The following is a 448,843-nucleotide window of genomic DNA, read 5'->3' as shown; positions in this document are numbered from 1 at the left end:
GCAGGTGCCAGTCCTCGCCCCGCTGCCCGGCCAGTGCGGCGAGCCGGACGGTCAGGGGTGACACGTCTGGCGAGCCGCCGGCGAACACCAGGGCGACCAGCAGGTCGTTCCAGACCCACAGGAACTGGAAGATGCCGAACGCCGCGATCGCGGGTGTCATCAGCGGCAGCATGATCCGGCTGAAGATCTGCACGTGCCCGGCGCCGTCGACGCGGGCCGACTCCACCAGCTCTCCGGGGATCTCCCGCATGAAGTTGTGGATCAGGAAGATCGCCAACGGCAGCGCGAAGATCGTGTGGGAGAGCCACACGGTGTAGAACCCGCCGCCAGGGGCGTCGTTGCCGGCGAGCGGCATCAGGTTGAACGGCGGCTCCACGTAGAGGCGGAGCAGCGGGATCATCGTCACCTGGATGGGGACGATCTGCAGGGCGAAGACGGCCACGAACAGGATGTCGCGGCCCTTCCACTCGATCCACGCGAACGCGTAGGACGCCATCACCGCCAGCGAGATCGGGATGAGCACCGACGGGATCGTGATGACGATCGAGTTGATGAAGTAGCTCGCCAGGTTGATGTTGTTGGACCCGCTGATCACCGACTGGTAGCTGTCGAGCGTGAACTGCGGATCCGTGATGACGTTCCACCAGCCGTTGGTCTTGACCTCGCCCTCGGGGCGGAAGGAGGAGACGAACAGGCCGAAGGTGGGCAGCGTCCACAGGATCGCGATCACGATGGCGGCGCCCGAGGCCGCCCGGCTCGAGAGCGCGTCGCGGGCGACCGACGCGGCCGAGCGCTGCTTGGGTTCGGTCGGGGTGTCGACGTCGGCCTGGGGTACGGCCGGCGGGGGTGTCGTGGTGCTCATCGTGCCTCCAGCCGACGCATCTGCCGGACGTTGTAGATGACGATCGGTGTCACCAGGATGAAGATCAGGACCGCGAGCGCCGCGCCGAGCGCGAAGTCGAAGGACCGGAAGCTCTGCACGTAGAACTCGTTGGCCAGCACGCTCGTGCCGAACTGGCCGCCGGTCGCGGTCCGGACGATGTCGAAGACCTTCAGGGTCGTGATGCTGATGGTCGTGAGGACCACGATCAGCGACGGTCTGATGCTCGGCACCGTGATGTAGCGGAACATCCGCAGACCGCCGACGCCGTCGAGACGGGCGGCCTCGATGATGTCGTCGGGGATGGCCTTGATGGCCGCGGAGAGCACCGTCATGGCGAAACCGGCCTGGACCCAGACCATGATGACGATGAGGAAGAACGTGTTCCACGGCTCCGTCAGCAGGAACCGGTAGGTATCGACGCCGACGAGCTTGAGCAGGGCGTTGAGGACGCCCAGCTGGTCCTGCTCGGTGGCCTTGTAGTCGTAGACGAACTTCCAGATGATCGAGGCCCCGACCAGGGAGATCGCCATCGGCAGGAAGATCAGGGCCTTGGCGAACTTCTCGAAGCGGGACCGGTCGACCAGGACGGCGTAGACGAGGCCGATGCCGGTGGCCAGGATCGGGGTGAGGATCACCCAGATCGCGGTGTTGCGGAGCACCTTGAGGAGCCCCGAGTCGGTGAAGATCTGGACGTAGTTGTCGAAGCCGTCGAAGTTGTTGGGGTTCATGCCCACGATCGGTTCGTAGGCGTTGCCGAAGAACGACTGGTAGATCGTGCGGATTGCCGGGTACAGCAGCCCGATGGTGATGAGGATCAGGGCCGGGGCGACGAAGGCCGCGGCCTGGATGCGCTCCCCGCTCCGTGACCGCAGGCGCTGAGTCACGAGCAGGATGACGGTCATCACGGCGAAGAAGAGCACCACCGCGATCACCATCTGGATGAGCTTGTCTGACGTGCTCATGCGGTCCCTCCCGATAGTGGTGCGCGTAGGGGGGATGCCCGGGCGGGGCCCGGACATCCCCCGTCACGCGTGGTGCGTCAGCTCGGCCAGGAGCTCTCGAGGTTCGCGAGCGTGGTCTCCGTGTCCTGACCAGTGATCCACTTGGTCATCTCGGTCCACATCGAACCCGAGCCCACGGCAGCGGGCATGAGGTCGGAGCCGTCGAAGCGGAAGACCGCCTCGGGGTCTTGCAGGATCTCCGCCGACAGCTGGTCGATCGGGCTGTTGAGGTTGGAGATCTCCAGCGCGGTGTTGGCGCTGACCCAGCCACTACCGGGCGTGGCCTTGGCCTTCTCGTTGGCCCAGATGTCGCTCGAGAGGTAGGTCTGGAAGGCCTGCACCTCGGGCTCGTCGGAGAAGGCGGCCACGAACTCGCCACCACCGAGGACCGGGTTGCCGAACTCCTCGCCGATGGGCGGCAGGTAGAAGGCGAAGACGTCACCGTTCTCCGCCACCTCGGTGCCCTCCGGCCACTGCGCCGCGTAGAAGCTCGCCTGGCGGTGCAGGGCGCACTCGTTGTCGAGGATCGGCAGGCCACCCTCCTGGAAGGCCGTGGTCGCGATCGACTTCACGTCCCCGATGCCGCCGTTGACGTAGTCGGGGTTCTTGAGGATCTCACCGACCTGGTCGAGCGCCTCGACCACGGCCGGGTCGTCGAACGGGATCTCGTGGTTGACCCACTGGTCGTAGGTGTCCGCGCCGGCGGTGCGGAGCATGACGTCCTCGAGCCAGTCGGTGGTCGGCCAGCCGGTGGCGTCACCCGACTCGATGCCGGCGCACCAGGGCTTCATGCCGCTCTGGGCGATCTGGTCGGACAGGGCGATCATGTCGTCCCACGTCTCCGGGACCTCCCAGCCCTCCTGCTGGAACTTCTTGGGGGAGTACCAGACGAACGACTTCACGTTGGCGCCGAGGGGCGCGGCGTAGAGGGTGTCGTCGACCGTGCCGTAGAGGCGCCAGTCCTCGCCGAAGAACTCGTCGACGTTGTCGGAGACCGGGTCGGGCGCCGCGACGATCTCGCCGGTGTCGCGGACCAGCGTGGCCAATAGGCCGGGCTGCGGGATGTAGGCGATGTCGGGGGCGTTGCCGCCCTGCACGCGGACGACGAGCTGGGCCTCGAACTCCGAGGAGCCCTCGTACTCCACCGTGGCTCCGGTGCACTCCTCGAACACCTCGTAGGACGCCTTGTGGGCGTCCGACTCGGGCTCGATGATCGATGTGTAGACGCTGACCGAGCGACCGCTCAGGTCGCCGAACTGCTCGAGCTGCTCACACTCGGGCTGTCCCGCTCCGGGAGCCTCGCCCCCGGCAGTCTGCGGCTCTCCGCTCTCCTCCGCCGCGCAGCCGGCCAGCACGAGGCCGGCGACGGCGACGGTGGCGACGCCGAGTCGGGTTCGACGTGATCTCATCAGTGCTCCCTCTCCCTGGGCTGTGATGGTCCTCACACCGATGTAAACGTTTGCGCAAACCGGCGTCAAGGGCCGGTCCGCACATCCGGGATCTCGATCCGGTCACGATCGCGCCATTCGTCGCCATCGGTCCCTGTGGTTAGGCTGGGGGTGCTGTGACCGGCTTCACACCCGGTCGCGGCGGTCAAATCCTCACTACGGATCGTCCGGCACGTACCTGCCGGTGAAGGAGAAGATCATGCCGAACGTCAGGTTCGAGAAGGCCCAGCGCTGGTACCCCGGCGCGGACAAGCCGGCAGTGCCCGGCATCGACCTCGAGATCAAGGACGGCGAGTTCATGGTGCTCGTCGGGCCGTCAGGCTGCGGCAAGTCCACGACGCTGCGCATGCTGGCGGGCCTCGAGGAGGTGAACGACGGCAAGATCTTCATCGGCGACAAGGAGGTCACCAACCTCCCGCCCAAGGACCGCGACATCGCCATGGTCTTCCAGAACTACGCGCTCTACCCCCACATGTCGGTGGCCGACAACATGGGCTTCGCGCTCAAGATGGCGAAGGTGCCCGACGACGAGCGGCGCCAGCGGGTGGAGGAGGCGGCGCGGCTGCTCGGCCTCACCGAGTACCTCGAGCGCCGGCCGAAGGCGCTGTCCGGCGGCCAGCGGCAGCGAGTCGCCATGGGCCGCGCGATCGTGCGCTCACCGCAGGTCTTCTGCATGGACGAGCCGCTGTCCAACCTCGACGCCAAGATGCGCGTCCAGACCCGCACGGACATCGCGAAGCTGCAGGCCGACCTCGGGGTCACGACCGTCTACGTCACCCACGACCAGGTGGAGGCCATGACGATGGGTGACCGTGTGGCCGTGATGAAGGACGGCTACCTCCAGCAGGTCGACACGCCGCTGAAGCTCTACGACAAGCCGATCAACCTGTTCGTCGCCGGCTTCATCGGCAGCCCGCAGATGAACCTGCTGCAGGCCCACGCCAAGGACGGCAAGGCCCAGATCGGCGACTACCTGGTCCCGGTGGACCCGACAGCCAGCACCAAGATGGGTCCGCAGCACAACAACGTGACGGTCGGTGTCCGCCCGGAGGCCTGGCGGGTGGTGTCGGCCGAGGAGGGCGGCCTCCCCGTCCGGGTGACCGTCGTGGAGGAGCTGGGCGCCGACGCGTTCGTCTACGGCACCAGCGAGGTCGAGGGTGCGCCCGGCAACATCATCGTCCGGGTGTCGGCACGCGACACCGTCCACAAGGGCGACACGGTCTACGTGACGACCGACCCCGAGCACGTCCACGTGTTCGACACCGAGACCGGCGAGCGGCTCTCCGAGTAGGTCGGTCCGCGAACGATCACTTCTGCGTGTGCCCCGGCTGCGGCCGGGGCACACCCGTCTCGACGTCTGGCCGTGTCGGGCCTCAGGCTCGCTCGATCGTCCGACCGATGGCCTCGACCACGGTGTCGTAGAGCTCGCGGGGCAGGTCGTGGCCCATCCCCTCGATGACCAGCAGCTCGGCGTCGGGGATGGACCGGGCCGTGGCACGCCCGCCGGAGACGTGGACCATCCGGTCGGCGTCGCCGTGCACGACCAGCGCCGGGATCCGGAGCCCCCGCAGCCGGGGGCCACGGTCGGGTTCGGCGAGGATCGCCAGCATCTGTCGGAGCACCCCGCTGGCGGAGACACCGCGGTCGAAGGTGTCGCGGGCGCGGGTCAGCGTGTCGTCCATGGCCTGCGGGAAGGCCGGCGACCCGATGACCTGCCAGGCCTTGGCGGACTGGAGCGCGTAGGTCTCGCGGTCGGTACCCCGTGACCCGAGCATCAGGGGCAGCAGTCGCGGGTGCTGCCACCCGACGGTCCGCTTGCCCGTGGTCGACATGATGCTCGTGAGCGACCGCACCCGCTGCGGGGCGTCGATCGCCATGACCTGCGCGATCATGCCGCCCATCGAGATGCCGACGACGTGGGCCGACGCCAGGCCGAGGTGGTCGAGCAGGCCGAAGGCGTCCGCGCCGAGGTCGCTGAGGGTGTAGGGCGGGCGCACGCTGCGGCCGGTGAACGCCCGGATCAGGGCCGGGCGGGTCACCCGCCCGGTCCCGCGGCTGGAGCGGCCGACGTCGCGGTTGTCGAACCGGATGACGTAGCGGCCGCGCCGCGCGAGCATCGCGCAGAACTCGGGGTCCCACCACGTCATCGGCCCGCCCAGCCCCATCACCAGCAGCACCGGCTCGCCGCTGGGGTCGCCGAAGGTCTGGTAGCACAGCTCCACCTCGGCGTTGACCGGCGCGAACAGCTCCTCGGAGACGGAGACGTCGCGGTCGGAGGAGGGGGCGGCGCTCATGGGTCCCAGTGAACAGCACGGCTGGTCGAGAACTGGGTATGGGGGCGCCAAATCCCCCAGTCTGCGGGGGTTCGGCCCTACGCTCGCGAGATGGCGCCGACGCTCGGGACGTTTCTGCAGCCGGAGGGCTTCGACCGGCCGCGGCTGGCGGCTGCGCTCCGGGAAGGCAGCATCGTGGGGGAGGCGGGCCGCCACCTGGCGTGGGCCGCGGGGGAGCGGCGCGCCCGCCGGACCACGCCGTACGTCGTCCGCGACCTCGTCCGCGGAGAACCGGTGGTGCTGGTGCCCGGCTTCCTCGCAGGCGATGCCAGTCTTTCGCTGATGGCCCGTGCCCTCCGACGGCGCGGCCACCGCACCTACCGGTCGCTGATCCACGCGAACGTCGGTTGCACCCGGGCAGCGGCGACCCAGCTGGAGGCCAGGCTCGAGTCGGTGGCGCTGCGCCGCGGCTCCCGGGTCCAGGTGGTGGGACACTCCCTCGGCGGGATGCTCGCGCGGGCCCTCGCCGTCCGTCGTCCCGACCTGATCTCCGGCATCGTGACGATGGGCAGCCCGATGCTGGCACCGGCCGCGCACCATGCCTCGCTCAGCCGGAGCGTCGACGTGCTGGTCCGGCTGAGTCGGGCGGGCGTGCCGGGCCTGATGTCGGGGGACTGCGTCGCCGGTGACTGCGCACGGCTGAGCTTCGAGGAGAGCCGGGCTCCGTTGCCACCGGGGATGTCCTTCACCGCCATCTACTCGCGACGGGACGGCATCGTCGACTGGCGGGCCTGCGTCGACCCGGAGGCGGTGGCGGTCGAGGTGAGCGCGTCCCACATCGGGATGTCGATCGATCCCCGCTCGATCGAGGCCGTGGCCTCCGCCCTCGCCCGGCACGCCCTGAGCGGGGCTGCCGTCGCCCCGCTGTCGCCGGACGCCAGTGCGGCGGGCTAGGAACCCGGTCCCAGCTCGAGCACCCCGTAGCCGAAGCCGGCCACCTGCACGCCCCCGGGCTCGACCTCGACGCCCCGCCCCCAGAGCAACGAGGAGCCGGAGGCCTCCGGGGCCTCGAGGTGGGCCGGCTCCCGGCGGGGGTTGACGACCACGAGGTGGGTGCCGCCCCGGGTGTAGGCGAGCGGGTAGTGGTCGTGGAGCACGCGCGTCTCGGCGTGGCCCTGCAGGGCGGGGGTGGCCCGCCGGAGGGCGAGCAGCTCCCGGACCAGGGTGAGCGTCGAGCCGGGGTCCTGCTCCTGGGCCTGCACCGTCGGCCGGTTCGGGTCTGGGTCGACGGGCAGGTAGAGCCGGTCCGCCGGGGCCATGGAGAACCCGGCGTTGGGCGTGTCGTCCCACTGCATGGGGGTGCGGCACCCGGCGCGGTTGTAGCCCGGGTTGCAGATCGCCCCCTCCACGTCGGGCATGCCGGGGAGGTAGCGCATGCCGATCTCGTCGCCGTAGTAGAGCGAGGGCACCGAGCCCCACGTGAACAGGAAGGTGAAGGCTGCGCCGAGCTGCTCCGGCGTCCGCCCGCCGCAACGCAGCCGGTTGAAGTCGTGGTCGGCCGTGGCCAGCACGACCGGACGGTGCGGGTCCCCACGGCGGGCCGCTGCCCAGGCCTCGAGGAACGGCGCGGTGCTGCCGCGACCGTCGGCGTCGAAGAAGGGCTCCCGGGGTGGCTGGAACGGCAGCGTCCCGGCGGCGTGGTTGTCGAAGAGGCTGGCGTGGGCACCATGGATGACGAGGGCGAAGTCGGCGTCGAAGACCAGCGGACGCCCGGTGCGCGGCTCGGTTCCCTCCGGGATCAGCACCGCGTCCGGGTGGGCCTGGTCCAGCCACTCCCGGATCTCGCGCCAGACCTCGACCGACGCCTCCAGGCCCTTCTCGACGCCGTAGTCCTTGACGAGGGAGAAGGCCATGTCGACCCGGAAGCCCGAGACGCCGCGGGAGAGCCAGAAGTCGAGGATGTCGCGCAACGCCTGCCGGTTGCGGCGCGGGCCGGGGGCGTCCATGGCGTCGCGCCACGGCTCGTCCGGCGAGGTCGTCGTCCACCCGAAGTTGAGGGCGGGCTGCTCGTCGTAGAAGTTCTTAAGGTAGTACCCCGGTCGCGGCCCGGGGGAGCGGACCCAGGCCGGGGTCCCGGGCATGTCCAGCTCCCACCCCTCGGCGGGCGGCTGCTCGCACCAGATGTAGCGGTCGCCACGCGGGTCCGGCCCGGCGGCGGCGAGCTCGGCCTGGAACCACTCGTGCTCGATGGAGGTGTGCCCGGCCACCAGGTCGAGGATCACCCGCAGCCCGCGCTCCCGCGCCCGGTCGACCAGCTCGGCGAGGTCGTCGTTGGTGCCGTAGCGCGGTGCGATCTGCAGGTAGTCCGAGACGTCGTACCCGGCGTCGACGAACGGAGAGGCGAAGCAGGGGTTGAACCAGATCGCGTCCACGCCCAGCGAGGCCACGTGGTCGAGGTGGTCGATGACGCCCCGCAGGTCGCCGATGCCGTCGCCGTCGGAGTCCGCGAACGACTGGGGGTAGATCTCGTAGATGACGGCGTCGCGCAGCCACTCTCCGCCCACGTGGTCCCTCCCGACCGTCGGGGTCTGTCAGTGCTCGAAGTCGATGGCCGCGAACGTGCGCAGCTTGTGGAGCTGGTGCTCGGAGGTGATCGACCGGATGGTGCCGCTGCGCGCGCGCATCACCAGTGAGTCGGTCGTGCAGCCACCGGCGCGGTAGCGCACGCCGCGCATCAGCTCGCCGTCGGTGATGCCGGTGGCCACGAAGTAGGCCTCCTCTCCCGAGACCAGGTCGTCGGTGGCCAGCACGAAGTCGTCGTCGAGGTTGTGCCCGGCGTCGAGCGCCTTCTGCCGCTCGTCGTCGTCACGCGGCCAGAGCTGCCCCTGGATCACACCGCCGGTGCACTTCATCGCGCAGGCCGCGATGATGCCCTCCGGCGTGCCGCCGACTCCCAGCAGCAGGTCGATGCCGGTGTTGGGTCGCGCGGCCATGATGGCGCCGGCGACGTCACCGTCGGCGATGAACTTGATGCGGGCTCCCGTGCGTCGGATCTCCTCGACCAGCTCCTGGTGGCGCGGCCGGTCGAGCAGCACCACGGTCACGTCCTCGGGCCGGGAGCCCTTCGCCTTCGCGACCTGGTGGATGTTCTCGGCCACGGGGTACCGGATGTCGACGACGGCGGCGGCCTCGGGGCCGGTGACCAGCTTCTTCATGTAGAACACCGCGGAGGGGTCGTACATCGCGCCGCGTGGGGCCACGGCCAGCACCGCGATCGCGTTGTTCATGCCCTTGGCGGTGAGCGTGGTGCCGTCGATGGGGTCGACGGCGACGTCGCACTCGGCGCCCGTGCCGTCACCGACCCGCTCCCCGTTGTAGAGCATCGGCGCCTCGTCCTTCTCGCCCTCGCCGATGACCACCGTGCCGTTCATGCCGATCGTCGAGATCATCACGCGCATGGCGTTGACGGCCACCTGATCGGCGCCGTTCTTGTCACCCCGACCGACCCATCGGCCGGCGGCCATGGCAGCGGCCTCGGTCACGCGGACCAGCTCCATGGCGAGGTTGCGGTCGACCGTGCTGGAGTTGGGGTCCGGGTGGCTCACGCTCATGGCCGGGAGGATACCGGTCAGTCGCCGTCGAGCTCGTACGTCGTCACGGCGGTCGCCTTGACCGAGAGCCAGACCTCGCGGCCCGGTGCCAGGCCGAGCTCGGTCGCCGCGGCGGGCGTCACGTCGGCGATCAGGTCGGGGTCCGCGCGGACCAGCACGCGGACCGCGTCGCCGTGCGGTGCCACGTCGGCGACCCGACCGTGCCAGCGCAGCCGCGGCGAGCCGACCGGCTCGCCCAGCGACACCGCGACCGCCTCGGGGGTGAACGCCGTGATGCGATGAGCGTCGCGGACCACGTTGAGCCCGACCAGCCGCGCCACGTGCTCGGTGCGGGGCCGCTGAGCGACCTCTGCCGGCGTACCGATCTGGGCGACGCGCCCGTCGTCGAGGACGAGGACCCGGTCCGCGATCGTGAACGCGTCGATCGCGTCGTGCGTGACGAGGAGGGTGATCCCGCCGTAGTCGGCGAGATGGCGGCCGAGCTCGATGCGCAGCGCCATCGCGACCGTGACGTCGAGGCCCGTCAGCGGCTCGTCCAGCAGCAGCAGCCGGGGCTCCGTGGCGAGCGCGCGAGCGATGGCGACGCGTTGCGCCTGCCCGCCGGACAGCTGGCCGGGCCGCCGGTGTGCGAGGTCGCCGACGCCGAGCCGGCTGAGCCAGGTCCGCGATGCGTCCTCGGCCGCCGCGCGAGTCGCGCCGCGTGACCGCGGGCCGAACGCGACGTTGGCGAGCGCGGTCAGGTGGGGGAAGAGCAGCTGGTTCTGGAAGACCATCCCGACCCCCCGCTCGGTGGCCGGGACCGTCAGGAGGTCGGTGCCGTCGAGCAGCGCCGAGCCCTCGGCGACGACCAGCCCGGCGAGCGCGTGCACCAGGCTGGTCTTGCCGGCTCCGTTGGGCCCGATCACCGCGAGCACCTCGCCGCGGTCAACCTCGCACGAGACATCGACCCGGCCCGGGACGCGGAGGTCCAGCGTGAGGGTCATGTGGTCCCCAGCCAACGGTCGCGGAGCGCGAGCAGCACGGCGACGGAGACCAGCAGCATCAGCAGGCTCAGCGCCAGCGCCGCGTCCTGGTCGGACTGGCGGGTCACGTAGATCAGGTTCGGCAGCACCTGCGTCGTCCCGGGGTAGTTGCCGTTGAAGGTGATGGTGGCGCCGAACTCGCCCAGCGCGCGGGCCCAGCCCAGCACGAGCCCGGCGACGATGCCGGGGAGCGCGAGCGGGGCGGTGACGCGTCGGAACGTGGTCCAGCGCCCCGCGCCGAGGGTGGCGGCCGCGGCGTCGTAGGCCGGGTCGGCGGAACGGAAGGCACCCTCGACGGCGATCACCACGAAGGGGAGCGAGACGAAGACGTGCGAGAGCACCACCCCCCAGGTGGTGAAGGGGAACGCGAAGCCGGTCAGCTCGAGGATCGGTTCGCCGAGGACGCCGGAGCGGCCGAAGGCGCTGCGCAGCGCCACGCCCGCCACGACGGGGGGCAGCACGAGCGGCAACGACACGAGCGCCCGGAGCAGCCCCCTTCCGCGGAACGAGATGCGCGCGAGCAGCCACGCGAGGGGGAGCCCGAGCACCAGGCAGATGGCCGCGGACGCGGTGGCGGTCGTCACCGAGAGCCAGAGCGCCTGACGGGCCACTTCCGAGCCCAGCTCGGCGGGGAGTGCGGCCCAGTCGGTCGCGACGACCATCGCGCCGACCGGCACCACCAGCAGCAGCGTGGCCACGGCGGCCGGCACCATCAGCACGGCCGGGGGGCGGCCCAGGGGATCTCTCACGGCAGCCGGAACCCCGCCTCGGCCAGCACCGCGCGCCCCGACTGCGACGTCATGAGCTCCACCCATTCACGGGCCAGCTCGGGTTCCTCAGCCTGGGTGAGCGTGGCGGTCAGGTACGCCGTCGCATGGTCCTCGGCGCCAGGGAGCTGCACCGTCTCCACTGCGGATCCGGCCGCGACGGCGTCGGTCGCGTAGACCAGCGCGGCGTCGACCTCACCGGAGGTCACCTTGTCGAGCGTGGCCCGCACGTCCTCCTCGAGGCTGACCGGCTCCGCCCCTACGCCGGCGTCATCGAGCACCGCCAGGGCGACCCGACCGCACGGGACCTCGTCGGCACACCGCACCCACGTCGCCCCCGCGAGGTCGGCGAGCGAGTCCACCCCGGCCGGGTTGTCGGGTGGCGTGACGATCACCAGGACGTTGCCGGCGAAGCGGACGACGTCCCGGGTCGAGCCGGCGGCCACGGCCACCTGCATCGACGTGTCGTCGGCCGTGGCGAGCACGTCGCCCGGTGCCCCGTCGGCGGCCTGCTGGGCGAGGTCGGTGCTCGAGCCGAACGAGAACCTCACCCGGGCCCCGGTCTGCTCCTCGAAGTCGTCGGCCAGCCGCTCGTAGGCGTCGGTCAGCGACGCCGCCGCGAGCACGGTCAGCTCCGGGTCGTCGTCGGTGCCGCACGCCGCCAGTGGGAGCAGCAGCAGCACCACTGCCGGCCAGCACCGCTTCACGGGCGCTCCACGACGACGTTGGTCGCCTTGACCGATGCGGTGGCGCGGACGCCTCGCTCGAGCCCGAGCTCGTCGGCGGCCTCGGTGCTCATGAGCGAGACCAGCCGGTAGGGGCCGCAGATCAGGTCGACCTGCGCCATCACGGTGTCGCGGACCACGCGGACGACGATGCCGTCGAGCCGGTTCCGCGCGCTGACGGCGCTGGCTCGCGATGCTTCGCGGTCGGGGTGGTCCGCCAGCTCCTCCGCGAGGGCGGCGAGATCGGCGCCCTCGACAACCGCGCGGCCGCGGCCGGTGGAGGCCGGGAGCCGGCCGGCGTCCACCCAGCGGCGTACGGTGTCGTCGCTGACGCCCAGCAGGGCGGCTGCCTCCGCGATCCGGTACGTCGTCACACCGGCCAGTGTCCGCGCATGCGGTGACGTTGCGCAAGAGTCGATCCGCATCTGCGGATCCGTGCACCGGACGGTCGACCGCTGGGTGGGCTCTGTGAGGATGGGGCCGTGAGTGAGCAGCCCGGCCGCTACCAGCGTTCCGTCTCCGGCCTTGTCGGCGCCCTGGCGGTGCTGCTCCTCGTCATCACGGCCTACCTCACCTTCCGGGCTCTGAACCGCGACGAGCTGGTGGTCGAGCCCGACAGCGTCGACTACCTCGACGCCGTCGGCTTCGCGCAGGACGCTGGACGGGACGTCGTCTACCCACGGTCGCTGCCCGCCGGGTGGCAGGCCACCAGCGTCGAGTCGCCGAACGAGCGGACGTGGGGCATCGGCTTCCTCACACCCGACGGTTTCGCCGGTGTGCACCAGTCGGGCCGCTCGCTGCCCGACATCCTGGAGATCTACGTCGACGAGGACACCGAGGAGCTCGACCCGGTGCGCATCGACTCGGCCGTGGCCGACCGATGGGGCGCCTACACCGACGAGGGCGGCGACCTGGCCTACGTCGCCGAGGTCGGCGAGGAGTGGGTGGTCGTCTACGGCTCGGCCGGTCGTGGCGACCTGACCACGCTCGCCGAAGCGCTGACGACCGACCCCGTGGAATGACGACAGGTCTGCGGGCCCGCCAAGGAGGCCCTACGTTCGTCGGTGGAAGCGGAGGTCGCCGTTGGGCAGGCGTCGGGTGTCGTAGCGGCGGTCGTGGGCGCGGTGGTGGTGCCAGGAGCAGAGCAGCACGGCGTCGTTGACGGTGGTGGGTCCGCCGTGTGACCAGGGGGCCTGGTGGTGGGCTTCGGTCCAGGCGGCGGGGATGTCGCAGCCCTCGGCGCGGCACTCGCGGTCGCGCACGGCGAGGGCCTTGCGCATCGCGGGGGTGTGGAGGCGTTTGGTCCGGCCGACGTCGAGGGGTTGGGAGGCGCCGTCGAGGACCATCGGGAGGATCCCGACGTTGCAGGCCAGCCGGCGGGCCTCCCCGACGCTGATCGCGTGCCCGGTGCCCAACCGGGCCACCCCGACCTGCTCGGCGAGCCGGTCGTGGTCGATGGTCACCACCAGCGACGCCGCATCCCCACCGTGCCGGGGCGCCGCCTGCTGGGGGAGCCGTTCGAGCAGGCTGCAGAACCCCTGGGCCAGCAACGTGGGGTAGGGGACCCGTTCTCCGGACTCGGGGTCGCGCCGGTCCACGTGCGCCAGCTGCTCGAGGTGGTCGCGTCGTGGTGAGGCGTGGGCGTGGAGCTGGGTGTAGAGCAGGTCGGCGTGCAGCACCGGCAGGTCGGCGGTGATCCGCACCAGCCCCGCGCCCAGGTCCTGCCGGCGGACCCGCATCCGGACCCGGGCCGCCCGCTCGGCACGTTCGAGGGCACGACGCTCGTGCTCCTCGGCCACCGCGGGGGCCACCACGTCCAGGATCCGCTGCCCCAGCCGGCGCAGCTGTGCCGGCCCGAACTCTCCGGCCAACCCCACCAGATGCGCCTCCGCCCGGGCCCGCACCTCGCGGTCGAGGTCACCGGGCAACGCCTCGAGGGCGGCGACGATCGCCTCCGCCTGCGCCCGACTGACCTCCCCGGCCAACAACGCCGACGCCACCCGGTGCCACCGCTGGTCCAACGCCTCGGCCAGCTGCTGCAGCCTCCGGCCCTCGGGCCGCTCCAACCGGGCCTGGTGCGCCAACCACACCCCGGCCGTCCGGGCCCCGTGCTCCTCCGCGACATCGCCGGCGGCCGCGAGCACCGCCAGCCGCAGCCCCTCCAACCGCGCGACCTGCTCCGACAACCCCACCAGCACCGAGGCCTTCGCAGCCGTCGACAAGAACACCGGGTTCGCACCCACCACCCCGTCCACCGCAGCCGCCACCGCCGCCACACACCCCACCAACGGGTGCGGCAACGGAACAGCTGACTGGCTCATACCCCCGACGCTAGGCCCGCCCCCGGACACCCAACGACCATCCATGCCACCCCTGTGAAGAACTCTCAGTGGACCCGGGCTGGGGACGATCCGTGGCGCGGACGGCCGGGGTAGTGCGTGCTCCGGCGAGCGTGTTGCCCTCGACGGCCCACCTGGGCCAGAGCCTCCAGCTCAGGAGCTGACTACTCGTCCTGCTCGACAGCCTGGTCGAGGCGCTCCCGGGCCCCGTCGAGCCAGCTCTGGCAGATCGTGGCGAGCTTCTCGCCCCGCTCCCACAGCGTGAGCGACTCCTCGAGGGTCGTGCCCCCGGCCTCGAGGCGGCGGACCACCTCGATCAGCTCCTCGCGGGCCTGCTCGTAGGGGATGTCGTTGCTCGTCGTCTCGCTCACGCGTCCTCCTCGCGCTCGGTGCCGGTGGTGGTGGCGAGCACCCGCCCGTCGGTGACCCGCACCGAGATGGCGTGGCCGGCCGTCACGCCGTCGACCGACGAGACCACGTGGCCGGCCTCGTCCTGCAGCACGGCGTAGCCGCGTTGCAGGGTGGCGAGCGGCGACAGCGCGCGGGCACGCGCCCGGTGGTGCTCGATGTCGTCGGTGGCGCGGTCGAGCGCGTGGCGCAGGGTCCGCCGCGAGCGGTCGCGCAGTGCCGCGACCTCGCTGCTCCGCTCGTCGACGAGGGTACGGGGGTCGGCCAGGGCGGGTCGGGAGCGCAGCGACTCCAGCGTCGCCTGTTCGCGCCCGATCAGCTGGCGGACTGCGGCGCGGGCACGGTCGCGCGTGGTGAGCAGCTGGCGCTGCTCCTCGGCGACATCGGGCACCACCAGCTTGGCGGCGTCGGTGGGGGTCGAGGCGCGGACGTCGGCGACGAGGTCCAGCAGGGGGTTGTCGGGCTCGTGGCCGATGGCGGAGACGACCGGGGTCCGCACCCGGTGGACCGCGCGCACCAGCCCCTCGTCGGAGAAGGGCAGCAGGTCCTCGACCGAGCCGCCGCCCCGCGCGACCACGATCACCTCGACCTCGGGACGACGGTCGAGACGCTCGACGGCCTCCATCACCTCGAGGGCACAGCGCTGGCCCTGCATGGGCGCGTGGACCACCTCGAACCGCACACCTGGCCAGCGCCGTCGCGCGTTGTCGAGGACGTCGCGCTCGGCGGCCGACCCCGCAGCGGTGACCAGGCCGACAGCCCGGGGGAGGAAGGGCAGGCGCCGCTTGAGGGCCGGCTCGAAGAGCCCCTCGGCGGCCAGCAACCTGCGGCGGCGCTCCAGGCGCGCCAGCAGCTCGCCCAGCCCGACCATCCGGATGTCGCTGGCGGCGAGCGACAGGCTGCCGTTGCCGGCGTAGAACGTCGGCCGGGCATGGACCACGATGCTGCCGCCCTCGACCACCGGGGGGTCGAGCGAGTCGAAGAGGGTGCGGGCGCAGGTCACGGTCACCGACACCTCGGCCACGGGGTCGCGCAGCGTCAGGAAGACGGTGCCCATGCCGGGGCGGCGGGTGAACTGGGTCACCTGGCCCTCGACCCACAGCGCGCCGAGCTGCCCGATCCACTGCGACAGCGCGTTGGAGACCGCGCGCACCGGGGCGGGCGCGTCGGCGGTGGTCTCACGCAGCGATGGCACGACCGCGAGCCTACGGGCAGCCGCCGACGCCCCGCGCCGACTCGGCTGGGCGTGGCCGGAGTCCCTAGACTCGGGCCCATGACGACGGACCTGGGAACCCCTCCCGTGCTCAGCCCCGAGGAGGCCGAGCGCGCCGTGCTGCTCGCGGCGCCGCGCGGCTACTGCGCCGGCGTCGACCGGGCGGTCGTGACGGTGGAGAAGGCGCTCGACCTCTACGGCGCGCCTGTCTACGTCAGGAAGCAGATCGTCCACAACAAGCACGTGGTGTCCGACCTCGAGTCGCGCGGCGCGATCTTCGTCGAGGAGCTCGACGAGGTCCCGGCCGGCGCGACGGTGGTGTTCTCCGCCCACGGGGTCTCGCCGGAGGTCCACCGACAGGCCCAGCAGCGCGAGCTCAAGACGATCGACGCCACCTGCCCGCTGGTCACCAAGGTCCACCACGAGGCGAAGCGGTTCGCCGGCGAGGACTACGACATCCTCCTCATCGGCCACGAGGGTCACGAGGAGGTCGAGGGCACCGCGGGCGAGGCGCCCGACCACATCCAGCTCGTCCAGGGTCCCGAGGACGTCGCGGGGATCGTCGTCCGTGACCCCGAGAAGGTGGCCTGGCTGTCCCAGACCACGCTGAGCGTCGACGAGACCCTCGAGACGGTGGCCGCGATCCGCGAGCGGTTCCCGGCGCTGCTGGACCCCCCGAGCGACGACATCTGCTACGCCACCCAGAACCGCCAGCTGGCGATCAAGGAGATCGCCCGCGACGCCGACCTGGTCATCGTCGTCGGGTCCGGGAACTCCTCCAACTCGGTCCGGCTGGTCGAGGTCGCCCTCGAGGCCGGGGCCCGGTCGGCCCACCGCGTCGACGACGCCACCGAGATCGACGAGGCCTGGCTCGAGGGCGTCTCCACCGTGAGCGTCACCTCGGGGGCGAGCGTTCCCGAGGAGCTCGTGCAGGGCGTGCTGGCCTTCCTCGCCGAGCGGGGCTACCCCGATGCGCAGGCGGTCCACTCCGCCGAGGAGTCGCTGATCTTCGCCCTCCCCAAGGAGCTGCGACGCGACCTGAAGGCGGCGCAGCAGGCCGCCATCTCGTCCTAGGGCCGGTCGTGGCGCGCTTCGTGGACCTGCACCCGGTCGACCCGCAGCCGCGTCGGGTCGCCCAGGTCGTACAGGCACTGCGTGAGGACGCGCTGATCGCCTACCCGACCGACTCCGGCTATGCGCTGGGCTGCCAGCTCGGCAACCGCGACGGGCGCGACCGGATCCTGCGGATCCGGCAGCTCGACGACCGGCACCACTTCACCCTGATGTGCCGCGACTTCGCCCAGCTCGGCCAGCTGGTCCACATCGACAACGCCGCGTTCCGGGCGATCAAGGCGGCCACGCCGGGGGCCTACACGTTCATCCTGCCCGCGACCGGCGAGGTGCCCCGCCGGCTGATGCACCCGAAGAAGCGGACCGTCGGGGTCCGGATCCCCCAGCACGCCGTGGTGTCCGCGCTCCTCGAGGAGCTCGGCGAGCCGCTGCTGACGAGCACCCTGATCCTCCCGGGCGAGGAGGAGCCCCGCACCCTGGGGTGGGAGCTGATGGAGGAGCTCGAGCACGAGGTCGACGTCGTGGTCGAGGCTGGCGAGACCATCGCCGAACCGACGACGGTGGTGGACTGGTCGGAGGGCTACCCGGACGTGGTGCGCGTCGGCTCGGGCGACCCCGGCCGCTTCGTGGCCTGAGCCACGAAGCGGTGGCGCACGGCCAGCACGGCCAGGCACACCAGGTAGCCGGTCACGAGGGCGCCGCTGTGGTGGGCGAGGCCGGTGACGACCGACTGGATCGCGCCGTCGTCGGGGTGGGTGCCGAGCAGACCGGGCCGGGCGATCTCCACCAGGACGAGGACGCCGAGCATCAGCAGCGGAGGCAGGACCCCGACCGCGAAGAAGTCGCGGGGACGCACCAGCAGCGCGATCGCGATGCAGGTCACGACGAACCCCAGGTCGAAGAGGAGCCCGAGCCCCTCACCGACGGCGAGGTCGAGCGCGACGACGCTGAGGGTGACGGCAGCGCCGAGCGCGACCATCTGGCGGCCGGGCTCGTGCCCCTGCTCCCACAGGGTGCGCGGCCCCGACTGCTGGCTCACGGACGTGCTGCCGCTACTGGGCACGCTGCCACGGTAGGAGCACGTCGTCGCCTGCGGCGGGCGGCGCGCCGGTGTCGGCCAGGTCGGGCTCGGACGCCGGCAGGGACCGGACGCCGAGGTCGAGGCGGCGGGGCGCGCCCAGCTCGGCGTCGGTGACGGCGAGGTCGCTGAACCGGCGCGCCGAGACCAGCACCCTCGACTCGAGGCTGCCCACAGCCTGGTTGTAGTGACCGACCGCGGCCCGCAAGGACCGTCCCACCTGGTCGAGGTGGCCGGCGAAGGTACCCAGCCGCTCGTGGAGGTCGCGGCCGAGCCGGTGCACGTCGCGGGCCTGGTCGGCCAGCGCCGCGTGGCGCCAGCCGTGGGCGACCGTGCGCAGGAGCGCGATGAGCGTGGTCGGGGAGGCGAGCACCACCTGCCGGTGCGCGGCGTAGTCGATCAGGTCGCGGTCGTGGTCGAGGGCCACGGCCAGGCAGGACTCGGCGGGCACGAAGAGCACCACGAACTCGGGGGTTTCGGGCAGGGAGCGCCAGTAGGACTTCGCCGACAGCCCGTCGACGTGGGTGCGCAGCTGGCGTGCGTGGCGTGCCACCGCCGCCTCGCGGGCGGTGTCGTCGGTCGCCGCGGTGGCGTCGAGGTAGGCGTCGAGGGGGACCTTGGCGTCGACCACGACCTGTCGGCCGCCGGCCAGGTGGACGACGAGGTCGGGCCGGCGGGTCCCGTCGTCGAGCCGCACCTGCTCGTGGAAGTCGCACCGGTCGACGAGGCCGGCCAGCTCCACCGCCCGGCGCAGGTGGAGCTCGCCCCACTGCCCACGCACCTGGGGCTTGCGCAGGGCCGTCGACAGCAGCCGGGTCTCCTGCTGCAGGTCGGTGACATGACGGCGCAGCTCTCCCTGCCAGGTGGATCGGTGGCGGTCGATCTCGATCATCTGGTCGCTCAGCCGATCGAGGCCCTGCATGACCTCGGCCTGGTCGACCATCCCGACGGCCACCCCCGGCCGCGACCTGGCCCAGAGCAGACCCAGGACACACCCGAGGACGATCCCCACCGCGAGCACTCCGAGCACCACCAGCGTCTCCATGCTCCCGAGGATGCCGGAGGCCACCGACAACCCCGGGGAGCGCCGCGGCGGGGCGTCCTGACCGCGCGCGCCCCGCCTCCGGCAGAATCACCGCCTGATGAGCCAGCCAGCCCCGCCGCAGTCCGCCCCCCGGGGCCGCAGCGACGCGACCTTCCTCGCCGTCGGGTCCCTGCTGAACGGCGTGCTGGCCTACGTCTTCTTCGCGCTGGTCACCCGCTCCCTCGGTGCCGGCCCGGCGGCGCCGGTGGCCGTCCTGTGGGCCTGGTGGGGTTTCGCCGGTGCCGCGCTCACCTTCCCGGTCCAGCACTGGATCGCCCGTTCCGCTGCGCTGCCCGGGGGCGAGGCCGCCGTACGCCGGGGGCTGCCGCACGTGGCCGCGGCCGTGGCCGGCGCCTCGGTCGCCGCGGGTCTGGTCGCCTGGCTCGCCGTCGACCGGCTCTTCGGCGCCGAGGGGGAGTGGTTCCCGCTGCTCGTGGTCGCCGTCGGCCTCGGCTCGGGCATGCTCGGCGTGGTCCGCGGCACCCTGTCGGGTCGGCGCGCGTTCGGCTCGGTGGCGGCGGCCCTGGCCCTCGAGAACGGCCTGCGCTGCCTGGCCGCCGCGGCGCTCTGGTGGGCCGGCGTCAGCTCACCGACCGCGTTCGGCCTCGCCCTCGTGGCGGGGTACGCCGCCGCGGTGCTGTGGCCGGCAGCCCTCGTGCCCCGCGCGACCGGCAGCGGCGAGGCCGACGCCCCGCTCGCCTTCGTCAGCGGCGCCTCGGCCGGGCAGCTGCTCGCGCAGGCGACGCTCACCGGCGGTCCCGTCCTGCTGGCGGCGGTCGGGGGAGCCCCGCCGCAGGTGACGGCGCTCTTCGCCGGGCTCGCCCTGTTCCGGGCTCCCTACACGCTGGCGCTCGGGCTGGTGGCGGCACTGACGGGTCGGTTGACGTCGCTGGTCGAGGCGCGCGACTGGTCACGGCTGCGCCGGATCCGTCGCGGTCTCACCGGCGGCACGCTCGCGGCCGCACTCCTGGCCGGCCTGGGCGGCGCGTGGCTCGGCCCGCCGGTGATGGAGCTGGTCTTCGGCACCGGGGTGCGGCTCGAGCCGGCCGAGGCGGCCGTGGTGGCCGTGGGGTCGGCGTTCGCCCTCGCCAACCTGGTGCTGACCGTCGGCCTGCTGGCGCGAGGCCGCAGCGCCTGGGTCGCCCGGACCTGGCTGGTCGCGGCGCCCGCCGGGGTCGTGGCCTACCTGCTGGCCGGTGAGCCGCTGGTGGCCACCTGCTGGACGTTCCTCGCGGTCGAGGCGGTCGCCTGGCTGGGCTTCGTGGTGCTCGAGGAGCGGTCCGACCGGCAGGTCGCCGGCCGGCAGGGGTGAGGGCGGAGGTTCAGCCCGCGGCCTTCACGGCCGCGACGAACGAGTCCGCCACCCGCTCCACCTCGGCGGGGGTCAGCCCGTTGTGGAACGGGAGCCGCACCAGACGGGTGCTGACGTCCTTCGACACCGGGCAGTCCGTCGACCTGGCCGCGAACATCCGGCCACCGTCGGAGTCGTGGAGCGTCACGTAGTGGAAGGTGGTCGCGATCCCGTCCTCGCGCATCGCGCCCATCACCTGGGGCCGCATGCCGGCGTCGGGCAGGAGCGCGTAGAAGAGGTGGTAGGCGGGCTGGAAGCCTTCCGGCACGATCGGCAAGCGGATGCCGAGCTCGGCCGCCGGCCCGGCCAGGGCGGCGAGGTAGCCCTCGAAGACCGCCCGACGTCGGGACTGGATCGTCTCGGCCTCCTCGAGCTGGCCGCACAGGTAGCCCGCCAGCACGTCGGAGATGCCGAAGGACGAGCCGTTGTCGCGCCAGGAGTACTTGTCGACCTGGCCGAGGAAGAAGGCCTGCCGGTCGGTGCCCTTGTCGTAGAGGACCCGCGCCCGGTTGACGTCGGCCCGGTCGTTGAGCAGCAGTGCGCCGCCCTCGCCACAGACGAAGTTCTTGGTCTCGTGGAAGGAGAGGCTGGCGAACCTGCCCATCCCGCCCAGCGGCTCGTCGTGGTGGGAGCCGAAGAGGCCGTGGGCGGCGTCCTCGACGACCACCACGTCGGGCCGGTCGGCCAGCACCTTGCGGATGCCGGTCATGTCGCACGCGACGCCGGCGTAGTGGACGACCACCACGGCCCGGACGCTGTCGTCGAGCAGCTCGGCGAGGTGGGCGGGGTCGATGCCGAGCGTCTCCGGCTCGATGTCGGCGAACAGGATCCGCGCACCCTGGCGGGCGAAGGCGAGCGCGCTGCTGGTGAAGGTGAAGGAGGGCACGACCACCGTGTCCTCGGGCCCGAGGTCGAGCAGCATCGCGCTGAGCTCGAGGGCCGACGTGCACGACGTGGTCAGCAGCACCTCCTCGGCCCCGGTGGCCTGCTGCAGCAGCTCCCCGGCCCGCTTCGAGAAGGGCCCACCGGAGGAGGTGTGGCCGCTGCGCATGGCCTCGGCCACGTAGTCGAGCTCGCGGCCGACGAGCTGGGGCTTGTTGAAGGGGATCTCGCTCATGTGTCCTTCCGGGTGCGCCAGGGGAGCTCCCGACCGAGCAGGTCGGCGAGCGCGTCGTCGCTGTCGCGGTAGTGGTCGCGCAGCTCGGCCTCGAGCGCGCGGTCGAGGGGTTCGGCGGTGCTGCTCGCGTTGACCGGACCGCCTCCGGTGTCCGGCCGTACGCCGGCATCGACGCCGAGCCACGTGAAGAGGTCGCCCACCACCCGGTCGGTGTCGTCGACCAGCTCCTCGAGGAACTGGACGTGGACGTCGAAGCGCTCGGTCCACCGCGCCAGGTCGGCCACGTAGCGACCCCGGGTGACGTAGGCGAACGGCGAGACCGAGGACGCGGCCCGGTCCCACTCCTGCTGGCCGGCCATGTCGGCCCGGAGCGCCTCCGCGAGCGGCCGGGTCTCCACGCCGTGGTCGCGACTGAAGCTCCAGTTGGACACCGCCCGGGCCACGGGGTCGCGGAGCTGCACGACGATCTGGGGACTCCCCAGGGTGGCGGCGACCCGGTCGGGCGCCTCCGGGGACTCGAGGTAGGAGGTGCTCTTCTCCCCGAGCAGCGACTCGCCGTCGACGTGACCGAAGAACTCCGCGCGATAGGCGTCGGCGCCCGGCGGGTCCTCCCGCAGGAACACCTTCGGCTCGGGCCTCGCCGGCCGGGCCATCGCGATCTCGGGGTGACCGGCCAGCAGCTCGTGGAGCCAGGTGGTGCCGCAGCGCTGCGCCCCGGCGACCAGGAAGTGACGCGTCACCGGCCCACCCGCTGCACGACGTGGAACCACTCGTCGGTGCTGACGGTGTTGAGGGTGCGCACGACGTACTCGCCGATCATCGACAGCAGCGCGATGATGAAGCCGGCGAACAGCGAGAGCAGCACCATCAGCGACGTCCAGCCGGGCACGACGGAGTCGGTGGCCAGGCCCCGCACCACGAGGAACCCGCCCAGCAGGAAGCTGAGGCCGGAGATCGTGAAGCCGAGGACCGCGGCGGCGCGCAGCGGCCAGGAGCTGTAGCTGAACAGGATGGTCACGACCAGCCGCAGGATCCGGACGAGGTTGTAGTTGCTCTTGCCGACCGGCCGCGGCTCGTGGCGCACCAGCGCGTTGGCGCGGGCGCCGGAGTACATGAGGGCCTGCCCGGTGATGTAGGGGTAGGCCGTGCGCGAGGCGACGATGCGGTCGACGACGTCGCGCCGCAGGATCCGGAAGTTGCTGACCACGAGGTCGGCGGGCTGGCCGAAGATCCGTCGGTTGATCATGCCGATGAGCTTGCTGCCGATCCGGCGGAAGCCGGCGGCCTTCTTCTGGTCGAACTTGCCGAAGACCACGTCGTGGCCGGCCATCGCGGCGTCGATGAGCACCAGCGCCTGGTCGGGCGGGTTCTGCAGGTCGTCGTCCATCGTGATCACGTAGTCGCCGCTGGCCTCGGTCAGGCCGGCCATGTTGGCGTAGTGCTGCCCGTAGTTGCGCATGAGGTCGAGGGCGACCACCTCGGGGTGCTGCGCCGCGCGCTCCGAGATCACCGACCAGCTGTCGTCGGGGCTGCCGTCGTTGACCAGGATCACCTCGAAGCGCAGCCCCGCCTCGCGGAACACGCTGACGACACGGTCGACGGTCTCGCCGACGATCCCGGCGCTGTTGTAGACCGGGATCACGATGGAATAGGTGAAGCTCCCACGGTCGAGCTGGGCCGTCATGGCACCGGATCGTGTCACAACCCCCACCACGGTCGTTACGCAGCGCCACCGATCACGCGCTCCAGGCGGGCGATGCGCTCCGGCCCGATCCGGTTGTCGACGTACCACACCATGTCGTAGGTCTGCCCGACGTAGACGTAGTGCTCCCGGATGACCGGCCGCGCCCAGTCGTACCAGGTGGGCTCGTCCATCGTGACGAAGGTCGGCCGTTCGACGGCGATCCGCTCCGCCAGCCCCTGGAGGCCGCGGGGGAGGTCGTCGTCGAGGTACTCGTTGAGCCCGTCGATGAACATCTGGTGCCGGATCGGGTTGCGGAGCTGGCCGAACACCAGCGGCTGCGGCGCCCCGATCGACAGCACCGTCACGTCGGGGCCGGCGGCGGCCAGCGCGGCGTCGATCTCGGCCCGCATCGGACCGAGCTCCGCGGGTCGGGTCACCCAGCTCGACACGCCGGATGAGACCAGCAGCACCAGGGTGTACGTCGCCACGACCGTGGTCGCGAGCCACCGCGGCCGCGAGCGCACCAGGCGGTGGAGCAGGCCGCCGAGTCCGAGCGCGGCCAGCGGCAGCATGACCACCGCGTCCGCCCAGCCGTTGAACACGCGGACCGACCACAGGAGGATCGCCACGGTGGCACCGGAGAGCGAGAGCACGGCCCACCAGCGCGGGTCGGAGCGCTCCCGACGGAGCAGCTGCACGACCCCGAGGACGAGCATGGCGACCAGGCCCGCGATCACCAGCCACAGCGACTGCCCGAACCCCTCGACCATCTCCTCCGGGCGTCCCGTGACGAACTCGGCGAGACCGGTCTGGTCGGTCCAGCCGGCGTTGATGAAGTAGAAGCCGTCGAGGAACTGCCGCAGTGCGCCGGCTCCCCAGAAGTAGGACGTGATCACGGCTGTCGGGATCAGCCCGCCGACCGCGAAGCGCACCAGCGCGGCCGGGGCCTGCCGCCACGTCAGCCCGAGGACCGCGACGACGACCGCGGCGGTCCCCACGAAGAACGACGGCTGCCAGGTCAGGGTGGCGAGGGCGGTCGCGGCACCGGCGAGAGCCCAGCGGCGGTGGGTGGTCGCGAGCAGCGCGCAGACCACCAGCAGCAGCATCGTCGTCTTCTCGCGCGGTCCGCCGCCGGCGTACGTCACGAAACCCTGGAAGGAGAGCAGGCTCGCGGCGGTGGCCGCGCCCGCCAGCCGGGAGGCGAAGGCGTCGCGGCCCAGCAGGTAGATCAGCCACACCGCGATCGCCGAGAGCACGAGCATCAGCACCCGCATCGTCAGCAGGTCGTCGGTGCCGACCAGCCGGGCGAACGCCACGCCGGCACCCGGCACCATGTGGGCCAGCGGCCCGGCGCGGTTGAGGACGCTGACGTAGGGCGGGACGCCCTCGGCGAACTGCTGCGCGCTGTAGGAGTACAGGGCCAGGTCGCGGGTGAGGACGCCGCCGAAGCCGTGCAGCAGGAAGATCACCACGCCGGCGGCGGCGAGCAGGGGTCCCCACGGGTCGATGCGCAGCCGGCTGCCGAGACCGCGCACAGCCCCGGAGCGTTGCTGGTGCATGACCCTCAGCCTAGGGCTCCGTGGTGAACGCGCGACGACCTCATCCCAGGTCGAGGTCGACGACGACGGGGGCGTGGTCGGAGGCCCCGGTCCCGGCGCGCTCGTCGCGGTCGACGAAGGCACCCGTCGTCGCGGCGGCCACCGCGGGCGAGCCGAGGACGAAGTCGATGCGCATCCCCCGGTTCCGCTCGAACCGCTGCCGGTAGTAGTCCCAGTAGGTGTAGACGCCCGGACCCGGGGTGTGGGGCCGAGCCACGTCCACCCAGCCTGCGTCGAGGAACGCCTGGAAGGCCGAGCGCTCCGGCGGCGTGACGTGGGTGTCCCTGGCGAAGGCGGCCATGTCGTAGACGTCGTCGTCCTGCGGGGCGATGTTCCAGTCGCCGACCAGTGCGGTGGGCGTGCCCAGCCAGGCGGTCGCCGCCTCGCGCAGCCGGGAGAGCCAGTCGAGCTTGTAGACGTAGTGGGGGTCGTCGACCTTGCGGCCGTTGGGCACGTAGAGCGACCACACCCGCAGGCCTCCGCACGTCGCGGCCAGCGCCCGGGCCTCGGCAGCGGGCGGCTCGCCCCAGCCCGGCATCCCCGGGAAGCCCGCGGTGACGTCGTCCAGGCCGACCCGGCTGATGACCGCGACGCCGTTCCACTGGTCGTGGCCGACCGCCGCCACCTCGTAGCCCAGCGACTGCAGCCCCATCAGCGGGAGCTGCTCCTCGCGTGCCTTGGTCTCCTGCAGCGCGAGGACGTCGATGTCGTGGCGTTGCAGCAGGGCCTCGACCCGGTCGATGCGCGAGCGGAGGGAGTTGACGTTCCAGGTGGCGAGCCGCACGCGGCGACCCTACTGAGCGCGTGTGCGGCGCTTGGCGCTCAGTGCCTCGTCCACCTGCCGCCGGGTGGACTTGTCCACGTCGACGTGGAGCCAGGCCCGCCACGAGTGGAACCGTCCGACCGGGACGTAGTCGGGCTCGAGGGGCTTGAAGAGCTGCGGCATGGGGCCGGGGACGGTGAAGAGCACCTCGGCCTCCTGCTCGCGCACCCAGGAGACGTACGCCGTCAGACCACCGGGCCAGGTGTCGTCGATCCACCGCTGGATGGCGGGGCTGAAGAGCTGATAGGGGCTGATGCTGCGGCGGCCGGTCAGGGCGAGCGGCTGGGGGACCCCCACCGTCATCACGCTCGCCTCGGGGAGGGGTGAGAGGACCTTCTCGGCCTGGTTGCGGCCACCGAGGATCGTGCTCTTGGCGGTCCCGACCATCTCGAGCGCGGTCGTGACGAGAGCCGCGAGCACGAAGCCCGCCACCCCGACGGCCAGCGCGGTGCGTGGGACCTTCCACCCGGACACCGCGTGGGCCAGCAGGGCCGCGCCGTTGCCGAGGCCGACCGCGGCGACCGTCAGGACCAGCAGGGAGTCCGGCGCGGCGTTGAAGGCGTAGAAGCTCCACGCCACCGCGCCTACGGTGGCGGCGCCGGTGGCCACGGCCCCGGCCCGTGCGTCGGCGAGGGGGGTGCCGGCGACCGGCCGGAGCACCAGCACCACCAGCGCCACGACGACGGAGAGCACCAGCCCGCCCAGGAGCAGCCACAGGGTCCAGCCGAACCAGTGCTGCATCCCGGCCGAGACGGCCGGGAGGTGGCGCAGCAGCGGTGGCTGGCTGGTGTAGCCCGCGTTGGCGCGCCAGAAGCCGTCGAGGAAGTCCGAGAGCGCCCCCGCCGCCACGAAGTAGAGGACGGTCGCCGTCAGGGTCGCGAGGCCGCCCAGGGCGAAGCGGCCCAGGGCGAGGACGCGGCCGCGCCACCCGCCGTCGGCGGTCAGGCCCATGACGAGGGCGGCCAGGGCGAGCGCGAACAGCACCGGTTGCCACGTCAGCGTCGCCAGTGCCGTGGCGACACCGGCGAGGAGCATCCGGCGTTGCACGACCAGCATCAGCGCCAGGGCCATGAACACGACCATCGGCTGCTTGCTGTCGGGGCCGGAGGTCGAGAAGTGCGCCCACAGGGGGAAGCTGACCATCGCCGCGGCGCCGACACTCCCGCCCAGGCGGGACCCGAACACGGTCCGGACCGTGACGTAGACCAGCACCGGGGTCAGGGCGGCCAGCGCGAAGTAGAGCACCCGGGCTCCGGTGACGTCCTCGGCGCCGACCCACCGGCCGAGGGAGACGCCCAGCCCGGGCAGCAGGTGCGCCAGAGGTCCGGCACGGTTCCAGACGGCGACGTACGGCGGCTCGCCGTCGGCCACCGCCTGGCCCGCCTGGATGTAGAGCGCGACGTCGCGCGTGACCCCGTTGGTGAAACCGTGGCCGATCCAGGTCACGACGGGGGCCAGCAGCCACAGGGGGACGAGGGGGTCGAGGCCGAGGCGTCGCGGACGGGGCTCGGTGGCGACGCCGGGGGGCGGGGTGGCGGTGCTGGTCGACATGGTGGTCGAAGAATCGCACGGAGCGACCGCCACGGTGGAAATGACGGGCCATGTCGCGGTCGTCCCACCGGCGGGGGGTCCCTAGGCTGGCCGGGTGAGCGTCCCCGACCGTGCCGACATCCTCCGGGCCCACGAGCTCATCGGGAGTCGCGTGCGACGGACGCCGGTGGTGGAGGCGCTCGGGGTGACGCTCAAGCTCGAGCTGCTCCAGCACGCGGGATCCTTCAAGCCGCGCGGCGCGTTCGCCACGGTGCTGGCCGAGCCGGAGCAGCCCGCTCGGCTGGTGGCCGCCAGCGGCGGCAACCACGGCCTGGCGGTCGCGCACGTCGGCGCCACCCTGGGCATCCCCACCGACGTCTTCGTGCCCGACATCGCCTCCCCGGTGAAGGTGGCGGCGATCCGCGAGCGGGGCGCCACGGTCCACCAGCAGGGTGCCGACTACGCCGCCGCGCTCGAGGCGAGCCGTGACGCGGCAGCCGAGCCCGGGGTGCTGGCGATCCACGCCTACGACGGCCCGTTCACGCTGCCGGGGCAGGGCACCGTCGCGCTGGAGCTCGAGCAGCAGGCACCGGACCTGGACACCGTGGTGGTCGCGGTCGGGGGCGGGGGGCTGATCGGCGGCATCGCCGCGTGGTACGCCGGCAGCGGTGTCCGCGTCGTGGCTGTCGAGCCGGAGGGCTGCCCGTCGATGCACGACGCCCTCGCCGCCGGGCGACCGCTCCGCGCGCCGGTGGGTGGTGTGGCCGCCGACGCGCTCGGTGCGTCCCAGGTGGGCGAGCGCGGGTTCGCGGCGTGCCGGGCAGCGCAGGTGCAGTCGGTGCTGGTCCCGGACGAGGCGATCCTCGGGGCCCGGCGCCGCCTGTGGTCAGAGCTGCGGGTGGTGGCCGAGCCGGCGGGTGCCACGGCGCTCGCGGCCGTGGTCACCGGGCAGGTCGAGGGGGACCGGATCGGCGTGGTGGTCTGTGGTGGCAACACCGATCCCGGAGACCTCGCCCGCGGCCCCTCTGGCGATTCCATGACGGGTCGCGACCGCCCGTAGACTGCCCGCCCGTGGCTCTCACGATCGGCATCGTCGGACTCCCCAATGCCGGGAAGTCGACCCTCTTCAACGCCCTGACCAAGAACGACGTGCTCGCGGCGAACTACCCGTTCGCCACCATCGAGCCCAACGTCGGGGTGGTCGGGGTGCCCGACGAGCGGCTGCCCCGCCTGGCCGAGCTCTTCGAGAGCGCCCGGGTGCTGCCCGCCACGGTGGAGTTCGTCGACATCGCCGGGATCGTTGCCGGCGCCTCGCAGGGGGAGGGCCTGGGCAACAAGTTCCTCTCCCACATCCGCGAGTCGGCCGCCATCTGCCAGGTGACGCGGGTGTTCCGCGACGAGGACGTCACCCACGTCGACGGCAAGGTCGACCCGGCCAGCGACATCTCCACGATCCAGACCGAGATGATCCTCGCCGACCTCCAGACGGTCGAGAAGGCGATCCCCCGGCTGGAGAAGGAGGCCAAGGGCAAGAAGGACCTGCTGCCGATGGTGGCCGCCGCCAAGGAGGCCCAGGAGGCACTCGAGGCGGGTACGCCGGTGATCGCGACCGACATCGACCGGGCGCTGCTGCGCGAGCTCTCGCTGCTCACCGCCAAGCCCTACCTCTACGTCTTCAACTGCGACGCCGACGAGCTGGCCGACGAGGACCTCAAGCAGCGGATGCGCGAGCTGGTGGCCCCGGCCGAGGCGATCTTCCTCGACGCCAAGTTCGAGGCCGAGCTGGTCGAGCTCGACGACGACGAGGAGGCCCGCGAGATGCTTGCCGAGATGGGCGTCGACGAGCCCGGCCTCGACCAGCTGGCGCGCGTCGGCTTCGACACCCTCGGGCTGCAGACCTACCTCACTGCCGGCCCCAAGGAGTCGCGCGCCTGGACGATCCGCAAGGGCGCGACCGCCCCCGAGGCCGCCGGCGTGATCCACACCGACTTCCAGAAGGGCTTCATCAAGGCCGAGGTCATCTCCTTCGACGACCTCGTCGCCGCGGGCTCCATGCTGAAGGCCAAGGAGGCCGGCAAGGTCCGGATGGAGGGCAAGGACTACGTCATGCAGGACGGCGACGTGGTGGAGTTCCGCTTCAACGTGTGAGTGGGCCGTCCGGGCCGCCGGCGGCCAGCTGCTCGACCAGGATGTCGCCGTGGCCGGCGTGTCGGGCGAGCTCGGCGATCACGTGCAGGTAGACGTACCGCAGGCTGACCGGCCCCTCGTGCCAGGGGAACCGCTCGTCGAGATCGTGCGCCTCGGCCACCACCCGCGAGTGCGCGCAGGCGGTGAGGAACGCGGTCCGCACGGCGTCCACCGTGTCCTCGCTCCCCAGTACGAAGCTGTCGTCGACGGTGGCCGGCAGGCCCAGCTCGGCACGCGGCACGCCCGCCACGCGGGAGTGGAACCACACCTGCTCCACGAACGTGGCGTGCTTGACCAGTCCCAGCGGGGTCGTCAGCGAGGGGACCAGCCGGGCGCGGGCTGCGGTGTCGTCGACCTGGTCGAGGAGGCGGGCGATCTCGTCTCGCTGGGCGTCCAGCATCCCGTCGAGCAGCACCCGCTCACCGGCCACCACGCTCTTCACGGACCACAGGCTAGGTGCCGGGCCCGAGCTGCGTGGACGCGGGAGCAAGCGTGCGCGTCACGCCTTGACGGCGGTCGCGTCCATCTCGACGAGCAGCTCGGGCCAGGCCAGGGTGGCCACGCCCAGCAGGGTGCTGGCCGGCCGGCAGCCGGCCCGCGCGAGCCGGCCGACCACGTCGACGGCCTCGTCCGCCTCCCAGTAGGTCTCGATGTCGGTGGTGTAGTAGTTCAGCCGCACGACGTCGGCCAGCTCGTAGCCCGCCGCGTGCAGCACGGTCTCCAGGTTGTCCAGCGTCTGCTCGATCTGGGCCTTCATGTCGCCGGCGTGCACCGGGCGGCCCTCGGCGTCCATGGAGGCGATGCCCGAGACGTGGAGGGTCCGGTGGCTTCCGACGACCTCGTTGGCCTGGACGTAGCCGAGCTCGTCCTGCCAGGTCCAGGGGTTGACGGCGTTGCGGTGCATGTCGGTCAGTCCTCTCGTGATGGGTGGCCCGTGACGTCGAGGCCGTGGTTGAACAGGTCGTCGGGGTCGAGGAGTGCCTTGAGTGCCGCCAGCCGCTCGTAGGCGCCGGGGACGGTCCCGCGGGCGACGCCGTGGCGGCGGTCCCCGCCCTCGACGTAGTTGAGGTAGTGCCCACCGGTGAGGTCGGGCGCGATCCGCGCGGTGAGGTCGTGGATCAGGGAACGCACCGCGGCCACGTCCGACGCCGTCTCCGTGACGCCGACGAGCTCGAGAAGGATCGCGGCGTCCCGGTTGCCGAAGGCCGCCGGCTGTGACGTGCCCCGGGCGAGGGCACCACCGGCGTGGCGCAGCTCGGTCTGCACGAGCAGCGGTGGCCGGTCCGGCGGGAACGTCCCCGAGACGAGCGCGTCGATCGTGTCGTCACCGAGCGACCCCAACCACAGGCCGGTGCCCTCGTAGGGGACCGGCTCGAGCGGGTCCTGGCTGATCTCGGCGATCCGGTCGAAGGGGAGCGGCCCCCACTCGTCGACGTCCGGCTGGCGCCACTCACGCCAGTGCGCCAGCAGGCGTTCGCCGTCCTCGGTCGGGCCCTTGAAGGCGCCCCGCACGAGGACGTACGCCGCTCCACGCAGCTCCTCGGGGACGTCCTCGAGGTCCGGGAAGTTCACGAGCGTCACCGCGGAGGTGAGGTCCTCGGGGACGGTGGGGATCCAGTCACGCCAGCGCTGCATGACCTCGTGGGCCATCGTCGCCGGGTAGTAGAGGCTGCCGCCGTAGACCTCCGCGACCGGGTAGAGCCGGATCTCCATCGCGGTGACGACGCCGAGGTGGCCGGCCCCCGCCCCGCGCAGTGCCCAGAAGAGCTCGGCGTTCTCGTCGGGGGTGACGCGCAGGAGCTCACCCTCGGCGGTCACGAGCTCGAAGGCGAGGACGCTGTCGGCCGAGGTGCCGTACTTGCGCGCCAGCCACCCGAGCCCGCCGCCGAGGGTGTAGCCGACAGCGGAGACGTCGGGGGTCGACCCGAGCAGAGGTGCGAGGCCGTGCGGGGTGACCACGTCGAGCACGGCCTGCCACTTGGCGCCGCCGGCGATCCGCGCGGTCCGGCGCTCCGGATCGACGCGGACGTCCGCCAGGCGGGCGAGGTTCAGCAGGATCGCGTCGCACGCCGCCCGCGCGGGCCCGTGCCCGGCCGACTGGATCGCGAGGGAGACGCCGTGGCGCCGGGCGGCCTCGACGACGGCCACCACGCCGCCGGTCGACGTCGGCACGGCCACGGCGACCGGGTGGTGCTCGACCGCGAGGTTCCAGGTCGTGCGCCAGGTGTCGTAGCCGGCGTCGTCGGGGGTGAAGAGCTCCAGGTCCGGGTGGACCCGCAGGTCGGCGAGCCACACATCGGTGGCGGGGGAGGTGCTGGTGGTGGTCGGTGCGGTCATCGTCGTGCCTCTCGTGGACAGACCGACTAGTTGGTCTGAAGAGACGAAGATAGAGACCGACTAGTTGGTCTGTCAAGAGGTAGAGTGGCCTCATGGCCACCCCCACCGCCCGCGACAAGATCCTCGAGGCCGCCCACGACCTGGTGTTCGAGGTGGGCTTCACCGGGACGACCGTCGACGCGATCCTCGCCGCGACGGGGACGTCCAAGGGCGCGTTCTTCCACCACTTCCCGACCAAGGGGGCGCTCGGGAAGGCGCTGATCGAGCGGTACGCCGAGCTCGACGCCGCGGTGCTCGACCAGTACATGACGCGCGCCGAGGAGCTGACCGACGACCCCGCCGAGCAGCTGCTCGAGTTCCTCCGCGGCTTCGAGGCCGACATCGAGGCCGGGCTGATCACGCAGCCCGGCTGCCTGTTTGCCTCCTACCTCTACGAGCGGATCCCGGAGGAGGCGGAGTCGGACCGGGTGATCCTGGCTGCCATCGCGCTGTGGCGGGGACGGATCCTCGAGAAGCTCGAGCAGGCCGTCGCCGTGCGGCCGCCGGCGGTCGATGTCGACCTCGAGTCGCTGGCCGACCACGTGTGGGCGGTGTTCGAGGGCGGGTTCATCCTCGGCCGGGCCGTCGGCGACCAGATCCGGCTGCGCGACCAGCTGCGCCAGCTGCGCACCTACCTGACGCTGCTGCTCGGTGTCGAGGCGTCAGCAGGGGAGAGCCCCTGAGGCGCCCCCGGGGGTGCGGACCGCGCGACCCCACGCCTGACCGCGGCGGCTCAGGTGTGCGTCCCCACGTTGACGACGCGGCCGCTCGCGTCGCGGTAGAAGAAGCGGGTGACGCCCCACGGCTCGCTCGTCAGGGGATGCACGACCTCGACGCCGGCGTCGAGCGCTGCAGCGTGGGCGGCCTCCACGTCGTCGACGAAGACGGAGACGTCGGGGTTCACCGGCGCCGTCGCGTCCCGGGTCATCAGGCCGAGCTGGTGCCCCTCGGAGTCGGCGAGGAAGGCGACCCACCCCAGGTCCATCACGAGGTCGAGGCCCAGCACGGCACGGTGCTGACGCACGGCGGTGGGGAGGTCGTCGGTGGTGAGGACGGGCGCGACTCGCTCGATGTTCACGCCTTCCAGCCGAGCACGCGTCGCTCGGACCTGCAACCCCCCGGTGCTCGCTTCGGCCCGTCAGTGGGCGCCGGCGATGTTGAGGCCGACCACGCCCACGACGATGAGGGCCAGGGAGAGCGCCTTGACCCAGCCGAGCTGCTCGCCGAGGAACAGGTAGCCGATCACTGCCACCAGGGCCGTGCCGAGCCCTGACCAGACCGCATAGGCGACGGACACCGGGAGCGTGCGGACGACGAGCGCCAGCAGCCAGATGGACACCGCGTAGCCGCCGAGCACCACGGCGGTCCAGGTCGGGTTGGTGAATCCCTCGGCCCGGGGGAGGAGCGCGGTCGACATCACCTCCACGGCGATGGCGGCGAGGAGGAGGAGCACGGCGACGAGCATGATCGGGTCCCTTCTGTAGCAGTCGCTACATCTCCAATGTAGCACTCGCTACACTGGCCCCGTGAGCCGACAGGAGGAGCTGCTGGACGCGGCGACCGACCACGTGCTGGAGCACGGGTTGATCGGGTTGACCCTGCGGCCGCTCGCCGCCGCGCTCGGGACCAGCGACCGGATGCTCGTCTACCACTTCGGCAGTCGGGACGCGCTGGTCTCCGCCGTGGTCGCGAGGGCCACCGAGCGGGCGGTGGCCACGGTGGCCGCGCTGCCCGCCGCGCCCTCGGTGAGGTCGGCCGTCACCCGGCTCTGGCGGGCCTACCAGCAGCCGGCGCTCAACGCCTGCCTGACGACGTACTGCCAGGCCGCGGCGACCGGGTTGATCGGCCAGGAGCCCTACCGGTCCGTGGCGCGGGCCAGCAACGCGGTCTGGGCGGAGGCGCTGCGCGACTACCTCGTCCGCAGCGGGGCGCCCGTACGTCGGGTGGCACGCATCGCCACGTTGGTCGACTCGGCCCTCTACGGCTTCCACCTCGACCTGACGACGGACCGTCCCGACGAGCTCGACCGCGGCGTCGAGGACCTGGCGAGCGCGGTGCAGGCCCTCGCCGGGTGATCCCGGTCGGGCCTAGGAGGCTGCGGGCTCGCGGATCCAGCGCTGCAGCGTCTGGGCCAGCGGCGCGAGGGCGATCGGACGGGCGAGGTGGTCGTCGACCCCGGCCTCGCGCAGCTGCTCGACGAGGTCGGGCTCCTCGGTGGCCGCCATGGCGATGATCGGCACCCGCTGGGCGCCGTCGACGCTGCGGATGGCCTCGGCGATCTGGTAGGTGCCGTCGGCGGTGACCCGGCAGTCGAGGAGCACCGCGTCGACCGCCCCCTGGGCGAGGGCCACCAGCGCCTCCACCTCGTCGCCCGCGACGGTCACCCCGTAGCCGAGGTACTCGACCATGCCCGAGGTGATGAGCTGGTTGGTCTGGCTCTCGTCGACCACCAGCACCCGGCCCTTCGCGGACTCTCGGTCGCGGACGAGCTGGCGGGTGGCGCTCAGGTCGACCAGCACGTTGCGCAGCTGGCTGCCGTGCACAGGCTTGGCCACGCAGGCCGCCACCCCCGAGGTCCGGGCCTGGGCCTGCCCGACCTCGGGGTCCGACGTGAGCAGCACGGGCAGCGGGTGGTCCCCGCCGAGCTCGACGATGCGCTGCGAGAGGCCGAGGCCGTCGAGCCCGGGCATCACCAGGTCGGTCACCACGAAGTCGTACGCCGTCCCGCCCCGTCGGGCGGACAGGGCGGTCATGGCCTCCACGCCGCCCTCGGCGGTGTCGACCTCCGCGCCCCAGGAGCGGAGCATGCTCGCGATCACCGCGAGACTCGTGGGGTTGTCGTCGACGGCCAGCACCCGGACCCCGTCGAGGGCGGGTCCGGGAGTGACCTCCGCGGCCGCGGTCGCCCGCTCCAGGGGCACGGTGAACCAGAACGTGCTGCCGTCACCCGGCGCGGTCTCGACGCCGATCACCCCGCCCATGAGCTCGACCAGCTGGTGACAGATGGCCAGGCCGAGCCCGGTGCCGCCGTAGCGCGTCGTCGCGGACGAGTCGGCCTGGGCGAAGACGTCGAACAGGGTGTCGCGGACGTTGCCGGGGATGCCGATGCCGGTGTCGCTCACCTCGAACCGGACCACGCTGACCGTGTCGTCACCACTCTCCTGGCAGACCCGGACGACGACCTCGCCGGACTCGGTGAACTTCACGGCGTTCTCGGCCAGGTTGAGCAGGACCTGGCGCAGCCGCGCCGGGTCGGCGCGGAGCGGCACCCGGGACAGGGCGTGGTCGCAGTCGACGACGAGCTCGAGGCCCTTGCTGCGGGCGTCGTGGGCAATCAGGTCTGCGGTCTCCTCGGCGACGGACACGACGTCGACGTCCTGCACCTCGAGCTCGAGACGCCCCGCCTCGACGCGGGAGAAGTCGAGGATCTCGTTGATGAGGTTGAGCAAGACCCCGCCCGCCCCGTGGACGCCCTCGGCGTACTGCCGCTGGCGGTCGTCGAGGTCGGTGCGCAGCAGCAGCTCGGAGAGGCCGATCACACCGTTCATGGGCGTGCGGATCTCGTGGCTCATGGTGGCGAGGAAGTCGGACTTGGCGCGTGACGCCTTCAGGGCAGCGTCCCGCGCCTCCTGCAGCTCCGACTGGGCCCGCTCGTGGGCGCGGAGCAGACGTGCCGTCCGGGTGTAGGTGAGGGCGACGAGGACGACCGTGCCGACCATGAGCGGTGCCAGCTGCACGGGTCGCCCGGTCGACAGGTCGAGGACCACCAGCGCGGGCGGGGCGACGAGCGGGCCGAGCGCGATGGCGAGCTTCACGCGGTTGGTGGCGCCGGGGGAGTCCTCCTGCTGAGCGGCCGCACCGCCGCGGTGGAACCGTGCCATCAGGACGGCGCCGAGCATCCAGCCGGCGTTCTGCCAGTTCTCGTGGGCGTCGGTGAGCGGAAGGGTGAGGAACCCGATGTCGGCAACTAGCCAGGCGCCGACGCCCACGCCGAACCACGGGTCGATCCACCGGCGCGCGCGCCGGTCGGTGAGGATCCGGATCGCCAGCGCCAGGAGGACCGCGTCGGCGATGGGGTAGGTCGACCAGATGACCTTGACCAGCGGCGTCAACGACGGGTCGCCCGCGATGCTCGCGACCGACAGGTTCCACAGCAGCATCACGCTGATGGCCACGATGGTCAGGGCGTCGATGACCGAGTCGGTGTCGATCTTCTCGCCCGTGCGCGCACGCACCAGCACGATCGACAGCGCCGCGGCGAAGCAGAGGTAGGAGACCAGCCAGCCCACGTCGGCCAGCGACGCGTCCGTGGCCGGCTGGTTGCGCACGAAGGTGTACCAGACAACCTCGCCGAGCGCGTTGCTCGTGAGGCCTGCTGCGATGAGCGCGGCCGGCAGGCGTCGTTCACGAGAGGCCCGGGCGCTCCCCACCCAGGCGGCCGCAGCCGCACCGCCCAGGACCGCGACGAAGGTGACCCCGACGACAGTGTCGCTCGGCCGCACCACGTGGACGACCACGGCGACCAGCCAGGCGAGGCCGACGAGCGCAGGCCACAGCGCCCGGCGTGTGAGGGCCGGAGGCAGTGCCGCGGAGGGGGCGGTCGACATCAGCGCTCCTAGAGGGTCCCCGGGGGGTGGTGCCAGTCTGCGCCGAACCCGCCTGTCACATGCGCATTTGACCGTTTCTTTACCCGCGTGTGACCAGCCGTTTGACGTTGCTGCTGAGACGCACCTCACGGCCCGCGGACCCTCCGCCACACCTAGGCTCGCCGGCATGGGAGCCGAGTGGGACCAGCACGTCGCGGTGACGAGGCTCGGAGCGGGCAGCTACGCCGCCGAGCTGACCGACGGCTGGCGGGTCGGCGGTGGGATCAACGGCGGCTACCAGCTGGCTGTCGTCGGGACGGCCCTGAGCAAGGTCGTCCCCGGCCGTCCCGACCCCCTCGCGATCAGCGCCTACTTCCTCTCGGCCGCCACCCACGGGCCTGCAACCGTCGATGCTCGCGTCCTGCGCGAGGGCGGCAGCGTGGCCACCCTCGCCGCGGACCTGCGGCAGGGAGACCAGGCCCGGCTCAGCGTGCTGGCGACGTACGGCGACCTCGCCGGCCTGCCCGACGACGTCCGCACCACCGCGACCCCGCCGGACCTGCCCCCGGTGGAGGAGTGCGTGTCCAACCGCCACGCACCGGAGGAGGTCCGCAGCGTCGCGCCCCTGATGGAGCGCTTCGACATGCGCTTCGACCCCCGGCACGTCGGCTGGGTGGTCGGCCAGCCGAGTGGCAACGGCGAGATGCAGGCGTGGTTCCGCCTGGTCGAGGACCGCGAGCCGGACCCGATGTCGCTGCTGATGGTGGTCGATGCCCTGCCGCCGGTCACCTACGACCTGGGGATGGCCGGGTGGGCGCCGACGCTCGAGCTGACCGCGCACGTGCGCGCCTGCCCGGCGCCCGGCTGGCTCCAGGTCCGCCACGCGACCCGCAACGTCGCCGGCGGGATGTTCGAGGAGGACTGCGAGGTGTGGGACTCCTCCGGCCGGCTGGTCGCCCAGAGCCGGCAGCTGGCGCGGGTTCCCCGCTAGTCGAACCAGTCGCGACGCATCGACACGACCCAGCGTCGCCCGGGGTGCTCGGTGAGCGTCCACAGCCGGTCGGTCGCCGGCCAGTAGGTCAGGTCCTCGGGTCCCATCGGCACCGCGAACCGATGGGGCCGCAGGGCGCCCGGGTGACCCGTGTGGACGGTCCCGGGCCGCCACGGGCCGTGCGAGGACGTCACGTGCAGCCGGCCGCGGGCCGTCGCGGCGCCCTGCATCCGCAGCACCCCGCCGTCCTCCAGCACGACCGGCCGGGACCGACCGTCCTCGCCGACGAGCAGGGGCCAGTCGTCCGCGGCCAGGCCGAAGCGCGCCAGCCGGGTCGCCTCACCCGTGCCGGCGGCGTACTCCCCGGCCAGGAGGCACGGCGGGCTGGTGTCCCGGTCCAGCGACAGGAAGGAGAAGCGCAGCGGGCGGTGTCCCTCGGCGGTCCTGGCCCGGTAGGCGGCGCGCGCGGGCAGCACGTACGTGTGGCCGAACGCCGCGAGCGCGTCCCCGCCCGCTCGCAGGACGTCGTCGAGGTGGAAGGTGACGAAGCCGCGGCGCGTCGCCGCGACGTGCAACCACGGGCCCCGCCACACGACCCCGCCGGCGTGGATCCGCAGCGGGTCCAGACCGGGACCTCCGGCGGTCAGGGTCGGCGTCACGAGCAGCACGTGCCGGTAGCGCAGCGTGTCGAGGTCGAGGAACGTCACGCGGCAGCCGTGCGAGCCCTCGCCGAGGTCCTTGGCGTACCAGGTCGTCACCAGCACCCGGCGGCCGTGGACGGCGTCGTCGACGCCGCCGGCCTCCGCCGAGGAGGAGATGCCCTGGGGCCACCAGCGCGGGTCGCGCTGGTCGTCCCGCTGCCAGGCGTACGCCGTGTCGACGGCCCGGCCCAGCAACCGGCCGAGCCGGGAAGGACGCGCCTGCCGGTCGAGGTCGGTGATCACGCCGCGCAGCCCGACCCGGCCGCCCAGCACGGCGGCCAGCGCGTCGATCTCCTCGGCGTTCTCCGTCGTCCGGGTCAGGTGGATGCCGGTGACGTCGGCTCCCGTGCCGGTCATGGGCCCGACCGTAGCCCGTCACCGACCGTGGTTCGATGTGCCGCATGCCCGGCCGCCAGCTCGTCGTCGGCGCCGCGATCCTGCGCGAAGACCGGCTCCTCGCCGCCCGACGGACCGCGCCGCGTGAGGCAGCCGGCCGCTGGGAGCTGCCGGGCGGCAAGGTCGAGCCGGGGGAGGACCCGGCTGACGCGCTGGTGCGCGAGATCGCCGAGGAGCTCGGCTGCGCGATCGAGGTGACCGGCTGGCTGGCGGGGACCGCGCCCGTCGGCCGGGGCCACGAGCTCGCGGTCGCGACGGCCCGGATCCTGTCCGGTGACCCCGACCCGGTCGAGCACGACGCACTGCGGTGGCTCCGGCCCGGGCAGCTCGACGAGGTCGACTGGCTGGAGCCGGACCGTCCGTTCCTGCCCGAGCTGCGGCGGCGGATGATGGGACCGTGAGGGGCATCTTCTTCGACGAGGACGACGCACGCGCCGTGGCCGCCCGGCTGCGCGTCGACGGCTACGCGGCATCGGTCGAGCGCGAGCGGCTGGCCGGCGAGGACGACGACGAGGACCACCCCTGGGCGGTGCTCACCGACGCGCCCGAGGTGCTGCTCGACCTCCTCGTCGAGGAGCACGACGGCTGGCTGGACACCGGGGGCGAGGTGCCCCCGGCGCCGCCGCTCGACCTGCCGACCGCGCCGCGCCGCCACCACCTCGAGCCGTAGGCTGGGCCGGTGCCTGAACACCGCCTGCTGCTCGTCCACGCCCACCCCGACGACGAGACCATCAACAACGGCGCCACCATGGCGCGCTACGTCGCCGAGGGCCGCCACGTCACCCTGGTGACCTGCACGGCGGGGGAGCTCGGCGAGATCCTCGTCCCCGACCTCGAGCACCTCGCGGCCCACCGCGACGACGGGCTCGGCGAGCACCGCCAGGGTGAGCTGGCCGAGGCGATGAAGGTCCTGGGCGTGACCGACCACCGGTTCCTCGGCGGCTTCGGCACCTACCGCGACTCGGGCATGGCCTGGCACGAGGACGGGCACGCCGTGGCGGGCGAGGAGGTCCACCCCGACGCCTTCTGGAACGCCGACCTCACCCAGGCCGCCGACCACCTGGTCGGTGTCATCCGCGAGGTGCGGCCCCAGGTGCTGGTCACCTACGACCAGTTCGGCGGCTACGGCCACCCCGACCACATCCAGGCCCACCGCGTCGCGACCTACGCCGCGAGCCTGGCCGGCGTGGCGTCGTATCGCCTGGACCTGGGCGAGCCCTGGGAGATCGCCAAGATCTACTGGTGTGCGCTGTCGGAGAGCCGGATGCGGGAGAGCCTGCGGCAGCTGCGTGAGTCCGGGGACACCGAGACCTTCGAGGGGATGGACCCCGATGGCCCGATGCCGCCGTTCGTCACGCCGGACCACCTCATCTCGTGCGCCGTCGACGGCACCGCCCACGTGGAGCAGAAGATGACGGCCCTGGCAAGCCATCGCACGCAGGTGGCACCCGACGGCCCGTTCTTCCGCGGGGGCGAGAGCGGGCACGCACTGTGGGCGATCGAGAACTACCGCATCGCCAAGGGGACGCCGGTCCCGGGGCCGGACGGCCACGAGACGGACCTCTTCGCCGGCCTGTGACGGCGCTGCGGGTGGTCGCCGCACCGGCGCTGCTGCTGGTGGGGGCGGTCACCGGCGTCGCCGCCGTGGCCGTGCACGCGACCTGGTGGGGGCTGCCGCTGGTCCTGGTCGGTCTCGTGGCGGCACTGGCGGCGGTCGGGCCCGGATGGCTCACGCGGCTCCCCTTCGCGCTCGGTTTCGCTGCCGCCGTCGGGGTGGCGGTGGTCCCGCGGGCGGAGGGCGACGTCGCCGTGAGCGCCGACGCCCCGGGCTGGTCGCTGCTGCTGGTGGCGCTCGCCGTGGCGGCCGTCGCGGTGGTCACGCTGCCCCGTCCGGGTGGCGGCGACGAATCGGGGCGCGTCGGGCCTCCGACCTAGGATGCCCGCGTGAGTGATCCCGGACGCGAGACAGCAGGCGGCCGCGTCGTCCTGCTCCTGCTGCTGGGGCTGGTGGTGCTGCTGGCCGGTGGCTATGGAGCGGCGTACGCCGCGGCCGGTGACAAGGTGCCCCGCGGCACGACCGTGGCGGGCGTCGACATCGGCGGGCAGACGCCCGGCCAGGCAGAGGTGACCCTCGAGGAGGGCCTCGCCGACCGCGTCGACGCCCAGCAGCAGGCCAGCGTGGCCGGCGACGAGGTGACCTTCACCCCCGAGGAGGCCGGGCTGGAGGTCGACTACGCCGGCTCGGTGGCGGCGGCCGGGGGCGGCCGGTCCTGGGACCCCGCCCGGCTGTGGGACTACTACACCGACGGCGACGAGATGGACGCCGTGCTCGACGTCGACGAGACCCGGATGGACGCCCTGCTCGACCGGCTCGAGGAGGAGCTGGGCACCCCGCCGCGTGACGGCGCCGTCAAGATCCGCGGCACCCGCATCGCGGTCACCGACCCACGCGACGGCGAGACCATCGACCGCGAGCAGGCCCGCGCCGCCATCGAGCAGTCCTACCTCGCCGAGAGCGACGCCGCCGTGGCGGGCCTCCAGCTCACCACCGTGGAGCCCGAGATCGACGCCGCCGAAGTACGCCGCGCCGTGGAGGAGTTCGCCAACCCGGCGCTCTCGGGACCGGTGACGTTGCGGTTCGGCGACGCCGACGTGCGGCTTCTGCCCCGCGAGTTCGGCAAGGCGCTGCGGCTGCGGCCCGAGGACGGCGAGCTCGTCCCCGACGTGGACCGGAAGGCCCTCAAGAAGGTCGTCGGCAACCGGGTCGGCACCGACGGCGCGCCCGTCGACGCCACCATCCGCATCGTCGGCGGCAGCCCGCGGGTCGTCCCCGCCAAGCCGGGGGTGCGTTACCGCCAGGCCGACGTGGCCGACACCTTCCTCGACCTGGTCACCCGCCCCGAGGGCAAGCGGGTGCAGGCGGTCAAGGCCCGTACCGCGCGGCCCGACCTCACCACGGCCGAGCTGCGCGACCTCGACATCACCGAGAAGGTCTCCAGCTTCACGACCTACTACCCCCACGCGGAATACCGCAACGTCAACATCGGGCGGGCCGCCGAGATCGTCGACGGCACGATCCTCGAGCCGGGCGAGGTCTTCTCGCTCAACGGCACCGTCGGCGAGCGCACCGCCGAGAACGGCTTCACCGAGGGCTTCATCATCTCCGACGGCATCCTCGTCAGGGACCTCGGCGGCGGGGTCTCCCAGCTGGCCACGACGCTCTTCAACGCGATGTTCTTCGCCGGCCTCGAGGACGTCGAGCACAAGCCGCACTCGTTCTACATCGACCGGTACCCCGTCGGTCGGGAGGCCACCGTGGCGTGGGGTGCCGTCGACCTGCGTTTCAAGAACACCACTCCCCACGGCGTCTTCATCCAGTCGCGGGTCACCCCCAGCACCCCGTCCTCCTCGGGTGTGGTCACCGTCGACATGTGGTCGACCAAGCACTGGGACATCACGACCCGGACCTCGGGCCGCTACAACCAGACCGAGCCGGAGACCCGGCGCGTCGACACGGTGCGCTGCCACCCCAACGAGGGCTACGGCGGCTTCGACGTCGATGTCTGGCGCTACTTCTCCAAGCCGGGTTCCGACGAAGTGGTGCGGACCGAGAAGTTCAGCACCACCTACACGCCGAGCGACACGGTGATCTGCACCAACCCCAACGCCACGGACTCCTGAGCCGGGGCGGGGCTGCTGCCGCCGTACTGTTCGGCGCATGCTGGAGCACCTGCGGCTCACCGTGCCGCCCGCCCTGGTCGACGACGTCCTCGACCTGCTCGTCGACAACCCGTGCGTGACCAACCTGGTGCGGTTCGAGGGCGTGAGCCTCGTGCCCGAGGGCGACCTCGTCGAGTGCGACGTCGCCCGCGAGGTGGCCACCGAGCTGCTCGACGACCTCCACGACGTCGGTCTCTCGGAGCGGGGCGGCATCGTGGTGCTGTCGCCCGACAACACCCCCTTCGCCGAGGCGGAGCGGATCGCGGCGATCGCCCCGGGTGACCCGGAGGACGCCGTCATCTGGCCGGAGGTGGTCGAGCGCGCGGAGGGGGCGGGCCGGCCGACCGTCGGCTACCTCGCCTTCAGCATCCTCGCGGTGACCATCGCCGCGGTCGCGGTGATCACCGACTCGCCGATCCTGGTGGTCGGCGCGATGGTGGTGGGTCCCGAGTTCGGGACGGTCGCCGCGATCTCGGTCGGGGTGGTGCTCGGCAAGTGGGCAGTGGCGGGCCGTGGCGCGCTGCTGCTGGCCGGGGGCTTCGTCGTCGCGATCCTGGCCGTCACCGTGCTCGCGCTGCTCGCGGCCCTGTCCGGGCTGGTCGACGCCGAGATGCTGTCCCGGCCCCGACCCCAGACCAACTTCATCTGGCGCCCCGACGTGTGGTCCTTCGTGGTGGCCCTGGTGGCCGGCGCGGCGGGTGTCCTCGCGATGACGACCGACCGCGACAACGCCATGGTCGGCGTGTTCATCTCCGTCACGACGGTGCCCGCGGCCGGGAACTTCTCGCTCGCGCTGGCGCTCTGGGACGTCCCGGAGATGGTCGGCTCGGCGCAGCAGCTCGGGGTCAACGTCCTGGGCATGGTGGTCTCGGGGATCGCCGTGATCCTGCTCCAGCGCCTGCTGTGGAAGCGGGTGCTGGTGCTCTCCGACCGGGTCCTGCACCCGTTCTCGGGCGCGGATGGTCAGGTTGGCGCCAGGTAGCGGTAGGTGTGGTGGACCTCGAACCCGAGGCCCTCGTAGAGCGCGATCGCGCCCCGGTTGTCGGTCTCGACGTGGAGCCAGGCGCTGGTGGCGCCCCGCTCCGCACCCCAGCCGAGGAGTCCCGCGACGACGGCGGTGCCCAGGCCGCCCCGGCGCCGGCCCGGGTCGACCTCGACGTCGTGGAGGCCGAGCCAGTCGCCGTCGAGCGCGGCGCGGCCGCGGGCCCGGTCGCCGAGGCGCAGCTCGACGCGGACACCGTCGTCGGCGACCACCCCGGGCTCGGACTCGTGCTCCGGCGTCGCGTCGTGCGCGGCCCGGGCTGCCCGCGCCAGCGGCGCCACCATGGCGTGGGCGGTGGGCAGTCCCTCCCCGCTCCAGCCCTGGGAGGCCAGGGTGGTCTCCTCCGCCGATCCGGCGACGACCATCGCCAGCGCGGGCTGGTCGCGGGCCTCGTAGAAGGCCACGACGCGGCGCAGCGCCTCGGCCGGCTCGAGCCCCGGGTCGCCGAGGGCCAGCACCGAGTTGGCGCGCCGCCGACGGCGCCCGTCGGCCGGTGGCGGCGCGGCCCGCAGCACCCACTGGCCGAGCGTCTCGGTCTCCAGGCCGGGCCACAGCGCGAAGCCGTGCTGCTCGATCTCGCGGGCGCTGGTCCGGCGGCGCACCGAGGCGCGGGGCGGGACGGGCTTGCCCGCCACGATCAGCGCGACCGGGATGGTCACCGCCGGCCCGTCCTCCGGCTGCACGACGCACTCCCCGTCGCCCCAGCGCAGGCAGGTGCCGAGCACGTCGGTCATCGCCGGGCCGCCCGAGGGCCCCTCCTCGCCCGGCACCAGCCGGCGCACGACCACGCGCGTCCCCACGACATGCGGGCCCAAGCCGTGGGCTCCCGGGGCTTCGGTCACGCCGGGATACTAGGCTGGCCCCCAGAGCAGAAACACCATCCGCTGTGTGTTCGAGGAGGACCTGGTGACCTACGTCATCGCCCAGCCGTGCGTCGACCTCAAGGACCGCGCGTGCGTCGACGAGTGCCCCGTCGACTGCATCTACGAAGGCAAGCGGATGCTCTACATCCACCCTGACGAGTGCGTCGACTGCGGCGCCTGCGAGCCGGTCTGCCCGGTCGAGGCGATCTTCTACGAGGACGACACGCCCGAGGAGTGGAAGGACTACTACGACGCCAACGTCCACTTCTTCGACGACCTCGGCTCGCCGGGTGGCGCGGCCAAGATGGGTGTCATCGACCACGACCACCAGCTGGTCGCCGAGCTCCCCCCGCAGGAACACGACGAGTGACCCGCGGGCCGGTCTCAGCCCGGCTGCCCGACTTCCCCTGGGACAAGCTCACGGCGTACGCCGCGACGGCGCGCGCCCACCCCGACGGCCTGGTCGACCTCTCGGTCGGCACTCCGGTCGACCCCACCCCCGCGGTGGTGCGCGACGCCCTGGCGGCTGCCGGTGACGCACCCGGCTACCCCACGACCGTGGGGCTGCCCGAGACCCGCCAGGCCGCGGTCGACTGGCTCGCCCGGCGTCACGGGGTCACCGGGCTCGACGTCGACGGGGTGCTCCCGGCGATCGGCACCAAGGAGCTGATCGCAGCGCTGCCGCTCCACCTCGGGTTGGGGGAGGGCGACCTGATCGGCTACCCCGAGCTGGCCTACCCGACCTACGAGGTGGGTGCTGCCCTGTGCGGCGCCCGCGCACGTGCCACCGACAGCCTGACCGCGTTCGGCCCCGAGGTGCCGGCGCTGCTGTGGCTCAACTCGCCGTCCAACCCCACCGGGCGGGTGCTGCCCCCCGACCACCTCCGCAAGGTCGTGGACTGGTGCCGCGACCGAGGGACCTTGCTGGTGTCCGACGAGTGCTATCTCGAGATGGCGTGGGAGGAGACGCCGTCCTCGGTGCTCCATCCCGACATCTGCGGCGGCTCCCACGAGGGGCTGCTCGCGGTCCACTCGCTGTCGAAGCGCTCGAACCTCGCGGGCTACCGCTGCGGCTTCGTGGCCGGCGACCCCGCCGTGGTGGCCGAGCTGCTGGCGGTGCGCAAGAACCTCGGCCTGATGATGCCGGCCCCCCAGCAGCGGGCCATGGCCGCCGCCCTGGCCGACGACGACCACGTCCGCGCCCAGCACGCGACGTACGCCGCCCGGCGCGCGCTCCTGCAGGAGGCGCTGCTGCAGGCGGGTTTCACGATCGACCACTCGGAGGGGTCGCTCTACCTCTGGGCGACCCGCGGCGAGGACTGCTGGGAGACGGTGGGCCGGCTGGCCGAGGCCGGGATCCTGGTGGCGCCCGGCTCCTTCTACGGGCGCGCGGGCGCGCAGCACGTGCGCGTGGCCTTCACGGCGACCGACGAGCGGGTCGGCGCAGCCGTCGGCCGGCTCGCGGAGCTCGGCTGAGGGACGCCCAGCGGGACGCTCAGCCCAGGGCGCGCAGCGGCTCGGCGCTCTGGTGGACGTGGACCCGGTGGTCCCAGTCACCGGTGCGCGGGGCGGCGGCTCCGCGCGCCTCCTCGGCCGGGTGCACCTTGACGGCGCAGGCGTCCTGCAGCCTGATCACGGCGCTCTCGCCGTGGTCGCCGTCGAGGATCGCGCCGTGGCCGTCGAGACCGAGCACCATCCCGCCGATCCACTCACCGTGGATCAGCACCTCGACGGGAAGCCCGGCGTCCTGCGCACGACGCAGCGCGGTACCGATGGTCAGTACGGTCGAATCCAGCATGTTCCCCCCCAGGACGATGCCCACTCCAAGCAGCCAATGTCCCACGCGGACCGGGCCGTGACACGCGGCGACACGGTAAAACCTCGCTATCCCCTCATTGGTGTACGTCGACGTGGACGTGGTCCCGGTGCTCCAGCACCGCCGCCGTGGCGGCGTCCCGGCCGTCGGTGTCGGGGTCGTAGCGACGCCAGCCGTCGTCGGATCGCCACCCGGCGGTCCAGATCCGGTTGTCGAAGATGACGGTCCGGATGTCCAGACGGGTCGCCTGCGCGACGAGGTAGTGGGCCATCGCCCAGCCCCGCGCCCTGCTGGTGTCGGTCACGGGCCGGTAGAAGATGTCGACGGCCCGGCCCTCGTAGTGGGCCGACCCCTCCATGTGGCCGTCGCGGACCCCACCAGGGGCGAACCCGCCCAGCGACTGGGGGCCGAAGGCCTGCTCGAGGTCGCGGCGCACGGCGGCGGCCCGGCGGGTGAGACCGGCCTCGTCGAGCCTGGTCGGCCCCGGCTCGGGCCGGTCCGTGACGGTGCAGTGGAAGGCGCGAGGTGACTGGCCGGTCAGCGCGCTGGCGAGCACGCGGGCGTCGGCCTCGTGGTCGGCGTACGCCTCGGGGTAGGCGGAGCGCTGCACCTCCTGGGCGGCGTCCGTGACCTCCATCGACTCGTAGCCGTCGACCTTCGTGAGCTCGTCGTAGAAGGCGTTGACGGAGTACTCCGGGTCGAGAACCTGCCGGCGCGTGCCCCAGCCCTGCGAGGGTCGCTGCTGGAACAGACCCAGTGAGTCACGGTCGCCGTAGTCGATGTTGACCAGCTTCGACTCCTGGATCGCGGTGGCGATCGCGATCGTCGCGGCGCGGGCCGGCAGCCCCCGGCGCACGGACACCGCGGCTATGAACGCGGCGTTGGCCGCCTGCTCGGGCTCCAGGGAGACGCTGCGGCCCTGGACCGTGGCGGTGCAGCTGTCGGCCCGGAACGGGTTCGCGCCCTCGGGCAGCACCCGCCAGACCACGACGCCGACGGCCACCAGCGCCACCACGGCGCCGATGGCCCAGAGCCTCCTCAATTGGCGTGCAGCGCGGCGTTGAGCGCGATGCCCTCGCCCTGCCACGGCACGGCCTCGATGGCGCCGGTCACCGAGTTGCGCCGGAACAGGACGTTGCTGGCGCCCGAGAGCGTGGCCGCCTTGACCACCTTCGGCTTGTTGTCCATGTCGGTGACGGTGACCTTGGTGCCTGCCGTCACGTAGCAGCCTGCCTCGACCACGCAGTCGTCGCCGAGCGAGATGCCGATGCCGGCGTTCGCCCCGATCAGGCACCGCTCGCCGACCGAGATGACCTCCTTGCCGCCCCCCGACAGGGTCCCCATGATCGAGGCACCGCCCCCGACGTCGGACCCGTCGCCCACGAGGACCCCGGCCGAGATGCGGCCCTCCACCATCGAGGCGCCCAGCGTGCCGGCGTTGAAGTTGACGAAGCCCTCGTGCATGACCGTCGTGCCCTCAGCGAGGTGGGCACCGAGCCGGACCCGGTCGGCGTCGGCGATGCGGACGCCGGTGGGGATCACGTAGTCGGTCAGCCGGGGGAACTTGTCGACGCCGAAGACGCTGACCTGCTGGCCGGCCGCCCGCAGCCGGGCGCGGGTCGTCTCGAAGTCCTTCACGGCACAGGGGCCGGCGCTGGTCCACACCACGTTCGTGAGCTGGCCGAAGATCCCCTCGACCGAGATGTCGTGGGGACGCACCAGGCGGGTCGACAGCAGGTGCAGCCGCAGCCAGGCGTCCTCGGTCGTGGCCGGCGCGGACTGCAGGTCGGTCACGACGACCCGGCGTACCTCACGGACCACGGCGCGGAGCTCGTCCTTGCCCTCGAGAGCGGTCAGCTCAGCGGGGGCGTCGCCGTCGGCGGGGTCGCCCAGCGCGGGGGAGGGGAACCAGACGTCGAGGACGGTCCCGTCGGCGTCGAGGGTGGTGAGGCCGTGGCCCCAGGCGGAGGTCGGTGCGTCGGTCACGGGGCAAGCCTACGGAGTCGCCCGCAGCCGCTCGACGGCCCCGGCCAGGCCGGAGTCGACGTGGTCCGGGGAGTCGTGGGCCAGGCCGTGCTGGACCTCCCACCAGGGGCCGAGCAGGTGCCAGTCGCGGCCGCGGGCCAGCTCCGCCGGGGTCGCGCCGTACGTCGACACGAGTGCATCGGCGAACCGCTGCGGCGTGCCGTGCACCGCCCAGGCCAGGTCGAGGGCGGGGTCGCCGAGGGCCGCGTCGGTCCAGTCGATGACACCCGTGAGGCGCCCGTCCGTCGTCAGCAGGTGGGAGGGGCCGACGTCGCCGTGCCGGAGCACGCTGCGGTGGGCCGCCTCCCGCAGCCGGGCGAGGAGAGCGGACCCGGCGTCGCGGAGGTCGGCGGGCAGCAGCGGGACGACCTGGTCGACCATGGCGTCGAGCTCGGGGAGGAGCGCCGTGTCCCGGCCCAGCCCGGTGCTGGCCCAGAGCTCGGCCGGGGTGTCGTGGAGCACGCGGAGGAAGTGACCGAGCCGCCGGCCGTCGTCCGCCGTGAGCCGGTCGGGCCGGACGGGGCGGCCCGGGACCCGCTCGTGGCGGAACCGGGGTGGCGTGCCGCCGAGCGCGAGCGGCACGGGGACCGCGAGCGGCAGCCGAGGGGCGAGGCGGGGGAGCAGCGCGGCCTCGGCAGTCAGGGCGGGGACCACCTCGGGGCGCCGCGGCGTCCGGTCGATCCAGCGGCCCTCGACCAGCTCGGTGTGGCTGTCCCAGCCCTGCTCCTCGACGTCCTGACGCTCGGCCACCCGGGCGCGCAGCCAGCCACCCAGCAGCGCTGCGGTGTCCGGCGTCCACGCTTCGGGGTCGTCGTCGATCGCGGCCACCAGCCGGTCGAGCGGCCACCAGTCACCCCATGCGACCTCCTCGGGCTGCAGCGTCACCTCGCCGCCCCAGGTCGTGGTGAAGCAGTGGCCCCAGTAGTCGGTGTGGTCGTCGCCGTAGTGGGCGACGCCGACCGGCTCGAGCGTCACCCCGGTGATGCCGAGCTCCTCGGCCAGCTCGCGGGCGGCGGCCGCCCGGGGTTCCTCGCCGGCGGCCACGACGCCACCGGCGGCGAAGTCGTGGCGCCCGGGGTAGACGTCCTTGGTGTCCGTACGCCGGTGGACGTGGACCCGCCCCCACGGGTCCCGGACCACCACGGCCGTCGCGGCGTGGGTCAGGTTCTCCGCCCGAACCCGCGCGCGGTCGGCCGTCCCGGCCGGGTCGCCGTCGGCGTCGTACAGCTGGACGAGCTCGGTCACTGGCCGCTCTCCGTCACGCCGAGGACGGTAGTCCCTCACGAAACGGCTCCCGAACCTCCCGATCAGCCACCGTTTCGTGAGGGACTATCCCGCGCCCCCACCACCCAACGGATTGGCGGAGACGCCGAGCGGCGCCGTACGCTGGGCGCCACAGGCGTCCGAGCCGTCATCAGCGGCGAGCCTCCGGAAGAACGGTCCCGCCAGGGACTCACTAGACCCGGACGGGTAGGCCCGTCACAGCCGTCGACGAGCGGTCCCGCGCGAGCGGGGCAAGCGAGGTGGTACCGCGGTCCCGGCGACGGGGTCGTCCTCGGCAGCCAGGACCGAGAGCACGACGTACCGCAGGAGAGCCGCCGATGACCTATCCGAAGGTCGCCACCGGTCAGTCCGGGGAGCACGACTACGGCCGGGGCCACGTGCCCGGCACGCCCAACTTCCCGGCGATCGAGGAGCGGGTGCTGGCCTACTGGAAGGCCGACGGCACCTTCGAGGCCAGCGTCGAGCAGCGCGAGCCCGGCGACGACGGCGCGAACGAGTTCGTCTTCTACGACGGCCCGCCGTTCGCCAACGGGTTGCCGCACTACGGCCACCTGCTCACCGGCTACGTCAAGGACCTGATCCCGCGCTACCGCACCATGCGCGGCCAGCGCGTCGAGCGCCGCTTCGGCTGGGACACCCACGGCCTGCCCGCCGAGCTCGAGGCGATGAGCCAGCTCGGCATGAAGACCACCCAGGAGATCGTCGACCTCGGCATCGAGGGCTTCAACAAGGCCTGCCGCAGCTCGGTCCTCGCCTACACCGAGGAGTGGCGCGACTACGTCACCCGGCAGGCGCGCTGGGTCGACTTCGACAACGACTACAAGACCCTCGACCTCGACTTCATGGAGTCGGTGCTCTGGGCCTTCAAGCAGCTCTACGACAAGGGCCTCGTCTACGAGGACTTCCGGGTGCTGCCCTACTGCTGGAACGACGAGACGCCGCTGTCCAACCACGAGCTGCGCATGGACGAGGACGTCTACCAGAACCGCCAGGACCCCGCGGTCACGGTCGGCATGCGGCTGGAGACCGGCGAGATCGCGCTCGTCTGGACGACCACGCCGTGGACCCTCCCGTCCAACCTGCTGATCATGGTCGGCGAAGACATCGAGTACGTCGTGGTGGAGTCCGACCAGCCGACCGGCAGCACGGAGCGCTACCTGCTCGGCGCCGAGCGGCTCGCGGCGTACGCCCGTGAGCTCGGCGAGGAGCCGAAGGTCGTGGAGCGGCTCTCGGGGCGCGACCTCGTGGGTCGCGCCTACGCGCCGCCGTTCACCTACTTCGAGGGCACCGCCAACGCCCACCGCGTGGTCGCCGCCGACTTCGTGACGACCGCCGACGGCACCGGGCTGGTCCACAGCGCCGGCGCCTACGGTGAGGACGACAAGGTGATCACCGACCGGGAGGGCATCGAGCTCACCGTCGCCGTGGCCAAGGACGGCCGCTTCACCTTCCCGATCACCGACTACGACGGGCTGCACGTCTTCGACGCCAACCTGCCGATCATCGAGCACCTCAAGAACGCCACGAAGGGCGCGGGCGACACCGGCTCCGTCGTCCCGGGCACGGTGCTCCTGCGCCGGGAGAGCTACGAGCACTCCTACCCGCACTGCTGGCGCTGCCGGCAGCCGCTGATCTACATGTCGGTGTCGTCGTGGTTCGTCGACACCCGCAAGATCCGCGACCGGATGCTGGAGCTCAACCAGGAGATCCGGTGGGTGCCCGACCACGTGCGCGACGGGCAGTTCGGCAAGTGGCTCGAGAACACCCGCCCGTGGTCGATCTCGCGCAACCGGTTCTGGGGCAGCCCGATCCCGGTGTGGCGCTCGGACGACCCCGCCCACCCCCGGGTCGACGTCTACGGCTCGCTCGACGAGATCGAGCGCGACTTCGGCGTCCGCCCGGACGACCTGCACCGGCCCTTCGTCGACGAGCTGACCCGGCCCAACCCGGACGACCCCACCGGGAAGTCGACCATGCGTCGCGTCACCGACGTCTTCGACTGCTGGTTCGAGTCGGGGTCGATGCCGTTCGCCCAGGTGCACTACCCGTTCGAGAACGCCGACTGGTTCGAGGACCACTACCCGGGGGACTTCATCGTCGAGTACATCGGCCAGACCCGCGGCTGGTTCTACACGATGCACGTGCTGGCGGCCGCGCTCTTCGACAAGCCGGCGTTCGAGACCTGCGTCAGCCACGGCATCGTGCTCGGCTCCGACGGCAACAAGATGTCGAAGAGCCTGCGCAACTACCCCAACGTCTACGAGGTCTTCGACCGCGACGGCGCCGACGCCATGCGCTGGTTCCTCATGTCCAGTCCGATCCTGCGCGGCGGCAACCTCGTCGTGACCGAGCGCGGCATCCGTGAGTCCGTCCGGCAGGTGCTGATCCCGTTGTGGAACAGCTGGTACTTCTTCGCGCTCTACGCCAACGCCGCGAACGGCGGTGCGGGCCACGACGCCACGCTCCGGACCGACTCGGGGCACGTCATGGACCGGTACATCCTCGCCAAGCTGCGGGAGTACGTCGACGCGATGACCCGGCAGCTCGACGCCTTCGAGGTCGCCAACGCGTGCGACTCCACGCGTGGCTTCCTCGAGGTGCTGACCAACTGGTACATCCGCCGGTCCCGCGACCGGTTCTGGAGCGAGGACGTCGACGCCTTCGACACGCTCTACACGGTGCTCGAGGCCGTGTGCCGGGCCGCCGCCCCGCTGCTGCCGCTCACGACCGAGGAGGTCTGGCGCGGGCTGACGGGGGAGCGGTCGGTGCACCTCGCCGACTACCCCGACCCGGCCGTGCTCCCCGACGACGCGGGGCTGGTCGCCGCCATGGACGAGGTCCGCGACGCGGCCTCGGCCGGGCTCGCGCTGCGCAAGGCCCACGGCCTGCGGACCCGGCTGCCGCTGGCGTCGCTCACCGCCGTGCTCGACGACGCCTCGGCGCTGGCCGGGTTCGAGTCGCTGCTGGCCGACGAGCTCAACGTCAAGCAGGTGCGGCTGGTGCAGGCCGGGTCCGAGGAGGCGGCGGCGTACGCCGTCGAGCAGCGGCTCACGGTCAACGCCCGCGCCGCCGGGCCGCGGCTGGGACGCGACGTGCAGCAGGTCATCAAGGCCTCGAAGTCGGGGGACTGGTCGGTGCGCGACGACGGGACCGTGGTCTGCGGTGACGTCGAGCTCGCCGACAGCGAGTTCACCCTCGAGACCGTGGCCGGTGACGCCGCGAGCGGCACGGCCACCGCGGTGCTGCCGCGCGGCGGCTTCGTGGTGCTCGACACCGCCACGACGCCGGAGCTGGAGGCCGAGGGCACGGCGCGCGACCTGGTCCGCGCGGTGCAGCAGGCCCGGCGTGACGCCGACCTCGACGTGGCGGACCGGATCGCGCTGACGATCGCCGGGCCCGTCGAGGTGCTCGAGGCCGCCCGCGCCCACGAGCAGCTGATCGCCGAGGAGACGCTCGCGACCTCCGTGGCGTTCGAGGACGCCGCCGAGGTCGACGTCCGGGTCGCCCGGGCCTGAGTCGCCGCCGCTGATTGGATGGAGCCCATGACGACGCTGGACCTGACCGCCGACGCGGTGTCGCTCACCGAGCAGCTGGTCGACATCGAGTCGGTGAGCCAGAACGAGCAGGCGATCGCCGACGCGGTCGAGAGCGCGCTGCGGACGCTGCCCCACCTCACCGTCAGCCGCCACGGCCACACCGTGGTGGCGCGGACCGACCTCGGCCGTGGCGAACGGGTCGTGCTGGCCGGTCACCTCGACACGGTGCCGGTCAACGGCAACCTGCCGGTCCGGCGCGAGGGCGGCCTGCTCCACGGGCTCGGCACCTGCGACATGAAGTCCGGTGACGCGGTCATCCTGCGGCTCGCCGCCACGGTGCCCGAGCCCAACCGCGACCTGACGTTCGTGCTGTACGACGCGGAGGAGATCGACGACGAGTTCAACGGCCTCCGCAAGCTCGCCGAGAGCCACCCCGAGCTGCTCGAGGCCGACTTCGCGATCCTCATGGAACCCTCCAACGCCTCGGTCGAGGCCGGCTGCCAGGGCACGCTGCGGGTCGACGTCCGGACCACCGGCGAGCGCGCCCACTCCGCCCGCAGCTGGCGCGGGGTGAACGCCATCCACGGTGCCGCCGAGATCCTCGACCGGCTCAACGCCTGGGAGCCGCGCAAGCCGGTCATCGACGGGCTGGAGTACCACGAGGGCCTCAACGCCGTCTGGATCTCCGGCGGGGTCGCGGGCAACGTGATCCCCGACGAGTGCGTCGTGGCCGTCAACTACCGCTTCGCCCCGGACCGCTCGGTGGAGCAGGCCGAGCAGCACGTGCGTGAGGTGTTCGCCGGCTTCGACGTCCGGCTCACCGACTCCGCCCCGGGGGCACTGCCGGGCCTCGACCGTCCGGCCGCCAAGGCCTTCGTCGAGGCCGTCGGTGGCGAGGTGGGTCCCAAGTTCGGCTGGACCGACGTCTCGCGGTTCAGCGCCCTCGGCGTGCCGGCCGTCAACTTCGGCCCGGGCGACCCGATGCTCGCCCACAAGCAGGACGAGCACGTGCCGATCGAGCACATCGAGCGGTGCGAGCGGCAGCTGCGGGCGTGGTTGGGCGCTCCCTGACCACGAGGACCACGACCCTCGACTAGCGTGGCCACGTGCCGATCACGCTGCGGGAGATCACCGACGACGACCGTGACGCCGTCCTCGCCGTACGGCCGACGGCGGAGCAGGAACAGGTCGTCAGCACGGTGGCCGACTCCCTCTGGGAGGCCGACCACGGACGGAGCGCGTCATGACGAGCAAGTCGAAGGGCCCGGTGACCCTACGCCGCAGTGCCGTCGACGAGGGCACCACCGACCAGCGGCTGCTCGACTCGCGGGGGCCCAGCGACTGGGTCCACACCGATCCCTGGCGCGTGCTCCGGATCCAGGCCGAGTTCGTGGAGGGGTTCGGGGCGCTGGCCGAGCTGGGTCCGGCGATCGCCGTCTTCGGCTCGGCGCGGACGGCGCCCGACCACCCGTTCTGGGGGTTGGCCGAGCGCCTCGGCCGTGACCTCGTGGAGGCCGGCTTCGCGGTGATCACCGGCGGTGGACCCGGCGCGATGGAGGCCGCCAACAAGGGCGCCATCGAGGCGGGAGGCACCTCGGTCGGGCTCGGGATCGAGCTGCCCTTCGAGACCGGGCTCAACGAGTACGTCGACCTCGGCGTCAACTTCCGCTACTTCTTCGCCCGCAAGACCATGTTCGTCAAGTACTCCCAGGGCTTCGTGGTGCTGCCGGGCGGCCTCGGCACCCTCGACGAGCTGTTCGAGGCGCTGACCCTCGTCCAGACCCGCAAGGTCACCTCCTTCCCGGTGGTGCTGATGGGTGTCGACTACTGGTCGGGCCTCCTCGGCTGGCTGCGCGACACCGTGCTGGCCGAGGGGAAGATCGCCGAGTCCGACCTCGAGCTGCTGGTGGTGACCGACGACGTCGACGAGGCCGTGCGGCTGATGGTCGCGGCTCGCGACGACCGGCTCGCCGAGCCGCCCGCCCACCGACCGGAGTGAGCAGCCCGTGACCTGGATCTTCGCCGTCCTCATCGTCCTCGCGCTCGGCGCGATCGCCGTCGTCGCCGCCGGTCGGGGTACGCCGATGCGCGAGGTCTACGACGACCGACCCGACGCCGTCGTCCCCGCCACCGGTGCGCTGGGCGGCCACGACCTGCGCCGGGTGCGGTTCTCGCTGGCCTTCCGCGGCTACCGCATGTCCGAGGTCGACGCGCTCCTCGACCGACTCGCCGACCAGCTGGAGGCAGACGCCGGCGACCCGCCGCCACCGGCGGGTCGTGGCGACGGCGAGTCGCGCTAGGGCAGACTGCGAGGATGCCGATCGAGGTCGTCGTCTACATCCTCACCGCGCTGGCGGCGGTCGTGGTGGTGCTGACCCGACTCCGTCTGAGTAAGGAGGGCGGCGGCGCCGGCCGGGTGAGCGTCGGCAGCAGCCTGCTCAACATCCACACGGGCGCGGGCGGCCTGGCCCTGATCGTCTGGATCGTCTACCTCCTCGCCGCCGAGGACACCCCGTTCGGCGGCGAGATCGCCGGCATCGTCGCGATCGCCCTGTGGTGGCTGGTCACCATCGCGGGGCTGCTGATCCTGGTGCGGTGGTTGCCGAGCAAGGGACGCCACGCCACCAGTGCGGTGCAGGACAGCTGGTCGGAGGGCCCCGGGCTGTCGGTGCTGGCACACGTGGGCATGCTCGTGGGGGTCGTCGTGTTCACCTTCGCCTACGCGGTGGGCAGCGTCTGATGACCTCGGCCGCGATCCGGGTCGCGCTGCTCGCCCTTCTCGGGACCCTCCTGCTGCTGCCCTCGGGCCCTGCCTCCGCCGACGCGGTCATCGGGAAGCGCAAGATCGGCGAGTCCGTCCGCGGGCGCCCGATCATGGCCTACCGGCTGGGCGAGCGGTCCAAGCGTGACGTCGTCCTCATCTCGACCATGCACGGCGACGAGCCGCACACCAGGCAGATCCTGACCGCGCTCCGCGACGGCCGGCCGATCGCCGGCGTGGACCTGTGGGTGGTCCCCACCTACAACCCCGACGGGCTCGCGGCGGGCACCCGCAAGAACGCCCGCGGCGTCGACCTCAACCGCAACTACCCCCACAACTGGGCCGACCTGGACGGCAGCTACGAGTCCGGTCCGAGGCCGGCGTCGGAACCCGAGACCCGGGCCATGATGCGGTTCCTGCGTGACATCCGCCCGGTGCGGATCCTCAGCTTCCACCAGCCCCTCTACGGCGTCGACACCGACACCAAGAACAAGAAATTCGCGCGCAAGGTGGCCCGCAGGCTGAAGCTGCCGACCAAGACCTTCGACTGCGGCGGCGTGTGCCACGGCACCATGACCAGCTGGTACAACCACCACTTCCGCGGTGCCGCCCTCACCGTCGAGTACGGCTCGCGCCCCAGTCGTCGGATGATGCGCCGCACCGCGCCGCGCCGGGTCCTCGACGTCTTCGGCGCCCGGTGGCGCAAGCTCGAGTCCGAGATCGTCTGAGCGGGCGCGTCAGCGTCCCTCGAACACCGGCTTCTCCTTGGCCAGGAAGGCGTCCACCGCCGTCGCGTGGTCGGCGGTGGCCCCGGTCTCCTTCATCATCCGCGACTCGAAGGCCAGCGCCGTCTCCAGCGAGTGGCCGGCGGCGTAGGCCACCGACCGTCGCATCGCGCCGTAGGCCACGGTGGGACCGGCGGCGAGCCGGGCGGCCGTCTCCTGGACGGTCGGCACGAGGTCGTCGTCGGCGACGACGCGGGTGGCCAGCCCGAGCTCGAGCGACTCCTGCGCCGACACGGTGCGAGGGAAGTAGAGCAGCTCGATCGCCCGCGCCCGACCCACCAGCCGCTGCAGGTGGTAGCTCGCCCCGGTGTCGCAGGACAGCGCCACCCCGGCGAACGCGAGGTTGAACCCGGCGCTCTCCGACAGGATCCGCAGGTCGCACGCCATCGCGAGGCTGGCCCCGGCGCCGGCCGCCACGCCGTTGACCGCGGCCACGACCGGCTTGGGCATCGTGGCGACGGCCGTGACGATCGGGTTGTAGTGCTCGTCGACCGTGCGGAACAGCTCGTCCCGGGCGTCGCTGCGGAGGATCTCGACGTGCTCCTTGAGGTCCTGGCCGACGCAGAAGGCGCGCCCGGTGCCCGTCAGCACCACGCACCGGGCCGCCGGGTCCTCGGCCACCTGCTCCGCGACGTCGCGCAGGGCCTCCTTCGTCGCCACGTCGAGGCTGTTCATGGCGTCGGGCCGGTTCAGCGTGATCGTCGCGACGCCGTCGGTCAGGTCGAGCAGCACGGGAGAGGTCATGGCGGGCAGTCTGCCGCACCCGACGGACCGCTCAGTCGAGGCAGTGGGCCACGAACCGGTCAGAGGCGGGCTTCAGGCGCTCGGCCTCCGCGGTAAAGAGCTGCTCCGCCTCGCGACCGGGCCAGTCCTCAGGCAGCAGCCGGTCAGGCAGCCCGGGGTCGGTGAAGAGGAACTTCCGCCACTCGTGGACGAGCCGGAACCGGGTCGCGAAGGCGTCACGGTCGCTCACCGGCTCGGACGCCGCTGTGAGCATCGCGTCCGCGTCCCGCACGAAGCGGTGGTACGCCGCCGAGAGCTCCGCCAGGTCCCAGGCGTCGGTCGGTTCCGGCTCGATCCGGTCGGCCCGCGCGAGCCGTGCCGTCGTCCGGACGCGCTGGAGCACCTCGGTCAGCTCGCTGCGGGGGAAGGGACTGACCCACGTGTGGGGCGTGAGCTCCGCGTAGCCGATGAACGCGAGGTCGGCACGCAGCCGTGCGCGGTCGGCCCGCTCCGCGGGCGGATGCACCAGCGCGAGGTACCAGTTGCCGTCCCAGTCCCGGTCGACCCGGCGGTAGACGCGCGCGGAGACGTCGTCGAGCCAGCGGATGGTGCGCTCCGTCGCGCGGTAGCCCCGCCCCGCGTCGAGCCGCACGGGCTCGAGCGCCCCCTCGGCCACCATGCGCGAGATGGCGGTGCGGACCGCGGGTCCCTGGATGCCGACCGCCTCCAACAGCTCGACCAGGCCCGCGACCGGAGCCTGGCTGCGGCGGGATCGGAGGTGGTCCCCGTAGACGTCGAAGAGCGCGGACCGGGCATGCATGAGGGGGAGTGTGCCAGCACTTGTCGGGCCTGTGGTCGGGGTCACCCCGACATAGGGGATAATGGGGAAGCATCCGGTACGACTCCCCCCATCGTGGCGGGATCTGCCATGTCAGTCTCACAAGGAAGAGGTGCGCGGATGGCGGCGATGAAGCCCCGGACGGGCGACGGTCCGCTGGAGGTCACCAAGGAGGGACGCGGGCTGGTCATGCGCGTGCCGCTCGAGGGTGGCGGACGGCTGGTCGTGGAGCTCAACGCCGACGAGGCGACCGAGCTGCGGCAGGCGCTCGAGGGCGTCACCAGCTGACGTCGTGGCCTTCGCAACCGACACACTTCCTGCCCAGGTCTCACCCCCCGAGTTCGCGCTCAGCGCACTGCCCCCCCATGCCGTCAGCGGTGTCGAGGTCGTCGCGATCCCCGTGCTGACGGGGATCGGCGACGGGTCCGTGCTGCTCGGGCCCGGGGCCGAGGAGGTCGGTGCCGCCCTCGGGGTGGACCTCCTCGACGTGCTCGACGCCCAGCGCGCCACCGGCCGTGCCGGCGAGATCACCAGCTGGCCCGTCCCCGCCGGTACCCCCGACAACCCGGCCCTGCGCCAGCTCCTGCTGGTCGGGGTCGGTGGGGCCACCCGGCGAGACCTCCGCCGGGCCGGCGCCGCCGTCGCCCGGGCGGTGCGCGACCGTACGTCGCTGGCGTCGTCGGTCCACGCGATCAGCGACGACGGTGGGCTCGAGGCCTACGTGGTCGGCCTGACCCTCGCGTCGTTCAGCTTCACCTTCCGTTCCGGCGGGCCCGAGCACCCGCCCGTGGGCCGGGTGGTCCTCGCCTCGTCGGCGGAGGACAAGGCGGTCGCCGCGGCGCTCCACCGCGGCATCGTGCTCGGCGGTGCCGGCTGGCGCAGCCGCATGCTCGCCACGGTTCCCTCCAACATCAAGAACCCGCCGTGGCTGGCGGAGCAGGCCGAGGAGCTGGCCGCCGCCTCCGGCCTCACCTGCACGGTGTGGGACGAGCACCGGCTCGCCACCGAGGGGTTCGGCGGCATCCTCGGCGTCGGTCAGGCCTCGGCCACCCCGCCCCGGATGGTCCGGCTCGACTACGTACCGAAGGGCGGCCGCAAGGCGCCGCGCGTGGTGCTGGTCGGGAAGGGCATCACCTTCGACACCGGCGGCCTCTCGATCAAGCCCAGCGAGTCGATGGCCACGATGAAGCGCGACATGACCGGTGGTGCCGTCGTCATGTCCGTGCTGGCGGCGCTGCGGGAGCTCGGCTGCCCGCTGCGGGTCACCGGGCTGGTGGCCGCCGCCGAGAACGCGATCAGCGGCAACGCGCTCCGCCCCGGTGACGTGATCCGCCACTACGGCGGTCGCACCACCGAGGTCACCAACACCGACGCCGAGGGGCGGCTCGTGCTGGCCGACGCCCTCGCCTACGCCGTCGACGAGCTCGAGCCCGCCGCCATCGTCGACATCGCCACCCTCACGGGGGCGATGAAGGTCGCCCTCGGGATCCGCACCGGCGGCTACTTCGCCAACCACGAGCAGCTGGCCCGGACGCTGCGCGAGGCGGGCTCGGCCTCCGACGAGGAGCTCTGGCGCTTCCCGCTGGTGGCCGACTACGAGGCCTACATCGCCTCCGAGGTCGCCGACGCCGACAACGGTCCCCGCAAGGCCGGGGCTATCTCCGCGGCCCTGTTCCTGCAGCACTTCGTGGGTGGCACACCGTGGGCCCACCTCGACGTCGCGTCCGTGGGTGACTCGCCCGACGAGCACCACGAGTGGACGACGGGGCCGACCGGTTTCGGGGCGCGGGTGCTGCTGCAGTGGCTGACCAGCGACGACCCGCTCGCCGGGATCGCCTGATGCGCGGCCTCACGGTGCGGTGGTCGCTCGTCGACGCACCCGACGACGTGGCCGAGGAGCTGGCGACGTACGTCGAGGAGAGCTCGCACGCCCGGTTCACCGGCATGAAGGGGCTGCGGTTCAAGACCTGGCGGATGCGCCGCGGTCAGTGGTTCGAGGGCTGCTACGTCTTCGCGACCGACGAGGACCGCGCGGAGTTCCAGCGCACCTTCAGCCAGGGCGCGGCCGACGCTCCGGGCTCGCAGATCATCGGCAGCCCGCCGGTGCTCATCGAGGAGTGCGACGTCGTCGCGATCGCCGAGGGGCAGGACGGCTTCCAGTCGGCGGCGCGCTACTGACCGCCAGGCTCCGGGGTGCAGCTCACTCGCCGGGCTCGGGGCTCCACACCTTCTTGGCGACCAGCAGGCCGTCACCGACCGGCAGCAGCACCGAGACGAGGTCGTCGTCGGCCGCGACCCGCTTGCCGAGCTCGCGGATCGCCACCGTCTCCTCGTCGCGCTGGGCCGGGTCGGCGACCCGGTCGTGCCACAGGGCGTTGTCGAACGCCACGACGCCACCGGGCCGCAGCAGCCTGAGCGCCTCGGTCAGGTAGGCGTCGTACTCGGCCTTGTCGGCGTCGCAGAACACCAGGTCGTAGTGGCCGTCCGTCAGGCGCGGCAGCACGTCGAGCGCCGACCCCGAGATGGTGCGGGCCCGCTGGGGAGGGATGCCGGCGTCCGTGAAGGTCTCGCGGGCCAGCCGCTGGTGCTCCGCCTCGATGTCGACGGTGGTGAGGACGCCGTCGGCGCGCATGCCGCGCAGCAGCCACAGGCCGGAGACGCCGGTGCCGGTGCCGATCTCGACGACGGCCCGGGCGTCCAGCACCGAGGTCAGGAACCGGAGCGCCGTACCGCCGCCGGACCCGATCGGGGCGACCCCGACCTCCTCGGCACGCGCCCGCGCCGCCGCGAGCACATCGTCCTCGGCGATGAAGGTCTCGGCGTACGACCAGCTGGCGGGCTTCAGCGGCCCGACGTGCGAGGTGGTGATGGTGGCCTCCTGGGTCCGGCCCGGTCCGGACGGCGTCCGGGCGCCTGCGAGCGTCACGACCCTACCGCGTGGCCCCGGGAACACGGGGCCGACGACGCTCGTTGAGGAGGTCGAGGACCAGAGCACCGACTCACAGGGTCCTCTCAGCCGGGTCCACTAGCGTGAGAGAGGTCAGCCGCTGTCCAGCCGGACGTCACCCCAGGAGTCCCCGATGAGCACCGACCCGGTTCCGACGTGGGACCAGATCGTCGAGCGCCACTCCGACCGGGTCTACCGTCTCGCCTGGCGGCTCACCGGCAACCGTCACGACGCGGAGGACCTGACGCAGGAGGTGTTCGTCCGGGTCTTCCGGAGCCTCGACACCTACACGCCCGGCACCTTCGAGGGCTGGCTGCACCGGATCACCACCAACCTCTTCCTCGACCAGGCTCGGCGCCGGCAGCGGATCCGCTTCGACGCCCTGACCGACGAGCGCGCCAGCACGCTCCGCAGCGCCTCCCCGGCCCCCGACACCGCGCTGGCGGACCGGATGTTCGACGACGACGTCGAGGGGGCGCTGGCGACCCTGCCTCCCGACTTCCGGGCGGCGGTGGTCCTCTGCGACGTGGAGGGGCTGTCCTACGAGGAGATCGCCGACATCCTGGGCGCCAAGCTCGGCACCGTGCGCTCGCGCATCCACCGCGGCCGGGCGATGCTGCGCCGCGCGCTGTCGCACCGCGCCCCCGAGCCGGGCCGGCTGCGCTACTCAGGCCCCGTGGTGGTTCCCGTGGCCGGGCGCGCAACCGGGCCCGAGGTCAGGCCGGAGACGAGGACGGAGGGCCGGCCGTGATGGGTCACCTCGGCTCCCGTGTCTCCGCACTGCTCGACGGGCAGCTCTCGCCCGCCGAGTCGGAGCGCGCCTGGGCCCACGTGCACGTCTGTCACCTGTGCCGCGACGCCGTCGAGCGCGAGGGATGGGTCAAGACGCGCCTCTCCCACCTGTCCGGCGACGCGGTGGGCGCTCCCGACCGGCTCAAGGGCTCCCTGCTCGGGAGTACGCCGTTCCCCGCCGCGCCCGCTCCGTCAGCCCGGCCGCGCCGGGTCGGAATCGCCGCGCTGGGGGGTTCCGCCGCGGGTGTGGCGGTCCTCGGCGTGCTCGCCCTGGGGCTCGGTCAGCCCGACCAGCCCGGCCCCGACCGGCGGGCTCCGGTGACCAATCTCGGGGGTGCCGACGGGTCGCGTCAGTTGCCGACGAGCGTGCCCGGACCGGTCCTCCGGCCGTCCTCGGCGCAGCCCGGCCGTTAGGCACGTCACCGGCCGTCGGTGAGAATGGTGCGGTGAGCGAGCACGAGGAGGGCCCCGACGCGGCCGGGTCGAGCGAGCCGACACAGCCGATCCCGCCCGCCGGCCACGCGCCGTCGACCGGCCAGTCGTGGTTGCCGCCGTCCGAACCGTCCCGGTCCTCGGCCTGGCAACCCCCCGGCACCGGCTGGGGACCATCCCCCTCACCGTGGCCCCCGGGGCCGGCACCGACCGCCCGTTCGCGTCCCACGCGCTGGCTCTGGCCGGGCGTTGCCGGCCTCGCGCTGCTGGTGGGACTGCTCGGAGGCGCCATCGGTGCGGCACTCGTGGGCGCCTGGCCGCTGCAGGAAGGACCAGGCTTCGTCCGCGAGGGTCTGGACGGCGTCGACACCAACGAGTCGGTGCCGCTGGGCGCCGACAACCGGTCGGTGGTCAAGGTGGCCGACGAGATGCTGCCCAGCACCGTCCAGGTCCTCGCCGACAGCGGGGGCGAGGACGGGAGCGCCACCGGGTCCGGCTTCGTCCTGGACCGGCAGGGGCACATCATCACCAACAACCACGTCGTGGCTGCGGCCGCCGACGACGGCACGATCAAGGTGGTCGACCGCGCCGGCAACCGCTACAACGCCAGGGTCGTGGGGCGCAGCCCCGTCTACGACCTCGCCGTGCTCTACTCCGGCCGCGTGCGCCGCCTCCCGCCGGCCGCCCTGGGAGCGTCGCAGCGGCTGAGCGTCGGCGAGCCCGTCGTCGCCTTCGGGTCCCCGCTGGGCCTGAGCTCGACCGTCACCTCGGGCATCGTCAGCGCCCTCAACCGGCCGGTGACCGCCGGTGACTCCACGAACGAGGCGTCCTACATCAACGCGGTGCAGACCGACGCGGCGATCAACCCCGGCAACTCGGGTGGCCCGCTGGTCAACCTGCGCGGCCAGGTCGTCGGCGTCAACAGCGCCATCGCCACCACCGGTGGCTTCGCGAGCAGCCGCGGCAACATCGGGGTCGGGTTCGCGATCCCGATCGAGCAGGTGCGGATCACCGCCGACCAGATCCTGCGGACCGGTGAGGCGCGCTACCCCGTCATCGGCGCCCGGGTCGAGACCGGCGGTGAGGACGACGGGGCGGGAGCCCTGGTCGACGAGGTCATGCCCGGCACCCCGGCGGAGTCGGCCGGGCTGCGCCAGGGCGACGTGATCACCGAGGTCAACGGGCTGCGGGTCACGGACGGCATCGCGCTGATCGTGGCGATCCGGTCCTACCAGCCCGGGGAGACCATCGAGTTCACGCTGGTGCGCGACGGTGATCGCCAAGTCATCGAGGTCACCCTCGACGCCGAGGTCGGCTAGCGACCGGGCCCGTCGCCAGGTCCGTCGGCGGGCTTGCCGTCGGGCTCGACGAACGGGTGCCGGTCGACGAAATCCCGGGTCTGGTCGTACATCTGCGCGATGAACTCCTCCAGCCGGGCGGCCTCGACCCGCCACTGGCCGCGCCCGCCGATCTTGATGGCGGGCAGCTCGCCCCGCCGCACCAGGGCGTAGACCTGGGCGCTGGAGGTGTTGAGCACCTCGGCCACGTCGGCGAGGGTCAGGAAGCGGGGGTTGCCGGGCATGGGCCCATGGTGGCACCCGCCTCCCCGGGGGCGGTACGCCGCCTCGCCCTGCTGTGGAGGACGGGATGGCCGCCGTGGCCGTGGCGGGTCATGATGAGCCCGTGAGTGTTCTCGGGGATCTCGCCACGCCTCCGCCTGCCACCAGGGCCGTCCGGCCGGGGTGGCGTGACCCACGGCTCTGGATCGGTGTCGCCCTGGTGGCCGTGTCCGTCGTCGCGGGTGCCCGGCTGCTCGCTGCCGCCGACGACTCGGTCGCGGTGTGGGCAGCCGCCGACGACCTGGCCGCCGGCCACGAGCTGACCGGCGACGACCTGACCTCGCGTCGGGTCCGGTTCGTGGCCGCCGACGACCTCGCCCGCTACCTCCCGGCCGACGAGGCGCTGCCAGCCGACACCCACCTGCTCCGCGAGGTCGGGGCCGGCGAGCTGGTGCCCCGGACCGCGATCGGCGCCGTGCAACAGACCGGCCTGCTGGCCCTCCCGCTGGCGGTCGAGCCCGCGCTGGTGCCGCCCGGGGTCGAGGTGGGCGCCGTGGTCAACGTCTACGTCAGCGCTGCCGGCCGGTGCTCGGGGTGCGCCGGGCCCGCGCTGGCGGACGTGACCGTCGCGGCGGCGCCGGCACGCGACGAGCTCACCGGGACGCGTCAGCTCGTGGTCAACGTCGAGGAGCGTCAGGCAGACCGCTGGTTCGCCCTGATCTCCGGGCTGGACAGCCCCGTGGTCACCGTCGCGAGCCGGGGCTGATGGTGGTCGTCACCCTGGTGCTGGCCGCCGGCGCGGCCTGGGAGTCCACGGCGCTGGGGCGGCTGGCCGACCGTGCCGACGTGGTCGTGCTCAGGCGGTGCATGGACGTTGCCGAGCTGCTGGCGACGGCGGCCTCCGGGCAGGCCGAGGTCGCGGTCGTGGCGGTCGACGCGCCGGGCCTGGACCGCGGTGCCGTCGACCACCTGCGCGGCCACGGGGTCCGGGTGGTGGCGGTACGCCCCGCCGGGCCGGCCGGTGACGGTGCCGCGACACGGGCGACCCGGATCGGGATCCGGGCCGTCGTGGCCGACGACGAGCTCGACCAGCTCGCCGAGGTGGTCGCCGCGGGGGAGGAGGTCGAGGACGTCGTCGCCCTCGACGAGCCTGCTGCCGACCCGCCGCGGCAGCCCGGCAGGGTGGTCGTGGTGTGGGGCCCGGCCGGGGCGCCCGGCCGCACCACCCTCGCCGTGGGGCTGGCTGCCGAGCTGGCCCGTGAGCGGCGGACGGTGCTCGTGGATGCCGATCCGTACGGCGGCGCGGTGGCGCAGCAGCTCGGGATCGTCGACGAGGTGGCGGGCATCCTCGCGGCCGCCCGCGCGAGCGGGGCCGGCAAGCTGCCGGAGCGCTTCGGCTCCGTGCAGCGCTCCCTCGACCACCGGCTCAGCGTCGTGACCGGCTTGCCACGCCCCGACCGCTGGGTGGAGGTGCGCCCCGGTGTGGTGGAGCAGCTGCTCGAGGTCGCCGCGGGCCACGGCTCGGTCGTCGTCGACACCGGCTTCAGCCTCGAGCGCGACGCCGTCGTCGAGGCCCCGCGACCGGACCGCAACACGATGACGCTCGCGGCCCTGGAGGCGGCCGACGACGTGGTCGTGGTCGGCAGCGCCGACCCGGTGGGCCTGTCGCGGCTGGCCCGTGGTCTCGCCGACCTCCGCGAGCTGACCGGCGCCGCCGGCGTACGCGTGGTCGTCAACCGGATGCGGCCCACGCTGGGCTGGGCCGAGCAGGACATCGCCGGCATGCTGCGCGGAGTCGTCGGCTCCGCCGACCTCCGCTTCTTGCCTGACGACCGGGTCGCGGTCGACCGTGCCCTCGTGGCCGGACGCACCCTGGTCGAGGGCGGCGACTCCGCTCTCGGGCGCGCGATCGCGCGGCTGGCGGCCGACCTCGCACCTCAGGCGGCGAACAGCAGGTAGAGCCCGCCGACGGTGAAGGAGATCATCGCGAACAGCATCGGCAGCTGCCCGGTGAGCTGGTGCTTCTCCGGGAGCACCTTGATGGACCGGTCGTGCGCCGCCACGACGGCGACGACGTGGCCGACCACCACCGCCAGCACCTTGATCGAGGCCAGCAGGGTCGGGTTGTAGGAGAGCCAGGTGATCCGGTCGAGGTCGGCCGTGCCGAGCCAGTCGGCGCCCGTCCCGAGCGGGTCGCTTGCCAGCACGAGGGTGTCCCAGCCGACCTCGAGCAGGTAGTTCACGTAGTGGGCGACGATGTAGCCGACGATGATCGGCACCACCGAGTGCGCCAGCAACCCGGGCAGCTCCCACCGCCCTGCCGCCTCCACCCGCGTGGCGACGCTGGCCCCCGCGATGATGAGTGCCACCGCGGCACAGAAGGCCAGGAGCGCCAGGTTGTTGAGCAGGTACGTCGAGACCGACGTGTCCTGGGTGAAGCGGATCCAGGCCAGGGAGTCGCGGAACGAGTCGAAAGCGGTGCTGCCGAGCAGCACGCCGACCACGGCGACGATGCCGGGCTGCGGCTCGAGCGTGTCGAGGTTGGCCAGCGGGCTCCGGACCACGAGCCGGCCCTCGCGGCGTCCCCACGGCGAGAGCTTGGCGCAGAGCGACGAGTAGACCTCGAAGGGGTCGGCTCGCTCGAAGAAGGTGGTGCCGAACAGCGCGCCGCCCACCAGCATCGCGGCGACGTACACGGCCACCCAGAGCCGCACCGGGCCCAGCTCGGTGCCGAAGGGGTAGACCAGCTCCATCCAGACGAACGAGAAGAGCCCGAGGGCCGCCGGCCAGTGGCCGAGCCAGGTGGGGTAGCGGTAGAGGCCGCGTGCAGGGTCGCTGCCGGAGAGGCGGGCGAAGACGTCGTTGATCGTGCGGACCGGGCTGATCGCCCTCCACACCGGGCCGAGGAGCACCGACAGCGGCACCAGACCGACCCACCACCACACGTAGAACATCCCGAAGACCGGGTTGGTGAGGAGGTCACGTCCGAAGATGGCGGCGAGGCCGAACCAGCCGAGGAACAGCACCCCGATTGCCCGCAGCGCGATGGCGTACGCCGGGTGGTCGACGAGCCGCGCCAGCCAGTCCGGTGCCGGTCGGCCGCTCGTCGTCGCGTCGTAGCGGGGCTTGCGCCAGGCCACGGCCAGCACCGTGAACGACACCACGAGCGCCGCCACGGCACCCGCGATCGCCAGCTCCGCCGGGATGGGCAGGTCCTGCTGCCCGCCCAGCCCGTGGGCGAGCGTCCGCTCCTCGGTCACCTCAGCCGACTTCGAGCTGGAGCACCAGCTGCTCAGGGTCGTGGCGCTCGACGTCGACGACGCCGGGCTGGTCGATCGAGAGGGTCACCGTGGTGGTGCCGGCGGTGTAGTCGATGGTCTGCTCCTCCGGCGCGGAGTGCACGTGGAGCTCGCCGGGCTCGTCGGAGGTGATGACGAGCTCGATCTCCTGGCCCGGCTTCATCTCCACCCGCTCGACCGGTGGTGCGTCATCGCCCTGGAAGTCGAGCTCGATGGTGTCGCCGGAGCCACCCGAGCCCTCCGCGGGCTCGTCCGACCCGCAGCCGGACAGCGCCAGCAGGGTCGCCAGGACCGTCACCAGTAGTGCCACTCGTCGCACGTCGGCATTCCTCTCACGTTCGCGGACCGGACACCAGAGGTGTCGCCTGCTCTGCCAGAATCCCACGTGCACCGATCCGGGGTTCGACAACCCCGGCCGCCCCGGGACAGGAGGAGCATGCATGAGCCAGCGGCTGCGCCCTCGTGACCTCGCGCTCCTGGCGCTGGAGAGCCCGACCAGCCCCATGCACAACGCCACGGTCGAGATCTTCGACCCCGGGGACTCGGCCTTCGACCACGACCGGCTGCTCGAGCTGATCGCCGACCGGATCTCGTTCGTCCCCCGCTACCGCAAGCGGCTCCAGGCGGTCCCCGGTCGGCTCGCCAACCCCACCTGGGTCGACGACTCCGACTTCGACCTCGCCTTCCACGTACGCCGCTCGGCGCTGCCGCGGCCCGGCTCGATGGACCAGCTGCGCGAGCTGGTGGCGCGGATCGTCTCGCGGCCCCTCGACCGCTCCCGGCCCCTGTGGGAGGTCTACTTCGTCGAGGGTCTGGCGGACGGCCGCGTCGCGGTGCTGTCGAAGTCGCACCTGGTGCTGGTCGACGGGGTGGTGACGGTCGACCTCGGCCAGGTCCTCCTCGACGTGAGCAACCAGCCGAAGTCGCTGGGTGGTGACGAGTGGCGTCCCGGCGGCCGCCCGTCCCCGCTGTCGCTCATGGCGGAGGCCGTGCGCGACTCGACCGCCACACCCGGCCTCGTGCTCGACACCGCCCGCAGCAACGGCGCGTCCCTGGTCCGGGCGGTCGGCGAGGTCGCCCACCGCGCCGGCCGGGTCGCGGAGGCGCTCGCCAACCGACGACCGGCTCCGGAGTCGCCGATCACCGGCCAGCTCAGCCAGCAGCGCCGGGTGGTGACCGTCCGCACCGACCTCGTCGACCACCGGCGGGTCCGCGACGCCCATGGCGGGACCGTCAACGACGTCATCCTCGCCACGGTCGCCGGCGCCCTGCGCAGCTGGCTGATGACCCGTGCCGAGTCGCTGGGGGGCATGCGGAAGGTGCGAGCCGTGGCTCCGGTCTCGGTCATCGACGACGAGCTCGAGGCCACGTCGCTCGGCAGCCAGATCGCCGCGCACCTCGTCGAGCTGCCCGTGGGCGAGCCGAGCGCGGTGATGCGCCTCCACCAGGTGTCCTACTCCTTCCAGACCCACCGCGAGACGGGGCGCGGGGTGGCGGCCAACCGCCTGGCCGGGATCGCGGGGTTCGCGCCGGCGACCTTCCACGCGATCGGCTCGCGCGTCGCAGCCGAGGAGCTGCGCCGGGGCTTCCAGCTCAACGTGACCAACGTGCCGGGTCCGCAGTCACCGCTGCACGCGGCGGGGGCGCGGATGGTGGAGACCTACCCGGTCCATCCGCTGCTGCCCGGGCACGCGCTCGCGGTGGGCGTGACCTCCTACGACGGGGCCGTCTTCTATGGCATCACCGCCGACCGCGACCTGCTGCCCGACGCCGACCTCCTGGGTCAGTGCCTGACAGAGGCACTCGACGAGCTGCTCGACACCGTCTCGGGGGCGCGGTCCCGGGCGCCGAGGGGCAGGCGCAAGCAGCCGGGCAAGCGATGACCCGGGTCTACGTCCCCGCGACGATCGCCCTGCTGGCGGAGTGGCACGCTGCCGGGGCGGTGCCCGCCGTCGCGGACCGGGTGGTGGCGTCCCGCGAGGACGAGGACATCGAGTACCACGCGCTGATGGAGGCGGCCGTGACCTCGGCCGGCATGCAGCCGGACGGTGGTCGCCGGGTGGTCGTGGTCGCCGAGGTGGGTCACGGTGAGCTGCTCCTCGAGGTCCCCCTCGACAAGGTGGTCGCCGTGCACTGTGACACCGAGGACCGGTCCGGCGACGCCGATCCGCACCAGGACCTCGGCTGGTACGCGACCCAGGAGATCCCGGACCTGATCTGAGACTCGCAGGCTCCGGGCCGCGGGCTTGCTCAACCTCTCGCCCCACGCCGTGCCCTCCTCCGTCGGGCCCGGCTAGGGTCGGAACATGGACGCCATCACCACGACGCCGGCTCCGGTGAACGAGCCGAACCTGACCTACGCACCCGGTACGCCCGAGCGGGAGACCCTCGTGGAGGAGCTCGCCCGCCAGGAGCGCCGTCAGCACACCTATCGCGCCGTCATCAACGGTCGGAAGCGCAGTGGTGGCGGGGTGGAGATCCCCGTCGTCCAGCCCCACGACCACCAGCACGTGCTGGGCACCCTGAAGAACTCCACGGCGAAGGACGCCGAGGCGGCGATCAAGGCGGCTCGTGACGCCGCGCCGGACTGGCAGCGCCTGCCCTTCGACGACAAGTGCGCGATCATCCTCAAGGCTGCCGACCTGCTCGCCGGCCCGTGGCGACAGCGCCTCAACGCCGCGACGATGCTCGGCCAGTCCAAGACGGCGTTCCAGGCCGAGATCGACGCGGCCTGCGAGCTGATCGACTTCTGGCGGTTCAACGTCCACTACGCCAAACAGATCCACGCCGAGCAGCCGATCGCCAACAGCCCCGGCGTGTGGAACCGGATGGACCACCGTCCGCTCGAGGGCTTCGTCTACGCGATCACGCCGTTCAACTTCACCGCCATCGCCGGCAACCTGCCGACGGCCCCGGCGCTGATGGGCAACACCGTGATCTGGAAGCCCTCGCCGACCCAGCAGCACGCCGCCTCGCTGACGATGGAGCTGCTCGAGGAGGCCGGCATGCCCCCGGGCGTCATCAACATGCTGCCCGGCGACGGCATCGAGGTGTCCAACGTCGCGCTCAACCACCCCGACCTCGCCGGCATCCACTTCACCGGCTCGACGCCCACCTTCCAGTACCTCTGGCGCACCGTCGGCGAGAACCTCACCAGCTACCGCTCCTACCCGCGGATCGTCGGGGAGACCGGTGGCAAGGACTTCATCGTCGTCCACCCGAGTGCCGACCCCGACGTCGCCCGGGTGGCGATGATCCGTGGCGCCTTCGAGTTCCAGGGCCAGAAGTGCTCGGCCGCCTCACGGGCCTACGTCGCCAAGTCGGTGTGGAACAAGATGAAGGACCAGCTCGTCGCCGACACCGACGGACTCGGCATGGGCGACGTCACCGACCTGTCCAACTTCATGGGCGCCGTGATCGACGACCGTGCGTTCGCCAAGCACAAGAAGGCGCTGGGGCGGGTGCGGGCCAACAAGCACCTCACCGTGCTCGCCGGTGGTCAGCTCGACGACTCGGTCGGCTACTTCGTGCGGCCCACCATCGTCCAGTCGACCGACCCGACCGACCAGATGTTCTCCGAGGAGTACTTCGGACCGATCCTGGCGGTCTACGTCTACGACGACGACCGCTTCGAGAAGGTCGTGCACCAGATGGAGTCGTTCGCGCCGTACGCCCTGACCGGCGCGATCATCGCCCAGGACCGCGCTGCGGTCGCCTGGGCGAGCGAGACGCTGCGCTATGCCGCCGGCAACTTCTACGTCAACGACAAGCCGACCGGCGCCGTGGTCGGTCAGCAGCCCTTCGGTGGCGCCCGGGCCAGCGGCACCAACGACAAGGCCGGCGCCATGCAGAACCTGATGCGCTGGACCAGCACCCGGGCCATCAAGGAGAACTTCGTGCCGCCGACCGACCACCGCTACCCGTACATGGACTGAGTCCCCGAGACGACGAGCCGCCCGGACCCCTCGCGGTCCGGGCGGCTCGCTCCGTCGATCGGCAGTGTCTCTCGACACGACCCGCTCGGACCGAGGGGATCCGAGCGGGTCGCGGTGTCTCTGCGCCGGTCAGCTGGGGGGGACCTACTGACCTCCGGGCCGGTTCAGGCGGCCGGCCCGGTTGTTGCCGTTCCGGTTCAGGCGGCCGGTTCGGCGAAGCGCATCGACGGGGCACCCTCTCGATCTGGCGGGACCCACCGTCCCGCTTGCCCGGTGGAACGAGGCGACGTGGCGTGGGTCACGCTCCGTCCCCCGGTTGTCTAGACCTGCCCGCCCGTCTCGATCCGCTCTCCGTTGTCGAACGGCCGCGTCCTCGGGATGTCCGGCCGGTGCGAGGATGGAGTGGTGACCCCGCTCCACCTCGGTGCCCTGCACCCCTACGAACAGGCGCTGACGCTGGTGCTGGCGTTCGGGCCCTTCGTGGCGCTGGGGATCGTGATCTGGCGCCGCCGGCGCGAGGAAGCGTCGGACGCGTCCGGGCAGCCCGACGACGTCAGTCACGCGTCGGAGGAGCCCGTCGACCGCTGACCTCGCAGTGGCCAGTCTGGCACGGGGACGAGCTCGTCCTACGTCCGGCGGTTGAACCTGATCGATCCGTCAGGCAGACGGCGGTGGAGGTGGCCGGGGTCGTGGATCCGCCTGTGGTGGAAGCCGCACAGCGGGACCATGTCGCCGAGGTCGGTGCGGCCGCCTCGGCTCCACGGGGTGGCGTGGTGGAGCTCGGTCCAGGCGTAGGGCACGTCGCACCCATCGGCGGCGCAGCTGGTGTGTCGGGTGGCGCCGGCGACGCGTTGGGCTTCGGTGAAGAGGCGTTGGCTGCGGCCGAGGTCGAGCGGCTGGGACGCACCGTTCAGAACTGCGGGCACGAGTCCGGCCTGGCAGGCCAAGCGGCGCGCCTGCCCGGCGGAGACCAGGTCGCCGGTGTCGAGGCCGGCGGCCTTGAGCCGGTCGGTGAGGCTGTCCGCGTCGAGGGTGACCACGACGGTGGCGGCGACCTTGCCGTGGAGCCGGTCGGTGGGCAGGTGCTCCAGCAGCTGCGTGAACGCCAGTCCCCGCTCGTGGGCCCAGTCGCGGTCACGAGTCTGGTCGCCGGCTTGGGCGGTGGTGGCACCGAGCCGCCCGCGGCGTGGCGCGGTGAGGGAGTCGAGGACCTTCCGCAGGATCGACCCCGCGAGCAGGGGGACGGTGAAGTGGCCGGACAGGGTGCCGTCGCCGTTGTCGTGCAGCGTCAGCCGGGTCTTCGCCACCGCGGCGGACTCCTCCTCGACCAGCTGGGCGTCCTCGTGGGCGTCCACGGTGGCGGGGTCGGGTTCGACGGCGGCCAGCGCGCGGCGGGCCAGGCGGCGCAGCTGAGTCGGGTCGACCCGGCGGGCCTGCTCGACCAGACGGTCTTCCACGCGGGCGCGCTGGTCACCGGTGAGGTGGCGGGGCAGGCGGGAGGCGGCCTGCGCGATCACGGCGGCGTGCTCAGTCGAGACCTCCCGGGCGGCCGCGGCGGTGCCGGTCCGGGTCTGCCGGGACAACCACGCACCGGTCGAGGCGCACCGTGCATCCTCGGCCACGGTGGACCGCTCCGCGGCCGCGAGCAACCGGAGCTTGATCGCCGCCATCCGGTGCAGCGCCCGCTCCCACTCCGCGACCGTCGCGGCGAGCTGGTCGGCGGGCACGCCGTCGGCGTCCACGTGGTCAAGGGCCTCGTGCACCGCCGCGGCCACCGCGGCCGGATGACCGGGTGGAGGAGGCGCGAGCTCGACGACCAGTGACATACCAACCACGCTATTCGAACACGTGATCGAGAGCCATGCCCGCCGCCGAGGGTGTGCACGAGCGTGACCGAAGCCCCGCCTGTGGACACCTGTTGGCCCATCGCGGCCGGGCCGCTGCGCCAGGTCTCGCTGGGGCTGGCGTCAGGCCGGGGTGCCGCGTTCCGTCGCCTCGGCCACCGTGGCAGACCCGGACCGCGACGCTCGTTGGCCCCAGCGGAGCACGGCCACGCCGAGGAGGATCAGCGCCACGGCTCCCGCGTCCAGGAGACCCAGCGGCTCCCCGACGAGCCACCAGCCGATCGCCAACGCGACGACGGGAGGGATGTAGGTGGAGCTCGACGCCGTCACCGCACCCAGGATGTCCACGATCACGTAGTAGAGGATGTAGGCGACGCCCGTGCCGAGCAGGCCCAGGCCCACCACCACGCCGAGCAGCGCACGAGGGTCCTCCGACAGGGCCGCGATCCCCTGCAGGTCGGTGGCCACCAGCAGCGTCGGCAGCGCCAGGCCGATCTGGTAGGTCGTGAGTGCAGCCGGAGCGATCCGCAACGGGGAGACGAAGCGCTTCGCATAGACGAAGGACGCCCCCACGCTGGCGGAGCCCAGGAGCATGAAGAGCACGCCGAGAGGGTCGACCACGCCGGCTGCCTCCCACGGCCGTGCGATCAGCAGGACGCCGCCGAACCCGACGACCACGCCCAGGAAGCGTCGCGGAGTCACGTGCTCGCTGCGCAGGAAGATGGCGGCGGCCAGGAAGGTGAACAGCGGGATGGCGCCGCTGAGTGCCCCGGCGATCCCCGACGGCAGCACCGACGTCCCGGCTGCGAAGGCGTAGTAGTAGAGGGACGTCGCCAGGACGGACATCACGACGAAGTGGTGGAGGTGGCGCAGGTGCCACCAGGCGAACGCCCTGCGGAGGAGTGCGTAGGCGAGTACCGGGACGAAGCCGAAGACGACCCGGAGCAGCGTGATCTGGCCGGCGGAGATGCTCTCGGACGCCCACTTCATGAAGATGAAGTTGCTGCCCCAGACCACGCCGAGCACCACGAACGCGATGCCGGCAGGTCGGAGCACTGCGCGAGTGTGGCACGGGGCCCGGCCTGCTGGCGGTGCGTGCCGGGGGTCGGACGGAGACCCGCTCCTAGCGTGCGAGCCACTTCCGGCCGACGGCGTTCTCGGCCCTCAGTGCCTTGACCAGCAGGTCGCTGATCAGTCCCTCGAGCTTGCCGCCGACCAGGGGGATGCCGACCTTGACGGTCAGGTCGACCGTCTCGGTGGTCGTGCCGTCCGACTCGCTCAGCGTGGCCGTACCGACCATGTCGCCCGGCTTGCCCGGGATGGTGACCTCGATGTCGGCGTGCTCGCGACTCGTCCAGGTCTCGGACTGGACGATCTGGATCTCCTCGCCGACGAACTTCGCCGCGAAGGCCGGGATGCCGGTGGCCGCCTGCACCTGGTCGATCCGCACCTCGAGGCCGGCGTCGGTCTCCTCGATGGTCACCTCGGACCGCAGCACGGCCTGGTAGTCACAGACTTCGCGCCTGAACGCCGGGTCCGCCAGCATCGCGGCAACCTCCGACAGGGGTGCGTCGTAGGTGAGCTCGTGCACGATCCGCTTGGCCATCCGGTGATCTCCTCTGTGTCGCGACGTCCGCGGGGCCATCATGGCGGACCTCCGGGACACGGCCCGCGGCGCGTGCCCACCCCGTGTTGTCGGAGGGGGAGGGGAGTCCTAGTGTCGGGGACGTGGCAACGACGCTCGACGAGGAGAAGTTCGCACTGCTGAGCGAGGCCGCTGAGCAGCCAGACCACGAGGCCGGTGACGGCCAGGGTGCCGGTCCGCTGGTGCGTGCCTACTACCGCAACGTCGCGGCCGAGGACGTCTGCGAGCGGAGCGTCGAGGACCTCTACGGCGCCCTCGACTCCCATCTCGAGCTGGCCCGTACGCGGCCGCAGGGGACCGCCCAGGTCCGGGTGCTGACACCCGGCCAGGACCAGGGGTGGTCGGCGGCCGGCCACTCGGTCGTCCAGGTGGTCACCGACGACATGCCCTTCCTCGTCGACTCGCTGACCATGGAGCTCACCCAGCAGGACTACGACGTCCGCGTGGTCATCCACCCCCAGATGGACGTGATGCGTGACATCACCGGGGAGCTTCGCTCCGTCACCGGTGTCGAGGACGGCTCGGTGGCCGTCGCCGAGGGGGCGATCCGCGAGTCGTGGATGCAGGTCGAGATCTCGCGGGTGCGCACCGCCGAGGAGGCCCAGGCCCTCGAGGGCGCGCTCCAGCGCGTCCTCACCGACGTGCGGGTGGCGGTGGAGGACTGGTCGAAGATGCACGCCACCGCGCTGCAGATCGTCGACGAGCTCGAGGAAAACCCGACCCCGCTCGACGGTGACGAGGTCGCACAGGGTCAGGACCTGCTCCGCTGGCTGGCCCAGGACCACTTCACGTTCCTGGGCTACCGGGAGTACCGCCTCGAGAGCGACGGCGAGGACGAGGTGCTGCGAGCCGTGCCCGGCACCGGCCTGGGGATCCTCCGCTTCGACCAGGACATGTCCACCTCGTTCGGCAAGCTGCCACCTGCGGTGAAGGCGAAGGCACACGAGAGGACGCTGCTGGTGCTGGCCAAGGCCAACTCCCGCGCGACCGTGCACCGGCCGGCCTACCTGGACTACGTCGGGGTCAAGACGTTCGACGAGTCCGGCGAGGTCGTGGGGGAGCGCCGCTTCCTGGGGCTCTTCTCCAGCGCCGCCTACACCGAGTCGGTCCTCCGGATCCCGCTGCTGCGCGACAAGGCCCGCGAGGTCCAGAAGCGCGCTGGCTTCGACTCCCGCAGCCACGCCGGCAAGGCGCTCCTCGACACGCTCGAGAACTTCCCCCGCGACGAGCTGTTCCAGACCCCGATCGACGACCTGGCACCGGTGGCGGTCGCGGTCATGCACGCGCGCGAGCGCCGTCAGCTCAAGGTGTTCCTCCGCAAGGACGCCTACGACCGCTACGTCTCCGCTCTGGTCTACCTGCCGCGCGACCGCTACAACACCAGCGTCCGGGAGAAGTTCGCCGAGATCCTCAAGACCGAGTTCGGCGGCGAGACGGTCGAGTTCTCGGTCCGGATGGGTGAGTCGACCACGGCCAACGTCCACTTCGTCGTGCACCCCCCGAAGGGCCAGGGGATCCGCGACGTCGACACCGCCGAGCTCGAGCGGCGGCTCGCCGAGGTCTCCCGCTCCTGGCGCGAGGACTTCATGGTCGCGGCGATGGGGGAGTTCGGCGACGACCGCGGCGCCGACCTCGCCCAGCAGTACGTCGGCTCCTTCCCCGAGGCCTACAAGGAGGACTTCCCTCCGGCCATCGCCGCCGCCGACATCGCGCTGCTCGAGGAGCTCGGTGACGAAGGGATCGACCTGCGTCTCTACCCCAAGTCGGGCGGCCAGCCGCTCGAGGGACGGCTCAAGGTGTTCCGCACCGGTCACCACCTGTCGCTGTCCGAGCTGCTGCCGATGATCTCCTCCATGGGGGTCGAGGTCGTCGACGAGCGCCCCTACCAGCTCGACGGCCTCGACCGTCCCACCTTCATCTACGAGTTCGGGCTGCGCTACCGCGAGCCCGTCGAGGGCGACGACCCGGAACGCTTCGGGGAGGCGCTGCGCGCGGTCTGGGACGGTCGCAACGAGATCGACGGCTTCAACCGGCTGGTCCTCGAGGGCGACCTGACCTGGCGGCAGGCGACCCTGCTCCGCGCGTACGCGAAGTACATGCGGCAGGGCAACAGCCCCTTCGCCCAGGACACGATCGAGGAGGCGGTGATCGGCAACGTCGACATCACCCTGCTCCTGGTGCGCCTCTTCGAGACCCGGTTCGACCCCGGCCGCAACGGCCTCCCCGCCGACGCGGAGGCGCGGACCTCACGGACGGAGGCGCTGGAGGAGAAGCTCCAGCGGGCCCTCGACGACGTCGTGAGCCTCGACCACGACCGGATCCTGCGCTTCTACCTCACGCACATCAAGGCCACGCTGCGCACCAACTACTTCCAGCAGGACGACGCCGGGTCGCCCCACCCCTACATGTCCTTCAAGCTCGAGCCCTCGGCGATCCCCGAGCTGCCCGAGCCGCGCCCCTCCTACGAGATCTACGTCTACTCACCCCGGGTCGAGGGCGTGCACCTCCGCTTCGGCGCGGTCGCCCGCGGTGGCCTGCGCTGGTCGGACCGGCGCGACGACTTCCGCACCGAGGTCCTGGGCCTGGTCAAGGCGCAGATGGTCAAGAACACCGTCATCGTGCCGGTCGGCGCCAAGGGCGGCTTCTACTGCAAGCAGCTGCCCGACCCGGGCGACCGCGAGGCGTGGCTGGCCGAGGGCGTGGCCTGCTACAAGACGTTCATCTCCGGTCTGCTCGACATCACCGACAACCTCGTCGACGGCGAGAACGTGCCGCCGGAGCGCGTGGTCCGCCACGACGGCGACGACTCCTACCTGGTGGTCGCCGCCGACAAGGGCACGGCCACCTTCTCCGACATCGCCAACGGCGTCGCCCAGGACTACGGCTTCTGGCTCGGCGACGCCTTCGCCTCCGGCGGCTCGGTCGGCTACGACCACAAGGCCATGGGCATCACCGCCCGCGGCGCCTGGGTCTCGGTCCAGCGGCACTTCCGCGAGCGGGGCATCGACTGCCAGACCGAGGACTTCACCGCCGTCGGCATCGGCGACATGTCCGGTGACGTGTTCGGCAACGGCATGCTCTGCTCCGAGCACATCCGGCTGGTGGCCGCCTTCGACCACCGCGACATCTTCCTGGACCCCGACCCCGACGCGGCCACGTCGTACGCCGAGCGCAAGCGGCTCTTCGACCTGCCGCGCTCCAGCTGGCAGGACTACGACACCGACCTGATCTCCGAGGGTGGCGGCGTCTGGTCGCGGTCGGTCAAGTCGGTGCCGATCAGCGCCCAGGCCCGGGAGGCCCTGGGGCTCGAGGACGACGTCACCAAGCTGACGCCGGCCGAGCTGATGAGGGCGATCCTGCTCGCCCCGGTCGACCTGCTCTGGAACGGCGGCATCGGAACCTACGTCAAGTCCTCCGACGAGAGCCACGCCGACGCCGGCGACAAGGCCAACGACGCCATCCGCGTCGACGGCCGCGACCTGCGGGTCGCGTGCGTCGGCGAGGGCGGCAACCTCGGGCTGACCCAGCGTGGCCGGATCGAGTACGCCGCCCGCGAGGGTCGCATCAACACCGACTTCATCGACAACTCGGCCGGCGTCGACACCTCCGACCACGAGGTCAACATCAAGATCCTGCTCGACCGCGTCGTCGCCGCCGGCGACCTCACCGAGGAGCGGCGCAACACCCTGCTGGCGGAGATGACCGACGAGGTCGCCGACCTGGTGCTCCGCGACAACTACGAGCAGAACCTCGCGCTGGCCAACGCCGTCGCCCACGCGCCCTCGCTGCTGCACGTCCACGAGGACTGGATGAAGCGGCTGGAGCGTCAGGGGGTCCTCAACCGCGAGCTCGAGGCGCTGCCGACGAGCCGGCAGGTGCGGCGACGGCTCGAGCGCGGCGAGGCGCTCACGGTGCCGGAGCTGTCGGTGCTGATGTCCTTCACCAAGATCGTGCTGGCCGACGAGCTGCTCGCCTCGGACCTGCCCGACGACCCCTACCTCGACATCGACCTGCGGGCGTACTTCCCGCACCCGGTGCAGGAGGGCTTCCCCGATCAGGTCGCCGAGCACCCGCTGCGTCGCGAGATCATCGTGACCCAGGTCGTCAACGACCTCGTCAACGGCGCCGGCATGACCTACGTGCCCCGCCTGGCCGAGGAGACGGGGGCCAGCGCCGCCGAGCTCACCCGGGCCAACTTCGTGGCGCGCGAGATCTTCGGCTCGCTGCCGCTGCGTGACGAGCTCCAGCGCTGGGACAACAAGCTGGACGCGCAGGTCCAGACCCGGATGCGGATCCAGATGCGGACGCTCGTCGAGCGCGCCTCCCGGTGGCTGGTCAACAACCGTCGTGCACCCCTCGACAGCCAGGCGACGGTCGACCACTTCAGCGGGCCGGTCCAGGCGCTGATGGGGCGGCTCCCGGAGCTGATGTCCGGGCGCGAGCTCGACAGCCTGCTGGCCCGTCGCGACGCGCTCGTCCAGCACGGCGTGCCGGAGGAGCTGGCCACACGCGTGGCCGGACTCGACCCCGCGATCGCGCTGCTCGGCGTCGTCGAGACCGCCACCCGGGACGGTCTGGATCCCGCCGACGTGGCCAAGGTGCACTTCGCGCTCGGGGAGCGGCTCGGCCTGCCGTTGCTGATGCAGCAGATCTTCGCGCTGCCGCGCGAGGACCGGTGGCAGACGATGGCCCGCGCGGCGATCCGGGACGACCTGCACGCCGTGCACACCCAGCTCACGGCGCGGGTGCTCGAGGCGACGTCGGCCGACGAGTCGGCTGCCGCACGGATCACGAGCTGGGAGGACGCCGACGAGGTCGGGATCACCCGGGCCACGGCCACCCTGCAGGAGATCTGCTCCGAGGAGGACGCCGATCTCGCCCGGCTCTCGGTCGGTCTGCGCGTCGTGCGCGGACTGCTCCAGGGCTGAGGCGTGGGCGACACCGACCCCGGGCACGAACCCGGCGCCGCCGAGACCGCGCGGCGGATCGCGAGCGGCCGGGCGAGCGCGCGCGAGGTGACCGCTGCCGCGCTGGCCCGGATCGCCGAACGGGACCATGACCTCAACGCGTTCTCCGTGGTCCTCGAGCGGTCGGCCACGGCCGAGGCGGCCGCGCGCGACGCCGCCCTGGTCGACGGGGCCGAGCCCGGCCCGCTCCACGGCGTACCCGTGGCGATCAAGGAGGAGCTCGACGTCGCCGGCTGCGTGACCACCTTCGGGGGGCGCGGCAACAGCCGGCCCGTGGCCGAGGACGGCGAGGTGGTGCGCCGGCTGCGCGAGGCAGGTGCCGTCGTCGTCGGCAAGACCACGATGCCCGAGTTCGGGGCCTGGCCCTACACCGAGTCCGACGACCGCGGGATCACCCGCAACCCGTGGGACCGCACGCGCACGCCGGGCGGCTCCAGCGGCGGTACGGCGGTGGCGGTCTCCTCCGGCATGGTGCCGGTGGGTCTCGGCGGCGACGGTGGCGGCTCGATCAGGATCCCCAGCGCCTGCTGCGGGCTCTTCGGCCTCAAGCCGCAGCGCGGCCGTGTCACGACGGCGCCCCACCCCCACCTGTGGTGGTCGCTCGGCACGGTCGGTCCGCTGGCCCGCTCGGTCCTCGACAGTGCCGTGGTCTACGACGTCATCCGCGGCTCGACCGACACCGACCTCCACCGCGCCGGGAGGACGGGGTCGTTCGTGGCGGCCGCACGGCGCGAGCCCGGACGGCTGCGCATCGGCTGGACGACACGGCCCGTCACGCCGGGGGTGAGGCCCGATCCGCAGCACGTCCAGGCGGTGGCCGACACCGTCCGGCTGCTGGCCGAGCTCGGGCACGACGTCGTGGAGGTCGACCCCGGCTACCCCGACCCGACAGCGGCCTTCGTGCCCCAGTTCTTCGGGGGCATCCGCGCGGAGGCCGAGGCGGTCGAGCACTACGAACGACTCGAGCGGCGGACGCGCCAGACCTACCGCCTCGGCTCCTGGGTGACGCCCCGGGTGCTCGACAAGGCGATGCGGATGACCGAGACGGTGTCGGAGAAGGCCAACCGGGTCTTCGACCGCGTGGACGTCCTGCTCACCCCCGTCACGGCGCACCGGCCGCCCACGACGGGCGTCCTGGTGGGGGCGAGGACGCCGGCCGGTGCGGCGCTGAGGTCCCTGCCGGCCATCGCCTACGCCGCGCTGTGGAACGTGGCGGGCAACCCCGCCGCCTCGGTGCCGCGCGGGATCGGCGTCGACCAGTTGCCCCTCGCGGTGCAGCTCGTGGGCCCGACCGACGGGGAGGAGCGGCTGCTGAGCCTGTCCGCCCAGCTCGAGGCAGCCGACCCGTGGCCGCTGCTGGCCCCGGCTCAGCCGCGGTGAGGGCACGACACCCGCAGACCGGTCCTTGAGGGGTGCAGCCCGGGCACGACAGGGTGGGCGCATGGGAGGGGCCATCGAGGTCAGCGAGCTGACCATCGCGTACGGAAGCCTGCGCGCCGTCGACGGCGTCAGCTTCGAGGTCGGCGAGGGCGAGTTCTTCGGGATCCTGGGTCCCAACGGCGCGGGCAAGACCACGACCCTCGAGCTGGTCGAGGGGTTGAGGAGACCCGACTCGGGCAGCGTGCGGGTGCTGGGGGAGTCGCCGTGGCCCCGCAACCCCCGGCTGCTGCCGCGGATCGGGGTGCAGCTGCAGGCGTCCTCGTTCTTCGAGCGGCTCACGGCGCGCGAGCAGATCCACACCTTCGCCTCGCTCTACGGCGTCCCCGTGGCCGAAGCCGACCGGTGGCTGGAGCAGGTCGGTCTGGTCGACAAGGCCGACACCCGCGTCGAGGACCTGTCCGGTGGCCAGTCGCAGCGGCTCTCCATCGCCTGCGCGCTCGTGCACGATCCCGAGCTGGTGTTCCTCGACGAGCCCACGGCGTCCCTGGACCCGCAGGCGCGTCGCAACCTGTGGGACCTGCTGACCGACATCAACCGCAGCGGCCGCACGGTGGTGCTCACGACGCACTACATGGACGAGGCGGAGGCGCTCTGCGACCGCGTGGCGATCATGGACCACGGCCGGATCCTGGAGCTCGACACGCCGCGACGGCTGGTGCAGGGACTGGACGCGCCGACCCACATCACCACCGCGGACGGCGAGACGGTCGAGACCCGGGAGCCCACCCGGGTGCTCGCGCGCCTGGCCCAGGAGCAGAAGCTCGACGGCGTCTCGGTCCGCACCGGCACCCTCGAGGACGTCTTCCTCTCCCTGACCGGGCGGGAGTACCGCGCATGAGTCGAGGTCGCCACACCGCCTTCTGGTCGCTCTCGGTGGCGATCGTCCGCGGCTTCTACCGCGACCGGGCGTCGGTCTTCTTCGCGCTGGTGTTCCCGCTGATGTTCCTCGTCCTCTTCGGCGGCATCTTCGCCGACCAGACCCAGAGCCGGATCACGATGGCCCAGGTGGGCGAGGTCAGCCTGTTCGAGGACCTCCCACCGGGCGCGCAGGAGGCGTTCGCGGAGACCTTCGAGGTCGAGCGGCACGACGACCTCGGTGCGGCGATCGAGGCGGTGCGGGAGGGTGACGTCGACGTGGCCGTCACGGGCGAGGACGGTGAGGTGGTCGCCCACGTCACCCAGACCGACCAGGTCAAGGCCGCGGTGGTGCAGGGGACGCTCCGCGCGTTCGTCGACGGCGCGAACGTCGCCGCGACCGGGCAGCCGCCGGCGTACTCGCTGCGCACCGACGCCGTGGAGGACGAGAGCCTCGACACCATCCAGTTCGTCACCCCCGGGCTGCTCGGCTGGGCGGTCGCCATGAGCGCGGCCTTCGGCGCCGCCGCGACGCTGCAGGGCTGGCGGCAGAGCAAGCTGCTCCGCCGACTCCAGCTCGCTCCGGTGCGGACCGGCACGGTGGTGGGCGCACGGGTGACCGTGACGATCGTCATCGCGCTGGTGCAGATGGCGATCTTCCTGGGCCTCGGCACGGCGGTGTTCGGGCTGCAGCTCGGCGGCTCCTGGTGGGCGGGCGTGCCGCTGCTCGTGGTCGGCACCCTGTGCTTCATGGCGGTCGGCCTCCTCGCGGGGGCGGTCGCGAAGTCGGTGGAGGGTGCCGTCAACATGGCCAACTTCCTGGTGCTGCCGATGGCCTTCCTCAGCGGCTCGTTCTTCCCCCTCGACGGCGCCCCCGGATGGCTGCAGGCGGTGGCCGACCTGCTGCCGCTGCACTGGCTCAACGAGGGGATGCTGGACGTGCTGGTCCGCGGTGAGGGGCCGACGGCCGTGCTCGTGCCGATGGCCGTCCTGGCGGCGTTCGCGACGGTCGTGACGCTCGTGGCCGCGCGACTCTTCCAGTGGGAGACCCACTGAGTCGCCGACGACGGGGGACGGGCTCGTAGAGTCTGGCCCTACCCACCCGCCGACGGACCGGGCCGCCGGCCAGCACGGAAGGACCCCGCATGGCACCGGACCGCGGCCCGCTGGCCGACGTCGTCGTCGTCGACCTCTCGCGCGCCCTGGCGGGGCCGCACGCGACCCAGATGCTCGGCGACCTCGGGGCCCGCGTCATCAAGGTGGAGGCGCCCGGCCACGGTGACGACAGCCGCGGCTGGGGACCGCCCTTCGTGGGCGAGCCGCGCCAGTCGACGTACTTCATGTCCGCCAACCGCAACAAGGAGTCCATCGCGCTGGACCTCAAGGCGGAGGCGGACCGGACGCTCCTCCTGGAGCTCGTCGACCGCGCCGACGTGCTGGTCGAGAACTTCCGCACCGGTGTGCTGGAGCGGCTGGGGCTGGGCGTGGCGGAGCTGCAGCAGCGGAACCCACGACTGGTCGTGCTGTCGATCACGGGGTTCGGCCACGACGGTCCCGAGGGTGGCCGGGCCGGCTACGACCAGATCGCCCAGGGCGAGGCCGGGCTGATGTCCCTGACCGGCTCCGGACCCGAGGACCCGCAGAAGGTAGGGGTGCCGGTGGCCGACCTGCTCGCCGGGATGTACGGCGCCTACGGCGTCGTCGCCGCGCTGCACGAGCGCCACCGCACCGGTCGCGGCTCGGTCGTCCGGACCTCGCTGCTGGCCGCGACCGTCGGCGTGCACGCGTTCCAGGGCACCCGCTGGACCGTCGGCGGCCAGGTCGGCCGGGCGCAGGGCAACCACCACCCGGCCATCGCGCCCTACGGTCTCTTCCACTGCCGCGACGGAGCCGTCCAGATCGCCGTCGGCAGCGAGGGGCTGTGGCGGCGGCTGTGCGACGGCTTCGGGCTCGACCCGGCCGCCGACGGTCTGGCCACCAACGCCGAGCGGGTGGCGCACCACCCGCAGCTGGTCGCCACGGTCGAGGCGGCCTTCGCCGACCACGACGCCGAGCCGCTGCTCGCGCGGCTCTCCGAGCTCGGCATCCCGGCCGGCAAGGTCCGGACGCTGGACGAGGTCTACACGTGGGACCAGGTGGCGAGCCAGGGGCTGCTCGTCGACGTGGAGCACCCGACCCTCGGCACCCTGTCCCTGCCGGGCCCACCGCTGCGGTTCTTCGACCCCGACGGCACCGAGGTGACCCGGCGCGACCACGCGGCACCCCCGCTGCTCGACCAGCACGCCGACGACCTCCGGGCGTGGCTCGAGGCGCCGGAGTGACGCGCCGCTGGACCGCCCGCGAGCTGCTCGACCTGGTGCTCGACCCGGGCACCTTCGAGTCGTGGGACGAGCCGATCGACCTGGCGGCCTACGACGCGGACTACCGGGCCGCGCTGGAGGAGGCGGCCGAGCGGTCCGGCACCGACGAGTCGGTCCTGACGGGTCGGGGGCTGGTCCGCGGCCGGCCGGTCTGCGTCCTGGCCAACGAGTTCGGCTTCCTGGCCGGGTCCATCGGACGGGCCGCCGCCGACCGCATCACCTCCGCCGTCCACCGCGCGACACGGGAGCGACTGCCGGTGCTGGCGAGCACGGCCTCGGGCGGAACGCGCATGCAGGAGGGCACCCCGGCGTTCGTCCGCATGATCGAGATCTCCCGCGCGCTGATGGCGCACCGGTTGGCCGGGCTGCCCTACCTGGTGCACCTGCGGCACCCCACCACCGGTGGTGTCTACGCCTCGTGGGGGTCACTGGGCCACGTCACCGTCGCCGAACCGGGCGCGCTGGTGGGGTTCCTCGGGCCGAAGGTCTACGAAGCGCTGCACGGCCGGCCGTTCCGCCCCGGGGTGCAGACCGCGGAGAACCTGGCCGCGTCGGGGGTCATCGACGGGGTGGTGCCGGCCGAGGAGCTCCCGACACTGGTCGACCTCGCGCTCGGCGTGCTCGTCGACCCGCCGACGCCGGCCAGGCTGCCCCGGCGTACCGACACCCGCGAGGTGGGGGACGTCGCGGCCTGGGACTCGATCGAGGCGACGCGGGCCCCGGAGCGTGCGGGCATCCGCGAGCTCCTGGCCCACGGCGCCACCGGCACCGTCCAGCTGCGCGGCACCGACGAGGGCGAGCGCGACTCCACGCTGCTGGTGGCGCTGACGCGCCTCGACGGGCAGCCGTGCGTCGTGGTCGGCCAGGACCGCAGCCGCCAGACGCCGAGCCACGCCATGGGTCCCGGCGCGCTCCGTGAGGCCCGGCGCGGGATGCGGCTGGCCCAGGAGCTGGGGCTGCCGCTGGTGGCGGTCATCGACACCCCCGGCGCCGAGCTGTCGCCGCGGGCGGAGGAGCGTGCCATCGCCGGCGAGATCGCCCGCTGCCTGGCGCGGCTGAGCTCGCTGACCGTGCCGACCGTCTCGGTGCTGCTGGGGCAGGGGTGCGGTGGTGGGGCGCTCGCGCTGCTGCCCGCACAGCGGGTGATCGCGACCGAGAACGCGTGGCTCTCGCCGCTGCCGCCCGAGGGTGCGAGCGTGATCGTGCACGGCGACACCGAGCACGCCGCGGAGATGGCCACCCGCCAGCGGGTCCGTGCTGCCGACCTCCACGCCGACGGCACCGTCCACCACGTCGTCCCGGAGGTCGCGGGCGAGTCAGCCGCCGACCTGGCCGTCGCGGTGGCGGCCGAGATCGCCGCACAGCTCCGCGACCTCACCGCGCCGGCGCCGTAGCGCCGACTCGGTCAGCGGTCAGCTGGCCTTCTTCTTCGCGGCCTTCTTGGCCGTCGACTTCTTGGTGGTCTTCTTGGCCGGCTTCTTCTTCTCCGACTCCTCGGCCGGCTCCTCGCCGCGGGCGGTCTTGGCGGCCTCCACCGACTTCTGCAGCGCGGCCAGCAGGTCGACCACCTCGCCGGAGGACTTCGTCGACGTCGGGGTGCGCTTGATCTCGCCCCCCTCGATCTTGGCCTTGACCAGCTCCTGGACGGCCTCGGCGTAGTCGTCCTCGAACTCCGAGGCGTCGAAGTCACCGGCGAGGGTCTCCACGAGCATGTTGGCCATCGTGACCTCGGCGTCCTTGACCTCGCCGACCTCGACGCTGAAGTCGGGGGTGCGGATCTCGTCGGGCCACATCATCGTCTGCAGCACGATCACGTCGTCCTTCACCCGCAGCACCGCCACGGTCGTGCGCTGGCGCAGCGCCACCGTCACCACCGCCATCCGGTCGGCCTCGAGCAGCGCCTGGCGCAGCAGCGCGTAGGGCTTGGCGCCGGTCTTCTCCGGCTCGAGGTAGTAGGACTTCTCCAGCAGCATGGGGTCGATCTGGTCGCGCGGCACGAACTTCTCCACCGCGATCTCACGGGAGGAGGTCACGGGCAGGTCGGCCATGTCGTCGTCGGTGAGGATGACCATCTCGCCGTCCTCGGTCTCGTACCCCTTGGCGATGTCGGCGTAGGCCACCTCCTCGCCGTCGATCGAGCAGATCCGCTGGTACTTGATCCGCCCCCCGTCCTTGGCGTGCACCTGGCGGAAGGAGACGTCGTGGGACTCGGTGGCGGAGTAGAGCTTGACGGGCACGTTGACCAGCCCGAACGACACCGAGCCCTTCCAGATCGCACGCATGTGACGAGGGTAGCCGGGTGTGACGCGCGAGGTCGTCCCGCAGACGGCGTACGGCGCTCCCCCGCCCGCCCCTGCCCGACCCTGCCCGCACTGCCTGCCGCTGCGTGTCCCGGCGCGCGCGGCCTACGCTTGCCGCGTGTTCCTGGAGAACCTCGTCTTCGACGCGACGGATCCCCGCCGGCTGGGCCGGTTCTGGGAGGCGGTCGTCGGCGGCCACGTGCTGACCGACCAGCCGGGGATCTACGAGACCAGGCTGGCGGTGCCCGAGGGCCCCGTGCTCGACCTCTGCTTCCAGCCGGTGCCGAACCCGCCGAGCGAGCCGGTCCGTCTCCACGTCGACGTCCTCGGCGGCGAGCGCCAGACCGAGGAGGTCGAGCGGCTCCTCGGGCTCGGCGCCAGCCACCTCGACATCGGGCAGGGCGACGTGCCGTGGGTGGTGCTCGCCGACCCGGAGGGCAATCCGTTCTGCGTGATGGAGGAGCGGGAGGCCTACGTCGACACCGGCCCCATCGCCGCCCTCCCGCTCGACTCCGCCGACCCGGAACGCGACGCAGAGTTCTGGTCGTGGCTCACCGGCTGGACCGCCGCACCGGGGGTGGCCGACCAGAGCCTGCGCCACCCGAGCCGGCGCGGGCCGCTGCTCGAGCTCTGCCCCGAGCCTCAGCCCAAGGCGGCCGCGAAGAACCGGCTCCACCTCGACGTGCGGCTCGAGGTGAGCGACGACGCCGACGTGGTGGCGGCGGGCATCACCGAGCGCGGCGGCCGCGAGCAGTTCCACCCCGAGTGGGGCGAGCTCCCGTGGCGGCTCTTCGCCGACCCCTCGGGCAACGAGTTCTGCGTGCTCCCCGCCCGTGCCTGACGCCTCCCCACGATGATGGCCGCCATGCGCCCCATGCTCGCGACCACCACGGACACCACGCCCACGGGTGAGGAGTGGGTCCACGAGGTGAAGTGGGACGGGGTGCGGGTGCTGGTCGACGTCACCGACGGCGTGGCCCGGATGTACAGCCGCAACGGCAACGTGGTGACGGCCGCCTGGCCCGACCTCAGCACGCCGCCTCTCGGCGGCCGTGACCTGCTCGTCGACGGCGAGGTGATCGCGCTCAACGACCGGGGGATCCCCGACTTCCGGGTGCTGCAGCACCGGATGCACGTCCGGAAGGCGGCCGAGGCGCTCCGGCTCGCCGAGCGCATCCCGGCGACGCTGATGGTCTTCGACCTGCTGCGCCTCGACGGCGAGGACCTCACCGCTCGACCGCTGGCCGAGCGCCGGCAGCTGCTGGAGGACCTCGGCCTCAGCGGCTGGCAGGTGCCGGCGACGTACGCCGACGGGCAGATGCTCTGGGACGCGACCCGCGAGCAGGGGCTGGAGGGTGTGGTCAGCAAGCGGCTGTCCTCGCGCTACCGCTTCGACACGCGCAGCCGTGACTGGCTCAAGCGGGCCCACCGCCACCGCGCCTCCTTCGTGGTGGGCGGCTGGCGTCCGCAGGTCGACACGACCGACCGGCTGGCGGCGGTGCTCGTGGGTGAGCCGACGGCCGAGGGGCTGATGTACCGCGGCCGGGTCGGCAGCGGACTCACGGGTGCGACCGCCCGGGCCCTGCAGGAGCTGCTCGTCCCCCTCGCGACGACGGGGAGCCCGTTCGCCGACGAGGTGCCGCGCGTCGACGCCACGGGGACCCACTGGGTGGAGCCGGTCGTCGTGGTCGACGTCGACACCCACGGCCTCGGCTACGATCGCCTGCGCCAGCCGTCGTTCCAGGGGGTCAGGTCCGACCTCGCCCCGGAGGATCTCTCGTGAAGCTGCTGATCTCGCTCGTCCTGGCCACCACCGTCCTCGCCGTCACCCCGGCAGCCGCCACCGACCGGGCCGTCAACCACAGCGCCACCGATCAGACGGCGACGAGTCGGCCCTGGACCGGTGCCCCGGCGGCGACGGGGAGGAAGAAGACCGTGCGGCTCGACGGGGTCACCGTGCGGCTGCGCAGGAACACCCGGCAGGCGGTCACGGTCAACCGCACCCGAGGTCACCACGCCCGGGTCACGTTCTGGCGGGTCAAGCGGGGGCAGTGGCACGCGGTGTGGCGTGCCCACGACGGGCGGATCGGCTACAACGGCCTGGTCCGCCCGCGCCAGCGGGTGCAGGGCTCGGGCAGGACGCCGCTCGGCACGTACCGGCTGCCGTGGGCCTTCGGGATGGGCGCGAAGCGGCCGTCCTGGGACCCGAGCTACCACCGGGTGCGCGGCGGCGACTACTGGGTGCTCGACAACGAGTCCGCCCACTACAACCGCTTCCGGACCAGGGCGCAGGGCGGCTTCCGGTGGTGGCTGGGACCCGGCCACCCCGACGCGAGCGAGCGGCTCGCGGACTACCCGCGGCAGTACGAGTTCTCGGTCGTCACCAGCTTCAACGCCCGACAGGTGCGTCACCGCGGCGGCGCGATCTTCCTGCACGTGAACGGCGACGGCGCGACCGCCGGGTGTGTGAGCGCTCCGCGGTGGTTCCTGCGCAGGGTGATGGGCCGGCTCGACCAGGACCGCGTCCCCGTCATCGCGATCGGGCGGTGAGGGCGTGGCCGGTGAGGTCCGCGTCGACGTCGAGGGACGCACGCTCACGCTGAGCAACCTCGACAAGGTGCTCTACCCGCGCACGGGCACCACCAAGGGTGAGGTGCTCGACTACTACGCGCGGATCGCCCCGGTGCTGCTGCCGCACCTGCAGGACCGCGCCGTGACCCGGGTCCGGTGGCCGCACGGCGTCGCCGAGCCGAGCTTCTTCGAGAAGAACGCGCCCCAGGGCACGCCGGGCTGGGTGCGCACGGCGCGGGTGCCGACGAGCGGGTCTCGGGGTGGGTCACGTCACGGCGACCACCTCGACTTCCCGGTGGTCGACGACCTCGCGACCCTGACCTGGCTGGCGAACCTGGCCGCGCTGGAGCTGCACGTCCACCAGTGGACGGTGGGGCGCAACGGTCGGCCGAAGAACCCCGACCGCCTCGTGATCGACCTCGACCCGGGTGAGGGGGCGGGCCTCCACGAGTGCGCGGCGGTGGCGCTGCTGGTGCGTGAGCGGCTGGCCGAGCGCGACCTGGACTCGTGGGCGGTCACCAGCGGCAGCAAGGGCCTCCACCTCTACGCGCGGCTGCCCGGCCGGCTCAATCCCGAGGGCACCACCGCCCTGGCCAAGGAGGTGGCCGAGGAGCTCCAGAAGGCCCACCCGACGCAGGTGACCGCGACCATGACCAAGTCGCGGCGTACCGGCAAGGTCTTCCTCGACTGGTCGCAGAACGCCGGCTCCAAGACGACCTTGTCGCCCTACTCGCTGCGGGGACGGGAGCTGCCGTGGGTGGCCACCCCGCTCGCGTGGGACGAGGTCGAGGCGGGGGCCGCGGACCCCGTCGAGCTGGAGCAGTTCCGGTTCGAGCGGGTCCTGGAGCGGGTGGCCGACCACGGGGACCTCCTCGACGGCCTCGGCTGAGGGCTGTTACCGAACTGTGGCGCCGACGTCACGGCGACGTGTCGGCCACGTGTGGCGGGCCTCCCTAGGTTGGCACTAGCTGATCGTCCTGCCCTCGGATCCGCAGGTCGAACGGCCGCTCGTCCTGGCGAGGGGGGCGGGACGAGCGCAACAGTCGGGGGGAACTGCTGCCGGGTGGCTCTGCCCCGCGGGGAGGGTGTGGCAGGGCCGCCCGGCGCACCGGTAGCCCGGCAACCGAGGATGCAGACGATGGAGATCACCGCGACGCCCCGGCGTGGCCGTCGTCGCCGCCTGCTCGCCCGGATCCTGCTCGCGGTCGCGGTGCTCGCCCTGGTCGCGCTGCTCGCGCCGGTCGCGCTCGGTCTCCAGGCCCACACCGTCCCCGACGACGCGATGGGCGACACCGTGCCGCGCGGCGCGATCGTCTACGGCGAGGTGGTCTCGCCCGAGGAGCTCTCGTCCGGCGACGTGGTCATCGTCCAGGTCCCCGACGACGCCAGCACCTGGGTGACGCGGCGCATCGTCGCGGTGCGTGACGACGGGCTGATCACGCGCGGCGACGCCGCGGCCGGCGTCGACCCGTGGCTGGTGCCCCTCGACAGCGAGCCGGCCCTGGTGTCCTTCTACGTGCCGTGGCTCGGCGTCCCGCTCCTCGCCGGCCCCCTCGTCTGGGCCGTGGTGGCGGTGATGGTGGCTGCCGCCGTCACGGTCCTCCGCCGGCTGCGGCGTACGCCGCGTGGCGGTCCGGGCGGTGGGATGACGCAGTCCGGGCCGTCTCCTCGGGACCCGGCCCGGCTGCGATGACCGAGCGGCGAGGTCACCGCACCCGGTGCGTTCCGGCGCCCGAGCGGTGCTCCCGCCCGTATATTCGACCCCATGACGCGCGTGCTGGTCGTGGAGGACGAGGAGGACATCGCCTTCCCGCTGGTGCGTACCCTCCAGCGGGAGGGCTACGACGTGATCCGGGTCGAGAGCGGCGAGACCGCCCTGGCCTACGTCGAGCACACCCCCACCGAGGTGATGATCCTCGACCTCGGACTGCCCGACATGGACGGCCTGGAGGTGTGCCAGAAGGCGCGCGCCTCGGGCTACGGCGGCGCGATCATGATCGTCACCGCGCGGGCCGGCGAGCTCGACCGGGTGGTGGGCCTCGACTACGGCGCCGACGACTACCTCTCCAAGCCGTTCGGCCTCGCCGAGCTGCAGGCACGGGTGCGGGCGCTGCTGCGGCGTACCGGCCCCGGCTCGACCGTCGTCGAACCCGCCCCGCGGCCCGACCAGGTGCAGATCGACCACGCCGCCCGGCGGGTCTTCTGGGAGGACGCCGAGGTGCAGCTGACCGGCAAGGAGTACGACGTCCTCGCGATCCTGGTCGCCCACCGCGGCAAGGTGGTCGAGCGCGACCGCCTGATGGCCGACGTGTGGGACGAGAACTGGTACGGCTCGACGAAGACGCTCGACGTCACGATCGGGCGGCTGCGCAACAAGCTGGAGGGCGCCGGCGTGAAGGAACGCATCGTGGCGGTCCGCGGGGTGGGTTTCCGCCTCGAGGGCCCGGCTGATGCGTGAGCGGCTCGCAGCGGCGTTCGTCCTCCTGGCGGTCCTCGTCCTGGTGATGGCGGGGGCGGTGCGCGCCCGCGCCGTCGGTGACCTGCTGCGCGACCAGGAGGCGATGCAGCTGCGCAACGACGCCGCCCTGGTGGCCGACGTCATCGACGACTACCTGGCGACGGGGCGTGACGTCGACGTCGTGCTCCTCGACGGCCTGGTGCGTGCCGACGCGCAGCTGGAGTTCGTCACCGCGTCGGGGGAGTCGGTCGTCGCGACCGGCCGCCAGTTCGTGGACGAGGACCTGCTGGTCTCGGTCGTGGAGGCCGGCGACGGCGGCGCCCTGACGGTGCGCAGCGGGTCGGAGCAGGTCACCAGCCTCTACGCCCGCGAGCTGTCGGAGCTGTTCGTGCTGACCGCGCTCGTGGCGCTGCTCGCAGGGCTGGCCGGCTGGTTCGCGGCCCGGTGGCTGGCGCGACCCTTCCGCGAGCTCGCGGACGCGGCGGCGGCGCTGGGTCGTGGCCGCTTCGACGTACGACTGCCGGAGACGCGGATACCCGAGGCGCAGGCGATCGGCCAGGCCCTGCGGGTCAGCGCCGCCCAGCTGGAGGCGCGGATCTCCCGCGAGCGCGACTTCGCCGAGCACGCATCCCACCAGCTGCGGACGCCGCTGACGTCGCTGCGGCTCGAGCTGGAGGACCTCGTCACCCGCGACGACGTCGACCGCGACGTCAAGGACGCCGCCAAGCGGTGCCTGGCGCGGGTGGACGCCGTGAGCGGTGCCGCGGGGGAGCTGGTGGCGCTGACGCGGCAGGGAGCGCTGGTCGAGGGCGGCCAGATGATGCTCGGTGAGCTCGCCACCCAGATCACGCAGAGCTGGTCGGACCGGCTCGCCGACGCCGGCCGCACGGTCACGGCGCGGGCGGAGGGCGAGATCGACCAGCTGTTCACGCCGGGTCCGGTCGAGCAGATCCTCGAGGCGCTGCTCGACGAGGTGGCGCGGGGCGAGGGGCCGGTGCAGCTCTACTTCGAGGGCGGGCCGGGCCACGTCCGGGTGGTCGTGCCCGCGGGGGTGGCCGGCCAGACGCCCGCCCGTGGCCTCGACGCGGTCAAGGGGCTGGTGGAGCCGCAGGGTGGCCGGACCTCGGGTGACCTCGTCGGCGCCGACCTGGAGATCTGGATGCCCCGCCGCTGAGCGACGGCAGCTGCTCGAGCATCCGCCTGCGCACGAACCGGATCGACGGGCCGAAGGCCACCTTGACCGCGATGTTCATCGCCTTGGCGTCGCGCCCGACGTAGACGTGGAGCCGGTCGGCCTCGACGGCGGCGAGGATGGCGGCCGCGGCCTCGCGGGCCGGCATGGCGCGCATCCGCGACCGGTCCGCCGGCTCCGGCATCGAGACCCCCGAGTTCTCGGCGATCCCCGTCTCGACGGCGCCGGGCATGACGACGGTGACCCGGACGGGGGTGTCGAGCAGCTCGAGGTAGAGGCCCTCGCTGAGCAGCTTGAGGGCGGCCTTGCTGGCGCCGTAGACGGTCTGCCCCGGGAACGGGAAGAACCCGCCCATGCTCGAGACGTTGACGACGTGACCGGCGGGTCCGCCGAGCAGGTGGGGGAGGAACGTGCGTACGAGGTGCAGCGGCGCCCGCAGGTTGACGTCGAGGACATGCTCGATGGTGGCGTCGTCGAGGTCGGCGAGGTCGACGAAGGGCTGGATGATGCCGGCGTTGTTGACCAGGCCGTCGACCCGGCCGTGCTCCGCCACGACCTCGTCGGGCAGTGCCTCGACGGCCGCGCGGTCGGTGACGTCGACGACGTGTGTCGAGAGCCCGGCGTACGTCGCGTCGGCGGCGAGCTTCTCGAGCCCGCTCGCGTCGCGGTCGACCGCCGCCACCCGCGCCCCGGAGCCCGTCAGCTCCAGCACCAGCTCGCGGCCGATGCCGCTGCCCGCCCCGGTGACGACCCACGTCGTGCCCCTGATCCGCATCGCGACCCCCTCCCGGCGTCACTCCACGGTGGCAACCGCGGACGGGGCGTCGACAGGGTCGAAGGTCCCGGTATGCCCCACCTGGTGCTTGTGCCCGCTGTGGGGGGCGACGTAGACAGGCGACGTGCCCGTCGGGGCCGGAGGAGCGGGGGGATGTCATGGAGATCGCAGTACTCGGCACCGGCGCTGTCGGCCGGGCCCTCGCGGCCCGGCTCGACGAGCTCGGCCATCACGTCGTGGTCGGCACGCGCGACCCGGAGGCCACCGTCGCGCGGACCGAGGGCGACCAGCCGTTCTCCGTCTGGCACGGGTCGCATCCGGGTGTCGGACTCGCGACGTTCGCCGAGGCGGCGCGCGGCGCCGAGCTGGTGGTCAACGCGTCCCCGGGTGACGTGAGCCTCGCGGTGCTCGAGCTGGCCGGAGCCGACAACCTCGCAGGCAAGGTGCTGCTCGACGTCGCCAACCCGCTCGACTTCTCCGTGGGCTACCCGCCCACCCTGACGGTGAAGGACACCGACTCGCTGGGGGAGCAGGTGCAGCGCGCCCACCCCGAAGCCCGGGTGGTCAAGAGCCTCAACACGCTGAACGCCAGCGTGATGGCCGACCCGCGCTCGCTCGGCCACAGCACGACGGTCTTCGTCTGCGGCGACGACGCCGAGGCCAAGACCGTCGTCACGGGGCTGCTGCAGGCCATGGGTCACGACGACGTGATCGACCTCGGCGGCATCGAGAACGCCCGCGGCCCGGAGATGTACCTCCCGCTCTGGCTGCGCACCATGGCCGCGATCGGCACGCCGGCGTTCAACATCAAGGTCGTTCGCTGAGGGACCGCCGGCCCGGTCGTGAGCGCTGGCGCCTCGCGGCTACGGGCGCTCCGTTCCCGCCGAGGTCACTCCACCCCGCGCCAGCTGCGTGCCCGCCAGCTCCGGGCCCGCCAGCTGCGCGCCTCCCAGTTGTCGCCGCGCCACGAGCGCGCCTCCCACTGGTCCTCGGAGAAGGCGTAGGACTTCCAGGGCACGCCGTTCCAGGAGAGACCGGTCCACGGGACCGCCTGCAGCTGCTTGTCGACCCAGGTCCTGCCGGTCCAGACACGCCCGTTCCAGCGGCCTCGCTTCCAGCTCTTTCCCTGTGCCTGCGCCGCCATCCAGGCCTTGGCCTTCCAGGGCGAGCCGAGCGCGTCGAACTCCCCGACCAGGGCGTCGCCGGTGGCGGGGTCGACGATGTGCTCGCCGGCCCGGGTGGCCTCCAGGGTGCCCCGTCCGCTCGAGTCCTGGCGCGGTTCCGCTGCCGAGGGCAGGGAACGGGCGGAGCGGGCGAAGGAGACCGCGTCGTCGATCGCGACCATGCCGTCGCCCTGGGCCGGATCGAGGCCCAGCAGCGGCTGAGCGGTCCGCATCAGGATCGCCTTGGCCTGGGCCGGGGTGAGGTCGGGACGGGCCTGGAAGAGCAGGGCTGCGGCACCCGAGGTGGCCGCGGCGGCCTGCGACGTACCGCTGCCGCGGAAGTAGCGCTCCGCGTGGTCGCCCGGGACGCGGCCCTCGGGGTGCAGCTGGTCGGCGAAGGACCCCGGCACCCGCAGCGAGACCACCGACTTGCCGGGGGCCAGCACGTCGGGCCGCCGCGCGCGGGTCCCGCTGTTGGAGAAGGACGCCACGCTGTCGTCGAGACCGAGGGCCGTCCCCTCGTGGTCCGCGGCGCCCACCGCGAGCACGTGCGGGTCGATCGCGGGCATGAGCAGGGGGTGGCCGGGGCCGTCGTTGCCGCCGGACACCACGACCAGGATGCCCTTGTCCCAGGCGTTCTCGACGGCGGCGGCGAGCGGGTCCACCTGCCACGACTGGGTCGAGGCGGTGCCGTAGGAGAGGTTGAGGACGCGCACGTTCATGCCCTGCGCGCGGCGATAGCGGACCACCCAGTCGATGGCGGCGATGACCTGGGAGACGTCGGCGCCCCCGTCACCGGTGGCCACCTTGAGGCTGAGCAGCTCGGCGTCGGGCGCCACGCCCGCGAAGGTCTCCGGGGAGGGCCGGCGCGGGTCGAACCTCGCGTCGCGGCCGGCGATGATGCCGGCCATGTGGGTCCCGTGCCCGAAACCGTCGAGGTAGCGCGTGCCGGGCCGCTGGCTCTCGTAGGACAGGTCGGGCCCGTCGACGACCTGGTCCGGGTCGTCCAGCCCCGGCACCGGCGCCACGCCGGTGTCGATCAGGGCGACGGTCACGCCGCGTCCGGTGACGCCGCGGCGCCAGGCGTCGTGGGCGCCGATCCGCTTGGTCAGGGAGAACAGCGAGCCCTGGTCGCGGGCGCCGTCCCACCGGCCGTCGACGACCGCTCCGGTGCCCTGACCGCTGTCGTCGTCACCCCACAGGGAGTCGCCGAGACCGCCACGCGTGGTGAGCCCCTCGAGGAGCCCGCCCACCAGGCCGTCGCCGGGGAGGATGCCGCCCACGAGGCCGTCGCCGGAGAGGAGCCCGCCATCGCTGGCGCTCACGGGCGGTGCTGTTCCAGCCGTCAGGCCGGTCGCCAGCGCAGACGCCAGCAGACCGGCGCGTACGCGCTTCCAGGTGATGCTCGACATGGGGACCCACCGCCACATTTCCGTCGTGGGTGGCCAACTCCACCCGCCAGCAGGGTGCTCGACCCGTCCGTGGCGTGACAGGGGAACGCCGCCGCCTTTGCCTTCCGGACTAGACGGCCGGCCAGGTGCCCGGGTGTCCCGGGCCCGGGCAGGTCGGGGCACTGCGTTGCGACGATTCCCGAACACGGCGCCGTCCTCACGCCTACCGTTTCACCCAGAAGGGCGAGGTCGTCGGCGCACGAGGTGCGTCATCCCACCCGAGGAGCGCGCGCATGGTCGAGTCGGCAGCGGTTGACCCCGCCGACGACGCGGCCCGCCCGGGCGCGCGGGGCTCTGAGCGGCTGGTCCCGGTGCTGACCTGGGTCCTGGCCGCCTCGATGGCAGCCGCTGCGTGCCTCCTCGCGCTGCCGGGGATCCTCCAGGAACCGGATCTGGCCCGGCCCGGTCTCGTGTGGCTGGCCCTGGTGCCGCTCTTCGCGCTCGCCGAGGTCGTGGTCATCCACCTGCCGACCCAGCGCAACGCGTACGGTCACACGCTGCGCGAGCTCCCGGCGGTGCTCGGCCTGATCTTCCTGCCGCCGCAGCAGTACGTGACGGCGTACGTCCTCGGGGCGGGGTTGGCGCTCGTCGTCGCCGCCCGGATGCGGGGGGTGAAGCTGGCCTTCAACCTCGGCATGTTCGCGCTGGAGGCCGCGTTGGGCGCGCTGGCCTACCACGCGATCCTCCAGGGCGGGGACCCGCTGTCCTTCACCGGCTGGGCGGCCGCCATCCTGGCCGTGGTCCTCACCGACCTCATGTCCGCCGCCGCCGTGACGGCTGCGATCAGCCTCACCGAGGGCGTCTTCGACGGCGAGGTGCTCCACGAGGCGCTGGTGTCGGGCTCGTTCGCCGCGTTCGTCAACACGTGCGTCGCCCTGCTGGTGGCCACCCTGGTGGTGGTCCAGCCGACCGCCCTGCCACTGCTCGGCGTCGTGGTGGTGCTCCTCACCGTGGCCTACCGGGTGTACGTGTCGCTCGCACGCGGCCACGCGCAGACCCGGCTCCTCTACCGCTTCGTCGACCGCACCTCTGCGGCCACCTCGTCGGACGAGGTCATCACGGTCGTCCTCGACGAGACCGCCGCGCTCATGCACGCCGAGCGGGCCTACCTGGTGCAGGTCGCCGGGCCGGCCGCCGATGAGGTGCGGTGGCTCGCCGTGCGTGCCGGTGCGCTGCGTGCCGAGTCCCTCCCGCCCGACCGTGCCAGGGCGGAGTGGTGGTGGCCGGCGCTCGACGGCGCCGCGGTCCGGCACCACGCGCCCCGGGACCGGCGCGAGGAGGCGGCTCAGGCCGAGGACGGTACGACGCCGACATCGCCGTCGCGGGACGGGTTGGCTGCTCGGCTGGGCGGCGCCGGACCCGTGCAGCACCTGCTGGTGGTGTGCGACCGGTCCTTCGAGAAGGAGACCTTCGGCAAGGAGGACCAGCAGGTCTTCGAGGCACTCGCCGCCCACGCGGGCGTAGCCCTGGAGCGGGCACGGAGCGTCAGTGACCTCGAGGCCCTCGCCGCGAAGCTGGAGGTGGCCCGTGATGCCGCGTTGGCCGCCTCGGAGGCGAAGTCGCTGTTCCTCACCAACGTCAGCCACGAGCTGCGTACCCCGCTCGCCACGGTCCTGGCCACCGCCGAGATCCTCCAGGACACCGACCTCGACAAGGTCCAGAGCAACCTGCTCGAGCGGCTGCTCCGCAGCGGGGGCTCGCTGCGGGAGCTCGTGGAGGCGATCCTGGACTTCGCGCGCATGGAGGCCGACCAGGTCGAGCTCGCGGCGACGCCGTTCGACCTCCCCGCCCTGGTGGCCGAGGTGGCCGACGTCCACCAGCCCCGGGCCGAGCGGGCCGGCAACCGGTTCACCTACGAGGTGGCCCCGGGCGTGCCACGTCGGGTGGTCGGTGATCGCGGTCGCGTGCTCCAGGTGCTCCACAGCCTGCTCGACAACGCCGTCAAGTTCACCCACGAGGGCCAGGTGGGCCTGGTGGTGCGCTCGGCGACGCCGGCGGGCGAGGGGGTCGAGCTCGTCGTGCACGACACCGGCATCGGCATCGCGCCCGATGACCAGGACCAGATCTTCGGGGTGTTCAGCCAGGTGGACGGCAGCGCGACCCGGCACTACGAGGGCACCGGCCTCGGCTTGGCCGTCTGTCGCCGGCTCACGCACCTGATGGGTGGGACGATCGCCGTCGACTCCGTGCCGGGCACCGGGAGCACCTTCACGGTGCGGCTGCCCCTGCTGGCGGCCGAGCCGGGCTCACCGGAGGGCTCCGGCCCGCAGGACGGTGCCGAGGCTCGCGACGTCGACCCGACGGCGCTGCCCCTTCCGCGGTAGGCCCTCGACGACCGGTCCTGAGTCCCTCGGGCTGCCGCCCGCACCCGGGACCACGCTCGGACGGCGACCACGTCTGTCCCGCTGGTCTCACCGTCCACAGATTTGGCGGTGGCCCTCCCGATCGTGGCCGAAGAGACCTAGGTTGCTGGCCAAGGACCTCACTCGGGACAGGACCTGGCATGTCGGTGACCGACGCCCACGCGACACTCGTCGAGACCCTCGACGCCCAGCTGCGCGACCACGTACGCCGCAAGGGCGTCGACCCGCAGCGCGACTCCGGGCTGGTGCGCCGCATGGCCGAGGACGTGGTCCGCGACCACGACCAGCGCTCGCTCACCGGCGTCGTCGCCCCCGTGACCGACGCTGACTCGGTGGTCGGTGAGCTCGTCGCCCGGGTGTCGGGCTTCGGACCGCTGCAGCCCTTCCTCGACGACCCGGCCGTCGAAGAGATCTGGATCAACGACCCCAGCCGCGTCTTCGTGGCGCGCAACGGTCGTCACGAGCTGACCAACCTGATGCTCTCGACCGCACAGGTTCAGGAGCTGGTCGAGCGCATGCTCAAGTCCAGCGGTCGACGCATCGACATCAGCCGACCGTTCGTCGACGCGATGCTGCCCGAGGGCCACCGGCTCCACGTAGTCCTCGAGGGCATCAGCCGGGGCTTCTCGGCGGTCAACATCCGCAAGTTCGTGCTGCGCGCCACGACCCTGCAGGGGCTCGTCGAGCTCGGCAGCATCACCCCGGCGGCCGCGGCCTACTTCCAGGCTGCGGTGCGTGCCGGCCTCAACATCCTGGTGGCCGGTGGGACGCAGGCCGGCAAGACGACGCTGCTCAACACGCTCGCCGCCGCGATCCCTGGTGGAGAGCGCGTCGTGTCCGTCGAAGAGGTCTTCGAGCTGCGCTTCCCCCACCCCGACTGGGTGCCGATGCAGACCCGGCAGGCCGGGTTGGAGGGCACCGGGGAGATCACGCTGCGCGACCTGGTCAAGGAGAGCCTGCGCATGCGACCGAGTCGCCTGGTCGTGGGCGAGGTGCGCGCCGAGGAGTGCATGGACCTCCTGCTGGCCCTCAACGCCGGGCTGCCCGGCATGTGCACGATCCACGCCAACTCCGCGCGCGAGGCGCTGGTCAAGATGTGCACCCTGCCCCTCCTGGCCGGGGAGAACATCTCGGCCCGGTTCGTGGTCCCGACGGTGGCCGCGTCTGTCGACCTGGTCGTCCACCTGGCGCTCGACCACCACGGCCGGCGGCGGGTGCAGGAGGTCGTCGCCGTGCCCGGCCGGGTCGAGAACGACGTCATCGAGACCGAGCCCCTCTTCGAGACGGTGCAGGGAGAGCTGCGTCGAGCCCGGGGCACGTCACCGCGACGCGAACGGTTCGACCGGCTCGGCATCGACGTCCAGGCGCTGCTCGAGGTCGACCGCTGATGGGCGCCCTGGTCGGGCTCGGACTCGGCGTCGGCCTGTTGCTCGTGTGGTCGGCGCTGGCGCTCCCGCACGAGACGAGGACGCAGTCGCACGAGCCGCGGCTGCGGACGATGCTGGCCCGGGCCGACCTCGACCAGGTGAGCAGCGGCAGCTTCGTGGCGATGTGCCTGATCCTGGGTCTCGGCGCCGGTGTCCTCGTCCAGCTGGTGTCGGGTGCGCCGCCGGTGGCCCTGAGCTTCGCCGTCATCGCCGGCGGTGCCCCCGTCGCGGTCGTCAGGGCCCGTGGCCGCCGACGGCTCCGCGAGCTGGCCCAGGTCTGGCCGGAGGCCGTCGACAACCTGGCCTCCGCCGTACGTGCCGGCATGTCGCTGCCCGACGCGCTCGCGAACCTCGCCGTCCGCGGACCCGAGCCGCTGCGCCCGGCGTTCGCTGCCTTCGCCACCGACTACCAGCTCTCCGGCCGCTTCGGGGAGTGCCTCGACCGGCTCAAGGACCGGCTCGCCGACCCGGTCGGCGACCGCGTGGTGGAGGGGCTGCGCCTGGCCCGCGAGGTGGGCGGGGGCGAGCTCGGCCGGTTGCTCCGCAACCTGTCCGGCTACCTGCGGGACGAGGCGCGGACCCGTTCCGAGATGGAGGCCCGGCAGGCCTGGGCGGTCAACGGAGCCCGGTTGGCGGTGGCCGCACCCTGGGTGGTGCTGCTGTTCATGACGCCCCAGACCGCGGTGATCCAGCGCTACGCCTCACCCGGTGGCGCGCTGGTTCTCGCCTCCGGTGCCGCTGCCTGCGTGGTGGCCTACCGGCTGATGATGCGCATCGGTCGGCTCCCGGTCGAACGGCGGGTGCTGACGTGACGCTGGCGTCGTGGGGTGCCGTGCTCGGTCTGGTCGTGGCGGCGGGACTGCTGCTGGTGTGGGCGCGGGTCTCGGCGATCCGACGCCCCCAGCTCGCGATCCGTGTCCTGCCCTACCTGCGCGACCTTCCGGAGCTCGGCGGCACCGCGCCCCTCGCCTCGACGGGCGCGGTCGGCGGCGTCTTCGGCCCCCTCCTGCGGGTCGCCGCCCACGCCGTCGAGCGGGTCCTCGGTGGTGCCGCATCCGTACGGCGACGCCTCGAGCAGGCAGGTCTCGACCAGTCGGTCCACGAGTTCCGGGTGCAGCAGGTCGTCTGGGGACTCGTCGGCTTCGCCGTCGCCGCCGGCTACGGCGTCGTCCGGTCGCTCACCGGTGGCGCCGACCCGCTGTCCTCGGCCCTGCTCTGCCTCGTGGGCCTGGCGCTCGGGGTCATCTGGCGCGACCACCACCTGAGCAGCCAGGTGCGTGACCGCGAGCGGGCCATGCTGCTGGAGTTCCCTGCGGTGGCAGAGCTGCTCGCCCTCGCCGTCGCCGCGGGCGAGGGGCCCGTGGCCGCGCTCGACCGCGTCGTTCGCCGCAGTGGCGGCGAGCTCTCGCGCGAGCTCGCCCGCGTGCTGGCCGACGTACGCACCGGCAGACCGGTGGGTGACGCCTTCGACCAGTGGGCCGCCCGGTCCGGGCAGCCGCTCGTCTGCCGCTTCGCCCAGGGGATCGCCGTGGCCGTCGAGCGCGGCACGCCGCTCGCCGACGTGCTCCACGCCCAGGCCGCCGACGTGCGCGAGGCCGGCCGTCGCGAGCTCATCGAGACCGCTGCCCGCAAGGAGGTCCTGATGATGGTCCCGGTCGTGTTCCTCGTGCTGCCGGTGACGGTGTTCTTCGCCTTCTGGCCGGGCGTCATCGGCCTGTCGCTGACCACCCCCTGACGACCTGTCGATCGAATCGAGAGAGGAACGCATGACCCCTATCAACGAGCTGCTGCTCCGAGGCCACCTGGCCCTGATCGCGCCGCGGGACGATCGCGGCGACGTACCGGGGTGGGTGCTGGTCACCGTGATGACCGCCGGCCTGGTCGCACTGATCTACGGCATCGCCCGCGACGAGTTCCGTGAGCTGCTGCGGTCCGCGCTCAACTCCGTCAGCTGACGTCGTGCTCTGCCCCGTACGCCGTTCAGCTCGCGGTGCTGCGGTGGCCGACTTCGTCCTCGTGCTGGTGGTGCTGATCCCGTTGTTCCTCGGCGTGCTGCAGGTGGGGCTGGTGCTCTTCGTCCGCAACACCCTGGCCAATGCCGCCGCCGAGGGGGCACGCCACGCGGCTGCCTTCGACCGTGACCTCGCGGACGGTGAGCGCCGCACGCGCGAGCAGGTGGGGGCGGCGGTGTCGGGTCGTTTCGCACGGCACGTCGACGTCCGCACCGTCTCCCTGGGCGGGCAGCTCACGGTCGAGGTCGTGGTGCACGCCAGCGTGCCGGCGCTCGGGATCGGGGGGCCCGCGATCGGTCTCGACGTGGTCGGCCACGCCGTCGAGGAAGCACCGTGAGGCGACCGCGACGCAGCGACGGCGGCAGCGCGCTGGTGGAGGTGGTGTGGCTGGGGGTGCTGCTGCTGGTGCCGGTGCTGTGGATCGTGCTGTCGGTCTTCGAGGTCCAGCGCGGCGCGTTCGCGGTGACCGGGGCCGCCCGGTCGGCCGCGCGGGCCTACGCGCTGGCCGACTCCGACGTCGCCGGAATCGAGCGGGCGCGTTCGGCGATCCGGCAGAGCCTGGTCGACCAGGGGGGACCCGACCAGCAGTTCCGCTTCGACATCAGCTGCGACGCGACGCCGTGCCACACCCCCGGGGCGGTGATCACGGTGCAGGTCTGGTCGCGGGTCCGGCTCCCGCTGCTCCCGGCCGTGCTCGGTGGCGGAGCGCCGAGCTTCCGGCTCGACTCCACCCACACCGTGCCGATCGGCCAGTTCCGGGACTTCTCGTGAGCCGGCGCTCCGACCGCGGCCAGACGACGGTGCTGATCGTCGGCCTGGCGCTCGTGCTGCTGATGGCGGTGGGTGTCGTGGTCGACGCGACGGCGGCCTACCTCCAGCGGCAGGGGCTGTCCAGCGTGGCCGACGGGGCCGTCCTGGCGGCCGCCGACGCCGGCTCGCGCAACGAGGCGCACCTCTACGGCGAGGGCATCGGTGTGCAGGAGTCGCTGCAGCAGCAGCGCGCGCTCGCCCACGCCGCCGTGGTCGACCACCTGCGCGCGACCCGGGCCCACGGCTCCTATCCCGGCCTCACGTGGGAGCTCGGGTTCGACGCGTCGGCCGAGCGCGTCACCCTCCGGGTCCGCGCGCCGCTCGACCTTCCGCTCACCGTCCCCGGCTCGCCGGAGCGGACCATCGTCTCGGCCGAGGCCTCGGCCGTCGTCCGGCTGGACTGACCCAGCCGAGAAATTCGGTCGCGTCGGGGAATGGGTCCGTGGTGCGATGAGTTCTGCCCAGCACGGCGGTCGACTTGCGCAGGACGACCACCGGTGAACGGCCGGGCGACCTCGGCCCCGCGGTACCAGCCGCCGGGTCGCCTCCACCACGCACGCCAGGAGTACACGCATGTCCGAGTCGACCGCGACACCCGTCGTGGAGCGCACCAACGAGTCGCCGTACGCCGTCCTGCGCTGGCTGGTGCTCGCCACCTTCGTGGTGATCCTCAACGAGACCATCATGGTCAACGCCATCCCGCGGCTGATGCAGGAGCTCGAGGTCACGGCGCGCAGCGCCCAGTGGCTCTCGACCGCCTTCATGCTCACCATGGCCGTCGTCATCCCCGTCACCGGCTGGTTCCTGCAGCGGGTCACCACCCGGCAGGCGTTCACCACCGCCATGACGGTCTTCCTCGCCGGCACCCTGCTCTCCGCGCTGGCACCGGTCTTCTGGCTCCTGGTGATGGGGCGCATCGTGCAGGCCGCCGGCACCGCGGTGATGCTGCCGCTGCTGATGACCACGCTGATGACGATCGTGCCCGAGCACGACCGCGGCCGGGTGATGGGCAACGTCACGCTCGCGATCTCGGTCGCCCCCGCCCTCGGGCCTGCCGTCTCCGGCGTCGTGCTGCAGCTCGCCTCGTGGCGCTGGCTCTTCGGCCTGGTGCTGCCGGTCGCGGGCCTCGTCACCGTGCTCGCGCTGCGCAAGCTCACCGACGTCGGGGAGACTCGCCCGAGCCGCCTCGACGTCCCCAGCATCGGCCTCGCCGCGCTCGGCTTCGGCACCCTGGTCTACGGCCTGAGCCGGATCGGGGCCGCCGAGGGATCCGGCGTGCCCGCGCTCGCTCTCGTCGGCGCCGGCCTGGTCGTGGTCGCCGCCTTCCTGCTCCGGCAGCGCGCGCTCCAGCGCCGCGACATGCCGCTGCTCGACCTGCGGGTCCTCAGCCACCGCACGTACGCCGTGGGCGTGACCGTCCAGTCGGTGTCGTTCCTCGCCATGTTGGGCGCGATGATCCTGCTGCCGCTCTACCTGCAGGACCTCCGCGGCCTCACGCCGCTCGAGACCGGCCTGCTGGTCGCCCCCGGCGGCCTGGCCATGGGCCTGCTGGGTCCGCGCGTCGGACGCGCCTTCGACCGGGTCGGCGCCAAGCCGTTGGTGGTCCCGGGCGCGATCGGCCTCGTGATCGGGCTGGGCATGCTCAGCCGGGTCGGCGAGACCACGCCGTACGCCGTCGTGCTCGCCGGGCACGTCGTGATGATGGTCAGCCTGGCCGCACTCTTCACGCCGGTGTTCACCATCAGCCTCGGCGCGCTGCCGCCCCACCTCTACTCCCACGGCTCCTCACTGCTCGGCACCAGCCAGCAGGTCGCGGCCGCGATCGGCACCGCGGTCTCCGTCACGGTGCTCGCCTCGCGCTCCAACGCCCTGCTCGACGCCGGTGCGTCGGAGTCGGCCGCCTTCGTCGGTGGCGTCCAGTGGGCGTTCGGTGCTGCCGCACTGATCTCGCTCAGCGTGGTCGCGCTCGTCTTCCTGCTGCCCAGCCGCGTGCCCGGTGCGGGGCCCGCGCCGGTCGAGGAGGTCGACCCGACGGGGGAGCCCGACCCCGTCGGCTGCTGAGACCGCCCGCTGAGACCGCCCGGACGGGTGCTGCGGGGGGTGGCACGCCTCGCCTAGGGTCGAGCCGCACTCCCCGCACCCGTCTCGACACGTCTCGGAGAACTCGTGGACCCCACACCGATCGCACCGGCCTACAGCGCCGGCGTCCTGCTCGCCATCGCCGTCGGAGCGGTGGCGGTGCTGCTGTTCCTCATCATCCGGCTCAAGGTGCACGCGTTCATCGCGCTGGTGTCGGTCAGCTTCCTGACCGCGATCGTCACCCAGATCCCGCTCTCCGAGGTCGCCTTCGTCAGCACCTACTTCTTCGGCAAGACCCTGGGCGCGGTCGCGCTGCTGGTCGGACTCGGGGCGATGATCGGGCGGCTGCTCGAGGTCACCGGGGGAGCCCAGGTCCTCGCCGACACCCTCATCAACACGTTCGGGGAGAAGCGGGCGCCCTTCGCGCTCGGCGTGGCCTCGCTGCTCTTCGGCTTCCCGATCTTCTTCGACGCCGGCCTCGTCGTGTTCCTGCCGATCATCTTCTCGGTCGCCAAGCGGTTCGGCGGCTCGGTCCTGATCTACGCGCTGCCGGCCGCGGGCGCCTTCGCCGCGATGCACGCGGTCGTGCCGCCCCACCCGGGGCCGGTCACCGCCGCCACCGAGCTCGAGGCCAGCATCGGCCTCACCCTGCTCATCGGCACGCCCGTCGCCGTCGCGGCCTGGTACGTCGGCGTCTACCTCTTCACCAAGCTCTACGCCGGCAAGATCTTCGTGCCCGTCGACGACAGCCTGCTGACCGGACACAAGCCGGGCGACCCCGACGACCCGACCGAGCGCGGAACCCCGCCCGGCTTCGGACTCGTCCTGGCCGTGCTCCTGCTACCGCTGGGCCTGATCGCGCTCAACACCGTCCTCACCACGCTGATGACCGCCGGCACGATCGGGGAGTCCACCTTCGCCGAGGCGCTCGTCTTCATCGGTCAGACGCCGGTCGCGCTGCTGATCACGCTGCTGTTCGCGACCTACACCCTCGGCACCCGCGACCGTTCCCTGGCCCGCGTCGAGACCATCCTCAATGACGCCCTCGCCCCCATCTGCGCGATCATCCTCATCACCGGCGCAGGCGGTATGTTCGGAGGCGTGCTGCGACACAGCGGCATCGGCGAGGCCCTCTCCGACGCGCTGGCCGACCTCGGTCTGCCGCTGGTGGTGTCCGCCTTCGTCATCGCCACCCTGCTGCGGGTCGCGCAGGGCTCGGCCACGGTCGCCCTCACCACCACCGCGGGGCTGCTGAGCGCCGCGGCCGCCCAGGCCGACCTGTCCCCGGTCGACCTGGTCTGCCTGGTGCTCGCCATCGCCGCCGGCGCGACCGTCCTGTCGCACGTCAACGACTCCGGCTTCTGGCTGGTCAGCCGGTTCTTCGGCATGGACGTCAAGACCACCCTGCGCACCTGGACCGTCATGGAGACCACGCTCGGGCTCTCGATCTTCGTGATCGCGCTGCTGCTCTGGTACGCCGTGCCATGACCGCGGCGGGGGAGGGGCGGCCGGCCTGGCACCTGGTCTTCATGGGGGTGTCCGGGTCGGGGAAGTCGACCGTCGCGCGGCTGGCGCACGAACGGCTGGACTGGGCGTTCGCGGAGGGCGACGACTTCCACAGCGAGGAGTCGATCCGGAAGATGTCGGAGGGCCGCCCCCTCACCGACGGCGACCGCATCCCGTGGCTGGGCCGGCTGGCCGCCTGGACCCGCGACCAGGACGACGCCGGACGGTCCACGATCGTCAGCTGCTCGGCGCTGCGTCGCGCCTACCGCGACGTGCTCCGCACCGGCGGCGAGCACACCTACTTCGTCCACCTGACCGGCGACAAGGGGATGATCCTGGAGCGGATGGCGGCACGGGAGCACTTCATGCCCCCCGAGATGCTGGAGTCGCAGATCGCGACGTTGGAGCACCTCGAGCCCGACGAGCAGGGCCTCACCGTCGACGTCGACGACCCGCCCGAGCAGGTCGTCGACCGCGTGCTCGCCGAGCTCGGGTTCGACTGAGTCCGGTCAAGAGTCCCGGGAAGTCGCCACCTCGGTCTCCCGCGCGGGGTACGGTGCTGGCACCCCCCGACCCTGGAGTCCCCCGTGCGCCACAGCTTCCGGGCCGCCCTGTCGGCCGCCATCCTCGCCCTCTTCGTCACCCTCGTCCCCGCCGTGCCGGCCCAGGCACAGAGCGTCGAGAACTACCAGAAGCAGGCGCGGTCGGTGACCAACGCCAAGCGGGTCCAGCACGACCGCGTCAAGCTCCGCAAAAACAAGTGCCTGCAGCGCTTCGCCCGCAACCACGCCAAGCGGATGGCCAACCAGGAGCGGATGTTCCACCAGGACCTCGGTCCGGTCATGCGGCAGTGCGACCTCACCTCCGCCGGCGAGAACGTCGCCTACGGCTTCCGCACCGGCCGGTCGGTCGTCAACGCCTGGATGAACTCCTCCGGCCACCGCCGCAACATCCTCCGCCCGCGGTTCCGGCTGATGGGGCTGGCCATGCGGCGCAGCGACAACGGCACGCCGTACGCCGTCCAGGTGTTCGGGAGCCGCTGAGGTCCACCGCCCCGGCGTGGGGGGTGCCGGCGCGGTTAGGGCGCCGACCCTCCCGGCGGTAGCCTTGCCTCTCGTGGCAGGACCCGACTACGACACCGAGATCAAGCAGCTCCGGGCGACGATGAAGACCATCGGCCAGGTGCTCGACCTCGACGCCATGCGCGCCGAGATCGCCGACCTCGGGGAGCAGGTCGCCGCCCCCGACCTGTGGGACGACCAGGAGAACGCCACCCGCGTCACCGGCCGGCTCTCGCTGCTCCAGAACGAGCTCGAGCGCTACACCGAGATCGCCTCCCGCATCGACGACGTCGAGGTCATGGTCGAGCTCGGGCAGGAGGAGAACGACGCCGACACCCTGGCCGACGCCGAGCGTGAGCTGGGCAAGCTGCAGAAGGCCGTCGAGAGCCTCGAGATCCGCACCCTGCTCTCCGGCGAGTACGACGCCCGCGAGGCCCTGGTCACCATCCGCTCGGGAGCCGGCGGGGTCGACGCCGCCGACTTCGCCGAGATGCTGATGCGCATGTACACCCGGTGGGCCGAGCACCACAAGTACTCCGTGGAGGTCTTCGACACCTCCTACGCCGAGGAGGCCGGCCTCAAGTCCGCCACCTTCGCGATCCACGCGCCCTACGCCTACGGCACCCTCTCCGTCGAGGCCGGCACCCACCGGCTGGTCCGGATCAGCCCCTTCGACAACCAGGGACGCCGCCAGACCTCCTTCGCCGCCGTCGAGGTGGTGCCCGTGCTCGAGCAGACCGACGAGATCGAGATCCCCGACGAGGAGATCCGGGTCGACGTCTACCGCTCGGGCGGTCCCGGTGGCCAGTCGGTCAACACCACCGACTCCGCCGTCCGGCTCACCCACATCCCCACCGGCGTGGTGGTCTCCTGCCAGAACGAGAAGAGCCAGCTGCAGAACAAGGCCAGCGCCATGGTCGTCCTCAAGGCCAAGCTCCTCGCCCTCAAGAAGGCGGAGGAGAAGGCCGAGCTCGACGAGATCCGCGGTGACGTCGCCGCATCGTGGGGCGACCAGATGCGCAACTACGTGCTGAACCCCTACCAGATCGTCAAGGACCTCCGGACCGGACACGAGACCGGCAACCCGCAGGCGGTCTTCGACGGCGAGCTCGACGACTTCCTCGAGGCCGGCATCCGCTGGCGGGCCGGGGCCGACAAGGCCGCCGCGGTCTGAGGACCTTCGAGTAGAGCAGCCGGTCAGGCCCGCGCTGCCTCCAGCACCGCCACGCACCACGCACTGGCACGTTCCTCGACGCTCGACTCGCCGCCCGCCTCGCCGCTCGTCTCGTCGCTCGTCTCATCACTCGTGTCGCTGCCGGGCTCCAGGGTGCAGCTGAGCCAGGCGTCGCCGAAGAGCCCGCGGTGGGCCCACTGCGTGACCCCCGCGTCAGTGCAGGTGGTGGCCACCGACGGGTCGCCGAAGTCGCCGCCGCCCGTGGTCGAGCACTCCGGGCCGGTCGCCTCGCGCACGAGCGTCCTCGCCCGCTTCGGCGTCACCGGAGGTGCGAACACCCACGCGGCGGCCCGGGTGCCGTCCGGACCGGTCCAGCTGCAGCCGTACTCCTGCACCCGGTCGCGAGTCCCGTCCGGCAGCCGCAGCCGGTCGCCGTTCTCCCAGCTCCGGTGACCCTCGGGCATCTCCCCGAGGGCGTGCTCCAGGGCGGTGGGGGAGACCCGGTCGCAGAACGGGCCGCGGACCACCGTCACCCCCCGCGCGTCGTACGACGCGAGCGTGGTCGGCTCCGGAGCAGGCGTGCTGGTCTTCGCTGGCGGCTCCTCGGCCGCGGTGCAGCCGGTGAGGCCGACCACCCCGGCCAGCAGGGCCGCCCCGACGCCACGCCGTCGCATGCGGTCACTGTGCCACGCCACGGCGCCCGCGGTTGGCTGGCGCGAGGACGGCTCGACTACTCTCGACCCGGTGATTCGCTTCGAGAAGGTCGTCAAGACCTACCCCGGTCAGGGCGCCCCCGCCCTCGACAACGTGACGGTCGACGTCGAGAAGGGCGAGTTCGTCTTCCTCGTCGGCGCCTCCGGCTCGGGCAAGTCCACCTTCCTGCGCCTCGTGCTGCGCGAGTCCCGCCCCACCTCCGGCCGCGTCTACGTCGCCGGCAAGGAGATCAACCGGCTCGCCGGCTGGAAGGTGCCGCGGCTGCGCCGCCAGATCGGTACCGTCTTCCAGGACTTCCGGCTGCTGCCCAACAAGACCGTCTCCGAGAACGTCGCCTTCGCGCTGCAGGTGATCGGCAAGGGCGCCTCGGAGATCAAGTCCCTCGTGCCCGAGACGCTCGAGCTGGTCGGCCTCGACGGCAAGGGCGACCGGATGCCCGACGAGCTCTCCGGCGGCGAGCAGCAGCGCGTCGCTGTGGCCCGCGCCTTCGTCAACCGGCCGATGATCCTCATCGCCGACGAGCCGACCGGAAACCTCGACCCGGCCACGTCCGTCGGGATCATGAAGCTGCTGGACCGCATCAACCGCACCGGCACCACCGTGGTGATGGCCACCCACGACTCCGGCATCGTCGACCAGATGCGCAAGCGCGTGATCGAGCTGGAGGGCGGCCACGTCGTGCGCGACCAGGCGCAGGGCGTCTACGGCTTCCAGCACTGACCCCCCGACCCAGGAGTCCCCACCCCCATGCAGCTGCGTTACGTCTTCTCCGAGCTCGGCCAGGGCCTGCGTCGCAACCTGTCGATGCACCTGGCCGTGATCCTGACGCTCTTCGTGTCGCTGACCCTGGTGGGCCTCGGCGTGCTGCTCAACCAGCAGGCCGTGAAGGCCGGCGACCAGTGGGGCAACGAGCTCCAGGTCACCGTCTTCCTGTGCCGCGACAACGACGAGAACCCCGCCTGCCCCACCGAGGTGACCGACGCCCAGCAGCAGGCCATCGAGAAGGTGGTCGAGGAGAACCCCGAGGTCGCCAGCTGGTACGTCGAGTCCAAGGAAGAGGCCTTCTCGAAGGTGAAGGAGCTCTTCGGGCCGGAGCGGTTCGAGGGGCGCAACGCCGCCGCCACCGCCGACGACATGGCCAAGTCGATCTGGATCACGCTGGAGGACCCCGACGAGTACCAGGGCATCCTCAGCGCCGTCCGCGGTCTCGACGGCGTCGGCTCGGTGCGTGACCAGCGCGCCGTGGTCGGTCCGATCCTCCGCGGCATCGAGGCCATGCAGTGGGGCGCGCTCGCCATCGCGGCGTTCCTCGTCGTGGCCGCCCTGCTGCTGGTGGCCAACACCATCCGGCTCGCGGCGCTCGCCCGGCGCAAGGAGATCGGCATCATGCGGCTCGTCGGTGCCTCGACGGTCTACATCGCGCTGCCGTTCCTGCTCGAGGCCGTGGTCACCGCGCTGATCGGCGTCGGGCTCACGGGCGCCGCCATCGGTGCCTTCATGTGGTTCGGCGTCAACCAGAGCCTCACCGACTTCGTGGGCTTCATCCCGTGGGTCGGGCTGGAGGAGTTCATCTACGCCATGGGTGTGGTCGCCGTCCTCGGGCCCGTGCTGACGCTGCTCCCGACACTCGTACTTACCCGGAAATACCTCAAAGTCTGATCCTGCTCGGCTACCTTCGAGGGGTTACTTCCCCGAACGTCGAAGGCAGATCCGGTGCGCTTCTTCCCCCGTACCGCCCGTCGCCGCCTGCTCGTGGCCGGAGTCGCGAGCTCGTTGGCACTGGGCGCGCTGAGCATCCCGTTGGCCTTTGCTGACGACCTCCGGGACAAGCAGCGCAACGTGCAGAGCCAGATCAAGAAGGGCGAGCGCGAGCTCGAGGTCTCCAGCTCCCGGCTGCGCGATGCCCTCGACCGGCTCAGTGCCGCCCGCGCCGACCTGACCGCGGCCCGCGACCACCTCGAGCGCACCAAGGTGCGCCTCGCCGAGGCTCAGGAGCGCGACCGTGAGATGCGTGAGAAGCTCGCCCAGGCACGTGCCCGTCTCGCCCAGGCCGAGGCCGACCTCGCCCGCGGCAAGCAGGACGTCGCCTCGCAGCGGGAGTCCGTCACCGACCTCGTGACCACGATCTACCAGGAGGGCGACCCGGAGCTGCAGGCGTTCTCCAGCATGCTCAGCGCCCGCAGTCCCGCCGAGCTCACGTGGACCCAGGAGGGGCAGAGCGTGATGCTGGGTCGAGAGACCCGTGCCTACGACCAGCTCCGTGCCGCCGAGGTGCTGCTGCAGGTGCGCCAGGAGCAGATGGAGGCCGCCGAGGCCGAGGTCGAGAAGCGCCGCCAGGAGGCGGCCGACCACCTCGTGCTGATGCGGGAGCTCACCGTCGAGGCCAGGGAGGCGCGCGCCCGGGTCCGCGAGGTCGTCGACGAGCAGCGCGTGGCCACCCGGGCCGCTTCCCGCGCCCGCGCCCAGGACCGCGCCGACCTCGCCAAGCTGCGTGCCGAGGAGCAGCGGATCCGCGAGCTGATCGCGCAGCAGGCCCGCAGCGGCGGCTACAACGGAGCCACCGGCGGCTTCCTCAACCGGCCGGTCCCGGGCATCGTCACCTCCGGCTACGGCTACCGGACCCACCCGATCTACGGCTACTACGGCCTGCACAACGGCACCGACTTCCGCGCCTACTGCGGCACCCCGATGTACGCCTCGGCCGGCGGCACGGTGCTGTCGACTCACTACTCCTCGGTCTACGGCAACCGGCTCTACCTCAACGTCGGGACCGTCAACGGCAAGAACGTCACGGTGGTCTACAACCACCTGTCGCGCTACGCCGTCGGGCGTGGTGCCCGGGTCGCGCGTGGCCAGGTGGTCGGGTACGCCGGCGCGACCGGCTGGTCGACCGCCTGCCACCTGCACTTCATGGTGCTGGTCAACGGTCGCCCCGTGGACCCGATGAACTGGATGTGAAACCAGTTGCGGCCGGCTGAGAGAATCGCCGAATGGCCAAGAAGACCTCGGGCGGCAAGCAGGGCGACGAGCAGTCGCGCAAGCTGATCGCCCAGAACAAGAAGGCGCGCCACGACTACCACATCGACGACACCTACGAGTGCGGCCTGGTCCTGGTCGGCACCGAGGTGAAGTCGCTGCGGCAGGGGCGTGCCTCGCTGGTCGACGGCTTCGCCGACGTCGACGGCGGCGAGGTCTGGCTCCACAACGTGCACATCCCCGAGTACGCCCAGGGCACGTGGACCAACCACTCCGCGCGCCGCAAGCGCAAGCTGCTGCTCCACCGCACCGAGATCGCCCGGATCGAGCGGAAGGTGTCGGAGAAGGGCTTCACGCTGGTGCCGCTCTCGCTCTACTTCAAGGACGGCCGGGCCAAGGTCGAGATCGCCGTCGCGCGCGGCAAGAAGGAGTTCGACAAGCGGCACACCCTCGCCGCACGCCAGGCCAACCGGGAGAAGGAGCAGGCGCTGGGCCGCAGGCTCAAGGGCATGGATGAGTGAGGAGATCCCGCAGGTCGAGCTCGTCGAGACCCTGGGCCTCCCCGGCCTCTTCGACCTCCACACCCACTTCCTGCCGCCGCGGGTGATGGCGAAGGTCCGGGCGCAGTTCGATGCCGCGGGCCCGTTGATCGGCCGCACCTGGCCGCTCCACTACCGCGACACCGACGACGCTCTGGTCGAGGTGCTGCGCGACCTCGGGGTCCGGCACTTCTCCGCCCTCGCCTACGCGCACCGGCCCGGCATGGCGGAGTTCCTCAACGACTGGACCGCCGAGTTCGCCGACCGGGTACCGGAGGCGCTGCGCTGCGCCACCTTCTACCCGGAGCCGGAGGCCGCGACGTACGTCGCCAAGCGGATCGCTGCGGGCACCGAGCTGTTCAAGGTGCACGTGCAGGTGGGGGCCTTCGACGTCCGCGAACCCCTCCTCGACGAGGTGTGGGGGCAGGTCGCCGACGCGGACGTCCCGGTGGTGATCCACGCGGGAAGCGGTCCGGTCGGCACCGAGTTCACCGGGCCGGATCCCGTGGCCGAGCTGTTGCAGCGCCACCCGCGGCTGCCGTTGGTGATCGCCCATGCCGGTGCCCCTGAGTACGAGGAATTCCTGTCGCTCGCGGAACGCCACGAGCACGTCGGACTCGACACCACCATGGCGTTCACCGACTTCTTCGACGAGATGGGTGCGGCGTACCCGCCCGCGCTGCTCCCGCGTCTCCGCGACCTGGGCCTCGCGGGCCGGGTGTGGCTGGGCTCGGACTTCCCGAACATCCCGTACCCCTACACCCACCAGCTGGACGCGCTCGAGCGGCTCGACCTCGGCGAGGACTGGCTGCGGGCGGTGCTGTGGGAGAACGGCGTTGCGAGGCTCGGCTGGTCTACGTCCGGCGGCTGAACCGGATCGACCCGTCGGGTAGTCGGCGGTGGAGGTGGCCGGGGTCGTGGATGCGGCGGTGGTGGAAGCCGCAGAGGGGGATCATCTGGTCGAGGTCGGTGGTGCCGCCGTGGCTCCAGGGTTGTCGGTGGTGGAGCTCGGTCCAGGCGTAGGGGACGTCGCAGCCGTCGGCGGCGCAGCTGGTGTGGTGGAGGGCGCCGGCGGTGGCCTGGGTGTCGGTGAAGAAGCGGTTGCGGCGGCCGAGGTCGAGCAGCTGGGAGGCGCCGTCGAGGACGGCGGGCAGGATGCCGGCCTGGCAGGCCAGGCGGCGGGCCTCGGCGGCGGAGACGAGGTCGCCGGTGTCGAGGCCGGCGGCCTTGAGCCGGCCGGTGAGGGTGTCGGCGTCGAGGGTGACGATGACGGTGGCGGCGACCTTGCGGTGGAGGTGGTCGGTGGGCAGCCGCTCCAGCAGGCTGGTGAAGGCTTCGCCGTGGCGGCGTGCCCAGTCGAACCCCTCGGCGGCCGGGGAGGGCGAGCGCCCGGCCTGGGCGGTAGTGGCGCCGAGCCGGCCGCGGCGGGGTGAGGCGAGCTGGTCGACGGCCTTCTTGAGGATGGTGGCGGCCAGGGTGGGCACGGTGAAGTGGCCGGTGCTGGTGCCGTCGCCGTTGTCGTGGAGGGTGAACCGGGTGCGAGCCCAGGCCGCGGACTCCTCCTCGACCAGCTGGGCGTTCTCATGGGCGTCGACGGTGGCGGGGTCGGGTTCGACGGCGGCCAGGGCGCGGCGGGCGGCCCGGCGCAGCTGCTGGGGGTCCAGCCGCGCCGCCTTGGCCACCAGGTCTCGCTCGACCGTCTCCCGCTGGGCGGGCGTGAGGGTGCGGGGCAGGTGGCCGACGGCGTGGGCGATCACCCCTGCATGCTCGGCCGAGACCGCCCCAGCGCCGAAGGCGGTGGCGGTGGCGGGGAGCTTGTGGTGGAGGTCGTGGGCGAGGCCCGCCTCCCGGGCTGCCTGGGCGCCGCTGGTGCGGGTCTGCTGGGCCACCCATGCCCCCGTCGAGCGAGCGCCGGACTGCTGGGGTACGCGCGCCTTCGTCGCCGCCGCGACCAGCTTCAGCTCCAGCGCGTGGAGCCGCGACCGGGCCCGCGCCAGCTCACGGATGACTCCGGCGTACTCGCCGTCCGCGATGCCCTCGACGACGGCAGTGTCCAAGGCCTCGTGGACCGCCGCCACGACCGCGGCGGGGTGGCCGCTGGCGAGGGCGTCGAGCTCGAGGACCGATGACATGCCACCCACGCTATTCGAACAGGTGATCGAGAGCCATGCCCTCCGCTGTGGGTGTGCACAACGGGGACCGAACCCCGCCTGTGGACACCTGTGGGCTCGCCGCCGCGGCGCTTCAGTCCCCGTAGCTCCCCACCAGGCGGGGGCTCGCCGACCGCACGAGGAGCGACACGGCCCGACCGTCGACGGTCAGCGAACCCGGGATGGTCTGCCAGCTGTCGCCGTTGACGCGGTAGCGACCCTGGTAGGTCGTGTCGACGCTCGGGCTGACGCGGCCGGTGTCGGCGTAGCCGTGGGTGACGTCAAGCGCCGGGTAGGCGGCGCCCGGGCTCGTGGTCGTGCGGGAGTCGCCGTCGCCGAAGTGCCAGGTGTAGGAGGTCGGGCGCGCCTCGATGGTCACCTGCTGGCCCAGCAGCGTGACGGTCTGCGTGGTCGGTTCGGTGTTGTCGGTGAAGAAGTTGGTGTCGAAGTTGACCAACGTCTGGCCGTCGGGCGGCTGCACCGCCAGCTCGGCGCCGGGCCAGGCCAGCTGCTCGAACTCGCGCTTCACCATGCCCGGCGTGATCACCGCCAGCCCCCGCTCGTCGGCCGGCGTCAGGCAGACGATCCCCATGCGGGTGGTTGCGCCGGTCGACTCCGTCGTGCGGACGAGGACGTACCAGGTGCCCGGCCTCCCGGACTCGTCGACACAGATCCGCTCGTCTCGACCACAGCCCGCCTGCCCCGGCTTGCACCGCGACTCGAGCGAGTACGTGTAGCGACTCGTGGACGCCTGGGCGTAGAGGTCTTCAACGGAGTCGCGCTCTCGGACGCACTCCGCAACGCTGGAGTAGAGCGTCGACGTTGCCCCGCAGCTGCTCGATGCATGCGCGGGTGGCAGGGCGAAGGCACTGCATATGGCTACGGCGGCAGCGAAGAGAAGGCGCATCACGCCACTTCCAGCAGGTCGACCAACTGCCACCCCTGGTCGTCAGCCCTAACGACGAAGTCGTAGGTGATAGGTCCTCCAGGGAGCCGCTTCTCATCGGCGCCAGCCTCTTCCACGATTACTACTGTCGTCGCCGACCCCTCCATCCGGTACCAGCCCTTGGTAGGCAGACTCTCGATCTTGTCGACTGCCCAACCTTTCGTTTCGACCCGGCCGCCGTTCTCGAAGATCGTCTCCACGCGCTCCGCAACTGCTCGGCACGGCCGGCATTCGCGACTGACTGATAGATATGCCGTGGTGTCGCCGGTCGTCTGCATCTCGCGGTCGAGACGCACCCATTCCCGGATGAACTCCTCCGGCGTCTGCGCCTGAGGGCTCGCGGACTGGGTGGGCGACGGGGTCGATGCCGGCTCCTCGAACCGCGGCTCCGGCTCGTCGCTGCAGCCACCGGCGAGCAGCACCACCGCTGCGACCGTTGCGAAGAGACGTCGTACGGACATCGCGTGCCTTCCCGAGAGGACTCCGCCGAATCTAACGAGGCGAGCGCCGGTGCGACACCCCCGCCGTGACCCCTGTGGACGGCGGGGTGGGTGGGAATGAACATGCAGCTGTCACCGTTCCCCCGTAGACTGCAACGGTTGATAACTCCACAGGGGCTGATCGGTTTCGACTTGGGACGTTAGTTCCAGGGGAAGCGGGTCGAGAAGCCAGCGTCATCTCGTAAACGATCGCTGGAAACCATAGTTGCCAACTCTGAGCGCAACGACTTCGCTCTCGCCGCCTGAGCGGTGATCGAAGGGTCTGACCGGGCATCCGTCCTCGTCCCGGACCCAGGCCTCATCTAGAGGACTTGCTGCTCATCTCCTGTCAGGAGGGATGAGCGGGACTCTTTCCTGACTGGGCCTGTCGGCGACGTGTCAGTGCGAGCGCCGGGGCCGAGAAATGCGACATCACTGACTGCACCCGGAGAAGACCTGGATCGACGCTCGAGGACCGGGGTTCGATTCCCCGCAGCTCCACTCACTCACTCACGGCTCCGCCCATCCGGGCGGAGCCGTCGTGCGTCGGGCGGGGGTCGCCCCCACCCCTCTCCGGAGATGCCGCCCATGATCCCGGCGCTCCGCGGACTCCCTCTCGAGCCCGTCCGGTCGTAGCATTTCTCCTGTCGGTTCTCGCGCAGGAGGCGGCCGTGGCTCACCGACCTGGGACGTCACTTGCAGCGGCGGCACGCGGACGTGTTGCCGCCGCACTCGGGGCCGCACTGCTGCTCGGCGCGTGCACCGGATCCGGGTCGTCGCCCGGGGGTGACCAGACTCCTGGTTCCGGTCATGAGAGTGCCAGCGCCGAGGACCTGTTGCGCGTGACGCAGCCGGTCGCCGGTACCGAGGCGGCGATGACGTTGCTGTCGAGGTCGGACGTGCGACCCACCTCGGTCCACCTGAGCGAGAACGGCGACATGCTCGTGTGGTGGCGGCTCGAGGGCCTTCGCGATCGCGATCTCTTTCGGTGTCGCTACCCCGTCGCCCTCACGTTTGCGCCCCGCGAGGCGTGGCAGAGCGGCCTCGAGACGAGCGAGGTGCGCGCGTGGTTGCTCGCGGACGGCGAACGCGCCGTCGAACCGACGCGCGCCGGCTTCTACCTGGACGGCTCGAACTGCACGGGCAGGCCGCGAACCGAGCAGGCACCCGCGTTGGTGATCCACCGTGGTCGCCTGCGCTCGACGCGTCTGGTGGCTGCGACGGCTGATCGACAGCGGGGGGCGCTCCACGTGTTCTGCCCTCCGGGCACTCCGGGTGCCTGCCAGGTGGATCCGCGGACCGGGAACCTCCAGCGACTGCAGACCAGGGCGTCGTGGGACGGCGCCTGGGACCCGGGCAGGTCGATCCTCTGGAGGGAGTCGGCGCACATCACCGGCACCTGGTCCGTCGACGGGGGGCGCTCCTGGAACCAGTTCATGGACCCGTGGGATGCGACAGCCCTCCGACGCGGGGATGAGCTGTACGCGGCGTCCGACAGTGTGATGGGGAGGCCCCTGGAGCGGATCGGGGTGCTCACGGGTGGCGAGCAGCGCAAGGGCGTCACCGAGTGGTTCCCCGAGAACCTCACCGTCGTGGAGAGGCTGCCCACGGGTGAGGAACGGAATCGGTCGTGGACCACGACGTCCGACGACACGTTGGTCGGCCTCGGCGGCGGTGGCGCTCTCTACGTCAGTGACGGCCCGGACTGGAGCACGGTGCGCCGTACGGAGGAGGACTGCCGGTTGGGGGACCTGGTCGGCCGCTTCCTCACCTGCTGGCCCCCACGACCCGAGGGCCACACCGGGGACCTCGGTGAGCTGCGGATCTCGGACGACCTCGGACGCACCTGGGTCAGGATCCAGCCGGACCGCATCCTTCCCGACGCGAACGACCGTCCGTGAGCCGCCGCTGAGGGCCGCACCCGCCCCGAGCGGCCATCGCGCTTGCGCGCCCGTGACAGGCTGACCCGGTGAGGGAGCACCGCGTCAACCCCGTCGACGCCATCTGGCTGAACATGGACCGCCCGCAGAACCTGATGGTCATCGAGTGCGTCCTGTTCCTCGAGGGACCGGTCGACCGGGAGCGGCTGCACCGGGTGATCCAACGCCGGCTGGTCGACGCGTACCCGGTCTTCTCCCGGCGCCCCACGACCCCGCGCCACCGCTGGTCGCGGGCCCGCTGGCAGGACGTCCCCGACCTCGACGTCGCCGCCCATATCCGCGAGGCACGCCTCCCCGCTCCGGGCGACTCCGCAGCCCTGCAGGAGTACGTCGCCGGGTTCTTCGGCACACCCCTGCCACGCGACCGCCCCCTCTGGGAGATCCACCTCGTCGAGGGTCTCGCCGAGGGGACCGCCATCTACGTCCGTCTGCACCACGCCCTCGCCGACGGGATCGCGCTGACCCAGGTCCTGCTCTCGCTGACCGACGCCGCCGCCGACGCCGACGTCGATGCCGCGGACGAGGGCGGCGCCCGGCACCACGGGGTCGGCGAGCTCATCCAGGTCGCCCGGCGGGTCGTCCCCGAGGTGCCCGGACTCGTGCGGCCGTCCCGTGTCCGCGCGGGGGTCGTGGCCGCGATCCGTACCGCCCTGAGCGGCCTGGGCGTCGTCCGCAAGCTGCTGCTGACCCGCAACCCCGAGTCGTCGCTGGCCGGCGCGGCCGGCGAGCGCAAGCGGGCGGTCTGGTCTGACCCGGTCGACCTGCAGCTGGTCAAGGACATCGCGCGGGCCTCCGACGCCACCGTCAACGACGTGCTGGTCTCGGCGCTGGCAGGTTCGCTGGAGCGCTACCAGCTCTCCCACGAGGGCCGCACCCGCGACATCCCGACCATGATCCCGGTGAACCTGCGGCCGGCCCACGTGCCGCTCCCGCGGGAGCTGGGCAACCGGTTCACCCTCGTGCTGCTGCTCCTCCCGTCGGGCCTCACCGACGCGACCGAGCGGCTGGCGGAGACCAAGCGCCGCATGGACGAGATCAAGCGCTCGCCGGAACCGGTGATCACCTTCGCGCTGATCCTCGGGATCGGTCGGCTGGGCCGGCGGCTGAGCCGGCTGCTGGTCACCTTCTTCGCGGGGAAGGCCAGCGGCGTCACGACCAACGTCCCGGGCCCTCGCGAGCACCGCTACCTCGCGGGGACCCGGATCACCAGCCTGTTGGGCTGGGTGCCGGGGTCTGCCGACCAGGCGCTGGGGACGTGCATCTTCACGTACGCCGGCACCGTGCGCGTCGGGTTCAAGACCGACTCCCGGGTCATCCCCGACCCCGAGCGCGTCCTCGACGCCTTCCACGCCGAGATCGAGGAGCTGAGCCGGGACCTGGTCGCCTCGGCGAGGTAGGTCAGAACGGCACGGCCACGTCGAGCAGCCCGTCGCGGCGTTCCCGGCGGGAGGTGATCCGGCAGAACTCCACGGCGTCGAGCCGGAGCTCCTCGGCGGTGGGGTCACCGAAGCGGCCGCCCGCGACGCCGGTCAGCACCAGGTCCACCGGTTGCCCGTGGCGTTCGAGCCACTCGTGCGCCACGCCGGCCACCACCCAGCCGTCGTGCTCGGCGGTGGTCTCCGTCTCGGTCCCGACTGCCCGGGCGAGGTCGATCCGGTGGAGCCACGCGTCGCGGGTGAGGACGATGTCGACGAGGTAGCCCAGCGTCCACCGCTCAGTCAGCCCGGGGACCTCGACGGGGAACGTCGCCCAGCGGCGCAGCGGCGCAGGGGTACGCCGGCGGCCGCGTGCCGCGGGACCCACCAGCGACCGCAGCTCGGCGACCAGCTCGGCGACCGACAGGTCGGCGGTGCGGTCGACCTGGACCGCGGTCATCACGTCGGTCTCGGTGCCACCGTCTCGACGTACGCGCTGCTTGATCTCCCGCTGCTGGCTGGTCATCTCGCGCATCGACGCCGCTGCCCGCATCGCCCCGAGCACGTGCCCGGCCAGGGTGCGCACGTCCCACCCGGTGCAGTCGGTGGGACGCGCCCACTGCTCGGCATCGAGAGCGGCGCACGCCTTCGCGAACCGGCGGTAGGCCTCCTGCGCCTCGTGCATCGCCCGCGGGCGGTCGTGACCTGGCGGGACGTGTCGGGTGGCGATCGGCCGCTGTACCTGGTCGGTCATGAGCTGCTCATCTCCTCGGTCGGGTCGGGTGGGAGACCGACGTGGTCGGCGTACATCTCGACGGCGTCGTCAGCGAGTCGCAACCACCGGTCCCCACCGGGTTCGTTGGACAGCTGCTGGGCGGCCAGACCGCCGACGACGGCGGTCCAGAGGTCGAGATGGTGCTGCTCCTCCAGCCCGAGTGCCGCCAGCGCCCGACCGGCGACGGCGAGGTTGTCGACCGCGAGGGCGTAGGACTCGGGTGACGGCTCGAAGCCCGGGACGGGGCGCTGGAACATCAGCAGGTAGCGCACGGGGTCTGCCGCGCAGAACTCCAGGAAGGCGCGGGCGCCGACGCGGAGCCTGGCGCGGGGCCCGCCGGCGAGGTCCAGGTCGGGCAAGGCGTCGGCGAGCTCGCGCTGGGCGTCGGCGAACATCGCGTCGAAGATCGCGTCCTTGGAGGCGACGTAGGTGTAGAGGCTGGGCGCCCGCATGCCCACGCGTGCCGCCACCTCGCGGAGCGACACCGCGGCGAAGCCCTCGTCCCGGGCGATGGCCCACGCGGCGTCCAGGATCTGCCGCAGCATCTGGTCGCGTCGAGCGCTGGCCCGGGAGGTCGTATCTAACATCGTTAGGAGTTTCTAACGGCGTTAGGTAGGTGTCAACCCCCGGGCACGCCCAACACGACCCGGCGAAAACAGGCGCGCCGGCACCGTGACGGTCCTACCCTCGAACCACGGACCAGCCGGGTGCCCCCGCCCGGCCCGCAGCTGCTCGAGGAGGCAGTGGTGCGAGGTCAGGTCGACGCGCAGGCGAGGACGAGTCGCTGGGCCCTGCTGCTGCTCCTCACGATGACCGGCACGTCGGGCTGCTCCTGGTTCGACGTCGACCTCTCCCCGACCCCGGACGCGGCTCCGTCGACGAGCCCCACGGCGCAGACCGGTCCGCCGCCGGTGTCGGACATCGCTCGCGTGGAGGCGATCACGGCGCGCGTCTCCGACCGCCTGGGCGAAGCTCCAGGGGTCCCGTGGATCACGCCGGGCTGGGAAGCACCGCTCGCCCACTGGGAGGGGGCCCGGCAGCGCCTTCCCCGCGGGTCGTGGGAGGCGGGCGTCCTCGGGTCGCACCTGGTGGTGGCCGGTGGCTGCCTCGGGTCGGAGGACCGGTGCAGCGACCGGCTCCCCGGCGGCGTCCACCTGCTCGCCCCCGACGGTGAGCTGACCACCCTGGCCACTGAGCTCGGCCCCCACCGGGTCCACAGCGTCGTCGACAGCGCGGACGGCAGCGCCATCGTCTGGGCCACCCGCTGGCGCGGGGAGAGCTACCTCTTCGGCTACGAGGAGGGGGACGAGGCGCCCACCGAGATCACGGGGCTCGTCCCAGCCGGTTCCCACGTCGTCCCGGTGGGGATCCTCGGGGAGGACGACGCGCTCATCTCCTACGGCGAGGAGCGACCCGACCGCTACGTCCGCAGCTCACGGGGCCAGGCGTGGTGGAAGGCCCGCTTCCTCGACGTCGTCGCCCCAGGGGTCCTGCTCGGCGACCCGCTGGGCACCACGACTCCCCAGAGCTGTCACGGGCTGTACGTCGCCGACGACCCGTTCCCGCGGTGGACCCGCTGCTACACCGCCGACGGGCGGCCGGCGGATCTCGGCCCGCTGATGATGACGAGCAACCGCCGGTGGCTGGTCGCCCTGGACGGCAGCACCAGCGACGTCCTCGTCATCGACGCCCGCACCGGCAAGCCGGCCCGCCGCCTGCGCTTCCCCGACCGACCGCAGCAGGTCGTGCCCGAGGGTGACTCCCACGTCCTGGTGGTCCTGACGCGCGAGGGGCGGCGTGACGCGTGGGCGCAGCAGTGGATCGTCCGCTGCACCATCACGGGCCGCTGCGAACGGGCCACCTCGACCCGTCGACCACCCCTCTACGAGACCCTGGCCCTGCTCGCCCCCGGCCGGAGCGAGTGACCGGAGCACGCGCCCACCAGGTCGGGACACCAGCACCATGCGCCGGGACAGCACGGTCGGTGACCGTGGGTCCATGACTTCCACCCATAAGACCCTGATCGGGTCGGCGATCCTCGCCGGCCTCCTGCCCCTGGTCGGCAACGGCCTCTATGACGGCGGTGACAGCTCGGGCACCGCGGTCCTGCGTCAGGCCGAGGAGGGCCTGCCGACGATCGCGTACGCCGCCTACTCGCTGGAGCTGGCCGGGTTCGTCGCCCTCTGCGTGCTCCTCGGCTGTCTCGCCACCCTCATCGGCCGACGCTCGCCCGTCGCCGCCGTCACGACCGTCGTGGTCGGGACCACGGCCGTGGCGGTGAAGGTCGCCTCCGTGACGCCCGAGATGGCGCTCCGGGTCCACCACGACGGTCTCGACCCCGCCGTGGCCGAGCTGATGGCGGGCCTCAACGGTGCCGGTTTCGTGGTGTTCGGGTTCCTGCTGTCGGTCACCCTCACGGCTGCGGGGATCGGGCTGCTCCGCACCGACGAGCCGCGCTGGCTGGCCTGGTGGGCGGCGGTGGTCGGCGGCCTCGGCGCCGTCGCTGGCGTCGTCGGGATCCTCGAGCCCGCGCGTTACGTGCCCGTCCCGTTCCTCCTCCTGTTGCTCTGGATGATGGCCTACGGGCTCACGACCGCCGTGCGGCCCACGCGTCGAATGACGGTGGCGACCCCGGTTCCTGCCACACAATGACCCGGTGACCGACCCGTCGACCGATCCCCTGACCGAGGGGGCGCGTGGAGCCACGGTCGCCGCCTGGTGGCCGTGGCTCGCGCTGCCCGCGGCCGCCACCGGGCTGGTGTCCGCGGGCGTCGTCCTCGCCGCCGTCGAGACCCCCGAGGGGCTGAGGAGCAGCGAGGCCCTGGTCAACATCCCGCTCGCGATCGGCTTCAGCACCGTGGCCGCCGGCATCTGGTCGACCCGCCCCCACGCGACCGGCCTGACCCGGCTCGCCATCCTCTACACGGTCGTCGGCCTGGCGTCGGCGTGCGTGCTGCCGGCGTACGCCTGGGGCGGCAGCGTCCTGCCGGGTGCGGCCGCGTCGGCGTGGGTCTCGAGCTGGGTGTGGGCGCTCGGCGCCGCTCCGCTGCTGGCCCTGGGACTGCTGCTCTACCCCGACGGCGAGCTGCCGGGCCGGGCGTGGTGGCCGGTGGCGGCCCTGGGCATCGGTGGCAACACGGCACTGGTGGCCTCGGGGGCGCTCCGGCCGGGGCCGCTCGCCAACCACGACGGCTTCACCAACCCGATCGGGATCGGGTCCGTGGAGGGCTGGGAACGGGCGGGGGCGATCGGCTTCCTCGCGGTCATGGCCGCGGGCGTCGCCGGGCTCGTGGGCCTGCTGGTGAAGTTCCGGCGTGCTCCTGCCGGCGACGTGCGCCGCCGTCAGATCGGCGGCTTCCTCACCGCCGGGGTGCTCGTCGTGATCGCGGCCGCGCTGCCCCAGGGCGAGCGACCCGCGGGTGTGCTGCTGGCACTCGGCGCCGGGGCTGCCCTGCCCGCGACCGTGGGCGTGGCCGTCGTCCGCCACCGGCTGCTCGACCGACGCGAGTCCGTCGAGGCGCTCCACCGGCGGCTCGACGAGGTCTCGGAGTCGCGCCGCTCCATCGTGACCGAGCGCGAGGAGGAACGGACCCGGCTGCGCCGCGAGCTCCACGACGGGCTCGGACCCTCGCTCGCGGCGATCGGCCTGGGGCTGCGCCAGCTGGAGCGACAGACCGCGGGCGACCAGGTGGCCACCGTGCACGACCTCGCCGACGAGGTCGGCCGCGCCGTCGAGGAGGTACGCCGGCTCTGCGACGGCCTGCGCCCCCCGGCCATCAGCGAGCTCGGCCTGGCCGACGCGCTGCGCGCAGGGCTGGCTCCGCTGGAGCGGTTCGGGCCGACCGTCGAGCTGGTCGCGGGCGACCTCCCGCCGCTCGCGCCGGCAACCGAGGTGGCGGCGTACCGCATCGTCATGGAGGCGGTGACCAACGCGGTGCGCCACTCGGACGGGACCCGCGTGTGCGTGCGGCTCGTCCACGACGACGGACTGCACCTGGTCGTCGCCGACGACGGCATCGGGCTCGATCCCGCCGCGGTGCCCGGCGTCGGGCTGGCCGGGATGACGGCCCGTGCCGAGGAGCTCGGCGGCCGTCTGACGGTGGGGCCGGCGGAAGGCGCCGGCACCGAGGTGCGGGCGTGGTTGCCGGAGGCCGGCCGATGAGCGAGCGGGCCCGCGTCGTCGTGGTCGAGGACCACCCGCTCTACCGGCAGGCGGTGGTGGCGTTGGTCGGAGAGCTGGCGTGGCCAGTGGTGGGCGCCTTCGGCGACCTCGAGTCCGCCCTACCCACCGTTGCGGAGGCCGACCTGGTCGTGCTCGACCTCGGCCTGCCCGGGACCGACGGCGTCGAGGCCGTCCGGGCGGTGCGGGCCGCCAACCCGGCCGTGCGGGTGCTGGTGCTCACCATGACCGACGACCCCGCCGTGCTCGGCGCCGCGGTCCGCGCCGGTGCCACCGGCTACCTCGTCAAGGGGGCCGAGCCCGAGGACATCACCCGGGCCCTCACCGGCACGGTCCGGGGCCAGGCGGTCTTCGAGCAGGCGCTGGCGACCTCGGTGTTCGAGCGGGCTGGCCACGCCGTGCCGGACACCGCCGTCCGGGCCTTTCCCAGCCTCACCGAGCGGGAGCTCGACGTGCTGGAGCTGGTGGCAGCCGGCCGCTCCAACGCCGAGATCGCGCGGACCCTTGTGCTGTCGGAGAAGACGGCCCGCAACCACGTCTCCAACATCCTGACCAAGCTCGGACTCACCCGGAGCGAGGCCATCGCCCGGGCCCGCGACGCGGGGCTCGGGCGAGGCCACCTCGGCTGAGGGTCAGCGCCGCAGCAGCCAGGGCGGGGGCAGCCCGACCACTGGCCCGCGGCCGAGGCGGGCCTGCCGTGCTGCCGCTGTCAGGAACGGGCTCGGGTTCGCCGGGCAGACCGTGTCCTTGGGCGGGAGCGCCCCCCGCAGCAGGTAGGCGTTGACGTGGTCGGTCACGCACTGGCTGCGCCCGTACGCCGTGTGGCCCCAGCCGGCATAGCTGAGCAGTCGGCTGTTGCCGAGCAGCTGGTCGCTCGCGACCGCGCCGGTGTAGGCCGTGACGCCGTCGAAGAAGTTGCCGACGACGAGGACCGGCTTGTTGGTGGTCGCGGTCCAGGGTCCGGTGTAGCGGTCCTCGTTGACCGGCCAACGGGCACAGGGAGCGTTGTACCACCACCAGAACGGGCCGAAGCGGGACCCCGCCCGGGCGAAGCGCCCCACGGCCTTCCACCGCGAGAAGGCACGCGGGTACTGCGCGTCGGCGCAGTGGTTGCCGAAGTAGGAGTCGAAGAAGTTGAGGTAGTCCTGCCGCGCGACGCGGCGGCCCGACCACCGCTCCAGCAGCCCGTCCCGCGCGCGGGACGCCTTGGCTGCGGCGCCCTTCTTGCCGCGCAGGGCGTTGTCGGCCAGGAAGTCGAAGAAGTCCGCGACCCCACCGGGACCTCCCCAGAACTCCGGGACGTACATCGCGCTCGCCGCGTCGGCGATCAGGAAGTCGTAGGTGTAGCGGAAGCCGTCGGGGAACACGATGGGCATGCGACGCACGGCGCGGGCCAGCTTGTTCCAGCGCTCCTTCGACGTCATCGACCGCTTCCAGAAGGCACACTTCCGCCGCGCCTCGTCACACAGCCGCAGGAACTCGTCGAACTCCTCCTGCGTGGCCACGCGGTCGGACTCGACCTGGCGACCGGCCACCCACAGCCGCGGGTCGAGGACGCCGTCGATGACCAGCGCGCGGACGTGGTCGGGGAAGAGGTTGGCGTAGGTGTTGCCGAGGTGGCTGCCGTAGGAGAACCCGAGGTAGCTGAGCGCCCGGTCGCCCACCGCCTGACGCAGCAGGTCGAGGTCGCGCGCGACGTCGGCGGTGCTCATGTGCTCGTCGATGCGCTGCCCGGCGCGGCAGGGGCCCTTGAGGCGGGAGTAGGCGCGGAAGAACGGCCGGAACTGCTTCTTCTTGTAGGGGAAGATCGGCTGGCTGAACAGGAAGTCGAAGAGCTGTCCCTCGTTGTCGAAGCAGTAGAGCGGCTCGGACCGCCCGACGCCGCGCGGGTCGAAGCCGACGACGTCGAAGCGGCCGCCCAGCGACTCGCCGAGGAACTCTCCGAAGCCGGACAGCACCAGCCCGACCCCGTCCCCACCGGGGCCACCGGGGTTGACGAACAGCGAACCGATCGGACGGGAGTCGGTCGCGGGATAGCGCGCGAGCGCGATCTCGGTGGTCGCGCCCTTGGGTCGGTCGTAGTCGAGCGGGACCTCGACCGTGGCGCACTCGTAGGGCCGTAGCCCACGTCCGCAGCTCCGCCATCGCACAGGCGCGACGGTGGGTACGACCGGTCCCGACTCGCTCGCGCGTGCGGCCGCCGGTGGTGGTGCGGCGCCGGCGGCGGTGACGGCGTGCGAGACCGGCAGCAGCGCGACCAGGAGCGCCGCCGAGACCGGTCGGCGCCAGCGGGTGGACGTGAGGTGGGTGATCGACACGGTTCTGCCCTCCGAGCCCTCGCGGATCCCGTCAACGTAGGACGTCGGTGTCCGGACCAGTGGGATGGTCGTCGGGCTTCCCCCATGTGGGGGACGGCGCGCGGATTCGCGCCTACCTGTCGCAGACCCGCTGGTAGGGCCAGTCGCCGAAGATGCTGCGCCACTCGTCCCGGGAGAGCTCGCGCCCGGCCATGTCGCAGGCGAGCCGCAGGGCACGGTCGGTGTCGAGGTCCCAGGTGTAGGCGCGGCCACTGCCCCACTCCGCGATCCGCACCGACTCACCGTCCGGCAGGAACTCCGCGGAGATGAACGGTCGTCCCTCCACTTCGACGCGCGCCAGCAGCCGACCGGTGAGGGCGTCCCAGAGCGCCACGGTGCCGTCGAGCGAGGAGCTGAGGATCTGGCGGCCGTCGGGGGAGTAGGCGACGTGGTAGGCGCTGCTGGCGTGGCCGGCCGTGGGTGCCTGCACCTGCTCGCCGGTGCGCGCGTCGAAGACCACGAGCTCGCCCTTGCTGCCGGTGGCGCCGATCTTCTCCGACTCGTCGCCGCCGCCGATCGCGAAGTGGCGGCCGTCGGGGGAGTGGGCCAGCCACACCGCCGCGCCCAGTCCGGAGTCGCCGCGTCGGAGGACCTCGCCGGCCTCGAGGTCCACCACGGCCCAGCCGGTGGCGTCCTGCCGGAAGAGACCGTCCTCGGCCGGGCCCCCGGTGAGCACGACAGCGGTGCGGTTGTCGGGGCTCGCCGAGACGAAGGAGACCTCCTCGCCGACGTCCACCGGCGTGCCCACGGCCTCGAGCGATGCACCGTCGAGCATGAGGACCCGGCCCGACTGGTGGGAGACCATGAGCCTGGACCCGTCGGGGGAGTAGTCGATCTCGGTGATCATCTCGTCGGGCAGCCGGGTACGTCTCACCACCTCGCCGGAGACGAGCTGGCGGACCGTCACCACACCGGCGATCGCTGAGGCGAAGTGCTCGCCGTCCGGGTGCCAGGCGCCGTAGGTGTGCCGGTAGCCCTCTCCGAACGGGACCTGCTCCGTCGTCTCGCCGGTCTCGAGGTCGCGCAGCGTGAAGCCCCCTTCGTCGAGGAAGACCTCGTGGCCACCGCCGGGCGCCACCACGGCGAACCCCGCAGGGGGGCGCGGCGGCAGGTTCTCGCGTGCCAACAGCCCTCGGGCGCCGTCGAGGTCCCAGTGCCGGACGGCGTCCAGACCCTCGGCCGCATACAGTCTGCTCCCGTCGGCCGAGAAGTCGAACGCATCCGGGAGGCCGCGGCCCAGGGCGAACCGCTGCTGCACCCGGGGTTCGCGTCGGGCGACGTTCCAGATCGTCACCTCCCGCTCCCCGAAGCTCATCGCCGCGACCCGGCGGCCGTCCGGGGAGAACCGGACGGCGGCACCATCGGGCGACTGGCCGAGCCGGTGGAGCACCTCGCCGGTGTCCGGGTCGAGCAGGACGAGGGTCCAGAAGGACGACCCGGCCACCAGGTCGCCCGTGGGGCTCGGTGCGAGGTCGGCCACGTTGGGTTCAGCAAGCTGCTCGGACGTACCTGCACGGAGGTCGTGGCGTACCAGCGGGGGTCCGGTGAGCAGCACGTCGGCTTCGTTGTTGAGCACTGCCGACTGCGGCCAGGAGTCGTCCAGCCGGAAGGAACGAGGTGGTCCACCTGTCTCCAGGTCCCACAGCAGCGCCCGGGAACGGGTGGGGGAGGAGGCGCCCCTCGGGTCCATCTCGTGGCGCTGGACCACGGCCGTCAGGTACCGACCGTCGGTGCTGAAGGTGGCATCGGTGAGCACGTGTCCCGACTCGGGGAGGCCGGACAGTCCGGGTCGGACAGGCTCGAACGTCGCGGCGTCGAGCAGGGCCAACGGACGACCAGACAGGGGCGCGGCGGCCGCGGCGACGTACCGGCCATCCGGGGAGAAGACCAGCGGGGGCCGGTGGTCGAAGGCCTGGCTGCCGGGACCCTCCCCGAGCGTCCGGGACTTCAGCACCTGCCCCGACGCGAAATCCACGAGCCGGAGCGTCGAGTCCGCGTCGAGGGCAGCCAGGGTGGAACCGTCGGGGCTGGCCGCGACAGCTCGCATTCCACGGCTGCCGGGCACGCGTGTCGTCCGGAAGAGCCGCGGGAAGCGCTGGATGGCGGCGAGCACGTTGAAGCGGGTGTCGGTGGAGTCGTCCAGCGCCACGCCGGCGGCGGCCAGCAGCATCGTCTGGTCGAGGTCCTCGCTGACCAGCGACAGCGCGCCCGCACGCCGCGCCATCGCTGCCGCCGCCGAGTCCTCGGCCGCGGCGGCGTTCTCCTCCGCCGCCCGCTGCTGCTGCCAGGCGAGGAGACCGGCGACGACCGCGAGCACCAGCAGGGCGGCAGCCACCGACAGGGCTCCGCGGAGGCGGCCGATCATCCGCTCCCGGAGACGGGCGTGCTCCTCGGCGCTCCGGCGCTCGGCCTCGGCGTTGCTCCGGGAGGCGTCGAGGAAGTCCTGCTCGACCTCCGTCAGCGGCGAGCGTCCCTGTTCGTGCCAGTCGAGGGCCCGGGCGAGCCGGATCCCCCGGTAGAGCTCGCTGTCGGGGCGGCCCAGGGACTCCCACGCGTCGGCGGCGCCGGCGAGGTGGTGGAGCATCCGCTGGCCGTCGACGTCGTCGTCGAGCCAGCCGCGGAGCCGCGGCCAGGCGCGTGCCAGTGCCTCGTGCGTGATCTCGAGGACGCCCTCGTCGCTGGTCACGAGGCGGGCGGCGACGAGTCGCTCGATGAGCGCCGACCGGGCGTCGTCGGGCGCGACGACCCGGCGCGGCACCCGGCTCCGGACTGCCTCCCCCTGACCACCGGGGGAGACGAGCCGGAGCACGAGGTCGCGCAGCAGCAGGCGGTGGTCGGGCTCGAGCTGGGCGTAGAGGTGCTCGGCCGACTGGGCGATCGCGCCCTGGATGCCGCCGGAGTCGCGATAGCCGGTGACGGTCAGCGTGTTGCCCTCCCGGCGGCGCCACGTCTCCTGCAGCGCGTGCGAGAGGAGGGGGAGCGCCCCCGGGTCGTCGCGGACCTCCCGGACCAGCAGGTCGCTCAGCCCCGGCTCCACGAGCAGGCCCGACTGCCGGGCGGGGCCCTCGACCGCCTCGCGCAGCCCCACCTCGTCCAGCGCGCCCACGAGGTAGAGGCCCTGCTCGACGAGCCTGCTCACCGTGGGGTACGCCGCCAGGTCGGCCAACCGGTCGGCGCGGAGGCCGAGCACCACGCTGCGCGTCGCGGTCTCGGCGACCAGGCGCTCCACGAAATGGGTGCGCTGCTCGGCGTCCTCGCAGAGGGTGAACAGCTCCTCCGCCTGGTCGACGACCAGGACCGCGTCGCGCTTCGCCTGGTCGAGGGCGGCCAGCGCGAGCATCGGACGGGCGGTCGGGGTGATCCGGACCGACGGGCGCCCGCGGCCCCGCAGGGCAGCGACGATCCCCGCGTTGAGCAAGGACGACTTGCCCGACCCCGACGGCCCGACGAGCGCGAGCAGCGGGCTGCGGGAAAGGACCGCCAGGCATGCCGTCACGTCGTGGCTCCGCCCGAAGAACCGGTCGGCGTCGCCGACGTCGTAGGCCATCAGGCCCTGGTAGGGACAGGTCGCACGCGCGTCGGTGAGAAGGGCGGCGCCGGCAGTGGGGAGCTCCTGACGGAGGATCGCCGTCTCCAGCTCGGATACCCCCGGCCCGGGGTCGATGCCCAGCTGCTGGGTGAGCACGCCCTTGAGCTGGTGGAGCGTCCTGAGCGCCTCGCCCTGCTGACCGGCCTGGTACTGCGCCCGGGCGAGCAGCAGCCAGCGCTGCTCGCGCAGCGGCGCCGCCCTGACCATGGACCGGGCGTCGGCCAGCACCTCGAGGTGGCGACCCGTCTGCAGGTGAGCCTCCACCCGCAGCTCCTCGGCCTCGAGGCGCAGCTCCTCCAGGCGTGCCCGCTCGGTCGTGACCGGGTCCCACCCGTCCAGGTCGGGGAAGGGGTCCCCACGCCAGAGGTCGAGCGCCGTCGTGGCCTGGTAGGCGGCGCGGTCGGGCTCGCCGAGGGTCAGCAGCTCACGGGCCCGGGCGACCTGCCCCTCGAACCGGCCGACGTCGAGCTCGTCGGCCGCCACCTCGAGCCGGTACCCCTGCGACGTCGTCGTGATCGCCTCGCGGCCCAGACGCTTTCGGAGCCGGACGATGCAGCCCTGCAGGTTCTTGGGCGCCGACGGCGGGGGCGTCTCGCCCCACAGGACGTCGATCAGCTGGCCGGCGGTCACCGACTGGCCGCGCTGGCTCGCCAGCGTCTCGAGCACCATGCGATCCCGCCGGTTGAGGGTTCCCGAGCCCTCCACCTCCAGGGGACCGAGGACCGCGATGTCCATCACCCCAATGTCGGCCCGGACGCAGGTGCCGTCAACAGCCCGGATACCGGGGAGATACCGCGGAGGTACCGCTCGGCAGGTCCCGGGATACCGGTCGGGTGCACACCTGGGGGAGCAGCGGGGCGACCGGCCCCGCACGACCCAGGAGAGAACGATGAACAGCAGCATGCAGCAGCAGCGAACGATCCCGTGGCGGCTCCCGGCCGCAGCCGCGGCGGCGTCGACCGTCGTGGCCGTGGCAGTGGTCACCGCGCCGTCCTCGGGCGCAGCCGGCAACCCGGGCGGCAGCACCGTGACGGTGTCGGCGTCCCCGGCGACGGCGCAGGCATGCCCCGCGCCGCTCGACCCGCACGTCGTCGGGGCACCGTGGGTCCCCGCCGTCGCCACCGGGTGCGGCACCCTCGACCGCTGGTGGCGCCACGTCGAGCCGCTGCCCGGTGGTCGCAGCCGGTGCCCCGCCGTGCCTGCACCCGGAGCGATCGGCGGGCCGTGGGTGCCCGCGCACCCGACGGGCTGCCCGACCCTCGACCGGTGGTGGCAGTACGTCGACGTGGACCGGGGCTGACGGGTGTTCCGGCTGCGCAAAGCGCGGCCGGTGCCACCCCGGCTGGTTAGCATCACGTCCTGGCGGCGGCGAGGCGCCGGCCGCCCACGAGAGAGGCGGGGGATGGACGACTTCTCCTCGGACGCGTTCCTGGACGACCCGTACCCGACCTATGCCCGGCTGCGGGAGGAGCAGCCGGTCTCGTGGTGGGAGATCCCTGATCACCCGTGCGGCGGCCTCTGGATGCTGGCCCGCCACGAGGACGTCCGGGCGATGCTCGTCGACCCGCGGACGACCAAGGTGGCTGCGCGCGTCGGGATCGAGACCCCGGGGCCCCCACCGATCCTGATGTTCCTCGACCCGCCCGACCACACGAGGCTGCGGAAGCCGACGGTGGCGGCGTTCACCCGCCACCGGATCGCCGCGTTGCGCGACGGCATCCGTCGCTCGGTCGACTCGGCGCTGGAGCCGCTGCGGGACGGGGAGACGGTCGACCTCGTGCGCACCCTCGCCCGACCGCTGCCGATGCACACGATCAGCGACCTGCTCGGCGTACCCGACGCCGACCGCGAAATCCTGCAGGAGGTGACCGAGCGCCTGCTCGACGCCACCGATGCAGCAACACCCACGCCGCCCGGGGCGGAGGAGGCCGCCGAGGAGGAGCTGGTGGCCTATTTCACGGCCCTCGCCGACCGGCTGGCTGCGGCACCGGGCGAGGACCTCTTGTCCGCGCTGCTGGTGGCGCCGGACGGCGCCTTGTCGACCGAGGACGTCGCGCTCATGGGTGTGCAGCTGCTCGTCAACGGCCACGCGACGACGGTGAACCTGATCGGGACCGCGTTGCTGCACCTGCTCACCCACCGCGACCAGTGGGACCGACTGGTTGCCGACCCCGACCTGGTGCCGGGCGCGGTCGAGGAGTGCCTGCGCTACGACTCACCCAACCAGCGCACCTCGGGGCGGTTCACCCTCGACCCCCTCACCTACGCGGGCGTGACGATCCCCGCGGGCCAGGGCATCGGCGGGTGGCTGGGGTCCGCCAACCGCGACCCGGCCCGGTTCGAGGAGCCTGACCGGCTCGACGTGGGCCGACGTCCCAACCCGCACCTCGCCTTCGGCCAGGGCCTGCACCGTTGTCCCGGCGCGGCCCTCACCCAGCTCGAGGTCGCCGTCGTGCTGGAGGCCCTCACGACCACGACCCCGGACCTGGGGCTGGTGGGCGAGCGGCCACGGTTCCTGCGCAACAGCTTCGACCGGGGCGTCACTGCCCTCGAGGTTCGCTGCTGACCCGCCGTCTCAGTCGAGGACCTGGTAGCGCAGCCTGACGGTGTAGCGCGCGACGTCGTAGCGGCTGCCCTCGCTGAGCCCGGTGTACCAGAGCAGGTAGGGGTTCTCCGACGCCGCGTCGACCACGAGCCTTCCGGCGGGGATGCGCGGGGTGGACCCGCCGCCGCGGCGCAGCACCCGCCGCTTGACGACGTCGTGGGACCGGTCGAGCAGCCCGAGCACCACGTAGTCGCGACCGGAGCGGCTGGCCGGGCCCCCGTGCAGCGTCACCTGGGCCCAGTCGTAGCGCTGCTTGAACGCCTGGGGGACGTAGGCGCCGGAGTGGGTCGCGACCGCGCTGCGGCGGGCGTTTCCACTGCATCTGGTCTGCGAGTAGAACCCGAGCACGCCGCGGGCCTTGCGGTCCAGGGTGGAGCAGCGCCCGACGTAGGGCTTGCCGGCGAGCGCCTCCTGGGCGCTGCCGCTGATCGTGGCCGTCTTCCACCGCAGCTCGTCGTGCGACACCCGGACCGATCCCTTCCACGGCGTACCGGCGTTGCCGGCGCGGTCGACGGTGCTGACCAGGACCCGGTAGCTGCCCTCGGGCACCGGCTTGCCGCCGCTCCGGCCGTTCCAGGTGAACTCCGGCGCCACCCAGGGCTGCCCGGAGTCACTGGCGTGGTGGACCCGGTTGCCAGCGCCGTCACGGACCTCCAGCGTGGCGGTGATGTACTCGTCGGTGGTGGTGCGGATCGTGAGCTCATCCAGGTGGCCGTCGGTGACGGGGTAGAACGTCGGCGCGCCGAGGTCCACCGTGACCGTGGGGGCGTCAGCGTCGACCTGGAACGACTCCACCTCCTCGAAGGACTCGAGGCGGCCGAAGGAGTCGGTCTCCGCGGTCAAGCGGACCCGGAGCCAGTACTGCCCGCTCCGCACGCCGGGCGGGAGGGTGAAGGGAATGCGGGCGTAGCCGGTCGCCGGGTCCCGCTCCAGCTGACCCTGCGGGATCGTGCCCGAGGTCAGCTGTGTGTCCTGGAGGTTCCCGCCGGTCATCACGCGCCACTCGACCCGCGGGCTGGCCAGCTCGGGGTGGTCGAGGGGGGCGGCGACGAGGGCCAGCGGGTCATCGGGGGTGATCGGCCAGCCGCCGTTGACGTCGCGGTCACCCAGCAGCAGCCGGGCGTGGACGACGAGCTCGGGGGACCGGGAGACCTCCGTGCAGTCGGCGACCTCGGAGGCCGCGACCGGGCACCGCGTGAGGAGCACCGGGCCCGTGCCTCCCCCGGTGAAGTCGGGCGTCACGACCGCGCCGCCGGCCGGGACGTCGACGGGGTGCTGGTTCTCCCACTGGTCCACCCACCACACGACGAGGTCGCCGGCTGCGGTCGGGTCCTCGACGGCGACCTCGTAGGTGAAGCGGTCGGGGTTGAAGGCGGTCCGCTCCGGCCAGGTCACGGTGACCGGGTCGGGGTCGGCCTGCGCGGGCGCAGCGGCGAGCAGCAGGGAGCCCACGAGGGCAGGGGCGAGCAGGGCAGCGAGACGCTTCACGGTTCTCCGGTGCGGGTGTCCGGCGCCGTGACGGGTCAGCCGGGAGGTGGGTGACGCCGTTCGAGGTCCTCCCGGCGTGAGCGAGCCGCATCCTGACACATCAAGGCCGGCGGCGCCCGCGGAGCCCGCAGCTCGTGCACAATCGCCGCATGTCTCTCGGGCGTCTCGTGGTCCTCACCCTCACCCTGCTGCTGGGACTCGGCTCTCCGGCTGGCGCCGCGGATCCGGTCCCGACGACCCTCACCCTCACTGGGGAGCGGTCGTTCGCCGACACGGCCACTCCCCTCGCGGTGACCCTCCGCACGGAGGACGACTCCCCGGTGGTGGCGGCCCAGGTTCTGCTCGAGCGACGGGTGGACGGGGAGTGGCGGTCTGTCGAGACGCTCGTGACCGACGACGAGGGTCGTGCCGAGACGAGCCGCACCCTGGCCCGGGACGCCGCCGACAACAGCTTCCGGGCGACGTACGCCGGGGACGCGACCCACGCCCCGGCCGAGTCGGGCCGCGTCGAGGTGCCGTTGCGTCGGCGGTCGTCGGCGGTCCGGGTGCGGGCGCCGAAGCGGGTGGTCGACGAGCAGAGCGTCGTGGTCCGGGTGGTCTGGCAAGCCGGCAACGGCCAGCCGGTGTCCGGACGGGTGAAGCTGTTCCGACGCAACGGCGGCGGTCCGTGGCGGCTCTACCGCCGACCGACCACTGGCGGCCAGGGTCAGGCCCGGATCAGCGTGCGGCCCCGCACCGACACCCGCTGGAAGGCGACCGCGCCCCGGCTCGACTGGGTCACGGGCGACAGGAGCAGCGTCCACCGGATCGACAACGTGCCGCCCGGCGTCCCGGTGCGGCTCCCCGGCAACGCGCCACGTCCCCGGGTGAAGCTGCCCGACCAGGCCCGGGCCGTGGGCGACGGGGCCAACCCCGTGGTGACGCGCATCCCCGACAAGGTCTGGAACCACATGACGGGCCGGTCGTGGCACCGCGGGTGTCCCGTTGGCCGACCGCAGCTGCGCCTGCTGCGGATCAACTACTGGGCCTTCGACGGCTACCGCCACCGCGGCGAGGTCGTCGCCCACGCCGACGCCATCGGCAACATGCGCGGCGCCCTGGTCGCGATGTACGAGCGCAGGCTGCCCATCCGCAGCATGTACCGCGTCGACCGGTTCGGGTATTCCAGGCGGCTCCGCGGCGCCGACGACTACCGGTCGATGGCGGCCGACAACACCTCGGCGTTCAACTGCCGCGACGTGGTCGGGCGGCCCGGCGTCCGCTCGCCCCACTCCTACGGCCGCTCCCTCGACGTCAACCCGTGGGAGAACCCCTACCGGGCCTCCCACGGCTGGACCCCCAACTCCTGGTGGGTCAGTCGCAGCCACCCGCGGGTGGCCTGGCGCTCCCGCAGCCACGAGGTCGTGCGGGTGATGGCTGCCCACGGATTGCGCTGGACCTACGGCACCACCGACGCCCACCACTTCGATGCGCGCGCCGGCCACGGTCGCGTGATCCGGGCCCGCGCGCCCGAGTGCGCGACCGAGGTCTGCCACTGATCGCGCGCGCCTAGGCTGGCTCGGTGGCCGACTGCGTCTTCTGCTCGATCGTGGCCGGCGTGACGCCGGCGGACCGGGTGCTCGAGGACGACGACTTCGTGGCGTTCCTCGACGCCCGTCCGGTGTTCAAGGGGCACGCGCTGCTGGTCCCACGCCGCCACGTCGACACGCTCCCGGACCTGCCGGCACCCCTGCGCGACCCGTTCCTCGCCCACGCCCAGCGGCTCGCGGAGGCGATGAAGCAGGCCCTCGGCGCGGAGGGGAGCTTCGTCGCGGTCAACAACACCGTGAGCCAGTCGGTGCCGCACCTGCACCTCCACGTCGTGCCCCGTACGAAGGGGGACGGGCTGCGCGGCTTCTTCTGGCCGCGGACGAGGTACGCCGATGACGAGGAGCGAGCCCGAATCGCTGACCGGCTCCGGACCGCCCTAGAGTGACGTCGGTTTTCCCACATCCAGAGCACCAGGAGTGAGCATGGGTCGGTTCGACGGACGCATCGCGGTGGTCACGGGCGCGGCCCGCGGCATCGGCTACGCGATCGCGCAGCGGTTCGCCCAGGAGGGCGCCCGGGTCGCGGTCATCGACCTCGACGAGTCGGCCGCCAGGAAGGCGGCCGCCGCCCTGCCCGGGGCCGACCGACCCAAGACGAGCCACCTCGGCCTGGCCTGCGACGTGGCGGACGCCGCGAGCGTCGAGGCGGCGGTCGAGCGCGTGGTCTCCGAGCTCGGTGGCATCCACATCCTCGTGAACAACGCGGGCGTCACCCGCGACAACCTGCTCTTCAAGATGAGCGAGGACGACTGGGACACCGTCATGGGAGTCCATCTGCGCGGTGCCTTCCTCATGACGCGGGCGGCCCAGAAGCACTTCGTCAACCAGAAGTACGGCAAGATCCTCAACCTCTCCAGCGTGTCTGCCCTGGGCAACCGGGGCCAGGCCAACTACTCCGCGGCGAAGATGGGGATCCAGGGCTTCACCCGGACGCTCGGCCTCGAGCTCAGCCCCTTCGGCATCAACACCAACGCCGTCGCCCCGGGCTTCATCGCCACCGAGATGACCGACGCCACGGCCAACCGCCTCGGCGTGCCGGTCGAGGACTTCCGCAAGATGAACGCCGAGGCCAACCCGGTCCGCCGGGTCGGAGCGCCGGAGGACATCGCCGCAGCAGCGGCGTTCCTGTGCAGCGACGAGGCGTCCTACATCACCGGGCAGACCCTCTACGTCGACGGCGGCGCCCGGCTCGACTGAGCCCGCGGCCCGGCGCAACACACCCCCGCCTGTCGCCCGCGGCCCCGGACACCCCCCACACTTGACGAGTTCCGCCCATCCCGATCGGAGTAGCACCGTGCGTCGATCCCCCCTGACGATGACTGCCGCCCTGCTGGCCGGCAGCCTGCTGCTGGCCGCCTGCGGCGGAGACGAGGCCGAGCCCGAGTCCGAGTCGACCCCGGGGCAGGAGGTCGCCGAGGGCTCGACCCTGGGGCAGACCTGGCCGCTGACGGGTCTCGACGTCGAGGGGGAGGACAGCTCGCTGCGCACCCACCCGGTCATGGTGGCCAAGATCGACAACTCCTCCTCCAGCGCTCCGCAGGTGGGGCTCGGCGCTGCCGACCTCGTGGTCGAGGAGCTGGTCGAGGGCGGCATGACACGGCTGGCGGTCTTCTACTACTCCGAGATCCCCGGCACCGTCGGACCGATCCGCTCCATGCGGTCCAGCGACATCGGCATCGTCAGCCCGGTTGATGCGGAGGTGGTCACCAGCGGCGCGGCGCCCATCACCGTCAACCGGCTGCGCAACGCCGGCGTGCGGTTCTACGGCGAGGGGTCCCCGGGCTTCACCCGGGCCGGCGACCGCAGCGCGCCCTACAACCTGATGGCCGACCTCGGGAAGCTGGTCGACAGCAGGAAGGAAACCCCGGAGGGCCGGCCCGACGACTACCTGCCGTGGGGCGAGGCCGAGGACCTGCCGAAGGGCAAGAAGGCGCGCACCATCGCGGCGGCCTTCGGGAGCCACACGACCACGTGGTCCTACCGCAACGGTGGCTACGTCAACCAGAACTCCTACGCCGCCGGCGGGGACGAGTTCCCGACCGACACCGTCCTGGTGCTGCGGGTGAGGGTCGGCGACGCCGGCTACCGCGACCCGGCCGGCAACCCAGTCCCGGAGACCAAGCTGGAGGGCAAGGGACAGGCGCTGCTCTTCCACGGCGGCAAGGTCGTCACCGGCACCTGGAGCAAGAAGGGCCTGGACGCGCCGCTGTCGCTGTCGACCAAGAAGGGGAAGCTCGAGGTCCCCGCCGGTCACACCTGGATCGAGCTCGTGCCCCAGCAGAGCGGCAACGTCACCTTCAAGTAGCCGGGGTGCAACTCGGCCCGACCGCGCTTGCGTGACATCAGACGAGCGGGGGCGGCGTCAGTCGGCGAGCAGTGTCACCAGGGCGTCGTACGTCTCGTCGGGGCTGTGCCCGTCGGTGGACAGCCGCAGCGCCCTCGGTCGGTGGGCCAGGTAGTCCCGGTGATGGGCGTGGATGCGCGCCAGCACGGTCTCCCCGCCGCGCTCCTTCAGGTAGTTGCCGACGTGACGCTCGACTGCCGTCACCCGACGCTTGGCCGTGAACCGCTCCGTCTGCTCCGCCGTCGAGACGAGCAGCGCCACCTCGACGTAGGTCGCCCCGGCGTCGGTCGCGGCGGCCTCGAAGCGGCAGGCCTCAGCCTCGCTGGTGACGAGCTGGGGCAGCACCACGTCCTTCCCGCTCGCCAGGTGTGCCGCCGCCATCGCCAGCGCGAGGCGCCGCGCCGGCGCGAGCGCAGCGCCGAAGTCGTCGCGCCAGCCACCCAGCAGGGGCACGACCTGGTCGACGTCGAGGTCGAGGGTCCCGGGTCTCTCGTCGGCCCACCGACGCGCGAGGGTGCTCTTGCCGATCCCGGAGGGGCCGTTCAGGTGCAGCAGCCGCGCCACCGGCTCACTCCGGCTCGACGACGGGCAGCTCCGCGCTGGTGTCGGCGAGCGTGCGCAGCCCCGCGAGGATGATCCCGATCGCAGTCTCAACACGTGCCGCGGCGGACGCCGGGTCCTCGCTGGTGGAGACCGCCTCGCCCGCCGACGACATGGCGCCGAAGAAGATCCGGGTGAAGGTCTCGACCATGGCGTCGTCGAAGTCCCACTCCGCGGCGTCGAGCACCGCCCCCACGATGTCGAGGACGTTCGCGAAGGTGGAGCGCTCCTCCTGCTCGCGGAACCGCGCGTAGCCGAGGACGGCCGGACCCTCGAGGATCACGATCCGGCGGTACGCCGGTTGCCGCACCACCTCGAGGAACGCCCGCAGCCCCGCGATCGCCTTCTCCCAGGCGTCGTCGTGGCCCTTGAGCGAGTCGTGGATCGCGGCGGAGGCCTGGGTCTCCACCCGCTCGAAGACGGCTTCGAAGAGCGCCTGCTTGCCGCTGAAGTGGTGGTAGAGCGCCCCCTTGGTGACCTCCGCCCCGGCCACGATGGCGTCGAGGGAGGTGGCGGCGTACCCGTGCTCGGTGAACAGCTCCTCGGCCACGTCGATCAGCGTCCGCCGCGTGGCCGCGGAGTACTGCTGCCGACGGCTCGGCACGCGGGGGACCAGCTTGGACACCGATGCCTTGCTCATTCGAGGCAGTCTAGGCCGGTCTGGGTCCACTGGTGAGCGGCGTCACGCTCCTGCCGCTTTGGATACTCCGAGTATGTGGGCGTACTCTGAGTACGTACTTACGGTATGTAACGGCACGCAAAGGAGCGCACCATGACCTGGATCGCCTTCCGTTCCCGCGGGGAGATCCTCCGCGACGTGACCACGACCGCCGACGCCCGTCGAGACGGTCTGCTGCCGCTGGACGTGGAGGGTGTCCGCGCGTCCTTCCGTGACGAGCTCGAGCTCCTGGGTGCCCTGCAGCTGCGCTGGCACACCCGGCTCTCGGGCCGCATCGAGCGCGAGCTGGCCAGCCAGCCGCTCGACCTCGAGCAGGCGGTCGTCACGGCCTGGCAGGCCACCGCCGACGAGCTCCCGGGGATCCGCGCGATCCTCGACCACTACCGCGACCAGCCCGTCGACGCGGCCATGGCCGAGGCGATGCGGACCGCCACCGCGAAGGAGCACACGCTGCTCGCGGTGATGGCCGGCCGCGCCGGGCTCGGCGATGCCGGTGCCCCGCGGGTCGGTGCCGCCATCGAGGAGCGGGCCCGTGACGGCTACCGGCCGCCCCGCCCCCGCAAGGGCGGGGAGCACGCCGCGCCCGGTCTCGTCGACCGGTTGCGCGCCGTCCTGGCGGCCTGATCACCCGGCCCTCACAGACCGGACAGCCCCGGCTACGACGCACCCGCCGCGGTCCCTCCCGGCCGCACAGCATCCCTCCCGCGTCGGGCCGGGGCTGTTGCTGCGTTCTCCCTTGACCGGCCCCTCGGGTTCGCGATGATGGGTCCATGAGCGCCCCGCCCAGCCAGCAGCCCCGGGCGGGGATGCTGCTGGTGGCGACGCCGCAGCTGCTGGACCCCAACTTCTCCGACACGGTCGTGCTGCTCCTCGACGTCGACGACAACGGCGCGCTCGGCGTCGTCCTGAACCGACCCACCGCCGTGGCGGTGAGCGAGGTCCTGGCCTCCTGGGGCGAGGTGGTCGCCCAGCCCGAGGTGCTCTTCCAGGGCGGCCCGGTCAGCACCGAGGGGGCATTGGCGGTGGGCCTGCTCCGTGACTCGGGCGACGTGCCGGTCGGCTTCCGCGAGGTCTCCGGGATGCTCGGCGTGGTCGACCTCGACACCCCCGTCGAGCTGATCGACGGGTCCCTGACCGGCATGCGCATCTTCGCCGGGTACGCCGGGTGGGGCGCCGAGCAGCTCGAGGGCGAGATCGCCGAGGGCAGCTGGTACGTCGTGCCGTCGCTGCCGCTCGATGCGTTCCAGGAGGACCCCACGGAGCTGTGGCGCGAGGTGCTGCGCCGCCAGCCCGGCGAGCTCGCCTGGCACTCCACGCGCCCGGTGGACCCGGACCTGAACTGAGCGAGCTGGGCGGGTGTGGTCCGTCGGGTCGAGACCTGCTGAGCGTGTCAGCGCGCGGCCACGCCTGACGTATGGTGGGCCCCATCATGAGCTCCCTCGGATTCGGCCCCGGCACCGACACGATCGAGGACCGCCGTACCGCACCCACCGACCCCGGTGACCACGAGCGCTTCTCCCACTACGTGGACAAGCACAAGCTCACCGAGGCGATGGTGATGGGGACCCCCGTGGTCGCCCTGTGCGGCAAGGTGTGGGTGCCCAGCCGGGCGCCCGAGAAGTTCCCGGTCTGCCCGGCCTGCAAGGAGATCTGGGAGCAGATGAAGCCCGGCGACGGGGACTCCGGCGACGGAGGGGACACCGGGGAGTGACGGGACGGCTCGAGCCCGTCCCCCTCTCACCGGCCTGGCCCGATCGCGCGGCCTGGGGGACGGCCACGTCGCTGCGCGCCTGGCAGGCGGCAGCCATGCACGACTACTTCGACCGGTCGCCGCGCGACTACCTCACCGTCGCCACGCCCGGGGCGGGCAAGACCACGTTCGCCCTGTCGGTGGCGGCTGAGCTGCTGGGCCGGCGCATCGTCGACCGGATCGTGGTGGTCGCGCCGACCGAGCACCTGAAGACGCAGTGGGCCGAGGCCGCGGCGCGTGCCGGGATCCCCATCGACCCCACCTTCAGTGCCGGCAAGGGCAAGACGGCCACCGACTTCGTGGGTGTCGCCGTCACCTACGCCGGCGTGGCCGTCAACCCGCTGGCGATGCGGATCCGCACCGAGCGGTTCAAGACCCTGGTCATCCTCGACGAGATCCACCACGCGGGCGACGCGCTGTCGTGGGGCGAGGGTGTCCGCGAGGCGTTCGAGCCTGCCACCCGCCGGCTGGCGCTCACCGGCACGCCGTTCCGGTCAGACGTCAACCCGATCCCGTTCGTGACCTACGCGCCGGGCCCGGACGGCGTACCCCGCTCGGCCGCCGACTTCACCTACGGCTACGCCCACGCCCTCGCCGACCACGTCGTGCGCCCGGTGCTCTTCCTGGCCTACTCCGGCGACATGCAGTGGCGCACACGAGCCGGTGACGAGGTCGCGGCCCGGCTCGGCGAGCCGCTCACCAAGGACCTGACGGCCCAGGCGTTGCGCACTGCCCTCGACCCGGAGGGGTCCTGGATGCCCTCGGTGCTCCAGGCGGCCGACAAGCGCCTGTCCGAGGTACGCCGGCACGTGCCCGACGCCGGGGGGCTGGTCATCGCCTCCGACCAGGACTCTGCCCGGGCCTACGCCGCGCTCCTCACCGCGATCACCGGCGAACGGCCCACGGTGGTGCTGTCGGACGAGAAGGCCGCCTCCCGGCGGATCGACGAGTTCAGCCGGGGCGACCAGCGCTGGATGGTGGCGGTGCGGATGGTCTCGGAGGGCGTCGACGTGCCCCGACTCGCCGTCGGGGTGTGGGCGACGACCACGTCCACCCCGTTGTTCTTCGCCCAGGCGGTCGGTCGCTTCGTGCGAGCCCGGACCCGCGGTGAGACCGCCTCGGTGTTCCTGCCGTCGGTGCCCACCCTGCTCGGCTTCGCCGCCGAGCTCGAGGCCGAGCGCGACCACGTCCTGGGCCGGGCCGTCACCGACGAGGAGGACATCTTCGCCGCCGAGCGCGACCTGCTCGCGGCGGCCGAGGCGGGCGGCGCAGCCTCCGACGAGCTGGCGCAGCCGGGCTACCAGGCGCTCGGTTCGGAGGCGCGGTTCGACCACGTGCTCTACGACGGCGCGTCCTTCGGTCACGCTGGCGAGGTGCACGTGGGGTCGGAGGAGGAGATGGACTTCCTCGGGATCCCCGGCCTGCTCGAGCCGGACCAGGTCCGCGAGCTGCTGCACCACCGCCAGTCCGAGCGCGCCCGCCGGGCCCCGGCCTCGGAGCCGGACACCGTCGAACGGGTCTCGACCCACGAGCAGCTCGCCGTCCTGCGGCGCGAGCTCAACGGGCTGGTCGCGGCCTGGCACCACCGGACGGGTCAGGCCCACGGCATCACGCACGCCGCGCTGCGCAAGGAGTGCGGGGGGCCGGCGGCGGCGATCGCCAACGCCGACCAGCTCCTCCTGCGCATCGACCGGATCCGCGACTGGGCCGCTCGCCGGACGTCCTGACGGGGCCGGGTCGCCCTCGCTACGCTCGAATGATGGCGACCGAGACGTCGCAGACGCTCGACCGGGGGCTGCGGGCCCTGCTCGCCCTGGCCGGTGCGCCGGAGGGGCTGACCGTCACCGAGCTCGCCGCCGCGATCGGTGTCAACCGCACGGTCGTCTACCGCCTCGTCGCCACCCTCGAGCAGCACGCGCTGGTCCACCGCGACCGGCGCGGCCGGCTCCATGTCGGCCTCGGGTTGCTGCACCTGGGGGCCGCCGTGCAGCCGGTGCTCCGCGAGGTCGCCGCCCCGGTGCTGCGGCAGCTGGCCGAGACCTCGGGCTGCACCGCCCACCTGACCGTCGCCGAGGGCGAGGAGGCGCTGGCGCTGGCGGTCGTCGAGCCGTCGTGGACCGACTTCCACGTCAGCTACCGGGTCGGGGCACGCCACCCGCTGGGCCGCGGCGCCGCCGGCAAGGCCATCCTGTCGCTGCGACAGACCGATGCGCCGGCGTACGTCGTGACGGTGGGCGAGCTGGAGGCAGGCGCCCGGGGGATCGCGGCGGGCATCCGCGGCACGGAGGGGCTGGAGGCCAGCGTCGGGCTGGTCACCCTGGCCGACCTCGACGTCGAACGTCTCGGTCCGCTGGTCGCCGCGGCCGCGGCCGAGCTCGCGTCACGTCTCGGCTGACGGTGTCCCACCCGCGACCGCCGCGCGCGCCAGCGGCAGCACCCGGTGGCCGATCTGCCCGGCCAGGGCGATCACCGTCGTCGACCGTTCGATCCCGGGGTCGGCCAGCACCAGGTCGATCACGCGCTGCAGATCCGCGTTGGAGCGCGCGACGACGCGCGCCCACATGTCGCCGGCACCCGTGATCGTGTAGGCCTCCAGCACCTCGGGGATGCCGGCCAGGTGGGTCGCGACCGCGTCGTGGCCCGCGCCCTGTCGGATCTCCAGGGTCAGGAATCCCGTCACCGGGAAGCCGAGCGCCTCGGGGGAGAGCTCGGGTCCCCAGCCCGTGATCACCCCGCTGGCGACCAACCGGTCGAGCCGGGCCTGCACGGTGCCCCGGGCCACGCCGAGACGGCGCGACGCCTCCAGCACCCCGATGCGGGGCTCGTGCGTGAAGATCTCGATCAATCTGCCGTCGAGGTCGTCCATCTCGGCTCCCATGCTGTGCAAGGTGTGCAGCGGTTTGGCCTACTGTTGCGCATTCTGCCGGATCTCGACAGAGTTGGCCGCATGACTGACTCGACGCTGACGGTGCTCACCCACGAAGAGGAGCAGGCCGGCCTCACCCTCGACCAGCTCAAGCAGCTGGTGGGCCTGGTCGAGTACGACGCGAGCAAGGACCCGTTCCCGGTGACGGCGATGGACGCGGTGGGCTTCGTGGTCGGCAACGCCACCCAGACCGCGACCTTCTACCAGCTCGCCTTCGGCATGGAGCTGGAGGCCTACCGCGGCCCCGAGACCGGCTCCCGCGACGCCAAGTCCTACGTGCTGCGCTCGGGCTCGGCGCGCTTCGTCTTCACCGGGGGCGTCTCCCCGGACAGCCCGGTGCTCGACCACCACCGCAAGCACGGCGACGGCGTCGTCGACCTCGCCCTGGAGGTCCCCGACGTCGACAAGTGCATCGAGCACGCCCGCTCCGTCGGGGCCACGGTCCTCGAGGAGCCCCACGACGTCTCCGACGAGCACGGCACCGTGCGGATGGCCGCCATTGCGACGTACGGCGAGACCCGCCACACCCTCGTGGACCGGTCGCGCTACGAGGGCCCCTACCTGCCCGGCTACGTCGCCCGGGAGACCACCGTGGCGCGCCGCGAGGGTCACCCCAAGCGGCTCTTCCAGGCCATCGACCACTGCGTCGGCAACGTCGAGCTCGGTCGGATGGACGAGTGGGTCGCGTTCTACAACAAGGTCCTCGGCTTCACGAACATGGCCGAGTTCATCGGCGACGACATCGCCACCGACTACTCCGCGCTGATGTCGAAGGTGGTCGCGTCGGGCAACCACCGGGTGAAGTTCCCCCTCAACGAGCCGGCCGTCGCGAAGAAGAAGTCGCAGATCGACGAGTACCTCGAGTTCTACGACGGTGCCGGCTGCCAGCACATCGCGCTGGCGACCAACGACATCCTGCGCAGCGTCGACATCCTGCGCGACAACGGCATCGAGTTCCTCGAGACCCCCGACTCCTACTACGACGACCCCGAGCTGCGGGCCCGGATCGGCGAGGTCCGGGTGCCGATCGAGGAGCTGAAGAAGCGCAAGATCCTCGTCGACCGCGACGAGGACGGCTACCTGCTCCAGATCTTCACCAAGCCGATGGGTGACCGGCCGACGGTCTTCTACGAGTTCATCGAGCGCCATGGCTCGCTCGGCTTCGGCAAGGGCAACTTCAAGGCCCTCTTCGAGGCGATCGAGCGCGAGCAGGAGGCCCGCGGCAACCTCTGAGGCCCGGCCCACCCGCGTCGTGTGCCCCAGCGTGCGCCAGAACGCACGCTGGGGCACACGCGCGTCTCGGGTGGGTGAGAGTAAAGACTTCGGCCCGGTCGCATGGGCCTACCCAACTTTGGGTATGCCGGTAGGTGGAAGGCATCCCCTACCCATGGAGCGCGGGCATGCACCGACCGCAGCCGCAGGCCAGGATCCTGGCGTACGCCGGGGCCCTGGGTGCCGCCGCGGCGGCCTGGCTGCTGCTCGGAGCCGGCCCCGCTCAGGCCGGCGGGGCCGCCGATGTTCCGGGCAGCCTCCTCGACTCCGAGCGTGTGTCGGCCGAGCGTGCCTCCTCAGGTGCCGATGAGGCCGACCGCCGTCAGGAACGCCCGGCCGGTCGCGGGGGACCGGCCGGGGGCGCTGCGACGCGGGACGCTCTCGAGCCGGTGATCAGCGAGGTCGAGTCGGCGACCGACGGGGTGCCCGTCGTCGACGACGTGGCCGACCACGTCAGCTCGACCGCCTCGACGGTGCTCGAGCAGGCCGACGCCACCGTCGACGACGTGGCCTCACCGGTGCTCGACGCCGTCACGGACGATGGACCCGCCGATCCGCTGCCGACCTCCCCGACCGACGACGCCCCCGTCGCGGAGGAGACCGACAGTGGTCCCGATCGGTCGTCGGGCGCCTCCGCCACCGAACGTCGGCCCGGGCTTCCCAACCGGGCCCTGCGGGCACCCGACGCGGCCCCCGGAGGACCGCTCACGGGTGCGGCCGCGCCCCACCGGGTCACGACCGCGGCGCATGGTGCCACCCCCGGTGCAGCCGTCCCGGTCGTCCTGGTGGGGCCGTCGGCCGACCTGCCCGAGAGGTGTGACTCGTGCGCCTCGGTGCCGCCGGCCTCCTCGGGCGAGGCCCCCACGCTGCTGGCCGCCCTGCCCGCCCGGCCGGGCAGGAGCGCACCCCGGCCGCTGCAGCCCTCCGTCGCCAACAGGAACGGTCCCCCCAGCAGTCCTGCCCCTTCTCCCGACGTGTCACCCGACTGAGGCGTCCGCTGCTTCCAGCCCGCGGCACCGGCCGCGCGAGACAACCAGTCACCACAGACACGACGAGGAGAGCAGAGGACATGCGTACATCAGTGCGCCGTGGCCTCAGCGCGTTCGCCATCGCCGGAGGATTCGTCTTCCTGGGCGTGGCCACCGCTGACGCCGCCACGGCAGATCCAGCACCCCCGGCCGCAGGCGCGGGGAAGACCAGCGGAGACGACGGCGTCGTCTCCGGGAACCAGTCCGGCGTGGAGGTCACCGCGCCGGTCGAGACCTCCGGCAACCAGGTCACCGTGGTCGGGGACGGCAACCAGTCGCCCGGTCGCTCCGGCTCGAAGGAGTCAGGCGGGACGACGGCGCGTGCCGGCACCACCTCGGGTGAGGACGGCACCGGCTCCGGCAACCAGACCGGGGTGCAGGTGGAGGCGCCCATTGACGCCTCGGGCAACCAGGTCACCGTCATCGGTGACGACAACCGCTCCGGCGGCTCCCGCAGCAGCGGCACCGGTGATGCCCGTGACGGCTCGTCCGGGGCCGAGACCTCCGGTCGGGACGGCGTGGCCTCGGGCAACCAGTCGGCCGTGTCGGTCTGCGCGCCTGTCGACGCGTCCGGCAACCAGGTGACCGTGATCGGTGACGGCAACCGGTCCGCGGGCTCCGAGGGATCGGCCTCCTGCGACGGCCACCGTGGTGGCAACCCGTCCACGTCGGGTGAGGACGGTGTCGGGTCGGGCAACCAGACCGGTGTCGACGCCACCACGCCGGTGGAGGTGTCGGGGAACCAGGTGACGGTGATCGGTGACGGCAACGAGTCCGGCGGTGCGTCGGGTTCGGAGGGTCGTTCCGGTTCCGGGGCTGGTTCGGCGGAGACCTCGGGTGAGGACGGTGTCGGGTCGGGCAACCAGACCGGTGTCGACGCCACCACGCCGGTGGAGGTGTCGGGGAACCAGGTGACGGTGATCGGTGACGGCAACGAGTCCGGCGGTGCGTCGGGTTCGTCGGGTGCCGGTTCGTCGGGTGCTGGGTCGCCGGAGACCTCGGGTGAGGACGGTGTCGGCTCGGGTAACCAGACCGGGATCGATGCTGGTGGTCCGGTGGAGGTGTCGGGGAACCAGGTGACGGTGGTCGGTGACGGCAACGAGTCCGGCGGTGCGTCGGGTCCGTCGGGGCCGGCCGGTTCGTCGGGTGGTTCGCCGGAGACCTCGGGTGAGGACGGTGTCGGCTCGGGCAATCAGACCGGGGTCGGCGTCGGTGGTCCGGTGGAGGCCTCGGACAACCAGGTGACCATCATCGGCGACGACAACAGGTCCCGAGCCCGTGGTGACGACGATCCCGACGAGGCCGAGGAGGGTCCCCAGCCCGACGACGCCAACGAGCCCGGGGAGGGTGACGGCGACGGGAACGACGGCGCGGACGCCGGCCAGGGTCAGGACCCCGCCGAGGTGGCCGGCGTGCAGGCCGCCAAGGGCGGTGCCGGGGTCGAGCCGGTGCTCGCGCGTGCGCCGTACCTCGCCCAGCTGCCCACCGCTGTGGCGGCGGGACTCGGTACTCCTGCCGACGGGAAGCCGACGCCCCACCCCGTGCTGCCCCTCTCCCTCACTCTGCTGGGGCTCGCGTTGCTGGTCGCAGCAGGGAGGAGGCGGTCAGCGGGCTGACCGATCCAGCCCCGGCGCTGGGCCCTCGTGCTCCACGAGTGGCCCAGCGCACCGGGGAGGCACGCGGTCTCACTCGGCCAGGGGAGCCCCGTCGCAGCAGTTGGCCTTCATGTGGCAGTGCGGGCACAACCAGCGGGTGGCGATGGGGTCGAACTCCCGACCGCAGTAGTCGCACGGCATGTGTCCGACGGTACGACGCGGCGCGTGGGGCAGGATGACGCCATGCCGCGCTACGTCGCGTTCCTGCGCGCGATCAACCTGGGTGCCACCCGGAAGTTCCCGATGGCGGACGTGGTTGCCGCGACCGAGGCCGCGGGCGGCAGCGACGTCGCCACGCACCTCGCCACGGGGAACGTGCGCCTCACGTCGAGCCTCCGCTCGCGAGCACGCCTCGAGGAGGCGCTCGAGACCGCCTACGTCGCGGACCGCGGCTTCGAGGTGCCGACGATCGTCCTCACCCCGGCCGAGCTCCGCACGGTGGTCGCGGATGCCGAGGAGCTGGGAGCCCACCACGCCGGTCGCCAGTTCGTGTCGCTGCTCAAGACGGAGCCGACCGAAGAGGGTCGACGGGCGATCGAGCAGGCCGGCCGCGACGACGAGCGGGCCGTCGTCCGGGGTCGCGCCGTCCACCTGCTCCTCGGGGAGTCCTACCTCTCCTCGAGGCTGACCAACGCCACGATCGAGCGGCATCTGGGCACGGCCACCAACCGCACCCTCGCCGTCGTGCGAACCGTCGTCGAGAAGTGGCTCTGACCGACTGCGGGCCAGCCTGTTCGTGTCATGCGTCGAGGACGCGTCGCGCGTAGCGTGAGGAAGTTCCCGTCTGGAGGGGGAGTCCTCATGAAGTACGTCATCAGCTGGGAGAGCCGGCAGGGAGTCACCGAGGAGATGGCCGCCCGCTCGCTCCAGGTCTTCAGCAAGTGGTCACCGTCCGAGGGTGCCCACTTCCGCGAGTTCCTCGGCAGGGTCGACGGCCGCGGCGGGTTCGCCGTGGTGGAGACCGACGACGTCGCCCTGATCGCGAAGGACACGGCGCCGTTCACGTCGTGGTTCGACTTCGCCGTCGTCCCGGTGCTCGAGGTCGGAGAGACCGCGACCATCGCGGGGGAGGCGATGGAGTTCCTCGCGTCGGTCAGCTGAGCTCGGCCGCGCGTCGGCTCACCGGCGTTCGCCGAGGGTGACGCCTGCCTGCTGCATCTCCGCGAGCGCTGCGGTGGTGGACTCCTCGGCGACACCGGCGCACAGGTGGGGGAGCAGCCGGGTCGTGAACTCCTGCTCCACGGCGTCGAGGGCCGTCGCCCGCACGCAGTAGTCGGTGGCCAGCCCGCACACGTCGACGTCGGTCACGCCGTGCTTGCGGAGCCAGTCGGCCAGGGACGTGCCACCGGAGTCGGAGCCCTCGAAGCCCGAGTACGCCGCCTGGTGCTCGCCCTTGTAGAAGATCGCGTCGAAGGGCTGCGGGTCCAGGTTGGGGTGGAACCGCTCGCCCTCGGTACCGACCTTGCAGTGGACCGGCCAGCTGTGGGCGAAGTCGGGGTCGTCGCTCCAGTGGTCACCGGGGTCGATGTGGTGGTCCTTGGTGGCGACGACGTGGGCGTAGTCCGGGGCCTTCGGGTCGCGGCTGCTCCAGTGGTGGAGCAGCTCGGCGATGTCGCTGGCCACCCGGGCGCCGCCCTTCACCGCCAGCGAGCCCCCCTCGCAGAAGTCGTTCTGGACGTCGACGACGATCAGCGCGCGCTTCATGCCCCGAGGGTAGTCACCCGCGGGGCAGCCACGCGATGACGTCGCGGATGGTCGCGTCCCACAGGCCCCACTCGTGGACACCCGGTCGGAAGTCGGTCGTGACCTCGATCCCGGCGTCGCGGGCCGCCGTGGCCAGGCGGGTGTTGGCGGCGAGCAGCTCCACCTCCTCGGTGCCGCAGCCCAGGTAGAGGGGCGGCACCGTCGACACGTCGGCGCGGTCGAGCAGCTCGAAGATGTCGTCGTCCGCCCCGACGGTGCCGTCGAAGACCCGGGTGAGGAGCTCGCGGCGCTCCGGCCGCTCCGTGAGGCTGCGGACGTCCACGGCGCCCGACAGGCTGGCGGCGCCGGCGTACCGCTCGGGATGGGTCAGGGCGAGCTTGAGCGCGCCGTAGCCGCCCATCGACAGGCCCGCGACGTAGGTGTCGCCGGGCCGCGCCGAGAGCCGGAACATCTCGCCGACCCGTTGCGGAAGCTCTGCGGAGATCCATGTCCAGTACCGGTGGCCGTGGGCCTCGTCGGCGTAGAAGCTGCGCCCGGCCGCGGGCATGACGACGGCGAGGCCGGCAGCCGTCGCGTAGCGCTCGATGCTGGTGTACCGGACCCAGGCCGTGTGGTCGTCACTGAGCCCGTGGAGCAGGTAGAGCACGGGCCAGCCGTGGTCGGGGACGTCGACGGCGGCGACCCCGATCTGGGTCTGTGTCGACTGGGGCAGGACCACGGTGATCGAGGTGCCGACCTCGAGGGCCTCCGAGAACAGGTCGGCGGTGAGCAGCGCCATGGACCCGACCCTAGATCGTCGGGTCGTGCGTCAGTCGAGGTGGACCGTGTCGATGACGGGCTCGCCCCTGCTGAGCTTGCGCGCGTCGAGGGGGAGCTCCGCGCGAGCCGCGAGGTGACGGTCGCGCGCGGCGTCCAGGGTCTCCCGGCCGACGATCTCGCCCTCACGGACGAGGGGGACCAGCAGGCTGCGGTCGTCGCCGTCGTCCAGCGGCGGCTCGCCGATCCCGACGACCTCTGCCTCGGCGACGCCCCGCGCGTCGCGTCGACGGAGGGCGAACTTCCGGCCGCCGATCGAGACCTTGTCGGGGCTCGTCTTCGCGACCGCCACGAGCTCGCCGTCAGGACCCTCACGGGCGACCAGCTTGTAGACGAACCCGCAAGTGGGGTGGCCGCTACCGGTGACCAGCTGGGTGCCGACGCCGTAGCCGTCGACGGGCGCCGAGGCGAGGGCCGCGATCGCGTACTCGTCGAGGTCGCTGGTCACGACGATGCGGGTGCCGGTGGCCCCGAGCGCGTCGAGCTGGTCACGCACCTGGCTGGCGAGGTCACCCAGGTCGCCGCTGTCGATCCGGACGGCGCCGAGCCCGGGGCCTGCCACCTCGACCCCCAGCCGGACCGCCTCGGCGATGTCGTAGGTGTCCACCAGCAGGGTGGTGTCCGCGCCGAGGGACGCCACCTGCGCCCGGAAGGCGTCCTCCTCGGTGTCGTGGAGCAGCGTGAACGAGTGGGCGGAGGTGCCGGCGGTCGGGACGCCGTAGCGCTGGCGCGCGGCCAGGTTGGAGGAGGAGGCGAAGCCGGCGACGTACGCCGCCCGCGCTGCCGCCACCGCCGCCTCCTCGTGCGTGCGCCGCGACCCCATCTCGATGCACGGCCGGTCGCCGGCCGCCGCCGTCATCCGGGAGGCCGCCGAGGCGATCGCGGAGTCGTGGTTGTAGATCGAGAGCAGCACCGTCTCCAGCAGCACCGCCTCGGCGAAGGTCGCCTCGACCCGGAGCAGGGGCGAGTAGGGGAAGTAGACCTCGCCCTCGGGGTAGCCCCACACGTCGCCGTCGAAGCGGTAGTCCGCCAGCCACGCCAGGGTGGCCTCGTCGACCACCCGGCCGGCGTCGAGGACGCCCAGGACCTCGTCGTCGAAGCAGAACTCCTCGATCGCCTCCAGCGCCCGCCCGACACCGGCCACCACGCCGTACCGTCGTCCCTCGGGGAGCCGCCGGGGGAACAGCTCGAAGACCGAACGCCGCTGCGCCGTGCCGGCCGACAGCGCCGCCTGCAGCATGGTCAGCTCGTAGTGGTCGGTGAGCAAGGCCGTTGACCGGGTCACGGGCTCACTGTGCCACCTGCCGCGCCGAGCGCCGTGCCCCCTGCCGCGCAGAGCGCTGTGCCCCTGCCGCGCAGAGCGCTGTGCCACGATGGGCCACGTGTCCGCGCCCAGCCCCGTCGAGGTCGATCCGACCGAGGTCCCCGACGAGATCACGGTGCTCTCCAAGCCGTGGGTGACGGTGGTCTGGAACGACCCGGTCAACCTGATGTCCTACGTGACCTTCGTCTTCCAGAAGTACTTCGGCTACGACAAGCAGAAGGCCGAGAAGCTGATGCTCGAGGTCCACAACGACGGCAAGTCGGCCGTGAGCAGCGGCAGCCGCGAGGAGATGGAGCGCGACGTGCAGGCGATGCACGAGTACGGCCTGTGGGCGACCCTGGAGAAGCAGTGAGCGGATTCACGCGGCACCGGCGCAGCGGGCGGGTCATCGCCACCTTCTCCGGCTTCGAGGCCGACCTGCTGCGCTCGCTGGCCTCCCAGCTCGTCGAGCTCCTCCGCAACGAGGCGGCCGTGCCCCGGTCGGGCGATGACACCTTCGAGGCGCTCATGGACTTCAGCGGCCCGACCTCGGAGCCGGAGGACCCCGTCCTCGCCCGGCTCTTCCCGACCGCCTACCCCGAGGACGAGGAGGCCGCGGGGGAGTTCCGCCGGTTCACCGAGGGCACCCTTCGCGACGGCAAGGCCGCCGCCGCCGCCACGCTGATCGACACCCTCGAGGAGGCCGGGCTCCCGCCCGAGCTCTCCGAGGAGGGGCTGGTCATCGACGTGGAGATGGAGACGCCGACGGCCGAGACGTGGCTGCGATCCTTCACCGACCTGCGTCTGGCCCTCGCGACCCGGCTCGAGGTCGAGGAGGGCGACGACGACTACTGGCTGGCGCTGCCCGACGACGACCCGCGGTCCCAGGCCCACGACATCTACCAGTGGGTGGGCTACCTGCAGGAGACCCTGGTGGCGGCGCTCACGGACTGAGCGCCCACATGCTGGTCGACAGGGGGCGCCCATCGCCGGCTCCCTACGCTGGAGACGTGCTGACCATCGATCAGGCGACCTACGACGCCATCGTCGCGCACGCCCGCCGTGACCACCCCGTGGAGGCATGCGGCATCGTGGCCGGCCCGGCCGGCAGCGACCGCCCCGAGCGGTTCATCGAGATGGTCAACGCCGCCGGCAGCCCTACGTTCTACGAGTTCGACTCCACCGACCTCCTCCACCTCTACAAGGACCTGGACGAGCGGGACGAGGAGCCGGTCGTGATCTACCACTCGCACACCGCCACCGAGGCCTATCCGAGCCGCACCGACATCGGGCTGGCGATGGAGCCGGGAGCCCACTACGTGCTGGTGTCGACACGCGAGCACGGGAATAACGAGGGCGCTGTGGAGTTCAGGTCCTACAGGATCGTGGACGGCGAGGTGACAGAAGAGCCGGTCACCGTCGTCCGCGGTACGACGACCCCCACCCGTGACGAAACCCAGTGACGAAACGGAGTTCCACCATGGCCATCGAGGTCCGGATCCCCACCATCCTGCGCACCTACACCGGCGGCGAGAAGGCCGTGGCCGGCGACGGCGGCAGCCTGGCCGAGCTGATCGACCACCTCGAGGCGAACCACCCCGGGATCAAGGATCGCCTGGTCGACACCTCCGACGGCTCCGACGACCTCCGTCGGTTCGTCAACGTCTACGTCAACGACGAGGACGTCCGCTTCCTCGGTGGTCTCGATGCCGAGCTCAACGACGGCGACCAGGTCGTCGTCCTCCCTGCCGTCGCGGGTGGCTGAGGCGCCACCCCTGCCGTGACCCGGTACGACGACCTCCTCGCCGGCGTCGGCAACACGCCGCTGGTGGGGCTGCCGCGTCTCTCGCCGAGTCCCGACGTGCGGCTCTGGGCCAAGCTCGAGGACCGCAACCCCACCGGCTCGATCAAGGACCGCCCGGCCCTGAAGATGATCGAGATGGCCGAGAAGGACGGCACGCTGCGGCCCGGCTGCACCATCCTCGAGCCGACCAGCGGCAACACCGGCATCTCGCTGGCCATGGCCGCCCAGCTCAAGGGCTACCGCCTGGTCTGCGTGATGCCGGAGAACACCTCGGAGGAGCGGCGCCAGCTGCTGCGGATGTGGGGTGCCGAGATCGTCTCGAGCCCGGCGGCGGGGGGCTCCAACGAGGCCGTCCGGGTCGCCCGGGAGATCGCGGAGGACCACCCCGACTGGGTGATGATGTACCAGTACGGCAACGACGCCAACGCGCTCGCCCACGAAGAGGGGACCGGCCCCGAGCTGCTCGCCGACCTCCCCGAGATCACGCACTTCGTCGCCGGCCTCGGCACCACCGGCACCCTGATGGGTGTCTCCCGGTTCTTCCGCGCCACCAAGCCGGGGGTGCGGATCGTCGCTGCCGAGCCGCGCTACGGCGAGCTGGTCTACGGACTGCGCAACCTCGACGAGGGCTTCGTCCCTGAGCTCTACGACGAGTCGCTGATCGACGCCCGCTTCTCGGTGGGTCCGCGCGACGCCGTACGCCGGGTGCGGGAGCTGCTCGAGCAGGAGGGCATCTTCGCCGGCATCTCGACCGGCGCGATCCTCCACGCCGCCCTCGGCCAGGCGGCGAAGGCGGTCCGGGCGGGTGAGCGCGCCGACATCGCCTTCGTGGTCTGCGACGGCGGGTGGAAGTACCTGTCCACGGGCGCCTACGAGGGCACGATCGACGAGGCGGAGGACCGCCTGGAGGGTCAGCTCTGGGCCTGACCCGTCGGCATCAGGCGGTGGCGCCGGGGATCAGCACGCCGCACTCGTCCGGTGGTGGCGGGTCGGCACCGACGTCGGGCCCGTCGACCACCAGTGTCTGGCCGGGGTCGATCCCGCTGCCCGGCACCGCGTCGAGGCCGAGCATCTCCAGCGCCAGGTTCGCCACGTTGGCGTTGCGGACCGGTTGGGAGCCGCGGTAGTTGATGATGGCGGTGCCCGGCTCGCGGAAGGACGGGTTCCGGTCGTAGAGGTCACCGACGCCGACGCCGGCACCCCACACGAAGAACGGGATCCGGTAGTTCGCCAGCGTGCTGCGGCTGTTGTGTCCCCGCTCCCCGGGAGGGCCGCCGTGGTCGGCCGTCACGACGAGGGCCGTGCTGTCGGCGAGGTCGGGGTTGCCCTCGATGGCCGCGATGAGCTCGCCGACCAGCTGGTCGACCAGGCGGACCGAGGTCAGGTAGTTCGGCGACATCCAGCTGTGGCGGTGGCCGGCGTCGTCGGGCGCCGACAGGTGGACGAACGTGAAGTCGTGGGGGTTGGTGGTCAGCGATGCCACGGCCTGGTCCACCAGCCGCTCGTTGTCGGACTCGTAGGTGAAGCGGTCCATCTCGCCTCTCCACGAGCGCTCGAACAGGTCGAACTTGTCCTTGGAGGTGAACAGCGCGGATCGGAGCCCCGCGTCGTCGAGCACCGTGAACACGGAGTCGACGCGCTGGCCGGCCAGCGTGTGGACGGTCACGCCGGCACTCGAGTAGCCGTTGATCGTGACCCCGTGGCCACCCATGGACGCCTTGACGCGCCGACCGGTCAGCATCCCGGCGTGGTTGGGCAGGGTCACGGTCTTCTCCGCGGCGGTGCGCGCGTTGAGCGTCGACATGCCCTCGTCCATCAGCCGGTGCAGGTTCGGGGTGCCGGCCCGGCCCAGCTGGGTGATCGCCGTGGTGTTGAGCCCGTCGAGGGAGACCGCCACCACGTGCTCCGCCGACCCGGGGATCGTGGCATGACCGGAGTTCTGGATGGCGGGCAAGGTGCAGCAGACCACGATGGCCAGCAGGGCGGCCAGGCGTTTCGCGAGCTTCGGCGCTGGACGGCGCATGGCGCCACCGTAGGCACGGCTCTTGCGGGGGTCGGGCGGGGTCGTCGGCCTTCACCACATATTGGGGATGCCACCTCCGGTGAGCTGCTGACACGGCCGCCGGGGTGTGCCACGGTGACCCCGGACAACCGCCCCCGGAGAGGACGAGCAGTGGGCAACAGGTATCGCGTGGCCGTCGTGGTCGTGGCACTTGTCGCGGGCCTGGTCCCCGTGTCGGCGTACGCCGGGGTGGAGGAGCTGCCCGTCAACACGGTGCCACCGTCCGTCTCCGGCGAGCCGGTCTACCGCGGCAAGCTCGTCGCCGACCCGGGGGAGTGGACCCCGCCCGACGGGCTCACCTACCGCTACCAGTGGTTCCGGGGCGGCGAGGCGATCAGGAACGCGACCCGAAGGACCTACCGGCCGCGGCTGGGCGATCTCCGCCGGCGGCTGCGGGTCGAGGTGGAGGCCACCAACGGGACCGGCGGGTCCGGCACCGCGTCCAGCGAGCCGACCGACCGCGTGCGCCGCGCCCGCTTCGACGTCAAGCAGCGGCCCCGGATCTCGGGCACGCGGCGCTACACCCACGTCCTCGAGGTCCACCCGGGACGGTGGTCGCCCCGCACCCGGCAGGTGACCTACCGGTGGTTCCGCGACGGCAGGGCGATCCGTGGCGCTCAGGGCCGCCGCTACCGGCTGGGTCACGAGGACGTCGGGCACCGGATCACCGCACGGGTCACGCTCCGCAAGCCGGGCTACCGGACGTCGCGGACCTTCTCCCGGCCGACGGGCGCGGTGCTCCACCGGGTGCCGGCGAGGCGGACCGCGACGTACCGGATCGAGACCCGTGGGCGGATCACCGCGAGCATGAAGGTGTTTCGCAGGCAGGTCGCGGAGACGCTCGCGGACCCCCGCGGCTGGCGCTCGGCGGGCGTCGCCTTCAAGCGTGTCGCGAGAGGTGGGGCGTTCTCCGTGGTCCTCGCCGAGGCGAGCACCGTGCCGTCCTTCCACCCGATCTGCAGCGCACAGTGGAGCTGTCGCGTCGGCCGGTACGTCGTCATCAACCAGATGCGGTGGCAGCACGCGACGCCGTCGTGGAACAGCGCGAACAAGTCGTTGCGCAGCTACCGACACATGGTCCTCAACCACGAGACCGGCCACTGGCTGGGCCACGGCCACCTCGGGTGCCCGGGCCGCGGCCAGCTGGCGCCGGTGATGATGCAGCAGTCGAAGGGGCTCGACGGGTGCCGTCACAACCCGTGGCCGCTGCCCTCCGAGCGATGGCACCGCTAGGCACCGTCCGTCCGCGGTAGTGCCACGATGGGCCCATGCGCTACTCGATGACCGGTGCCACCGGGTTCCTGGGCGGCGAGCTCGCCCGTCAGCTGGTCGGGGCGGGCCACGACGTGGTCGCCCTCGTCCGGGACCGCTCCCGCGCCACCGGGCTGCGCGCGATGGGAGTCGAGCTCGTCGAGGGCGACCTCGACGACCGGGGAGCCCTGGACGAGCTGATGCTCGGTGCCGACGGGTTCTTCCACGTGGCCGGCTGGTACAAGCACGGGCTGCGGGAGCACGAGGCGCTGCGGCGGGTCAACATCGAGGGCACCCGCAACGCGCTCGAGGCCGCCCGCCGCGCGGGCGTCGCCCGGACCGTCTACACGAGCACCATCGCCCTGAACTCCGACACCGAGGGCGAGGTCGTCGACGAGGACTACCGCTTCACCGGCACCCATGTGACGGAGTACGACCGCACCAAGGGGGTGGCCCACGACGTCGCCGAGGAGTACGCCGCGGCGGGGCTGCCGCTCGTGATCGTGCAGCCGTCGGTCATCTACGGTCCGGGCGACGTGGGCAGCACGCTGGGGCAGATGACCCGGCAGCTGGTGGCGGGCCGTACCGTGCTGGGGCCGCGAGGCGGCGGCGCCTGCTTCGCCCACGTGGAGGACGTCGCGCGGGGGCACGTGCTCGCGATGGAGCAGGGTCGGGTCGGGGAGTCCTACATCCTGGCGGGGCCGGCCGCCGAGCACAGCGAGGTGCTCGAGCGGACCCGGGAGCTGGCGGGCGCCGGTCGGGTCGTCCTCCTGCCGCCGGCGGTCATCAAGGTCGTGGCCGCGGTCACCGCACCGCTGGAGCGGCTGGTCCGGCTGCCCCAGCCGCTCACCTCGGAGGCGGCACGGGCCGGCATGGCCACCTACTACGGGACCGCCGGCAAGGCCGCGCGCGACCTGGGCTGGACGGTCCGCCCGCTCGAGGAGGGGTTGGCGGAGACGGTCGCCGCGATCCGCGCGGGCGAGTGAGCCCGGGCTACTCGTAGGGGTCGCGCGGCTGCTCGACCTGCTCGACGCTCTCGGCCCGCAGCGTCGGCACTCCCGAGCCCTTCCCGACCCCCGAGCCCTCCACCCAGGTCCCGGTGACGGTCACCCACTGGTCGCGTGGCGGGGCGGGGGCATCGACCACCTGGGCCCGGACCACCGCCGCATCGGCCGCGCAGCAGTTGATCCGGAACCTCGTGACGTACCAGCTGCCCGAGCGGTCGAGGGTGGCGAACCCCGTGACGGACACCCGCCGACCCGACAGCGTCTCGCCGTCGTCGTAGACGACCCGCTCGATGAGCTCGGTGAGGCCCACGGGGGCCGGGTCCTGGTCGGGGAGCGGGGCCATGGCCGCCGGTTCGGGTACCTGGACGCTCTGACCGCTGCGGCCGTCGGCGGCCCGCTCGGCGAGGTAGGAGCCGAGGGCCGGCGGGCTGATGAGGAACACCACCAGGGCGGGGATGAACAGCAGCCAGGCCGTCGTCGAGACGTGGTCGTGCCTCCCGGGAACGGGCTCGGGGTCGGCCCCGTCGACAGCCTCGTCGCCGGAGTGGGCATGGTCGGAGTCGGCGTGGTCGTCGTGGTGGTCGGAGGGCCGCGTGAACAGCGACAGCACGGGCAGCGCCAGCAACAGCACGCCGCTGGCGAAGAGGGGCCACCGGATCCAGTCCTGCACGTAGCTGAGGTAGGCGTCGGTCAGGGTCAGCCGGATGACGACCACGCCGAGCACGGCCAGGATCAGGCTCTGCGACTCACGGTTCACAGCAGCCACCACCCGACACCGAGCGCGGAGGCGATGGTGGCCAGCAGCACGAGCGGGACGAAACGGAGCGCGAACGGGAGGCCGAACTGGCCGGTCTGCATGGCGGCGAGCTTCACGTCCATCGCCGGACCCACGACCATGAACACGAGCTTCGCCGAGTCGGAGAACATGGTGAGGCTGGCGGCGACGAAGGCGTCGGCCTCCGAGCACATGGCGACGACGAACGCGAAGACCGCCATCGACAGCACGGACAGCACGACGCTGCCGGCCACCGACTCGAGGAGCTCGCGCGGCGCGAAGGCGGAGACCGTCGCCGCGATCATCGCGCCGAGGACGAGGAACCCGGCGGTGTTGAGGAAGTCCTCGCGCAGGGTCTCGGCGAACCTGCGCAGACCTCCGCCTGGGCCGTGGTCGTGCTGGGAACGTCGCCGGCGCAGCTGCAGCGGCACGCGCTGGCCGAGCTTGATCCAGACCCATCCGACCGCCACCGACGCCGCGAGGGACGCGAGGAACCGGGCCAGCACCACCTCGGGCCGGCCGGGGAACGCGACCGCCGTGGAGACGAGGACCACGGGGTTGACGGCGGGTGAGGCCATCATGAAGGTCAGCGCCACCGCCGGGGCCACCCCGCGACGGACGAGGCTGCTCGCGACCGGTACCGACGCGCACTCGCAGCCGGGCAGCGCGACGCCGGCCACGCCCGCAGCCGGCACGCCCGCCCAGCTGTTGCGCGGGACGATGCGCTGCAGCGCCCGCTCGGACATGAACGTCGAGATGAGTCCGGCCAGCAGCACGCCCCCGACCAGGAAGGGGGTCGCCTGGATGACGATGGCGACGAACAGCGTGCCCCAGGTCTGGAGACCCGGGTGGTCGAGCCGGTCGATCAGCCACCCCTGGCTCAGGGTGAGCACGACGAGGGCGGCGATGACGATCTCGCTCTGCCCGATCCTGCGGCTCGGGGGTCGCTCGACCGTGTCGACGGTTCCCGGACGGCGGGAGGGGCGGGTCACCACGGCGGCATTCTGACCCGGCCCACCACGCGAGGTCGACCCAGGGTCCGCCGTGTCGGTGGACGACGAGGGGCGCTCAGCGGCCGCGTGCCTCGGCGGCCCCGGGGGCCAGCAGCGATGCTGCGGTGAGCACGGCCACCCAGTCGGCGTACTCCTCCACGGTCCACCCGGCCTCGAGCACGAGTCGTCGGTAGCCGAGCGGGTCCATGAGCAGGGACGCCATGTCCGCGGCGCGGTCGAGGTCCAGGTCGGCGCGGAGCCCCTCGATGGCGCGGAGCCGCTCCACGAAGGAGCGGGCGCCGTGGAGGCGGTTCCGCTCGTTGACCGCGTAGAGGGAGGCCGCCTCGGCATCCACCTCGGCCGCGGCTGCCAGGGCTGGGTGCAGCCTGGCGAGCCGCCCGGCGATGCCCGTGACCATGTGGGCCCAGGCAGTCACGGCCCGGGCGGCGTCGGGCTCCTCGAAGACCGCGCGGACCTCGGGACGTTCCTCGAGGGTGACCGGCTCGTCGTCGCCGGTGAGGGCCCAGTCGATCGCCAGCTTCAGCAGCGGCACCTTGCCGCCGACCGAGGTGAAGACCGTCTTGCGGCTGACGCCGGCACGCTCGGCGATGGCGTCCACCGTCGTCCCGGCGAAGCCCCGGTCGACGTAGAGCGCGGCCCCGGCCTCGACGATGGCGCGGCGGGTGGCCCGCGCCTGCCGGGCGCGCAGTGCGGACCGGTACGGACGTCTCGTCTCCACCTCTTGCGCGCTCCGATCTTTGGGGTGACTATAAGTGTGATCAACGCATCATCAGTGTAGCGGAGGTGGCCGCCATGCAGGTCCTCGTCGTCGGATCCGGCCCAGCCGGCCTCATGGTCGGGGCCGCGCTCGCCACTCGGGGGCACAGCGTCGTCTCCGTCGACCGCGACCCGGGGCCTACCCCCCAGGGCTGGCGCCGACGCGGCGTCATGCAGTTCGACCACGCCCACAACTTCCGGCCCCAGGTCGGCCAGCTCCTCGCCGACGAGTGGCCGGCGGCCTACGACGGGTGGCAGGAACGCGGCGCGATCGAGATGGATGGGGGGTCCGGGCGTGGGGGGATGCTTTCGCGGCGCTCCACCCTGGAGCGGGCCCTGTGGGCAGCCGCCCGTCGGCAGCCGGGGCTCGAGCTGCGGACGGGTCACGTCGACCACCTGCTCCTCGAGGACGGCCGGGTGTGCGGGGCGAGCGTGGACGGGCAGCGGGCGGTGGCCGACCTGGTCGTCGACGCCTCCGGCCGGTCGAGCCGGGTGGCGGTCGCCGGGACCTCACGCTCGGACGCGCGCCTCGACGGCGACTGCGGCCTGGCCTACATCGACCGGTGCTACCAGCTGCACCCGGGATCCGACCCCGGCCCCCAGAACACCCCGCTCGGTTTCATCGGGGAGTTCGACGGCTACCAGTGCCTGGTGTTCCTCCACGAACGGGGTCACTTCTCGGTGGTGCTGGTACGGCCGACCGCTGACGCCGCGCTGGCCCTGCTGCGTGTCGAGGCGGTCTTCGAGGCCGCATGTGCCGCCATCCCCGTCCTGGCTGCATGGACCGATCCTGCCCGGGCCGTTCCGACGTCCGGGGTGATGGTTGGTGGGGCGTTGCGCAACGTCTACCGGAGCCAGGTCCTGCTCCCCGGGCTCGTCACCGTGGGGGACGCCGTGGCCACCACGACGCCGACGCGAGGTCGCGGGGTCGCGATGGCCTGCATGCAGATCGCAGCGCTGCTGCGGCTGCTCGATGACGGGGCGGACCCGGTGACCGTGGCGGCACCGTTCGACTCCTGGTGCGAGCAGAACATCGTGCCGTGGGTCGCCGACCACGTCGCGATCGACGGCGGCATGGTGCAACGGTGGCAAGGCCACGACATCGACCTGGCCAGCCCCCTGACCTCCAACCTCATCGCCGAGGCGCTGCCGGTCGAGCCCCGCATCGGGCCGTACTCCGGTGGCTACTTCGCGATGACCGAGCTGCCCGAGACGCTCCGGCCCGCCGAGCCCCTGGCGCGCGCCGTCTACGAGACCGGGTGGCGCCCCCCGCTGGAGGAGGGGCCGAGCCGTGACGAGCTGGTCGGGATCATCGAACGCACGACCGCGGTGGCCGCGACCTGAGCTCCGCACGGACCGATCACGACACGTCGAGCCGCTGGTCGGCGTTGAGATGGCTGCCTCGCAGGGCGGGCAGCCCCAGCAGGTCGGTGACCAGGTTGGCCACGTCGCCGTTGCGGATCGGCTGCCGGCGGGCGGCGTAGCCAGTCCGCCGCCGACCGGGGTCGCGGTAGTCCGGGTTGAGCTCGTAGAGGTCGGCGCCCTTCGCGACACCCGCGCCCCACACCAGGAAGGGGATCCGGTAGTTGTGCAGCAGCGTCGGGTCGCCGTGGCCACCGCCGATGCCACCGTGGTCGGCGGTGACGATCACGGTGAGCCGCTCACGGAGCCGACGGTCGCCGCGGATCGTCGTGAGGAGCCGGCCGATCCGACGGTCGGTGGTGGAGATCGCGTCGAGGTGCCGGCGGGAGAGGAAGCCGTGCCGGTGGCCGACGACGTCAGGTAGCGACAGGTGCAGGAAGGTGAGGGCGCGCCGGTGCTCGACGAGATCGGCGCGGACCCGGCGCACGAGCTCGCCGTTGTTCTCCACGATCGCCAGCCGGTCGACATCCTCGGGCCACGAGCGCTTGAAGAGGGCGAGCTTCGACTTCGACACGAACAGGCCGGGGTCTCGGCGGCGGGAGTCGACGACCGAGAAGACCGACGGCACGCGGCGACCGGCGGCCTCGTGCACCGTGCGGGGCCGGGTCCGGTCGTCGTTCCAGTAGACCCCGTGGCCGCCGTGGCGACGATCGACCCGTCGCCCGGTCACCATCGACGTGTGGTTCGGCAGGGTCAGGGTCATCTCCCGCACCGTCCGTGCGTTGAGCGTCCCCGCGCCCCGGTCGAGCAGCCGGTGGAGGTGTGGCGCACCCTCGCGACCCAGCCGGCGCAGTGCCCGTGAGCTGAGCGAGTCGACCGAGATGACCAGCACCTTGGCGGCCGGTCCGGCCGGCCTGGCCTCCGCCTCGGGCGGCGCGGTGAGGACCGGGGCGCCCGCGAGGGCTCCCACGGCCAGCGCGACCACGGCGACCAGGGAGGTCCACGGCAGGAGGGGCACGGCCCCGAGGCTACGTGAGTTCGGTCGCGTCCACGTGTGTCTTCGGCGTCCGGACACGTAACCTTGGGCGCTGTGTCAGCTGCTGCCGCCGATGCACCCATCGGCATCTTCGACTCGGGCTTCGGTGGCCTCACCGTGGCCCGCTCGGTCATCGACCAGCTGCCCCACGAGTCGATCGTCTACCTCGGCGACACCGCCCGCCAGCCCTACGGCCCGAAGCGGATCGCCGAGGTCCGCGAGTACGCCCTCGAGTGTCTCGACCACCTCGTCGACCGCAGCGTCAAGGCCCTCGTCATCGCCTGCAACTCCGCCAGCGCCGCGGTGCTGCGCGATGCCCGCGAGCGCTACGACGTCCCCGTCGTCGAGGTGATCTACCCGGCCACCCGGCGCGCCGTCGCCGCCACCCACAACGGGCGGATCGGCGTGATCTGCACCCGGTCGACGGCCGAGTCGATGGCCTACGACGACGCGTTCGCGGCCGCGCCCCACATCGAGCTGGTCACCCGGGTCTGCCCGCGGTTCGTCGACTTCGTCGAAGCCGGTGTGACCAGCGGTGAGGAGCTGATCGCGGTCGCCCACGACTACCTCGACCCCCTGGTCCAGCAGCGGGTCGACACCCTGGTCCTCGGCTGCACCCACTACCCGTTGCTGACCGGCGTCATCTCGCTGGTCATGGGCGACGCGGTCACGCTCGTCTCGAGCGCCGAGGAGTGCGGCAAGGACGTCTACCGGCAGCTCCTCGGGGCCGACCTGGTCAGGCCCGCCGGGGAGCCCACCCACGAGTTCCTCACCACCGGGGCGCCGGCCGACTTCGCCTCGATCGGGCGACGGTTCCTCGGTCCCGAGATGGTGATGGCCTCCCAGTTCGCCGGGGGCCTGCAGTGAGGTTGACCGTCGTCGGCTGCGCGGGTTCCTACCCGGGACCAGACTCCCCGGCCAGCTGCTACCTCGTCGAGGCCGAGCACGAGGGCCGCACCTGGCGGATCCTCCTCGACCTCGGCAACGGCGCGCTCGGCGTCCTGCACCGGTACGCCGACCCGCTGGCGATCGACGCCGTGTTCCTCAGCCACCTCCACGCCGACCACTGCCTCGACCTCTGCGGCTACTACGTGCTGCGCCGCTACCACCCCGAGGGCCAGCAGCCCAGGATCCCGGTCTGGGGTCCCGTCGGCACCGCCGACCGGCTCGCGCGGGCCTACGACCTGCCCCCCGACCCCGGCATGCGTGAGGAGTTCGACTTCCGGACCTACGACGGGCCGGTGGCGCTCGGACCCTTCCGGGTGGAGCCGGTCGAGGTGACCCACCCCGTGCCGGCGTACGGCCTGCGTGTGAGCGCCGACGGCGTCACCCTCGGCTACTCCGGCGACACCGGTCCCTGCCCGGGCCTCGACACGGTGGCCCGCGACGCCGACCTGCTGCTCGCCGAGGCGTCCTTCCGGTCCGGCGCCGAGAACCCACCAGACCTCCACCTGACCGGGGCGGACTGCGGCGAGGCCGCCACCCGCGGCGGGGCGCGGCGGCTCATGCTCACCCACGTCCCGCCGTGGTACGACCCCGCGGACGCCGTGGCGGAGGCGAAGGAGACCTACACCGGCCCGATCCTGCTGGCGAGGTCGGGCGAGTCCCACGAGGTGTAGGGACGACGACCTCCACCAGGCACCTGGTCGGTGACCGCGGCCCGGTCGAGGTCGGGGCCGGTGACGGGCCCTAGGGTCGGGGTCATGACCGACGTACCCGCCCGCGCCGACGGCCGAGCCGCCGACCAGCTCCGCCCGATCACGATCACCCGCCACTGGCTCGACCACGCGGCCGGCTCCGTGCTCGTCGAGTTCGGCCGGACCCGGGTGCTGTGCGCCGCCTCGGCCTCCGAGGGCGTGCCCCGGTGGCGCAAGGGGTCGGGGCTGGGCTGGGTGACCGCCGAGTACGCCATGCTGCCGGCCGCGACCAACACCCGGTCGGACCGCGAGTCGGTGCGCGGCAGGATCGGGGGCCGCACCCACGAGATCTCCCGGCTCATCGGGCGCTCGCTGCGGGCCGTCATCGACTACGGCGCCCTGGGCGAGAACACGATCGTGCTCGACTGCGACGTGCTCCAGGCCGACGGCGGCACCCGCACTGCCGCGATCACCGGTGCCTACGTCGCGCTGGCCGACGCGGTCGCCCACCTGCGCTCCGAGGGTGCGCTGGCCGGTGAGCCGCTGACGGGGTCGGTGGCCGCGGTCAGCGTCGGCATCATCGACGGGCAGCCGCGCCTCGACCTGCCCTACGAGGAGGACGTGCGGGCCGAGACCGACATGAACGTCGTCATGACCGGCGCCGGGGACTTCGTCGAGGTGCAGGGCACCGCGGAGGGCGCGGCGTTCGACCGGTCCGAGCTCGACGCGATGCTGGGCCTCGCCGAGAAGGGCTGCGCCGACCTCACCCGGATCCAGGCCGAGGCGCTCGCGGGTGGTTGAGGTCCTGCTGGCGTCGCGCAACGCCAAGAAGCTGGCGGAGATGCAGCGCATCCTCGCTCCACAGGTCCCCGACATCCGCGTCCTCGGGCTCGACGACACCGTCCCCTACGAGGAGCCGGTCGAGGACGAGCCGACCTTCGCGGGCAACGCGCTGCTGAAGGCGCGCGCCGGCCTCGCGGCGAGCGGGCTGCCGACGGTCGCCGACGACTCCGGGCTCTGCGTCGACGCTCTCAACGGGATGCCGGGAGTGCTGTCGGCCCGCTGGGCGGGGGTCGGCAAGGACGACGAGGCCAACAACCGGCTGCTGCTCGAACAGCTCGCCGACGTCCCCGACGAGCGGCGCGGGGCGCACTTCCGCTGCGCGGTCGCGTTCTGCCACCCCGACGGCACCGAGCTCGTGGTCGAGGGTCGGATGGAGGGCCACATCATCCGCGAGCAGCGGGGGAGCGGCGGCTTCGGCTACGACGTGCTCTTCGTGGCGGCGGAGCACGCCACCGCGGGCCTGACCTCGGCCGAGCTCGACGCGAGCGAGAAGGACGCGATCTCTCACCGCGGCCGGGCGCTGCGCGAGATCGCGCCCCGGATCGCCGACCTGCTGGCCGACCGCTAGCCGGCGACGCGCTGGGTGTCCCGCTCGGCGACCCGGCGCGAGATGACCGCGCCCCAACCGGCGGCCAGGAAGAACATCAGCAGCGAGTAGACCGCGGCCGGGACCGAGATCTCGACGCTGTCGAGGACCTCGACCGCGACGAAGATGGCCAGCGTGCCGTTGTGGACGCCGATCTCGAAGGAGGAGGCGATCGCCTGGTCGCCCGCGACCCCGGCGGCCCTCGGCACGACGTACCCCACCACCAGGCTCAGCGCGCAGAAGATCGCGGCGATCAGACCGACGTCGGCGAGGTAGTCGCCCACGTCGTCCCGCTGGTCCAGCAGGATGCCGAGGATCAGCACCGCGAGGATCACGGCCGACCCGGCGCGGACCGGGCGGTCCATGCGGGCAGCGAAGTCTGCGCGCCTCGCCCGCACGACCATGCCGAGGCCCACCGGCACCAGGATGAGCACGAAGACCTTGACGACCTCGACCAGCGGCATCGAGACGCTGTCGGACTGGTCGAACCAGCGGATCGTCAGGTTGGTGATGGGCGGCAGGGTCCCGATCGCGACGATCGTGTTGATCGCGGTCAGGGTGATGTTGAGGGCCACGTCGCCGCGGAAGAGATGGCTGAAGAGGTTGGCCGTCGTCCCGCCCGGGGAGGCGGCCAGCAGCATCATGCCGATGCCGAGCAGCGGCGGCAGGTCGAAGAGCAGCACCAGCCCGAAGCAGGCCGCCGGCAGGAGCAGCAGCTGGCACCCCAGCGCCACGAGGACCGCCTTGGGGTGCCGGCCGACGCGCCGGAAGTCGCCCACCGTCAGGTCGAGCCCGAGGCCGAACATGATGATCGCCAGGGCGATCGGCAGCCCGATGGTGCTGAGCGCGGAGTCCATGGCCGGACTGTAGTGCGGGGTGCGCCCGGCGAGAGTCGAACTCGCACTGCACAGGACCTAAACCTGTCGCCTCTACCTGTTGGGCTACGGGCGCGCGGGACTCATCATGCTGCCTCGTGTGCCTCACCGTGCGCCACGGCGCACCCTGGGGCACACGAGGCGAGATGGGTCAGACGGCGAGGCCGAGGTCCTTGCGCAGCTTGGCGACGTGGCCGGTGGCCTTGACGTTGTACTGCGCGAGCTCGACCTTCCCGTCCTCGTCGACCACGAACGTCGAGCGGATGACGCCCTCGACCACCTTGCCGTAGAGCTTCTTCTCGCCGTACGCCGCGAAGCTCCTGTGCACCTCGAGGTCGGTGTCGGAGAGCAGCGTGATGGAGAGACCGTCCCGCTCACGGAACTTCGCCAGCCTGGCCGGCGCGTCCTTGGAGATGCCCAGCACCTCGTAGCCGGAGCCGCGCAGGGACTCGAGGGAGTCGCTGAAGTCGCACGCCTGCTTGGTGCAGCCGGGGGTCATCGCCGAGGGGTAGAAGTAGACGATCACCTTGCGGCCGCGCAGGTCGGCGAGCGAGACCTCCTCGCCGGTGTCGGAGGTCAGGGTGAAGTCCGGGGCGGGGTCGCCGGGGGTCAGGCGCTGGGTCACGCGGTCTCCTTGTTGCGAGTAAGTTGCAATAACGTAGGGTGAGCATCATGCACGTCCCCGACGGATTCCTCGACGCCCCCACCTCGATCGCGACCGGGGTCGTCGCCACGGCCGCGGTGGCGGTGGCGCTCCGGGGCGCCCGCCGCGAGCTCGACGACCGTACCGCCCCCATGGCCGGGCTGGTCGCCGCCTTCGTCTTCGCTGCCCAGATGATCAACTTCCCTGTCGGAGCCGGCACCAGCGGGCACCTGCTGGGCGGAGCGCTCGCCGCCGTGCTGGTCGGCCCGTTCACGGGCGCGCTGTGCCTGGCGGTGGTGCTCCTGGTGCAGGGGCTGCTCTTCGCCGACGGCGGCATCACCGCCCTCGGCACCAACATCACGCTGTTCTCGCTCGTCGCCGTGGGCGCCGGCTGGCTGGTCTTCCGCGGCCTGCAGCTGCTGCTGCCGAGGCGGCTCTCGAGCGTCCCCGTCGCCGCGGGGCTCGCCGGTCTCGTCTCCGTTCCGGTCACGGCAGTGGCCTTCGTCGCGCTCTTCGCCGCCGGCGGCCAGGCGCCCGTCGCGCTCGAGCCGGTCCTCACCGCCATGCTGGGCTGGCACGTGCTGATCGGCGTCGGTGAGGCCCTCATCACCGCACTCGTGGTCAGCAGCGTCGTCGCGGCCCGGCCCGACCTGGTCCACGGGGCTCGACCGTTGCTCGCGACCCGGGGGCTCGAGATCCGCACGGCGGGGGTGGCCGCATGAGGAAGCGGACCTTCTGGATCGCCGGGCTGGTCGTCGCCCTGCTGCTGGCCGGTTTCGTGAGCTACTACGCCTCCAGCAACCCCGACGGGCTCGAGCACGTCGCCGAGCAGACCGGGTTCCTCGACACCGCCGACGAGCACGCCGCGGGAGACGGGCCGCTCGCCGACTACGCGGTCGAGGGCGTCGACGACGGGCGTCTCTCCGGCGGGCTTGCCGGAGTCCTCGGCACCCTCGTCACCCTGCTGGTCGCGGGCGGGCTCGGCTACGCCGTACGCCGCCGGAGCAGCCGGCCGGCCGCGGACCGCTCCTGATGGGCGCCGGGCACGGCCACCGGCTCCATTACCACGGTCACTCGCGCATCCACCGGGCCGAGCCGCACCACAAGATCCTCGCGCTGCTCGGCTTCGTGCTCGTCGTCGTCGCGACGCCGCGCGACTGGTTCCCGGCGTACGCCGGGTTCCTGGCCGTCCTGGGGGTCGTGATCGCGATCAGCGGCGTGCCGGTGGGCTACCTGCTCAAGCGCCTCGTCGTGGAGATCCCGTTCGTGGTGTTCGCCCTGCTGATGCCGTTCATCGCGCTGGGGCCGACCGTCGAGGTGCTCGGCATGACCCTGAGCAAGCCCGGCCTGCTCGCGGCGTGGGCGCTGCTCGCCAAGGGCACGCTCGGCGTGCTCGCCTCGCTGACCCTGGCCGCGACCACCGAGCCCGACGACGTGCTGCGCGGCCTGCAGCGGCTGCGGATGCCCGAGCTCGTCGTCCAGATCATGGGTTTCATGATCCGCTACCTCGACGTCGTCACCGGCGAGCTGCGGCGGATGACGACCGCGATGCGCTCCCGCGGCTGCGACCCCCGGTCGCCGCGCCACTGGCCGGCCCTGGCCAAGGCGCTCGGGGCCCTGTTCATCCGGTCCTACGAGCGGGGGGAGCGCATCCACCTCGCGATGCTGTCCCGTGGCTACACCGGGAGGCTCCCGTCGTGAGCACCCCCACCCTCGACGTCCGTGGTCTCGCCTACGCCTACCCCGACGGCCACCAGGCGCTCTTCGGCGTCGACCTCCACGTCCACCCGGGAGAGCGGGTCGCGCTGCTCGGACCCAACGGCGCCGGCAAGACCACGCTCGTCCTCCACCTCAACGGCATCCTCACCCCGGGCGCGGGATCGGTGACGGTGAGCGGGCTGCCGGTCACCAAGGACAACCTGCAGGAGGTGCGCCGCCGCGTGGGCGTGGTCTTCCAGGACCCGGACGACCAGCTCTTCCTCGGCAGCGTGCGGCAGGACGTCGCCTTCGGCCCCGCCAACCTCGGCCTGCGCGGACAGGAGCTGGACCGCCGGGTGATGGACGCGCTCGACCGGGTCGGGATGGCCGACTTCGTGGACCGGCCCCCGCACCACCTCTCCTTCGGACAGCGACGCCGGGTCGCGGTGGCGACCGTGCTGGCGATGGAGCCGGAGGTCCTCGTGCTCGATGAGCCGTCCTCCAACCTGGACCCCGCCTCGCGACGCGAGCTGGCCGACATCCTGCGCTCGCTCGACGTGACGGTGCTGATGGTGACCCACGACCTGCCTTACGCCCTCGAGCTGTGCCCGCGGTCCGTCGTGCTGGCCGACGGCGTCGTCGCCGCGGACGGGCCGACGTACGACGTGCTGACCGACGGCGACCTGATGCGACGCCACCGGCTCGAGCTGCCCTGGGGCTTCGACCCACGCAGCGCCCTGGCGTCCGTGCCCCGGGCTACGCCCGGGTCCGGCGGCTCGGATAGCCTGCGCGGGTGAGCAACGAGCTGACGACACTCGAGCACGAGATCGAGGAGACCCGCGAGCACCTCGCGAGCACGATCGACCAGCTGCTCCACCGGGTCCACCCCAAGACGATCGTGTCGCGGGAGGCTGCGGCCATCAAGGGCTACTTCGTCGACGCCCGGACGGGCGGGCCACGCACCGACAACATCCTCAAGGTCGTCGGTGGCGTCGTCGGTGCGGTCGCCCTCTTCGTCGCCGTCCGCAAGGTCGCAGGCTGAACCGGAGGGCGGCGTGACCGACAAGGCGCCGATCAAGATGCTCCACGACCGGATCCTGGTCGAGGTCGACCGCGACTCCGGAGAACGCCGCTCCACCGGCGGCATCGTCATCCCCGCCACCGCTGCGATGGGTGCGCGTCGGCTCGCCTGGTCGCGCGTGATCGCGGTCGGGCCGCACGCCCGCGCCGTCGAGAAGGGCGACCGCGTGCTGTTCGACCCCGAGGACAAGGCCGAGGTGGAGGTCCAGGGTGAGACCTACATGGTGATGCGCGAGCGCGACATCCATGCGGTTGCCGCCGACCGGCTCGGCGACGAGGCCACGGGCCTCTACCTCTGACCCGGTTACCGCTCCGTAACCAGGCGTGGGGCGGCCCGTTGGTCCCCACATGCCCACGCGACGCCGCGCACTCCCGGCTGCCCTGGCCCTCGCCCTGCTGGTCCCCCTCGGGGGCGCCGCGCTGACGTCGGCCTCCTCGGCACCGGAGTCCGACCGAACCGCCGGGCAGGCGCAGGGCGAGCCGCGCTACGACGCCACGATCCGACGGACGAGGCACGGCATCCCCCACATCACCGGCAGGAGCTTCGGCGACCTCGGTTTCGGGTCGGGCTACGCGACGGCCCAGACCTCGGCGTGCACGCTGGTCGACACCGTCCTCACCGGCCGTGGCGAGCGGTCGCGGTGGTTCGGCCCCGACGCGGAGTACAACGACCAGGTCACCCTGCAGGCCAGCAACCTCCAGGTCGACGCGTTCGTGACGGACCTGCGCAACCGGCGGGTGGTCGAGAGGATGCTGGCCGACCGCGAGAACGGCCCCAGCCGCCAGGCCCGCGCCATCGTCCGCGGCTACGTCGCCGGCGCCAACGCGTGGCTCGACGAGGTGGGCGCGGACGGCGTCAGCGACCCGGCGTGCAGCGGCCAGCCCTACCTGGAGCAGCGGGCCACGGCCCTCGACCTCTGGTACGGCGTCTACCTCGCCAACCTGCTCGCCTCCTCGGGTGTCTTCGTCAAGGAGATCGTCGACGCCACCCCGCCCTCGCCCGGCGACCCGGGTGTCCCGGCCGCTGGACGCGCCGCGGACGTCGACCGCGACCGGCTGCTGGCCGGCCTGGGCCGCGATCCCGAGACCCCCTTCGGCTCCAACGCCACCGCGGTCGGTGCGGAGCACACCACCACCGGCCGGGGCATGGTCCTCGGCAACCCGCACTTCCCCTGGCGGGGTCGCTACAGCTTCACCCAGCAGCACCTGACCATCCCGGGCCGCTACGACGTGGCCGGTGCCTCCCTGATCGGCTCGCCCGTGGTCAACATCGGCTGGAACGACGACGTCGCGTGGAGCCACACCGTCTCGACGGCGTTCCGCTTCACGCCCTACGAGTACCGGCTCCTCGGGCCCACCACCTACGCCACCGACGGCGGCACGGCCGAGCTCGAGCGCCGTGAGGTCGAGGTGACCGTGAAGACCGCGGACGGCCTCGAGCAGGTCACCGAGGACGTCTACCGGACCCCGGAGGGCTACGTCGTCGACGCCCCCGACGTGCTGATGCCGTGGACGGCCGCCAGCGTGTGGGCGATCCGGGACGCCAACGCCGAGCACCTCCGGACCATCGACACCTTCCTCGACATGGGGCGCGCGGACGGTGTCCGCGACCTGATCCGCCGGCAGGACCGGCAGGGCGGGATGCCGTGGGTCAACACCACCGCCGCCGACCGGAGGGGCGGCGTCGTGTACGCCGACCACTCGGTGGTGCCCAACGTGCCGGATGCACTCGCCGAGCAGTGCATGACCGGCACCGGCCGGCTGCTGTTCGAGCTGGCGGGACTGCCGGGCCTCGACGGGACCCGCGCCGGCTCCGGGTGCGGGTGGCAGACCGACGACGACTCGGTCCGACCCGGGGTCTTCGGCCCCGGCGCCCTGCCCGAGACGTTCCGGCGCGACTGGGTCGGCAACGCCAACGACTCCTACTGGACCCCCAACGACCGCGAGCGGCTGGAGGGCTTTGCCCGGATCATCGGCTGCGAGCAGTGCCAGCGCACCATGCGGACGCGGATGGTCTACCGCTACGTCACCGACCGGCTCGGGCGACAGCAGGGCAACCGGGTCTCCCCGAAGGTCCTGCGCGGGTGGCAGCACCGGAACCGGTTGATGGCGGCCGAGGTGATGCGGGAGGACGGCGACCTCGACACCGTCTGCGACGCCACCGGGGAGACCGAGGCGTGTGCGGTGCTGGCGGCCTGGGACGGTCGCTCCGAGGCGGACTCCGTCGGCACCCACCTGTTCGAGGCCTTCGTGGCCCGCCTGCCGAAGGAGGGGGCGTGGCAGGTGCCCTTCTCACCCGACGAGCCGTTGACCACGCCGCGGGACCTCAACGAGCTGAACCCTCTCGTGATCGAGGTGATGGACGAGGCGATCGCCGCGGTGCGCGACGCCGGCGTCGCCCTCGATGCGCCGTGGGGCTCGCTGCAGGTGGCGGGAGACCGCGGTGCGCCCCCGCTGCCGCTCGGCGGTGGCACGGGCGACGCGGTGGGCAACGCCAACGCGCTCGCGTCTCGCTGGGTCCGCGACAACGACGACCGCTACCGCCCGATCACCTACGGCTCGTCGCACATCCAGGCCGTGGCCTTCACCGACCGTGGGGTGAGGCCGCGCACCATCCTCACCTACGGCCAGTCGGAGAACCCCCGCTCGCCGTGGTCGGCCGACCAGACGAGGCTGTTCTCGCAGGAGCGTTGGGTGCGGTTCCCCTGGACGGACCGCCAGATCGAGCGCGACCTCGTGCGGCGCTGGCGAGTCGTGGGGTGAGCCCGCCGGCCTGACCGGACCTCGCGCTGGCGACGCTGGACGTGTCGGGCGCCGAGCGGGACACTGGCGTCAGACAACCTCAGAGGGGGCCATGGACACCCTGTTCATCGCCGGCACGTGGCGGCCGGCCGGTAACTCGGGAACCAGAAGCATCCACTGTCCTGCGGACGGCCAGCACGTCGTGACCGTCGCGGAGGCGACCGCGGACGACGCGCGCGACGCGGTCGCGGCGGCCCGCGCCGCCTTCGACGACGGCCCCTGGCCACGGACCCCGGCCCCCGAACGCGCGGCCCTGCTGCGCCGGCTGGCCGACCGGCTCGAGGCCGAGAAGGACGACGTGGCGCGCCTGGAGTCGCTCGACACCGGCAAACGGTTCGTGGAGTCGCAGATCGACGTCGACGACATCGTCAGCGTGTTCCGCCACTTCGCCGACATCGCCGCCGCCGACGCCGGCCGGGTCGTCGACACCGGCATGCCGTCCGTTGCCAGCCGCGTCGTCCACGAACCGGTCGGGGTGTGCGCCCTGATCACGCCCTGGAACTACCCGCTGCTCCAGACCGCCTGGAAGGTGGCGCCCTGCCTGGCCGCCGGCAACACCTTCGTGCTGAAGCCGAGCGAGCTGACGCCCAGCACCGCGATGTGGCTGGTCCGCACCCTCGCCGACCTGGGGCTTCCCGACGGCGTCGCCAACCTGGTCCTGGGCGCCGGCGCCGAGGCCGGGGCGCCGCTGGTCGAGGACCCGGGCGTCGACCTCGTGTCCTTCACCGGTGGTCTGGAGACCGGCAAGCGCATCATGGCCAGCGCGGCCGCGACGGTGAAGCGGGTCGCGCTGGAGCTGGGTGGCAAGAACCCGAACGTGGTCTTCGCCGACGCCGACCTGCCGGCCGCCATCGACAACGCGTTGACGGCTGTCTTCCTCGACTCCGGCCAGGTCTGCTCCGCGGGGGCACGGCTGATCGTCGAGGCCAGCGTTCACGACGAGGTGGTCGACGCCCTCGTCGCGCGGGCACGCGACATCCGCCTCGGTGGCCCCTTCGACGGTGAGGCGGAGACGGGGCCACTCATCAGCGAGGACCACCGCACCAAGGTCGAGAAGTACGTCGCGCAGGCGCTGGAGGACGGCGCCGAGCTGCGCTGCGGGGGAGAGCGGCCGAGCGGGGCGGCCTACGAGAACGGCTACTACTACCTCCCGACGATCCTCGACCACTGCGCCACCGACATGCGGTGCGTGCGCGAGGAGTCCTTCGGGCCCGTGCTCACCGTGGAGACCTTCGAGGGCGCCGACCGCGACCAGGCCGAGGACGCGGCGGTGAGCCTGGCCAACGACACGATCTACGGGCTGGCCGGCGCGGTCTGGACGGAGAACGCGGGCCGCGCCGAACGGGTGGCGAGCCGGCTGCGCCACGGGACCATCTGGATCAACGACTACCACCCCTACGTCGCGGGCGCCGAGTGGGGCGGTTTCAAGCAGTCCGGCAACGGCCGCGAGCTCGGCCTCGCCGGGCTCGAGGAGTACCGCGAGACCAAGCACGTGTGGCACAACACCCGGCCCGCTCCCGCCGGCTGGTTCCCCGACCGGACCGGAGGAGCGTCGTGAAGAGCTACGACTACGTGATCGTCGGCGGTGGCTCCGCCGGCTCCGCGCTCGGCAACCGGCTCTCCTCCGACCCGCACACCTCGGTCCTCGTGCTCGAGGCCGGGCGCAACGACTCGATCCTCGACCCGTTCATCCACATGCCGGCCGCGCTGCCCTACCCGATCGGCAACCGGCTCTACGACTGGAAGTACGAGAGCGAGCCCGAGCCCCACATGGGCGGACGCCGGGTCTACCACGCCCGCGGCAAGGTGCTGGGCGGCTCGAGCTCCATCAACGGCATGATCTTCCAGCGCGGCAACCCCATGGACTACGAGCGGTGGGCGGCCGAGCCCGGGCTCGAGCGCTGGGACTACGCGCACTGCCTGCCCTACTTCAAGCGGATGGAGACCTGTCTCGCCAGCGTCGACGCCTGGCGCGGCGGGTCGGGGCCGCTGGTGCTCGAGCGTGGTCCCGCGACCTCGCCCCTGTTCGGGGCCTTCTTCGAGGCCGTGCAGCAGGCCGGCTACCCGCTCACCGACGACGTCAACGGCTACCGGCAGGAGGGGTTCGCCAAGTTCGACCGCAACGTCCACCGCGGTCGTCGGCTCTCCGCCGCTCGCGCCTACCTGCACCCGGTGATGCACCGCAAGAACCTCGACGTGGAGACCCTCGCGATGGTCACGGGGCTGCGGATGGAGGGCACCCGCTGCACCGGCGTCGACTACGTGCGCGGCGGGCGGCTGCGTCGTTCGGTCACGGCGGGTGAGGTCATCCTGTGTGGCGGGGCCTTCAACAGCCCGCAGCTGTTGCAGCTCGCCGGCATCGGCGACCCCGAGCACCTCGCACCTGTCGGCGTCGAGACCCGCGTCGAGCTGCCCGGTGTGGGCGCCAACATGCAGGACCACCTCGAGGTCTACGTCCAGTACGCCGCCCGGCAGCCGGTGTCGATCGCACCCTGGCTCGCCCACCACCACAAGCCGCGGATCGGAGCCGAGTGGCTCTTCGCCCGGCGCGGTGTCGGGGCCTCCAACCACTTCGAGGCCGGTGGCTTCATCCGCTCCAACGACGACGTGGAGTGGCCGAACCTCATGTTCCACTTCCTGCCGATCGCGATCCGGTACGACGGCAGCAAGCCGGCCGAGAGCGACTACGGCATCCACGGCTACCAGGTGCACATCGGACCGATGTACGCCGACACCCGGGGCTGGCTGCGGATCCGCTCCACCGACCCCACCGAGCACCCGGCCATCCAGTTCAACTACCTGTCGACCGAGACCGACCGCCGCGAGTGGGTCGAGATGGTCCGGGCGGCCCGCACGATCATGGGGCAGCCGGCGTTCGCCGCCTTCAGCGGCGGCGAGATCTCGCCGGGGCCGTCCGTGACCACGGACGAGGAGATCCTCGACTGGGTGGCGCGCGACGCGGAGACCGCGCTCCACCCCTCCTGCACGGCCAAGATGGGCACCGACGACGCCGCCGTGGTGCACCCCGACACGATGCGCGTCCACGGCACCGAGGGGCTACGGGTGGTCGACGCGTCGGTTTTCCCCTTCGTCACCAACGGCAACATCTACGCGCCGGTGATGATGGTCGCCGAGAAGGCAGCCGACCTGATCGCGGGCAACACCCCGCTCCCGCCGCTGACCGACGTGCCGTGGTACCGCCACGGTCGCGGCGACCCGCCGTACCCGCCCGGCGACCCGCGCAACGAGGCCTGGGACACCACCAAGCACCTGCCGAGCGCCGCCTCGGTCTCTCGGGGTGTCGAAGAGAGAGGAGAGCGGTCATGACGCTCGACACCAGCAACGTCCGCACGATGGACGACGCGCCGCGGGGGCGCTGGGGTGGACCCCAGGCACGGTGGCCGGTGTTCCTGACCTCGGTCACCGGGATCAGCGCGATGGCGCTGTGGGCGATCGTGGCACCCAGCCAGGCCGAGAGCGCGATCTTCTCCGTGGTCGACCGCGTGACGACCGGGTTCGGCTGGTTCTACATCCTGCTGGCGACGGTGATCCTGGGCTTCGTCCTGTTCCTCGGGATCTCGCGCTACGGCAACGTCCGGCTCGGACCGGACCACTCCCGGCCGGAGTACTCCACCTTCGCCTGGGCCTCCATGCTCTTCGCGGCCGGCATCGGCACCGACGTCATGTTCTTCTCGGTCGTCGAGCCGGTGACGCAGTACGTCGCGCCGCCGACCGGCAACCCCGAGAGCGTGCTCGCCGCCCGCGAGGCCACCGTGTGGACGCTGTTCCACTACGGCATCTCCGGGTGGGCGATGTATGCCCTCATGGGGCTGGCGCTGGCCTACTTCGCCTACCGGCTGCACCTGCCGCTCGCGGTCCGCTCCGCCCTCTACCCGCTGGTGGGCAGGCGCATCGACGGCGTGCTGGGCCATGCGGTCGACTCGGCCGCCGTGCTCGGCACGGTCTTCGGCGTCGCCACCAGCCTCGGGATCGGCGTGGTCTTCCTCAACGTCGGCCTCAACCAGCTCTTCGGGGTCGGCATCGGCACCGGTTGGCAGATCGCGCTGGCGCTCCTGGCGGTCACGATGGCGGCCATCTCGGCCACGACCGGTGTCGACAAGGGCATCCGGATCCTCTCCCAGCTCAACGTGATCCTGGCGCTGCTGCTCGCCGCCTGGGTCCTGGTGACGGGCAAGACGACGTTCATCCTGAACGCGATCGTCATGAACGTCGGCGACTTCCTGCGCACCTTCCCGGCCAAGACCACCGAGACCTTCGCGTTCGTCGACAACGACGAGTGGATGTCGCTGTGGACGTTGTTCTTCTGGGCCTGGTGGATCGCCTGGGCGTCGTTCGTCGGGCTCTTCCTCGCGCGGATCTCGCGGGGCCGCACCATCCGGCAGTTCGTCGCCGGCACGATGATCATCCCGTTCAGCTACATCGTGATGTGGATCAGCATCTTCGGGAACGCCGCCATCGACCGGGTCCGTGGCGGTGACCAGGCCTTCGCCGAGGAGGCACAGCAGTACGACGGCGCGGGGTTCTACACGCTGCTCGAGCAGTTCCCCGCCTCCGGCGTGGTGATCGCGCTGGCGTTCCTGGTCGGCCTGCTGTTCTACGTCACCTCGGCGGACTCCGGAGCCCTGGTCACGGGCAACCTGAGCTCCCAGCTGCGGTCGGTCCACGACGACGCCGCACCCTGGATGCGGATCGTGTGGGCCTCGGTGACCGGCGTGCTGACGATCGCGATGCTGCTCGTGGGCGGGATCCTGGCCCTGCAGTACGCCACGATCATCTTCGCGGTGCCCTTCGCCCTCGTGCTCATCGCCGTGATGTGGGGGCTGATGCGCGCCCTGCGCGTCGAGGGGCGTCGCGCCGACTCCGCCGAGCACCACCTGCCCACCATGCTGTCGGCACGGTCGGCCTGGGACTCCCGGGAGGCCTGGCGGGCCCGGGTGGCGCGGGCGGTGAACTTCGCCGACGCCGCGGACGCGGAGCGTCACCTGACCTCGGTGATCCACCCCGCGCTCGACGCCGTGGCCAGCGAGCTCACCGAGCGAGGTGTCACCGCCTCGGTGGACTCGGGCACCGGCGAGGCCGGCCAGGCGTGGGTCGAGCTGCACACCGAGGGGGAGGGTCTGCCGTTCGTCTACCGGGTCGAGATCGACGAGGCCGCGGTGCCGACGTACGGCGGCCGGATGATGGGCGACCGCGACCGCTACGCCCGGCTCGAGGTCCACCTCGACGGGGGCGGTCAGGACTACGACGTCATGGGCTACTCGGAGACCCAGGTGATCCACGACTGCCTCGACCAGTACGAGCAGCACCTGGCGTTCCTGCGGCTGGGCCCGGAGAAGTAGCGCCCGGACCGAGGGGCGGACAGGGCCCGGACATGTAAAGACCCCGCAGGCGTCTCGGGTCACCTGCGGGGCTGACAGGAATCCTGCCTGATGCGTCCGGGCTTCGTCATCCGGATCCGCCAGATGTTGGGCCTTTGTTACCGAACGGTGGATCTCGTCGACGATTGTGCGTGTGTGAGCCGGTTGAGCAGCCAGCCACGGGCGTCCGGGGCCCCTCAGTCCCTCAGTCGATGTGGACCCACACCTGCCGGGACGGGACGGCCCCGGTCGTGTTGGCCGCCAGCTTGTAGTACCCGGGCGGCAGCAACGCCGGGTCGTCCGGCACGGTCACGGTCACCTGCCCCGACCCGTCCACGGTGAAGGGCAGCTCCGGCATCGACTGGTTCGGCACGTAGAGATGCGTGTCCGCCCGCGCGCGGTCGAGCGTGAAGTAGCCGAGGGTCGTGCCGGGCGGCAGGTCGACGTCGACGACGTAGGACCCGCCGTGGGTCATGTGCCCGGGGTGGCTGCTGATCGAGGGTCGTGGTTCGGACACGTACCAGGGGGAGTAGATCTCCTCGTCGTCTTCGAAGAAGTTGCCCTTGGGGTCGCCGCCGTAGGTCGAGACCCGACCGTCGAGGTCGGTCATGAGCGTGGAGTGGTAGTTGCGGTCCACCCTGGGTGCCGCCACCTCGCGCCAGACGTCGGCGTCCTGGTCGTAGATGGCGGCCCAGCGCACGGATCCGCCGCGCCACACGGTGTTCCCGCCGGTCGCGAAGAGCTGACCGTTGGGCAGCAGCGTGGCCAGGACCAGCATCATCCCCTGCGGTAGCGGTGCCCGCGGAGTGAAGCGGGGCACCTGTGTGGGCCAGACGCTGTAGTCGATCAGGTCCACGTCGCGGATGGCCGGGCCGCTGTTGGTGCCGCCGCCGATGACGACCACCTTCTGATCCTGCGCCGGGAACAGCAGGATCGAGGCGGCGGCCTTGCGCCGCGTCGGCTGGCGGAGCCCGGGGGTGGTCACCCGGCTGCCGGTGGTCAGGTCGAGGATCGAGGCCGGACGGTCGGCGCTCGGCCAGCTGCTCGCGCCGGTGTAGGCGGCAAGGTCGTCGCCGATGAGGCGGATGTCGGAGTAGAAGCGGGTTCGCCACTGCCACGGCACCCGCTGCCAGGTCGTGGCGCCCCGGGGGAGGTACTCCCACTCGGTGAGGGCCCTCCCGTCGTGGTTGCCCCCGTGCTTGTAGATGCCGCCGGTCTGGTCCTCGAGGAGCCCCGGGTACCAGGCGGGCAGCACGTCACCGATCCGGGTGATCGAGCCGGTCACGGGGGCGTAGGTGTAGCTCTCGGCCGCACCGCCCCACTTCCCGCCGTTGGTCTTGGGGTAGCCGTCGATCGCGGTCCCGCTGGCGACGAGGATCTGCCCGTCGTGCATGTGGACGGCCGCGTTGCAGAACCAGTCGTTGGGGGTCTGGATGGTGCTGTAGGTCCCCGCCTCGCGGTCGTAGCGGTAGCAGAGGAACTTGCGCTGGGCCGCCCACTGCGGGCTGTTGCCGGATCCAGCACACAGCAGCAGCTCGTCGTCGGTCCCCGGGAGGTCGAAGGCGTGGACGACCCGCTCGAGCTTGATGCCCGGCGCCCAGGAGCCCCCGGACGGCACCGGCATCGCCCGCGGCGCCGACGCGGTCGGGGCGGCCCGGTGAGCGGCATGGGCGTGGTGGTGATGCCCGCCGGTGGAGGAGGTGGGCGCCGGGTCGCGGGGCGGGCGGTTGCCGTGGGCCGCGCCGGTGGCGAGCGGCCCGAGCGCCAGCGCGGCGAGAACCGAGAGAGTCAGGGCGCTCCTGCGGTGCATCGGCTCATCCCCCGTATGGCCTGCCCCATGCGATAGCTGAACCTACTGCGCGGACGACACCCTCCGCTGCGCCCAATTGTGGGTATGTTTCGCGGCCTCCCGCCCTTTCGCCCGCACGGTGGGGTAGAGGACGGGAGGCCGCGCTGCGCCTGCCGTGTCGTCAGATGTAGGTGGCCAGCACCACCCAGACGGTGGCCGCGCCGATGCCGTCGGCGCATCCACCTCCCTCGGGCGTGAACCGGTAGGCGGTCAAGGGCGGGGTGATGTCGGCGACGGCCGGGATGACGGCCTGCTCGAGCGTGCCCGACGTGCCACCGCCGCGGCACGTGACGTCGACCCGGTCCCGCGAACCGTCGAGGCGGCCGACGTCGGTTGCCTCGGCCGGGTCGAGTGCCAGCGTGCTGTCGTAGTGCCGGTAGCGCCCGCGGGCGAGCACCTCGACCATCCGCCCGGTCTCCGGGGAGTACATCAGTCCCCGTGGCGGCAGGGCGGTCGACTGTCGCCACTCGAGAGCGGGGATCGAGTCCCTGAGGAAGTCGCCGAGCGGCGTGGCCCCGGGCCCGAGCCGGTCCCACACCTCGTGCTCGTCGCCGACGGAGCAGGTCGAGGTACCCACGTTCGCGTAGCGCAGCCTCAGGGACCCGTCCTCGGCGATGGCGGCGAGCCACGGTGAGGTGTGGTGGACCAGGCTGTTGTGGCGGGCGCACCCGCCGTCGTCGGCCATGTGCCACGTGAGGGTTTCGCCCTTCAGCGAGTAGGTGCCGGCCAGCAGCCGGTCGCTCGGCGACGGTCCGACGTAGTTGCCCTCCGCGTCCATGAGCAGCGCGAAACCGCCGTGGGGCTCGCGGCTCATCCAGAGGCCCTCGAGGTCGGCGTTCGCCGGGGTCGTGCCGCGGAGGAACTGATCGTCGGACTGGCTGAAGACATCCGGCGTCAGGGCCGCCCGGAGCGCGTCGGCGGGGGTGGACTCCCGGCTGTCCGCCGGGGGCGGCGCGGCGGTGTCGTCGGCGACGACGTCGCGGACGACGACGACAGCGACGATGGCGGCTGCCGCCACGAGGGCAGCCGCGGCGATGCGGCGACGGGGAGACGGCGGCTGCAGCCGCGACGTCACCTGTTCGTAGGACTTGATGGTGTCTTCCTGGGTCACGACGAGACCTCCGGTCAGTGCCTGGAGGGCCGAGACGACCCGCTGTTCCTCGACCGGGTTCATCGGGTCACCTCCAGGGCGGTGTGCAGGGCATGGAGGCCTCGGTGCGTGTGCCGCTTGACGGCGCCGTCCGAGATGCCGAGGGTCTCCGCGGTCTCCGCCACGCTGAGCTCGAGGAGGTACCGGCAGACCACGACCTCACGCTGCCGTCTGGGGAGCCGGCGCAGGGCCGGTCCCACGAGGGCAACGTCGTGGTGTCGTTGGGCGGTCTCGGCGGTGTCGACGACGTGCAGCGGCACCCCGACCGCAGCCGTCATCGATCGGTCACGGATGCGAGACCGGATGCCCGAGCGACACCGGTTGAGGACGGCGGACCGCAGGTAGGCCTCGGCGGCAGCCGGGTCGCGCAGGCGACCCCAGTGGCGGTACAGCGACACGAACGCGTCCTGCACGGCGTCCTCGGCCCCCTCGCGGGAGCCGAGAACGGCGAACGCGGCCCGGAGCAGCGCCGCGTGGTGCCGGTGGAACAGCACCTCGATCGCTGCCTCGGCGACCTCGTCCGCCCCGCCGGCAGCTGCCGACGGGGACCCGCTTCCGAGGATCTGCTCCACAGCAGCCTCCGGGCGTTGCGATGTCACGTGCGGGAGTCCCACACCGGAGCATCAGGTTGACACCCCCGCCCAGGAAGGAGCAGGTGAGCTAGACCAGTGGCCCCGCGGGTGCGGACGTCACCCATTCGAATGAGGTCCGAGCCCTTTCCCACCCGCCATCGCTCTGTGCGCACTAAGGTCGGCGGGTGGACGTGTTCGCCAAGTTCAACGTCGTCCTCTCTGGGCCCGAGGACGCACCGCCCCTGGTCTTCGGGCACGGTTTCGGGTGCGACCAGCACATGTGGCGGTTCGTCGCGCCCGAGTTCGAGCGGGACTTCCGGGTCGTGCTCTACGACATGCCGGGCACCGGGGGATCAGCACCCCAGGCCTACGACGCCGTACGGCACAGCGACCTCGAGGGCTACGCCGACGACGTCCTCGAGATCGTCGAGGCGCTCGACCTCGCGCCGGTGGCGTTCGTCGGGCACTCCGTCACCGCGATGATCGGAGCCCTTGCCGCCCGCCGGGCTCCGCAGCTGTTCGACAAGCTGGTCATGATCGGTCCCTCGCCCTGCTACGTCGACGACGAGGGTTACCGCGGCGGGTTCGCCGAGTCCGACATCCACGAGCTCCTCGAGTCCCTCGACGCCAACTACCTCGGCTGGTCGGCGACGATGGCTCCGGTCATCATGGGCAACGGTGACCGGCCCGAGCTCGGAGCCGAGCTGACCGAGAGCTTCTGCCGCATGAACCCCGAGGTGGCGCGCAGCTTCGCCCGGGTCACCTTCCTCTCCGACGTCCGCGACGTGCTGCGCGAGGTCACCACACCCACGCTCGCACTCCAGTGCACCGAGGACGTGATCGCCCCCGTCGAGGTCGGCGAGTACGTGGTCGCGGAGATGCCCGACGCCCGGCTCGTGATGCTCGATGCCACGGGCCACTGCCCCCACCTGAGTGCCCCGGAGCCGACGATCGCCGCCATCGCACCGTTCCTGCGAGGGCGAACCCCTCAGCCGGCCTGACGGTGGCCAGCATGATCTTCAACCCGAGTGAGCCACGAACGGGTTCGGCCCGCGAGGCGTTCCTCGACGCCCTGGTCTTCGACGACCCGGTGCAGCTCTACGAGCGCGCGCCCTGCGGCTTCCTCTCGACCACCCCGGACGGGCTGATCGTCAAGTGCAACAGCACGTTCCGGTCGTGGGTGGGCTACGACGCGGCCGAGCTGGTGGGGTCGATGTCACTCATCGACCTGTTGACCCCCGGCGGGCGGATCTACCACGAGACGCACTATGCCCCGTCCCTGCGGATGCAGGGCCAGGTGCGCGAGATCGCCCTCGACCTGGTGCGCAAGGACGGCGGGCGGTTGCCAGTTCTCCTCAACGCCACGATGGCCGCCGACCCCGAGGGGCACGTGAGAGTGGTCCGGATCGCGGTGTTCGACGCCACCGAACGACGCCGGTACGAACGCGAGCTGCTGCGCGCGAAGGAGGTGGCCGAGGACCACGAGCGTCACGCGCGAGAGCTGTCCCAGGCGCTCCAACGCTCCCTGATCCCGCCCAGGCCACCGGCGATCCCCGACCTGGAGGTGGCCACCGCCTACCACCCGGCCGGCACGGTCGTCGGCGGGGACTTCTACGATGTCTTCCCCATGGCGGCCGGCGACTGGGCCGTGGTGATCGGCGACGTGCGAGGCAAGGGCGTCGACGCCGCGCTCGTAACGGCGTTCGTGCGCCACACCGTCCGCGACCTCTGTGTCCTGCACGACCGGCCGGCGGCGGTGCTCCGCGACCTCGACCTGGCCCTGAGCGCCCACGAGACGGAGCGGTTCTGCACGCTGGCGCTGCTGCGCCTGCGGCGCGTCGCGGAGGGCTGGCGGGTCGTGCACACCACCGGCGGACATCCCCCGCCGATGCTCCGGCGGCGAGGCGGCGCGTGGGAGAGCTGGGGTGCCGAGGGGTACCTCGTCGGCGCGGACGTCGGCGAGCCCCTATTCGGCGAGGTCGAGACGGTGCTGGGGCCGGGTGACGCGCTGGTCCTCTACACGGACGGCACGATCGAGGCTCGTCGGCCAGGCGCCTTCTACGGGGAGGAGGGGCTGCTGAGCTCGCTCTCGTCGGCCTGGGCGGGTGCGCAGGACGTGAACGCCCTGGTCGACCGGGTGGTGGGCGACGCCCTGGCGTTCCAGGACGGTGTCCCACGCGACGACATCGCCACCATCGCGCTCGCGGTCCCGGCCGATCGTGAGGCGCCGGCGGGCGGGGCGTCGCCGCTGCGGATGGTGGGGCCGAGAAGCGGTCCCCTGAACGAGAAGAGGCCCACCCCGGATCTCTCCGACGTGGGCCTCTGACCTGCTCGGTACGCCATCAGGGACTCGAACCCCGGACCGGGGCGCGGCAGGTTGCCCTGTTGCTCTGCAGTTCAGAGCCCTTTCCACCCCTGTTAGCGCGTTTCCCCTTCCCGCGGCTCGTCCCGCTGTTACGTTCCGCGCGTGCCCCTCACTACAGCGCCACGAGCGCGCCTTCGACCTGTCCTCCTCTCACTCACCGGCCTCTGCGTCGGCGTAGCCGGTGTCATGGTGCCGACAGCAGCCTCGGCGGCGCCGGCCCCCGACTCGCAGATCGTGGCCGGCAACGCGTTCATGTCCAACGGCTACATCGAGCTGGGCTCACGCCCGAACGGGTCCTTCGGATCCGACACCGACGCACCGGCCGGCTACCACCCCCTGACGACCGGAAGCCGCCAGGTGCTCGGTTTTCGGGCAGACCGCGACAAGGACGGGTGGGGAGTCGGCACGGACGACGGCGACTTCTTCACCCCCGGCATCCCCTGGGAGGCGTGGGCGCTCGCGGTCGGCGACGGCCCCTGGCGGGAGAACTCCTCCTCAGTCACGGGTGTCCCTGGCGCCCACGCTTCCCCTGAGACTGGTCCAGGTGGGGCCTCGGGCACGTGGGAGGCGGACGCCCCGGTCGACGGGATCCACCTCACCCAGGTCGTCACGATCCCTGCCGGTTCCCGGCTCCTCAACGTCGACGTGACCCTCACCAACACCACCGGCGACGTCCTCAACAACGTCCGGTACCTGCGCACCGTGGACCCCGACAACTGCGCCATGCGCACGGAGCCCGTCTGTGACACCGACGGCGACGGTGCCGCGGATGGTGCGGCGTGGTACGCCACGTGGAACACGGTCGTGGCGCAGAAGGCCGCGGGCGATGCCCGCAGCATCGTCTCGGCCGACCAGACGGACGGCTCCTACCTCGACCTGCGCACCGCCGCCGCCGGGTCGTCCGTGGGCTTCTGCACGGGATTCAGCGTCTCTCGCTGCGCGTCGGACTCCCCGGTGGGTGAGAGGAAGTTCGCCGACGACGCCTTCTACCTGCGGGTCGACACCCCGACGCTGGCTGCCGGAGCGTCGCGGACCTTCCGGTTCCAGTACGTGCTCGCCGAGGACGAGGCTGTTCTGCCGCCCGCGGCCGAGCCCACGGTCGGAACCGTGAAGACCCGCCCCCGGGCCGTCCTGGGGAACGCCGGCAAGGTGCCCGCCACCTGCCGGACCAAGGGAGCCGACCTCGCCAGGTGCAAGATCGTCCTGACCACCCGCTCGAACGGTGAACGGGTCGTCCTCGGGAAGAAGGCTCGCTCCTTCGCGTCGGCGGACGTCCGACGCGGCGTGGTGAAGGTCCCGCTCAACCGACGAGGCAAGGCCCTGCTGAACCGCCTGGGCGGCGTCGACGTCAAGGTCACCGGTGTGGTGCGCGCCGTCGGCTCGTCGAAGCCGGTCACCCGGAAGGACCGGATCCGGCTGCTTCCCCGCACGGTGAGCCTGAGCCCCGTCATGTTCGGCGCGAAGACCTCACAGGTCGAGCACCCCTACCGCGGCTACCTGAACGGGGTGGCCCAGCGCCTGCGTCACGTGAAGCTGATCCGGATCACGGGCCACACCGACAACCAGGGGACCCCTGCCTACAACATGCGGCTGGGGCTCGATCGGGCCAAGGCCGTGAGGGCCATCCTCGACAGCGGTCAGGGCACACGGCCTCGGTTCCGGCTCGAGAGCCGCGGCGAGCACGCCCCCGTCGCCAGCAACGCGACCAAGGAGGGACGTGCTCAGAACCGGCGGGCGGTCATCGTGATCCGCTACTAGATCAGGGGACCTGTCTCCGCGACAGTCAACGACCGAAGGGCCGTCCGATCACGGGCGGCCCTTCGGCGACTCGAGCCTGTCGTTCGGGTCGGATCGAGCCCGGGGCCGCGGCCTGGTGTCGCACGCGTCGGGCGCGGGCCGGACGACGGCGCGAGTGTCTGGCCAACGAGAAGAGGCCCACCCCGGATCTCTCCCACGTGGGCCTCTGACCTGCGGTCTGCTCGGTACGCCATCAGGGACTCGAACCCCGAACCCGCTGATTAAGAGTCAGCTGCTCTGCCAATTGAGCTAATGGCGCGTGCTCTGAAGCGAGTGGAACTTTACCAGCGGGCGACCGGGCAGAAAAATCGCGGACGGCCCCGGCGCGGGGTCCCTTCCTGACCTCCTGCCCCGCGTGACATGTTTGGCCGGTGTACAAGACGACGCCGTTCCACGAGCGGCTCACCGAGCTGAACACGCAGGGGCTCTACACCCACTGGCATGGCCATCTCTCGGCGTTGCGCTACAGCCACGCGCCCAAGCATGAGTACTTCGCCGTCCGCAACAGCGTCGGGGTCTTCGACACCTCTCCGCTGTTCAAGTACCGGATCACCGGTCCCGACGCGGAGCGGCTGCTGGCCGGCGTCCTCACCCGCGACATCCGGAGCTGCCGGCTCGGTCACGCCCACTACACCCTGTGGTGTGACGACCGGGGTTTCGTCATGGAGGACGGGGTGGCGTTCCGGCACGCCACCGACGACTTCCTCCTCACCACCGCCCGGCCCAACCTCGGCTGGTTCCGCGACCACGGGCGCCGTCTCCGCGTCGAGGTCGAGGACGTGACCGACGACTTCGGAATCCTTGCCGTCCAAGGCCCGCGCAGCGCCCGGGTCCTCGACGCCGTCACCGACGGTGTCCACGACCTCGGGTTCTTCGACCACGCCCAGGTCAAGATCGCCGGCACGGAGGTCACGCTCAGTCGCACCGGCTACACCGGCGACCTCGGCTACGAGATCACCGCACCGGCCGACCGGGCCCTCGACGTCCTCGACGCCGTGCTCGAGGCCGGCGAGGGCCACGGCATGCGCCCGTTCGGCGAGGAGGCGCTGACGATGTTGCGCATCGAGGCCGGCCTGCCCCTGGTCGACGTGGAGTGGCAGAGCTCGCGCACGGCGTTCAGCGACGAGCAGCGCGTCACGCCGAAGGAGCTCGGCCTCGGGTGGATGCTGAAGGGCGTGCGTGACGGCGACCGGGCCTTCGTCGGTGGCGCCGCGATCCGTCGGGAGCTCGTCGAGGGCACCAGCCGCTGGGCGAGCGTCGGCATCGTCGTCGACTGGCGCGACTGGGACCGGCTCCACCGGGAGGCGGGGCTCTTCCCGCCGAAGGACGAGCACCCGCTGCCCTACGAGTCGATGGTGTACGACGCCGACGGCACCGAGCTGGTGGGCTACGCCACGAGCTTCATGTACAGCCCGGTGCTGCAGCGGCACCTCGGGCTGGCACGGGTCCTTCCCGATCTCGCGCCGACCCGCGACCGGCCCGGTGCCGGCGTACGCCTCGAGATCTCGCTGCTGCACCGCACCACCACGGTGGCCGCGACCACCACGCGGGCGATGCACTTCGACCCGCCCCGCAAGACCGCCCGGACAGGAGAGTCATGAGCAGCACCCACGAGTACGACGCGATCGTCGTCGGCGGCGGGCACAACGGGCTGACCAACGCGGCCTACCTCGCGAAGGCAGGCCTGCGGACCCTCGTCCTGGAGCGTCGTCACCTGGTCGGGGGAGCCGCCATCACCGAGGAGCTGCTGCCCGGGTTCTCTTTCACCACCTTCTCCTACGCCCTGAGCCTGCTGCGGCCCGACATCATCCAGGAGCTCGACCTGGTCGAGCACGGCTTCATGCCGCTGATGATGCCCTCGTCGTTCCACCCGACCGGGGACGGCGACTACCTGCTGCTCGGCGACGACCACGGCCAGAACGTGCAGGAGCTGCGGCGTCACTCGCCGCACGACGCCGACGCCTACGAGCGCTACCACCACGACCTCGACCGGGTCTGCCAGGCGATCCGCCCGCTGTTCGACAATGCCCCGCCCGACGTGTTCGGCAAGGACCCCGAGGACCAGGCTGACGTGAAGTGGCTGCTGGACCACCTCGGCGGTGTCGAGCGCAACGTCATGCACGACGTGGTGCGGCTGCTGACCGGCAGCGCCGCCGACTGGCTCGACGACTACTTCGAGCACGAGGCGATCAAGGGGTTCCACGCCTCCTCCTCGATCATCGGCTCCAAGGTCGGCCCGATGTCGCCGGGGTCGGGCCTGGTCCTGCTGTTCCACAAGATGGGGGAGCACGACGGCCACCTGGGGTCGTGGGCGTTCCACAAGGGCGGCAACGGCGGCTTCACCCAGGTGCTCGGCCGGGCCGCCCAGGCGTTCGGAGCCGAGATCCGGCTGGAGTCACCGGTGACCGCCGTCCTGCAGCAGGACGGACGGGCCGTCGGCGTCGCGCTCGAGGACGGCACCGAGTTCCGCGCGCCGGTCGTGGTGTCGGCCCTCGACCCGCGCCACACCTTCCTCGACCTCGTCGACCCGCGCACGCTCCCCGGCGACCTGGTCGAAAACGTCGAGCGGATGAAGTTCCGCGGCGTCTCCGCCAAGGTCAACTTCGCCCTCGACGGGCTGCCGGTCTTCCCCGCCCTCCCCGACACCGTCGACCACTTCGGCGGGTTCCTCAACATCGGCCCGACCATCGAGTACGTCGAGAAGGCCTTCGACGCGGCCAAGTACGGCTGGTACTCCGAACGACCGTTCATCGACGCCGCGGTCCAGTCGGTCGTCGACCCCGACATGGCGCCACCGGGGAAGCACGTCATGTCCTGCTTCGTGCAGTACGCGCCCTACGAGCTGCGCGGCAGCGACTGGGAGACCGAGCGGGATCGCTTCGGCGACCGGGCGCAGGCGGTCCTGGAGGAGCACTTCCCGGGCTTCGGCGAGCTGGTCCTGCACCGGGAGGTCGTGACGCCGGTCGACATCGAGCACCACACCGGGCTCACGGAGGGCAACATTTTCGCGGGGGAGTTCCTCGCGCCCCAGATGTACTTCTTCCGGCCCGCACCGGGGTGGAGCAGGTACGCGACGCCGATCGAGGGCTACTACCAGTGCGGCTCCGGCACCCACCCGGGTGGCTGCGTGATCGGGTCCCCGGGACGGCTGGCGAGCCAGCGCATCCTGCGCGACCTGCGTCGCTGACCCGGTCGGGGCGCGGCTCAGCGCGAGGCGAGGACCGCCTGCGCCGCGTTGTGGCCGCCCAGCCCGGAGACGCCGCCGCCGCGGCGCGCCCCGGAGCCGCAGACCATGACCGACTCCACGTCGGTCTGCACCCCCCACTGCTGGGCCGGGGTCTCGAGCCGCGCACGGTTGGAGGCCCACGGCCAGTCCAGGTCGCCGTGGAAGATGTGCCCGCCGGGCATCGCCAGGTCGGCCTCGACGTCCTGCGGGAGGCCGCTCTCGATGCAGGGGTTGCCCTCGGCGTCGCGGGCGAGACAGGTCGCGAGCGGCTCCTCGAGGTGCTCGTCGATGGCGGCGAGCGCCCGTTCCACCGCCAGCTTCCTGGTGGCGTCGCGGTCGGCGTCGAACAGCGCGGCCGGCAGGTGCATCCCGACGTAGGTGAGGGTGTGCGTCCCCTCGGGCGCGCCGCCGAGGACGCTCGGGTCCGTCAGGGAGGGGCAGATGACCGTGCCCGGGACGACCGACGGCACGCGGCCCGCGGCCGCCTCGGCGTACGCCGCCTCCAGCTGTCCGAGACCGGTGCCGACGTGGAGGGTGCCCCCGAAGGCGACCTCGGGGTCGGCACCCGACCTCAGCCGGGGCAGGCGGTCGACCAGCAGGTTGATCGACAGCTGCGACCCCTGCGGCTTGGTCTCGGCGTCCTCGCCCTCACCCATGAGGATGCGCAGCACCCAGGGCGCGACGTTGGCCAGCACGTGGCGCGTGAGCACGCTGCGCTGGGTGGCGCCGTCGTGCCAGTGGACCTCGGCAGCGTCGGCCTCGGCGGTGATGCACGAGACGCCCGCGCCGGTGATGATCTCGGCCCCGGCGTCACGCGCCGCCCGCTCGAGCGCCACCGTGAGCGCACCCATGCCACCGACCGGCACCCGCCACTCGCCGGTGCCGTTGCCGATCCGGTGGTAGAGGAAGCACCGGTTCTGCGCGAGCGAGGCGTCGTGCAGTGATGCAAATGTCCCGATGACGGCGTCGCTGGCGACGACACCGCGCACGGTGTCGTCGGTGAACCGGCGTCGGAGGGCCTCGCCGAGGGGGGAGGTCACGAGGTCGCGCCACACCTCCTCGGACACCTGCCCGCGGACGTCGCGCTCGACGGGCAGGGGCTCGAGGAGGCTGGGTGCCACCACGGCGGCGAGCTCACCCACGTCGCGGTGGAAGGCACACCACGCCTCGTACTCGTCGTCGCCTCCGGTCAGCTCCCGGAACGACGCGTTGGTCGCCTCGCCCTCAGGGCGCTCCACCAGGAGGCCGGCGGGATCTCCCTCGCGCAGGACGGGGGCGTAGGACGAGGTGGGGCGTGAGGCAAGCGTGACGTCGAGCCCCAGGTCGTCGATCACCTGCTGCGGCAGCACCGAGACCAGGGACGCATAGCGCGGGAACCGTGCCGGCTGGCCAGTGAAGCGCGAGGCCGAGACTGCCGCCCCACCCACGTGACCGAGCCGCTCCAGCACGAGGACGGACATGCCCGCACGCGCGAGGTAGGCCGCGGCGGTTAGTCCGTTGTGGCCACCTCCGACCACGGTCACGTCATACGCTTGCTTCTCCGACTCCACCGTCACAACCTAGCCGTGCCGTCCTCCGGGGGAGGGGAACAGTGGCCATCGCTCTCCAGGTGCGGCCTGCCGCGCTGCTGCTGGCGGTCCTCGCCGTCGGCTGGATGGCCGTGGCCAGCCGGCCGGAGCAGGTGCTCGGCTCGGAGATGTGGCCGGCAGGGCTCGCGGCGGCCGTGGTGTTCTCCGGCTCCCGCCGCGCCGCGCCGTACGCCGTGGTGCTGGTGGGTCTCACGGCGATCGCCACCTTCTGGCTCGGTGGCCGCCCCCTCGACTTCGCGCTGCTCGCCGGTCCGGCGGTGGCGGCCGAGGCGGCGGTGGTGGCCTGGATCCTCACGCGACGCGGTGCCGGGCGCCCCCGGCTGCGCACCCGCGCTGACCTGCGCGTCCTCCTGGTGGCGGTGCTGGCGGGGGCTCTCGTGGCGGGCGTGGTCCTCGGCGTCGGTGCCGCCGTCCTGGCTGACCGCTCACCGCTGCTGACGGCGCTCGGCACGGTGGTGGGTCACACGTCCTCGGCCCTGGTGCTGCTGCCGCTGCTCCTCGAGACCGACCGCCACCCGGGTGGCTCGAGGACGGAGCGGTGGCTGCGGTGGCTGGTGCTCCTCCTCTCCGCGGCGATCGTGTTCGTCCCCCACGACTTCCCGGCAGTGCTCTTCCTGGTCATCCCCGTCCTGGGCTGGACTGCCGTGCGCGGGTCGCTCGTGGAGGCGCAGCTGCAGCTGCTCGCCGTCACGACGGTCGGGACCGTGCTGACCAGCTTCGGTTTCGGGCCGCTGGCCGAGGTCCGGGGCCGCTACGCGCTGCCGGAGGACGTGTCCGGCATCGTCCTCCAGAGCTTCCTCATCAGCTGCGCCCTCGTGGTCATCCCGCTGTCGTTGTCGAGGTCTCAGCAGCTGGGGGCCGTCGAGCGCGCCGAGGGGGAGAGCGACCTGTTCCGCCGGCTGATCGACAGCGCCCACGTCGCGATCATCGGCACCGACGAGATCGGCCGCGTGACGCTGTTCAACCCGGGTGCCGAGCGGCTGCTCGGCTACCGCGCCGATGACGTGATGGGGGAGTTCACGACCATCTTCCACACGCGGGACGCGGTGAGCGAGAAGGCGTCGGAGCTCGGCGTGCCCGACGACTTCATGCACGTCGCACTCGCGATGGCAGAGCCGGAGAACGCCGAGCAGCACATGAGGTTCCGGCGTCAGGACGGCACGGAGCGCACCCATGCGATCACCCTCTCCCGGGTGCACGACGCCACCGGGCGGGTGACCGGCTACGTCGCCACGTCGCAGGACGTCACCGACGAGCTCGCGGCTCGCGAAGCCCTCGTCGAGTCCCTCGAGGCCGAGCGTCAGGCGGTCGAGCGGCTGCAGGAGGTCGACCGGGTCAAGGACACCTTCGTGTCCTCGGTGAGCCACGAGCTGCGCACCCCGATCACGAGCATCGTCGGCTACCTCGAGATGCTGCTGGAGGGGGAGATGGGGCCGCTGTCCAGTGCCCAGACCTCGGCCCTGACGCGCGTCGACGCCAACAGCAAGCGGCTGCTCTCGCTCATCGATGAGCTGCTGACCCTGTCGCGGATGCACGAGCGAGGCACCGGCGAGATCGAGCTGGTCGACCTGCGGGAGGTGGCGAGAACGGCGTACGACGTGGTCGCGCCCAGCATCGCCGGGCGTGCCCTCGACGCCTCCCTCGTCGTGCCCGAGCAGCCCGTGCTGGTCTCCGGCAACGCCGAGATGCTCGAACGGATGCTGCTCAACCTGCTCGGGAACGCCGTGAAGTTCACCCACGAGGGCGCGGTGTCGCTGTGGCTCCAGGTGGTCGGCCAGGAGGCGGTGCTGTCCGTGCGTGACACCGGGATCGGGATCCCGGTGGAGGAGCAGCAGCACCTGTTCAGTCGCTTCTTCCGTTCCTCCCTGGCCCAACGGCACGCCATCCAGGGCAGCGGCCTGGGTCTCTCGATCGCGCTGTCGGTCGTCGAGGCCCACGCGGGCTCGATCGAGGTCACCAGCTCGCCGGGGGAGGGGACGACCTTCCGGGTGCGGCTGCCCGTGGCGACCAGCGGGAATCCCGGGTCTGCGGCGGGTGTTGTCGTCGGCAGACCCTGAGGAGGTACGCCGATGCCGGCGATCACCGTCGACGACCTGACCGTCCTGCCCCGCATCCCCGCCCCCGGGCTGGGCGACCAACCGCGTCCGGTGTGGCAGGTGTCCACCGCGCCGCAGGGCTACGAGGGCGAGGGCTTCCCGGTCCGGCGGGCGTTCGCCGGTCTCGACCTGGCCCACCTCGACCCGTTCATCATGATGGACCAGATGGGCGAGGTGGAGTACGCGCCCGGTGAGCCCAAGGGCACCCCGTGGCACCCTCACCGCGGCTTCGAGACCGTGACCTACATGATCGACGGCGTCTTCGACCACCACGACTCGCACGGCGGCGGCGGCACGATCACCAACGGCGACACCCAGTGGATGACCGCGGGCTCGGGGATCCTGCACATCGAGACCCCGCCGGAGTGGCTGGTCACCTCGGGGGGCCTGTTCCACGGCATCCAGCTCTGGGTCAACCTGCCGCGCGACGCCAAGCTGAGCGACCCGGCGTACCAGGACATCGGGTCGAGCCGGGTGACGCTGCTGACGGGGCAGGGCGGTGACAGCCTGGTCCGCGTGATCGCGGGGTCCGTGGCCGGGCACGAAGGGCCGGGCCGCACCCACACCGACATGACGCTGCTCCACGCCACGGTCGAGCCGGGTGCGCGCCTCGAGCTGCCGTGGACCGTCGAGCACAACGCGCTGGCCTACGTGCTCTCGGGCAGCGGCCGGGCGGGTGTCGACGGGCCTGAGGTGCATGCCGGCCAGGCGGTGCTGTTCGGCAACGGCGACTACCTCAGCCTGGCGGGCTCGGAGCGGCAGGACAGCCGTACGCCCCGTCTCGAGGTGATCGTGCTCGGCGGCCGCCCGATCCGCGAGCCGCTGGCCTGGGCCGGGCCGTTCGTGATGAACACCAAGGCCGAGGTGCTCCAGGCCTACGAGGACTTCCAGCGGGGCCACTTCGGCCACATCCCCGCCTGACTCCCGCGCTCCTGCCGGCGGTCCCGGGTCAGCCGGTGGCGGCGTACGTCGCCACGGCGGCGAGGAACATGCCGTGCGACCACAGCAGCGGGTGGGCGCTGGGACCCCACCGCTCGAGCCACTCGTCCAGGACCGCCGGGGCCAGCAGCGGCAGGACCTGCTCGGGCAGCAGCAGGTCGTCGTCGGCCGTCGAGACCACCCAGTCGAGGAGCTCGGCGCTGCGCCCGGTCCGGCCGCTCCGGGCGTGGTGCCACGCGAGCAGCGCGGCCAGGACCGGCCACTGCCCGCCGCCGTAGAAGGTGTCGGCCTCGTAGCGGTGGACACCGCCGGCGGTGAGCCGCTCCTCGACCTGCTCCACCGTCGCGACGACGAGCGGGTCGTCCAGGGGCAGCACGTCGTAGAGAGCACCGACTGCGAGCAGCGAGGCATCGACGTCGGTCCCGTCGAGCCACTTCACGAGCGCGCCGTCGCGCGTCCCGCGCTCGCGGATCAGCGCGACGCACCGGTCCGCGACGTCGCCGGCGGCCGTGGCGAGCTCGGCCGGGAGCACCGCCAGGCGGACCGCCGCCCGCAGGCCGGCCGCGACCCCGGCGAGGGTGGTGACGTGGGTCCGGTCCCGGTTCTCCTCCCACCAGTCGCGGCAGGTGTCGGTGCCGGTGGCGACCAGGTAGCGGACCGCGACCGTGATCGCTGGGGTGTGCCGCACCGCGTCGCGCCCGGCCCGCGCCAGGTGTCGCTCGAGCGCCCAGAGCCAGGTGCCGTAGCCGTCGACCTGGAAGTTCCACCAGTCGTCGAGCTGCCGAGTGCCGTCGAGCCGGTAGCGGGCGGGGAGGTAGTCGGAGTCGTCGGGTCGCCGCCCCTCCGCGAGCATGGCGACCACCCGGCCGACGGCCGGCGCCTCGCGCTCGAGGACCTGGCCGCACCAGGTGTGGAACCGGTCCGCCTGCTCGACCAGCCCGGCGGCGCTCGCGCCCTCGGCGATGAAGGCACCGTCGCGGAACCAGCTGTAGCGGTAGGGCGCGAAGTGCGGTGAGGCCGGCCAGGCGCCACCGGCGTCCTGGTGCTGCTGGAGCAGGGTTCGCGACCGCTCGCAGAGCGGCTGCCAGTGCGCGGGGACGCGGTCGGGACCGGGCATGCGGAGGGACGGTAGCCCACCGTCGCGGAGTCCGCGACGCGGGACGTCGGGCGACGAGGGCTTGACAGCAGGCCGGGATCCGGGTGACGGTGTAACCGCTTTCAGAAACCGGTTACACCCCCCTGACGATCCCCCGGAGGTCTCGTGCCGCGCAGCACCATCCGCGACGTCGCCCGTCACGCGGGCGTCTCGATCGCGACGGTCTCGCGGGTGATGCGGGACTCGGCTGCGGTGCGCCCCGACACCCGGGACCGGGTGATCGACGCGGCCCGCGAGCTCGAGTTCGTCCCCAGCCAGCTAGGCCGCCAGCTCGCCGAGCGCCGCTACGCCGCCAACGGCATCGTCTTCCCCGACCTGTCCGGCCCCTACTACGCGGAGGTGGTCCTGGGCTACGAGAACGTCGCCGCCGAGCTGCGGCGCTCGGTCCTCATCCTCTCCACCCAGGGTCGCCCGGATGCCGACCTGGCCGTCCGCGAGATGGCAGACCGCTGCGACGGCCTGGTCGTGCTCGGTCGTACCGTCAGCGACGAGGTCGTGGAGCAGCTGGCGGCGCGGGGGACCCGCATCGTGCTGGTCGCCCGGCCACCCATCGGCGAGATCGACTCCGTCAACGCCGACAACCGCGACAGCGCGGTCGCGCTCGGTGAGCACCTCGTGGCCGGCGGGGCGCGCAGCATCACCTTCGTCGGCGACCCGGACACCTCGCCGGACGTCGCCGAGCGCTGGGAGGGGTTGAAGCGCGCCGCCGGGGCCACCGGAGCCGTCGTCGACCTGGTCCCCGTCGACGACCTCGGCGAGCATGCCGGCGCCGCCGCAGCCTCCCGGCTGCTCGATCGCCAGGACACCACCCCCTTGCCCGACGCGCTGGCGTGCGCCAACGACGAGCTGGCCCTGGGGCTGCTCCACCGGCTCCGCGAAGCCGGCGTCGACGTCCCGGGGGAGGTCCAGGTCAGCGGGTGGGACGACGTCATGGCAGCCCGCTACGCCGACCTCACCACCGTCCGCCAGCCGATGCGCGAGCTCGGTGCGACCGCCGCCCGTGCCCTGGACGCGGTCATCACCGGCGGCCGGGTCGGACCGGTCCACGAGCTCCTGCCGACCCAGCTGGTGGTCCGCGGGTCGACCGCGGTCCGCCCCGACACCCCCTGACCCCCCGAAGCACCCGCACACCCCCACGAAAGGTCACAACGCATGAGATCCCGACGGACCGCCAGCGTGCTGGCAACCCTGACCGCGGCCTCCCTGGTCCTCACGGCCTGCGGCCGCGACGACGCCGGCGCCGGCAGCGAGGCACAGAGCGAGGAGATCGGTTCCGGCGCCGCCGAGGGCACGATCGAGGTGTGGGCGATGGGCACCGAGGGCGAGGCGCTGCAGGACTTCTCGGCCGCCTTCGAGGAGGCCAACCCCGACGCGACCGTCGAGGTCACCGCAGTGCCCTGGGAGTCCGCTCACGACAAGATCTCCGGGGCGATCGCCAGCGGCGAGACCCCGGACGTGAGCCTCATCGGCACCACGTGGATGGGTGAGTTCGCCGAGGCCGGCGGCCTGATGCCCACGCCGGAGAACCTGGTGGACGAGGCCGACTTCTACCCCGGTCCGTGGGCCTCCACCGAGGTGGGCGGCACGTCCTACGGCGTTCCCTGGTACGTCGAGACCCGGGTCCTCTACTACCGCAAGGACCTCGCCGAGAAGGTCGGCTGGGACCAGGCCCCCCAGACCTGGGACGAGCTGAAGACCTTCGCCCAGGACCTCGAGGACAAGGCGGGCGTGGAGTACGGCATCAACCTGCCGCCGGGCCAGACCGGCTCGTGGCAGACGATGATGCCGTTCGCGTGGTCCAACGGCGCCAGCCTCACCAACGAGGACGGCACCGAGTACACCATCGACAGCCCCGAGATGGCCGAGGCGCTGGAGTTCTACAAGACCTTCTTCGACGAGGGCCTCTCCCCGACGCGGCTGCTCGACGCCGGTGAGCTGGAGAGCGGGTTCGCCAAGGACACCTTCGGCTCCTTCATCTCCGGCCCCTGGCACATCGGCCTGATCGAGGAGCAGGGCCTCACGGAGGAGCAGTTCGCCGTGGCGCCGTTGCCGGGCCCGGACGGCGCCCCCGGCAACTCGTTCGTGGGCGGCGGTGACCTCGCGGTCTTCCAGGACGCCGAGAACCCCGAGGCCGCCTGGAAGTACGTCAAGTGGCTGACCGAGGCGGAGACCCAGCAGGCCTGGTACGAGGAGGTCAACGGTCTTCCGGCCGTGCCGGCCGCGTGGCAGTCGGGCGACCTCGCCGAGGACGAGCAGCTGCAGGTCTTCGGTCAGCAGCTCGAGAGCGCGTCGGCACCGCCGGCGGTCCCGACCTGGGAGCAGGTCGCTGCCTCCATCGACGGTCTCGTGGAGCAGGTCACCAAGGGTGACCTCGCCCCGGAGGAAGCCGTGACGCAGATGCAGTCCGAGGCCTCGTCGATCGGCACCGGGCTCTGAGCATGGCCACCCTCACGGCACGGAGGTCCCGGTCGCCCAGGTCATCTGGCGCGACCGGGGCCCCGTCCCGTCCCGTGAACCCGGTACGCCGGCAGCAGGCCGTCGCGGCCTGGGTCCTGGCGCTGCCGTTCATGGCGCTCTTCCTGGTGTTCACCGCCGGGCCCGTGCTCGCGAGCCTCGGGATGAGCTTCACCGACCTGCGCAGCACCGACATCCGCACGCCGTTCGCCGTGGAGTTCGTCGGCCTCGACAACTACACCCAGCTTCTCGCCGACCCCGTCTTCCGCAAGGTCACCGTCAACACCCTCTTCTACCTGCTCCTCGGGGTGCCGCTGACGATGGCGGTTGCGCTGACCGTCGCCGTGGCCCTCAACCACCTCCAGCGTGCCAAGGGCTTCTTCCGCGTCGGCTTCTACCTGCCCGTGGTGACCAGCATCGTCGCCGTGTCGGTGGTGTGGAAGTTCCTGCTGCGCGACGAGGGCGGCCTCGTCAACACCGTCATCGCCTGGTTCGGCGTCGACGGCCCCGGCTGGCTCGACAGCACCACCACGGCGCTGCCGTCGCTGGTCGTGATGTCGGTGTGGCGCAACTTCGGCACGCTCATGGTGATCTTCCTGGCGGCCCTGCAGACCGTCCCACGGGAGCTACTCGAGGCCGCGGAGAGCGACGGCGCCAGCGCCTGGTCGCGGTTCCGCCACGTCACGCTGCCGCTGCTGCGGCCGACCCTGCTCTTCGGCGCCGTCATCACCAGCATCGGCTACCTGCAGTTCTTCGAGGAGGCCTTCGTCATGACGAAGGGCGGCCCGTTGAACTCGACCCGATCGGTCACGTTCTTCACCTTCGACCAGTGGGGCTTCGGCAACTACTCCCTGGGAGCGGCCGCCGCCTACCTGCTGTTCCTCGCCATCGTGCTCCTGACCTGGCTGCAGTTCCGGCTGCTCCGCGACAAGGACTGAGACATGAGCCAGACCCTCGACCCCGCCACCGCCGCCGGCACGACGTCCGCGGCCGAGCCCGAGCACGTCCCCCAGCGGCGGCCGAAGTCCCGGGAGGGCAACCTGCGCACCCCCGGCTGGCTGTACGGCGTGATGGCCGCCGGCCTGGTGCTGGTCGTGATCCCGTTCGTCTGGATGGTCATCTCCTCGTTCAAGTCCGAGGGCGAGGTCATGGCCGTCCCGCCGACCTGGTGGCCGGAGAACCCCACGCTCTCGAACTACGAGCAGCTCTTCAGCAGGCTCGACTTCCCGACGTACTTCGCGAACTCCGCGATCGTGGCGGGCACCGTGGCCGCGGGCAACATGGTCTTCTGCGCGATGCTCGGCTATGCGCTGGCCAAGCTCGACTTCCCCGGCAAGCGGCTGGTCTTCGGGCTCGTGCTCGGGACGCTCATGGTCCCCGGCGTGGTGACCTTCATCCCGCTCTTCGTGCTGACGGTCAACATCGGGCTCGCCAACTCGCTCACCGGCATGATCCTGCCCTTCCTGGCCGGCCCGTTCGGCGTCTTCCTCATGCGCCAGTTCATCCTCAGCCTGCCGGACGAGCTGATCCAGGCAGCCCGCGTCGACGGCGCGGGGGAGCTGCGCATCTTCTTCTCCGTGATCCTGCCGCTGTGCTGGCCGGCCCTGGCCACGCTCGGCGTCCTCACCTTCCTGGCGCAGTGGAACAACTTCCTCTGGCCGCTGGTGATCGCATCGGACGAGGACAAGTACACGCTCCCGGTCGCGCTGGCACTCTTCGCGATCGGCCAGAACTCCACGAAGTACGGCCTGCTGCTCGCGGGCTCGGTCGTCGTGGTGGTGCCGGTGCTCCTCGTGTTCCTGGCGCTGCAGCGCCGGATCATGGAGGGCATCGCGATGACCGGCATCAAGTAGCCGCCCCGCGGCCCCCCACTCGCACAACCCAAGTGATCACCTCAACCTCGGGAGAGAACCGATGACAGCACGACGGACAGCGATGGCCGCCCTCGCGGCCACGACGGCCCTCGGCGTCGGCGCCGGGCTCCTGGCGCCGAGCCAGGCCGCACCCGCCCCGGCCCCGGCGGCCGAGCACGCCGACCGCGACCACGAGCGCGGGAACGCCCGCGCGCCGAAGGGACTGCTGAAGAAGTACGCACGCGACACGTGGCGCTCCTTCGAGGCGATGACCATCGAGGAGACCGGCCTCCCCGACGACAACATCGGTGGCTCGCTCAGGCCGGGCACGCGCGGCCAGTACACCTCGCCGACCAACATCGGGGCCTACCTCTGGAGCACCGTCACCGCCCGGGACATCGGCCTGATCTCGCGTCGTGAGGCGCGCAGCCGGATGCGGACCACGCTCCGGTCGGTGGCCCGTCTCGAGCAGCACGAGCCGAGCGGCATGTTCTACAACTGGTACTCCCCGACGACGGGGGAGAAGCTGACGGCGTTCCCCGGCAGCGGCGACCCGATCAAGCCCTTCCTCTCCAGCGTGGACAACGGGTGGCTCGCCACCGGGCTGCTGCTGACCTCGCGCGCCGAGCCCGCACTCGCCGCCAAGGCCGACGCCATCCGCGAGGAGATGGACTTCTCCTGCTACTACAACCCCGAGGTCAACCAGATCCGCGGTGGCTTCTGGGACGAGGACCCGGAGAATCCCGCCAACCCGAAGGCCAACTACTGCGACATGCCGCAGGACGTCTGGTACACCGGCCACCACTACGGCGCCTTCAACACCGAGCCCCGGATGGCGTCCTACCTCGGCATCGCCGAGGGCCAGATCCCGCAGGAGCACTACTTCGGCACCTACCGGACCTTCCCGAACGACAACTGTGACTGGGCGTGGACCGAGACCAAGCCGGTCGGGGAGTGGAAGACCTACCTGGGCGTCGACGTCTTCGAGGGCGCCCTGCCCTACCGCGACGCGAACATCGTCCCGACCTGGGGCGGCAGCATGTTCGAGGCACTGATGGTGCCGCTCTTCGTGCCCGAGGAGGAGTGGGGCCCGAAGTCGTGGGCCATCAACCACCCGCTCTACGTCCGCGGCCAGATCCAGCACGGCATGAAGGACGCCGACTACGGCTACTGGGGCTTCAGCCCGTCCAACAACCCCGCCGGCGGCTACCGCGAGTACGGCGTCGACGCCCTCGGCCTCGATGGCGCCGGCTACACCTCCGACCAGGAGCGGACCGACTGGAACCAGCCCTTCGAGGGCTGCCGCGAGGGTGACCCGAACCCGCCCGCGGAGTACGGCGACGGTGTGGTCACTCCGCACGCGTCGTTCCTGGCGCTGCGCTACGCCCCCCGGGCCGCGATCCGCAACCTGCAGCGCATCCGCGACGACTTCGACGCCTACGGCAAGGGCGGCTTCTACGACGCCGTCGCCGTGCGCAGCGGCGAGGTCAGCAAGCGCTACCTGTCCCTGGACCAGGGCATGATCATGGCCGCCCTCGGCAACGCGCTCGCTGACGACAACATGCGTGACTACGTCTCCCGCGGTGAGCTGACGGCCACGGTGCGTCCGCTCATGCAGATGGAGGAGTTCTCGGCGGGGAGGCGCTGAGTCCTCGTGACACGCCCCAACATCCTGCTCGTCGTCGCAGACGACCACGCTGCCAACGCGGTCGGCTGCTACGGCGGCCCGCACGCCGTCACGCCGCGCATCGACACGATCGCGGCGGACGGCATGCGGTTCACGCAGTGCGGGTGCACGAACTCGTTGTGCGCGCCGAGCCGGGCCACGATCCTGACCGGCACCTACAACCACGTGAACGGGGTGACCACCCTGTCCACCGAGTTCGACGCGCGGCAGCCGGCGTTCCCGGAGCTGCTCCGGGACGCCGGCTACCGCACGGCCCTCATCGGCAAGTGGCACCTCGGCCACGGGGGCGTCCACGACCCCCGGGGCTTCGACCACTGGGAGGTGCTCCCCGACCAGGGCGACTACCACGACCCGACGTTCCTCACGATGGACGGCGGCTCGCACGTCCGTCCGGGCTACGCGACGGACCTGATCACCGACCTGTCCCTGGACTGGCTGGGCTCGGTCGAGAGCGCCGACGAGCCATGGTGCCTCCTGGTGCAGCACAAGGCGCCTCACCGGCCCTGGGAGCCGGCGCCCCGGCACGCCGAGCTCACGTTCGAGTCGGCGGGGTCGCCCCCGGACACGTTCCACGACGACTACGCCCACCCGGCGACCGCCGCGCGCGACGCCCGGATGCGGGTGGCCCGCGACCTGAACCTCGAGGACCTCAAGGAGGACCCGCCCCTCGACGTCGTCGCCGACCCGGCGGCGTACGCCGGCTGGGCGCTCGACCGCTACCTGACCGACTACCTCCGCTGCGTCGTCGCGGTCGACGAGGGCGTGGGCCGGCTGCTCGACCACCTCGACGAGACCGGGCAGGCAGACGACACCGTCGTCGTCTACACCAGCGACCAGGGCTTCTTCCTGGGCGAGCACGGCTGGTACGACAAGCGCTTCATGTACACGGAGTCGCTGCAGATGCCGCTCCTGGTGCGTTACCCGCGGCTCGTGGCGCCCGGGTCGGAGTCCGACGCCCTGGTCCTCAACGTCGACTTCGCCCAGACCTTCCTCGACCTGGCCGGGGTGCCCGCCCACGACCGGATGCAGGGCCGTTCGCTGGCACCGCTCCTCGCGGGCCAGGAGCCCGGCGACGTCGGGTGGCGCGAGAGCGCCTACTACCGCTACTGGGAGCACCTCGACGGCTGCCACCACGTGGCAGCACACCGCGGCGTGCGGACCCGCGACCGCAAGCTCGTCCACTACTACGGCTCCGGCTGCGGCCAGCCGGGCGCCTCCGGGGACGAGACCCCCGAGGAGTGGGAGCTCTTCGACCTGGCCGACGACCCGCAGGAGCTCCACAGCGTGCACGACGACCCCGCGTACGCCGACGACCTGGCCCGGCTGCGCGCCGAGCTCGACGCCCTGGCGACCAGCCTGGGCGACACCATCCCGACCAGCACCCCCACCCACACCAAGGAGATCGTGTGACCATCGACGCCCGCAGCGACTGGGAGACCCGGATCGGGATCCGCAGCGGACACGCCTTCGGCGGCCAGGCCCCGGCCCTCGAACCCCCGGTCGGCCTGACGGCGGAGGCCGGCGGCCACCAGGTGACGCTGACGTGGGAGCCGGTGGCCGGCGCGATCGGCTACCAGGTGCACGTCGCCGACACGGTCGACGGCCCGTTCGAGCCGCTCGACCACAGCGGCCGCGACGTGCTGTCGGTCCCGCACCCGCCGTACGTGGACACCACCGGGACGCCCGGGCAGGAGCGCTGGTACGCCGTCAGCTCACTGTCCGACGTCCACGTCAGCGGTCCGCTGTCCACCCCGGTGGCCGCGACGCCGCTGGAGCAGGCCGGCGGGGTGACGGTGTCGGTCGACGCCGGCTCCGACCTCGGCGAGCTGCCGCGACCCTGGCGCATGATGATCGGCAGCGAGCACCTCTCGCACGCCCTGTCCGAGGAGACCACGGCCGGACGGGTGATCGGCGAGGAGCTGACCAGCGCGCTGAGCGCCGCCCACCGAGAGCTGGGCGTCACCCACGTCCGCGCCCACGGCATCTTCTGCGACGACGTCGCCGTCTACCGCGAGGAGAACGGCGAGGCGGTCCACGACTTCACCGGCGTCGACCGGGTCTACGACCACATCCGCTCCCTCGGTCTCTACCCGGTCGTCGAGGTCTCCTTCATGCCGCACGACCTGGCGAGCGACCCGTCCAAGACGGTCTTCGACTACGGCGCCATCGTGTCCCCGCCGAAGGACTGGGAGCGGTGGTACGACCTGGTGCGCGACTTCACCGCCCACCTGCTCGAGCGTTACGGCGACGAGGTCGTGGAGCACTGGTCGTTCGAGGTGTGGAACGAGGCCAACCTCGAGGTCTTCTGGTCCGGGACGCCGGAGGAGTTCCTCAAGCTCTACGACGTCACCGCCGCGGCGGTGCGCGACGTCGACGAGCGGTTGCTGGTCGGCGGGCCGTCGTCGGCGGCCGCCGGCTGGTGCGAGGAGCTGCTCGCCCACGCCGAGCGGTCCGGCGCACCGGTCGACTTCCTGACAACGCACACCTACGGCGCCCCGCCGCTGGACTTCCGGCCGATGCTGGAGCGGTACGGTCGCGCCGGCACCCCCATCTGGTGGACCGAGTGGGGCGTCACCCCCACCCACTTCTACGACGTCTCGGACGCCGTCTTCTCCGGCACCTTCCTGGCGCGGGGCATGAAGTCCGCGATGGGCCGCATCGAGGCGCTGTCCTACTGGGTGGTCTCCGACCACTTCGAGGAGCTCGGCCGGCCGCCCGCGCTGCTGCACGGCGGGTTCGGGCTGCGGACCGTCGGCGAGCTGCGCAAGCCGCGGTGGTGGGCGCTGGCCATGCTCGAGCAGCTCGGTGAGCAGCGTCTCGGCGTGACCGCAGGCGGTGACGGCGGCGGCTCGCTCGTCGAGGTCGTGGCGGCGAAGGCCGGCGACGGCACCCACACGGTCGCCCTGTGGAACGCGACCCTCGACCAGACCAAGGCGACGGGGTCCGCCCCGCTCGCCCGCGACGTGGCCGTCGAGGTCACCGGCCTCGAGCCCGGGGCGGCGTACGCGCTGACCCACGAGCGGGTCGACGAGGAGCACTCCAACATCACACGGGTGTGGGGCGAGCTGCGCGAGGACGGCCAGGACTGGCCGACCGCGGAGCAGTGGGAGGTGCTGCGCGACGCCGACCGGCTCGAGGACCTCGAGCCGGTGCGCCGGCTGACCGCAGACCAGGCGGGCAGCCTGCGCGTCGACACGGTGCTGCCGATGCCGGCGATGAGCCTCCTGACGCTCACGCCGACGTCCTGACCCGGGGGCGGCGGCCCCTCCCGGGTGGGCCGCCGCCAGGGGTCACCAGCCGCCGGTGCCCGAGACGGCTACTTGTCGTCGTTCGCTGCGTCGTCTGCCGCGTCCTCCGCGGCGTCCCGGGCGTCGTCCCGGAGGTCCTGGGCCTGTTCCTGCTCGTCCTCGGCCTGGTCCCGCCTGTCCTCGGCAGCGTCCGCGGCCCGATCCTCGCCGTCCTCCCGCTCGTCGCGGTCGCCCGACCCCTGGGGGCCCTGCCCGGTCTGCGGGGCAGGAGCCGCCGGCGCGGACGACTGCGGGGCAGGGGCGGGTGCCGACCCCGGGGAGTCGTGACGCTCCGTCGTCGACGTGGGGGCGCTGGCCCTCCCCGCAACCGACGTGGAGCGCTCCCGCTCGTCCCGGGCGCCGGTCGGCGGGATCGCGGGACGCGAGACACTGCGCTGGTCGTCCTCGACGGACGGACCGCGCGGGGGAACGGGGGAGTCGTCCACGATGCCGTCGGGCGACAGCAGCACCGTCGCACGGTCGAAGACCTGCTGGACCGGGTCCGGCAGTACGTCGGCGACACCGGCGCCCACGCCGGCGGCGAGGGCCAGCGAGGTGCCGAGCACGGTCTGCCCCGTCGCGCCGAGACCCACGATCCAGGCAGCGACCCAGCGCCGGCCGGTGACTCGGCGGTCGGGGACCTCCGCAGCGGCACCGGCCTTCGTCAGCAGCTCGGGCTCGAGCAGGGCGAGCAGCTCGGCCGAGGGCTGCGGCGTCGTGACGGGGAACGCGTCCTCGAGGCCCCGCGAGAGGCGTCGGAGGTCGCGGTCGACCAGGCGGCGGATCATGGCGTCACCACCCCCTGTCCCGGCGTCGGCAGGACCGCGGACGGTTGCCGGCCGCGGAGTGCCGCCAGGCCCCGTCGTTGCAGTGCCTTGACAGCGCCCGGGGGCTTGCCGAGCACCTCCGCGACCTGGGCGACCGTGAGGTCCGCCAGCAACCGCAGCTCGAGGACCTCGCGCTGGTCGGGTGACAGGAGGAGCAGCAGGTCCCGCACGTCGCGGTCCTCGACCCGGAGCAGTGCTTCGTGCTCCGCGCTCTCGCACAGGCGGGTGTCGTCCTCCTCCGCCCACTCCGCGAGCACGGGCCGTCGGGACCGACGCCGGAGCTCGTCGACGAGGCGGCGCCGCGCCACGGTGAAGACGAAGGCCACGAACTGGTCGGGGCCGCCGACGAAGCCGTCGAGGCCCCGGAACACCGCGAGGAAGACCTCACTGGTCAGGTCGTCGGGCTCCCGGGAACCCCGCGCGTGGAGGAAGGCGCGGACCCGCGGGGCCAGGCAGAGCCACACCTCCGTGCACGCCCACTGCTCGCCGCGGCGCGCGGCATCGAGGGTGTGCTGGTCGGGGGGTTGCACATGCTGAGAATGGGACACGCTGCAGCCTCTTGTCCGCCGAATGCGGAAGTGCTGCGCGCGGTTGTGCAGGTCTTGCCGACGGACTGGGTCTCGACCCGGAGGACTTCGTCCGACCGCCCGAGCGACAGTCCGCAGGCCCGGGGGGTACGGGTCGCCACGAGACGACTCGTCGGTCAGGCGACGTCGGTCTCCATGGCGGCGACGTACTCCTTCTTCATCTGTCGCCACGCCTCGTCGGTCATGGTGCGCCGCCAGTACGGCGAGCACGACATGTCGCTGCGTCGCAGACCTCGCTCGGCCAGCAGGTGGCGGCGGATGGCCCGGATCTCGTCGGCCTCGCCGTGGACGAAGGCGTGGACGCGGCCGGCCGGGAACACGAGCTCCCGCACGGCGGCCGGCAGCAGATCGGCGTCGGTCTCCTCGCCGGTGCGGTGCAGCCACAGCAGGTCCAGGGACCCCGGGCTGGTCAGCGTTACCTCGTGGTCGGGGCCGTCGCAGAGCAGCCGGACGGTCACCGGGGCTGCCGCAGGCACCGCCTCGAGCGAGGCGGCGATCGCCGGGAGTGCGGACTCGTCACCGACCATGAGGTGCCAGTCGGCCGACGGGTCGGGGCGGTAGCCGCCACCGGGTCCCTCCAGGACGAGCAGGTCTCCGGGCCGGGCGGTCGCGGCCCAGGGACCGCCGACGCCGTCGTCGCCGTGGACCACCACGTCGAGCGTCAGCCGGCCCGTGGCGGGGTCCCAGCGCCGTACGGTGTAGCGGCGCCGGACCGGCCACAGCTCGCGGGGCCGCTGCTCGCGGACGGCACCGGGGTCGAAGCGGCCCCCGTAGTCGGCGCCGGTCGGCGGGATCGCCACGTTGACGTAGGCGTCGGTGTCGGTGGGCATCGCGAACCCGTCGAGCCCCGGTCCGCCGAGCTCGACCCGGACCAGGAGCGGCGTCAGCCACTCCGACCTCAGCACTTCCGCGCAGTAGCTCATGCGCCCTCCCTCATCTCGCTCGCGGTGTTAGGTGACCCTAACTTGTCAGTGGGGAGGGGTGGTGGGCGGGGCGTGGTTCCGCCGCGGGAGTCTCGTGCGGGCGTACGATCGCCGCCGTGGCCTCCGCCAACAGCCGACGTGCCCGGGCGACCCGTCGCCGGCGCCGCCGCGTGGCCGCCGCCGACAACGACCTGCTTCCGGCGGAGTGGGCTGCGCTGCAGGCGGCCTGGGGCGGGTGTGCCTACTGCGGCGTCACCGACCGGCCCCTGCAGCGCGACTGCCTGCTGCCGATCTCGCGCGGCGGCCGCTACACCCTCACCAACGTCGCACCCGCCTGCGGGCCGTGCAACGCCAGCAAGGGCAACCAGGAGGTCACCACCTGGCTGCGCAGCCGGCGGCGTGACGAACGGACGTTCCTGACCCGGCACCTGGCCGTGCAGGCCGAGCTCGCCACCTCACCCGCCTAGGGGCCGCCCGGTGGTTGAGGTGCGAGCGCAGCGAGCCTCGAAACCCCGGTAGCGGCGGGGAGGGCGGACACCTCACACGAGCGTGAGCACGACCCCGAGCACGGCGCAGAGGCCGAGCGTGCGCAGCGGCGACCAGCCGCGGCCCACCAGCAGCACGAGCGCGAGCGCTGTCAGGGCGAAGGCCAGCGGGTCCCAGGTGGCCACGACCGGCACCTCGAGGCCGAGCGGGCCCCAGGCGACGTCGCGGGTCTGGTCGAAGAGCGTGTGCAGCGCGAAGAAGACCGCGAGGCTCCCGATCACGCCCACCACGGCGGCCGTGATCCCGGTGAGGGCCGAGGTCAGGTGGGTGTTGTGGCGCAGCCGCTCGACGTACGGCGCTCCCGCCAGGATGAAGAGGAAGCAGGGCACGAAGGTGACCCACGTCGTCAGCAGCGACGCGACCACCATGGCCAGCCACGGGTCGAGGACACCGGGGTCGCGGTGGCCACCCACACCGGCCACGAACTGCACGACCATGATCAGCGGGCCGGGCGTGGTCTCCGCCAGCGCGAGGCCACGCACCATCTCGCCCGGGGCGAGCCAGCCGTACACCTCGACCGCCTGCTGCGCCACGAACGCGAGCACGGCGTAGGCACCGCCGAAGGTGACGAGGGCGGCGCCGGCGAAGAAGAGACCCTGGTCGACGTAGACGCTGTCCGGGCCCAGGAGCAGCGCGGCCACGAGGACCGGCGCGAACCACAGCACCAGACCGATGCCGACCACCCGCACGGTGCGGCGGCCCGAGGGCGGGTCGTCGTGGAGGGCGTCGTCGCTGATCAACGGCGGGGGCCCGCCGTCGTCGTCGGTGTGCGCGCCGGCGGTACGCAGCACGGGGATGCGCCGGCCGAGCAGCCAGCCGGAGAGGCCGGCGGCCAGCACCACGACGGGGAAGGGGACGCCGGCCACGGTGATCGCGAGGAAGGCGAGGACGGCGAGGACGACCAAGGCACGGTGGTGCAGCGCCCGCGCGCCGACCCGCTGCACCGCCTGCACGACGATCGCGATCACGGCCGGGGCGAGGCCCGCGAAGAGCCCGCTCACCAGCGTGGTGGACCCGGCAGCGAGGTAGAGCGCGGTCAGGCCCAGCAGGGCGACCAGCCCGGGCAGCACGAAGAGACCGCCCGCGACGAGTGCGCCGCGGGTGCCGTTGAGCAGCCACCCGGTGTAGGTGGCCAGCTGTTGGGCCTCCGGCCCCGGGAGCAGCATGCAGAAGTTCAGGGCGTGGAGGAACCGGCCCTGACCGATCCAGCGCCGGCGGTCGACCAGCTCGTGCTGCATGACGGCGATCTGGCCGGCCGGCCCACCGAAGGTCTGGAGCGAGATCCGGAACCACGCCCCGGTCGCCTCGCTGAGGGGGACGGCGTCGGAGTCCGAGCGTGCGGGGGGCGGCGCCACGGGGTCATGCTCGCCGGGCGACACCGTGGCGTCAACGCCGGGAAGACGCAGGGCCCCGGCGCGCTGCCGGGGCCCTGCGTGGATGTCTGGGGTGAGCGACGGGGCTTGAACCCGCGACCCTCGCGACCACAACGCGATGCTCTACCAGCTGAGCTACGCCCACCATGATCGACCCCGGGCTGGCGCCCCGGGCCGGAGAGCAGTGTAGCCCTAGCCCTCTGAGGTCTCCGCATCGGGAGCGGCCTCGTCGCCGGGCTCCTCGGGGATGCCGGTGAGGGACCCGCCGTGCCGCGTCGCGATCTCGCGGGCGCGGTCGGAGTCGGGGCCGGGCTGCGGCACGAAGACCGCCTCCCGGTAGTAGCGCAGCTCCTCGATGCTCTCCTGGATGTCGGCCAGGGCGCGGTGGTTCCCGCGCTTCGGGGGCGACTGGTAGTAGGCGCGGGGGAACCAGCGGCGGGCCAGCTCCTTGATGGAGGAGACGTCGACGATCCGGTAGTGGAGGAACGTGTCGAGCTGCGGCATGTCGCGGGCGAGGAAGGCCCGGTCGGTGGCGACGGAGTTGCCGGCGAGCGGCGGGCGGCTCTGCGGGTCGCAGTGCTCGCGGATGTAGGCGAGCACCTGCTCCTCGGCGTCGGCCAGCGGGATGCCGGAGTCGAGCGCGGCCAGCAGGCCCGACTTCTCGTGCATCGACCGGACGAAGTCGCCCATCTGCTCGAGGGCCTCCGCCGGCGGCTTCACGATGAGGTCGACGCCCTCACCCAGCACGTTGAGGTCGAAGTCGGTCACCAGGGCGGCCACCTCGATCAGGGCGTCCGCGGTCAGGTCGAGGCCGGTCATCTCGCAGTCGATCCACACCAGGCGTTCCTTCACGAGTCGTCACCCTACTGGCCGGTGAGGAGGGGAGTGGCTCAGGGATTCCTCAGTGCTCGCGCCTAGGGTGGTCGCCGTGAAGGACTGGGTAGGACTGCTGGCCCGCCTGGTCACCGGAGTGGTCTGGATCGTCGCCGGTGCGCTGAAGCTGCCGGACCCGGCGTCCAGCGTCCGTGCCGTCCGCGCCTACGAGCTGCTTCCCGAGGCGGTCGTGCCCGCGGTCGGTCACCTGCTCCCGGTGGTCGAGGTGGTGCTCGGCGCCTGCCTGGTGCTCGGGCTGCTCACGCGACCGATGGCCGCCCTCTCGGCGCTGCTCTTCGCGGCGTTCGTGGTGGGCATCGCCTCGGCCTGGGCCCGCGGCCTGGAGATCGAGTGCGGCTGCTTCGGCGGCGGCGGCCAGAGGGAGGGGGCGTCGGCGGAGTACCCCGCTGAGATCGCCCGCGACCTCGGGCTGGTGCTGCTGTCGGGCTGGCTGGTCGTCCGCCCCGGGTCGCGGTGGGCCGTGGACACGTGGATCCGGCGCCACCGGGCGCCGCAGGAAGAGGAGAACGATGGCGAAGGGTCACAAGTCGGAGCAGGAGCGCCTGGCCACGCAGACGAAGCGGGACAAGCGTCGCGCCAAGGCTGACCGGGCGAAGGCCGCGGCGGAGGCGCGCCGGAAGGCCGCGAAGCGCAAGGAGCGGCTGACCTACGTCCTCGTGGTCGGCGTCGTCCTCGCCGTGGTCGTCGGCGGCTACCTGCTGATCCGCGCCCTCAACGACACCTCGGACACCGCCGCTGCGCCGGAGGGTGCCTCGGGGGAGTACGGCATCGTCCTCGGGCAGGAGGACGCCCCGACCGAGGTGGTCATCTACGAGGACTTCCTCTGCCCCTTCTGCGCGCAGCTGGAGGGGGTGCTGGGAGACCAGCTCGACACCGCGATCGAGCAGGGGGACGTGCGGGTGGAGTTCCGCACGCTGAACTTCCTCAGCCAAGCGGGCGACTACTCGTTGCGGGCCGCCAACGCGTTCGCGGCGGTGTCCGAGACGGCCGGCCCCGAGGCGGCCAAGGAGTTCCACGACCTCGTCTTCGCCGAGCAGCCGAGCGAGTCCGGCCCCTTCCCCGACGACGACTTCCTCGTCGAGAAGGCGGTCGAGGCCGGCGCCGACGAGGGGGAGGTCCGCCCGCTGATCGAGGACCTCGGCTTCGAGGGCTGGGTCGAGGACGGCACCGAGGCGGCCTCGCGCGACGGCATCCGGCAGACACCGACGGTGCTGGTCGACGGCCAGCGGACCGTGGGTGAGAGCCCGCAGCAGATCGCCTCGGAGGTGTTCGCCGCGATCGGCTGACGCCCGCAGTTGGTCGTCGTGGGCCACCCGCTGCCAGACTGCGCCGGGTGAGCCTCACCGACTTCATCGCCGGCCTGCCCAAGGCCGAGCTGCACGTGCACCACGTCGGCTCGGTGTCGCCCCGCATCGTCGCCGAGCTCGCGGCCCGCCACCCCGGGGTCGTGCCGGCCGACGAGGACGAGCTGCGCTCGTTCTTCGCGTTCCGCGACTTCGACCACTTCATCGAGGTCTACCTCGCCGTCGTCGACCTGATCCGCACACCCGAGGACGTCCGGATGGTGACCTACGAGGTGGCCCGTGAGATCGCCGGGCAACAGGTGCGGTACGCCGAGCTGACCTGCACGCCGTTCACGTCGGTGGCAGCGGGGGTCCGCATCGAGGCGTTCACCGATGCCATCGAGGACGCGCGGGTGGCCGCAGAGCGCGACTTCGGCCTGGTGCTGCGCTGGATCTACGACATCCCGGGGGAGTCGGGCGTCCCCGCAGCGGACGCCACCCTGGCCTACGCCCTCGACCACGGCCCCGAGGCCCTGATCGGCTTCGGCCTGGGCGGCCCGGAGGTCGGCGTCCCGCGTCCCCAGTTCGAGCGCCACTTCGACGCGGCACGGGCCGCGGGGCTGCGCAGCGTGCCGCACGCCGGCGAGACCACGGGCCCCGACACCGTCTGGGACGCCGTGCGCGTGCTCGGTGCCGACCGCATCGGGCACGGCGTGAGCGCCGCTGCCGACCCGGAGCTGCTGGCCCACCTCGCCCAGGAGGGCATCCCCCTCGAGGTGTGCCCGACCTCCAACATCGCCACCGGCGCCGTGCCCAGCCTGGAGGAGCACCCGCTGCGGACCTTCGTCGAGGCGGGCGTGCCGGTGACCATCAACTCCGACGACCCACCGATGTTCGGCACCACCCTCAACCAGGAGTACGCCGTCGCGGCCGACCTGCTCGAGCTGGACGAGGAGGGCGTCGCCAACCTCGCGCGGATGGCCGTGAGTGCGTCGTTCGCGCCCGAGGCGTCGAAGCAGTCGCTCCTCGAGGAGATCGACCGCTACGCGGCCGGGTGACGGGCCGGGCAAGCCAGGGCCCCGCAGACTCATACCCTGCGGGGCCGCTCACCTTTCTAGCGGGCAGCGTGCGGCGGGCGCGGGATTTGGCGCGTGTGTCGGCGCCAGTGACGTAGGTTCGGGGTCATGCCGGTTCGTATCGCCATCGTCAACGACTACGAGATCGTCGTCGCCGGCGTCGCCGCGCTCCTGGCTCCCTTCGAGGACCGGGTGCAGGTCGTGGAGCTGGACTCGGGGCAGCAGGTCGTCAGCGACGTCGACGTGATCCTCTACGACACCTTCGGGCAGATCCAGGGTGACGGCGTCGACCTCGAGCAGCTGGTGCACGGCGGTGACGCCAAGGTCGCGATCTTCACCTGGAACGTCCAGCCCGACCTCGTCCAGCGCGCGATCGCGCGTGGCGCACGGGGTTACCTCTCCAAGGCGCTCACGGCCGAGGAGATCGTCATGGGCCTGGAAGCCATCCACCGGGGTGAGGTGGTCACCGACATGCGGCCGCTTCCGGGGGAGGGCCCCGACGAGGGCGACTGGCCCGGTCGTGAGCTGGGACTGACCCAACGGGAGTCGGAGGTGCTGGCCCTGATCACCCAGGGGCTGACCAACCAGGAGATCGCCGACCGGGCCTACATCAGCATCAACTCGGTGAAGACCTACATCCGGACCGCCTACCGCAAGATCGGCGTGCAGCGCCGCGCGCAGGCGGTCAGCTGGGGCATGGACCACGGGTTCCGCCCCGACCGGCGGCGGATCATCAACGGCGTCGACGCGTACTGACCGCCGGCCCGCCCCCACGGGTGAGCCGCCGTCACCACCCCCGTGCTTGTCTGGAGCGAGGACGAGGCGAGGAGGGGTCAGATGGGTCTGCAGAAGGGTGACCGGGTCGCGTGGAACACCCCGCAGGGGGAGACCACGGGGACGATCGTGGAGCGGCGTACCTCGGACTTTCAGTTCGAGGGGCAGCAGTTCCGGGCCAGCGAGGACGAGCCGGCCTACATCGTGGAGTCGGAGAAGACCGGCGCCCGTGCGGCTCACAAGGACGACGGGCTGACCAAGAAGTGAGCAGCCACCGCCCGCCCCAGGACGTGCAGGAGGCCGCCGACCGCGCCCGCCGCTGGATCGGGGAGGGGCACGCCGGCGAGGGCTTCACCGACACCGGGCGTCGACGGGCCTCGCAGCTGGCCGAGGGGGAGGCCGTGTCCACGGACGTGGTGCGCAAGATGGACCAGTACTTCAGCCGGCACGAGAGCGACCGCGACGCCGAGGGTTTCTCGCGCGGCGGGGACGGCTTCCCGTCCCCCGGCCGGGTCGCCTGGGACGCCTGGGGAGGCGATGCAGGTCGACGATGGGCTCGGACCGTGCTCGACAAGGAGGACCGATGAGCTACCGGTTGAGCCGCGTCATGGGGGCGGCGACCTGTGCGTACGCCGCTTACGCGCTGGCGCGACCCCGTCACCTGGCCCGCGCCCTCGACGCCGACCCGGAGGAGGGCCCGGCGCTGGACCGCCTGGCACGCACCTTCGGCGTCCGGGACCTCGCCACGTCGTCGCTGCTGCTGTCCTCGGACGCCGGCCTCAACCGGGCGGCTGTCGCGCTGCGGATCGCCAGCGACCTCGGCGACTGCCTCGTGCTGGGCGTCGGTGCCGACGACCCTGCGGTCCGCCGCAAGGTCGTGGGCGTGACGCTGGGCTGGGCGTCGCTCAACGCGCTCGCGTGGTGGGTGGACGAGCGAGGCTGAGGCCCCTGTGGCGCGCGGGGCTGGAGAGGTCAGTGCGTCGATTGAGGACGTGTTCACCCGATCAGGTGGTCTGGACATGTCGTAGGTTGCGAAGGTGCACCCTCCCGTCCGCACGGCCGTCGTCGACGCCTACGAGATCGACGTCGCCGGCGTCACCGCCCTCCTCGCCCGCTATGACCAGCGGGTCGAGATGGTCGACCTGGGGTCGGGGTCGGAGGTGGACGTCATCCTCTACGGCGTACGAGAGCGGGGTCAGGGCCACGACGCCGGCCTCCACACCCTGCTCCGCGGCAACGGAGCGACCGTGATCGCGCTCGGCTGGCAGCCCGACGACGTCCAGGTGGAGTGGGCCCTCGCCTGCGGGGCCGACGGCCAGCTCTCCAAGACGATGTCGGCGGAGCAGCTGGTGAGCGGCCTCGAACGCATCCACCGCGGTCGGCGCGAGGGGCGCGTGCTCCCGGCCGACGGCCACTGCCATCCCGCCGTGCGGGTGGCCGGCCTCACCGCGCGGGAGCTCGAGGTGCTCTCCCTCATCACCCTCGGGCTGACCAACCAGGAGATCGCCGACCTGGTCTTCATCTCGATCAACTCGGTGAAGACCTACGTGCGGACCGCCTACCGCAAGATCGGGGTCACGCGTCGTTCCCAGGCGGTCAGCTGGGGCATCCAGCACGGTCTCGACGTGGCTGAGGACACCGCGCCCGTGGCGGCCCCCGTGCCCTGAGACCACCCCCCACCTCAACAGGGTGTTGAGAAATCTGTGGACATTTCCCATCCGTCGGTCGTCCCGTGCCGAATTCCCGGCACCACTTCCGACGAAAGGAACCACGATGAAGCGCATCCTCGCTGCCGTATCGGCGGTGTCCGTCGCCGCCATCGCGACCGTCACCACGGCGCCCGCCCAGGCGCAGAACGGTGAGGCGACCGTCTCGGTCCTCCACGGCGTCCCCGGGCTCACCGTCGACGTCTACGCCAACGGTGAGGAGCTGATCCCCGACTTCGAGCCGGGCACCCTCACCGATCCGCTGACCATCCCCGCCGGCACCTACGACCTCGCGGTCTACGCCGACGGCGACACCCCGGACACCGCCGACCCGGCGATCAAGGCCGACGGTGTCGAGGTCCCGGCTGGTGCCAACGCCACCGTCGTGGCGCACCTGCAGGAGAACGGCCGGCCGAAGCTGACGCCGTTCGTCAACGACACCTCGCCCACCGCAGCCGGTGAGGCCCGCCTCGTGGTCCGCCACACCGCTGCCGCTCCTGCGGTCGACGTCCGCGCCAACGGGGACGTGCTGTTCGGCGGGCTGACCAACCCGAACGAGGAGTCGGGCGACGTCCCGGCCGGCACCTACTCGGCCGACGTGACGCTCGCGGGTGAGAACGACGCCGTCCTCGGTCCGGTGGACGTGAACCTGGGTGAGGGCACCTCGACGATCGTCTACGCCTGGGGCAGCGCCGAGGAGGGCAACCTCGACCTGGCCGTGCAGACGATCGACGGGCTGCACTCCTCGCCGTCCGGTGTCCCCGGTGGTGAGACCGGTGAGGCCGCTGCCGTCGGTGGCGCCCCGACCTGGGTCCTCGGCCTGGGCCTCCTCTCCGCCGTCGCGCTCGTGCTCGCCGCACGCCGCGTCGTGCCCGTGACGGCTCGCCGCTGAGGTAACAACCGTGACGACGCTGGGCAGGAGCCTCTGGTGGGTGGTCCTCGTGACCGCCGCCGTGGGGCTCCTGCTCAGCGTCGTCATGCTGGTGCGACCGACGCCCGACCCCGCCACCGCCGAGGTGGTGCGGGGTGGGGCGTCCGCCGCGTCCGTGCCCGGTTCCGCGGCAGCCGCCGCGCCGCTTGCGCTCCCGGGCACCGTCTTCTCGACCCGCCAACGGCCGGCGCCGCAGGTGGACCGGGCCTCGGCCGCCCTCACCGACCTGCGTACGCCGCGCGTCCGGCCGCCACGGCGGGTGCGCGTGCCGAGCCTGGACCTCGACCTCGCCGTCCGCTCCGTCGGTGTGGCACGAGGCCGTCAGATGGAGCTGCCACGCGACCCGCGCGTGCTCGGCTGGTACCGCTACGGCCCGGCGCCCGGGCAGTCAGGCTCCGCCGTGCTCGCCGGGCACGTCGACTCGCAGCGGTTCGGCGTCGGGCCTCTGGCGGACCTGGGCGCGGTCCGTCCGGGTGCACGGATCGACGTCACGCTGCGCTCGGGCCGGCGCATGGTCTATCGCGTGGACAGCGTCGAGCGCTTCGACCGTCAGGCGCTCCCGGACGAGGTCTTCTCGCGTGACGGCCGGTCACGTCTCCGTCTGGTCACCTGCACGGGTGCGTTCCTGCCCGAGGCCGGCGGCTACCAGGAGAACCTGGTCGTCACCGCCGTCCTGGCCTGACCACGGCCCCCGCCACGTCGGTCGAGCCTGTCGAGACCACCCGACGCTGGTCGAGCCTGTCGAGACCACCCAACGTCGGTCGAGCCTGTCGAGACCACCCCACGTCGGTCGCGGTGGTTCCGTCACCGTCTCGACCCCACGTCGGTCGAGCCTGTCGAGACCACCCCACGTCGGTCGCGGTGGTACGTCACCACCCCACGTCGGTCGAGCTTGTCGAGACCACCCCACGTCGGTCGAGCTTGTCGAGACCACCCGACGCTCGGCGAGCCTGTCGGGTCCGGACCTGCACGGAGCGGTCTCGACGCGCCGTCGCGCACCGGCGCAGCGTCAGCCCCCGCAGTCCGCGTCGCCGTCGACAGCCCGCATGCCCCGACGGATGTCCCGAACCTGGCGACCCGAGCCCTGCCAGCTCCGCTGCCACGTCCGCACCACCTGCTCGACGGTCGTCGCCCCGCGTCGCAAGTCCTCCATCTGCCGGACCTGTGACCGCCAGCGCTCCAGCGCTGCCGCGGCACGCGCCAGCTCTGCGTGCCGGGCCTCGACCGCCGAGGCACAGGTCTCCAACCGGGCGGGCATCCGTGTGGCCGGGGCCGGGCAGCCTGCCGTGGGCTCGCCGAGGGCGTCCTGCGCCTCGGCGAGCGCTTCCAGGTCGCCGATGGTGTCCTCCCGCACCCGGTCCCAGAACGCCTGGGCCGTGTCGGGAGTGATCACCCCGAGAGCCAGCTTGTTCATCGCGCCTGCGTGGACCTCCCACTGCATCAGGGCAGCGCCGAGTGCCTCGAGGGCCTGGCCCTGTGTCGCGTACGCCGCCTTGCAGGTGCGGAGCCGGACGCCCGGCGACCGCCGCGCGTCCGCCTCGTCCCTGGGAGCACCGGACAGCCGGGCGCTGTCGGTCGCCGGGGGCTCGTCCGGCCCGCCCGGAAACCCCCACCTACCGAGCAAGAACCCCAGCTCGAGCCCGACCACGAGGGCGACCAGCAACGTCACGACCGGTACGCGGCGGTCCCAGGAGACGCGCCACCGCGCGAAGGCGGCGCGCCACCGGCGCACGATCCGCGGCAGCTCGGGCATGGCGTCTGTCCTTCCCTGTCCTAGGTGTCTCGGGCGACGAGGTGGCCGAAGGCGACCAGCCGCTCCTCGGTGTGGAAGATCTCGGCGCACGTCACGAGGGTGAGGAGCCGGGGCGAGCCCGCGGCGTCCACCACGGGACCACGCGTCGCGGGATCAATCGGCAAGGAGTCGGTGACCCAGCTGGCCTCGCTGCTCACCGTGCGGGAGCTCCCATCGTCGTCGAGCACGTAGCGGTAGGTCGCGTCCGCGGTCTCGACGACGACCTCGTCCCCGGCGCGGAGTGACGGCATGTCTCGCAACGGCTCGCCGTGGGTGACCCGGTGACCGCCGAGGGCGAAGTTGCCGCTCGCGCCGGGTTCCGGCGAGCCCTCGAATATCCCGAAGCCGCGCTCGAGGGTCTCGTCGTCGGTGCCCCGGTAGGCCGGAACCACGTAGTCCTCGCCCCATGCCGGGATGCGGACCAGCGCGACCACCTGCTTCGCCAGCGCCCGGTCCTCGCGTGACACGGGGGCGCCGTGGTCGACGGACCACACCCGTTCCGTGGCCTCGACGGTGCGCTGCTGCTCCCGCTCGGCAAGCCAGGTGGTGCCGTAGAGCTGCCACGCGACGTACCCCAGGACCAAGGTCCCGGCGAGCACCAGGACCGCACCGACCCGGGTCAGCGTGCGGCTGGCTCGCCGCGGCGCCCTCGCCGCAGCCCGGCTCCGGTCACGCAGGTCCAGATCCACCACGACACCACCGACGTCAGCGGGCGAGAGCGACGGCTACGTCGCGCCGGCGCCCGCGGGTGATGACGGCGAGGCCGGCGACGATCAGGGCGAGCCCGGCCGGCACCAGGAGCTCGGGGACGCCGCCCAGCGAGGGCAGCGACTCACCCCTGCGCGGGGGCGGGGGCAGGTCGGCGCGTGAGCATCGACGGAGGTCCCCCGCAGCGAGGCTGTCGCCGGCGCACGGGTGCCCGGCCGGCGGAGTCAGCGAGGCCGCGCGTGCTTCTCCTGCTACGACGGCCTCGCGGGCGGCCATTCGCCCGCTCCCGCTGCGCTGCGATCGCTTCGCTGACGCGGCTGATGGTCGTGCCGGGCGGTCGTCCGCCGTGCCCCGCTGTGTCGCCACCCGGGGTCGGGTGCCGGTCGCCGGGGAACGCCGCTCGCGCTGGGCCTCGGGGCGGGCCACCCGAGCACGCGCCCGCTCGACCTCATGCCGCAAGTCCGCGGCGCCCTTCGGCACGGTCTTGTCGGCTGACTTGGCCACCGTTTCCTTGACGGCCCCGGCGGCCTTGCCTGCCGCCTTGGTGACGGTGCCCGCCACGTCCTTGGCCTTCTTGGCGGCGCGCTCGACCACCTTGTCCGTGGGCGCCCTGTCCACCAAGTCGCCCACGGCCACCGGAACAGGGTCGCGGTCCACGGTCGCGCCAGCGGTGACCACGTCGACGGGGTCACCGACGACGGCACCGGCCGGCCCCGTGCCGCACCAGGCCGTGCCGAGCACGGCTCCGACCACGCTGATCCTGACGACAGCAGTCGCTCGAGTCATGACGGTCCCCCCGACCACCTGAAGCTGCTCCACTGCAGCTCGCATCCACACAACGAGGCCCGGCCGCTGGTGTTACGCACGTCACACCGAAGGCGTCGCGGACCTCGCGCCGCAGGTGTTGTCGCACCGTCCAGGGCTCCTGCTGGATCGGTACCGAACCACGGGGCGCAATGCTGCAGTTCGAGCGCTTGCGCGGTCGCCTGATGTCACTGGCTGACCACGATCAACCGCACTGTCTGCGGCATGTGCGCTAGCTCGACGTTCGGTGCCTCTTGGTGGCAGCAGACTGCGAGTGGAGCCCGTGCTGTCCCGGGGACCAGCCGCAACGTCATACGAACCGTGCGCGCCTGAACTAAAGCGTTGCGCCCCCGCCAGGATTCGAACCTGGGACCGGCGGATTAGAAGGCCGCTGCTCTATCCACTGAGCTACGGAGGCGAGGGGTCGGTGAGCCGACCCACTCGCGCCAGTATGCCGGAGCAGCGGCTCCGGACCGGTGGAGGTGTCGGGTCTGTCGCGCGTGCCTCAGCCGCGGAGTCGCGCCATCCACTCCTCGACGTCAGAGGACGTGCGGGGGAGCGAGGCGGAGAGGTTCCGGTAGCCGTCGGCGGTGACGAGGATGTCGTCCTCGATCCGGATGCCGATGCCGCGCAGCTCCTCGGGGACGAGCAGGTCGTCCTCCTGAAAGTAGAGGCCGGGCTCCACCGTGAGCACGTAGCCCTCGCCGAGGGTGCCGTTGCGGTAGGAGTCGTCGGCGGCCTTGCCGCAGTCGTGGACGTCCATGCCGAGCATGTGGCTTGTGCCGTGCAGCGTCCAGCGGGCATAGACCTTCGAGTCGGGGTCGAGCGCCTCCTCAGCAGGGACGGGCAGCAGGCCCAGGTCCTCGAGCCCGTGGGCGAGGACCGCCATGGCCGCGTCGTGGGCGGCGAGGAAGGGTACGCCGGGTGCGACCGCCTGGATGCCGGCCTCCTGGGCGGCGTGGACGAGGTCGTAGAGGTCGCGCTGCAGCGGGGTGAACGTGCCGTCGACCGGCAGGGTGCGGGTCACGTCGGCGGTGTAGAGGTTGTTGCCCTCCACACCCATGTCGAGCAGCACCAGCTCCCCGGGGGTGATCGGTCCGGAGTTCTCGATCCAGTGCAGCGTCGTCGCGTGCTTGCCGCCGCCGACGATGGAGTCGTAGCCGATGTCGTTGCCCATCGCGCGGGCACGGCGGAAGAAGGTGCCCTCGATCCAGCGCTCGCCGAACTCCAGCACCCGGTCCCACTCGCGCACCGAGTCCTCGAAGCCCAGCGCGGTGATGTCGCAGGCCTCCTGCAGCTCCCCGACCTCCCACTCGTCCTTGGCCAGCCGGAGCTCCGAGGCGACGCGGCCCAGGTCCTCGTCGGTGGTGACGTCGCGGACCTTGCGGTCGTCGCCGTCGAAGGACGGCAGGTCGTCGATGTGCTTCACCTCGATGCCGAGCGAGTCGGACAGCTCCTTGATCGAGGGACGGCGACCGGCCCACAGCTCGCCGTACTGCCGGTCGCGGAAGAACTCGTCGCTGTCGCGGTCGCTGCGCGGACGGGCGTAGAGGACGTGGTGGTCGTCCTCGATCACCAGCACCGCGTCACTGGTCTGGTTGCCGGAGAAGTAGGTGTGGGCGGTGTCGGCGCGGAACCGGTAGTCGGTGTCGTTGGACCGCACCTTGTAGGTGCCGGCCGGGAGCACGAGCCGCTCGCCGGGGAACGTCTGCGCCAGCCGGGTACGCCGGGCGGCGGCCCAGTCCGCGACGGGGTGTCGGGGCAGGTCGAGCTCGCGGTCGCCCCATCCGGTGCGCATGAACTTCTGCCAGGCCTCGGGGACCTTGGGGTCGTGGGACTCGGTCTTCGGCTCGTGCTGCTCACTCACGCCTGTCACTGTAACGCGGCGGATCGGGCGGGCCACGACCCGGCGACTAGGCTGCGCGCATGCCGGGAGCCCGCCGTGACAGCGTCGCCTTCACCGTCCTCGTGACGGTGCTGGTGCTGCTCGGCGCCCTGCCCGTGCTGGTCGTCATCGCAGCCTCCGGCGCGCCCTCGTCGCTGCTGCTCGCGACGGTGCTGGCCGCGCTCCCCGTCGGGCCGCTGGTGGCGGCCTACCTGTGGCTCGACCGCTACGAGCCAGAGCCCCGTCGGCTCCTCCTGTCGGGCCTGCTGTGGGGCGGTTTCGTCGCGACGGCCGCGGCCCTGCTCGTGCAGGGCATCGGTGGCATCGTCGTCGGCTTCACCGACCGTCAGTCGCTGGCGGTCGTCGCGCCGGTCACCGAGGAGCTCGCCAAGGGCGCGTTCCTGGTCCTGCTGCTGTGGTGGCGACGCCACGAGCTCGACGGCATCCTCGACGGGATCGTCTATGCCGGGATGGTCGGCATCGGCTTCGCCTTCGTCGAGAACATCCTCTACCTCGCCGCGGCCTACAACGGGACCGACGGCATGGGTCCGGGCGGGACCGAGGCCCTCACCACCGTGTTCATCCTCCGCTGCCTGGTCAGCCCGTTCGCGCACCCGCTGTTCACCACCTTCATCGGCATCGGGGTCGGCATCGCCGTCGGTTCGCGCAGCGGCGCCGTGCGGCTGCTCGCACCACTGGCCGGTTACGTCGTGGCGGTCCTGGCCCACGGCCTCTGGAACGGCTCGACCCTCTTCGGCTTCGCGGGCTTCGCGGGCGTCTACGTCGTGCTGATGGCCCCGGCCTTCTTCGGCCTCGTCGGGTTCGCTGTCTGGGCCCGGCGCTCCGAGCGACGCATGCTCACGGCCGCGCTCGGCGACGCCGCCCAGCGCGGCTTCATCCCCGCCACCGACATCCCGTGGCTGGTCGACCTGCGGGCACGGCGGGCCAGCCGTCAGCACGCCCGCCAGGTCGGCGGCGAGTCCGCCCACCGGGCGATGCTCGACTACCAGCAGGCCGCGGTCGAGCTCGGCTTCCTGCACCACCGCTATCTCCGGGGTACGCCGCCGCCCGGGTTCGCCGCGCGCGGCCAGGCCCACGTCGACCGGATCAACGCCGCCCGCCCGTACGTCGCCTTCCCCGGACAGGTGGTGCCCACCCGATGACCGACCTCCAGGCGCGGATGGCCACGGCCCTCGCGCAGCTCCGCGAGGCGCTCCACGAGGTGCGGCTGCCGCTCGACCTGCCGACCGCGGAGGAGCACCGGGCCACGCGCACCGAGCTGGTGGACCAGCTCGAGGACTACGTGATCCCCCGGGTCCTCACCGCGGACGCGCCGCTGCTCGCCGTCGTCGGCGGCTCCACCGGGGCCGGCAAGTCGACCCTGGTCAACTCCCTCGTCGGAGCCCGGGTCACCGAGCCGGGCGTGCTGCGGCCGACGACCCGCTCGCCGGTCCTCGTGCACAACCCCGCCGACACCGAGTGGTTCCGCCGGCCGGAGCTGCTGCCGGAGCTGGAGCGCGTCGACCGGGCGACCACCGACCCCGGCGCGCTGCAGCTGGTGCCCTCCGACGCGGTCCCCGAGGGTCTCGCGATCCTCGACGCGCCCGACATCGACTCGGTCGAGGAGCAGAACCGCACCCTCGCCGCCCAGCTGCTTGCCGCCGCCGACCTGTGGCTGTTCGTGACCTCGGCCGCCCGCTACGCCGACCAGGTGCCGTGGGACTTCCTGCGCCGCGCCGCCGAGCGGTCTGCCGCGGTCGCCGTGGTCCTCGACCGCACACCCGCCGACGCGGTCGAGACCGTGTCGACCCACCTCGCGCGGATGCTCGCCAGTCGGGGCCTCAAGGACTCCCCGCTCTTCACGGTCCACGAGGAGGCCGTCAGCGACGAGGGGCTGCTGCCCGCCGGTGCCGTCGCCGAGGTCCGCGAGTGGCTCGACGCGCTCGCCGCGGACGCCGAGGCTCGCAGCCTGGTGGTGCGGCAGACGCTCGACGGCGCGGTTCGCACGCTCACCCGTCGCACCCACGCCCTCGCCGACGCGGCGGACGAGCAGGTGGCAGCCGAGCGACGGCTGCGCGACGACGCCGAGGCGGCGTACGCCGACGCGGTCGAGCGGGTCCAGGAGGCGACCGCCGACGGCACGCTCCTCCGCGGCGAGGTGCTGGCCCGCTGGCAGGAGTTCGTCGGCACCGGTGAGCTGCTGCGCTCGCTCGAGGAGCGGATGGGCTGGCTGCGCGACCGGATCACCAACGCCGTCCGCGGCCGGCCGCAACAGGCCACCAAGGTGACGGCCGCCGTCGAGTCCGGGCTGGAGACCCTGCTGCTCGAGCACGCCGAGGCGGCCGCCGAGCGGGCCGAGGCGTCGTGGCAGACCCTCGCGCCCGGCCAGGCCCTGCTGCGCGACGCCGGCGAGGACCTCGGCCGCGCCTCCCGCGACTTCCGGCGCCGCGCGGAGCGCGCCGTCCGCGACTGGCAGAACGACGTGCTCGAGATGGTCCGCTCCGAGGGCGCCGACAAGCGCGGCACCGCCCGCTTCCTCGCCTACGGCGTCAACGGCCTCGCCGTGGCCCTCATGATCGTCGTCTTCGCCCACACCGGCGGGGCCCTGGTCGGCGCCGAGGCCGGTGTCGCCGGCGGCGCCGCGGTGCTCGGCCAGAAGCTGCTGGAGGCGGTCTTCGGCGACCAGGCGGTCCGGACCCTGGCCGAGCGGGCGCGCCGCGACCTGGCCCGCAGGACCGAGGAGCTCCTCGGCTCCGAGCGCCGGCGGTGGACCGACCTGCTCGACTCGCTGGGCGTCGACGCGGAGGCCCCCGGCACGCTCCGCGAGGCCGCGCGGCGGGTCGACGACCTCCGGTGGGCGGCGTCGGATGCGGAAGGAGCAGCCACCGCCCCCTAGGCTGTCCCCGGCACACCGGCAGATCACGAGGGAGAGCATGACGTCCTTGCTGGAGGGGGCGCGGAAGCTGGTCACCCGGGGCTCTGACATCGGCGCCCGCCTGGAGGGGCTCGAGTCCGCGGTCGCGGCCGCGCGCGGCCGACTCGACGACGAGCTGGTCGACGACGCTGCCGCTGTCGTCACCCGCGCCACCGGACGCCTCCGCCTCTCCGCCGACCACACGGTCGTGGCCATCGCCGGCGCCACCGGCTCGGGCAAGTCCTCCACCTTCAACGCGCTCATCGGCCTCGACCTGGCCGCGGTCGGCGTGCGCCGGCCCACCACCTCGTGGGCGACGGCCTGCGTCTGGGGCACCGACGGGGCCGACGAGGTGCTCGACTGGCTGGAGATCCCGCCCCGGCACCGGGTCGTGCGCGACTCGATGCTCGACGTGGTCCGCGCCGACCGCCAGCTGGACGGCGTCGTCCTGCTCGACCTCCCCGACCACGACTCCACCGAGGTCTCGCACCACCTCGAGGTGGACCGGTTGGTCCGGCTCGCCGACATCATGGTCTGGGTCCTCGACCCCCAGAAGTACGCCGACGCCGCCCTCCACGACCGCTACCTCGCGCCGATGGCCCCTCACCGTGACGTCATGGTCGTCGTGCTCAACCACCTCGACAGGGTGCCGCCCGCGGGGCGTGAGCAGATGCTCGGCGACGTCCGGCGCCTGCTCGACCAGGACGGCCTCGAGGGCGTGCCGGTCTTCGGGGTCAGCGCGCGGGAGCGCGAGGGGATCGCGGAGCTGAAGAAGGAGATCGCGGGCCGGGTCGCCGCCAAGAAGTCGACCCGCACCCGGATCGCCGCCGACGTGCGGGCTGCCGCGGAGCGGCTCGACGAGGCGACCGGCCGTGCCGAGGTGTCCGGGCTGCCCCCGGAGCGGGTGGCGGCGCTGGAGGACGCCTTCGCCGACGCCGCCGGTGTCCCGACCGTCGTCGACGCGGTGGAGCAGTCGACCCGGGTCCGGGCCAACCGCGCCACCGGCTGGCCGGTCGTCTCCTGGCTCGGCCGGTTGCGACCCGACCCCCTCAAGCGTCTCCACCTCGACCTGGGGGCCGCCGGCAAGCAGCTGACCGGCCGCGCCCGGACCTCGGTACCGCAACCCACCGAGGTCCAGCGGGCACGGGTCGACACCGAGGTGCGCGCCCTCGCCGACGAGGTCTCGACCGGCCTCGCGCGGCCCTTCGCGACCGCCGTACGCCGGGCGTCGACCGCGCGGCTGGATGACCTCGGCGACGGACTCGACCGGGCGGTCGGCGGTACCGACCTCGGCGCTGCGCAGATCCCGGCCTGGGCCGGGGTCGTCCGGGCAGCCCAGTGGCTGCTGGTCGTCGCCGCGCTGGGTGGCGCGGCCTGGCTGGCCGCCCTGGCGGTCATGGGCTACCTGCAGCTCCCCGAGCCGGCAACGCCGGACTGGCGTGGCCTCCCGGTCCCGACCCTGCTGCTGCTCGGCGGGGTCGGCCTGGGCGTGCTGCTCGCCCTGGGGTCCCGGGTGCTGGTCCGGCTCACTGCGCGCCGCCGGGCGCGTCGTGCCGACCAGCGGCTGCGCCGCGCGATCCACGACGTCGCGCAGGAGCTCGTCGTCGGTCCGGTGGAGGACGAGCTCGGTGCCTATCGCGAGGTCCGCGACGGCCTCGACCGGGCCCTCCGCTGACCGAGGACCGCCACAAGACGTCCACATCTGCCGGACCCGACGCCTCCTCCACCGGCAGGGCCGTCGTCCGCTGCCGCTGTCCGGGGGCTCACCGAGGGTGGGTGCGGGTCCGGTCGCCCGACCGGCCCCCCATTGAGGAGGCACGATGAACGAGTCCATGGTCACCTTCCAGGGCTACCTGGGCGGCGAGGTCCGCACCCGTCAGGCGGGGGAGGCGACGGTCGCGTGGTTCCGGGTCGCCAGCACCCCGCGCCGGTTCCACCGCGGCAGCGGAGAGTGGTCCGACGGGCCGACCCAGTGGTACACCGTCAACGCGTGGCGCGCGCTGGGGGAGCACTGCGCCGCCTCCCTGACCTCCGGCGACCCGGTCGTCGTGCACGGTCGGCTCACCCAGTCCACGTGGGTCAACGGCGACGGCGTCGAGGTCACCTCGCTCGAGGTGGACGCCGTCTTCGTGGGGCACGACCTCAACCGGGGCCGCACCCGGTTCGAGAAGGCGACCCGCGCCGCAGCCACGTCGGCGCAGCCGGCGGAGGCCGCCGACGGTCGGCCGGCCGACGGAGCGCCGGCATCCGACGGGCTCGTCACGGGGTGGGTCGCCTGAGAGCGGATTGGGAGCACCCGCGCCCCGGCCCGTAGGCTCGGGCACCATGGCTGACTATGTGTTCACCCTGCGCAACGTGCGCAAGGCCCACGGCGACAAGGTCGTCCTCGACAACGTCACCCTCTCGTTCCTCCACGGCGCCAAGATCGGCGTCGTCGGCCCCAACGGCACCGGCAAGTCGACCCTGCTCAAGATCATGGCGGGGCTCGACCACCCCAGCAACGGCGACGCCATCCTGGACCCGGAGGCGACGGTGGGGATGCTCCAGCAGGAGCCGCCGCTGACCGAGGGCAAGACGGTGCAGGAGAACGTCGAGGAGGCCGTCGGCGAGATCAAGCGCAAGCTCGACCGCTTCAACAAGGTCTCGGAGGAGCTGGCCGACCCCGACGCCGACTACGACGCCCTGCTCGCGGAGATGGGCGACCTCCAGACCGACCTCGACCACGCCGGTGCCTGGGACCTCGACAGCCGGCTCGACCAGGCGATGGACGCCCTGCGCTGCCCGCCGCCGGAGGCGCTGGTCGACAACCTGTCCGGTGGCGAGCGCCGCCGGGTCGCCCTCTGCAAGCTGCTGCTGCAGCAGCCCGACCTGCTGCTCCTCGACGAGCCCACCAACCACCTCGACGCCGAGTCGGTGCAGTGGCTGGAGGGCCACCTGGCCAACTATCCCGGCGCCGTCCTGGCCGTGACCCACGACCGGTACTTCCTCGACAACGTCGCCGGCTGGATTCTCGAGCTCGACCGCGGCAAGACCCACCCCTACGAGGGCAACTACTCCACCTACCTGGAGACCAAGAAGGACCGCCTCAAGATCGAGGGCCAGAAGGACGCCAAGCGCGCCAAGATGCTCGAGAAGGAGCTGGAGTGGGTCCGCTCCAACCCCAAGGCCCGCCAGGCCAAGAGCAAATCCCGGCTGGCGCGCTACGAGGAGATGGCGGCCGAGGCCGACCGGATGCGCAAGATCGACACCTCCGAGATCAACATCCCCTCCGGTCCGCGGCTCGGTGACGTGGTGCTCGAGGCGGAGGGCCTCACCAAGGGGTTCGACGACCGCGCGCTGATGCACGACCTGTCGTTCACGCTGCCGCGGGCCGGCATCGTGGGCGTCATCGGCCCCAACGGTGTCGGCAAGACCACCCTGTTCCGGATGATCACCGGGCAGGAGGAGCCCGACGGTGGCCGGCTCGAGGTCGGCAAGACCGTCAAGATCTCCTACGTCGACCAGAGCCGGGGTGGCATCGACCCCAACCAGAACGTCTGGGAGGTCGTCTCCGACGGGCTCGACTTCATCAAGGTCGCCAACTTCGAGATGAACTCCCGCGCCTACGTCGCCTCCTTCGGCTTCAAGGGACCCGACCAGCAGAAGAAGGCGGGCGTGCTGTCCGGTGGTGAGCGCAACCGGCTCAACCTGGCGCTGACGCTGAAGATGGGCGGCAACCTGCTGCTGCTCGACGAGCCGACCAACGACCTCGACGTCGAGACGCTCTCCTCCCTCGAGGACGCGCTGCTCGACTTCCCGGGGTGTGCCGTGGTCACCTCCCACGACCGGTGGTTCCTCGACCGGATCGCCACCCACATCTTGGCGTGGGAGGGCGACGACGACGACCCCGCCAAGTGGTTCTGGTTCGAGGGCAACTTCGCCGCCTACGAGGAGAACAAGATCGAGCGGCTCGGCGCCGAGGCCGCGCGGCCCCACCGGGTCACGCACCGCCGCCTGACGCGCGACTGATCAGACGGGCTGCCGCGCGGTCGCGTACGTCGCGGCCGCGCGGACCAGGCCAGCGAGCAGCCCCACGTCGGCCGAGGTCTCGGGGTGCCACTGCACGGCCACCCAGAACCGTTCGCCGGGCAGCTCCATCGCCTCCAGCGTCCCGTCGTCGGCGTGCGCGGCGGCCGTGTAGCCGGGGTGGGCCCTGACCGACTGGTGATGGTGGCAGCTGACCGTCAGCCGCTCACCGAGCAGCCCGGCGACCCGGGTGCCGGCGACGGTCGCCACGTCGATGGGGCCGAAGACGTCACCGCCGGGGCTGTGCTGCTCGTGGCCCACGAGGTCCGGCGTGTGCTGGTCGAGCTCGCCGCCCGCGTGCACCGCCATCACCTGCATCCCGCGACACACCCCGAGCACGGGCAGCTCCACGGCAGCGGCCGCGTCCAGCAGCGCCAGCTCCCACGCGTCACGGTCCGGTCGCCAGCCGGCGGTCCGGGGATGGGGGGCGGCGTCGTAGCGCGCCGGGTCGACGTCGGCGCCGCCACTGATCACCAACCCGTCGAGTCGGGCCACGACGAGGTCGGCGGCCCCGGTCTGGTCGACCGGCGGCAGCAGCACCGGCACCGCTCCGGTCGCCAGCACCGCGTCGGCGTACTGCGTGGGCAGCACGTCGGCCGGCTGGTCCCAGACGCCCCACGCCGCCTGCTCGCGGTAGGTCGTGAGGCCGATCAGCGGCGCGGCCATCTCACACCGGGGTGACGTAGGCGCCCGAGATCCCGCCGTCGACGAGGAACGTGCTCGCGGTGATGAAGCTCGACTCGTCGGAGGCGAGGAAGACCACGGCGTGGGCCATCTCCTCCGGCTCCCCGAAGCGTCCCATGGGGACGTGGACCAGGCGCCGCGCGGCCCGCTCCGGGTCGGCTGCGAACAGGTCCTGGAGCAGCGGGGTGTTGACCGGTCCCGGGCACAGGGCGTTGACCCGGATCCCGTCCCGGGCGAACTGCACGCCCAGCTCCCGCGACATCGACAGCACGCCCCCCTTCGATGCCGAGTAGGAGATCTGGGACGTGGCCGCGCCCATGACCGCCACGAACGAAGCGGTGTTGATGATCGACCCCGAGCCCTGCTCGAGCATGTGGGGGAGTGCGGCCTTGCAGCACAGGTAGACGCTCGTGAGGTTGACCTCCTGCACCCGTCGCCACGCGTCGAGGTCGGTGTCGAGGATCGAGTCGTCGTCGGGCGGCGAGATGCCGGCGTTGTTGAAGGCGACGTCGACCGACCCGTAGGTGTCCTTCGCGGTCTGGAACAGGGCGTCCACCTGCTCCTTGTCGGTCACGTCGACGTGGACGAACGTCGCGTGGTCGGCGCCGCCGAGCGTGTCGACGACCCGCTTGCCCGCTTCATCGTCGATGTCACCGATGACGACCCGCGCGCCCTCCTCGACGAAGCGGGTGACGGTGGCCAGACCGATGCCCGAGCAGCCGCCCGTGACGACGGCGGTCTTGCCCTCGAGACGTCCTGCCATGGTTCTTCCTCTCGTGGGTCAGTGGGCGATGAAGACGTTCTTCTCCTCGGTGAACGCCTGCGGGGCGTCCGGACCGAGCTCCCGGCCGAGACCGGACTGCTTGTATCCCCCGAACGGCGTCCAGTAGCGCACCGCGGAGTGCGAGTTGACGCTGAGGTTGCCGGCCTCGACTGCGCGCGCGACCCGGAGCCCGCGGCCCAGGTCGCGGGTGAAGACGGAGCCCGACAGGCCGTACTCGGTGTCGTTGGCCAGCTCCACGGCGTGTGCCTCGTCGTCGAAGGGCATCACGGCCACCACCGGACCGAAGACCTCCTCGCGCCAGATCGGCGCGCCGGGGTCGTCGGCGAGCACGACCGTCGGCGGCATCCAGAAGCCGTCGCCGTCGGGGCAGGAGCCGGTCATGGCCACCTCGACACCGTCGAGGTAGCGGCGCACGCGGTCACGCTGGTCGGCGGAGATGAGCGGGCCCATCTCGCTGGCGTCGTCGGCCGGGTCGATGACCTGGACGCCGGCCACGGCCGGCTCCAGCAGCGTGAGGAAGCGGTCGAACGCGGGCCGCTCGACGAGGATCCGGGAGCGGGCACAGCAGTCCTGCCCGGCGTTGTCGAAGACGGCGTACGGCGCGGAGGCGGCGGCGGCCTCGAGATCGGCGTCGGCGAAGACGATGTTGGAGCTCTTGCCGCCGAGCTCGAGGGTCACCCGCTTCACCTGCTCGGCGCAGCCGGCCATGATCCGCTTGCCGACCTCGGTCGACCCGGTGAAGGTCACCTTCCGCACCAGCGGGTGGGTGACGAACCGCTCCCCGACGACGGGGCCTCGCCCCGGCAGCACGGTGAGGACGTGCTCGGGGAAGCCTGCCTCACGCGCCAGCTCAGCGATCCGCATCGCCGTGAGCGGGGTCAGCTCGGCCGGCTTCACCACCACCGTGTTGCCGGCGGCCAGCGCCGGGGCCATGCCCCAGCCGAGGATCGGCATGGGGAAGTTCCAGGGGACGATGATGCCGACCACGCCGAGCGGTTCGTGGAAGGTGAGGTCGGTCCCGCCGGCCACGGGGATCTGTCGCCCGTGGAGCCGCTCGGGAGCGCCGGCGTAGTAGTTGAGGCAGTCCCGGACGTTGCCGGCCTCCCACCGCGCGTTGCCGACCGTGTGGCCCGCGTTGCGGACCTCGAGCTCGGCCAGCTCCTCGATGTGGTCGTCGACGACGGCCGCGAAGCGCCGCAGCAGGGCGGCCCGGTCTCCCGGGGCCATCGCCCGCCAGGCGGGGAAGGCCTCCTGGGCGGCCTCGATCGCCGCGTCGGTCTCGTCGACCGAGGCCAGCGAGACCTCGGTCAGGGGGCGGCCGGTCGCCGGGGCGACGACCGTGTGCGTCTCGTGCGGGGGCATGTCACAGCCTTTCGAACCCTCGTCGCAGCTCCCAGTCGGTGACCGCGGCTTCGAAGGCACGGAGCTCGACGTCGGCCATGTTCGTGTAGTGGTCCACCACCGCGTCACCGAAGCACGATCGTGCCACCTTGCTCGCCGCCCAGCTCTCCCGGGCCTCCCGCATCGTGCGGGGCACCCGCTCGGCGTCGGAGCGGTAGGCGTTGCCCTCGGTCTCCGGCACCGGCTCGAGCTCCTGCTCGATCCCGTGCAGGCCTCCGGCGAGCATCGCCGCCAGGGCCAGGTAGGGGTTCACGTCGCCGCCCGGGATCCGGTTCTCCAGCCGCGCCGAGCTCCCGGAGCCGACCAGGCGGACCGCACAGGTCCGGTTGTCCAGGCCCCAGGCGATCGCGGTGGGTGCGAAGGAGGCGTCCGCGAAGCGCTTGTAGGAGTTGATGTTGGGCGCGTACATCAGGGTGAAGTCGCGCGCCGTGGCGAGCAGGCCGGCGACGAAGCTGTCGTAGAGCGGCGTACGCCGGTCCTGCTCCTCGTCCCAGAAGACCAGCTCGCCGTCGAGCCCCCGCAGGGACAGGTGGATGTGGCAGGAGTTGCCCTCACGCTGGTCGTACTTGGCCATGAAGGTGATCGACTTGCCGTGCTGGGCGGCGATCTCCTTGGCGGCGTTCTTGTAGACCGCGTGGTTGTCGGCGGTCACGACCACGTCGTTGTAGAGGAACCCGATCTCGTGCTGACCGAAGTTGCACTCGCCCTTGGCGCCCTCGACGTCGAGGCCGGCGGCGTACATGTGGTTGCGGATGTCACGCAGCAGCGGTTCTGCCCGGGTGGTGCCCAGGATCGAGTAGTCGACGTTGTACTGGTTGACGCCCCGCAGGCCGCTGTAGCCGGCGTCGAAGGCCTCCTCGTAGGTGTCCTCGAACGCGATGAACTCCAGCTCGGTGCCGGCGTGGGCCGTGAAGCCCATCTCCCGCGCCCGGTCGACCTGGGCCCGCAGGATCGCTCGGGGGGACTCGACCACGGGACTGTGGTCGGGCCACATGAGGTCGCACTGCACCATCGCCGTCGCGGGGAGGTGGGTGAGCAGCCGCAGGGTGCTCCAGTCGGGGACGAACTCCATGTCGCCGTAGCCGCGGTCCCAGGACGAGATCGCATACCCGTCGACGGTGTTCATGTCCACGTCGACCGCGAGCAGGTAGTTGCACCCCTCGGTTCCCGCGCTCAGCGCGACGTCGAGGAAGTACTGCGCGTGCAGCCGCTTCCCCTGCAGTCGGCCCTGCATGTCGGTGAACGCCAGGATCACGGTGTCGACGGTCCCGTTCGCGATCTCGTGGCGTAGCCGGTCCAGCGTCAGCATGCGGTCGTTGACCGGCTGCTCGGTCCCTTCCGTGATGTGGTTGCCCACGCTCAGTGCAGTCCCTTCTCGGCTTCCTCGATGGCGGCGAACTCCTCCTCGGGAGCTCCCTGGACGATGTGGTGGCGGCTGTAGATCCCGAAGTAGGCGATGCCCAGCACGTAGACCAGCGCGGTGATGAGGACGGCGCGCGGCTCGACGATGAACCCGGCGATCACCGCCACGCAGGCCAGTGCCAGGGCGATCCCGGTGGTCACGACACCTCCCGGCGTCCGGTAGGGCCGCTCGAGGTCGGGCTCGCGGACGCGGAGCACGATGTGCGACAGCATCATGAGCACGTAGGAGATCGTGGCGCCGAAGACGGCGACGAGGATCAGCAGGTCGCCCTGGTTGAGCACCGCCATGACGAACCCGACGATGCCGGGGACGATGAGCGCGAGGTAGGGCGTCTTGCGGGCGCCGGTCTTGGAGAGCACCTTGGGCAGGTAGCCCGCCCGGGACAGCGCGAAGGTCTGGCGGGAGTAGGCGTAGATGATCGAGAAGAAGCTCGCGATCAGGCCGAGCAGGCCGACGACGTTGACGAACGTGCTGACGGCCGTCGACCCGCCGTAGGCGAGCTCGAGGCTGTCGACCAGCGGGTTGCCGGAGTCCTTGATCGCGTCGGAGCCTGACGCACCGGGTCCGACGAGCAGGATGCAGGCCGCGAAGCCCAGCAGCACCAGCATCGCGGCGATGATGCCGCGCGGCATCGAGCGGGCCGGGTCCTTGGTCTCCTCCGCGGCGAGCGGGACCCCCTCGACGGCGAGGAAGAACCACATCGCGTAGGGGAGCGCGGCCCAGATGCCCACGTAGCCGAACGGCAGGAACGAGCTGGCTCCTGCCGCGTCGGTGGCGGCGATGTCGGTGAGGTTGGCCGCGTCGAACTGCAGGGCCGCGGTGACCACGAAGACGACCAGGGCGACGACGGCGATGGCGGTGATGACGAACATCAGCTTGAGCGCCTCGCCGACGCCGTAGAGGTGGAGGCCGACGAAGACCACGTAGCACACCAGGAACACGACGGGTCCGCTGATACCGAAGAGGGAGTCGACGTAGGCCCCGATGAAGTTGGCGATCGCGGCGGGCGCGATGGCGTACTCGACCAGGATCGCGGTGCCGGTGAGGAATCCGCCCCAGGGCCCGAGGGCGCGCCGGGCGAACCCGTAGCCGCCGCCGGCGGTGGAGATGGTGGACGACAGCTCAGCGAGTCCCAGCACCATGAACAGGTACATGACGCCCATCGCGATGGTGGCGATCATGAGACCGCCCCATCCGCCCTCGGCCAGGCCGAACTGCCACCCGGAGAAGTCGCCGGAGATGACGTAGGCGACACCCAGGCCGGCGAGGAGGACCCACCCGGCGACGCCGCCCTGGAGCTGGCGCTCGGCGAAGTACTCCGCGCCCTCCCGCTCGAACTCGACTCCCCTGCTGCTGCGTCCGGCCATGTCGGTCCCTCCCTCGCGGTGGAGGAAGGCTAGGGCCCCGCGAGCCGGCTCCACAACCATCGAAATGGGTACGGCCGGGCCAGGCGCGCTGTCAGTCCTCGCGGGATCCGCGGCGTCGGGTGTCGGGTACAGGTCCCCGGTCGTCCCGGATCTCCATCTCGGGGTGAGCCGCGACGAGGTGGTCGGACACGGCGTTCATCGCCCGCCCCAGGGCCGCGAAGTCCTCAGCGCTGACCAGGTCGACGAGGTGCTCGCGTACCCCCCGGACGTGGGTGGGGGCGGTGTTCTCGAGCAGCAGCATCCCGCGGTCGGTCAGGGTGCAGACGATGCCGCGCCCGTCGTCCGGAGCCTTCTCGCGGTGCACGTAGCCGGCATCCTCCAGCCGCTTCACGGTGTGGGTGACGCGGCTGCGGCTGTGGGCCACGGCGTCGGCGAGCTGTGCCATGCGCATCCGGTGCCCGTCGCGCTCGGAGAGCCGGACCAGGATCTCGTACTCGGTGAGCGACAGGCCGTGCTTGCGGTGCAGGTCGTCGTCGAGCCGGTCGAAGAGCAGCGTGGTGCCGAGGATGAAGGCCCGCCAGTCGCGCTGCTGGTGGGCGTCGAGCCACCTGACCTGCGTCTCGGCGGCGGACGGGTCCTCGTCCGGGACGGCCCGCACGCCACTCACATCCGCTCGAGGATGAGTGCCATGCCCTGGCCTCCGCCGACGCACATGGTGACCAGGCCGGTGGACTTGTCGTGCCAGTCGAGGCTGTTGAGCATCGTGTTCTGGAGGCGGGCGCCCGTCATGCCGAAGGGGTGGCCCACCGCGATGGCACCGCCGTTGACGTTGAGGCGGTCGATGTCGATGCCGAGGTCCTGGTACGACGGCACCACCTGCGCTGCGAAGGCCTCGTTGATCTCGACCAGGTCGATGTCGACGATGCTCATCCCCGCGTTGGCGAGCGCCCGCCGGGTCGCCTCGACCGGCCCGAGGCCCATGATCTCCGGGGACAGGGCGCTGACGCCCGTGGCGACGATGCGAGCCAGGGGAGTGAGGCCGAGCTCGGCGGCGCGGGTGTCGGACATGACCACCACGGCCGCTGCCCCGTCGTTGAGCGCGCAGCAGTTTCCTGCCGTGACCACACCATCGGGTCGGAACACCGGGTCGAGCTGCGAGACCGCCTCCAGGGTGACCCCGGCGCGCGGTCCGTCGTCGGCGGAGACCACCGTGCCGTCAGGGGTGGTGACCGGGCTGATCTCCCGCTCCCAGAAGCCGTCGACGATCGCCTTCTCCGCGAGGTTCTGCGAGCGCACGCCGAACTCGTCGAGCTCCTGGCGGCTCAGGCCGCGCAGCTGGGCGACGTTCTCGGCCGTCTGCCCCATGGCGATGTAGATGTCGGGGATCGTGTCGTCCTGACGGGGGTCGTGCCACTGCTGGCCGCCCTGGGCTGCCTGCTCCGTGCGGGCCACGGCGTCGGCGAACACCGGGTTCCGGGTGTCCGGCCAGTGGTCCGAGGTCCCCTTCGCGTAGCGGGAGACCGTCTCCACACCGGCCGAGACGAACACGTCGCCTTCGCCCGCGCGGATGGCGTGGAAGGCCATCCGGGTGGTCTGCACCGAGGAGGCGCAGTAGCGGGTGAGGGTGGCACCCGGGACGTCGTCCATGCCGTTGAGCACGTTGACGACGCGCGCCATGTTGAAGCCCGACTCCCCACCCGGCAGGCCACATCCGAGGTAGACGTCGTCGACGTCGTGGGGGTCGAGGGCGGGGACCTTCTCCAGCGCCGTCCGGATCGCGAAGGCCGCCAGGTCATCGGGGCGCATGTCCTTCAGCGAGCCCTTGTTGGCTCGGCCGATGGGCGTGCGGGCGGCGGACACGATGACGGCTTCGGGCATGACGGCTCCGATCTGTGACGACGGTGTGTGCCCAGCGTAGTTGGTGGCTGTGGTGCCGGCGGCCCGCCTCGGGTCTGCCGTCGCGCCCCCGGAGGGCCCGGTCCGCTGCCCGGGGTCCGGCGACGCCTCTGGCAGCATCGCTCCCGTGCGCCACGTCTACGAGTGCCCCATGCGCTGGGCCGACCTGGACCTGCTGGGACACGTCAACAACGTCGTCTACGTGGACTACCTGCAGGAGGCCCGGGTCGACCTGCTGCGCCACCACGGCCCGTCCGCCCGTCCGCAGGGCGGTCTGGCCGAAGGCGTGGTGGTGGTGCGGCACGAGGTGCAGTTCGTCTCCCCGCTGACCTTCCGGTTCCGCCCGGTGCACATCGAGGTCTGGGTGACCGAGGTCAGGGCGGCGTCGTTCACCCTCGCCTACGAGGTGTTCTCCGAGACCGACGGAGAGCGTCAGGTGCACGCCCGGGCCAGCACGTTGCTCACCCCCTACGTCTTCGAGACCGAGCGGCCCCGGAGGCTCACGGCGGAGGAGAAGGAGACGCTCACGGCCTACCTCGAGCCCGGTGAGCCGGTGCGGACCGCGGCGACGCCGACGCCGGTCCGGGAGGACCCCGGTGCCTACCGGGTCCACGTCAGGTTCTCCGACGTCGACGTCTACGGACACGTCAACAACGTGAAGTACTTCGAGTACTTCCAGGAGGCGCGGCTGCTGCTGATGGCGCGGCTGGGCGAGGGGCTGCCGGAGGACCCGGGGGCCTCGGTGGTGGTCGCGCAGACCGACGTGGACTACCGCGTCCCGATCCTCTTCCGCGACCAGCCGTACGAGGCGTGGTCGTGGGTATCGCGCCTCGGCCGGACCTCGACAACCATCGAGTCGGAGATCTGCGACGGCGACACGGTGCTGTCGCGGGCCCGGGTGGTCGTGGTCTTCGTCGACCCGGCGACCGGCCGCCCCACCCCGCCGCCGGCGGCCTACCGGGAACGGGTGGCGGCGGCTACTCGAACGAGTTGACCATGAACTGCGCGGCGTGGGTGACGTAGTCCCAGAACCGCGCGTCCTGCTCGGGCGACAGCTCCACCTCGTCGAGGCCGGCCCGGAAGTGGACCAGCCACCGCTCCTTCGCCGCCGGAGTCACCGCGAACGGCGCGTGCCGCATCCGCAGCCGCGGGTGGCCCCGGGTGTCCGAGTACGTCGTCGGCCCGCCCCAGTACTGCACCAGGAAGAGCAGGAACCGCTCCTCGGCCGGCCCGAGGTCCTCCTCCGGGTAGAGCGGTCGCAGCACGTCGTCGGTCGCCACGCCCTCGTAGAACCTCGCGACGATCCGGCGGAACGTCTCGAAGCCGCCGATCTCCTCGTAGAACGTGGTCACCGGTCCATTCTGCAAAGTCCGTCCACGGAGTCCGGACGGGGGGCGTGCAAGACTCGCGCTGCACACCAGACCACCCACAGGAGGACGGCAGCATGCCCACGACCCGCACCGCGTCGACGCACTGGGAAGGCACCCTGTTCGAGGGTGCCGGCAAGGTCACCCTCGAGTCGTCGGGACTCGGCACCTACGACGTGAGCTGGCCGGCGCGCGCCGAGGAGCCGGGCGGCAAGACCAGCCCGGAGGAGCTCATCGCCGCGGCGCACTCGTCGTGCTTCTCGATGGCGCTCTCCAAGGCGCTCGCCGACAACGACACCCCGGCGTCCGCGCTCGACACCACGGCCGAGGTGGAGTTCACCCCGGGACCCGGCATCACCGGCATCACCCTCCGGGTGCGGGGGACGGTCGAGGGCATCGACGAGGAGAAGTTCACCGAGCTCGCCGAGGGCGCCAAGGCCAACTGCCCGGTCAGCAAGGCGCTCACCGGCACCACGATCACGCTGGAGGCGTCGCTGGCCTGAGCCCGACCTGCCCCGACCGGCGCGGCGTCAGGAAGATTCGCGCTGCGCCGTGTCAACCCGGAGCCGTCCTGCATCCTGTACGACAGTGAGACGGAGGCGCGATGCGGGGCGAGGCGGACTATGACTGGTACTTCCGGGCGACCTTCCCGCGCCTGCAGCGGACCGTCTTCCTGATCGTCCGCGACTGGGCTCGCGCCGAGGAGCTGACGCAGGACGCGTTTCTGCAGATGGCGCGCAAGTGGCGCACGGTCTCCCAGTACGAGCGCCCGGACGCGTGGGTGCGTCGCGTGGCGATCCGGCTGGCGGTCCAGGACGCGCGGCGGGAGTCGCGGCGCCGCGAGAAGGAGTCGCGGTCGGTCCACGGGATCGACGCGGTGTTGCCCGACCCCGACGTCGCCCGTGCCGTCGCGTCGTTGGCGCCCCGGCAACGGGCGGCGGTCGTCCTCTACTACTGGGACGACCGCCCGGTGCAGGAGATCGCGCTGATCCTGCAGGTGTCCGAGTCCACGGTGAAGCAGCACCTGCACCGGGCCCGGATCCGGCTGGCGGAGCTACTGGGAGAGGCGGTGGAACCCGATGTCCGTTGACGAACGACTCCGACGTGGCCTTGCCGACAACGCGTGGTCGGTCGCTCCTGCCGTCGAGCGGAACCTCGACCGGGTCCACCGGCGCCGGCGGCGGAGCGCGGTCCTCGGCCGCACCAGCGCCGCCGCGTCGGTGGTCGTCGCCTGCCTGGTGCTGCTGGCGACGCTGGGACCCGGCGACGGCGGCGCCGATCCCGTGAACCCAGGGCCGACACGCGGGAGCGACGACGTCGACGCCGCACCCGGGGACGTGATCGCCGACGGTGTCTACGTCCGCGTCGTGACGCTGGCCGAGGCGCGACGACGCGGGATCGACGTCACCGTCGCGAGCAGGCGTCTGGGCCCCGAGGGTCGGCTTCGGCTCGAGCTGGTCGTGCGCGGCCAGGACTGGACGCTGCGCCAGGCCCGGCCGCGGAAACCCATGAGGGTGGGTGACTTCGGGACGTTGCGCTACGAGCGGGGACGACTCGTGACGCGGAGCGAGGCGCCCGGTTGCCCCGGATGCACCGGCGTCTTCCGCGTGTCCGTCGAGGGCGAGCTGGTCACCCTGAGGTTCGTCCGACGAGCGGAGCCCGACGACGACGAGCGCCTCGTGATGGAAGGCGCCTGGACGCGCCGGAACTGATCACTCAGCGGCTGCGCAATCAGATCGGTCGCCACGTCAACCGGCGCCACCGCTGCTTCCTGTCTAGGAGCACCGACATGACAGGAGCGACCATGGGAACCCGGAGGACACCTCACCTGCTGCTGGCGACGGGACTCACGGCACTGCTGCTGCTGACGTCCTGCCAGGGCACACCCGCCGCCGCACCGGCTGCCGAGAAGCCGGACGGCACCGCCGTGGACCAGGCGAAGCTCGTGCCGCCGCTGCACGAGCGCTTCGAGCCCTGGACCTGCACGGAGCGTCGCACCGGACCCGTCTGTACGGGAGAGCTGAAGGAGGCGAGCGCCTGGGAGCCCGCGTCGTGGCCCTGCGCGGTCCCGTTGTGGGGCCGCCGCACCGAGCACCGCCACCAGCGCCTGCTCTTCGACCACGACTACCGCAACTACGCGCGTCGGAACCGCACGCACGACGTCGACGCCGTGAGCACCTCCGCGCGGGGTCCGGCCACCGCGACGATCCGCACCAGGGTCCGCTACTCGTACGACTTCGACGTCCCGGGCGACCTCGACACCGTCACCCAGACGTCGCGGGGGGTCCTCTGGGACGTGCGACCGCGTCGCGGCGCCTCCGTCTTCCGGGCGGTGGGAACGCTCGTCGAGCCCGACTTCGAGCCCGCGAGCTTCTCCGGTCGTGTCACCGTCGACGGGCGGACCACGGAGTACGACGACGCCCCCATGACGAGGTTCCTGACCGACGAGCTGTTCGCCGGCTGGCTGTGCGAGGCCGCCACGGGCGAGCCCGCGGTCCCCTAGGAGCCCGCCGTCAGGCGCGGTCGGCCGTGGTCGGGTCGGTGGGCTCGCCCGGCGCGCTCTCGGTGTCCCGGTGCCAGACCACGCGCTGGGGGAACGGGATCTCGATGCCCTCGTGGTCGAAGCGCGCCTTGATCCGCTGCCGCATCTCGCGCGCGACGGCCCACTGCTCCAGTGGCGCGGTCTTGAGCGTGACCCGGACCGCGACGCCGTCGGCCGCCAGGTCCTGCACGCCCCACACCTCCGGCTCCTCGATGACGAGGCCCTTGTACTCCTCGTCCTCCCAGAGGTCGTGGGCCACCTCCTGCAGCACGCGCTTCACCCGCGCCAGGTCCTCGTGGTAGCCCACCGTGACGTCGAGGACCGTCCGGGCCCAGTTCTGGCTCATGTTGCCGACCCGCATGATCTCGCCGTTGCGGACGTACCAGACGGTGCCGTTGACGTCGCGGACGCGGGTCACGCGCAGGCTGACCGCCTCGACGGTGCCGATCGCCTCCCCGAGGTCGACGACGTCGCCCACGCCGTACTGATCCTCGAAGATCATGAAGATGCCGGAGAGGAAGTCGCTGACCAGGCTCTGCGCGCCGAAGCCCAGGGCGATGCCGACGATGCCGGCGCTGGCGATGATGGGTCCGACGTTGACGCCGATCTCGGCCAGCATCATGGTGCCGAAGACGGCGACGAGCACTCCGGTGACGATGCTCTTGAGCAGCGACCCCATGGTCTGGGCGCGCTGGACCCGTCGGGTCGCAGCAGCCATGTCGCGGGGGGTGCTCGCTCGCTTCATCCCGAGCGACCCCAGCGACATCCGGCCCACCCGCTCCGGCAGCACGCCGCCTTCGGCACGCTTCACCAGCCGGTCGACCAGGCGGTGCAGCACCCAGCGGATCACGAGACCGAGGAGCAGGAGACCGAGCAGCGCCAGGGGGACGCCGACGATCGTGTCGGCGACGAAGGCCGCGGTGTCGCTGCCGGTGACGCGGTGCACGTAGTCGCAGACGATCTCGTCGTTCGTGCAGGGGTCTGACACTTCGAGGTCGAACATGGCCTCCAGTATGTCGATGCTGCTCACGTGATCCAGTCGGCGCGGCACCGCTCAGCGTGGGGTGTGACGAGATCGACGCGCGCGGGACGCGCGGGACGAGGCGCTGCCCCGGCGAGCGGGTCCGATATCCTCGGCCGCGTGTCCGCTCCGCTGATCCGTCGCGCCGCTCTCGTGACCGTCGCCGCCACCGTGCCACTCCTCGCCGCCACCCCGGCCGTCGCTGACGTGCCCGAGGGATGGAGCGACCCGGCCGAGGTCGGGCTCCTCGACCTGCTGATCGTCGTCGTGGGGCTCCCCGTGCTCGTGGGACTGCTCATCGTGCTGGCCGTCTACGTGCCGGCCATGGCCCGCGGCGAGCGGGTCGCACCGGGGGAGGCCGAGACGCCCGACCAGTGGTTCGGCGGTCCACGGTCCGGCGCGAGCGAGCTGGAGTCCGGGCGCGAGGTGGGGTCGACCGGTGGTGCCAGTGGCAGCTGGTGAGTTCGCCGCGGGCGACCGGCACGAGATCGACAAGGCGATCCGCGCCGCCGAGCAGACCTGCCGCTTCGAGTTCTCCGTCTTCGTGGGCAGGTCCCAGGGAGACCCGCGCACGTTCGCGCAGCGGCTGCACGCCGCCGCCGTCGCGCCCACCCGCAGCGTCCTGGTGATGGTCGACCCGGACGCCCGCGCGGTCGAGGTCGTCACCGGCGACGTCGTACGCCGCTCGCTCACCGACCGCGAGGTCGAGCTCGCCGTCCTGGAGATGACCTCGGCCTTCGCCGAGGGCGACCTCGTGAGTGGTCTCCGCCGCGGGATCGGCCAGCTCGCGGAGCACGCCCGTGCCCAGGAGACCCTGCACTCCCGGGTCGACTGAGCCTGGTCACGGGCGGGGTCACCCCTCGACCACGCCGCGTCAGCCCCGGCTGTCGCGCTCCTGCGCCGCGAGTGCCCGCGCCACGTCCGCGCGCCCCTCGGTGACGTAGCGCCGCGCCCCCGGGTGGGCGTCGGTGCCCGCCAGCCACTGGTCCACGCGCTCCAGCATCTCCGGTGAGCCCAGCGGCCTCGGGAAGATGTGCTCCAGCGCCACGGCGGCCTTGTGGGTCCCGATGGCGTCGTGGAGCGTCTCGGCTGCCTCGAGGTAGCGCTCGAGGTAGGGCTCGAGCACGTCGGCCTGGTCGGGCCGCATGAACGAGAACACGATCGAGCGGGAGGTCTCGTTGGGGGTGTCCCGGTCGAGCACGGCTGCCCACGCGGCGGCCTTCGCCTCCGCGGTGGGACGGGCGGCGCGAGCCGCGGCCGCGTGCTCCTGACCCGAGATGGTCCGGTCGCGCTCGAGCTCCGCCGCGATCTCGGCCTCCTCGACGCGGCCGACGCGGGCCAGCCCGGTGAGGAGCACCCACCGCAGGTCCTGGTCGACCGCCAGCCCGTCGAAGGACAGCGTGCCGTCGAGCAGGCCCTGGAGGTCGGCGACGGCCTCCTCGCTGCGGGCGGCCGCGGCGAAGTGCCGCACGAAGGTCAGCTGGTGGTCGCTGCCCGGCGCGGCTTCCGCCACGAGCCGGCGCAGGCCCTGCTCCCACTCGCGCTTGAGCTGCTCGCGATGGGCCGGGGCGGAGTAGTAGTTGGCCGCCAGGGCGGCGAAGCGGGGGAGGGCGGTCAGGCCCCAGGGGTCGGTCTCGCTGCCGATGTTGCGCAGCACCAGGTGCACGAAGTCGGTGGCGCGCATCTCTGCGTCGCGCGTCATGTCCCACGCGGCACCCCAGCACAGCGCCCGCGCCAGCGAGTCGTCGAGCCGGCCGAGCTCGTTGACCGCGGTCGCGAGCGACCGCTCGTCGAGACGGATCTTGGCGTAGGTGAGGTCGTCGTCGTTGAGCAGCAGCAGGTCGGGCTGCCGGACGCCCACGAGCTCGGGGACCTCGGTGCTCTCGTCGCGTACGTCGATCTCGAGGCGGTCGCGCCGCACGAGGGCACCGTCGACGTCGTCGTAGAGGCCGATCGCGATCCGGTGACGACGCAGGGTGGGCCAGTCGTCGGCAGCGGTCTGTCGCACGGAGAAACGCGCGTAGCGGCCCTCGCCGTCGAGCTCGAAGTCCGGGGCGAGCGTGTTGACCCCCGCCGTCTGCAGCCACTCCCGTGCCCAGGAGTCGAGCTCGCGGCCCGACGACTTCTCCAGGGCGGCCAGCAGGTCAGCGAACTCGCTGTTGCCGTAGGCGAAGTCGTGGAAGTACTGCGTCAGTCCGTCGAGGAAGGGGCGCAGGCCCACCCACGCGACCAGCTGCTTGAGGACCGCAGCACCCTTGGCGTAGGTGATCATGTCGAAGTTGACCTCGACGGCGTGGAGGTCCTTGTTGTCGGCGGCGATCGGGTGGGTGCTCGGCAGCTGGTCCTGGCGGTAGCCGGTCTGCTTGCGGGAGTTGGTGAACCCGGTCCACGCGTCGACGAACTCCGTGGCCTCGACCTCGGCGTGGTAGCAGGCCCACTCCGCGAAGGACTCGTTGAGCCACAGGTCGTCCCACCACTTCATGGTGACGAGGTCGCCGAACCACATGTGGGCCATCTCGTGCAGGATCACCGAGCCACGGAACTCGTAGAAGGAGCGGTCCTGGCGGCTCCGGGGGAGGTACTCGTCGCGCAGGGTCACGCACCCGGCGTTCTCCATCGCGCCCATGTTGTACTCCGGCACGTAGAGCTGGTCGTACTTCTCGAACGGGTAGGGGTAGCCGAACTCGCGCTCGAAGAACTCGAACCCCTGCCGCGTGATGGTCACCAGCTCCTCGACGTCGAGGTGCTCGACCAGCGACTGCCGGCAGTAGTGGCCCAGCGGGATCGTGCCGTGGGCGCCCTCGTAGGTGTGCTGGACCTCGTGGTACTCACCGGCCACGACGGCCGTGATGTAGGTCGACATCGGCTTGGTCGCCGGGAACCGCCACACGGCCCGGCCGTCGCCCAGCTTCTCGGGCTCGGGCGTGGGCGCGTTGGAGACCACCTTCCAGTGGTCGGGGGCGGTCACGTGGAAGGTGAACCGGCTCTTGAGGTCGGGCTGCTCGAAGGTGGCGAAGACCCGCCGGGCGTCGGGCACCTCGAACTGGGTGTAGAGGTAGACCCGGTCGTCGACCGGGTCGACGAAGCGGTGCAGACCCTCGCCCGAGCGGCTGTAGGTGCAGTCGGCCTCGACCACCAGCTCGTTGTCGGCCGCGAGCGAGGGGAGGGTGATCCGGCTGTCGGCGTACGCCGTGGCGGGGTCGAGCGCCTCGCCGTTGAGGGTGATGGCGTGCACCTCGGCGTCGACGAGGTCGACGAAGGTCGCGCTGCCCGGCCGGCTGCTCGTGAACCGGATCGTCGTGGTGGATCCGAAGGTCCGCTCGCCGGTGGTGAGGTCGAGGTCGACGGTGTAGGAGGTGACCGCCAGGTGGGCTGCGCGGTCGGCCGCCTCGTCGCGGGTGAGGTTCGTGCCAGGCATGGCAGGGATCCTCTCACCGGGCGCGGGGGCAGCACCCCATCGGGTTGTCGGCTGTGACGAGCGGGACTGTTGTGAATCCTGAGAATTTTGGTGAAACCGTGGCGTGCCTGCTTGACATCCGGTTCACTACGGATCTGTGACCGCCCCCCCGAGGTCCTCCGGGTCCCCCCGCCTGCTCCACGGCGCCGTGCTGCTGGCCGTGGTGCTGGCGGTGCTGTCTCCGGTGGCCCCGGCCCACGCCCGCGACGCCCACGTCGCCGGTGCGCCGGCACGATCGACCTCCGGGTACCTGTGCACCGGCTACGTCCCGTGCGCCTCCGCGGGCTACCCGCACCACGGCTACAAGCAGGCGAGCTCCCAGATGTGGTGGCGGATGTACGCCGGGCACAACTGCACCAACTACGTGGCCTACCGGCTCGTGGACCGGGGCATGTCGCCGGAGCGCCCGTGGAACAGCACGGGCATGGCCTACAACTGGGGCCGGGCCAAGCGCGGCATCACCGACAACACGCCCATGGTCGGTTCCGTCGCGTGGTGGGACGCCGGCGACGGCGTCGGTTCCAGCGGCCACGTCGCCTACGTCGAGCAGGTGCACAGCAAGCGCAAGATCACCATCTCCGAGGACAGCTGGGGCGGCGACTTCCACTGGCGCGTCGTCACCAAGGACGGCGGCCGGTGGCCGACCGGCTTCATCCACTTCCTGGACGAGGAGGTCGAGCTGGTCCGGGCCCCCTCGGTGCCCGGCACGCCCACGGTCGGCGAGCCGGTGACCGCCGACGTCGGGGCCTGGCGCAACGCCGCGAGCCACGACGTGCAGTGGCTCGCCGACGGCACCGCCATCCCGGGCGCCACCGACGCCACCTTCGTCCCCGGCCCCGAGCACGTGCGCAGCCGGCTGACGGTGCGCGTCTCCGCGACCGCCAAGGGCTACGAGCCGGGCTCGGCCACCAGCGCCGAGAGCCCTCGCGTGGAGCGGGGGGAGCTGACACTGGCCGACGAGCCGAGCCTCGCGGGCACCCCCCGGGTCGACGAGGTCCTGACGGTGGTCCCCGGCAGCTCCGAGCCGGCCGCCGCCTCCACCGAGATCCGCTGGTACGCCGACGGGGAGCGCCTGTCCGACGAGGCCGGTCGCACGCTGGAGCTCGGTCAGGACCTGATCCGCAAGGAGATCACCGCCACGGTGGTCTCCCGCCGCGAGGGCTACCGCAACCTGCGCGCCAGCACCACGGCGACCCCGCCGGTCCGTGCCGGCCTCATCCGCGTCTCCGACCCGTTCGGGATCGCCGGACGAGCCCAGCGCGACCGCACGCTGACGGTGCGACCGGGCAGCTACACGCCCACCGACGCCGAGGTGAGCCACGTCTGGCTGCGCGACGGGATCGCGATCGAGGGCGCGGACGGCCCGACGTACGTCCCCGGCATCGAGGACGTCGGCCGCCGGGTGACCGCCCAGGTCGTGCTGCGGCGTACCGGCTACCGGACCGAGACGATCCGTCTGGCCCCGGACACGGTGGTCACCACCGCCCCGGACGTGACGGTGCGCACCGTCGGCCGGGTCCGTCGCGCCGTCGTCCGCGTGCGGGTCACGGCCCCGGGGGTCGAGGACCCGAAGGGCCAGGCCACGGTGCGCCTCGGCAAGTCCCAGGAGGTCACGGGTCGGGTGGTCGACGGCGTGCTGCGCGTGGTGTTCGACGACGTGCGGCCGGGTGCACGGCGGGTGCGCGTGCGCTACCTCGGCACCACCGTCGTCCGCCCCGCCCGCCGCAGCGCCACGGTCGAGATCCGGCGTCCCTAGCTGGAATAGACCACCTCGGGGACGCCGTTCCCCGGGCATGCCCCCCACCACCAAGACCCCCGTCCAGTTCTGGTTCGACCCCCTCTGCCCCTTCGCCTGGATCACCTCGCGCTGGATGCTCGAGGTCGAGCAGGTGCGCGACGTGACCGTCTCGTGGCGCGTCATGAGCCTCGCGGTGCTCAACGAGGACCGCGACATCCCGGCCGACTACCGCGAGCGGCTGGCCGACGCCTGGGAGCCGGTCCGGGTCCTGGTCGCGGCCGAGCAGGAGTACGGCGAGAAGGTGCTGCTGCCGCTCTACACCGCCCTGGGCGAGCGGGTGCATGTCGGCGGCCGCGCCATGTCGGCGACGGTGCTCGACGAGGCGCTGGCGGAGGTCGGCGTCTCGGAGCGCCTGCTGGAGGCCCGCCACGACACCGACCTCGACGACGCGGTGCGTGCCTCCCACCAGGGCGCCATGGACCTGGTCGGTGACGACGTCGGGACGCCCACCATCGGCATCGACGGCTTCGGGTTCTTCGGCCCGGTCCTGTCGCGGGCGCCACGCGGCGAGGAGGCGGGCCAGGTGTGGGACGGCGCGCTGGCGCTGGCCCGGGTCCCGGAGTTCTTCGAGCTCAAGCGATCCCGCAACCGCGAGCTCGACTTCCGCTGATCGGGGCTCCACGGGGGTCGACGGCGTGACAGAAGTGACGCATGATGCTGTAGTCATGCGTCACGTCCGTACCCCCCGACGGCGGGTCCACCACCTGGTTGCCGGTGTCACGGCCGCCGGGCTGCTGGCCTTTCCGGGGACCGCCGCGTCGAGCCCGGCCCCCGTGCGGCTCGCGTCCGACGGCGGAGCGGTCCGGTCGGCCGAGGTGCCCGTCGGTCCCGGCATCACCCGGTTGCACACCACGACGTACTCGATGGTCGCGGCGACCTGGCGCGGGCCTGCTCCCCGGATCAGCATCCGCCCGGCCGCTGGCGGCGGGTGGGAGCGGCTGCCGGTGCTCCACGACGCGCCCGACGGCCCGGAGGCCGGGGCCCGCAGCGGCACCGACCTGGCATGGACCGGCCCGCAGCGCGGGATCGAGGTCCGGGTGCGCGGCCGGCGCGCCCGCGACCTGCGGCTGGTCCTCATCGAGCCGGGTGAGTCAACGCCGGCGACCACGCGCGGGCGCGCGGTGGCGCCCTCGCGGGCCAAGCCCTCGAGTGCGCCGCAGCCCGCGATGCGCAGCCGGAAGGACTGGGGCGCCGACGGCTCGTGGCGCAACGGCAAGCCCCGCTACCTCGAGCGGATGAAGCAGGTGCACCTCCACCACACCGCGACCGGCAACGACTACCGCCGCAAGGACGTCGCGGGGATCATCCGCGGCATGTACCGCTACCACACCCAGTCACTGGGGTGGTTCGACATCGGCTACAACTTCCTCGTCGACAAGTTCGGCCGCACGTGGGTCGGCCGCTCCGGGGGACCCGCCCGTCTGGTGCAGGGCGCGCACACGCTCGGCTTCAACCATGCGTCCGTGGGCGTCGCCGTGATCGGCAACTACGAGGCGAAGCGGCCGCGGGACGAGGTGCTGAAGGCGCTCAAGCGGCTGGCGGCCTGGAAGTTCGACCGGCACGACCGGGACGCGCGGCGGCAGGTGTTCGTCAGGTCGACCGGGAGCGACCAGTACCGCGACGGCGAGCGGGCCAGGCTCCCGGCCTTCGACGGGCACCGCGACACCAACGACACCGCCTGCCCCGGGCAGGAGCTCTACGAGCTGCTGCCCGCGCTGCGCCGGCGTACGCAGCGCCGCATCGACCACTTCTCCTAGAGGTCAGCTGCCACCGGCGGTCACCGCTGTCGAGGCTGCGATGACAGCCGCCGCCACGGCCGCCTGGCTCGCCTGGACCGCGTCGCGGACCGCCTGGGAGGCCCACTCGCCGTCGGCGACCCGCTGGGCGCGCTTGCGGACCTCGCGCGCGGACAGGTCGCCCCGGTCGACGACGGCGTGGGCCCGGTCGACGGCGACCAGCAGCGCGATGAGCGCCGCCGAACGCTGGTCCGCGACCAGCCCGGTCACGAGGATCTGCTGCAGGCGCTGCCGGACGGACTCCTCGTGGGCGACATCAGCGGCCGGCCAGGTGGTGCGCGGGAAGACCCCGAGGACCTTGCGGTCACGGCGCTCCAGGATGCCGCGCTCCACCAGGCGCGCGAGGAGTTGCTCGCGTGCATCCTTGCCGAGCCGGTCGACGAGGTCGTTGGCCGACCGGGCCTTCTCCATGACGGTGGAGAGCGCCTGGTCGAGCACCGGGTCGTCGGGCCCCGGGCCGCCGGTCGCGACGACGTGCGACGAGGACCAGGCGCTCTGCTTCTCCGTCACCGTCACGAGGCGGGCCAGGGCCAGCTCTGCCAGGAGCGCTCCGCCGACGAGCGGACGGTCGGCGGTCCCCGCCACCACGGTGCCCTTGTCGTCGTCGAGCAGCAGCAGGAGCAGGTCCTCGGCGATGAGCATCTCCATGCCGAGCACGCTACGCGGCGCGAAACCCCGTGAGGGAGGTGCAACGCCCGCACCTAGGATTGCCGCCATGACGCACGTGCTGTCCGCCGTCGCCTGGCCCTACGCCAGCGGCCCGCGCCACATCGGCCACGTGGCCGGCTTCGGCGTCCCCTCCGACGTCTTCAGCCGTTACATGCGGATGGCCGGCCACGACGTGCTGATGGTGTCCGGCACCGACGAGCACGGGACCCCCATCCTGGTCGCGGCCGACAAGGAGGGGGTCACGCCGCGCGAGCTCGCCGACAAGAACAACGCCGTCATCGTGGAGGACCTGCTCGGCCTCGGGCTGTCCTACGACCTGTTCACCCGCACGACGACGGGCAACCACTACCGGGTGGTGCAGGAGATGTTCCGCGCGGTGCACCGCAACGGCTACATGGTCGAGCAGACCACGCAGTCGGCCATCAGCCCCTCGACCGGCCGCACCCTGCCCGACCGCTACATCGAGGGCACCTGCCCGATCTGTGGGTACGGCGAGGCGCGGGGCGACCAGTGCGACAACTGCGGCAACCAGCTCGACCCCACCGACCTCCTCGAGCCGCGGTCGAAGATCAACGGCGAGACGCCCCGCTTCGTCGACACCCAGCACTTCATGCTCGACCTGCCCGCCCTGGCGACGGCGCTTGGCGCGTGGCTCGACGAGCGCGAGGCATCGGGGACCTGGCGGCCCAACGTCATCCGGTTCAGCCAGAACATCCTCGAGGAGATCCGGCCGCGCGCGATGACGCGCGACATCGACTGGGGCATCCCGGTCCCCGGCTGGGAGGACCAGCCGACGAAGCGGCTCTACGTCTGGTTCGACGCCGTCATCGGCTACCTCTCCTCGTCGATCGAGTGGGCGCGGCGGCAGGGGGAGCCCGACCGCTGGCGGGAGTGGTGGAACGACCCGGGCGCCGAGTCCTTCTACTTCATGGGCAAGGACAACATCGTCTTCCACTCCCAGATCTGGCCCGCCGAGATGCTGGCCTACGCCGGCAAGGGCGACCGCGGTGGGGAGCCGGGGGAGTACGGCGAGCTCAACCTGCCGACCGAGGTCGTCTCGAGCGAGTTCCTGACGATGGAGAGCAAGCAGCTGTCCAGCTCGCGGGGCCACGTCATCCTGGTCGGCGACGTGCTGGAGCGCTACGGTCCCGACCCGCTGCGCTACTACATCTGCGCGGCCGGTCCCGAGACCTCCGACGCCGACTTCACGTGGGCCGACTTCGTCACGCGCAACAACTCCGAGCTGGTGGCCGGCTGGGGCAACCTGGTCAACCGCACCGCGACGATGGTCGCCAAGAGCTTCGGGGAGATCCCGCCGTGCGGCGACCTCGAGCCCGTCGACGAGGCGGTCCTGGCGTCCGTCCGCGACGGGTTCGCGTCCGTGGGCGGGCTGCTGGGGCGGCACCGGCTCCGCGCCGGCATCTCCGAGGCGATGCGCGTCGTCGGCGAGGTCAACCGCTACCTGACGGCGACCGAGCCCTACAAGATGAAGGACGAGTCGCAGCGGGGCCGGCTCGCGACCGTGCTGCACGTCGCCGCCCAGTGCGTCAGCGACTGCAACACCCTGCTGGCGCCCTTCCTCCCCCACGCCGCCAACCGGGTCCACACCGTGCTGGGCGGCGAGGGCGAGTTCATGCCGATGCCCCGCGTCGAGCAGGTCGAGGAGCTCGAGCCCGGCCATGGCGCCGGCCTGGCGACGTACCCCGTCATCACGGGTGACTACTCCGCCACACCGGCATGGGAGTCGCGCCCGGTCAAGGTCGGGACGCCGGTCGGGAAGCCCACCCCGGTCTTCACCAAACTCGATCCGGCCGTGGTCGAGGAGGAGCTGGCCCGGCTGGGCTGAGGCGATGCAGGTCGCGTCGGAGGAGGAGCTCGCCGCGCTCGCCGAGGTCCGCGCCACGGCGGAGGCCGAGGCGACCCGGGAGGAGCGGGTGCCGGTCGACCGGGTCGAGGACGTCGACGCCGGCGGCGTGCCGGCCCGGCTCTACGTGCCGCCCGGGCCGCGTGGCGCACTGCTCTACCTCCACGGCGGCGGCTTCGCGCTGGGGTCGCTGGTCACCCACGACGGGTTCGCACGGCGCCTCGCCGTCCGTACCGGCTGGGCCGTGCTGATGCCGGACTACCGACGCGCGCCGGAGCACCCCTGGCCGGCGGCCGACGTCGACGCGGGACTGGCCGGCGACTGGCTCGCCGGGCAGGGGTTCGACCGGCTGGTGGCCGTCGGCGACTCCGCGGGCTCCGCGCTGGCGATCGGCGAGACGCTGCGCCACCCCGATCGCTACGTCGGTCAGGTGCAGGTCTACCCGTTCGTCGACCCCTCGTGCGCGTCGTACGACGCCGAGCTCGTGGGCGCCGACCTGTCGGTCGAGCAGTGCCGGGTGTTCTGGCGCCTCTACCTGCAGGGGGCCGACGCCGCGACCGACCCGGCCCTCCACGTGCTGGAGCAGCCCAGCCTCCGCGGCCAGCCGCCGACGCTCGTGCAGCTCGCCGAGCTCGACGTGCTGACGCCGACCGGACGCCGCTACGCGGAGCGGCTGGCCGAGGCCGGGGTGCCGGTCCGGGTGGAGGTCTACCCCGGTGTGCAGCACGGGTTCTGGCGCCGTGCCGACAGCGACCAGCACCTGCCGGCGCTCGGCGCCGTGGCCGACTTCCTCGCCTCGCTCGCCTGAGCGTCCCCCCGGTGGGCGCCGAGCGGCCAGGTGCCGACGACCACCGGGCAGGCGTCGGGCCGTCAGAAGCCGAAGGCGGCGGCCGGGGCGACGTCGGCCCGGAACGCGCGGCCGAGCTCCGTGACCGCGCCTGACCGGTGCTCGAGCACGACTCCGGCGCGGTGCAACCCCGCCAGCGGCGTGCCGCCCAGGAGGATCGCGCCCAGCGCGGCGACCGGGAGCGTGATCTCGGCCGCGCCGTCGGCCCTGGTCGCGCGCCCCTCGCCGCCGGCGACCTCGATCCGCCAGCGACCGGCCTGCCACGGTGCCTGGTCGTCGAGGACCTCCACGACGACGTCGCAAGCGGCGGTGTAGGAGCGCTGCGGCACCGCGGCCCCGAGGTCGACCACACGCAGCCACAGGTTGTCGACCGGCACGGCCTCGGTGTCGGCACGGGGCCCCATCCAGTGCAGCAGGGGATCGTCGAGACCGATCTCCGGCAGCTTGACGGTGCCCATCAGGTCGAAGTCGACGAGACGACGGAGCAGGGCGAGCTCCGCTGCCGGCTCGCCCACGAGTGCGTGCACCTCGAGCGTCCCCGCCGGGCGGTTGCGCTCCCACTTGTGGCTGCGTCGGAACGCCGCGTGCCCCACGTCGACCCCGCCGCGGGTCGCGACCAGGAAGCGACGGCGCTCCTTGTCGCGCAGCTCCTCGGGGAGCTCGCGCAGGATGCCGGCATAGAAACCGGGCTCGCCCACGACCATCCCGGGCGTCCGCGAGGCCACGCGCAGGTCGCACTCCCGCAGCCGGTGCGCCAGCGCGTCGCCCGTCTCGGTCGCGAGCGTCGTCCGGACCTCGCCGGCGGCGTCCTCGAGGTGTGGGGCGGTGAAGGTGGTGCCCCGGCCGAGGGACAGGCTGAGCGCGGTGCTCGCCAGGCCGTAGCCGTACCGGCCGTAGATGGCCGGCTCGCTGGCGTGCAGCGCGGAGATCGCGACACCCTCACGACGGGTCTGCTCGACGTGGTGGCGCATCATCGCGCTGAGGACGCCCTGACGGCGGTGGTCCGGGTGGACGCCGACCCAGGTCAGACCGGCGCACGGGACCAGGTTGGCGCCGTCCTCGGCCGGCAGCGCCAGCTGGAGCGGCCGGACGCCGTAGATGCCGGGGTAGGACGCCGGGGAGGCACCGTCGACGTGGGCGGCGAACCGCTGGGCGGGAGGGACGCCGACGAGCTGGTCGGCGACGGGCAGGTCGACCTCCTCGTCGAACCACACCAGGCTGTCGGTCGCGACGTAGCGCTCGTCGTCGGTGGCGCGGTCGACGCGGACCGCGGGCTTCTCGGACATGCCACCAGAGTGCCGGGGTCCGACGGGTCGCGCCAACGGGATTCGCGGCTCACTAGGCTCCCCGCCATGGCCGCCGAGATGCACCTGCCGCTCTTCTACGTCCAGCAGAAGTTTGCGATGACGACCAACCGCTACACGCTGCTCGCCGCCGCGCCCGACGGCTCCCCGGGACACCTCATGGGCGTCGCGCAGCAGAAGCGCATGGCTTTCAAGGAGCAGGTGACCTTCTACACCGACGAGAGCCGGAGCCGGGCGGTCTTCGGCTTCAAGGCGCGGGCCCGGATCGACCTCGGCTCGGGGTACGACGTCACGGACGAGTCGGGGTCCCAGATCGGCTTCTTCCGCAAGGACTTCGGCGCCAGCCTGCTCCGTTCGACCTTCCACCTCGAGGGTCCCGGCTACACCGGCACCGGGCAGGAGCGCAGCCTGGCCGTCGCGCTCGTACGACGCGTCACCGACCTGCCGTTCCTCCCGATCCACTTCGACTACACCGATGCCTCCGGGGCTCCCCTCATGAGCGTGGAGCGTCAGGCCGCGGTGCGCGACAAGTACACCGTCCGCGTCCCAGACCCCCGGGTGGACTTCCGGGTCGCCGCCGCGGTCGCGGTGGCGATGGACGCGCTCATGTCGCGCTGACCCGCGCCCGGGGCGGGCGGCCCGGCGTCCCGCCGGAGGGGTCTGGGAGACTTCCGCGCATGCGCGTCCACCTCGGCTCCGACCACGCCGGCCTCGACCTCAAGGACCACCTGCGGCGCTGGCTCGCCGACCACGGCCACGAGCCCGTCGACCACGGTCCCTTCGTCTACGACGCCCAGGACGACTACCCGGTCTTCTGTCTGCGCGCCGCGGCGGCGGTCGCCGACGAGCGGGCCGCCGGCGACGACAGCATGGGCGTCGTGATCGGCGGCTCCGGCAACGGCGAGCAGATGGCCGCCAACAAGGTGGCGGGCGTGCGGTGTGCCTTGGTGTGGTCGGAGGAAACCGCGGTCCTGGCGCGGGAGCACAATGACGCCACGGTGATCTCGGTCGGCGGGCGGCTCCACAGCCTCGAGGAGATGACCCGCTTCGTCGAGGTCTTCCTGGCCACCCCGTTCTCCGGCGACGAGCGCCACGTGCGCCGGATCGGGCAGCTCGCGGCGTACGAGACCTCGGGCGACCTGCCGCCGCTGCCCGCCTCGGCGCAGGGTCATGCCTGAGGGACACACCCTCGCCCGTCTCGCCGCCGACATCACCGGTGCCTTCGCCGGTCGCCCTGTCCGGGTCTCCAGCCCGCAGGGACGGTTCGCGGCCGACGCCGCGCAGCTCGACGGCTCCGTGCTCGTCGGTGCCGAGTCGGCCGGCAAGCACCTGTTCGTCGAGCTGGCGGGGGACCGGTTCGTCCACGTCCACCTCGGGCTGATCGGCAGCTTCGACGTGCGCGCGGGCGTCGCGGAGGTCCCCGCGCCGGTCGGCCAGGTCCGGCTGCGGCTGGTGGCCGACCACCCCGACGGGGCGTCCTACGCCGATCTCCGCGGCGCGACCCGCTGCGACCTCGTGGGGCCGGCGCGCCGCGACGAGGTGGTGGCCGGCCTCGGGGCAGACCCGCTGCGCGCCGACGCCGACCCCGACCGCGCCTGGCAGCGGATCCGGCGCAGCGACCGCCCCATCGGCGACCTGCTCCTCGATCAGGCGATCGTCGCAGGTGTCGGCAACGTATACAGGGCCGAGGCGCTGTTCCGCGGCCGGATCCACCCGCTGCGGCCCGGCCGGTCGCTGCGGGTGGGCCAGTGGCGCGCGATGTGGCAGGACCTCGTCGAGCTGATGGCCGAGGGCGTCCGGCTCGGACGGATCGACACCGTCCGCCCGGAGCACACCCCCCAGGCGATGGGACGCGCGCCGCGTGAGGACGACCACGGGGGAGAGGTCTACGTCTACCGACGCACCGGCCAGCCCTGCCTGGTCTGCGGGCGCGCGGTCCGCACCGAAGTCCTCGCCGGACGAAACATCTTCTGGTGTCCGCGATGTCAGCCCGCGTTCCGTTCCCGAGCCGTACAGTGACCCAGCGATGAGTCAGACGTCAGGACCGCGGGTGCGGTCCCGCTCCGCGCGAGCGTTCCTGCGCCGCAGCAGCTCCCCCGAAGCCCGGACGCTGCGCCTGCTGGTCGTGTTCTCGCTCGTCATCGCGGTCCTGGTGTGGTTCCTGCCCAGCTACGCCCCGCTGACGCTGCTGATCCTCCCGATGCTGCTCGGCAGCCTCAACCTCGGACCCCGGCCGCTGCCGTGGTTCGTCGTCTTCCTGCTGCTCCTGCTGGTGCTGCTGCTGGCGCGGCAGCCCGAGATCAATCCCCGACTCGTGGCCGCCATCGGCGTCATCTTCGCCGCCGGCTTCATCATCCTGCTGACCTCGTTCCGGCGGAGCCGGCTCGGTGTGGGAGGTGCGCAGGGCGAGTCGATGCTGGTCGACCTCCGCGACCGCATCCTCAGCCAGAGCAGCATCCCGCCGCTGCCGCTGGGCTTCCACGCCGAGACCGCGCTGCGGTCGGCCGGGGGCACTCCGTTCGCGGGCGACTTCATGGTCGCCGTACGCCCCAAGGACGACACCCGGCTCGAGGTCGCGGTGGTCGACGTCTCGGGCAAGGGCGAGGAGGCCGGCACCCGGGCCCTGCTGCTGGCCGGTGCGCTCGGCGGCCTGATCGGTGCCCTGCCGCCCGCGGAGTTCCTGCCGGCTGCCAACGACTACCTGCTCCGCCAGGACTGGGAGGAGGGGTTCGCCACGGCGATCCACCTCTCCCTCGACCTCACCACCGGCGCCTACGAGATGCGCAGCGCGGGCCACCCGCCCGCGGCCCACCGCGCCGCCGGGTCCGGACGGTGGTCGCTCCGGTCCGATCCCGGCCCTGCCCTCGGTCTGCTCGACACCACCGACTTCCCCGTGACCGAGGGCGTGCTGCGGTCGGGCGACGCGATCCTGCTCTACACCGACGGCCTGGTCGAGACCCCCGACAAGGACATGAACCTCGGCATCGACCGGATGCTGGGTCAGGCCGACCAGCTGCTCCGGGGCGACTTCGAGGGGGGAGCCGAGCGGCTCATCCGCGCCCTCGGGTCGCGCTACGACGACCGGGCGCTCGCGCTGGTCTACCGCCGCTGAAGGCCGTCGGTTTCGGGGGCCGTGGCCCTCTGTGGCACGATGGCCTGCGCCCAATTCGCTGCGGCGGGGTGAGCGTGCGGATGTAGCTCAATGGTAGAGCCCCAGTCTTCCAAACTGGCTACGCGGGTTCGATTCCCGTCATCCGCTCCAAGGGGTCACCGGCGCCGGCCGAGGGGCCCACTTGGCGGGGCGTAGCGTAGTGGCTAGCGCGCCTGCTTTGGGAGCAGGAGATCGCAGGTTCGAGTCCTGTCGCCCCGACTCCTGTGGTCGACCCCTGGCCACGCCCGCAGCAGGACCACGACGACACGACAGAGGAGACAACCGGTGAAGAGCGCCGTCGAGACCTTGAGCCCGACCCGGGCCAAGCTGACCGTCGAGGTGCCCTTCGAGGAGCTCAAGCCGAGCCTCGACGCGGCCTACCGCAAGATCGCCCAGCAGATCAACGTCCCCGGCTTCCGCCGCGGCAAGGTGCCGCCCAGCCTGATCGACAAGCAGGTCGGCCGGGGTGCGGTCCTGGACCAGGCGATCAACGACGTCCTCCCGCAGAAGTACATCGAGGCGCTGCAGGAGAACTCCCTCGAGCCGCTGGCCCAGCCCGAGATCGAGGTGACCAAGCTCGAGGACGACGACGTGCTCGAGTTCACCGCCGAGGTCGACGTGAAGCCCGAGATCACGGTCCCCGACTACGAGGGTCTCGAGGCCCAGGTCGACGACGTCGAGATGACCGACGCCGACGTCGAGGAGCAGGTGCAGGCGCTGCGCGAGCGGTTCGCCACCCTGCTCGACGTCGACCGCGCGGCTGCCGACGGTGACTTCGTGGTCATCGACCTCGAGGCCACCAAGGACGGCGAGGTCGTCGAGGGTGCCGAGGTCTCCGGCATGTCCTACCAGGTCGGCCGCGGCGGCATGCTCGACGGCCTCGACGAGGCCCTGGTCGGCATGGCCGCGGGTGACGAGAAGACCTTCACCTCGCAGCTGGTCGGCGGCGACCTCGTCGGCGAGGACGTCGAGGTCGCGGTCGCCGTGACCAAGGTCCAGCAGCAGGAGCTGCCGGAGCTGGACGACGAGTTCGCCCAGATGGCCAGCGAGTTCGACACCGTGGCCGAGCTGCAGGACGACGTCCGTGAGCGGCTGGGCCGGGGCAAGCGCCTCGAGCAGGCCGCGGCCGCGCGCGACGCCGTGCTCGAGGTGCTCCTCGACAAGGTCGAGGTGCCGCTGCCCGAGGGCATCGTGACCGACGAGCTCAACTCCCGTCGCCAGCAGGTCGAGCAGCAGCTGATGTACGCCGGCCTCACGATGGAGAAGTACCTCGAGGACGAGAAGCAGACCGTCGAGGAGTTCGAGGCCGAGCTCGAGCGACGTACCCGTGACGCCATCACGGCGCAGTTCCTGCTCGACGCGATCGCCAAGAGGGAGGAGCTCGGCGTCGACCAGAACGAGCTCTCCCAGCACCTGGTCCGCCGGGCCCAGCAGTCCGGCCAGGACCCGCAGGAGTTCGCGAACCACATGTTCGAGCACAACCACATCCCGGAGCTCGTCCAGGAGGTGCTGCGCGGCAAGGCGCTGGCCACCGTCGTCGAGAGCGCAGTCGTCAAGGACGCCTCGGGCAACGTGGTGGAGCTGAAGAACCTGCAGCCCGACGGCACGATCGGCGAGCCGGAGGCGGCTGCCGACGAGGCCGACGAGGCGACTCCGGAGCCCGCCGAGCAGGCCTGACGGCTCACGTCGTCGAGCGCCCCGCACCCACCGGTGCGGGGCGCTCGTGCGTCCGGAACGGGTCCGTCAGTCCGACCGGGGTCCGTCGCGGATGACACCGCGCACCAGGTCGGGGGTCACCGACGTGGGGTCGAGCTCGGTCAGCCACCAGGTAGCTCCGGCCGAGGCGAACCGGCGCGGGTCGCTCGACACGGGCAGACCGACCGCCACGTCGTACGGCTCGTCCGGGCGCCCGCGCAGGTCGTCGATCGCGGCGACGGACTCGGCCAGCTGGTCGGGGTGCTCGATGTTGACCGGCACGTAGCCCTGGTGGCGAGCCGCCCGCTGCAGCGGTTTCCGTCGACCGGCAGACCCCGCGACCCAGACGGGGATCCCTTCGCGACGATGGGGGAGCGGGCGGATCTCGACGCCGTCGATCCGGTAGTGCTCCCCGTGGTGGTGCACGGGCTCGCCGGACCAAGCGGCCGCGAGCACGTCGAGTGACTCGTCCAGCATCCGCGCCCGCCCGCGCGGGTCGGTGCACTCCCCGGTGCTGGCGAACTCGCGCCCGAAGCGGTCGTCGCCCAGGCCCACCCCGAGCACGAGACGGCCGCTCCCGAGCCCATCGAGGGTGACGGTCTCGCGGGCGACCTTCAGCGGGCGCCGACGTGCCAGCGGCGTGACCATCGGCCCGAACCGGATCGCCTCCGTGGCCGTGGCGACCGCGGCCAGGGAGATCCACGGGTCGGCCACGTCGCGGACCGGTCGCTCCCAGCGCAGGTGGTCCCAGACGAATGAAGCCGTGCCACCCGGCGGCCTCGGCCTCGACCGCCAGGGCGGCGACCAACCGCGGATCCGCCAGCTCGTCGAAGAGCGGTAGCCACAGGCCCCCACGCAACGAGCTGCTCGGACGGTCCCGACGAGGTCGGCCGGGTCCGGTGCTGCGCCGCTGATCCTTCGGTGACATCGGCCCGGTCTCCTCACTGGTCACGCGTCTCGTGCGCAGAACGACCCTCGCACCCCCGAGGACTCATCGGAGAGGACGACTCGCTTGTCAGAGTACGTGTGTGCACTGACCTTGATAGCGTGTCCGCATGGGTCGCAGTGGTCCGGGTGTGGCCGACGCGCTCGCGCTGGTCGCCGACGTGGCCGACCAGCTCGTCGTGAGCTCGGTCCGGGACACCCACCTGGCCTGGCTCGATCGTGCCCACGGCGTACGTCGTCGGCGACCGGGCGCGCGGCCCGGCCCGGCCGAGCTGCTCCACCGGGGCATCGCGGCCGGTGTCTACGGCGGCCTCGGCGTCGCGTTCCGGGCGACGTCGCGGGGGCTCGGCGCGGCCGCTGACCGCGGGTGGGGGCCGGCCCTCGACCAGGACCCCCGAGGACGGTTCCTGGCCTCAGCCGTCAACGGGTTGGTCGGCGACCGCCTCGAGCGGGAGCGGCCCCGGATGGCCATCCCCCTGGCCGTGCGGCGCGCCGGCGCCGACGTCGGCCTCGACCGAGGCTCGCTCGCTGCAGCCTTCCCCGACGCGAACGGCCAGGTGGCGGTCTTCCTGCACGGGCTGTGCGAGAACGAGTCCCACTGGGACAGGGGCCGCCGCGACCGTGGGACCACGTACGGCGAGACGCTCGCCCGCCGGGGGTGGAGCCCGGTCTTCCTGCGCGCCAACACGGGCCTGCCGCTGCGTGAGAACGGGGTCGCGCTCGCCGCGCTGCTCGACGAGCTGGTGACGCAGTGGCCGGAACCGGTCACGCGGCTGGTGCTGGTCGGGCACTCGCTCGGCGGTCTGGTGGTGCGGGCGGCCGCAGCCGTCGCCACCGGCCGCGAACCGGCGTGGACGTCCCTGGTGACCGACGTGGTCACCCTCGGCACGCCCCACCTCGGCGCCCCCCTGGCCGGGCAGGTCGCAACCGGCAGCGGGCTGCTGGCGCGCTTCCCGGAGTCCGCGGCGTTCGGTCGCGTCCTCGACTGGCGGTCGGTGGGCGTGCAGGACCTCGTCGACGGGCTGGCTGAGGACGTGCCGGCCCTGCCGCACGCGCGCTACCGCCTGGTCTCGGCCACGCTGACCCGGACGCCGCGGCACCCGGTCGGGGCTTGGCTGGGCGACGGCCTGGTGCGGGTGCCGTCGGCGTACGGCCGGGTCGGGCCGGTCGACCTCTTCCCCGGCGCCGAGGTGCTGCACGTGCCGCGGGCCGGTCACTTCGACCTGCTCAACCACCCGGACGTGGAAGGCGCGCTGGTCCGCTGGCTGGCGTGAGGGCTGCGCTGGTCGAGCCTGTCGAGACCTCACGTTGGTCGAGCTTGTCGAGACCCCGCGTTGGTCGGGCTTGTCGAGACCCCGCGTTGGTCGGGCTTGTCGAGACCACCTGTGACCCTCCAGGTGCTCCTCCGGTTTCGACGCGGCCGTCGCGACCTCGTGCCTCGGTCGCGGGCCTTGCTCGACCTCCCCGCGCCCACGCGCCGCCCTCGTTCCTCGGGCGCCGCTGCGCGGGGAACGTCCGCTGTGCGCGAACAGCGGCCGGATGCCCGTGGAAGAGTCAGACCTTGCGGCTAGGGTCGCAGTCGTGAACCAGAACCCCAGCCCCTCGCTCTCCCCGGAGGCCAACGGCGCCGGCGCCTCGATGTACGGGCTCGACGACCACATCTACCAGCGGCTGCTGCGCGAGCGGATCGTCTTCCTCGGCTCGGAGGTCCGCGACCAGAACGCCAACGCCATCTGCGCCCAGCTGCTGCTGCTGTCCGCGGAGGATCCCGACGCCGACATCTTCCTCCACATCAACAGCCCCGGTGGGTCCGTCGACGCCGGCATGGCGATCTACGACACCATGAACTACATCCCCAACGACGTCGCCACGGTCGGCATGGGCCTGGCCGCCTCGATGGGCCAGTTCCTGCTCTGCGCCGGCGCCAAGGGCAAGCGCTACGCCCTGCCCCACGCGCGGATCATGATGCACCAGCCGTCCTCGGGGATGGGTGGCTCCGCCTCCGACATCAAGATCCAGGCCCAGCAGTCGCTCCACCTCAAGCAGGTGCTGCTCGAGCTGATCGCCCGTCACACCGGCCAGGACCTGGAGCAGGTGACGACCGACGCCGACCGCGACCGCTGGTTCACCGCCGACGAGGCCCGCGACTACGGCTTCATCGACCAGGTCATCACCAGCGCCCGCGAGGCCGCCGACGAGGGTCGCCCGGCCCACGAGAAGGACTGAAACCATGAACTACTACATCCCCCAGTGGGAGGAGCGGACCTCCTACGGGTTCCGCCGCATCGACCCCTACGCCAAGCTCTTCGAGGACCGCATCATCTACCTCGGGACGCCGATCTCCGACGACGTCGCCAACGCGGTCATCGCCCAGCTGATGTGCCTGGAGTCGATGAACCCCGACCAGGACGTGCAGATCTACATCAACAGCCCCGGCGGCTCGTTCACGGCCCTCACGGCGATCTACGACACGATGAACTTCATCAAGCCCGACGTGCAGACGGTCTGCATCGGCCAGGCGGCCTCCGCGGCCGCGATCCTGCTCGCGGCCGGGGCGGCGGGCAAGCGCACCGCCCTCCCCAACAGCCGGATCCTGATCCACCAGCCCTACACCGAGGGCACGTTCGGCCAGACCTCCGACATCGAGATCCAGGCCAACGAGATCCTGCGCATGCGCGAGCTGCTGGAGAAGATGATCGCCGACCACAGCGGCCGCGACCGCGACCAGGTCAGCCGCGACATCGAGCGCGACAAGATCCTCACCGCCGAGCAGGCCGTCGAGTACGGCTTGGTCGACGCGGTGATCCAGCCGCGCAAGGGTGCACCCGCGCTGGCATGAGACGACACGACGAGTTCCTCGTGTCAGCCCCCCTCGGAGGGCGGCACGGGGTACCGTCGTCTGGCCCCCGTTCGCGGGGGCGGGAGAATGTGGACGAAGCCGGCGCGACCCCTGAGCGCCGGACGGACCGGAGGGTGATGGGCTGTGGCACGCATCGGTGACGGCGGCGACCTGCTGAAGTGCTCCTTCTGCGGCAAGAGCCAGAAGCAGGTCAAGAAGCTCATCGCCGGCCCCGGCGTCTACATCTGCGACGAGTGCATCGACCTCTGCAACGAGATCATCGAGGAGGAGCTCAGCGAGGGCGGTGAGGTCAGCCTCGAGGAGCTGCCCAAGCCCCGCGAGATCTTCGACTTCCTCAACTCCTACGTCATCGGCCAGGAGCAGGCCAAGAAGTCGCTCGCCGTGGCGGTCTACAACCACTACAAGCGGGTCCAGGCCGGGCTGCAGCCGACGGTGGGCAAGCACGCCAAGGAGGAGTCGGTCGAGGTCGCCAAGTCCAACATCCTCATCATCGGCCCGACCGGCTGCGGCAAGACCTACCTGGCCCAGACCCTGGCGCGCATGCTCAACGTCCCGTTCGCCATCGCCGACGCGACGGCGCTCACCGAGGCGGGCTACGTCGGCGAGGACGTCGAGAACATCCTGCTCAAGCTGATCCAGGCGGCCGACTACGACGTCAAGAAGGCCGAGACCGGGATCATCTACATCGACGAGATCGACAAGGTGGCCCGCAAGGCCGAGAACCCCTCGATCACCCGCGACGTGTCGGGTGAGGGGGTGCAGCAGGCGCTGCTCAAGATCATCGAGGGCACCACCGCCTCGGTGCCGCCGCAGGGTGGTCGCAAGCACCCCCACCAGGAGTTCATCCAGATCGACACCACCAACATCCTGTTCGTGGTGGGTGGGGCCTTCGCCGGGCTCGAGCACATCATCGAGCAGCGGGTCGGCAAGAAGACGCTGGGCTTCACCGCCGAAGTGCGCGGAGCCGCGGAGCGCGAGGCCGAGGACCTGCTGACCCACGTGCGCCCCGAGGACCTCACCAAGTTCGGGCTGATCCCCGAGTTCATCGGGCGGCTCCCGCTCATCGCCAGTGTCAGCAAGCTCGACCAGGAGGCCCTGGTCCAGATCCTCACCGAGCCACGCAACGCCCTGGTCAAGCAGTACCAGAAGCTCTTCGAGCTCGACGGCGTCGAGCTCGACTTCACCGAGGACGCGGTCAAGGCGATCGCCGACAAGGCCATGGAGCGTGGCACCGGCGCGCGCGGGCTGCGGGCGATCATCGAGGAGGTCCTCCTGCACGTCATGTACGACGTGCCCTCCCGTGGCGACATCGGCAAGGTCGTGGTCACCGAGGAGGTCGTGCGCGACGAGGTCGCTCCCACGCTCGTGCCGCGCGCGGCTGAGCCCAAGAAGAAGAAGTCGGCCTGACCGACCGGACCATTCCATCTGGTCATTTCGGGCCATTTCGGCGTGCCCGCCTTGGACTGGGGGTGTCGGCGGTCGAGACTGAACTCGCCTCGGAAGGACCCCCTCATGCAGCGACAGCACCTCCGCCCCCTCGCCGCCTACTTCATGGTGGCCGGGCTGTGCGCGTTCGTGCTCACGCAGCTCCACACACCGCAGCCGCCGGGGGTGCCGAGTGCCGAGGCCCCGCAGGTGGTGACGACCAGTCCGGCGCCGACCGATCCGCCGTCCGAGACACCCGGGGCCGCCACGCTCGAGCCCAGCGGCACGGAGGCGCAAGATGGCGCGGGCCAGGCGACCAGCGAGCCGCCGGTGACCGGGTCCGAGCAGGACAGGGACGTCGCGGGACCGCCTGACTGGCTGGTGGACACACCCGGTGGTGGCGTAGGTGGGGCAGCCTCCCCGGACTCCGGGCCGGGCGGAGGCGCGTCGACCGCGACCCCGCCGTCCGCCGCCACACCCGCGGCCGGCGGTGACGCACCGGCCGCCGCGGCTCCACCGTCCACCGGCAGCACCGACGCGTCCGCGGGGCCGGCTCCGGGTGCCGCGCCGACCGGGGAGAAGGGACCCTCGGGTCCGGTCGCGGCGCCCGCAGCCGGCGGAGGCTCGCCCACCCCGGACTCAGCAGGCCCCCAGGCGGCCCCCCAGGGGTCCCCCGGGCCCCAGGCCCCGCAGCCGCAGCCTGCTCCTGCGCCGGAGGACCCGGTGGCCCCCGACGGAGGTCCAGAGCTCGACGACTCCGAGCCCGACTCGGTGCTGGAGGAGCTGCTGCCGCTCGCACCGATGCCCGAGGGCTCCGACCGCGACCCCGGCGACCCGGTCCTGCCGGACACCCCCGCGACCGAGTCTGACGAGGAGCCGACCCCGACCGAGGACGGAGTCGGTGGCACCGGTCCGGCAAGCGAGCCGGACTCCGACGAGCAGGACTCCGACGAGCAGGACTCCGACGAGCAAGAGGCCGACGGACAGGACGAGGCAGGTCAGCCGAACCCCGGGCAGCAGGAGAGCGCCGGGCAGGGCAGCACCGGGCAGAACACCACCGGTCAGAACAGCGCCGGTCAGCCGAGTCCCGCGCAGCAGGACGACGCAGGTCAGGCGAGTCCCGGGCAGCAGCAGACCGCCGGGCAGGGCAGCGCCGGACCGCAGAAGACCGCCGGTCAGGGTGCGGGGCAGGGCGGCGCGAGTCAGCCGAACGCGGGACGGGGCGGCGGTGGCGACCGCGGTGACCGGGACGCGAGGGACGACCGCAAGGACCGGGACGACCGCGACGACCGGGATGACCGCGACGACGAGGACGACCGCGACGACCACGACGACGAGGACGACCGCGACGACGGGTAGGACCGGTCGGGGGCAGCCGCGCGACGAGGGAGCCGCCGACAACCGCGAGCCGCGCGCCGACGTCGGTCGTCAGCTACCAGCCGGCTCCGCCGAGCGCTGTGGACCTCAGCCTGCCTCGGCGAGCTCGGCGGCGACGCTGATGCCCTCCGCATCGTCGCGCACCGTGAACACCAGGTCGCCGCTGATCTTGCCGGCGGCCCGCAGGTCGTCGGCTGCCCGCTCGACCTGGCGGACCTGGGCCTCGGGGCCGGAGATCTCCACGCGCGACAGCGGTGCCTTCATCGACACCTTCGCCTGCGACTTCGCGCCCCGGATCCCGATGAGCGCCGCGGCGACGGCGTCGATCATGGCGGCCGGTGCGGCCGCGGCCGCCCCGAGGTCGGCGCTCACCGGCCACGACGCCCGGTGGATCGACCCTTCCTGCCACCACGACCAGACCTCCTCGGTCACGTAGGGCAGGAACGGCGCCAGCAGCCGCAGCTGCACCTCGAGGGCGATCGCGAGCGTGGCGCGCGCCGACGCCGTACGCCGGTCGTCGGGATCGCCGTAGGCGCGTTCCTTCACGAGCTCCAGGTAGTCGTCGCAGAACTCCCAGAACAGCTTCTCGGTGACCTCGAGGGCCGTGGTGTAGTCGTAGGCGTCGAAGGCCTCGGTGGCGCGGTTGACGACGACCTCGAGCCGTCCGAGCAGGGCGCAGTCGACCGGCTCGGAGACCGCCGCGTGGTTGAGCTCCGTGGCGCCCATGCCCAGCACGAACCGGGAAGCGTTGAGGACCTTCATCGCGAGCCGGCGACCGACCTTCATCTGGCTCTCGTCGAAGGGGGAGTCGAGGCCGGGACGGGCCATTGCCGCCCGCCACCGGACCGCATCGGCACCGAACCGCTCGAGGATGTCGGTGGGCACGACGACGTTGCCCTTCGACTTCGACATCTTCTTGCGGTCCGGGTCCAGGATCCAGCCGGACAGCATCGCGTGCGTCCACGGGACCCGGCCGTGCTCGAAGTGCGCCCGCACCACGCGACCGAACAGCCAGGTGCGGATGATGTCGTGCCCCTGCGTGCACAGGTCCATCGGGAAGACGCGCTCGAAGAGGTCGTCGTCGGTGCCCCACCCACCGGCGATGTGGGGGGTCAGGGAGGAGGTGGCCCACGTGTCCATCACGTCGGGGTCGCCGATGAAGCCGCCGGGCTCGCCGCGCTGCTCCTCGGTGTAACCGCGCGGCGCGGCGGTCGACGGGTCCACCGGCAGCTCGTCCTCGCTGGGCATGAGCGGGTGGTCGTAGTCCGGCTCGCCGTCCTCGTCGAGGGGGTACCAGACAGGGAACGGGATGCCGAAGAAGCGCTGACGCGAGATCAGCCAGTCGCCGTTGAGGCCGCCCACCCAGTTGTCGTAGCGGTGCTGCATGTGGGTGGGGACCCACGTGATCTGGCCGCCGTCCTCGATCAGCTCGCGGCGCAGGTCCGCATCGCGGCCGCCGTTGCGGATGTACCACTGCCGGGTGGCGACGATCTCCAGCGGCTTGTCGCCCCGCTCGTAGAAGTTGGCCATCCGCTGCGTGGGGGTGGGGTCGCCGTCGAGGTCGCCGGCCTCGCGCAGCTTGTCCACCATCGCCTCACGTGCCGAGAAGACGGTCTTGCCCTTGAGGTCCTCGTAGGCCTCCGCTGCGGGCTCGTGGGAGAGCCAGGCGGGCGTCTCGCGCGAGAGCCTGCCGTCGCGACCGATCAGCGTGCGGACCGGCAGCTGCAGCTCGCGCCACCACATCACGTCGGTGAGGTCGCCGAAGGTGCAGCACATGGCGATGCCCGCACCCTTGTCCGGCTCCGCGGCCTCGTGGGCCAGGACCGGGATCTCCACACCGAAGACCGGCGACGCGACGGTGGTGCCGAACAGGTCGGCGTACCGCTCGTCGTCGGGGTGCGCGATCAGCGCGACCACGCAGGGGATCAGCTCGGGGCGGGTGGTCTCGATGTGCACCGGGCTGCCGTCGGCGCGCCGGAAGGCGATGCGGTGGTAGTGCCCGGCGTACTCACGGGCCTCGAGCTCGGCCTGGGCCACGGCGGTCTGGAACGTGACGTCCCACAGTGTCGGCGCCTCGGAGAGGTAGGCCTCGCCGCGGGCGAAGTTGCGCAGGAACGCACGCTGGCTGACCGTCTGGGCGGCGGCGCCGATGGTGGTGTAGTGCTGCGACCAGTCGACCGAGAGCCCCAGGGTGCGCCAGAGCTGCTCGAAGACCTGCTCGTCCTGCTCGACCAGTTCTTCACAGAGCGCGATGAAGTTGGGCCGTGAGACCGGCACCTGCTTCTTGGGGTCCGGCTTCTCGGGCGGCGTGAAGTCGGGGTCGTAGGGGAGCGACGGGTCGCACCGCACGCCGTAGTAGTTCTGCACGCGGCGCTCGGTGGGCAGGCCGTTGTCGTCCCAGCCCATCGGGTAGAACACGGTCTTGCCGCGCATCCGCTGGTAGCGGGCCACGAGGTCGGTGTGGGTGTAGGAGAAGACGTGGCCGACGTGGAGCGAGCCGCTGACCGTCGGGGGCGGGGTGTCGATCGAGTAGACGTTCTCGCGTGGCTGTGAGCGGTCGAAGGCGTAGGTGTCGTCGGCCTTCCACTGCTCGGCCCACTTCGACTCCAGCCCCTCGAGCGCAGGCTTGTCGGGTACGACGACCGGGCGCCGCTCGGCGCTCGTCGCGGTCGTTGCCTGCGCAGTGCTGTCGCTCATAACGGGAAAGCCTAGGTGCCCCACCCTCGGAGTCCCCAACCGCACGGGGCCTCTGACGTGCGACAACGGGTTCGTGGACCCCTGCAGTCGCGCCCTAGACTCGGCCGCGATGAGTGACACCCCTGCTGCGCCGCGCCTGGCCCAGAACGTCGCCGAGGTCGAGGACGCCCTGCTGTCGCGCTGGCCCGAGACCCGGCTGGAGCCGTCCCTGGACCGGATCCGTGCCTTCACCGAGCTGCTCGGCCACCCCGAGCGCGCCTACCGCGTCATCCACCTCACCGGCACCAACGGCAAGACGTCCACGTCGCGGATGATCGACACCCTGCTGCGGGCGCTCGAGCTGCGCACCGGACGCTTCACCAGCCCGCACGTGGAGCGGATGAGCGAGCGGATCTGCATCGACGGTCACCCGCTCACCGACGCCGAGTTCGTCGACGCCTTCAACGACGTGGCGCCCTACACCCACCTCGTCGACGGGTCCGAGCCCTTCCCGCTCAGCTTCTTCGAGACGGTGGTCGGCATGGCGTACGCCGCGTTCGCCGACGCCCCGGTCGACGTGGCCGTCGTCGAGGTCGGTCTCGGCGGGGCCTGGGACGCCACCAACGTGGCCGACGGCGACGTGGCTGTGGTGCTGCCGGTCGCGGTCGACCACGCGAAGTTCCTCGGCGACGCTCCCGCCACCATCGCCCTCGAGAAGGCGGGCATCATCAAGCCCGACGCCGTCGCCGTCATCGCCGAGCAGCAGCCGGACGTCGCCGAGGTCCTGCTGCGGCGGTGCGCCGAGGTGGGGGCTCGACCGGTCCGCGAGGGCGTCGACTTCGGCGTCGAGTCCCGAGCCGCCGCCGTCGGCGGACAGGTGATGACGCTGCAGGGTCTCGGCGCGCGCTACGACGACGTGTTCCTGCCACTGCACGGCGCCCACCAGGCCCAGAACGCCGCCACGGCCCTCGCTGCGGTCGAGGCGTTCGTCCCGGACCGGCCTCTGGATCCCGAGCTGGTCGCCGGCGCGTTCGCGCAGGTCACCTCACCCGGTCGGCTCGAAGTGATACGGCGCTCTCCCACCATCGTGCTCGACGCGGCCCACAACCCGGCCGGCGCGACGGCGACGGCCGCGGCGCTGGAGGACTCCTTCGCCTTCGACCCGCTCATCGGGGTGATGGGGGTGATGGCCGACAAGGACCACGAGGGCGTGCTCGCGGCCTTCGAGCCTCACCTGTCCCACCTCGTCTGCACCCAGAACTCCACCGACCGGGCGCTCCCCGCGGACCGGCTCGCCGCGGCAGCCCGCGAGATCTTCGGGGACCACCGGGTCGAGGTCGCCCCGCGCCTCGGCGACGCCATCGACCGGGCCGCCGCGCTGGCCGAGGCCGGGACCGCCGTCGGGACCTCCATCGGCTCGGGGGCGGTGCTGGTCACCGGGTCCGTGGTGACTGTCGGCGAGGCCCGCACCATGCTCAAGGGACGCGCATGAGCGCCCCGCAGACGCGCTCGCCCCGCCGGGGGATGTGCGCCGCCGTGCTCGCGCTCGAGGGGATCGTCGTCGCCCTGTCCACCCCGGTCATGATCACCCTCGGCGGCGTACCGGTCGGGACCGCGCTCGCGGTCGGGCTCGGCGTCGCGGCTGCCTGCCTGCTGCTCGCGGGACTGCTCCGCTCCGAGGCGGCGTACGTCGCCGGGTGGCTGCTCCAGCTCGCCGCGGTGGGCGTCGGCGTGCTGGTGCCGGCCATGTTCTTCCTCGGTGCGATCTTCGGCGCGCTCTGGGCCACCGCCTACTTCCTCGGCCGCAGGATCGAGCGCGAGCGCGCCGCGGCGTACGCCGCCTACGAGGCGGGGGAGACGACCGAACCCTGAGCCCGCTCCCGCTCGGCGCGCAGCGCCGGCAGGTAGAGCGCGGCACCCAGGATGCTGAACGCGCCGGCTGACACCATGGCCACCTGGGTGCTGGTGCCCTGGGCCAGGAAGCCGAGGAGCGGGGCCACGACCGCGAACGTGCCCATCGCCAGCATGGAGTTCATGGAGAGCACGGTGGCCCGGTTGGCCGCTTCCGCCTCCCGGTGCAGCAGCGAGGCGTGGACGGGGCCCGCGGCGCCGTGCAGGCCGTAGGTGACCAGGTAGGCGGCGACCAGCGCGACCGGGCCGGCCACCACGCCCATCACCACCGCGCCGACGCCGTTGAGGGCACGGGCGAGGATCGCGGTCCGGGCGACCCCCCAGCGGCCGCTCAGCAGGCCGGCGAGGGCGGAGCCGAGGGCGAACACGCCCCAGCCCACCGCCCCGATCGGTCCCATCAGGGCGCCGGCACGCTCTTCGCCACCGACGAGCTCGGCCAGCCGCACGGGCTGGAAGGTCTCGAACACCACCATGCCGGTGGACCAGAACACCTCCACCAGCACCAGCGCGCGGAGCACCCGGTTGCGGGCCAGCAGCCGCAGTCCGTCGCGCACCACCTCCGGCGCCTGTCGCGCCGACGCCCACGCCTGCCGCGCGCCCCGGCGTCCCGGCTGGGTGCGGGGCTCGTGCATCAGGGCCACGACGACGACCAGGTGCACGACGTTGAGGACCGTCCACGCCACGAAGGGCAGCAACAGGGCCGAGCCGAAGGGCAGCGGGTCCCACCACACCAGGGCGCCGGCGAGGGCCGACCCGACGGCGATCGCGACCCCCAGCACCATGCCCTGGGCGGCGAGGGTGCCGTCGACGTCGGCTCCCGGCTCGGTCGCGTGGACGGTGTCGACGTACCAGGCCTCGAGCGGGCCGGAGTCGAGGGCGCGGAACACCCCCATGAGGGCGGCGCCGACGGCGAACAGCCAGAGGTCGTCCGCCACGACGATGACCACCGCGGAGGCGACGTTGACGACGGCCGCGGTGATGAGGACGGGCCGCCGGCCCAGTGCGTCGGCGAGGCTGCCGGTCGGGAGCTCGAGGGCAAGCACCACGAATCCCTGCAGGGAGATCGCCAGCAGCGCCTGCGAGATGGTGAGGCCGCGCTCGAGCAGCAGCAGGGTGATCAGGCTGGCGACCAGCCCGACCGGGAACCAGCGGGTCAGGGTGAGCAGCAGGAACACCCGCCGCGCGGCGGCCGGCGGGAGCACGTCGCTCATCGCTGAGGGGCCTGGTACGTCGCCTCGACCGGGACGAGGAGCGACCCGTGGATCACCCGGACGGCCTGGGGGTCGCCGGCGCCGGCGTCGCGGAACCGGTGCAGCACCGCCTGGATCTCCTCGCGCATCTCACGCGCCTGCTCGGGGGTGAGGAGGAGTCCGTCATCGCCGTAGCCCAGGGCGTCCCGCCAGGCTGCGGGCCAGCCGGCCTCGGCCTGGAAGAAGAGCTCCGCCCGTTCGACGAGCTCAGCGGTGTAGTGGCGCGTGAGCCAGGAGACCGACGCCTCGGCCTCCTCATCACCCGCGAAGTCGCTGGGCTCCCACTCGTGCCCGCGGGTGGCGGCCTCCCACACGCGCCGTTTGCCCGCGCCGGTCCCGGTGTCATTCACGAGCCCGACCTCCTCGAGCTTGCGGAGGTGATAGCTGGTGGCGCCGGTGTTGGTGCCCAGGCGGTCGGCCAGCTCGGTGGCCGTCGCCTCACCGTGGAGCCGCAGCTGGCTGAGCAGCCGGGAGCGCAGGGGGTGGGCCAGCACCCGGAGGGCGGTGGCGTCGAGGCGGATCGTGTCGACCATGGGTGCACAGTACCTGTGCACAACTTCTGTGCACAAGAGTTCTGCACCGATCCCGGGTGGGTGCCCGACAGCCGGGATCGCTACGCTCCCGGTCATGGCAGTGGAGCGCACCCTGGTCCTGATCAAGCCCGACGGCGTACGCCGTGGACTCACCGGTGAGGTCCTCCGCCGGATCGAGGCGAAGGGCTACACGCTGGCTCGCCTCGAGCTGCGGCCGGCGACACCGGAGCTGCTCGCCGAGCACTACGCGGAGCACGAGGGCAAGCCGTTCTACGAGCCGCTGGTGGAGTTCATGCTCTCCGGTCCGGTCGTGGCCATGGTGGTCGAGGGAGAGCGCTGCATCGAGGGCTTCCGGGCGCTGGCCGGTGCCACGGACCCGACCGCCGCGCTCCCGGGCACGATCCGCGGCGACCTCGGCCGCGACTGGGGCCTGAAGGTCCAGCAGAACCTGGTGCACGGCTCGGACTCCCCAGAGTCGGCCACCCGCGAGATCAAGATCTGGTTCCCCGACCACAGCTGACCCGCCCCTCGCCGAGCCGTCACTCCGGCTGGTTCAGCCAGGGCCGAGCCGTCACCGCGGCTGGTTCAGCACCAGCCGAGCCGTCACTCCGGCGGGTTCGGTCCCCCGAGCTGTCACCCCGCGGGGTCCAGGCTGCGTGCGTCTGCTGCGACGCTCGCTCGGTGAACCTGCCGAAGTGACGGCTCACGGGTGTGTGAACCAGCCGCAGTGACGGCTGGCCGGGGTGTGAACCAGCCGTAGTGACGGCTCGCGGGGGTGTGAACCAGCCGCAGTGACGGCTCGGCAAGGTCACAGCACCCCAGATCACACCTGACCCATCCGTCCCGCGTGTCTCCCGGGGGGCGGGGCCTCGCGAACCTAACCTCGTCACAGGGTGCGTCGCGGGGGCGCTCCCGCTTCCCCCGGAACGACTGAGCGCGAGGCATCGGGCACATGGCGAACAGCTTCATCGGCCGTGACATGGCGGTCGACCTCGGTACCGCCAACACGCTGGTCTACGTCCGCGGCAAGGGCGTGCTGCTCGACGAGCCCAGTGTGGTCGCGCTCAACGACACCACCGGCGAGATCCTCGCCGTGGGTCACGAGGCCAAGCGGATGATCGGTCGTACGCCGGACAACATCACCGCCATCCGGCCGCTGAAGGACGGCGTCATCGCCGACTTCGAGGCGACCGAGCAGATGCTGCGCTTCTTCATCCGCCAGGTGCACCGCCGCCGCTACTTCGCCAAGCCGCGGATGGTCGTCTGCGTGCCGAGCGGCATCACCGCCGTCGAGCAGCGGGCGGTCAAGGAAGCCGGCTACCAGGCGGGCGCCCGCCGGGTCTACATCATCGAGGAGCCCATGGCCGCCGCGGTCGGCGCCGGGCTGCCGGTGCACCAGGCCACCGGCAACATGGTCGTCGACGTCGGCGGCGGCACCACCGAGGTCGCCGTCATCAGCCTCGGCGGCATCGTGACCAGCCTCTCCATCCGCACCGCCGGCGACGACCTCGACCAGGCGATCGTCGCGTGGATGAAGAAGGAGTACTCCCTCATGCTCGGCGACCGCACCGCCGAGGAGGTCAAGATGACCCTCGGGTCGGCCTTCCCGCTGCCGGACGAGCCGGAGGCCGAGATCCGGGGCCGCGACATGGTCTCGGGCCTGCCGCGCACGGTGGTGGTCTCCAGCGCGGAGATCCGTCAGGCCCTCGAGGAGCCGCTGCACGCCATCGTCGACGCGGTGCGGGCGACCCTCGACCAGACTCCGCCCGAGCTGGCCGGCGACATCATGGACCGCGGCATCGTGCTCACCGGCGGCGGCGCCCTGCTCCGCGGCCTCGACGAGCGGCTGCGCCACGAGACCGGCATGCCGGTCCACGTCGCGGAGGACCCCCTCGCCAGCGTGGCGATGGGCGCCGGCAAGTGCGTCGAGGAGTTCGAGGCGCTCCACCAGGTGCTGGTCTCCGAGCCCCGGAGGTACTGATGGCGCTCGACGTACGTCGCCTCCGCGAGCGTCGCTGGCGCAGCCTCAGCGAGCTCGACGCCGGTCGGCGCCCCTCGCGGGCGCTGCTCGTGGCCCTCGTGCTAGCCAGCGTCTCCCTGATCACCCTCGACTACCACGGCGGCCCCGACTCCCCGCTCGAGCCCGCCCGCCGCGCCGTGGGCGAGACGCTGGGACCGCTCGAGGCAGCCTCGGCCGCGGTCGTGCGGCCGGTGACCTCCATCCCCGGCTGGTTCCGGTCCCACGACTCGCTGCGCGCCGAGCTGGCCGCCCTCGAGGCCGAGAACGCCGACCTGCGCTCGGAGGTCGCGACGTCCGGCTACGACCGCAACCGGCTCGAGGAGTACGACGGCCTCACGGCTACCGCCGAGGGGCTCGGCCAGGCGCTGGTGCCCGCCCGGGTCGTGGCGCTCGGACCCTCACAGTCCTTCAGCCGCACGGTCACGATCGACGCCGGCTCCGACGCCGGCGTCCGCCCCGACCAGACGGTGCTCAACAACGACGGCCTGGTCGGCCGGGTGCTGCGCACCACCCGGACGACCGCGACCGTGCTGCTGGTCATCGACGCCGGCTCGGTGGTCGGCGGCCGGGTGGGCGGCAGCATGGAGATGGGCTTCCTCCAGGGACGCGGCGACCTCGGCGACAGCGGCAAGCTCGACCTCGAGCTCGTCGACGAGGCCGAGGTCCCCGCCAAGCACGACGTGGTCGTCACCTGGGGCAGCCAGAGCGGGGCGCCGTACGTCGCCGGCGTCCCGGTCGGGCGCGTCACCGCGGTCTTCTCGAGCATCCGGGAGACCTCGCAGCGGGCCGTCATCGAGCCCTTCGTCGACTTCGGCTCCCTCGACCTCGTGGGGGTGGTGGTCCCGTCCGGCACCAGCAGCGACCGGGCCGTGGTCGAGGCCGACGGGAGCCTGCGATGACCCTCGTCCGGGCCGGGGTGGCGCTGGCAGCGGTCGTCGTCGCGCTGGTGCTGCAGGTGACCGTCTTCCCGCACGTCGCCTGGCAGGGCATCGTGCCCAACCTGGTGCTGCTGGTGGTGGTCGCGGCCGCGCTGGTCCGCGGCGCCCAGTTCGCCGCCGTCGTCGGATTCGTCGCCGGAGTCGCCCTCGACCTCGCGCCACCGGCCGACCACGTCGCCGGTCAGTGGGCACTGGCCCTCGTCCTCGTCGGGTACGTCGCCGGCCGGGTCCACCAGGAGCAGCGCCCGACCGCGACCGCGGTGGTCGCCACGGTCGCGGTGTCCTCGTTCGTCGGCACGTCCGTCTTCGCCCTGACCGGGACGCTGCTCGAGGCTCCCGGGTTCGAGGTCGGCACGCTGCTGCAGGTGATCCTGGTGGCGGTGCTCTGGGACGTGCTGCTGACGCCGTTCGTGCTGCCGCCGCTGATGGGCATGTTCCGGCGGATCGAGCCCGAACGGGTCGCCGCCTGATGTCGGCCACCAGCGCCGACACCCGCAGCCGCCTGCGCCTGGTGGTGATCCAGGCGCTGGTGTTCTCGCTGTTCGCGACGCTGTTCGTCCGCCTCTACTACCTGCAGGTGGTCAGCGGCGAGCAGTACACCGCCCAGGCAGCCGACCAGTCGGTGCGCGAGATCGTCGTGCAGCCGCAGCGCGGGCTGATCGTCGACGCCCAGGGCCGCCCGCTGGTCGCCAACCGGATGTCGTGGGTCGTCTCGATCGACCGCACCCTGCTGGAGCGGCTCACGGAGTCGCAGCAGCAGCGGCTGCTCCAGCGGATCGGCTCGACCGTCGACCAGCCCCCCTCCCGCATCCGCAAGAAGCTGGTGACCTGCGGCTTCGAGGGCAGCGTGCCGGGCGTGTGCTGGAACGGCTCGCCCTACCAGCCGGTCCCGATCGCCCACGACGTGCCGAAGCAGGTCGCGCTGCGGATCCTCGAGCAGCCGGAGGACCACCCCGCGGTCATCGCGGAGCAGCAGAGCGTCCGCGCCTACCCGCGACCCTTCGGGATCAACGCCGCCCACCTGCTGGGCTACCTCAGCCCCATCACCGAGGAGGAGTACGACCAGGCGCGTGACAACGGCGACCGCTCCCTCAACGGCGCCTCGGCGGTCGGGCGCGCCGGGGTGGAGAAGCAGTACGACGTGTGGCTGCGCGGGATGCCCGGCTACCAGCGGGTGGCCGTCGACTCCATGGGCCGGGTGCTGGGGGAGGAGCAGGAGATCCCGGGCCAGCCCGGTGACACGCTCGTCACCTCCCTCGATGCCAAGGTCCAGGGCGTGGTCGAGAAGCAGCTCGCGCAGACGATCCGCACCGCGCGCCAGACCCGCGACACGGTCACGGGCCGCAACTACGTCGCCGACGCCGGCGCAGCCGTCGTCCTCGAGACGCAGACCGGCCGGGTCGTGGCGATGGCCAGCCAGCCGACGTACGACCCCGAGGTCTGGGTCGGCGGCATCACCAAGAAGCAGCTGGCCCACCTCTACTCCGAGAAGGCCGGTACGCCGCTGCTCGGCCGCGCCACCCAGGGCCAGTTCGCCCCGGGCTCGACGTGGAAGCCGTTCATGACCGCCGGGGCGCTGACCCACGGCTACTCCCCGGCGAGCCGGTTGGACTGCTCCTCCGGCTTCCAGGTCGGCAACCGGGTGTTCAAGAACTACGAGTCCGGTGCCTACGGGTCCATCGGGTTCGACCGCGCGCTCGAGGTCTCCTGCAACACCTTCTTCTACCGGATCGGCTTCAACTACTGGGCGAAGTACGGCTCCGACGTCGACGACGTCACGGCCCGCGACCCGCTGGTCGAGGAGGCCAAGACCTTCGGCTTCGGCGCCGAGACCGGGATCGACCTGCCCGGCGAGGCATCCGGCCGGATCGCCGACCGGCGCTGGAAGCGCGGCTACTGGAAGCAGATGAAGGACTACTACTGCGGGATCGCCGCCAAGCCGCAGGACCAGGAGACCAGCGACTTCGTCTACAAGTTCGCCCGCGAGTTCTGCATCGAGGGTTACGCCTACCGCGCCGGCGACGCCGTCAACTTCGCGATCGGCCAGGGCGACACCATCGTCACCCCGCTCCAGCTGGCCCGCGGCTACGCCGCGCTCGGCAACGGGGGCGTGCTCCACGCGCCGCAGATCGCCAAGGCGATCGTGAGCCCCGACGGCACGGTGCTCGAGCGGTTCCGGCCCCGCAAGGTCGGCACCGTGGGGCTGCCCCGCGAGGTGCTGTCCTACATCGACACCGCGCTGAAGGGGGTCAGCACCCGCGGCACGATGAGCTGGCGGCTCGTCGGCTTCCCGCACGACAAGGTGGTCATCCGCTCGAAGACCGGGTCCGCCGAGGTCTACGGCAAGCAGTCGACCTCGTGGGTGGCCTCCTACACCGACGACTACGTCGTGGTGATGATGGTCAGCCAGGGAGGCACCGGCTCCGGCACGTCGGGTCCGGCCCTCCGCAGGATCTGGGAGGCGCTCTACGGCGTCGAGGGGCTCGAGGTCCGGGCCGACCGGGCGGCGGTCCCGGGGGTGGTCGCGCCCGACGCCCTCCCGAGCTTCCAGCGCGACGGCTCGATCATCCCGCCCCGGAGCCGGCGATGACCGGCCGGGGTCGGGGCAGCGCGACCCTGCGCGTGCCCGGTCTCGACTGGCTGCTGATGTCGGCCGTGGCCGCCCTGCTGGTCCTCGGGACGCTGCTGGTGTGGTCGGCGACCTCGGCCCGGCTCGACCTCACCGGCGGCGATGCGGCGGCCTACCTGCGCAAGCAGCTGGTCAACATCGCGGTGGGCCTGGTCCTCATGGTCCTGGTGCTGGCCACCGACCACCGGTGGGTGCGGATCCTGGCGCCGGTGGCCTACCTGGTCTCGGTCGGCGGGCTGGTCCTGGTGCTGACCAACGGGGTCACCATCAACGGGTCCCGGTCGTGGATCCAGCTGGCCGGGCTGTCCATCCAGCCGGCCGAGCTGGCCAAGCTGGCGGTCGTCATCGGGATGGCGCTCGTCGTCGCGGAGCGTGCGGAGGGCAGGCGGCACCGCACGGTCGACTGGATCGACGTCAGCCTGATGCTCCTGATCGCGGGTCTCCCTGCGGTGCTGATCCTGCTGCAGCCCGACCTCGGGACGATGCTGGTCCTCACCGCCACCGTCTTCGGCGTGCTCGCCGCCGCCGGTACGCCGCGCCGCTGGCTCAGCCTGCTGCTGGCGGGCGGGGTCGTCGCGGCGACCGCCGCCGTGGCCGGCGGGATGCTCAAGGCCTACCAGGTCGACCGGTTCCTGGCCTTCACCAATCCGGACCTGGACCCCCGCGGCGCCGGCTACAACACCGAGCAGGCCAGGATCGCCGTCGGCAACGGGGGTCTCTTCGGGCAGGGGCTCTTCGACGGGTCCCAGACCCGCTCCGGGTTCGTCCCCGAGCAGCACACCGACTTCGTGTTCACCGTGGCGGGCGAGGAGCTCGGCCTGCTGGGCGCGGGGCTGGTCATCGCGTTGCTCGCGGTCGTCATCTGGCGGGCGCTGGTCATCGCCGCACGGGCTGAGGACACCTTCGGCCGGATCGCAGCCGCGGGCATCGCCTGCTGGCTGGGTTTCCAGGCGTTCCAGAACATCGGCATGTGCCTGGGGATCATGCCGGTCACCGGCGTACCCCTGCCGTTCGTGTCCTACGGGGGCAGCTCGATGTTCGCAGGTCTGCTCGCCGTCGGCCTGCTCCAGAACATCCACCTGCGGTCGGCAGTCTCCCCGGCAGCCCGCCTCGTGGCCCAGCAGCGGGTGCTCGTCCGGCGGTGAAGATCCCCCGGACGGGTCTGGCCCGGCGGGGGAACCAGGAGCACCATGGGGCCATGGACCGTGCGGTGCTGGACGCCGCGCTGGAGCGCACGCCACTGGGTGAGGACGGCCGCTCGGGAGCCACCCTCGACCGGGTCGTGCTCGCAGACGGCTCGACCGTGGTGGTCAAGCGCTACGACCCCGACCGCGACCTCGTGATGCGGATGCTGGGCGACGAGCGGGGCCGCGAGGTGGCGGTCTTCGAGAGCGGTCTGCTGCACGCGCTGCCGCCGCTCGTCCACCACGCGATCCTCGACGCCTGGTACGACGACGACGGCCTCGGCGTCGTGGTCATGCGCGACCTCGGAGCAGCCGTGCTGGGCTGGCACTCACGGGTGTCCGCGATGCAGTCGCGCACGGTGTTCCGGGCGGCGGCGCAGCTGCATGCCACCCCGCTCGCGGCGGACCCGGGTGTGCTGACCCCGCTACGGGAGGTGCTGGGCGTCTTCGAGGTACCGCGGTTGCAGCGCCTGGCGGGCGCCGGCCTGATCGACCTCGCCCTCCGGGGCTGGGCCCACTGGCCCGAGGTCGCGCCCGGGGACGTGGGTGACCGGGTCATGGCGCTCGCCCACGACACCGCGCCACTGGTCGCGGCGTGCGCCCAGCACCCGCCGGCCCTGCTGCACGGCGACCTGTCGATCGTGAACCTCGCGCTGGAGAGCGACCGGCCCGGAACCGTGACCCTCCTCGACTGGGGCATGACGACCGTGGGCCCGGCAGAGATCGACGTCGGGCGGTTGCTCGCCGGCTGCGCCCACGTGATGGACGGCGGCCTCGACGAGCTGGTTCGGCGCTACCGCGAGGTCATGGGCGCGGCGTACGACGCGGACGCGATGCGGCTCGGGCTGCTGGCCGGGCTGGTCTGGCTCGGCTGGAACAAGGCGCTCGACATCGTCGAGCACCCCACCCCCCACGTCAGGGAACGAGAACGGGTCAACCTCGGCTGGTGGCTGCACCAGGCCGCGGCGGCCTTCGAGTCAGGAGTCGCCTGAGATGGACCTCAACACGCTCTACCACCGGACCGTCGAGAGCTGGGCCGACCACGTCAACGCCGTGAAGCCCGACCAGTGGCAGGACCCCACGCCGTGCACGGAGTGGACCGTCCACGACCTCGTCAACCACGTCACGGGCGAGGACCGCTGGACCGCCCCGCTCATGCACGGGAGGACGATCGAGGAGGTGGGCGACCGGCTCGACGGCGACCTCCTCGGGGACGACCCGATCGACAGCGCCCTCCGGGCCGCGCAGGAGGCCGTGCTCGCGGTCGCGGAGACGCTGCCGGGCGGCGGCACGGTCCACCTGTCCTACGGGGAGGAGCGCATGGACGAGTACGTCCGTCAGCTCGCCGCCGACCACCTGGTCCACGGCTGGGACCTCGCCGTCGCGACCGGGGCCGACCGCCGGCTCGACCCGGCCCTGGTCCACGAGGTGGGGGCGTGGTTCGCGGAGCGGGAGGAGCTGTATCGGCAGGCGGGGGTGATCGCACCGCGTGCGGGCGCCCGGGACGACCCGCAGGCCCAGCTGCTCTCCGCGTTCGGTCGTGACCCGGCGTGGGGTCCGACCCACGCGGCGCTGGCGCAGTTCTCGGCTGCGTTCGGCCGTGGCGACGTACCCGCGATCATGGCGCTGATGACCGACGACTGCGTCTTCGAGGCGACCGGCCCGGCTCCTGACGGCATCCGTCACGAGGGTGAGGAAGCCGTGCGCGGGGTCTGGGAGGACCTGTTCGCGACCACGGCCGAGGCGACCTTCACCGAGGAGGAGTCGTTCGTCCACGGCGACCGGGGAGTGCTGCGGTGGCGCTTCGACTGGACGGAGGCCGACGGCGCCCCCGGCCACGTGCGTGGTGTCGACGTGCTGCGGCTCCGGGACGGGCGGGTCTGCGAGAAGCTCTCCTACGTCAAGGGCTGAGGCGCCCGCTCAGGGCCGGATCGAGAGGAACACGAAGGCCGCCAGCAGCGCCAGGTGGAGCCCGCCGGCGAGCGGCTTGGCGCGTCCGGGGACCACCGTCAGGACAGCGACGAACGCCGTCACCACGAGAAGCACGATCTGCGTCTGGCCGAGACCGAGGGCCAGCGGCCCCTCGAGCCAGATCGAGGCGATGGCGATCGTGGGGATGGTGAGTCCGATGGCCGCACCGGCAGAACCGAACGCCAGGTTGAGACTGATCTGGGTGCGGTCCCGACGTGCTGCCCTGACGGCAGCGATGGACTCGGGCAGCAGCACGACGAACGCGATCACGACGCCGACGAACGCGGCGGGGAAGCCGAGTGCCGCCACCGCCCGCTCGATCGCCACCGACTCGACCTTGGCCAGCCCCACCACGGCCACCAGGGACACCAGGAGCAGGCCGAGACTGCGCAGCGCCATGGTGTTCGAGGGTGGGTCCGCGTGACCGTCGTGATCCTCGTCGACCGCCGTGCCGCCCTCCTCCACGGGCAGGAAGAAGTCGCGGTGGGCGATGGTCTGGGTGAAGACGAACATCAGGTAGAGGGCTGTGGAGGCCACGGCGGCGAAGGCGAGCTGGCCGGGTGAGAACTCCGGGCCGGGCTCGCTCGTGGTGAAGCGGGGGAGCACCAGGCACAGCGTGGCGAGGGTGACGACGGTCGCCAGCGCCGAGCCCGTCCCCTCGGGGTTGAACACGGCCAACCGGTTGCGCAGGGCGCTGACGAGGATCGAGAGGCCGGCGATGCCGTTGATCGAGATCATCACCGCCGCGAAGACGGTGTCGCGGGCCAGCCCGCTGGTGTCGGATGTCGAGGTGATCATCAACGTGACGATCAGCGCGACCTCGATCACGGTGACGGCCACCGCCAGGACCAGCGAGCCGAACGGCTCGCCCACGCGGTGGGCCACGACCTCGGCGTGGTGCACGGCCGCCAGGACCGCGCCGCCGAGCAGCAGCCCCACCAGCGCGAGGACGACATCGCCGGGCTTGCGTCCCCAGGTCGCCACCAGGGCGAGCATGGCCAGCACCGGGACGGCGGTCGTCCAGGAGATCCGGTTCCCGACCCTCGCCCCCAGCATGCCCAGAACCCTAGGGGAGGACGGCAAGGGTCCGGTCCGGGAGTCGCCGGCTCAGGCGGCCGGCAGGGTGAAGCTGAAGGTGGCCCCACCCTCGGGGTTGTTGCGGGCCATGATCTGCCCCCCGTGGCGACTCACGATGCGGCGGCACAACGAGAGGCCCAGGCCGGTGCCGGCGAAGGTCTGGGCGTGCTCGGGGGCCCGGTGGAACTCCTCGAAGATCCGCTCCTCCTGCCCTGGCGGAAGGCCGATGCCCCGGTCGCTGACGTCGACGCGGACGAAGCCCGCCTCCTCGTCCGGCCGGGAGCACACCCGGACGTGGGGCCGCTCGCCGTCCCGGGTGTACTTGACGGCGTTGCCGATGAGGTTGGCGAGCAGCTGGCGGGTGAGCATCCGGTCGGCGTCGACCGTGTGGCGGGCGTCGAGCTCGAACAGGGGGGAGGAGTCGGCGTCCTGGGAGGAGTAGGGGGCCACGATCTCGGACAGCAGGCCGTCGAGACACACCTGGCTGCGGTTGAGGAGACCGTCCCGGTTGACGGTGTAGGCCAGCCAGTCCTCGATGACCTGCAGCATGCGGTGGCTGTTGAGCTGGGCCCGCTCGAGGAAGAGCATCGCCCCCGCGGGTCGCGGTCCGCTGACGGCGTCGGCGGCGAGCTCGAGCCAGCCGTGGAGACTCGCCAGCGGACTGCGCAGGTCGTGGGCGACCACTCCGGCGAAGCCGGTCAGCTCGCTGAGCCGGTCGCGCTCGGCCGTGACGTCCGAGAAGAGCACGATGGTGCGGTCCGGCGTCCCGTGCATGGGCCACGAGCGGACGTCGAGGACCCGCGGGTGACCGTCGCTGTCGACCATGAGCTGCCCGGACCAGGACCCGTCGGCGTCCGCGGTCAGGTCCTGCAGGGAGAGGTCGGTGCCGTCACCGCTGCGCAGGCCGAAGTGGGTCACCCAGTCCACCGGCACCCCGACGGGGATGCGGCGTCCGACCAGCTGGCGGGCGGCGACGTTGTGGAGGACCACGCGCTGCTGGTCGTCGAGGACCACGAGCCCGTCGGACATCGACTCGAAGACGGTCCGGAGCAGCTCGGCCTGCTCGTCGGCGGCTGCCCGCTCCTGCTCCAGCAGGTCGGTCGCGGCCGCGCGCTGGTCGCGCAGCACGGCGAGGTGGAGGGTGATGAAGGTGGAGGCGGTCAGCAGCAGGTCGATGATGACCGACCCGGGGATGATCCCGGTGTAGCCCCACTGGTTGATGGGGTGGAGCGTCGCGAGGGCACCCCCGAGGGCGACGCAGAGGGCGTAGAGCGCCGCCCCTCGCACCGTCAGCACGCTGCCCGCGACGACCGCCGGCAGTAGCAGGAACCAGGTGAGCGGGAGCTCCGGGTCGTAGTAGGTGACCCAGAGGCAGACGGCGCCCAGTGGGGCGAGGGCGCCGACCACCCAGCGGGGCACGCCCTCGCCGACCCACCTCTGGCCGCTGAAGAAGAGCCCGAGGAAGCAGACGCTGCCCACGTAGACGTAGACGGTGTTGCGCAGGATCCACCACAGCGTGAGCCGGTCGATCTGGCCCGCCTCGAGGTTGGGGTAGCCACCGAGGAGTGCCACGAGGACGCCGGCGACCGCAGCCAGGCCGAGCAGCGTCAGGTTTGCCGACGCCGTGGCCGGCGACCAGCCGTGCCCGCGTCGCAGCCGGGCGTAGACCACCACCAGCCCGACCCCGACCCCGATGTTCGTCACCCCCATCCACAGCGCGTCGGCGAGGGGCCAGTCGAAGGCCAGGGCGACCATGAGGAAGAGGCTGAGCTGCCCGAGGACGTGTGCGGCCTGTGTGAGGCCCGGGCGGGTGCGGCCGTCCCAGACGACCGTCGACCAGATGACGGTGGCGGCCATGGTGCCCCACATCTCGGTGGGCTGGTCGGCCGGCGGCATCACCTCGAGGCTGAAGACCGTGAAGGCGAGCGCCAGCGGCACGACGACCGCGAGACGCCGTGCCGCAGTGGTCTCCGTCTGTTCTCCCACGTGTTCTCCCCGTCCGGGACACAGTCGACTCCCGGTCGCTTCGGATGGTAGGCGCTCGTGGGGTCCCGGGTGCCCTGACTCGCTGAATCGGCACAGCCGCGAGGCGGGCGTACGATGGCCCCTTCCGACCCCACGCCAGTCTTCGAGGTGTTCCGTCGTGCCCGTCGCATCGGTCTTTCCCCGGCTCGAGCCGAGGCTGCCATCGGTGCAGAAGCCCATCCAGTACGTCGGTGGTGAGCTGAACGCCACCGTCAAGGACTGGGACTCCGTCAGCGTCCGCTGGGCGCTGATGTACCCCGACGCCTACGAGGTCGGCTTGCCCAACCAGGGCGTCCAGATCCTCTACGAGGTGCTCAACGAGCGGGACTGGATCCTTGCCGAGCGCACCTACTCGGTCTGGCCCGACATGGAGCGCGTGATGCGCGAGGGTGACAGCGAGGGTCCGATCCCGCAGTTCACCGTCGACGGCCACCGGCCGGTGCGGGCCTTCGACCTGCTCGGCGTCTCCTTCGCCACCGAGCTGGGCTACACCAACCTCCTCAACGCCCTCGACCTCGCCGGCATCCCGCTGCAGGCGGCCGACCGCGGCGAGGAGGACCCCGTGGTCGTCGCCGGCGGCCACGCGGCCTTCAACCCGGAGCCGATCGCCGACTTCGTCGACGCCGTCGTGCTCGGCGACGGCGAGGAGGTCGTGCTCGCGATCTCCGACGTGGTGAGGGAGTGGAAGGACGAGGACGGCCCGGGGGGCCGCGACGAGCTGCTGCGCCGGCTCGCGGTGAGCGGCGCGGTCTACGTGCCCCGGTTCTACGACGTCGCGTACGCCGCCGACGGCACGATCGAGGCCGTCGTCCCCAACCGGCCCGGCATCCCCGACCGGGTGCGCAAGCACACGCTCATGGACCTCGACGCCTGGCCCTACCCGGCCAAGCCGCTGGTGCCCCTGGCCGAGACCGTCCACGAGCGCTTCAGCGTCGAGATCTTCCGCGGTTGCACGCGCGGCTGCCGGTTCTGCCAGGCCGGCATGATCACGCGGCCGGTCCGTGAGCGCTCGATCAACACCATCGGCGACATGGTGGAGAACGGCATCCGCAAGACCGGCTTCGAGGAGGTCGGCCTGCTGTCGCTGTCGAGCGCCGACCACACCGAGATCGGCGACGTGGCCACGGGGCTGGCCGACCGCTACGAGGGGTCCAACGTCTCGCTCTCGCTGCCCTCCACCCGGGTCGACGCCTTCAACATCACCCTCGCCAACGAGTTCTCCCGCAACGGCCGGCGCTCCGGGCTGACCTTCGCCCCAGAGGGCGGGTCGGAGCGGATGCGCAAGGTGATCAACAAGATGGTCACCGAGGAGGACCTGATCCGGACCGTCGCCACGGCGTACTCCCACGGTTGGCGGCAGGTCAAGCTCTACTTCATGTGCGGGCTCCCGGAGGAGACCGACGAGGACGTGCTGGCGATCGCCGACCTCGCCAAGAAGGTCATCGCCAAGGGCCGCGAGGTCTCGGGGCGCAACGACATCCGGTGCACGGTCTCGATCGGCGGCTTCGTCCCCAAGCCGCACACGCCGTTCCAGTGGGCCGCCCAGCTCGACCACGAGACGACAGACGAGCGGCTCCGCAAGCTGCGCGAGACGGTGCGCGAGGACAAGCGGTACGGCCGCGCCATCGGGTTCCGCTACCACGACGGCAAGCCCGGCATCGTCGAAGGACTGCTCTCACGCGGTGACCGCCGCCTGGGCCGGGTCATCGAGCAGGTCTGGCGCGACGGCGGCCGCTTCGACGGGTGGAGCGAGCACTTCTCCTTCGAGCGGTGGATGGACAGCGCCGAGCGCGCGCTGGCCGGCACCGGTGTCGACGTCGACTGGTACACCACCCGTCCCCGCGACTACGACGAGGTGCTCCCGTGGGACCACCTCGACTCCGGTCTCGACAAGGACTGGCTGTGGGCCGACTGGGAGGACGCGCTCGCCGCCGCGGACGACCCCGACTCGGTGGTCGACGTCGAGGACTGCCGGTGGACCCCCTGCTACGACTGTGGTGTGTGCCCCGAGATGGGCACCGAGATCCAGGTGGGACCGACCGGCCAGAAGCTGCTCCCGCTCTCGGTCGTCTGATCGACGCGGCCCCGCCGGGGGCGACGTGCCAGACTCCGGGCCCGTGAACCATCTGCTCGACCTCGCCTCCCGGAAGCTCTGGCGACTCACCGGGCGCCCGGTGGACCTCCATGGCACGGAGTCGTGGCTGGCGGCGCCGACGAGCCGCACGGCCCGGGTGGCCGACGGGTGGCTCGCGACCGAGGCGGCCCGACACGGGGGCCGCCTCGAGGAGGACTCGGCCACGGCAGGGCTGCTGCCGTCGATGGCCGTCCTGGACGGGCCGGGCTTCGACGCGGCCTGTCTCCGTCCCGAGGTCCGCGACTTCTACGAGCACACCGCCGCCTGGCAGATGGAGGTGTGGACCGGCTGGTCGCCCGTCTTCTGGCCGGCCGGCGAGCTGGTGTCGAGGCTCTACGGGCGACGGGTCGAGCAGCTCGCGCTGCCGATGCGACCCCTCGACGTGGCGCACGGCATGGACAGCCGCCTGACCCTGATCCGTGACGGCGACGGCGCCCAGGTCGCTGCCGCCTGGGTGCGGACCCTGCGCCGCGGCGGCCGGCACGTGTTCAGCGGCTGCTACTCCGCCCGCCTGCTGCCCGGGGCAGACCGCCCGAGCGTCCACGTCGCCTTCCCCCTGGAGTCCGGGAACGTCCAGGTGTTCCTCCGACCGTCGGTCACCGCCGCCGGCGGGCTCGTCCTGGCGTCCCCTCCCGGGAGGTTCGGGCAGGACGGCGCCTACGTGGTGGTCCGCGACCGGCGCGACCACGCGGCGCGGGTGCCGCTGCACGAGACCTTCCACGTCTACGTGGACCAGGCCGGTGTCCTGCGCACCGACCACGAGCTGCGGCTGCGTCGTACGTGGGCGGTGCGACTGCACTACAAGCTCGAGCGCGCGGCATGACGGTGCACTCGTTCCACCTGGTCGAGCTGCCGTGGACGGCGACGGCGCGAGCGCTCGCGCGACCACCCACGTGCGCGTCCGTGCCGGGGCTGCAGCACGCCGAGTGCCTGGCGCTCATGCGGCTCGGCGCAGCCACGGTGTCACCGGAGCGGATGCAGCTGCGCCGGCTGGCGGTGTTCGCGCAGTGGCGCGACGAGGCGGCGATCGACCAGTTCCTGGCCGACCACCCGCTGGGCCGCCACCTCGCTGTCGGCTGGCACGTCCGGCTGGAGTTCCTGCGACGCTGGTCAGCCCTCGCGGCCCTGCCCGACCTGCCCCGCAGGGCGGGCACCTGGTCCCAGGACGAGCCGGTGGTCGCCGTCACGGTCGCCCGGATGCGGCTGCCGGAGGTGCCGCGGTTCCTGCGCTGGGGCAAGCCCGTCGAACGTCTGGTCCGGGACCACCCCGGGACGACCCTGGCCCTCGCGGCCGTCCGGCCGCCGCGGACGATCTCGACGTTCTCGGTCTGGCGGACGGTCGCGGAGATGGAGGAGATGGTGCACGGCCGGTCCTCAGTCACCGAGCCGGACCGGCACGCCGTCGCGATGGCGGAGCGGCGGCGCCGCGACTTCCACCACGAGTTCGCGACCTACCGGTTCCGCGCGCTCTCCGAGCACGGCTCCTGGGAGGGACGCACCGGCATCGTCCCCCAGCGCTGAAGCCGGCACGCTCGGAGGTTGAGGTGCGAGGAGCGCCAGCGACGAGCCACGAAACCACCGGGGCCCACGCGCCGACGGGGCCGCTCGTCAGTCGCAGGCCGCCGGCAGCAGGGTGAGCTCGGCCAGGACCCCGCGGTGGTCGCTGATCGAGCTCAGCACCACCTCGGTCGACCTCACCCGGAACGAGCGGTCTGCGAGCACGAAGTCGATCCGGCGCCGGGGTGCGTACGCCGGGACGGTGAACCCGTCCCCGCGGCCGGCGACGGCCCACGCGTCGACGAGGCCGGCGCGCTGGAGGCGGCGCAGCGGCGGCGTACCGGGCACCGCGTTGACGTCACCGCCGACCACGACCGGTCGGGGCGACTGCCGCACCCGCTCCACGACGGCGCCGGCCTGCTGCGTGCGGACCCGGCGCGAGGCGTGCTCGAGGTGGGTGCTGAAGACGTCGACCCGTCGGCCGTCGACGTCGATCGTCGCCCGCACGAGACCCCGGCCGTAGAGGCCGGCCCGTGAGGGCAGCCGCTGGTTCCCCGACGTGACGATCGGGTAGCGCGAGAGCACCGCGTTGCCGCTGGCGCCCGGTCGCGCGCGTCGGCCGGGACCGAACACGGCGTCCATGCCCAGGCGGCGGCCCAGCCATCGCGCCTGGTCGACGCCGTCGCTGCGCCGCCGGCCGCGGTCGACCTCCTGCAGCAGCACCACGTCGGCGTCCCACGCCCGCAGCTCCGCGGCCACCCGCCCGAGGTCGAGGCGGCCGGCCTTGGTGCGGCCGGCGTGGATGTTGAGCGACAGCACGGTCAGGTCCGCGCGCGCGGGGAGCGGGCACGGCGCGAGCGTGGCGCCTGCTGCGGTCTCCTGTCCCGGGGTTGTCGGGGGCGGCTCGTCGGGATCCGCCGAGGGAGCCGGGGGAGGGGGCGAGGGAGTCGGTCGGTCCGCCGCCGCGAGCCCCGCCACGACGGCGGTCACCACCACGGCGACCGCGACGAGGACCACCAGTGCCCGCTTCACGACGCCGCTGCCCGGGTGAGGAGCCGGCACCGCACCGTGGCGTGCCGGTGGGTGAGGGGAGAGCTGGACATGGCTCCGGCAGGATAGGCCGCGTGAGGCACGTTCCCGACACGGAGCGCCGCGCCCGTCTCGCTCGTCGGCACGCCGTCGCCCCCGCCCACCGCGTGGCGGGTCCGGTTGCGGCCACCGAGGCGATGGTCGTCCTGCACGCCACCGAGCCCTTCGGTCCCTACCTGTCGATCGCCGCCCGCACCGAGGATCCCGGCCCCGACGACGTCGCGGCCGCTCTCTACACCGACCGCACACTCGTCCGGCAGCTCGCGATGCGGCGCACGCTCTTCGTGTTCCCCCGTGACCTGCTCCCGGCCGCGCTCGGCAGCGCGTCGGCCCGGGTGGCCGAGCAGCAGCGCCGGCTGCTGGTCAAGGAGCTGGTCCGTGCGGGCGTCACCGAGGACGGCGAGGCGTGGTTGGTCGCGGCGGAGCGTGCCGTGCTGGAACGGCTGTCCGACGGCTCGTCGATGTCGGCCACGCGGCTGCGCGAGGAGGTGCCGGAGCTGGCCGGTCGCAGCCGGGCCGTGGACGGCAAGAAGTGGTCCTTCGCGACGCCGTTCGCACCCCGGGTGCTGACGCTCCTGGGCGCGCGCGGTGACCTGGTGCGGACGCACAACGACGGCCACTGGCGGACCTCGCGCCCGACCTGGGCCCGGATGGAGGCCTGGCTCGGCGAGGCGCCGGAGCCGTGGCCCGAGGAGAAGGGCTACGCCGAGCTCGTACGCCGGTGGCTGTCCCGGTTCGGTCCCGGCACCGAGGCGGACCTGGTGTGGTGGCTCGGCGCGACCAAGGGCGCGGTCCGCCGCGCCCTCGGCGACGTCGGTGCCGTCGAGGTCGCCCTGGACGGTGGGCGGACGGGCTACCTGCTGCCCGACGACCTCGACCCGGAACCGACGGTCGCGCCCTGGGCGGCGCTGCTGCCGGTGCTCGACCCCACCACGATGGGGTGGCGTGACCGCGAGTTCTACCTGGACCCGGCACACACGCCGTACCTCTTCGACAGCAACGGCAACGGCGGCTCCACCGCCTGGGTGGACGGCCGCATCGTGGGGTGCTGGGTCCAGGACGACGCGGGTGCGGTGGAGGTGTTCCTTCGCGAGGACGTCGGTGCCGACGCCCGCGGCCTGCTCGACGCGGAGGCCCAGCGGCTGACCCGCTGGCTGGACGGCGTGGTGATCTCCTCGGTCTACAGGTCGGCGCTGATGAAGGGCCAGCCGCTGCCCTGAGGCGCTAAACCTGCAGGTTCGTGCGGTGCACGAACATGAGGCAGCAACCTCCGGCGGACCCTCGTCGGCGCTGGCTAGGTTCCGATGGCCCCGCACTCGGCGGGGCCATCGACATCCCTCGGGAGAGACATGAACCTGTCGTCATCACCGGCGCGCCGCGGGCGTGGCCTGGCCGTCACCGCGGCCGCCGCCCTCACCCTCGGCACGCTCACCGCCACTGCCGGACCGGCAGCGGCGTCACCCGACCCGGACCGCAAGGCCCCGGTGCTGGGCGAGGAGCGGTCCTCGGCCATCGACGGTCGCTACATCGTCGTCATGGAGGAGCGCGCCAGCGGCGCGCAGGAGCAGCAGGCCGCCGACGTCGCCCGCCGCAACGGCGGCTCGGACGTCGCCCGCTTCCAGTCCGCGCTCGAGGGCTTCTCCGCCAAGCTCCCCGACCGCGCGCTCCAGGCGCTGCGCAGCAACCCGAACGTCGCCTTCATCGAGGCCGACCAGCGGGTGTCGATCGCCACCACCCAGAACAACGCCACCTGGGGCCTGGACCGGATCGACCAGCGCAACCTGCCCCTCAACGGCACCTACACCTACACGCCGACGGGCTCGGGCGTCACGGCCTACATCATCGACACCGGCGTCCGCGCGTCGCACGCCGAGCTCACCGGCCGGATGGCCTCCGGCTACACCGCGATCAGCGACGGTCGCGGCACCGACGACTGCAACGGGCACGGCACCCACGTCGCCGGCACGGTCGGCGGCACGACGTACGGCGTCGCCAAGCAGGTCACCATCCGCCCGGTGCGGGTCCTCGACTGCAACGGCTCGGGCAGCACCTCCGGCGTCATCGCCGGCGTCGACTGGGTGACCAGCAACCACGCGGCCGGCACCCCGGCGGTCGCCAACATGAGCCTCGGTGGCGGTGTCTCGACCGCCCTCGACAACGCCGTCAACAACTCGATCGCCGACGGCGTCTCCTACGCCGTGGCGGCGGGCAACGACAACACCAACGCCTGCAACGGCTCCCCGTCGCGGGTCGGTGCGGCCATCACCGTCGGCTCGACCACCAGCTCCGACGCCCGGTCGAGCTTCTCCAACTACGGCTCCTGCCTCGACCTGTTCGCCCCGGGCTCGAGCATCACCTCGGCGTGGCACACCTCCGACAGCGCCACCAACACCATCTCCGGCACCTCGATGGCGACCCCGCACGTCGCCGGCGTGGCCGCCCTCTACCTGCAGGGCAACCCGACCGCGTCGCCGAGCACGGTGGCCAGCACCATTACCAGCACCGCGACCTCCGGTGTCGTCACGAACGCGGGCAGCGGATCGCCCAACCGGCTGCTCTACTCGCTGCTGACCGGTGGCACGCCCCCGCCGCCCCCGCCGACCGGCAACGTCCTGCAGAACCCCGGCTTCGAGTCCGGTGCGACGGCCTGGACCGCCACCAGCGGCGTGATCACCAGCTCGACCGGCGCCCCCGCGCGCACCGGGTCGTGGAAGGCCTGGTTCAACGGCTACGGCACCTCCAACACCGACACGCTGACCCAGGACGTCACGGTGCCGAGCTCGGGCAACGCCACCCTGTCGTTCCACCTCTACATCTCCAGCGCGGAGACCACGGCGTGGACGGCCTACGACACCTTCCGGGTGCAGATCGTGTCGGGCGGGTCGACCACGACCCTCGGGACGTTCTCCAACCTCGACGAGGGGACGTCGTACGTCGAGCGGAGCTTCGACGTCTCGGCCTGGGCCGGTGACGCGGTGACGGTGAAGTTCGTCGGTACCGAGGACTCCAGCCTCGCCACCAGCTTCGTCGTCGACGACACCTCGCTGACCGGCTGACCCCAACCGAGGAATGCGAGCGCACCCGGGCGGGGTCCTACCCTGTCCGGGTGCGCGAGCAGCCTGAGCAGCAAGCCCCACCTGTCCAGCGGCTCCGGGTCCGCTACGCCAAGCGGGGCCGGCTCCGCTTCACCTCCCACCGCGACTTCTCCCGCGCCTTCGAGCGCGCCGTCTTCCGGGCCCGCGTCCCCATGGCCTACTCCTCGGGATTCAACCCCCACCCGCGCATCTCCTACGCCGGAGCGGCGCCGACCGGCTCCGCGAGCGAGGCCGAGTACCTCGAGATCGCCCTCGCCGAGCGGGCCGAGCCGGACCAGGTCCGGCGCGACCTCGAGGACGCACTGCCCGCCGGCCTCGACGTGCTCGCCGTGGCTGAGTCGCCCGGGGGATCGCTCGCGGACCTGCTGACCGCGAGCCGCTGGCGCATCGACACCGCCGCGGACCCGGAGGCGCTGGCCGGTGCGGTGACGCGCTTCTTGGATGCCGACTCGGTCACCGTGGAGCGGATGACCAAGAAGGGGATGCGTGAGTTCGACTGCCGGGCGGCCGTGGTGACCCTGACCGCCGACGGCGGGTCGCTCGACCTCGTCCTCCACCACACGGTCCCGGCTGTCCGGCCCGACGACGTCCTCACCGGGCTGCGCCAGCTGACGGGACTGCACACGGGGGACGCCCCGCTCCTCACGCGGCTCGAGCAGGGGACCCTCGCCGAGGACGGATCCCTGCGCGACCCCTTCGCCTGAGCGACCCACCCTCCGGGCATGACCCCGTTCGCGGGCCCGTGTGCGATACTCGGCCTCGGTCGGTCCGAACCGACCCGACGACGTTCTCGCCGGTCAGCACGAGTGGGCCGGCACGACGAACGCCCGTCGTCGCCCGACCGCGACGCGGCCCGGCTGGAGTGGGTGACAGACCTCCGGCGTACAGGGGCCCGGCGACCGCGGCAGGCCGGCGACAGGTGAGCGTCGACGCGGCCCGCGGAGGGTGTCGTCGGCACACACGAAGGCTTTGCGACGCCGTCTGGCACCACCGCGACGGCGACGCCGACGGTCCGGCGCACCCGTGGCGTCGGACAGAGGGATGTACCGATGACTGAGGACACCACTCCCGAATCCACCCCTGAAGCCGCCGAGGCGGCTGCGCAGCCCGCACCGGAGGACGCCGGCGCCTCGGCCTCCTCGGGGAAGGACGCCAAGCCCGCAAAGAAGGCCGCGGCGAAGAAGGCGACGACGGCGAAGAAGTCCACGACCGCCAAGAAGCCGACCGCCAAGAAGACCGCCGCGAAGAAGAGCGCGGCGAAGAAGGCCGCCGAGCCGACCGCCGCCGACGCCACGGCCGATGCCGCGGAGTCCGACGGGTCGGCGACCGACACGGAGACCCCGGCCGCCCCCAAGCGCGCCACGAGGAAGAAGGCCGAGCCCGCCCCGGCCGAGAGCCCGAGCGAGTCGACGGAGCCGGACGAGGGGCCGGCCCCCACCATGCTGCTCTTCCAGGCGCCGGACACCACGCAGGCGCCCGCCAAGCCGCGCCGCGCCAAGCCGGCGGCCGAGGCCGAGCCGGTCCAGGACGGCGCTCCCGCGGCCGGGGACGACGAGACCGGTGAGGACCAGGGCCCCGATGACGCCGAGGGCAGCGAGTCGGGCGACGGTGCCAGCCGCCGGCGTCGGCGGCGCGGGGGACGTCGCCGTCGCAAGTCCGGCGGCGAGGACGGCGCGGGGGAGTCCGACCAGGACGCCGACGCCGCCGACACCTCCGGCGACCCCGGCAGCACGGACGAGCAGGCCGGTGAGCCCGGTTCCTCCTCGTCACGGCGTCGCCGCCGCCGTCGGCGGGCCGGCGAGTCCGGCGGTGACGCCGACGACGACCCGCAGAACACCGTCACCAAGGTCCGCCAGGGCAGGTCCGCCGAGGACCAGATCACGGCCGTGACCGGCTCCACCCGCCTCGAGGCCAAGAAGCAGCGACGCCGCGAGGGACGTGAGGCCGGGCGCCGTCGGGCCCCCATCGTCAGCGAGGCCGAGTTCCTCGCCCGCCGCGAGTCCGTGGACCGCGTGATGGCGATCCGGCAGCGTGAGGACCTGACGCAGATCGCCGTCCTCGAGGACAAGGTGCTCGTGGAGCACTACGTAGCCAGGGAGTCGCAGACCTCCCTGATCGGCAACGTCTACCTCGGCCGGGTCCAGAACGTGCTGCCCTCCATGGAGGCGGCGTTCATCGACATCGGCAAGGGCCGCAACGCCGTGCTCTACGCCGGTGAGGTCAACTGGTCCGCGCTCGGCCACAAGGACGGGCAGCCGCGCAAGATCGAGTCCGTCCTCTCCTCCGGCCAGTCGGTGCTCGTCCAGGTCACCAAGGACCCGGTGGGCCACAAGGGCGCCCGGCTCACCAGCCAGGTGAGCCTCGCGGGTCGTTTCCTGGTCTACGTGCCCGACGGCACCAACAGCGGCATCTCCCGCAAGCTCCCCGACACCGAGCGCAACCGCCTGAAGTCGTTGCTCAAGGAGATCGTCCCCGACGGGGCCGGTGTCATCGTCCGCACCGCCGCCGAGGGCGCCAGCGAGGATGAGCTGACCCGCGACGTCGAACGTCTCACCGCACGGTGGGCCGACATCGAGAAGAAGGCCAAGGGCAACGCCCCGCAGCTCCTCTACGGCGAGCCCGACCTGATGCTCAAGGTCGTGCGTGACCTCTTCACCGAGGACTTCTCCAAGCTGGTGGTGCAGGGCGACGACGCGTGGGACACGGTGCACGGCTACGTCACCCACGTGGCTCCCGACCTCGAGGACCGGCTGGAGAAGCACGACGGCGACAACGCCGACCTCTTCGCGACCTACCGGATCGAGGAGCAGATCCACAAGGGTCTCGACCGCAAGGTCTGGCTGCCCTCCGGTGGCTCGCTGATCATCGACCGCACCGAGGCGATGACGGTCGTGGACGTCAACACCGGCAAGTTCACCGGTTCCGGGGGCAACCTCGAGGAGACGGTCACCAAGAACAACCTCGAGGCGGCCGAGGAGATCGTGCGCCAGCTCCGGCTGCGCGACATCGGCGGCATCATCGTCATCGACTTCATCGACATGGTGCTCGAGTCCAACCGCGACCTCGTGCTGCGTCGGCTCGTGGAGTGCCTGGGCCGTGACCGGACCCGCCACCAGGTCGCCGAGGTCACCTCGCTCGGCCTCGTGCAGATGACCAGGAAGCGGATCGGCACCGGTCTGCTCGAGGCGTTCTCGGAGACCTGTGAGCACTGTGGTGGGCGCGGCCTGATCACCACCGAGGCCCCGGTCGAGCCCAAGAAGGGCGACGACGACTCACGACGTGGCAACCGGCGCTCGCGCCGCGGCCGCGGCGGAGCCGGGTCCGGCAACGGCAACGGGGGCAGCGGAGGCAACGGTCAGTCCGCCAGCCCGTCGCCCAAGGACGTCGCGGCGATGGCGCGGCCCGCACCGAAGCAGGCAGAGGACGCTGAGGATGCCGGGAACGCCGAGACCGCCGAGACCGAGACCGAGGGATCCACGGCCGAGCCCGATGCCCCGGTGCCTGCAGCCGCCGCTGACCAAGCCCAACCGGCGGCGGAGCAGGCGGCTGACGCGACCCCCGACCGGTCGGGTGGAGCCAGCGAGCCGTCCGCCCAGGAGAAGCCCGACCAGGCGCCCGACCGGCCCGAGTCCGACGAGCCGAGCCCGGCCTCGGAGCCGGCACGGGGCGCTGATACGCCGACGGAGCCCGGGCCGGAGCGGCCCGCCGAGCCGCAGGCGCCCAAGGTCGTGACGCGGACGCGTCGCCGCAGCGCGAGCCGACCCGCGGGACCACCGGCGGGAGCGAGCGCTGCGCCCCCCACGGCGGTCGGGTCGATCGGCTCCCCGCCCGTCGACGGGGCGGTCGAGCCGGGGACGGCCGACGCCGAGCCGGCCACGCCACCGGTGGTCGAGCACGTCCCTGTCAAGAAGCGCGGATCGCGCAAGCGCTGACCCCGTACGGCTCCGGTGCGCGGCCCGAGGGGGCCGCGCACCCGGTCGTGGGTCAGGCCACGGGGGAGCGCGGCTGCTTGAACCAGCCGCTCGACTCCGAGCTCCACAGCAGGGCCAGCACCCAGATCGTCAGGCCCAGCGACACCAGCGAGATCAGGGTCAGCAGGATCGGCTGTCCGCCGACGCCACCGGTGAGGAAGCCCAGCAGCGACAGGGCGATGCCGAGGCCCGCCAGGACGGTGTAGACGATGCGGGCCCAGTTGGCGCCCTTGCCGATGAACACCGCGAGGAGGGCGTAGAGGCCGACGCTGATGACCAGCCCCACGACGGCGCCCATGACCGCACCGGTGCGCACGGCGCCGGCATCGAGGCTCTCGGAGACCCCGGCGTCCTCGAGCGCCTGGTCGACGATGCTGTCGAGGCTGACGAACGTGACGAGCGCCCCGACGACGCTCAGCCCGATCATGATCCAGATCAGCTTCACGGCCAGGTCGACGGGTTGTGGGCGCGGCCCTTGGCCGCTCGACGGCTGGGCTCCGCCACCCGGCTGGTTCGGGTCCAGGGGATACTGCGGGTAGTCGGTCACGTGACTGTCCTTTCGGCCCGGTCGGTCTGCCCAGCAGGCTATCGCCGACGGCGACCCCGCCCCCCGTGGCGCGCGGCGACGGACCGTCCGGGTGCCGTTTTGCGGGGTGAGGGCCCGGTCCGTACTATTGACCCTCGGTGCGCGCTGCGTGCCTCCCTGCACGGCATCCCGTCCAGCTCACGGTGCGTGCCGCAGGCACAGACGATGCAACAGACGTGAAGGAGACCGCGGTGTACGCGATCGTGCGCGCTGGCGCCACCCAGCAGAAGGTCGCTGTCGGCGACGTCATCGAGATCGACAAGGTCTCGACCGCCGTCGGCGAGACGCTGACCCTGCCCGTGGTGATGGCCGTGGACGGCGAGACGGTCACCACCGACGCCAAGAAGCTCGACAAGGCCGCGGTCACGGTCGAGGTCCTCGGCGCCACCAAGGGACCCAAGATCGTCATCCAGAAGTACAAGAACAAGACCGGGTACAAGAAGCGCCAGGGACACCGGCAGAAGTACACCCAGGTCAAGGTCACCGACATCTCCCTCTGAGCCCGAAGGACTTACTGCAATGGCACACAAGAAGGGTGCGGCCTCGACCAAGAACGGTCGCGACTCCAACTCCCAGCGCCTCGGCGTCAAGCGCTTCGGCGGCCAGGTCGTCAACGCCGGCGAGATCATCGTCCGCCAGCGCGGAACCCACTTCCACCCGGGCTCTGGCGTCGGTCGCGGTGGCGACGACACCCTCTTCGCGCTCGTCGGCGGTGCGGTCGAGTTCGGCCGCAAGCGCGGCCGCAAGGTCGTCAACATCGTCCCGGCGGAGTGACCTGACGTCACTCACACCGAACCACCGAAGGGCGTCCCGCCAGACCGGGACGCCCTTCGTCATTTCGACCAGACCCTCGAGCCGATAGGAATGTCCTCATGGCTGTCCCGTCCTTCATCGACCGGGTGACGCTGCACGTCGCCGCCGGGCGGGGTGGCAACGGCGTGGCTTCGGTCCACCGTGAGAAGTTCAAGCCGCTCGGCGGGCCGGACGGTGGCAACGGTGGCCCGGGCGGGTCGGTGATCCTCCGTGTGGAGCGCGACGTCACCACCCTCGTCGACTACCACCACAGCCCGAAGCGGCGCGCCGAGCACGGCGGGCACGGCGCGGGCGGCCACCGCAACGGCGCCCACGGCCACGACCTGGTGCTGCCGGTCCCGGACGGCACTGTGGTCCGCGACCCGGGCGGCACGGTGCTGGCCGACCTCGTCGGCCCCGGGACCGAGCTGGTGGTCGCGGCGGGCGGCCGCGGCGGGCTGGGCAACGCGGCCCTGGCCTCCTCCAAGCGGAAGGCGCCCGGCTTCGCCCTCCTGGGCGAGCCCGGCGACGAGCTCGACATCGTGCTCGAGCTCAAGGTCGTCGCCGACATCGGGCTCGTCGGCTTCCCGAGCGCCGGCAAGTCCAGCCTGGTCGCGGCGATGTCACGGGCGCGTCCCAAGATCGCGGACTACCCGTTCACCACCCTGGTACCCAATCTGGGCGTGGTGACGGCGGGCGACACCACGTTCACGGTGGCCGACGTCCCCGGGCTCATCGAGGGTGCCAGCGAGGGCCGCGGACTCGGCCACGACTTCCTGCGCCACATCGAGCGGTGCGCCGCCCTGGTCCACGTGATCGACACCGCGACGCTCGAGCCAGGCCGCAACCCGGTCGACGACCTCGACGTGATCGAGAACGAGCTCGCCCGCTACGGAGGGCTGGAGGACCGACCCCGGCTGGTCGCCCTCAACAAGGCGGACGTCCCCGACGGGCGGGAGATCGCCGCGATGGTCGCCGACGAGCTCGACGCCAGGGACCTGCGCGTCTTCGTGGTCTCGGCGGCCTCGGGGGAGGGGCTGCGCGAGCTCACCTTCGCGATGGCCGGCATCGTCGAGGCGGCGCGGGCGGCCGAGCCGGAGGTGGAGGCGACCCGGATCGTGCTGCGGCCGCCCAGCGCCGACGGAGCCGACACCTTCACCGTGAAGGAGACCGGGGAAGGCTGGCGGGTGCGGGGGGAGAAGCCCGAGCGCTGGGTCCGGCAGACCGACTTCAGCAACGACGAGGCCGTGGGCTTCCTCGCCGACCGGCTCAACCGGCTCGGGGTGGAGGCACGGCTGCTCGAGCTGGGCGCCGTCGAGGGCGACACGGTCCTCATCGGTCACCCGGACGACGCGGTCGTCTTCGACTTCCGGCCGGGCCTCGACGCCGGGGCGGAGAACCTCGCCCGCCGGGGCGAGGACTCCCGCTTCGACGAGCAGCGGCCCGCCGCGCGCCGACGCCGCGACATCCAGGCCGGGATGGACGACCGCGGTGAGGGAGAGACCCGGGCCGACGTGGCGCGCAGGCTGCGACGTGGCTCGGGCGGAGACGCCGGCGAGGACACCGGCGACGCGGCGTACGGGCCGACGTCCTACGAGATCGGCGGCGCCGACGACCCCGACTGGGCCGAGTCGGACCCCGAGGCATGACGACCCGCCCCGAGGTCACCTCCGCCCGGCGGGTGGTGGTGAAGATCGGCTCCTCGTCGCTCACCACCGCCGCCGGCGGCATCGACCCGGAGCGCGTACGACGGCTCGTGGACGTGCTGGCGGCGAGCCGGTCCGCCGGGCGCGAGGTGGTGCTCGTCTCATCCGGCGCGATCGCGGCCGGCCTCGCACCCCTCGGACTGGCCCGCCGGCCCCGGGCGCTGCCGGCGCAGCAGGCGGCGGCGTCGGTGGGGCAGGGGCTCCTGGTGCACCGCTACACCGAGGAGCTGGCCCGACACGGCGTCACGACCGGGCAGGTGCTGCTGACCGTCGACGACGTGACCCGGCGCTCCCACTACCGCAACGCCTACCAGACCTTCGCCAAGCTCCTCGAGCTCGGCGTGCTGCCGATCGTCAACGAGAACGACACGGTCGCGACCTCCGAGATCCGCTTCGGTGACAACGACCGGCTGGCGGCACTGGTGGCCCACCTGGTGCACGCGGACCTCCTGGTGCTGCTCAGCGACGTCGACGGCCTCTACGACGGCAACCCGACCCGACCCGGGACCAGCCTGGTCACCGAGGTGCCCGCCGGTGACGACCTCTCCTGGGTCCGGATCGGCAGGACCGGGGCCGCCGGCCTCGGCAGCGGGGGCATGCAGACCAAGGTCGACGCCGCCCGGATCGCGGGTGGAGCGGGCATCCCCGTCGTGCTGACCTCCGCGGACCAGGCGGCGGCCGCCCTGGCCGGCGAACCGGTCGGCACCCTGTTCCACCCCACCGGGAGACGGCGGCCCACCCGGCTGCTGTGGCTCGCCCACGCGACCGAGCCGAAGGGCTCCGTGAGGATCGACGACGGCGCAGTGCGGGCGGTGACCCAGCGGCGCGCCTCGCTGCTGGCCGCCGGTGTCACGGGGGCCGAGGGGGTGTTCGTGGCCGGTGACCCCGTCGACCTCGTCGCGCCCGACGGCACCCCGGTCGCCCGGGGGCTCGTCAACTTCGACGCCGAGGAGGTGCCGGCGCTGCTGGGCAAGTCCTCCCACCAGCTCAGGGAAGAGCTCGGGTCCGCCTACGAGCGCGAGGTCGTGCACCGCGACGACCTGGTGCTGCTGTAGCTCCGCGACCGCGGATGCCGGGCAGGTTGCCGCGCCGCCGTACGCTTGGCAGGTCATGACCGAGACCGGCTCCGTCTACCTCGACCACGCCGCCACGACGCCGATGCTGCCCGTGGCGATCGAGGCGCTGACGGCCCGGCTGGCCGACGTCGGCAACCCCAGCTCGCTGCACGCCTCCGGCCGCCACGCCCGGCGGATCGTGGAGGAGTCGCGAGAGACCATCGCGCAGGCGCTCGACTGCAGACCCGGAGAGGTCGTGTTCACCTCCGGCGGCACCGAGGCCGACAACCTCGCGCTCAAGGGGATCTACTGGTCCCGCCGCCGGGCCGACTCGCGCCGCACCCGGATCCTGGCCACGGCGGTCGAGCACCACGCGGTCCTGGACCCGCTGCACTGGCTCGCCGAGCACGAGGGGGCCGAGGTCGAGCTGTTGCCGGTCGACGAGCGCGGTCGGCTCGACGAGGCGGCCTACAGGGCGGCCGTGGAGCGTGACCCCGACAGCGTCGCCCTCGTGTCGGTCATGTGGGCCAACAACGAGGTCGGCACCATGCAGCCGGTCTCCGAGGTGACCGCCATCGCCGGCCCGCACGGCATCCCCGTCCACACCGACGCCGTCCAGGCGGTCGGGGCGGTCCCGGTCGACTTCGCCGCCTCGGGCGTCGAGGCGATGACGCTCACCGGCCACAAGCTCGGCGGCCCCTACGGCGTCGGCGCCCTCGTCGTACGCCGCGAGGTCGACGTGACGCCGCTGGGCCACGGCGGCGGTCAGGAGCGCGACATCCGCAGCGGCACCCTCGACACCCCCGGCATCGCGGCGTTCGCCGCGGCGGTCGAGGCCGCGGTCAAGGAGCAGCCCGACCACGCCGAGCGTCTTCGGACGCTCCGCGACGACCTGGTGCGGCGGGTGCTGGCGGTCGTGCCCGACGCCCACCTGCACGGGCCACAGCTCGACGTGGCCGGCACCGAGCGGCTGCCGGGCAACGCCCACCTCGGCTTCCCCGGCTGCGAGGGCGACTCGCTGCTGATGTTGCTCGACGCCCGCGGCATCGAGTGCTCGACCGGGTCGGCCTGCTCCGCCGGCGTACCCCAGCCCTCGCACGTGCTGCTCGCCATGGGCTGCGACGAGGAGCAGGCGCGACACTCGCTGCGGTTCTCCTTCGGCCACACCTCTACCCCGGCCGACGTGGACGCCGTCGTCGCCGCGATCGGGCCGGTCGTCGAACGGGCCAGGGCGGCGAAGCGCGCATGAGGGTCGTCGCTGCCATGTCCGGCGGCGTCGACTCCGCGGTCGCCGCCGCCCGCGCCGTCGACGCCGGTCACGACGTCACCGGCATCCACCTCGCGCTGTCCCGCAACCCCGCCTCCTACCGCTCGGGCGCCCGGGGCTGCTGCACCATCGAGGACAGCAACGACGCCCGCCGCGCCGCCGACGTGATCGGGATCCCCTTCTACGTCTGGGACCTCTCCGAGCGGTTCCACGACGACGTGGTCGAGGACTTCATGGACGAGTACGCCGCCGGGCGGACGCCGAACCCGTGCCTGCGGTGCAACGAGAAGATCAAGTTCGCCGCCGTGCTCGACCGGGCCCTCGGCCTGGGCTTCGACGCCGTCGCCACCGGGCACTACGCCCAGCTGCGCACGGGCGACGACGGCCTGGTCGAGATGCACCGCGCCGTCGACCACGGCAAGGACCAGTCCTACGTGCTGGGCGTGCTCGACCAGGCGCAGCTTCGCCACTCGCTCTTCCCGCTGGGCGGCTCGACCAAGCCGCAGGTGCGGGAGGAGGCCGCCCGGCGTGGCCTGCTGGTCGCCGACAAGCCCGACAGCCACGACATCTGCTTCGTCGCCGACGGCGACAACACCGGCTGGCTGGCCGAGAAGCTGGGGGACCGGGCCCCCAACCGGGGTGGTGACATCGTCGACTCGGCCACCGGCGAGGTGCTGGGGCAGCACGCCGGCACGTTCGGTTACACCATCGGCCAGCGCAAGGGGCTGCGCATCGGGCGGCCCGCGCCGGACGGCAAGCCGCGGTTCGTCCTCGACATCGAGCCGGTCAGCGGCACGGTCACCGTCGGGCCACGCTCGGAGCTGGCGGTCGACCGGATCACCGGGATCCGTCCTCGCTGGTGCGGCACGGTGCCGGGTCGGCTCGAGGGCACGGTGCAGCTGCGGGCCCACGGGGACGAGCACCGGGCCGTGGTGACGGTCGACGACGACCACGTCGCGATCGAGCTCCTCGACCCGGCGTACGGCATCGCGCCGGGCCAGGCTGCCGTGATCTACGACGGGACCCGCGTGGTCGGCTCGGCCACCATCAGCGCCACCGCCCGCGCCGAGGCGGGCCGCGCGTGACGCTGGCCACCGGGATCGGCTCCCACCCGGGCGAGGACGACGCGGCGTACGCCGAGGCGGTCCGGGTCGTGCTCGGCGAGCTGCCCGACCTGCCCTACCTGCCCGAGGTCCCCGGCCGCGGGGCGGCAGCCTCGATGACCGGCCGCGCGGTCGCCGTGACCGACGACCTCGCCTTCGACCTGCAGCCCGCCGGCTGGCGGCTGACCGACGCGGCGGGCCGTGACCAGCGGCGCGCCCGCAGCCAGCTGGCCCAGGACCTCGACCGGCTCGAGGAGCAGGCGCAGGGCTACGAGGGGGCGTTCAAGACCCAGCTGGCGGGCCCGTGGACCCTTGCCGCGACCGTGGAGCGTCCTCGGGGTGACCGCGTCCTGGCCGACCACGGCGCCCGTCGTGAGCTCGCCCAGGCCCTCGCCGAGGCCGTACGCCGCCACCTGGATGACCTCCGCCGGCGGCTGCCCGGCGTCGACCGGTGGGTGGTGCAGGTCGACGAGCCGGCCCTGGGCGCCGTGCTCGCGGGGCGGGTGCCGACCGCGTCCGGGTTCGGCAAGCACCGCTCCGTCGAGCCGCCTGCGGCGAGCGAGGCGCTCCGCTGGGTGCTCGAGGCGATCAGTGACGCCGGGGCCGAGCCGTGGGTGCACTGCTGCGCGCCGGGCGTCCCCCTGGACCTGCTGCACGGAGCCGGTGCCCGCGGGCTGGCGGTCGACCCCGCCACCCTCGGGCCGGCGGACCACGACGCACTCGCCGGGGCGCTGGAGGCGGGGGTCGCGGTGGCCCTCGGGGTCGTCCCGACCCTGACGCCGGTCGACGACGTCACCGACCGCGTGCTGCGCTGGCTGGAGATGGTCGGCCTCGAACCCTCCGAGGCACTGGTCGTCAGCCCCGGCTGCGGCCTCGCTGGGGCGTCGCCGGAGTGGGCGACCCGGGCGCTGACGGTGGCCCGGACCGCGGCCGGCCGGCTGGGGTGAGCACCGGCGCTTCCTCGAATCCGGTCGAGACGCTGGCCCGTCGACGTCGACTCATCGGTGAGGAGTTCCTGCGAGCGTCGCCCGCTCTTGTCGGCGAGCGGTAGGTCGGCAATGCGTCGACACCGTCCTTGTGCCGACGATCTGCGCCCCCGGGTGACTCACATCGGCGGCGCTGTCGTGCCGATGTGCGGGCGCGCGTCAGGACCGGGGACTCGCGGGTGCGGGACCTGGGCGTAACCGGAAGGACCCAACGAGGACTCACCGCTGCCGCCCCCGCGTGACGGATCAGCGGGGGACGGCGTTCGGTCCTTCCGTCTACGACCTGGCCAGGCACGACATCAGAGGGTCGGCAGCCGCAGCGACGACCCCTTCCGACCGTCACGGACCTCGACGGTGCCGGGGTTGCCCGGGACCGCCCAGACGGTGTTGGAGCTCTGCACGGCAAGCACGAACCGGTGGCCGGTGGCGAGGGTGTAGTCGACCGGCAGCAGCTGCACGCGCGCCCTCACCCACTTGCCCGGGGCCGGGTCGGCCGTGCGCAGGCTCTTGCGGTAGTCGAGGTGCTGGAAGCCGCGGGCGACCACCTTCCGCGACCCGTCCGGCGCCTCGTCGTAGAGCACGGGGGTCAGGTGCATCGTCTCCGCGGAAACGCGCAGGCGGGCGTCGAGCACGGGGGAGCCGACGACCCGGGTCCGCGCGTCCGCCGGCTGGGACCGGTAGAGCAGGCCCGGGGTCGCCTCCTCGGTCGAGGTGCCCGTCTCGAGGTACGACGCGACGTGCTGCTGCCCGGATGGAGATCCGGCCAGGGTGCCGTCGGGCCGCAGCCACAGCCGCGTCGGACGGGTTGCCGGGGCGGGGTAGTCGGCCAGCGTCCGGAAGTCGGTGACCCCCTCGGAGGTCTCGCCCTGGGTGATCACCGGCCCTTCCGAGCGGATGCCGGTCTGCCGGCCGAGCAGCGTGTGGTCGAGGAACCGCTGCAGCAACGAGTCCCACTGCGGGCCGTTCGTGCCGCCGCTGTGCTTGCCCTGGGTGAGGTACATCAGCTTGAAGGGGACACCCTCGGTGCGGGCGGTGCCGGGCCGGTCGACAGGGATGTCGCGCCACAGCTCGGTCCCCTCCTCCTGCTTGACGTTGAAGTCCTGCCAGCCGTGGGCGAGCAGCACTGCCGCGCGGAAGTCGTCGGCGTGGCGGCGGTAGTCGCGCTCGCGCCAGAAGCCGTCGTAGTCGGGGTTGCGGTCGTAGCCGGCCTCGGTGTGCTCCACCGTGCCGCACTCCGCGGCCCGGGCCCGCACGGTGTCGGCGAAGGTCTGTCCCATCGGGTCGGCAGCCACGGTCTTGCCGAAGCCCAGGTCGAAGGCGAGGGGAGTGTCGAAGCCCTCGTCGGTCGGCTGCTCGGAGTTGAGGAGGTAGCGGACCCCGTTGCCGTAGGCGTAGCCGTACCAGCGGCTGATCGCCGCGATCGGGACGATGGCCTTGAGCTCGGGCACGTCGCGGCCGCGCGCCGCGACCATCGAGGCGGTGGTGCCGTTGTAGGAGCCGCCGATCATGCCCACGCGACCGTTGGACCAGCCCCGGTCGGCGAGCCACTTCACGACGTCGACACCCGACTGCTGCTCCGCCCGGCCGCCGTAGTCCCAGCACCCGGTCGAGCCGCGGGTGCCGATCACGTCGGCCACCGCCCGCGCGTAGCCCCGCGGGACGTAGTCGCGACCCAGCGAGTCGCGAGCGGGGTCGGGCTCGCCGATGGAGTTGTAGGGCGAGTACGTCAGCAGCACCGGCTGCCCGGCGGCGTCGTGGGCGGTGTCGCGCCACACCTCGACGCGGATCACCGCGTCACCCACGGTGGGCACGTAGTGCACCTCGTAGCTCTCGGTGCCCTCGGCAGCGGCGCCGGGGGCGGCACCCCCGGGGGCGGTGGTGAGCAGGGCGGTGACGAGCGCTCCGAGCAGCAGCGCGACGATCCGAGTGGGCCTCATGTCCCCATCAACGACGACGACCCCTCGGGGGTCATGGGTGGGCCCGGTCAGCGGCTGTCGAGGAGCTCCAGCGACCGGCCCACGGCCACGTCGTTCCACGCCGAGACCCGACGCAGCATGTAGTGCCCGACCGGGCCCATGTCGACGTACGCCGCGTCGGCGCCCGCGCTCCGCACCCGCTGGACGAAGGCCCGGGTCGCCCGCGCCGAGGTGATCCGGTCGCGGCTGCCGTGGGCCGCGACCAGGCGCTTGCCGGCCAGGGCCCCGACGGGTTCCGCGTCGGTGAACCACGGCGCGAGCGCGACCACGCCGCGGACCAGGGGGTGGTCGGCCACGTGGATGGAGGTCCGGGCGCCCATCGAGTGGCCCAGCAGGACCGTGGGGACCTCGCCGTGCTCGGCGCGCACCTGGTCCAGCGCCCATCGCGCGTCCTCGACCGGGCCGTGGCCGCCGTTCCAGCCGCGGTGCCGGTAACGCAGCAGCCACACCGCGGCGCCTGCCTCCCCGGCGGTGCCCGCGATCGACCGGGCCATCGCGGCCGACCGGCGCCAGGAGGCGCTGCGGTTGTCGACGATGGTGTGACCACGGGCCTTGCCGCCGTGCAGCATCAGGACGACGCCGCGGGTGGTGCCCGGCGCGGGGTGGCGGGTCATCGAGGGGGAGTGGTCGGTCACGGTCGCAGAGGCCTTCACGGGGTGTCTTCGGACCCGTCCAGCCTCTCAGATGGGTCACAGCGCCTCCCGGGCCGCGCGTGCACCGCCCCCACGCCCCGGAGCCCCCGCCCCGGTGTCTGCGCCGCCCGGCAAGATGGGGCCATGACCCCACCCGCGGCCGCCCCCGAGCCGGCCCCCGCCGAGGTCCGTGACCAGCACCGACAGCTCGTCGAGGTGGTCGAGGGGGCGCGCTGGCGCTACTACGTGCTCGACGACCCGACGATGTCCGACGCCGACTTCGACGGCCGGATGCGCGAGCTCGAGGAGCTGGAGGAGCGCTGGCCCGAGCTGCGGACCCCCGACAGCCCGACCCAGAAGGTCGGCGGCGCGGTCAGCACGGAGTTCACCGCGGTCGACCACCTGCGGCCGATGGAGTCGCTCGACAACGCCTTCTCGCTCGAGGAGCTGACCGCGTGGCACGCGCGGCTGGGGCGTGACGGGGTGACCGACCCGGCGCTGCTGTGCGAGCTCAAGGTCGACGGCCTGGCGATCAACCTGCTCTACGAGGAGGGGCGGCTGGTCCGAGCCCTCACCCGAGGCGACGGCCGGACCGGCGAGGACGTCACGCCCAACGTCAAGACCATCGACGCCGTCCCCCACCGGCTGACCGTGGCCGACGGGTTCCCGGTGCCGGCCCTGGTCGAGGTCCGCGGCGAGGTGTTCCTCCCCGTCGAGGCCTTCGAGCGCCTCAACGAGACGATGGCCGACGCCGGCAAGCCGGTCTTCGCCAACCCCCGCAACGCCGCAGCGGGCTCGTTGCGCCAGAAGGACCCGCGGGTCACGGCCACCCGGGCGCTCGGCATGGTGTGCCACGGCATCGGCCACCGCGAGGGGTTCGAGCCGACCAGCCAGTCCACGGCGTACGACGCCCTGCAGGCGTGGGGTCTCCCCACCTCCGACCGGGTGCGGGTGCTGGGGTCGCTCGCCGAGGTCCAGGACTACATCGACCACTACGGCGAGCACCGTCACGCCGTCGACCACGAGATCGACGGGGTGGTCGTCAAGGTCGACGACGTGTCCCTCCAGCGGAGGCTCGGCTCCACGAGCCGCGCGCCGCGGTGGGCGATCGCCTACAAGTACCCACCCGAGGAGGTCAACGCCAAGCTGCTCGCGATCGAGGTCAACACCGGGCGCACCGGCCGGGTGACCCCCTTCGGGGTGATGGAGCCGACCCGGGTCGCCGGGTCCACGGTCGAGCGAGCCACGCTCCACAACGCCCACGAGGTACGCCGGAAGGACGTGCGGCCAGGTGACACGGTCGTGCTCCGCAAGGCCGGCGACGTGATCCCCGAGATCGTCGGACCGGTGCTCGCCCTGCGCCCGGACGGACTCGCGGAGTGGGTGATGCCGACTGCCTGCCCGGCGTGCGGCACCGAGCTGGTCCAGCAGAAGGAGGGCGACAAGGACCTGCGGTGCCCCAACCACCGCGAGTGCCCCGCCCAGCTGCTCGACCGGGTCTTCCACGTCGCGGGCCGGGGTGCCTTCGACATCGAGGGCCTCGGCAGCGAGGCGGCCCACGCCCTGCTGGAGGCGGGGGTCATCACCGACGAGGGAGACGTCTTCGACCTCGACGAGGCCAAGCTGCTCCGCACCGAGCTGTTCACCCGGGCCGCGAAGAAGACCGAGGTCGACCGCGCCACCGACGGCAGGGTGCTCTCGGCCAACGGGGAGCGGCTGCTCGCCAACCTCGACCGGGCCAAGGACGTGCCGCTGTGGCGGGTGATCGTGGCGCTGTCGATCCGGCACGTCGGGCCGACCGCCGCCCGGGCCCTCGCCACGCAGTTCGGGTCGATGCAGGCGGTGCGCGACGCCGACGAGACGACGCTCGCCGACACCGACGGCGTGGGTCCGACGATCGCGGCTGCCGTGCGGGCCTGGTTCGACGGGGAGGGCTCCGACTGGCACAACGCGATCGTTGACAAGTGGGCCGCGGCCGGGGTGACCATGGAGGACGAGCGCGACGAGTCCGTGAGCCGCACGCTCGAGGGGCTCACGATCGTCGCCACCGGAACCCTGGAGGACTTCACGCGCGACTCGGTCAAGGAGGCCATCATCGTGCGAGGCGGCAAGGCGTCGGGGTCGGTGTCGAAGAAGACCGACTACGTCGTGGTGGGCGACAACGCGGGGTCGAAGGCCGACAAGGCCGAGCAGCTCGGGGTGACGACGCTCGACGAGGCCGCGTTCAAGCGCCTGCTGGCCGGTGGCCCTGAGGCGGTCTGAGGGCGGCGTGGCCCAGCGCGACCGCCGAATGGTGGCCGCGTTGAGCGGTCTCAGGCCCCGCCCTGGGAGCCGAACGGGGCGTAGCGGTTGAGGATCTCCCAGACGACGTCGCGCCGGGCGGTCGCGAAGGACGCGGTGACGTGGTGGTCGTCGCGCCAGACCACCTCGTCGCCCACCACCGGCATGCACACCGGCGCGCCGGGGCAGAACGCCGGGTTGAGGTCGAGGACCTCGACCTTGTCCGAGGCGGTCGCCAGGGTCTCGGCGAAGCTGTCGCTCTCGGTGCCCCCCACCGGCACCGGGACGGCGCACCTCGTCGGCTTCTCCTCCGTGGTGAGGCAGTCGGCCGGGTCGAACGTCTCGGGCATGACGATCCTGTTGACGATGAGCGTCTGCGGCACCAGCTTCTCCAGCGTCCGCAGCGTGGACCGCGAGGCGCGCAGCGTCATGGTGTCCAGCGGCATCTGCTTGCCGTCGCGCCGGGAGACTGCCTCACCGAAGACCTTCTCGTTGTCGCGAGGCCGGGTCATCAGCACGACCACGTCCGGCTCGAGCTCGGGCAGCGCCTCGTCGTACCAGCCGACCCGCGCCTTCTCACAGCGCTGCCGGTTGCCGTCGGAGAGGTCCGCGTTGTCCAGCTCCTCCTGCCACAGGCATCCCGGGACGACGTTGATCGACAGGGTGAAGTCGTGCTCCTCGGCGAGCTTGCGGAACATCGGCACCAGGGACTGGGCCTGGCTGTCGCCGACGAGGAGCAGGTGCGGTCCGGAGCCCTCGACCTCGATGCAGGCCTCGGGCTCGTCAGGCGCGCAGGTGCCGATCTCGCCGTGGTCCTTGACGACGCTGTCCCAGTCGACGTCGTCGGGGATCTCCACCGTTTGCTGTGTGGGCAGGGCCCGCGGTCGCTCCGACTCGGCCGCGAGGGCCGGCTTGCGGTCCAGTGTCAGCAGTCCCGGTACGAGGGTGAAGGCCAGGAGGGCGCTGACCGCGACACCGGCCACTGCCGGCGTCCAGCGCAGGCGGTCCAGCAGGGAGGCGGTGCGGATCGGCTTCTCCAGCACCTCGTAGGACAGGGCCGCGAGCCCGGTGCTGAGGGCGACGGTGAGGACGGCGACGACCCGCGGGCTGGTGGCGAAGACCTCCTGCAGGACCAGGATCACCGGCCAGTGCCACAGGTAGGTGCCGTAGGAGATCTTGCCGAGGAACACCAGGACCGGCTGGGCGAGGACCTGCGCCACCCGGCCGCCCTCGGCGACGCTCACGGCCGCGACGACGGTCACCGCCGCCACCGTGGCCGCGAGCCCGCGCCAGGACGGCGCGATGTCGAGCAGGCCGCTGCTGAGCAGGAGGAAGAGGGCCAGGCCCGCGGTCGCGGCCAGGCCCCAGCGACGTCCTCCGCCGACGGGCAACCGGTGCACCACGAGCGCGAGGACCGCACCCGCGAGCGGCTGGTAGATGCGGGCGTCGGTGCCGTAGTAGGCGTGCGTGGGGTCGACCTGCGCCCACACCAGCTGGGCGCCCACCGAGGCGAGCATCAGCGCAGCCAGCACCGCGACGGTGACGCGGCGTCCGGTCCGGGTCAGGCCAAGCAGCACCAGCGGGAACAGCAGGTAGAACTGCTCCTCGATCGCCAGCGACCAGAAGTGGAGGAACGGGCTGCGGTCCACGTCGGTCGCGAAGTAGTCGCCCGACTCGACGAGGAAGTGCCAGTTGGCGACGTAGAGCAGGGCGCTCTGGGCGTCCCGGACCAGCTCGACCCGCTCCGTGACCGGTGTGACGAGCACGAACACCGCACAGGTGGCGACGATCGCGACGACGGCTGCCGGGAGCAGCCGCCGCACGCGCCGGGTGTAGAACATGCCGACCTTGAGCGTGCCGGTGCGGTCGATCTCCGAGAGCAGCACGCTCGTGACGAGGAAGCCGGAGAGGACGAAGAACAGGTCGACCCCGACGAAGCCGCCGAGGGCCCAGGGGTGCCCGGTGTGGAACAGCAGCACGGCATAGACCGCCACCGTCCGGAGCCCGTCGAGGGCGGGGCGGTAGGACCAGGGCACGCGGAGAGAATAGGTGGCGCCGGGTGCGATCGAGGATTCGCCAGCCCCGCGTGTGACCCAGCCCTCGTGGACGCCTCAGGCGGAGGCGAGCAGCCGCGTGACCTCGGGGTAGTCGCGCAGCTCGTGCTCGAGGGCTCCCCACAGCGCGTCGAGCGCACGGGGGTCCGCCAGGCGGGCGCCGAGCACCTCGACCAGCCAGCTGCGGGTCTCCGCCACCACCGTCGGGTCGTCGGTGACCAGGGCACCCACCACGCCGTCGACGACGTGGGGGAGGAACCCCGCCAGCACCCCGGACCACAGGTCGGGTGCGTGCTCCTCGGGGGGCAGGTCGAGGGTGGCGAAGGTGACGAGCATCACCCGGCGTACGACGTCGCCGGTCCTGGCCTGGAGGTCGGCGGCCTCACGGGCAGCGGCGTCGCGGAGCGGGGGTGCCGGTGGCACGTGGTGTGGCAGGGCGTCGAGCCGGGCGGCGGCCTCGGCGGGACCGGTCGCGTGCGCCGACGCCCCGATCCGCTCGGCCCGCCGACCCGCGGCGTCGAAGGCCCGGCCGCCGACGACGACCGGGGTGCCGGTGCCCCGCACGGCCTCCACCTGACGCCGTGTCCGCGGGAGCGAGGAGGCCAGCGACGCGCTCAGCAGGACGGCGCGCGGACCCTGGTCGAGGATCCGGTCCACCAGCTCGTCACGCGAGGTGTTGGCACCCAGCAGCTCGGTACGCCAGCCGCGTGCCCGCATCACCAGCGTCACGACCAGCGCGGGAAGCGCGTGCCACTCCCGCTCCACGCACGACACCAGCAGCAACGGCCCCGTCTGGGGGCCGGGGACGTGGAGCCCGATCCGGTGGGCGACCACCTCGTTGATGGCGGTGGCGGCGTGCTCGTCGGCGACCGTCCACTCACCGTGCGCCCACAGCGACCCCACCCGCTGCTGGCTCTCCACGACCAGGCCCTGGAGCACCGCCTCCACCGACGACGTACGCCGGTAGACGGCCTCGGCCACCGCGGCCGCGCCCTCGAGGTCGGTGCCGCGCACCGCCGCCCAGTAGGACTCCACCTCGTCGGGGTGTACGACCTCCGTGCTCACCGGTCCCCACCCACGTAGCGGATGGCGAGCATGGCCATGTCGTCGTGGTGCCGGTCGGCGAGGTGCTCCGAGACGGCGACCGCGACCGACTCCACCACCGCGGAGGCGACGGTGCCGCCGAGCCCGGTCAGCTGCTCGACGAGTCGGTCCTCGCCGAAGCGGTCGGTGGTGCCCGGCGCCTCGGTCACCCCGTCGGTGTAGAGGAGCAGCGTGTCGCCGTGCCCCAGCACCACGGTCCGGTCGTCGTAGCTCGCGTCGGGGTCGAGCGCCAGCATCGGGTCGGCGTCGCCCGTGACCTCGACGGAGCCGGCGGCGCGCAGCACCACCGGGGGCACGTGACCGGCGTTGGCTAGGTCGACCCGCAGGCCCTCGGCCACGGGCCGGGCACGGGCGCACACGGCTGTCGCCAGTGATTCGTCCACGGGGCCCGCCTCGGCGAGCAGCACCCGGTTGACGAGCGCGAGGATGCTCCCCGGCGAGCGGTCGACGTGACTGGCGGTGTGGACGGCGTTGCGGATCCGCTGCGCGTGCACCGCGGCCTCCACGCCCTTCCCGGCGACGTCGCCCAGCACCAGCACCGTGTCGTCGGGTTGGTGGGCGTGGACGTCGACGAAGTCCCCGCCGACCCGTTCGGACTGACGGGCCACGCGGTAGAAGCTGGCGAGGTCGAGCCCGGGCAGCTGTGGCATCTCCTGCGGCTCGAGCGCCCGCCGCAGCACGCCGGCGACGTACCGCGTCTCGGCGACCAGCAGCACCGCGTCGAGCCCGCTGGCGACGCGCTCGGTGAGCTCGTCGACGAAGGTCCAGGAGCCGTGGAAGCCCTGCCCCGAGCCCCGGGCGAGGACGAGCACCCCGAAGGTGTGGCCGCGTGCCGTCAGCGGCCGGATCGTCAACAGCTCGACGCCGAGGGTGTCGACGGCCGCCACGACGTCCTCGTCGCCCAGCCACTCGCGGAGCACCCGGAGCTGGCCGGGGCCCCCGCTGGGGACGACGACCTCCTCGGCGACGCCGGTGCGGATGGCCTCGCGGTAGGCGCGGCCGCCGTCGGCGAGCAGCCGGGTGGCGGTGGCGGACGGCTGGTCCCGCACCGCGGTGCACACCGTCTCGTGGGACCCCGTGTGCACCGACACCAGCGCCACGTCGACCAGCTCGTCGACCAGGAGAGTGGTGAGGCCCGCCAGGGCCCGGTGCGGGTTCTGCAGCGCGGCCGTGGTGCGCGAGAGCCGGAGCAGGAAGTCCGACCGTGTCATCGCCTGGGCGAGCCGGGCCCGCGGCTCGGCCGACCGGGGGTCGGCGAGCAGGCGCGCCTGGCGCTCCCTGACGGCGGTCATGACGGCTCCTGGGGTGGGGGGTGGGGGAGGGACCCGGCTCGAGCTCCGGGGCCTGGACGGGGACGGGGGACCCGCACGCGCGGGGGCGGGCGTTCCGCGAGAGGGCGGGGCCGGGTGGCCCCGATGCTGCCACGGTAGCGGAGCCGGCGTGCTCACCCCAGCGGGCGACGGGCCCGTGGGGGCGGCGGGTCACCGCCTCCTAGGATGGCGGCCATGTCTGACACCCCCGGAGCGTCGCTCACCCGGGAGCAGGTCGCCCACCTCGCCGACCTCGCCCGGATCGACCTCTCCGACGCCGAGCTCGACCACCTCGCACCCCAGCTGGGCGTCATCCTCGACTCCATCGCCTCCATCCAGGGCGTCGCCGGGGACGACGTGCCCCCCACCTCCCACCCGGTACCGCTGACCAACGTCTTCCGCGACGACGTGGTCACCCCGGGACTCACCCCGGAGGAGGCGTTGAGCGGCGCGCCCGAGGCCGAGGAGCAGCGCTTCAGCGTCCCCCGCATCCTGGGGGAGGAGCAGTGAGCGCCCCCGACTGGACCCGCAGCACCGCCGCCGAGCAGGCGACGGCGCTCGCCGAGGGCGAGGTCACGAGCGTGGAGCTGACCCGTGCGCAGCTCGACCGGATCGAGGCCGTGGACGGCGCGGTCCACGCGTTCCTCCACGTCGACGCCGAGGGCGCTCTGGCGGCCGCGGAGGACTCCGACCAGCGCCGCGAGGCCGGCGGCCTGCGCTCCCCGCTCGACGGGGTGCCCATCGCGGTCAAGGACGTGATGGCGACCCGCGGCATGCCGACGACGTGCGGCTCACGCATCCTCGAGGGCTGGGTGCCGCCCTACGACGCCACGGTCGTGCGGCGCCTGCGTGAGGCAGGACTGCCCCTGCTGGGCAAGACCAACATGGACGAGTTCGCGATGGGCTCCTCGACCGAGCACTCGGCGTACGGGCCCACCCGCAACCCCTGGGACCTCAGCCGGATCCCGGGCGGCTCCGGCGGCGGCTCGGCCGCGGCGGTGGCCGCCTTCGAGGCGCCGCTGGCGATCGGCACCGACACCGGCGGCTCGATCCGCCAGCCCGGCGCGGTCACCGGGACGGTCGGCGTGAAGCCGACGTACGGCGGCGTGTCCCGTTACGGGCTGGTCGCGCTCGCCAACTCCCTCGACCAGGCCGGACCCGTCACGCGCACCGTGCTCGACGCGGCGATGCTCCACGAGGTGATCGGCGGCCACGACCCGCTCGACTCGACCAGCATCGACCAGCCGGTGCCCGCGCTCGTCGACGCCGTGCGGCGCGGCAGCACCGGGGACCTCACCGGGGTCCGCGTCGGGGTCGTCACCGAGCTGGGCGGCGAGGGCTACCAGTCCGGGGTGCTGGCGCGCTTCCGCGAGTCCGTCGACCTGATGGTCGACGCGGGCGCCGAGGTGGTGGAGGTGTCGTGCCCGCACTTCGTCCACGCGCTCGCCACCTACTACCTGATCCTGCCGGCCGAGGCGTCGAGCAACCTCGCCAAGTTCGACGCCATGCGCTACGGCCTCCGGGTCGTCCCCGAGGGTGACCCCAGCGCGGAGGAGGTGATGCGCGCGACCCGCGACGCTGGGTTCGGCGACGAGGTGAAGCGTCGGATCATCCTCGGCACCTATGCGCTCTCGAGCGGCTACTACGACGCGTACTACGGCCAGGCGCAGAAGGTGCGGACCCTGGTGTCGCGCGACTTCGAGGCGGCCTTCGAGAAGGCCGACGTGCTCGTGTCGCCCACGGCGCCCACGACGGCGTTCCCGCTCGGGGAGAAGCTCGACGACCCGCTGGCGATGTACCTCAACGACCTCGCCACGATCCCCGCCAACCTCTCCGGCGTCCCCGGCATCTCGGTGCCGGGTGGGCTCGCGGACGAGGACGGTCTCCCGACCGGGGTGCAGGTGCTGGCCCCGGCCCTGGCCGACGACCGCGTCTACCGCGTCGGTGCGGCGCTCGAGCGGCTGCTCACCGACCGCTGGGGCGGGTCGCTGCTCGACCAGGCCCCCGACCTCGACCTGCTCGCCCGGAGCGGAGCCGCATCATGACCGAGACCCTGGTGTCCTACGACGACGCGCTCGCGACCTACGACCCCGTGATGGGGCTGGAGGTCCACGTCGAGCTCAACACCGCATCGAAGATGTTCTGCGGCTGCCCGACGGTGTTCGGTGCTGCCCCCAACACCCAGGTGTGCCCGACCTGCCTGGGGCTCCCCGGTGCGATGCCGGTCGTCAACCGGACAGCGGTGGAGTCGGCGATCCGGATCGGGCTCGCGCTCCACTGCGAGATCGCGGAGTGGTGCCGCTTCGCCCGGAAGAACTACTTCTACCCGGACATGCCGAAGAACTTCCAGACCTCCCAGTACGACGAGCCGATCGCGTTCGACGGCTGGACCGAGGTCGACGTCGACGGCGAGACCTACCGGATCGAGATCGAGCGCGCCCACATGGAGGAGGACACCGGGAAGTCGACCCACGTCGGCACCACCGGGCGGATCCACGGCGCCACCCACTCGCTGGTCGACTACAACCGCGCCGGGATCCCGCTGATCGAGATCGTGACCCGGCCGATCGTGGCGACGCGTGAGAAGGCGCCGGCCGTGGCCCGGGCGTACGTCCAGCAGCTGCGCGACCTCATGGTCGCCCTCGGCGTCTCCGAGGCCCGGATGGACCAGGGCCAGCTGCGTGCCGACGTCAACCTCTCCCTCTCGCCGCGCGACTCCGGTCGCCTCGGCACGCGCACGGAGACCAAGAACGTCAACTCGTTCCGGTCCGTGGAGCGCGCGGCCCGGTTCGAGATCCAGCGCCAGGCCGCCATCCTGGACGCGGGCGGCTCGATCACGCAGGAGACCCGGCACTGGCACGAGGACACCGGCGTCACGACGAGCGGCCGGGAGAAGTCCGACGCCGAGGACTACCGCTACTTCCCGGAGCCCGACCTGGTGCCCGTCGCGCCGACGCGTGAGTGGGTGGAGGAGCTGCGTTCTGGCCTGCCCGAGGAGCCGTCGAAGCGGCGTGCCCGGCTGCAGGCCGCATGGGGGTTCTCCGACCTCGAGATGCGCGACACGGTCGGAGCCGGCGCGCTGTCGTTGGTCGAGGAGACCGTGGCCGCCGGTACGCCGCCGCAAGCGGCCCGGAAGTGGTGGCTCGGCGAGCTCGCCCGGCGGGCCAACGACGCAGGGGTCGAGGTGTCCGAGGTCGGTGTCACCCCCGGCCAGGTGGCCGAGGTGCAGGCACTCGTCGACGCCGGCACGATCAACGACAAGCTCGCCCGCCAGGTCTTCGACGGGCTGCTGGCCGGCGAGGGCACCCCGGAGCAGATCGTGAAGGCCCGCGGCCTCGAGATCGTCTCCGACGACGGGGCGCTGGCTGCCGCGGTCGACAAGGCGATCGCCGCCAACCCCGACGTCGCCGACAAGATCCGCGGCGGCAAGGTGGCCGCTGCCGGCGCCCTCATCGGCGCGGTCATGAAGGAGATGCGTGGCCAGGCCGATGCGGGCCGGGTCCGCGAGCTGATCCTCGAACGACTCACCTGACGCCGAGCCGTCACTCCAGCTGGTTCAAGCATGGCCGAGCCGTCACTTCTGCTGGTTTGAAGGTGACCGAGCCGTCACTCTGCATGGCGACACCACAGTCGCTCCGCCAGCTCGGCGAGGTCTGAACCAGCTGGAGTGACGGCTCGGCGGGGTCTGAACCAGCTGGAGTGACGGCTCGGCGGGGTCTGAAGCAGCTGGAGTGACGGCTGGGCGGGGTGTGAACCAGCAGGAGTGACGGCTCGGCAGGGTCTGAACCAGCTCAAGTGACGGGTCGGCGGGTGGCTCAGTCCCAGCGTCGCTGGCGGTCGTAGCGGGGCTGCCAGCGGTAGCGGTTGAGGAGACGCATCGGTGCGGGGATGGCACGCAGGGCGACGTCGCGGCGTGGTTCGTCCAGTCCTTCGACGAGCCACGGGACGAGCTCGGTGATCCAGCGGTAGTCGAGGCCACGCATGGAGTCGCGGTTCATCACGCTCCACTCGTGGGCGGTCACGGTCCGGCGTACGAGCGGCAGCGCGTCGCGTTCCTCGTGGGCGAGGTGGGTCCGAAGGAGCCTCGCCAGGTCGTCGACGCGGTCCGCCAGCACGGTCCGATCGTCTCCCTCGTCAGACAGCGCGTCCTCGACCGCGGCGAGCGCGGGGTCGATCGTCCCGTGCTCGGACTCCATGTCGTCGAGGACCGCGACGTCGTCCGGATGGGCGGCGAGCTTGCCGCGCATCAGCGGCCAGATGAACGTGTCCTCGATCCGGTGGTGGAGGTGCAGCTCGCGGCTGAATCCCCGCCACCCCCGCCGCAGTGCCGCGCGCGACTCTGGGTCGCCGCTGCCTGGTCGAGCAGCGGCACGGGCCAATCGCTCGACGTCCCGGCGGAATGCGTCGTGGAGGATGTACATGAGCTCGAGATCCTCGTCGGTCATCAGTGACGTCTTGTCCCGCATCCTGACCCCCTCGTGACCTGTCGAGGTCCCAGCGTGGGCCGGTCGCGGGGCAGGCTCCATCCCCCCTGCGTGGGGGATGACCCGACCCCGACCGCGGGCGATACTGGGCCATGACCCTGTCGAGGTCGGCGGCCCTGCTCCGGTCCCGGGTCCTCTCGGCCACCACCGCTGCCGCGGACTGCGGAGACTTCCGCTCCCGCGTGCTCGCCGCCATCCGCACCGTCGTCCCCTTCGACGGCGGGTGCCTGGCCGCGACCGATCCGGCAACGCTGCTCCCCACCGCTCTCACCACGGTGGGCTTCGACAGTCCGGAGGCGGTCATGCTGGCAGCTGCCTCGGAGTACGGCGCCGACCCGCCCGCGAACTCGTTCAGCTCCCTGTCCCGCCTCGGGACGCCGGTCCGGATCAGCCGGGAGGTGGGTGAGGGCGCCTGGAGGCACAGCCACCACTACACGGACCTGCTCGCTCCCTTCGGTCTGTGCGACGAGGTGCGCATGGTGTTCCGGGCCCGGGACGGTCGTGCGTGGGGGATGGCGACGCTGTCGCGGGCACCTGGGCGTCCCTTCGACGACGAGGCCGCCCGGACCCTGGGCGCGAGCCTCGGCGTGATCGGCGAGGGGATGCGTCGGACCCTGCTGCGCCACTCATGGCCCGAGGTCTCACCGGGGGGAGGGGGTGCACCTGACGAGGAGGGTCCGGCAGTCGTCGTGCTGCGCGACAACGTGGTCGAGGACCTGACCCCGGAAGCGGCCCGGGTGCTGCAGCGCATCGGCTGGGGCGGTGCGGCTCCGGTCGCGCTCGCGGGACTGCGCTATCGCCACCACGGCACCGACTCGGTGCGGGTCCGCACGCACTCCGGGACGTGGGTGGTCCTGCGGGTCGGCGAGCTGGGTGACGATCGGCTGGCGGTGACGATCGAGCGCGCCCGCCCCCCGGAGGTGGTGGCCCTCATGGCGGCCGTGCACGGCCTGACCGCCCGCGAGACCGAGGTGCTGGCGAAGGTTCTGGCAGGCCAGTCCCGCGGTGCGATCGGACGCGACCTCCACATCAGCGCCTGGACGGTGCAGGACCACCTCAAGAGCATCTACGCGAAGACCGGCGTGAACAGCCGCCAGGCTCTCGTCGCCCAGCTCGTCTTCGACCAGTACCTGCCCAGGATCGGTACTCCGCTCGGTCCGGGCGGGTGGTTCGTCGACACCCCGGCCGAGTCCAGGTGAGCGGCGCGGCCCCGGGGACCGACTCAGGGGACGAGCCCACCGCGGACGGGTGAGAGGTCTCCGGGCGGGCCGTGCTCGACCAGCCGTAGCACGGCGTCGACGTCGAGGTGGGCCTCCACGGCGTCGGCGATGGCGTCGATCCGCCGATCACGGGCGGCCGCGAACGACACGTTGCCCGTCGCGACGGTCGTCCCGACCTGCGCCGCCGCCTCGCGCAGCCAGGCACCGCGGAACTCATCCCCCTCCAGGCAGCCGTGCCACAGCGTGCCCGCCACCGAGCCCGTTCGTACGCCGCCGGGGAAGGGGTCGCCGGCGGCGACCGCCACGCGCCCGTAGTGGATCTCGTAGCCGGCCACCGGCACGCCCGATGCCGAGCCGGAGGTCGTCGCCACGACCTTGTCGACCCCGAACGTGGTCACCACGTCCAGGAGCGACAGCCCGTCGGCGGCGGCACCCGCCGGCCCCTCCACTCCCTCCGGGTCGACGATCGTCCGTCCCAGCATCTGGTAGCCGCCGCAGATGCCGAGCACAGGTAGACCCCGGCGGGCGTGTTCCACGACGGCGGCGTCGAGGCCTCGCTCCCGCAGCCAGGCCAGGTCGGCGATCGTCGCCCGGGTCCCCGGCAGGACGACCACGTCGGCCGAGCGCACCGACCGCGGGTCCGCGACGAAGCTGACCTCCAGCTCCGGCTCCAGCGCGAGGGCGTCGACGTCGGTGAGGTTGCTGATCCGGGGGAGGCGGACGACGGCCACCCGGAGCCGGGTCCGAGCCGGGTCGGTCGCGGCCGCCCGCTCCTCGACGGCGAGCGAGTCCTCGGAGTCGAGCCACAACCCGTCGAGCCACGGCAGTACGCCGAGCACCGGCCGGCCCGTGAGCGCGTGGATGTCGCCGAGGGCCGGGACGAGGAGCCCCGGGTCGCCTCGGAACTTGTTGACGACGAGCCCCGCGACGAGGGCCTGGTCGGCGGCCTCGAGCAGGGCGAGCGTCCCGTGGAGCGCCGCGAAGACGCCGCCGCGGTCGATGTCACCGACGAGGAGCGCGGGCGTCCCTGTGCGCCGGGCCAGCCCGAGGTTGACGTAGTCCCAGGCGCGCAGGTTGATCTCGGCGGGGCTGCCCGCTCCCTCGCACACGACGACGTCGAAGCGGCCACGCAGGTCGTCGAAGGCGGCGTACGCCGCGCCGGCGAGGTCCGCCCGGCGACCCGCGAACTCGTCGGCTCGCAGGTCGCCTGCCGGTGCTCCGTTGACCACGACGTGGCTGCGGCGGTCGCTCCCCGGCTTGAGCAGGACGGGGTTCATGGCAGCCTCCGGCTCGACCCCGGCCGCCAGGGCCTGGACCCACTGCGCCCGCCCGATCTCGGCCCCGTCGGCGGTGACCATCGAGTTGTTGGACATGTTCTGCGCCTTGAACGGGGCCACGCGTACGCCGCGGCGGGCGAGCACGCGGCAGAGCCCGGTCGTGAGGACCGTCTTGCCGGCGTCCGAGGTGGTGCCGAGGACCATCAGGCTTCCGCTCACCGGACGAACCCTAGGCGGGCGGGGAGGGGACGTGGGGCTGGGTTAGAGTGCTCCTGCCTCCGCCCCACGCGGGGGTGCCACGGCGCTCAGTGAAGTCCGGTGCAATCCCGGTGCTGTCCCGCAACTGTGAAGCCGGCCGCGAGGCCGGACGAGCCAGGTCACCTGGCCCGTGGCCACGCAACTAGCCTCGGACGAAGGATAGTTCGTGCGGCAACGGCCCTCGTGGCGCGTGCGGCCCGACGACTTTCGTCCTCCGGCAGACCGGAGGATGCTGTGCACCCGAACATCTCTGTGCGCTCTCGAGCGCGCGCCCCCCTGTCCGTGCTCCTGCTGCTCGTGGTCGCGCTCGTGGCCGGCTGCGGTGGCGTCGACACCGTCGACGAGGCCGCTGCCCCCGAGGGCACCGAGAACGCCGACGCGGAGTTCCCCGTCGAGGTCCTCTCGGGCCCGGTGGGCGGCGGCGACGAGGTCACGATCGAGTCCGAGCCCGTGTCGATCATCTCGCTGAGCCCGACGGCCACCGAGATGCTGTTCGAGGTGGGTGCGGGTGACCAGGTCGTCGCCGTCGACGACCAGTCCGACTACCCCGACGAGGCGCCGAGGACCAAGCTGTCGGGCTACGAGCCGAACGTCGAGGCGATCCTGGAGTACGAGCCCGACCTGGTGATCGCGGCCGACGACACCGGTGACCTGGTCGCCAACCTCGAGAAGGCGCGGGTGCCGACCCTGCTGCTGCCGGCGGCCGCCGACCTGGAGGAGTCCTACTCCCAGCTCGAGCGCATCGGCGCCGCCACCGGGCACGCCGAGGAGGCTGAGGAGGCCGTCGGCGAGCTGAGGCAGGACATCGAGGATGCCCTGGCGGCCGCGCCCGATGCCACGGGGACGACGTACTTCCACGAGCTGTCCACCGACTACTACACCGCGTCCGGCGAGACGTTCATCGGTGAGGTATACGGCCTGTTCGGACTGGAGAACATCGCCGACACGTCGAAGACCGGCGACCTCTACCCGCAGCTGAACGACGAGTTCATCGTCGAGGCCGACCCCGACCTGGTCTTCCTCGCCGACAGCCAGTGCTGCGGCGTCAAGGTCAAGGACGTCGCCAAGCGCCCGGGCTGGCGGCAGATGAGCGCCGTGTCGGACGGGCAGGTGCACGTCGTGGACGAGGACGTCGCCAGCCGCTGGGGACCCCGCGTGGTCGACTTCGTCGAGCAGGTGAGCGACATCCTGGTCGAGCGTGAGGAGCAGCTCGAGGGTTCGGGGGGCTGACCCACCGTGGCACTCGACCTGACGGGGGAGCGGGGCGGCGCGGCCGCGGCGGCGCGGGCACGCGCCCTGCGGCGGCTGGCCGCGCGGCCGCACCTGCGGTGGACCAAGGTCGGCCTGGGCGCCGTGGTCTGCCTGGGTGCGGTCCTCGTCGGGTGCCTCGTCGGACCGGCCGGGCTCGGGGTGCGAGGCGTCCTGCTGGAGCTGGTCGACGCCGTTCCCGGCGTCGAGGTCGACTCCGGCATGACCCTCACCCAGCAGGCCATCTTCTGGGAGATCCGGTTGCCCCGTGTCGTGCTGGGGGTGCTGGTCGGCGCGATGCTCGCGGCGGCCGGCACCGCCTACCAGGGGGTCTTCCGCAACCCCCTGGCCGATCCCTACCTGCTGGGCATCTCCAGCGGGGCCGGTCTCGGGGCGACCGTCGGGATCGTCGCCGGCGGCGGCGTGGGCCCGGTCGGCATCCCGCTGCTCGCCTTCGTCGGCGGCCTGCTCGGGGTCGCCGCGACGTACGCCCTCGGCAGCACCGTCGGCGCCGGTCGTGGCGCCGTGGTCATCGTGCTGGCCGGGGTGGCGGTCGGGGCGTTCTTCAACGCGATCCAGAACTTCGTCCAGCAGCAGTACGACGACTCGCTGCTGTCGGTCTACTCGTGGATGCTGGGGCGGCTCAGCACCGACGGCTGGTCCGACGTCGTCATCGCGCTGCCGTACGTCGTGGTGTCCTGCGCCGTGATCCTGGTCCACCGGCGGGTGCTCGACGTGATGGCGGTGGGTGACGTGGAGGCGGCCAGTCTCGGGGTCGACCCTGCGCGGGTCCGCCTGGTGCTGGTGGTGACGGCGACCCTCGGCACGGCCGCGGTGGTCAGCGTGTCCGGCCTGATCGGGTTCGTCGGCATCGTGGTGCCGCACGCCGTCCGGCTGCTCTTCGGTGCTGCCCACCACACCCTGCTGCCCCTGGCGCTGTTGCTCGGGGCTGCGTTCCTCGTGCTCGCCGACGTGGTCGCCCGGACCGCGCTCGCGCCCAGCGAGGTGCCGATCGGGGTCGTCACCGCCCTCGTCGGGGCACCCTTCTTCCTCGTGGTCCTGCGACGCCACCGGGGCACGCTGTGACGCGCGGCGCGGCGCCGGCCGTCGAGTGCCGGGGGGTGTCCGTGGACCGCGGTGGCGTCCGGGTCGTCACCGACGTCGACCTGGCGGTCGACCCGGGTGACTGGGTCGCTGTCGTGGGTCCCAACGGCGCCGGCAAGACCTCGCTGCTGCTGGCCGTGGCGGGCCTGCTGCCCGCGTCCGGCCGGCTCCGGATCGGCGGCATCGACCCCGGCCACGCCTCGCGCCGTCGCGTCGCGCGGGTGGTGGCGCTGATGCCGCAGCGGCCCGTGGTGCCCGAGGGGATCAGCGTCCGGGAGCTGGTCGCGCTCGGCCGTACGCCCCACCTGGGCCGGTTCGCGACGGAGACGGCGACCGACCGTGACGCCGTGGCCCGCACCCTGCGGCGCCTGGACCTGGTCGACTTCGCCGACCGCCCGGCCGCCGGCCTCTCCGGCGGGGAGCTGCAGCGTGTCGTGCTGGCCCGGGCGCTGGCACAGGAGCCGCACGTGCTGCTCCTCGACGAACCCACCAGTGCGCTCGACATCGGCCACCAGCAGGGGGTCCTCGACCTCGTCGACACGATGCGGCTGCAGGACGAGCTGACCGTCGTCGCCGCGATGCACGACCTGACCCTGGCCGGTCAGTACGGCCGGCGGGTCGTGCTGCTCGACCGTGGCCGGGTCGTGGCCGACGCCGCACCCGGCGAGGTGCTGGAGCCGGCCCGGCTCGCCGAGGTCTACGGCGCCCGGGTCGAGGTGCTGTCCCGGGAGACCGGGCCGGCGGTGCTGCCGGTGCGGGGTCCGCGATGACCGGCGTCGGCTCCCTGCTCGGCGTGCTCGGCCGGCGGCGTCGCGGGCTGCCGCCCCGCACCCTGGTGCTGGGTGGGGCCCGCTCCGGCAAGTCGCGCCACGCACAACGGCTGCTCGCCGACCACGACGCCGTCCTGTACGTCGCGCCGGGGCCCGTCCCCGACGGCCGCGACCGCGACTGGGCCGAGCGGGTCGCCGAGCACCGGCGTACCCGTCCCCAGGGCTGGACGACGCTGGAGACGCGTGACCTCGCCGGTGCGCTGGAGACCGCGACGGTCCCGGTGCTCGTCGACTGCCTGGCCACGTGGCTCGCCGCCACCATGGAGGCGGTCGGCGCCTGGGACTCGGCCGACGGCGACGCGGAGTGGCGGGCGGACCTCGAGGAGGAGGTCGCACGACTGCTCCGGGCGTGGCGGGGCTGCGGCGTCCCGGTCGTGGCGGTGAGCAACGAGGTCGGCTCCGGCGTGGTGCCGGGCACCCGGTCGGGTGTGCTCTTCCGCGACGCCCTGGGCCGGCTCAACCTGCAGGTCGCGGACCTGTCCGACGACGTCCGCCTGGTGGTCGCCGGGCGGGTGCACCGACTGGAAGGGGAACGGGCGTGAGCGCGGCGAGGATCGACGAGGTGGCCAGGGCACAGGCGCGTGACCGCGTGGACGCGCTGGCCAAGCCGGGCGGCGCGCTGGGGCGACTTGAGGGCCTCATGGTCTGGCTGGCCGGGGTGCAGGGCACCGCGACGCCGCACCCCCCTCGTGACGTGGCGGTGGTGGTGCTCGCCGGTGACCACGGCGTCACTGCCGACGGGCCCGTCTCGGCGTACCCCCGCCAGGTGACGGCTGCGATGGTGCGCGAGTTCCTGCGCGGCGGCGCTGCGGTCAACGTCCTGGCGCGCGCCCACGGGGCACGGGTGCGGGTGCTGGACGTCGCGGTCGACGACGACCTGGCCGACACCCCCGAGGAGGTACGCCGGCACAAGGTGCACCGCGGGTCGGGGGCGATCCACCGCGAGGACGCGCTGACCGGCACCGAGCTCGAGGCCGCGCTGCGGGTGGGCCGGACGGTGGCCGACGAGGAGATCGACGCCGGCGCGGACCTGCTGGTCCCGGGTGACATGGGGATCGGCAACACCACGGTCGCGGCCGCCCTCGTGGGGGCGGTGCTCGGCCTCGACGCCGACCTCGTGGTCGGGCGCGGCACCGGTGTCGACGACGCGACCTGGCGCGCCAAGCGCGACGTCGTCGCGGCGGCCATCGGGCGCGCCGAACCCCACCGCGACGACCCGGTGGCCCTGCTGCGCTCCATCGGCAGCGCCGACCTTGCCGCAGCCACGGCCCTGCTGGTGCGGGCCGCGGAACGGGGCACCCCGGTGCTGCTCGACGGCGTGGTCTCGGGCGCCTGCGCCCTGCTGGCCGAGCGGCTGTCACCAGGCTCCGTCGGCTGGTGGTGCGCGGGTCACCGCTCCACCGAGCCCGCTCACCGGCGGGCCCTGGAGTCGCTGCGCCTGCAGCCGCTGCTCGACCTCGAGCTGCGGCTGGGCGAGGCCAGCGGTGCGCTGACCGCACTGCCCCTGCTCCGGGTCGCCGCCACGCTGCTGTCGGACATGGCGACGCTGCACGCCGTCACGGACCCGGTGCCGGTGCCGCGGTGAGCGTGGCCGGCGACGCGCTCCGGCTGGCGGTCGGCACGCTGACCGTGCTGCCGGTGGCGCCGCCTCGGAGCCTGGACGGCGCCCGCCCCGGCGTGGCGATGGTGCTGGCACCGGTCGCGGTGCTGCCGCTGGCCGTGGTGACCGGGGCCGCCGTCTGGCTGGGCGACGCCCTGCAGGCGCCCCCGCTGCTGACCGCGGCCGTTGCGGTGTCGCTGCTCGGGCTGGGCTCCGGGGGCCTGCACCTCGACGGGCTGGCGGACACCGCCGACGGGCTGAGCGTGCCCGGCGACCGTGAGCGGCGGCTCACGGTGATGCGCACCGGCGACGTCGGGCCGGTGGGCGCCGCCACGCTGGTGCTCGTGCTGCTCGTCCAGGTCGCGGCGCTGGCCGGGGTCGTGTCGGCGTACGGCGGGCGGGCGGCGCTGACGGCCGGGCTGGCCGTCGTCGTCAGCCGGGCGTCGCTGGCCGCGGCGTGCGTGCGCGGCGTCCCCGCGGCGCGGGCTGGTGGCCTGGGCAGCGCCGTGGCGGGGGCGGTGCCGCGCACTGCCGCGGTCGGTGTGGTCGCCGTAGTGGGTGCCGCGGCGGTCCTCGTCGACGGCGGGCACGGGGTGGTGGGGGTGGTCCTGGCAGCAGCCCTCGCCGGCGTCGTGCTCCACCGGGCCCGGGCGCGGGTCGGCGGCGTCACCGGCGACGTGCTCGGCGCCTGTGTGGAGCTCGCTCTGGCGGGCTACCTCGTCGGTCAGGTGGTCACGCTTCCCGGGGGCTGAGCACCCCCGCCGGGCGGGGACCTGCGCCAGCCACGGCGCGTGACCTCACGGCTCGACGACCAGGATCCGGTCGTCTCCGGGCGCCGGCTCGCCACGCCCGTCGCGGTTGGAGGTGGTCACCCACAGCCGGCCGTCCGGGGCGACGGCGACGGTCCGCAGCCTGCCGTGGTCGCCGACGAAGAAGTCCTGCGGGTTGCTCGCCCGGCCCGCCTCCACGTCGATGCGCCACAGCCGCGTCCCGCGGAGCGCCGCGAGCCACAGGTGGCCCTCGGCGTACGCCAGGCCGGACGGCGACGCCTCGTCGGTGGACCACACGATCCGCGGGTTGACGAACGCCTCCTCGGCACTGCGGCCCTCGGCCCGCGGCCAGCCGTAGTTGCCGCCGGCCTCGACGAGGTTGAGCTCGTCGAAGCTCGACGAGCCGAACTCGCTCGCCCAGAGGTTGCCGGCGTCGTCGAAGGCGAGACCCTGCACGTTGCGGTGACCCAGCGACCACACGGGGGAGTCCGGGTCGGGGTTGCCGGGCGCCGGCTCGCCGTCCGGGGTGATGCGCAGGATCTTGCCGGCCAGCGAGGAGGGGTCCTGCGCGAGCTCGCCGACGCCGATCTCACCGGTGGAGGCGAACAGGTTGCCGTCGGGCGAGAAGACCAGCCGGCCGCCGTCGTGGATGAACCCGTTGGGGATGCCGTCCAGCACGACCTCCGGCTCACCGAGGGAGTCGTCCTCGCCGAGCTCGGCCCGCACGATGCGGTTGTCCGCCGCGGTGCTGACGTAGAGGTAGAGCAGCCGGTCGTCGTCGAAGCCGGGGGACACGGCCACACCGAGCAGGCCGGCCTCGCCCTGCGGCGCCGCCGAAGCCACGCGCCCGGCGGTCGCCACCGATCCCGACCCGGGGTCCACGAGCAGCACCTGGGCGGTGTCGCGCTCGGTCACGACGGCGCGGCCGTCGGGCAGGAAGTCGAGGCCCCACGGCACCGACAGGCCGGTCGCGGCTTCCGCGACCACCCGGGGTGGGCCCGTGTCCTCCTCCGACGGCTCGTCCTCCGGCGTGGCGGTCACCGTGGCCGGCCTCGGCCCGTCGTCGGCGCCGGCGCCACACCCGCCGACGAGCACCAGCAGGACCAGCAGGGCTACGGGGAGGCGCACTGGTTCAGCCGACCCGGTCGAGGAACTCCAGCAGCAGCGCGTGCACCTGCTCCGGCTGCTCCATCTGGATGAAGTGCGAGCCGCGCAGCTCGACGTACGTCGAGTCGGCCAGGCGCTCCGCGGCGGAGTACATGTCGCGCGCACCGGTGAGGATGTCCCAGCGGCCCGCGACGAAGCACGCGGGGACCGTGACGGCGCTGAGGCTCACCCGTGGGTGCTGGTGGGTGTGGAGCGCGAGGTGGAAGTACCAGTCCACGGGCGTGGCGAGGAACTCCCGGACCGCCCGCGCGGCGAGCTCCGGGTCGGCGACAGGAAGCATGAAGCCGGTGTGGCTGAGGAGGCCGATCACCCGCCGGCCGACGGGGATCCGGCTGGTGACGGGGGTGACCGCCCGGCCGCCGAGAGCCAGTGCGCGCGAGACGTTGGCCGCCAGCACCTTCGCCATGACCCGCGGCACGCGCAGCGGCGCCAGCATCGTGGCGAAGGTGTCGCCCGGGACCCCGGCGACCGCGAAGAGGCCGCTGACGCGCTCGGGGTGGCGGACGGCCAGCTCGAACATCGTGTTGACGCCCATCGACCAGCCCAGGAGAACGGCGCGGTCGATCCCGAAGTGGTCCATGACCGACAGCGCGTCCTCGACGAACGCCTCGATACCGACGCGGTGGGAGTCGACGGGGCGCTCGGAGCCACCGGTGCCGCGGTGGTTCCAGCTGACGACCCGGACGCCGCAGTCGGGGTCGAGCAGCGCCGGCCACGCCCAGGCGCTGGTCCCCAGTCCGTTGCAGAGCACCACGGTCGGCCCGTCCAGGGTGCCGTCAGGGTCGTTGGTCCAGACCCGCAGCCGGGTGCCGTCGTCGGAGAGGACGTCGTCGAAGGCGAGACCGGTGGGGGCCGAGGTGCTGATCTGCGGCGCGGACATGACCGGATTCTCCCTCAGTCGGGCACGGGTTCGGCCAGGACCCGCCCGGAGCGCGTCGCGCCCACCGAGGCCACGACCACGCACCCCAGGGCCAGCCACTGCGGGACGGTCAGGAACTCCTGCAGCACCAGGATCGCGGCCAGCGCCGCCGCCGCCGGTTCGAGGCTCATGAGGATCGAGAAGACCGACGGCCGGATGGTCCGCAGCGCCACCAGCTCGCAGCTGTAGGGGATCACCGAGCTGAGCAGGCCCACGAGCACGCCGAGCAGGACCACGCGGCCGTCGAGCAGCTGGCTCCCCGAGCCGCCCAGCGCCCAGGGCGTCAGCAGCACGGTCGCCACGATGCTGGCGACGGCCAGCCCGTCCAGGCCTGCCCAGCGACTGCCGGTGCGCGCGCTCAGCAGGATGTACGCCGCCCATGCAGCACCCGCGAGCAGCGCGAACAGCACGCCGGCGAGCGTCACGTCGCCCGGCTGGAGACCCAGCAGCAGCACCCCGGTCCCGGCCAGCGCCACCCACAGCAGGTCCCGCGGGCGGCGGGACCCGAGCACGGCCAGGGTCAGCGGTCCGACGAACTCGATGGTCACGGCGATGCCCAGCGGGATCCGCGCGAAGGACTGGTAGATCGCCCAGTTCATGACCCCGAGAGCGACGCCGAAGCCGACGACCACCCACCAGTCGCCGGCGTTGCGCCCGCGGAGGCGGGGCCGGGCAATCGCCGCCAGCACCACCGCGCTGGTGACCAGGCGCAGCCACACCATCCCGGTCGGGGAAATGACGCCGAAGAGGTCCTTGGCGACGGCGGCGCCGAGCTGGACCGAGGCGATCCCGATGAGCACCAGCCAGACCGGTGAGAATCGCGCCGTCACCGGGTCAATGTAGGGCGTGGGCAGCCAGGGACCCACGCGGGTCGACCGGAGCCACACCGGAATCCGCAGGACGCTGTCGGTGGTGAGGCGTAGCGTCGAGGTGAGGACGACAAGGGGAGGACATGACGTGACCGGCAACCCGGCCATCGAAGCCGTGGAGCTCGTCAAGCACTTCGGGGAGACCGTCGCCGTCGACGGCGTCAGCTTCGAGGTGCCACGAGGCACCGTCCTGGGGCTGCTCGGCCCCAACGGGGCGGGCAAGACGACCACGGTGCGGATGATGACGACGCTCACCCGACCGACCAGCGGCACCGCCCGGGTGGCGGGCCACGACGTGACGCGCGAGCCCGACGCCGTCCGCCAGGCGATGGGCCTGACCGGTCAGTCGGCGACCGTCGACGAGCTGCTGACGGGTCGCGAGAACCTGTGGCTCGTCGGCAGCCTCTACGGCCTCGACAGGGCGACGATCCGACGGGTGACCGAGGAGCTGCTGGAGCGGTTCTCGCTGGCCGCCGCAGGCGACCGGACGATCAAGACCTACTCCGGCGGCATGCGGCGGCGTCTCGACCTCGCGGTCAGCCTGATCGCCACCCCGCCGGTCCTCTTCCTCGACGAACCCACGACCGGCCTCGACCCCCGCAGTCGGGTCGAGCTGTGGGAGGTGCTCCGGGGCCTGGTCCGCGACGGCACGACGCTGCTGCTGACCACGCAGTACCTCGAGGAGGCCGACCACCTGGCCGACGACATCGTCGTCATCGACCACGGCCAGGTCATCGCCCACGGCACGCCGATGCAGCTCAAGGACGCCTCGGGACGAGCGGCGTTGGTGGTCACGGTGTCGCGGGCCGAGGAGCTGGCCGCTGCCACCGAGATGCTGCGGCCGGTCGTGCCCGAGCTCCACGTCGACGAGGGCAGCCGCACCATCACCGCACCCGCCGAAGGCCTGCGCGACGTCACCCGCGTGGCGTCGCTCTTCGAGGGGAGCGAGATCGAGCTCGACGACCTCGGCCTGCAGCGGCCGAGCCTCGACGACGTGTTCCTGCACCTGACCGGCCACCGGGCCGAGGAGAGCTCCGCGGACGAGGAGGTCCCGGCATGACGACGACCACCCAGGTCACCCAGCACCCCACCCTCGAGCGGCCGGAGATCCGGCGGACGGGTCTGCTGCGCCAGTCGCTCACGATCACCCGCCGCAACCTGATCCACATCCGCCGGATGCCCGAGATGCTGATGGACGTCACCATCCAGCCGGTGATGTTCGTGCTCCTCTTCGCCTTCGTGTTCGGCGGCGCGATCGCCACCGACTCGGCGGCCGGCTACCGGGAGTGGCTGCTGGCGGGAATCATGGGGCAGACGATCGCCTTCGCCTCGTTCATCGTGGCGGTGGGCCTGACCGCCGACATCGACAAGGGGATCGTCGACCGGATGCGGTCGCTCCCGATCCACACCGCGGCCGTCCTCGTCGGGCGGAGCATGTCGAGCCTGCTCCACTCCAGCATCGGGATCCTCGTCATGTCGCTGACCGGTCTCGTCATCGGGTGGCGGATCCGTGGGTCGGTGCTCGACGCGGTGGCCGCCTACGGGCTGCTGCTGGCGTGGGGCTTCTCGATGATCTGGATCGGGATCCTGGTCGGCTCGGCCATGCGCTCGGTCGAGGCGGTGCAGGGGCTGATGTTCACCACGATCTTCCCGCTGACGTTCCTGTCCAACGCGTTCGCGCCGACGGAGCGGATGGGCACGGTGCTCCGCACGATCGCCGAGTGGAACCCGATCTCCTCGCTGGTGCAGGCGGTCCGGGAGCTCTGGGGCAACACGCCGCCGGCGCCTGCCGACGCCGCGTTCCCGCTGCAGCACCCGGTGCTCGCGACGCTGTTCTGGACCGTGGCCTTGACCGCGGTCCTGGCGCCGCTCTCCCTCCGCGTCTTCCGCAAGCGGACCCAGCAGTAGGAGGCCACGATGACCACGCTGCTCATGATCGGGACCCGCAAGGGACTCTGGCTGGCCACCTCGCCGGACCGGGTCGACTGGAGCCTCTCGGGGCCGCACTTCGCCATGGAGGAGGTCTACTCCGTCCTGGTCGACCGCCGCGACGGGATGACCCGGTTGCTGGCCGGGTGCTCCTCGAGCTGGTTCGGGCCCCAGGTCCGCCGATCGGACGACCTGGGGGAGACCTGGCAGGAGAGCCCCGAGGGCGTGCGTTTCCCCGAGGACACCGGTGCCGCGGTGGCCCGGGTGTGGCAGCTGGTGCCCGGGGTCGAGCCCGACGTCGTGTGGGCCGGCACCGAGCCCGGCGCGATCTTCCGCTCGACCGACCGAGGCGAGAGCTTCGAGCTGGTGCGTGGCCTGTGGGACCACCCGCACCGCCCGGAGTGGAACGAGGGGTTCGGCGGGCAGGCGTTCCACACGATCCTGCCCCACCCGACCGACGGCGACTCGGTGCTGGCCGCCATCTCGACGGGCGGGGTCTACCGCACCAGGGACGGTGGCGCCTCGTGGTCGGCCTCCAACACCGGGGTGAAGGCGGAGTTCATGCCCGGCGACCGCCACTACCCCGAGTTCGGCCAGTGCGTCCACAAGGTGGCCCGCGACTCGGCCGACCCCGAGCGGCTCTACCTGCAGAACCACGGCGGGGTCTACCGCTCCGACGACGGGGGAGCGAGCTGGCTCGACATCGCCCCCGGCCTGCCCAGCGAGTTCGGCTTCGCCATGGTGGCCCACCCCCACCGGGCCGACACCGCCTACACCTTCCCGATCGCCGACGCCGGTGCCCGGTGGCCTGTCGACGCCCGGGCCCGGGTGTGGCGGACCACCGACGCCGGAGGCTCGTGGTCGGCCCTGGGGGAGGGCAGTCTCCCCGACGGCTTCTACGCCGCCGTGATGCGCGACGCGATGTGCGCCGACGACCACGACCCGGCCGGCCTCTACTTCGGCGGCCGCAACGGCGTCGTGTGGGGGTCGCCCGACGAGGGCGACACCTGGCGGCAGGTCGCCGCCGACCTCCCCGACGTGCTGGTGGTCCGCGCAGCGGAGTTGTCCGACTGACGTTCGCCCGGCGGTCATCCGGTCGTCGCCCGCGACCGGTGGGCTGTGCGTATGGATTCGTCTCGGAGGAACCTGTTGCGCGGCGGCCTGCTGGCCGCCTTCGTGCCCGCGGGAGTCGCGCTCGACGCCCGCCCGTCGGCGGCGGCACCCCCACTGCCTCACGACCCGTTCACCCTCGGCGTCGCCAGCGGCGACCCCGCCCCCGACGGGTTCGTGATCTGGGCCCGGCTGGCTCCCGACCCGCTCGTCGACGACGGCCTGGGCGGGATGCCGGCATCGCGCTACCGGGTCGAGTGGCAGGTCGCCTCCGACCCGACGTTCGCCGATGTGGTGCGCCGCGGCTCAGCCGCAGCCCGGCCGGAGCTCGCCCACGCCGTGCACGTCGAGGTCGACGGCCTGCGACCCGGGCGGGAGTACTACTACCGGTTCCGCGTGGGGACCTGGCTCTCGCCGGTGGGCCGCGCCCTCACCGCCCCGGCGCCGGGCGCGAGGGTCGAGCAGCTCACCATGGCGTTCGCTTCCTGCTCGAGCTACCAGCACGGCTACTTCACCGCCTACCGGCACCTCGCCGACGAGCGCCCCGACCTGGTGCTGCACCTGGGCGACTACCACTACGAGGGGCCCGCCAACAACGGCGAACGCTCCCACCTGGGTGGGGAGACGGTGACGCTGGCCGACTACCGCCGCCGGTACGCCCAGTACAAGACCGACCTCGACCTGCAGGCCGCGCACCAGGCGGCCCCGTGGCTGGCGGTGTGGGACGACCACGAGGTCGACAACAACTACGCCGACGAGATCTCGGAGAAGCCTGCCGAGCAGGCAACGTTCCGTCAGCGGCGCGCCGACGCCTACCAGGCGTACTACGAGAACATGCCGTTGCGCCGGCGCTCGGTGCCGCGGGGGATCGACCTGCAGCTCTACCGGCGCGTGGCGTGGGGCCAGCTCGCGACGTTCCACATGCTCGACACCCGCCAGTACCGCGACGACCAGGCGTGCGGAGATGGCTACCAGAACTGCCCGGACGCGGACGCGCCCGGCCGGAGCCTCCCCGGGTGGCAGCAGGAGCGGTGGCTGCTCGAGGGATTCCGCGACTCGCGGGCGACCTGGGACGTCCTGGGGCAGCAGGTGTTCTTTGGCCGACGCGACGCCAGCGCCGACCCCGACGTCGACCGCGTCTCCATGGACGCGTGGGACGGGTACGGTGCCTCTCGCCGTCGGCTCGTCGAGGGCATGCTCGCCACCCGCGTGCGCAACCCCGTCGTCGTCACGGGCGACGTACACGCCCACTGGGCCTCGGAGGTCTACCGCGACCAGGCCGAGCCCGACTCCGGCATCGTCGCCTCGGAGTTCGTGACGAGCTCGATCACCTCGGGCGGCGACGGCTACGACAAGGCGGACGGCCAGCACCCGTGGGCGGCCCAGAACCCGAACCTCCGGTTCTGGACGAACCTGCGGGGCTATGTCAGCACCCGGATCACCCCCACCGAGATGGCGGTCGACTACCGCTGCGTCAACCAGGTCAGCGCACCGGGGTCGCCGGTCTTCACCCGGACGAGCTTCGTGCTCGAGGACCGCGTGCGGGGCATGCAGAAGACCGCCGACGACCCGCTGCTGTCGGCGCGCACCGCCGCCCCGTCGGACCGCCAGATCATCGCCGACACGCTGCGGGAGGAGGTGGGCGCCGCGAGTGGCTAGAGTGCCGGCATGGCCACTTTCGAGCTCTCGCGCAGCACCCGGATCGATGCCGACCCGGCGCGGGTCCACGCCCTCGTCGACGACTTCCACGCCTGGCAGCAGTGGTCGCCGTGGGAGGACCTCGACCCCGACCAGAGCCGCAGCTACAGCGGCCCCGACCGTGGGGTCGGCGCCCACTACGAGTGGAGCGGCAACCGGAAGGCCGGCGCGGGCTCGATGGAGATCACGGAGTCACGGCCGGACGCTGTCGTCATCGACCTGCGGTTCACCAAGCCGTTCAAGGCCGAGAACGTCACCCGCTTCGACCTCGCTCCGGCGGGCACCGGGACCGACGTCACCTGGACGCTCAGCGGTGAGCGCAACGCGGTCATGCAGCTGATGGGCAAGCTCTACTTCGACAACGCCGTCGGCAAGGACTTCGAGAAGGGCTTGTCGCAGCTCAAGGCCGCAGCGGAGTCACCGGGCGCCTGACCGGTCCGACCTGGCGGGCGGTGCCGAGCCCCAGGACCACCGCCATGAGGGCCAGCAACGACAGGCCGAAGCCCACCGGGCTCGTCAGTGCCGCGACCAGGGTCGCCGCGTGCGGCAGGTGGAGCCACGGGGTCCCGAGCAGCGCCTCCGTCGAGGGGCGCGTCGGTGCCGCGAGGGCGCTGGTGTCGCCGCGCACCAGGAAGCGGTCATCCGCGGCCGCCACGACCCGCCCGAGCGCCGGCGTCCCGTCGGCGGCCCGGTGCGCCACGACGTCACCGACCGCGTAGCCGGCACGCTCCCGGACCAGCACCAGCCCACCGGCGGGGTAGTCCGGCATCGAGGTGCCGGTGGCGACGTACGACGTCTGCCCGCCCAGCGCGGGCGGAGCCAGGAACCACCAACCGGTGACGAGGAGCAGTGCCACGGCCGCCACGCGGCCGCTCACGAGAGGCCGCGCGGCCGTGTGGGCACGGCCGCGCGACGCGTCACCCCGTCCCCCACCCCGGACTGCCATGTGGCCATCCTGCGCGAGGTCGGGGGTGCCCGGCGTCGTCCGGATTGGGGATCTCCGCCTCGCGTCCGGTGGCCGGTGGTGCCGCCGGGTCGACCCTCGCCCGGAATAGGCTCGCCCCATGAGCCAGACCCCGGACATCAAGCCCCGGTCCCGCGACGTCACCGACGGCCTCGAGCGGGCCGCGGCCCGCGGCATGCTGCGGGCGGTCGGCATGGGCGACGACGACTGGGAGAAGCCACAGATCGGTGTGGCCTCCTCGTGGAACGAGATCACGCCCTGCAACCTCTCCCTCGACCGGCTGGCGAAGGCGGTCAAGAGCGGAGTGCACGCCGCCGGTGGTTTCCCGCTGGAGTTCGGGACCATCTCCGTCTCCGACGGCATCTCGATGGGCCACGAGGGCATGCACTTCTCGCTGGTCTCGCGCGAGGTGATCGCTGACTCGGTGGAGACCGTGATGATGGCCGAGCGGCTCGACGGGTCGGTGCTCCTGGCGGGTTGCGACAAGTCGCTCCCCGGCATGCTGATGGCCGCGGCCCGCCTCGACCTCGCCAGCGTGTTCCTCTACGCCGGCACGATCATGCCCGGCCGGGTCGACGGCCGGGACGTCACGATCATCGACGCCTTCGAGGCGGTCGGCGCCTGCCTGGCCGGCAAGATCAGCCGCGAGGAGGTCGACAAGGTCGAGCGGGCCATCTGCCCGGGTGAGGGTGCCTGCGGTGGCGCCTACACCGCCAACACCATGGCGTCGGTGGCGGAGGCGCTCGGCATGTCGCTCCCGGGGTCCTCCTCGCCCCCGGCCGTCGACCGGCGCCGCGACGTCTTCGCCCACAAGTCCGGCGAGGCCGTGGTGGAGATGCTGCGGCGGGGCATCACCGCCCGGCAGGTCATGACCCGCCCCGCCTTCGAGAACGCCATCGCGATGGTGATGGCGCTCGGCGGCTCCACCAACGCGGTGCTGCACCTGCTCGCAATCGCCCGGGAGGCCGAGGTCGACCTCACGCTCGACGACTTCACGCGGATCGGGGAGAAGGTCCCCCACCTCGCCGACATGAAGCCGTTCGGCCGGTTCGTGTGGACCGACTTCGACCGCGTGGGCGGCATCCCGGTTCTGCTGCGGGCCCTGCTGGACGCCGGCCTGTTGCACGGCGACGTGCTGACCGTGACCGGCAGGACCATGGCCGAGAACCTCTCCGAGCTCGACCCGAAACCGCTCGACGGGGAGATCCTGCGAGCCCTGGACCGGCCGATCCACGCCACGGGTGGGCTCACCATCCTCAAGGGGTCCCTCGCCCCCGACGGCGCCGTGGTCAAGAGCGCCGGCTTCGACGACTCCACCTTCACGGGCACGGCCCGGGTCTTCGACGGCGAACGGGCCGCGCTCGACGCCCTCGCGGCCGGCCAGATCGTCGCCGGCGACGTGGTCGTCATCCGCTACGAGGGACCCAAGGGTGGGCCGGGGATGCGGGAGATGCTGGCCATCACCGGCGCCATCAAGGGCGCGGGGCTGGGCAAGGACGTGCTGCTGATCACCGACGGCCGGTTCTCCGGTGGCACGACCGGCCTCTGTGTCGGCCACATCGCCCCCGAGGCCGTCGACGCGGGCCCGATCGCGTTCCTGCGGGACGGAGACCGGATCACCCTCGACGTGGCCAACCGGTCGCTCGACGTCGACCTGACCGAGGACGAGCTCGCCGCGCGCCGCGAGGGCTGGGCGCCCCACCCGCCGAAGTACACCCGGGGCGTGCTCGGCAAGTACCGCCAGGTGGTGCAGTCGGCAGCCGTCGGGGCGGTGACCAGCTGAGCACTAGGGTCGGCCGGGTGAAGGCAGCCGAGCTCGACGCCGCGGACCCGCTGGCGACGTACCGCGACCGTTTCGTCGGGGCCGAGTCCGACCTCGTCTACTTCGACGGGAACTCCCTGGGCCGGCCGCTGGTCGCGACCGCGGAGCGGGTGCGCGAGTTCGTGGAGCACGAGTGGGGCGGCCGACTGATCCGCGGCTGGGACGAGCAGTGGTACGAGCTCCCGCTGACCCTCGGCGACCGGATCGCGCGCACCTGCCTGGGCGCCGCGCCGGGTCAGACCTTTGTCGGCGACTCCACCACCGTCATCCTCTACAAGCTGATGCGCACGGCGGTCGACGGTGCCGGGCCGGGCCGCGACGAGATCGTGGTGGACGACGACAACTTCCCCACCGACCGGTACCTGGTCGAGGGGGTGGCTGCCGAGCGCGGGCTCACCGTGCGCTGGGTGGAGGTCGACCGGGCGAGCGGCGTCACCGAGGACCAGCTCGCCGCCGTCGTCGGCCCGCGCACTGCCCTGGTCACCCTCAGCCACGTCGCCTACCGGTCCGCCCACGTCGCCGACGGGGCCGCGCTCACCCGGGTCGCCCACGACGCCGGGGCGCCGGTGCTGTGGGACCTCAGCCACTCGGTGGGCTCGGTGCCCGTCGAGCTCGACGCGTGGGGCGCGGACTACGCGGCCGGCTGCACCTACAAGTACCTCAACGGCGGGCCGGGCTCGCCGGCCTTCGGCTACGTCGCCGAGCGCCACCACGGACTCACGCAGCCGATCCAGGGCTGGATGGGCCACGCGGATCCCTTCCTGATGGGCCCCGGCTACACCCCGGCGCCGAGCGTGCGTCGGTTCATCTCCGGGACCCCGCCGATCACGGGCATGCTTGGGCTCGCTGACATGGTCGACCTGCTCGAGGAGGTCGGCATCGACGCGGTCCGCGAGAAGTCACGGCGGCTCACGGCGTACGCCGTCGACCTCGCCGACGAGCTGCTCGCCCCGCTCGGCGTGGTGGTGGCCTCGCCACGCGACCCGGAGCAGCGTGGCGGTCACGTGACACTGCTCCACCCCCGCATGCGCGAGGTGGTGGCGACGCTGTGGGAGGAGGACGTGATCCCCGACTACCGCGAGCCAGACGGGCTGCGTATCGGGCTCTCGCCGCTCTCGACCAGCTTCGCGGAGGTGGAGCGGGGCCTGGCACGGATCGCGGAGCTCCTCGCGTGATCCGGTTCCCCGACCCGCTCCGGCCCGGGGACCGGATCGGCGTCACCGCGCCGTCGTCGGGCGTCGCCGGAGCGGAGACCGACCGCATCGACTTCTGCGTCCGGTGGCTGCGCGAGCGCGGCTTCGACGTCCTGGTCGGGGAGTGCATGGACGGTTCGAGCCACGTGAGCGCCCCGCGCGAGCGACGGGCAGCCGAGCTGACGGCGATGCTCACCGATCCGGCCATCCGCGCGGTGGTGCCACCCTGGGGCGGCGAGACCGCCATCGACCTCGTCGACCTGATCGACTACGACGCCGTCGCCGCGGCCGAGCCGACGTGGGTCGTCGGCTACTCCGACTCGAGCACCTGGCTCACGCCGCTCCTGCTCCGGGCAGGGCTCGCGAGCATCCACGGCGACAACCTGGCCGACACCCCCTACACGGCGCCGGACGGGCTGGTCCACTGGCTCGACCTCGCCGCAGCCACCGGCCCCGTGACCCAGCGCGACTCCGGCCTGGTGGCCACCTGGGTGCGGTTCGAGGAGGACGCCACCGCCACTCGCTGGCGGCCTCGCGGCACGGGATCCTGGGAGGTGCTCGGTGGGGGAGCGGTCGACGTCACGGGCCGCCTCGTGGGCGGCTGTCTGGAGACGATGGGACCGATCGCAGGGACGCCCTACGGCGACGTGCGTGCCTTCGGTCGCGAGCACGGACCGCTCGTGGTCTACCTGGAGGTCGCGGAGGACGATGCCTTCTCGGCCTGCCGCCAGCTGCACGGGCTCCGGCTCGCCGGTTGGTTCGAGCACGCGGTCGCTGTCCTGATCGGGCGCACCTCTGCGCCCGCCGGCGTCGGTGGCTTCACCCAGCGCGACGCGGTGGCCGACGCGATCGGCGACCTCGGCCTCCCGGTCGTCCTCGACCTCGAGATCGGTCACGTCCCGCCACACCTGCCGCTCGTCAACGGCGCCCTTGCCCGGGTGGTCGTCGACGGCGACCGTCGGGAGCTCACGCAGGAGTGGCGATGACCCGCGTCAACGACCACGGGCAGCCGGTCGGCGACGAGGTGCCGGGTTGGACAACGCGGCTGCGACCGACCCCCGTGGTGCTCGAGGGGCGACACGTGCGCCTCGAGCCGCTGGCGCCGGCCCACGCGGCGCCGCTGCTGGAGTCGCTCGGCGGGGCGGCCAACGCCGACCTGTGGACCTATCGCATCGACCTCGAGCCCCCCGCGACGCTGGAGCAGGCCGCAGCGCTCATCGCCGCCGGGACCTCGGGCCCCGACCAGCTGACCTTCGCCGTCGTACCCCTGTCGGAGGGTGTGGCGCGAGGCATCACCAGCCTCTACCGGATCGACCCGGGCAACGGTTCGATCGAGGTCGGTGGCATCGTCTACGCGCGGTCGCTGCAGCGCACCCCGGCGAGCACTGAGGCGACCTACCTCGTGGCCCGGCACGTCTTCGACGACCTGGGCTACCGACGGCTGGAGTGGAAGCTGGACTCCTGCAACGAGCCCTCGGCCGCCGCGGCCCGCCGGCTCGGTTTCACCTACGAGGGCCGCCACCGGCAGGCCATCGTCTACAAGGGCCGCAACCGGGACACCGACTGGTTCTCGATCATCGACACCGAGTGGCCGGCGGTGAGGGCGCGGATCGAGTCGTGGCTCGACCCGGCCAACTTCGACAGCGCCGGTCGCCAGCGGCGTCGGTTGTCCTCGCCTGCTTGATCTCGGCGTGGGGAGGACGCACCGTGGTGTCGTGGCGCAGGGCCAGGCCAGCAACGACCGAGTCGTGGGACCGGCGTCCCAGCATTCGGGACGCGTGGGAGACTGCGCTGACGGGCACGCGGGCCCGGACGTACAGTGCAGCCATGCCGCAGCAGCTTCTTGTACGCACCGGACGCGCCGACTGACCACGCCAGCCGACGCGTCACCCCTCGTTGCCCAGCAACCGAGGGGTTTTTTCTTGGCCGACCACCGATGAAGGACGAACCGATGAGCGAGATGACAGGCGCCCAGAGCCTGATCAGGTCTCTGGAGTCCGCGGGCACCGACACCATCTTCGGGATCCCCGGCGGCGCCATCCTCCCCGCCTACGACCCGCTCATGGACTCCTCGATCCGGCACGTCCTGGTCCGCCACGAGCAGGGCGCCGGCCATGCCGCCCAGGGGTACGCCGCCGCGACCGGCCGGGTCGGGGTCTGCATGGCCACCTCCGGACCGGGCGCCACCAACCTCGTCACGCCGCTGGCCGACGCCCACATGGACTCGGTCCCGCTGGTCGCCGTGACCGGCCAGGTCGGCGCGGCCGCCATCGGCACCGACGCCTTCCAGGAGGCCGACATCCGCGGCATCACGATGCCGATCACCAAGCACAACTTCCTGGTCACCGACCCCGCCGAGATCCCGCGCGTGGTCGCCGAGGCGTTCTACATCGCATCGACCGGCCGGCCGGGACCCGTCCTGGTCGACGTCGCCAAGTCGGCCCTCCAGGCGACCACGACCTACGCGTGGCCCACCGAGCTGCGGCTGCCCGGCTACCGACCGGTGACCCGCCCCCACTCCAAGCAGATCCGCGAGGCCACGCGCCTGATCCTCGACGCCAGGCGCCCGGTGCTCTACGTCGGTGGTGGCGTGATCCGGGCCCGCGCCAGCGCCGAGCTCGCCCGGCTCGCCGAGCTGACCGGCATGCCGGTGGTCACCACCCTGATGGCCCGGGGCGCCTTCCCCGACAGTCATCCGCAGCACCTCGGGATGCCGGGCATGCACGGCACCGTGGCGGCCGTGGCGGCCCTGCAGAAGAGCGACCTGATCATCAGCCTGGGCGCCCGCTTCGACGACCGCGTCACCGGCAACCTGGAGACCTTCGCGCCCGGCGCACAGGTGATCCACGCCGACATCGACCCGGCCGAGATCGGCAAGAACCGCCAGGCCGACGTCCCGATCGTCGGCGACGCCCGCGAGGTCATCTCCGACCTCGTCGTCTCGCTGCAGGCGGAGTCCGACGCGGGCAGCACCGGTGACTACGAGGCCTGGGTGCGGTTCTTGGCCGGCATCAAGCAGAAGTACCCCCTGGGCTACGAGCAGCCCGAGGACGGTTCGCTGGCCCCGCAGCTGGTGACCGAGCGTCTCGGCGCGATCGCCGGGCCGGACGCGATCTACTGCGCCGGCGTGGGCCAGCACCAGATGTGGGCCGCCCACTTCGTGGGCTACGAGAAGCCCAACACCTGGATCAACTCCGGCGGGCTGGGGACGATGGGGTTCGCGGTCCCGGCCGCCATGGGGGCCAAGGTGGGCCGGCCCGACACCACCGTCTGGGCGATCGACGGCGACGGGTGCTTCCAGATGACCAACCAGGAGCTGGCCACCTGCGCGATCAACAAGATCCCGATCAAGGTGGCGGTCATCAACAACGAGTCGCTCGGCATGGTGCGGCAGTGGCAGACGCTCTTCTACAGCGCCCGCTACAGCAACACCGACCTCCACTCCAAGCGGGTGCCGGACTTCGTGAAGCTCGCCGAGGCCTACGGTTGCATCGGGCTGGCCTGCGACGACCCGGCCGACGTGGACGCCACGATCACCAAGGCGATGGAGATCGACGACGCCCCCGTGGTCGTGGACTTCCGGGTCCACCGCGACGCGATGGTGTGGCCGATGGTGGCCGCCGGGGCCAGCAACGACGACATCAAGTACGCCCGCGACCTGGCACCCGACTTCGAGGAGGACGACCTGTGACCACCCACACCCTGTCGGTCCTCGTCGAGAACAAGCCGGGTGTGCTGACCCGGATCGCGGCGCTGTTCAGCCGCCGCGGGTTCAACATCCACTCCCTCGCGGTGGGTCCCACCGAGCACCCCGAGATCTCGCGGATGACCATCGTGGTCAACGTCGCCGACTCGCCGCTCGAGCAGGTCACCAAGCAGCTCAACAAGCTGGTCGAGGTGATCAAGGTCGTCGAGCTCGACGACGCCGGGTCCGTCAACCGTGAGCTGCTGCTGGTCAAGCTCCGCGCCGACGCCCAGACCCGCGGCCAGGTGCTCGACGCCGTCCAGCTCTTCAAGGCGCGCGTGGTCGACGTGGCCCCCGACGCGGTCACCGTCGAGATCACGGGCAACGCCGACAAGCTGGCCGGTTTCCTCAAGGTGGTCGAGCCCTTCGGCATCCGTGAGCTCGTGCAGTCCGGCATGGTCGCCATCGGCCGGGGTGCCCGATCCATCTCCGAGCGCACCTTGCGCCCGGTCCCCGTTCCCGCACCGTCCCCCACCACCCAACGAAGGAGCGCCACCAGTGGCTGAGATGTTCTACGACGACGACGCCGACCTCGCCCTGATCCAGGGCAAGAACGTCGCCGTGATCGGCTACGGGAGCCAGGGGCACGCCCACGCGCTGTCCCTGCGCGACTCGGGCGTCGACGTCCGGGTCGGGCTGCAGGAGGGGAGCCGGTCGCGCGCCAAGGCCGAGGCCGAGGGGCTGCGGGTGGTGACCCCCGCGGAGGCCGTCGAGGAGGCCGACCTGATCGTGATCCTGGCGCCCGACCAGGTCCAGAAGAAGCTCTACGCCGAGGAGATCGCCCCGCACCTCGCGCCCGGCGACACCCTGGTCTTCGGGCACGGCTTCAACATCCGCTTCGGCTTCATCGAGCCACCCGCCGGTGTCGACGTCTTCATGGTCGCGCCGAAGGGCCCGGGCCACCTGGTCCGTCGCGAGTACGTCGACGGGCGCGGGGTGCCCGTGCTGGTCGCCGTCGAGAAGGACGAGTCCGGCAAGGCCTGGGAGCTGGCGCTGTCCTACGCCAAGGCGATCGGGGGCCTGCGGGCCGGTGGCATCCGGACCACCTTCGCCGAGGAGACCGAGACCGACCTGTTCGGCGAGCAGGCGGTGCTCTGTGGTGGCGCCAGCCAGCTGGTCATGTACGGCTTCGAGACCCTCATCGAGGCCGGCTACCAGCCCGAGGTCGCCTACTTCGAGTGCCTCCACGAGCTGAAGCTGATCGTCGACCTCATGTACGAGGGCGGCATCGCCAAGCAGCGCTGGTCGGTCAGCGACACCGCCGAGTACGGCGACTACGTCTCCGGCCCGCGGGTGATCACGCCGCAGGTGAAGGAGAACATGAAGCAGGTCCTCGCCGAGATCAAGGACGGCAGCTTCGCCAACCGGTTCATCGCCGACCAGGAGGCCGGCGGCACCGAGTTCACGGAGCTGCGCGCCAAGGCCGAGCAGCACCCGATCGAGCAGACCGGCCGCGAGCTGCGCAAGCTGATGGCCTGGGTCAAGAGCCACGACTCCGACTACACCGAGGGGACCGCCAGCCGCTGAGGCCGGCATGACGCTGCTCTGGTACGCCGCCTACGGCTCCAACCTCGACGCCGACCGGTTCGCGTTCTACCTGACCGGCGGGCGCCCCCCGGGGGCCCGCCGGACCGTCCCCGGCGCGCGCGACGCGTCGCCGCCCCAGGAGGACCGGCCGGTGGTCCTGCCCGGCTCGATGTTCTTCGCCTGGCGCTCGCCGACGTGGGGCGGCGGGATCTCCTTCTACGACGCGGACGCGCCGGGCTCGACCTACGCGCGGGCCTACCTGCTCACCGAGCAGCAGTTCGCCGACGTGGCTGCCCAGGAGATGCACCGGGAGCCCGGTGAGGACCTCGATCTGGCCCACGTCATGGCGCACCGCCGCCACGCGATGGGTCCGGGACGCTACGAGACGCTCCACCTCGTGGGCATCCTCGACGACATCCCGATGCTGACCTTCACCGCCGAGCATCCCGCGCAGCTGGAGCCGACGCCGCCGACCGACCCCTACCTGACCGTCGTGGCGCGGGGGCTGCGCGACTGCCACGGTCTCGACGAGGAGGCCGTGGTCGAGCACCTGGCCTCCCGGCGGGGCGTCGACGGCGACCGTGAGCGGGTCTCCCGTGCGGTGCGGTCGGCCCTGGCGTGACGGGCTAGCGGGCGCGCTCGCCGTTCGCGGCCTTCTCGGCCGCCTCCGCGACCCGCTTCGCCCGCGTCTCGGGGCGCTTGGCGAGAAGCAACCACTCGAGAATCGCCTTGCGGGCCGACGGCGGGAACCCGTCGAACTGCTCGCGCGCCCCCGGAAGCTGGTCGAGGGCCGCTGCGAGGTCGTCCGGGACGACGAGGTCCGCGGCAGAGTCCAGCAGCGTCCACATGCCCGACGCCTTGGCGGCCTCGACCGCGGCGCGACCGGCCGGCTCGAGCCGGCCCTCGTCCTCCAGGCGTTCGATCCGCTCCTTGTTGGGTCGGGTCCACACGCTGCCGCGCCGCCGCGGCGCCATCCACATCATCGTGCGCTCGTCGTCGACCGTCCGGACCGTCGAGTCGACCCAGCCCCAGCGGAGTGCCTCGATCACACCTGCCTCGTAGGGAAACTGCTGGCGGCCGGTGACCCCCTTGAAGGTGACCAGCCAGATCCCCTCGCGCCGCTCGTGGTGGGACGCGAGCCAGGCCGACCACTCGTCGAGCGTGGCCGGCTCGACCCGCTCCGCGTCGTCCTGCACCCCCACGATGGGGAGACTAGCGACCCGGCCACGTCCGCGCGGTGCAGTACGAGGCCCACCAGGCGGGAGCGCCGGCCGGACCAGGCGCAGGACGCGCGCCGGGGGTGCCCGTCGCAGGGATCGCCGGGGAAGACCGGGCCGGCGGTCGTCGTTGTGCCTGACGTGACCACCCCGTGCTCCCGCCCTCACGGAAACCGCTGACGTGCAGACCTTCCTCCCCTACCCCGACTTCGAGGCCTCGGCGCTCGCGCTCGACGCCAAGCGCCTCGGCAAGCAGCGTGTCGAGTGCCTCCAGGTGCTGCGCGGCCTCACCATCCCCACCTACGGCTGGCGCCACCATCCCGCCGTGACGATGTGGCGGGGCCACGAGGAGGCCCTCGGTCGCTATGCCCTCACCTGCTGCGCGGTGTGGACCGACCGTGGCCACGGCGACACCTGCGCCGCCACCATCGGCGCGGAGCTCCGCGACGCCGGTGTCAGCCGGATCCGCTCCCAGCCGGAGCTGGCTGCTGCCGGGGCGCTGCCGTGGTGGGTGGGGGACGAGGACTTCCACCGCAGTCACCAGTCCTCCCTGCTGCGCAAGGACCCCGGGCACTACCGGCCGATCTTCGGCCACGACGTACCCGACGAGCTGCCCTACGTCTGGCCGCGCCCGGATCCGGAGCCCGCGACGTGACCCGCCGGACCGTGCCGGTCGAGACGACTGCCCGCAGGCCGGACAGGGTTGTTAGGGTGGCAGGGCACAGCGTCGTGCGTCCTCCGTCCCCTCCCGAGAACTTGAGGAAGCCGCTGTGACCACCGCGCCCGACTCCCGGCCCGTCGTCCTGATCGCCGAGGAGCTCAGCCCGGCCACCGTCGAGGCCCTCGGCCCCGACTTCGAGATCCGCCACTGCAACGGTGCTGACCGCGACGAGCTGATCCCGGCGCTCGCGGACGTCGACGCCGTCCTGGTCCGCTCCGCCACCCGCATGGACGCCGAGGCGCTGGCGGCCGCCAACCGGCTGACCGTGATCGCGCGAGCAGGCGTGGGTCTCGACAACGTCGACGTGAAGGCCGCGACGCAGTCCGGCGTCATGGTCGTCAACGCCCCTACCTCCAACATCGTCAGCGCGGCCGAGCTGGCCGTCGCCCTGATGCTCGCCGCTGCCCGCCACATCAGCCCCGCCCACGCCGCCCTGCAGCGGGGGGAGTGGAAGCGGTCCAAGTACACGGGCATCGAGCTCTACGAGAAGACCGTCGGCATCGTCGGCCTGGGTCGGATCGGCGTGCTCGTCGCGCAGCGCCTCAACGCGTTCGGCATGAACGTCATCGCCTACGACCCCTACGTCCAGGCCGGCCGCGCCGCCCAGATGGGGGTCCGTCTCGTGGACCTCGACACGCTCCTGGCCGAGGCCGACTTCATGAGCGTCCACCTCCCCAAGACCCCCGAGACGATCGGCCTCATCGGCGCCGACGAGCTCGCCCGCGCCAAGCCGAGCCTGGTGCTCGTCAACGCCGCTCGGGGCGGCATCGTCGACGAGACCGCGCTCCACGACGCCCTCAAGACCGGTCGGATCGCAGCGGCGGGGCTCGACGTGTTCGCCTCCGAGCCCTGCACCGACAGTCCGCTCTTCGAGCTCGACAACGTGGTCGCCACCCCTCACCTGGGTGCGTCCACCGACGAGGCCCAGGAGAAGGCCGGCATCGCGGTCGCCCGCTCGGTCAGGCTGGCGCTGTCCGGCGAGCTGGTCCCCGACGCGGTCAACGTGCAGGGTGGCGTCATCGCGGAGGACGTCCGACCGGGCCTGCCCCTGACCGAGAAGCTCGGACGGGTCTTCACGGGGCTGGCCGCCGAGGTCGCCCAGCAGATCGACGTCGAGGTCCGCGGCGAGATCACCGAGTACGACGTCAAGGTGCTCGAGCTCGCGGCCCTCAAGGGGGTCTTCACCGACATCGTCGAGGACCCGGTGTCCTACGTGAACGCCCCCCTGCTCGCCGCCGAGCGCGGCACGGCGGTCCGGCTGGTCACCGACCCGGAGAGCCCGGACCACCGCAACCTGATCACCATCCGTGGCACCCTCGCCGACGGGTCCCAGGTCTCGGTCAGCGGCACCCTGATCGGCATCAGCCAGAAGGAGCGGCTCGTCGAGGTCAACGGGTTCGACGTGGACATCGAGCCCACCGACCACCTCGCCTTCTTCACCTACGAGGACCGGCCCGGCATGGTCGGAACCGTCGGCGGCATCCTCGGCGACGCCCGGGTCAACATCGCCGGCATGCAGGTCTCGCGCGACACCAAGGGCGGCTCGGCACTCGTCGCGCTGTCGGTGGACTCGCCCATCCCACCCGAGACGCTCCACGAGATCGAGCACGCCATCCACGCCGCCGCCGTGCGAGCGGTCAACCTGGCGTGAGGGCCGCTCAGGCCACCATGATCCGCTGGCGCCCCTCGGGGCCCGGCCGGGTGCCGCCGGTGGTCTCGGACCAGGCTCGCGCCAGCCGACGGACGGCCTCCTCGAGCTCCTCGACCGGACGCGTCCACGGGATGCGCACGTAGCGGTCGAGGCCGCCCTCCACGGCGAACAGCGGGCCGGGTGCCACGGCGACCCCGAGCCGCTCCGCAGCCTCCGTCACGGCCGTCGCCTGCGCGGTGGGCAGCTCGCACCACAGCGCGAGGCCGCCAGCAGGCACCCGGAAGCCCCAGTCGGGCAGGTGCTCGTGGACGAGGCGGACCAGGTGGTCACGCTGGGTGCGCAGCCGGGAGCGGTGCTCGGCGGTGACCTCGGCACCTTCCCGGAGAAGCCGGGCCAGGACCAGCTGTTCCAGCACCGGGGCACCCAGGTCGAGCCCCACCCGTGCCTGCAGCAACCGCTCCATCTCGCCGCGCGGCGCCCGGATCCAGCCGAGCCGGAGGCCGCCCCAGTGGCTCTTGCTGGCGCTGCCGATGGTGACCGTGGCCGGCGCGTGGGCCGCGAAGGGCCGCGGCATGGTCTGACCGTCGAGCGCGAGGCCCTGGTGGGCCTCGTCGACGACCGCGGTGGTGCGCGTACGACCGAGGTGCGCGGCCAGGGTCTCGCGCTCGGCGTCGGTCATCACCCGGCCGGTCGGGTTCTGGAAGTCCGGGATGAGGTAGGCCAGCCGAGGCGCGGTCTGCCGCAGGGTTGCCGCCAGCCCGTCGACGTCCCAGCCGTCGAGCCCGACCGGTGACCCCACGAGCCGGGCACCCGAGTGCCGGATCGCGTCGGTGGCGTTGGGGTAGGTGGGGGACTCCACGAGGACCCGGTCGCCGGTGGAGACCCGCGCGTGGGCGACCACGGCCGCGGCCGTGAGGGCGCCGGGGGTGACCATCACCTGGTCGGGGTCGGTGGGAAGTCCACGGGCCACGAACGTGTCGGCGATGGCCGCCTGCAGCTCGGGCAGCCCGAGCGGGTGGTAGCCGTGGCTGCCGAGATGGGCCGGCAGGTCGTCCAGTGCCGCGGCATAGGCCGCCGCCACACCCGGGGGCGCCGGCGCGGCCGCGCAGCCGAGGTCGATGAGGTCCTCGTCGGCGCCCGTGCGCGGGTGGAGCCCGCGGTCGCGGGAGCGCGCCCGCCCACCGGGGACCCGGGTATAGGTGCCGGCACCGCGTCGCGCGGCGGCGTACCCCGTCTCGCGGAGCAGCTCGTAGGCCCGGGTGACCGTGGTGCGGGAGACGCCGAGCGCCGAGGTGAGCTCGCGCTCGCTGGGCAGCCGGACGTCGTAGCCGATGCGGCCGTCGCCGATGGCGAGGCGGAGCGCGTCGGCCAGCCCTGCGTACGCCGGCTGTCGGTCGAACCCGGACACGAGAGTGGCCACCCGATTGGCGGAGACGGTGCGGCTCATGCAGACCACTGTGCCACGATTGGCCATTTCGTCAAGGTCCAATCGGCGTCAGACTGGACCTCGTGACCATCCCGTTCCTCCTCTCACGCGAGGGCCGACCCGAGGCCCGCCCCGGCTCCCTGCCTGACGCCGGGGTCGCCGCGCCGCCCCGCGCTCCCGCGGTGCTCGCGGACCTCGGCCCGTGGGCGCAGCTGCGGGCCGGCCGCCTCGGCCGGCGGCTCACGCAGCTGGTCGCCGGCCTGCTGCTCTACGGCGCCTCGCTCGCCCTCATGGTCCGCGGTGGGCTCGGCCTCGCGCCCTGGGACGTGCTGCACTCCGGGTTCACCCGGCACGTGCCGATCACGCTCGGGCAGGCCGTGATCCTGCTGAGCTTCGTCGTGCTGCTCCTCTGGGTCCCGCTCCGGGAGAAGCCCGGGATCGGCACGATCGCCAACGCCCTTCTCGTCGGGCTCAGTGCCGACGCCACCCTGGCCCTCCTCGCGCCGGCCGCGTCCCTGGGGTGGGGGGTCGCGCTGCTCACGGCCGGTGTCGTCCTCAACGGGCTCGCCACCGCGATGTACATCGGGGCCCAGTTCGGCCGCGGGCCGCGGGACGGGCTGATGACCGGGATCGCCCGTCGCACCGGCGCGTCGTTGCGGCTGGTGCGGACGTCCCTGGAGGTGACGGTCGTCGTCATCGGCCTCCTGCTCGGCGGGGCCCTGGGAGCCGGCACCGTCCTCTACGCCCTCGCCATCGGACCGCTCACCCAGCGGTGGCTTCCTGCCTGGGTCGTGCCGGTCGCGGCACCACCCCGTCGGCGGACCACGGCATGATGAGGACGTGGCCCTCGACGTCGAGCTCGCGGAGATCCGGGACTTCCTGGGGTCACACCCCCCGTTCGAGGCGCTGAGCCCCGACGAGCTGACGGCGATCACCCCGCGGCTGAGCATCGTCTACCGCCGGCGTGGCACCGAGGTGCTCGCGGCCGGAGAGCGGGTCGGCGAGCTGCTCGTGGTCCGCTCCGGCGCCGTCGAGTCCCGTGACGAGGACGGCGCGCTGCTGGAGCGCGGTGGTGCCGGGACGTGTGTGGGCGGTGGCGCGCTGGCCGCCGAGGTACCCCAGCCGGTCGGGGTCGTCGCGATCGAGGACTCGCTGCTGCTGGCGATGCCTGCCGCGGTGTTCCACGAGCTGCTCGCGCAGCACCCCGAGGTGTCGGCCCATTTCTCGCAGCGGGCCCGGGCACTGGCCGCGGCGGTCTCCGTGCAGCGGACGCACCGTGCGGAAGGTGGCGGCCGCGCGGTGCTCCGCACGCGCGCGAGGGACCTGGTCACCCGGACCCCCGTGAGCGTCCCGGCGACAGCCACGATCCGCGAGGCCGCCGAGGTCATGTCGCGCGAGCGCATCTCCTCGGTCCTGGTCACGACTGACGACCGGCTGGTCGGCATCCTCACCGACCGCGACCTCCGGACCCGGGTCGTGGCCGCGGGGGCGTCACCGGAGGCGCCCGTCACCTCGGTGATGACGCCCGACCCGGTGACGGGGCACCCCGACGCCCTGGCGCTGGAGGTGCTGCTGGAGCTGCTCCGCCGCAACATCCACCACCTGCCGCTGGTGGTCCACGGGCGGGCCGTCGGCATGATCACCGCCACCGACCTGCTGCAGCTCGAGCACGCGAACCCCGTCCACCTCGTCGGCGAGGTGGCCAAGGCGGCCGACCCCGCCGCCGTGGCCGAGGTGGCCAGGCGGCTCGACGAGCTGGTCTCCTCGCTGGTGCGGCAGGGCACCACCGCCCACGACGCGGGCCGGGTCGTGACGTCGGTCGGGGACGCCGTCGAGCAGCGTCTCCTCGGGCTGGCGGAGGCGGAGCTCGGCCCGCCGCCGGTGCCCTACGCGTGGATCACGCTCGGCTCCCGCGCGCGGTTCGAGCAGGCCCTCGGGCCGGACCAGGACCATGCCCTCGTGGTCCACGACGACCACCGTCCCGAGCACGACGCGTGGTTCGCCGCGCTGGCCGAGCGGGTCACCGACGGCCTCGAGCAGGCCGGCTACCCCCGGTGCCGGGGCGAGAAGATGGCGACCAACCCGAGCTGGCGGTTGCCGGTCACCGCGTGGCGCGAGCACCTGCTCCGCTGGATGACCACGCCGACCCCGCAAGCCGTCATGGAGTCCAGCGTCTTCTTCGACCTGCGTCACCAGTACGGCGACGGCTCGCTGACCGCGGTCCTGCGTGACCTGCAACGTGAGACCGCGCCGCGCTCGCCGCTCTTCCTCGCCCACCTCGCGGCCCACGCCTGCACCCGCCAGCCGCCGCTGGGGTTCTTCCGCGGGCTGGTGGTCGACCGGTCGGGGGAGCACCGGGACACCCTCGACGTCAAGCGTGGCGGGCTCCTGATCGTCGCCGAGATCGGCCGGCTCCACGGGCTCGCGGCCGGGTCACCGGCGACCGGCACGCTGGCGCGGCTCGAGGACGCCGCCGCCGACGGCCGGATCAGCGCACCCCTCGCCGCCGACCTCCGCGACGCGTGGGAGTTCCTGGCCCACCTGCGCCTGGTGCACCAGGCCGAGCGCGTGCGTGCGGGGGAGCCACCGGACAACCACGTCCCGCCGGCGTCGCTCAGCTCCTTCGAGCAACGCCACCTCAAGGCAGCCTTCGGGGTCATCCGCGACGCCCAGAGCGCCGTCGCCCAGCGGTATCCCGTGCGGACGCTGTCGTGACCCCGCACCGCAGCACCCCGGTGGGGGAGCTGCCGCTGCTGGCGCTGGACCTCGAGACGACCGGCCTGTCGGTCGGCCGCGACCGGATCCTCGCTGTCGGCGTCGTCCCCGTCGACGGCACCCGGATCGAGCTCGCCGGCGCCCGGCGGCTGCTCGTCGACCACGACGACCCGGGCGAGGCCGTCGCGATCCACGGCCTCACCCACGACGACCTCGAGGGGGGACGCCCGCTGGCCGAGGTGCTCGAGGAGGTCCACGAGCTGCTGGCGGGTCGAGCGCTGCTGGCCCACCACGCGCCCTTCGACCAGGCCTTCCTCGACGCCGGTCTCCGGTCGGTCGGCATGGCGCCGCTGCGGGTGCCGGTCGTGTGCACCCTGGACCTCCAGCGTCGGCTGCTCACCCGGGGCGGGGAGGAGCTGCCCCGGGGCGCCCTGCGGCTCTGGCGCGCCCGCGAGGCACACGGGATGGCGCGGGCGCCGGCTCACGACGCCCTGGGCGACGCCCTGGCGTGTGCGGAGCTCTACCTGGCCCAGCTCGCCGAGCTGGGCTCGACCGGCCAGCCGCTGCTGCTGCGCGACGTACGCCGGCACGAGCCGTGGCCGCGGCGGTTGCGCCGCGTCGTCAGCGCCTGGTGGCGATGAGGGTGGCCGCGTCCGGGGCCACCATGACCTCCACGGTGGTGAAGCGCTTGTCGGTGAGCCACTCCTCGCGCAGGGTGTCCACGCGGCCCTGGAACACCGGCGGCCAGATCTCGCACGGGACGAAGTCGTCGAGGACGACGATGCCGCCCTCCTCCACGAGGTCCGCGACGGCGTCGACACGGACGGCGTCAGGGTCTCCCGAGTCGAGGTAGAGCAGCGAGAACGGTCCCTGGTCGCGCAGCGTGTCCCAGTCGGCGGCCCGGACCTCCACCTGGTCGTCGTCCCGGAAGATCCGGGCGGCGCCGTCGGCCAGGGTGGCGTCGAGCTCGGCCGTGAGGATCCGGGCGTCGTCACGCACGCCGGAGCGCAGCCACGCCGTCCCCACGCCGGTGCCGGTGCCGAACTCGGCCAGCGTCCCCGAGCGGGTCGCCGCCAGCGTCGCGAGCAGCCGGCCGGTCTCGTTGCGGCAGAAAGACACGTAGCCGGCCGCGCGTGAGACGTCGAAGGCGCGGCGGACGATCTCGGGCAGCTCGGGAGGTGCGCTCATGCGGGGAGTCTTTCATTCCGGTACATCCGTCTCGCATACCGAACGGATGTCAGAACCCGGCTGCGCGGTCGTGCGTGCCGGCGTACGGTGATCGCACCATGCGGAGCGTGTTCGTACTTATCGAGCGCCGCGGCGAGGCCTGAGGAGCGGGCCACCTCGCCGCGGAGTTCGGCGTTGCGGCCCCTCAGTCCTCAAGAACAGGCCTCGACCCCTCCGCGGCGGGAACGCCAGCAACACCGCGCGACCCGCGTCTCTCCTGGAGCAGATCCCACTGACGCCACGTGACCCGTGGCGCCGGTCCGGACCACCCGCCGTGGGGGCGTCAGGCACATCCACCCCTCACACCAGGAGAGACAGCACCATGTACGACATGTACCCCGACTGGGGTCCCGCCGCCCACAACCCCGAGAACCCGCAGAGCTACGAGGCGGTCCAGGCCTCGCTCGACCTGCGGGACAACGGTGGTCAGCGGCCCGACGACAACTAGCCTCGGGCGGCATGACGACTTCCCACCGGATCGCCGTGATCGGCGGCGACGGCATCGGTCCCGAGGTGACCGCCGAGGCCCTCAAGGTCCTCGAGGCGGTGCCCGACGCCAAGTTCGAGCAGACCCGCTACGACCTCGGGGCGGAGCGTTACCTCGCCACCGGCGAGGTGCTGCCCGACTCGGTGCTGGCCGAGATCCGCGACCACGACGCGATCCTGCTGGGAGCCGTCGGCGGCCGGCCGGGTGACCCGAGCCTGCCGCCGGGCCTCCTCGAGCGGGGGCTGCTGCTGCGGCTCCGGTTCGAGCTCGACCACTACGTCAACCTGCGGCCGTCCCGCATCTTCCCCGGCGTACCCACGCCGCTCGCGGAGAGCGTGCTGGCGAAGGGCGACGTCGACTTCGTGGTCGTCCGGGAGGGGACCGAGGGCCCCTACACCGGCAACGGCGGGACGGTTCGGGCGGGCACCCCGCACGAGGTCGCCACGGAGGTGTCGCTCAACACGGCGTTCGGGGTCGAGCGCGTCGTCCGCGACGCGTTCGCCCGGGCCGCCGCCCGGCCCCGCCAGCGGCTCACGCTCGTGCACAAGACCAACGTGCTGGTGCACGCCGGCGCGGTGTGGTCACGGCTGGTCGCCGAGGTGGCCGAGGAGTTCCCCGAGGTCGAGGTGGACTACCTGCACGTCGACGCGGCCACGATCTTCCTGGCCACCGACCCCGCGAGGTTCGACGTGGTCGTCACCGACAACCTCTTCGGTGACATCCTCACCGACCTCGCCGCCGCCGTGACCGGCGGCATCGGGCTGGCGGCCTCCGGCAACGTCAACCCCGACCGCACGGCGCCGTCGATGTTCGAGCCGGTGCACGGGTCCGCCCCCGACATCGCCGGACAGCAGAAGGCCGACCCGACGGCCGCGATCCTGTCGGCCGGGCTGCTGCTCGACCACCTCGGGTACGCCGAGGCGGCGACCCGGGTCGCGCAGGCGGTCGAGGCCGACCTCGGCGGGCGCGACCCGGGGCAGCCGCGTCAGACCGCGGCCGTGGGTGACGCGATCGCGGCGCGCGTCGCCGGCTGAGTGGCGCGCACCCCGAGCAGGGCGAGGCCGAAGCTGAACGTCGTCTCGAGGTAGGCGGGGTGGGCCCAGGCGGGAGCCAGCCACCCCAGCAGGACCGTCACCCCGAGGACGGGCAGCATCAGGGCGAGCATTCGGGGGCCGATCCCCAGGGCGGGGCTGCGGAGCAGCGCGAGCCCGAGCCCCATCGAGCCGAGGAGCATGCCGAGGAACGCCGGCCCGACCAGGACGCCGAACGTCTCGTAGAGGGCTCCGTCGTACCCGCCGCGGGGGTCCAGGAAGGGCTGGATCAGCAGGAACCCGGCCGCGAGCACGCCCAGGCAGGCGATCACCACCCACCGGGTGGCGCGCGCGACCCGGTTCGTGGCGGCGAACCGATCGCCCTCGCGCAGCAGCACCCAGGCGAGCGCCACGTAGGCGAGGCCGTGCACGACGGCGGAGAGGACGAGGGCCGGCCAGTTCTCCGACTCGTCGGAGAACACCGAGTAGTGGCCCGTCAGGCCGTGGGTCACGGCGTCGGTGATCGCCACGGCCGACATGCAGCCGGCCGCGGCCAGGGCGACGGTGTGGTGACGTGACAGGGACATGGCGGTCGCTCCTCGTGCGGGTCCCAGGGTGGGGCCGGGTGCTCCGACGGTAGGAAGACAGAGGGGCGGTGCGCGTCGGCCGGGGCGCACCCGCTCCGACGACGCACGGACGACCCGGGTCCTCCTCGAGGACGATGCCGCTGACTGACCCGCGGTCCTACCCTGAGCACGTGCGCCGGCCCGGGATCGGAGACCTGCTCTGGGTGGCGGTGACGGGGACGTTCACCGCCGTCCTGGTCGCGCTCGACCCGGCAGCCGGCGCCCCCGAGTGGCTCTACGGCACCGTCATGTTCACCCTCGGCGGCTACCTCCTGTGGGCGGCGTACCGGGCGGCACGTCGTGCCTGGCGGGAGCACCGGCGGGCCGGGGAGCTGGCAGCCCTGGAGCCCACCGTCGTCGCGCGTGCCGCCATCGAGGAGGAACGGCGCCGGCTGGTCGACGAGATCGGCGCCACGCTGCGCGCGGCCGTCGTCGCCATCAAGCACGACGCGACGACACTCGACCTCGCCGACCCTCGTCCGGGACTCGCACGGATCCATCGGCGCACGCAGCTCGCCACCACCGAGCTGCGCCGCCAGCTGGGCCTGTTGCGGACCGAGGAGGAGGAGTCGGAGGTCGACGCGGACGTGGCGGCGGCCTCGGTGGTGCCGCGCCGGGACGTCTGGCTCGCCGCCGGTGTCGCCGTGCTGGCGGCGCTGGAGGTCACGGGGTACTCCTGGGCCGAGGGCCTCCGCGACCAGCTCCCGTGGACAGCCGTGATGTCGGCGGCGGCAGCGGCGTGCCTCGTCGGCCGCACGGTGTCACCCGGAGGTGCCAGTGCCGTGTGCGCCGGGGTGTTCGTGCTGGGGACGCTGGTCGGCGCCCCCGTCCTCGGCGGCTTCTGGTTCGTGGCCACCGTGGGTGGTCTGCTCTGGGCTGTCGCCTCGCGGCGCGAACGGTGGTGGTGGCAGGTCCCCGGCGCGCTTGCGCTCGCCGCTGCCGTCGCGTGGACCAGGGTCGTGGACGACCCCGAGAACCTCCTGGTGCTGGTCCAGCTGATGGTGGTCGCCACGGTCGGCGGGCTCCTCGTGCGCCTCGCCCGCCACGTCGAGCTCTCATCGACCCGCCGCGCCACCTCGCGCGAGGCCGAGCTGTCGGAGGCGGCGCGGGTTGCTGTCACAGCGGAGCGGATGGACTTCGCCCGGGATCTCCACGACGTCACCTCCCACGCGATCGGGCTCATCGCCCTGCAGGCCGGGGCGGCCCAGGTGTCCTGGCCACGGGACCCCGACGCCGTACGTCGCTCGGTCGACGTGATCGCGACCACGGCCGCCGCGACCCTCGCCGAGCTAGATCGGCTGGGTACCTCGACCTCGGCCGCGTCGGGCGACCTCGGTCCGCTGGTGCGCCGGATCCGCGCGGCCGGCACCACGGTCGAGCTGGACGAGGTCGGCGACGTCCCGCCCGAGCTCGCCCCCGTGGTGCACCGGATCGTGCAGGAGTCCCTCACCAACGTGGTGAGGCACGCGCCCGGGGCGGCGGTACGGGTCCAGGTGACCGCCGGCGCCGATCGGGTGCTGGTCCGGGTCGCCGACGACGCGACCCGGCCCGGTCGGGGCGTCGGTCGCGGCTACGGCCTGGTGGGGCTCGCGGAGCGGGTGTCCCTCGCAGGTGGCACCCTTCGGACCGGACCGGCGGAGTCGGGCGGCTTCGTCGTCGAGGCGTCAGTCCCGGTGGACCGCGCAGCGGTGACGTCGTGACCATCCGGGTGGTCGTCGCCGACGACAACGAGCTGCTCCGGGCCGGGCTGGTGACCGTGCTCGACAGCGACGACGACCTCGAGGTGGTGGGGCAGGCCGCGGACGGTCCGCACGCCGTCCGGCTGGTGCACGAGCTCGAGCCCGACATCGTGCTCATGGACGTGGAGATGCCGGGCGGTGACGGGATCACCGCCATCGCCCGGCTCCGCACCGAGGCCCCGACCGTCCGCTGCCTGGTGCTGACCATGTTCGACCTCGACGACTACGTGCTCGAGGCGCTGCGTGCGGGCGCCGCCGGCTTCCTGCTCAAGACGACCGAGCCTCACGCCCTGATCGCCGCCGTGCGCAGCTGCGCGGCCGGCGACACGACGCTCGGGCCCAGCGTCGTGGCCCGCCTGGTGGACTCCTACCTGCAGCCACTCGTCACGCCGCCCGGTCTCGAGGAGCTCACCGAGCGCGAGCTCGACGTCCTGCGCTCCATGGCCCACGGCCGCTCCAACGCCGAGATCGCCCGTGAGCTCTTCCTCGCCGAGACCACGGTGAAGACGCACGTCGCGCGGATCCTCCAGAAGCTCGGGGTGCGCGACCGGGTGCAGGCGGTGGTGCTGGCCCACCGCGCTGGGGTGGCGGGCACCTGAGAGGGGTCGGCTACGGTGAGCGGCATGCAGATCAGCACCACCCGCACCGAGCAGCCGGTCGCCGACGACCGCCTCACCGAGATCCTCGCCAACCCCGGCTTCGGCACCCACTTCACCGACCACATGTTCACGGTCGAGTGGACCCCCGACGCGGGCTGGCACGCCGCCCGGATCACGCCGTACGGGCCGCTGACCCTCGACCCGGCGACAGCGGTGCTGCACTACGCCCAGGAGATCTTCGAGGGCATGAAGGCCTACCGCCACGACGACGGCTCGGTGTGGAGCTTTCGGCCGGAGGACAACGCCCGACGCATGGTGCGCTCGTCGCAGCGGCTCGCGCTCCCGCAGCTGCCCGCGGAGGACTTCGTGGCCGCGGTCGACGCGCTCGTCAGCGAGGACCAGCGCTGGGTCCCCGACAGCGAGGGGGAGAAGTCCCTCTACATCAGGCCCTTCATGTTCGCCTCCGAGACCTTCCTCGGGGTGCGGCCGGCCCAGCACGTGACGTTCATGGTGATCTGCAGCCCGGCCGGCGCCTACTTCAAGGGCGGCGTCAAGCCGGTCACGCTCTGGCTGTCGGAGGACTACACGCGAGCCGGCCGTGGCGGCATGGGCGCCGCCAAGACCGGCGGCAACTACGCCAGCTCGCTGCTGCCGCAGCAGGAGGCGATCGGCCAGGGCTGCGACCAGGTCGTCTTCCTCGACGGCCAGGAGGGGAATTACGTCGAGGAGCTCGGCGGCATGAACCTCTACTTCGTCCACGCCGACGGCCGGATCGTCACCCCGGAGACCGGCACGATCCTCGAGGGGATCACCCGCGCCAGCATCATCGAGCTCGCCGGCAAGCTCGGTCACCAGGTCGAGGAGCGGAAGTTCTCGATCGACGAGTGGCGGCAGGGCGTCGAGTCCGGGGACATCGTCGAGATCTTCGCCTGCGGCACCGCCGCCGTCGTCACCCCGGTCGGCTCCCTGAAGTGGCAGGGCGGCGAGGCGCCCGCGCCCGCGAGCACCGACCTGACGATGCGGGTCCGCCAGTCGCTGGTCGACATCCAGTACGGCCGCGCCGAGGACACCTTCGGCTGGATGCACCGCATCTGCTGACACCCGTGCCGACACGGGAGTAACGTCCCCTCACTGCACGCGTGTGGGAGGGGGAGCCCATGGACGTCGAGAGCCGGGACCGACTGGTCGGCAACCGCTGGGTGCTGGTCGGCGGCATCCTCTACCTGCTCGAGTGGGTCGCCATCATCGGCGTCGGGGTCGTGGGCGTCTCCGAGTTCGTGCTGCGGGGTTCGGCCGCGGCCGACGTCCTCTCGACGTACGCCGATCACCCCGATGCGATGTGGGCGATGGCCGGCTGGTTCGCCGTCGTGCTGCTGGGTCGGATCCTGCTCTTCGTCGGCCTCCGCAGCGCGCTGGTCGACTCCGGCCGGAGCCACCCCCTGCTCGACTTCGCGGTCGTGGCGGCCGCGGTGAGCGTGACCCTCGAGATCGGCTCCTACGGACTGGCCGCGGGAGCCTCCACGACCGCCGAGCTGGGGGAGGAGGGGCTGACGCTGGCGATCGACCAGGCGGCGGTGGGACTCAACCTCATGCTCGGCGGGGGCCTCGGCGTCGCCGTCGCCTCGAGCGTCTACGTGATGTGGCGCTCCGGGCTGTTCTCCCCGTGGCTCAACATGCTCGGCGCGGTGTCGGGAGTGGCGATGATCGGCGCACAGCTGAGCGTGGCGCCCGCGCTGCAGGGACTCTTCGACATCCTCTTCGTCTCCCCGATCCTCTTCTGGATCTGGATGCTGTGGGCCGGCGTCGTCCTCTGGCGGCGTACGCCGGCTCAGCGGACCCAGGCCGGGGCCGAGGTCAGCGCAGCGCTTCCCTGACCCGGCGGAGGCGCGACGGCCGCTCGTCGGGGCCCGGGTGGAGCACCTGGGCCGCGAGCCGGGCGGTCCGCGGCCGCTGCGCGAGGGCGGCACGGACGAAGAGCACGTTGTACTGGTGGGGCCGGTAGCGGATGACGTCGCGCGCGATCGGCACGAAGCCCTCGCCCCGCAGGAAGCGGTTGACGTCGGTGTCGAGCCACTGTCCCTCCCAGGTGGTGCGCTTCTCGACCTCGATGAACACCGCCTTGACGCGGTCGAGCACCGACCCGGCGCCGGTGAGCACCACCTCGTTGGCGCCCTCGACGTCGATCCACGCGACGAGCGCGTCGCTGCGGCCCGGCGTGACGTGGTCCTCCAGCCGCACCGACGGCACGGTGACCTGCACGTTGTCCCCGGACTCGGTGTGGACCCCGAGCGAGGCCATCCGGCTGGTCAGGTCGCGCTCCTTGCCGCCGATGTCGGTCGGCAGGTTGAGCGTCACCTCGCCGGTCACCGGGCCGACCGCGAGGTTGCGGTAGTCGACGCGGGTGCTGGCGAGCTCCTCGGCGTACTTGGCGTGCACGTGGGGGTTGGCCTCGAAGGCCATCACCCTGGCCGAGGGGAAGGTCTCGGCCGCCCACCGGCTGAAGGTCGCCTCGTGGGCGCCGATCTCCAGGGTCATCGTGGGATCGATCCGGCGGCACAGCGTGCGCCAGACCTCGATCAGCCGGTGCTCGACCTGCCGCAGCCGCAGCGGGGACTGCCGCGCCGAGGCCTCCCACGTGCGGGACCACGCGAGGTACTGGGCCTTGTCGATGTCGTCCACGGGTTCGCAGGGTAGCCGGTGGGCGCGGGGGCGCCGGCGGCCGGTCGCGGGGGCGCTAGCCTCGATCCGTGGCCTTCTCCCCGCGCCCCGAGCCGGCGCCGCCCGACCTGCGGGTGGGCGACTACACCGTGCTCGCGCGGCTCGGCGAGGGCGGCATGGGTGTGGTCCACCTCGCGCGGCGTCCCGACGGCCACCGGGTCGCGCTCAAGGTGCTCCGGCCCCACATCGTGGGCGACGACGAGGCCCGGTCCCGGCTGGCGCGCGAGGTCAGCTCGCTGTCCCGCATCCGCAGCCGGTGGGTGGCCGAGATCGTCGACGCCGACCCGTGGGGCGAGATCCCCTACGTCGCGACGCGCTACGTACCCGGCCTCTCGCTCCACGAGCACGTCGCCCAGGAGGGGCCGCTCGACGGCGACGAGCTCGCGTGGTTCGCCCAGTGCCTCGCCGAGGGGCTGGCCTCGGTGCACGACGTCGGCGTCCTCCACCGCGACGTCAAGCCCTCCAACGTGCTGATGGAGGGCCGGACCCCCATCCTCATCGACTTCGGGCTGGCCCGGGTGGCCGACGACCCGCGACTCACCCACACCGGCTGGCTGCTCGGGACCCCCGGCTACCTCGCCCCGGAGATCCTCTACGGCGACGACGCCACTGCGGCCTCCGACGTCCACTCGTGGGCGGCGACCGTCGCCTACGCCGGCACCGGCCGGGCGCCGTTCGGCAGGGGTCCCGCCGTGGCGATCATGGACCGGGTACGCCGGGGTGAGCACGACCTGTCGGCCCTCCCGGACGACGTCCACGACCTGGTGCGCGCCGCGCTCGATCCCGACCCGCGCCGCCGCCCCTCGCTGGGGGAGATCCGCGACTGGCTGGTCGAGGGACCGCTGCCGGTGGCCGCCGCCTCCATCGACCTGGACGACCGGGACGACATGGGCCACACAGGCGATCCCTACACGCTGCCGCTGGCCCTGGCCTCTGCGGCCGACGAGCGGACCATCAGCCTCTTCGACGACGGGGAGCCTGACCCACGGGACACCCGTTGGCTCGACGACGAGGCCCCGCCGCGGGTCGGCCTGGCCGAGCGCACCCGGCGGACCCTGCTGGTGGTCGGGCTCGGTCTCGCTGCCGTCACCGGGCTCGCCAGCCACCCGTGGCCGGCCCTGGCCGTCCTGGCCGTCCTCACCTGGCTGCTCCGTGGCGCCTCGCTGGCGGGGAGCGCGGTCGACGTACGCCGCTCGATCCGCGGGTCGCGCTGGTACGACGGGCCCCAGCTGCTGCTGGCCTCGCCCTGGCACGCCGTGCAGGCCGTCCCGGGGGCGCTGCTCCTCCTGCTGTGGAGCCTCGGGTTGGGTCTTGCCTGTGCCCTGATCTGCTACGCGGCGCAGGCGACCGAGCAGGTCACCCTCCTCGCCTCGGGTGCGGTGGTCGTCGTCTCGCTCTGGGTGGGGCCCGGCGGCTCCCGCCTCAGGGGGCCGGTCTCGCGGCTGGTCGAGCCGCTGTGTCGCCGGTTCGTCCCGTGGCTCGTCGTGTGGGTGCTCGTGGTCGGCGGCGCGCTCACACTGGGCGTGCTCGCCGAGGAGCGCGGCACCGTGTGGCGACCGCTCGGCAACCCGGTCAACGGTCTGGAGCAGCTCCGCTGAGCTCTGGCCCGGAGCCCTCGCGGTGGCTATCGTCGGACGTGACGACCCCGTCGCGTGGATCGTCGTTCCCGGGGAGGGTCCCAGGCTGCTGGCCGCACGGCGCGGCGCCCATCTGGACCGGCGCGGCCGCTCGGATGGCGAGAAGCCGATCCCACGGTCCGGGCGGCCGTGCCACACTGGATGTGTGCACCACCTGAGCAGCATCATCATTCGCTAGCGCGTCGACACCCTCGACGCGCCCACCTCTCGTACCCACGAGAGGTTTTTTGTTGCCCGACCAGTTCCGGAGGAGGGGAGCCATGAGCGGGACGACCGACCTGCACGGCGGCTTCCACGTCTACGACACCACCCTGCGCGACGGCGCCCAGCAGGAGGGGCTCAACCTGTCGGTGGCCGACAAGCTGAGCATCGCCCGGCACCTCGACGACCTCGGCGTCGGCTACATCGAGGGCGGCTGGCCGGGGGCCAACCCGAAGGACACCGACTTCTTCCGCCGCGCCCGCGACGAGCTCGACCTCCGCCACGCGAAGCTGGCGGCCTTCGGTGCCACCCGGCGGGCGGGCGTGGCTGCGGCCGACGACCCGCTGGTGGCGGCGTTGCGCGACTCCGGCGCGAGCGTGGTGACGCTGGTGGCGAAGTCGCACGACCGGCACGTGGAGCTGGCGCTGCGGACGACACCGGCCGAGAACCTCGCGATGATCCGCGACACGGTCACCCACCTGCGGGAGGAGGGGCAGGAGGTCTTCCTCGACGCCGAGCACTTCTTCGACGGCTACCGCGCCAACCGCGACTACGCCCTCGAGGTCCTCCGCACCGCCTACGACGCCGGGGCCTCGGTCATCGCCCTCTGCGACACCAACGGCGGCATGCTGCCGGGCTGGGTGGGAGACGTCGTGCACGACGTCGTGGAGACCGCTCAGGTGCGGGTCGGCATCCACTGCCACAACGACACCGGCTGCGCGGTGGCCAACACCCTCGCGGCGGTCGACGCCGGCGCCACCCACGTGCAGGGGACCATCAACGGGTACGGCGAGCGCACGGGCAACGCCGACCTGGTGAGCGTCGTCGCCAACCTGCAGCTCAAGCTCGACCGGCAGGTGCTGCCGGCCGGGCTGCTGGCCGACGCGACCCGGGTCGCCCACGCGGTCGCCGAGGTCACCAACGTGCCGCCCGCGGGCCGGCAGCCCTACGTCGGCACCAGCGCGTTCGCGCACAAGGCCGGCCTCCACGCCAGCGCGATCAAGGTCGACCCGGACCTCTACCAGCACATGGACCCGGCCGGCGTCGGCAACGACATGCGGCTGCTGGTCTCCGACATGGCGGGCCGGGCCTCGATCGAGCTCAAGGGACGCGAGCTCGGCTTCGACCTCTCAGGGGACAAGGACCTCGTCACCCGCGTCACGGCCCGCGTCAAGGAGCTCGAGTCGCGCGGCTTCACCTTCGAGGCCGCCGACGCCTCCTTCGAGCTGCTGCTGCTCGAGGAGGTCGAGGGGGCGCGCCCCGCCTACTTCGAGGTCGAGTCGTGGCGGGTGATCACCGAGACCCGGCCGGGTGCCGAGGCGCTCTCGGAGGCGACGGTCAAGCTGCGCTCGGAGGGCGTGCGCTACGTCGTCACCGGCGAGGGCAACGGCCCGGTCAACGCGCTCGACCAGGCGCTGCGTGAGGCGATCGGTCAGGCCTACCCGGAGGTGGCGAAGTTCGAGCTGATCGACTACAAGGTGCGGATCCTCGACCAGGGGCACGGCACCGACGCGGTCACGCGCGTGCTGATCGAGACCACCGACGGGGAGTCGACGTGGGTGACCGTGGGGGTGGGCCACAACGTCATCGAGGCCTCGTGGGGGGCCCTGGTCGACAGCATGACCTTCGGGCTGCGGCGTCACCACCGCGGCTGACCGCCGACCGGGCCGGGCGCAGGGTGGCAGGCATGAGCGGGCTGACGCCGTACCTGTGCGTGGGCGACGCGCGTGCCGCCATCGCCTGGTATGTCGACGCGGTCGCTGCTGCCGTCGAGGCCGCGGGCATCACCCTGGACCGGGGCCCCGAGGACACGGGGCCGGCCGGCCGCGTGGCGGTCTTCCGGGACCCGTTCGGGCACCGCTGGTTCCTCGACCAGTCGCCCGGCTAGCAGCGGGACCGGTCTTGTCGCGACAGCCGACGATCCGCGCCACCGCGTGGCACCGATCGTCGGCCATCTCCGGCTGCGGCCGTCGCTCGGCCTCACACGACCGGGTCGTCGGCGATCCCGCGGGCGTCGAGCGCTTCACCAGTCGCACGGGCGTGCGCCACCGAGCGGATCACCAGCGGCACCAGCAGCGCCCGGGGGTCACGGTCGAGCCCGCGGGCGCGGGCCGCGTCGCGGGTCTGGTGGGCCAGGTCGAGGGTGGACGGCACGGCCCGGATCATCAGCGCGAAGGCCAGCCCGACCCGCTCGGGATCGACGCCCACCCGGCGCAGCGGCCGTACGCCGCGGGTCACGGCGTCGAGCACCTCGTCGACCGGGGTGGTCACCGTGAGGACCGTCGCGAGCAGGACGAGGGCCAGCAGGTCGCCGCCGGTCTCCACGGCCCGTTCCCAGCCCTGCTGCCACGCCGAGTACGCCGCGACCAGCAGCATCATCAGCAGCAGCGCCCGCAGCGCGCGCACCAGGCGACGTACGCCGGCGCCGGACCAGGCCGCCAGCACGACCGCGACCCCGAGCGCGGCTACACCGCTGAGCGGGCCCCGCAGCACGACCACCACGACGCCGGCGACCACCAGCGCCAGCAGCTTGGCCGACGCAGGCAGCCGGTGCAGCCAGGTCGAGCCCGGTCGGTAGAGCCCGAGCAGGCTCATCGCAGGCTCCGGTAGTGACCGACGACCTCGTCAGGCGCGCCGTCGGCGACCACCCGGCCCTCGTCGACCAGCAGGGCTCGCTCGCACCGCAGGGCCAGGTCGAGGTCGTGGGTGACGAGCAGCAGCTGCTGGGGCAGCGCGAAGAGCAGGTCGGCGATCCGCCGGGTGTTGCGGAGGTCGAGCAGGGTGGTGGGCTCGTCGGCGACCAGCACCTCGGGGTCGGTGGCCAGGACCCCGGCCAGGGCGAGCAGCTGGCGCTGGCCCCCGGAGAGGGAGTGGACGCTGCGGTCGGCGAGCTCCGCGAGCCCGTACCGGTCGAGCACCTCCAGGGCGGCGCGGCGCCGTTCGGCCTTGTCGCGGTGGTGGCGGCGCAGTGAGAGGGCGACGTCCTCGGCGACGGTGGGCATCACCAGCTGGGCCGCGGGGTCGGTGAAGCAGAACGCCACCTTGCGGCGGACGGCGGGGCCTTCGCGGGCGACGTCGAGGCCGTCGACCAGCACCTCGCCGGTCGTCGCGGCGACCAGGCCGTTGAAGAGCCGGGCGAGGGTCGACTTGCCGGAGCCGTTGGGTCCGATCAGGGCGACCCGCTGCTCGGTCAGGGTGAGGTCGGTCGGGGCCAGGACCGGGACGTCACCGTCCGTGGAGGGGAGCCGGACGGTGACGTCGCGGAGCTCGAGCCGGCTCACGCCGTGGCTGCGGTCTCCGGCTGGCGCCGGGGCGCCCGACGGCGCAGCAGGTCGGGGAAGGTGCGGTGCACCGCGGTGGCGACGATGGCCATCGCGAGGTTCTTGATCGCGTCGCCGATCCAGAAGACCTTGTCGACGTCGAAGGCCTGACCCCAGGTCAGGTCGGCGCGCAGCACCAGCCCGGCCATGCCGAGCGTGTGGATGAAGACGGCGCTGCTCAGGAGCCCGGCGAGGAAGATCAGCGGGATGTTGGTGGCCACCTGGCGGCGAGGGAGGCGCTCCACGAGGAACCCGCAGAGGCCGGCCGCGAGCGGGAAGCCCACGAGGTAGCCGCCGCTGGGGCCGGCCAGGACCGCGAGTCCGGAGGCGCCGCCGGAGAAGACCGGGAGGCCGGCGGCGCCGACGACGACATAGAGAAGCACGGCGAGGAAGCCGCGCCGCGCACCCAGCACCGCCCCCGCGAGCAGCACCGCGAAGGTCTGCAGGGTGATGGGGACGATGCCGGCGCCCACCTTGATGGCGGGCAGCAGCGCGCACACCGCGACGAGCGCCGCGAAGCCGGCGATCAGGGCGAGGTCGGTACTGGTGGAGCGTCGGTTCATCGGGCTCTGCTTCCTGCGGTGGCCGTCCTGCGGACGGGGGCCAACTGAACGGCGTTCAGGTTAGGGTGGCTGCGCTGACCGGTCAATGCGAGGGAGGTCACCGGTGCGACACCGACGCGACGACGTCGTCGACCACGCGCTCCGGGTGCTCGACGACTTCGGCCTCGCCGACCTCACCATGCGCCGCCTGGGTGCCGAGCTGGGCGTCAGGCCGAGCGCGCTCTACCACCACTTCGCCGACAAGCAGACCCTGCTGGCCGCGCTGGCCGACGAGATCCTGGTGCGAGGCCGCCGGCCGCTCCCCGCCGGGCCGTGGGACGACCGGGCCCGGGCGGCGTGCCACGTGCTGCGTGACTCCTGCCTCGCCTACCGGGACGGCGCCGAGGTGGTCGCGACAGCACGCGCCTTCGGGCTGGGGGCGCGGGCGCCGTACGACGACCTGGTGGCTGTGCTCACCGACGGTGGCCTGCCCGGGGACCTGGCCGCCGCCGCTGCCCGCACGCTGCTCCACTACGTGCTCGGCCACGCGCTCGACGAGCAGACCCAGCGGCAGGCGGGGAGTGCGGGTGCCCTCGACCACGACCCTGCCACCGACCACACCGCCGACGTCGACCTCGGGCTCGACCTGGTGCTGGCCGGTCTCCGCGCCCGGGTCAGCGGCTGACGTCGACCTCCGCCCCGCTGAGCTCGGCGAGCAGCACCGCGCCGGCCAGGTCGAGCTTGGTGCGCCGGAGGCGCGCCGCGGCCAGGTCGACGCGGTCGAGGGATGCGCCCCGGAGGTCGGCACCGGTGAGGTCGGCGTCGCGCAGCGTCGCCCCGTCGAGCCGGCACCCGGCCAGCACCGACCCGGCGAGCTTCGCCATCGACAGGTCCGCCTCGTGGAGGTCGACGCCGGTCATGTCGAGCCGGGAGAGGTTGGCCGCCCGGAGGGTCACCCCGCTCCACTGGCCACCGCGCACGGTGAGCGGCCGCAGCACGCAGCCGGTGAGGACCGAGCCGGACAGCTTGCAGCCGTCGAGGGTGGCGTCGAAGAAGTCGCACCGCACGAACTCGCACGCCACGAACGCCGTGGCCGAGTGGGTCGAGACGTTGAACCGGCAGCCGCGGAAGACGCAGCCGGCGAAGTGTGCGCCGCTGGTCGTGGCCTCGGAGAAGTCGACGTCGACGAAGGTGCACTCGGTGTAGCGGACCGCGCCGAGGTCCTCGGCGTACCAGTCCTCGCCCCGGATCTCGGCACCTGTCGTCGCGTCGTCGTTCACGCCGGTCACCCTAGGAACCGGCGCCGACACCGAGCGGCCAGCTGCGCAGCCGTCGGCACCGTCCGGGCTCGTACCAGACCAGGTCGACCCGGTCGGCGTGGCAGGACACGGGCAGGCTGAGCGCCCCTCGCGTCGACGTCTCGCTGACCGAGGGCGACGTGAGGTCCAGCGTCAGGTGCGGCTCGGGCTCGAACCGACCCTCGTAGGGACGGCACGCAGGGAAGGCCGCGCACAGTCCGTCGGTGAGCTGTCGGAACCCGTCGGCCGGGTCGGGCAGCAGGTGGATGATGCCGTCGGGGAAGGTCGACATCCGCTGCAGCGTGAAGGCGAACGGCGGCACCGACGCAGCCACCCGTGCCACCTGGGTCGCGGCGTCGTCGTCCACCTCGGGGAGGAAGGGACCGAGGACGGTGACGTGGGCGTGGACGAGGTCGGGGTCGGCCGACAGGTAGGCGGGGTCGTAGTGGGCGGTGCGCCCGCGCACGAAACCGTCGAGCTCGGGGACCGGTACCTGGAGCACCGAGTGGCCCCGCGTCACTTCTTCCTCGGTCGCAGGTGGATCAGCTGCCGCGGCTTGACCGCGGTGCTGAGCCCGCCGCCGATCGCACGCTTCTCGAAGTGCAGGTGGCAGCCGTCGGGGGCGCCGGCGTCGGAGGCGCGGGCGATGCGGTCGCCCCGGTGGAGCCGGTCACCCGGCCTGACGAACACCCTCCGGGTGTGCCCGATGACGACGTCCCAGCCGTGGTCGTAGTTGCGCAGCCGCACCGGGCGGGGCCCGTACGCCGGCCCGAGGCCGTCGGTCCGCACCACCCAGGCGCGCGTGCGCGCCTTCAGCATGGTGCCGCAGGGCATCGCCAGGTCCAGGCCGTGGTGGAAGCCGCGGTTGCGCGTGCAGCGCGGGTCGGGGGAGTAGTAGGGGGCGCGCGTGCAGCCGAAGTGGATCATGATCCGGTGGGCCCCCCGGTACCAGGGCGAGTTGTAGCGGGTCTTGTCCTTGGAGTAGAAGACCCAGTCGGGATCGGCGGCCACCACCTGAGCGCCGGCGGGGGCGACGGCCCCGACGCCGAGGGTCAGCGAGATGGCCAGCAGGACGGCCCCGAGCAGCCTCATGGCCTCACCGTACGCGGTCGCCGACGTCGACCGGGTCCTCGATCAGCAATCGCTCGCACGCGTCGATCAGCCGCTGGCGCAGGGGGGCGCCGCGCTCGGTGAAGTGCTGCTGTGCGGCGGCGTACTCGCGCTTTCCCTCGACCGTCTCGATGCGGACCGGCTCGAAGCCGAAGGCCGCGAGGTCGTACGGCGCGGCCCTCATGTCCAGCTCGCGGATGTCCCAGGCGAGCTCGAAGCAGTCGGCCACCAGGTCCGAGGACACCATCGGGGTGAGCCGGAAGGCGTGCTTGTAGAGGTCCATGCCGGCGTGGAGGCAGCCGGGCTGCTCGAAGGCCGGGCGGTCGTCGCGGCCGGGCTGCACGGTGTTGCGGGGACGCGCCTCGTCGGTGAAGAACCGGAACGCGTCGAAGTGGCTGCACATGATCCGGTGTGACTCCACGACCGTGTCGGTGCCGGCAGCGCCCAGCCGGAGCGGCTGCGGGTGGCGGGTCTCGTCGGCGCGGTAGACCATCGCCCACTCGTGGAGGCCGAAGCAGCCGGTGTGGGCGGGCCGGGACGCGGTGGCTACCAGGAGCCGGAGGATCGACGCCACCAGGGACCGCTGCGCGGCGACATACGCCGGGTCCACGGTCACGTCGGTCGAGCCCACGCGGTCGTCGGTCGAGCCTGTCGAGACCAAGTACCCCTTCAGTCCCGCGTACTCCGGCGCATCCTCCAGCGCCACTCCGAACCCCGGGTGCCACCGCATCAGCTGCGCGGGCCGCTGGGAGTAGTAGGAGAAGAGGAAGTCGTGGACCGGGTGCTTCACGCCCTCCCGGCGCCGGGCCAGGTGGGGCTCGACGTACGGCGCCAGTCGGTCCGCGTGCGCGGTCGCCCGGGCCTGCCAGGCACCACGGGTCAGGCTCTCGACGGACACGCCCCGAGGGTACGAGGATGGCGCCGTGCACGACGAAGCCGCCAAGGCCCTCGAGGCCGCCCACCAGCACGCACTCACCTGGCTCTCCTCGCTGCAGGACCGGCCCGTCCCGCCCCGTGAGGACGCGGCGCAGGTCGCCGAGCGGCTCGGCCGGGAGCTCCCGGAGGGGCCGACCGACCCCCGCGACGTGCTCGACCTGCTCGCCGAGGCAGGGGAGCCCGGCCTCGCGGCGATCCCGTCGGGACGGTTCTTCGGCTTCGTGATGGGCGGCTCCCACCCGGCCGCGCTGGCGGCCGACTGGCTGACCAGCGCCTGGGACCAGAACGCCGGGCTGCGGACCGTGACCCCGGCGGCGATGGCGGTCGAGGACGTGGCCGAGGCCTGGGTGGTCGACCTGCTCGGGCTCCCGCACGGCAGCCCGGTCGGCTTCGTCACCGGCGGCACCATGGCCAACTTCACCGGCCTCGCGGCAGGGCGTGGCGCTGTGCTCGACCGCGCCGGCTGGGACGTCGCCACGCAGGGACTGGCCGGTTCGCCCGGGGTCCGGGTGCTCGTGGGCCAGGAGCGTCACGACTCCGTCGACCTGGTGCTGCGCTACCTCGGCCTCGGCGCTCCCGAGCTGGTGGCCGTCGACGACCAGGGCCGCCTCGACATCGCCGCGCTCTCGGCGGCGCTCGAGGAGGGTGACGGCGGGCCCACGATGGTCGTCCTGCAGGCCGGCAACATCCACAGCGGTGCCTTCGACCCGATGACGGAGGCGATCGAGGTGGCGCATGCCCATGGCGCGTGGGTGCACGTGGACGGGGCGTTCGGGCTGTTCGCGGCCGCCTCCCCGGCGTACCGCCCCCTGATCGCGGGCTACGAGGCCGCCGACTCGTGGGCGACCGACGCCCACAAGACGCTCAACGTGCCCTACGACTGCGGCCTCGTGGTCGTGCGCGACCCCGCTGCCCTCAGGGCGGCGATGTCGATGCACGGCGACTACCTCATCCGCGACGCGGCCGGCGACCCGTTCGAGAAGGTGCCGGAGCTGAGCCGGCGCAACCGCGCCGCGCCGGTCTGGGCGGTGCTGCGGGCGCTCGGCCGGCAGGGCGTGGCCGACCTCGTCGACCGGCTCGCCGCGCGGGCCCGCGCCTTCGCCGAGGGGATCGCGGCCATCGAGGGGGCCGAGGTGCTCAACGACGTGGTCTTCACGCAGGTCTGCGCCACGTTCGGTGAGGACGCGGTGACCGAGGACGTCGTCCGCCGGATGCTGGTCGACGGGACCGCCTGGACCACGGGCTCGCGATGGCACGGGCGCGCGGTGCTCCGGGTGTCGGTGAGCAACTGGTCGACCACCGAGGAGGACGTGGCCCGGACCCTCGCGGCGCTGCGCACGGCCGTGGCGGAGGCGCGTGCGGCCGCTCGGTAGGGTCGACCCCGTGCGTATCGCAAGGTTCACGACGGGGGAGGACCCGCAGTTCGGCGTCGTCACCGGCGAGCTCGACGAGCACGGCGAGCTGCCCGACGACGCGATCGTCGTCACCCTCGCCGGTGACCCGATGTACGTCGGCGTCAAGGCCACCCAGGAGGAGCACCGGCTCGGCGACGTCCGGCTGCTGGCGCCGGTGCTGCCGCGGAGCAAGGTCGTCGGGATCGGCCGCAACTACGCCGCCCACGCCGCCGAGCTCGACCACGAGGTGCCTGACGAGCCGCTGCTGTTCCTCAAGCCCAACACCAGCGTCATCGGCCCCGGCGAGTCGATCCGCTACCCGAAGCAGACGGAGGACCTGCAGTTCGAGGGTGAGCTGGCCGTCGTCATCGGCCGGATCTGCCGCGACGTGCCCGCCGCCTCGGCGACCGACGTGATCTACGGCTACACGATCGGCAACGACGTCACCGCCCGCGACCTGCAGCGCTCCGACGTGCAGTTCACCCGGTCGAAGGGCTTCGACACCTTCTGCCCGCTGGGTCCCTGGATCGAGACCGACCTCGACCCGCAGCACTTCGCCGACGGGGTCTCGTTGCGCACCTGGCTCGAGGGCGACCTCAAGCAGGACGGCAACACCCGCGACCTCGTCTTCGACATCCCGACCCTCGTCGCCCACGTCTCCAGCGTGATGACGCTGCTGCCCGGCGACGTGATCCTCACCGGCACCCCGGCGGGTGTCGGTCCGATGGAGGTGGGCGACGAGGTGGAGATCTCGATCGCCGGCCTCGGCACGCTCACGAACAAGGTGACCAGCGCATGAGCAACCCCCCCGTCCGCGTCCGGATGGCCCCCTCGCCGACCGGCAGCCCCCACGTCGGCCTCGCCCGCACCGCCCTCTTCAACTGGGCCTTCGCCCGCCACCACGGCGGCACGTTCGTGTTCCGGATCGAGGACACCGACAAGGAACGCAGCACCGACGAGTCCTACGACAGCCTCGTCGAGGTCATGCGCTGGCTCGGCCTCGACTGGGACGAGGGCCCCGAGGTCAGCGGCCCGTTCGGGCCCTACCGGCAGTCCGAGCGCGAGGAGCTCTACCGCGACGTGCTCGAGCGGCTGCGGGAGCACGGCTCGACCTACGACTGCTACTGCACCACCGAGGAGGTGACGGAGCGCCGGAAGGCGGCCGGCTCCAAGATCCAGGGGTACGACGGGTTCTGCCGCGAGCTGTCCGACCAGCAGCGGTCCGCGTTCGAGGCCGAGGGCCGACGCCCCGTCGTCCGGTTCCGGATGCCTGACGGCGAGATCACCTTCACCGACCTGGTGCGCGGCGAGATCTCCTTCCAGACCGAGTTCGTCCCCGACTTCGCGCTCTGCCGTGCCAACGGCGACCCGCTCTACACGCTGGTCAACCCCGTCGACGACGCGCTGATGGAGATCACCCACGTGCTGCGCGGCGAGGACCTCCTGTCGAGCACGCCGCGACAGCTGGCCCTGTTCGAGGCGTTGAAGGACCTCGGCTTCGCCAAGGTCACGCCGGACTACGGTCACCTGCCCTACGTGATGGGCGAGGGCAACAAGAAGCTGTCGAAGCGCGACCCCGAGGCCCACCTGCTGGCCTACCGCGACCAGGGCTTCCTGCCCGAGGGGCTGCTCAACTACCTCGCGCTGCTCGGCTGGGCGATCGCACCCGACCGCGACGTGTTCACGCTGTCGGAGATGGTCGACGCGTTCGACATCGCCGACGTCAACCCCAACCCGGCGCGCTTCGACCTCAAGAAGGCCGAGGCGATCAACGCCGACCACGTGCGGATGCTGTCGATCGACGAGCTCACCCACCGGGTGCTGCCGCACCTCAAGGCCGCGGGTGTCGTGGGTGACCCGGTCCACGACTCCGACGCCCAGCTGCTCGAGCTGGCGATGCCGCTGGTCGCGGAGCGGATGAACAAGCTCACCGAGGCTGTCGACATGCTCGGCTTCCTCTTCGTCGACGAGGCCTCCTTCGAGCGGCACGACGAGATCGACGAGGCGGGGCGCGAGGTGGTCACGGCCGCCCACGACGCCTTGGCGGGGCTGGCGCACTGGTCGACGGCCGAGATCGAGGACGCGCTGCGCAAGACGCTCGTCGACGACCTCGGGCTCAAGCCGCGCCACGCCTTCGGTCCGGTCCGGATCGCCGTCAGCGGCCGCAAGATCTCCCCGCCGCTCTTCGAGTCGCTCGAGCTGCTCGGGCGTGACCGCAGCCTCGCCCGCCTGTCGGGGGCCCTCGCGTGACGCAGCCGCCGTTCCCGCCCGCGCCCCCGCCCGGACGGCCCGACGGGCCGCCGCCGGCCGAGCCGTTCGGGCAGCCGCCGGCGTACGCCGCCGGGCCGCCGCCGTACACCTCGACCTGGCCCGCGCCGTCCTCCACGTCGTCCTCTGCAGGGCGGACGCCGGTGCCGGGCCAGCAGCCCGGCCCCGACCAGCGACCCACGTCACCCACCTCCGCCGGACTCGCGCCGTCCGGCGACGACCACCGGGAGGGTCTGCCCTACCACCTGCTCCTGCGCGGCGGCTGGGGCGGCTCGTGGTGGCGGAGCCTGGTCGGCATCCTGTGCCTCGCCCTCGGGATGGTCCTGGTCCTGCCGTTCCTGATGCTGGTGCCGTTCGTCGTCTACTACGCCGCCACCGGGCAGGAGGTCGCCAGCAGCGTCACCCGCCTGGTCGACCTGACCAACCCGACGCCGGCGAGCCTCGCCTACCTCAACCTCGCCCTCGCGGGGCTGATCCCGTTCTGCTGGGTGATCATCCGCTACCTCCACGGGCTGCGGCCGCGGTGGCTCTCCTCGATCGCTCCGCGGCTGCGGTGGCGCTACCTGCTGGTCTGCGTCGGCCTGTCGTTCGCGGCGCTGATCCTGACCCTGGTGGTGGCCGCGCTCCTGCCGCAGCAGGCCGACACGTCGCTGTCCGGGGAGCTCAACGAGTTCACGCCCCGGATCCGTGACTTCATGCTCGTCGTCCTGCTGCTGACGCCCCTCCAGGCGGCGGCGGAGGAGTACGCCTTCCGCGGCTATCTCCTGCAGGCCTTCGGCGGCATGTTCCGCAGCCCGTGGGTGGCGGTCGGTGCCTCGTCGCTGATCTTCGCCCTGGCGCACGGCGCCCAGGACCCGCCGATCTTCTTCGACCGCTTCGCGTTCGGTGTCGTCGCCGGCGTCCTCGTCATCGTCACCGGCGGCCTCGAGGCCGGCATCGCCATGCACGTGCTCAACAACTGGCTCGCCTTCGGGTTCGCGCTGGCCTTCGGCGACATGGGCTCGGCGCTCAACCCGACCGGCGGCACCTGGTGGAGCCTGCCGACGACGCTCACCCAGTCGCTGTCCTACCTGGCGCTGGCCTGGTGGGTGGCCCGCCGGATGGGCCTGACGACGAGGACGGACCCGGCCGTTTTGGCCGCCCCACAGGCGCGCGTGTAAGGTTTCGCCCGGCCCTCAGGGGCCACGGCGCAGGTCTCCAGAAGGCCCGCCATCCTTGGGATATGGTGTAATTGGCAGCACGACTGGTTCTGGTCCAGTTAGTCTAGGTTCGAGTCCTAGTATCCCAGCAAAGTCCCGGTCCTCCTGGTTCCAGGAGCCCGGGATTTGGTCTGAAACCGCCTGCTTCGCTAAGGTTTCGCCCGCTGCTCACGAGCAGCAGATGCAGTGCTTGCCCCCGTTGTGTAGCGGCCTAGCACGCCGCCCTCTCAAGGCGGTAGCGCCGGTTCGAATCCGGTCGGGGGTACCGACAAAGAGCGGGCCCTCCCGGCTGGAGCCGGAAGGGCCCGCTTCTTCATGTCCCGCCCGATGGGTGCGGACTCCCCACCGGGTGACGGCGCAGGCCCTCGGACCTGCACTCACGACGGAGTGGCGGTGACTCCCTCGGGCACGTCGACCCGCGTCCCCGTCACCGGCGCCAGCGCCAGCTCGAGGTCCGGGCCCTCGAGCGACTCCGACTCCTCGAGTCGTGCGACCAGCGCGGCGAGCAGGTCGGCGTGGCGCTCGAGCAGGCCGTCCGCTCGTTCGACCGCCTCGGCCACCAGGGTGGCGACCTCGGCCTCGACCCGCGCGCGGAGCCCGTCGGAGAGCGTGACCGCGGCGGCGGACTCCCCGAGGAAGCCGCCCCCGAGCTCGCCAGCGAGCCGCACCGGCCCGGTCGTCACGCCCATCCCGTAGCGGGCGACGAGGTCGTGGGCGGCCTGGGTGGCGTGCTCGAGGTCGGTCTCCGCCGCGGTCGAGAGATCCCCGACGAGGCGCCGCTCCGCAGCGACGCCCGCCACGGTCGCGGTCAGGTCGGCGAGCAGCTCGCCCTGCCCGCGGACGGCGTCCTCGGCGTCCGGAAGCCGCCGGCCGCCGCCCACGGTGCTCACCCGGGTCACCTCGTGGCCCAGCGCAGCGGCGACCACCGCGTGACCGGCCGCCCGGGCGGTCAGCCGTCCGCGTACGGCGTCCGAGGTCCGACTCCGACGGCTGTGCGAGCCGCCCACGAGGCGGTCGATGGCCTCGCTCAGCTGGGCCGAGCCGATCTCGGTGCGGCCGTGGCGCACCGTCAGCAGTGCGGCTTCGTTGACCAGGCCCGCGAGGTCGGCCCCGGAGAAGCCGGTGGTGCGGGCGGCGAGGGCCGCCAGGTCGACGTCGGGGGCGACCGGTCGACCTGCGGCGTGCAGCTGGAGGATGGCAAGGCGCCCCTGGCGGTCGGGCAGCTCGACCACGACGTGGCGGTCGAAGCGTCCCGGGCGCAGGAGCGCGGGGTCGAGGATGTCGGGCCGGTTGGTCGCGGCCATCACGACGATCCCGCTGGAGGCGGCGAAGCCGTCGAGCTCCACGAGCAGCTGGTTGAGGGTCTGCTCGCGTTCCTCCGACGAGCCGGTCGCCTCCCCGGACCCGCGCCGACGACCTGCCGCGTCGATCTCGTCGATGAACACGATGGCCGGCGCGACCCGGCGTACCTGCTCGAAGAGGTCGCGGATGCGGGCCGCGCCGACGCCGACGAGCGACTCGACGAACTCGGCCCCGGCCACAGAGAAGAACGGCACCCCGGCCTCGCCCGCGGTCGCGCGGGCGATGAGCGTCTTCCCGGTCCCCGGCGGGCCGACGAGGAGCACGCCCCGCGGGGCCGTCGCGCCGAGGGCGGCGTAGCGACCGGGGTCCCGTAGGTAGTCGACGACCTCGCGGAGCTCGGTCACCGCCCCGTCTGCGCCCGCCACGTCGTCGAAGCCGGAGTCAGGGGGCGAGGCCTGGCCGCGGCCGATCCGGCCGAAGCCGCGTACGCCGCTGGTGCCGCCGCTCCCGCCGGCGAAGAGCAGCCCGAACAGGGCGGCCAGCAGCAGGATCGGGACCAGTCCGACCAGCAGCAGCCTGGCCGTCTGCTTCCCGGGTTGGGCATCGACGGTGACCTGAGCCTCGGAGTCGGAGAGCCCCTCCAGCACGGCGCCCGTCGAGCCTTCCTGACCCGGGTAGGAGGTGTGGAAGCGGATGCCGTCCTCGGTGACGCCGACGACGTGGGAGTCCTCGAGCAGCAGGGTCACCTCGGTGACCCGGCCCTGCTCGACCAGCGAGGCGTACTCGTCGAGCGAACGCTCCGTGCCAGGCGGGTTCGGCACGAGGTACCACGCCAGGCCGGCGACGACGCCGAGCAGCACGACCACGCACAGCACCAGGGCCGGCCTGAGTCCGATGCGCAGCCGCAGCAGCGGCATCAGCGACGGCAGGGCCAGGGCAGGTCGGGTCATCATCGGTTCCTTCTCGGTGAGGGGCGGGTGCGGGCGCTGCCGGTGGCTCGCGCCGTGGCGGACCGGCGGCGGGCCACCAGCCCCGCAGCGCCGGCGATGACGGAGGCGGCGCCCAGCAGCGGGGCGGTCGGACCCACCGTGCCGCCGGACGCGGCGCCGGGGCCGTCGAGCCGGGCGAGCGTGGCGAGCAGGGGCTGCTCACCACGGTCTCCGGTGTGTGCGCCGACCCCGGCCCCCGCGGCGTGATGGGCGCTGCCCGAGCCGGGAGCCAGACCCTGCGCCGCCCCGGGAGCGGTGCCGGGAGCGGTCCCGGGGGCGGTGCCGGGAGCGACGCCCGGAGCGGCGATCGGGACCGGCGGTGGACCCGGAGGAGCCACGGCGGCCGCCGGCGGGGGACCGGGTTGCGCGGCCACGGGAGGTTCGGGTGCGTCGCCCGGCCCCGGGCCCGGGGGCTGGGTCTGCGGACCGGGGTCGGCGGTACCGGCGGGAGCACCACAGTGGACGGTCAACGAGCGCGTGGCCACCCGCACGGGGGCACCGCGCTCGCGCTCGACGCTGGCGACGAGCCGCACCGGGATGGCCGTGCCGGCCTGGGCCGGGCTGCAGCCGACCGATGCCGTGAGCGGCAGCTCGTGGTCCCGGCGCAGGTCCACGCCCTCGAGGCGGCCGCCGACCGGCTGGTCCCACGACCAGCTCACCTCCCCGGTCGCCTCGAGGGCGACCGTGGCCGGCTCCTCCTGTGCGAGCAGCAGCCGTGGCAGGACCTCGGTGAGGGAGCTGACCCCGGCCGCCCGGACGGCCGTCGCGGTGCACACCATGGGCGCGCCGGCCGGGATCTCGGTGGTGCCGTTGCCGCGGCAGTCGACCCCGCCGCGTGGTGCACGGGCCCCCGTGGCGTCGGCCAGCTCCTCCAGGTCGCGGCGTGCCGGGGTGGGGACGGTGGTGCCGGCCCGGTCGGCGGCCTCGACGGCCGCCGGGCCACCGGGCGTGCGGTCGTCGCCGACCTCGCGCACGATCTCCAGACCGACGGCACGGACGTCGTCGGCGCGGAGGCCGGCGTACACCTCCTGCCGGCGCGGGGCCTCGGGGTCCCCCTCGTCGGAGAACCGGACGTCGGTGACGGTCACCATCAGGCGGAGTGCGTCGGGCCGCCAGGTGGGATCCTGCCCGGGAGCGACAGTGGGACCGGTCGTCCCGGCGACGCCGGACCCGGTCGCCACCTGGCCGAGGGCGATGAGGTGTGCCTCGTCGCCGCCGCCGGTGCGCAGCTGCTCGAACCCCCGTTGCAGGGACCGCCCGGGAGCGGCGATGTCGGCCCAGCGCCGGTAGCGCCGTCCGTTGTCGCTGGTGCTGAGCTCGCCGAGGCCGTAGTGGGCGTCGATGCCCGCCCGGGCCAGCGTCCTGACCACGTCCGCCAGGCCGCTGGCGACCGCCTGCAGGTCCGGCTCGAAGCTGTTGGAGGTGTCGAGCAGGAAGAAGACGTCGAGTGCCCCGGGCCGGCGCGGGAGGTCGAGCGCGAGGTCGACCGAGGTCTGGGTGCCGGGCTCCACGTCGACTGCCCCGGGTGCGGCGATGCCGGCCGGAGCCGGCGGGACCGGTGTGCTGGGTGGGAAGGGGTCGAGCGAGATCCCCTCGGGGTCCCCGCCGGTGTAGGGAGGGGCGGACCCGGCCGGACCCAGGGTCAGGAGCGCGCTGTCGGTGACGAGGTGGAACAGCCCGCCGCGATCGGCGCTCACACCGCCCACCTGTCCCAGCTCGAGGTCGTTGACGTCGGCGACGGTGGCGCGCCCGTCGCGACCGACGTCGACGCGGTAGAGCGAGACGTCGGGGTGGTTGCTGGGTGAGCCGGCGTCCCACGTCGCGACCAGAGCCTGGTCGGCCGAGGGGTGCCAGGCGACGCTCCACGGCTGACCCGCGAAGGTTCCGGGGCGGATCTCGGTGTCTGTGGCACGTGGTCCCACGCCCTCCGTCCGGATCCGGGTGACCTGGGAGGAGGCGTAGTCCGCGTGTGTCGTCAGCAACCGGGTCCGACCGGCTTCCCCGCCGTCCAGGAAGGGGCCGGACCAGTAGCCGGTCTCGCTGCCGTCGCGCGACCAGGTGGCGCCCCCGTCCTCCGACCGGACCGGGTAGCCGGCCGTGGCACGCAGCCGGCCGGGGGTCACCGGGTCGGGGGCGAGCACACGCACCACCGGGAGGTTGACCTCGCCGGAGCGGGTGGTCACCGGCAGCGGCAGCGGGACCCACGTGCGGCCGCCGTCGTCGGTGCGCTGCACGGCGGTGTCGGTGGGCCAGAAGCCGACGGAGGGGTCGAACGGCGAGGGGACGAAGCGGCCGGTGGGTTGCAGGACCTCGGGACCCCTCGCCCAGGTCTGTCCGGCGTCGGCCGTGCGCACGAGGTAGCCGGTCAGGGCGCTGCGGTCCGTCGCCGACGAGGGGCCGAAGGGATTCGAGGGGAAGCCGGGTGGGTAGGCCGCGCTGGCGTCCGGGGCCTCCACGACGGTCGCCCAGGCGTGGCCGGGGGCGCGCGGGTGCCACACCAGGTCGACCACCCGGGCACCCGAGCCGTTCGGAAGCCGCCACGCCTCCTCCCACGAGCAGCCGTCCTCGGTGCGGAGCACGACGGTGCCGTTGCTGACCAGGGCGCTGCCTCGGTCGGCGGGGTCCACGGCGTACGCCGTCAGCAGCCGCGATCCGGACGGGAAGCGTGGCGCGACCCGGGTCGTCCAGACGCCGGCGTCGGTGGTGGTCACCTCGGCACAGCCGGCGGGAGACCCGGGTCGACCGCCGGGCGGCGAGCTCGACGCAGGGGAGAGCTGGGACAGCGCGGCGACGGCGAGCAGGATCGCGAGGACGCCGAGACGGCGCGCGGCGGTGGAGCTGGTCGCGACTGTCCGCGCGCCGTCCCGGCTGGTCACCGTGGTGTCCTCGTCGAGTCGTGGGCCGCGATCAGGGCGCGACGCCGCAGTAGGCGTCCTCGACGACGTGGACCGGCTCGCCGGCCGGGCCGGCGAGCTCGTGTGCCGTGTGCAGGGCCCCGGCCACGGCGTCGTCACAGGCTGACGGGTCGGCATGGGCGGGAGCGGCGAGGGTGACGGTGCCGATCAGCGCCGTGGTCGCGACGGCGACCGCCGCGGGCATGAGGTGCTTCATGAGGTGACTCCTTGTCCCGAGACATCGCCCCGCGGCTGCGGAGCGCATCTCAAGAACGAGAGTCACTCTCGTTAGTTACGGATGTGAACGGCCCTGTCGTGTCCTTGTCCGGGGTCGAGTGCCGGCGGGCGTGGGTCAGCCTGTCGGCGACGAGCAGGCGGCGCAGAGCCCGAAGAGCTCGACGACGTGGTTGACCTCGCTGAAGCCGTGGTCACTGGCGGCCTTGTCGGCCCAGCGCTCCACGCCTCGACCCTCCAGCTCCACGGTCAGGCCGCAGCTGCGGCACACCAGGTGGTGGTGGTGACGAGGGCCGCACTGGCGGTAGAGGGTCTCACCCGCGTCGGTGCGCAGGGCATCGAGCTCGCCGGCCTCGGTCATGGCCTGCAGCGTGCGGTAGATGGTCGCGAGGCCGACCTTGTCACCGCGAGCGCGCAGGTCGTCGTAGAGCTGCTGGGCGCTGACGAACGCGTCCGACTCCGACAGGTGCTCGCGGAGCACCCGGCGCTGCCGTGTGTCACGTCGACCGGCTTCGGTGAAGGCTCGCGGCGCGGTCTGGGGGCCCATGGCGCCATGCTACTGGCGGCGGGTCGTCGGCCCGGCCCGCGCCGTCGCCAGCCCGACATCGTGATGCCGGGCAGCTCGCCACGGTGGGCAGCTGCTGTCCGGGCGCCTGTGTCTTGTGTATAGAATGAGATCCGTTCTCAACAAGAGTCAGGAGACGTCCCATGAAGCACGCCCTCCACCCGTCCTACGGACCGGTCCTCTTCCGTGACCGCGCGGCCGGGATCACGTTCCTGACCCGTTCCACTCTCGTCGGTCGGCTCGACCCCGACCACCCGCGCCAGACGTGGGAGGACGGCGCCGCCTACCCGGTGGTGGACGTGGACGTCTCCCGAGCCAGCCACCCGTTCTGGACCGGGCGCGGTCGCGTGCTTGACACCGTGGGGCGAGTGGAGAAGTTCGAGCGCCGCTACGGCGCGGGAAGGAAGAGCGACTGATGCTCATCTCGACCAACGAGCCGATCGGACCTCGACCCTCGCGCCGTCGCAAGCCGGTGCTGCTGGTCAGTGGCGTGCAGGAGAAGGCGATGCTCTCGGCCAGCATGTCGTTGCAGCTCGGGCTGCCCGACGCGGTGACCGTCCGCCACACAATCGACTCCGAGCGCCAGGTGCTGACGCGCGTCGTCAGCGACGTGACCGGGCTCATCGAGCGGGAGGAGGTCGACCTCGAGCACGCCTGCGTCACCTGTGCCATCCGCGCGGACGTCCTGCCGACCCTGGAACGGCTGGCCGCCCACGGGAGCTGGGGGAGCATCGTGGCCTGTCTGCCCATCGCGGCCGAGGCCACCCAGGTCTGCCGGGTCCTCGCCTGGAACCCGCGTACTGCTCCGCACGTCGCCGTCACCGCCGTCGTCGCCGCCCTGAACGGCGCCGGCGTGGCGGAGGACCTGCTGGGCGACGACCTGCTCGACGAACGCGGACTCGCGACCTCCGAGGACGATCGACGCGGCGTCGCCGAGGTCGCCAGCGCGATGGTGGAGTACGCCGACGTGGTCTGCCTCACCGAGGAGCCTGACCACGAGGAGCGCGACCTGGTCCTGGCGCTGGCGAGGCCGCAGATCGCCGTGGTCACCGACCCCACGCTCCTGGACGCCGCGCACCTCGCGTCCGGGCTGCACCGTGACGCGGCGGCCGAGGCCTGGGTCGCCGAGGTCCGCCGCGGCCCGCTCCCGCCGCTGCGCAGCGGCGGTGCGTGGCGGCTCGACCTCTGCTCCGACCGGCCGGTCCACCCGCTGCGGTTCCAGGACGAGCTGAAGATCCTCGGCGGCGGACCGCGCCGCTCGCGCGGCTGCTTCTGGCTCCCGACGCGTCCGGACGCGGTCTGTGCCTGGGACGGTGCCGGCGGTCAAGCCAGCGTGGGCTCGACCCGGTCCTGGGGTCGCGAGGAGCCGCTCACGCGGATCACGGTCATCGGCATCGACGACGACCTGCAGGAGCGCGCCGAGATCCGGGCTGCCTTCGAGCGCTGCCTGCTCACCGACGAGGAGCTCGCCCAGCGGGGCAGTCGGTGGGAGGAGTCGTGGGACGGTCTCGAGCCCTGGCTCGGCCCGATCGAGACCGTCGCCTGAGCTCTCCGAGGAAGGAGGACCCCGTGGCCGTCCCCAAGCGCCGCACCTCCCGCAGCAACACCCGCCACCGCCGAGGTCGTACGCTGGCCGTCAGCCGGCCGGGCGCACCATCCGGTTCTCGGGCGGCTCGTCCGCGGGCCAGTCGACCGGCACCCCCTCGTCGACGAATCCCGCTCGCTGGTAGGCCCGGATGGCGGCCTCGTTGCCGGTGCGCACCATGAGGAAGGTGCCGCGGCCCTGCGTGCTCGCCCAGGCGACGACCCGGTCGAGCAGCAACCGGGCGAGTCCCGTCCCTCGCGCCGAGGGCGCGACATACATCGAGATGAGCTGCACCTCCGCCCCGGCGAAGGAGCCGCTGGCCATGCCCACGGGCGTCGTCGCCTGGCGGGCGATGACGTTGAACGGCACGGTGCGGATCCGGTCACGCCAGCGTTCCTCCGAAGCGTCGACCCAGTCCTCGTGACGTGACCCGAAAGCGGCGGGGGAGTCGGCCAGCGCCTCGAGGCGCAGCTCGCGGAACTCACGCCAGTCGTCCTCGCCGATCTCCACCAGCTCGAAGGTCACGGACCCCAGCGTGGCACGACGTCGCGCGGTCCGCTCTTGACGCGGAGCGGACCGCGCACTCTCCTTGGTGCAGGAGGTCGTCGTGCAGCCATCACGCGGTGCGGTCTTCGGCAGTGCCGCCGGCCTGGCCTGGGCAGGTGCGCTGCGCGGTTGGATGGTGCTGCTCGTCGGCGACGACTCGGAGATGACCTGGCGCACCCCGGCGTACGTCCTCGCCCCCGGCGCCGTGGTGGGTGGGCTGCTCGGCTGGGCCTCTGATCTGCGCGCCGCTGGGCGGCAGCCCCCGCGGGCGCTGCAGCTCGCCCCGGCGGTCTTCGCGGTGGCGCTGGTCGACCCGGAGATCCGCCGGTCGCTGGTGACCGACGGGCAGGGCAGCGGCGCCCTCATCGTCGTGGCGACCGCCGTCGCCGGGGGACACGCGCTGTCGGGTCGCGCATGGTCACGCGAGCGGATCGCGTCGGCGGTGCTCGCCGGGGCAGGCGTCGTGACGATGACCGGCATGGGCGCGATGGCGGCGCCGTTGACCACCCCGAGGGGTCTCGCGACCGGTCTGCTCGGCGGCTCGTTGATGGCCGCGCTCTGCGCCGCCACGGCCACCGCCCACACCCCGGTCGACCGCTAGCTCCACGACGGCTCCCGCCGTGTCCGATTTCCGCGAGTGCGGTCGAGGGACGTGCGGCAGGATGGGGTCGTGACGCCGACCGACCGACTCGACCCCGAGTCCTGCTACCGAGCGGTGAAGTCCCGCGACCGACGGTTCGACGGCGTCTTCTACACCGGGGTGCGGACGACCGGGATCTACTGCCGCCCGAGCTGCCCGGCCAGGACCCCGGCCTACGGCAACGTCACCTTCCACGCCACGGCGGCGGGGGCACAGGCAGCGGGCTTCCGCGCCTGCAAGCGCTGCCTTCCCGACGCGACCCCGGGCAGTCCCGACTGGGACGTCGCCGCCGATGCCGCCGGTCGCGCGATGCGGCTGATCGCCGACGGGGTCGTCGACCGCGAGGGTGTCGACGGCCTGGCGGGGCGGCTCGGCTACACACCGCGTCACCTGGGGCGGATCCTCACCGCCGAGCTCGGCGCGAGCCCGCTGGCGCTGGCCCGCGCCCGGCGCGCGCAGACGGCCCGCGTGCTGATCGAGACGACCGAGCTCTCCTTCGCCGACATCGCCTTCGCCGCGGGCTTCGCGAGCATCCGGCAGTTCAACGACACCGTTCGCGAGGTCTACGCCGCCTCGCCCACCGAGCTGCGTGGCCGACCGTCCGGCTCGGCCGGCGCCGGCGAGCTGACCCTGCGCCTGGCGGTCCGGACACCGTTCGCCGGCCGGGCCCTCCTTGCCTTCCTGGCCGCCCACGCTGTCGCGGGGATCGAGGAGGCGGGCGACGGGTGGTACGCCCGGGTGCTGGCGCTGCCGCACGGGCCCGGCACCGTCCGGATGTCCCTGACCGACCTGGGCGACGGCGCCGGGACCGCCCAGGTGCGGGCCACGTTCCGTCTCGCCGACGTCCGTGACGTCGCGGCCGCCACCGAACGGGTGCGCCGACTGCTGGACGCCGACTGCGACCCGGTCGCGGTGGCCGATGCGTTCGCCGGCGACCCCGTCATCGGCCCGCTGGTCCGCCGCCGTCCCGGGCTGCGGGTGCCGGGTCACGCGGCCGGCGACGAGCTGGCTCTGCGGACGGTGATCGGGCAGCAGGTGAGCGTGGCCGGTGCCCGGACCGTCACCGGCAGGATCGTCCGCGCCCATGGTCGGCCGCTCGACACCCCGGTCGGCGGCCTGACCCACTCCTTCCCCGACGCGGCGACCCTCGCCGAGGTCGACCCGGAGACCCTGCCCATGCCGCGGCAGCGGGGGCGCGCGCTGGTGGGTCTCGCCACGGCCCTGGCCGAGGGACGGATCGTGCTCGACCGCGGCGCCGACCGTCTCGACGTACGCCGCCAGCTGCTCGAGGTGCCGGGGATCGGTCCCTGGACCGCCGACTACGTCGCGATGCGAGCGCTGGGCCATCCCGACGTGTTCCTGCCGACCGACCTCGGCATCCGCGCTGCCCTCACAGGCTTGGGACAGGACCCCGCGGACGCCGAGCGGCTGGCTCAGAGCTGGACTCCCTGGCGCTCCTACGCCCTGCTGCACCTCTGGCACACCCTCGACGTCCTGAAGGAGACCTGACATGTGGACCGTGATGCCGAGCCCCCTGGGCCAGCTGCGGATCGTCGAGCTGGGCGGTGCCATCACCGCGATCGAGTTCGAGCCCTTCCGTCCCGCCTCGGGGCGCCCGCTGGGCGCGCGCCGGGACGACCACCCCGTGCTGCGCAGCGCGGTCGAGCAGCTGACGGCGTACTTCGCCCGGGAGCTGAAGGAGTTCGACCTCCCGCTCGCACCTCAGGGCTCGCCCTTCCAGCAGCAGGTGTGGGCGCAGCTGCGTGCCGTGGGCTACGGGGAGACGGCCTCCTACGGCGAGATCGCCCACCGGCTCGGGCGGACCAACGCCGCCGCCCGCGCTGTCGGGCTCGCCAACGGGCAGAACCCGATCCCGGTCGTCGTCCCGTGCCACCGCATCATCGGGGCCAACGGAACGCTCACCGGCTACGCGGGTGGTCTCGAGCGCAAGCAGCTGCTGCTCCAGCTCGAGCAGGACGCGCTCTTCTAGGAACCCGTTCCACTCGGGTGGCTGGGTTTTCGAGACGTGTCACGTGGTCCCTCACGAGCTCGGGACCACGTCGACACTCCTCAACCTTCGCGCCTCGTCCAGCCCTCGCAAGCTCGGGCTGCGGCGCTCCTCAATCCGCAGCGGCCGCCCGCCGCAACGACTCGCTGAGCCGCTCGGCGGCAGCCATCACGGCCGGCGCGTGCATCCGGCCGGGCTGGCGGGAGAGCCGCTCCAGCGGGCCGGAGACCGACACAGCGGCGACGATCTTGCCGCTGGGGGAGCGGACGGGGGCGGACACCGACGCCACCCCCTGCTCGCGCTCACCGACCGACTGGGCCCAGCCGCGCTTCCGGATGCCGGAGAGCGCGGCAGCCGAGAACGCCGCGTTCAGCAGCCCCCGCTGCATCCGCTCCGGGTCCTCCCAGGCCAGCAGCACCTGCGCGGCGGAGCCGGCGTTCATGGTGAGCTGCGTGCCGACCGGGATCGTGTCGCGCAACCCCGAGGGACGTTCGGCAGCCGCCACGCACACGCGGTGGTCGCCCTGCCGTCGCCAGAGCTGGGCCGACTCCCCGGTGATGTCGCGGAGCCGTGCGAGCACCGGTCCCGCGGTGGCGAGCAGGCGGTCCTCGCCGGCCGCCGCGGAGAGCTCGGCCAGTCGTGGGCCGAGGACGAAGCGTCCCTGCAGGTCCCGCGCCACGAGCCGGTGGTGCTCGAGGGCCACCGCCAGCCGGTGGGCGGTGGGGCGGGCGAGTCCGGTCCCGGCGACGAGCCCCGCGAGGGTGGCGGGTCCCGACTCCAGGGCGGTGAGGACGAGGGCCGCCTTGTCCAGGACGCCCACGCCGCTGCTCGAGTTGTCCATATGCCAATACTGCCGTCTCGACATCTGGATGGCAAGGCGTAGGCTTCAGCTGGCACGTACGACGAGGAGGTAGCGCATCGTGGGTAGGACCCTGGCCGAGAAGGTGTGGGACGAGCACGTGGTCCGTGCCGCCGACGGCGAGCCGGACCTCCTCTACATCGACCTCCACCTCGTCCACGAGGTCACCAGCCCCCAGGCCTTCGACGGCCTGCGCCTCGCCGGCCGGCAGGTCCGCCGTCCCGACCTCACCCTCGCCACCGAGGACCACAACGTCCCGACCGTGGACTGGGACAAGCCGATCGCCGACCCGGTGAGCCGCACCCAGGTGGAGACGCTGCGACGCAACGCCGAGGAGTTCGGCGTCCGGATCCACCCGCTCGGCGACCTCGACCAGGGCATCGTCCACGTGGTCGGACCGCAGCTCGGGCTCACCCAGCCCGGGATGACCATCGTCTGCGGTGACAGCCACACCAGCACCCACGGTGCCTTCGGCGCGCTGGCGTTCGGCATCGGCACCTCCGAGGTCGAGCACGTGCTCGCCACCCAGACGCTGCCGCAGTCGCGGCCGCGCACCATGGCCGTGACCGTCAACGGCAGCCTGCCCGACGGCGTCACCGCGAAGGACCTCGTGCTCACCCTCATCGCACACACCGGAACCGGCGGCGGGCAGGGCTACGTCGTCGAGTACCGCGGCCAGGCCATCGAGGAGCTCTCGATGGAGGGCCGGATGACGGTGTGCAACATGTCGATCGAGTGGGGCGCCAAGGCCGGGCTCATCGCGCCCGACCAGACGACCTTCGACTACATCGCGGGTCGGCCCGAGGCGCCGACCGGCGAGGACTGGGACGCCGCGGTGACCCACTGGAAGAGCCTGTGCACCGACGACGACGCCACCTTCGACCAGGAGATCGTGCTCGACGCCTCGGAGATGACGCCCTTCGTCACGTGGGGGACCAACCCCGGCCAGGGCGTGCCGCTCGGCGGCAGGGTCCCCTCGCCGGCCGACTTCGCCGACCCCGTCGAGGCCCACGCGACCGAGCGGGCGCTGGAGTACATGGGGCTCGAGGCCGGCACGCCGATGCGCGACATCAAGGTCGACACGGTCTTCGTGGGCTCCTGCACCAACGGCCGGATCGAGGACCTCCGGCTCGCCGCCGAGATCGTGCGCGGTCGACAGGTCGCCAAGGACACGAGGTTGCTGGTGGTCCCCGGGTCCGTCCGCGTGCGGTTGCAGGCCGAGGACGAAGGCCTCGACGTCGTGTTCAAGGAGGCCGGGGGCGAGTGGCGCGGAGCCGGATGCTCCATGTGCCTGGGCATGAACCCCGACCAGCTGGCTCCCCAGGAGCGCAGCGCCTCGACGTCCAACCGCAACTTCGAGGGGCGGCAGGGCAAGGGAGGCCGCACGCACCTGGTGTCGGTGCCCGTCGCCGCCGCCACCGCGATCCGCGGCACGCTGTCCTCGCCGGCTGACCTGGACTGAACGGAGTCACCGATGGAGAAGTTCACGACCCACACCGGCATCGGCGTCCCGCTGCGGCGCAGCAACGTCGACACGGATCAGATCATCCCGGCTTCCTACCTCAAGCGCGTCACCCGCACCGGCTTCGAGGACGGGCTCTTCGCCGCCTGGCGCACCGACCCGGCGTTCGTGCTCAACCGCGAGCCCTACGTCGACGGATCGGTGCTCGTCGCGGGGCCTGACTTCGGCACCGGCTCCTCGCGCGAGCACGCCGTCTGGGCCCTGCAGAACCACGGGTTCAAGGCCGTGCTGTCACCGCGCTTCGCCGACATCTTCCGCGGCAACTCCGGCAAGGCCGGGCTGCTGGCCGCACAGGTCGACGAGAAGGTCGTGCACCAACTCTGGGACCTGCTGGAGACCACGCCGGGCGCCACCGTCACCGTCGACCTCGAGACACGCACCGTCCGTGCCGGCGAGGGGCCCGACGCGATCGAGGACAGCTTCGACATCGACGACTACACCCGGTGGCGGTTGCTCGAGGGACTCGACGACATCGACATCACGCTGTCGCGGGAGTCGGAGATCACGGCCTTCGAGCGACGACGACCGGGGTTCCTGCCGACCACCGCTTGAGATGCCAAACCCCCTGTGAAATAGGGGGTTTCGGCATTTCGTGGCAGCGATGCGCGTTGTCTGACGACATCAACAACCTTGCAAAAAGGGGGCAATACACGCGGCGTGGTCATTGTGACCCGCGCCACGAATGCCTAGTTTGCCTATCAGTGTCGGGCACAGGCTCGGCCCAGATCGTTCATTGGAAGGGAAGACAGTGAACAAGTCACAGCTCATCGACACGCTCGCTGCGCGTTTCGAAGGCAACCGCAAGCAGGCCGCCCATGCACTCGAGGCGGTGCTCGACACCATCACTCGTGAGGTCGCGAAGGGCGAGAAGGTCGCGATCACCGGGTTCGGTTCCTTCGAGAAGCGCGTCCGCCAGGCACGCTGGGTCCGCAACCCCCAGACCGGCGACCGGATGAAGGCGAAGAAGACCGCCGTCCCCAAGTTCACCCCGGGGCAGGACCTCAAGAACGTCGTGTCCGGCGCCAAGAAGCTGCCGAAGCTGGTCGCCAGTGCGACGGCGCCTGCCGCCAAGCGCGCGACCGCTCCGGCCAAGAAGGCGGCCGCGGCGGCCAAGAAGAGCACGTCGAAGAAGTCGGCTCCCGCCAAGAAGTCGACGGCGAAGAAGTCGGCCCCGGCCAAGAAGTCGACGGCGAAGAAGTCGGCTCCGGCCAAGAAGTCGACGGCGAAGAAGTCGGCCCCCGCCAAGAAGACGGCGGCGAAGAAGTCGGCCCCCGCCAAGAAGAGCGCCGCCAAGAAGACGACGGCCAAGAAGGCTCCAGCCAAGAAGAGCGCCGCCAAGAAGACGACGGCCAAGAAGGCTCCAGCCAAGAAGAGCGCCGCCAAGAAGTCCACGGCGAAGAAGACCGCCAAGAAGTCCTGAGGCTCAACGTCCGACAGGGGTCGTCCGGTAGGGCGGCCCCTGTCGCCATTTCTCACGGTTCCTCGTGGGGCCTTGCGCAGGTCACTTCTCAGGACAGCAGGGCGAGCGCCTCGCGCGTGTGGCGGCCCGGACCCAGCCGCACCGCCTCGGCGAGGTCTGCCTCGTCGTCGACGTCGCGCCGCAGGGTGGCAAGCGCCCCGTCGACCGGCCGTGCTCCCGCTGCCGCATGGGCGGCACTCGAGCCGGGTCCGAAACATGGCGCGAAGTGGTCCTGACCGGCTCCGTAGAGCGTCGTTCCTTCCCCGGTCGCGTCCACGACGAAGGACGCTCCGTCCGCCGTCACCTGGGCCAGTGCGCTCCCGAGGTCGTGGGCGGTCAGGCACGGCAGGTCCGCGCAGAGCGCGACCGGAACCAGGTCGGGCCACCAGCCGCGAGCAGCGGCAGCGGCCGCGCGAAGGGCGTGGTTGAGCCCGTTTCCCTCCGCGACGACGCGATGACCGAGTGCACGGACGGTCTGCGCGACCTCCGGGTCGGACGTCGCCACGACCACCTCGGCCACCGTAGAGGTGGACTCAGCAGCTGCGAGCACGTCCAGCGCGAAGGCGCGCGCGAGCTCGACGCGAGCCGGCCCGGGAACGCGGAGCCGGGACTTGCCGACCGCCGGCGATTTCACCGGCACGATGACGACGTGGCGCACGGGTTCCATCACGACGATCCTGCCACCCGAGGCGGTAGCCTGCTGCGACGTACCACGCCCGGGCCGGACTCCGGCCGATCACCGACGAAGGATGCACGTGACGGTTCGCAGGCTCCGGCAGCAGCGCGGCTGGACGTTCGCCCTGGCCGTGCCGATCGTCAAGCCGACGTTGCTCGCCCTCTCGGGCCGGACCTGGGTGGACGGCGAGAAGATCCCCGCCGAGGGGGGCTGCATCGTGGCGCTCAACCACATCTCCCACATCGACCCGCTGCTCTCGGCGCACCTGGTCTACGACCACGGCCGGTTGCCTCGTTACCTCGCCAAGTCGGGGCTCTTCAAGAACAAGGCCCTCGGCGGATTCCTCCGGTCCGCCGGCCAGATCCCCGTGGAGCGGCTGAGCCGCAACGCCGTGACGGCGTTCGACGCGGCGGTGCAGGCGGTGCGCGACGGAGAGTGCGTCGTGGTCTACCCCGAGGGCACCATCACCCGGGATCCCGACCTCTGGCCGATGGCGGGGAAGTCCGGCGCCGCCCGGATCGCGCTGGAGACGGGCTGTCCTGTGATCCCGGTGGGGCAGTGGGGTGCCCACACCCTGCTGCCGCCCTACTCGGCCAGGCTGCGGGTGCTGCCTCGTCAGCGCGTGCAGATGAAGGTCGGGGACCCCGTGGACCTCTCCGGCCTGCAGGGACCACCCCCGTCCGCAGCCACCATCAGCGCGGCCACCGACCGGATCATGGCGGCGATCGTCGCTCTCGTCGCCGACCTGCGAGGCGAGCCGGCACCCACCGAGCTCTTCGATCCCCGGACGTCCGGGGTGCGACCGATCGGCAACCCACACAAGAAGCAGCGGAAGAAGGGCGACACACGATGAGCAGGGTGGCGGTCTTCGGCGCCGGGTCGTGGGGCACGGCGTTCTCCATCGTCCTCGCCGACGCCGGCAACGACGTGACGATCTGGGGGCGCCGCGAGGAGGTCTGCGGAGCCATTGCCGTGCGCCACGAGAACCCCGACTACCTCCCGGACATCCAGCTGCCGCCGTCGGTGACCGCGACCCACGACCCCGCGGAGGCCCTGGCCGGTGCCGAGGCGGTCGTCTTCGCGGTGCCGTCGCAGTCGTTCCGCGAGAACCTCGAGGCGTGGACTCCGGTGCTGCCCGACCGGATCCCGCTCGTGTCGCTGATGAAGGGCGTCGAGCTCGGCAGCCTCAGGCGGATGAGCGAGGTCATCAGCGAGGTCACCGGCGCCGGGTCCGACCGGGTCGCCGTCGTGAGCGGACCCAACCTCTCGCGCGAGATCGCCAGCCGCGAGCCCGCCGCCTCGGTCGTGGCCTGTGCCGACGAGGACGTCGCCCGTCGGCTGCAGGTCATGTGCCACTCGACGGCGTTCCGGCCCTACACGTCGGTGGACGTCCTGGGCTGCGAGCTGGGAGGCGCCTACAAGAACGTGGTCGCCCTGGCGGTGGGCATGGCGGTGGGGCTCGGATTCGGCGACAACACCACCGCCTCCGTCATCACCCGTGGCCTGGCGGAGACCGCCCGGCTCGCAACAGCGCTGGGTGCCAACCCCCTCACCCTCATGGGCCTCGCCGGCCTCGGCGACCTGGTCGCCACCTGCTCCTCACCGCTCTCGCGCAACCGGACCTTCGGTGAGCGGATCGGCCGGGGCCAGACCGTGGAGGAGATCTACGCCTCGACCCGGCAGGTCGCCGAGGGCGCGAAGTCCTGCTCCTCCCTCCTCGCGCTGGCCCGCAAGACGGGGGTCGACGCCCCGATCGCCGAGCACGTCGAGGCCGTCGTGGCAGGCAAGATGACCGCCTCGGAGATGATGCAGGCCTTCATCGCCCGCGACACCAAGGCCGAGACCGACTGACGCCGGGCGCTCGTCGTGGTGTCAGCGCGCTCGGCGTTCGCTATCGCGGCGACCTGACCCAACGTCGGTCGAGCCTGTCGAGACCTGGTTCGAACCCCGGGGGTCTCGACGGGCTTGCGGGGCCGGGTCGTCGTACGCCGGGTCTCACACCACCAGGTCGTCGAGCGCACGCTCCAGGTCGTCCCACAGGTCGTCGACGTCCTCGATGCCGACGCTCAGCCGCACCAGGGCGTCGGGGATCGTTGCTGCCTCCGTCTTCCAGCGGCGCCGCCGCTCGAAGGTCGACTCGACCCCGCCCAGGGAGGTCGCGTGCACCCACAGGGAGGTCTTGCGCACCAGCAGGTCGGCGGCCATGACGCCTTCCGCGAGCACGATCGCCACGATCGCGCCGAAGCCCGGGTAGCGCACCTCCGCGACCGCCGGGTGCTCCGAGAGCCGCCGTACCAGCTCTTGGGCGTTCGCCTGCGCGCGCTCCACGCGCAGGTGCAGGGTGCGCAGCCCGCGCAGTGCCAGCCACGCCTCCAGCGTCCCGGGCACCGCGCCGAGCAGGTCGCGTCGCCCCTTGAGGACCCCGTGCAGCTGGTCGTCGCGGGTCGCGAGTGCACCCAGCAGCACGTCGCTGTGCCCCGCCAGGAACTTGGTCGCGGAGTGCACGACGATGTCGGCGCCGAGGTCCAGCGGGCGCTGCAGCAGGGGAGTGGCGAAGGTGTTGTCGACCACGACGTAGGCGCCTGCGTCGCGGGCGGCCTTCGCGATCGTCTCGATGTCGGCGACCTCGAGCGCCGGGTTCGTCGGCGACTCCAGCCAGACCAGGGCCGCACCCTCGCAGGCCGCGACCACCGCGTCGGTGTCGGCGATGTCGACCAGCTCGGCGGTCAGCCGGCCGCGCGCCTCCAGGTCGCCGAGCTGGAGGATGCTGCCGTTGTAGGCGTGGCGGGGTGCGACGACCCTCGCGCCGTTGCCGACCAGGTCGAGGACCGTCGCGACGGCGGCCAGCCCCGACGAGAAGGCCAGGCAGCGACCGCCCTCGAGCTGGCCGAGGGTCTCCTCGAACGCGGCCCACGTGGGGTTGCCGTAGCGCCCGTACTCGACCTCCCCACCCGCGACGTACGTCGACGCCATCGTCACCGGGACGTTCAGGGGCGCGTCCGGGGTGTGGTCAGGACGGCCGGCGGTGACAGCGACGGTGCTGGGCTTGCGGGGCGGGACCTCGGGCATGCGCGCCAGCGTAGGCGGCTAGGGTCGTCGCGATGAACGAGCCCACCCGCAAGCCCCGTGTCGCCATCGTCTTCGGTGGCCGCAGCAGCGAGCACGCGATCTCGTGCGTGACCGCCGGCAGCGTCCTCGCCGCCATCGACCGCGACCGGTACGACGTGGTGCCCATCGGCATCGCCGCCGACGGCCGCTGGGTGCTCGAGGCCGACGACCCCGAGCGGCTGCAGATCAACGGGCGCACCCTCCCCGCCGTCGACGGCGGCCGGGCCGGCCTGCTGCTGACGCGGGAGGGCGGGTCCACCGACCTCGTGGTGCAGGAGCCGTCGCGACCGCCCACGACCCTCGGGGAGGTCGACGTCGTCTTCCCGCTGCTGCACGGCCCGTGGGGCGAGGACGGCACCCTCCAGGGCATGCTCGAGATGGCGGGCGTGCGCTACGTCGGCGCAGGCGTCCTGGCCTCGGCCGTGGGCATGGACAAGGCGTTCATGAAGGTCGTGCTGTCGGCGGCCGGGCTCCCCGTCATGCCCTCGGTGACGATCACCGCACGCGAGTGGGCAGCCGACGCGCAGTCGTGCCGCGACCAAGCTGCCGGTCTCGGGTACCCGCTCTTCGTCAAGCCCGCACGCGGTGGCTCCTCGCTGGGGATCTCCAAGGCCCACGACGCGTCCGAGCTCGGTGACTGCCTCGCCGAGGCCCATGAGCACGACCCCAAGGCGCTGGTGGAGGTCTCCGCGGAGGGCGGCCGCGAGATCGAGGTCGGCGTGCTGCAGCGGCTGGACGGGGGTGTCGACACCACTCAGCCTGCGGAGATCCGCATCGGGGGCGACCACGAGTTCTACGACTTCGAGGCGAAGTACCTGCCCGAGGAGCACACCGAGCTCGACGTGCCGGCCGACCTGCCGGCCGACGTCGCCGAGGAGCTGCGGAGCCTGGCGGCCCGCGCGTTCGCGGCCCTGGAGTGCGAGGGACTCGCACGGGTCGACTTCTTCGTGATGCCCGACGGCCGGGTGGTCCTCAACGAGATCAACACGATGCCGGGCTTCACCCCCACCTCGATGTACCCCCGCATGTGGGCCGCGTCGGGCGTGGCCTACCCGGAGCTGGTCGACCGGCTGATCCGTCTCGCACTCGCCCGCGACACCGGCTTGCGCTGACTCAGAGGCAGGGCCGCACCTCGTCGGTGTACTCGGCCACCGCGGCGGCCAGCCGCGCCGAGGCGGTCGCGACCATCTCGGGCCGCAGCTCGGAGGGGACGACGACCGTGACGATCGGCCGCCGCCCCACGGTCACCAGGGTCACGTCGAGCGACTCGTCGTCGAGGGCCGCGTCCGGGACGTACCACCCGACGCCGTTGACCTCCTGGCAGAACGCCGTGCGGCTGAAGCTGGCCGGTACGTCGCCGCCGCACGTGAGCACGACCGGTGGGTCACCCCACGCGGCTCCGGGGGCGTCGGACGGTCTCACCACGCCCCGCTCGAGCTCGCCCAACGCCGGCGGCAGGTCGTCGACCAGGGCCGCGCAGGCTCTCTCGGCGTCAGGGTGGAGCCCCGGGTCCGGGATGGCCACCGGTTCCGCCGTGCACGCACCGGCCAGCACCGCGACCGCACACACAGCAGCGCCCCGGGACCGACGGGTCCCGGGGCGCCGAAGCCGTGCGGACGAGCTCAGATGTGCACCACCGGGCAGGTGAGGGTGCGGGTGATGCCCGCGAGGTTCTGCACCTTCTGCACCACCAGCGTGCCGAGCTCGTCGACGTTGCGCGCCTCGGCGCGGACGATCACGTCGTAGGGGCCGGTGACGTCCTCGGCGAGGGTGATGCCCTTGAGGCCGGCGATCTCCCGAGCGACCTCGGCCGCCTTGCCGACATCGGTCTGGATCAGGATGTAGGCCTGGACGACCATCGTGCCTCCTCGTCAGATGACTTGTGTCGGCGCCAACCTACCGTCTCCCGTTCGCGTGCCGGTAGGTGCCCGTCGTGCGGGGTCTGGTGGGATGGGAGGCATGGCTCTCCCACCCGACGCGACCGTGGCCGACGTCGGTGAGTTCGCGCTCATCGACGCCCTCACCCCGCTGTTCGAGCAGGGTGAGCAGGTGCTGGTGGGTCCCGGTGACGACGCCGCGGTGCTCCGGGTGCGCAACGGGCACGTGGTCCTCTCCACCGACCTGATGGTGGAGGGCCGGCACTTCCGCCGGGACTGGGCCTCGGCCGAGGACGTCGGTCACCGGGCAGCCGCGCAGAACCTCTCCGACATCAATGCCATGGGCGGCCGCGCGACCTCGCTGACAGTGGGGCTGGCGGCGCCGGGCGACCTGCCAGCCCAGTGGGCGCTCGACTTCGCCAGGGGCTTCGCCGACGAGTGCGCCCTGGTCGGGGCCTCGGTGGTCGGTGGTGACCTGACGCGAGCCGACCAGGTGATGGTCGCCGTGACCGTGGTCGGTGGCTGCACCGTCTCACCGGTGCTCCGCAGCGGCGCCGCTCCGGGCGACGTGCTCGCCCTGACCGGCCGCCAGGGGTGGGCTGCCGGCGGCCTGGCCGTCCTGGGACGCGGCTTCCGCTCTCCGCGGGTGCTCGTGGAGGCGTACCGGCGCCCCGAGCCGCCCTACGAGGCCGGCCTGGTCGCTGCGGAGGCGGGGGCCACCGCCATGATCGACATCTCGGACGGGCTGCTGGCCGAGGCGCGACACCTGGCCGCCTCGTCCGGGGTGGCCATCGACGTACGCCGGGACGCCTTCGAGATCCCCGAGCCGCTGGTGGCGGTGGCTTCGGCCCTCAACGCCGACCCGCTGGTCTTCATCCTCGGCGGAGGCGACGACCACGCGCTCCTCGCCACCTTCCCGGAGGGGTCGGTCCCCGCGGGCTGGCACACGGTGGGCTCGGTGAGGGCAGGGTCCGGCGTCACCGTGGACGGATCGGCCTACGAGGGCGAGACGGGGTGGACCCACTTCTGAGGTGACGAAGGGCCCTCACCCGGTGGATGAGGGCCCTTCGTGACGCGTGGGTCAGGTCAGCGGGTGACCTTGCCGGCCTTGATGCAGCCGGTGCAGACGTTGAGGCGCTTCGGGGTGCCGTTGACCGTCGCACGGACCCGCTGGATGTTGGGGTCGAAGCGACGCTTCGTGATCTTGCGCGACCACGGACGGTTGTTGCCGAAGCCGGGCTTCTTGGCGCAGATGTCACAGACGGCAGCCACCGGTACTCCTGGGAAGTCGAGTGTTCGAACGATGCGCCCGGTCGAGCGGGCAACCGGAAGAGCGTATCCGATGACCGGCGGGGCCCGCGAATCGTCGGGGTGACCCACTAGCCTGTGCCGGGCCCGGCGAGGACAGGCAGGTAGGACAGGCAGGTACATGGTGGCAGCCAGCAGCGACCAGATCTCCCTCGAGGTCGTGCTCCGCTTCGTCGACGCCGCCACCGACGCCCTGGCGGAGGCGCGCGAGGAGATCGACGCGCTCAACGTCTATCCCGTCCCCGACGGCGACACCGGGACCAACCTCCACCTGACCGTGTCGGCCGCCCGCGACGCCATGTGGACGGCGTGTGGCGGTGACCCGGGCGCCGACCTCGGGCCGGCCCTCGCTGCCCTGGCCCGCGGCGCCCTGCTCGGGGCCCGCGGCAACTCCGGGGTCATCCTCAGCCAGATGCTCGGTGCGGTCGGCGCCCGGATCGTCAGGGCGGGCACCGACGACCGCAACGCCGAGGTCCTCGCCGCGGCGCTCCGCGACGCCACCGACGCCAGCTACGCGGCTGTCGGCGAACCCGTCGAGGGCACCATGCTCACCGTGGCGCGGGCCGCCTCCGACGCCGCCCTCGAGGCCGCGGCCGATCCCCGGGCGCGCACCGCTGACGTGCTCGCCGCCGCCGCCACCTCGGCCCGGGAGGCCCTCGCGCGCACCCCGGAGCAGCTGACCGTGCTCCGCGACGCCGGCGTCGTCGACGCCGGCGGACGCGGCATCACCGTGATCCTCGACGCGGCCGAGGCCGTGCTCACCGGACGCCGTGCACCGGCCGCGCCGGCCACGCTCGGCCGACCCCGGATCCCGGTCCCGGTTCCCGCCGACGACCTCTCCGAGGACGGCCCCGCCTACGAGGTGATGTACCTGCTCGACGCCGACGACGAGCGCATCCCCCCGCTCCGGGAGGCGCTCGGCCCGCTCGGCGACTCGCTCGTCGTCGTCGGCGGCGAGGGTCTCTGGAACGTCCACGTCCACGTGGACGACGTCGGTGCGGCCATCGAGGCCGGCATCGAGGCCGGCCGACCCCACCGGGTCCGCGTGACCCACTTCGCCGAGCAGGTCGCCGCCGCCCGTCGGCGTACGACCGAGCGGAAGGGGCGCCGGATCGTGGCGGTGGCCGCCGGCCCCGGGCTCGAGGCGCTCTTCAATGCGGCGGGCGCCCACGTCGTCCGCGGTGGACCCGGCATGCGGCCCAGCACCCAGGAGGTGCTGGACGCGATCCGCGAGGTGGCTGCCGAGGAGGTCGTCCTGCTGCCCAACGACCCCGACTCGGTCCGGGTCGCCACGGTGGCAGCCGAGACGGCGGAGGCCGACGACGACATCCGGGTGGTGGTGATCCCCACCCGGGCCCAGGTGCAGGGCCTGGCAGCCCTCGCCGTCCACGAGCCCGGCCGGAGCTTCGACCAGGACGTCCTCGAGATGACCGCCACCGCCCGCCACGCGCGCGACGGGGCGGTCACGGTCGCGGCACGCCACGCGATGACGATGGCCGGTCCCTGCGAGCCCGGCGACGTGCTCGGCGTGATCGCCGGCGACTTCGCCGTCGTCGGCAGCGACCTCCACGCCGTCGCGACGGACGTCCTCGACCGGCTGCTCCGCGGTGGTGGTGAGCTGGTCACCCTCGTCCGCGGCCAGGACGACCCCGGCGACCTCGCCGAGCGCTGTGCGGCCTGGGTCGGCGAACGGCACCCGCACGTCGACGTCGTCGTCCACGAGGGCGGCCAGCAGCGCTACCCGCTGCTCGTGGGGGTCGAGTGATCACCCTCGACTCGCCCGTGGCCAGCGTCTTCGGCAAGGCCCACAAGAAGCGCAAGCTCGTCACCGAGGGTCTCGGTATCGTCACCGTCGGTGACCTGCTCCACCACTTCCCGCGTCGCTACGTCAGCACCACCGAGGTCAGCGACGTCGCCGAGCCCGTCGAGGGGCAGGAGGTCTCCGTGGTGGGCCGGATCGTGGGCAGCGAGATCAAGTCGTTCGCCGACCGCCGGACCCACCGCCCGAGCTTCCGGGTGGAAGTCCGGATCCGCACCGGCGGCCCCGACTTCTCCCTGTCGTTCTTCACCCCCTACCAGTCCCAGGCCGAGAAGGACCTCGCACGGATGCAGCCCGGCCGCCACGGGCTGTTCGTCGGCACCGTCAAGCGCTTCCGCAACACCTGGCAGATCGCCTCGCCCCACTCCTTGATCTTCGACGAGCCGGGGGAGGCGGGGGCCGCGGGCAGCCTGCAGGGGCTGCTCCCCGTCTACCGCCTGACGGCGAAGCTCTACACGTGGGACCTGGTCAAGGTCGTGCACCAGGCGCTCGACCTGGTCGGGGAGGTGCCGGACCCGCTGCCCGCGTGGCTGCGGGAGGAGCGCGGACTGCTCGACGCCACCACGGCGCTGCACTGGATCCATGCGCCTGCCGACTACAGCCAGGTGGCCGCCGCCCAGAAACGCTTCCGGTACGACGAGGCACTGGTGACCCAGCTGGTGCTGGCGCGACGGCGGGCCCGGCTGCGCCGTGAGCGCGCCAGGGCCCGTGCGGGGGACCGCGGGGGGTTGCTCGCGGCGTTCGACGCGCGGCTCCCGTTCGAGCTGACCACGGGCCAGCGCGAGATCGGCGAGGTCCTCGAGCGTGAGCTGGCCGAGCCCCACCCGATGAACCGGCTGCTCCAGGGGGAGGTCGGGTCGGGGAAGACTCTGGTGGCGCTGCGCGCCATGCTGCGCGTCGTCGACAGCGACGCCCAGGCCGCGCTCCTGGCGCCGACCGAGGTGCTCGCGCAGCAGCACCACCGGTCCGTCACCGCGATGCTGGGTGACCTGGCCGGCGGCGGGATGCTCGGCGGCGCCGCCGACGCGACCTCCGTCGCGCTGCTCACCGGCTCGATGACCAAGGCACAGCGACGCGAGGAGCTTCTGCGGATCGCCAGCGGCGAGGCGGGGATCGTCGTCGGCACCCACGCGCTGCTCCAGGAGCACGTCCAGTTCGCCGACCTCGGGCTGGTCGTGGTCGACGAGCAGCACCGCTTCGGGGTGGAGCAGCGCTCGGCCCTCACGGACAAGGCCGGCACCCCGCCCCACGTCCTGGTGATGACGGCGACGCCGATCCCGCGGACGGTCGCGATGACCGTGTTCGGCGACCTCGAGACCTCGGTGCTGAGCGAGCTCCCCGCCGGCCGGGCGCCCATCCAGACGACCGTCGTGCCCCTCGCCGACCAGCCCCACTGGATCGAGCGGGTGTGGCAGCGGGTCCGTGAGGAGGTGACCGCCGGGCACCAGGTCTACGTCGTGTGCCCGCGCATCGCCGGTGACGAGCCCGAGCAGGGCGAGGTCGACCAGGTCGACGTCGACGAGGACGACAACCCGGTGCCCGCACGGGCGGCCCTCACCGCCGTCGAGGAGCTCCTGCCTGCGCTCGAGGCCGGGGCGCTGGCGGGGCTCCGGCTGGCGGTGCTCCACGGCCGCATGCCACCGGAGGAGAAGGAGCGCACCATGCGGGCCTTCGCCGGCGGCGAGGTCGACGTGCTGGTCGCCACGACCGTCATCGAGGTCGGGGTCGATGTCGCCAACGCCACCGCCATGGTGCTCATGGACGCCGACCGGTTCGGCGTCTCCCAGCTCCACCAGCTGCGCGGCCGGGTGGGACGCGGTGGCCTGCCCGGGCTCTGCCTCCTCGTGACCCGCGCCGAGGAGGGGAGCCCGGCGCGGGAGCGGCTCGATGCGGTGGCCTCGACGACCGACGGGTTCGAGCTGAGCCGGGTCGACCTCGAGCAGCGACGCGAGGGTGACGTCCTGGGCCGCTCGCAGAGCGGTTTCGCCTCCAGCCTGCGCAGCCTCCGGGTGCTCCGCGACGAGAAGACGATCCTGGCGGCGCGTGACGATGCCGTGGCCCTGCTCGTTGACGATCCAGACCTGGCACGGGCGCCGGGCCTGGCGCCACTGGTGGCATCGATGGAAGATTCACGGCAATCTGACTTCATGGAGAAGGCATGAGCAGCGCCTCGGGACGTGCTGCCTCGTGACCCGCATCATCGGGGGACGCGCGGGCGGTCGCAGGCTACAGACCCACCGGGGCTCGCACACCCGACCCACCAGCGACCGGGTCCGCGAGGCGCTGTTCTCGACCATCGAGTCGTGGTGCGGCTCCCTCAGCGGGCTCCGGTTCCTCGACCTCTACGCCGGCTCGGGTGCGGTCGGCCTCGAGGCGTGGTCGCGAGGTGCCGGCGTGGTCACCATGGTCGAGAGCGATCGTCGTGCGGCGGCCCTCATCCGTGACAACGCCCGCGCGGTCGGCTACACCTCCGGAACGGTGCTGTCCGCCCCCGTCGCGGCGACGCTGCGTCGGCCCCCGGCCGCGCCCTACGACGTGGTGTTCCTGGACCCGCCCTACCCCCAGGCTCCCGACGAGGTCGACGCCGACCTCCGGTCGCTCTTCGAGTTCGACTGGCTCGTTCCCGGCGCCATGGTGGTGGTGGAGCGGTCGACGCGCAGCGACCCCCCGACCTTCCCGGACGGGTTCACCGACGTCCGCGACCGTCGCTACGGCGAGACGACGCTCTGGTACGGTCACGCCGCGCCCAGCCCAGCCGCCCAGTGAACCGGGAGACCCGAGTGCGTCGAGTCGTCTGCCCGGGGTCCTTCGACCCCGTCACCAACGGGCACCTCGACGTCGTCGGACGCGCCGCGCGGCTCTTCGACGAGGTGGTCGTGGCGGTTGGGGTCAACAAGTCCAAGCAGCGGCTCTTCAGCCCCGAGGAGCGGCTCGACATGCTGCGGCGGGCCTGCTCGGACTGGGCGAACGTCCGCGTCGAGGGCTTCACCGGGCTGCTCACCGACTTCTGCCGCGCCCATGACGTGCACGCCATCGTCAAGGGCCTGCGCGCCGTCAGCGACTTCGACTACGAGCTCCAGATGGCGCAGATGAACGCCTCGCTCACCGACGTCGAGACCGTGTTCATGCCCACGAGCCCCGAGTGGTCGTTCCTGGCCTCCAGCCTGGTCAAGGAGGTGGCGACCTTCGGCGGAGACGTCTCGGGGCTCGTCCCGGACTTCGTCCACGACCTCCTCGTGGCCCGCCTGGGCGGACACCGCGACGGGGAGTCCTGACCCGGCGCGGCGGGCTTTTGCCGGTGCCGCGCCCCCACCGTTACGATTCTCCGAGTTCTGTCTGCCCGGAACCGGGAGTGATCTTCTGAACCGCCTGGACCCGAGAGCGCCGCTCGTGCTCGACACCCGCGAGCTCGGCCGCCGCCCGGGGTCCCAGCGGCAGGTGACGCTCGCGGCCCCGGCGCCGGCAGAGCTGGGCATCGACGTCCTGCACGTCCCCGAGGGCTCACCGGTCGACCTCGACCTGCGGCTCGAGGCGGTCATGGAGGGTGTGCTGGTCACCGGCTCGGCGCACGCCGGCCTCGCCGGTGAGTGCGCACGGTGCCTGGAGCCGATCGACGACGACGTCGACGTGACGTTCCAGGAGCTGTTCGTCTACGACCAGGACGCCGACGTGGCCGAGGGCGAGGAGGGCGACGACGTCAGCCGGCTCGAGGGAGACCTGCTCGACCTCGAACCCCTGCTGCGGGATGCGGTGGTGCTCGCACTGCCGTTCCAGCCGCTGTGCGTGGACGACTGTCCCGGGCTGTGCGCCGAGTGCGGCGTACGCCTGGCCGATGACCCCGGCCACGCGCACGAGGCGCCCATCGACCCACGATGGGCGGGTCTGGCGGCCCTGCAGCACGATGCTGAGCACGACGGAGACTGACCCGCCGGACACCCGGACGGGGACGAACGCAGGCCGGAACACCGGCTCTGAGCATGAGGAGAGAGAAGTGGCTGTTCCGAAGCGGAAGATGTCGCGCAGCAACACGCGCCACCGTCGCTCGCAGTGGAAGGCCGTCGCGCCGACCCTGGTGACGTGCGCCAACGCGGCCTGCGGTGCCAAGCACCTGCCCCACCGCGCGTGCGGCGAGTGCGGCCAGTACGGCGGCCGTGCCGATCGTCGACAGGTCCTCTGACGGTTCCACGCACGGCTTGAGCAACTACGCCGAGCTGCGCGCAGCGCTCGGGGATCCGCAGCTGGACCCCGAGCTGCTGGAGCGCGCCCTCACCCACCGGTCCTTCGCCTACGAGAACGGTGGGCTGCCGACCAACGAGCGGCTGGAGTTCCTGGGCGACGCCGTGCTCGGCGTGGTGGTGACCGAGACGCTCTACCGGACCCATCCCGATCTCTCCGAGGGTCGGTTGGCCAAGCTCCGGGCGGCCGTGGTCAACGCCCGCGCGCTCGCCGGTGTGGCGCGCGACCTCGGGCTCGGGACCCACATCAAGCTCGGACGGGGCGAGCAGACCACGGGTGGACGCAATAAGGCCTCGATCCTCTCCGACACCGTCGAGGCCGTGCTGGGAGCCGTCCATCTCTCCGGCGGCTTCGAGGTCTCCGCCGAGGTCGTCCACCGGCTCTTCGACCCGCTGATCGAGGCCGCCTCCGCGATGGGTGCCGGCCTGGACTGGAAGACCTCCCTGCAGGAGCTGTCCGCCGAGCACGGGCTCGGCGTCCCCGAGTACCTCATCGAGGACGACGGCCCCGATCACATGAAGACCTTCACCGCCCAGGTCCGGGTGGGCGACGCGCTCTACGGCAACGGCGTGGGTCGCTCGAAGAAGGAGGCGGAGCAGGCGGCCGCCGAGACGGCGTACAGCGACATCGTGGAGCGGCTCGGCCTGCCGGGGCTGACCTCCGGCGGCGCCGTCACCAGCCTCGACTGACCGCGTGCCCGAGCTCCCCGAGGTCGAGGTCGTCCGCGCCGGACTCGCCCGCCACGTCGTCGGCGCCACCATCGCCGCCGTCGAGGTCTTCCACCCTCGGCCGGTGCGCCGCGACCCCCGTGGACCCGACGGCTTCGCCGCCGCCCTCGCGGGGCGCCTCATCACCGGGGTCCACCGCCGGGGCAAGTACTTCTGGCTCTCGCTGGGACCCGTCGACGGGGAGGCACCCACGGCTGATGCCCTGCTGGGGCACCTCGGCATGAGCGGGCAGATGTTGCTGCAGCGCCCCGGCGCACCGGACGAGCGGCACCTGAGGGTGCGGTTCTCGCTGGTCGTCGAGGCCGACGCAGACCCGGCGCTCGTACCCTCCGACCGGGTCCTCGAGATGCGCTTCGTCGACCAGCGCATGTTCGGGGGCCTGCTTTTCTCGCCGGGGGGAGCCGTCCTCCCACCCGAGATCGCCCACATCGCCCGGGACCCGCTCGACCCCGACTTCGACGACGAGGTGTTCGTCGCGGCGGTCCGCCGCCGGAGCGCGGGAGTGAAGCGGCTGCTGCTCGACCAGAGCCTGGTCTCCGGAGTGGGGAACATCTACGCCGACGAGGCCCTGTGGGCCGCGCGGATCCACGGTGAGCGGCCGGGAGCGCGGCTGACCGTGGCACAGGTGCGCTCGCTGCTGGCGGAGTCACGGCAGGTGATGTCCGCTGCCCTCGGACAGGGCGGCACGTCCTTCGATGCGCTCTACGTCAACGTCAACGGGGAGTCCGGCTACTTCGACCGCTCGCTGCACGCCTACGGGCGCGAGGACGAGCCGTGCGACCGCTGCGGCACGCCGATCCGCAGGGTCGCCTTCACCAACCGCTCGTCGTTCTTCTGCCCGCGCTGCCAGCCAGCTCCCCGGCGACCACGGGCGTGACCACGAATTCGCCGGCAGCGGATTGACCGTTCACGTTCGAGGTGGGACGCTTGAAGACAGTCCAAACCCGGACTCCCACCCTGTTCGGAAGGCTCATCCATGGCCAAGGCGCTGATCGGCTACATGCACAGCGACCCCCGGACGACGGCTCGACTCGAGGCGGAGAACGCCCGACTTCGTGCCCGCGTGTCCGATCTGGAGGCACTCACCCTCCGGTTGACCCAGCAGAACGACGCCCTCGAGGCCGCCGCGGCCGGCGAGGTGCTCGAGGTCGAGTCCGACCTCCAGCCCGCCTGAGGCGCGCACCCGTCACCCGCTCGCGACGCCGGGCGGGACGTAACGCACGCCAGGTTTCCTCAGGTCCGGTCAGCCTCCGCAGGCCAGCCGTTGCGCCAAGCGAGCGCGACAGCCTGGACCTGGCTACCCACTCCCAGCTTGCCGAGGACGCCTCGGATCTGGGAGCGCACTGTGTTCTCCGACACCCACTCCCGCGTTGCGATCTGAGTCGCGGTCAACCCGTCGGACAAAGCCAGCAGCACCATCTGCTCCCGCGGCGTCAAAGAGCGAAGCGGCGCGAGCGCACCTTGCTGCCGCCGGCGATGCTCGGCAAGACTCTCCAGGGCGCCGCGCCGGCGAGGTACGTCTACGGGGGGTTCGTGGCCCTCGGCCAAGAGTCGAACCCGCTGTACCAACGTCTCGACCGGTTCAGTTTTCCTCGCGTGGTCGATGGCCCCGGCTTCGAGCGCTGCGCCGACGCGGTGCAGTTCGCGCGTGCCGCTCACCACCATGACGGCACACCCCAGCTCCGTCAGCGGGCCGACGAGGTCGAGCCCGTCGCCGAGTGGTTCGCCCAGGTCGAGGTCGAGGAGGGCCAGGTCCGGCTTCACCCGCGTCGCGAGCGCAATCACATGCTCCCGCGAGTCGATCGTCGCCACGTCGACCTGAATGCCCTCACCCCGCAGCACGAGCTCTAGGCCGCGTGCGAACAGCTCGTGGTCGTCGATGATGAGTACACGCGCGGGCGAAGTCATCCCAGCCCCCGCAACCCGGCAGAGCCCGGGTGATCCAGCTCGCCGCCTCCAGGCAGGCTCAGTGCGAACGTCGCCCTGCCGGAGCCTGAGGGAACCGTCAGATCGCCGTGTAGGTCGCGAGCAAGCCGTCGAGACACGTAGAGCCCCAGCCCGCCGCCTCGCGCCGGGTCACGTGTCACACCGGCATCGAAGATCCGGGCCGCGACTGTCGGAGAGATCTCGGGGCCGTTGTCCGTCACGGAGATCTCGACGTCCGATGCGCGGGAGCGTACTGCAACCTCGATAGGCCCGACCCCGTGCCGCTGAGCGTTGGCCAACAGGTTCTGGACCACTCGACGCACCTCTGTCGGACGGCTCACGACCGTCGTACGGCTGGCCTCGACCGCCACGGGAGCGCCCTGCAATGAGCACAGAAGAGCTGCCTCACGGACGAGGTCGTCCACCGCTACCGGCTGGGAGGACTCCTCCTGCGGGCCTGACACGAGGCGCTCCAGGTGGTGCAGCTCGCCTCGAAGGGCTTCCCAGAGGGGATGGCGGGACATGTATTCACCGCCCAGGGCGTGCAAAGCGGCGTTAATGGCAGCTACGGAGTTCGCAGCGTCGTGCCGCAGCTCGGAGTGTGCCTCGTACTCGCGCGTCGCACTGCTGTTGGCCAGGGTGAGCAGGGCCGCGGCTTCGGCTGCTCGGGCTCGCGCTCGAACGCGTGCTCGGTGCACAAGCCAGAGCGCTCCCAAGAGGAGCACCACTTCGATGACGATCCTCGCCGGTCTCAGCTCGGACCATCCCCCGTCGGCGCCGAGGTCCGGCCACGGCACCCAGATTCCCCCAAACGAGAAGCCCATTCGTTCCCCCCAGGAAAGAACTCTCGAGGCCCCGAGTGTGGTTCTCTTTGCTCGGCCCTGTCAGACCCGTATGTGCCGGGTTCGCATAGTCACATGTGACTAGAAGGGGCACGCGAGGCGTAGCCCGCAGTCAACTTCTCCAGTCGTAACGCGCCCAGTGATGCGTCGTTGTTAGCCCATGCGCACCCTGCCTGCCCTCGCTGCCGCGGCCACCCTGCTGCTGACGACCCTCGGGACCACCGTCCCCGCCCACGCTCACGGCGACAACGAGCGCAACCGCGAGATGCGGACCCAGCTGCTCGCCGAGGGGGACAACCCCCTGATGAGCGGCAACGTCGCGCTCCAGAGCACCCACCCCGGCACGGTCGGCATCGCGGGCTGCTTCATGGAGACCGCGCCCCTGTTCGTGACCAGCGGGCTCGAGGCGCTGACCGTGTGGGACGCCAGCGACCCCACCAAACCGACCCGTACCGGCGTCCTGGCCAACGTCGTGTTCGAGAACGAGGCGATGAACTGCGGCGAGCGGCGTACCAAGAAGGGCGTCCGCCGCTTCGCCCTGATCGGGATCGACCTCTACAACGCGGCCGCCGACTCCAACGGCATCGCGCACGTCAGCGGCGAGGCCAACCAGCTGCTGCTGGTCGATGTCACCGACCCCAGTGACCCGAAGCTGCTGGGGCCCGAGGAGGACCCCGGCGTGCCGTCGACGACCGGCACGCACACCGTCGCCTGCATCGCCGAGACCAACTGCCGCTACGCCTACACGTCGGGGGAGAAGAACACCTTCTCGATCTTCGACCTGCGCAACCTCGACAAGCCGCGCGAGATCGACAGCGACCCCGGCAAGGAGGGCATCCAGCCGTTCTCGTCGCCCACGGGCGGCCACAAGTGGAACTTCGACGAGGCGGGCTACGGCGTCCACACCGGTTACGACGGCTCGTCGGTGTTCGACGTGTCCAAGCCGCGCGAGCCGCGGCTGGTGACCACGAGCGGCGCGGCCGGGCGGGGCGAGGACCCCAAGGCCGAGGGCTACAACGACTTCATCCACCACAACTCCTACCGCCCGTCCGCCAGCGAGTTCCGCGAGGGCCGGCGGCCCTCGGTCGACAAGGGCAACGTGCTGCTGGTGACGGAGGAGGACTACATCGAGACCGACTGCAACAAGGCCGGCTCGTTCCAGACCTGGCAGGTCAACTCGCTGCGCCCGGGCGGCGAGGAGCTCAGCCCGCTCGACAAGGTCGAGCTCGGCGACCTGCACGCCGAGCAGGGCATGAACCTCGACCTGCCCCAGGGGGCCTTCTGCTCGGCGCACTGGTTCGACTACCGACCAGGCGGCATCGTCGCCATCGGCTACTACGGTGGCGGCACCCAGTTCCTCGACGTCCGCGACCCGCGCGACATCAAGTCCTTCGGCTACGCCTATATGGGTGGCTCCGAGGTCTGGGACGCCATGTGGGTCCCGGTCTACAACGGCAAGGGGCGCCAGACCGGCGCCAAGACCAACATCGTCTACTCCATCGACCTCGTCCGCGGGCTCGACGTCTACAGCGTCGACGTGCCCGGCAAGGTCGGGATCGAGCCGATGTCGGGCACCGGGCCGCAGCACAGTGCCGCCGACCTCGCCGCTGCCGCCGCGCTCCCGGCCGGGCTCGTCGCCGGGGCCCTGGGTCTCGCCGCCGCCGTACGCCGACGCGCCCGCCGGCAGGCCTGAGCCGGCTCGGGTGACCACACCGGTGTCGAGTGGTTCGATGGAGACATGGAGCCGCTGGAGGAGCTGACCGCGGCGCTGCCCGCCGGCGTCGTGGTCACCGACGCGGAGCGCGTCGAGAAGTACCGGCACGACCGCTCCCAGGACCCCGACACGGGCACCCCGCTGGCCGTCGTCCGCCCGGAGCGTGCGGACCAGGTCCGGGAGGCGGTCCGCTGGGCCGCCCGCCACGGGGTGGCCGTCGTGCCGCGCGGAGCCGGCAGCGGCCTCTCCGGCGGATCCAGTGCCGTGGACGGCGGGATCGTCCTCAGCCTCGAGCGGATGACCGCCGTCGAGATCGACCCGACCTGCCAAGTGGCCGTGGTCGAGCCCGGTGCCTTCAACGTCGACGTGAAGCGGGCGGCCGCCGAGCACGGGCTCTGGTACCCACCCGACCCGTCGTCCTACGAGTTCTGCTCCATCGGTGGCAACGTCGCCACCAACGCCGGGGGCCTCTGCTGCGTCAAGTACGGCGTCACGACCGACTACGTGCTGGGGCTCGACGTCGTGCTCGCCGACGGGACCCTCGTCACCCTGGGCGGCAAGCGGATCAAGGACGTCGCCGGCCTCAGCCTCCTCAAGCTGTTCGTCGGGAGCGAGGGCACCCTCGGCATCGTGACGCGGGCCGTCCTGCGCCTCGTCCCCGCCCAGCCGCAGCGCTCGACGCTCGTGGCGACCTTCGCGTCGCCGACCGTCGCCGCGGAGGCGGTCGTGGCGATCCGCGGCCGGCTGCGGCCCTCCATGCTCGAGCTGATGGACCGGCCCTCGATCCGGGCGGTGGAGCAGCACCGCTCGATGGGCCTCGACGTCGAGGCGGGGGCGCTGCTGGTGGCCCAGTCCGACGCACCCGGCACCTCGCGCACCGAGGAGATCGCGACCATGGAGAAGGCGAGCCGCGATGCCGGCGCGACCGAGGTCTTCGTCACCGACGACCCCGACGAGGGCGAGCAGTTCGTGCAGGCGCGCCGCATGGTCATCCCGGCGGTCGAGCAGCTCGGCGCGCTCATGCTCGAGGACGTCGGGGTCCCGGTGCCGCGGCTGCCGGAGCTGCTCGCCGAGGTCGAGCGGATCGCCACCGAGCAGGACCTGCTGATCCCCGTCATCGCCCACGCCGGCGACGGCAATACCCACCCGCTGATCGTGGTGCCCCACGACGACGACGCTGCCCACCTGCGGGCGCTGCAGGCCTTCGACGACATCATGCACGCGGCGATCGCCCTGGACGGCACCATCACTGGCGAGCACGGGGTGGGGCGGACCAAGAAGTCGGCCCTGCCCGACCAGGTGGGGGAGGACGTGATGGCGCTGACGCGGCGCGTCAAGGACGCCCTCGACCCCGACGGGATCCTCAACCCCGGGGTGTTCTTCTAGACCTCCAGCTCCAGCTGGTCACCTGCTGGGGGGTGCTCCCCATCAGATGGGGCCGATTGCCCCGCGCGGGGAGCGCTCGCTCGTGCCGATATGAGTGCGACGGATCTGTCGAGTCATGTCGTGGCTGAGATCTCCGCAATGTCGAGACCGAGGTTGGTGACCCCTGCCTTGGCCTGGTTCTCCAGGTTCGCGCGGACGTCTGCCGCGAAGGACTCAGCCGAGGCGCGATCGGCGAACACGATGAAGGTGTGTGACCGGGGCGGATCAGTGATGTCTTCTGCCCAGTAGCCCTTGACGATCCCTGGCGCCTGACTGACTCCGGCGACGATCACGTCAAGGAGTTGCCGCTGCATCTCTCGCCGCTCGGGGTCGAGCTCCCACGATCCGATGACGACGAACACGAGGTCACCTCTTTCGATCGAAGGGCTTCTCGGCATCTTGGCACCGCGGAGCGCGGACCGCACCACCTGCGCCTCAGCGGCACGTCTCGGCCGTGTGGATCGACGACAGCTCGGCGTGGCGGCTCTTCAGGATGCGCAGGGCGCCGAGCCGGTGACGGGCTGCACGTCGCGGGATCCGGCCACGGCCGCTACGTTCGACCGCATGAGCCTCGTCGATCGCAAGCTGTTCGGTCCCGGTCCGTCCAACCCCTACCCGGAGGCGACCGCCGCACTGGCCCAGCCGCTGCTGGGGCATCTCGACCCCGCGTTCCTGGAGCTGATGGACGAGACCTGCGACATGCTGCGCACGGTGTGGGGGACCACCAACGCCCGCACGCTCCCTCTCAGCGCGACCGGCTCGGCCGGCATGGAGGCCTCCTTCGTCAACACGGTCCACCCGGGCGACGTGGTGGTGGTAGCGGTCAACGGCCTCTTCGGACAGCGGATGTGCGACGTCGCCGCCCGCTGCGGGGCGGAGGTCGTGCCCGTCGAGCACGCCTGGGGCACGCCCGTCGACGCCCAGCGGGTGCTGGACGCCCACCCGAGCCCGGCGATCATCGCCGCCGTCCACGCCGAGACCTCCACCGGCGTGCGCTCCGACATCGCGGCCCTGGGCGCGGGCAAGGGCGACGCCCTCCTCGTCACCGACGCGGTGACCAGCATCGGCGGCATCGAGCTGCGCGCCGACGAGTGGGGGGTCGACGTGGCCTACGCCGGCACCCAGAAGTGCCTCGGTGTCGCACCCGGCCTGGCGCCGTTCACCATCAACGACCGGGCCTTCGAGCGCCGCGTGGAGAAGCCGCAGTCGTGGTACCTCGACCTCGGGCTGTTGGGCGGGTACGTCGGCGAGGCCAGCGCCAGCAAGGGCCAGCGCACCTACCACCACACCGCGCCCACGGCGATGGTCGCCAGCCTGCACGCCGGGCTGGGCCGGATCCTGGGCGAGGGCCTCGAGAACGTGTGGGCCCGCCACGAGGAGGCCGGCGCGCTGCTCCAGGCAGGGCTGCAGGACCTGGGGCTGGAGCTCTTCGCCCAGGAGGGCGCGCGGCTGCCCGAGCTGACGTCGGTCAGGGTCCCCGAGGGCGTCGACTCCGCCAAGGTCCGCGCGCAGCTGCTGGAGCGTCACGGCATCGAGATCGGCGCCGGGGTGGGGGAGTTCGCCGCCTCGGTGTGGCGGATCGGGCTCATGGGCCACAACGCCCGCCCCGACGCCGCGCTGCTGGTGCTCGCTGCGCTCGAGGAGGCCCTCGCGCAGGGCTAGGCGGCAGCGCGAGTTCGCTCGCCAGCGGTCCCGGCGGGTCTCTCGCGGGGGCCGAGCGCAGTCGGGCGACCCCGTCGACCCGGTGCCACCACCTCCCACGAGGAGCCGCTCGCCGCAGGTAGGGTGAGGCCCGCTGAGCTTCCCCAATGTTTCAGTGCCTGCTCGAGACACATCCGGCGTGGTGAGGAGCCTGCGTTGTACTTGAAGAGCCTGACCCTGAAGGGGTTCAAGTCCTTCGCCTCCTCGACGACCCTGCAGCTCGAGCCCGGCATCACCTGCATCGTCGGCCCCAACGGCTCCGGCAAGTCCAACGTCGTCGACGCCCTCGCCTGGGTGATGGGGGAGCAGGGCGCCAAGAGCCTGCGCGGCGGCAAGATGGAGGACGTCATCTTCGCCGGCACCTCCGGACGCCCACCCCTGGGCCGCGCCGAGGTCGTCCTCACCATCGACAACTCCGACGGTGCCCTGCCGATCGAGTACGCCGAGGTGACGATCAGCCGCACCATGTTCCGGTCGGGCGGCTCCGAGTACGCCATCAACGGCAGCCCGTGCCGGCTGCTCGACGTCCAGGAGCTGCTCTCCGACTCCGGCATCGGCCGCGAGATGCACGTCATCGTCGGTCAGGGCCAGCTCGACTCGATCCTCCACGCCACTCCCGAGGACCGCCGCGGGTTCATCGAGGAGGCAGCCGGGGTGCTCAAGCACCGCAAGCGCAAGGAGAAGGCGCTCCGCAAGCTCGACGCGACCGACGGCAACCTCAACCGGCTCCACGACCTCCTCACCGAGATCCGGCGCCAGCTCAAGCCGCTGGGCCGGCAGGCCGAGGTGGCCCGCCGGGCGGCCGGCGTCCAGGCCGAGGTCCGCGACGCCCGCAGCCGCCTCCTCGCCGACGACCTGGTGACCGCGCGCACCTCGCTCGAGCAGGAGCTCGCCGACGAGTCGGTGCTGGTGGAGCGGCGCACGTCGGTCGAGCAGGCCATCGCCGAGGCCCGGCAGACCGAGGCCTCGCTGGAGGCCGCGCTCCGCGACGAGCTGCCGGCGCTGTCGCAGGCGCAGGACACGTGGTTCTCCCTCAACGGCCTGCGGGAGCGGCTCCGTGGCACCCAGTCCCTCGCCGCCGAGCGGGTCCGAAACGCGGGAAGCGTCGAGGAGGTCAGCGAGTCGGGCCGCGACCCCGAGGAGCTCGACGCCGAGGCCGCCGCGGTCCGTGAGCAGGAGCAGGTCATCGAGGCGGAGGTCACCGAGCGGCGTACGTCGCTGGAGGAGGCCGTCGCCGCACGCCGCGCGGCCGAGGACGCCGCTGCCGAGGAAGAGCGCCGCGTCGCCGGTCTGCAGCGGGCCGCCGCCGACCGCCGGGAGGGGCTGGCCCGGCTACACGGCCAGGTCAACGCACTGCGCTCCCGGGCGCGAGCCGCCGAGGAGGAGCTGGGCCGGCTCGGCCAGGCGCGCGAGGACGCGGCCGCCCGCGCCGCCCGGGCCCAGCACGACTTCACGGCCCTGGAGACCAGGGTCGCCGGCCTCGACGCCGGCGAGGAGGGCCTCGACGCCGAGCACGAGGCCGCCGTGGCCGAGCTCGACGACCTCGACGAGCGGCTGACGAAGGCGCGCGAGGAGCTGCAGCAGGCCGAGCGCGAGCGGGCCTCGCTGCTGGCGCGCAAGGACGCTCTGGAGCTCGGGCTCAACCGCAAGGACGGTGCCGGGGCCCTGCTCGCGGCCTCCGACGACGTGTCCGGCCTCCTGGGCTCGGTGGCGGCGCTGCTGTCGGTGCGCGCCGGCTACGAGGCCGCGGTGGCCGGTGCGCTCGGGGCCGCCGCCGACGCCGTGGTGGTCGCCGACGCGGACGCCGCCGTGGGGGCCCTCGGACACCTCAAGGCCGACGACCTCGGCCGCGCCGGGATGCTGCTCGGCGGCGCACCCGTCACCGACCGCGACTGGCCCGGTCTCCCCGCCGGCGCGACGTACGCCGTCGACGTGGTCGAGGCGCCCGGTGAGCTCGACGGGGCGCTCGCCCGGCTGCTCTTCAAGACCGCCGTGGTCGACGACCTCGCGACCGCCCGGGCCCTGGTGTCCGAGGCGCCCGACGTGACTGCGGTGACCCGCGACGGCGACGTGTTCGGCGCCCACTTCGCGACCGGCGGCTCCTCCAGCCAGCCGAGCCTGCTCGAGATCCAGGCCGCCGTCGACGACGCCACCGACCAGTTGGCCGAGGCGACCGCGTCGGTCGAGCGGCTCGGCTTCGACATCTCCCGCCTCGAGGCGGAGCGCCACAGCGCGCGCCAGCGCGTCGACGTCGCGCTGGCCAAGCTCCACGAGTCCGACGCCACCCTGGCCGCCGTGGCCGAGGAGCTCGGCCAGTACGGCTCCCAGGCCCGGGCGGCCCGGGGTGAGGCGGAGCGGCTCGCCGCGGCCATCACCCGGGCCGAGGAGGCGCGCGACGCCGACCTCGCCGGCCTCGCGGAGCTCGAGCAGCGGCTCGCCACCGCCGAGGACGCACCCGAGGAGGAGCCGGACACCTCCACGCGTGAGCAGCTCGCCGAGGCCGCCCGCGAGGCACGGCAGGGTGAGATGGACGCCCGGCTGGGGCTGCGGACCGCCGAGGAACGTGCCCGGGCGCTGCACGGACGGGCCGACCAGCTCGCGCGCGCCGCGCAGGCCGAGCGCGAGTCGCGAGCGCGTGCCGCCGAGCGGCGCGAGCGGCTGCTGCGCGAGGGCCGGGCAGCCGAGGCGGTCGGTGTCGCCGTCGGCGTGGTGCTCCAGCGTCTCGAGGTCTCCATCCACCGGGCCGCCGAGGCGCGCGCAGCGGTCGAGGCCAGCCGGAGCGAGCGTGAGCAGCAGCTCCTCACGGTCCGTGGCGCCCTGCGCGACCTGTCCCGCGAGCACGACGAGCTGGTCAACTCCGTGCACCGTGACGAGATGGCCCGCACCCAGCAGCGGATGCGCATCGAGCAGCTCGAGGAGCGCGCGCTCGAGGAGCTCGGCCTCGACCCCGACGCGCTCGTCGCCGACTACGGCCCCGAGGTCCCCGTGCCCTTCACCGGTGACGTCGAGGAGGGCCAGGAGGTCCCCGAGCCGACGCCGTACGTGCGGGAGGAGCAGCAGAAGCGGCTGCGGACCGCCGAGCGGGCGCTCTCGATGCTCGGACGGGTCAACCCGCTGGCCCTCGAGGAGTTCTCGGCCATGGAGGAGCGCCACAAGTTCCTCACCGAGCAGCTCGAGGACCTCAAGAAGACGCGCCGTGACCTGCTCGACATCGTCCGCGAGGTAGACGCCCGGGTGGAGGAGGTCTTCACCACGGCGTACGCCGACGTGAGCAAGGCCTTCGACGCCACCTTCGCCCGGCTCTTCCCGGGCGGCGAGGGACGTCTGGTGCTCACCGACCCCGGCGACATGCTGGCCACGGGCGTCGAGGTCGAGGCCCGGCCTCCGGGCAAGAAGGTCAAGCGGCTCTCGCTGCTCTCCGGTGGCGAGCGGTCGCTGGTCGCCGTCGCCTTCCTCGTGGCTCTCTTCAAGGCCCGTCCGTCGCCGTTCTACATCCTCGACGAGGTCGAGGCGGCGCTCGACGACACCAACCTCGGTCGCCTCCTGCAGATCTACGAGGAGCTGCGCGAGAACTCCCAGCTCCTGGTCATCACCCACCAGAAGCGGACCATGGAGGTCGGCGACGCCCTCTACGGCGTCACCATGCGCGGCGACGGCGTGTCGACCGTGATCAGCCAGCGGCTCCGCGATGCCGAGCCCGCCTGAGCGCACGGTCCTCTACCGGGCGCGGGTCTTCGACACCCCGGAGGACCCGTTCGCGGGCGCCGGGTTCCGCTACGGCGAGGACGTGGGGCTCGTGGTCGCGGGCGGGGTCATCGTGGGCCGCGGCGACTTCGCCGACGTACGGCGCGACCACCCCGACGCCTGGGTCATCGACGTGCGCGACGGCGTGCTCCTGCCGGGACTGGTCGACACCCACGTCCACTTCCCCCAGGTGCGGGCCATGGGGGCGCTGGGGATGCCGCTGCTGGAGTGGCTGGACCGCTGCGCGCTGCCGGAGGAGATGCGGCTCGCGGACCAGCGGCACGCCGCTGCGATCGCCGGCGAGTTCGTGTCGGGGCTGGTGGCGGCCGGCACCACGAGCGCCCTGGTGTTCGGCTCCCACTACGCCGCCGCCGTCGACGCGCTGTTCGCCGAGGCCGCGCGGTTCGGGCTCCGGATCACCAGCGGGCTCGTCGTCAGCGACCGCAACCTCCCCGACCCGCTGCTGACCACCCCGGGGCGGTCCCGCGACGAGGCGCTGGCGCTGGCGGAACGGTGGCACGGGACCGGCCGGGCCCGCTACGCCGTCACGCCACGCTTCTCGCTCTCGGCGGGGGAGGAGCTGCTGCGGTCGTGCGGCGAGGTGCTCGAGGGCGTCGACGGCGCCTGGTTCACCTCCCACGTCAACGAGAACCCGGCCGAGGTCGCCGTCGTCCGTGACCTCTTCCCGGAGCACCGGCACTACGTCGACACCTATGCCGCCTTCGGGCTGCTTGGCCCGCGAGCGGTCCTGGCCCACGACGTGCACCCGCTCGACGAGGAGCTGGAGGTGCTGGGCGCGACGCGGACGGTGGTGTCCCACTGCCCGAGCAGCAACGCCGCCCTCGGGAGCGGATCGTTCCCGTTCCGGCGCCATCTCGACGCCGGTGTCCGGGTGGCGCTCGGGTGCGACGTCGGTGCCGGCACCGGCTTCTCGCTGTTCAAGGAGGGGCTGCAGGCCTACTTCACCCAGAGCCTGCTCGGGCCGGACGGGATCCCGTTGACTGCGGCCCACCTGCTCTGGCTGGCCACGACGGCGGGTGCGAGGGCGCTCGGTCTCGACGACGTCGGCCACCTGAGCCCCGGCATGGCCTTCGACGCCGTCTGCGTCCGGCCCCGGGCGGGGACGGCGCTGGACGTCTGCGTCCGGCATGCCGAGTCACCCGACGACCTGATCGGCAAGGTCTTCGCGCTGGCCGGCGACGCCGACGTCGCCGACGTCTGGATCGGCGGCCAGCAGATCGCCTCCGGCGGCTTCCGCCGCCCGCTCTCCTGAGGAGGGCCCCGGCTTGGCTAGGGTGTCGCCCGCCGGCACCGGAGCCGGCCCCACGACGAGAGGGTGACCGTGAAGAACGTGCTCATCACCGGCGGTGCCGGGTTCATCGGCGTCCACCTCGCCGACCACCTGACCGCCAGCGGCGACTACACCGTGACCGTCATCGACAACGAGTCGCTGGGCGACCGCCGGAACCTCGACCTGGAGCAGGTGCGGTTCGTCCCGGGCGACCTGCGCGACGCCGACCAGCTCCGCGAGGCGCTGGAGGGGCAGGACGCGGTGGTCCACCTGGCCGCCGACACCCGGGTCATGGACAGCATCGAGGACCCCGCCCACAACTTCGAGAACAACGTGGTGGGGACGTTCAACCTGCTGGAGCTCTGCCGCGAGCTGGGTGTCGGGCGCATCGTGGCTGCCTCGACGGGCGGCGCCATCGTGGGTGACGTACCGCCGCCGGTCCACGAGCGGATGGCGGCGCAGCCGACCTCGCCGTACGGCGCCTCGAAGCTGATGCTGGAGGGCTACCTGAGTGCCTACTCCGGCTCCTACGGCATGAGCGGGTGTGCCCTCCGGTTCTCCAACATCTACGGACCGAAGTCCTTCCACAAGGGCTCGGTGGTGGCCCACTTCTTCAAGCGGATCCTGTCCGGCGAGCCGCTGGTCGTCTACGGCGACGGCAGCCAGGCGCGCGACTTCCTCTACGTCGGAGACCTCGTCGAGGGTATCCGCACGGCGATCGACAGCGATGCCACCGGCGCCTACCAGCTCGGCAGCGGCGAGCCCACCACGGTCAACGAGCTCCTCGACCTGATGCGCGCCACGACCGGACAAGAGCTCGACGTGGTCTACGAGGACTTCCGCTCCGGCGAGGTCCGGCGCACCTGGTGCGAGATCGACAAGGCCCGGGAGGGCATCGGCTTCGCACCGGTCACGAAGCTGGAGGAAGGTCTCGCGCGGACGTGGGAGTGGTTCCGGGCACGGGACGTCGGCTGACAGCCACTAGGGTCGTGGCCATGTGGAAGAGGTCGGTCAACGGCGCACTGCGCCGGCTCACCGGTTACCAGCTGGAGCGGGTCGGGACGGACGGTGGAGCGGGAAGGAGCCTCACGGGGACGGGCGAGCGCCTGCGCGAGACGGAGGCCAAGCTCACCACCACCCGTGAGGAGCTCCGGAAGTCGCGGAACCGCGCCCGCAAGCTCACGGAGCGGGCCGAGAAGGCGCAGTCGAGGGCGGAGGCCGCCAAGCGACGTCTCGCCGAGCTGAGGCGGAAGCAGAAGGCTGTCCCGCGCCATGTCGACGACCCGGCTGCGCGCATCCTGGAGCGCTCGCAGGAGCGGACCATGACCGACCACGCCAAGCTCTACGGCCTGATCGAGGCCACGCGCTACATCGCCCGGCACGCGGTCCCGGGCGCCGTCGTCGAGTGCGGGGTGTGGCGCGGCGGGAGCATGCAGGCCGTGGCGTGGACGTTGCTCGACGAGGGCACACCGGACCGTGCGCTGCACCTCTTCGACACCTACGAGGGCATGCCGCCCCCCACCGACAAGGACCGGCGTCCGAACGCCAGCGCGGCGGAGCTGCTGGCCCAGCACGACAAGGACCACCGGGTGTGGGCCATCGCCGGGTTGGACGACGTGCAGGAGGGGATGCAGGAGACGGGCTACCCGAGCGAGCTGATCCACTACCACGCCGGCCTGGTCGAGGACACGGTGCCGAGCCAGGCGCCGGAGCAGATCGCGCTGCTGCGGCTCGACACGGACTGGTACGAGTCGACCAAGCACGAGCTCGAGCACCTCTACGACCGGCTGTCGCCCGGTGGTGTGCTGATCCTCGACGACTACGGCGACTGGGAGGGCGCCCGCCAGGCCACCGACGAGTTCCTCGCCGCGCGCAAGGAACCTCTGCTGCTCGTTCCCCTCGGTTCGGGTCGGCTGGCTGTGAAGCCGCGCCTGTGACGAGGCCGACGGGTGCACGCAGTGCGCCATGGCTGACGACGTGACCGCACGGGGACGGGTCCGACAGGCCTGGTCGCGGTGGCGGCGCGGGGCCGACACGCCTTCCGCGCCTCCCGCGGCGCCGGTCGTGGAGCGGCCGACCCGGCTGGGGCCGGCACTGGACGACGCAGTCAGCCGGGCGCGGTCGCGGATGATGCCGCCCGGGGCCGACTCCGACTACGACCTCGCGCGCGAGCACTTCGACATCGCCCACTTCTTCCTGCAGGCGCGGGGTCTCGCAGAGGACGACCGCATCGACCCGTTGCGCCACTTCCTGCGCAACGGGCCGGATGCCAAGGCCAGTCCCGAGATCAACTTCGACATGCGGTCCTACCTGCAACGGCATCCCGAGCGACGTGACGGCACCGGTCGCAGCCCGTGGCTGGCGTGGCTCGAGGAGGGCCGGGCGCAGGGAGAGATCGCCGATCCGGCCCCGGGGCTCGCCGAGATCTCCCGGGTGCTCGACACGGACCCGCACGAGCTGGCTGACGCCCTCGTCCGGACCCGGTCCGATCTCCAGGAGCGGTTGCGTCACGGCACGTTGGGGCAGATGTTCGCGCAGGCGGTCGAGGTCGAGCCCCTCATCGGCGAGGCCTGGTCGGAGACCGCCCGCCCCGTGATCCCCCCGATGGACTCACCGACCATCGCCGGTCAGGTCGCCGCGCTCCATCAGTGCCACGACCAGGCCGGCTTCGCCACTGCACGCCTCGTGCTGGTCGTCAAGCGCCCTCGGTGGGGCGGGGGACGCCGCATGGAGGGCCACCTCGCCCACGCACTCGCGCCCGTGGTAGGGGCGGACCGGATCGTGGTCGTCTACACCGACGACACCGGGACCACGCCGCCCGACCGGTTCCCGGCCGGCGTCCGGGAGGTCGACCTGGCGACGGCCGTCGGCGACCTCGAAGCGGAGCCCGCCCAGCGCGTCCTGGTCGAGCTGGTCCGCTCGTTCCGGGCCGACGCGGTGGTCGTCGTCAACTCCGACCTCATGTACGCCGCGCTGGCCACCTACGGACGGGCACTGCGCGCCTCCGAGCGGGTCTTTCTCATGCTCTTCTGCAACGAGCAGCTGGCGCTCGGCAACTGGGTGGGCCTGCCGCTGCGCCAGGTCTACCGCAACTTCGACCAGGTGGCGGGGGTGCTCACCGACAGCGAGTACCTCGCGGGCTGGCTGCGCGACCGGCACCAGCTGGGAGAGGAGGACGGGGCGAAGATCCAGGCCCTCCGGGCGCCGGTCGACGCGACCCTGCCCGAGTCGACGGCCCCGACACCCGCTGCCGGACGCCGACCGCAGGTGTTCTGGGCAGGGCGGTGGGACCGGCAGAAGCGCGTCGACGTGCTCATGGAGATCGCGAGCCGGATGCCCGACGTCGACTTCCGCGTGTGGGGCGAGACCGTGATGCCCGGGGGCCGCCGCGGTGCCGCCCCGGCCAACGTCGCCCTGGAGGGCCGCTACGGCCACATCTCCGAGGTCGCCCTCGACGACGCCGACGCCTGGCTCTACACCTCGGCCTGGGACGGGGTCCCGAGCCAGCTGCTCGAGGTCGGCATGACCGGAGTGCCCCTGGTCGGGAGCCTGGTGGGCGGCACCGGTGAGGTCCTCAGCCCGGAGGACGCCTGGCCGGTCACGGAGCCGGAGGACCCGGCCGCCTACGTCGCCGCACTCCGGGAGGTGCTGACGGACCCGGTGGGGGCCCGCCGACGCTCCCACGCGCTCCGCGAGCGGCTGCTCCGGGAGCGGTCCGCGACCGACTTCGCGGCCCATGTCGCGCAGGTGCTGCTGGTCGACGGTGGGGGTGAGGACTCGTGACCGACCTGACCCTGGTGGTGACGGCACACGACGAGACGACGGTGTGCGGGCCCACGATGCGCTCGGCGGACATCGCGGTGGCGGCTGCCCGGGAGCGGGGGTACGTCGTGCAGGCCGTCATCGCCCTCGACGCGCCCACGGATGCGACCTCTCGCTACTTCGACCAGCCCCACTTCGACCACTGGGAACGGCGCGTCCTCCACGAGCGTGACCTGGGGAGGGTCCGCAACGCGGTGCTCGCCGACGTCGACGGCCGCCACGTCGCCTTTCTCGACGCGGACGACCTGTTCAGCGAGAACTGGCTGGCCGAGGGTGTCGCAGCCCTCGACGCCGCCGCCGAGGAGGGTCGCCGCGCGATCGCCCATCCCGAGCTCAACGTGATCTTCGACGGCCGACAGGCGGTGCGCCTCAACATCGCTCAGGACTCGCTCCTGTTCACGCCGCACTACCTGTACGTCCGTCACTACTACGACTCGCTGTGCCTGGCGCCGCGCGCCGCCCACCTCGAGATCCCCTATGTGTCGCGAGACATCCCGAACGGCCTCTCCTTCCAGGACTACCAGTTCACGATCGAGACGATGGCTGCCGGCTGGGAGCACCTCGTGGTGCCCGACACGATCATCTTCAAGCGGCGGCGCGACTTCTCGCTGGTGACCGAGAGCAACGGCCGCAGCTCGCTCGTCAGGTCCCTGCCTGCGATGGCGGTCGACCGGGTGCGGGCTCTCGGTCGACGGGACTGAGTCAACCCCGTCGCGCCTCGCGCTCGGCCAGCCTGCGCAGCTCGGGACGCAGGCCGTCAGGAAGCTCCGCGACCTCGCAGAGATGATCGACGCGTGCGGGGTCGAGGCTCTGCTCCATCACACTCCCGCCGTCCTTGCGGGGCGTGGGGAAGAGCGGGCCGCTGCGGTCGCCGACGAACTCCCGTGCCACGACGCGGTTCGACTCCTCCCACTGCTCCATGAAGGCGTCGAGCTGCCGTGGTGGCAGCGAGAGAGTCGGGCCAGTCGAGGAGCTGCCCAGCCGGGAGGCGACGCTGCGGTTGTCGATCAGACCCGGGATGGCACCCTCGTGCTCGACCCGGTAGAGGTTCAGGATGCGCAGGAACTCCACGCTCTCGGCGTCGAGGCTGACGTTGCGGTGGGTGACCGAGGTCAACGGGACCCCCGTCGCCTCGATACCGGCGGCCTCGAGAAAGTCCTCGAACAGCGATCCCCGGAGCAGGCACGCCGGGTCGAGCCGACGCACGACGAGCGGATCGGGCCCGAGGATCTTCCGGTGCTTGCGGAGCCGGGAGGCGTAGTCGTAGAGATCGGACATGTCCTCGTTGGCCCAGTCGGCCAACCGGGTGGTCCAGCCGATCTTCACCCCCTGCTGGTATCGACTGACCATGTGCTCGTCCTGGCGCCGCAGGTAGACGACCACACGTACCCGCCGGGCCACCTGGTCGGTGAAGCGTCGCAGCCTCGTGAGCGCGGCGTCGGACGACTTGTAGATCTCCTCGTCCGACAGCAGCACCCGGTCGAGGCCGGAGTCTTCGATCTCGGCCAGCAGGCGGCGCCGGAACCTTCGTCTGAAGATCCGTGGGTCGGACTGCCGCTGGCGCTGCCAGTGCGGGGTGGCCACCAGCTCGTCACCGTCGCGGATGAAGAGGCTGAGCTTGCCGTGGCGGGCCCGGCCGGGGGAGCTCGGGTAGAGCACGCCGAGCTCAGCGAGCCGGTCGCGGTTGTCGCGCAGGAAGAACTGCAGCGAGGTGCTGCCCGCCTTGCCCGTCCCGATGTGCAGCACCAGGTCCACGGGGACTCGGGGAGCATCCGCGGGTCCGGATTGGCGTGGAGTCACCTGGTGCCCGCCTCGGGGCGAGAGACCGCCGCCTCGCGCTCGGCCAGGCGGCGCACCGGTTCCCTGAGACGCCGGGGGAGCTCGGTGATGTCGAACAGGTCGGGCAGGCGAGACGGGTCGAGGTACTGGTGCACGGTCGTGCCCTCGGTCTTGCGTGGGACGTGGAACAGATCTCCGTCCTCGCCGAAGTACTTGCTCGCCACCTCGCGGTTCCCGGCCTCCCACCTGGCCATGAAGGCGTCCAGGACCGTGCCGGGAAGCGTGAGCGTCGGACCCTGACACGCAGCCGTGAGTCGTTTGGTGAGCTTGCGGTTGTTGAGGCGCCCCGGGCGTCCGCCCTCCGCCTCGACCCGGTGCAGGTTGACGAGTCGCAGGAACTCCACCGACTCGGCGTCGAGGCTCTCGTTGCGGCGGGGCACGGGCTGCAGCTGCTGGCCGGGGATGGCGATTCCAGCCGCGTCTAGGAAGTCCTCGATGAGCGAGCCCTCTCGGAACTCGCTCCTGTCGAAGCGACGCACGATCAGCTGGGTCGGCTGGACCAGCCGTTCCCATGCCCTCAGTCGCCCGGCGAAGTCGTAAACACCGACCAGGTCGATCTCGTCCGTGCGGTCTGCCATCCTGCGCACCTCGCCCGTCTTCACAGCCTGCTGGTAGCGGCTGACCAGGTGGTCGTCCTGTCGGCGCAGGTAGCACACCACGCGCAGGGACTGCGCGTGGGCGCTCGTGAAGTCTCCGAGGATGCGCAGGGATGCGTCGGGGGCCCTGAACACCGCTTCGTCGGAGAGAACGACCCGAGACGCGCCGCTCCGCTCGACCTCGTCGAGCAGGGCTCGACGGAACGCTTCGCGAAAGCCCGCGGGTGAGTGATCGATGACCTCGCGCCAGCGCGGGTCCCGACGCTCCCGGTGGGCCACCCGACTCCCCGAGAAGGTCGCGTCCGGCGTGATGAACAAGCCGAGGCGCAGGTGGCGCACCTGTCCAGGGGTGGTCGGGTAGAGCACCCCGTGCTCGAGCAGCGTCGCGCGGTTCGTCCTGAGGAACGTCTGGATGGTGGAGGTACCGGTCTTGCCCATGCCGGGGTGGAGGACGAGATGCATCTGCTACCCGTCCTCCCGGTCGATCAAGCGGCACAGCGGCTCCCGAAGATCGCCGTCGACGCCGGCTACCTCGAGCAGGTGGCCCACGCGCGACGGATCGAGGCGTTGCAGGCTCGTGGTGCCGCTGTCCTTGCGCGGGGAGCGGAACAGCACGCCGGACGAGTCGGCCAGGTAGCGGGTGGCGACCTTGCGGTTGGACTCCTCCCACTGCGACATGAACTCATCGAGGAGGTCGTCGGGGAGGGTCAGCGTGGGTCCGGTCGACGCCTCGGCGAGCCTGGCGGCCACCTGCCGGTTGTCGATGTGGCCCGGCACCGCACCCTCGCGCTCCACGCGATGCAGGTTCAGGAGCCGGAGGAACTCCACCGCCTCGGCGTCCAGGCTCACGTTGCGCTCGGTCACCGGTTCGAGCTCGTCGACCCCGGCGTCCACCCCGACCGCATCGAGGAAGTCCTGGAACAGCGAGCCGCCCAGCATGCTGTCGCGCTCGAAACGACGTACCACCACCGACGCGGGCTCGAGGACCTCCTCCCACAGGTCCAGGCGCGCGTGGTAGTCGTAGGTCTCCGACAGGTCCATGGCGCGGGTCCGCTCGGCCAGACGTCGGGTCTCGCCGACCTTGACCACCTGTTGGTACCGGCTGACGAGATGGTCGTCCTGACGCCGGAGGTAGCACACGATGGTGCTTCGCCAGCCGTGCGACTCGGCGAAGTCACGGAGCCGCCGCATGGCTGCTGCGGGCATGCCGTAGAGGGCTTCGTCGGACACGAGAACCCGGGGAGTCCCGGCGTCGGCGATCTCGGCGAGCAGCTCCCGCTCGAACCGCCGACGGAACTCGGCGGGGGTCGCGGCCTTTGCGCGCTTCCAGGAGGGGGTCGAGAGCAGTGCCTGGTCCGGCTTGATGTAGAGCCCGAAGCGCGTGTGCCGGGTGGACCCGGGCGCGCGCGGGTAGAGCACCCCGTGGGCCACCAGGTGGTCGCGGTTCTGGTGGAGGAAGGCCTGGAGGGAGGACGTTCCTGTCTTGCCGGTCCCGATGTGGAGCACCAGGTCCTGGGTGGTGTTCCCGGACGAGGGGGACGCCGTCTGGCGTCCGCGGAGGCGGGGCGGATTCATCGGCGTCAGCCTCTCACGAGGAAACGGTCACGTGTCACAAGCGGCATGGTCGCGAGCAGGTGCCTCGCGCCGTCTAGGGTGTGGCGCGTGGCGTCGACAGCGGGCAGATCGGGCCGCCCTCTCGGGTGGGCCCCCAGCCACCCCAGGAGGCGGGATCGGTGACGGGCAGCCCACGTTCCCTCTCGGCCAGGATCCGCACCAAGGCGGCCGGCCTCCGGAGGAGGTTGCCGGTCCCGGCGACCCGGGAGGCCCCGATGGTCTCCTTCGTCCCCGTACCCGATCCGGTGCCCGAGACCACACACCTCGGGCCGGTCATGGACGAGCAGGTCTTCCGCGCACAGCTGGCCATGCGACCCCCCGGGGAGGACGCCGACTACGACCTGCTCCGGGCGAACTTCGACACGCGTCACTACCTGCTCCAGACCCCGGAGCTCCTGAACCAGCGGGGCGTGGACCTCATCGAGCACTTCCTCGAGCACGGCGTCGACCGGGGGCTCAGCCCGCACCCCGATTTCTCCATGAGCAACTACCTCGGTCGGTTCCCCCGGCGGGCACAGGGGCGTGAGCGCAGCCCCTACCTCGCGTGGCTCAAGCGGGGTCGGGACGCGGGGGAGATCGCCGACCCCACGCCGCGCGTGATGCGGATGGCACAGGTCCTCGGCCTGCCGCCCGCGGAGCTGGTCGACACGATGGCCGAACGCCGCCGAGACCTCCAGGATCGGTTTCGGACGGGCACGCTCGGAGCCATGATGGCCAAGGCGGCTGAGATCGAACCCCTGATCGGGGCGGCCTGGACTGAGGTGGCCGATCCCAAGCTGCTTCCGTTGAGCACCGCCCCCGTGGCCGATCAGCAGCACGCCCTGTTCCGCGCACACGAGGATCTGGGGTGGCGCCAGGCCCGGCTCGTCCTGGTCATCAACCGCGCACGCTGGGGCGGCGGCCGCCGCCTGGAAGGGCACCTCGCCCACGCCCTCGTCGGCGACCTGGCTCCCGACGACATCGTGGTCATCTACACCGACGACAGCACGACGTCCCCCCAGGGGCGTTTCCCCGACGGCGTCAGGGAGCTCGACTTCGCGCAGCTGACCGCCCACATGCCCAAGGAGCACGCCCAGCGATCCCTCGTCGTGTTGCTGCGGTCGCTCCGGGCGGACGCCATCGTCACCATCAACTCGCGGATGCTATACCACGCCTTGCGCACGTACGGGCGTGCGCTGACCGCGACCGAGCGGGTCTTTCTCTGCTTCTTCTGCAACGAGCAGTCCGGTCTCGGAACCTGGGAGGGCTGGAGCCTCCGCTACTTCTACCGGGCCTTCGACGACGTCGCCGGCGTGATCACCGACAGCGAGTACCTCGCCGGTGAGCTGACGCGGATGTACCGGGTGACGGATGCAGCGCGGTCCCGGATCCACGTCTTCCGTGCCCCCGTCGACGACTCGCTGCCGACCCCGGCCCACGAGCCGTCGCCGACCGGCAGGCCGCAGGTGTTCTGGGCCGGTCGGTGGGATCGGCAGAAGCGCGTGCCGCTGCTGCTCGAGGTGGCTGGTCTGATGCCAGACGTGGACTTCCGGGTCTGGGGCGAGACCGTCATGGGGGGCCAGCCCCCGGAGGCGCCGGCCAACCTGAGCATCGAGGGCCGCTACGGGCACATCACGGAGATCCCCCTCGCCGAGGCCGACGCCTGGCTCTACACCTCGGGCTGGGACGGGGTCCCGAGCCAGCTCCTGGAGGTGGCGATGACCGGGATCCCGATCGTGGCGACCCAGGTCGGTGGTACCGGCGAGGTCGTCAGCGAGGCCGACGCCTGGCCGGTCGACGCCGAGGCGGGCGCGGCGGCCTACGAGCGTGCCATCCGTGAGGTTCTCGCAGATCCGGGGGAGGCGCGCAGGCGCGCGGCTGCGCTCCGCGAGCGGCTGCTGCAGGACCGCACGATCGAGCAGTTCACCGATCGCGCCCGCCGGGTCCTCCTGGAGAGCCGGGAAGGTGGTGAGGGCACATGACCGCCGTCGACCTGTCGCTGGTCGTGACAGCGCACAACGAGACCTTCGTGTGCGGGCCCACGATGACGGCGGCCGATCTCGCGGTGCAGGCCGCGCGAGACGCCGGCTACACCGTCCAGACCATCGTCGCGCTGGACAAGGCGACACCCGAGACCACCGACTACTTCCACCAACCGGCCTTCGACCACTGGGAGCGCTGGGAGATGGACCACGGCGACCTCGGCAGGGTCCGGAACGCACTCATCCCGAGAACGGACGGCCGACACATCGCCTTCCTCGACGCCGATGACCTGTTCAGCGAGAACTGGCTGGCCAGGGGCCTGGACACGCTCACGGCCGCAGAAGCCCGGGGTGAGCGTGTGATCGCCCACCCGGAGGTCAACATCGTCTTCGACGGCGGCAAGTACCTGCTCCAGAACGTCGACCAGGACTCCCCGCTGTTCACGCCGTACTTCCTCTACGTCCGCAACGGCTACGACTCGCTCTGCCTCACCCCCCGGGAGGCACACCTCGAGGTGCCCTACGTGCACCGGGACATCCCGAACGGGCTCTCGTTCCAGGACTGGCAGTTCGCCGTCGAGACGATGTCGCGCGGGTGGAGGCACGTGGTGGTGCGCGACACGATCATCTTCAAGCGGCGCCGTGACTTCTCGCTCGTGGTCGAGAGCAGTGGGCGCAAGTCCATCCTGCGGTCGCTGCCGGAGATGACCATCGACCGGATCCGCGACCTGCATCGCTGACTACGGCCCCCCAAGGCCGCGCTGCTGACGTAGGACTCAGTACCCGTAGAGCTCGAAGTCCTTCTCGTAGATGCGTTCCGCCCGGCGTACCAGGTCTGGCCGGTTGGCATAGACGCTCTCGGGCGTCTGGTGCCGTGAGGAGTTGCGCCTCTCCCACGGCAGCGCGGGAAGACCTGCCTCGTCCCGAATCCGTTGCAGGTCCGCGTCGAAGCTCTCGACCCGACCGACGCGGTCATAGGCGACCAGCGGGTGCAGGAGATTGACGTGCTGCGGCCGCCAGTGCGGGTCCATGTCGATCACGGGCTGGAGCTCCACAGCGCTGAGGAACTGCTCGAACGAGATCTGCTCTGCTGGATCCTGCGGCACGTCGAGCATGGCCTGCATCCGGGTGCGCCACCTGGGGTTGTCCGCCACCTTGTCCCAATAGACCGATTCGAGTCGGCGCAGGGGGTGTCGGACGAAGGTGAACCGAAAGGCCGTTCCGCGGATCATGCTGAGCACGCGTCGTCGGCCCACCTGCCGGATGGACGGCAGCCGGTGCTCCTGATGGATGTTCGTGGGACGGAAGTTCTTCTCGCCCGTGTGGATCCTGTCCAACCACAGCAGCAGGGTCGAGCACGCGGCCTTCGGGTTCTTGACGTACAGCAGGTCGTGGGACGGCAGTGGCTTCAGGTAGGTGCTGATCCGCGAGTTCGGGAAGTACGACTGGAGCTCGCGCCACGTGACGCCGCCCCGGCCCCCGTCCGGGGCGGCGTCAGGCAGGGACTCCTCGGTCATTCGGCGGGTGCGGTGGCCTTCGCGGCGGCGGCGTCATCGCTCCAGACCGAGACGCACGGGATCTTCGACTCGTCGCAGCGGTCGGCGTACTTCTTCGTGATCTCGGTGACCTCCTCCATCAGGCCCTCGCTGAGGGTGATGGGGGTGAGGCCGAGGTGCAGGAAGCGCTCGTTGGCGACGTGGAGCTCGTTCTCGTCGGCCTCGTTGCGGGGGTTGGGCAGGTTCGCGACCTTCACCCCGGTGCGGTCCGAGATCATCTTCGCCAGGTCGCGGACGCGGTGCGTCTCGGTCATCTGGTTGAAGATCTGGACGCGGTCTTCCCGGGCGGGAGGGTTGCCGAGCGCCAGCTCGATGCACTTCACCGTGTCCTGGATGTGGATGAAGGCGCGGGTCTGGCCGCCGGTCCCGTGCACGGTCAGCGGGTAGCCGATCGCGGCCTGCATCAGGAACCGGTTGAGGACCGTGCCGTAGTCGCCGTCGTAGTCGAACCGGTTGATGAGGCGCTCGTCCTGCCGGGTCTCGGCGGTCTGCGTCCCCCACACGATGCCCTGGTGGAGGTCGGTGACCCGGACGTGGTCGTTCTTGTTGTAGTAGGCGAAGAGCAGCTGGTCCTGCGTCTTCGTCATGTGGTAGATGCTGCCCGGGTTGGCGGGGTAGAGGATCTCCTGGTCGACCAGGCCGTTGCCCGTGTCCACCTTCACCTGCAGGTAGCCCTCGGGGATCTTCATGCCGGCGGTGCCGTAGCCGTAGACGCCCATCGTGCCGAGGTGGACGACGTGGATGTCCAGCCCGCTCTCGACCACCGCGGCCAGCACGTTGTTGGTCGCGTTGAGGTTGTTGCTGACGGTGTAGCGCTTGTGGCGGCTGCTCTTCATGGAGTAGGGCGCCGCCCGCTGCTCGGCGAAGTGGACCAGCGCGTCGGGCTGCCAGTCCTCCAGCAGGTCCAGCAGCCGCTGGTAGTTGATGGCGACGTCGATGTCGTGGAAGGCGATCTCCTTGCCGGAGACCTCCTGCCACGCGCGCAGCCGCTCGCCCATGTGCCGGATCGGGGTGAGCGAGGAGACCTCGAGCTCGATGTCGATCTTGCGACGGGACAGGTTGTCGACGATGGCGACCTCGTGACCCTGCGCCGACAGGTGCAGGGCGGTGGGCCATCCGCAGAATCCGTCTCCACCGAGGATGAGTACGCGCATTGCTTTCCCTTCATCGTTCACCGAGGCCGCGGTCTGCGGCTCGAGCTGCGAGCGTTGGTCGTCTGACGAGTCGATGCTGTGTTCGGGGGTGACCGGGGCGGCCGCCGCCACCTGCGGCTGCCCCTCGGGCTGGCTGGCCGCGGCGCGCTGCATCCGCCCCGTGGCCGGGTCGAAGTGGACGCCGCACTCCTTGACGGCGTCGACCTCCCACCACCAGCGACCGGCCCGGGGGTCCTCCCCGGGCGACACCGCACGGGTGCAGGGGGCGCAGCCGATGCTGGTGTAGCCCCGGTCGTAGAGCTTGTTGTAGGGCACCGCGTGGTCGTGGATGTAGGCCCAGACCTGGTCGGTGGTCCACTCGAGCATGGGGTTGAACTTCTCGAGGCCGTAGTCGTCGTCCCACGACCGCACGCTGAGGTCCCGACGCGTGACTGACTGCTCGCGACGGAGGCCGGTGAGCCAGGCCCGCTTGCCGGACAGGACCCGGCGCAGCGGAGCGACCTTCCGGACCCCGCAGCAGCCGTGACGGAGCTCGACGGCGTCGTAGAACCCGTTCTGCCCGTGCTCGGCGGTCCACGCCGCCACCTCGACGGGGTCGGGGTTGACCATCTCGATCATGTGGCCGTAGCGGGTGTGCACGCTGTGGGCCAGCGCGTGCGTCTCCTCCGGGAGCCGACCCGTGTCGATGCTGAAGATCCCGATGTCGAGGTCGTGCTCGGCGATGAGGTCGGTCATGACCATGCTCTCGGGACCGAACGCGTTGGCCAGCACGGCGGGGGTGTGCTCGGAGGCGATGGTTCGGAGGACCTCGAGGGTCTCCGAGAGGGCATCGCGGTAGTCCAACGAAACCCCCTGGTCCTGTGGTGCGACCGGCGCGAGCTGACTCGCGATGCTAACACCGGGACTCGCTGGTTCCCGGCATCGCGGCGGGCACCAGGACCCACCTCCATAATCGCTGCATGCCGCAGCACCGCCCCACCCGCGCCGACTACGTCCACTGGCAGCAGGCCACGACCCGGTGGGCCGACATCGACGTCTACGGCCACATGAACAACGCTCGCTACTTCGAGCTCATCGACACCGTCGTCAACAACCACCTCGCGGCGGCGACGGGCGTCGACATCCGGGAGCTTCCGGCGATCGGCGTCGTCGCGGAGGTCGGGTGCCGCTACTTCGCCGAGGTGGGCTACCCCGACCCCGTCGACCTGGGGGTGGTCGTCGACCGGGTCGGCCGGTCGTCGGTGGTCTACCGCGTGGGGCTCTTCCAGGGCGGTGAGGAGGCGGCGGCCGAGGGGCGCTTCGTCCACGTGTACGTCGACAACGACGACCCCGCCCGCCCGGTCGTGCCGATGCCCGAGCAGATCCGGGACGCGGTCACCCCGCTGCTGCGCGCCTGAGTGACCACGGAGCGGTCGCCGACGTGCGTCCGGCGAGGTGGCTGTGGGACTGTGGAGCCCTCGTCTCGGGCGGAAGGAACCCCCCTCGTGCTCTTCTTCGCATTCACCCTGGCCGTCATCATGGGCGTCGCCGGGCTGGTCGTGGCCTTCGTCGCCTTCCCTCACCGCGGCCAGCAGCTGCCCGGTGTCCCGTGGCTCGGGGAGACCCTGAGCAGGGCAGTCGGCTCGCTGCCCACCATCGCCGACGGCGAGCTCGACCCCGTGCCCGACGGCGAGCTCGACCGTGGGGCGGACCGCGACCGGGAGACGCTGGTCCGCCTCTGATTGGATTCACCCATGGGTGAGCTGCTCTACCTGATCGTCGCGATCGCGGTCCTCGGCGTCCTCCTCGTCGTCGGCCTGCTGGCGCGGACGCGTCGGGGCCGACCGGTGCCACCGCGCGCCGGCACCGACGTCGTCACCACGCCACCTCCCACCGAGGCCGAGGTCGAGGCGCCCTCCGAGGCCGCCCCGCCCGCCGAGGCGCAGGCCCCCACGCTCGAGAAGCCCGAGGGCACCGCCTCGCGCATGCAGCGGCTCCGCGCCCGCCTCGCGGGCAGCCAGGGCGGCTTCGGCAAGGGACTGCTGGCGCTGCTGTCGCGTGACCGCCTCGACGAGGACACGTGGGAGTCGATCGAGGACACCCTGCTCACCGCAGACGTGGGGGTCGCGCCCACCCAGCAGGTCGTCGAGAACCTCCGGACCCGCCTCCGCGTCGAGGGCGACGGAGCGGCCGACCCTCGATCGGTGCTCCGCGAGGAGCTGGTCGGCCTGGTCGACCCCACGATGGACCGGCGGCTCCAGATCAGCGGCGCGGACGGCAAGCCCGGCGTCGTGCTCGTCGTGGGCGTCAACGGGTCGGGCAAGACCACGACGGTCGGCAAGATCGCCCGGATCCTGGTCGCCGAGGACAAGACGGTCGTGCTCGGCGCTGCCGACACCTTCCGGGCTGCCGCCGTCGACCAGCTCGCCACCTGGGGAGAGCGGGTCGGCGTCGAGGTCGTCCGCGGCCCCGAGGGGGGAGACCCCGCCTCGGTGGCTTTCGAGGCCGTGCGCTCCGGTGTGGAGCGAGTGGCCGACACGGTCATCGTCGACACCGCGGGCCGCCTCCAGAACAAGGCCGGGCTCATGGACGAGCTCGGCAAGGTGAAGCGGGTCATCGAGAAGCAGGCCCCGGTGACCGAGGTGCTGCTGGTCCTCGACGCCACGACAGGTCAGAACGGGTTGATCCAGGCGCGCGTCTTCTCCGAGGTCGTCAACGTGACCGGGATCGTGCTGACCAAGCTCGACGGGTCGGCCAAGGGCGGCATCGTCGTCGCCGTCCAGCGCGAGCTCGGCGTACCCGTCAAGCTGGTCGGCCTCGGGGAGGGGCCGGACGACCTGGCGCCGTTCGACCCCGGGGCGTTCGTCGACGCCATGCTCGGCTCCTGACCGAGCCGTTCACACGCTCGTAACACCCCGTCGCGCTTCGTTGCGCGACGGCAACATCCACCTCCACCGACCGAAACCTCCGGCCGGGATCGTTCCGGCATCGGGTGCCGCCCCGACGACAGCGACGTCGATCCGGGGCCAACCGTCCCTGCACGATCCCTGGAGGTTCCATGGAACACGGCTACCACGCGTTCATGCTGGTGGCGGCGTCGCTCGTCATCCTGATGACCGCGCCCGGCCTCGCGCTCTTCTACGGCGGCATGAGCCGCTCCAAGAGCGTGCTCAACATGATGATGATGTCCTTCGGTGCGCTGGGCGTCACCGGCATCGTCTACGTGCTGTGGGGCTGGTCGATGTCCTTCGGCGAGTCCGACATCGCCATGCTCGTCAACAACCCCTTCGAGACCTTCGGCCTGTCCGGCCTCGAGGGCGCCGACTACATCGGCGTCGGTTTCCAGCTCACCTTCGCCGTCATCACCGCGGCCCTGATCAGCGGAGCGGTGGCCGACCGGCTCAAGTTCTCGGCCTGGATGCTGTTCGTGCCCCTGTGGCTGACCCTGTCCTACTTCCCGATCGCCCACATGGTGTGGGGTGGCGGGTTCCTCGGCACGGCGGAGAACGGCATCGCGGGGCTGCTCTTCGACGGTGACCCCGCGCCGATCGACTACGCCGGCGGCACGGTCGTCCACATCAACGCCGGCGTCGCCGGGCTGGTGCTGGCGCTCATGCTCGGCAAGCGCCTCGGTTTCGGGAAGGAGCCGATGCGTCCCCACAACCTGACCCTGACCATGCTCGGTGCCGGTCTGCTGTGGTTCGGCTGGTACGGCTTCAACGTCGGCTCGATCGTCTTCCCGGGTGAGAGCGCTGACGCGGACGCCGCGCTGTTCCTCAGCGAGACCAGCACGGTGTGGCTCAACACCACCGTGGCAACCTGTGCCGCGATCCTCGGCTGGCTCCTGGTGGAGAAGCTGCGGGACGGCAAGGCGACCTCGCTGGGCGCCGCCTCCGGTGTCGTGGCCGGCCTGGTGGCCATCACGCCTGCCTGCGGCGCGCTCTCACCCCTCGGCTCGATCGTCCTCGGCCTCGTGGCCGGCGGCCTGTGCGCGATGGCGGTCGGCCTGAAGTACCGCCTCGGCTACGACGACGCGCTCGACGTGGTCGGCGTCCACCTCGTGGGTGGCCTGGTCGGGACAGTCGGGGCCGGCTTCCTGGCGACGGGCACCGGCCTGTTCTACGGGGGCGGCGTCGCCCAGCTCGTGGTCCAGGTCCTGGTCGCCCTGGGCGCCATGCTGTGGGCAGCCGCGGCGACGTTCGTCGTGGCGCTGGTCGTCAAGGCACTCATCGGGCTGCGGGTCGACGAGGAGCAAGAGGTCGAGGGCATCGACCTCGTCGAGCACGGCGAGTCGGCCTACGACCTGACCGGCTCGGGCGGCTCCCGGCGCGGATCCACGCTCCCGGGCGCAGCCGTTGCCAGCAGCGACACCGAGAAGGAAGGTGCGAACGCATGAAGCTGATCACCGCGGTCATCAAGCCGCACAAGTGGGAGGACGTCCGCGAGGCGCTGGAGACCTTCGGCGTGACCGGCATGACGGTCAGCGAGGTCAGCGGCTACGGACGCCAGAAGGGCCACACCGAGGTCTACCGGGGTGCGGAGTACGACGTCGCCCTGGTGCCGAAGATCCGGATCGAGATCGTGGTCGCTGACGCCGACGCCGGCGACATCGTCGGGATCATCGTGAAGACCGCGGCCACGGGCCGCATCGGCGACGGCAAGGTGTGGGTCAGCCCGGTGGAGACGGTGACCCGCGTCCGCACCGGCGAGCAGGACGACGCCGCCCTCTAGGTGGTGACTCCGCCACCCCCGTGACCGACGTGGAGACCAGAGCCGAACGGACCGCCGCCGCGGACACCCTGTGCGTGGCAGCGTTCGAGAAGGTCGAGGCTCCGGTCACGGGGGTGGCGCTCGTCGCGGTCGGGGGCTACGGCCGCGGCGAGCTGGCGCCGTGCTCCGACCTCGACGTCGTCCTCGTCCACGACGACGATGTGCGGCTGGGCGGGTGGGCCGGGGAGCTGTGGTACCCGATCTGGGACAGCGGCACCCGGCTCGACCACGCCGTGCGTGCCCTGCCGCAGATGACCGCCGCGGCCGGGACCGACCTCAAGGTCGCCCTGGGCCTGCTCGACACCCGGCACCTGGCCGGCGACCCCAACCTGACGTTGCGGCTGCGCACGACCATGCTGACCCAGTGGCGCCGGGACGCCCGACGCCGGCTGCCGGAGCTCCGCGAGATGGTGCGCGCGCGCCACGAGCAGGTGGGGGAGCTGGCGCACCTGTCGGTGCCGGACCTCAAGGAGGCCGCCGGCGGCCTCCGCGACGCGACCATCCTGCGGGCCCTCGTCGCGTCCTGGCTGGTCGACGTCCCCCACCCCCAGCTGAGAGCCGGTCATCGCTCCCTCCTGGATGTCCGCGACCGGCTCCACGCCCTGGCGGGCCGCGCCACCGACCGGATCGCACCCGAGCACTGGCCCGGGCTGGCCCACTCCCTCGGCCTGGAGGAAGCGGCCACGCAGCAGCACGTGCGCGAGGTCGGTCGGCGTCTCACCCACCTGTCCCGGTTGACGTGGCGGCGGGTCGAGGCCGTGCAGGGCCGCCGCACGCCGGTCGGCGTACGTCGCCCGGAGCTGACCTCGATCGCACCCGGCGTCGCCCTCTCCGCGGGAGAGGTCGTGCTGGACCGGGGTGCTGATCCCGCGGCGGACCCGCTGCTCCTGCTCCGGGCGGCAGCCGAGGCCGCGGAGCGCGACGTGGTGCTCGCGCCGCCCACCGCCGCCCGCCTGGTGCGCGAGTGCGCTCCGATCCCCGAACCATGGCCGCGCGCCGCCCGGCAGCTGCTGGTGCGGCTGCTCGCGGCGGGTCCCGGCCTGCTCGCGGTGTGGGAGACCCTCGACGAGACCGGAGCCCTGCCACGTCTGCTGCCGGAGTGGGAGCGGATCCGGTTGCTGCCGCACGCCTCGGAGATCCACCGGTTCACCGTCGACCGGCACGTGGTGGAGACCTGCATCGAGGCCTCGGCACTGATCCGTGACGTCGCGCGCCCCGACGTCCTCATGGTGGCCGCGCTGCTGCACGACATCGGCAAGGGCGGCCCGCACGAGCACTGCGCGGCGGGGGAGCCGATCGCCCGCGACGTCGCGGCGCGGATCGGCCTCGGTCGCGAGGAGGTCGAGACGGTGGCGACGCTCGTGCGCTGGCACCTGCTGCTCGCCGAGACCGCGACCACCCGCGACCCCGACGACCCCGCCACCCTGGACCACCTGGTGCGACGGATCCCCGACGTCACCACGGCCCGCCTGCTGCTCGCGCTCACCGAGGCCGACGCCCGGGCCACCGCGCCGAAAGCCTGGTCGAGCTGGCGCGCGGGCCTCGTCACCGATCTCGCCCGGCGGCTCATCGCCCGGCTGGACGAGGATGAGGGAACGGGGCCACCGGCGCTCGGGACCGCGCTGCCCGCCACGGCCCCGGCATCGCCGGAGTTCGTGGTGGAGAGCGGCGGCGACGACTGCCGGGTCACCGTCGTCGCCGCCGACCGGGTCGGGCTGCTGGCCGACGTCGCCGCCGTGCTCACCCTGCAGCGGCTCCCCGTGCGCACCGTCCGGGCGTGGACCGAGGGTGACGTCGCCGCGTCTGTCTGGTCGCTGGACGGTGACGTGCCGGACGTCGCCGTGCTGCGACAGCGGTACGACGCCCTGACGGCCGCTCGGCTCGGCGTACCCGCCCGCGCGCGACCCGTGGCGCCACGTGACCTCGAACCCAGGGTGGCGCTGCGGCCGGACGCCTCCCGAGAGGCGACGGTGCTCGAGGTGCGGGCCGCTGACCGGACCGGAGTGCTGCAGCTGACCCTGGAGACCCTCGCCGACCTCGACATCTGGGTGCGCTCCGCCCACGCCGACACGCTCGGCCCGCAGGCGGTGGACGTGTTCTACCTCCAGGAGTCGGGGGCGGGCGCCCTCTCCGACACCCGGGCCGCCGCTGCCGCCCACGCGGTGCGCGACGCGCTCAGCCCCCCGGCGCCTGCCCACCGCGGATGACGGGCGCCGCCGGGCGCTCGGCTAGGGTTGACGACTCCAGGCACCACCCCCAGCGTTCAGGGAAAGACACGTGTTCGCCACTCTCTCCGACCGACTCGCCGACACCTTCAAGGGCCTCCGCGGCAAGGGCAGGCTCTCCGAGGCCGACATCGACGCGACCTGTCGCGAGATCCGCATCGCGCTGCTCGAGGCCGACGTCGCGCTGCCGGTGGTCAAGGAGTTCGTGGCCGCGGTCAAGGAGCGCGCCCGGGGCGAGGAGGTCAGCCAGGCGCTGAACCCCGCCCAGCAGGTCGTCAAGATCGTCAACGAGGAGCTCGTCGAGATCCTGGGCGGCGAGACCCGCAGGCTGAGGTTCGCCAAGTCCGGGCCGACGGTCATCATGCTGGCCGGTCTGCAGGGCTCCGGGAAGACCACCCTCGCCGCCAAGCTGGCGCTCTGGCTCAAGGAGCAGGGTCGCTCGCCGCTGATGGTCGCAGCCGACCTGCAGCGGCCAAACGCGGTCAACCAGCTGCAGGTCAACGGTGAGCGCGCCGGCGTACCCGTCTTCGCGCCGCAGCCCGGCAACGGCGTCGGCGACCCCGTGGCCGTGGCCCGCGAGTCCCTCGAGGAGGCCCGCCGACGGCTCCACGACGTGGTCATCGTCGACACGGCAGGTCGGTTGGGCGTCGACGCCGAGCTCATGCAGCAGGCGGCCGACATCCGGGAGGCGGTCACGCCCGACGAGGTCCTCTTCGTCGTGGACGCCATGATCGGCCAGGACGCCGTCACGACGGCGCAGGCCTTCCTCGAGGGGGTCGGCTTCGACGGCGTCGTCCTGACCAAGCTCGACGGTGATGCCCGCGGCGGCGCCGCCCTCTCGATCGCGAAGGTCACCGGCCGGCCGGTCCTGTTCGCCTCGGCCGGCGAGAAGCTCACCGACTTCGATCTCTTCCACCCCGACCGGATGGCGTCCCGCATCCTCGACATGGGTGACGTGCTCACGCTGATCGAGCAGGCCGAGAAGGCCTTCGACCAGGAGCAGGCCCTCAAGGCCGCCGAGAAGCTGACCGGCAAGGGCGGCGACTTCACCCTCGACGACTTCCTCGAGCAGATGCAGCAGGTCCGCAAGCTGGGCTCGCTGTCGAAGATCATGGGGATGCTCCCCGGGATGGGTCAGTTCCGCGACCAGCTCGACAACTTCGACGAGCGCGAGATCGACCGGATCCAGGCGATCATCCAGTCGATGACCCCCGCCGAGCGCGCCAACCCCAAGATCATCGACGGCTCGCGGCGGGCCCGGATCGCCAAGGGGTCCGGCCGCCAGGTCTCCGACGTCAACCAGCTGGTCGACCGGTTCTTCGAGGCACGCAAGATGATGCAGCAGCTGGCCCGCGGTGGCGGCCTCCCGGGGATGCCCGGCATGCCGGGGCTGCCGGGCGCGGGCGGCGGCAAGAAGGCCAAGGGGAAGCAGCAGAAGAAGGGCAAGGGCAAGCGGGTGTCCGGCAACCCCGCCAAGGCCGCGGCCCAGAAGAAGGCACAGCAGGAGAAGGCGGCCGCGAGCGACGGGGGCAACCCCTTCGGCACCCCCGAAGGTGAGCCGATCGACTACGAGAAGGCCGCCGCGGCGCTCGACCTGCCCCAGGACTTCTCCAAGTACCTCAAGTGAGCCCAGCCCGCCGGTCCGTGCTGGTCGTCGACGGCGCCAACGTGGTCGGCGCCCGTCCCGACGGGTGGTGGAAGGACCGTGCCGGCGCCGCTGCGCGGCTGCACGACGCCCTGCTGCAGGCCGCCGTGCCGCACGACGAGATCGTCCTCGTGCTGGAGGGTCAGGCCAAGCAGGGCGTACGCGCCGGCGGCCCCGCCTCGCTGCGGGTCGTCCACGCCACGCGCGACGGTGACAGCGAGATCCGTCGCCAGGCCGAGCTGGCCACCGAGGCCGGGAAGGACGTCGCGGTGGTCACGGCCGACCGTGCTCTCGCCGCCAACGTCTCCCCGGCCCGGGTGCTGTCGCCCAGCTGGCTGCTGGACCTCCTGGGCTGACCGGCTCAGGGCAACGGCACCCGCATGACGCTGCCGCCGCCGGCGCACACGCTGCAGGTGGTGACGTACGCCGCCCCACCGCGGATCGCGACGCCGTAGGGCGCCGGGAACGGACCGGCGACCGGCTCGGAGCCGCCACCGGGAAGCACCCGCACGAGCGAGCCCATGGGCAGCCCGGGCGTGAGCAGGCCACCGTCGGCGATCTGCACGGCGTACAGGTCCCCGCGGTACCACGCGAGGTCGGTGACGTTCGTCAGGCCGTCGGCGTAGACCGTCGGAGCCCCGCCGCCCCGGGGGACGTGGTGGATGCGGGCGAAGCCGGGCGCGAACGGGAACCCGGTCAGCTCACTGACGAACCAGCCACCTCGTCCGGGGATGACCGACGTCGGCACCGACTGCATGTCGAAGCTGGGCGGGGGACCGGGGAACGGGTTCGGCACGGTGCCGGGCGAGTCGAAGACCGCCAGGGCCCGGATCCGGTGCCGGCCGCCTCCGCGCGAAGAGGACTGTCCCGGTGCCGCGGCCGCCTTCACGAGCGTGTTGCCACCGGAGTCGGTGGCGACGATGTGCCTCCCGCGGACCACCATGCCGGTGGGGTTGCTGTCGGCACCCTCGCCGTCGGGGTCGCGCTTCTCCTCGAAGTGGGCGAGGTCCGCCAGGACCCGGAGGTGCTTCCGGTGGACCCGGCCCGCGGCGACGGTGCCCATGAGCCTCCTGCCCCGGCGCGGCAGGAGGTCCCTGACCGCGGGCTCGTTGCCGAGCCCGATGCTGATAGCGAGCTTCCCCCAGCCCAGTGCCTGCACGTCCGCAGGGCCGATCGCGCCACCGCCGTCAGGGCCGGCGAGCGAGGGCAGGTGGGTGACCACGCGCCGCTGGTGGCCGTTGCGGATCCGGGTGATGGCACCCGAGGGGCCGTAGCAGACCTCGCCCTCGGGGCTGGTCAGACATGGCCCCGAGCCGCCGGTGCCGGCCTCGGCGACGAAGAGCCGGTTGCCGCGGAAGGACAGCAGACGTGGGTTGTCGAGGCCGCTGGCGACCTCCTCCCAGGCCGAGTCGTCGGCGGCGGTGGGCGCCGCGGTCAACGTGCTGGAGATGACGAGTGCGGTCGTGCCCGCGAGGACCCCGAGACGGGCACGACGGTTCCGAGCCTTCATGAGAGCTCCCTGGTTGTCGGTTGCCTGGCCCTCCACGCTTCCTGCGACGGCCACCGGGGGCATCGCCCGTATTGGGGACCGGCGCCCAGCCGTCGCCATGGGTAGGTTGGCGACCATGACGGCCCTTCGGTTCTCCGGCCCGGTCCTTCCCAGCGACGAGGTGCGCGACGTCTACGTCGTCGACGGACGCATCACCTACGAACCACAGCCGGGCGCCGAGACCGTCGCCCGGGGCTGGATCGTGCCGGGCCTCGTCGACGCCCACAACCACCTCGGTCTCGACGACGGGGGAGCCGTCCCCGACGACGAGATCGAGCGCCAGGCGCTCGCCGACCGCGACACCGGTGTGCTGCTGACCCGCGACTGCGGGTCGCCCGCGGACACCCGCTGGGTCCAGGACCGCGAGGACCTGCCACGGCTGGTCCGGTGTGGTCGGCACCTGGCCCGCACGAAGCGCTACATCCGCAACTACGGTCACGAGGTCGAGCCCGACGAGCTGCCGGCGTACGCCGCGCGGGAGGCCCGCGACGGCGACGGGTGGATCAAGCTGGTGGGTGACTGGATCTCCCGCGACGACGGCGACCTGCAGCCGAGCTTCCCCACCGAGACCTTCGCCGCGGCGATCGAGGCCGCCCACGCCGAGGGGGCCAAGGTGACCGCCCACTGCTTCGGGCACGACGTGCTCCAGGGGCTGCTCGACGCCGGCATCGACTGCATCGAGCACGGGACCGGGCTCGACCTCGACCAGGTCCAGCAGATGGCCGATGCCGGCGTCGCCCTGGTGCCGACGGTCCAGCAGACCTCCAAGTTCCCCGACTACGTCGCCGCCGCGCGCGAGAAGTTCCCGGCGTACGCCACGACGATGGAGGGTCTCCACGCCCGCCGCCGCGAGACACTGATGTCGGCGTACGAGGCGGGGGTGCCGCTCTTCGTCGGCTCCGACGGTGGTGGGGTGACCCGCCACGGCGACCTCGTCGGCGAGATCCTGGCGATGGCGGACATGGGCGTCCCCGCCGGTGACGTCCTCGCGGCGGTGTCGTGGCGCGGGCGGGCGTGGCTGGGCTTCCCCGGGACGGAGGAGGGGGCGGCGGCCGACTTCGTGGTCCTGGACGGCGACCCGCGCTCCGACCTGTCGGTGCTGGGCCGCCCCTCCCGGGTGGTGCTGCGCGGTCGCGTCGTCGCCTGAGACACCGGCGCTCCGGCTCGATTACCGGACGCCGGACGGGTCTGGCACAATGGCGCGCTGAGTCCCGCGACCACCGGACCCTCTCACCCGGGGGCCGCGGAGCCCGCCGAGGAAACCACCCGGTCCCCACCCGGTGGCGGTTCCTCACCACACACAACTTCCGAGGAGACACCACACACGTGTCCGTCAAGATCCGTTTGAAGCGCCTGGGCAAGGTCCGGGTGCCGCAGTACCGCATCGTCGTCGTCGACTCGCGCAAGAAGCGTGACGGTCGTGTGATCGAGGAGATCGGCAAGTACCACCCCAAGGAGGACCCGTCCTACATCGACGTGGTCTCCGACCGGGCGCAGTACTGGCTCGGCGTGGGTGCCCAGCCGAGCGACGCCGTCGCCGCGATCCTCAAGGTCACCGGTGACTGGCAGAAGTTCCGGGGCGAGCCGGGTGCCGAGGGCACCCTCAAGGTCGCGGAGCCGAAGCGCGACAAGACCGAGATCTTCAACGAGGCCCTCAAGGACGCCGCCAACGAGCCCAAGGGCGCCGCGGTGACCAAGAAGGCCGCCAAGAAGGACGAGCCCAAGGCCGAGGACAAGGCCGAGGAGGCCTCCCCCGAGAAGGGCGCCGAGAAGGCCGACGAGCCCGCCGAGGTCCCCGCGTCGGAGACCCCTGAGGGCGCGGCCGAGGCTGCCGAGGCCGCCGAGGAGATCACCGCCGAGGACGCCGGCAAGAGCGAGGCGTGACCGCCGTGCTCGCCGATGCCCTCGAGCACCTCGTGCGTGGCGTCGTCGACCACCCCGACGACGTCACGGTCCGCGACCGCCAGCAGCGCCGTGGCTCGGTCCTCGAGGTCCGGGTCCACCCCGACGACCTCGGCAAGGTGATCGGCCGCAGCGGTCGCACGGCCACGGCCTTCCGCACCGTCATCTCGGCCCTCGCGGGCCGTGGCGGCGCCCGGATCGACTTCGTGGACGTCGACCGGGGCCGGTAGGTCCCCACGCCATCACGACGGGCGTCGCTCCCTCACCGGGAGCGGCGCCCGTCGTCGCGTCTCCGCCCGCGCGTGCACCTCGCCCTCCGCCTAGGCTGGCGGCGTGGACGAGCGCATCGAGGTGGTGGTGGGGCGCATCGGCAAGCCCCACGGGATCAGGGGCGAGGTGACCGTGGAGGTCCGCTCCGACGAACCGGAACGCCGGTTCGCCGCCGGCACCCGGCTGCGCGCGCAGCCCCGGCGGGACGCCGCGACGCGTCACGTGGGCCTCACCGTGCAGGGGACGCGGTGGCACCAGGGGACGCTGCTGGTGACCTTCGAGGAGCTCGGCGACCGCACCGCTGCCGAGGCGGCGCGAGGCACCCTGCTGCACGCCGAGATCGATCCAGACGACCGTCCCGCGGACCCGGACGAGTATTACTCCCACCAGCTCGTCGGCCTCGCGGCGTACGACGTCGCCGGCGACCACCTGGGGGAGGTGACGGCCCTGGTGCGCGGTGGCGCGCAGGACCTGCTGACGATCCGCACGGCCGGTGGCCGCGACGCGCTCGTGCCCTTCGTCAAGGAGCTGGTCCCCGAGGTGGACCTGGACGCCGGCCGGGTCGTCGTCGCCGACCGTCCGGGTCTCGTGTCGCCGCTGCCCGAGGACGCTTGAGCCCCTGGGAGCCCACGCCGTGCACCCCGCTGTCCGGAGTGCCGAATCGGCGCGAAGGTCACGGCTCGAGATCGGATGGATACGGTCCGATAACGATGACGGCCGGGGTGCTTGCCCTTGCTTGTGACAGAAGTCAGGGTTGGCCGCGCTAAGCGTTTCATGCGCATTTTCCACCAAGGAGGACCAATGAAGGTCAGCATGCCTATGCGCGCGACCGCCGTTGCAGCGGCGCTCGTGCTCGGGCTGGCCGCCTGTGGCGGCGGAAGCGACGAGCCGGAGGACACTCCGGGCGCCGCGGAGCCCACGGGTGAGCCGGGTGGCGAGTACATCGCCGAGATCACCGAACCGTCGTTCCTCGCCCCCACGACGAACTGCTACGAGTCCGAGTGCTCGGCCATCCTCGACATGATCAACGACCCGGTCGTGTCCACCGACTTCGAGTCCGGCGAGCTGGTCTACGACGGCCTGGCCGAGAGCATCGAGGCCAACGAGGACAACACCGTCTGGACCGTGACCCTCAAGGAGGGCCGGACCTTCCACAACGGCGAGCCCGTCGACAGCGAGGCGTTCGCCCGCGCGTGGAACTACTCCCAGAACCCGAAGAACGCCCAGGCCACCGCCGGCTTCCTCGCCCGCATCCAGGGCGCCGGTGAGGGCAAGGAGATGTCGGGCCTCAACGTCGTCGACGAGCGCACCTTCGAGGTCACCCTCAACGGTCCGTTCTCGCAGTTCGGCCAGATGATGTCCTACTCGCCGGCCTTCGCCCCCGTGGCGCAGGAGTGCTTCGACGACTTCAAGGCCTGCAACGAGGAGCCCATCGGCACCGGCCCCTACACCATGGACGGCGCCTGGCAGCACGACCAGCAGATCGCTGTCGCCAAGTGGGCCGACTACGCCGGCGACCAGCCGGCCACGGCCGACAAGGTGACCTTCCAGATGTTCACCACGCCCACCGCGGCGTTCCGTGACTTCCAGAACGGCGGCCTGGACGTGATCCAGCTCGCGCCGGAGGTCTACCTGGAGGCCAAGGGCCAGCTCGGCGACGAGATCCTCGAGGAGCCGACCGCGACCCTGACCTACCTGGGCTTCCCGCTCGGCACCGAGCCGTTCGACGAGAAGCTGGTCCGGCAGGCCATCTCGCTGTCGATCGACCGCCAGCTGATCGTGGACCAGGTCCTCAACGGCCAGGCCTACCCGTCGACCGACATCGTCACCCCGCCGATCCCCGGCTCGCGTGACGACGCCTGCGACTACTGCACCTACGACCCCGAGCGGGCCAAGGAGCTGCTGGACGAGGCCGGCTTCAACGCCGAGGGCCAGACCCTGCAGTTCTACTTCAACGCTGACGCCGGTCACGACCAGTGGGTCGAGGCTGCCGCCCGCCAGGTGCAGGAGAACCTCGGCTTCGACTACAAGCTGCAGTCGACCGAGTGGGCCCAGTACCTCGAGCTCCTGGACGCCCAGAAGTTCACCGGTCCGTTCCGCCTCGGCTGGTCGCTGGACTACCCGTCCCCGGAGAACTACCTGCGGCCGATCGTCGGCACCAACGGTGACTCCAACTACACCGGCTACAGCAACCAGGAGGTCGACGACTTCATCGAGCAGGGCGACCAGGCCGGCTCGACCGAGGAGGCCTTCGAGTTCTACCAGCAGGCCGGTGACATCGCCCTGGAGGAGCTGCCCATCATCCCGATGTGGAGCGGTGGCGCCGCGATCGCCTTCAGCGACGAGGTCGGCGACGTCTACTTCGACGTCGGCGAGGGTGAGATCGCCTTCAAGGAGATCTCCGTCACCCAGTGACAATCGCCTAAGGTAACGTCCACAGGCGACTGCGACGGGGGTCGGGCCTTCCGGCTCGGCCCCCGTCTCAGGTTGCTCGCTGCGTTTCGGAAAGAGGACTCGCATGGGGCGCTACGTAGCCCGCCGACTGATCCAGTTCATCCCCGTCATCCTGGGGACCCTGTTCCTGCTCCACCTGCTCAGCGTCATCACGATCCAGATCGTCGGTGACCCCGTGCGCGCCCTGTTCGGGGAGAACGCACCCCCGCAGGCAGTCATCGACCAGCTGCAGGCCCAGTACGGCCTCGACGACCCGTGTCTCGAGACGACCGGAAACCCCTGCATCGGCATGTTCGTCGACCGCCTCGGCCAGTACGCCCAGGGCGACTTCGGCACCAACTTCCGCGGTCGGCCCGTCAGCGACCTGTTCGGCGAGCGCATCGGCGTGACGATCCGGATGACGACGATCGCGATCATCTTCGAGATCGTCGTCGGCATCATGCTGGGAGTCTTCGCGGGCCTGCGCAAGGACAAGTTCGTCGACAACTTCGTCCGCGTGACGACCTCGATCCTCATCGCCTTCCCGGTCTTCGTCTTCGGCTCGCTCGCTCTCCTGTTCGTCGGGCTCAAGTTCGGCCTCTACCTCAGGCAGAGTGACTGGGCACCCGACTGGCTCGGCCAGATGTTCCAGGTGGGCTACCAGGCCGACTACCCGTGGTTGAGCCTCGTGCTGCCCGGCGTGGTGCTCGGAGCGTTCTCGCTCGCCGCGGTCGCCCGGCTGACCCGCACGAGCCTCGTGGAGAACCTGCGCTCCGACTACGTCCGTACGGCGCGGGCCAAGGGCATGACCACCAGCCGCACCATCGGCATCCACACCTTGCGCAACTCGCTGATCCCGGTGGTGACCTACATCGGCATCGACATCGGGTTCCTGCTGGGCGGCTCGCTGGTGACCGAGGGCATCTTCAACGTGCCCGGCATCGGCCAGCTGGTGTTCCTGGCCATCCAGGCCAACGACACCCCGGTCATCGTGGGCGTGATCACGATCATCACCATCGTGTTCCTCGTCTCCAACCTGCTCGTCGACATCCTGTACGCCGCTCTCGACCCGAGGATCCGCTATGAGTGACCTCAGCCAGGCCACGACCGCCACGGCGGAACCCGGTGGTTCCTCCGATTCCGGTTCGGGCTCCAACCGCACCCTGTGGGGTGATGTCCGTTACGAGCTGACCCGCAACCCGATCTTCTGGGTGTCCTCGGTGCTCGTGCTCATCATCTTGCTGATGGCCTTCTTCCCGCAGATCTTCGCGAGCACCTCGCCCAACTCGTCGGGCGCCTGCGACCTGCGCAACGCCCGCGTCACACCCACGTGGGACAAGCCCTTCGGCTTCACCCGCGACGGCTGCGACATGTGGTCCTCGCTCGTGTGGGGCACCGGCAAGTCCGTCATCGTGGCGATCCTCGCGACGACCGGCACCGCGATCGTCGGTGTCATCACCGGTACCGCCGCCGGGTGGTTCGGGGGCTTCACCGACACCGTCATCAGCCGCATCACCGACGTGTTCTTCGGACTGCCCTTCATCCTGGGCGCGATCGTCTTCCTGGCGATCTTCCCGACGCGCAACGAGATCACCATCTCGCTGGTGCTGATCATCCTCGGGTGGACCTCGATCACGCGCGTGATGCGGGGCAGCGTGCTGTCGACGAAGCAACGCGACTTCGTCGACGCAGCCCGGGCGCTGGGTGCCAGCGACATGTTCATCATCCGCAAGCACATCCTGGCCAACAGCATCGCTCCGGTGATCGTGCTCGCGACCATCGGTCTCGGGTCCTACATCAGTGCGGAGGCCACGCTGACGTTCCTCGGGGTGGGCTACCAGCGGCCGACCGTCTCGTGGGGCCTGCTGGTGGCGGACGGTCAGACCCTCGCCCTGGCGGGCTTCTGGCACCTGCTCGTCTACCCCTGTGCGTTCATCGTGATCACGGTGCTCGCGTTCATCCTGCTGGGTGACGTGCTCCGTGACGCCCTGGACCCCCGAAGCCGCTGAGGACCGACACATGACTGAGACCAAGACCGACGTGTCGACCGGGCCGGCCAAGAACCCGCTCGCCGACGTCCCGTTCGACCCCAACGCCCCGCTGCTGGAGGCCGACGACCTGCGGGTCGAGTTCCACACCCGCGACGGAGTCGCCAAGGCCGTCAACGGCGTGAGCTTCTCGCTGGGCGAGGGGGAGACCCTCGGCATCCTCGGCGAGTCGGGCTGCGGCAAGTCCGTGACCGCACAGGCGATCATGGGCATCCTCGACACCCCGCCCGCCAGGATCGCGGGGGGCGAGGTCCGCTACCGCGGGGTCGACCTGCTGTCGATGGACGAGAAGCTCCGGCGGCACGTCCGGGCCAACAAGATCGCGATGATCTTCCAGGACGCGCTGTCGTCGCTGAACCCCGTCTTCACCGTCGGGTGGCAGCTCGCCGAGCTCTTCCGGAAGCACCAGGGCGCCAGCCGCAAGGAGGCGAAGGCCCAGGCGATCGAGATGCTTGAGCTGGTCAACATCCCGGCGGCGAAGTCGCGCGTCAACGACTTCCCGCACCAGTTCTCCGGCGGCATGCGGCAGCGCGTGATGATCGCGATGGCGCTCGCCCTCAAGCCCGAGGTGATCATCGCCGACGAGCCCACCACGGCGCTCGACGTGACCGTGCAGGCCCAGGTGATGCAGCTGCTGGCCGATCTCCAGCAGGAGATGAAGATGGGCCTGATCCTCATCACCCACGACATGGGCGTGGTGGCCGACGTGGCCGACAAGATCTGTGTGATGTACGCCGGCAACGCCGTCGAGCAGGCCGACGTCTACCAGATCTACGAGAGCCCGGCCCACCCCTACACGCGAGCGCTCCTGGAGTCGATCCCGCGGGTCGACCAGAAGGGACAGGAGCTGACGGTCATCAAGGGGCTGCCGCCCGCTCTGGTCAGCCCGCCGCCGGGCTGCTCGTTCCACCCGCGGTGCACCTTCGCCCGCGACAAGTGCAAGACCGACAAGCCCGAGCTGTACCCCGTGCCCGGTGGCCGGACCAGCGCGTGCCACTTCTGGGAGGAGGTCCAGGCCAAGTGACCACCGACAGCGCTCAGGTCCAGCAGGAGAGGACCAGCGGGCACGACCCCGACGTCGTGCTCGAGGTGACCGACGTCAAGAAGTACTTCCCGCTGACCCAGGGGATCGTGTTCAAGCGGACGATCGGCCACGTCAAGGCCGTGGACGGTGTCTCGCTCACCCTGCGCAAGGGGGAGACCCTCGGCGTGGTCGGCGAGTCCGGGTGCGGCAAGTCGACGCTCGGGCGGCTGCTCATGGGCCTGGAGAAGCCCAGCGAGGGCTCCATCAAGCTCCTCGGCCAGGAGATGGCCGGCCTCGGCACCAAGGGGCTGCGGCGACTGCGGCGCGACATCCAGATCGTGCTGCAGGACCCCTACTCGTCACTCGACCCGAGGATGACCGTCGGCGACATCGTCGGCGAGCCCTTCGACATCCACAAGGACGGGCTGGACGGTCGCGACCGTCGCAAGACCGTCCAGGAGCTCCTCGAGGTCGTCGGCCTCAACCCCGACCACATCAACCGCTACCCCCACCAGTTCTCCGGTGGCCAGCGGCAGCGGATCGGCATCGCGCGGGCGCTCACCCTGCGCCCCAAGGTGCTGGTCTGCGACGAGCCGGTGTCCGCGCTCGACGTGTCGGTGCAGGCCCAGGTCGTCAACCTCTTCGAGCAGCTGCAGGACGAGTTCGGCCTGGCCTACGTGTTCATCGCCCATGACCTGTCCGTCGTCCGCCACATCTCCGACCGCGTGATGGTGATGTACCTCGGCAAGGGCGTGGAGGTCGGCAACGAGCACGAGATCTACGACGAACCCACGCACCCCTACACCCAGGCGCTGCTCTCCGCGGTCCCGGTGCCGGACCCTCGGCTGAAGGGTCGGCGCGAGCACATCGTCCTCGAGGGCGACGTGCCGAGCCCGGCCGACCCGCCGTCTGGCTGCCGGTTCCGGACGCGGTGCTGGAAGGCCCAGGACATCTGTGCGACCGAGGAGCCCGTGCTCCAGGTCCGTGACGGGTCGCCCCACCCCTCCGCGTGCCACTTCGCCGAGGTGCGCGACGTCGTCCACGCGATCGACGGCGAGGCGCAGCCGGAGCGGGACGACTGACGGTGCCCCTACGCCGCAGCCTGCGGGCGCGTGCCCTCGGCCCGGGCCTCGGCGTCCTCCTCCTGCTCGGTGGTTGCGCTGCGGAGGAGGCGTCCGAGCCGGACGCTGCCGTGTCGCCGAGCGACTCGCCGTCGGTCTCCCCGGGCTCGGACTCCGACGGGATCACGACCGAGTCCGAGGAGCTGCCCGAGTGGCAGCCCATCGCCGGCCTGGAGACCCCGCGGGACGACTTCGGGACCGCCGTCATCGGGCGGGAGATCTGGGCGCTGGGGGGGATGACGGGGGAGCGGGGCAACCGGCTGCTGTCGATCGAGATCCTCGACACCCGCACCGGCGAGTGGCGGACCTCCGACATCGAGATGCCCCGTGGCCTCGCCTCGTTCGAGGTCGTCGCGGACGGTCCGCTGGTCTACGCGTTCGGCGGCCTCGACGCCACCAGCACGGCCACGGCCTTCTCCTCCGTGCTCGACACGCGGACCGGGACGTGGCGACGGCTCGACGCCCTGCCGCACGCGCGCTACGCCCACACGGTGACGGCGTACGACGGCCTCTACTACGTCATCGGCGGCCGTGACGGCGACGGGCCGGTGGCCGAGGTCGACGTCTTCGACCCACGGACCGAGGAGTGGACGACCCTCGACCAGCCGATGCCCAACGCCCGTGACTCCCACAAGACCGCCGCGACGCCGGCGGGACTCGTGGTGGCGGGCGGCTTCCGCGACTTCGAGGACAGCGACCTCGTCGACCGGTTCGACCCGGCGACGGGCGAGTGGAGCACGCTGCCGACGCTGCCGGAGCCCATGTCGCGCTCGGGCGTGGTGTTCACCGAGGGCATGGTGTGGATCGCCCTGCACGAGTCGGCGTACGTGCTGGACCCGAGCGACCCCGAGGCAGGGTGGGAGGAGGCCAACCCGCTGACGCTCTCGCGGCACGGCATGGGGTTCGTCGTGGTCGATGGCGTCATCTACTCCATCGGTGGCTGCGCGCTCAACCCGCTGCGCGACGTGCGGACCGTGGACCGGCTCGAGCTGGCCTGAGCCATGCGGATCGACGTCGTCTCGATCTTCCCCGCCTACCTGGGGCCGCTCCGGCTGTCGCTGCCGGGCAAGGCGGTGGAGGCCGGCCTGCTGCAGCTCGCCGTGCACGACCTGCGGGACTGGACCCACGACCGGCACCGGACCGTCGACGACACCCCGTACGGCGGTGGGGCCGGCATGGTGATGAAGCCCGAGCCGTGGGGCGAGGCGCTCGACGAGCTGCTCGGCGAGGGGTCGACGTTGGTCGTGCCGACGCCGTCGGGCCGGCCCCTCGACCAGGCACTGGCCCGCGAGCTGGCCGGGCGCGACCACCTCGTGCTCGCCTGTGGCCGTTACGAGGGGATCGACCAGCGCGTGGTGGACCACTACGCGGCCGACCACGACGTCCTCGAGGTCTCCATCGGCGACTACGTCCTCAACGGTGGCGAGGCGGCGGCGCTGGTGATCAGCGAGGCGGTCGTCAGGCTGCTGCCGGGGTTCATGGGCAATGCCGAGTCGCTGGTGGAGGAGTCTCACGAGGCCGGACTGCTCGAGTACCCCGTCTACACCCGCCCGGCCCGGTGGCGCGACCTCGAGGTGCCCCCCGTGCTGCTCGGGGGCGACCACGCGGCGATCGCCCGCTGGCGGCACGACCAGGCCCTACGGCGGACGGCGCAGCGGCGTCCCGACCTGGCCCACCCGGCCCGGGCCGTCGACGCCGGCCAGCTCGCGGGTCACGTCTCACTCGTGACGCCTGCGGACGTCGGTGAGCTGACGACGCTGCAGTGGGCGTGCTTCGACCCCGACCTCCGCGAGGAGCCGGAGGCGCTGGCGCGCGACCTGCACGACGGCACGTCGTTCGTCGTGCGCGTGGCCGGCCGTGCGATCGGCGCGGTGCGCGGCGTCCAGCTCGACGACGAGTGGCGGATCAGCCTGCTGATGGTGGCGCCCGACGTGCGGGGCCGCGGCGTGGGCCGGTTCCTCCTCGGGCACGTGGAGGACGCCGCACCGCAGTCGGTGGCGACGTACTCCCTGCTGACGCGGGGGCACGACGCGCGGCTGGCCCGGTTCTGGCGCAAGGCCGGCTACCGTTCGGGCGGCGAGGAGTCACCGGGCGTGCGGCGCATGGTCAAGGCCGCCCACTGAGTCGGATTTCACTCCGACCCGCGCCTCTGGCAGACTTGCCCACTGGCCCGGTCGGCCACATCCGGATCCCCCGAGGGCAGCGCCCAGCAGGGGTTCCTGCGTCAGGTTCCTGCCACAGGGGGAGCCTGCGCCTTGGCCACACGACCGGCCACCAGCGTGATCAACGATTCCGCGGCTGACCTGTGGCACCCGTGAGGAGAACCATGAGCAACGTCATCGCCGATCTCGGCAACGCCATCAAGCGTGACGACGTCCCCGACTTCCGCGCCGGCGACACCGTCAACGTCCACGTCAAGGTCGTGGAGGGCAGCCGGTCCCGCGTCCAGCAGTTCCAGGGCGTCGTGATCCGTGTCCACGGCTCCGGCGTCGGCCGCACCTTCACGGTCCGCAAGGTCTCCTTCGGCGTGGGTGTCGAGCGGACCTTCCCGCTCCACTCGCCCATCTTCGAGAAGATCGAGGTCGTCACCCGCGGTGACGTCCGGCGGGCCAAGCTCTACTACCTGCGCAACCTGCGCGGCAAGGCCGCGAAGATCAAGGAGCGGCGCGAGGGCTGACCCTCGGGTCAGACATCCGCTGGCTACGCTCTGCGCGTGACCTCCGACGACCGCGGCACTGCGCCCTCCGTCCCCGGTGACGGGCCCAGGCCGCGGTCGTCGCATGCTGCCCGCCGCAAGCACATGCCCCTGTGGCAGGAGACGATCCTGCTGCTGGCGATGGCGCTCGGGCTGGCGGTGCTCATCAAGGCCGTGCTCGTCCAGGCTTTCTACATCCCCTCGGAGTCGATGGAGCCCGGCCTGATCCGCAACGACCGGATCCTGGTCCAGAAGGTCTCCTACTGGTTCGGCGGCGAGCCGGAACGCGGCGACGTCGTCGTCTTCCAGGACCCGGGGGGCTGGCTCGTCGGGGCCGACACCGTGGGCCCCACCAACCCCTTCGCGCGTGTGATGGCCACCGTCGGCCTCTACCCCGAGGGTGGTCACCTCGTGAAGCGCGTCGTCGGTGTGGGCGGCGACACCATCGAGTGCTGCGACAACCAGGGTCGGATCGCGGTCAACGGCGAGCCCCTCGAGGAGGACGGCTACATCCGGCGCAAGGGGCTCCAGTGCAACGGCCCCCGGGGCAACCCGACGTGCGGGTGGACGGCCGGGCCCGTCCCCGAGGGCCACGTCTTCGTGATGGGCGACAACCGGGGCCACTCCGCGGACTCGACGGCCCACATGTGCCGCAAGGACGAGACCGACTGCGTGCCAGGTGACGAGTTCGTCCCCGTCGACCTGGTCGTGGGCAAGGTCTTCGTGCTGCTGTGGCCCTTCGACCGTTTCGACTGGATCGGCAGCCCCGACTCGTTCGAGGCCGTGCCCGACGGCTCCTGATGTCCGACCTGCCGCGGGGGATGACCGTCCGGCGGGACGCCGGGCTCTACGGTTACGAGCGGGCGCTGCGGCGTGCCGGGCTCGACCCGATCGCCGGCGTCGACGAGGCCGGCCGGGGTGCCTGCGCCGGACCGCTCGTCGCCGGCGCCGCGATCCTCCCGGCCGGGAAGGCCGGGATCGTGCCGGGCCTGGCCGACTCCAAGCTGCTGACGGCTGCCGCCCGGGAGCGCTGCTACGCCCAGGTGGTGAAGCGGGCCGTCGCCTGGTCGGTCGTGGTGCTCCCCGCCGAGGAGTGCGACCGGCTCGGGATGCACGTCGCCAACGTGGAGGCGCTGCGCCGGGCAGTCGCGCTGCTGGAGCTGCCGCCCGCCTACGTGCTCACCGACGGGTTCCCCGTCGACGGGCTCGGCGTCCCCGGGCTGGCGGTGTGGAAGGGGGACCGGGTCGCCGCCTGCATCGCGGCCGCCAGCGTGCTGGCCAAGGTCACCCGCGACCGGATCATGACCGGGCTGGACGAGCGCTACCCGGCGTACGACTTCAAGACGCACAAGGGCTACATCACCGACGTGCACAGCGCCGCCCTCACCCAGCACGGGCCGTGCCCCGAGCACCGGATGCGCTTCGTCAATGTGCGGCGGGCCGCGGGGATCGAAGCTCCGGCTCCGATGCAGAATGGGGACCCTGAAGCGGACCTCGTGCGGATCGAGCCGCACACGCAGGTCGAGCTTGTCGAGACCCCCTGGGGCGAGGAGGAGAGACCGTGAGCGCCGAGGACCTCGAGAAGTACGAGACCGAGATGGAGCTCCACCTCTACCGCGAGTACCGCGACGTGGTGGGGATCTTTAAGTACGTGGTCGAGACCGACCGCCGCTTCTACCTGTGCAACCAGGTCGACGTGAAGGCGCGCACCGAGTCGGGGGACGTGTTCTTCGAGGTGTCCATGAGCGACGCCTGGGTCTGGGACATGTACCGACCCGCCCGGTTCGCCAAGAACGTCAAGGTGCTGACGTTCAAGGACGTCAACGTCGAGGAGCTCTCGCCCTCCGACATCGACCCGCCGAAGGGCTGAGCCGCCGGCGCCTCAGCGCACCAGGGTGATGCCGGAGGTGCCGCCCCCGAGCGTCGAGTAGTTCGTCAGCGAGAAGTTCGACCCGGCGACGTACAGCGTCTTGGCGAGGAACGCCGCGTTCATCGTGTGGTTGGATCCCTCGACCTTGGCCCAGCCGTTGGGGGCGTACATGATCCCGTTGATCGTGTTGTTGGAGCCGTTGAGGGAGAACGCCTCGTTGTTGTCGCAGCCGCTGGTGCGGTTGCCCCAGGCGGCCAGCCCTTGTTCCCGCGCCGTGATGTTCACGCCGCTGGCGCTGATGGTGACGTGGCCGCCGGCGACGAACGTGTAGGACCCGCTGATGGTTCCGCCGCTGAGGATGATGTTGCCGTTGGCGACGTAGGTCCCGGGGGCGAGGGTTCCGCTGGAATGGGTGAAGTTGCCGCTGTACCACTTGTAGTTGGGCTCGCTCGTCGAGCGCGTGCCCCCGTCGGTGGTCGGCCTGAAGTCAGCCATGTTGAAGGTTGCGGGCATCGTGCGGACAGACGTCTTCGAGGGGTTGCTGGCGCTGGGATTCCAGTTGATCTTGTTGCTGTCCTTGACCTGGTCGACGTAGGTGCCCTGGCCGAAGACGTTGTTGTTACCGCCGAACTTGATCTCGTCGTTGCTGTGGATGCCACCCGTGACCGTGGAGTTGGACCCCGACCACTCGAAGGACTTGTCGCCGCAGTTCGTGCTGTCGGCGTAGAGGGCCGGCAGGGTCACCGCCGTCGAGCAGCTCGCGTTGGCGACGGCCGCGAGCTGGGAGCTGATCTGGCTGCCACTCACGAGGACGCCCATGAAGCGTCCCTTGGTCGTGGAGGTCACGTCGACGCGCCAGCCCTCGGCGCTGGAGGCGCCCTGCGGCGTGACCGTGGCGGTGTAGCCGTTGGCGCTCGCGACGGCGTTGGCGGCGGCCGTGGCGTCAGCCTGGGCTGCGACGGCGGTCTTGGTCTTGAGGCTCTCGCAGTAGGTGTAGACCGCGCTGAGCGCCGCGTTGTCGGCCACGCCCTGGGCCCGGGCCCGGTCCGACCGCGTCATGCCGAGGTCGATGGCGAAGGCGAGGATGCCCATGAACACGACGATCGACGCCGCCACGATGATGGCGACGGCGCCGCGGTCGGTACGGCTCCGTCGTCGCAACCGCCTCATGACGTCAGCTCCGTGCACGTGCCCGACGACAGCCTGCCGGAGGTCATCTTGGTCTCGATGGCGAACGGCTGGCTGAAGAACGCGCCGAGCAGGATCGTGGGCGAGGTGTGGCTGATGGTCACCCGTGGCCCGGGGCCGGCGGGACAGGTGATCTTGATGTCGCTGTTGGCGAGGTTGGTCAACGTCACCACTTCCTTGGCGCGCTGTCGCGCGAGCGAGGGCTGGGTCGGGTTGCGGGCGGCAATGGCGGCGCCCTCCTGCGCGGCCTCCTCCATCTGGGCTCGCAGGGCGATGGCGAGACCGAGGTCGACGACGCCGCCGACGATCAGGAACAGGATCGGGATGACCAGCGCCAGCTCGACCGCGGCGGCTCCGCGGGTGCCCCGACGTCGTCGCGCCATCACGGGGTGCTCCCGAGGTAGAGGGAGCGCTCGTTGCGCGCGTCCAGCGTGATGGGGCTGAGCGGCACCAGGGGGAGGTTGAAGTCCATGGTCCTCTCGACCACGACGATGACCTTGTCGCCGTCCTTCAGCGACGGAGTCGTGGAGGGATTGCAGGTCGGGGTCGCCGTCGGGGAGGCGGAGGGGCTGGCGCTGGGGGCGTAGAGCTCGTAGCTCACCTTGACGTTCGCCGTCGACAGGTTGAGGTCCGGCACCTTGGCGACGGCGGCCTGT

The 448,843-nt window shown here is 72.3% G+C and carries 434 protein-coding genes, 8 tRNA genes, 1 other RNA gene and 1 riboswitch (2 of these 444 running past the window's edge); of the genes, 292 read left to right on the top strand and 151 right to left on the bottom strand.

From position 1 onward, the window contains the following. The 3 genes from K6T13_RS13755 to K6T13_RS13745 form a co-directional block, all read right to left on the bottom strand. On the bottom strand, nt 1-862 hold the 5' portion of the coding sequence (locus K6T13_RS13755; protein ID WP_222895116.1) for a carbohydrate ABC transporter permease. 104 nt of this gene lie to the left of the window's left edge; only the first 862 of its 966 coding nucleotides appear in the window; the start codon lies at nt 860-862; the stop codon falls past the left edge of the window. Further along, nucleotides 859-1,845 carry a carbohydrate ABC transporter permease gene (locus K6T13_RS13750; protein ID WP_222895115.1) on the bottom strand — a complete coding sequence of 329 codons (987 nt, stop codon included), beginning with the start codon at nt 1,843-1,845 and terminating at the stop codon, nt 859-861. Before K6T13_RS13750 ends, K6T13_RS13755 begins: the two co-directional genes overlap by 4 nt. 77 nt (nt 1,846-1,922) lie before the next feature. Continuing rightward, on the bottom strand, nt 1,923-3,293 hold the full coding sequence (locus tag K6T13_RS13745) for an ABC transporter substrate-binding protein (protein WP_222895114.1): 1,371 nt from the start codon (nt 3,291-3,293) through the stop codon (nt 1,923-1,925). Nucleotides 3,294-3,531: 238 nt separating this feature from the next. On the opposite strand from K6T13_RS13745, the gene K6T13_RS13740 reads away from it, so the two are divergent. After that, a complete protein-coding gene (locus K6T13_RS13740) occupies nt 3,532-4,623 on the top strand; it encodes an ABC transporter ATP-binding protein (protein WP_222895113.1) in 1,092 nt (363 codons plus the stop codon). Nucleotides 4,624-4,705: 82 nt separating this feature from the next. Here K6T13_RS13740 and K6T13_RS13735 read toward each other — a convergent pair whose 3' ends face one another. Then, nucleotides 4,706-5,626: an alpha/beta fold hydrolase gene (locus K6T13_RS13735; RefSeq protein ID WP_222895112.1), complete on the bottom strand. Its 921-nt coding sequence runs from the start codon at nt 5,624-5,626 to the stop codon at nt 4,706-4,708. A 90-nt stretch (nt 5,627-5,716) separates the two neighbouring features. Here K6T13_RS13735 and K6T13_RS13730 point away from each other — a divergent pair, with 90 nt between their 5' ends. Beyond that, complete coding sequence (locus K6T13_RS13730; protein ID WP_222895111.1) at nt 5,717-6,559, top strand: esterase/lipase family protein; 843 nt, start codon at nt 5,717-5,719, stop codon at nt 6,557-6,559. Here the strand turns inward: K6T13_RS13730 and K6T13_RS13725 are convergent. From K6T13_RS13725 to K6T13_RS13700, 6 genes are read right to left on the bottom strand one after another with little or no spacing between them, the layout of a single operon-like run. Further along, entirely contained in the window at nt 6,556-8,169 is a 1,614-nt protein-coding gene (locus K6T13_RS13725) for an alpha-amylase family glycosyl hydrolase (RefSeq protein WP_222895110.1), read from the bottom strand. The two genes, K6T13_RS13730 and K6T13_RS13725, sit on opposite strands and share 4 nt — an antisense overlap. A gap of 27 nt (nt 8,170-8,196) precedes the next feature. Beyond that, nucleotides 8,197-9,216, bottom strand: coding sequence for a class II fructose-bisphosphatase (glpX, locus tag K6T13_RS13720; RefSeq protein ID WP_222895109.1), 1,020 nt, complete (start codon nt 9,214-9,216; stop codon nt 8,197-8,199). A 17-nt stretch (nt 9,217-9,233) separates the two neighbouring features. Next, nucleotides 9,234-10,199 (bottom strand): ABC transporter ATP-binding protein, encoded by a 966-nt coding sequence (locus tag K6T13_RS13715; RefSeq protein WP_222895108.1) that lies wholly within the window; start codon nt 10,197-10,199, stop codon nt 9,234-9,236. Further along, the gene (locus K6T13_RS13710) at nt 10,196-10,987 is read right to left on the bottom strand and encodes an ABC transporter permease (protein WP_249423791.1); all 792 of its coding nucleotides are present in this window, start codon (nt 10,985-10,987) and stop codon (nt 10,196-10,198) included. The genes K6T13_RS13715 and K6T13_RS13710 overlap by 4 nt, the downstream gene beginning before the upstream one ends. Then, complete coding sequence (modA, locus tag K6T13_RS13705; RefSeq protein WP_222895107.1) at nt 10,984-11,712, bottom strand: molybdate ABC transporter substrate-binding protein; 729 nt, start codon at nt 11,710-11,712, stop codon at nt 10,984-10,986. The genes K6T13_RS13710 and modA overlap by 4 nt, the downstream gene beginning before the upstream one ends. After that, a complete protein-coding gene (locus K6T13_RS13700) occupies nt 11,709-12,104 on the bottom strand; it encodes a TOBE domain-containing protein (RefSeq protein WP_222895106.1) in 396 nt (131 codons plus the stop codon). Before K6T13_RS13700 ends, modA begins: the two co-directional genes overlap by 4 nt. Before the next feature lie 108 nt (nt 12,105-12,212). Between K6T13_RS13700 and K6T13_RS13695 the strand changes: the two genes are divergently transcribed. After that, complete coding sequence (locus K6T13_RS13695) at nt 12,213-12,752, top strand: DUF4245 family protein (RefSeq protein ID WP_222895105.1); 540 nt, start codon at nt 12,213-12,215, stop codon at nt 12,750-12,752. A 30-nt stretch (nt 12,753-12,782) separates the two neighbouring features. Here the strand turns inward: K6T13_RS13695 and K6T13_RS13690 are convergent, their stop codons facing one another. The 3 genes from K6T13_RS13690 to xseA all read right to left on the bottom strand — a co-directional run bounded on the left by K6T13_RS13690 (nt 12,783) and on the right by xseA (nt 15,672). Beyond that, nucleotides 12,783-13,874, bottom strand: coding sequence for an HNH endonuclease signature motif containing protein (locus K6T13_RS13690; protein WP_283247963.1), 1,092 nt, complete (start codon nt 13,872-13,874; stop codon nt 12,783-12,785). 359 nt (nt 13,875-14,233) lie between these two features. After that, complete coding sequence (locus tag K6T13_RS13685; RefSeq protein ID WP_222895103.1) at nt 14,234-14,440, bottom strand: exodeoxyribonuclease VII small subunit; 207 nt, start codon at nt 14,438-14,440, stop codon at nt 14,234-14,236. Then, a complete protein-coding gene (gene xseA / locus K6T13_RS13680) occupies nt 14,437-15,672 on the bottom strand; it encodes an exodeoxyribonuclease VII large subunit (protein WP_249423790.1) in 1,236 nt (411 codons plus the stop codon). The genes K6T13_RS13685 and xseA overlap by 4 nt, the downstream gene beginning before the upstream one ends. Nucleotides 15,673-15,750: 78 nt before the next feature. Here xseA and K6T13_RS13675 point away from each other — a divergent pair, with 78 nt between their 5' ends. Together K6T13_RS13675 and K6T13_RS13670 are read left to right on the top strand one after the other, a co-directional pair. Further along, on the top strand, nt 15,751-16,764 hold the full coding sequence (locus tag K6T13_RS13675) for a 4-hydroxy-3-methylbut-2-enyl diphosphate reductase (protein WP_222895102.1): 1,014 nt from the start codon (nt 15,751-15,753) through the stop codon (nt 16,762-16,764). An 8-nt stretch (nt 16,765-16,772) separates the two neighbouring features. Continuing rightward, entirely contained in the window at nt 16,773-17,396 is a 624-nt protein-coding gene (locus K6T13_RS13670) for an L-threonylcarbamoyladenylate synthase (protein ID WP_222895101.1), read from the top strand. Here K6T13_RS13670 and K6T13_RS13665 read toward each other — a convergent pair. Beyond that, the gene (locus tag K6T13_RS13665; RefSeq protein WP_222895100.1) at nt 17,342-17,800 is read right to left on the bottom strand and encodes a DUF6542 domain-containing protein; all 459 of its coding nucleotides are present in this window, start codon (nt 17,798-17,800) and stop codon (nt 17,342-17,344) included. The genes K6T13_RS13670 and K6T13_RS13665 overlap by 55 nt on opposite strands. A 13-nt stretch (nt 17,801-17,813) precedes the next feature. Further along, entirely contained in the window at nt 17,814-18,884 is a 1,071-nt protein-coding gene (locus K6T13_RS13660) for a DNA recombination protein RmuC (RefSeq protein WP_222895099.1), read from the bottom strand. A gap of 97 nt (nt 18,885-18,981) precedes the next feature. On the opposite strand from K6T13_RS13660, the gene K6T13_RS13655 reads away from it, so the two are divergent. Continuing rightward, the gene (locus K6T13_RS13655; protein ID WP_222895098.1) at nt 18,982-20,235 is read left to right on the top strand and encodes a polysaccharide biosynthesis protein; all 1,254 of its coding nucleotides are present in this window, start codon (nt 18,982-18,984) and stop codon (nt 20,233-20,235) included. Between the two features lie 10 nt (nt 20,236-20,245). Here the strand turns inward: K6T13_RS13655 and rffA are convergent, their stop codons facing one another. Genes rffA through K6T13_RS13625 form a run of 6 tightly spaced genes read right to left on the bottom strand, consistent with a single transcriptional unit; the run spans nt 20,246 to nt 27,047 of the window. Next, nucleotides 20,246-21,391 (bottom strand): dTDP-4-amino-4,6-dideoxygalactose transaminase, encoded by a 1,146-nt coding sequence (gene rffA / locus K6T13_RS13650; protein ID WP_222895097.1) that lies wholly within the window; start codon nt 21,389-21,391, stop codon nt 20,246-20,248. Beyond that, nucleotides 21,388-22,131: a sulfotransferase family protein gene (locus K6T13_RS13645; protein ID WP_222895096.1), complete on the bottom strand. Its 744-nt coding sequence runs from the start codon at nt 22,129-22,131 to the stop codon at nt 21,388-21,390. The genes rffA and K6T13_RS13645 overlap by 4 nt, the downstream gene beginning before the upstream one ends. Beyond that, entirely contained in the window at nt 22,128-23,075 is a 948-nt protein-coding gene (locus tag K6T13_RS13640; RefSeq protein ID WP_222895095.1) for a glycosyltransferase family 2 protein, read from the bottom strand. The genes K6T13_RS13645 and K6T13_RS13640 overlap by 4 nt, the downstream gene beginning before the upstream one ends. A gap of 35 nt (nt 23,076-23,110) precedes the next feature. After that, nucleotides 23,111-24,634 carry a glycosyltransferase family 39 protein gene (locus K6T13_RS13635; protein WP_222895094.1) on the bottom strand — a complete coding sequence of 508 codons (1,524 nt, stop codon included), beginning with the start codon at nt 24,632-24,634 and terminating at the stop codon, nt 23,111-23,113. A 40-nt stretch (nt 24,635-24,674) separates the two neighbouring features. Further along, on the bottom strand, nt 24,675-25,457 hold the full coding sequence (locus tag K6T13_RS13630) for an exodeoxyribonuclease III (RefSeq protein ID WP_222895093.1): 783 nt from the start codon (nt 25,455-25,457) through the stop codon (nt 24,675-24,677). A 9-nt stretch (nt 25,458-25,466) separates the two neighbouring features. After that, a complete protein-coding gene (locus tag K6T13_RS13625; protein ID WP_222895092.1) occupies nt 25,467-27,047 on the bottom strand; it encodes a hypothetical protein in 1,581 nt (526 codons plus the stop codon). 94 nt (nt 27,048-27,141) lie between these two features. Here K6T13_RS13625 and K6T13_RS13620 point away from each other — a divergent pair, with 94 nt between their 5' ends. Together K6T13_RS13620 and ychF are read left to right on the top strand one after the other, a co-directional pair. Beyond that, nucleotides 27,142-28,086 (top strand): serine/threonine dehydratase, encoded by a 945-nt coding sequence (locus tag K6T13_RS13620; RefSeq protein ID WP_222895091.1) that lies wholly within the window; start codon nt 27,142-27,144, stop codon nt 28,084-28,086. Between the two features lie 11 nt (nt 28,087-28,097). Continuing rightward, nucleotides 28,098-29,174 carry a redox-regulated ATPase YchF gene (gene ychF / locus K6T13_RS13615; protein ID WP_222895090.1) on the top strand — a complete coding sequence of 359 codons (1,077 nt, stop codon included), beginning with the start codon at nt 28,098-28,100 and terminating at the stop codon, nt 29,172-29,174. Here ychF and K6T13_RS13610 read toward each other — a convergent pair. The 3 genes from K6T13_RS13610 to K6T13_RS13600 are packed head-to-tail and all read right to left on the bottom strand — an operon-like array spanning nt 29,164 to nt 31,550. Next, entirely contained in the window at nt 29,164-29,655 is a 492-nt protein-coding gene (locus tag K6T13_RS13610; RefSeq protein WP_222895089.1) for a DinB family protein, read from the bottom strand. The genes ychF and K6T13_RS13610 overlap by 11 nt on opposite strands. A 57-nt stretch (nt 29,656-29,712) precedes the next feature. Then, nucleotides 29,713-30,117 (bottom strand): RidA family protein, encoded by a 405-nt coding sequence (locus tag K6T13_RS13605; RefSeq protein ID WP_222895088.1) that lies wholly within the window; start codon nt 30,115-30,117, stop codon nt 29,713-29,715. Nucleotides 30,118-30,122: 5 nt separating this feature from the next. After that, on the bottom strand, nt 30,123-31,550 hold the full coding sequence (locus K6T13_RS13600; RefSeq protein WP_222895087.1) for an FAD-binding oxidoreductase: 1,428 nt from the start codon (nt 31,548-31,550) through the stop codon (nt 30,123-30,125). Nucleotides 31,551-31,642: 92 nt separating this feature from the next. Here K6T13_RS13600 and K6T13_RS13595 point away from each other — a divergent pair, with 92 nt between their 5' ends. Then, nucleotides 31,643-32,272, top strand: a complete 630-nt coding sequence (locus K6T13_RS13595; RefSeq protein WP_222895086.1) for a TetR/AcrR family transcriptional regulator — start codon at nt 31,643-31,645, stop codon at nt 32,270-32,272. Nucleotides 32,273-32,322: 50 nt separating this feature from the next. On the opposite strand, the gene K6T13_RS13590 is transcribed toward K6T13_RS13595, so the two are convergent. Further along, nucleotides 32,323-32,667, bottom strand: coding sequence for a VOC family protein (locus K6T13_RS13590; protein ID WP_222895085.1), 345 nt, complete (start codon nt 32,665-32,667; stop codon nt 32,323-32,325). Between the two features lie 60 nt (nt 32,668-32,727). Continuing rightward, nucleotides 32,728-33,054, bottom strand: a complete 327-nt coding sequence (locus K6T13_RS13585) for a DMT family transporter (RefSeq protein ID WP_222895084.1) — start codon at nt 33,052-33,054, stop codon at nt 32,728-32,730. A 61-nt stretch (nt 33,055-33,115) separates the two neighbouring features. Here K6T13_RS13585 and K6T13_RS13580 point away from each other — a divergent pair, with 61 nt between their 5' ends. Continuing rightward, a complete protein-coding gene (locus K6T13_RS13580; protein WP_222895083.1) occupies nt 33,116-33,664 on the top strand; it encodes a TetR/AcrR family transcriptional regulator in 549 nt (182 codons plus the stop codon). 12 nt (nt 33,665-33,676) lie between these two features. Here the strand turns inward: K6T13_RS13580 and K6T13_RS13575 are convergent, their stop codons facing one another. After that, a complete protein-coding gene (locus K6T13_RS13575) occupies nt 33,677-36,196 on the bottom strand; it encodes a hybrid sensor histidine kinase/response regulator (RefSeq protein ID WP_222895082.1) in 2,520 nt (839 codons plus the stop codon). Between the two features lie 166 nt (nt 36,197-36,362). Between K6T13_RS13575 and K6T13_RS13570 the strand changes: the two genes are divergently transcribed. Then, nucleotides 36,363-37,166 (top strand): acyl-CoA thioesterase, encoded by an 804-nt coding sequence (locus K6T13_RS13570; protein WP_222895081.1) that lies wholly within the window; start codon nt 36,363-36,365, stop codon nt 37,164-37,166. Here K6T13_RS13570 and K6T13_RS13565 read toward each other — a convergent pair. Further along, the gene (locus K6T13_RS13565; protein WP_222895080.1) at nt 37,163-38,224 is read right to left on the bottom strand and encodes a hypothetical protein; all 1,062 of its coding nucleotides are present in this window, start codon (nt 38,222-38,224) and stop codon (nt 37,163-37,165) included. The two genes, K6T13_RS13570 and K6T13_RS13565, sit on opposite strands and share 4 nt — an antisense overlap. Nucleotides 38,225-38,268: 44 nt before the next feature. On the opposite strand from K6T13_RS13565, the gene K6T13_RS17475 reads away from it, so the two are divergent. The 6 genes from K6T13_RS17475 to K6T13_RS13540 are packed head-to-tail and all read left to right on the top strand — an operon-like array spanning nt 38,269 to nt 42,965. Then, entirely contained in the window at nt 38,269-38,664 is a 396-nt protein-coding gene (locus tag K6T13_RS17475) for a (deoxy)nucleoside triphosphate pyrophosphohydrolase (protein WP_249423789.1), read from the top strand. Beyond that, nucleotides 38,661-38,933 carry a hypothetical protein gene (locus K6T13_RS17470; RefSeq protein ID WP_249423788.1) on the top strand — a complete coding sequence of 91 codons (273 nt, stop codon included), beginning with the start codon at nt 38,661-38,663 and terminating at the stop codon, nt 38,931-38,933. The genes K6T13_RS17475 and K6T13_RS17470 overlap by 4 nt, the downstream gene beginning before the upstream one ends. A gap of 9 nt (nt 38,934-38,942) precedes the next feature. Further along, nucleotides 38,943-39,842, top strand: a complete 900-nt coding sequence (gene mshB / locus K6T13_RS13555) for an N-acetyl-1-D-myo-inositol-2-amino-2-deoxy-alpha-D-glucopyranoside deacetylase (RefSeq protein WP_222895079.1) — start codon at nt 38,943-38,945, stop codon at nt 39,840-39,842. Continuing rightward, on the top strand, nt 39,839-40,198 hold the full coding sequence (locus K6T13_RS13550; RefSeq protein ID WP_222895078.1) for a hypothetical protein: 360 nt from the start codon (nt 39,839-39,841) through the stop codon (nt 40,196-40,198). Before mshB ends, K6T13_RS13550 begins: the two co-directional genes overlap by 4 nt. 9 nt (nt 40,199-40,207) lie before the next feature. After that, a complete protein-coding gene (locus K6T13_RS13545) occupies nt 40,208-41,944 on the top strand; it encodes a VanW family protein (protein ID WP_222895077.1) in 1,737 nt (578 codons plus the stop codon). 37 nt (nt 41,945-41,981) lie between these two features. Beyond that, the gene (locus K6T13_RS13540; RefSeq protein ID WP_222895076.1) at nt 41,982-42,965 is read left to right on the top strand and encodes a DUF389 domain-containing protein; all 984 of its coding nucleotides are present in this window, start codon (nt 41,982-41,984) and stop codon (nt 42,963-42,965) included. Here K6T13_RS13540 and K6T13_RS13535 read toward each other — a convergent pair. Then, nucleotides 42,947-43,867 carry a GNAT family N-acetyltransferase gene (locus K6T13_RS13535; protein WP_222895075.1) on the bottom strand — a complete coding sequence of 307 codons (921 nt, stop codon included), beginning with the start codon at nt 43,865-43,867 and terminating at the stop codon, nt 42,947-42,949. The genes K6T13_RS13540 and K6T13_RS13535 overlap by 19 nt on opposite strands. A gap of 64 nt (nt 43,868-43,931) precedes the next feature. Here K6T13_RS13535 and fdxA point away from each other — a divergent pair, with 64 nt between their 5' ends. Next, on the top strand, nt 43,932-44,258 hold the full coding sequence (gene fdxA / locus K6T13_RS13530) for a ferredoxin (protein WP_222898300.1): 327 nt from the start codon (nt 43,932-43,934) through the stop codon (nt 44,256-44,258). Further along, nucleotides 44,255-45,364: a succinyldiaminopimelate transaminase gene (gene dapC, locus K6T13_RS13525; protein ID WP_222895074.1), complete on the top strand. Its 1,110-nt coding sequence runs from the start codon at nt 44,255-44,257 to the stop codon at nt 45,362-45,364. The genes fdxA and dapC overlap by 4 nt, the downstream gene beginning before the upstream one ends. 19 nt (nt 45,365-45,383) lie before the next feature. On the opposite strand, the gene K6T13_RS13520 is transcribed toward dapC, so the two are convergent. The 4 genes from K6T13_RS13520 to K6T13_RS13505 form a co-directional block, all read right to left on the bottom strand. Beyond that, nucleotides 45,384-45,686 (bottom strand): hypothetical protein, encoded by a 303-nt coding sequence (locus tag K6T13_RS13520; protein WP_222895073.1) that lies wholly within the window; start codon nt 45,684-45,686, stop codon nt 45,384-45,386. Nucleotides 45,687-45,780: 94 nt separating this feature from the next. After that, entirely contained in the window at nt 45,781-46,746 is a 966-nt protein-coding gene (locus tag K6T13_RS13515; RefSeq protein WP_222895072.1) for a VldE C-terminal domain-containing protein, read from the bottom strand. Continuing rightward, on the bottom strand, nt 46,743-47,690 hold the full coding sequence (gene dapD, locus K6T13_RS13510; protein ID WP_222895071.1) for a 2,3,4,5-tetrahydropyridine-2,6-dicarboxylate N-succinyltransferase: 948 nt from the start codon (nt 47,688-47,690) through the stop codon (nt 46,743-46,745). Before dapD ends, K6T13_RS13515 begins: the two co-directional genes overlap by 4 nt. Before the next feature lie 9 nt (nt 47,691-47,699). Next, entirely contained in the window at nt 47,700-48,974 is a 1,275-nt protein-coding gene (locus K6T13_RS13505) for a phosphotransferase (protein ID WP_222895070.1), read from the bottom strand. Nucleotides 48,975-49,330: 356 nt separating this feature from the next. Here K6T13_RS13505 and ileS point away from each other — a divergent pair, with 356 nt between their 5' ends. The 7 genes from ileS to K6T13_RS13470 are packed head-to-tail and all read left to right on the top strand — an operon-like array spanning nt 49,331 to nt 56,038. Beyond that, complete coding sequence (ileS, locus tag K6T13_RS13500; RefSeq protein WP_222895069.1) at nt 49,331-52,528, top strand: isoleucine--tRNA ligase; 3,198 nt, start codon at nt 49,331-49,333, stop codon at nt 52,526-52,528. Between the two features lie 27 nt (nt 52,529-52,555). Then, nucleotides 52,556-53,620, top strand: a complete 1,065-nt coding sequence (dapE, locus tag K6T13_RS13495) for a succinyl-diaminopimelate desuccinylase (protein ID WP_222895068.1) — start codon at nt 52,556-52,558, stop codon at nt 53,618-53,620. Between the two features lie 35 nt (nt 53,621-53,655). Next, the gene (locus K6T13_RS13490; RefSeq protein WP_222895067.1) at nt 53,656-53,796 is read left to right on the top strand and encodes a hypothetical protein; all 141 of its coding nucleotides are present in this window, start codon (nt 53,656-53,658) and stop codon (nt 53,794-53,796) included. Then, nucleotides 53,793-54,548 (top strand): LOG family protein, encoded by a 756-nt coding sequence (locus K6T13_RS13485; RefSeq protein WP_222895066.1) that lies wholly within the window; start codon nt 53,793-53,795, stop codon nt 54,546-54,548. Before K6T13_RS13490 ends, K6T13_RS13485 begins: the two co-directional genes overlap by 4 nt. Nucleotides 54,549-54,555: 7 nt before the next feature. Next, entirely contained in the window at nt 54,556-54,849 is a 294-nt protein-coding gene (locus K6T13_RS13480; RefSeq protein ID WP_346729090.1) for a DivIVA domain-containing protein, read from the top strand. 14 nt (nt 54,850-54,863) lie between these two features. Further along, nucleotides 54,864-55,289, top strand: a complete 426-nt coding sequence (locus K6T13_RS13475; RefSeq protein ID WP_222895065.1) for a hypothetical protein — start codon at nt 54,864-54,866, stop codon at nt 55,287-55,289. Beyond that, nucleotides 55,289-56,038 carry a M14 family zinc carboxypeptidase gene (locus K6T13_RS13470; RefSeq protein WP_222895064.1) on the top strand — a complete coding sequence of 250 codons (750 nt, stop codon included), beginning with the start codon at nt 55,289-55,291 and terminating at the stop codon, nt 56,036-56,038. Before K6T13_RS13475 ends, K6T13_RS13470 begins: the two co-directional genes overlap by 1 nt. A 9-nt stretch (nt 56,039-56,047) precedes the next feature. Here K6T13_RS13470 and K6T13_RS13465 read toward each other — a convergent pair whose 3' ends face one another. Both K6T13_RS13465 and K6T13_RS13460 read right to left on the bottom strand, forming a co-directional pair. Continuing rightward, entirely contained in the window at nt 56,048-56,839 is a 792-nt protein-coding gene (locus tag K6T13_RS13465) for an enoyl-CoA hydratase-related protein (protein WP_222895063.1), read from the bottom strand. 31 nt (nt 56,840-56,870) lie between these two features. Then, on the bottom strand, nt 56,871-57,638 hold the full coding sequence (locus K6T13_RS13460; RefSeq protein WP_222895062.1) for a PaaX family transcriptional regulator: 768 nt from the start codon (nt 57,636-57,638) through the stop codon (nt 56,871-56,873). 138 nt (nt 57,639-57,776) lie between these two features. Between K6T13_RS13460 and K6T13_RS13455 the strand changes: the two genes are divergently transcribed. The 3 genes from K6T13_RS13455 to K6T13_RS13445 are packed head-to-tail and all read left to right on the top strand — an operon-like array spanning nt 57,777 to nt 59,834. Then, nucleotides 57,777-57,944, top strand: a complete 168-nt coding sequence (locus tag K6T13_RS13455) for a DUF3117 domain-containing protein (protein ID WP_222895061.1) — start codon at nt 57,777-57,779, stop codon at nt 57,942-57,944. A 4-nt stretch (nt 57,945-57,948) separates the two neighbouring features. After that, nucleotides 57,949-59,496, top strand: a complete 1,548-nt coding sequence (locus tag K6T13_RS13450) for a leucyl aminopeptidase family protein (RefSeq protein ID WP_222895060.1) — start codon at nt 57,949-57,951, stop codon at nt 59,494-59,496. Next, nucleotides 59,496-59,834: a hypothetical protein gene (locus K6T13_RS13445; RefSeq protein ID WP_222895059.1), complete on the top strand. Its 339-nt coding sequence runs from the start codon at nt 59,496-59,498 to the stop codon at nt 59,832-59,834. The genes K6T13_RS13450 and K6T13_RS13445 overlap by 1 nt, the downstream gene beginning before the upstream one ends. 22 nt (nt 59,835-59,856) lie before the next feature. On the opposite strand, the gene K6T13_RS13440 is transcribed toward K6T13_RS13445, so the two are convergent. Beyond that, nucleotides 59,857-60,501, bottom strand: coding sequence for an O-methyltransferase (locus K6T13_RS13440; RefSeq protein ID WP_222898298.1), 645 nt, complete (start codon nt 60,499-60,501; stop codon nt 59,857-59,859). 235 nt (nt 60,502-60,736) lie between these two features. On the opposite strand from K6T13_RS13440, the gene sigE reads away from it, so the two are divergent. From sigE to K6T13_RS13425, 3 genes are read left to right on the top strand one after another with little or no spacing between them, the layout of a single operon-like run. Beyond that, complete coding sequence (gene sigE / locus K6T13_RS13435; protein ID WP_222895058.1) at nt 60,737-61,354, top strand: RNA polymerase sigma factor SigE; 618 nt, start codon at nt 60,737-60,739, stop codon at nt 61,352-61,354. Continuing rightward, nucleotides 61,351-61,809 (top strand): anti-sigma factor, encoded by a 459-nt coding sequence (locus K6T13_RS13430; protein ID WP_222895057.1) that lies wholly within the window; start codon nt 61,351-61,353, stop codon nt 61,807-61,809. Before sigE ends, K6T13_RS13430 begins: the two co-directional genes overlap by 4 nt. Nucleotides 61,810-61,841: 32 nt before the next feature. Beyond that, on the top strand, nt 61,842-63,146 hold the full coding sequence (locus K6T13_RS13425) for a S1C family serine protease (RefSeq protein ID WP_222895056.1): 1,305 nt from the start codon (nt 61,842-61,844) through the stop codon (nt 63,144-63,146). Here the strand turns inward: K6T13_RS13425 and K6T13_RS13420 are convergent. Then, on the bottom strand, nt 63,143-63,409 hold the full coding sequence (locus K6T13_RS13420; protein ID WP_222895055.1) for a helix-turn-helix domain-containing protein: 267 nt from the start codon (nt 63,407-63,409) through the stop codon (nt 63,143-63,145). The genes K6T13_RS13425 and K6T13_RS13420 overlap by 4 nt on opposite strands. A gap of 101 nt (nt 63,410-63,510) precedes the next feature. Here K6T13_RS13420 and K6T13_RS13415 point away from each other — a divergent pair, with 101 nt between their 5' ends. Then, a complete protein-coding gene (locus K6T13_RS13415) occupies nt 63,511-64,152 on the top strand; it encodes a hypothetical protein (protein ID WP_222895054.1) in 642 nt (213 codons plus the stop codon). Next, the gene (locus K6T13_RS13410) at nt 64,152-65,345 is read left to right on the top strand and encodes a CpaE/TadZ family protein (RefSeq protein ID WP_222895053.1); all 1,194 of its coding nucleotides are present in this window, start codon (nt 64,152-64,154) and stop codon (nt 65,343-65,345) included. The genes K6T13_RS13415 and K6T13_RS13410 overlap by 1 nt, the downstream gene beginning before the upstream one ends. Here the strand turns inward: K6T13_RS13410 and K6T13_RS13405 are convergent. Together K6T13_RS13405 and K6T13_RS13400 are read right to left on the bottom strand one after the other, a co-directional pair. After that, the gene (locus tag K6T13_RS13405) at nt 65,324-66,646 is read right to left on the bottom strand and encodes a hypothetical protein (protein ID WP_222895052.1); all 1,323 of its coding nucleotides are present in this window, start codon (nt 66,644-66,646) and stop codon (nt 65,324-65,326) included. The two genes, K6T13_RS13410 and K6T13_RS13405, sit on opposite strands and share 22 nt — an antisense overlap. Before the next feature lies 1 nt (nt 66,647). Next, complete coding sequence (locus K6T13_RS13400) at nt 66,648-66,995, bottom strand: hypothetical protein (protein WP_249423787.1); 348 nt, start codon at nt 66,993-66,995, stop codon at nt 66,648-66,650. Between the two features lie 130 nt (nt 66,996-67,125). Here K6T13_RS13400 and K6T13_RS13395 point away from each other — a divergent pair, with 130 nt between their 5' ends. From K6T13_RS13395 to K6T13_RS13380, 4 genes are all read left to right on the top strand, one after another. After that, nucleotides 67,126-68,568 (top strand): WS/DGAT/MGAT family O-acyltransferase, encoded by a 1,443-nt coding sequence (locus tag K6T13_RS13395; protein WP_222895050.1) that lies wholly within the window; start codon nt 67,126-67,128, stop codon nt 68,566-68,568. Further along, complete coding sequence (locus tag K6T13_RS13390) at nt 68,565-68,906, top strand: DUF6912 family protein (RefSeq protein WP_222895049.1); 342 nt, start codon at nt 68,565-68,567, stop codon at nt 68,904-68,906. The genes K6T13_RS13395 and K6T13_RS13390 overlap by 4 nt, the downstream gene beginning before the upstream one ends. Before the next feature lie 85 nt (nt 68,907-68,991). Then, the gene (pruA, locus tag K6T13_RS13385) at nt 68,992-70,620 is read left to right on the top strand and encodes an L-glutamate gamma-semialdehyde dehydrogenase (RefSeq protein ID WP_222895048.1); all 1,629 of its coding nucleotides are present in this window, start codon (nt 68,992-68,994) and stop codon (nt 70,618-70,620) included. 405 nt (nt 70,621-71,025) lie between these two features. Beyond that, nucleotides 71,026-71,208: a hypothetical protein gene (locus K6T13_RS13380; protein ID WP_222895047.1), complete on the top strand. Its 183-nt coding sequence runs from the start codon at nt 71,026-71,028 to the stop codon at nt 71,206-71,208. Nucleotides 71,209-71,246: 38 nt separating this feature from the next. Here the strand turns inward: K6T13_RS13380 and K6T13_RS13375 are convergent, their stop codons facing one another. The 3 genes from K6T13_RS13375 to K6T13_RS13365 form a co-directional block, all read right to left on the bottom strand. Continuing rightward, entirely contained in the window at nt 71,247-72,446 is a 1,200-nt protein-coding gene (locus K6T13_RS13375; protein WP_222895046.1) for an HNH endonuclease signature motif containing protein, read from the bottom strand. A 141-nt stretch (nt 72,447-72,587) separates the two neighbouring features. Then, nucleotides 72,588-73,520 (bottom strand): DMT family transporter, encoded by a 933-nt coding sequence (locus K6T13_RS13370; RefSeq protein WP_249423786.1) that lies wholly within the window; start codon nt 73,518-73,520, stop codon nt 72,588-72,590. A gap of 67 nt (nt 73,521-73,587) precedes the next feature. Continuing rightward, complete coding sequence (locus K6T13_RS13365) at nt 73,588-74,070, bottom strand: DUF2505 domain-containing protein (RefSeq protein ID WP_222895045.1); 483 nt, start codon at nt 74,068-74,070, stop codon at nt 73,588-73,590. Between the two features lie 122 nt (nt 74,071-74,192). Between K6T13_RS13365 and K6T13_RS13360 the strand changes: the two genes are divergently transcribed. The 6 genes from K6T13_RS13360 to K6T13_RS13335 all read left to right on the top strand — a co-directional run bounded on the left by K6T13_RS13360 (nt 74,193) and on the right by K6T13_RS13335 (nt 85,125). Continuing rightward, nucleotides 74,193-79,037: an NAD-glutamate dehydrogenase gene (locus K6T13_RS13360; protein WP_222895044.1), complete on the top strand. Its 4,845-nt coding sequence runs from the start codon at nt 74,193-74,195 to the stop codon at nt 79,035-79,037. Between the two features lie 3 nt (nt 79,038-79,040). After that, on the top strand, nt 79,041-80,456 hold the full coding sequence (locus K6T13_RS13355) for an amidase (protein ID WP_222895043.1): 1,416 nt from the start codon (nt 79,041-79,043) through the stop codon (nt 80,454-80,456). A gap of 61 nt (nt 80,457-80,517) precedes the next feature. Beyond that, on the top strand, nt 80,518-81,354 hold the full coding sequence (locus tag K6T13_RS13350) for an ABC transporter ATP-binding protein (RefSeq protein WP_222895042.1): 837 nt from the start codon (nt 80,518-80,520) through the stop codon (nt 81,352-81,354). Beyond that, a complete protein-coding gene (locus tag K6T13_RS13345; RefSeq protein ID WP_222895041.1) occupies nt 81,351-82,427 on the top strand; it encodes an ABC transporter permease in 1,077 nt (358 codons plus the stop codon). Before K6T13_RS13350 ends, K6T13_RS13345 begins: the two co-directional genes overlap by 4 nt. A gap of 89 nt (nt 82,428-82,516) precedes the next feature. Then, entirely contained in the window at nt 82,517-83,692 is a 1,176-nt protein-coding gene (locus K6T13_RS13340; protein ID WP_222895040.1) for a CaiB/BaiF CoA transferase family protein, read from the top strand. Beyond that, nucleotides 83,689-85,125, top strand: a complete 1,437-nt coding sequence (locus K6T13_RS13335; protein ID WP_222895039.1) for a carboxyl transferase domain-containing protein — start codon at nt 83,689-83,691, stop codon at nt 85,123-85,125. The genes K6T13_RS13340 and K6T13_RS13335 overlap by 4 nt, the downstream gene beginning before the upstream one ends. An 18-nt stretch (nt 85,126-85,143) precedes the next feature. On the opposite strand, the gene ku is transcribed toward K6T13_RS13335, so the two are convergent. Continuing rightward, nucleotides 85,144-86,013: a non-homologous end joining protein Ku gene (gene ku / locus K6T13_RS13330; protein WP_222895038.1), complete on the bottom strand. Its 870-nt coding sequence runs from the start codon at nt 86,011-86,013 to the stop codon at nt 85,144-85,146. A 136-nt stretch (nt 86,014-86,149) separates the two neighbouring features. Here ku and K6T13_RS13325 point away from each other — a divergent pair, with 136 nt between their 5' ends. From K6T13_RS13325 to K6T13_RS13295, 7 genes are all read left to right on the top strand, one after another. Continuing rightward, nucleotides 86,150-86,872, top strand: a complete 723-nt coding sequence (locus K6T13_RS13325; protein WP_222895037.1) for a VOC family protein — start codon at nt 86,150-86,152, stop codon at nt 86,870-86,872. Between the two features lie 24 nt (nt 86,873-86,896). Continuing rightward, entirely contained in the window at nt 86,897-87,814 is a 918-nt protein-coding gene (gene ligD / locus K6T13_RS13320) for a non-homologous end-joining DNA ligase (protein WP_249423785.1), read from the top strand. Beyond that, nucleotides 87,811-88,581: a L,D-transpeptidase family protein gene (locus tag K6T13_RS13315; RefSeq protein ID WP_222895036.1), complete on the top strand. Its 771-nt coding sequence runs from the start codon at nt 87,811-87,813 to the stop codon at nt 88,579-88,581. The genes ligD (K6T13_RS13320) and K6T13_RS13315 overlap by 4 nt, the downstream gene beginning before the upstream one ends. Nucleotides 88,582-88,585: 4 nt before the next feature. Continuing rightward, complete coding sequence (gene ligD, locus K6T13_RS13310; protein WP_222895035.1) at nt 88,586-89,491, top strand: non-homologous end-joining DNA ligase; 906 nt, start codon at nt 88,586-88,588, stop codon at nt 89,489-89,491. Between the two features lie 249 nt (nt 89,492-89,740). Further along, the gene (locus K6T13_RS13305; protein WP_222895034.1) at nt 89,741-90,295 is read left to right on the top strand and encodes a S24/S26 family peptidase; all 555 of its coding nucleotides are present in this window, start codon (nt 89,741-89,743) and stop codon (nt 90,293-90,295) included. A gap of 72 nt (nt 90,296-90,367) precedes the next feature. Then, nucleotides 90,368-91,060 (top strand): response regulator transcription factor, encoded by a 693-nt coding sequence (locus tag K6T13_RS13300; protein ID WP_222895033.1) that lies wholly within the window; start codon nt 90,368-90,370, stop codon nt 91,058-91,060. After that, nucleotides 91,053-92,234, top strand: coding sequence for a HAMP domain-containing protein (locus tag K6T13_RS13295; RefSeq protein ID WP_222895032.1), 1,182 nt, complete (start codon nt 91,053-91,055; stop codon nt 92,232-92,234). Before K6T13_RS13300 ends, K6T13_RS13295 begins: the two co-directional genes overlap by 8 nt. Here the strand turns inward: K6T13_RS13295 and K6T13_RS13290 are convergent. Then, nucleotides 92,149-93,027 (bottom strand): SDR family NAD(P)-dependent oxidoreductase, encoded by an 879-nt coding sequence (locus tag K6T13_RS13290; RefSeq protein ID WP_222895031.1) that lies wholly within the window; start codon nt 93,025-93,027, stop codon nt 92,149-92,151. The two genes, K6T13_RS13295 and K6T13_RS13290, sit on opposite strands and share 86 nt — an antisense overlap. A 158-nt stretch (nt 93,028-93,185) precedes the next feature. Here K6T13_RS13290 and K6T13_RS13285 point away from each other — a divergent pair, with 158 nt between their 5' ends. Then, a complete protein-coding gene (locus tag K6T13_RS13285; RefSeq protein ID WP_222895030.1) occupies nt 93,186-93,851 on the top strand; it encodes an NADPH-dependent F420 reductase in 666 nt (221 codons plus the stop codon). A 65-nt stretch (nt 93,852-93,916) separates the two neighbouring features. Here the strand turns inward: K6T13_RS13285 and K6T13_RS13280 are convergent, their stop codons facing one another. Beyond that, a complete protein-coding gene (locus tag K6T13_RS13280) occupies nt 93,917-95,515 on the bottom strand; it encodes a S8 family serine peptidase (protein WP_222895029.1) in 1,599 nt (532 codons plus the stop codon). A gap of 359 nt (nt 95,516-95,874) precedes the next feature. Between K6T13_RS13280 and K6T13_RS13275 the strand changes: the two genes are divergently transcribed. The 13 genes from K6T13_RS13275 (at nt 95,875) to prfB (ending at nt 108,073) form a co-directional block, all read left to right on the top strand. Beyond that, complete coding sequence (locus K6T13_RS13275) at nt 95,875-97,965, top strand: sensor histidine kinase (protein ID WP_222895028.1); 2,091 nt, start codon at nt 95,875-95,877, stop codon at nt 97,963-97,965. Between the two features lie 179 nt (nt 97,966-98,144). Continuing rightward, complete coding sequence (locus K6T13_RS13270; protein ID WP_222895027.1) at nt 98,145-99,392, top strand: TadA family conjugal transfer-associated ATPase; 1,248 nt, start codon at nt 98,145-98,147, stop codon at nt 99,390-99,392. Next, a complete protein-coding gene (locus K6T13_RS13265; protein ID WP_222895026.1) occupies nt 99,392-100,243 on the top strand; it encodes a type II secretion system F family protein in 852 nt (283 codons plus the stop codon). Before K6T13_RS13270 ends, K6T13_RS13265 begins: the two co-directional genes overlap by 1 nt. Further along, nucleotides 100,240-101,166, top strand: a complete 927-nt coding sequence (locus K6T13_RS13260; protein ID WP_222895025.1) for a type II secretion system F family protein — start codon at nt 100,240-100,242, stop codon at nt 101,164-101,166. The genes K6T13_RS13265 and K6T13_RS13260 overlap by 4 nt, the downstream gene beginning before the upstream one ends. A 31-nt stretch (nt 101,167-101,197) precedes the next feature. Next, nucleotides 101,198-101,386: a hypothetical protein gene (locus K6T13_RS13255; protein WP_222895024.1), complete on the top strand. Its 189-nt coding sequence runs from the start codon at nt 101,198-101,200 to the stop codon at nt 101,384-101,386. A gap of 43 nt (nt 101,387-101,429) precedes the next feature. Continuing rightward, the gene (locus K6T13_RS13250) at nt 101,430-101,780 is read left to right on the top strand and encodes a TadE/TadG family type IV pilus assembly protein (protein ID WP_249423784.1); all 351 of its coding nucleotides are present in this window, start codon (nt 101,430-101,432) and stop codon (nt 101,778-101,780) included. After that, a complete protein-coding gene (locus K6T13_RS13245; protein WP_222895022.1) occupies nt 101,777-102,214 on the top strand; it encodes a hypothetical protein in 438 nt (145 codons plus the stop codon). Before K6T13_RS13250 ends, K6T13_RS13245 begins: the two co-directional genes overlap by 4 nt. Then, nucleotides 102,211-102,657 (top strand): TadE/TadG family type IV pilus assembly protein, encoded by a 447-nt coding sequence (locus tag K6T13_RS13240; RefSeq protein WP_249423783.1) that lies wholly within the window; start codon nt 102,211-102,213, stop codon nt 102,655-102,657. The genes K6T13_RS13245 and K6T13_RS13240 overlap by 4 nt, the downstream gene beginning before the upstream one ends. 169 nt (nt 102,658-102,826) lie before the next feature. Beyond that, nucleotides 102,827-104,314 carry an MDR family MFS transporter gene (locus K6T13_RS13235; protein ID WP_222895021.1) on the top strand — a complete coding sequence of 496 codons (1,488 nt, stop codon included), beginning with the start codon at nt 102,827-102,829 and terminating at the stop codon, nt 104,312-104,314. A gap of 105 nt (nt 104,315-104,419) precedes the next feature. Beyond that, nucleotides 104,420-105,820: a GntP family permease gene (locus K6T13_RS13230; protein ID WP_222895020.1), complete on the top strand. Its 1,401-nt coding sequence runs from the start codon at nt 104,420-104,422 to the stop codon at nt 105,818-105,820. Continuing rightward, a complete protein-coding gene (locus K6T13_RS13225) occupies nt 105,817-106,341 on the top strand; it encodes a gluconokinase (protein WP_249423782.1) in 525 nt (174 codons plus the stop codon). The genes K6T13_RS13230 and K6T13_RS13225 overlap by 4 nt, the downstream gene beginning before the upstream one ends. An 84-nt stretch (nt 106,342-106,425) precedes the next feature. After that, nucleotides 106,426-106,881, top strand: a complete 456-nt coding sequence (locus tag K6T13_RS13220) for a CAP domain-containing protein (RefSeq protein WP_222895019.1) — start codon at nt 106,426-106,428, stop codon at nt 106,879-106,881. A 73-nt stretch (nt 106,882-106,954) separates the two neighbouring features. Further along, the gene (gene prfB / locus K6T13_RS13215; RefSeq protein WP_222895018.1) at nt 106,955-108,073 is read left to right on the top strand and encodes a peptide chain release factor 2; all 1,119 of its coding nucleotides are present in this window, start codon (nt 106,955-106,957) and stop codon (nt 108,071-108,073) included. A 23-nt stretch (nt 108,074-108,096) separates the two neighbouring features. Here the strand turns inward: prfB and K6T13_RS13210 are convergent, their stop codons facing one another. Beyond that, nucleotides 108,097-108,747 carry a hypothetical protein gene (locus K6T13_RS13210; protein WP_222895017.1) on the bottom strand — a complete coding sequence of 217 codons (651 nt, stop codon included), beginning with the start codon at nt 108,745-108,747 and terminating at the stop codon, nt 108,097-108,099. Nucleotides 108,748-108,817: 70 nt separating this feature from the next. Here K6T13_RS13210 and ftsE point away from each other — a divergent pair, with 70 nt between their 5' ends. Genes ftsE through K6T13_RS13185 form a run of 5 tightly spaced genes read left to right on the top strand, consistent with a single transcriptional unit; the run spans nt 108,818 to nt 113,173 of the window. Next, nucleotides 108,818-109,507 (top strand): cell division ATP-binding protein FtsE, encoded by a 690-nt coding sequence (ftsE, locus tag K6T13_RS13205; RefSeq protein ID WP_222895016.1) that lies wholly within the window; start codon nt 108,818-108,820, stop codon nt 109,505-109,507. A gap of 27 nt (nt 109,508-109,534) precedes the next feature. Then, the gene (gene ftsX, locus K6T13_RS13200) at nt 109,535-110,446 is read left to right on the top strand and encodes a permease-like cell division protein FtsX (protein WP_222895015.1); all 912 of its coding nucleotides are present in this window, start codon (nt 109,535-109,537) and stop codon (nt 110,444-110,446) included. A gap of 54 nt (nt 110,447-110,500) precedes the next feature. Then, nucleotides 110,501-111,745 (top strand): M23 family metallopeptidase, encoded by a 1,245-nt coding sequence (locus K6T13_RS13195; protein ID WP_222895014.1) that lies wholly within the window; start codon nt 110,501-110,503, stop codon nt 111,743-111,745. Nucleotides 111,746-111,777: 32 nt separating this feature from the next. Continuing rightward, nucleotides 111,778-112,284 (top strand): SsrA-binding protein SmpB, encoded by a 507-nt coding sequence (gene smpB, locus K6T13_RS13190; protein ID WP_222895013.1) that lies wholly within the window; start codon nt 111,778-111,780, stop codon nt 112,282-112,284. Beyond that, nucleotides 112,277-113,173 carry an amidohydrolase family protein gene (locus K6T13_RS13185; protein ID WP_222895012.1) on the top strand — a complete coding sequence of 299 codons (897 nt, stop codon included), beginning with the start codon at nt 112,277-112,279 and terminating at the stop codon, nt 113,171-113,173. The genes smpB and K6T13_RS13185 overlap by 8 nt, the downstream gene beginning before the upstream one ends. On the opposite strand, the gene K6T13_RS13180 is transcribed toward K6T13_RS13185, so the two are convergent. From K6T13_RS13180 to K6T13_RS13170, 3 genes are all read right to left on the bottom strand, one after another. Beyond that, nucleotides 113,157-114,434 carry an HNH endonuclease signature motif containing protein gene (locus tag K6T13_RS13180; RefSeq protein WP_222895011.1) on the bottom strand — a complete coding sequence of 426 codons (1,278 nt, stop codon included), beginning with the start codon at nt 114,432-114,434 and terminating at the stop codon, nt 113,157-113,159. The two genes, K6T13_RS13185 and K6T13_RS13180, sit on opposite strands and share 17 nt — an antisense overlap. Nucleotides 114,435-114,546: 112 nt before the next feature. Then, nucleotides 114,547-115,044 carry a PKD domain-containing protein gene (locus K6T13_RS13175; RefSeq protein ID WP_222895010.1) on the bottom strand — a complete coding sequence of 166 codons (498 nt, stop codon included), beginning with the start codon at nt 115,042-115,044 and terminating at the stop codon, nt 114,547-114,549. A 314-nt stretch (nt 115,045-115,358) separates the two neighbouring features. Further along, nucleotides 115,359-115,823: a hypothetical protein gene (locus tag K6T13_RS13170; RefSeq protein ID WP_222895009.1), complete on the bottom strand. Its 465-nt coding sequence runs from the start codon at nt 115,821-115,823 to the stop codon at nt 115,359-115,361. Nucleotides 115,824-116,011: 188 nt separating this feature from the next. Here K6T13_RS13170 and ssrA point away from each other — a divergent pair. The 3 genes from ssrA (at nt 116,012) to K6T13_RS13155 (ending at nt 119,214) form a co-directional block, all read left to right on the top strand. Further along, nucleotides 116,012-116,381, top strand: a transfer-messenger RNA (tmRNA) gene (ssrA, locus tag K6T13_RS13165). A gap of 338 nt (nt 116,382-116,719) precedes the next feature. Next, a complete protein-coding gene (locus K6T13_RS13160) occupies nt 116,720-117,778 on the top strand; it encodes a hypothetical protein (protein WP_222895008.1) in 1,059 nt (352 codons plus the stop codon). A 68-nt stretch (nt 117,779-117,846) separates the two neighbouring features. After that, nucleotides 117,847-119,214, top strand: coding sequence for a wax ester/triacylglycerol synthase family O-acyltransferase (locus tag K6T13_RS13155; protein ID WP_222895007.1), 1,368 nt, complete (start codon nt 117,847-117,849; stop codon nt 119,212-119,214). A gap of 1 nt (nt 119,215) precedes the next feature. Here the strand turns inward: K6T13_RS13155 and K6T13_RS13150 are convergent, their stop codons facing one another. Then, complete coding sequence (locus tag K6T13_RS13150) at nt 119,216-119,986, bottom strand: maleylpyruvate isomerase family mycothiol-dependent enzyme (RefSeq protein ID WP_222895006.1); 771 nt, start codon at nt 119,984-119,986, stop codon at nt 119,216-119,218. After that, nucleotides 119,983-120,552 carry a TetR/AcrR family transcriptional regulator gene (locus tag K6T13_RS13145; RefSeq protein WP_222895005.1) on the bottom strand — a complete coding sequence of 190 codons (570 nt, stop codon included), beginning with the start codon at nt 120,550-120,552 and terminating at the stop codon, nt 119,983-119,985. The genes K6T13_RS13150 and K6T13_RS13145 overlap by 4 nt, the downstream gene beginning before the upstream one ends. 201 nt (nt 120,553-120,753) lie before the next feature. Between K6T13_RS13145 and K6T13_RS13140 the strand changes: the two genes are divergently transcribed. The 4 genes from K6T13_RS13140 (at nt 120,754) to K6T13_RS13125 (ending at nt 124,816) form a co-directional block, all read left to right on the top strand. Then, nucleotides 120,754-121,932: a hypothetical protein gene (locus K6T13_RS13140; RefSeq protein ID WP_222895004.1), complete on the top strand. Its 1,179-nt coding sequence runs from the start codon at nt 120,754-120,756 to the stop codon at nt 121,930-121,932. A gap of 73 nt (nt 121,933-122,005) precedes the next feature. Then, nucleotides 122,006-122,659 carry a hypothetical protein gene (locus K6T13_RS13135; RefSeq protein ID WP_222895003.1) on the top strand — a complete coding sequence of 218 codons (654 nt, stop codon included), beginning with the start codon at nt 122,006-122,008 and terminating at the stop codon, nt 122,657-122,659. Between the two features lie 4 nt (nt 122,660-122,663). After that, nucleotides 122,664-124,169 (top strand): sensor histidine kinase, encoded by a 1,506-nt coding sequence (locus tag K6T13_RS13130; RefSeq protein WP_249423781.1) that lies wholly within the window; start codon nt 122,664-122,666, stop codon nt 124,167-124,169. After that, entirely contained in the window at nt 124,166-124,816 is a 651-nt protein-coding gene (locus K6T13_RS13125; protein WP_222895002.1) for a response regulator, read from the top strand. Before K6T13_RS13130 ends, K6T13_RS13125 begins: the two co-directional genes overlap by 4 nt. 3 nt (nt 124,817-124,819) lie before the next feature. On the opposite strand, the gene K6T13_RS13120 is transcribed toward K6T13_RS13125, so the two are convergent. Together K6T13_RS13120 and K6T13_RS13115 are read right to left on the bottom strand one after the other, a co-directional pair. Beyond that, nucleotides 124,820-126,505: an alpha/beta hydrolase gene (locus K6T13_RS13120; protein WP_222895001.1), complete on the bottom strand. Its 1,686-nt coding sequence runs from the start codon at nt 126,503-126,505 to the stop codon at nt 124,820-124,822. Nucleotides 126,506-126,617: 112 nt separating this feature from the next. Next, nucleotides 126,618-130,868, bottom strand: coding sequence for an nSTAND1 domain-containing NTPase (locus tag K6T13_RS13115; RefSeq protein ID WP_222895000.1), 4,251 nt, complete (start codon nt 130,866-130,868; stop codon nt 126,618-126,620). Between the two features lie 154 nt (nt 130,869-131,022). Between K6T13_RS13115 and K6T13_RS13110 the strand changes: the two genes are divergently transcribed. Both K6T13_RS13110 and K6T13_RS13105 read left to right on the top strand, forming a co-directional pair. Continuing rightward, entirely contained in the window at nt 131,023-131,433 is a 411-nt protein-coding gene (locus tag K6T13_RS13110; RefSeq protein ID WP_222894999.1) for a hypothetical protein, read from the top strand. A gap of 102 nt (nt 131,434-131,535) precedes the next feature. Continuing rightward, nucleotides 131,536-132,699: a cytochrome P450 gene (locus K6T13_RS13105; protein WP_222894998.1), complete on the top strand. Its 1,164-nt coding sequence runs from the start codon at nt 131,536-131,538 to the stop codon at nt 132,697-132,699. 9 nt (nt 132,700-132,708) lie between these two features. On the opposite strand, the gene K6T13_RS13100 is transcribed toward K6T13_RS13105, so the two are convergent. Then, complete coding sequence (locus K6T13_RS13100) at nt 132,709-134,226, bottom strand: T9SS type B sorting domain-containing protein (RefSeq protein ID WP_222894997.1); 1,518 nt, start codon at nt 134,224-134,226, stop codon at nt 132,709-132,711. 149 nt (nt 134,227-134,375) lie between these two features. Here K6T13_RS13100 and K6T13_RS13095 point away from each other — a divergent pair, with 149 nt between their 5' ends. From K6T13_RS13095 to K6T13_RS13080, 4 genes are all read left to right on the top strand, one after another. Then, nucleotides 134,376-135,764, top strand: a complete 1,389-nt coding sequence (locus K6T13_RS13095; RefSeq protein ID WP_222894996.1) for a M15 family metallopeptidase — start codon at nt 134,376-134,378, stop codon at nt 135,762-135,764. 23 nt (nt 135,765-135,787) lie between these two features. After that, nucleotides 135,788-136,201 (top strand): HIT family protein, encoded by a 414-nt coding sequence (locus K6T13_RS13090; protein ID WP_222894995.1) that lies wholly within the window; start codon nt 135,788-135,790, stop codon nt 136,199-136,201. A gap of 37 nt (nt 136,202-136,238) precedes the next feature. After that, a complete protein-coding gene (gene fabG / locus K6T13_RS13085; protein WP_222894994.1) occupies nt 136,239-137,012 on the top strand; it encodes a 3-oxoacyl-ACP reductase FabG in 774 nt (257 codons plus the stop codon). 97 nt (nt 137,013-137,109) lie between these two features. Then, on the top strand, nt 137,110-138,120 hold the full coding sequence (locus tag K6T13_RS13080) for a DUF3048 domain-containing protein (RefSeq protein WP_222894993.1): 1,011 nt from the start codon (nt 137,110-137,112) through the stop codon (nt 138,118-138,120). A 57-nt stretch (nt 138,121-138,177) separates the two neighbouring features. Here the strand turns inward: K6T13_RS13080 and K6T13_RS13075 are convergent, their stop codons facing one another. Both K6T13_RS13075 and K6T13_RS13070 read right to left on the bottom strand, forming a co-directional pair. Continuing rightward, a complete protein-coding gene (locus tag K6T13_RS13075) occupies nt 138,178-138,723 on the bottom strand; it encodes an AAA family ATPase (RefSeq protein ID WP_222894992.1) in 546 nt (181 codons plus the stop codon). A 4-nt stretch (nt 138,724-138,727) separates the two neighbouring features. Next, entirely contained in the window at nt 138,728-139,399 is a 672-nt protein-coding gene (locus K6T13_RS13070) for a TetR/AcrR family transcriptional regulator (RefSeq protein WP_222894991.1), read from the bottom strand. Nucleotides 139,400-139,531: 132 nt separating this feature from the next. Here K6T13_RS13070 and K6T13_RS13065 point away from each other — a divergent pair, with 132 nt between their 5' ends. The 5 genes from K6T13_RS13065 to K6T13_RS13045 all read left to right on the top strand — a co-directional run bounded on the left by K6T13_RS13065 (nt 139,532) and on the right by K6T13_RS13045 (nt 143,583). Continuing rightward, a complete protein-coding gene (locus K6T13_RS13065; RefSeq protein WP_222894990.1) occupies nt 139,532-140,062 on the top strand; it encodes a hypothetical protein in 531 nt (176 codons plus the stop codon). Between the two features lie 146 nt (nt 140,063-140,208). After that, entirely contained in the window at nt 140,209-140,781 is a 573-nt protein-coding gene (locus tag K6T13_RS13060) for a YqgE/AlgH family protein (RefSeq protein WP_222894989.1), read from the top strand. Nucleotides 140,782-140,867: 86 nt separating this feature from the next. Continuing rightward, complete coding sequence (locus tag K6T13_RS13055; RefSeq protein WP_222894988.1) at nt 140,868-141,149, top strand: DUF3039 domain-containing protein; 282 nt, start codon at nt 140,868-140,870, stop codon at nt 141,147-141,149. Next, on the top strand, nt 141,146-142,915 hold the full coding sequence (locus K6T13_RS13050) for a DEAD/DEAH box helicase (protein ID WP_222894987.1): 1,770 nt from the start codon (nt 141,146-141,148) through the stop codon (nt 142,913-142,915). Before K6T13_RS13055 ends, K6T13_RS13050 begins: the two co-directional genes overlap by 4 nt. A gap of 32 nt (nt 142,916-142,947) precedes the next feature. Further along, the gene (locus K6T13_RS13045; protein WP_222894986.1) at nt 142,948-143,583 is read left to right on the top strand and encodes an IclR family transcriptional regulator; all 636 of its coding nucleotides are present in this window, start codon (nt 142,948-142,950) and stop codon (nt 143,581-143,583) included. Here K6T13_RS13045 and K6T13_RS13040 read toward each other — a convergent pair. Further along, nucleotides 143,569-144,066, bottom strand: coding sequence for an Lrp/AsnC family transcriptional regulator (locus tag K6T13_RS13040; protein WP_249423780.1), 498 nt, complete (start codon nt 144,064-144,066; stop codon nt 143,569-143,571). The two genes, K6T13_RS13045 and K6T13_RS13040, sit on opposite strands and share 15 nt — an antisense overlap. A 69-nt stretch (nt 144,067-144,135) precedes the next feature. Between K6T13_RS13040 and hppD the strand changes: the two genes are divergently transcribed. The 5 genes from hppD (at nt 144,136) to K6T13_RS13015 (ending at nt 149,170) form a co-directional block, all read left to right on the top strand. After that, the gene (gene hppD, locus K6T13_RS13035; RefSeq protein WP_222894985.1) at nt 144,136-145,347 is read left to right on the top strand and encodes a 4-hydroxyphenylpyruvate dioxygenase; all 1,212 of its coding nucleotides are present in this window, start codon (nt 144,136-144,138) and stop codon (nt 145,345-145,347) included. Between the two features lie 167 nt (nt 145,348-145,514). Continuing rightward, nucleotides 145,515-146,375 carry a hypothetical protein gene (locus tag K6T13_RS13030; RefSeq protein ID WP_222894984.1) on the top strand — a complete coding sequence of 287 codons (861 nt, stop codon included), beginning with the start codon at nt 145,515-145,517 and terminating at the stop codon, nt 146,373-146,375. 80 nt (nt 146,376-146,455) lie between these two features. After that, nucleotides 146,456-148,030 (top strand): chaplin family protein, encoded by a 1,575-nt coding sequence (locus K6T13_RS13025; RefSeq protein ID WP_222894983.1) that lies wholly within the window; start codon nt 146,456-146,458, stop codon nt 148,028-148,030. A gap of 222 nt (nt 148,031-148,252) precedes the next feature. Further along, the gene (locus tag K6T13_RS13020; protein WP_222894982.1) at nt 148,253-148,783 is read left to right on the top strand and encodes a DUF1697 domain-containing protein; all 531 of its coding nucleotides are present in this window, start codon (nt 148,253-148,255) and stop codon (nt 148,781-148,783) included. Between the two features lie 87 nt (nt 148,784-148,870). Next, on the top strand, nt 148,871-149,170 hold the full coding sequence (locus K6T13_RS13015) for a DUF3303 domain-containing protein (protein ID WP_222894981.1): 300 nt from the start codon (nt 148,871-148,873) through the stop codon (nt 149,168-149,170). A gap of 18 nt (nt 149,171-149,188) precedes the next feature. On the opposite strand, the gene K6T13_RS13010 is transcribed toward K6T13_RS13015, so the two are convergent. From K6T13_RS13010 to K6T13_RS13000, 3 genes are read right to left on the bottom strand one after another with little or no spacing between them, the layout of a single operon-like run. Then, nucleotides 149,189-149,773 (bottom strand): nicotinamidase, encoded by a 585-nt coding sequence (locus K6T13_RS13010; protein ID WP_222894980.1) that lies wholly within the window; start codon nt 149,771-149,773, stop codon nt 149,189-149,191. 13 nt (nt 149,774-149,786) lie between these two features. Continuing rightward, a complete protein-coding gene (locus tag K6T13_RS13005; protein WP_222894979.1) occupies nt 149,787-150,551 on the bottom strand; it encodes an alpha/beta hydrolase in 765 nt (254 codons plus the stop codon). 30 nt (nt 150,552-150,581) lie between these two features. Continuing rightward, a complete protein-coding gene (locus K6T13_RS13000; protein WP_222894978.1) occupies nt 150,582-151,874 on the bottom strand; it encodes a nicotinate phosphoribosyltransferase in 1,293 nt (430 codons plus the stop codon). 88 nt (nt 151,875-151,962) lie between these two features. Between K6T13_RS13000 and clpS the strand changes: the two genes are divergently transcribed. Genes clpS through K6T13_RS12975 form a run of 5 tightly spaced genes read left to right on the top strand, consistent with a single transcriptional unit; the run spans nt 151,963 to nt 154,623 of the window. Then, a complete protein-coding gene (gene clpS / locus K6T13_RS12995) occupies nt 151,963-152,265 on the top strand; it encodes an ATP-dependent Clp protease adapter ClpS (protein ID WP_222894977.1) in 303 nt (100 codons plus the stop codon). After that, entirely contained in the window at nt 152,262-152,846 is a 585-nt protein-coding gene (locus tag K6T13_RS12990; protein ID WP_222894976.1) for a DUF2017 domain-containing protein, read from the top strand. The genes clpS and K6T13_RS12990 overlap by 4 nt, the downstream gene beginning before the upstream one ends. Before the next feature lie 56 nt (nt 152,847-152,902). Continuing rightward, on the top strand, nt 152,903-153,355 hold the full coding sequence (locus K6T13_RS12985) for a M67 family metallopeptidase (protein WP_249423779.1): 453 nt from the start codon (nt 152,903-152,905) through the stop codon (nt 153,353-153,355). A gap of 17 nt (nt 153,356-153,372) precedes the next feature. Beyond that, nucleotides 153,373-153,657, top strand: a complete 285-nt coding sequence (locus K6T13_RS12980) for a MoaD/ThiS family protein (RefSeq protein ID WP_222894974.1) — start codon at nt 153,373-153,375, stop codon at nt 153,655-153,657. 15 nt (nt 153,658-153,672) lie between these two features. Beyond that, nucleotides 153,673-154,623, top strand: a complete 951-nt coding sequence (locus K6T13_RS12975) for a PLP-dependent cysteine synthase family protein (protein WP_222894973.1) — start codon at nt 153,673-153,675, stop codon at nt 154,621-154,623. Between the two features lie 10 nt (nt 154,624-154,633). Here K6T13_RS12975 and K6T13_RS12970 read toward each other — a convergent pair whose 3' ends face one another. Next, nucleotides 154,634-155,719 carry an alkaline phosphatase family protein gene (locus tag K6T13_RS12970; RefSeq protein ID WP_222894972.1) on the bottom strand — a complete coding sequence of 362 codons (1,086 nt, stop codon included), beginning with the start codon at nt 155,717-155,719 and terminating at the stop codon, nt 154,634-154,636. Nucleotides 155,720-155,887: 168 nt separating this feature from the next. On the opposite strand from K6T13_RS12970, the gene K6T13_RS12965 reads away from it, so the two are divergent. Both K6T13_RS12965 and K6T13_RS12960 read left to right on the top strand, forming a co-directional pair. After that, nucleotides 155,888-156,991: a DUF3152 domain-containing protein gene (locus K6T13_RS12965; protein WP_222894971.1), complete on the top strand. Its 1,104-nt coding sequence runs from the start codon at nt 155,888-155,890 to the stop codon at nt 156,989-156,991. A 35-nt stretch (nt 156,992-157,026) separates the two neighbouring features. Continuing rightward, nucleotides 157,027-157,995 carry an NAD-dependent epimerase/dehydratase family protein gene (locus K6T13_RS12960; protein ID WP_222894970.1) on the top strand — a complete coding sequence of 323 codons (969 nt, stop codon included), beginning with the start codon at nt 157,027-157,029 and terminating at the stop codon, nt 157,993-157,995. 7 nt (nt 157,996-158,002) lie between these two features. Here the strand turns inward: K6T13_RS12960 and K6T13_RS12955 are convergent, their stop codons facing one another. From K6T13_RS12955 to K6T13_RS17465, 3 genes are all read right to left on the bottom strand, one after another. Next, nucleotides 158,003-158,773 carry a TIGR03943 family putative permease subunit gene (locus K6T13_RS12955; protein WP_222894969.1) on the bottom strand — a complete coding sequence of 257 codons (771 nt, stop codon included), beginning with the start codon at nt 158,771-158,773 and terminating at the stop codon, nt 158,003-158,005. Beyond that, nucleotides 158,770-159,786, bottom strand: a complete 1,017-nt coding sequence (locus K6T13_RS12950) for a permease (RefSeq protein ID WP_249423778.1) — start codon at nt 159,784-159,786, stop codon at nt 158,770-158,772. Before K6T13_RS12950 ends, K6T13_RS12955 begins: the two co-directional genes overlap by 4 nt. A gap of 73 nt (nt 159,787-159,859) precedes the next feature. Beyond that, the gene (locus tag K6T13_RS17465; protein WP_249423777.1) at nt 159,860-160,522 is read right to left on the bottom strand and encodes a TetR/AcrR family transcriptional regulator; all 663 of its coding nucleotides are present in this window, start codon (nt 160,520-160,522) and stop codon (nt 159,860-159,862) included. A 74-nt stretch (nt 160,523-160,596) separates the two neighbouring features. Here K6T13_RS17465 and K6T13_RS12945 point away from each other — a divergent pair, with 74 nt between their 5' ends. Next, nucleotides 160,597-161,904: an FAD-dependent monooxygenase gene (locus tag K6T13_RS12945; protein ID WP_222894967.1), complete on the top strand. Its 1,308-nt coding sequence runs from the start codon at nt 160,597-160,599 to the stop codon at nt 161,902-161,904. Nucleotides 161,905-161,920: 16 nt separating this feature from the next. Here K6T13_RS12945 and K6T13_RS12940 read toward each other — a convergent pair whose 3' ends face one another. Continuing rightward, nucleotides 161,921-162,940 (bottom strand): alkaline phosphatase family protein, encoded by a 1,020-nt coding sequence (locus K6T13_RS12940; protein WP_222894966.1) that lies wholly within the window; start codon nt 162,938-162,940, stop codon nt 161,921-161,923. 72 nt (nt 162,941-163,012) lie between these two features. Here K6T13_RS12940 and murI point away from each other — a divergent pair, with 72 nt between their 5' ends. The 4 genes from murI to rdgB all read left to right on the top strand — a co-directional run bounded on the left by murI (nt 163,013) and on the right by rdgB (nt 166,006). Next, nucleotides 163,013-163,825 carry a glutamate racemase gene (gene murI, locus K6T13_RS12935; protein ID WP_249423776.1) on the top strand — a complete coding sequence of 271 codons (813 nt, stop codon included), beginning with the start codon at nt 163,013-163,015 and terminating at the stop codon, nt 163,823-163,825. After that, nucleotides 163,822-164,577: an MBL fold metallo-hydrolase gene (locus K6T13_RS12930; RefSeq protein ID WP_222894964.1), complete on the top strand. Its 756-nt coding sequence runs from the start codon at nt 163,822-163,824 to the stop codon at nt 164,575-164,577. The genes murI and K6T13_RS12930 overlap by 4 nt, the downstream gene beginning before the upstream one ends. A gap of 84 nt (nt 164,578-164,661) precedes the next feature. After that, the gene (gene rph / locus K6T13_RS12925; protein WP_222894963.1) at nt 164,662-165,396 is read left to right on the top strand and encodes a ribonuclease PH; all 735 of its coding nucleotides are present in this window, start codon (nt 164,662-164,664) and stop codon (nt 165,394-165,396) included. After that, complete coding sequence (gene rdgB, locus K6T13_RS12920; RefSeq protein WP_222894962.1) at nt 165,389-166,006, top strand: RdgB/HAM1 family non-canonical purine NTP pyrophosphatase; 618 nt, start codon at nt 165,389-165,391, stop codon at nt 166,004-166,006. Before rph ends, rdgB begins: the two co-directional genes overlap by 8 nt. Here the strand turns inward: rdgB and K6T13_RS12915 are convergent. The 3 genes from K6T13_RS12915 to bcp form a co-directional block, all read right to left on the bottom strand. After that, nucleotides 166,003-166,881 (bottom strand): bile acid:sodium symporter family protein, encoded by an 879-nt coding sequence (locus tag K6T13_RS12915; protein ID WP_222894961.1) that lies wholly within the window; start codon nt 166,879-166,881, stop codon nt 166,003-166,005. The genes rdgB and K6T13_RS12915 overlap by 4 nt on opposite strands. A gap of 20 nt (nt 166,882-166,901) precedes the next feature. Beyond that, nucleotides 166,902-166,975, bottom strand: a tRNA-Leu gene (locus K6T13_RS12910). Between the two features lie 75 nt (nt 166,976-167,050). Next, on the bottom strand, nt 167,051-167,524 hold the full coding sequence (gene bcp / locus K6T13_RS12905) for a thioredoxin-dependent thiol peroxidase (RefSeq protein ID WP_222894960.1): 474 nt from the start codon (nt 167,522-167,524) through the stop codon (nt 167,051-167,053). A gap of 47 nt (nt 167,525-167,571) precedes the next feature. On the opposite strand from bcp, the gene K6T13_RS12900 reads away from it, so the two are divergent. The 10 genes from K6T13_RS12900 to betT all read left to right on the top strand — a co-directional run bounded on the left by K6T13_RS12900 (nt 167,572) and on the right by betT (nt 178,482). Then, complete coding sequence (locus K6T13_RS12900; protein ID WP_222894959.1) at nt 167,572-168,264, top strand: energy-coupling factor ABC transporter permease; 693 nt, start codon at nt 167,572-167,574, stop codon at nt 168,262-168,264. Beyond that, nucleotides 168,261-168,575, top strand: a complete 315-nt coding sequence (locus K6T13_RS12895; protein ID WP_222894958.1) for a PDGLE domain-containing protein — start codon at nt 168,261-168,263, stop codon at nt 168,573-168,575. The genes K6T13_RS12900 and K6T13_RS12895 overlap by 4 nt, the downstream gene beginning before the upstream one ends. Beyond that, on the top strand, nt 168,575-169,243 hold the full coding sequence (gene cbiQ / locus K6T13_RS12890) for a cobalt ECF transporter T component CbiQ (protein ID WP_222894957.1): 669 nt from the start codon (nt 168,575-168,577) through the stop codon (nt 169,241-169,243). The genes K6T13_RS12895 and cbiQ overlap by 1 nt, the downstream gene beginning before the upstream one ends. Beyond that, entirely contained in the window at nt 169,240-170,037 is a 798-nt protein-coding gene (locus K6T13_RS12885; protein ID WP_222894956.1) for an energy-coupling factor ABC transporter ATP-binding protein, read from the top strand. The genes cbiQ and K6T13_RS12885 overlap by 4 nt, the downstream gene beginning before the upstream one ends. After that, nucleotides 170,034-170,282: a DUF3618 domain-containing protein gene (locus tag K6T13_RS12880; protein WP_222894955.1), complete on the top strand. Its 249-nt coding sequence runs from the start codon at nt 170,034-170,036 to the stop codon at nt 170,280-170,282. The genes K6T13_RS12885 and K6T13_RS12880 overlap by 4 nt, the downstream gene beginning before the upstream one ends. A 37-nt stretch (nt 170,283-170,319) precedes the next feature. Further along, entirely contained in the window at nt 170,320-170,619 is a 300-nt protein-coding gene (locus K6T13_RS12875; RefSeq protein WP_222898291.1) for a GroES family chaperonin, read from the top strand. Nucleotides 170,620-170,668: 49 nt separating this feature from the next. Next, nucleotides 170,669-173,083: a penicillin acylase family protein gene (locus K6T13_RS12870; RefSeq protein ID WP_222894954.1), complete on the top strand. Its 2,415-nt coding sequence runs from the start codon at nt 170,669-170,671 to the stop codon at nt 173,081-173,083. A gap of 91 nt (nt 173,084-173,174) precedes the next feature. Further along, a complete protein-coding gene (locus K6T13_RS12865; protein ID WP_222894953.1) occupies nt 173,175-174,680 on the top strand; it encodes an aldehyde dehydrogenase family protein in 1,506 nt (501 codons plus the stop codon). After that, on the top strand, nt 174,677-176,449 hold the full coding sequence (betA, locus tag K6T13_RS12860) for a choline dehydrogenase (protein ID WP_249423775.1): 1,773 nt from the start codon (nt 174,677-174,679) through the stop codon (nt 176,447-176,449). Before K6T13_RS12865 ends, betA begins: the two co-directional genes overlap by 4 nt. Beyond that, a complete protein-coding gene (betT, locus tag K6T13_RS12855; RefSeq protein ID WP_222894952.1) occupies nt 176,446-178,482 on the top strand; it encodes a choline BCCT transporter BetT in 2,037 nt (678 codons plus the stop codon). The genes betA and betT overlap by 4 nt, the downstream gene beginning before the upstream one ends. A 223-nt stretch (nt 178,483-178,705) precedes the next feature. Here the strand turns inward: betT and K6T13_RS12850 are convergent, their stop codons facing one another. From K6T13_RS12850 to K6T13_RS12840, 3 genes are all read right to left on the bottom strand, one after another. Beyond that, the gene (locus K6T13_RS12850; RefSeq protein ID WP_222894951.1) at nt 178,706-180,310 is read right to left on the bottom strand and encodes a galactose oxidase early set domain-containing protein; all 1,605 of its coding nucleotides are present in this window, start codon (nt 180,308-180,310) and stop codon (nt 178,706-178,708) included. Nucleotides 180,311-180,470: 160 nt separating this feature from the next. After that, nucleotides 180,471-181,523, bottom strand: a complete 1,053-nt coding sequence (locus K6T13_RS12845; RefSeq protein ID WP_222894950.1) for a hypothetical protein — start codon at nt 181,521-181,523, stop codon at nt 180,471-180,473. Then, nucleotides 181,520-182,098: an RNA polymerase sigma factor gene (locus K6T13_RS12840; RefSeq protein ID WP_222894949.1), complete on the bottom strand. Its 579-nt coding sequence runs from the start codon at nt 182,096-182,098 to the stop codon at nt 181,520-181,522. Before K6T13_RS12840 ends, K6T13_RS12845 begins: the two co-directional genes overlap by 4 nt. Before the next feature lie 158 nt (nt 182,099-182,256). On the opposite strand from K6T13_RS12840, the gene K6T13_RS12835 reads away from it, so the two are divergent. The 3 genes from K6T13_RS12835 (at nt 182,257) to K6T13_RS12825 (ending at nt 186,194) form a co-directional block, all read left to right on the top strand. Beyond that, complete coding sequence (locus K6T13_RS12835) at nt 182,257-183,072, top strand: alpha/beta fold hydrolase (RefSeq protein ID WP_249423774.1); 816 nt, start codon at nt 182,257-182,259, stop codon at nt 183,070-183,072. A gap of 11 nt (nt 183,073-183,083) precedes the next feature. Then, entirely contained in the window at nt 183,084-184,397 is a 1,314-nt protein-coding gene (locus tag K6T13_RS12830; protein WP_222894948.1) for a SpoIIE family protein phosphatase, read from the top strand. Between the two features lie 225 nt (nt 184,398-184,622). After that, nucleotides 184,623-186,194 (top strand): OmpA family protein, encoded by a 1,572-nt coding sequence (locus tag K6T13_RS12825; protein ID WP_222894947.1) that lies wholly within the window; start codon nt 184,623-184,625, stop codon nt 186,192-186,194. A gap of 225 nt (nt 186,195-186,419) precedes the next feature. Here the strand turns inward: K6T13_RS12825 and K6T13_RS12820 are convergent. After that, a tRNA-Lys gene (locus K6T13_RS12820) sits at nt 186,420-186,492 on the bottom strand. 112 nt (nt 186,493-186,604) lie between these two features. Between K6T13_RS12820 and K6T13_RS12815 the strand changes: the two genes are divergently transcribed. Both K6T13_RS12815 and K6T13_RS12810 read left to right on the top strand, forming a co-directional pair. Continuing rightward, nucleotides 186,605-187,834, top strand: a complete 1,230-nt coding sequence (locus tag K6T13_RS12815; protein ID WP_222894946.1) for an aminomethyl transferase family protein — start codon at nt 186,605-186,607, stop codon at nt 187,832-187,834. Further along, a complete protein-coding gene (locus K6T13_RS12810) occupies nt 187,831-189,420 on the top strand; it encodes a phytoene desaturase family protein (protein WP_222894945.1) in 1,590 nt (529 codons plus the stop codon). The genes K6T13_RS12815 and K6T13_RS12810 overlap by 4 nt, the downstream gene beginning before the upstream one ends. 17 nt (nt 189,421-189,437) lie before the next feature. On the opposite strand, the gene K6T13_RS12805 is transcribed toward K6T13_RS12810, so the two are convergent. After that, nucleotides 189,438-190,982: a phytoene desaturase family protein gene (locus K6T13_RS12805; RefSeq protein WP_283247925.1), complete on the bottom strand. Its 1,545-nt coding sequence runs from the start codon at nt 190,980-190,982 to the stop codon at nt 189,438-189,440. A 68-nt stretch (nt 190,983-191,050) separates the two neighbouring features. On the opposite strand from K6T13_RS12805, the gene K6T13_RS12800 reads away from it, so the two are divergent. Further along, complete coding sequence (locus tag K6T13_RS12800) at nt 191,051-193,105, top strand: ATP-binding protein (RefSeq protein ID WP_222894943.1); 2,055 nt, start codon at nt 191,051-191,053, stop codon at nt 193,103-193,105. Nucleotides 193,106-193,117: 12 nt separating this feature from the next. Next, the gene (locus tag K6T13_RS12795; protein WP_222894942.1) at nt 193,118-194,065 is read left to right on the top strand and encodes a pirin family protein; all 948 of its coding nucleotides are present in this window, start codon (nt 193,118-193,120) and stop codon (nt 194,063-194,065) included. A gap of 28 nt (nt 194,066-194,093) precedes the next feature. Here the strand turns inward: K6T13_RS12795 and K6T13_RS12790 are convergent, their stop codons facing one another. Beyond that, nucleotides 194,094-195,200: a glycoside hydrolase family 15 protein gene (locus K6T13_RS12790; RefSeq protein WP_222894941.1), complete on the bottom strand. Its 1,107-nt coding sequence runs from the start codon at nt 195,198-195,200 to the stop codon at nt 194,094-194,096. Between the two features lie 144 nt (nt 195,201-195,344). Between K6T13_RS12790 and K6T13_RS12785 the strand changes: the two genes are divergently transcribed. The 7 genes from K6T13_RS12785 to K6T13_RS12755 all read left to right on the top strand — a co-directional run bounded on the left by K6T13_RS12785 (nt 195,345) and on the right by K6T13_RS12755 (nt 204,481). Continuing rightward, on the top strand, nt 195,345-196,349 hold the full coding sequence (locus tag K6T13_RS12785; protein WP_222894940.1) for a LacI family DNA-binding transcriptional regulator: 1,005 nt from the start codon (nt 195,345-195,347) through the stop codon (nt 196,347-196,349). A gap of 42 nt (nt 196,350-196,391) precedes the next feature. Continuing rightward, nucleotides 196,392-197,675, top strand: a complete 1,284-nt coding sequence (locus K6T13_RS12780) for a sugar ABC transporter substrate-binding protein (RefSeq protein ID WP_222894939.1) — start codon at nt 196,392-196,394, stop codon at nt 197,673-197,675. 74 nt (nt 197,676-197,749) lie between these two features. After that, nucleotides 197,750-198,631, top strand: coding sequence for a carbohydrate ABC transporter permease (locus tag K6T13_RS12775; protein WP_222894938.1), 882 nt, complete (start codon nt 197,750-197,752; stop codon nt 198,629-198,631). Nucleotides 198,632-198,634: 3 nt separating this feature from the next. Continuing rightward, nucleotides 198,635-199,546 (top strand): carbohydrate ABC transporter permease, encoded by a 912-nt coding sequence (locus tag K6T13_RS12770; protein WP_249423773.1) that lies wholly within the window; start codon nt 198,635-198,637, stop codon nt 199,544-199,546. A 61-nt stretch (nt 199,547-199,607) separates the two neighbouring features. Continuing rightward, entirely contained in the window at nt 199,608-201,194 is a 1,587-nt protein-coding gene (locus K6T13_RS12765; RefSeq protein ID WP_222894937.1) for a glucoamylase family protein, read from the top strand. A gap of 6 nt (nt 201,195-201,200) precedes the next feature. Next, the gene (locus K6T13_RS12760) at nt 201,201-202,643 is read left to right on the top strand and encodes a sulfatase family protein (protein ID WP_222894936.1); all 1,443 of its coding nucleotides are present in this window, start codon (nt 201,201-201,203) and stop codon (nt 202,641-202,643) included. Then, entirely contained in the window at nt 202,640-204,481 is a 1,842-nt protein-coding gene (locus K6T13_RS12755) for a GH39 family glycosyl hydrolase (protein WP_222894935.1), read from the top strand. The genes K6T13_RS12760 and K6T13_RS12755 overlap by 4 nt, the downstream gene beginning before the upstream one ends. Nucleotides 204,482-204,549: 68 nt before the next feature. Here K6T13_RS12755 and K6T13_RS12750 read toward each other — a convergent pair whose 3' ends face one another. From K6T13_RS12750 to K6T13_RS12740, 3 genes are all read right to left on the bottom strand, one after another. After that, nucleotides 204,550-205,308 carry a hypothetical protein gene (locus K6T13_RS12750; protein WP_222894934.1) on the bottom strand — a complete coding sequence of 253 codons (759 nt, stop codon included), beginning with the start codon at nt 205,306-205,308 and terminating at the stop codon, nt 204,550-204,552. Then, nucleotides 205,305-205,877, bottom strand: a complete 573-nt coding sequence (locus K6T13_RS12745; protein ID WP_222894933.1) for an RNA polymerase sigma factor — start codon at nt 205,875-205,877, stop codon at nt 205,305-205,307. Before K6T13_RS12745 ends, K6T13_RS12750 begins: the two co-directional genes overlap by 4 nt. Nucleotides 205,878-206,050: 173 nt before the next feature. After that, the gene (locus K6T13_RS12740) at nt 206,051-206,857 is read right to left on the bottom strand and encodes a siderophore-interacting protein (protein WP_222894932.1); all 807 of its coding nucleotides are present in this window, start codon (nt 206,855-206,857) and stop codon (nt 206,051-206,053) included. Nucleotides 206,858-206,973: 116 nt separating this feature from the next. Here K6T13_RS12740 and K6T13_RS12735 point away from each other — a divergent pair, with 116 nt between their 5' ends. After that, complete coding sequence (locus K6T13_RS12735) at nt 206,974-207,324, top strand: HNH endonuclease (RefSeq protein WP_249423772.1); 351 nt, start codon at nt 206,974-206,976, stop codon at nt 207,322-207,324. Between the two features lie 72 nt (nt 207,325-207,396). Here K6T13_RS12735 and chrA read toward each other — a convergent pair whose 3' ends face one another. The 3 genes from chrA to orn form a co-directional block, all read right to left on the bottom strand. Next, entirely contained in the window at nt 207,397-208,758 is a 1,362-nt protein-coding gene (chrA, locus tag K6T13_RS12730) for a chromate efflux transporter (protein WP_222894931.1), read from the bottom strand. Nucleotides 208,759-208,845: 87 nt separating this feature from the next. Next, nucleotides 208,846-208,921: transfer RNA gene (locus K6T13_RS12725), tRNA-His, on the bottom strand. Nucleotides 208,922-208,968: 47 nt separating this feature from the next. Then, nucleotides 208,969-209,628 (bottom strand): oligoribonuclease, encoded by a 660-nt coding sequence (gene orn / locus K6T13_RS12720; RefSeq protein ID WP_222894930.1) that lies wholly within the window; start codon nt 209,626-209,628, stop codon nt 208,969-208,971. Nucleotides 209,629-209,704: 76 nt separating this feature from the next. Between orn and K6T13_RS12715 the strand changes: the two genes are divergently transcribed. The 10 genes from K6T13_RS12715 (at nt 209,705) to K6T13_RS12670 (ending at nt 216,122) form a co-directional block, all read left to right on the top strand. Beyond that, a complete protein-coding gene (locus K6T13_RS12715) occupies nt 209,705-210,256 on the top strand; it encodes a DoxX family protein (protein WP_249423771.1) in 552 nt (183 codons plus the stop codon). Beyond that, nucleotides 210,180-210,956, top strand: a complete 777-nt coding sequence (locus tag K6T13_RS12710) for a DsbA family protein (protein ID WP_222894928.1) — start codon at nt 210,180-210,182, stop codon at nt 210,954-210,956. Before K6T13_RS12715 ends, K6T13_RS12710 begins: the two co-directional genes overlap by 77 nt. Nucleotides 210,957-211,003: 47 nt before the next feature. After that, nucleotides 211,004-212,011 (top strand): adenosine deaminase, encoded by a 1,008-nt coding sequence (locus tag K6T13_RS12705; protein ID WP_222894927.1) that lies wholly within the window; start codon nt 211,004-211,006, stop codon nt 212,009-212,011. Between the two features lie 126 nt (nt 212,012-212,137). Continuing rightward, on the top strand, nt 212,138-212,785 hold the full coding sequence (locus K6T13_RS12700) for a response regulator transcription factor (protein WP_222894926.1): 648 nt from the start codon (nt 212,138-212,140) through the stop codon (nt 212,783-212,785). An 81-nt stretch (nt 212,786-212,866) separates the two neighbouring features. Then, a complete protein-coding gene (locus tag K6T13_RS12695) occupies nt 212,867-213,070 on the top strand; it encodes a hypervirulence associated TUDOR domain-containing protein (RefSeq protein WP_222894925.1) in 204 nt (67 codons plus the stop codon). Beyond that, nucleotides 213,067-213,390, top strand: a complete 324-nt coding sequence (locus K6T13_RS12690; RefSeq protein ID WP_222894924.1) for a hypothetical protein — start codon at nt 213,067-213,069, stop codon at nt 213,388-213,390. The genes K6T13_RS12695 and K6T13_RS12690 overlap by 4 nt, the downstream gene beginning before the upstream one ends. Next, a complete protein-coding gene (locus K6T13_RS12685) occupies nt 213,387-213,746 on the top strand; it encodes a hypothetical protein (protein WP_222894923.1) in 360 nt (119 codons plus the stop codon). The genes K6T13_RS12690 and K6T13_RS12685 overlap by 4 nt, the downstream gene beginning before the upstream one ends. Before the next feature lie 94 nt (nt 213,747-213,840). After that, on the top strand, nt 213,841-214,470 hold the full coding sequence (locus K6T13_RS12680; RefSeq protein ID WP_222894922.1) for a response regulator transcription factor: 630 nt from the start codon (nt 213,841-213,843) through the stop codon (nt 214,468-214,470). A gap of 106 nt (nt 214,471-214,576) precedes the next feature. Next, nucleotides 214,577-215,401, top strand: a complete 825-nt coding sequence (locus K6T13_RS12675) for a DUF4397 domain-containing protein (protein ID WP_222894921.1) — start codon at nt 214,577-214,579, stop codon at nt 215,399-215,401. A 10-nt stretch (nt 215,402-215,411) separates the two neighbouring features. Next, nucleotides 215,412-216,122, top strand: coding sequence for a class F sortase (locus K6T13_RS12670; RefSeq protein ID WP_222894920.1), 711 nt, complete (start codon nt 215,412-215,414; stop codon nt 216,120-216,122). Nucleotides 216,123-216,449: 327 nt separating this feature from the next. Here K6T13_RS12670 and K6T13_RS12665 read toward each other — a convergent pair whose 3' ends face one another. The 5 genes from K6T13_RS12665 to K6T13_RS12645 all read right to left on the bottom strand — a co-directional run bounded on the left by K6T13_RS12665 (nt 216,450) and on the right by K6T13_RS12645 (nt 220,542). Beyond that, nucleotides 216,450-217,193, bottom strand: a complete 744-nt coding sequence (locus K6T13_RS12665) for a hypothetical protein (protein ID WP_222894919.1) — start codon at nt 217,191-217,193, stop codon at nt 216,450-216,452. A gap of 20 nt (nt 217,194-217,213) precedes the next feature. Continuing rightward, nucleotides 217,214-217,924, bottom strand: a complete 711-nt coding sequence (locus K6T13_RS12660; RefSeq protein ID WP_222894918.1) for a class E sortase — start codon at nt 217,922-217,924, stop codon at nt 217,214-217,216. Nucleotides 217,925-217,937: 13 nt separating this feature from the next. Further along, on the bottom strand, nt 217,938-218,726 hold the full coding sequence (locus tag K6T13_RS12655; protein ID WP_222894917.1) for a hypothetical protein: 789 nt from the start codon (nt 218,724-218,726) through the stop codon (nt 217,938-217,940). 363 nt (nt 218,727-219,089) lie between these two features. Further along, nucleotides 219,090-219,162 (bottom strand) — tRNA-Arg (locus tag K6T13_RS12650). An 87-nt stretch (nt 219,163-219,249) separates the two neighbouring features. Continuing rightward, nucleotides 219,250-220,542 carry an aminopeptidase P family protein gene (locus tag K6T13_RS12645; RefSeq protein ID WP_222898286.1) on the bottom strand — a complete coding sequence of 431 codons (1,293 nt, stop codon included), beginning with the start codon at nt 220,540-220,542 and terminating at the stop codon, nt 219,250-219,252. A 128-nt stretch (nt 220,543-220,670) separates the two neighbouring features. Here K6T13_RS12645 and K6T13_RS12640 point away from each other — a divergent pair, with 128 nt between their 5' ends. The 5 genes from K6T13_RS12640 (at nt 220,671) to ettA (ending at nt 227,551) form a co-directional block, all read left to right on the top strand. Continuing rightward, nucleotides 220,671-221,792 (top strand): PrsW family intramembrane metalloprotease, encoded by a 1,122-nt coding sequence (locus K6T13_RS12640; RefSeq protein WP_222894916.1) that lies wholly within the window; start codon nt 220,671-220,673, stop codon nt 221,790-221,792. Further along, nucleotides 221,789-223,525: a dynamin family protein gene (locus K6T13_RS12635; RefSeq protein WP_249423769.1), complete on the top strand. Its 1,737-nt coding sequence runs from the start codon at nt 221,789-221,791 to the stop codon at nt 223,523-223,525. Before K6T13_RS12640 ends, K6T13_RS12635 begins: the two co-directional genes overlap by 4 nt. A 37-nt stretch (nt 223,526-223,562) precedes the next feature. After that, a complete protein-coding gene (locus tag K6T13_RS12630; RefSeq protein WP_222894915.1) occupies nt 223,563-225,218 on the top strand; it encodes a GTPase in 1,656 nt (551 codons plus the stop codon). 145 nt (nt 225,219-225,363) lie between these two features. Then, entirely contained in the window at nt 225,364-225,822 is a 459-nt protein-coding gene (locus tag K6T13_RS12625) for a single-stranded DNA-binding protein (protein WP_222894914.1), read from the top strand. 46 nt (nt 225,823-225,868) lie between these two features. Then, the gene (gene ettA, locus K6T13_RS12620) at nt 225,869-227,551 is read left to right on the top strand and encodes an energy-dependent translational throttle protein EttA (RefSeq protein WP_222894913.1); all 1,683 of its coding nucleotides are present in this window, start codon (nt 225,869-225,871) and stop codon (nt 227,549-227,551) included. Here ettA and K6T13_RS12615 read toward each other — a convergent pair whose 3' ends face one another. From K6T13_RS12615 to K6T13_RS12585, 7 genes are all read right to left on the bottom strand, one after another. Continuing rightward, complete coding sequence (locus K6T13_RS12615; protein WP_222894912.1) at nt 227,552-228,274, bottom strand: gamma-glutamyl-gamma-aminobutyrate hydrolase family protein; 723 nt, start codon at nt 228,272-228,274, stop codon at nt 227,552-227,554. Between the two features lies 1 nt (nt 228,275). Beyond that, complete coding sequence (locus K6T13_RS12610) at nt 228,276-229,055, bottom strand: 3-oxoacyl-ACP reductase (RefSeq protein WP_222894911.1); 780 nt, start codon at nt 229,053-229,055, stop codon at nt 228,276-228,278. Nucleotides 229,056-229,073: 18 nt separating this feature from the next. After that, the gene (locus K6T13_RS12605; RefSeq protein WP_222894910.1) at nt 229,074-230,438 is read right to left on the bottom strand and encodes an aldehyde dehydrogenase family protein; all 1,365 of its coding nucleotides are present in this window, start codon (nt 230,436-230,438) and stop codon (nt 229,074-229,076) included. 1 nt (nt 230,439) lies between these two features. Further along, nucleotides 230,440-231,834, bottom strand: coding sequence for a glutamine synthetase family protein (locus tag K6T13_RS12600; protein WP_283247924.1), 1,395 nt, complete (start codon nt 231,832-231,834; stop codon nt 230,440-230,442). A 2-nt stretch (nt 231,835-231,836) separates the two neighbouring features. Next, nucleotides 231,837-233,267, bottom strand: a complete 1,431-nt coding sequence (gene eat / locus K6T13_RS12595; RefSeq protein WP_222894909.1) for an ethanolamine permease — start codon at nt 233,265-233,267, stop codon at nt 231,837-231,839. A gap of 91 nt (nt 233,268-233,358) precedes the next feature. Beyond that, nucleotides 233,359-233,925, bottom strand: a complete 567-nt coding sequence (locus K6T13_RS12590; RefSeq protein ID WP_222894908.1) for a MarR family winged helix-turn-helix transcriptional regulator — start codon at nt 233,923-233,925, stop codon at nt 233,359-233,361. A 5-nt stretch (nt 233,926-233,930) separates the two neighbouring features. Beyond that, nucleotides 233,931-235,145, bottom strand: a complete 1,215-nt coding sequence (locus tag K6T13_RS12585; RefSeq protein ID WP_222894907.1) for an acetyl-CoA C-acetyltransferase — start codon at nt 235,143-235,145, stop codon at nt 233,931-233,933. A gap of 145 nt (nt 235,146-235,290) precedes the next feature. Between K6T13_RS12585 and K6T13_RS12580 the strand changes: the two genes are divergently transcribed. After that, nucleotides 235,291-236,157, top strand: coding sequence for an acyl-CoA thioesterase (locus tag K6T13_RS12580; protein WP_222894906.1), 867 nt, complete (start codon nt 235,291-235,293; stop codon nt 236,155-236,157). Here K6T13_RS12580 and K6T13_RS12575 read toward each other — a convergent pair. After that, a complete protein-coding gene (locus K6T13_RS12575; protein ID WP_222894905.1) occupies nt 236,141-236,515 on the bottom strand; it encodes a globin in 375 nt (124 codons plus the stop codon). The two genes, K6T13_RS12580 and K6T13_RS12575, sit on opposite strands and share 17 nt — an antisense overlap. A 92-nt stretch (nt 236,516-236,607) precedes the next feature. On the opposite strand from K6T13_RS12575, the gene K6T13_RS12570 reads away from it, so the two are divergent. From K6T13_RS12570 to K6T13_RS12555, 4 genes are all read left to right on the top strand, one after another. Beyond that, entirely contained in the window at nt 236,608-237,033 is a 426-nt protein-coding gene (locus K6T13_RS12570; RefSeq protein ID WP_222894904.1) for an OsmC family peroxiredoxin, read from the top strand. 101 nt (nt 237,034-237,134) lie between these two features. Continuing rightward, complete coding sequence (locus K6T13_RS12565; protein WP_222894903.1) at nt 237,135-237,620, top strand: RNA polymerase sigma factor; 486 nt, start codon at nt 237,135-237,137, stop codon at nt 237,618-237,620. Beyond that, complete coding sequence (locus tag K6T13_RS12560; protein WP_222894902.1) at nt 237,610-238,242, top strand: hypothetical protein; 633 nt, start codon at nt 237,610-237,612, stop codon at nt 238,240-238,242. The genes K6T13_RS12565 and K6T13_RS12560 overlap by 11 nt, the downstream gene beginning before the upstream one ends. A gap of 77 nt (nt 238,243-238,319) precedes the next feature. Then, complete coding sequence (locus tag K6T13_RS12555; RefSeq protein ID WP_222894901.1) at nt 238,320-239,033, top strand: hypothetical protein; 714 nt, start codon at nt 238,320-238,322, stop codon at nt 239,031-239,033. Nucleotides 239,034-239,043: 10 nt separating this feature from the next. On the opposite strand, the gene K6T13_RS12550 is transcribed toward K6T13_RS12555, so the two are convergent. Beyond that, nucleotides 239,044-240,075 (bottom strand): mechanosensitive ion channel family protein, encoded by a 1,032-nt coding sequence (locus tag K6T13_RS12550; protein ID WP_222894900.1) that lies wholly within the window; start codon nt 240,073-240,075, stop codon nt 239,044-239,046. A gap of 138 nt (nt 240,076-240,213) precedes the next feature. Here K6T13_RS12550 and K6T13_RS12545 point away from each other — a divergent pair, with 138 nt between their 5' ends. Together K6T13_RS12545 and K6T13_RS12540 are read left to right on the top strand one after the other, a co-directional pair. After that, nucleotides 240,214-240,555 (top strand): hypothetical protein, encoded by a 342-nt coding sequence (locus tag K6T13_RS12545; protein ID WP_222894899.1) that lies wholly within the window; start codon nt 240,214-240,216, stop codon nt 240,553-240,555. Continuing rightward, nucleotides 240,536-240,928, top strand: coding sequence for a DUF5130 family protein (locus tag K6T13_RS12540; RefSeq protein WP_222894898.1), 393 nt, complete (start codon nt 240,536-240,538; stop codon nt 240,926-240,928). Before K6T13_RS12545 ends, K6T13_RS12540 begins: the two co-directional genes overlap by 20 nt. A gap of 39 nt (nt 240,929-240,967) precedes the next feature. Here the strand turns inward: K6T13_RS12540 and pepN are convergent, their stop codons facing one another. Then, nucleotides 240,968-243,511: an aminopeptidase N gene (pepN, locus tag K6T13_RS12535; protein ID WP_222894897.1), complete on the bottom strand. Its 2,544-nt coding sequence runs from the start codon at nt 243,509-243,511 to the stop codon at nt 240,968-240,970. 136 nt (nt 243,512-243,647) lie between these two features. Here pepN and K6T13_RS12530 point away from each other — a divergent pair, with 136 nt between their 5' ends. From K6T13_RS12530 to K6T13_RS12520, 3 genes are read left to right on the top strand one after another with little or no spacing between them, the layout of a single operon-like run. Next, the gene (locus tag K6T13_RS12530; protein ID WP_222894896.1) at nt 243,648-245,306 is read left to right on the top strand and encodes a CHAP domain-containing protein; all 1,659 of its coding nucleotides are present in this window, start codon (nt 243,648-243,650) and stop codon (nt 245,304-245,306) included. A 37-nt stretch (nt 245,307-245,343) separates the two neighbouring features. Then, a complete protein-coding gene (locus tag K6T13_RS12525; protein ID WP_222894895.1) occupies nt 245,344-245,958 on the top strand; it encodes a mycothiol-dependent nitroreductase Rv2466c family protein in 615 nt (204 codons plus the stop codon). 55 nt (nt 245,959-246,013) lie between these two features. After that, nucleotides 246,014-247,105: an N-acetylmuramoyl-L-alanine amidase gene (locus K6T13_RS12520; protein WP_222894894.1), complete on the top strand. Its 1,092-nt coding sequence runs from the start codon at nt 246,014-246,016 to the stop codon at nt 247,103-247,105. Between the two features lie 3 nt (nt 247,106-247,108). On the opposite strand, the gene K6T13_RS12515 is transcribed toward K6T13_RS12520, so the two are convergent. Continuing rightward, nucleotides 247,109-247,792, bottom strand: a complete 684-nt coding sequence (locus K6T13_RS12515) for a GOLPH3/VPS74 family protein (protein WP_222894893.1) — start codon at nt 247,790-247,792, stop codon at nt 247,109-247,111. 67 nt (nt 247,793-247,859) lie between these two features. Between K6T13_RS12515 and metG the strand changes: the two genes are divergently transcribed. After that, a complete protein-coding gene (gene metG, locus K6T13_RS12510; RefSeq protein WP_222894892.1) occupies nt 247,860-249,659 on the top strand; it encodes a methionine--tRNA ligase in 1,800 nt (599 codons plus the stop codon). A 4-nt stretch (nt 249,660-249,663) separates the two neighbouring features. Further along, nucleotides 249,664-250,485, top strand: coding sequence for an alpha/beta hydrolase (locus K6T13_RS12505; RefSeq protein WP_222894891.1), 822 nt, complete (start codon nt 249,664-249,666; stop codon nt 250,483-250,485). Between the two features lie 62 nt (nt 250,486-250,547). Here the strand turns inward: K6T13_RS12505 and K6T13_RS12500 are convergent, their stop codons facing one another. Beyond that, nucleotides 250,548-251,810, bottom strand: a complete 1,263-nt coding sequence (locus K6T13_RS12500; RefSeq protein WP_222894890.1) for a GNAT family N-acetyltransferase — start codon at nt 251,808-251,810, stop codon at nt 250,548-250,550. 66 nt (nt 251,811-251,876) lie between these two features. Here K6T13_RS12500 and K6T13_RS12495 point away from each other — a divergent pair, with 66 nt between their 5' ends. The 7 genes from K6T13_RS12495 (at nt 251,877) to tig (ending at nt 256,656) form a co-directional block, all read left to right on the top strand. Beyond that, a complete protein-coding gene (locus K6T13_RS12495; protein ID WP_249423768.1) occupies nt 251,877-252,446 on the top strand; it encodes an LURP-one-related family protein in 570 nt (189 codons plus the stop codon). 59 nt (nt 252,447-252,505) lie between these two features. Beyond that, nucleotides 252,506-253,006 (top strand): ribose-5-phosphate isomerase, encoded by a 501-nt coding sequence (locus tag K6T13_RS12490; RefSeq protein WP_222894889.1) that lies wholly within the window; start codon nt 252,506-252,508, stop codon nt 253,004-253,006. Then, nucleotides 252,999-253,847, top strand: a complete 849-nt coding sequence (locus tag K6T13_RS12485) for an Fpg/Nei family DNA glycosylase (protein WP_222894888.1) — start codon at nt 252,999-253,001, stop codon at nt 253,845-253,847. The genes K6T13_RS12490 and K6T13_RS12485 overlap by 8 nt, the downstream gene beginning before the upstream one ends. Nucleotides 253,848-253,854: 7 nt before the next feature. After that, a complete protein-coding gene (locus tag K6T13_RS12480) occupies nt 253,855-254,940 on the top strand; it encodes a PP2C family protein-serine/threonine phosphatase (RefSeq protein WP_222894887.1) in 1,086 nt (361 codons plus the stop codon). Nucleotides 254,941-255,016: 76 nt separating this feature from the next. Next, nucleotides 255,017-255,090: transfer RNA gene (locus K6T13_RS12475), tRNA-Gly, on the top strand. A gap of 35 nt (nt 255,091-255,125) precedes the next feature. After that, nucleotides 255,126-255,198: transfer RNA gene (locus K6T13_RS12470), tRNA-Pro, on the top strand. Between the two features lie 66 nt (nt 255,199-255,264). After that, the gene (gene tig / locus K6T13_RS12465) at nt 255,265-256,656 is read left to right on the top strand and encodes a trigger factor (RefSeq protein WP_222894886.1); all 1,392 of its coding nucleotides are present in this window, start codon (nt 255,265-255,267) and stop codon (nt 256,654-256,656) included. 66 nt (nt 256,657-256,722) lie between these two features. Here the strand turns inward: tig and K6T13_RS12460 are convergent, their stop codons facing one another. Further along, the gene (locus tag K6T13_RS12460; protein ID WP_283247923.1) at nt 256,723-257,529 is read right to left on the bottom strand and encodes an LLM class flavin-dependent oxidoreductase; all 807 of its coding nucleotides are present in this window, start codon (nt 257,527-257,529) and stop codon (nt 256,723-256,725) included. Between the two features lie 200 nt (nt 257,530-257,729). On the opposite strand from K6T13_RS12460, the gene K6T13_RS12455 reads away from it, so the two are divergent. The 5 genes from K6T13_RS12455 (at nt 257,730) to K6T13_RS12435 (ending at nt 263,263) form a co-directional block, all read left to right on the top strand. Next, entirely contained in the window at nt 257,730-258,893 is a 1,164-nt protein-coding gene (locus tag K6T13_RS12455) for an esterase/lipase family protein (RefSeq protein WP_222894884.1), read from the top strand. A gap of 364 nt (nt 258,894-259,257) precedes the next feature. After that, nucleotides 259,258-259,845 carry an ATP-dependent Clp protease proteolytic subunit gene (locus K6T13_RS12450; protein ID WP_222898282.1) on the top strand — a complete coding sequence of 196 codons (588 nt, stop codon included), beginning with the start codon at nt 259,258-259,260 and terminating at the stop codon, nt 259,843-259,845. A 4-nt stretch (nt 259,846-259,849) separates the two neighbouring features. Continuing rightward, entirely contained in the window at nt 259,850-260,458 is a 609-nt protein-coding gene (locus tag K6T13_RS12445) for an ATP-dependent Clp protease proteolytic subunit (protein WP_222894883.1), read from the top strand. Between the two features lie 144 nt (nt 260,459-260,602). Beyond that, on the top strand, nt 260,603-261,886 hold the full coding sequence (gene clpX / locus K6T13_RS12440) for an ATP-dependent Clp protease ATP-binding subunit ClpX (protein ID WP_222894882.1): 1,284 nt from the start codon (nt 260,603-260,605) through the stop codon (nt 261,884-261,886). A gap of 105 nt (nt 261,887-261,991) precedes the next feature. Beyond that, complete coding sequence (locus tag K6T13_RS12435) at nt 261,992-263,263, top strand: hypothetical protein (protein ID WP_222894881.1); 1,272 nt, start codon at nt 261,992-261,994, stop codon at nt 263,261-263,263. A gap of 105 nt (nt 263,264-263,368) precedes the next feature. Here K6T13_RS12435 and valS read toward each other — a convergent pair whose 3' ends face one another. Continuing rightward, complete coding sequence (gene valS, locus K6T13_RS12430; RefSeq protein WP_222894880.1) at nt 263,369-265,978, bottom strand: valine--tRNA ligase; 2,610 nt, start codon at nt 265,976-265,978, stop codon at nt 263,369-263,371. Nucleotides 265,979-266,087: 109 nt separating this feature from the next. Here valS and K6T13_RS12425 point away from each other — a divergent pair, with 109 nt between their 5' ends. Together K6T13_RS12425 and K6T13_RS12420 are read left to right on the top strand one after the other, a co-directional pair. Further along, nucleotides 266,088-267,449 (top strand): bifunctional folylpolyglutamate synthase/dihydrofolate synthase, encoded by a 1,362-nt coding sequence (locus K6T13_RS12425; protein WP_222894879.1) that lies wholly within the window; start codon nt 266,088-266,090, stop codon nt 267,447-267,449. Then, on the top strand, nt 267,446-267,829 hold the full coding sequence (locus tag K6T13_RS12420; RefSeq protein ID WP_249423767.1) for a DUF4233 domain-containing protein: 384 nt from the start codon (nt 267,446-267,448) through the stop codon (nt 267,827-267,829). Before K6T13_RS12425 ends, K6T13_RS12420 begins: the two co-directional genes overlap by 4 nt. On the opposite strand, the gene K6T13_RS12415 is transcribed toward K6T13_RS12420, so the two are convergent. Further along, a complete protein-coding gene (locus K6T13_RS12415; protein WP_222894878.1) occupies nt 267,799-269,079 on the bottom strand; it encodes an MFS transporter in 1,281 nt (426 codons plus the stop codon). The two genes, K6T13_RS12420 and K6T13_RS12415, sit on opposite strands and share 31 nt — an antisense overlap. Next, nucleotides 269,076-269,651, bottom strand: coding sequence for an ArsR/SmtB family transcription factor (locus K6T13_RS12410; RefSeq protein WP_222894877.1), 576 nt, complete (start codon nt 269,649-269,651; stop codon nt 269,076-269,078). Before K6T13_RS12410 ends, K6T13_RS12415 begins: the two co-directional genes overlap by 4 nt. Nucleotides 269,652-269,745: 94 nt before the next feature. On the opposite strand from K6T13_RS12410, the gene ndk reads away from it, so the two are divergent. From ndk to K6T13_RS12370, 8 genes are all read left to right on the top strand, one after another. Beyond that, nucleotides 269,746-270,171 (top strand): nucleoside-diphosphate kinase, encoded by a 426-nt coding sequence (gene ndk, locus K6T13_RS12405; RefSeq protein WP_222894876.1) that lies wholly within the window; start codon nt 269,746-269,748, stop codon nt 270,169-270,171. 432 nt (nt 270,172-270,603) lie between these two features. Further along, the gene (locus K6T13_RS12400; protein WP_222894875.1) at nt 270,604-271,632 is read left to right on the top strand and encodes a rod shape-determining protein; all 1,029 of its coding nucleotides are present in this window, start codon (nt 270,604-270,606) and stop codon (nt 271,630-271,632) included. Next, on the top strand, nt 271,632-272,570 hold the full coding sequence (gene mreC, locus K6T13_RS12395; RefSeq protein ID WP_222894874.1) for a rod shape-determining protein MreC: 939 nt from the start codon (nt 271,632-271,634) through the stop codon (nt 272,568-272,570). The genes K6T13_RS12400 and mreC overlap by 1 nt, the downstream gene beginning before the upstream one ends. Further along, a complete protein-coding gene (gene mreD / locus K6T13_RS12390; protein WP_222894873.1) occupies nt 272,567-273,079 on the top strand; it encodes a rod shape-determining protein MreD in 513 nt (170 codons plus the stop codon). The genes mreC and mreD overlap by 4 nt, the downstream gene beginning before the upstream one ends. Next, on the top strand, nt 273,079-275,199 hold the full coding sequence (gene mrdA / locus K6T13_RS12385; protein WP_222894872.1) for a penicillin-binding protein 2: 2,121 nt from the start codon (nt 273,079-273,081) through the stop codon (nt 275,197-275,199). Before mreD ends, mrdA begins: the two co-directional genes overlap by 1 nt. Further along, a complete protein-coding gene (rodA, locus tag K6T13_RS12380) occupies nt 275,196-276,383 on the top strand; it encodes a rod shape-determining protein RodA (RefSeq protein ID WP_222894871.1) in 1,188 nt (395 codons plus the stop codon). Before mrdA ends, rodA begins: the two co-directional genes overlap by 4 nt. 53 nt (nt 276,384-276,436) lie before the next feature. Next, nucleotides 276,437-277,414: a phosphotransferase family protein gene (locus tag K6T13_RS12375; protein ID WP_222894870.1), complete on the top strand. Its 978-nt coding sequence runs from the start codon at nt 276,437-276,439 to the stop codon at nt 277,412-277,414. A gap of 1 nt (nt 277,415) precedes the next feature. Then, the gene (locus tag K6T13_RS12370) at nt 277,416-278,333 is read left to right on the top strand and encodes a TIGR03086 family metal-binding protein (protein ID WP_222894869.1); all 918 of its coding nucleotides are present in this window, start codon (nt 277,416-277,418) and stop codon (nt 278,331-278,333) included. 9 nt (nt 278,334-278,342) lie between these two features. Here K6T13_RS12370 and K6T13_RS12365 read toward each other — a convergent pair whose 3' ends face one another. Together K6T13_RS12365 and K6T13_RS12360 are read right to left on the bottom strand one after the other, a co-directional pair. Next, a complete protein-coding gene (locus K6T13_RS12365; RefSeq protein ID WP_222894868.1) occupies nt 278,343-279,449 on the bottom strand; it encodes a calcium:cation antiporter in 1,107 nt (368 codons plus the stop codon). Between the two features lie 51 nt (nt 279,450-279,500). Further along, nucleotides 279,501-281,456: a sensor histidine kinase gene (locus K6T13_RS12360; protein WP_222894867.1), complete on the bottom strand. Its 1,956-nt coding sequence runs from the start codon at nt 281,454-281,456 to the stop codon at nt 279,501-279,503. 157 nt (nt 281,457-281,613) lie between these two features. Here K6T13_RS12360 and K6T13_RS12355 point away from each other — a divergent pair, with 157 nt between their 5' ends. Genes K6T13_RS12355 through K6T13_RS12345 form a run of 3 tightly spaced genes read left to right on the top strand, consistent with a single transcriptional unit; the run spans nt 281,614 to nt 285,150 of the window. Then, on the top strand, nt 281,614-283,569 hold the full coding sequence (locus K6T13_RS12355) for a TIGR03960 family B12-binding radical SAM protein (RefSeq protein WP_222894866.1): 1,956 nt from the start codon (nt 281,614-281,616) through the stop codon (nt 283,567-283,569). 43 nt (nt 283,570-283,612) lie between these two features. After that, nucleotides 283,613-284,452, top strand: coding sequence for a hypothetical protein (locus K6T13_RS12350; RefSeq protein WP_222894865.1), 840 nt, complete (start codon nt 283,613-283,615; stop codon nt 284,450-284,452). Next, the gene (locus K6T13_RS12345) at nt 284,449-285,150 is read left to right on the top strand and encodes a hypothetical protein (RefSeq protein WP_222894864.1); all 702 of its coding nucleotides are present in this window, start codon (nt 284,449-284,451) and stop codon (nt 285,148-285,150) included. Before K6T13_RS12350 ends, K6T13_RS12345 begins: the two co-directional genes overlap by 4 nt. A gap of 87 nt (nt 285,151-285,237) precedes the next feature. On the opposite strand, the gene K6T13_RS12340 is transcribed toward K6T13_RS12345, so the two are convergent. Further along, nucleotides 285,238-286,158 (bottom strand): endonuclease/exonuclease/phosphatase family protein, encoded by a 921-nt coding sequence (locus K6T13_RS12340; protein WP_222894863.1) that lies wholly within the window; start codon nt 286,156-286,158, stop codon nt 285,238-285,240. A gap of 92 nt (nt 286,159-286,250) precedes the next feature. Between K6T13_RS12340 and K6T13_RS12335 the strand changes: the two genes are divergently transcribed. The 4 genes from K6T13_RS12335 to K6T13_RS12320 all read left to right on the top strand — a co-directional run bounded on the left by K6T13_RS12335 (nt 286,251) and on the right by K6T13_RS12320 (nt 293,242). Continuing rightward, nucleotides 286,251-287,435 (top strand): winged helix DNA-binding domain-containing protein, encoded by a 1,185-nt coding sequence (locus K6T13_RS12335; RefSeq protein ID WP_222894862.1) that lies wholly within the window; start codon nt 286,251-286,253, stop codon nt 287,433-287,435. Nucleotides 287,436-287,564: 129 nt separating this feature from the next. Continuing rightward, nucleotides 287,565-289,271 carry a S8 family peptidase gene (locus tag K6T13_RS12330; protein WP_222894861.1) on the top strand — a complete coding sequence of 569 codons (1,707 nt, stop codon included), beginning with the start codon at nt 287,565-287,567 and terminating at the stop codon, nt 289,269-289,271. A 50-nt stretch (nt 289,272-289,321) separates the two neighbouring features. Next, nucleotides 289,322-290,014, top strand: coding sequence for a TIGR03936 family radical SAM-associated protein (locus K6T13_RS12325; protein ID WP_222894860.1), 693 nt, complete (start codon nt 289,322-289,324; stop codon nt 290,012-290,014). 345 nt (nt 290,015-290,359) lie between these two features. Then, nucleotides 290,360-293,242, top strand: coding sequence for a ribonuclease E/G (locus tag K6T13_RS12320; protein WP_222894859.1), 2,883 nt, complete (start codon nt 290,360-290,362; stop codon nt 293,240-293,242). A 52-nt stretch (nt 293,243-293,294) separates the two neighbouring features. On the opposite strand, the gene K6T13_RS12315 is transcribed toward K6T13_RS12320, so the two are convergent. Further along, nucleotides 293,295-293,828, bottom strand: coding sequence for a hypothetical protein (locus K6T13_RS12315; RefSeq protein ID WP_222894858.1), 534 nt, complete (start codon nt 293,826-293,828; stop codon nt 293,295-293,297). Nucleotides 293,829-294,058: 230 nt separating this feature from the next. Between K6T13_RS12315 and rplU the strand changes: the two genes are divergently transcribed. From rplU to K6T13_RS12280, 7 genes are all read left to right on the top strand, one after another. Then, a complete protein-coding gene (rplU, locus tag K6T13_RS12310) occupies nt 294,059-294,367 on the top strand; it encodes a 50S ribosomal protein L21 (protein ID WP_222898280.1) in 309 nt (102 codons plus the stop codon). 19 nt (nt 294,368-294,386) lie between these two features. Next, nucleotides 294,387-294,641 (top strand): 50S ribosomal protein L27, encoded by a 255-nt coding sequence (gene rpmA, locus K6T13_RS12305; RefSeq protein ID WP_222894857.1) that lies wholly within the window; start codon nt 294,387-294,389, stop codon nt 294,639-294,641. A 98-nt stretch (nt 294,642-294,739) separates the two neighbouring features. Continuing rightward, nucleotides 294,740-296,308: a GTPase ObgE gene (gene obgE, locus K6T13_RS12300; protein WP_222894856.1), complete on the top strand. Its 1,569-nt coding sequence runs from the start codon at nt 294,740-294,742 to the stop codon at nt 296,306-296,308. Continuing rightward, nucleotides 296,305-297,420 (top strand): glutamate 5-kinase, encoded by a 1,116-nt coding sequence (gene proB, locus K6T13_RS12295; RefSeq protein WP_222894855.1) that lies wholly within the window; start codon nt 296,305-296,307, stop codon nt 297,418-297,420. The genes obgE and proB overlap by 4 nt, the downstream gene beginning before the upstream one ends. A 55-nt stretch (nt 297,421-297,475) precedes the next feature. Then, entirely contained in the window at nt 297,476-298,669 is a 1,194-nt protein-coding gene (locus K6T13_RS12290; protein WP_222894854.1) for a cysteine desulfurase family protein, read from the top strand. Next, nucleotides 298,666-299,772, top strand: coding sequence for a tRNA 2-thiouridine(34) synthase MnmA (mnmA, locus tag K6T13_RS12285; RefSeq protein WP_222894853.1), 1,107 nt, complete (start codon nt 298,666-298,668; stop codon nt 299,770-299,772). Before K6T13_RS12290 ends, mnmA begins: the two co-directional genes overlap by 4 nt. Beyond that, nucleotides 299,769-300,737 (top strand): uroporphyrinogen decarboxylase/cobalamine-independent methonine synthase family protein, encoded by a 969-nt coding sequence (locus K6T13_RS12280; RefSeq protein WP_222894852.1) that lies wholly within the window; start codon nt 299,769-299,771, stop codon nt 300,735-300,737. Before mnmA ends, K6T13_RS12280 begins: the two co-directional genes overlap by 4 nt. A 338-nt stretch (nt 300,738-301,075) precedes the next feature. Here K6T13_RS12280 and K6T13_RS12275 read toward each other — a convergent pair whose 3' ends face one another. Together K6T13_RS12275 and K6T13_RS12270 are read right to left on the bottom strand one after the other, a co-directional pair. Continuing rightward, nucleotides 301,076-302,713, bottom strand: a complete 1,638-nt coding sequence (locus K6T13_RS12275; RefSeq protein ID WP_222894851.1) for a CocE/NonD family hydrolase — start codon at nt 302,711-302,713, stop codon at nt 301,076-301,078. Between the two features lie 47 nt (nt 302,714-302,760). Next, nucleotides 302,761-303,387, bottom strand: coding sequence for an alpha/beta fold hydrolase (locus K6T13_RS12270; RefSeq protein WP_222894850.1), 627 nt, complete (start codon nt 303,385-303,387; stop codon nt 302,761-302,763). Between the two features lie 141 nt (nt 303,388-303,528). Between K6T13_RS12270 and ligA the strand changes: the two genes are divergently transcribed. Next, on the top strand, nt 303,529-305,646 hold the full coding sequence (gene ligA / locus K6T13_RS12265) for an NAD-dependent DNA ligase LigA (protein WP_222894849.1): 2,118 nt from the start codon (nt 303,529-303,531) through the stop codon (nt 305,644-305,646). Nucleotides 305,647-305,696: 50 nt separating this feature from the next. Here ligA and K6T13_RS12260 read toward each other — a convergent pair whose 3' ends face one another. The 3 genes from K6T13_RS12260 to K6T13_RS12250 all read right to left on the bottom strand — a co-directional run bounded on the left by K6T13_RS12260 (nt 305,697) and on the right by K6T13_RS12250 (nt 310,114). Continuing rightward, complete coding sequence (locus K6T13_RS12260) at nt 305,697-307,700, bottom strand: acyltransferase family protein (RefSeq protein WP_222894848.1); 2,004 nt, start codon at nt 307,698-307,700, stop codon at nt 305,697-305,699. A 75-nt stretch (nt 307,701-307,775) separates the two neighbouring features. Further along, a complete protein-coding gene (locus K6T13_RS12255) occupies nt 307,776-308,783 on the bottom strand; it encodes a cobalamin B12-binding domain-containing protein (RefSeq protein ID WP_222894847.1) in 1,008 nt (335 codons plus the stop codon). Beyond that, complete coding sequence (locus K6T13_RS12250) at nt 308,780-310,114, bottom strand: PP2C family protein-serine/threonine phosphatase (RefSeq protein WP_222894846.1); 1,335 nt, start codon at nt 310,112-310,114, stop codon at nt 308,780-308,782. Before K6T13_RS12250 ends, K6T13_RS12255 begins: the two co-directional genes overlap by 4 nt. 213 nt (nt 310,115-310,327) lie before the next feature. On the opposite strand from K6T13_RS12250, the gene gatC reads away from it, so the two are divergent. From gatC to gatB, 3 genes are read left to right on the top strand one after another with little or no spacing between them, the layout of a single operon-like run. Then, nucleotides 310,328-310,642 (top strand): Asp-tRNA(Asn)/Glu-tRNA(Gln) amidotransferase subunit GatC, encoded by a 315-nt coding sequence (gene gatC, locus K6T13_RS12245; protein WP_222894845.1) that lies wholly within the window; start codon nt 310,328-310,330, stop codon nt 310,640-310,642. Then, nucleotides 310,639-312,177 carry an Asp-tRNA(Asn)/Glu-tRNA(Gln) amidotransferase subunit GatA gene (gatA, locus tag K6T13_RS12240; protein ID WP_222894844.1) on the top strand — a complete coding sequence of 513 codons (1,539 nt, stop codon included), beginning with the start codon at nt 310,639-310,641 and terminating at the stop codon, nt 312,175-312,177. The genes gatC and gatA overlap by 4 nt, the downstream gene beginning before the upstream one ends. Further along, complete coding sequence (gatB, locus tag K6T13_RS12235) at nt 312,174-313,664, top strand: Asp-tRNA(Asn)/Glu-tRNA(Gln) amidotransferase subunit GatB (RefSeq protein ID WP_222894843.1); 1,491 nt, start codon at nt 312,174-312,176, stop codon at nt 313,662-313,664. Before gatA ends, gatB begins: the two co-directional genes overlap by 4 nt. A gap of 283 nt (nt 313,665-313,947) precedes the next feature. Here the strand turns inward: gatB and K6T13_RS12230 are convergent, their stop codons facing one another. After that, the gene (locus tag K6T13_RS12230) at nt 313,948-314,598 is read right to left on the bottom strand and encodes a hemerythrin domain-containing protein (RefSeq protein ID WP_222894842.1); all 651 of its coding nucleotides are present in this window, start codon (nt 314,596-314,598) and stop codon (nt 313,948-313,950) included. 110 nt (nt 314,599-314,708) lie between these two features. On the opposite strand from K6T13_RS12230, the gene K6T13_RS12225 reads away from it, so the two are divergent. Then, entirely contained in the window at nt 314,709-315,815 is a 1,107-nt protein-coding gene (locus K6T13_RS12225) for a helix-turn-helix transcriptional regulator (protein WP_222894841.1), read from the top strand. A 23-nt stretch (nt 315,816-315,838) separates the two neighbouring features. On the opposite strand, the gene K6T13_RS12220 is transcribed toward K6T13_RS12225, so the two are convergent. Then, the gene (locus K6T13_RS12220; RefSeq protein WP_222898279.1) at nt 315,839-317,317 is read right to left on the bottom strand and encodes a cobyric acid synthase; all 1,479 of its coding nucleotides are present in this window, start codon (nt 317,315-317,317) and stop codon (nt 315,839-315,841) included. A gap of 52 nt (nt 317,318-317,369) precedes the next feature. Then, nucleotides 317,370-317,516, top strand: a riboswitch (cobalamin riboswitch). Between the two features lie 137 nt (nt 317,517-317,653). Between K6T13_RS12220 and K6T13_RS12215 the strand changes: the two genes are divergently transcribed. From K6T13_RS12215 to K6T13_RS12190, 6 genes are read left to right on the top strand one after another with little or no spacing between them, the layout of a single operon-like run. Beyond that, nucleotides 317,654-318,601 (top strand): helical backbone metal receptor, encoded by a 948-nt coding sequence (locus tag K6T13_RS12215; protein WP_222894840.1) that lies wholly within the window; start codon nt 317,654-317,656, stop codon nt 318,599-318,601. 6 nt (nt 318,602-318,607) lie between these two features. Further along, a complete protein-coding gene (locus K6T13_RS12210; protein ID WP_222894839.1) occupies nt 318,608-319,705 on the top strand; it encodes a FecCD family ABC transporter permease in 1,098 nt (365 codons plus the stop codon). Nucleotides 319,706-319,746: 41 nt separating this feature from the next. Continuing rightward, a complete protein-coding gene (locus tag K6T13_RS12205) occupies nt 319,747-320,493 on the top strand; it encodes an ABC transporter ATP-binding protein (RefSeq protein ID WP_222894838.1) in 747 nt (248 codons plus the stop codon). Next, entirely contained in the window at nt 320,490-321,095 is a 606-nt protein-coding gene (locus K6T13_RS12200; protein WP_222894837.1) for a bifunctional adenosylcobinamide kinase/adenosylcobinamide-phosphate guanylyltransferase, read from the top strand. The genes K6T13_RS12205 and K6T13_RS12200 overlap by 4 nt, the downstream gene beginning before the upstream one ends. Further along, nucleotides 321,092-322,138, top strand: a complete 1,047-nt coding sequence (cobT, locus tag K6T13_RS12195) for a nicotinate-nucleotide--dimethylbenzimidazole phosphoribosyltransferase (RefSeq protein ID WP_222894836.1) — start codon at nt 321,092-321,094, stop codon at nt 322,136-322,138. The genes K6T13_RS12200 and cobT overlap by 4 nt, the downstream gene beginning before the upstream one ends. Further along, complete coding sequence (locus tag K6T13_RS12190; protein WP_249423766.1) at nt 322,135-322,905, top strand: adenosylcobinamide-GDP ribazoletransferase; 771 nt, start codon at nt 322,135-322,137, stop codon at nt 322,903-322,905. Before cobT ends, K6T13_RS12190 begins: the two co-directional genes overlap by 4 nt. 45 nt (nt 322,906-322,950) lie before the next feature. Here the strand turns inward: K6T13_RS12190 and K6T13_RS12185 are convergent, their stop codons facing one another. Genes K6T13_RS12185 through K6T13_RS12175 form a run of 3 tightly spaced genes read right to left on the bottom strand, consistent with a single transcriptional unit; the run spans nt 322,951 to nt 325,839 of the window. Then, on the bottom strand, nt 322,951-324,051 hold the full coding sequence (locus tag K6T13_RS12185; RefSeq protein ID WP_222894835.1) for a PQQ-dependent sugar dehydrogenase: 1,101 nt from the start codon (nt 324,049-324,051) through the stop codon (nt 322,951-322,953). Nucleotides 324,052-324,055: 4 nt separating this feature from the next. Then, nucleotides 324,056-324,970, bottom strand: a complete 915-nt coding sequence (locus K6T13_RS12180) for an alpha/beta fold hydrolase (protein ID WP_222894834.1) — start codon at nt 324,968-324,970, stop codon at nt 324,056-324,058. A 14-nt stretch (nt 324,971-324,984) separates the two neighbouring features. Beyond that, nucleotides 324,985-325,839 (bottom strand): EamA family transporter, encoded by an 855-nt coding sequence (locus K6T13_RS12175; RefSeq protein WP_249423765.1) that lies wholly within the window; start codon nt 325,837-325,839, stop codon nt 324,985-324,987. Nucleotides 325,840-325,966: 127 nt separating this feature from the next. On the opposite strand from K6T13_RS12175, the gene K6T13_RS12170 reads away from it, so the two are divergent. The 5 genes from K6T13_RS12170 to K6T13_RS12150 are packed head-to-tail and all read left to right on the top strand — an operon-like array spanning nt 325,967 to nt 331,047. Continuing rightward, nucleotides 325,967-326,938 (top strand): ATP-binding cassette domain-containing protein, encoded by a 972-nt coding sequence (locus tag K6T13_RS12170; RefSeq protein ID WP_222894832.1) that lies wholly within the window; start codon nt 325,967-325,969, stop codon nt 326,936-326,938. After that, complete coding sequence (locus K6T13_RS12165) at nt 326,935-327,786, top strand: ABC transporter permease (RefSeq protein ID WP_222894831.1); 852 nt, start codon at nt 326,935-326,937, stop codon at nt 327,784-327,786. Before K6T13_RS12170 ends, K6T13_RS12165 begins: the two co-directional genes overlap by 4 nt. Nucleotides 327,787-327,795: 9 nt before the next feature. Then, complete coding sequence (locus K6T13_RS12160) at nt 327,796-328,881, top strand: WD40/YVTN/BNR-like repeat-containing protein (RefSeq protein ID WP_222894830.1); 1,086 nt, start codon at nt 327,796-327,798, stop codon at nt 328,879-328,881. A gap of 51 nt (nt 328,882-328,932) precedes the next feature. Next, nucleotides 328,933-330,576 carry an alkaline phosphatase D family protein gene (locus K6T13_RS12155; protein ID WP_222894829.1) on the top strand — a complete coding sequence of 548 codons (1,644 nt, stop codon included), beginning with the start codon at nt 328,933-328,935 and terminating at the stop codon, nt 330,574-330,576. Between the two features lie 9 nt (nt 330,577-330,585). Next, on the top strand, nt 330,586-331,047 hold the full coding sequence (locus K6T13_RS12150; protein ID WP_222894828.1) for an SRPBCC family protein: 462 nt from the start codon (nt 330,586-330,588) through the stop codon (nt 331,045-331,047). On the opposite strand, the gene K6T13_RS12145 is transcribed toward K6T13_RS12150, so the two are convergent. After that, on the bottom strand, nt 331,016-331,561 hold the full coding sequence (locus tag K6T13_RS12145; RefSeq protein WP_222894827.1) for a hypothetical protein: 546 nt from the start codon (nt 331,559-331,561) through the stop codon (nt 331,016-331,018). The two genes, K6T13_RS12150 and K6T13_RS12145, sit on opposite strands and share 32 nt — an antisense overlap. Before the next feature lie 118 nt (nt 331,562-331,679). On the opposite strand from K6T13_RS12145, the gene ilvD reads away from it, so the two are divergent. From ilvD to K6T13_RS12105, 8 genes are all read left to right on the top strand, one after another. Continuing rightward, on the top strand, nt 331,680-333,362 hold the full coding sequence (ilvD, locus tag K6T13_RS12140) for a dihydroxy-acid dehydratase (protein ID WP_222894826.1): 1,683 nt from the start codon (nt 331,680-331,682) through the stop codon (nt 333,360-333,362). Between the two features lie 17 nt (nt 333,363-333,379). After that, nucleotides 333,380-334,576: a kynureninase gene (locus K6T13_RS12135; protein WP_222894825.1), complete on the top strand. Its 1,197-nt coding sequence runs from the start codon at nt 333,380-333,382 to the stop codon at nt 334,574-334,576. After that, entirely contained in the window at nt 334,573-335,580 is a 1,008-nt protein-coding gene (locus tag K6T13_RS12130) for a S66 family peptidase (protein WP_222894824.1), read from the top strand. The genes K6T13_RS12135 and K6T13_RS12130 overlap by 4 nt, the downstream gene beginning before the upstream one ends. Continuing rightward, entirely contained in the window at nt 335,577-336,278 is a 702-nt protein-coding gene (locus tag K6T13_RS12125) for a GNAT family N-acetyltransferase (RefSeq protein ID WP_222894823.1), read from the top strand. The genes K6T13_RS12130 and K6T13_RS12125 overlap by 4 nt, the downstream gene beginning before the upstream one ends. 267 nt (nt 336,279-336,545) lie before the next feature. Continuing rightward, nucleotides 336,546-338,285 (top strand): acetolactate synthase large subunit, encoded by a 1,740-nt coding sequence (locus K6T13_RS12120; RefSeq protein WP_222894822.1) that lies wholly within the window; start codon nt 336,546-336,548, stop codon nt 338,283-338,285. Next, nucleotides 338,282-338,845, top strand: coding sequence for an acetolactate synthase small subunit (gene ilvN, locus K6T13_RS12115; RefSeq protein ID WP_222894821.1), 564 nt, complete (start codon nt 338,282-338,284; stop codon nt 338,843-338,845). The genes K6T13_RS12120 and ilvN overlap by 4 nt, the downstream gene beginning before the upstream one ends. Next, entirely contained in the window at nt 338,838-339,866 is a 1,029-nt protein-coding gene (ilvC, locus tag K6T13_RS12110) for a ketol-acid reductoisomerase (protein ID WP_283247922.1), read from the top strand. The genes ilvN and ilvC overlap by 8 nt, the downstream gene beginning before the upstream one ends. A gap of 7 nt (nt 339,867-339,873) precedes the next feature. Continuing rightward, nucleotides 339,874-340,488, top strand: coding sequence for a histone deacetylase (locus tag K6T13_RS12105; RefSeq protein ID WP_222894820.1), 615 nt, complete (start codon nt 339,874-339,876; stop codon nt 340,486-340,488). Between the two features lie 4 nt (nt 340,489-340,492). Here the strand turns inward: K6T13_RS12105 and K6T13_RS12100 are convergent, their stop codons facing one another. Further along, nucleotides 340,493-341,068 (bottom strand): YdeI/OmpD-associated family protein, encoded by a 576-nt coding sequence (locus K6T13_RS12100; protein ID WP_222894819.1) that lies wholly within the window; start codon nt 341,066-341,068, stop codon nt 340,493-340,495. Nucleotides 341,069-341,264: 196 nt separating this feature from the next. On the opposite strand from K6T13_RS12100, the gene K6T13_RS12095 reads away from it, so the two are divergent. Beyond that, nucleotides 341,265-341,738: an MSMEG_6728 family protein gene (locus tag K6T13_RS12095; protein WP_222894818.1), complete on the top strand. Its 474-nt coding sequence runs from the start codon at nt 341,265-341,267 to the stop codon at nt 341,736-341,738. Nucleotides 341,739-341,853: 115 nt separating this feature from the next. Next, a complete protein-coding gene (serA, locus tag K6T13_RS12090) occupies nt 341,854-343,455 on the top strand; it encodes a phosphoglycerate dehydrogenase (RefSeq protein WP_222894817.1) in 1,602 nt (533 codons plus the stop codon). Between the two features lie 7 nt (nt 343,456-343,462). Here serA and yczR read toward each other — a convergent pair whose 3' ends face one another. Next, a complete protein-coding gene (yczR, locus tag K6T13_RS12085) occupies nt 343,463-344,902 on the bottom strand; it encodes a MocR-like transcription factor YczR (protein WP_222894816.1) in 1,440 nt (479 codons plus the stop codon). Nucleotides 344,903-344,964: 62 nt separating this feature from the next. Between yczR and yczE the strand changes: the two genes are divergently transcribed. The 3 genes from yczE to K6T13_RS12070 are packed head-to-tail and all read left to right on the top strand — an operon-like array spanning nt 344,965 to nt 348,237. Then, the gene (gene yczE / locus K6T13_RS12080; RefSeq protein WP_249423764.1) at nt 344,965-345,714 is read left to right on the top strand and encodes a membrane protein YczE; all 750 of its coding nucleotides are present in this window, start codon (nt 344,965-344,967) and stop codon (nt 345,712-345,714) included. Nucleotides 345,715-345,721: 7 nt separating this feature from the next. Then, on the top strand, nt 345,722-347,596 hold the full coding sequence (locus K6T13_RS12075) for a putative nucleotidyltransferase substrate binding domain-containing protein (protein WP_222894815.1): 1,875 nt from the start codon (nt 345,722-345,724) through the stop codon (nt 347,594-347,596). Beyond that, on the top strand, nt 347,593-348,237 hold the full coding sequence (locus tag K6T13_RS12070) for a 3'-5' exonuclease (protein WP_222894814.1): 645 nt from the start codon (nt 347,593-347,595) through the stop codon (nt 348,235-348,237). Before K6T13_RS12075 ends, K6T13_RS12070 begins: the two co-directional genes overlap by 4 nt. Here K6T13_RS12070 and K6T13_RS12065 read toward each other — a convergent pair. Continuing rightward, on the bottom strand, nt 348,218-348,784 hold the full coding sequence (locus tag K6T13_RS12065; protein WP_222894813.1) for an O-methyltransferase: 567 nt from the start codon (nt 348,782-348,784) through the stop codon (nt 348,218-348,220). The two genes, K6T13_RS12070 and K6T13_RS12065, sit on opposite strands and share 20 nt — an antisense overlap. 498 nt (nt 348,785-349,282) lie before the next feature. On the opposite strand from K6T13_RS12065, the gene K6T13_RS12060 reads away from it, so the two are divergent. After that, on the top strand, nt 349,283-350,344 hold the full coding sequence (locus K6T13_RS12060) for a 3-isopropylmalate dehydrogenase (RefSeq protein ID WP_222894812.1): 1,062 nt from the start codon (nt 349,283-349,285) through the stop codon (nt 350,342-350,344). Here K6T13_RS12060 and K6T13_RS12055 read toward each other — a convergent pair. Beyond that, nucleotides 350,296-350,928 (bottom strand): hypothetical protein, encoded by a 633-nt coding sequence (locus K6T13_RS12055; RefSeq protein WP_222894811.1) that lies wholly within the window; start codon nt 350,926-350,928, stop codon nt 350,296-350,298. The genes K6T13_RS12060 and K6T13_RS12055 overlap by 49 nt on opposite strands. A gap of 170 nt (nt 350,929-351,098) precedes the next feature. On the opposite strand from K6T13_RS12055, the gene K6T13_RS12050 reads away from it, so the two are divergent. From K6T13_RS12050 to K6T13_RS12035, 4 genes are read left to right on the top strand one after another with little or no spacing between them, the layout of a single operon-like run. Further along, nucleotides 351,099-352,667: a sensor histidine kinase gene (locus K6T13_RS12050; protein WP_222894810.1), complete on the top strand. Its 1,569-nt coding sequence runs from the start codon at nt 351,099-351,101 to the stop codon at nt 352,665-352,667. After that, complete coding sequence (locus K6T13_RS12045) at nt 352,664-353,305, top strand: response regulator (RefSeq protein WP_222894809.1); 642 nt, start codon at nt 352,664-352,666, stop codon at nt 353,303-353,305. Before K6T13_RS12050 ends, K6T13_RS12045 begins: the two co-directional genes overlap by 4 nt. Nucleotides 353,306-353,329: 24 nt before the next feature. Further along, nucleotides 353,330-354,403, top strand: coding sequence for a branched-chain amino acid aminotransferase (locus K6T13_RS12040; RefSeq protein WP_222894808.1), 1,074 nt, complete (start codon nt 353,330-353,332; stop codon nt 354,401-354,403). 59 nt (nt 354,404-354,462) lie between these two features. Next, nucleotides 354,463-355,179: a hypothetical protein gene (locus tag K6T13_RS12035; protein WP_222894807.1), complete on the top strand. Its 717-nt coding sequence runs from the start codon at nt 354,463-354,465 to the stop codon at nt 355,177-355,179. Here the strand turns inward: K6T13_RS12035 and K6T13_RS12030 are convergent. Next, the gene (locus K6T13_RS12030) at nt 355,160-355,984 is read right to left on the bottom strand and encodes an FkbM family methyltransferase (RefSeq protein WP_222894806.1); all 825 of its coding nucleotides are present in this window, start codon (nt 355,982-355,984) and stop codon (nt 355,160-355,162) included. The two genes, K6T13_RS12035 and K6T13_RS12030, sit on opposite strands and share 20 nt — an antisense overlap. 68 nt (nt 355,985-356,052) lie before the next feature. Here K6T13_RS12030 and K6T13_RS12025 point away from each other — a divergent pair, with 68 nt between their 5' ends. The 3 genes from K6T13_RS12025 (at nt 356,053) to K6T13_RS12015 (ending at nt 359,749) form a co-directional block, all read left to right on the top strand. Then, nucleotides 356,053-357,621, top strand: coding sequence for a serine/threonine-protein kinase (locus K6T13_RS12025; protein ID WP_222894805.1), 1,569 nt, complete (start codon nt 356,053-356,055; stop codon nt 357,619-357,621). 299 nt (nt 357,622-357,920) lie between these two features. Next, entirely contained in the window at nt 357,921-359,516 is a 1,596-nt protein-coding gene (gene cimA / locus K6T13_RS12020; RefSeq protein WP_222894804.1) for a citramalate synthase, read from the top strand. Nucleotides 359,517-359,548: 32 nt separating this feature from the next. After that, entirely contained in the window at nt 359,549-359,749 is a 201-nt protein-coding gene (locus K6T13_RS12015; RefSeq protein WP_222894803.1) for a VOC family protein, read from the top strand. Nucleotides 359,750-359,841: 92 nt separating this feature from the next. Here the strand turns inward: K6T13_RS12015 and K6T13_RS12010 are convergent, their stop codons facing one another. From K6T13_RS12010 to K6T13_RS12000, 3 genes are read right to left on the bottom strand one after another with little or no spacing between them, the layout of a single operon-like run. Further along, complete coding sequence (locus K6T13_RS12010; protein WP_222894802.1) at nt 359,842-360,456, bottom strand: CbiQ family ECF transporter T component; 615 nt, start codon at nt 360,454-360,456, stop codon at nt 359,842-359,844. Beyond that, nucleotides 360,453-361,142 (bottom strand): energy-coupling factor ABC transporter ATP-binding protein, encoded by a 690-nt coding sequence (locus K6T13_RS12005; RefSeq protein WP_222894801.1) that lies wholly within the window; start codon nt 361,140-361,142, stop codon nt 360,453-360,455. Before K6T13_RS12005 ends, K6T13_RS12010 begins: the two co-directional genes overlap by 4 nt. Next, nucleotides 361,139-361,744 (bottom strand): biotin transporter BioY, encoded by a 606-nt coding sequence (locus K6T13_RS12000; RefSeq protein ID WP_222894800.1) that lies wholly within the window; start codon nt 361,742-361,744, stop codon nt 361,139-361,141. Before K6T13_RS12000 ends, K6T13_RS12005 begins: the two co-directional genes overlap by 4 nt. Before the next feature lie 103 nt (nt 361,745-361,847). On the opposite strand from K6T13_RS12000, the gene K6T13_RS11995 reads away from it, so the two are divergent. Then, nucleotides 361,848-362,408: a TetR/AcrR family transcriptional regulator C-terminal domain-containing protein gene (locus K6T13_RS11995; protein WP_222894799.1), complete on the top strand. Its 561-nt coding sequence runs from the start codon at nt 361,848-361,850 to the stop codon at nt 362,406-362,408. Here K6T13_RS11995 and K6T13_RS11990 read toward each other — a convergent pair. Genes K6T13_RS11990 through K6T13_RS11975 form a run of 4 tightly spaced genes read right to left on the bottom strand, consistent with a single transcriptional unit; the run spans nt 362,398 to nt 365,029 of the window. After that, complete coding sequence (locus K6T13_RS11990) at nt 362,398-363,003, bottom strand: pentapeptide repeat-containing protein (protein WP_222894798.1); 606 nt, start codon at nt 363,001-363,003, stop codon at nt 362,398-362,400. The two genes, K6T13_RS11995 and K6T13_RS11990, sit on opposite strands and share 11 nt — an antisense overlap. Nucleotides 363,004-363,013: 10 nt before the next feature. Further along, nucleotides 363,014-363,541, bottom strand: coding sequence for a 2'-5' RNA ligase family protein (locus K6T13_RS11985; protein ID WP_222894797.1), 528 nt, complete (start codon nt 363,539-363,541; stop codon nt 363,014-363,016). Next, nucleotides 363,538-364,113: a M23 family metallopeptidase gene (locus K6T13_RS11980; RefSeq protein ID WP_222894796.1), complete on the bottom strand. Its 576-nt coding sequence runs from the start codon at nt 364,111-364,113 to the stop codon at nt 363,538-363,540. The genes K6T13_RS11985 and K6T13_RS11980 overlap by 4 nt, the downstream gene beginning before the upstream one ends. A gap of 4 nt (nt 364,114-364,117) precedes the next feature. Then, nucleotides 364,118-365,029: a 3-methyladenine DNA glycosylase gene (locus K6T13_RS11975; protein WP_222894795.1), complete on the bottom strand. Its 912-nt coding sequence runs from the start codon at nt 365,027-365,029 to the stop codon at nt 364,118-364,120. A gap of 25 nt (nt 365,030-365,054) precedes the next feature. Between K6T13_RS11975 and K6T13_RS11970 the strand changes: the two genes are divergently transcribed. From K6T13_RS11970 to K6T13_RS11945, 6 genes are all read left to right on the top strand, one after another. Next, nucleotides 365,055-366,440 (top strand): pyridoxal phosphate-dependent decarboxylase family protein, encoded by a 1,386-nt coding sequence (locus K6T13_RS11970; protein WP_249423763.1) that lies wholly within the window; start codon nt 365,055-365,057, stop codon nt 366,438-366,440. A gap of 10 nt (nt 366,441-366,450) precedes the next feature. Then, the gene (locus tag K6T13_RS11965) at nt 366,451-367,260 is read left to right on the top strand and encodes a fumarylacetoacetate hydrolase family protein (RefSeq protein ID WP_222894794.1); all 810 of its coding nucleotides are present in this window, start codon (nt 366,451-366,453) and stop codon (nt 367,258-367,260) included. Then, on the top strand, nt 367,257-368,711 hold the full coding sequence (gene gltX, locus K6T13_RS11960) for a glutamate--tRNA ligase (protein ID WP_222894793.1): 1,455 nt from the start codon (nt 367,257-367,259) through the stop codon (nt 368,709-368,711). The genes K6T13_RS11965 and gltX overlap by 4 nt, the downstream gene beginning before the upstream one ends. Then, the gene (locus tag K6T13_RS11955; protein ID WP_249423762.1) at nt 368,708-369,889 is read left to right on the top strand and encodes a CPBP family intramembrane glutamic endopeptidase; all 1,182 of its coding nucleotides are present in this window, start codon (nt 368,708-368,710) and stop codon (nt 369,887-369,889) included. Before gltX ends, K6T13_RS11955 begins: the two co-directional genes overlap by 4 nt. A 56-nt stretch (nt 369,890-369,945) precedes the next feature. Then, nucleotides 369,946-370,017 (top strand) — tRNA-Gln (locus tag K6T13_RS11950). Nucleotides 370,018-370,120: 103 nt separating this feature from the next. Then, nucleotides 370,121-370,193, top strand: a tRNA-Glu gene (locus tag K6T13_RS11945). A 112-nt stretch (nt 370,194-370,305) separates the two neighbouring features. On the opposite strand, the gene K6T13_RS11940 is transcribed toward K6T13_RS11945, so the two are convergent. From K6T13_RS11940 to K6T13_RS11925, 4 genes are all read right to left on the bottom strand, one after another. Then, nucleotides 370,306-372,183 carry an ATP-dependent metallopeptidase FtsH/Yme1/Tma family protein gene (locus K6T13_RS11940; protein WP_222894792.1) on the bottom strand — a complete coding sequence of 626 codons (1,878 nt, stop codon included), beginning with the start codon at nt 372,181-372,183 and terminating at the stop codon, nt 370,306-370,308. After that, nucleotides 372,180-375,095, bottom strand: a complete 2,916-nt coding sequence (locus K6T13_RS11935) for a hypothetical protein (protein ID WP_222894791.1) — start codon at nt 375,093-375,095, stop codon at nt 372,180-372,182. Before K6T13_RS11935 ends, K6T13_RS11940 begins: the two co-directional genes overlap by 4 nt. A gap of 31 nt (nt 375,096-375,126) precedes the next feature. After that, nucleotides 375,127-375,330, bottom strand: coding sequence for a hypothetical protein (locus K6T13_RS11930; protein ID WP_222894790.1), 204 nt, complete (start codon nt 375,328-375,330; stop codon nt 375,127-375,129). A 135-nt stretch (nt 375,331-375,465) separates the two neighbouring features. Continuing rightward, nucleotides 375,466-375,894, bottom strand: coding sequence for a Fur family transcriptional regulator (locus K6T13_RS11925; protein ID WP_222894789.1), 429 nt, complete (start codon nt 375,892-375,894; stop codon nt 375,466-375,468). Nucleotides 375,895-376,055: 161 nt separating this feature from the next. Here K6T13_RS11925 and K6T13_RS11920 point away from each other — a divergent pair, with 161 nt between their 5' ends. Both K6T13_RS11920 and K6T13_RS11915 read left to right on the top strand, forming a co-directional pair. After that, nucleotides 376,056-376,328 carry a type B 50S ribosomal protein L31 gene (locus tag K6T13_RS11920; RefSeq protein WP_222894788.1) on the top strand — a complete coding sequence of 91 codons (273 nt, stop codon included), beginning with the start codon at nt 376,056-376,058 and terminating at the stop codon, nt 376,326-376,328. Next, nucleotides 376,328-377,458 (top strand): GTP-binding protein, encoded by a 1,131-nt coding sequence (locus K6T13_RS11915; RefSeq protein WP_222894787.1) that lies wholly within the window; start codon nt 376,328-376,330, stop codon nt 377,456-377,458. The genes K6T13_RS11920 and K6T13_RS11915 overlap by 1 nt, the downstream gene beginning before the upstream one ends. A gap of 90 nt (nt 377,459-377,548) precedes the next feature. Here the strand turns inward: K6T13_RS11915 and K6T13_RS11910 are convergent, their stop codons facing one another. Further along, complete coding sequence (locus tag K6T13_RS11910) at nt 377,549-378,022, bottom strand: GNAT family N-acetyltransferase (protein WP_222894786.1); 474 nt, start codon at nt 378,020-378,022, stop codon at nt 377,549-377,551. An 82-nt stretch (nt 378,023-378,104) separates the two neighbouring features. Between K6T13_RS11910 and K6T13_RS11905 the strand changes: the two genes are divergently transcribed. The 3 genes from K6T13_RS11905 (at nt 378,105) to K6T13_RS11895 (ending at nt 380,673) form a co-directional block, all read left to right on the top strand. Further along, complete coding sequence (locus tag K6T13_RS11905) at nt 378,105-378,644, top strand: hypothetical protein (protein ID WP_222894785.1); 540 nt, start codon at nt 378,105-378,107, stop codon at nt 378,642-378,644. 69 nt (nt 378,645-378,713) lie between these two features. Next, nucleotides 378,714-380,192, top strand: a complete 1,479-nt coding sequence (locus K6T13_RS11900; protein WP_222894784.1) for a DNA-3-methyladenine glycosylase 2 family protein — start codon at nt 378,714-378,716, stop codon at nt 380,190-380,192. A 1-nt stretch (nt 380,193) separates the two neighbouring features. Then, nucleotides 380,194-380,673 carry a methylated-DNA--[protein]-cysteine S-methyltransferase gene (locus K6T13_RS11895; RefSeq protein WP_222894783.1) on the top strand — a complete coding sequence of 160 codons (480 nt, stop codon included), beginning with the start codon at nt 380,194-380,196 and terminating at the stop codon, nt 380,671-380,673. A 130-nt stretch (nt 380,674-380,803) separates the two neighbouring features. On the opposite strand, the gene K6T13_RS11890 is transcribed toward K6T13_RS11895, so the two are convergent. Further along, the gene (locus K6T13_RS11890; protein ID WP_222894782.1) at nt 380,804-381,532 is read right to left on the bottom strand and encodes an IclR family transcriptional regulator; all 729 of its coding nucleotides are present in this window, start codon (nt 381,530-381,532) and stop codon (nt 380,804-380,806) included. A 79-nt stretch (nt 381,533-381,611) separates the two neighbouring features. Between K6T13_RS11890 and leuC the strand changes: the two genes are divergently transcribed. The 3 genes from leuC (at nt 381,612) to K6T13_RS11875 (ending at nt 384,492) form a co-directional block, all read left to right on the top strand. Further along, entirely contained in the window at nt 381,612-383,012 is a 1,401-nt protein-coding gene (gene leuC / locus K6T13_RS11885; protein ID WP_222894781.1) for a 3-isopropylmalate dehydratase large subunit, read from the top strand. A gap of 12 nt (nt 383,013-383,024) precedes the next feature. Then, a complete protein-coding gene (gene leuD, locus K6T13_RS11880; RefSeq protein ID WP_222894780.1) occupies nt 383,025-383,624 on the top strand; it encodes a 3-isopropylmalate dehydratase small subunit in 600 nt (199 codons plus the stop codon). Nucleotides 383,625-383,820: 196 nt separating this feature from the next. Next, nucleotides 383,821-384,492: an HU family DNA-binding protein gene (locus K6T13_RS11875; RefSeq protein ID WP_222894779.1), complete on the top strand. Its 672-nt coding sequence runs from the start codon at nt 383,821-383,823 to the stop codon at nt 384,490-384,492. Nucleotides 384,493-384,580: 88 nt separating this feature from the next. On the opposite strand, the gene cofC is transcribed toward K6T13_RS11875, so the two are convergent. Then, nucleotides 384,581-385,198, bottom strand: a complete 618-nt coding sequence (gene cofC / locus K6T13_RS11870) for a 2-phospho-L-lactate guanylyltransferase (protein WP_222894778.1) — start codon at nt 385,196-385,198, stop codon at nt 384,581-384,583. An 88-nt stretch (nt 385,199-385,286) separates the two neighbouring features. Here cofC and K6T13_RS11865 point away from each other — a divergent pair, with 88 nt between their 5' ends. Together K6T13_RS11865 and K6T13_RS11860 are read left to right on the top strand one after the other, a co-directional pair. Further along, nucleotides 385,287-386,060, top strand: a complete 774-nt coding sequence (locus tag K6T13_RS11865; protein WP_249423761.1) for a lysophospholipid acyltransferase family protein — start codon at nt 385,287-385,289, stop codon at nt 386,058-386,060. Further along, on the top strand, nt 386,057-387,058 hold the full coding sequence (locus K6T13_RS11860; RefSeq protein ID WP_222894776.1) for an NAD(P)H-dependent glycerol-3-phosphate dehydrogenase: 1,002 nt from the start codon (nt 386,057-386,059) through the stop codon (nt 387,056-387,058). The genes K6T13_RS11865 and K6T13_RS11860 overlap by 4 nt, the downstream gene beginning before the upstream one ends. Nucleotides 387,059-387,202: 144 nt before the next feature. Here K6T13_RS11860 and K6T13_RS11855 read toward each other — a convergent pair whose 3' ends face one another. Then, nucleotides 387,203-388,276 carry a trans-sulfuration enzyme family protein gene (locus tag K6T13_RS11855; RefSeq protein WP_222894775.1) on the bottom strand — a complete coding sequence of 358 codons (1,074 nt, stop codon included), beginning with the start codon at nt 388,274-388,276 and terminating at the stop codon, nt 387,203-387,205. Between the two features lie 32 nt (nt 388,277-388,308). Here K6T13_RS11855 and K6T13_RS11850 point away from each other — a divergent pair, with 32 nt between their 5' ends. Further along, nucleotides 388,309-389,427: a D-alanine--D-alanine ligase family protein gene (locus tag K6T13_RS11850; RefSeq protein ID WP_222894774.1), complete on the top strand. Its 1,119-nt coding sequence runs from the start codon at nt 388,309-388,311 to the stop codon at nt 389,425-389,427. A 1-nt stretch (nt 389,428) separates the two neighbouring features. On the opposite strand, the gene K6T13_RS11845 is transcribed toward K6T13_RS11850, so the two are convergent. Beyond that, nucleotides 389,429-389,884, bottom strand: a complete 456-nt coding sequence (locus tag K6T13_RS11845) for a DUF3515 domain-containing protein (protein ID WP_222894773.1) — start codon at nt 389,882-389,884, stop codon at nt 389,429-389,431. Between the two features lie 53 nt (nt 389,885-389,937). Continuing rightward, nucleotides 389,938-390,174 (bottom strand): Lrp/AsnC family transcriptional regulator, encoded by a 237-nt coding sequence (locus K6T13_RS11840; protein ID WP_222894772.1) that lies wholly within the window; start codon nt 390,172-390,174, stop codon nt 389,938-389,940. A gap of 100 nt (nt 390,175-390,274) precedes the next feature. Here K6T13_RS11840 and K6T13_RS11835 point away from each other — a divergent pair, with 100 nt between their 5' ends. Continuing rightward, complete coding sequence (locus K6T13_RS11835; protein WP_222894771.1) at nt 390,275-391,222, top strand: thiamine-phosphate kinase; 948 nt, start codon at nt 390,275-390,277, stop codon at nt 391,220-391,222. Between the two features lie 56 nt (nt 391,223-391,278). Here K6T13_RS11835 and rpmB read toward each other — a convergent pair whose 3' ends face one another. Further along, complete coding sequence (gene rpmB / locus K6T13_RS11830) at nt 391,279-391,464, bottom strand: 50S ribosomal protein L28 (protein WP_121252236.1); 186 nt, start codon at nt 391,462-391,464, stop codon at nt 391,279-391,281. Nucleotides 391,465-391,621: 157 nt separating this feature from the next. Here rpmB and K6T13_RS11825 point away from each other — a divergent pair, with 157 nt between their 5' ends. From K6T13_RS11825 to K6T13_RS11785, 9 genes are all read left to right on the top strand, one after another. After that, nucleotides 391,622-393,265, top strand: a complete 1,644-nt coding sequence (locus K6T13_RS11825; RefSeq protein WP_222894770.1) for a DAK2 domain-containing protein — start codon at nt 391,622-391,624, stop codon at nt 393,263-393,265. Beyond that, nucleotides 393,262-395,481: an ATP-dependent DNA helicase RecG gene (locus tag K6T13_RS11820; protein WP_222894769.1), complete on the top strand. Its 2,220-nt coding sequence runs from the start codon at nt 393,262-393,264 to the stop codon at nt 395,479-395,481. The genes K6T13_RS11825 and K6T13_RS11820 overlap by 4 nt, the downstream gene beginning before the upstream one ends. Before the next feature lie 25 nt (nt 395,482-395,506). Then, on the top strand, nt 395,507-396,085 hold the full coding sequence (rsmD, locus tag K6T13_RS11815; RefSeq protein WP_222894768.1) for a 16S rRNA (guanine(966)-N(2))-methyltransferase RsmD: 579 nt from the start codon (nt 395,507-395,509) through the stop codon (nt 396,083-396,085). A 14-nt stretch (nt 396,086-396,099) separates the two neighbouring features. After that, nucleotides 396,100-396,594: a pantetheine-phosphate adenylyltransferase gene (gene coaD / locus K6T13_RS11810; RefSeq protein WP_222894767.1), complete on the top strand. Its 495-nt coding sequence runs from the start codon at nt 396,100-396,102 to the stop codon at nt 396,592-396,594. Between the two features lie 115 nt (nt 396,595-396,709). After that, nucleotides 396,710-397,243 (top strand): YceD family protein, encoded by a 534-nt coding sequence (locus tag K6T13_RS11805; RefSeq protein ID WP_249423759.1) that lies wholly within the window; start codon nt 396,710-396,712, stop codon nt 397,241-397,243. Between the two features lie 67 nt (nt 397,244-397,310). Continuing rightward, nucleotides 397,311-397,496: a 50S ribosomal protein L32 gene (rpmF, locus tag K6T13_RS11800; RefSeq protein ID WP_222894766.1), complete on the top strand. Its 186-nt coding sequence runs from the start codon at nt 397,311-397,313 to the stop codon at nt 397,494-397,496. A 16-nt stretch (nt 397,497-397,512) separates the two neighbouring features. Further along, the gene (gene rnc, locus K6T13_RS11795) at nt 397,513-398,244 is read left to right on the top strand and encodes a ribonuclease III (protein WP_249423758.1); all 732 of its coding nucleotides are present in this window, start codon (nt 397,513-397,515) and stop codon (nt 398,242-398,244) included. A 4-nt stretch (nt 398,245-398,248) separates the two neighbouring features. Beyond that, complete coding sequence (mutM, locus tag K6T13_RS11790) at nt 398,249-399,160, top strand: bifunctional DNA-formamidopyrimidine glycosylase/DNA-(apurinic or apyrimidinic site) lyase (protein WP_222894764.1); 912 nt, start codon at nt 398,249-398,251, stop codon at nt 399,158-399,160. 99 nt (nt 399,161-399,259) lie between these two features. Next, nucleotides 399,260-399,457 carry a hypothetical protein gene (locus K6T13_RS11785; RefSeq protein WP_222894763.1) on the top strand — a complete coding sequence of 66 codons (198 nt, stop codon included), beginning with the start codon at nt 399,260-399,262 and terminating at the stop codon, nt 399,455-399,457. A gap of 59 nt (nt 399,458-399,516) precedes the next feature. On the opposite strand, the gene K6T13_RS11780 is transcribed toward K6T13_RS11785, so the two are convergent. Together K6T13_RS11780 and K6T13_RS17665 are read right to left on the bottom strand one after the other, a co-directional pair. Continuing rightward, nucleotides 399,517-400,191: a response regulator transcription factor gene (locus K6T13_RS11780; protein WP_222894762.1), complete on the bottom strand. Its 675-nt coding sequence runs from the start codon at nt 400,189-400,191 to the stop codon at nt 399,517-399,519. Beyond that, nucleotides 400,188-400,733, bottom strand: a complete 546-nt coding sequence (locus K6T13_RS17665) for a sensor histidine kinase (protein WP_430228235.1) — start codon at nt 400,731-400,733, stop codon at nt 400,188-400,190. The genes K6T13_RS11780 and K6T13_RS17665 overlap by 4 nt, the downstream gene beginning before the upstream one ends. A 478-nt stretch (nt 400,734-401,211) precedes the next feature. Between K6T13_RS17665 and K6T13_RS11770 the strand changes: the two genes are divergently transcribed. Then, nucleotides 401,212-402,744: an LVIVD repeat-containing protein gene (locus tag K6T13_RS11770; protein ID WP_222894760.1), complete on the top strand. Its 1,533-nt coding sequence runs from the start codon at nt 401,212-401,214 to the stop codon at nt 402,742-402,744. 45 nt (nt 402,745-402,789) lie between these two features. Further along, nucleotides 402,790-404,151, top strand: a complete 1,362-nt coding sequence (locus tag K6T13_RS11765) for an FAD-binding oxidoreductase (RefSeq protein WP_222894759.1) — start codon at nt 402,790-402,792, stop codon at nt 404,149-404,151. A gap of 113 nt (nt 404,152-404,264) precedes the next feature. Here the strand turns inward: K6T13_RS11765 and K6T13_RS11760 are convergent, their stop codons facing one another. Then, nucleotides 404,265-404,552: a hypothetical protein gene (locus tag K6T13_RS11760; protein ID WP_222894758.1), complete on the bottom strand. Its 288-nt coding sequence runs from the start codon at nt 404,550-404,552 to the stop codon at nt 404,265-404,267. 202 nt (nt 404,553-404,754) lie between these two features. On the opposite strand from K6T13_RS11760, the gene K6T13_RS11755 reads away from it, so the two are divergent. The 7 genes from K6T13_RS11755 to K6T13_RS11725 all read left to right on the top strand — a co-directional run bounded on the left by K6T13_RS11755 (nt 404,755) and on the right by K6T13_RS11725 (nt 415,449). Continuing rightward, nucleotides 404,755-405,852: a pyridoxal-phosphate-dependent aminotransferase family protein gene (locus tag K6T13_RS11755; protein ID WP_222894757.1), complete on the top strand. Its 1,098-nt coding sequence runs from the start codon at nt 404,755-404,757 to the stop codon at nt 405,850-405,852. A 195-nt stretch (nt 405,853-406,047) separates the two neighbouring features. Beyond that, a complete protein-coding gene (smc, locus tag K6T13_RS11750; protein WP_222894756.1) occupies nt 406,048-409,596 on the top strand; it encodes a chromosome segregation protein SMC in 3,549 nt (1,182 codons plus the stop codon). Next, nucleotides 409,580-410,908 carry a guanine deaminase gene (locus K6T13_RS11745; protein ID WP_222894755.1) on the top strand — a complete coding sequence of 443 codons (1,329 nt, stop codon included), beginning with the start codon at nt 409,580-409,582 and terminating at the stop codon, nt 410,906-410,908. The genes smc and K6T13_RS11745 overlap by 17 nt, the downstream gene beginning before the upstream one ends. Nucleotides 410,909-410,977: 69 nt before the next feature. After that, on the top strand, nt 410,978-411,901 hold the full coding sequence (locus tag K6T13_RS11740) for an NAD-dependent epimerase/dehydratase family protein (protein WP_222894754.1): 924 nt from the start codon (nt 410,978-410,980) through the stop codon (nt 411,899-411,901). Nucleotides 411,902-411,921: 20 nt separating this feature from the next. Next, nucleotides 411,922-412,863 (top strand): TylF/MycF/NovP-related O-methyltransferase, encoded by a 942-nt coding sequence (locus K6T13_RS11735; protein WP_249423757.1) that lies wholly within the window; start codon nt 411,922-411,924, stop codon nt 412,861-412,863. Nucleotides 412,864-412,891: 28 nt separating this feature from the next. After that, nucleotides 412,892-414,709, top strand: a complete 1,818-nt coding sequence (locus K6T13_RS11730; RefSeq protein WP_222894753.1) for a glycosyltransferase family 4 protein — start codon at nt 412,892-412,894, stop codon at nt 414,707-414,709. Beyond that, nucleotides 414,706-415,449: a glycosyltransferase family A protein gene (locus tag K6T13_RS11725; protein WP_222894752.1), complete on the top strand. Its 744-nt coding sequence runs from the start codon at nt 414,706-414,708 to the stop codon at nt 415,447-415,449. Before K6T13_RS11730 ends, K6T13_RS11725 begins: the two co-directional genes overlap by 4 nt. A 1-nt stretch (nt 415,450) precedes the next feature. Here K6T13_RS11725 and K6T13_RS11720 read toward each other — a convergent pair whose 3' ends face one another. The 3 genes from K6T13_RS11720 to K6T13_RS11710 are packed head-to-tail and all read right to left on the bottom strand — an operon-like array spanning nt 415,451 to nt 418,758. Beyond that, nucleotides 415,451-416,503 (bottom strand): hypothetical protein, encoded by a 1,053-nt coding sequence (locus tag K6T13_RS11720; protein WP_222894751.1) that lies wholly within the window; start codon nt 416,501-416,503, stop codon nt 415,451-415,453. Nucleotides 416,504-416,544: 41 nt separating this feature from the next. Further along, on the bottom strand, nt 416,545-417,645 hold the full coding sequence (locus K6T13_RS11715; RefSeq protein WP_222894750.1) for a hypothetical protein: 1,101 nt from the start codon (nt 417,643-417,645) through the stop codon (nt 416,545-416,547). A 3-nt stretch (nt 417,646-417,648) separates the two neighbouring features. Beyond that, entirely contained in the window at nt 417,649-418,758 is a 1,110-nt protein-coding gene (locus K6T13_RS11710) for a hypothetical protein (protein ID WP_222894749.1), read from the bottom strand. A gap of 158 nt (nt 418,759-418,916) precedes the next feature. On the opposite strand from K6T13_RS11710, the gene K6T13_RS11705 reads away from it, so the two are divergent. Next, nucleotides 418,917-420,758, top strand: coding sequence for a glycosyltransferase family 4 protein (locus K6T13_RS11705; RefSeq protein WP_222894748.1), 1,842 nt, complete (start codon nt 418,917-418,919; stop codon nt 420,756-420,758). After that, nucleotides 420,755-421,498, top strand: a complete 744-nt coding sequence (locus tag K6T13_RS11700; RefSeq protein ID WP_222894747.1) for a glycosyltransferase family A protein — start codon at nt 420,755-420,757, stop codon at nt 421,496-421,498. Before K6T13_RS11705 ends, K6T13_RS11700 begins: the two co-directional genes overlap by 4 nt. A gap of 36 nt (nt 421,499-421,534) precedes the next feature. On the opposite strand, the gene K6T13_RS11695 is transcribed toward K6T13_RS11700, so the two are convergent. Both K6T13_RS11695 and K6T13_RS11690 read right to left on the bottom strand, forming a co-directional pair. Then, nucleotides 421,535-422,275: a sulfotransferase family protein gene (locus K6T13_RS11695; RefSeq protein ID WP_222894746.1), complete on the bottom strand. Its 741-nt coding sequence runs from the start codon at nt 422,273-422,275 to the stop codon at nt 421,535-421,537. Beyond that, complete coding sequence (locus K6T13_RS11690; protein WP_222894745.1) at nt 422,272-424,311, bottom strand: phosphoadenylyl-sulfate reductase; 2,040 nt, start codon at nt 424,309-424,311, stop codon at nt 422,272-422,274. Before K6T13_RS11690 ends, K6T13_RS11695 begins: the two co-directional genes overlap by 4 nt. Nucleotides 424,312-424,427: 116 nt before the next feature. Between K6T13_RS11690 and K6T13_RS11685 the strand changes: the two genes are divergently transcribed. The 8 genes from K6T13_RS11685 (at nt 424,428) to K6T13_RS11650 (ending at nt 432,443) form a co-directional block, all read left to right on the top strand. Further along, nucleotides 424,428-424,865, top strand: coding sequence for an acyl-CoA thioesterase (locus K6T13_RS11685; RefSeq protein ID WP_222894744.1), 438 nt, complete (start codon nt 424,428-424,430; stop codon nt 424,863-424,865). An 87-nt stretch (nt 424,866-424,952) separates the two neighbouring features. Beyond that, nucleotides 424,953-425,189, top strand: a complete 237-nt coding sequence (locus tag K6T13_RS11680; RefSeq protein WP_222894743.1) for a hypothetical protein — start codon at nt 424,953-424,955, stop codon at nt 425,187-425,189. Nucleotides 425,190-425,201: 12 nt separating this feature from the next. Beyond that, on the top strand, nt 425,202-426,335 hold the full coding sequence (gene ftsY / locus K6T13_RS11675) for a signal recognition particle-docking protein FtsY (protein ID WP_222894742.1): 1,134 nt from the start codon (nt 425,202-425,204) through the stop codon (nt 426,333-426,335). 170 nt (nt 426,336-426,505) lie between these two features. Then, nucleotides 426,506-427,843 (top strand): ammonium transporter, encoded by a 1,338-nt coding sequence (locus K6T13_RS11670; protein ID WP_222894741.1) that lies wholly within the window; start codon nt 426,506-426,508, stop codon nt 427,841-427,843. Further along, on the top strand, nt 427,840-428,178 hold the full coding sequence (locus K6T13_RS11665; RefSeq protein ID WP_222894740.1) for a P-II family nitrogen regulator: 339 nt from the start codon (nt 427,840-427,842) through the stop codon (nt 428,176-428,178). The genes K6T13_RS11670 and K6T13_RS11665 overlap by 4 nt, the downstream gene beginning before the upstream one ends. After that, entirely contained in the window at nt 428,112-430,424 is a 2,313-nt protein-coding gene (locus K6T13_RS11660; RefSeq protein WP_346729089.1) for a [protein-PII] uridylyltransferase, read from the top strand. The genes K6T13_RS11665 and K6T13_RS11660 overlap by 67 nt, the downstream gene beginning before the upstream one ends. 70 nt (nt 430,425-430,494) lie before the next feature. After that, entirely contained in the window at nt 430,495-432,069 is a 1,575-nt protein-coding gene (ffh, locus tag K6T13_RS11655; RefSeq protein ID WP_222894738.1) for a signal recognition particle protein, read from the top strand. Next, on the top strand, nt 432,066-432,443 hold the full coding sequence (locus tag K6T13_RS11650; protein ID WP_222894737.1) for a PIN domain-containing protein: 378 nt from the start codon (nt 432,066-432,068) through the stop codon (nt 432,441-432,443). The genes ffh and K6T13_RS11650 overlap by 4 nt, the downstream gene beginning before the upstream one ends. 5 nt (nt 432,444-432,448) lie before the next feature. On the opposite strand, the gene K6T13_RS11645 is transcribed toward K6T13_RS11650, so the two are convergent. Further along, entirely contained in the window at nt 432,449-433,597 is a 1,149-nt protein-coding gene (locus K6T13_RS11645) for a ScyD/ScyE family protein (RefSeq protein ID WP_222894736.1), read from the bottom strand. Between the two features lie 115 nt (nt 433,598-433,712). On the opposite strand from K6T13_RS11645, the gene K6T13_RS11640 reads away from it, so the two are divergent. The 15 genes from K6T13_RS11640 (at nt 433,713) to K6T13_RS11570 (ending at nt 446,999) form a co-directional block, all read left to right on the top strand. Beyond that, nucleotides 433,713-434,783 (top strand): amidohydrolase family protein, encoded by a 1,071-nt coding sequence (locus K6T13_RS11640; protein ID WP_222894735.1) that lies wholly within the window; start codon nt 433,713-433,715, stop codon nt 434,781-434,783. A 179-nt stretch (nt 434,784-434,962) separates the two neighbouring features. Beyond that, the gene (rpsP, locus tag K6T13_RS11635) at nt 434,963-435,520 is read left to right on the top strand and encodes a 30S ribosomal protein S16 (protein ID WP_222894734.1); all 558 of its coding nucleotides are present in this window, start codon (nt 434,963-434,965) and stop codon (nt 435,518-435,520) included. Between the two features lie 5 nt (nt 435,521-435,525). Beyond that, nucleotides 435,526-435,768: an RNA-binding protein gene (locus K6T13_RS11630; protein ID WP_222898271.1), complete on the top strand. Its 243-nt coding sequence runs from the start codon at nt 435,526-435,528 to the stop codon at nt 435,766-435,768. 103 nt (nt 435,769-435,871) lie between these two features. Beyond that, nucleotides 435,872-436,423, top strand: a complete 552-nt coding sequence (gene rimM / locus K6T13_RS11625; protein WP_222894733.1) for a ribosome maturation factor RimM — start codon at nt 435,872-435,874, stop codon at nt 436,421-436,423. Between the two features lie 186 nt (nt 436,424-436,609). Continuing rightward, a complete protein-coding gene (locus tag K6T13_RS11620) occupies nt 436,610-438,223 on the top strand; it encodes a peptide ABC transporter substrate-binding protein (protein ID WP_222894732.1) in 1,614 nt (537 codons plus the stop codon). Nucleotides 438,224-438,326: 103 nt separating this feature from the next. Further along, nucleotides 438,327-439,331, top strand: coding sequence for an ABC transporter permease (locus K6T13_RS11615; RefSeq protein WP_222894731.1), 1,005 nt, complete (start codon nt 438,327-438,329; stop codon nt 439,329-439,331). Continuing rightward, on the top strand, nt 439,324-440,250 hold the full coding sequence (locus K6T13_RS11610) for an ABC transporter permease (protein ID WP_222894730.1): 927 nt from the start codon (nt 439,324-439,326) through the stop codon (nt 440,248-440,250). Before K6T13_RS11615 ends, K6T13_RS11610 begins: the two co-directional genes overlap by 8 nt. Nucleotides 440,251-440,260: 10 nt before the next feature. After that, nucleotides 440,261-441,313 (top strand): ABC transporter ATP-binding protein, encoded by a 1,053-nt coding sequence (locus K6T13_RS11605; RefSeq protein ID WP_222894729.1) that lies wholly within the window; start codon nt 440,261-440,263, stop codon nt 441,311-441,313. Then, nucleotides 441,310-442,395, top strand: coding sequence for an ABC transporter ATP-binding protein (locus K6T13_RS11600; protein WP_222894728.1), 1,086 nt, complete (start codon nt 441,310-441,312; stop codon nt 442,393-442,395). Before K6T13_RS11605 ends, K6T13_RS11600 begins: the two co-directional genes overlap by 4 nt. 2 nt (nt 442,396-442,397) lie before the next feature. Continuing rightward, nucleotides 442,398-443,432, top strand: a complete 1,035-nt coding sequence (locus tag K6T13_RS11595) for a Kelch repeat-containing protein (protein WP_222894727.1) — start codon at nt 442,398-442,400, stop codon at nt 443,430-443,432. Nucleotides 443,433-443,435: 3 nt separating this feature from the next. Beyond that, nucleotides 443,436-444,557 carry a tRNA (guanosine(37)-N1)-methyltransferase TrmD gene (trmD, locus tag K6T13_RS11590; protein WP_222894726.1) on the top strand — a complete coding sequence of 374 codons (1,122 nt, stop codon included), beginning with the start codon at nt 443,436-443,438 and terminating at the stop codon, nt 444,555-444,557. Nucleotides 444,558-444,760: 203 nt separating this feature from the next. Further along, nucleotides 444,761-445,111 (top strand): 50S ribosomal protein L19, encoded by a 351-nt coding sequence (rplS, locus tag K6T13_RS11585; protein WP_222894725.1) that lies wholly within the window; start codon nt 444,761-444,763, stop codon nt 445,109-445,111. 36 nt (nt 445,112-445,147) lie between these two features. Next, nucleotides 445,148-445,930: a signal peptidase I gene (gene lepB / locus K6T13_RS11580; protein ID WP_249423755.1), complete on the top strand. Its 783-nt coding sequence runs from the start codon at nt 445,148-445,150 to the stop codon at nt 445,928-445,930. Further along, nucleotides 445,930-446,694: a ribonuclease HII gene (locus tag K6T13_RS11575; protein ID WP_222894724.1), complete on the top strand. Its 765-nt coding sequence runs from the start codon at nt 445,930-445,932 to the stop codon at nt 446,692-446,694. Before lepB ends, K6T13_RS11575 begins: the two co-directional genes overlap by 1 nt. Continuing rightward, complete coding sequence (locus tag K6T13_RS11570; RefSeq protein WP_222894723.1) at nt 446,691-446,999, top strand: DUF2469 domain-containing protein; 309 nt, start codon at nt 446,691-446,693, stop codon at nt 446,997-446,999. The genes K6T13_RS11575 and K6T13_RS11570 overlap by 4 nt, the downstream gene beginning before the upstream one ends. Before the next feature lie 12 nt (nt 447,000-447,011). On the opposite strand, the gene K6T13_RS11565 is transcribed toward K6T13_RS11570, so the two are convergent. The 3 genes in view from K6T13_RS11565 to K6T13_RS11555 are tightly spaced (each overlapping or abutting the next) and all read right to left on the bottom strand, a layout consistent with a single transcriptional unit that may run on beyond the window. Further along, a complete protein-coding gene (locus tag K6T13_RS11565; RefSeq protein WP_222894722.1) occupies nt 447,012-448,169 on the bottom strand; it encodes a Tad domain-containing protein in 1,158 nt (385 codons plus the stop codon). Further along, on the bottom strand, nt 448,166-448,570 hold the full coding sequence (locus K6T13_RS11560; protein ID WP_222894721.1) for a TadE family protein: 405 nt from the start codon (nt 448,568-448,570) through the stop codon (nt 448,166-448,168). The genes K6T13_RS11565 and K6T13_RS11560 overlap by 4 nt, the downstream gene beginning before the upstream one ends. Beyond that, nucleotides 448,570-448,843 carry the 3' portion of a TadE family protein gene (locus K6T13_RS11555; protein ID WP_222894720.1) on the bottom strand. Its footprint extends 242 nt past the window's final position, so only the last 274 of its 516 coding nucleotides appear in the window; its start codon lies beyond the right edge, outside the window; the stop codon is at nt 448,570-448,572. The genes K6T13_RS11560 and K6T13_RS11555 overlap by 1 nt, the downstream gene beginning before the upstream one ends.

The sequence above is a fragment of the Nocardioides coralli genome (assembly GCF_019880385.1).
Lineage (GTDB): Bacteria > Actinomycetota > Actinomycetes > Propionibacteriales > Nocardioidaceae > Nocardioides > Nocardioides coralli.
Note: the sequence above shows the minus strand (reverse complement) of the source record. Positions and strands in the feature narration are given on the sequence as shown.

What these genes read in the sequence shown, in the direction of transcription:
- K6T13_RS13750 (WP_222895115.1), bottom strand. Translation starts at nt 1,845, where the DNA reads ATGAGCACGTCAGACAAGCTCATCCAGATGGTGATCGCGGTGGTGCTC.
- K6T13_RS13745 (WP_222895114.1), bottom strand. Translation starts at nt 3,293, where the DNA reads ATGAGATCACGTCGAACCCGACTCGGCGTCGCCACCGTCGCCGTCGCC.
- K6T13_RS13740 (WP_222895113.1), top strand. Translation starts at nt 3,532, where the DNA reads ATGCCGAACGTCAGGTTCGAGAAGGCCCAGCGCTGGTACCCCGGCGCG.
- K6T13_RS13735 (WP_222895112.1), bottom strand. Translation starts at nt 5,626, where the DNA reads ATGAGCGCCGCCCCCTCCTCCGACCGCGACGTCTCCGTCTCCGAGGAG.
- K6T13_RS13730 (WP_222895111.1), top strand. Translation starts at nt 5,717, where the DNA reads ATGGCGCCGACGCTCGGGACGTTTCTGCAGCCGGAGGGCTTCGACCGG.
- glpX (WP_222895109.1), bottom strand. Translation starts at nt 9,216, where the DNA reads ATGAGCGTGAGCCACCCGGACCCCAACTCCAGCACGGTCGACCGCAAC.
- K6T13_RS13715 (WP_222895108.1), bottom strand. Translation starts at nt 10,199, where the DNA reads ATGACCCTCACGCTGGACCTCCGCGTCCCGGGCCGGGTCGATGTCTCG.
- K6T13_RS13675 (WP_222895102.1), top strand. Translation starts at nt 15,751, where the DNA reads ATGACGACGGACCTGGGAACCCCTCCCGTGCTCAGCCCCGAGGAGGCC.
- K6T13_RS13660 (WP_222895099.1), bottom strand. Translation starts at nt 18,884, where the DNA reads ATGGAGACGCTGGTGGTGCTCGGAGTGCTCGCGGTGGGGATCGTCCTC.
- K6T13_RS13655 (WP_222895098.1), top strand. Translation starts at nt 18,982, where the DNA reads ATGAGCCAGCCAGCCCCGCCGCAGTCCGCCCCCCGGGGCCGCAGCGAC.
- rffA (WP_222895097.1), bottom strand. Translation starts at nt 21,391, where the DNA reads ATGAGCGAGATCCCCTTCAACAAGCCCCAGCTCGTCGGCCGCGAGCTC.
- K6T13_RS13640 (WP_222895095.1), bottom strand. Translation starts at nt 23,075, where the DNA reads ATGACGGCCCAGCTCGACCGTGGGAGCTTCACCTATTCCATCGTGATC.
- K6T13_RS13635 (WP_222895094.1), bottom strand. Translation starts at nt 24,634, where the DNA reads ATGCACCAGCAACGCTCCGGGGCTGTGCGCGGTCTCGGCAGCCGGCTG.
- K6T13_RS13625 (WP_222895092.1), bottom strand. Translation starts at nt 27,047, where the DNA reads ATGTCGACCAGCACCGCCACCCCGCCCCCCGGCGTCGCCACCGAGCCC.
- K6T13_RS13605 (WP_222895088.1), bottom strand. Translation starts at nt 30,117, where the DNA reads ATGCACCGCAACGCCGTCAACCCCTGGACCTGGCAGGACGAGCTCGGC.
- K6T13_RS13600 (WP_222895087.1), bottom strand. Translation starts at nt 31,550, where the DNA reads ATGACCGCACCGACCACCACCAGCACCTCCCCCGCCACCGATGTGTGG.
- K6T13_RS13595 (WP_222895086.1), top strand. Translation starts at nt 31,643, where the DNA reads ATGGCCACCCCCACCGCCCGCGACAAGATCCTCGAGGCCGCCCACGAC.
- K6T13_RS13585 (WP_222895084.1), bottom strand. Translation starts at nt 33,054, where the DNA reads ATGCTCGTCGCCGTGCTCCTCCTCCTCGCCGCCATCGCCGTGGAGGTG.
- K6T13_RS13575 (WP_222895082.1), bottom strand. Translation starts at nt 36,196, where the DNA reads ATGTCGACCGCCCCCTCCGCGGCACTGCCTCCGGCCCTCACACGCCGG.
- K6T13_RS13570 (WP_222895081.1), top strand. Translation starts at nt 36,363, where the DNA reads ATGGGAGCCGAGTGGGACCAGCACGTCGCGGTGACGAGGCTCGGAGCG.
- K6T13_RS13565 (WP_222895080.1), bottom strand. Translation starts at nt 38,224, where the DNA reads ATGACCGGCACGGGAGCCGACGTCACCGGCATCCACCTGACCCGGACG.
- K6T13_RS17475 (WP_249423789.1), top strand. Translation starts at nt 38,269, where the DNA reads ATGCCCGGCCGCCAGCTCGTCGTCGGCGCCGCGATCCTGCGCGAAGAC.
- K6T13_RS13540 (WP_222895076.1), top strand. Translation starts at nt 41,982, where the DNA reads ATGCTGGAGCACCTGCGGCTCACCGTGCCGCCCGCCCTGGTCGACGAC.
- K6T13_RS13520 (WP_222895073.1), bottom strand. Translation starts at nt 45,686, where the DNA reads ATGCTGGATTCGACCGTACTGACCATCGGTACCGCGCTGCGTCGTGCG.
- ileS (WP_222895069.1), top strand. Translation starts at nt 49,331, where the DNA reads ATGACCTATCCGAAGGTCGCCACCGGTCAGTCCGGGGAGCACGACTAC.
- dapE (WP_222895068.1), top strand. Translation starts at nt 52,556, where the DNA reads ATGACGACGCTGGACCTGACCGCCGACGCGGTGTCGCTCACCGAGCAG.
- K6T13_RS13485 (WP_222895066.1), top strand. Translation starts at nt 53,793, where the DNA reads ATGACGAGCAAGTCGAAGGGCCCGGTGACCCTACGCCGCAGTGCCGTC.
- K6T13_RS13475 (WP_222895065.1), top strand. Translation starts at nt 54,864, where the DNA reads ATGCCGATCGAGGTCGTCGTCTACATCCTCACCGCGCTGGCGGCGGTC.
- K6T13_RS13470 (WP_222895064.1), top strand. Translation starts at nt 55,289, where the DNA reads ATGACCTCGGCCGCGATCCGGGTCGCGCTGCTCGCCCTTCTCGGGACC.
- K6T13_RS13465 (WP_222895063.1), bottom strand. Translation starts at nt 56,839, where the DNA reads ATGACCTCTCCCGTGCTGCTCGACCTGACCGACGGCGTCGCGACGATC.
- K6T13_RS13460 (WP_222895062.1), bottom strand. Translation starts at nt 57,638, where the DNA reads ATGCATGCCCGGTCCGCGCTCTTCGACGTCTACGGGGACCACCTCCGA.
- K6T13_RS13455 (WP_222895061.1), top strand. Translation starts at nt 57,777, where the DNA reads ATGGCGGCGATGAAGCCCCGGACGGGCGACGGTCCGCTGGAGGTCACC.
- K6T13_RS13445 (WP_222895059.1), top strand. Translation starts at nt 59,496, where the DNA reads ATGCGCGGCCTCACGGTGCGGTGGTCGCTCGTCGACGCACCCGACGAC.
- sigE (WP_222895058.1), top strand. Translation starts at nt 60,737, where the DNA reads ATGAGCACCGACCCGGTTCCGACGTGGGACCAGATCGTCGAGCGCCAC.
- K6T13_RS13420 (WP_222895055.1), bottom strand. Translation starts at nt 63,409, where the DNA reads ATGCCCGGCAACCCCCGCTTCCTGACCCTCGCCGACGTGGCCGAGGTG.
- K6T13_RS13410 (WP_222895053.1), top strand. Translation starts at nt 64,152, where the DNA reads ATGGTGGTCGTCACCCTGGTGCTGGCCGCCGGCGCGGCCTGGGAGTCC.
- K6T13_RS13395 (WP_222895050.1), top strand. Translation starts at nt 67,126, where the DNA reads ATGAGCCAGCGGCTGCGCCCTCGTGACCTCGCGCTCCTGGCGCTGGAG.
- K6T13_RS13390 (WP_222895049.1), top strand. Translation starts at nt 68,565, where the DNA reads ATGACCCGGGTCTACGTCCCCGCGACGATCGCCCTGCTGGCGGAGTGG.
- pruA (WP_222895048.1), top strand. Translation starts at nt 68,992, where the DNA reads ATGGACGCCATCACCACGACGCCGGCTCCGGTGAACGAGCCGAACCTG.
- K6T13_RS13375 (WP_222895046.1), bottom strand. Translation starts at nt 72,446, where the DNA reads ATGTCACTGGTCGTCGAGCTCGCGCCTCCTCCACCCGGTCATCCGGCC.
- K6T13_RS13365 (WP_222895045.1), bottom strand. Translation starts at nt 74,070, where the DNA reads ATGGCCAAGCGGATCGTGCACGAGCTCACCTACGACGCACCCCTGTCG.
- K6T13_RS13350 (WP_222895042.1), top strand. Translation starts at nt 80,518, where the DNA reads ATGGGAGGGGCCATCGAGGTCAGCGAGCTGACCATCGCGTACGGAAGC.
- K6T13_RS13345 (WP_222895041.1), top strand. Translation starts at nt 81,351, where the DNA reads ATGAGTCGAGGTCGCCACACCGCCTTCTGGTCGCTCTCGGTGGCGATC.
- K6T13_RS13340 (WP_222895040.1), top strand. Translation starts at nt 82,517, where the DNA reads ATGGCACCGGACCGCGGCCCGCTGGCCGACGTCGTCGTCGTCGACCTC.
- ku (WP_222895038.1), bottom strand. Translation starts at nt 86,013, where the DNA reads ATGCGTGCGATCTGGAAGGGCTCGGTGTCGTTCGGGCTGGTCAACGTG.
- ligD (WP_249423785.1), top strand. Translation starts at nt 86,897, where the DNA reads ATGCGCCCCATGCTCGCGACCACCACGGACACCACGCCCACGGGTGAG.
- K6T13_RS13305 (WP_222895034.1), top strand. Translation starts at nt 89,741, where the DNA reads ATGGAGATCACCGCGACGCCCCGGCGTGGCCGTCGTCGCCGCCTGCTC.
- K6T13_RS13300 (WP_222895033.1), top strand. Translation starts at nt 90,368, where the DNA reads ATGACGCGCGTGCTGGTCGTGGAGGACGAGGAGGACATCGCCTTCCCG.
- K6T13_RS13295 (WP_222895032.1), top strand. Translation starts at nt 91,053, where the DNA reads ATGCGTGAGCGGCTCGCAGCGGCGTTCGTCCTCCTGGCGGTCCTCGTC.
- K6T13_RS13290 (WP_222895031.1), bottom strand. Translation starts at nt 93,027, where the DNA reads ATGCGGATCAGGGGCACGACGTGGGTCGTCACCGGGGCGGGCAGCGGC.
- K6T13_RS13285 (WP_222895030.1), top strand. Translation starts at nt 93,186, where the DNA reads ATGGAGATCGCAGTACTCGGCACCGGCGCTGTCGGCCGGGCCCTCGCG.
- K6T13_RS13275 (WP_222895028.1), top strand. Translation starts at nt 95,875, where the DNA reads ATGGTCGAGTCGGCAGCGGTTGACCCCGCCGACGACGCGGCCCGCCCG.
- K6T13_RS13270 (WP_222895027.1), top strand. Translation starts at nt 98,145, where the DNA reads ATGTCGGTGACCGACGCCCACGCGACACTCGTCGAGACCCTCGACGCC.
- K6T13_RS13265 (WP_222895026.1), top strand. Translation starts at nt 99,392, where the DNA reads ATGGGCGCCCTGGTCGGGCTCGGACTCGGCGTCGGCCTGTTGCTCGTG.
- K6T13_RS13255 (WP_222895024.1), top strand. Translation starts at nt 101,198, where the DNA reads ATGACCCCTATCAACGAGCTGCTGCTCCGAGGCCACCTGGCCCTGATC.
- K6T13_RS13235 (WP_222895021.1), top strand. Translation starts at nt 102,827, where the DNA reads ATGTCCGAGTCGACCGCGACACCCGTCGTGGAGCGCACCAACGAGTCG.
- K6T13_RS13225 (WP_249423782.1), top strand. Translation starts at nt 105,817, where the DNA reads ATGACCGCGGCGGGGGAGGGGCGGCCGGCCTGGCACCTGGTCTTCATG.
- K6T13_RS13210 (WP_222895017.1), bottom strand. Translation starts at nt 108,747, where the DNA reads ATGCGACGGCGTGGCGTCGGGGCGGCCCTGCTGGCCGGGGTGGTCGGC.
- ftsX (WP_222895015.1), top strand. Translation starts at nt 109,535, where the DNA reads ATGCAGCTGCGTTACGTCTTCTCCGAGCTCGGCCAGGGCCTGCGTCGC.
- smpB (WP_222895013.1), top strand. Translation starts at nt 111,778, where the DNA reads ATGGCCAAGAAGACCTCGGGCGGCAAGCAGGGCGACGAGCAGTCGCGC.
- K6T13_RS13185 (WP_222895012.1), top strand. Translation starts at nt 112,277, where the DNA reads ATGAGTGAGGAGATCCCGCAGGTCGAGCTCGTCGAGACCCTGGGCCTC.
- K6T13_RS13180 (WP_222895011.1), bottom strand. Translation starts at nt 114,434, where the DNA reads ATGTCATCGGTCCTCGAGCTCGACGCCCTCGCCAGCGGCCACCCCGCC.
- K6T13_RS13175 (WP_222895010.1), bottom strand. Translation starts at nt 115,044, where the DNA reads ATGGGGATCGTCTGCCTGACGCCGGCCGACGAGCGGGGGCTGGCGGTG.
- K6T13_RS13150 (WP_222895006.1), bottom strand. Translation starts at nt 119,986, where the DNA reads ATGACCGACCAGGTACAGCGGCCGATCGCCACCCGACACGTCCCGCCA.
- K6T13_RS13145 (WP_222895005.1), bottom strand. Translation starts at nt 120,552, where the DNA reads ATGCTGCGGCAGATCCTGGACGCCGCGTGGGCCATCGCCCGGGACGAG.
- K6T13_RS13135 (WP_222895003.1), top strand. Translation starts at nt 122,006, where the DNA reads ATGACTTCCACCCATAAGACCCTGATCGGGTCGGCGATCCTCGCCGGC.
- K6T13_RS13125 (WP_222895002.1), top strand. Translation starts at nt 124,166, where the DNA reads ATGAGCGAGCGGGCCCGCGTCGTCGTGGTCGAGGACCACCCGCTCTAC.
- K6T13_RS13115 (WP_222895000.1), bottom strand. Translation starts at nt 130,868, where the DNA reads ATGGACATCGCGGTCCTCGGTCCCCTGGAGGTGGAGGGCTCGGGAACC.
- K6T13_RS13110 (WP_222894999.1), top strand. Translation starts at nt 131,023, where the DNA reads ATGAACAGCAGCATGCAGCAGCAGCGAACGATCCCGTGGCGGCTCCCG.
- K6T13_RS13105 (WP_222894998.1), top strand. Translation starts at nt 131,536, where the DNA reads ATGGACGACTTCTCCTCGGACGCGTTCCTGGACGACCCGTACCCGACC.
- K6T13_RS13095 (WP_222894996.1), top strand. Translation starts at nt 134,376, where the DNA reads ATGTCTCTCGGGCGTCTCGTGGTCCTCACCCTCACCCTGCTGCTGGGA.
- fabG (WP_222894994.1), top strand. Translation starts at nt 136,239, where the DNA reads ATGGGTCGGTTCGACGGACGCATCGCGGTGGTCACGGGCGCGGCCCGC.
- K6T13_RS13070 (WP_222894991.1), bottom strand. Translation starts at nt 139,399, where the DNA reads ATGAGCAAGGCATCGGTGTCCAAGCTGGTCCCCCGCGTGCCGAGCCGT.
- K6T13_RS13065 (WP_222894990.1), top strand. Translation starts at nt 139,532, where the DNA reads ATGACCTGGATCGCCTTCCGTTCCCGCGGGGAGATCCTCCGCGACGTG.
- K6T13_RS13060 (WP_222894989.1), top strand. Translation starts at nt 140,209, where the DNA reads ATGAGCGCCCCGCCCAGCCAGCAGCCCCGGGCGGGGATGCTGCTGGTG.
- K6T13_RS13055 (WP_222894988.1), top strand. Translation starts at nt 140,868, where the DNA reads ATGAGCTCCCTCGGATTCGGCCCCGGCACCGACACGATCGAGGACCGC.
- K6T13_RS13045 (WP_222894986.1), top strand. Translation starts at nt 142,948, where the DNA reads ATGGCGACCGAGACGTCGCAGACGCTCGACCGGGGGCTGCGGGCCCTG.
- K6T13_RS13040 (WP_249423780.1), bottom strand. Translation starts at nt 144,066, where the DNA reads ATGGGAGCCGAGATGGACGACCTCGACGGCAGATTGATCGAGATCTTC.
- hppD (WP_222894985.1), top strand. Translation starts at nt 144,136, where the DNA reads ATGACTGACTCGACGCTGACGGTGCTCACCCACGAAGAGGAGCAGGCC.
- K6T13_RS13030 (WP_222894984.1), top strand. Translation starts at nt 145,515, where the DNA reads ATGCACCGACCGCAGCCGCAGGCCAGGATCCTGGCGTACGCCGGGGCC.
- K6T13_RS13025 (WP_222894983.1), top strand. Translation starts at nt 146,456, where the DNA reads ATGCGTACATCAGTGCGCCGTGGCCTCAGCGCGTTCGCCATCGCCGGA.
- K6T13_RS13020 (WP_222894982.1), top strand. Translation starts at nt 148,253, where the DNA reads ATGCCGCGCTACGTCGCGTTCCTGCGCGCGATCAACCTGGGTGCCACC.
- K6T13_RS13015 (WP_222894981.1), top strand. Translation starts at nt 148,871, where the DNA reads ATGAAGTACGTCATCAGCTGGGAGAGCCGGCAGGGAGTCACCGAGGAG.
- K6T13_RS13010 (WP_222894980.1), bottom strand. Translation starts at nt 149,773, where the DNA reads ATGAAGCGCGCGCTGATCGTCGTCGACGTCCAGAACGACTTCTGCGAG.
- K6T13_RS13005 (WP_222894979.1), bottom strand. Translation starts at nt 150,551, where the DNA reads ATGGCGCTGCTCACCGCCGACCTGTTCTCGGAGGCCCTCGAGGTCGGC.
- clpS (WP_222894977.1), top strand. Translation starts at nt 151,963, where the DNA reads ATGGGCCACGTGTCCGCGCCCAGCCCCGTCGAGGTCGATCCGACCGAG.
- K6T13_RS12980 (WP_222894974.1), top strand. Translation starts at nt 153,373, where the DNA reads ATGGCCATCGAGGTCCGGATCCCCACCATCCTGCGCACCTACACCGGC.
- K6T13_RS12970 (WP_222894972.1), bottom strand. Translation starts at nt 155,719, where the DNA reads ATGCGCCGTCCAGCGCCGAAGCTCGCGAAACGCCTGGCCGCCCTGCTG.
- K6T13_RS12960 (WP_222894970.1), top strand. Translation starts at nt 157,027, where the DNA reads ATGCGCTACTCGATGACCGGTGCCACCGGGTTCCTGGGCGGCGAGCTC.
- K6T13_RS12945 (WP_222894967.1), top strand. Translation starts at nt 160,597, where the DNA reads ATGCAGGTCCTCGTCGTCGGATCCGGCCCAGCCGGCCTCATGGTCGGG.
- rph (WP_222894963.1), top strand. Translation starts at nt 164,662, where the DNA reads ATGACCGACGTACCCGCCCGCGCCGACGGCCGAGCCGCCGACCAGCTC.
- K6T13_RS12915 (WP_222894961.1), bottom strand. Translation starts at nt 166,881, where the DNA reads ATGGACTCCGCGCTCAGCACCATCGGGCTGCCGATCGCCCTGGCGATC.
- K6T13_RS12900 (WP_222894959.1), top strand. Translation starts at nt 167,572, where the DNA reads ATGCACGTCCCCGACGGATTCCTCGACGCCCCCACCTCGATCGCGACC.
- K6T13_RS12895 (WP_222894958.1), top strand. Translation starts at nt 168,261, where the DNA reads ATGAGGAAGCGGACCTTCTGGATCGCCGGGCTGGTCGTCGCCCTGCTG.
- cbiQ (WP_222894957.1), top strand. Translation starts at nt 168,575, where the DNA reads ATGGGCGCCGGGCACGGCCACCGGCTCCATTACCACGGTCACTCGCGC.
- K6T13_RS12875 (WP_222898291.1), top strand. Translation starts at nt 170,320, where the DNA reads ATGCTCCACGACCGGATCCTGGTCGAGGTCGACCGCGACTCCGGAGAA.
- K6T13_RS12870 (WP_222894954.1), top strand. Translation starts at nt 170,669, where the DNA reads ATGCCCACGCGACGCCGCGCACTCCCGGCTGCCCTGGCCCTCGCCCTG.
- K6T13_RS12865 (WP_222894953.1), top strand. Translation starts at nt 173,175, where the DNA reads ATGGACACCCTGTTCATCGCCGGCACGTGGCGGCCGGCCGGTAACTCG.
- betT (WP_222894952.1), top strand. Translation starts at nt 176,446, where the DNA reads ATGACGCTCGACACCAGCAACGTCCGCACGATGGACGACGCGCCGCGG.
- K6T13_RS12850 (WP_222894951.1), bottom strand. Translation starts at nt 180,310, where the DNA reads ATGCACCGCAGGAGCGCCCTGACTCTCTCGGTTCTCGCCGCGCTGGCG.
- K6T13_RS12845 (WP_222894950.1), bottom strand. Translation starts at nt 181,523, where the DNA reads ATGAACCCGGTCGAGGAACAGCGGGTCGTCTCGGCCCTCCAGGCACTG.
- K6T13_RS12830 (WP_222894948.1), top strand. Translation starts at nt 183,084, where the DNA reads ATGATCTTCAACCCGAGTGAGCCACGAACGGGTTCGGCCCGCGAGGCG.
- K6T13_RS12825 (WP_222894947.1), top strand. Translation starts at nt 184,623, where the DNA reads ATGGTGCCGACAGCAGCCTCGGCGGCGCCGGCCCCCGACTCGCAGATC.
- K6T13_RS12810 (WP_222894945.1), top strand. Translation starts at nt 187,831, where the DNA reads ATGAGCAGCACCCACGAGTACGACGCGATCGTCGTCGGCGGCGGGCAC.
- K6T13_RS12795 (WP_222894942.1), top strand. Translation starts at nt 193,118, where the DNA reads ATGCCGGCGATCACCGTCGACGACCTGACCGTCCTGCCCCGCATCCCC.
- K6T13_RS12790 (WP_222894941.1), bottom strand. Translation starts at nt 195,200, where the DNA reads ATGCCCGGTCCCGACCGCGTCCCCGCGCACTGGCAGCCGCTCTGCGAG.
- K6T13_RS12780 (WP_222894939.1), top strand. Translation starts at nt 196,392, where the DNA reads ATGAGATCCCGACGGACCGCCAGCGTGCTGGCAACCCTGACCGCGGCC.
- K6T13_RS12770 (WP_249423773.1), top strand. Translation starts at nt 198,635, where the DNA reads ATGAGCCAGACCCTCGACCCCGCCACCGCCGCCGGCACGACGTCCGCG.
- K6T13_RS12765 (WP_222894937.1), top strand. Translation starts at nt 199,608, where the DNA reads ATGACAGCACGACGGACAGCGATGGCCGCCCTCGCGGCCACGACGGCC.
- K6T13_RS12750 (WP_222894934.1), bottom strand. Translation starts at nt 205,308, where the DNA reads ATGATCCGCCGCCTGGTCGACCGCGACCTCCGACGCCTCTCGCGGGGC.
- K6T13_RS12740 (WP_222894932.1), bottom strand. Translation starts at nt 206,857, where the DNA reads ATGAGCTACTGCGCGGAAGTGCTGAGGTCGGAGTGGCTGACGCCGCTC.
- K6T13_RS12710 (WP_222894928.1), top strand. Translation starts at nt 210,180, where the DNA reads ATGGCGAAGGGTCACAAGTCGGAGCAGGAGCGCCTGGCCACGCAGACG.
- K6T13_RS12700 (WP_222894926.1), top strand. Translation starts at nt 212,138, where the DNA reads ATGCCGGTTCGTATCGCCATCGTCAACGACTACGAGATCGTCGTCGCC.
- K6T13_RS12695 (WP_222894925.1), top strand. Translation starts at nt 212,867, where the DNA reads ATGGGTCTGCAGAAGGGTGACCGGGTCGCGTGGAACACCCCGCAGGGG.
- K6T13_RS12685 (WP_222894923.1), top strand. Translation starts at nt 213,387, where the DNA reads ATGAGCTACCGGTTGAGCCGCGTCATGGGGGCGGCGACCTGTGCGTAC.
- K6T13_RS12675 (WP_222894921.1), top strand. Translation starts at nt 214,577, where the DNA reads ATGAAGCGCATCCTCGCTGCCGTATCGGCGGTGTCCGTCGCCGCCATC.
- K6T13_RS12665 (WP_222894919.1), bottom strand. Translation starts at nt 217,193, where the DNA reads ATGCCCGAGCTGCCGCGGATCGTGCGCCGGTGGCGCGCCGCCTTCGCG.
- K6T13_RS12655 (WP_222894917.1), bottom strand. Translation starts at nt 218,726, where the DNA reads ATGACTCGAGCGACTGCTGTCGTCAGGATCAGCGTGGTCGGAGCCGTG.
- K6T13_RS12645 (WP_222898286.1), bottom strand. Translation starts at nt 220,542, where the DNA reads ATGCGCACCGGATGGGGCGACCGCGAGCTCGACCTGCCCCGACACCCC.
- K6T13_RS12640 (WP_222894916.1), top strand. Translation starts at nt 220,671, where the DNA reads ATGCCGGGAGCCCGCCGTGACAGCGTCGCCTTCACCGTCCTCGTGACG.
- K6T13_RS12635 (WP_249423769.1), top strand. Translation starts at nt 221,789, where the DNA reads ATGACCGACCTCCAGGCGCGGATGGCCACGGCCCTCGCGCAGCTCCGC.
- K6T13_RS12630 (WP_222894915.1), top strand. Translation starts at nt 223,563, where the DNA reads ATGACGTCCTTGCTGGAGGGGGCGCGGAAGCTGGTCACCCGGGGCTCT.
- K6T13_RS12625 (WP_222894914.1), top strand. Translation starts at nt 225,364, where the DNA reads ATGAACGAGTCCATGGTCACCTTCCAGGGCTACCTGGGCGGCGAGGTC.
- ettA (WP_222894913.1), top strand. Translation starts at nt 225,869, where the DNA reads ATGGCTGACTATGTGTTCACCCTGCGCAACGTGCGCAAGGCCCACGGC.
- K6T13_RS12615 (WP_222894912.1), bottom strand. Translation starts at nt 228,274, where the DNA reads ATGGCCGCGCCGCTGATCGGCCTCACGACCTACCGCGAGCAGGCGGCG.
- K6T13_RS12610 (WP_222894911.1), bottom strand. Translation starts at nt 229,055, where the DNA reads ATGGCAGGACGTCTCGAGGGCAAGACCGCCGTCGTCACGGGCGGCTGC.
- K6T13_RS12605 (WP_222894910.1), bottom strand. Translation starts at nt 230,438, where the DNA reads ATGCCCCCGCACGAGACGCACACGGTCGTCGCCCCGGCGACCGGCCGC.
- eat (WP_222894909.1), bottom strand. Translation starts at nt 233,267, where the DNA reads ATGGCCGGACGCAGCAGCAGGGGAGTCGAGTTCGAGCGGGAGGGCGCG.
- K6T13_RS12585 (WP_222894907.1), bottom strand. Translation starts at nt 235,145, where the DNA reads ATGCCCGAAGCCGTCATCGTGTCCGCCGCCCGCACGCCCATCGGCCGA.
- K6T13_RS12570 (WP_222894904.1), top strand. Translation starts at nt 236,608, where the DNA reads ATGCCCACGACCCGCACCGCGTCGACGCACTGGGAAGGCACCCTGTTC.
- K6T13_RS12565 (WP_222894903.1), top strand. Translation starts at nt 237,135, where the DNA reads ATGCGGGGCGAGGCGGACTATGACTGGTACTTCCGGGCGACCTTCCCG.
- K6T13_RS12560 (WP_222894902.1), top strand. Translation starts at nt 237,610, where the DNA reads ATGTCCGTTGACGAACGACTCCGACGTGGCCTTGCCGACAACGCGTGG.
- K6T13_RS12555 (WP_222894901.1), top strand. Translation starts at nt 238,320, where the DNA reads ATGACAGGAGCGACCATGGGAACCCGGAGGACACCTCACCTGCTGCTG.
- K6T13_RS12550 (WP_222894900.1), bottom strand. Translation starts at nt 240,075, where the DNA reads ATGTTCGACCTCGAAGTGTCAGACCCCTGCACGAACGACGAGATCGTC.
- pepN (WP_222894897.1), bottom strand. Translation starts at nt 243,511, where the DNA reads ATGCCTGGCACGAACCTCACCCGCGACGAGGCGGCCGACCGCGCAGCC.
- K6T13_RS12525 (WP_222894895.1), top strand. Translation starts at nt 245,344, where the DNA reads ATGCCCCCCACCACCAAGACCCCCGTCCAGTTCTGGTTCGACCCCCTC.
- K6T13_RS12520 (WP_222894894.1), top strand. Translation starts at nt 246,014, where the DNA reads ATGCGTCACGTCCGTACCCCCCGACGGCGGGTCCACCACCTGGTTGCC.
- K6T13_RS12515 (WP_222894893.1), bottom strand. Translation starts at nt 247,792, where the DNA reads ATGGAGATGCTCATCGCCGAGGACCTGCTCCTGCTGCTGCTCGACGAC.
- metG (WP_222894892.1), top strand. Translation starts at nt 247,860, where the DNA reads ATGACGCACGTGCTGTCCGCCGTCGCCTGGCCCTACGCCAGCGGCCCG.
- K6T13_RS12505 (WP_222894891.1), top strand. Translation starts at nt 249,664, where the DNA reads ATGCAGGTCGCGTCGGAGGAGGAGCTCGCCGCGCTCGCCGAGGTCCGC.
- K6T13_RS12500 (WP_222894890.1), bottom strand. Translation starts at nt 251,810, where the DNA reads ATGTCCGAGAAGCCCGCGGTCCGCGTCGACCGCGCCACCGACGACGAG.
- K6T13_RS12495 (WP_249423768.1), top strand. Translation starts at nt 251,877, where the DNA reads ATGGCCGCCGAGATGCACCTGCCGCTCTTCTACGTCCAGCAGAAGTTT.
- K6T13_RS12490 (WP_222894889.1), top strand. Translation starts at nt 252,506, where the DNA reads ATGCGCGTCCACCTCGGCTCCGACCACGCCGGCCTCGACCTCAAGGAC.
- K6T13_RS12485 (WP_222894888.1), top strand. Translation starts at nt 252,999, where the DNA reads ATGCCTGAGGGACACACCCTCGCCCGTCTCGCCGCCGACATCACCGGT.
- K6T13_RS12480 (WP_222894887.1), top strand. Translation starts at nt 253,855, where the DNA reads ATGAGTCAGACGTCAGGACCGCGGGTGCGGTCCCGCTCCGCGCGAGCG.
- K6T13_RS12455 (WP_222894884.1), top strand. Translation starts at nt 257,730, where the DNA reads ATGGGTCGCAGTGGTCCGGGTGTGGCCGACGCGCTCGCGCTGGTCGCC.
- K6T13_RS12450 (WP_222898282.1), top strand. Translation starts at nt 259,258, where the DNA reads ATGTACGGGCTCGACGACCACATCTACCAGCGGCTGCTGCGCGAGCGG.
- K6T13_RS12445 (WP_222894883.1), top strand. Translation starts at nt 259,850, where the DNA reads ATGAACTACTACATCCCCCAGTGGGAGGAGCGGACCTCCTACGGGTTC.
- K6T13_RS12435 (WP_222894881.1), top strand. Translation starts at nt 261,992, where the DNA reads ATGCAGCGACAGCACCTCCGCCCCCTCGCCGCCTACTTCATGGTGGCC.
- valS (WP_222894880.1), bottom strand. Translation starts at nt 265,978, where the DNA reads ATGAGCGACAGCACTGCGCAGGCAACGACCGCGACGAGCGCCGAGCGG.
- K6T13_RS12425 (WP_222894879.1), top strand. Translation starts at nt 266,088, where the DNA reads ATGAGTGACACCCCTGCTGCGCCGCGCCTGGCCCAGAACGTCGCCGAG.
- K6T13_RS12420 (WP_249423767.1), top strand. Translation starts at nt 267,446, where the DNA reads ATGAGCGCCCCGCAGACGCGCTCGCCCCGCCGGGGGATGTGCGCCGCC.
- K6T13_RS12415 (WP_222894878.1), bottom strand. Translation starts at nt 269,079, where the DNA reads ATGAGCGACGTGCTCCCGCCGGCCGCCGCGCGGCGGGTGTTCCTGCTG.
- K6T13_RS12410 (WP_222894877.1), bottom strand. Translation starts at nt 269,651, where the DNA reads ATGGTCGACACGATCCGCCTCGACGCCACCGCCCTCCGGGTGCTGGCC.
- ndk (WP_222894876.1), top strand. Translation starts at nt 269,746, where the DNA reads ATGGCAGTGGAGCGCACCCTGGTCCTGATCAAGCCCGACGGCGTACGC.
- K6T13_RS12400 (WP_222894875.1), top strand. Translation starts at nt 270,604, where the DNA reads ATGGCGAACAGCTTCATCGGCCGTGACATGGCGGTCGACCTCGGTACC.
- mreC (WP_222894874.1), top strand. Translation starts at nt 271,632, where the DNA reads ATGGCGCTCGACGTACGTCGCCTCCGCGAGCGTCGCTGGCGCAGCCTC.
- mreD (WP_222894873.1), top strand. Translation starts at nt 272,567, where the DNA reads ATGACCCTCGTCCGGGCCGGGGTGGCGCTGGCAGCGGTCGTCGTCGCG.
- mrdA (WP_222894872.1), top strand. Translation starts at nt 273,079, where the DNA reads ATGTCGGCCACCAGCGCCGACACCCGCAGCCGCCTGCGCCTGGTGGTG.
- rodA (WP_222894871.1), top strand. Translation starts at nt 275,196, where the DNA reads ATGACCGGCCGGGGTCGGGGCAGCGCGACCCTGCGCGTGCCCGGTCTC.
- K6T13_RS12375 (WP_222894870.1), top strand. Translation starts at nt 276,437, where the DNA reads ATGGACCGTGCGGTGCTGGACGCCGCGCTGGAGCGCACGCCACTGGGT.
- K6T13_RS12370 (WP_222894869.1), top strand. Translation starts at nt 277,416, where the DNA reads ATGGACCTCAACACGCTCTACCACCGGACCGTCGAGAGCTGGGCCGAC.
- K6T13_RS12365 (WP_222894868.1), bottom strand. Translation starts at nt 279,449, where the DNA reads ATGCTGGGGGCGAGGGTCGGGAACCGGATCTCCTGGACGACCGCCGTC.
- K6T13_RS12345 (WP_222894864.1), top strand. Translation starts at nt 284,449, where the DNA reads ATGACGGTGCACTCGTTCCACCTGGTCGAGCTGCCGTGGACGGCGACG.
- K6T13_RS12330 (WP_222894861.1), top strand. Translation starts at nt 287,565, where the DNA reads ATGAACCTGTCGTCATCACCGGCGCGCCGCGGGCGTGGCCTGGCCGTC.
- K6T13_RS12320 (WP_222894859.1), top strand. Translation starts at nt 290,360, where the DNA reads ATGACTGAGGACACCACTCCCGAATCCACCCCTGAAGCCGCCGAGGCG.
- rpmA (WP_222894857.1), top strand. Translation starts at nt 294,387, where the DNA reads ATGGCACACAAGAAGGGTGCGGCCTCGACCAAGAACGGTCGCGACTCC.
- obgE (WP_222894856.1), top strand. Translation starts at nt 294,740, where the DNA reads ATGGCTGTCCCGTCCTTCATCGACCGGGTGACGCTGCACGTCGCCGCC.
- proB (WP_222894855.1), top strand. Translation starts at nt 296,305, where the DNA reads ATGACGACCCGCCCCGAGGTCACCTCCGCCCGGCGGGTGGTGGTGAAG.
- K6T13_RS12290 (WP_222894854.1), top strand. Translation starts at nt 297,476, where the DNA reads ATGACCGAGACCGGCTCCGTCTACCTCGACCACGCCGCCACGACGCCG.
- mnmA (WP_222894853.1), top strand. Translation starts at nt 298,666, where the DNA reads ATGAGGGTCGTCGCTGCCATGTCCGGCGGCGTCGACTCCGCGGTCGCC.
- K6T13_RS12275 (WP_222894851.1), bottom strand. Translation starts at nt 302,713, where the DNA reads ATGAGGCCCACTCGGATCGTCGCGCTGCTGCTCGGAGCGCTCGTCACC.
- ligA (WP_222894849.1), top strand. Translation starts at nt 303,529, where the DNA reads ATGACCCCACCCGCGGCCGCCCCCGAGCCGGCCCCCGCCGAGGTCCGT.
- K6T13_RS12250 (WP_222894846.1), bottom strand. Translation starts at nt 310,114, where the DNA reads ATGACCGCCGTCAGGGAGCGCCAGGCGCGCCTGCTCGCCGACCCCCGG.
- gatC (WP_222894845.1), top strand. Translation starts at nt 310,328, where the DNA reads ATGTCTGACACCCCCGGAGCGTCGCTCACCCGGGAGCAGGTCGCCCAC.
- gatB (WP_222894843.1), top strand. Translation starts at nt 312,174, where the DNA reads ATGACCGAGACCCTGGTGTCCTACGACGACGCGCTCGCGACCTACGAC.
- K6T13_RS12230 (WP_222894842.1), bottom strand. Translation starts at nt 314,598, where the DNA reads ATGCGGGACAAGACGTCACTGATGACCGACGAGGATCTCGAGCTCATG.
- K6T13_RS12225 (WP_222894841.1), top strand. Translation starts at nt 314,709, where the DNA reads ATGACCCTGTCGAGGTCGGCGGCCCTGCTCCGGTCCCGGGTCCTCTCG.
- K6T13_RS12220 (WP_222898279.1), bottom strand. Translation starts at nt 317,317, where the DNA reads ATGGTCCTCGGCACCACCTCGGACGCCGGCAAGACGGTCCTCACGACC.
- K6T13_RS12200 (WP_222894837.1), top strand. Translation starts at nt 320,490, where the DNA reads ATGACCGGCGTCGGCTCCCTGCTCGGCGTGCTCGGCCGGCGGCGTCGC.
- K6T13_RS12180 (WP_222894834.1), bottom strand. Translation starts at nt 324,970, where the DNA reads ATGTCCGCGCCGCAGATCAGCACCTCGGCCCCCACCGGTCTCGCCTTC.
- K6T13_RS12165 (WP_222894831.1), top strand. Translation starts at nt 326,935, where the DNA reads ATGACGACGACCACCCAGGTCACCCAGCACCCCACCCTCGAGCGGCCG.
- K6T13_RS12160 (WP_222894830.1), top strand. Translation starts at nt 327,796, where the DNA reads ATGACCACGCTGCTCATGATCGGGACCCGCAAGGGACTCTGGCTGGCC.
- K6T13_RS12155 (WP_222894829.1), top strand. Translation starts at nt 328,933, where the DNA reads ATGGATTCGTCTCGGAGGAACCTGTTGCGCGGCGGCCTGCTGGCCGCC.
- K6T13_RS12150 (WP_222894828.1), top strand. Translation starts at nt 330,586, where the DNA reads ATGGCCACTTTCGAGCTCTCGCGCAGCACCCGGATCGATGCCGACCCG.
- K6T13_RS12145 (WP_222894827.1), bottom strand. Translation starts at nt 331,561, where the DNA reads ATGGCAGTCCGGGGTGGGGGACGGGGTGACGCGTCGCGCGGCCGTGCC.
- ilvD (WP_222894826.1), top strand. Translation starts at nt 331,680, where the DNA reads ATGAGCCAGACCCCGGACATCAAGCCCCGGTCCCGCGACGTCACCGAC.
- K6T13_RS12125 (WP_222894823.1), top strand. Translation starts at nt 335,577, where the DNA reads ATGACCCGCGTCAACGACCACGGGCAGCCGGTCGGCGACGAGGTGCCG.
- K6T13_RS12120 (WP_222894822.1), top strand. Translation starts at nt 336,546, where the DNA reads ATGAGCGAGATGACAGGCGCCCAGAGCCTGATCAGGTCTCTGGAGTCC.
- K6T13_RS12105 (WP_222894820.1), top strand. Translation starts at nt 339,874, where the DNA reads ATGACGCTGCTCTGGTACGCCGCCTACGGCTCCAACCTCGACGCCGAC.
- yczR (WP_222894816.1), bottom strand. Translation starts at nt 344,902, where the DNA reads ATGAGCCGCACCGTCTCCGCCAATCGGGTGGCCACTCTCGTGTCCGGG.
- K6T13_RS12065 (WP_222894813.1), bottom strand. Translation starts at nt 348,784, where the DNA reads ATGAGCGCACCTCCCGAGCTGCCCGAGATCGTCCGCCGCGCCTTCGAC.
- K6T13_RS12060 (WP_222894812.1), top strand. Translation starts at nt 349,283, where the DNA reads ATGACGACTTCCCACCGGATCGCCGTGATCGGCGGCGACGGCATCGGT.
- K6T13_RS12055 (WP_222894811.1), bottom strand. Translation starts at nt 350,928, where the DNA reads ATGTCCCTGTCACGTCACCACACCGTCGCCCTGGCCGCGGCCGGCTGC.
- K6T13_RS12040 (WP_222894808.1), top strand. Translation starts at nt 353,330, where the DNA reads ATGCAGATCAGCACCACCCGCACCGAGCAGCCGGTCGCCGACGACCGC.
- K6T13_RS12035 (WP_222894807.1), top strand. Translation starts at nt 354,463, where the DNA reads ATGGACGTCGAGAGCCGGGACCGACTGGTCGGCAACCGCTGGGTGCTG.
- cimA (WP_222894804.1), top strand. Translation starts at nt 357,921, where the DNA reads ATGAGCGGGACGACCGACCTGCACGGCGGCTTCCACGTCTACGACACC.
- K6T13_RS12015 (WP_222894803.1), top strand. Translation starts at nt 359,549, where the DNA reads ATGAGCGGGCTGACGCCGTACCTGTGCGTGGGCGACGCGCGTGCCGCC.
- K6T13_RS12010 (WP_222894802.1), bottom strand. Translation starts at nt 360,456, where the DNA reads ATGAGCCTGCTCGGGCTCTACCGACCGGGCTCGACCTGGCTGCACCGG.
- K6T13_RS12000 (WP_222894800.1), bottom strand. Translation starts at nt 361,744, where the DNA reads ATGAACCGACGCTCCACCAGTACCGACCTCGCCCTGATCGCCGGCTTC.
- K6T13_RS11980 (WP_222894796.1), bottom strand. Translation starts at nt 364,113, where the DNA reads ATGAGGCTGCTCGGGGCCGTCCTGCTGGCCATCTCGCTGACCCTCGGC.
- gltX (WP_222894793.1), top strand. Translation starts at nt 367,257, where the DNA reads ATGAGCAACCCCCCCGTCCGCGTCCGGATGGCCCCCTCGCCGACCGGC.
- K6T13_RS11940 (WP_222894792.1), bottom strand. Translation starts at nt 372,183, where the DNA reads ATGATGACCCGACCTGCCCTGGCCCTGCCGTCGCTGATGCCGCTGCTG.
- K6T13_RS11930 (WP_222894790.1), bottom strand. Translation starts at nt 375,330, where the DNA reads ATGAAGCACCTCATGCCCGCGGCGGTCGCCGTCGCGACCACGGCGCTG.
- K6T13_RS11925 (WP_222894789.1), bottom strand. Translation starts at nt 375,894, where the DNA reads ATGGGCCCCCAGACCGCGCCGCGAGCCTTCACCGAAGCCGGTCGACGT.
- K6T13_RS11920 (WP_222894788.1), top strand. Translation starts at nt 376,056, where the DNA reads ATGAAGCACGCCCTCCACCCGTCCTACGGACCGGTCCTCTTCCGTGAC.
- K6T13_RS11915 (WP_222894787.1), top strand. Translation starts at nt 376,328, where the DNA reads ATGCTCATCTCGACCAACGAGCCGATCGGACCTCGACCCTCGCGCCGT.
- K6T13_RS11895 (WP_222894783.1), top strand. Translation starts at nt 380,194, where the DNA reads ATGTGGACCGTGATGCCGAGCCCCCTGGGCCAGCTGCGGATCGTCGAG.
- K6T13_RS11890 (WP_222894782.1), bottom strand. Translation starts at nt 381,532, where the DNA reads ATGGACAACTCGAGCAGCGGCGTGGGCGTCCTGGACAAGGCGGCCCTC.
- leuD (WP_222894780.1), top strand. Translation starts at nt 383,025, where the DNA reads ATGGAGAAGTTCACGACCCACACCGGCATCGGCGTCCCGCTGCGGCGC.
- cofC (WP_222894778.1), bottom strand. Translation starts at nt 385,198, where the DNA reads ATGGAACCCGTGCGCCACGTCGTCATCGTGCCGGTGAAATCGCCGGCG.
- K6T13_RS11860 (WP_222894776.1), top strand. Translation starts at nt 386,057, where the DNA reads ATGAGCAGGGTGGCGGTCTTCGGCGCCGGGTCGTGGGGCACGGCGTTC.
- K6T13_RS11855 (WP_222894775.1), bottom strand. Translation starts at nt 388,276, where the DNA reads ATGCCCGAGGTCCCGCCCCGCAAGCCCAGCACCGTCGCTGTCACCGCC.
- K6T13_RS11850 (WP_222894774.1), top strand. Translation starts at nt 388,309, where the DNA reads ATGAACGAGCCCACCCGCAAGCCCCGTGTCGCCATCGTCTTCGGTGGC.
- K6T13_RS11840 (WP_222894772.1), bottom strand. Translation starts at nt 390,174, where the DNA reads ATGGTCGTCCAGGCCTACATCCTGATCCAGACCGATGTCGGCAAGGCG.
- K6T13_RS11835 (WP_222894771.1), top strand. Translation starts at nt 390,275, where the DNA reads ATGGCTCTCCCACCCGACGCGACCGTGGCCGACGTCGGTGAGTTCGCG.
- K6T13_RS11825 (WP_222894770.1), top strand. Translation starts at nt 391,622, where the DNA reads ATGGTGGCAGCCAGCAGCGACCAGATCTCCCTCGAGGTCGTGCTCCGC.
- K6T13_RS11785 (WP_222894763.1), top strand. Translation starts at nt 399,260, where the DNA reads ATGGCCAAGGCGCTGATCGGCTACATGCACAGCGACCCCCGGACGACG.
- K6T13_RS11780 (WP_222894762.1), bottom strand. Translation starts at nt 400,191, where the DNA reads ATGACTTCGCCCGCGCGTGTACTCATCATCGACGACCACGAGCTGTTC.
- K6T13_RS17665 (WP_430228235.1), bottom strand. Translation starts at nt 400,733, where the DNA reads ATGTCCCGCCATCCCCTCTGGGAAGCCCTTCGAGGCGAGCTGCACCAC.
- K6T13_RS11770 (WP_222894760.1), top strand. Translation starts at nt 401,212, where the DNA reads ATGCGCACCCTGCCTGCCCTCGCTGCCGCGGCCACCCTGCTGCTGACG.
- K6T13_RS11765 (WP_222894759.1), top strand. Translation starts at nt 402,790, where the DNA reads ATGGAGCCGCTGGAGGAGCTGACCGCGGCGCTGCCCGCCGGCGTCGTG.
- K6T13_RS11755 (WP_222894757.1), top strand. Translation starts at nt 404,755, where the DNA reads ATGAGCCTCGTCGATCGCAAGCTGTTCGGTCCCGGTCCGTCCAACCCC.
- K6T13_RS11745 (WP_222894755.1), top strand. Translation starts at nt 409,580, where the DNA reads ATGCCGAGCCCGCCTGAGCGCACGGTCCTCTACCGGGCGCGGGTCTTC.
- K6T13_RS11735 (WP_249423757.1), top strand. Translation starts at nt 411,922, where the DNA reads ATGTGGAAGAGGTCGGTCAACGGCGCACTGCGCCGGCTCACCGGTTAC.
- K6T13_RS11730 (WP_222894753.1), top strand. Translation starts at nt 412,892, where the DNA reads ATGGCTGACGACGTGACCGCACGGGGACGGGTCCGACAGGCCTGGTCG.
- K6T13_RS11715 (WP_222894750.1), bottom strand. Translation starts at nt 417,645, where the DNA reads ATGCATCTCGTCCTCCACCCCGGCATGGGCAAGACCGGTACCTCCACC.
- K6T13_RS11710 (WP_222894749.1), bottom strand. Translation starts at nt 418,758, where the DNA reads ATGAATCCGCCCCGCCTCCGCGGACGCCAGACGGCGTCCCCCTCGTCC.
- K6T13_RS11700 (WP_222894747.1), top strand. Translation starts at nt 420,755, where the DNA reads ATGACCGCCGTCGACCTGTCGCTGGTCGTGACAGCGCACAACGAGACC.
- K6T13_RS11695 (WP_222894746.1), bottom strand. Translation starts at nt 422,275, where the DNA reads ATGACCGAGGAGTCCCTGCCTGACGCCGCCCCGGACGGGGGCCGGGGC.
- K6T13_RS11685 (WP_222894744.1), top strand. Translation starts at nt 424,428, where the DNA reads ATGCCGCAGCACCGCCCCACCCGCGCCGACTACGTCCACTGGCAGCAG.
- ftsY (WP_222894742.1), top strand. Translation starts at nt 425,202, where the DNA reads ATGGGTGAGCTGCTCTACCTGATCGTCGCGATCGCGGTCCTCGGCGTC.
- K6T13_RS11670 (WP_222894741.1), top strand. Translation starts at nt 426,506, where the DNA reads ATGGAACACGGCTACCACGCGTTCATGCTGGTGGCGGCGTCGCTCGTC.
- K6T13_RS11665 (WP_222894740.1), top strand. Translation starts at nt 427,840, where the DNA reads ATGAAGCTGATCACCGCGGTCATCAAGCCGCACAAGTGGGAGGACGTC.
- K6T13_RS11645 (WP_222894736.1), bottom strand. Translation starts at nt 433,597, where the DNA reads ATGAAGGCTCGGAACCGTCGTGCCCGTCTCGGGGTCCTCGCGGGCACG.
- K6T13_RS11640 (WP_222894735.1), top strand. Translation starts at nt 433,713, where the DNA reads ATGACGGCCCTTCGGTTCTCCGGCCCGGTCCTTCCCAGCGACGAGGTG.
- K6T13_RS11620 (WP_222894732.1), top strand. Translation starts at nt 436,610, where the DNA reads ATGAAGGTCAGCATGCCTATGCGCGCGACCGCCGTTGCAGCGGCGCTC.
- K6T13_RS11615 (WP_222894731.1), top strand. Translation starts at nt 438,327, where the DNA reads ATGGGGCGCTACGTAGCCCGCCGACTGATCCAGTTCATCCCCGTCATC.
- K6T13_RS11610 (WP_222894730.1), top strand. Translation starts at nt 439,324, where the DNA reads ATGAGTGACCTCAGCCAGGCCACGACCGCCACGGCGGAACCCGGTGGT.
- K6T13_RS11605 (WP_222894729.1), top strand. Translation starts at nt 440,261, where the DNA reads ATGACTGAGACCAAGACCGACGTGTCGACCGGGCCGGCCAAGAACCCG.
- trmD (WP_222894726.1), top strand. Translation starts at nt 443,436, where the DNA reads ATGCGGATCGACGTCGTCTCGATCTTCCCCGCCTACCTGGGGCCGCTC.
- rplS (WP_222894725.1), top strand. Translation starts at nt 444,761, where the DNA reads ATGAGCAACGTCATCGCCGATCTCGGCAACGCCATCAAGCGTGACGAC.
- K6T13_RS11575 (WP_222894724.1), top strand. Translation starts at nt 445,930, where the DNA reads ATGTCCGACCTGCCGCGGGGGATGACCGTCCGGCGGGACGCCGGGCTC.
- K6T13_RS11565 (WP_222894722.1), bottom strand. Translation starts at nt 448,169, where the DNA reads ATGAGGCGGTTGCGACGACGGAGCCGTACCGACCGCGGCGCCGTCGCC.
- K6T13_RS11560 (WP_222894721.1), bottom strand. Translation starts at nt 448,570, where the DNA reads ATGGCGCGACGACGTCGGGGCACCCGCGGAGCCGCCGCGGTCGAGCTG.